We start from the raw sequence: 448,323 nt of genomic DNA on the forward strand, positions 1-448,323 counted from the left end.
CACGCCACGCATTTCATGCAGGATGACGGGAATGCCGGCTTCGGCGATCTGCCAGGCGGCTTCGGAACCGGCAAGGCCGCCGCCGATAACGTGGATGGGGCTGAGGGAGGAGGTCTTTGTCATGGGCGGTTCGTTACCATGGCGGCCGGCGCATTCCAAGGAAAAGCGCGTCTGCGCTTTTCATGGCCCGGAATCAAAAACGGCACCATGCGGTGCCGTTTGAAGCGTTCCTCGCGCGTCGCCGTTTCCGGCCGCAGCGGCGGAAACCAGCGATGTCTTAGCGGAACGAACGCGAAGCGATGTCGCGGATGTCGTGACGGGTCAGGCCGATGTCCGAGAGCGTGTGGTTCGACAGGTTGCCGAGCTCGTTCATGGTGCGGCGGTAGGACATCCAGTTCTTTGCAATGCGGATCGGGTTCATGGTGGTCTTCCTCGAAGTGTTTGGCCGGGAGGTCTGTCTCACCGGTTCGTGACGCCTATATATGCGATCGCCTTGTTAATGTGCAGTGCAAAGAGAATGGAGCTGCTATGCATTTGTGCAATAAGACGCCAGCGATGAGGCAGATGCATCGCATGTAGCCGGAAGAGACTGAAAAACAGGCGATTTCAGCCGGATAGTCGCCTTCATCGCCCAAGCCTCAGGCTGCTCCATCTTGTCGCATATGGATGTTTGCGACATTGTGCGCCGCAAAAAGACGCGCAAACGAAAACGCCCTCCGGCGGGAACCGGAGGGCGTTCGAATTGGGATCCGGAAGGATCGGTCGGCTTAGTTGGAAGCCTTGCGGGCGATATACGGGATATCGCTGCGGCCGATGCCGAGGTCGCGAAGTTCACGGTCCGTCATGCGGCCGAGTTCGTTGACGGTCTGACGGTACTTGCGCCAGTTGTTGAAAGAGCGTGCCAGGTTCATGTCTTTACCCCTTTCTTGGGCTTCCTGCTGGGCGGCCGCTCGTCCTTGGCGCCGCCCCGATCTGTTGATTTGGAATATACGTTGCAGCGCAAAAAAGAACAGCGCTGGAATGGCACGGCACCTATGCGTTTTGCGCATGTCAAGCGGAAATTTTGGCAAGAATCTGGCCAAAATTCGCGCTTTCGTCACAAGGATTAAGATCAGTTATGCATTCAAGGTCGGAAAGGCCCCGAAAAGCGAACGCCCGCCGGGGGAGGAGATCCGGCGGGCGTTGCTGATATCGATTGGCAGCTTGGGAGGAGGAGGAGGGGCTGCCAATCCTGTTCGGGGGACGCTGGGAGGAGGAATGCGTCGCCCGATCGATGCTTGTCTTGTAGCGGTGGCTGCCGGCACGCGCCAGCGCCCGATCGGAATGGCACCCATGCGTCGCCCGCATATGTGGGGGCGTGAGTGTCAGGCGGATGAAAAATATCGGGATTGGCGCTTGATTGGTGTCTGGGGAAAACAATAACGCCCGCTGGGGGAGGAGGTCCAGCGGGCGTCATATTGGTGATTGGCAACTGGGAGGAGGAGTGTTGCCAATCGTATCGGAGGGACGCTGGGAGGAGGAGTGCGTCGCTCCGAATTCCGGTGGATCATCTCTGATCCGATGTCTGCAGTATAGCCGCGGCCCCGATTTTGTGCAGTGCAATATGGGAATGGATGATATGCGCCCCTTGCATGCCCTCGACGGGGAGACTGTTCGGCTCCGTTATTGCCAAATCTGCCATGGATTTCTTTATTCCTCGTTAATCCAGATCGGTCTTGGCGCCGTTTTGCGCCTATTTCGGTGAAAGCGCGCCGATTCCACGATTTTTGCCGAGATTGCGAATTTCCTGTGCCCCTATATCGTTCGTGTTGACAGGGCTGGAATCGGCCGGAGCGAATCTGGAGCGGGAACGGATGTACAGGGGCAGGCTGGAACGCGATCTCAAACTCTGGGCGACGCAGGGCCTTATCGATGCGCAGACGGCCGGCCGTCTACTCAAGGAATACGACAGCCGCGAAAGCGCCTTCAGTGTCGGCCGCGTGCTGATGATGATCGCCGCGCTGCTTGTCGCGGCGGCCGTGCTTCTGCTCGTCGCGGCGAACTGGGATGCCGTTCCCCGTCTCGCGCGGCTCGTCGGCATCCTCGCGCTGATCTGGGGCGCGTATCTGGCGGGCGGTTTCCTGATCGCGCGCGGCGCCGAGCGGCTGGCCGCCGCCTTCCTGGTGCTCGGCACGCTCGCCTTCGGCGGCGCAATCGCGCTGGTGGGGCAGATGTACCATCTCTCCGGCGACACCTTCCAGGCGATGCTCGTCTGGTTTGCGGGCGCGGTCGTGGCGGCGGCGCTCTTTCGCTCCGGCGCCGTCACCGCGGTTGCCGGCGTCCTCGCCTTCGTCGTTGCGGGCGTGGACTGGACGCAGTCCTCCAATGCCGATGAAACGGTGCTGCTTTGGCTGATGCCGCTGATGGCCGCCATCGTCATCCTTCTGGTGCGCTACAGCGGGGCCGACCGGGTGCGCCATCTCGCCTATCTGCTGCTTGTCGTCTGGCTCGCCTATATCTATGGCGAGAACGAAACGCCCGGAACCGCCATCGCCATCGCCGTCTTCGGGGCGGTCGCTTACCTCCTCGCCGCCGTGCCGCAATCGCCGCTCCATGCGCTTGCCCGCAGCGCCGGCGCGGCGCCGGCCTTCTATTCCTATCTCGTGCTGCTTCTCGGCCTTCTCGTCCTGCATGCGGAATTCAACGGCGTCGCGGACCGGCTTCTCGTCGGCATCGTCACGCTGGGCGCGGCGATTGCGGGCATCGCGCTTTCCGGCAAGGAGAACGGCGCGGTGCGCTATCTCGGTTATGCCGCCTTCGCCGCAGAGACGCTGTATCTCGCCTCGGAAACCATCGGCTCGATCATCGGCACGTCCGGCTTCTTCCTCATCGCCGGTTTCGTCGTGGCGCTCATCGCCTGGGCGGTGATCGTGATGGAGCGGCGCTTTTCCAGAACAGAACCGAAGGTGGAGGCCTGAGCCATGAGCGCATCCCGTTTCTTCCGCCTCCCGCCGCTTGTCGCCGCCGTCATCGCGGCCGCGCTCCAGACGGCCGTTATCGGCTATATGGTGGAGGGGCGTGCCTCCATCCTGCGCAGCGGCGCGGACATCAGGCTGAAGACGCTGCCCGTCGATCCGCGCGACCTTCTGCGCGGCGACTACGTGATCCTGTCCTATCCGGTCTCGACGATCCCGAAATCCATCGTGACCGGCGAGAGCCCGAAGGGCGGCACGCGGGCGCGCCTCTTCGTGCGCCTGAAGCCCGGCGCGGACGGGCTCTGGACCGCGGCCGGGGCGAGCTTCGCCACCCTGCCGGCCGAGGAGGGCAGCGTCGTGCTGCGCACGCTTCCCTTTGATTATTATGAGGGGTCTGACGGTGGCGTGCCGGATACGCTCTTCGTGCAATACGGCATCGAGCGCTATTATGTGCCGGAAGGCGAGGGCAAGGTGCTGGAGGAGGCCCGGAACCATGAGGAACTGGAAGTCGAGGCCCGGGTATCGAAGGACGGCACCGCGCAGATCGCCCGCCTGATTCTCAAGGGCGAGCCGCTCTACGAGGAACCGCTCTATTGAGGCGAGGGACGACGCCCGGTCCCACCCGTATTTTTCCTTTGATCCGCCGAAAACGGATGATATAGAGACGCCGCGCTCGGAAGGCGCCATGAGCAGCGGCATCGGCCCGCTCGTGGCACGGCGGTTTCTCGGGGCGCGGGTATGGTGAAATTGGTAGACACGCCAGATTTAGGTTCTGGTGCCGCAAGGCGTGGGAGTTCAAGTCTCTCTACCCGCACCAGAGCCACCGGACACGGAAACGGAGGTTTCCGCGCCGTGTGGAGCATGAGAGCGCCATTTTGCTTGCCAAAAGGCCATCGAATTCAGTAAAGCCACAGCCGGCAAATGGACCGGCGGGGTGCTCGCCATAACCGGAAGGCCGGTTTGAGCACCGCCAACTCGAAATGAAGGTTTGAACATGCAGGTTATCGAAACGCTCGCTGAAGGGCTGAAGCGCGAAATCAAGGTCGTCATCCCGGCCAAGGACATGGAAGCTCAGATGAACGAGCGTCTTGAGGACGTGAAGGGCCGTGTCCGCATCAACGGCTTCCGTCCGGGCAAGGTGCCGTTCGCACATCTCAAGAAGATGTACGGCAAGTCCGTCATGGCCGAACTGGTCAACGAGATCGTCCGCGACCGTCCGTCCGCGATTCTCTCCGAGCGCGGCGAAAAGTCCGCAACGCAGCCGGAAATCGGCATGACCGAAGACCAGGCCGAAGCGGAAAAGATCCTCAACGGTCAGGCCGACTTCGAGTTCACCCTGTCCTACGAAGTCATCCCGGCCATCGCGCTGAAGGACAATTCCGGCATCGCCGTCACGCGCGAAGTCGTAGACGTCGACGCCAAGGAAGTCGACGACCAGATCCTGAAGATCGCCGAAAGCGCTCGTTCCTACGAGACGAAGAAGGGCAAGGCCGCCGACGGCGACCGCGTCACCATCGACTATCTCGGCAAGGTCGACGGCGTCGCCTTCGACGGCGGCAAGGACGAAGACGCAGAACTCGTCCTCGGCTCCAACCGCTTCATCCCGGGCTTCGAAGAACAGCTCGTCGGCCTGAAGGCTGGCGACGAGAAGGTCATCACCGTCACCTTCCCGGCTGACTACCCGGCCGCAAACCTTGCCGGCAAGGAAGCCACCTTCGACATCAACGTCAAGGAAGTCGCTGCCGCCGCCGACATCGAGATCAACGACGACCTCGCTTCCAAGCTCGGCCTCGAATCGGCCGACAAGCTGCGCGAAATCGTCCGCGGCCAGATCGAAAGCCAGTACGGCTCGGTCACCCGCCAGAAGGTCAAGCGCCAGATCCTCGACCAGCTCGACGAGATGTACAAGTTCGACACGCCGGAACGCCTGGTCGACGCCGAGTTCGAAAACATCTGGCGCCAGATCAACACGGACCTCGCCCAGTCCGGCAAGACCTTCGCTGACGAAGACACGACGGAAGAAGCCGCTCGCGAAGAATATCGCAAGCTCGCAGAACGCCGCGTCCGCCTCGGTCTCGTTCTCTCGGAAATCGGCGAAAAGGCCGGCGTCCAGGTAACGGACGAAGAGATGCAGCAGTCGCTCTTCCAGCAGCTCCGCCAGTTCCCGGGCCAGGAAAAGCAGATCCTCGAATACTTCCAGAAGACCCCGGGCGCAGCCGCTTCGCTCCGCGCGCCGATCTTCGAAGAGAAGGTCGTCGATCACCTGCTCGGCGAAATCAAGGTAACGGACAAGTCCGTTTCCAAGGAAGAGCTGATGGCTGACGACGAAGAAGGCGCCGACAAGGACGCCAAGAAGGCCGCGCCGAAGAAGAAGGCCGCCAAGGCCGAAGCTGCGGAAGGCGACGACGCCGCTCCGAAGAAGAAGGCCCCGGCCAAGAAGAAGGCCGCCGAAGGCGACGCCGAGTAATCGGTTCCTGCATTCACAAACGAAAAGGCCGCCCTTGGGCGGCCTTTTTGCATTTGGGCGTTTCAATGATGACGCGCCGGAGCGCGTCACTCCTGCTGCGAGAGGTCGCCCATGCGGTTCCAGGCGTCGAGGCCGGCGATCTTGTAGGCTTCGGCGAGCGTCGGGTAGTTGAAGGTATTTTCCACGAAATATTCGACGGTGCCCTTCAGGTTCAGCACGGCCTGGCCGATATGCACCAGCTCGGTCGCGCCTTCGCCGACGATATGCACGCCGAGCAGGCGGCGCGTCTTCAGCGAGAAGATCATTTTCAGGAGGCCGGAATTGAGGCCCATGATGTGGCCGCGCGAGGTCTCGCGGAAACGCGCCATGCCGCATTCATAGGGAATGCCGCGTTCCTTGACCTCTTCCTCGGTAAGGCCGCAGGTCGAGATTTCCGGCACGGCATAGATGCCGTAGGGGAAATATTTCGGCGGCTCCTTGGCAATGGCCCCGACGGCGACGCGGGCGGCGATGCGGCCCTGTTCCATGGAGGTGGAGGCAAGGCTCGGGAAGCCGACGACGTCGCCGGCGGCGTAGATATGCGGCACTTCCGTCTGGAAAGTTTCCGGGGTTACGCTGAGGCGGCCGCGCGAATCGGCGGTGAGGCCGGCGGCGGCAAGGTTCAGGCTGTCCGTCGCGCCGACGCGGCCGGCGGCATAGAGCACCATGTCGCAGGTGACATGGCGGCCGTTGTCCAGCGTGATCTCGCACTTGCCGTTTTCGAGCTTCTCCACCTTGTCGGCCTTCTGGCCGAGGATCAGCTTCATGTTCCGGTCGCGCAGGTCGTGGACGAATTCCTCGACGATCTCGCGATCGATGAAGTCGAGGATTGTCGGCTTGGGATCGATGACCGTGACCTGCGTGTCGAGCGCGGAGAAGATCGTGGCATATTCGATGCCGATGACGCCCGCGCCGATGACCGCTATCGAGCGCGGCAGTTCCTTGATGTCGAGCAGTTCGTCGCTGTCGAGCACGCTGACGCCATCGAAGGGAATGCTCTCCGGCCGATAGGGTTTCGTGCCGACGGCGAGCATGATTCCCTTGCCCTTCACCTGAACGATTTCACCGTCGTCCTTGAGGATTTCCAGCACGTCCGCCGCCACGAACTTCGCCTTGCCGCGGATATGCTGCACGCGGTTTCTGGCAAACTGGTGCTCCAGCACCTCCACCTCATGATCGAGCGTGATGAGCAGGCGGCGGCGCAGGTCGTCGGCGCTGATTTCCTGCTTCACGCGGTAGGCGCGGCCGTAGAAGCCGCGCTCGCGCCAGCCGGAAAGGTTCAGCGCCGTTTCGCGCAGCGTCTTGGAGGGAATGGTGCCGGTATGCACCGAGACGCCGCCGACACGCTTGCCCTGTTCGATGACGAGAACCTTGCGCCCGAGCTTGGCCGCCTGGATAGCGCCGCGGCGGCCTGCGGGGCCGCTGCCCACGACGACGAGATCAAATTCCTGCATGTGAGATTGCCTCAGCCTTTTGCGGGAAGACCCATTGCGGTGCAGCAACCGTCTTCGCCGTGCAATTTCCGTCAACCGAATCTGGCAGCAAACCGTTTCAATCGGATGAAGGAACGCCCATCCGATCCGGGAATTCACATAAGTCTCAACCCTTTGAGGCTGGCATGCCCATCCTTGCCGATGATGATGTGGTCATGAACAGTGATACCAAGCGGACGGGCGGTTTCCACGATCGTCTTCGTCATGTCGATGTCAGCCCGCGACGGAGTCGGGTCGCCGGAAGGGTGATTGTGGACCATCCATATGGTCCGCATAACGTGTTGATTTATATGATCTACTTCGCTTAGAGGTGCCGAATGGTTCCGGGGATTGGGGGCGGTTCGCGATGACCGAGCGTGACGATCACGGCTGATCATACGTGCGCTCTTCGAGGCCCTTTGATGCACGGCACTGGACCTTATTCTTTTCGTCCCACGCATCAAGCTCATCGAGGGGATAAAGCACAGCTTTGCCAATTTTCACGTAGGACGGTCCGAGACGCATCGCGCGCCAATTTCGAAGAGTCCCGACTGAAATGCCGCCACGGTAGCGTTCAGCCACCTCGTCAGGGGTAAGGAATTTGCTATCTGACACTATCGCCTCCTTCGGCTGCACGATCCAGGCCGTCCCGCCGCGTCTTCAGTTGATCGTAGCGGTAGTCTCCTCAGGCCGCTTTCGGGCTTGTATTTGAGTGCCCGGAATCGGTGCCTCACGCTTCCGCACGGACATACATGCTGCGTCATTCACAGCCGTGGAAGGTGTTCCGGGCAGGTGTCGGAGAAACGGATAGCGTAGGGGGCACATAGGCGGGTTCGGCCGCGATGCCTTCGCCAGCGCCCGGCGCCGGTCAGATGCTGCGCTATGGAATTGTGGGCCGTTCCGGTGGGGACTTTGTAGCGGGTGTGCGGGCGAGGAAAGAAACGCCTTTTGTCCAAATATGAGGCTCGGCCCAGCCGCTACCCCGTCCTGTGATAAGCCATCTATGTTGGACTAGCCATCGCGTTCACCGAGCATACGGTGCTGGCTCGGGGGAAGGATGCCTAAGCGCTCTTTCAGGCTATCTGGGCAGAGCAAACGCTGAATAGTGCTGTCGAATATACGCCAGCTTCGGATCAATGTAGCGCTGACAGAAAGGCCTACTCGGATCGGTTCGATAGTAGTTCTGGTAGCGCGCATCCGACGCCTTAAAGCCTGCAAACGATAGCACCAAGGTGTGCACTGTCTCGCTAGACTCTTCGCCCAAGCGGGCAACCGCTTGCTCAGCTTCATGTCGCTGGCTCTCTTCAAATATGTAAATTGCACTGCGGTATTTGCTTTGGAGCGAACGGGCTCGAGTGGCGGAGTGCGTCCTGAGATGGACCTCGGACAGCGTCGTCAATCCAATGACCGTGGGATCGAAGGTGACGATCACCCCCTCCGCCCAGGTGTCTGCCGGCGCCATCGATTGTAGAAAACCCTGGTCGACCTGCGTGACGCCGCGCAACGCTTGGAAAACACCCTCGGTGCACCAGTGGCAGCCTCCACCAAAGCCGACCTTTGCCATCCTCAACTCCTACGCAAAGGCACAACGGCTGGGCCGGACTTATCGAGCTGGCGGACGAACGCGATGATCCGCTGTCCGACATCGTCCGCCATTTCTACATGAGGGTAGTGCCCGGCGCCCGCAACAATCATGGTTTCGGCATTGAGCCTCGAAGCCAAGCTCCGAGCTTCTTCGACGGGGTCCGGGAAGTCTGGATCCTTCGAGCCCATCACGATGAGGCTCGGCACGGAGACTTCGTCTAGGATCGCTGCGGTGTCAGACTTCGACAATGACAGCATCTTCAAGAGAGCCTGCATGCGTTTTGGCTCTCGGAGGTTTGCGGCGATTGCCGCTTTCACTTCAGCATGATCCGGTGCCGGCTTCGTCGGAAAAAGGCTGCTCCAGTACGTGGTCCAGAACCAAGTACGCCACGGGCCTGCGCATCCGAGCGAGAGGACAAGTTTCTGGATCGTCTTGAGGGGAAGATCGCGGACAATCGGCCCGAGCAGCACCACCCCGTTGACGAGGCCAGGAGACTCCCTGGCAGCCCAGAGCGCAGACCCGGCCGCGAACGAGTTGCCCATGATCGTGGCTGGACCGGCACCCAACTGTTGGAGGATGGAGATGGCGTCACGGCTGACCGCTCGCGCAGAGTAGTCCGGCCACTCGGCCGACGATTCTCCGAACCCGCGGACGTCCATCGTCACCACTCGGCATCCCGCATGCTGCAGCATAGGCTTCACGAGGCGGTACTCGGATCGCAAGTCGCCCATTCCCGGAATTCCGATGACGACAGGTCCGGTTCCGCCCGTGTCGTCGAAGGCTATCCTACCACTCTCTGTCTCCATAAACTGGGTCTGCGCATCGTTAGACGCCATGAAACGATCCGATCCGTTGAGCAGCAATCCTATCGGCTGACTTCGAAAAGAAACCACGCACGGCGTTCCGCCTCGTCGGTCCAGGTATCGATCAGGCCGGAGGTCGCATTGTCCTTCGCCTGGTCGGCGACGTCCTTTGCGCGACGCAGCGACTCGACCATGTGAAGATTATCAGCGCGCAATTCCGCCAGCATGTCCTGAGGCGTGACGAACTCCGCGTCGTTGTCCTTGATCGTCTGGTGGCGGGCGATATCGCCGATCGATCGGATGGTCGTATTACCGGTCTTCCGGGCGCGCTCAGCCATAGCATCGGTAGCAGCGAGGATCTCCGCAGCTTGCTCGTCGAGAAGCAGGTGGTAGTCCCTGAAGTACGGGCCCGAGACATGCCAGTGAAAGTTCTTGGTCTTGAGGTAGACCGCATAGCTGTTCGCCAAAATGATCTTCAGCGCATCCGCGACCGTCATGGTCGCGCTTTCGTCCAGGTCAGATGGTGAAGGCGCGGTTTCAGCACTGGAGTCTGTCATCGCTTGGACTTCCTCAATGATGGCTTGCACAAGAGACCAGCGCCGATTCTTTCGCACGCTAAGGTACAGAAAATGAATTTACCTCAGGACGAAGTCCAATGACCTGTAACTATAGTTTCGATAGTTCAGGCGACCAGAAAGGAGCCTAGGGGCCCAGGTTCGCGCCCATCACGGTCACGGCGTTTAGCGGTGAAGCCAAGCTCATGCGTCCGGTCGAAAGCTGAGCACGAATGCCACGACCTTTTCTGCAGACATCTCACACGGCTTGAGTGAAGCCTTGCCCGCTGAGACGCGGTACAGGTTGAAGCTGATGATGTCGGTTCCAGCCAGCTCTCGGGCAAAAAGGCTGTTACGTCGGCCATCTTTGGAGCGGCGGACTGTAACGCCGAAGCGCCGGGCTTTGTAAGTGCCCTCGCTATATCCGTCCGGTAGCCTAGCGAAAGCCGTATCGAATTCTTTCTCCTCCATTTCACGTCACTGGTGGCCGTTCGATGGCGAGTAGCTGGTCGAGCCCGCCTCTGGCATCGAGGGCATGGAGTTCGTCAGACCCGCCCACATGCGTGCCGTTGATGAATATCTGCGGCACGGTGCTTCGACCTGAGACGTCGATCATCGCTTTTCGGTTTTCCGCACTAGCCTCGATGTCGACTTCCGTGAACGCCACCCCCTTTTTTGTAAGCAGCGCTTTCGCTCGGCGGCAGTATGGGCACCAACTCGTGACATAGAGGAGGACCTCTGGCTTCATTTTGCATCTCCAATCGTTGACGCGTGACGTGAGTCCTTCGCGGCAGAACCTAAGTATCACCGCGACTCTCGAACGGCTGGGAGCGAGGGCGCAAAACTACGTGACGGCTGATTTGAGGAAGGCCGCAAGATCCAGGTCATCACGCAGCCATTTTCCTGACCGCATCCAGCACCCGGTCTTGCCGGTATGGCTTGGAAAAGAATGGAATATCCGGTGGGACAACAGCCTCTTCCGGCCACGGCCTTCCGGACGTGATTATGATCTGAATGGTCGGCCATTTGTTTCGAATACGGATGGCCAGCATGATGCCGTCGATGCCGCCCGGCATGTCCACGTCGGTGAAGACGACCCGGATGTCGCGCCGTTCTTCCAAAGCCACGAGCGCAGCAGAGGCATCTGATGCTTCCAGCACTTCGAAGCCGGCTTCTTCAATCATGTCCGATGCAAAGAGACGGAGAAGTGGCTCATCTTCCACGACAAGCACCACTGGTTTATTCATTCCACACACGTACTCCATCAAGCCTGGACCAACTGGCGCATAGAGGCATGCAGGTCCGCCGCGAGGCCTTCTGGATCGAAGCGAAGATCGACGCCACCAGTACCGACCAAACCGATGCTGATTAGCTTTGAGCCGAAGCCTTTACGCGTCGGCGGCACAACGGGAGGTCCGCCCTGCTCTCGCCACTCGATCTTCAGCAGATCGCCGTCCTGGCTGTCTTCGACGCCCCAAGACAGCGACACCTTCCCATAGTCGTTCGTCAGAGCGCCGTACTTGCAGGCGTTCGTTAGAAGTTCGTGCACGATGAGGGAAAAGGACAGCGCCGCTCTTGGCCCTAGCGCCACGGGCAATCCGGCCATTCTAACCCGATCCGAAAATCCGATCGCTTCTATGACGGTCGCCGCAACAGCTTGGAGATCAGCCTGTGTCCAGCTTGTCTGGAGCAGGGCGTCGTGTGCTGCGCTCAATGCCATCAGCCGGCCCTCGAAGGCGTAAACAGCATCGCGGTCGGTGACGGTTCGCAAGGTTTGGCTCGCGATAGCCTGAACCATGGTGAGCGTATTCTTCAGGCGATGCGCGATTTCACCATTTACGATGTGCTGGCGCTGCTCGGCACGATGCCGAGCGACCCCTGCCTCAAGTCGGTCTGCAGCGCTCCGCAAGAATGCAATCTCTTCGGCGGGCCAGAGCCGGGGGGTGCCGCAATGCACAAAGAAAACGGCAATTGTCTTGCCCTGATCGCGCACTGGCATGTCGATCACTGCGCGAATACCAATTCGCAACGCGCCATCGAGATTGTGCAGCGCGCGCTCGTCAGACAGGGCGTCCCTAACTATCAGAGGGTCGCCATCGACGAGTGGCTTGTGCAAACTCCCAAACTCGTCAAGCCGGTGTCGACCGGCGATGCTCATCACACCCGGTGCGGTCCAGTGTGTTTCAACGTTGATCGTCTCGACGTCATGGTCGACGGTTCCAAACCCGGCTCGGTCCGTGGCGAGGGTCCGACCAACGATGGCAGAGGTGCCAGACGTCATCTCCTCTGTGCCGCTACTGCTGCGGATTACCTCACCGATCTCAACAAGAGCAGTCTGGAGTTCAGTTAGGCGCTCGCTAGCCTTGGCGATCCGACGCAGTTCGAGATTCTCGCTGGCGAGACGGGCAAGCGCCTGGAGCATCGCCCTTTCCATCTCGCTCAGCCCTGCCGGCCGCGGAGCGGTATCGATAACACACAGCCGACCGACTACCGCCCCGGATCGAAGGACAAGCGGCGCGCCAGCATATGCCCTGAAGTGCTTCTCGCCGGTGACAAGTGGATTGCGTTTCGTTCGCGCATCGGCTGTCAAATCGACGATCTCTAGGAGGTCGCCTTTGTCGATGTCGATCCGACAGACCGAATGTTCGATATCCGTCTCGCACACGTCGAGCCCGTACTTGGCCTTGAACCATTGTCGGTCGGTGTCGAGAAGCGTGATCAGAGCGATAGGAACGCCACAGGCCTTAGCCGCAACGAACACGAGATCGTCGAAGGACTGCTCGTCCGGTGTGTCGAGAACCATGAGTTCAGCAAGCGCCTTCGCTCGCTGAACCGCCCCCGCGTCGGCCGCACTGGCGCTCAGGCTCAGCACGTCAATGTCCTTGCACGCGAGGCGGCCACTGCCCGCCCGATGTCCCAGCCTCACGCGTCACTGCAGCATCGCCACCTTCGACGATGAGGACAATCTTGCCTTGAATATGACCCGCCTCAGCACGCTCGTGGGCGGCAGCCGCTTCCGAGAGGGGGTACGTGCTATCGACCGCGACGCGAACGGTCCCGCTGTCCAGCAATCGGCCTAACTCGGCGAGTTGGGCTCCGTTGGATCGTACCTGTGTTGCAGAGACCGTAACGCCAAGGTTAGCGGCTTCATCGTGTCCCGCGAAGCCAAGCGGAAAGATTGGAAAAAGCGCGCCGCCGCGACGTATCGAACGCAAGAAGCGACTGGCTGTCGGGCCACCTACTGCATCGACGACGAGGTCCACCTCGCGCACCGAGTCTTCCGCCTTGATTTTCGTGTAGTCGATGAATTCGTCTGCGCCGAGATCGCGCAGAAATGTCTCGTGTCGGCCTGACGCAATAGCTATCACGCGCGCGCCCTTGTGTTTTGCTAACTGCAGTGCGAGGTGACCGACACCGCCGCCGGCGCCATTGATCATGACGCTTTTGCCTTCCAACGGGACCGGGTCGTGCCTCCCGGGCTGCAGGGGATTGGGTTCGCTATGACCCAGCTCTATCAGGTACTGCCACGCGGTCAGTCCCGACATCGGCGCTGCAGCGGCATGAACATGGTCGAGGCCGCGAGGTTTTAGCGCCAGATCTGATGCCGGTGCCGAAACGTACTCTGCGTATCCCAGGCTTTCGCCAAAACTTGGGAATCGGATCATTCCAAAAACTTCGTCACCCGGTGAAAACGCTGTGACATCCGGGGCGACAGCCTCAACGATCCCGGACACGTCCGAGCCGGGTATGGCCGGCAACTCGATCGGCGGTCTCCACTCGGGGGGCAGCGCCTTGTACCCTTCTCTGAGATACCAATCCGGAGGATTGAGGCCAGCCGCATGCACTCGGACGAGAACCTCGCCTGGCCTGACGGCGGGCTTTGGAGCATCCTCATAGCGGAGTACGCCGGGAGCACCGAATTCGTGGAAGCGGATTGCCTTCATCAATATCCTCCGGTCAAACGCGTTCAAGAAGAGCAACGGTGCCCTGGCCGCCGTCAGCGCAGATGCTGACGATCCCGCGCGACCCCACCGGCAGGGCCCACAGTTCCTTCACCGCTTGGCTAAGATCGCGCGCGCCGGTCGCCCCGAAGGGATGTCCGATGGCTACCGAACCGCCATTGGGGTTGACCCGAGTCCAATCGAACTCGCCCATGGCGGCCTCGACGCCGGCCTTTTCGCGTACCCAATCCGGATCGGCGATGGCCGCGACATTGGCCAACACCTGGGCGGCGAACGCTTCGTGGATCTCCCACAGAGCGATGTCGGAGAAGCCGAGGCGATGCCGCGCGAGCAAGCGCGGTATCCCGTAGGAAGGCGCCATCAGGAGCCCTTCCGTATGGAGGTCGACTGCCGACACTTCGTAGTCGACGAGCCGCGCGAAAGGCGTACCGGCGGGGAGTCTCCTCAGACCCGCGTCGTTGGCAACCCAGCAGCCGGCCGCTCCATCGGTGATGGGGGAACTGTTGCCGGCCGTCAGGCTGCCCTGTCCGCTCTCCCGATCGAAGGCTGGCTTTAGGGCGGCGAGGCGCTCGGCAGACGTATCTGCTCGCGGGTTCGCGTCGCGCGCCAGCTCCGGCAGAGAGGTGACAAGGTCGTCGAAGAAGCCGTTGTCCCAGCCGGCGACGGCTCGCTGGTGGCTCTTTAGAGCCCAGTCGTCCTGTGCTTCGCGCGAGACACGCCAAGCTTTGGCGGTCTCCTCCATGTGATCGCCCATCGTCCGACCGGTGATGCGGTTGGCCCACCCCTTGGTTGGAAGCACGAAGTCGTGCGGCGTCAGCGATTGCAGCGCCGAAAGTGCCGCGGCCGGATCCTGCCCGAACAGATCGGTCAGTCGCTTGGATGCTTCTGCGGTTAAGGCAAGCGATGGCCTGCTCATGACCTCTGCGCCGCCGACCATTGTCAGGTCGGTCCCGCCACCAAGCAGTCCTGCCGCAGCGAAGGTTGCAGTCATGCTGGTCGAGCACGCTAGGACAACGGAGAACGCGGGGATGCTGGGGTTGAGCTTGGCGTCCAGCCAAACTTCCCGAGCGATGTTGCTCCATCCCAGGTTGGGTATGACGGTTCCCCAAACAGCCAGGTCGGGCTCCGCAAGATTCGCCATCGCCTGGACCACAGGCACTGATAACGAGACCGCGTCGTAGTTGGCCAACGCCCCGCTACCTCGGCCGAAGGGTGTCCGTAGCCCAGCCGCTACGAAAACAGGTTCAGCAAAGCGGCTCATACTGATCTCCCGGACATCGAAAGTTGAAAAAGAATGAGCGTGGGCGCTTCGCTGCGTTTAACCACCATAACGCTCAGTCTTGATGATGGAGGGGTCCAGGCCTGCCGAGAGCGCACCATCCGTTGCGATGGTGACGAAGCCGTTGGAGCCGCAGACGAAGACCTGCGAAGGGTTTCGGCCGAGACGGGAGATTGTCTCCTTGACCATCAAGCTGTCGATGCGCCGATCAAAGTCCGACGCGCGCATGGGCGCCTCGCGGGTTATCGCCAGCGCCAAGCTGAATGCCGGGTCGTCCGTTTCAATTGTGTGCAGTTCCCTCGAGAACAGCACGTCTTGGGCGGTCCGCGCCGACAGGAGCAGCGCAACCGGGACCGACTGCGCTAGGGATCGGCGCTGGCGGATCATCGCCATCAGCGGCACCACGCCGGAGCCCGCTCCCATCAGTAGGACTGGCTCGTCAGCGGGCTCCGGCCATAGGAAATGGCCACCGAGCGGTCCGCGGAGTTCGATCTCGTCGCCGGTTGCTGCGATATCATGGAAGAACGGTGAGACCTCGCCATCGTGAAGGCGCTCGATGGCGAGTTCGAGGATCGGAGATGAAGCGGGCGACGAGGCGATCGAATAGCTTCGCATCGCGGTGTAGCCGTCCGGCGCGGTCAGACGGACATCGACATGCTGGCCCGCGACATGAGTGAACGGGTTCCCCAACCGCAGGAAGAAGCTCTTGATACTCGGAGTCTGTTGGACGATTCCGTCGATGAAGCAGGACTGCCACGATGCGGGTTGCGCGCCGATCTCAGTCATGGGTGTATCTTTGCTCGCGCCAAGGATCGCCGTAGATGTGGTAACCACGCAGCTCCCAGAAGCCGGCTTCATCGCGCGTTGTGAATTGCAGCGCGTTCACCCACTTTGCGGACTTCCAGAAGTATAGGTGGGGAACGAGGAGGCGCGCCGGTCCTCCATGGTCGCGCGGAAGCGGCTGGCCCTCATAGTTCAGAGCGACCATCGCCTTCCCCGACAACATGTCGGCCAAGGGAACATTCGTCGAATACCCATCGTAGCAATGCGCCAAGACGAATTCGGTTGGCCGCTCAATCCCTGCTGCCGCAAGGATGTCCTCGATGAGCACGCCTTCCCATGCAGTATCGAGCTTGGACCAGGACGTCACACAGTGAATGTCTTTGGTCACCTTCGTCTTGGGCAGCGCGTTGAACTCGCCCCAATTCCAGACCTTAATGGGTCTCGGGCCGATCTTGACCGTGAACTTCCAGTCGGATGTCTCAATGCGCGGCGTCGGTCCCGCTGTCAGAACCGGAAAATTCTCAACGAGGTGCTGACCAGGCGGAACTCGGTTCGAGTGGTCGCCGCCTGAGCCGCGGCCCGTAAAACCTCTGGTGACCATGCCCAACCCCCTTGCTTGTCACGACAGACCGAAACCGGGTTCATCACAGACTATTAGGAGCAAGAACGTAGCGTAAGCAAAGGTCATGCTTTCCGATAGGTCGGATATTAGATCACCGGTGTTCGTTGCAGTATTAAGATGATTTCGCCCACTATGAGTTACGACGATTGCCTAGATACTATAGAGGCATATCGCCAAGTTTGACCAATGCCTGTTCGCTATAGTTTCGATAGCTTCTTAGAATAGTCGAGGGAGCGCTGAGGCGAGAGGCGGCCCAGCGTCGGCCAAGGGTATAGAAACTATGCTGAGCAGCTATTGGAATTGTCTATCATAACAATTCATAGTCGTGGCTGCCGAAATCCTGGTTTTCTGAGGCATAGTTCGAAAGAAATCCCGATCTTATCGATCAAGAGACCTCAAGACGAACAGCGCAGATACGTGCAGCAGTTCGTCTGTCGCCGCCATCACCGGCCAGACATGGCCTGCTGCATTGAGGTTGGAGAAATCGGTGAGAGAGACCGGACCGCAAGCGCCCGAGCTTCGTGTGCAGCATTGGATCGGCGAGGATGGACACCGCCTCGATGCGTCCATCAAGCTTTCAGACATCGGTCCCGGGCCGAAGATTCTGTTCGCATTCCAGCACTGGTGCCGTGGCTGCCATCTGCATGGCTTTCCCACGCTTCAAAGGTTGCATGGGGCGTTGGAATCCAGGGGCGTCGGGTTTGCCGTCATCCAAACCGTCTTCGAAGGCGCCCAAGAGAATACGTTCGAAAAATTGCGCGTCAATCAGCTTCAGTACGGCCTACCTGTCGCCTTCGGTCACGACGAGCCACTGCCAGGCGCACCGTTCCCAACGTTTATGGGGGATTACCACACCCGGGGAACGCCGTGGTTCGTGGTGATCGATGCCGATGGTCACATTGTCTTTTCTGACTTTCATCTCGATGCGGATCGTCTTGTGGCAGAATTCGAGCGGGCGTGATCTATGCCGCGTTGGCTGATCCTAACCGCCACTCACATCCTCGTCTTGTCCGTAGGCTTCGCCGGCGGGATCTACCTGCTGCCTATCCTGACTGCGCCGCCTTCGCCCACTGAAGTTGCGCTTCAAAACTCTGCTTCTGAAGCGGTCTATTTTGGTCGATTTGCGCGCGATCTGGAAGGCAGTGATCTCCTCCATTGGGGCACTGGAGAAGTTCGGATTGCGCCCGATCGGATCGCGCACCTAGGGCGTCTTTCGCCTGGTCCGGATTACAAGCTCTACCTCGCGCCCCGGTTCGTCGAGACCAAGGCGGCCTTCCTCGAGATCAAAAGCTCTTCGGTTAGGCTGGGCGATGTGAAGACCTTCAATGGGTTTATATTGCAGGTGCCCAGAGGCGTCGATGTTGACGATTACAGTGCAGTTGTCATCTGGTGCGAGGCTTTTGATCAATTCATCAGCGCTGCAGAGTATCGTGTTCCACATCAGGCTCTCAAATGAGCCAGGTAATGGACAATGTGAAGGCTGCTTGCACGCGTGGCCTCGTCCTCGCGCCAGTAGCCGCCTTGCTGTTGAGCGTCGCCATCTTGCTGCTCGGCAACGGGCTGCTGGGCACGCTTTTGATCGTCAGAGCTGGTCAGGAGGGCTTCTCGGCCGCTGCGATCAGCGCGATGATGTCGTTCTACTTCGCAGGCTTCACGATTGGCGCGCTGGTTTTGCCTCGCATCATTGTGTCGGTGGGGCACGTACGGACCTTCGCCGGCTTTGCGGCGATCGCATCGATGACCGCCCTTCTCCATGTAGCGTTCGTAGATCCGGTAGCTTGGATGCCGCTTCGGCTCGTGACCGGCTTCGCATATGCGGGTATGATCCTCGCAACGGAAAGCTGGCTCAATGCCCACGCGGTTCAATCCACATGCGGTCAGCTTTTGTCGATTTTCGGCGTTGTATCCATGGGTTCTTGGGCGACCGGACAGGCGCTCCTCAACATCGCTCCACCCGCCGATGTTACACTTTTCCTCATCGTCTCGCTGCTGATATCTGCCGCAGTGGTTCCGATCACTCTACTTCCCAGTCATTCGCCGGCCGATGTACGGCACGAGTCGGTTGCATTCAGGGATCTCTTTTCTGTTTCGCCCTTGGCGTCGATCGGCGTCTTCTTGGCCGGGCTGGCCATAGGCGGCTTCTGGGGCATGGGGCCCAATTTTGCGCAAAGGATCGGTCTCGACGTCGTCGGCATCTCCGCCTTCATGGCCGCAGTTCTCGGAGGAACGCTTGTGTTGCAATGGCCGCTCGGTTGGCTCTCCGACCGGGTGTCCAGGAACCTGGTCATCGCAGGAGCGGCGCTGGCATCCGCCGTGGCAGCCATCGGCGTGTCGGTGGCGGCAGACGCCCCTTTGCCCGTCCTTCTTGCGGCGGGAGCGCTCTTCGGCGGTTTTGGCATCCCGATCTACTCGCTGTGTCTCGCCGCCGCGAACGACGACCTTCCTCCAGGGCGGCTGCTCGGCACCGCGCGAGGGCTTCTGCTGCTCAACGGGATCGGAACGGCGGTGACGTGCCCCTGAGAATTTCCTCCACGCGGAGCTAGAGTCCGGCCCTTGAAAGGACGGACGGAATGAAACGAGCGAGATTTACGGAAGAGCAGATCATCGGGATCCTGCGGGAGAACGAGGCCGGCGCGAAAGCGGGCGAGCTGGCGCGCAAGCACGGCGTGTCGGAGGGCACGATCTACGCCTGGAAAGCCAAGTTCGGCGGGATGAGCGTGTCGGACGCCCAGCGCCTGCGCGCCCTGGAAGATGAGAACGGAAAGCTGAAGCGCCTGCTGGCCGACGCCATGCTCGACAAGGCGGCGCTGAACGATCTGCTCTCAAAAAAGTGGTAGGGCCCGCGGCGATGCGCCAGGCCGTCGCCCATGTGAAGGCGACGTTCGGCGTCAGCGAGCGGCGGGCCTGCTCCATCATCAAGGCCGACCGCAAATCGGTGCGCTATCGCTCTTGCCGCCCGCCAGACACGGCGCTGCGGGAGCGGCTGCGCGCCCTGGCTGTCGAGCGGCGACGGTTCGGTTATCGCCGGCTGTTCGTGCTGCTGCGACGTGAAGGCGAGCCTTCGGGCAAGAACCGGATCTACCGGCTCTATCGCGAGGAAGGCCTGACGGTGCGTAAGCGTCGTTGCCGTCGTCGCGCCATCGGCACACGGGCGCCGATCCTGGTCGAGGCCAGGCCGAACGCCCGCTGGTCATTGGACTTTGTGCACGACCAGTTCGCCACGGGCCGCCGCTTCCGCATTCTCAACGTGGTCGACGACGTCACCCGCGAGTGCCTGGCGGCGATCCCCGACACCTCGATCTCGGGACGCCGCGTCGCGCGTGAGCTGACAGCGCTGATCGCTCGGCGGGGCTGTCCTGCCATGATCGTCAGCGACAACGGCACGGAGTTTACGTCCACGGCCATCCTGGCCTGGGCGCAGGATCATGGCGTCGACTGGCACTACATCGCGCCGGGCAAGCCGACCCAGAACGGGTTTGTGGAATCCTTCAACGGCCGCATGCGCGACGAACTGTTGAACGAAAGCCTGTTCTTCGGCCTCGACCACGCCCGCCAGAAGGTCGCCGCCTGGGCGCTGGACTACAACACCCGCCGGCCGCACTCATCGATCGGCTACCTCACCCCGGAGGCTTTTGCCGCCAGTCTGACCGCAACAGGCCGACCCGCTGCGCAGGATGAAAGCTGCGCGGTCCGGCCTGTTGCTCACCCCACGCTACGAGGCGTAACTAACCCAAGGACTCTGGTCGCCGCTGGATGAAAACTCAGAGGCACGTCAGCGGCCGGACCACTTGTCGGGGGAGTGGTGATGGATCGTGTCGGGCCCGGTGGGCTGTTCGTCTATGCTGCTGTCCTGCTGACCATGCTAGCGGTGTTAGCGGGCCTACGCGGTCGCTCTCGCTCCGCAATCGAGGTAAAGGCGACACGTTGCCCGAGTACGCCGATGATCACCGCCTCTCTCGATGCGATGATACGAACCCAGGACGAGCCGCAGAGCGTTCGGAACTAGCGCTGCGGCCCTGGCGACCGTTTGCTATGAGACAGCTTCGACCTTCAGCTCTCGGCCGTTGAATTGAACGGTCTCGCCGGCCTGAGCCCCGTCGATTACCTCGAAGATCGGCGCCATCGTCGATATGCCCATAAGCTCGCGCCCATGGCAGACGAACTTGTCCGTTGACACCGCGACGACGAAGTAGCGACCCGACAACTTGATGACCGCCCCTTCTGTAACCGCCGTCTTCGGTCCGAAGTCGATTGTTCTCAGCTTGTCGAGCTTGTCGGCGTAATCGTCCAGCGTATCGTCGAGCGCCTCGGCGAAGTCGCTCGCGATCTCGGCTTGTGCCTGTTCGTCGTTCTCGATCGGCTCGCTCCGATCCAAGCGAGCCGTGGAAACATAATCGAGATACTTGTCGCGAGCGCTCTGCAGAGCAGCGGTCTCCAACGACAGCATCGTTTCCCGGATGTGGTCTTTATTCCAATCCATCTGCACCTCGTCGCATTGCAATTTGAAATGATAAGCCGATCTATCGGAGCAAGCCGTTGAAAGGCCGCGTTCCGCAGTCGGCGCCGTCATTCGTCGATGATGACGTCTTCGCCCTGGTAGGGGATCCTGATCAGCCGAGGATCCCGAATGATGCTGGTCACGAGCCAGACATACGTCTGTTCTGCGGTATCGAAGCCGAGAATGCTGAATGCGCCGCCGAACGGGCATGCCGGAAAGTCGGGGAAGCCTTCTCGAAGAACGTAACGCTCGGGTTCGCGATCGAATTCGGCCTTGTAGACCTTCCGCAGCCCATGCTTGCTCGGAACGTCTTCGTCGCCCGCAGGCGCTGTTTCACGATGTTCCAGGAGGCGCTCGGAAAGATCACGGTGGCAGATCTCGTCGAACACGTCGAAGGCATCAATCAGCAAACCTTTTCGCTCGGTCGCGGGATCGGTGATCGCGTAGATGTTCGAAGCATCTTCGGCACCGTCCCCGCTTTCGAGACGCAGCGCTGCGTCGACGCGAATGGAGCATGGATCGAGCCTCGATCCCAGTTCGAGATCGACCAGGTTGCCGTCCTTGACGCGGTACTCGCGGTCATAGCCCTTCGCGACGAAGGACTGCACTGCTTTTAGAACGTCGGTCACTTGGGCTGTCATTGATGCACCTCGAGTTCACGTTGGGACGGAAGAGCGGCCGTGGACGGCGCGCGGCAGCCTGCTGGGTCTAGTCGCGGCTCGCGCGTAGCGATCACAGCCACTTGGCCTTCTTGAACCGCACGAACAGGAAGAGGCAGAACATCAGCATGACACCAAGCACGACGAAGTAGCCGTAAGGCGTGTCCAGTTCCGGCATGTTCTTGAAGTTCATGCCGTATATGCCTGCAATCGCTGTCGGCACTGCGAGGATCGCGGCCCACGCCGCAAGTTGGCGGGTGACGACCCCGATTCTTTGCGCTTCGAGAAGGCTGCTGAACTCGAATACAGTGGATAGCACCTGCAGGAGGCCATCGACCATGGACTGGACACGATCAACATGGTCGGCAACGTCGTTGAAGTAGGGCCGCACCTCAGCGCTGATGCAGGGAAAGTGTCCGCGCACGAGCTTGCGCACCAGCTCGGCCATAGCGCCAAGGGTGCGCTGAAAGCGCGTCAGCTCGCATCTCAGGCCGAAGATGCGAGCAACGTCCTCTCGCCCAAGGAAGTCGTCGAGCGATCGCCTTTCCATCGCAAGTACGTCATCCTCGATCATTTCGAAGATGGGCAGATACTGATCCACGATCCGGTGAAGGATCGCGTGGAGGACGTAATCGACGCCTTTTCCGAACTGGGCGGGCGAACGCTCGAGTTGCTCTCGAAGGTTGCCCAATGCACCAGCGTTGCCGTGGCGAACGGTGATAAGATGGTTATGGCCAGTAAAGATCGCCGTCTTGCCGTAACGTATGCGGTCCCCGACCAGCTCAGCCGTCTGGGCGACGACGTAAAGCTCGCCGTTATAAACTTCGAGCTTGGGCGGGCATATCGGGTGCATCGCGTTGTCGATCGCTAAAGGATGCAGATTGTAGGTCGCCTGAAGCGCCCTCAGTTCGTTGACGGAGGGCTCGCTGAGCCCAATCCAGCAAAAGCCCGAACGGTTTTTGTCGAGTTCGACGCGCTCGTCGATAGCTACTTCCCGGATACGTCGACCCTCGTTGTAGTAATATGCAGCGATAACACTCATGCTGACCTCGCCGGAATGAGCAGCCCACGTTGGACTGCTGGGCGCGCGAGGCCGCGATCCAGCCACGCTTGGACATTCGAATGATTGCTAAGCCGCAGTAGGTCGCCGGCGTCGTAGGCGCCAACCAAGGCGTTGACCCAGCCGAGGGTCGCAATGTCGGCGATAGAATAGTCATCGACGATCCAGTCGCGCCCGTCCAGTTGGCGGTCTAAGACTCCCAGGAGGCGTTTGGATTCATCAGCGAAACGCTTCTGAGGACGCTTATCCTCATAGTCCTTGCCGCCCCCGCGCAGGAAAAAGCCGAGTTGACCGAACATCGGGCCAATCGCCGACATCTGGAAGAATACCCAGCTTAGCGCCTCGTAGCGCTTGGCTGATGCTCTCGGGACGAGCTGGTCGGCCTTCTCCGCCAAATAAACGAGGATCGCGCCGGATTCCCAAACGCCGAGCGGCTTACCGTCCGGACCCATTGGGTCGATGATCGCTGGTATGCGGCCATTCGGGTTTAGCGAAACGAAGGCCGGATCTTTGCTTTCGTTCTTAGAGATGTCGATAAAGTGCGGCTCGTACGGCAGGCCGATCTCCTCGAGCATGATCGAGACCTTGACGCCGTTGGGCGTGGGCGCGGCGTAGAGCTGCAGGAGGTCAGGGTTGGATGCCGGCCAGCGTTGTGCGATCGGAAACGACGAAAGATCTGGCATGATGTGGCGATCCTAACAACTCGATGGCTGAGGAGCGGTATGACCGCTTGATTAGCTGGGTTTCGGGCCCGCACCATCAGTGGATGCGGGTCCGATGGTGCGACCCAGGGGCTCAGCCGCAAATGTGGCTGCAGCTATTCCGCTGCCGCGCCGGCCTCAGCCTGGGTGTCGCCAGCGTCTTTACGCTTCGGGAGCACCCAGTTAGCGCGCGGGAAATGACAGGTATATCCGCCCGGCCTCTTCTCCAGATAATCCTGGTGCTCCGGCTCTGCTTCCCAGAAGTCACCCACGGGCTCGACTTCGGTGACGACCTTGCCGTCCCACAGTCCGGACGCGTCGACGTCGGCTATCGTATCTTCGGCGATGCGCTTCTGCTCCTCGTCGATGTAATAGATGCCAGATCGATAGGAGAGGCCGCGGTCGTTGCCCTGGCGGTTCTTTGTCGTCGGATCATGGATCTGGAAGAAGTATTCCAGGATATTACGGTAGCTCGTCACTGTCGGGTCGAAGGTGATCTCGATCCCCTCCGCATGAGTGCCATGGTTGCGATAGGTGGCGTTCGGCACGTCGCCGCCGGTGTAGCCGACGCGGGTCGAAACGATGCCGGGCTGCTTGCGGATCAGATCCTGCATTCCCCAAAAGCATCCGCCAGCGAGAACAGCGCGCTGATGCATGTTAAGCCTCCTCTACTTGGTCGAGATACTCGCCATAGCCCGCGGCTTCCATCTCATCGCGCGGGATGAATCGAAGCGATGCCGAGTTGATGCAGTAGCGCAGGCCGCCGCGGTCGGACGGCCCGTCCGGAAACACGTGGCCAAGATGGCTGTCGCCGTGCACCGAGCGAACCTCCGTCCGGACCATGCCATGCGAGCTGTCTCGCACTTCGTTCACGTGAGCCGCGACGATCGGCTTGGTAAAGCTCGGCCAGCCAGTGCCGGACTCGAACTTGTCCGTCGACGCGAACAACGGCTCGCCGGATACGACGTCAACGTAGATGCCCGCCTCCTTGTTGTCGTTATACTCGCCGGTAAAGGGTCTCTCGGTGCCGTCCTGCTGGGTGATCCGGCGTTGTTCCGGGGTCAGGCGTTCGATTGCTGCCTGCGACTTTTCAAACTTCATGGTGAGTCTCCATTACTTAGTTAGAGGGCCAGGCACACTACGTTCAATTTATCACGTCGATACTCACATCAACTATCGCAGTGGCTCCAACGATAATCCAATACGTCGTGCGTATAGTTTCTATACCGCACATGCCTCTTGCTTGGCGGGTCAACTCCAATCGTAACGGGCTGCAAGCTGAGCGACTTTTCGTATCTCGACCGGTGCCGTAGATCCGGACACGGTGGCGATTACGATCTCACGCTCCAACGCGAAGCCCTCGATCGGCCTTGTGATCAGGCCGTGGGTGGTGGCCGCGCGTTCGGGCAAAATGCATATCCCCCGCCCTTCGGCGACGACGCGCTGCACCCAGTCGTCTCGATCTGAGCGGAAGCGAGGGCGCATGCGCACCTCTCGACGCGCGAAGTGCTCGAAGATTTGATCGCGGCACTCGCATTTCAGTCGATCGACGAACGGGAAAGCAAGCAGGTCTTCACCACGAACGACTTCGCACGCCGCCAAGGGGTGATCTGCAGCGCAGCCGAGCACGAAGCGCTCCCGGAAGAGAGGACGCACATCAAGTTTACGATCCGGCCTTGATTCGCGAGGCAGGATGCACGCGTGATATTTGCCTGAGAGCACCTCCGACGTGTCCTCGCCCGATTGGAGCGAGTGCAGTTTGATCTCGATGGACGGCACCTCTTCCAGCGCGCTGTCGAAAAAGGCTGTGAAGGTCCTCGGGCCGACGCTGGAGGCGACAGCAACGTCGAGAACACGATGCCGCCCCATTGCCCAGTTTTCCGAGTGGTGTCTTACGCTCTTCATCGCGACCAGCATTCGGCGGAATTCCAACTCGACGTCCTGACCCAGGCTCGTCAGCCGGCTGTTCTTCCCGTCACGATAGATGAGCGGTCCACCGAGTTCCTCCTCCAGGCGGCGGATCGCTCGTGTCAGGCTTGGTTGTGAGACACCACTGAGACGAGCAGCCGCAGTGAAATTCAGCGTCTCGGCCAAGTTGATGAAATAGCTGACCTGATTGAGTTCCATAGCCCTTTGGCCTGCGCCCTGACGAGTGGCACCCCAGAGGACCGATCCGACTACAGCCTCAGAAGTATGCGCGACGCATATAATCATGGTTTAGGGGCTTGTCTATATGCGCCGCGCATATAGAAAGAATGTCTTGGGCTGCTAGTTCGGGTCGATGGTGCTCCTGCTAAGCCGCCGTTGGAGGCTCGACGCATATGGCAGGAACGCGGTTCACGTTTGCCGGGGGAGGGGGGTCTGAACTAACCGGGCACCTGGAGGCGCCAGAAGGCACTCCTCGCGGCTGGGCGATTTTCGCCCATTGTTTCACTTGCGGGAAGGACAGCCGCGCCGCCGTGCACATCGCACGCGCGCTCTCGCGGGCCGGTATCGGCGTCTTGCGGTTCGACTTCGCCGGCACAGGGATCGCGAGTTCCGCGGAAGAAGCGGTAAGCTTCGCTTCTGACGTCGACGATCTGAGGGCAGCCGCGGAGGCCATGGCGGCCGCCGGTATGCCACCCGCCCTCCTTGTCGGGCACAGCCTGGGTGGAACGGCTGCGATCGTAGCCGCTGCCGCGCTGCCGGATGTCGCCGCGGTGGTGACGATCGGTGCGCCGGCCGACCTTCAGCATATCTTGCGCGTTTTCCGGCCTGGCGACCTTGACGCGATAGCGAGCGAGGGCGAGGCCTCTGTGGAGATCGCTGGCAGGCCCTTCCTCATCCGCCGCACCTTCCTGGAAACGGTAGAGCGAGCCGACATCGAGAAGTCCATCGCCGCGCTTCGACGTCCGGTGCTGGTCATGCATTCGCCGGTGGACCAAGTCGTGGGCATCGAGCACGCCTCGCGCATCTTCGTCGCATCACGCCATCCTAAGAGTTTTGTCTCGCTCGACACGGCGGATCACCTTCTCACCGACGTCGACGATGCGAACTACGCCTCAGCTATGGTCGCCGCGTGGGCCAGCCGCTTTCTTCCGCCGCTAGCGGCGGATCTTCCGCAGGTCGAGGCGGCAAAAGGTGTCGTTGCGTCGGAGACGCTAGCGGGGAAGTTCCAGCTCACGGTCCGCAGTGGCGAGCATACTCTGTTCGCCGACGAGCCGGAATCGGTCGGAGGTCTTGGGAGCGGCCTGTCTCCCTACGAACTGGTGTCAGCCGGGCTAGCTGCCTGCACGGTGATGACGATGCGCCTTTACGCCAACCGCAAGGGCTTCCCGCTCGAAAGAGCGACGACGAGCGTGCGGCACGAGAAGGTGGCGGACATAATGCCTCCCGACCGCTTCACACGCACCATCGTTCTCGATGGGCCGCTCAGTGATGATCAACGCGCGCGCATTCTTGAGATCGCGGATCGGTGTCCCGTCGATCTGACGCTCGTCCGGGGTTCTGATGTGCAGACCGAGCTTTCGAGCGGCGGCCAGCCTGCAGGTGCAAGGCCGTCGAACTGATTGGCACACAGCGTTTAGGGTGATCGGATGATGAGCCTGCCAGCTACAGACCAGACGCCGACGCAAACCGAGCGAGCGATACTCGCGGGTGGCTGTTTCTGGGGCCTGGAGGATTTGCTGCGCCGCGCCAAGGGGGTCGTGGCCACGCGTGTCGGCTATATTGGCGGTGAAATGCCAGATCCGACTTATGCGAGACATTACGGCCACGCGGAAGCCGTCGAGGTGACCTTCGATCCGTCCATTCTGACGTATCGGGCTCTACTGGAACTATTCTTCCAGATTCATGATCCGACGACCTACGAGCAACAGGGCAGCGACGTCGGCCCAAGCTATCGGTCGGCGATATTCTATACGTCTAAAGCGCAGATGGACATCGCCTTAGCGACGATCGCCGAGATCGAAGCCTCGGGTCGCTGGCCTGGGCCAGTCGTGTCCGAGATCAACCCGGAAGAATCCTTCTGGGAGGCTGAGCCCGAGCATCAGAAGTATCTCCTGCGTCAACCCGGTGGCTATAGCTGCCACTTCCCGCGACCGACCTGGCGATTGGACCGAGCGAACCGATGAGCGAGCTTCGACTATCATCGACAATACTGCTGCAAGGGTGCTCGCGCTTTGTCGTGCTGCCAGCCGGGTCACCGTCATGATGCCGGAATACGTGATCGCCGGCTTGTGGGGCCTTTTGTCGGGAAGCGGACTGCTGGTGGGGGCGGTGCTGGCGGACGTGCTTTTCGGGCGGCTTACTCACCGCATGATCTCCGCAGTCATGGGCTTTGGTGGCGGCGTGATGATTGCCGTTGTCGCTACCGAACTCATCGGCGATCGCGTTTCGGCCGGGATGGGCCCATTTGCGATCTTCGCGCTACTCGCCGGAGCTGCGATCTTCAGCGGCACGAACTGGTTTTTGTCTCGCCAAGGCGCGAAGCACCGAAAGCGATGCGGTGAATGCACGGAACAGGCCACTGAACAGGAGCACCGCGGTAGTGGTGCTGCAATTGCGCTCGGCAGCGTTCTCGACGGAATTCCAGAGGCCCTTGTGATCGGGATGTCGGTGGCTGGTGGCGGCAGGATCAGCCTGGCCGTCGTGGCAGGCTTCTTTCTTGCAAACGTGCCCCAGGGCCTATCGAGCACTTCAGGAATGAAGGTTGCGGGCCGACCCCGAAGCTATATCTACGCGGTCTGGATCGGCATTCCCCTACTCGTTTGCGTTGCCGCCGGTGTGGGAAATCTCATCCTCGGCTCGGCATCGACTCAGGCGCCAGCCATCCTTTCTTTCGCGGCCGGCGCCGTCATAGCGATGCTGGCAGAAGCTATGATTCCCGAAGCGTTCGAAAAGGCGCCGCCGTTCATAGGGCTCATCACGGTCGTGGGATTTCTGGCGGCATATCTCATCGCTCAACATTGATTCATGCGATTGCGATGGTCCTACGCCTCGCCGCTGTTCTCGCGATCTACGCCACGCTCATGCAACTCGGCATCAATCGGGCAATTCGTGCAACCCTCATAGCAACACAAGCGGCAGATACGGTAGGAATGCTCAAGATTTTCCAGGCGATGCCGTAAGACGCGTTCCGCGATGTCGCAAAGAACTCTCAATTCGTCTGGGCTTAGGATGGATAACCCCTCAGCGATCACCTCGTCGCGTGAGGAAAGGACTTCGTCGCTCGCTACCTTGCCCGCCGCAGTGAGATAGAGAGACCGGGTGCGACCATCCGTGAAATGCTCACGGCGTTCGACCAATCCCTCAGCAGCTAACCGATCCACCAAACGGACAGTCGCTGCATGGGAGAGGCCGACGCCGATGGAGAGCATGCGAATCGAGAGCCCAGGCATGTGCGCAATCAACGCCAGGGCCGATGCTGCGGGTCCAGCTTCCGGCGCCCGCGATGAACTAGCGCGAACGATGTCGTCGCTGATCATGAGTGCGAACGCCCCGAAGATATTTCGATCTCGAGGTCCATCCATTGTCACATCTATATGTGCGCGAAGCATAGACAGCAAGTCATACGCGTGTGGTGCGGGTCGGCAAGCGTGCGGAAAAAAGGCCGGATTCCCAGAGGCTTACGACGTTCCGCCGATGACGCGGGAGATTGAAACTCCGCAATTTAGATCATGGCGCGCACGGACTGCCGATACCTGGCGGCTATAGATCGGTGAAGTTTGCCGTGGTTTCGGCTGCCTTGAGGCCGAATCACATCGTTCCAGCGCCAGCTACGCGTTGTGGCCAAATGTTATCGGCAGGCCTGGGAGCTCGCTTTCTGCGTCCCACCTCAACCGACTCACCCTGGTCAGCCACGACCGTGCTTTAGCCGCAGCCAGCCGGCAGATGGATATCAAACCCCCTATCCGTCTTGGGGACGCGTAGGCCTTGAACGCGTTTCACGCAGCCCCCCAAAGAACGGCTGCTTGTTTGGACGGCGCAAGCTGGATCGTCCGTGCTGACACTGCCGCGTTGACCCCGAGTGCCCACCCAGATAGGTCTATGCGTGACGCATACATAATGTGTTGTTGCGCACACGCCGCCAGAGCCGATTTCGTGCGCCATGTTTCACTGAGCGAATGGCGGATGCTTCAGTCAGTAAGGCGAGCCAGGGGAGATAGGCATGACGGTTAAGGTCGCAATCAACGGTTTCGGTCGGATCGGGCGACTAGCCTTACGGTCGATCGTCGAACTACATCGAGAGGACGTCGAAGTGGTTGCGATCAACGACCTCGGGCCGGTCGCTACCTTGGCGCACCTTCTGAGGTACGACTCGGTTCATGGTCCCTTTCGTGGATCGATCGACCTCGGCGAAGACTGGATCGACGTCGGGTCCGGTAAAATCAGGGTGTCGTCGGAACGCGATCCAGCAAACCTGCCCCATGATGAGCTTGGTGTTGACGTGGCGCTCGAATGCACGGGCTTCTTCACATCCAGGGAGAAGGCCGAGTCGCACATTCGTGCGGGAGCAAGACGCGTGCTCGTCTCCGCGCCGAGCGATGGGGCAGACAAGACGATCGTCTTCAAGGTCAATCACGACACGCTGACCGCTGACGATGTCGTCGTATCAAATGGCTCATGCACGACCAATGTCCTCGCGCCTGTCGCGAAGGTACTGAACGACCTCTGTGGCATAGAGCGAGGCTATATGACCACGGTTCACGCTTATACCGGTGACCAGCCGACGCAGGATACCGTCCATAAGGATCTCTACCGCGCCCGCGCAGCCGCACTCTCAATGATCCCGACGTCCACCGGGGCTGCGAACGCGATCGGCCGCGTGCTGCCGGAACTAAAAGGTAAGCTTCATGGCTCGTCGATCCGCGTCCCAACGCCGAACGTCTCGGTCATAGATTTGGCTGTTTCGACGTCGCGTGAGGTTTCGATAGACGAGGTGAACGACGCCATCCGTCAGACTGCCGCCGGTGCAATGAGTGGGGTGCTCGCCTTCACGACAGAGCCCTTGGTGTCGGTCGATCTGAACCATCGGACCGAATCCTCAATCGTCGCACTTCCCCAGACAGATGTTGTCGACGGCAGGATGGTTCGCGTGCTTGCTTGGTACGACAACGAATGGAGCTTTGCGACGCGTATGGCGGATACCGCGGTCGCAATGGCGAAGCTCATATAGCCGATCGAGTGCCGGCAAAGTCGTCACTCGGCGAAAAGGTGGGTTTTCCAAAAAAAAGGAAGCATCGATGAGCATGAATGGACCATTGGCGCGCGCAGCGAGAGCCCTGATTCAGTGGCCGCGATCACATGTCGCCAAGATCGCTGAGTTGGACGAGGAAACGTTAGCTCGGTTCGAGGCCGGCGGTAGCATGCTTGCAGCTTCGGAACTGACGCGGTTGCGTGACGCGCTCGAACGGGGCGGCGCCGTCTTCATCGATGAGGATCATCGCGCGGGATCGGGCGTGAGGCTTAAGTTCAACGCCAAGGATGTGCGTGCCATTAATCGGATGGAGGGCGAAGGCGGGCCGGTAGGCACCGACGATGTCTGAAACCTCAGATTCTCGCGCCGGAGCTGGGGTATCAGGCGACAGACACTCATTCCTGCCGTGACCACGCCTATCATGACACCACCGGATGCTCGACGCACTATCCTTCGAGACGGCAATCAGGGGGATGGGCCCACGCAGGCGTATTACCTGATAAGTCGATATTCACGGGTCTCATGATCGGCCCAAGACCATCTACCCTCTCCCGTGGCCTGATGGGCGTTTCTTGAAAAGCCTGTCACGCGCTGCAAATCCAAAAACGATCGTCGTCGTCATCACGAGGTAGGCAACTATGCCGCCCGGAGAGAGTGTAGGCACTGCGGCGAGGATCAAAGCGTCGTTGCCACCGGGTATGAGGCCGATACCTATTCCCATCAACGCTCCGCCGACAATCGATCGCAGAATGCCGGCAACCGTCGGCCGTTGAAAACGCAAACGTCCCTGACGCACGGATGCCGTGATTGCTCCCGCAACAGAGGCAATGACCGCAACGAGTGCGACCTCGCCTGTTGGTGTCATTCGAAGAGGAAGGCCGCGTTGGATCAGGTCAGCGAACGTCCATGTGTCAACGGCGGAGTAAAAACCGGCCACGGGGCGGAGCAAAAGTCGGCCACTGTGGCGCCGGCCTGAGACGGCCGGGAGGGCGTAGCCCGAGCGGGGGTCTCAGGCCGGCGCGGCGATTTTTTGAGAGTAGTTTTAGCCGGCCTTTCGGGCTCGACTTTGAGCGAGGCGATAGCTGTCGCCGTTCATCTCGAGGATGTTGACGTGGTGGGTAACGCGATCGAGCAGAGCGCCGGTCAATCGTTCGGACCCCAGGGTTTCCGTCCATTCGTCAAATGGAAGATTGCTGGTGATCAGGGTGGCCCCGCGCTCGTAGCGTTGCGAGATCAGCTCGAACAGCAATTCCGCGCCGGTCTTTGACAGCGGCACAAAGCCCAGCTCGTCGATGATGAGCAGCTTGTAGCCGGCCATCTGTTTCTGGAACCGAAGAAGACGCCGTTCGTCGCGGGCCTCCATCATCTCGCTGACCAGGGCGGCCGCTGTCGTGAACCCGACGGACAGGCCTTTCTGGCACGCGGCCAGGCCGAGACCGAGCGCGACATGCGTCTTACCCGTGCCGCTCGGGCCCAGCGCAATGACGTTCTCCCGGCGCTCGATCCATTCACAGCGGGCCAGTTCCAGCACCTGCATCTTGTTCAGCTTGGGGATGGCTGTGAAGTCGAAGCTGTCGAGGCTTTTGACGATCGGGAATTTAGCCGCCTTGATCCGACGTTCGACCTTGCGGCGGTCCCGTTCGATCATCTCCCGTTCGGCAAGCCGGAACAGGTATCCGACATGATCGACGCCTTCGGTGGCGCATAACCGGGCCAGCTTCTGGTGCTCGCGCTGGAAGGTCGGCAGCTTCAGGGTCTTGAGATAGTGGGCGAGCAGGATGTCGGGTGCTTCGGTGCTCATGCCGCCTCTCCCGCATCAGACGACAGGAGGCGCATATACGCTTTCGCTGAGGTCTTCTCGACCGTCGCCCGCGGCAGGTAGGGATAGATCGACAGATCCAACCGCGGTGGCCGGCGCTCGACCCGGCACAGGATCAGATGCTTGACCGCATCGAAGCCGATCGCACCGAGCTGTATCGCCTGCTTCACGGCCGCATGCAGGTCCGCAAGGTCGAAGCTCTCCAGCAGGCGCAGAACCTGCACGTATTCCCGTCGGCCATGCTTTGCCATGCGGCCTTCCATCAGGCGGCGCAGCGTCGCGAACTCGTCCGGCAGGTTCCAGCCCTGGAGTGGAGCCGCCTGATCCAGCGCATTGATCTTCTGCTCGATCAGCGGCAGATAATGAACGGGATCGAAGACGACGTCTTCCCGTTCCCAGCATCGCGGATGACGGGCAATGATCTCGCCGCGGCAGCCGATCACCACCTCATTGACATAGCCCCGGACCCAGACGTCCTGATGGCCATAGGCGACCGGTACGGAATAGTCGTTGGTCTTGTAGCGCACCAGCGACTGGGCTGTCACCCTGGCGCTGGCCTGGTCGCAGGCATCGAAGGGAGACGCCGGTAACGGACGCATGGCCGCCAGATCACGCTGTAGCCGCTCCCCGATTGTCTCACTCTCACCGCGCAGCTTGTCGCGCTGGCGTTTGCGGCACTGCTCTTCCAGAAAGGCGTTGAACGCATCCCATGTCGCAAACTGCGGGATCGGCACCATAAAATTACGTCGGGCATAACCGACGAGTCCCTCGACATTCCCTTTATCGTTGCCCTTTCCCGGACGGCCATAGCGATCCCGGATCAGGTAGTGGGACAGGAAGCCGCTGAACAACGCCGCCCGCTTGCGTGTGCCGTCGGGCAGGATCTTGGCCACCAGGCAACGGTCATTGTCATAGACGATCGACTGCGGCACGGCCCCGAAGAAGGCGAATGCATGGATGTGGCCGTCGACCCAGGCCTCGGCCACCGCCGCAGGATAGGCCCGCACGTAGCAGCCGTCGCTATGCGGCAGATCCAGCACGAAGAAACGCGCCTTTTGCTCGACGCCGCCGATCACCACCGTCGCCTCGCCAAAGTCGGCCTGCGCATGGCCGGGCGGATGCGACAACGGCACGAACACCTCCTGCCGACGCTGATCCCGCTCGCGTATGTAGTCCTTGATGATCGTGTAGCCGCCGGTGAAACCGCACTCATCACGCAGGCGGTCGAACACACGCTTGGCAGTATGGCGTTGCTTTAGCGGCATCTTCAGATCTTCGTCGAGCCAATGCTCGATCGTCGAAACAAACGCATCCAGCTTCGGACGCCGGATCGGTGATCGACGCTGATAGCCGGGTGGTGTCGAATAGGCCAACATCTTGGCCACGGTCTCTCGCGAGATGTTGAAATGCTTCGCGGCCTGACGCTGCTTCATCCCTTCCGAAACAGCCAGGCGAACCCTCAAATAAAGTTCCACGGTGTAGATCCCCTGTCCCTCCTGCGATCATTGCAGAAAGGAAATAGGTGGCCGGATTTTACTCCGCCCGCAGCAGCATTATGCCGCCGCTACCGTGGCCGACTTTTCCACCGCCGCTCTCAGATCCAGCCCCTTCTTCATGCAGGTCAGCATCCCGAGCGCCAGGACGTCGACCTTCATGAACTTGAGCGCGTCGATATCGTCTTTGTCCCACTCGATGACCTGCCGGTCCTTCATCGCAGCGGGCTCAATCGGGACCAGATCGTCGAGCCTGTCATGGGTTAGGACGAAGCCGCCTGGATGCTGGCTGAGATGGCGTGGCGCGCCCATGAGCTGTCGCGCGAGATCGAGGGTCAGGCGAAGGCGGCGGTCGGCGAGATTGAGGTTCAGCTCCTCAACATGCTTTGGCTCGACGCCTTCCTCGGACCAGGCCCAGACCTGCGACGACAAGGTGCCGATCAGATCTTCGGGCAGGCCGAGCGCCTTGCCGACATCACGCAGCGCGCCCTTAGCGCGGTAGCGAATGACGGTGGAGCAGAGCGCGGCGTGGTCACGGCCGTAGGTGTCGAACACCCATTGCATGACGATCTCGCGCCGCTCGTGCTCGAAATCGACATCGATGTCGGGCGGCTCGCGCCGCTCCTCGCTGACGAAGCGTTCGAAGAGAAGATCGTTGCGGCCGGGATCGATCGAAGTGATGCCGAGGACATAGCAGACTGCGGAGTTGGCGGCCGAGCCGCGACCCTGGCAGAGGATGTCTTTCGATCGGGCGAAGCGAACGATCGAATTCACTGTCAGGAAGTAGGGCGCGTAATCCAGCTTTTCGATCAGCCGCAGCTCATGCTGGAGCGCGGCGGTCACGCTGTCGGGTACGCCCTCGGGATAGCGCTCCGACGCGCCTTCCCAGGTCAGCCTCGCCAGCGTTTCTTGCGGCGAGAGCGCCGGATCGTCACGCTCCTCCGGATATTGATAGGCAAGCTCGTCGAGACTGAAGCGGCAGCGATCAGCGATCTGGAGAGAGCGAGCAAGCGCTTCCGGATAGCGGCTGAACAGCCGGTGCATCTCCTCCGGCGGCTTGATGTAGCGGTCGGCGTGACGTTCGCGCCGATCGCCGAGGGTGTCGATCGTGACGTTGTGGCGGATGCAGGTCACGACGTCTTGCAGGATGCGGCGACCCGGCTCGTGAAAGAGGATGTCGTTCGTCACCACCGCGGGCACGCGCATTTGCGCGGCGAGGTTCGACAGCTCGTGAAGGCGAAGCTGGTCATTGGGGCGACGGTGTAGCGTGAGGGCGACGTAGGCGCGGTCACCGAACGCGTCGCGAAGCCGGCGCAATCTGAAGCCGCACTCGTCATCGGCCAAGTCGGGCACAAGGACGGCGACCAGGCCATCGCCATAAGCTACGAGGTCCGGCCATTCGAGAATGCACTTGGCCTTGCCGCCGCGACCCTTGCCGAGCGAGAGCAGACGGCAGAGGCGCGAATAGGCGGGGCGGTCGGTCGGATAGACCAGCACCGACGTGCCGTCGGCGAGGTCGAGGCGGCATCCGACGATCAGGCGCACGCCGGTCGTCTTCGCGGCCTCATGAGCGCGCACGATGCCGGCGAGGGAGTTGCGGTCAACGACGGCCACCGCCTCGATCCCGGCAAGCGCCGCCTGGGCGAACAGCTCCTCGCAGGACGACGCACCGCGCAGGAAGCTGAAATGCGAGGTGACCTGAATCTCGACGTAGCGGGGCTCACTCATCCGAAGACCCCATGGATGAACCATCGGTGCGAGCCCGTGGCCGTGTCCTCGCCATCGCCAGCGCGGTAGAGCCAGTAACGCTCGCCGGCGTCGTCCTCGACCCGGAAATAGTCGCGCACGGCGACCAGCTCGGCGTCACGCTTCCACCATTCGCCGAAGACGCGCTCCGGGCCGTCGCCGCGACGCAGGCGCCGGCGCACGCCGCGCCAGGTGAAGGAGACCGGCGGATGGTCGGGCAACAGCGCCACCGTCTCGACCAACTCGGGATGAGGCAGGAGGCGCGAGGGCCTCGGCCAATGGCCGGGCCAGCCCGCCCCCGTGTCGGCCGCCATTGCCGGGATGCGGCAGACGGATCGCTCGGGAACGTCGCTTGCGACGGGAGCAAGCCGATAAAGGGCGCGCTCGCCCACCCGGTTCATCAACGTGTCGATGAGATCGGAGACGTCCGGTGTGCTTTCCTCGATGAGGGAATTGACGATCTGTCTGCGCTCAAGCGGCTCGGCGACGCTCGCGGCGAGCGTCATCACCTCGATGCCAAAGCCGGGTTCGATGGTCTCGATCCTGTCGCAGAGCAGACGCGTCAGGCGCTTAACGTCGCGGACCGGCGTTGCCATGCCGACCCTGACGGCTTGGGCGCGGCTGTCGACGCGGTGGCAGATGAGGTCAAGTCTGCGAGCGCCCAAGCCGCCGGCCTCGAGACGCTCGCAGAGCTGGCCGACGAGCTTGGCGATATACCGGGCTATGGTCTCGGCCGCGGCGATCGGCTCGGCGAAGGCGCGGCGCACTTCGATGAGATCGACCGGCCGGACCGGCTCGATCGGCTCGGCCGCCTGGCCGAGGGCTTGATCGATGCGGCGGCCGATTTGGGGGCCGAAGCGCAAGGTGAGCGGCGCCCGAGGCTGCGCGAGAAGGTCGCCGACCGTATCGAAACCGAGTGTCCGCAGGGCGGCGACGGTGGACGCGGCGATGCGCAGCGCTGCGAGCGGCAAAGGCTCCATTATGGATGCGCCATGTCGGTCCGGTGCGATCTGCGGGGCATAGCGGGCCAGAGCGTGCGCAGCGCCCCAGGTGTCGGCGATCGCGCCCCGAGCCGCGATCCCGGACATGGCAAGCCGGCCGATGAGGCCGTCCAGCATCGCACTTTCGCCGCCATGGAGATGATCGGCGCCCGTCGAGTCGATGATGATCCCGTCCGGCGGATCGGGAGCGACGACGGGAGCGTATCGGAGGAGCCAGGCCGCGAGCCGGTCGAGCGCCTCGGCGTCGCCTACCGGGTCGGCGTCCTGCACGATGAGTCCGGGCGCCAGGACCTGGGCCTTGGTGACGGGCATGCCAACGCGCAGGCCAGCAGCGCGGGCAGCGGCGTCAGCCGCCAGCACCACCCGCCTGTTCCCGTCGCGGCCAATCAGGACGAGCGGCGCCTCAGCCGGAGGCGCCGCGTCGCCAGCCTTCCGCCGTAGCCGGTCGGTGGACCAGCTCGGCAGGAAGAGCGAGACGACCCGTGTCATCGCACGCCTCCACTTCGAAATCTGCACTTTCGCCCGCGCGAGCGCGGATCAGTTCGACCAGCCAGCGGGCTCGACCCACGCCCGGAACGGGAAGCGATGTCGAAGGCAAAGCGGAGACGCGCCAGCGCGTCATCGCCGCTGTAGGCTGGCCGAAGTCTGTAGCCTCTGTCTGTCGCCGCCAGCGTCGCAGCGCGATCCCGATCGATCCGGTGCCTTCGGCCGCCAGTTGCAGGCGCCGCGAGGCGGTCATGGAAAGTCGGGCCACTTCACCAAGGACGGCGCCCAGGCCACCGTGGCGCAGGCCTTCCTCCATGCAGGCGAGCACGGTCTTGTCGTCGCCGGCTTCGAGATAGATCACGCGATCGGATGCAAGGCCTGCTTGGGCGATCGCTGGCGCGAAGAGGTCGGGGCGCGTGATGCACCAAAGGATCTTGCCCTTCGTGCGGGCGGCGATCCCGGCGCTGAAGAGGGCGGCAGCGGCTCCATCGATCGCGCCGTTGCCGCCGCCGGCGATCTCATGCAGGGCGCCGAGCGCGAGTCCTCCGCCGGGTAGGCGCGAGTCGACCTCGGCAATCCCGAAGGGGAGAACCGATTTGGCGCGCCGGCTGCGACCTTCGATCTTTTCGATCTGCGCGCGCAAAGACTCTATGGCGGGCTCGGGCCGCAAGCTCGTTCTTGACCTCCAAGGGCGGGTTCTTCGTCATGTTCGCTATTTGTTCTATCTTTCAGGAACGAGAGTCAAGCCCGGATCGGCGTGAGCGAGGGTGCGCGACACGGTTTTACTGTCTCGTGGCTATCTGAGCGCCGCTGGGCGGTCGAGGCGCATGCAGCGAAATCGCTTAAGCATAGGAGGTGACGGGAGCCTTGGCCTCCTTCTGGCGCTGCTGGATGCTACCTAGCCACGTCTCCAGTTTCACGACTTCGGCTATCAGATCGGCATGAGAAACAGTCTCAGGGTTCAGGGTTTCCGCGGACGTATGCATCTCTTCCGACAACCGGCCTCGCGCTGCTGTTACGGTCTTAACGTCGTCATCGCTGATGATCGCGAGCTTGAATAGACTGTTGCCCTTTATGGCGTTATCGAATCGAGCAAGGACCGGAAATACAAAGTCTGCGATGCCTTGATCCCAAGATTCTCGAAGTTGCTCGATGATGCCTTTGCAGAAGATAGTCCGCCGAGCATCCGGCCATGTATCAAATTGGTGCTTTGCTTCTTTCAGCTCCGAGCGCAGGGATTGCGCCAATTGTTGCGCTGATTTCGCCTTCATCGGCAGCTCTGACTCCACAAAGCCGGGTCGGCTCTGTTTGCGACAAACTGTCTGATACTGGATGGAGCGCGTTTTTGCGTCCGCTTCGCGACGCAACTCGAAAAGAAACGTCAGATCGTGTGTAAACACGATGACCTGCCGGTGCTCAGCCTCCTCTACAAGTCGCGCTGCTACCGCCCTGCGATGAATGTGATCGAGCGATGACATAGGGTCGTCGAACACAATACTGGAGTATTGTTTGGATGTGACAAGCTCGGCCAGGAATGCAGCGAGTGCGACGCAACGATGTTCGCCCTCGCTGAAAATCTCGCCCACAGGCTCATCAGGTTTCTCAACGAGACAAACTTGAAAATATGACACAGCATTCGAATCTTTGACTTTCCGAAGCTCGACCGGCATTCTAGCCAACTTGAGCTTATCAATCTCACGCGCGAATCGACCGCGTAAGGCGTTCGTAACAAGCTTGTCAGACAATTCCTTATTCTTAGTCGTAACGGATCGTTTTGCCGTATCCTTTGCGGCCTTGGTTATGATTTCGGCCTCTTTGCGCCTCTCAATCTCGGCTTTAATGTCCGCGAGTAGAGGGCCGAGTGCCTCTCGATCTTTCAGTTCTCGATATTCCTTCACCAAGGCAAGGTGCTCTGGGCTGTTTTGATCGGCTGACAGTTGAAGCGCACGACTCGCAAGGCGGACAGATAGCGCGGCGAGTGCAGTGGCTGGGAAGGCAGTGAGTTGCTCGGGAGCGGTCTTGCTACGGACGAAAGATCGAAGCCGCCAAGCCGCCCGCGTACTGCATTCTCTCACAACACCGGCAAGAGAGACGTCCCCGATCTCGGTCTCAATGAGGCTAACGAACTGGCGGCGGGCCGCAGCGCTCATATGCTTAGCGGCGGCTTGTTTTATCGCATCGCTATAGGCCTCTTCCGCGGCGTCTTCGTCGGCTTTTGTCGAGCCCTTAACGAACGTCTCGAACGTCACGAGGCGCTCAATCGCATCTTTTTCCATGGGCTGTTGGCAAAGCACGCACAACTCATCATGGCCCGTTGGATGCGGGAATGTCCTGCTCGGATATGCGATGCCATCGGAGTATTTCCGGGCGGCCTCCCAAAGAGCGCGCCATGTCGCCTTCCCCACGTCAGGAAGCGGCGAAGCGGCGAACAACGCGTCGGATGCCAATTTCGCGCTCTCGGCTTTGGTTTCCCAGTCGGATTTCAAGGAGGAGCGCATCGCAAACGCCGCAGGAGATGCCGTGTCGACCAGATTCTTGAGCTTGCCGATGCCATCATCAAGGCGTGCTTTCTGCGCGGTGATTTTCGCAGCGGCTCGTTTCGGTTCTTGTGCGAGATCGCTTTCCAGCGCGGCGAGGTGGGAGGTTTCCGCCTCTGACAATTGCGCCAGCAGGTCGAGCTGAGCGATGCTTGATTTTGTGGAGAGGCTGCGCACGAAAGCGCCGGCAGCGGTATCGGCACCAAGTTGGGGCTCTTTAATTGCCAGCGGCGTTTTCGCATTGATGGCGGCAAGCCGATCATCGAGCTTTGCCTTGACCTGATCACAGGCCGTAGCCAACGCTTCCAAGACACGCATTGGCTGGGGAATGTAGGCCACGGCGTTCGTCTTCTCGACGTGCACGTTGGCGCTTCTGGAGTCGAAAATGCTTATCGACGGAAGGTCAGCGTGGCTCGGCGCTTCCGGGCTCCATGCGAATTGATCCTCCGTGGCACCACGTAGGAACACAATGTTGGCGGTCTGCGGGGTAGCTGCCGCATCTTCCACGTCACGCAAGATCTTGTTGTTGCGGTCGCGTGTCCGGCAGGCGTGCTTCAGGATACGGACATAGCCAGATTTGCCTGACCCATTGTCGCCGTACACGATCGACAGTCCCGCCTGCGCGAATTCGAGTTTTTGATCGAAGGCCAGGGCATTGACGCCGGTTGGATTCTCGATACGCAACACGCTGACCGGTGCACCTAAGATACTTTGTGACGAGACATCTGCGTCTGACAACGGCGTGTGAGGCAGCGCTGGATCAAGGCAAATTTCGAGAAGTTCGTCGATCTCCTCGCTGCCAAGGATGCCGCTCTGAACAAGTCGGCGCAAAGCATCTCGTTGCCAAGCCGGACGCGTAGCAGACCAAGCAAGCACCTCGGCAAAAGCGAGGTTTTCGGTCAGCGTTTCTTCGTTGGTAGATTGAGCCTCAGCCATCAGCCTTTGCCACCTTTCTTGTCGGAGTCCCAGGCCGGGAGAATGAACGGCTGGCCATGGTCGATAGGAACGCGAATTGACGTTTCCCCCCACTCGGCGGGCGCTGCAAGCGCGATGATGAAGCGCGACGAGAGGTCGGCATATTCGCCTTCCGGCATGGGCGTATGTCGTTCGGGCAAGCGGCGGAAAAGATGAGTATGATAGACCCAAACGTCATTGCCCCTGAGCAAGACCAAGAGCTGCTTGATCCGGCGGCGAACGGCGATTTCTTCGCTTGGGGCCACCTTCTCTAGGATGCTCCGGACGGACCACGTTAGGCCGTCCAAAATGCCGATCAGCTCTTCCGCGTACTCAGCCGCCTCATCCGTCAGCGAGATCATAATTTCGCAAGCGAAGTCGTTCGAGCTGTTTGCCTGCTTGAACAGCAGACCTTCATCCATCGTCACATTTGCGAGGTCGTAGTCGTACCGGGAAACCAAACGCTCTTCGCGCATCTCAGCAATGACAGCAGAGAAAACCTCGCCGGCGCCCGCGGTCTTTGATTGAGTGGCATCACAAGGAAACGAGATTTGCTCCCGGCGGACGTTCAAAACCTTCGCAAGTCGGTCAAGAACGTCTACTGGTACAGGCGCATTTTTGTTTTCGATCTCGCGAAGCGTCCGTTCGCTGACCCGAACCTCATAGGCCAATTCTTTCTGTGTCGAGACACGCTCGGCGTTGGTGCGGAGCCTCTTTATTTGGCTTCCATCGGGGGTAACTTTCTTCACTGTCGCCTCGGTTTGTAATTGTCGATTTAGGCACAGTATAACAGTCGACCTGCGAGTAGTCGGCAACAAACCGGCAGCTAACCGGCAAGCGCGCGGCAAGCCTGCGAGCGCGGCGGCTTTCACTCGCAGATCGATGCCCCAAAATCCCGGCGGGGCGGTTGAAACAGCACATCGACAGCAGCCGTTCCGAATGGAGGGCCTTGCCTCATCGGCGATCCATGGCCAGATCCTCCTGATACTGATGCCAGCCGTACATATCTTGTATGGGCTCGGCCATGACCTCATCGAGGTCGTCGATTTCCTGATGGAGCCGAGCATAGCAATCCAGGACAGCGAGATCGTCCATGCCGAGCCGCAGCTTGGCTGCTTGCCGACGCCAACTGGCAAACGGCAACTTCTTATGACGGGGCTTCCATTCAGGAAGAAGCCTTTGGTTCGCCTCGATCAGAACGCTGCTTCCGCGGGCGATGGAAAGCCGATCCGGATCGAACGGTTCAAAGGGAGTCTGGGTCGCTTTTAACTGGCGCTCACGCTCACGATGACGGCGCACTACCTCCGCGATCGTGTCGGCCTCGAGTTGAACACGACGTAGGGTCTGAGTGGGGTCATCCTTACCGCTGCGACCCTTAGCGATTATTCCGAAATCGGTTTCCGATTTCCCTGCGAGGCCGATTAAGTGCTCCGCCAATGCATTGCCGAGCAGAAGAGGGTCGGGATCGACGCGCGCGGCGACGCGCATGCAGAACGCCGATACGTCGACCTTGCAAGCATACCGCCGCGTCTCCGCAAGCTCGGGAAAATGTTCGATGATCTCACCCCGGGAGAGTGACTCCTCCCAACGCAGGAAACGCACCGGCCTCAGCAATTGCGGCGCGTAGCTCAGTACGAGTTTGAGGTATAGGCGGGCGAGGGGGCCGATGACAGGGTCGTCGCGCAGACCAACATGGTAGAGCTGATTGCGATAGCCGTGAAGGATCTGAACAGATCTGACGTCAACGTCCGCGAAATAGCCTGCCCGCTTTAACAGGGACGTCTTCGCATCAAAATTTTGCCCACGTCCAGCGAGCTTATCTTTCAGGGTCAATTTTGGGCTTGCTAATCTGCTATCTTCTTCGATCAGTTCTAAGCATCTTTGATGGCACATCAGCTCGAAAGCATTGTCGATTAAGATCAGCGCCATCCGGCTGCTGAGCGGACGTGCCGCCGATAGTTCCGCGGCCGCTCTGTCGAGTTGCTCAGCAAGAGGTAGGATGAAGCGCATCAGACCTCCGGCGAGAGGTACTTGCGAGACAGCATCGCTTTCAAAGTGCGCCGAGCCCCCACGTTTTGATTATTCGAAGCGTCACGCGACCCGCCTAGCCAGGCGCTCATGCTCTGCGATGAGGAAAGTCAGATAGCTTCGTATGAGGTTGCAGTAGAGGCGTGCCTCATCGATCTGGAGCGCAAGGCCCTCCCTGAGATCGACCCCGTGACGGACGCCACCACCCGTCGGCGAGGAAAGATAGCCATGCAACGTCATCATCCATTGCAGGATTTGCTCTTGATGCCCGCGGCCGCGCTGGCGTAGTTCGCCGATGATTTCGTTGAAGTACCGACCCTGGATGCTGCCGTCTAAGATCTCAGGACCACGAAACGCCGTCGAGATCGTCTCCAGCAGCCAAAGGACCTCTTGGACGGCCTGACGGCCGTTGCCTTCGCTCAACGAGTGCTGGGAGGCATCAAGAGATTCGTTGATGATCGCTTGCGCCTGCACATCGAGAGATGGGGGAGCGTCGGGTACGTTGATCGGAATGTGGACCCGCGTTGCGACCAGCATGGGAGGGTCGAGCTGATAGCCAGCGTCTGCGTCCGCGAGGATGCGGTTTATCCGCCCGGCATCCGGCACGACCATGGTAGGATTGCGGGCGCGAAGTTCCTGGCATGCATCCCAGAATGCCTCGATGAATATGGGGGCGTTCGTCTCCGCACGCGCCATATCTCGGTCGAGATCTTCGGATGCGAACCGTTCGTTGGTGCTCGGCCAATACTCTGTGTTGGCTGCGGCGCAGAAGCGAGCCTTGAAATGCTCCAAAATAGCCTTCCGCTGGCCTTGCCCGCAAACGCGGTTGATGAGATCGCGAAAGCCCTCTTGGACGGCGGCTTCTATCGGGCCGGGACTGTCAAAACGCCATCTGCCATCGAACTGGAGCATCGGGTGTCACCGCGCTGCCGCCGACTTTCGGCGTGCTACGGTGCGCATAGGTCTGTCGTGGGAGACGGTTCCATCGCTGAGACGCTGGAGCCGGATGGCCGGCCGCCCCGGCAGATTCACCGTCAGCTCAAGTTTTCCGCCGATCGCCTCAACGTAGCTGCGCAGTGTCGATAGGTACATGTCAGCCTGCTTTTCGATCTTCGAGACCGACGGTTGCTTTATCTTCAGCGCCGCAGCGATGTCCTCCTGCGCCTTCCCGGCGATCTGACGCATCTCGCGCAGGCCCTCAACCTCCTGCTTCAGTTCCTCATAACGGGCTTCGATCTGCTCCTGCTGATCGCGGGGCAGAGAAGCAATGACGTCGTTAAGGCTCCGGCCCATCGATCAATCCTTCTTTGCGGATTTCAGGCTTTCCAGATGTGCGGAAAACCGACTGTCCGCCTTTGCGATAAGCTGCTTGTAGAAGCGCTTCTGGCTGCCGCCGGATTTGTCGCCTGCAACGAGAAGGATGGCCTTCCGTTCGGGATCGAAGGCGAAGGCAGCACGCCATTCGCCGTCGGCGGCAGAGAAACGCATCTCCTTCATATTGGCGTGCTTCGAGCCGTTGAGCGTGTCGGCGTATGGCCGACCGAGCTGCGGACCGAATTCGCCGAGCAGTTTCGCAACTGCCAGCAATTGGGTCTGAACCTCGCGCTCAAAAGCCAGGAACTCCGCCTCGAAGGCGTCATGCAATCTAACATCCCAGGTCATATAGCTTCCAAGCTATGTTGAGTCAATGGCGAGCGGGGCATTAGTTGCCACCCTCGGCCACGCCAGCCTGGCGAAGCAGATCGCCAAGGCTCTTTCCACCGATCCAACATCGCGCAATGACGCGGTCAAAGGAGCGGACGCGGCCGCCGCGCCCACGTTCGGCCGTGCAGGTGATCTCGCGCCGAAGGGCGACGCGTTCGAGCGCCGCTTTCGCCGCGGGACCGCCTGGCGTGTGCAGCTCCGGGGCATCGAAGTCGGCAAGGCGCACCTCGATCCACTCGTTGGGGTCCGATGTACGCCCGACGCAAAGACCGTCGCCGTCGCCGACATAACGGACCAAGCCGGAGAACTCGACTCCAACCTGCGAGGGGACAGGCGCCTCGCATGGATCTGCATGGGCCGGGACCGCAAAGCAGGCCGTGACGAATGCGCCGGTGACAGCGATGAAGCGACCGCTCACGCGGCCTTCTTCAAGGCGCTGCCGCCCTTCTTCTTCGCTAGCAGCGCCCGGACGAACTTATCCCACTTGGCCATGCCGGCGCGCTTTTCGACCATGTAGTTCCAGCGATCGTAGTGCTTCGAACTGACGTCCTGAAGGGCGTGGTTCTGAAGCCGATCGCGGATTTCCTTCGGCACACCAGCTTTTCCGGCGAGCGTCTTGAAAGTGCGCCGGAGATCGCGGTTCGTGACGTAGGGGATCACGCCGCGATCGCGCTGACGCCACATGAACGAGTATAGAGTGCCATGGCTGACCGGCTTTGACTGGTCCGTGGCGGAGGGGAAGAACCATCCATATTCGTTGGGCTTGATGGACTCGATCAGTTCGGCCGCGAGCGACGGGACCGGGACAGCGTGCGGCTGGAGGTTTTTGGTCTTCGACCAGTCGATGATCCGCTCTTTGGCGTCCCACTGGTCGACATGGAAGCGAGCGATCTCCTCAACGCGCTGTCCGGTCAGCATGAGAAGCTGCACGGCGCGGAGGTAGGAGGGAGTGACTGGCACATCGGGGCATTCGAGCCAACGATAGAGCTGCAGGAACTCGTCCTCATCCAGCCAGCGCGTGCCCTGGACCTTGGGCTCCGTCGGGATGCCGGTGGCCGGATTAAAAGGGATGCGGAAGCGGCGAGCCGATTGCTGTCGATAGTCGTTGTCGGATTTCATACCCCAGCCAAAGGCCGCGTGGAGATACGACCGCACATGATCGGCCATCGACTTCGCGCCACGATCATAGATCGGACGGATTAGCTCGATGATCTCCTCGGCCTCGATCTCGCGGGCGAGGCGGTTTCGTCCGAGCGTATCGGCAATCTTGTTCAGGCCTTTTTCCGTCTCCTTCCACGATGGCTTGCCGGCGGCCTTGAGCGACGCGACATAGCCCTCGAATAGGTCCGCGACCGTGCCAGGACGCGTATCCGTTGCGATCTTGATGCTTCGGCCCTTCTGGATCACATCCGCGAAGTCGCGCTTGAAGACCGCGCGCGCGTCAACGAGGGACATCGAGGGATACGCACCGATCTTCTTCTTGGTGCGCTTGCCATCACGCCACTGCTGGGCCATCCAATCGGCGGTCACGCGCTTGGGCATTGGCTTGAGGACAAGGACGAGACGGCCGGTGCCGCGTCCATCGCCGTCGGCGAGATTTTCTTGCTTCTGGCTCACCTCGACGCGCTTGAGCGCATGCCGGATGGCGGTGTCGGTCAGGCTGGGCATCGCGATTCTCCTGTTCCGCAACTGGGATCGGTTCAGGAGAAACAGGGGTCGCTTGCTGGGAGCGGAGAGCCGTTTTCTACCCCTTAAACCGCCCCCAGTTTGCCAAAACCGTCCCCACTACGCAATGCCAAAAATGCCCGAGTTTGCTAGTGTTTCAGCGTGCTTGTGCGTGCTCCAGCGTGATCTTATTGACCGAGTGGGATGGTTATGGACGAGGATGATGGCGGTGGAGGACAGTTCCAGCGCGCGGCGCACCACCTCGCGCGGATAGACCGGCGTGTGATCTACCGTGCCGCGGCCCTGCACCTCGTCGGCGATCAGCGCGTTGCGTTTGTCGAGGAAGAGAATGCGGAACTGCTCGCGCGGCTCGTGCGCCATCGCGGCATGGCAATACTGGATGACGGAGGACCAGGAGGCGAGCACGGTCTTGTTGCGGATTTCGCTCTTCAGCGTGCGCTGGGCGACGGCGGAAATCAGCTTGAGATCGAGCGCCACGGCCTCGCCGATGCCCTTGACCTCCTGCAGCAAGGCGGGCGTTGCGCCGAAGACGCCGGAAAGCGTGCCGAATCGGTCGAGCAGGGCCTTTGCCACCGGCTTGGTGTCACGGCGCGGAATGAGACGGAAGAGCAGGAGTTCGAGGATTTCGTAGTCGGCAAGCGCCGTGTCGCCATTGTCGCGGAAGCGGGCACGCAGACGGTCGCGGTGGCCGTGATAGTGCTTGTCTTCGGCTTGCGGCACGGCCTTTGCGGGCGTGGCACGGGCCGGGCGCTCGAAGAAATGGCCGCGTTCGTCGGCGCCATCGAAGAGATCGTCCGCGGGCGGCACGGCGTCCTCCACCTCGGAGGGGGAAGGAATGCCGGTGCGTCCGCGCGATCCTGTCATGGGCGGCCTATGCGGGAAGGCCGGGGCGGTCGAGGCCGCCGGGCGACAGGGTGAAGATTTCGCAGCCATCGGCCGTGACGCCGACGGTGTGCTCGTACTGGGCGGAAAGCGAGCGGTCGCGCGTGACCGCCGTCCAGCCATCGGAAAGCACCTTCACATGCGGGCGGCCGAGATTGATCATCGGTTCGATGGTGAAGATCATACCTTCCTTCATTTCCGGCCCTTCATTGGCGCGGCCGTAATGCAGGATGTTCGGCGCGTCGTGGAAGAGGCGGCCGACGCCGTGGCCGCAGAAGTCGCGCACCACCGAGCAGCGCTCGGCTTCGGCATAGGTCTGGATGGCTTCGCCGATAGCGCCGGTGCGGGCGCCGGGCCGGACGGCCTTGATGCCGCGCATCAGGCATTCATGGGTGACTTCCAGCAGGCGCTCGGCGGCGCGCTTGATCTCGCCCACCGGATACATGCGGCTCGAATCGCCGTGCCAGCCTTCGAGAATGAAAGTGACGTCGATATTGACGACATCGCCCTCGCGCAGCGGCTTGTCGTTGGGGATGCCGTGGCAGACGACGTGGTTGATCGAGGTGCAGCTCGATTTGGTGTAGCCGCGATAGTTCAGCGTCGCGGGCAGCGCGCCGTGATCCATGCCGAATTCGAAGACGAAGCGGTCGATGACATCGGTGGCGACGCCCGGCTTGACCAGCGGGTAAAGCTCATCGAGGCAGCGGGCCGTGAGCTGACAGGCCTTGCGCATGCCGGCAAAGGCGTCCGCGTCGTAGAGGCGGATCACGCCCGTATTCTTCAGCGGCGCGGAAGTCGCGTCGATATAGGTCACCATGGTCGAACTTTCACTCGTCTTTGAGAGACCGTCATAAATCAGCGACACCGGGTTCGTCCATGGCGATCGACGCCACGGGGCGGATTTGCTCGGATGAAACGGCGCATTTGACCGCATAGGCCTCGACGCCGCGCGACAGCGCGCGCCGGAAGCCGCTGGCATAGGTGGGGTCGAGGTCGGCGCAGATGCGGAAGGTCTCGCAGTCCTCGCGCTGGATGAGATAGAGCATGACGGCGCGGAAGCCGGCCTGCGCCATGTCGCCCAGTTCCTCAAGGTGCTTTGCGCCGCGCTCTGTCACCGTATCCGGGAATTCGGCAAGGCCGGGCGTGCGGCGGAAATGCACGTTCTTTACCTCGACATAGGCCTGCGGGCGGGTATCGCCGGACAGGAGGATATCGATGCGGGAATTGCGGCCATATTTCTTCTCCCGTTCCAACAGCGGATAGGTGCCGAGATCGGAAACGAGGCCGCCAAGGATCGCTTCTTCCGCGAGGCGATTCGGCAGGCCCGTATTGATGCCGACGACGGTGTCGTCCGCTTCCACCAGCTCCAGGCGATGGCGGTGCTTGCGCGTCGGGCTGTCGCTTTGCGACATCCAGATGCGCGAGCCGGGCGCGGTGAGGCCGCGCATGGAGCCGGTATTGGGACAGGAGCCGGTGATCGCCGTCCCGTCGTCGAGGATGGCGTCGAAGAGGAAGCGCTTGTAGCGCTGCACGAGCGTGCCGGAAACCAGCGGCGGATCGAACTTCATGAGGCGTCAGGCACGCACGCGGACATAGGAACCGGGGGCTTCCTCGATGGAGTTCATCTTGCCGCCTGTCTTGCGGGCCGGCACCATGCGGTCGTCCTCGGCCTTGATCCATTCGTGCCAGTGCGGCCACCAGGAGCCGGGCGTTTCCTCCGCCTTCTTCACCCAGTCCTCGAATTCGCCCTTCACCGGGCCGCCGGTCCAGTACTGGTACTTCATCTTGTCGGGCGGATTGACGACGCCGGCGATGTGGCCGGAGCCGGCCATGACATAGGTGACCTTGCCGCCGAAGGACTTGCTGCCGACGAAGACCGATTTCGCCGGTGCGATATGGTCCTCCTTGGTGGCGAGATTGTAGATCGGGATCTTGACGTCCTTCAGCGAAAGTTTCTTGCCGGCCAGCATCATCTCGCCCTTGGAGAGAGTGTTGTTGAGATAACAATTTCTCAGGTAAAACGAATGGTTGGCGGCGGGCATTCGCGTGGAATCTGAATTCCAGTAGAGAAGGTCGAAGGGCATCGGCTCCTGGCCCTTCAGGTAGTTGTTGACGAAATAGGGCCAGATCAGCTCGGAGGCGCGCAGCATGTTGAAGGCGGTCGCCATCTTGGAGCCGTCGAGATAGCCCGTCGCCTTCATGCCGCGCTCGATGACGCCGATCTGGTCCTCGTCGGCAAAGACCTTGAGGTCGCCCGCATGGGTGAAATCAACCTGCGTGGTGAAGAGCGTGGCGCTGCGGATGCGTTTGTCGCCCTCCTGTCCGTGCAGGGCGAGCGTGGCGGACAGCAACGTGCCGCCGACGCAATAGCCGATAGCGTTCACCTCTTCCTCGCCGGTCGCCTGCTTGATCGTGTCGAGCGCGAAGCCGACGCCCTCGCGGGCATAGGATTCCCAATCCTTGTCCGCGTGCCGCTCGTCCGGATTCACCCAGGAGATGACGAAGACCGTATGGCCCTGGTCGACGGCCCATTTGATGAAGGATTTGGCGGGGTTGAGATCGAGGATGTAGAACTTGTTGATCCACGGCGGGCAGATGAGGAGAGGGCGCTTCAGCACCTTTTCCGTCGTCGCATCGTACTGGATCACCTGGCAGACGTCGCTCTGCGCCAGCACCTTGCCGGGCGTCATCGCCATGTTCTCGCCGATGGCGAACTTGCTGGTGTCCGTCTGGCGCATCTTGAGGTCGCCCTTGCCGGCGGCGATGTCCTCGGCGAGCATCTTCATGCCGCGCACGAGGTTCTCGCCGTTCGAGGCGACCGTCTCGCGATAGAGCTGCGGATTGGTGGTGATGAAGTTGGTCGGCGAGATCGCGCTGGCAATCTGCTTCACATAGAAGCCTGCCTTGTGGCGGGTGTGCTCGTCAATCCCGTCGGCATCGGCCACCAGCTTTTCCGCCCAGTCGGAGGTCACGAAATAGGCTTGCCGCAGGAAATCGAAGAACGGGTTCTTCACCCAGTCCTCGTCGGCAAAACGCTTGTCTTTGGCGTGCGGATCGGGCGTCTGGTCCGTCTCCTGGCCGCCGAGCTTGCTCAGCGTGCGCGACCAGATGTTGAAATAGCTGCCGAGCAGCATGGTCTGCGCCTCCAGCGTGCGGCGCGGGTCGGCCAGCCAGTATTCCGAGACTTTGGAGAGCGTCTTGACCATGTCGACCACCGGCTCGGCGACGGTATCGACCTTCTCGCCGCTTTCGCGGGGGGCGAGCCATGCGGAGGCGGCCTTGCCGAGCTGTTCGACGGTGCGGGCGAAATTGACCGTCAGCGCCTCGGGATCCTTGACGATATAGGGTTCGATGGCGGCGGGATCGAAGGGCTGAAAACCGGGCTTGTCCCCGGCTGCAACGCGTTCCTTCGCCTTGCGTTCCTCGGACATCGTTCCCTCCCGATTTTATTGTTACGTTTGTATTTTTACATTCTGTTCGAAACAGATTACAAGGGCCTGACAGCCTTTCGCCGCAATATCCGGAACCAGTGGTTTCGACAGGAGCATACTGCCACATGGCGTTCGAAATCAGGCGCTTGAGCGCCGTTCTTCTCATGGCCGCAACGTCCGCGGCCCTCGTCTCCTGCGCGTCCACCGAGGCGCCTGCCACGGTCAATGCCGGCGCCAACCGCGCGGCCGTCTATCCCGACATCACAGCGATCGTCAGCGCCGAGACGCAGCAGATGAGCGACCAGGAAGCAGCCGACTACAGCGCACGCCTTTCGGCGCTTGCAAGCCGCCGCAAGTCCGGTACCATTTCCGACGTGGAATACCGTCGTCAGCTCGCAGAACTGCAGGCCTTGCGCGACAACCACGGCAAGGCAACGCTTTCTGAAATCGAAGGCGCGAAATAGCGCTTGCGTTTCTTGCCGTTTGGCAGCAAAGCGGAAGACGGCCATTTGGCCGCCGGCGCGGGCGGAGCGCCTTCATTTTGAACGCTTTCGCCCCTATCCGGTCATTTGAATCGCGCGGAGTTTCGTCGTCCGGCCGGACTGCCGGAGGGCTCCGCGCCCAACGGGGTTAGAGATGGAAGAGTTTCACAAGGTCCGGCGTCTGCCGCCGTATGTTTTCGAACAGGTCAACCGTTTGAAAGCAAGCGCGCGAGCGGGTGGCGCCGATATCATCGACCTTGGCATGGGCAACCCCGACCTCCCGACGCCCAAGGCTATCGTCGACAAGCTCTGCGAAGTGGTTCAGGACCCGCGCACGCACCGTTACTCCTCCTCCAAGGGCATTCCCGGCCTTCGCCGCGCGCAGGCCGCCTACTACGCGCGCCGCTTCGGCGTGAAGCTGAACCCGGAGACGCAGGTCGTCGCGACCCTCGGCTCCAAGGAAGGCTTCGCCAACATGGCGCAGGCCATCACCGCGCCAGGTGACGTCATCCTCTGCCCGAACCCGACCTATCCGATCCACGCCTTCGGCTTCCTGATGACCGGCGGCGTGATCCGCTCCATTTCGGTCGAGCCGGACGAGACCTTCTTCCCGCCGCTCGAGCGCGCCGTGCGCCACTCGATCCCCAAGCCGCTGGCGCTGATCCTGAACTATCCATCGAACCCGACGGCGCAGGTCGCCACGCTCGATTTCTACAAGGACGTCATCGCCTTTGCGAAGAAGCACGACATCATCGTGCTGTCCGACCTTGCCTATTCGGAAATCTATTTCGACGACACGCCGCCGCCGTCGGTGCTGGAAGTTCCCGGCGCCATGGACGTCACGGTGGAGTTCACCTCCATGTCGAAGACCTTCTCCATGCCCGGCTGGCGCATGGGCTTTGCCGTCGGCAACGAGCGCCTGATCGCCGCGCTGACGCGCGTGAAGTCCTATCTCGACTACGGCGCCTTCACGCCGATCCAGGTGGCCGCGACCCATGCGCTGAACGGCGACGGCTCCGACATTGCCGAAGTGCGCAATGTCTACAAGCGCCGCCGCGACGTGATGGTCGAGACCTTCGGCAAGGCCGGCTTCGAGGTTCCGCCGCCGGCCGCGACCATGTTCGCCTGGGCAAAAATCCCGGAAAAGTTCCGTCATCTCGGCTCGCTGGAATTCTCCAAGCTGCTCGTCGAGAAGGCAGACGTCGCCGTCGCCCCGGGCGTCGGCTTCGGGGAACTGGGCGATGATTACGTCCGCCTCGCGCTGGTCGAGAACGAGCACCGCATCCGCCAGGCTGCGCGCAATATCAAGAAGTTCCTTTCCACGGCCGACGAGACGATGCACAACGTCATCTCGCTGAACGCCCATCGCTAATCAAATCCGCCCTCCGCGTTTCCTGCGGAGGGCTTTTCCAAAAACGCATAGGACATGACCATGGCTGATGCCCTGAAGATCGGCATTGCAGGCTTGGGGACCGTTGGTGCCTCGCTCGCGAAGATTCTCGTCGAACGCAGGGACATGCTTCAGACGACGTGTGGCCGGCCGATCGAGATCGTCGCCGTCACGGCGCGCACGAAGGGCCGTGACCGCGGCGTCGACCTGTCTTCCGCCGAATGGTTCGACGATGCGGTTTCGCTCGCCGGAAAAGCGAAGATCGACGTCTTCGTGGAACTGATGGGCGGGGCAGGCGATCCGGCCTATGCCGCCGTCAAGGCGGCGCTGTCGCGCGGCGTCCATGTCGTGACGGCCAACAAGGCGCTGCTTGCCGCCCACGGCGTCGAGCTTGCCGGCATTGCCGAAAAGCACGGCTGCATCCTCAACTACGAGGCGGCGGTCGCCGGCGGTATCCCGGTCATCAAGGCGCTGCGTGAATCCCTGACGGGCAACACGATTTCCCGCGTCTACGGCATCATGAACGGCACCTGCAACTACATCCTGACCAAGATGGAGAAGGAGGGCCTGTCCTTCGAGGCCTGCCTGAAGGAAGCCCAGCGCCTCGGTTATGCCGAAGCCGACCCGGCCTTCGACATCGAGGGCAACGACACAGCGCACAAGCTGTCGATCCTGACCACGCTCGCCTTCGGCACGAAGATCGCGGCCGACGACATCTATCTCGAAGGCATCACCAATATCTCCATCGACGATATCCGCGCCGCCGCCGATCTCGGCTACCGCATCAAGCTGCTGGGCGTCGCGCAGAAGACCGATACGGGCGTCGAACAGCGCGTGCATCCGACCATGGTGCCGCTCGATAGCGTCATCGCGCAGGTGGATGGCGTGACGAATGCTGTCGCCATCGAATCGGACATTCTCGGCGAATTGCTGATGGTCGGCCCCGGCGCGGGCGGCAATGCCACGGCCTCGGCCGTGCTCGGTGATATCGCGGATATCGCCAAGAGCCGCCCCGGCGCGCAGACCGTTCCGGTGCTCGGCCGTCCGGCCGCGGCACTCGTGCCCTACAAGCGCGCGCAGATCCGCAAGCACCACGGCGGCTATTTCATCCGCCTCTCGGTGGAAGACCGCACGGGCGTCTTCGCCAGCATCGCCAAGCATATGGCGGAGAACGGCATTTCGCTGGAATCCATCGTGCAGCGCGCGCAGTCCACGGCCGAATCGACCGACCCGAAGACGATCATTCTCGTCACGCATGCGACCATGGAGGATTCCGTCCGCAAGGCGGTCGCCTCCATCAAGAGCGACGGCTATCTCGTCGGCGAACCGCAGGTGATCCGCATCGAGCGGCCGAAGACGGCTTGATTCTCGCTTGCCATCGCAAACTATCCAGTGCCCGCCTCCGCCCTTGCGCCGGAGCGCGGGCACTGGTTTTTTAGGCCAAGCAGGAATGTCGCCATGAGCATGTTGGAAAACGCAGATCCCGTCAGCCGGGCCTTTCTCGGCGTCGAGCGCTCGGCGACCGGGCAGCGCTGGGTGGCGCGGCTCGACCAGGCGGGGGAGAACCGCGCGCTGGCGATGAGCCAGACCCACGGCCTGCCGGACCTCATCTCGCGCGTGCTTTCGGGCCGCGGCGTCGCCTTCGAGAACGCGCTGGAATTCCTCGATCCAACGCTGCGCCGGTTGATGCCGGAACCCTACAGCCTGATGGATTGCGAAGCGGCGACGGAACGGCTGGCATGCGCCATCGAGCGGCGCGAGCGGGTGGCGATCTTCGGCGATTACGATGTCGACGGGGCGTCATCCTCGGCCTTGCTCTATCGTTTCCTCACGCATTTCGACGTGCCGGCGGAAATCTATATTCCCGATCGTATTTTCGAGGGCTACGGCCCGAACCCCAATGCCATCGGCCAGCTCATCGACCGGGGCGCGCAACTGATCGTGACGGTCGACTGCGGCTCGACGAGCCACGAATCGCTTGCCGTGGCCAGGGAGCGGGGCATCGATGCCGTCGTCATCGATCATCATCAGGTGGGCGAAGAGTTGCCGCCGGCCGCAGCGCTCGTCAACCCGAATCGCGAGGACGATCTTTCGGGGCAGGGGCACCTGTCCGCCGCCGGCGTCGTCTTCCTCGTGCTGGTGGCGTTGCAGCGGCTTCTGCGCCAGCGCGGCGACAAGCGGGCCGAAAGCTTCGATCTCCTCTCCATGCTCGATCTGGTGGCGCTGTCCACGGTCTGTGACGTCGTTCCGCTGAAGGGGCTGAACCGGGCCTATGTGGTCAAGGGCCTCGTCGCCGCGCGCCATCTCGGCAATGCGGGCCTGACGGCGCTGTTGAAGCAGGCGGGCATCGGCGGGCCGGTGACGCCCTATCATCTCGGCTTCCTTGTCGGCCCGCGCATCAATGCCGGCGGGCGTATCGGCGATGCCGCCCTCGGCAGCCGCCTGCTGACCATCGACGAAGCGGGTGAAGCCGAACGCATCGCGAAACAGCTCGACGAGCTGAACCGCGAGCGGCAGGCCATGGAAGCCGCCATGCTGGCGGAGGCCGAGGCGGAAGCGCAGGCGGAATATGGCACAGGCGAAAACGCCTCGGTGATCCTGACGGCCCGCGAGGGCTGGCATCCGGGCGTCGTCGGCCTGCTCGCCTCGCGGCTGAAGGACCGTTTCCGCCGCCCGGCCTTCGCCATCGCCTTCGACCCTTCCGGCAAGGGCACCGGCTCCGGCCGCTCGATCAGCGGCTTCGATCTCGGGCGCATGGTCCGCGCGGCTGTAGATGAGGGGATTCTCGTCAAGGGCGGCGGCCATGCCATGGCGGCGGGCTTGACGGTGGAGCGGGAAAAACTCGGCCGTCTGCGCAGCTTCTTCGAGGAGCGCGCGCAGCGCACCGTTCCGGACCTGGTGGCGATGGAAACCCTGAAGATCGACGGCGCGCTCAGCGCCTCGGGTGCGACGCTGGCGCTTGCCGGCCAGCTCGAACAGGCCGGTCCCTATGGCTCGGGCCATCCGCAGCCGATCTTCGCGCTGCCGGCGCACCGCGTCCGCGATGTGCGGCCTGTCGGCGTCAACCATCTGCGTGTCGGCCTCGAGGGTCCGGACGGCGGACGGCTCGATGCCATGGCCTTCCGCGCGGCGGAGGCTGATCTCGGGCTTTTCCTAATGAAGGAGCGTGGGCAGGCGGTGCATCTCGCCGGTACGCTCTCTGCCGATAGCTGGCAGGGAAACCAGCGTATCCAGTTCCGCATCATCGATGCGGCGAAAGCGTTCTGAAACGCTCTGGACTGACGAAATTCAGGGAGGGAAGGTGGCACGCCCTAGGGGAGTCGAACCCCTCTTTCCAGAATGAAAATCTGGCGTCCTAACCGATAGACGAAGGGCGCGTGCGATGGGCGTTTTCTAGTCGCGGGCGCGGATTCGCGCAAGCCCTTAAATGCAGGAATTTTCAGTTTTTTTCGCCGGTATGAGCGCACGGTTCCGCAAGTTGCGCGGGGCGCTGTTCAGGACTTTGCGAAGGGGAGAAGGTGGCACGCCCTAGGGGAGTCGAACCCCTCTTTCCAGAATGAAAATCTGGCGTCCTAACCGATAGACGAAGGGCGCGTGCGGTGGGCGTCTTCTAGTCGGGACGCGGCGGATGCGCAAGACGGAAAATCACGTTCGGCGCAACTTTTTCAACAGCGCGAACGAAGGGTTCAGACAGGGAAAACAGGTCGTTTCAGGGGAGGGAACCGTGGCACGCCCTAGGGGAGTCGAACCCCTCTTTCCAGAATGAAAATCTGGCGTCCTAACCGATAGACGAAGGGCGCGTGCGGTGGGCGTCTTATAGAAGGGCGCTTTTTATTGCGCAAGCGGGAAAAAGCCGTTGCGGGAAAAAAATGAAAAGCCGCCCGAAGGCGGCTTTGGATGCTCGAAAAGCCATCGAACCCAATGGCTTGGCGTCTGCCGTCATTTGCGCCGGCGGCAGCGCCAGTTCCAGTCGCGCTCCGGGCCGACGTCGATATGCACGGATTCGGTATGGCAATAGGTGCCGACGCCGCCGCGACCGGGCATGCTGCGCAGATATTCCGCTAGCTCCCATTTGGTGACGCCCGCAATCTGGATATCGGCGGCCTCGCAACGCGTGTGTAGCGATTGCTTGGCGCGATTGACCTTGATGTCGCGCAGGCCCGAGGTGACGATGATCGGCTTGTCGTAGTGCTTCTCGATCGTCTTGAGCACCTGCAGCAGTTCCGGCTTGAAACAGCCGGTTTTCACCTTCTCGGTCTGTAGCCAGAGGCCGTTCGGCGCAAGGCGGGCAAGGCCGGCGAGCGAGGCGACTTCCTTGAACTGCGGTGCGCCGTCCTCGACTTCCTCGGACTCGGAATGGTCGTTCGTGTCGGTGGAGAAGAGAGCGTTTGCGCCTTTCACGCCGGGCAGCGTGCCGAGCGAGGCCGTCTGCACGGCGCCAGCGCTGTCACGGTTAAGCGTGCGGCGCGCCGCCGTACCCGAGAATCGCTGGCCGTCGAACTGCTCCGCCTGTCCGCTCTGGTCGGCGAAGAGGGAATCCTTCGGCAGCGCGTCGGCCGTCGCAGGCGTGGCGAGCGCCCGGTCGGCGGCGTTGCCTGCCGCCGGCTCTTCCACGAGCGCCGTGCGGGCCGTCTTGGGAATCGGAATATTCGCCGGTAGCACGACGGCCTGGCCATCCTCGAAGGTCGCGACCTGCTGGCCCGTTGCGCCGACCGGCGGCATGTCCTCGACGGGCAGGCGGCCGGTCTGGTCCGCGCCCTGCGCCGCGCCGGCATAGAGGCTGTTGACGGCGGCGTTCGTGCCGGTTGTCTGTCCCGCATAGGCCGAGCCTGCCGGGGTGACCTGTCCGCCGTTGGAATAGATGCTTGCCTGACCGGCATTGAGCGTTGCCGGCTGCATGACCGCGCCGGCCATGTCGCGTGCGGCTTCGCCGCCCGCCTGCTGCTGGCTGGCCGTTGCATTTGCGGCAACATCGGAAGCCTGCGCCGATGCGCCGGCAACGACAGGTGTCGTGGTTTCCGCCGCGCCGCCTTCGGCCACGGTTTCCTGTTCCTGCGCGGGCGTCATGTCCGCGCGCATATCGCTGGAGACTGCGGAAACGCAGCCCGAGAGTGTGGCGACCGAAACGGCCAGCAGCAATCCATACCGCAGCGTTTTCAAGGCCGGCCGCTTTCCTTGCATGTCCTGCAAAGGCTTTTCCCCGCTTTCGACGTTCGTGCCCCCGGTCTTGCCGCCGTCGGGCCATTTCTTCAAACAGTCGCAACCGCAATCGAGAAAGCCGGATGGGGCCGGGCTGCGGTTGCCGCGATGTTACCGTTTCGGCCAAGGGTGTAAAGGCCGAAGCGCTGGAGCCGTGAAACGCAGAACGGGAAGCAATCCGGCCCGGAACGGCCAAACGCCCCCTCACGCTGGCGAACGACCGGAATCGCAAGAATCTCCCGGCCAAATACGGCGAAACGATGGTTCGTGAAGGAAAGCATAGGACGCAGGCTTTACCTGGAGCTTGCGTCCCGGCCGTTTACCAGGCGCCCGTATTGCCCATCGAGGCCCACGGCTCGGCCGGCGCGAGGCGCTCGCCTTTCTGCAGAATCTCGATGGAAATGCCGTCCGGCGAGCGAACGAAGGCCATGTGGCCGTCGCGCGGCGGGCGGTTGATGGTGACGCCGCCATCCATCAGCCTGCGGCAGAACGCATATATATCGTCGACCTCATAGGCGAGGTGGCCAAAATTGCGTCCGCCGGTATAATCCTCGCTGTCCCAGTTATAGGTGAGCTCCAGGCAGGGGGCCGCCTTCTCGCGCGCCGAAGCGACGTCCTCCGGCGCGGCGAGGAAGATCAGCGTGAAACGGCCGTTCTCGTTCTCGTGGCGGCGCACTTCCTGAAGGCCCAAAAGCGTGCAGTAGAAATGAAGGGACCGATCGACGTCTTTGACGCGGACCATCGTATGAAGATAACGCATTGGAAAATCCTCTGAAAGGGAATCGCCCGGAAGGTTAGGGTTTGTCAGCTTCAGGCAAGCCTTGCGGCCTACCACTGCGATCGGCAAAACTTTCAAAGGGGCTTGCGCATTCGCATCGGGACAATGTTATTCTGATTATCAAGAATCAGTTAACCGTACTCATGTGACGCGTAAACGAGGGGCTGGCAGGTCATGGTGGACAGGGTGTCTTTAAAGGAAATCACGATGCGTGATGACCAGGGCAACGACGCTGTCGATCTGATCGAGATCACCGGCGCCATCAAGTGGTTCGACGTCGCCAAGGGCTTCGGTTTCATCGTGCCGGACAACGGCATGCAGGACGTTCTCCTGCATGTGACGTGCCTGCGCCGCGACGGTTACCAGACGGTTCTGGAAGGCACGCGCGTCGTCGCCCTCATCCAGAAGCGCGACCGCGGTTATCAGGCGTTCCGCATCCTTTCCATGGACCAGACCACGGCCGTGCATCCCTCGCAGCTTCCGCCGGTCAAGACGCATGTGCAGGTCACGCCGTCGAGCGGGCTGGAGCGCGTTCTCGTCAAGTGGTTCAACCGCACCAAGGGCTTCGGCTTCCTGACGCGCGGCGAGGGTACGGAAGATATCTTCATCCACATGGAGACGCTGCGTCGCTTCGGTCTTACCGAACTGCGCCCCGGCCAGGTCGTGCTGGTGCGTTTCGGCGATGGCGAAAAGGGCCTGATGGCGGCGGAAATCCACCCGGACATGCCGGTTGCCGGAAACAGGGCGCACTGATGGCGGCGGGTTTTGCACGCCCCCTCGGCTTCGCCCGCCTGGCAAGCGCCGTCCTGGCGCTTTTTCTTTGCCTTTCCTTCAGCGCTGCGGCCGGCGAGAAATTCGACAGCCAGCCGCTGACCATCGTCACGAAGGACGGCAAGAGCCACACCTTCACGGTGGAACTCGCCGTAACGCCGCGCCAGCGCGAGCAGGGATTGATGAACCGCCGCGAAATGGCCGCCGACCACGGCATGCTCTTCGCCTTCGGCGAGACGCGGCAGGTCTATATGTGGATGAAGAATACCTACATCCCGCTCGACATGCTCTTCATTGGCCGGGACGGCAAGATCCGCACCATCAAGCAGAATGCCGAGCCGCTTTCCGAGGCGATCATCGATTCGGGCGGCCCGATCGATTACGTGCTGGAACTGAACGGCGGCACCGCAAAACGCCTCGGCATCCGCACTGGTAACCGTGTGCGGAACGAGTTGATGGATTCGCTGCGCAGGGCGCAGTAGCAGGATCAGCCTCCAGTCCTCGGAAGGGCTGAAGGCTAACTGCCGAGGCGGATCAAGGCCGGGCCTGAGTCACAGCCGTATTGCAGAAAAGCTCAGTTCTTGATGTACGCGCAGACGGCCCTGAAGCCCGCCGCGAGCAATCGCGCCTGCGCTGCGCCATTGTGGCACTGTGTCATGGATGTGAGACGGAACGCGCGTTGGCACTTTCCTTCCTCTGCTGCCTGTACAGCGTGTTCCATGACGCAGGCTCGGTTGCCCTGACCGAGGCACGCATCTACGCCGAGTTGCGCATATGCGGCGTTGCAGTCGGCAGGGCCGGTGTCCTGCATGGACCAGGTTACGTCGTTCTGCCATGAGTCTTCGGCGAGTGCCGTTCCGCTGAATGCTGAGAACAGGCACAGCAATAACAACTTTCTCATCGTGATTCCCCCGGTTGAATTGGTGTTATGGCGTGATGCAGTCTCCGTTCTTCAACCAGTCTTTTCTGGTGACGGGTGAGTTCGTGGTGACGTTTCTGTAGTTGACCGAAGCGTTGTCGCCGTTCAGGCAGACGGGGATGCCCGTCCTCTTGCTGCCGCCGATCACGTCGAAAGTTCCGACAGTCTTGTTGCAAACGTTGTCGTATATCTCGATCGAACGGACGTCGCCGGTAAATATATAGCTCCCGTCAATACAGATGGACGCTGCATATGAAGGGGCGGAGATAGAGAAAAACGCAAAGAAAACTGCTGCCCGTCGAGCCATTCTTACCTCCCTGCGGTGACTTCCGAATGCAGGAGTAATGAAAACACCAGGGCGGCAAATATGCAAGCATAAAGTGTTAAAAATTAATTATGCAACCTAATCCGTACGATGCTCGACAACGCCCAACCACTGTCCTTTGGGGAGAGCGCCAAGACCTCGATGTGATCGCAGGGGATTCCGTTGCTGGCCTCCGGTGATCCGGAGTGACGCCAGAAAAACACTCAGTTAATTGAGTGGCGACCCCTGCAGGACTCGAACCTGCGACCTACTGCTTAGAAGGCAGTTGCTCTATCCAGTTGAGCTAAGGGGCCGAAGGACCTCAGTGGGTCCAGGGCTGCATGCGGTTGAAGCGGAAGTTGTCCGGATAGGCGACGCGCTTGCGGGTCGATTCCTTCGGTTCGATCAGGCGATATTCGATGCCGTTGCGCTGCGCATAGGCGATCGCTTCCTCGCTCGTCTCGAAGGTCAGCTTGACCTGCTGGTACATGTCGCCCGAGCTTGTATAGCCCATGATCGGGTCGATCGTCCGCGGCTTTTCGGCGTCGAACTCCAGCACCCAGAGGTGCGTCTTGGCCTTGCCGGACTGCATGGCGGTCTTGGCGGGACGATAGATCTTCGCGGTCATCGAGGCGGCTCCAGAATTCTCGCATACAGGCACGCCGTTCCGCCGGCGCGCGTTCGAGAATGCATAACCCAGATTCCGTAAAGGGGGAATGACTGGAAGGAACATTCGGCATCGAGACGCCCGCCGGACGTGGTCGGAGTGGAGAGATTCGAAATCGTATATGTCATTGAATTTCAATGACAATTTCCACTCTTTGTAACGTTGGAACGGCTTGCTTTTTGTTACAAATTTCATCCGCATCTATAGCGGTGCCGTCTTGGTGAGGCAAGCGCTACCGATCTAATCCGATTCTATTTTTGGTCGATTGATTGCGCAGACCCCGGGCATTGGAAACGTTGCTTGATGACCACATAGCAGAAAGCACCCAAACCGCCGTAAAGCCCGGCAATCACACGCTCAGAAGATAAAAAGTCATATACGGCTCTTACTGTCGGAGCGGCCCAGGTTTCCGGGTAAATGCCAAGCTCTTTGAATAGGCCGGTGACAAACGGTGTAAGCGTGGCATCCAAAACAATTACACTAATTACTGCGGATAGCAGCCCAAGAAACGCGCTCTTCATAACGTCTCCAATCGGTCAAATAACTTCGGCATATCATCTACAGCAGATGTCCAATGGAGGTGAATACCTTTAGCTGGCGACTGCATCAAAGTGCGCCATTGTGAACCACGGCCGGGCTAGTATCAAAGCGCCTCTTGCTCCACTTGTGTCATGTCCTTCTAAACCAATGAGGCAACCATGACACTCCCGAATATCTGCTTCCACGAACGTAAAGACCATCATCCCGTCGCCGAGACTATTGCAGACAGGGATGGCACCCGGCATCGCATCTATATAGAGCGCTGCGTGGATTGTTTCCGCACGCTGGAGCGGTCTTTCTTCGTCGTCCCTATCTGGGAAGGCACAAAGCACTAAACAAGACACGCCCGCCGGGGAAATTGTCAGGCGAGCTTAGCGCCCTATTGCAACGTGCGGTCGGCGCAACTAGGGTTCCCGCGTTAACAACTCGCATTTAAAGAATCTCATGAGAAAAAAAATTATACTTCTCGTCGTCATTGGATTGATGCGTGAGCGCGACGAACACCCCACCTTTCCTTTTGCGATCGCGGCCGCGAGAACAGCTCCTTCACCGATAGGAGCGGAACGGGATGGTCGAAGATCGCGCTGATGCCATGCTTGAAGCCATGGATGAAGGCATGCATGAAGCCAGGCATGAGGGAAAGTATCGTCGGATCGAGGTGATCACGGGTCGACGCCAGCGGCGGAATTGGACCGACGAGGAGAAGGCGCGGATCCTTGCCGAAAGTGCAGAACCTGACGTGAACATCTCGGCGATCGCCCGGCGCTGGGGCGTCAATCGCGGTCTGCTGAACGTCTGGCGGCGCGAAGCCGGGCTGACCTCTCGACGATCCGCGCAAGCCGGCGCACAGCAGGCCATGTTCGTGCCGGTGACGGTGGTTGGCGATAGAACGTCTTGCGAGAACTCGCCGTCGGATGTCGCCCATGACGCCGCGGGGCGTATTGAGATCGAGATTGCTGGCGCGCGTATGACCGTGATCGGCTCGGTGGCGCCCGAATTGGCGCAGGCGATCGTGGCAACGTTGCGAGCACGCCGGTGATTGGACTTTCGCCTGGTGGAGTGAAGATCATGGTGGCGACGCAGCCGGTCGACTTCCGGCGCGGCATGAATGGGCTTGTTGCGCTGGTGGCGTCAGCGCTTGCAGCTGATCCCTACTGTGGTGACGTGTTCGTGTTCCGCGCCAAGCGTCTCGATCGCCTGCGCTGCATTTATTGGGACGGATCAGGCATGATCCTGGCGACGAAATGGCTGGAGGCTGGCACGTTCGTTTGGCCACCGATCCGTGATGGCGCGATGCAGATGAGTAGCCAGGAGTTCTCCCTTTTGCTGGCCGGTATCGACTGGACGCGGGTCAGGCGAAACACCGTAAAGCGGCCAACGAAAGCAGGCTGATCCTATTGGATTTGCTTGAAGATTCAGGGTCATGTGCTAGGGTCTGCCATGCCGCTTCGACCCGACCCTTTACCTCAGGATGCCGCGCAATTGAGCCGAATCATTCTCTCGCTCGATGCAGAGAATGCCGACCTCAAGGCGCGCGTTGCCTTCCTGGAGCGGCAGCTCTTTGGGCCGAAATCGGAGAAGATGACGGCGATCGACCCGAAGCAGGCGACGCTTGAGCTTGGCGATCTCAGCGACATTCCCGCGGCGGCCAATGACGATGTTGCACCCGTGGCTGACGGCCGAAAGCAGGAGCGGCGATCGCCGGCGCGCAACATCGGCCGGTTACCCAGGCATCTCCCACGGTATGAAGAGCTCATCGAGCCGGAGAGCAAGATTTGCCCGTGCTGCTCGTTCGAGCTGCATTGCATCGGCACGGACGTCAGTGAGGCGCTCGACATCGTGCCGGCGGTTGTCCGGGTGAAGCGGACGATCCGGCCGCGCTACGCATGCCGGGCCTGCGAGAGTGCCATTGTGCAAGCGCCAGCGCCGGCGCGTGTGATGGACGGCGGCATGGTGACCACGGCGTTTGCCGCCCATGTCGCCGTTTCGAAGTTCGCCTGGCATTTGCCGCTTCATCGCCAGGCGCAGATGCTTGCCTCCTGCGGCGTGATCATCGATCGCGGCACGCTCGGGGCCTGGGTGACGCGGGTCGCCTGGTGGCTTGAGCTTCTCTATGACGCGCTGCTTGCCTTCATCCGCTCCCAGCCAAGGGTGTTCTGTGATGAGACGCCGCTCCCGCGGCTTGATCCGGGGCGTAAGCGAACCAAGGTCTGCCAACTTTGGGCGCAGGCGGTCGACGATCGGCCATGGAATGGTCCGGCGCCGCCGGCGGTGGCCTATACTTTTGCCGAAAGCCGCAGCGCGCGCGAGGTCGAGGGGCAATTGTCGTCGTTTGCCGGCGTGCTCCAGGTCGATGGGTACCAAGCCTATAAAACCTTGGCCAAGCGCCGGGGGAGGAGCAATGTCGCTCCCATGCGGCTGGCCTTCTGCCTTGCCCATGCCCGACGCAAGTTCGTCGAAATCGTCAAGATGACCGGGTCTGCTGAGGCCCTGTCGATCCTTGCCAGGATTGCCGAGCTCTATCGGATCGAAGCGAAACTGCGCGGCGAAAATGCCGATACCCGGCTCACGGTGCGGCGTCGCGAGGCAGCGCCCATCATGAGCGAACTGAAGGCCCAGCTCACCGAACTGAGCGACGAGGTGTCGTCGAAATCGGCGCTTGGCAAGGCCGTCACCTACACGCTCAACCACTGGAACGGACTGGCAGCCTTCCTGGAGGATGGCCGGATCGAAGTGGACTCCAATGTGGTCGAGCGTTCGATGAAATCGGTGGCTCTGACGAGGAAGAACTCGTTGTTCGTGGGCAGCGAACGCGGTGGCAAGACGTTCGCGGTCCTCGCATCGCTCGTCAACACGGCAAAGCTCAATAGTGTAGACCCCGAAGCTTGGCTTGCCGACGTGCTCGAGCGCATCATCTCCGGCAAGGTGACCGCGAACCAGATGGATACGCTCTTTCCATGGACCTGGAAGGCCAACCGCGAGAGCATTGCAGATCAGGAGCGACGGGCGGCATGACACAGAACAGCCAAGGGGCTACGGCACGACCGAAGCTCGATGACGAGGCGTTCGAGGCGTTTATCAGGGCACGCCGTCCAGTCTCGCCGATCTGGTCGATGAGCGGCCTCGACGGCTATCTCACGGCTCTCATCATCGGCCCGAGGTTTATCGACCCGCGTCAGTGGATCCCGGAGCTGACTGGCCCGGATGCCCTGAACCTGCCAATGGAAACAACCGAGCATCGAGCCGTCCAGACCATCGTTGCGGAATACAACCGGATATCGGCAAGCCTCGCCGAAACGCCGAAAGATCATCGGCCCAGGTTCACCAAGATCGATGATCAAACCTTTGATCCCTTCGCTTGGGACCTCTGCTTTCTATTGGGAACAAGGTACGCGCCCAAGCTTTGGCAGCCCGTCCTTGGAGGTCATGCCGTCACTGGGGATATCGTCGCGCCCATCCGCAAGCTCGGCGAGGCAAAACGGAACGCGACCCGTCAGGATGCCGTTGCCGTCGCCGAAGCGCTCGTCAAGATCCGAGCCTATTTTATGCCGAAGCGGGCAAAGCAAAAGTTCTGACCGACAGCCGGAAGCCTATTCAGTCAATCACGGAAGCCGTGGGCTCTTCGTTGCGCTCACATTGATGCTGCCCAATTTCAGTTTGATTGAAAAGGCTAAAGCTGCCGAACTTAAGAAAATGACCCAATTCGTCATGATTCAAACAGTTTCAAGAATGAGGATTATATCGGAGAACTGCGGAATAAATTTCGATGAAAAATATAGTGAAGATTTAATAGAAGTATTGTCGGGTCTTAATGTTGATGTGGGTGAGGCTAGGCGCAATATTGATTTGAACTACAAAGCGGATAAATTTAGATTTGGGGATGAATGCAAGAAAGATTCATTGAAAGCCTTGAAGTTTTTTAATGATTACTATAAAAATACGATCAAGGAAATGAGAGCGCTTATCAAATAAATTAGACCCGCCGAGAAAACTCGGCGGGTCTATTGATGTGCGCACGAGCTGGCAAGCAAGCGTGCGGGTCCAATTCTTTAGCTAAGCGAAATGGGGTCCAAGCAGTTAGCGCTATGGGTCTCACTTCAAGCAAAACATAGCGCCAGATCGGCGGCTAGTCTATTCCCCGTTCGGCACCGGGATGCCGTTCACGGTGACGGTGCTGGTGAAGGTCACGCTGATCTTCGCGCCGGGAATGTCGGCGCAAGCCTCCATAGTGCGGCTGGTCGCAATCATCTGCTCAATGACTTCGGCCGGCAGTTCCGCAAACTGCGCAGGATCGAGATTGAACGCTTCGGCCCAACGGGTCTGCCATGCATCGATGACGCTGCGGGCGGCATCGTGGAACGCCGCGCGCTGGCTTTCGAAATGCGCCCGGTTGTCTTCAATGAGCTTCTGAATTGCCGGCGACAAGGTGTGCTGGCTGCGGATATGGTCTGCGATCCGGCTCAAGGGGATGGGGCGCTTTACCTCTCCCATTATGCCGCTTCTCCGTGAGCAGCCTTGTAAGCGACGAAACCCTGCCGGACATGGGCGAGGTTATGAACCAGACCGCGCAGTTCTTCCAAAAGGAAGTCCAATTCCTCGACCGGCTGCGGATCAGCGTAGATAATGCTGTTCACAACGTCCCTCAACATCTGATCAATGCCAAAGCATTCGTGCCCCATCAGATAGAGGGTGCCAACGCTATCAGCCTGTCCCGGCTCCTTGGACTTGAGGTATTCGCGAAACAGTTCCTTGTCGGACTTCGACATGATACAAAACTTTCTGGCCTTTGGCCTTTGAATGTTGATTTTGGTGGTCAGCATTTCAAACCTGCCGGGGCGGTTGCCGCCGCTCCCGGTAGGGCATTCCGGGCAATTACTCACCCTTCACCTTCCACTGTGGAAGGCTCCACCGGACCTGCTTCTCAAGCTGGTCGCGGTATTTCGTAAGCCTGACGATATCCGCCAAAGCCTGTTTCTTCGCGGCTGGATCGGTGAGGTCTGCGGCCTCAAGTTCCGTGATTCGGGTAGAAATCTCCTGCTGCTTAAAATCGTTGATCATGCCGGCTAGGACTGTCGCGGCCTCTAGCAGCATCCCAACGGTAAGTTCGGCCCTGCCGATTGCACCATGGATACCTTCATACGTTTCCGGCTCGATCTGACCGGTCGAGGACTTAGGTTCCGCCTCGTCATAAAAGCCATCGCCATCTAAACCGGCAACGTCGAGCGCCATTTCATAGTCGATGCGCTCGCCGTGAACGTCCTCGTATTCTGAGAAGCCCCGCCGAATATACGGATATCCGGTTCGCTCACCTCGCCGACGCTCCTGCTTTTCCTCTTGCTTCTGGCGCTCGCGAAAACGCCGCTGTGCTTCTGCATTAGAAATAGCCATATCGCCCCCTTCATTACGCTTATGTAGTAATGAAAATTGCAGATCGCAAGCGGAAATCTACTCGACCACCGAAAATCTTTCGCGCCGGTCATAGGATGACAGCACGCTTTCCGGCCAAATGCCCGCGATCTCGCCAAGGGCAATTTTGAAGGCGTCGGCATCCTGTGCCGCGCCTGCATCAAGGGCGACCACAAGGAAGGCATCCATGAGCCGGGAATAGGTCAGGGCGTCGAGAACGATATGCGTCATGTGATTGGTACGCTCCAATAAGGTATGCGTTGCGGCGCTGTTCATTGGCCATTCCGATTCTGGCGTCAAGATAGTTTTATCGTTATATTTCAAATAGTTAGTCAGTAAATACTGATTGACTGGCGCCCGATCATCGCTTTGACTCATAGCCGGCCGCTGGCGCGCTTCTGGTGCCGGCAAGGGTGACAGACTCGCCGGAGTCTCTTTCGCGCCTGCGGGCCTGGTAGCGTCCGCGCACGTGGTGTAATTTCGGAGGCGCATTGAGGTGGAAACGGCGGTGGAGAATGAGCTGCCGAATTCGTTGAGCGCAAGGTGGGCACCGGGCCTGTCGGAGAAGGTGGAGTTGCAAAGCTTCAACCAGCCGAAAGGAACCCCGATGACCGACGACAGATTAGCTCTTTCCGAGCTTGCCGCGAAGAGTGGCGATAGCGATTTTCTGCGCACGATTGCCGAAAGCGTGCTGCAACTGATCATGGAAGCCGATGTTGATGGCCTGATCGGCGCTGGGCGCTATGAACGTGGCGACAGCCGCCAGACATGGCGCAACGGCTACCGCGACCGCTCGCTCGACACCCGGCTCGGCACGCTGAACCTGAAGATACCGAAGATGCGACAGGGAGCCTACTTTCCCGGCTTTCTGGAGCCGAGGAAGATGGTGGAGAAGGCGCTGGTGGCCGTGATCCAGGAGGCGTGGATCAACGGCGTCTCGACGCGCAAGGTCGATGAGCTGGTGCAGGCCATGGGCATGACCGGCATCTCCAAATCCTCCGTCTCCAAGCTGTGCAAGGATATCGACGAGCGGGTGAACGCCTTCCTCAAGCGCCCCCTTTCCGGTGACTGGCCATACCTCTGGCTCGACGCCACCTATCTGAAGGTGCGTGAGGGCGGTCGCATCGTGTCGGTGGCGGCGATAATCGCGGTGGCGGTCAACACGGACGGGAAGAGGGAGATTGTCGGCCTGCACATCGGCCCCTCCGAAGCCGAGCCGTTCTGGACGAGCTTCCTGCGTGATCTGGTCCGCCGAGGCCTCACCGGCGTCAAGCTGGTCATCTCCGATGCCCATGAAGGGCTGAAAGCGGCCATTACCCGTATCCTCAGCGCGACATGGCAGCGCTGCCGTGTTCATGCGACACGCAATGCGCTGGCCTACGTTCCCAAGGGCCAGCACACCATGGTCGCCGCCGCGATCCGTCAGGCTTTCATCCAGCCCGACCATGACAATGCCGTGCAGACCTGGCGGCATGTCGCCGACCAGCTCCGCGCCAGATGGCCCAAGCTCGGTACCTTCATGGACAATGCCGAAGCCGACGTGCTGGCCTACATGGCCTTCCCCGCCCAGCACCGCACGAAATTACATTCAACGAATCCACTCGAACGCCTCAACAAGGAGGTCAAGCGCCGTGCCGATGTCGTCGGCATCTTCCCCAACGAGGACAGCATCGTTCGCCTCATCGGCGCGGTTCTGCTCGAAGCCAACGACGAATGGCAGCTCCTGAGCCGATACATGCAGGTCGAGGCAATGGCCGAGCTAAACCCACCAACAATCGAAGAGGAAACTACACTTCAGATTACACCCAGAGCCGCCTGATCATGACGGCCCGGTCCTACACCCGAAATTACACCAACTTGACGGACGCTATCTGCGGGCCTTCCCTGAGTCTTTCTGTGGGCCTTCTGTCGGCGAAGGCTGGCCTCATACTCTGCACGCGCACCGGCAACGGTCGCGCGGCACTGATAGACAATCTTGTCAGTGCCAAGCGCTGCGGCCGTCTGGTCGAAAGCCTTGGCGATGTATGCGGCCCATCCAGCAGCGCTCCAGAGCCGGCGAATGTCTGTCTGGCGTCCAGCACCGCACCCATGGACCTTGCCGCCCGCGCTCTTCAACGCCCGGCAGAAAGCCGCGCCCTGTCTGCGCCCAAGCGTGACGATACCATGTGCATGCAGCCGCCCGCCCGGCGTGACTTCCAAAGCAAGCGAGATCGGCGGAGCGTAACCGAGTTCTCGCTTACATGCTCGGTTGATGGCATCGGCGAGCGCATTCTTCACCGGCCGTTTCGACTTTCTAAGGCGGGCCTCCTGCTTTGGCGTGAAGTTCAACGTCCATGCTAGGGACTCACTACGGAAAGCGAAGTCCAAGGTGTGGCGCTGGCGATCATCGGAAGATAGGCGCGCCCAAGCCTTCGTCTTCCGATGCGCAGACTTCATCGCCTTTACCGAGTTCTTGGCGTGCCTGCCTCTAGGTGGCTTCTGTTGCTGATCGTTCGCAATCTTCTGGCACTCATTGGCGACTAGGGTCAGATAGCCGGGCTTGGGTGTGTTTGGGGTGTTGGTTGCATATACTAGACCCTCATCCCCATAGGCGGGCGCAACGCCCTGCGGATCAGGGGTTTGAGCACCATTTTGACACGCCGGAAATGTTGCAAAACTCTCGTTTTTGCATCGCTGTTTTACAGCACTTTCGAAGTAAGATTACAGTTGATCGCATTGATTTTCACGCGGAAAGCCGGCATATTCATCCATACAGTTCACCTGTAAGGGTCGGCGTTTCGTTGGTAGCGGAGCCGGCCCTTAATTTTTTCAGTAAAGATGGTTGTATCAAGCGCGATCTAAGCGCTCAATGGGCTATCTTTGTCTAGTTATCAAGTTTTTATGCTTAATAGACAGCAATTTGTATTTGACGATGCGCCAGATGGATGCAACAATTTCCCTAATCAGCGGCAATCGTGCTGTTGGTGAAATGTCAATGTTGATTGTGAGCGCCGGTAGCCAGCAATGGCTTCCGGCGTCTTACGTTATCGGCCCCTGCCTGCGGACAAAAGATTCCCCGGCCTCATTTGCTGCTGAAGTTCCGAAATCACGACACCGCGCATGGTCGCCTCAATCTCTCGGGAAACGTGCTTCGCCAAATCCGCATTCTGTTCGGGCGTGCCGCCCGAGGCGTTGACCGTGACCGGCGCGGAAATGCTGATCTGTTGTGACGACGAAGGGGCGGCATTGCCGTTTGCCGGCAAGAGGTCCGGGCGACGGATCGCGGGCGCGGTGCCGGCAAACCCGCCAGCCTCATAGCCGCCGCGCAATGCGCCACGGTGCATGGCGTCCAGATTTCCAAGGCCGATGCGCTCCACGGCCTTCTTCGACATAACGAATTCGCCGCGATGCACGACGCCTGCCGGCTCGCCCTTGTTGCCATCGCCGGTATAGCCGCCGGATTCGAAACCGAAGAGACCACCTAGCAGCGAGCCGAGCAAGCCGCCGAAGCCACCCCCGCCACCACCAGAGGAACCACCACCGCCGAACAGGCCAGCAAGCGGGCCTTCGCCTAGCAGGGCCGCTTGCAAGGCAACCTTCACCAGCGATTGCAGGACGCTTTGCAACGCCTGCTGCCAAGTCATGGTGCCGGTGATGAGGCCGGTCAGGGCGTCGGTGATCGTCGTGCCGAAGAACCGCCCGGCCTCTGCCATGGCCTCCTGTTTCTCGCGAAGCCCTTCAGTCGCCGTGGTCGCCTGCACCATACCCTGCGCAAGCTGGGCGATTTCCTGCCGCTGCTGCGGGGAAAGCTGGATGCCGGCGCGCTGTGCTTCAGCAAGCAATTCCTGTTCGTATCGGAAGGCTGCCGCCTTCTGCGCCGACATGGTGAGGGCCTGCCGCTCGCCCTGCTGCGCCTGTGTGTATTCCCGCGCGCCGGCAGTAATCTGGCTATACGCATCGGCCTGCCGGGTCGCAGCTTCGGTTAGGCGGTCGATTTCGGCAGCAATCTGCCCGCTGCGAGCGTCGGCGTCTTCGATATGCCAGTTCTCGTTTGCCAGCGGGAAGGACAGGCCGAAGCTGCCGGCGTTCTGGTGCGCCCACTGGCGGGCGCGGTCACTACTATAACCAAGGTCGGCGCCATTGCCCTTGTTGTGCTGGCTGTTACCGGGCGGCGCTACCCACTTGCGGGCGGCTTCCGGGGAACCATACTTCTTCAGGGCATCAAGCCAAAGCTGTTGCTGCCGCTCGACGGAACGATAGCCGGAATTGATGGTCACGCTGCCCTTCAGGTCGTCGGGCATGGATGCCAGCATCTTCGCCAGCTTCGACGCGAAGGCATCGGCCATGCCGTCGATATGCGAACGGGCCTTGTCCGATGCCAGGGCGTTCGAAAGGTAGCCGGCCGGATCGTCGGTTGCGGAGCGGATATTGACGGACGCCAGCGCCTTACCCGCAATGCCGTCACGCAGGAGCGCGACATGCAAATCATCAATCATGACGCTCGAATAACGAGGGCCTGAGTTTCGCAACTCATCATCGAAGGCCAGACGCTCGTTGTAGTTCCGAAGGGCGATCTTATCGACCGGAAGAGGATAGCGGCCCGGCGTGATGGCCTCGCCGTTCGCAAGGGCCTTCCGGCGTTCAGCAATGGCGATGCGCGCCTGAAGCTCCGCAACGGCCGTGTGAAGCCGTGCTTGCGCCGTGCGCCGGTCAGCGCCGAGCGGTGCGCGCAGTTCGGTTTTGTTGTCGAGGAAGGACCGAAGGTCTTTCGGAATCACGATCCGAGCGAAATAGCGTCCATCGCGATTGAGGAGGTATTTGTTGTTTCCGGCCATCTGTTAGCACCCTGTTTGTAACGAGGTTTGTAACAGAAAGCTGGGCTGAACCTACTGGAAACCTTGAGTTTCCGGGCTTTTCAGGGCCTACCGGTGGTCGGAGTGGAGAGATTCGAACTCCCGACCCTCTGGTCCCAAACCAGATGCGCTACCAGACTGCGCTACACTCCGTCCGTCCCGGCGTTGGGGAGATACACGCATCCGGCTCCTGTCGCAACAGCAAATGGGCGGTTTCAAGCACTTGTACGAGGAAATGCGGCAAGGCCATCCGGTCGGTCGATCAGGGGCCGGCCGCCGCCTCCTTGAGTTCGCAGGCGGCGGTGCCGATCGTCATCGTGTTGCCGCGCCAGTCGATGGTTCCGCCGAGCCAGGCGCGCAGCCAGATGGCGGGCAGCAGGAAGTCGCGCACGATCAGCGCCGGGAGCGAGAGAAGCGAGAGCCGCCAGCCCTTGGCGCGGGCGAGGGCGGCTTCCGGCAGGTAGATGCCGGCAAGGACAAGAAGGGCGGCGAGCGGCAGCGATGTGCCGGCCAGAGCGGCGGCTGCGAGGGCGAGCAGCAGGGGCGGCAGGACGCCGAGCAGGATTTCCGGCGCGAAGAAATGGGGGAAGGTGACGCGGCGCAGGCGCGACCAGCGGCATTGGCGCGACCAGATCTCCCGGCCCGTGCGCCGCCCCAAGGGCTGTTCGAAGGGCGATGAGACGAGGTGGACCTTGAGGCCGATCCGGTTCACCAGCTTCGTCGAGGCGGCGTCTTCGGCGATTTCCGCATTCAGGGCATGAATGCCGCCATTCGCATCCAGCATCGGCTTCGCCCAGAGCATGCTCTTGCCCTGCGCGAAGCCGAGGCCGAGCGCTTCGCCGGCATATTGCCAGCGCGCCTGCTGGGTATTGAGGAACATGCATTCCACCTCCGCCCAGAACCCTTCCGGCCGGGAGCCGAGCGGCGTGGAGCAGACGAGGCCGGAATCGCCGCGCCAGTCGGCCATGAGATGCTGGATATAGTCCGTCGGCATCGACACATTCGAATCGGCGAGGATCACCCAGGCGTGGCGGGCGGCCTGCCAGCCCTTGACGCAGTTGTTGAGCTTCGGGTTGGCGCCGATGCGGTCGTCGCCGACGAGAATACGCGCTTCGACATGCGGATGGGCGGCGGCCGTCTTCTCGATCAGCGCGACGATCGGATCGTTGCCATGGGCAACGCAGAAGAGCAGCTCATAGCGTGGCCAGTCGAGGCGGAAGGCGCGTGCGAGTGTTTCGTCGGAAAAACGCTCGATGCCGCGCACGGGGATGACGATGGAGACCGGCGGCTTTCCGTCGATGCGCGGCGGCGGTGCGCCGGCGGGTTTCAGCCGCTTTCCGGCGACGAGGATGCTGGCGAGATTGATCGCAACGAGGGCGCCGGAGGCAAGGGCGAGGGCCTGGGCCATGTCCATTCACGCATACTCCGATGGGCGTCGGCCGTCTTGCGGCTTCTGCCGGGTGCATTCACGCGGCAAGAGACACCATCGTCACATGACAGGGGAATGACGGGACGGCCCCGTGGACGGGCGGGGCGTCACCGATGGCCGGGAAGCGCCGTCCGGTTCAATGAGCCGAACGGCGCTTCCCGCCTGTTTTTCAGAAAGTTACGACAGGAATTCGGCGGTGGTCGTGACCGTGCCGTAGCCGAATTCGAGGGCGGACATGATCGTGGCATGAACCTGCGCGGCCGGCACGACCGAATCGCCGAAGGCCTTGTCGCGGGTCGCGCAGGCGTCATGAACGACGGTAAGGCCATAGCCGAGATCGGCGGCGGCGCGCGCCGTCGCATCGATGCACACGTCGCTCATCGCGCCGACCACCACGACGTCGCTGACTCCCTCTGCCTGAAGGGTCTCCTGCAGCGCCGTCTCGCGGAAGGAATTGGGATAGGCCTTGACGATGACCGTATCGCCCGCCTGCGGCGCGATGACCGGGATCGGCTGGATGCCGTCCGTGTTCGGCGCGAAGAGCGGGGAGTCGGCTTCCTTCGAGATGTGGTGGACATGCACGATGCGGTCGCCCTTCCGGCGGGCCGCCTCGACGACGCGGGCGGCATTGGCGGCGGCGGCGTCGATGCCGGTCAGCGCGAAGCTGCCGGTGGCGAGATAGTCCTTCTGGAGGTCGACGATGATGATGGCGCGTTTGCTCATGGGAAATCCTTTCCTGACGGGGTGTCATGGACATATTGCCTCGGCTCTGCCATCGCTGGCTATTGGCGGGACCGACATAATTCAGGGTGGAAATGACATGGTTGTTGCGGTGGAGATCGGTCTGGTGGTCTATCCCGGCGTGCAGATGGCCGCCGTGCTGGGCATGACCGATCTGTTCAACGCCGCAACGGAGCTTGCCGGGCGCAAGGGCGGTGCCGGGCCGAGACTGTGCGTGAGCCATTGGCGGCTCGAGGAGGGCAGGCCGGTGCGTACCGGGGCGGGCGGCGTGTCCGGCGAAGCGTCCCGGCCTTGCGTGCTCGTGCTTCCGCCGGCGCTTGGCGACCCGATCCGGCGCGACGACGCCGCGCCCTTCGCCGCATGGCTGCGCGAATGCCATGCGAGCGGCATCCAGCTCGCCTCGATCTGCGCGGGCGCTTTCCTGCTGGGGGAGACGGGGCTTCTGGCCGGGCGGACGATCACCACAAACTGGGTGATCGCGGAGACCTTCGAATTGCGCTTCCCGGAGGTGCGGGTGGATACGGACCGGCTGCTCAGCGACGACGGCGATATCGTCACGGCGGGCGGCGTCATGGCCTGGGTCGATCTCGGGCTGAAGCTGATCGACCGTTTCCTCGGGCCGACGGTGATGCTGGAAATCGCCCGGCAGTTCGTCATCGATCCGCCCGGGCGCGAGCAGCGCTACTACAGCACTTTCTCGCTGCGCCTGCTGCATGGCGATGCGGCGATCCTGAAGGTGCAGCACTGGCTGCAGGCGACGGAGGCGCGGGAGGTGGGTGTCGATGCGCTCGCCGCGCAGGCCGGACTGGAGGAGCGGACGTTCCTTCGCCGCTTCCGCAAGGCGACGGGCCTGACGACGACGGATTACTGCCAGCGGCTACGTGTCGCGAAGGCGCAGGAACTGTTGCAGTTCGGCGCGCGCTCCGTCGATCTCGTGGCGAACGATGTCGGCTACAACGACCCTGGCGCGTTCCGGAAGGTTTTCGCCCGCATCGTCGGGCTGACGCCGGGTGAATACCGCAAGCGTTTCCGCTCCTGACGCGGCCTATTGTGGCCGCTGGCGATTGCGCACCACCGTCACTGTACAGGGCGCATGGGCGGCGATCTCGCCGGAGACGCTGCCGAGCATGGAGCGCATCGTCGATTCGGCGCGCGCGCCGAGGACGATGTGATCGACATAGTTTTCCCGGGCATATTCGAGAATGGCGTCGGCCGGCGAGACGGCCTCCAGCACATGGAAGGTGATGCCGCCGCCGGGCGTGGGAAGATCCGTCGACCAGTTGCGCAGTTGCACGAGACGCAGGACGTGCTTGTTGCGGCCTTCCTCGTCCAGCGAGGTGTCTATGGCGATGCGGTTGATCTTCAGGACATTGATGCAGGCGATGCGCGCGTCCGGCGTGTTCTCGATGATGCGGGCGACGGTTTTGCGCTTGGCGTCGTCGAGGTCCGGCGCGTTGCCGGCAAGGTCTATCGCCACGGCGACGATGGGCGCGTTGGCAAGCTGCGCTTCCGCGGTCTGCGGCTTCACGGTTTCGATGGGCACCGGATTGAACCGGCGGCGCAGCACCGTGCCGAGCGGGTCGCGCTTCATTTTCTCCGCCCGCGCCGTCAGCTTGACGGCGGAAAGGTCCTGCAGGTCGAGGGCGAGCTGGGCAGCGCTCGGATAGCGCCAGGCCGGGTTCACCTCCAGGCAGTGCAGGATGATCTCCTGCAGGGCCGGCGGAATGGCGGCGTTGCGGGCGCGGGGCGGCAGCGGATCGCGCCAGAGCCGGCGCTTCAGGCCCTTCAGGCGTTGCGGATCGCCGAAGGGGCGCTCGCCGGTGGCGAAGAAATAGAGCATGACGCCAAGCGCGAAGAGATCGCTGCGGAAATCGCTGCGCGTGCCGAGCACCTGCTCCGGCGCCATATAGGGCGCGGTGCCGTAAGGCAGGCGGAACTGTTCGTCCATCAGGTCCGGCAGGTGGATGTGGCGCGCCAGGCCATAGTCGATCAGCACGGCCTCGCCGGTCTTACGGAACATAACGTTGGAGGGTTTCAGGTCGAGATGCACGACATGCTGCCGGTGCAGCGAATCGAGCGCCATCGCCACCTTCGCGCCGATGGCGGCGACCTCTTCCGGCGGCAGCGGCAGGCGCTCCAGCAGCGGATAGAGCGAGCCGCCGGGCAGGCGCTCCATGACGATATAGGGTAGCGTCGCAAAATCGCCGTTGGCGATGAAGCGCGGTACATGCGGGCCGGAAAGGCGCGGCAGGATCATCTGCTCCATCTCGAAGCCGACGATGGCGGCCGGGTCGTCGCCTTCGCCGATGACCGGCACCTTCATCAGGATCGGAAAGTCGATATCCGGCCGGCTGACCTTCCAGATGCGCGCCATGCCGCCATTGTGGGCGATATCCTCGATGACGAAGCCGTCGATCTCGTCGCCGGGTTTCAAGCGTGCTTTCACCATCTAGCGTCCCCGGAACAGGCGGTCGGCGAGCGAGGCCGGCAGGCCCGCCGCGCGGATCTTGTCGGCGGCCTTCTCCACGTCATAGGCGACGCGCAGGAAGCGCAGCGTCGCGCTTGCCGTATCGTAGAGCGCGAAGGCGGCGGCCGGATTGCCGTCGCGCGGCTGGCCGACGGCGCCCATGACGGCGAGCCACCGGCGCTGCGGCAGAAGCGGCACCGGCGTTGCGGCGACGGGACAGAAATGCGTGACCTTGCCGCCCGGCGCGGTGCAGTAGAGTGCCGGCTTGTGCACATGGCCGCAGAAGCTGACGGGTGTCGTGCAGGCGGCAAGGTGTTGCTCGGCGTCGCCCGTATCGAGCACGTAGTTCCAGTCCGCCGGCGCGCTGGCGTCGGCATGGACGAAGAGGCAGTCGCCCTCGCGGGCCTTGAAGGGCAGCGCGGCGAGGAAGGCGCGCGTGCGCCCACCGAGCTGCCGGCGCGTCCATTCCAGCGCGATCGTCGCCGTGGGGTTCATCGATACGGAAGGGTTGCCCACGGCATCGTCGTGATTGCCGCGCAGCACGATCGCACCCGCTTCGGCAAGCGCCATTGCCCGCTCGGCGCACCATTCCGGGTCCGCGCCGTAGCCGACGATATCGCCGAGCAGCATGAGGCGCTCGGCGCCGGCGCTCTCGGCGGCCGCCAGCACGGCCTCGAAGGCTTCGCGGTTGGCGTGGATATCGGAGAGGACGGCGAGCAGCATGGGTATCCGATCTGTAAGCGTTGCCGACCATAGCGCGCCTTGCCCGCCGCAGCCATTCGACGGAAGGGGAATATCGCGGCTCGGGGCTGGCGGTTCGTCAAGTGTGGCCGGAAAAAAGACGGGCGCAGGTCAGGCGCTTGCATTGCGCGGCGAAAGCAGGCAAAGCACGTGCGCCTGAAACACGACAGGATTTCGCCTATGACCGTGAGTTCGAGAACGCCCCGCCCGATCGACCATCTGGTGCTGCCGGTATCCGAACTTGCCATTGCCCGCGAACGGCTGACACAGCTCGGCTTCACCGTCGCGAAGGATGCGCGCCACCCCTTCGGCACGGAGAACTGTTGCGTCTTCCTGGCCGACGGCAGCTATCTGGAACCGCTCGGCATCGCCAATCGCGAGGAATGCGAGGCGGCGGCGCGCGAGGGAAACGCCTTCGTCGCGCGCGACCAGGCTTTCCGCTTCCGGCGCGGCCTCGACGGGTTTTCCGGCATCGCCATGGCGACCGGCGATGCCTTCGAGGATGACCGGCGCTACGCGGCGGCCGGCCTTTCGGGTGGCGAGGTGCTGGAATTTTCCCGCGACATGCAACTGCCTGATGGAACGAAGGCGACCGGCAGTTTCCGCCTTGCCTTCGCCGCCGACCTGCGCAGTCCGGATTTCTTCTTCTTCGCGTCCGAGCGCGTCGTGGCGCTGCCTTCCGACCGCAAGGCGCTGGAGGCGCATGACAACGGTGTCGTCGCCCTTGCCGAGGTCGTGCTGTCGGAACAGAACCCGACCGACTTCCAGTATCTCGTGCAGGAAGCCGCCGACGAGCGCGAGGTCGAGGCGCTGTCCTTCGGCATGACCGTGGAGACGCCGCGCGGCCGCATCACCGTGCTGAACGACGCCGGCCTTGAAGGCTTCTATGGCATCGCGCCGGTTACCGGCACGGATCGCGGCCTGAAGGGGCAGGCGGTCGTCTTCAAGGTTTCCAGCCTGTCCGATTGTCGCCGCCTGCTTACCGAGCGCGGCGTCGCCTTCCGGGAACGGGACAACCGTCTTCTGGTGCCGCCGGTGCCGGGGCAGGGAGTCCTCTTCGTCTTTGGAGAATGAGATGAACACGAATTCCACCGTCATCGTCGGCGAAGGCGCCAAGAAGGTCACCTTCTCGCAGACGAAACGCTTCTCGCTGATCGCCGGCCCCTGCCAGATGGAAAGCCGCGACCATGCCTACATGATCGCCGGCACGCTCGCCGAACTCTGCGACAGGCTTGACCTCGGGCTCGTCTACAAGTCCTCCTTCGACAAGGCGAACCGCACCTCGCTGTCCGGCAAGCGCGGCATCGGGCTTGAAAAGGCGATGGAAATCTTCGCCGATCTCAAGAAGGACTTCGGCTTCCCGGTGCTGACGGACGTTCACACCGAGGAACAGTGCGGCCTCGTTGCCGGCACGGTCGATATCCTGCAGATTCCGGCCTTCCTGTCGCGCCAGACGGACCTGCTCGTCGCTGCCGCCAAGACCGGCCGCACGATCAACGTCAAGAAGGGCCAGTTCCTCGCCCCCTGGGACATGAAGAACGTGCTGGCGAAATTCACCGAGAGCGGTAATCCCAATGTGCTGCTCTGTGAGCGCGGCGCATCCTTCGGCTACAACACGCTCGTTTCCGACATGCGTTCGCTGCCGATCATGGCCTCGCTCGGCGCGCCCGTCGTCTTCGATGCGACCCATTCGGTGCAGCAGCCGGGCGGGCAGGGCGGCTCCTCCGGCGGCCAGCGCGAATTCGTCGAGACGCTGGCCCGGGCGGCGGTCGCCGTCGGTGTCGCCGGCCTCTTCGTCGAAACGCACGAGGACCCGGACCATGCGCCCTCCGACGGGCCGAACATGGTTCATCTGAAGGACATGCCGCGGCTTCTCGAAAAGCTGCTCGCCTTCGACGCCATCGCCAAGGCCTGACATTTCAAACGGATGACATGGAGACGTGCCATCCGTTTTTTCTGGCGTCAGCGCGCCATTGTAATTTCCGCATCGTCGATTAAAAGTGAATTTTAATCGATTAATAAACCCCAGAACCAGGACGATATCCATGACTGCTATCATCGACATCATCGGCCGCGAGATTCTCGACAGCCGCGGCAATCCCACCGTCGAAGTGGACGTGCACCTCGAAGATGGCAGCTTCGGCCGTGCGGCCGTTCCGTCGGGCGCCTCCACCGGCGCGCATGAAGCCGTCGAGCTGCGCGACGGTGGCACGCGCTACCTCGGCAAGGGTGTCGAAAACGCCGTCGCCGCCGTCAACGGCGAAATCTTCGAAGCCATCGGCGGCCTCGACGCCGAAGACCAGATACAGGTCGACCAGACGATGATCGAGCTGGACGGCACGCCGAACAAGGCCCGCCTCGGCGCAAACGCCATCCTCGGCGTCTCGCTCGCCGTCGCAAAGGCTGCCGCCGAAGCCGCCAACCTGCCGCTTTACCGTTATGTCGGTGGCCCGAACGCCCGCGTCCTGCCGGTGCCGATGATGAACATCATCAACGGCGGCGCGCATGCCGACAACCCGATCGACTTCCAGGAATTCATGATCGTGCCGGTCGGCGCCGAGACGATCCGTGACGCCGTGCGCATGGGGTCGGAAGTCTTCCACACGCTGAAGAAGCAGCTTGCCGCCGACGGCCACAACACCAATGTCGGCGACGAAGGCGGCTTTGCGCCGGGCCTCGCCTCGGCTCCCGCCGCCCTCGACTTCATCATGAAGTCCATCGAGAAGGCCGGCTACCGTCCGGGCGAAGACATGTTCATCGCGCTCGACTGCGCCTCGACCGAGTTCTTCAAGGACGGCAAGTACGTGCTGGAAGGCGAAGGCCGCTCGCTTGAGCCGGCCGCCATGGCCGACTACCTCGCCGAACTCGCCGCCAAGTATCCGATCTTCTCCATCGAGGACGGCATGGCGGAAGACGACTGGGACGGCTGGAAGCTCTTGACCGACAATATCGGCAAGAAGGTCCAGCTCGTCGGCGACGATCTGTTCGTGACGAACTCCGCGCGCCTGCGCGACGGCATCAAGATGGGCGTCGGCAACTCGATCCTCGTCAAGGTCAACCAGATCGGCTCGCTCTCCGAGACGCTCGACGCCGTCGAGACCGCGCACAAGGCGAGCTACACCGCCGTCATGTCGCACCGCTCGGGCGAGACGGAAGACTCCACCATCGCGGACCTTGCCGTCGCCACCAACTGCGGCCAGATCAAGACCGGCTCGCTCGCCCGTTCCGACCGTACCGCCAAGTACAACCAGCTCATCCGCATCGAGGAGCAGCTTGGCGCACAGGCACGGTTCGCAGGGCGCAGCATCCTGCGCGGCTGATTGGAGAAACAGTTTCTCCGAAACGACGAAACCCGCATCTGACGATGCGAGTTTTGTTTTTTGAGGGATCGAAACGGCCCTTTTCAGGGATGTTCTCTGCCCTTTTTCCCATCCGGCCAAGCCGCCGCCACAGCCCCTTGAGGGCATGCGGCAAGAGATAAGACGACGACGGATGTGGGGGCCGCCGAGGGGCGGAGAGGGGCATCCATCGGGTAGCGCCATGCGCGGCGCGGTCGCTCTGTTCCGCTCTTTCTCCTCCGTCATATTCCCTTGGGGCGAACCCGGGCGACCACGCCATGCGCGCCGCCTGTTCCTCTCCCAAGGGATCGCAGGCCGCGCCCCGCATCTCTATGCTCTACGCTTTTTCCTGCGCATTCCCATCATGGTCAATGATCGGTTAACCCCTTGGTGCTAGTATCGAATTCGTATTGCGTATCAGGGCACGGACATGTGGACCAAACATCATAAGAAGCGGAAATTCGGCCGTCTGGCACTACCGGTAATTACGGTCGCATTCCTTTCCTACTTCGGGTATCATTCCGTCCATGGCGACTTAGGTCTGCGCGGAATGGAGGATTTCGAGCGACAGAGAGTGGAACGGCAGGCGCGTCTGGACGTGCTCGTGCGGCAGCGCCAGATCCTGGAAAAAGAGGTGGCTTTGATGAGTGACGGCTCGCTCGAGCGCGACATGCTCGACGAAAAAGCGCGCTCGTATCTCAACATGTCCCGGGCCGACGAAATCGTCATTTTCCACTGAAAATATCGATTAACTCAAATCTGGTTAATCGTAAATCTTACTTAGTATTCAGTGGCTTGCGAAGAATATTAGCCATGCATTTATAGCATTGCTGCGCTGGGCTTTCTCCCCTATGGTTTTCGCCAAGAGGCAAACATAGGGAGGTACGAATGGCTCCGCGCAAAAACGCGTCCACGTCCAGCCGCAAGCTTGCGGCAAAGCCTGCGAAGAAAGACTTCAACGGCGGCATCATCGCCGACTTCTCCAAGGAAGACGATCTGAAGGCCTATCGCGAGATGCTGTTCATCCGGCGTTTCGAGGAAAAGGCCGGCCAGCTCTACGGCATGGGCTTCATCGGCGGCTTCTGTCACCTCTATATCGGCCAGGAAGCTGTCGTCGTCGGCATGCAGATGGCGCTGAAGGAAGGCGATCAGGTCATCACCGGCTATCGTGACCACGGCCACATGCTCGCCTGCGGCATGAATGCGCGCGGCGTGATGGCGGAACTGACCGGACGCCGGGGCGGCCTTTCCAAGGGCAAGGGCGGCTCCATGCACATGTTCTCCAAGGAGAAGCATTTCTATGGCGGCCACGGCATCGTCGGCGGCCAGGTGTCGCTCGGCACGGGCCTCGCCTTCGCCAACCGCTACCGCGGCAACGACAACGTCTCGCTGACCTATTTCGGCGACGGTGCGGCCAACCAGGGCCAGGTCTACGAAAGCTTCAACATGGCCGCGCTCTGGAAGCTGCCGGTCATCTACATCATCGAGAACAACCGCTACGCCATGGGCACCGCCGTTTCGCGCGCCTCGGCCCAGACGGACTTCTCCCAGCGCGGCACCTCCTTCGGCATCCCGGGCTACCAGGTCGACGGCATGGACGTTCGCGCCGTGAAGGCGGCCGCTGACGAGGCTGTGGAACATTGCCGTTCCGGCAAGGGTCCGATCATTCTCGAAATGCAGACCTATCGTTACCGCGGCCACTCCATGTCGGACCCGGCGAAGTATCGCTCGAAGGACGAAGTGCAGAAGATGCGCTCCGAGCACGACCCGATCGAGCAGGTGCGCGCGCGCCTTCTCGAAAACGGCTGGGCCAGCGAAGACGATCTCAAGCAGATCGACAAGGACATCCGTGACGTCGTCGCCGACAGCGCCGATTTCGCGCAGGCCGATCCGGAGCCGGATGCATCCGAACTCTACACCGACATCCTGCTGTAATCCGGGGAGGGACACCAATGCCAATCGAGATTCTTATGCCCGCCCTGTCTCCGACCATGGAGGAGGGCACGCTCTCCAAGTGGGTCAAGAACGAGGGTGACACCGTCAAGTCCGGCGACGTGATCGCCGAAATCGAAACCGACAAGGCGACGATGGAAGTCGAAGCCGTCGATGAAGGCGTGCTCGGCAAGATCCTGATCGCCGCCGGCACCGAGGGCGTCAAGGTCAACACCGCGATTGCCGTTCTGCTGCAGGATGGCGAAAGCGCCGATGCGGTCGCCGCACCTAAGGCCGCCGCTGCGGAAAAGCCGGCGGAAGCCGCCGCGCCTGCTCCGGCCGCTGCACCCGTTCCGGCCGCGCCGAAGGGCGAAGTCGCGTCCGATCCGGATATCCCGGCCGGCACCGAAATGGTCATGACGACGGTGCGCGAAGCGCTGCGCGACGCCATGGCGGAAGAAATGCGCCGTGACGCCGACGTCTTCGTCATGGGCGAGGAAGTGGCCGAATACCAGGGCGCCTACAAGATCACGCAGGGTCTTCTGCAGGAATTCGGCGACCGCCGCGTCATCGATACGCCGATCACCGAACACGGCTTTGCCGGCCTCGGCGTCGGCGCGGCCATGACGGGTCTGAAGCCGGTCGTGGAGTTCATGACCTTCAACTTCGCCATGCAGGCGATCGACCACGTCATCAACTCCGCCGCCAAGACGCTCTACATGTCCGGCGGCCAGATGGGTGCTCCGATCGTCTTCCGCGGCCCGAACGGCGCGGCAGCCCGCGTCGCCGCCCAGCACTCGCAGTGCTATGCGGCATGGTACAGCCATGTTCCCGGCCTCAAGGTCGTCATGCCCTACACGGCAGCCGACGCCAAGGGCCTGCTCAAGGCCGCCATCCGCGATCCGAACCCGGTCATCTTCCTGGAAAACGAAATCCTCTACGGCCAGAGCTTCGAAGTGCCGAAGATGGACGATTTCGTGCTGCCGATCGGCAAGGCCCGCATTCACAAGAAGGGCAACGACGTCACCGTCGTCTCCTTCGGCATCGGCATGACCTATGCGCTGAAGGCGATCGCCGAACTCGAGAAGGACGGCATCGACGTCGAACTGATCGACTTGCGCACCATCCGCCCGATGGACCTGCCGACCGTCATCGAATCGGTCAAGAAGACCGGCCGCCTCGTCGTCGTGGAAGAGGGCTTCCCGCAGTCTTCCGTCGGCACCGAGATCGCGACCCGCGTCATGCAGCAGGCCTTCGATTATCTCGACGCGCCGATCCTGACGATTGCCGGCAAGGACGTTCCGATGCCCTACGCCGCCAATCTGGAAAAGCTGGCGCTTCCGAATGTCGGCGAAGTCGTCCAGGCGGTCAAAACCGTCTGCTACAAGTAAGGGGAGGGTTGAGGTATGCCGATCAACATTACGATGCCGGCCCTTTCGCCCACCATGGAAGAGGGCAATCTCGCCAAGTGGCTCGTCAAGGAAGGCGACACCGTGAAATCCGGTGACGTCATCGCCGAGATCGAGACCGACAAGGCGACGATGGAAGTCGAAGCCGTCGACGAGGGCGTTGTCGCCAAGATCGTCGTGCCGGCCGGTACGGAAGGCGTGAAGGTCAACAGCCTGATCGCCATCCTCGCCGCCGATGGCGAAGACGTTGCTGCTGCCGCTGCCGGCGGTGGTAGCGCCGCCGCTCCGAAGGCGGAAGCGCCGAAGGAAGCCGAAAAGCCGGCTGCTGCTGCCGCAGCCCCGGCCGCCGCTGCGCCCGCGACGGCAACCGCCGCTGCCGGCCCGCGCGTCGGCAACGGTCTCTTCTCCTCGCCGCTCGCTCGCCGTATCGCCAAGGAAGCCGGGATCGACATTTCGGCCGTCGCCGGCTCCGGCCCGCATGGTCGCGTGGTCAAGAGCGACGTCGAGAAGGCCGTGGCCTCCGGCGGTGCCAAGCCCGCCGCTGCCGCAGCTCCGGCTGCCGCCGCCGCGTCCGCTGCTCCTGCTAGTGCGCCCAAGGGCATGTCGGAAGATGCCGTGCTCAAGCTCTTCGAGCCGGGTTCCTACGAGCTCGTGCCGCATGACGGCATGCGCAAGACCATCGCCAAGCGCCTGCAGGAATCCAAGCAGACGATCCCGCACTTCTACGTCTCGGTCGACGTCGAACTTGACGCGCTGCTCGCGCTGCGCGCCCAGCTCAACGGTTCCGCCCCGACGGACAAGGACGGCAAGCCGGGCTACAAGCTCTCGGTCAACGACATGGTGATCAAGGCCATGGCGCTCGCCCTGCGCGACGTGCCGGACGCCAACGTCTCCTGGACCGACAGCAACATGGTCAAGCACAAGCACGCGGATGTCGGCGTCGCCGTTTCCATCCCGGGCGGCCTGATCACCCCGATCATCCGCAGCGCCGAGCTGAAGACCCTCTCCACCATCTCCAATGAGATGAAGGACCTCGGCAAGCGCGCCAAGGAACGCAAGCTGAAGCCCGAGGAATATCAGGGCGGTACGACTGCGGTCTCCAACATGGGCATGATGGGTGTGAAGAACTTCGCCGCCGTCGTGAACCCGCCGCATGCGACGATCCTGGCGGTCGGCGCGGGCGAGGAGCGGGTCGTGGTCAAGAAGGGCGAGATGGTCATCGTCAATGCGATGACCGTGACGCTCTCCACCGACCATCGCTGCGTCGATGGCGCGCTCGGAGCCGAGCTTCTCGGCGCCTTCAAGCGCTACATCGAGAACCCGATGGGGATGCTCGTCTGATAGCGGGGTGCGGCCATGAAAACGGTTCTCTGCTACGGTGACAGCCTGACCTGGGGCTACAACGCGGAAACGCTCGACCGACACTCCTTCACGGATCGGTGGCCGAGCGTTCTCGCCAAGGCTCTGGGACCTGACGTCACCGTGATCGCGGAGGGACTCAATGGCCGCACCACCGCCTATGACGATCATCTGGCGGATTGCGACCGCAACGGCGCGCGCATCCTGCCGACGATCCTGCACAGCCACGATCCGATCGATCTCGTGATCATCCTGCTGGGTGCCAACGACATGAAGCCGGCCATCTGCGGCACGGCCTTCGGTTCGGTGCAGGGCATGGAGCGGCTGGTGTCGCTGGTGCGCCACCACGCCTGGTCGTTCGGTGCGGAAGAGGGGCCGGAAGTGCTGCTCGTCTCGCCGCCGCCGCTGTGCGAAACCGCCAACACCGCCTTCGCGGCGATGTTTGCCGGCGGCGTGGAGCAATCGGCCATGCTGGCGACGCTCTATGCGGACCTTGCGGACGAGACCGGCTGCGGTTTCTTCGATGCCGGCTCCGTTGCTGAAACGACGCCGCTCGACGGTGTGCATCTCGATGCGGCCAATACGCGGGCGATCGGCAAGGGTCTGGAGCCGGTCGTGCGCATGATGCTCGGACTCTAAACATATAGGACAAGACGCGGCGCTTCGTTCCCGCGCAACAAGTGAGGCAGGAAACGACATGGCTCAATCCTACGACGTCATCGTAATCGGTTCGGGTCCGGGCGGCTATATCGCCGCGATCCGCGCGGCGCAGCTCGGCCTGAAGACGGCCATCGTGGAGCGCGAGCACCTCGCCGGCATCTGCTCCAACTGGGGCTGCATTCCCACCAAGGCGCTGCTGCGCTCGGCGGAAATCTTCCATTACGCCCAGCATCCGGGCGATTACGGCATCAAGGTCGAAGGCTCGGTCACGCCGGACCTGAAGGCCATCGTCGCCCGCTCGCGCGGCATCGCCCAGCGCATGAACGGCGGCGTCGGCTTCCTGATGAAGAAGAACAAGGTCGACATCATCTGGGGCGAGGCCAAGGTCACCAAGCCCGGCGAGATCGTCGTCTCCAAGACGACCAAGGCGATCCAGCAGCCGCAGGCGCCGGTTCCGAAGAACGTCCTTCCTGAAGGCACCTACACGGCCAAGCACATCGTCATCGCCACCGGCGCACGCCCCCGCGCGCTGCCGGGCATCGAGCCGGACGGCAAGCTGATCTGGACCTATTTCGAGGCGATGAAGCCGGAAGAAATGCCGAAGTCCCTGCTCGTCATGGGTTCGGGCGCCATCGGCATCGAGTTCGCTTCTTTCTATCGCACGCTCGGCGTCGATGTGACGGTCGTTGAGGTGATGAAGTCCGTCATGCCGGTCGAGGACGTCGAAATCTCGGCGCTCGCCAAGAAGCAGTTCGAAAAGCAGGGCATGAAGATCCATCTGGAGGCCAAGGTCGCCAAGGTGGAGAAGGGCGCCAACTCCATCACCGCCCATGTCGAGATGAAGGACGGCAAGATCGAGAAGATCACCGCCGACCGCATGATCTCCGCCGTCGGCGTGCAGGCCAATATCGAGAATATCGGCCTTGAGGCGATCGGCGTGAAGACCGACCGCGGTTTCATCGCCATCGACGGCTACGGCAAGACCAACGTTCCCGGCATCTACGCCATCGGCGACGTCGCCGGCCCGCCGATGCTGGCCCACAAGGCCGAGCACGAAGCCGTCATCTGCATCGAGAAGATCGCCGGCCTGCCGAACGTGCATCCGATGGACAAGTCCAAGATCCCGGGTTGCACCTATTGTCACCCGCAGGTCGCCTCCGTGGGGCTCACGGAAGCCAAGGCCAAGGAACAGGGCCGCGACATCCGCGTCGGCCGCTTCACCTTCGCCGGCAACGGCAAGGCCGTGGCGCTGGGCGAGGACCAGGGCATGGTCAAGACGATCTTCGACAAGAAGACCGGCGAACTGCTCGGCGCGCATATGGTGGGCGCGGAAGTGACCGAGATGATCCAGGGCTTCGTCGTCGCCATGAACCTCGAAACGACCGAGGAAGAGCTGATGCACACGATCTTCCCGCATCCGACCATCTCTGAAACCATGAAGGAAAGCGTTCTCGACGCCTATGGGCGTGCACTGAACGCTTGAACGTGCTAAAGCCCGCCTCCACATGAGGCGGGCTCAATTTTTTGGGCCGTAAGACGGGCGGAAAAGCCTGCTAGGAAGTGGATAGACATGGTCACCATTCTCGACCGCACCAATCCTGACCCGAACGCCCCGCGCGCTCGCCACCCGGAAAAGGCCCACCGGCCGGATACCGAGGTGCTGCGCAAGCCGGAATGGATCCGCGTCAAGGCGCCGGTCTCCAAGGGCTATCAGGAAACGCGCGACCTCGTGCGCAGCCACAAGCTGGTTACGGTCTGCGAGGAAGCGGGCTGCCCGAATATCGGCGAGTGCTGGGACAAGAAGCACGCGACCTTCATGATCATGGGCGAGATCTGTACCCGCGCCTGCGCCTTCTGCAACGTGGCGACGGGCAAGCCCAATGCGCTCGACATGGAGGAGCCGGAAAACGTTGCCAAGGCCGTCAAGCAGATGGGCCTGTCGCATGTCGTCATCACCTCGGTGGACCGCGACGACCTGGAAGACGGCGGCGCCGAGCATTTCGAGAAGGTGATCTGGGCAATCCGCGCGGCTTCCCCGCTGACGACCATCGAAATCCTGACGCCGGACTTCCTCAAGAAGCCGGGTGCGCTGGAACGTGTCGTCGCCGCCAAGCCCGACGTCTTCAACCACAATATGGAAACCGTTCCGGGCAACTACCTCACGGTTCGCCCCGGCGCGCGCTATTTCCATTCCGTCCGCCTGCTTCAGCGCGTGAAGGAACTGGACCCGACCATGTTCACCAAGTCGGGCATCATGGTGGGCCTCGGCGAGGAGCGCAACGAAGTGCTTCAGCTCATGGACGACCTGCGCACCGCCGACGTCGACTTCCTGACCATCGGCCAGTATCTCCAGCCGACGCGCAAGCACCACAAGGTCGACCGCTTCGTGACGCCGGACGAGTTCAAGTCCTACGAGACCGTCGCCTATACCAAGGGCTTCCTGATGGTCTCCTCCAGCCCGCTGACGCGCTCCTCGCACCATGCCGGCGACGACTTCGCCCGCCTGCGCGCCGCCCGCGAGAAAAAACTTCTCGCCGCCGCGGAATAGACTTTTCCGCCCGCCTCCTTTAAGCCCCGCCGTCCTGCAGGACGGCGGGGTTTTTCATTTTGGAGGGGCGATGAATATCACCATGGCGGATGCGGCAGAGCACCTGAAGACCGCGGAGCGTGTGCTGGTGATCGGCTGCTCCGGTAGCGGCAAGAGCACGCTTGCCCGCAAGCTCGCCGACCGGCTCGGCTTGCCTTACGTCTCGATGGATCGTGAAATCTTCTGGCTGCCGGGCTGGCAGTCGCGGCCGCGCGCGGAGGCACTGGCGCGTCTGGAGGCGGTCGTTGCCGACGAACGCTGGATCATCGACGGCACCAGTCCCGGCACTTTGCCGCTGCGCCTGCCGCGCACCCATCTCGTGCTCTGGCTTCGCCCGCCGCGCTACATGTCACTGTATGGTGTGATTTCCCGCTGGCTGCGCTATCGCGGGCGCTCGCGGCCGGAAATGGCGGACGATTGCCCGGAGAAGATCGACCGCGAATTCCTCACCTATGTCTGGAATTTCGAAAAGACGGAAAGCCCGGAACTCGAGGAGAATCTTGCGGCATTTGGACCCGGCGTGCCGGTTTGCGTGTTGAAATCGCGGCGGGAGAACGACCGGCTACTTGCAAGACTTGCCGCGGTTCATTAGCTCTCGGCCATGCCCCAGTTCGAAACCCGCAGGCCCGTTCCCCATACGCCAGACCAGATGTTCGATCTCGTCGCCGATGTCGAACGCTACCCGCAATTCCTGCCGCTCTGCGAGGGGCTGGCGATCCGCTCGCGCAAGGAGCGCGACGGCAAGGAGCTGCTGATCGCGGACATGACGGTGGGCTACAAGGCCATCCGCGAAACCTTCACGACGCAGGTGCTGCTGAACCGGGCCGAGCGGGCCATCGATGTGAAATATATCGATGGGCCGTTCCGCTATCTCGACAACCGCTGGCGCTTCGAGCCGACGCCGGACGGCGGCTGCTCGGTGCATTTCTTCATCGACTACGAGTTCAAGAGCCGCATTCTCGGCGCGCTGATGGGCTCGATGTTCGACCGCGCCTTCCGCATGTTCACGGAAGCCTTCGAAAAGCGTGCGGCGGCGATCTATAGCGGCTCAGTCGGCTGATATCTCCACCAGCATTTCCAGCGCCGTGCGCACGGTAGCAAGCCGCACGGCGCTGCGGCCGATATCGCCGTAGCGCATTTCGCGGTGAATGCTCTTGCCGTCTTTTCGGGCGGCAAGATGAACGAGGCCGACAGGTTTTTCCTCCGAGCCGCCGCCGGGGCCGGCAATGCCCGTGACGGCGACGGAGATGTTGGCGCCGGAATTTCCGATGGCGCCTTCCGCCATTTCCAGGGCGACCTCGCGGGAGACCGCGCCATGGGCCTTCAGCGTCGCATTGGCAACGCCGATCATTTCCCGCTTCGCCTCGTTGGAATAGGTGACGAAGCCGCGGTCGAAGACCAGCGAGGAGCCGGCAATCTCGGTGATGACGCCGGCGATCAGCCCCGCGGTGCAGGATTCGGCGGTGGCGATCATCAGCTTGCGCTCGGTGAAATCGGCGACGATGCGGCGCGCGGCATCCTCGATATCGTCTGGCCAGATGCTCATGCGTCGGTCCCCCTGTAGACGACGGTTGCGGTGGCGATGGCGGCGATGCCCTCGCGCCGGCCGATGAAGCCGATCTTCTCGTTCGTCGTTGCCTTCACCGAGCAGCGGTCGATGGAAATGCCGAGGAAATCGGCAAGGTTCTGGCGCATCGCATCGCGGTGCGGCCCGACCTTCGGCGCTTCGGCGATGAGCGACACGTCGGCATTCATGATCGTGCCGCCCCTGGCGCGCACGATGCCGGCGGCATGCTCGAGGAAGATGCGCGAGGCCGCGCCCTTCCACTGCGGATCGGACGGCGGGAAATGATCGCCGATATCGCCCGCGCCGCAGGTGGCGAGCAGGGCGTCCGTCAGGGCATGCAGGGCGACGTCGGCGTCGGAATGGCCGGAGAGCTTCTGGTCATGCGGGATGAAGAGGCCGCAGAGCGTAACGCCGTCGCCCTCCACGAGCTGGTGCACGTCGTAGCCGTTGCCGGTGCGCACGTCGGGCAATCCGTGGGAAAGGCGCTGGTCGGCCATGGCGATATCCTTCTGCAGCGTAAGCTTGACGTTACCGGCGCCGCCTTCGACGAGGTGTACGCGCACGCCGGCCCATTCGGCAATCGAGGCGTCGTCGGTGAAATCCGTGCGGCCGGAGGCGGCCGCGCGGCGATGGGCTTCCAGAATGGTCGGGAAGTGGAAGGACTGCGGCGTCTGCGCGGCGAAGAGGCCGGAGCGCGAGACGGTTTCCGCGACATTGCCGTTGGCGTCCGCCCGCTTCAGCGTATCGGCGACGGCAATGGCCGGTAGCACGGCGCGCGCGCCGTGCTGGAAGGCGGTCAGCGTGCGCTCGAGGATGGCCGGCTCGACGAAGGGGCGCACGGCATCTTGAATGAGAACGTGGCTGACAGCATCCGCGGCCAGCACGTCGAGGCCGGCGAGGACGGATTGCTGGCGCGTCGGTCCACCGTGAACGACGGTGAGCCGGTCGCCGGCGGGCAGGGCGGCGGCGCGGGCGGTCTCGAACAGCGCTTCGTCATCGGGATGTATCACCACGACGATACGCCGGGCGTGCGGCCAGTTGACGAAGAGGTCCAGCGTATGGGAGATGACCGGCCTTCCGCCGATGCGGCGGTACTGTTTTGGGCCTTCGGCATGGCTGCCGGCCCGTTCGCCCCGACCGGCGGCAACGATCACAACACCGCAGGAAAACGCATTTTCCGCCTGCATTTCGGTCCATTGCCTCCCGTTTCAAAGCGTTTTGAGGTGGTTTAGCCGGAAGGGGAGCGCAATTCCAGCGCTTCACGGAAAAATGCCGGATCGCAGGATTGCGGCTTGGCAAGAACGGCAACAATGTCTAAAAATAGTGCAAGGAAATGATCTGCTTGAAAGATGAGCATTTGGCGATCCCCGATCTCTCAGCGCCGCTGGCGATAGGCAACCAGACCCTGCGCAACCGCGTGGTTCTGGCGCCGATGTCCGGCGTCACGGACCTGCCGTTCCGCGATCTCGCCTGGCGTTTTGGCGCGGGCCTCGTGGTGACGGAGATGGTGGCGAGCCGGGAACTGGCGCTGAACGCCCGCGAAAGCTGGTCGCGCATCCGCAATTGCGGCATCCAGCCGCATATGGTGCAGCTCGCCGGCCGCGAGGCGCACTGGATGGCGGAGGCGGCGCGCATCGCGGAAGGCGAGGGCGCCGATATCGTCGATATCAATATGGGCTGCCCGGCCAAGAAGGTGATCGGCGGCTATTCCGGCTCCGCCCTGATGCGCGACCCGGACCATGCGCTCGGCCTGATCGAGGCGACCGTCAAGGCTGTGAAGGTGCCGGTGACGGTGAAGATGCGGCTCGGCTGGGATCACGATTCGCTGAATGCCCCGCATATCGCCTCGCGCGCCGAGGCCGCAGGCGCGGCGATGATCACCGTGCACGGACGCACCCGCATGCAGTTCTACGAGGGTAGGGCCGATTGGGACGCGATCCGCGCGGTGCGCGATGTGCTCTCCATCCCGCTCGTCGCCAATGGCGACGTCGATACGGCCGCGGACGCGCTGGAAATCCTGCGCCGCTCGGGTGCGGACGCCGTGATGGTTGGCCGCTCGGCGCAGGGGCGTCCCTGGCATCCGGCGGTTCTAGCCGGTGCGTGCGCGCATCCCTCGGCGGAAGAGGTCGCGGCGCTTGCCGTGGAGCACTATCGCATGATGCTCGATTTCTACGGCGTGGAAGGTGGCCTCCGCCATGCGCGAAAACATGTCGGCTGGTATCTGGAGCGCTTCGCGCCGGCCCTGACGGGGCCTGCCAAGGCCGAAATCATGACCGCGCGCGACAGCAACTTCGTCGCCGGCCGGCTGGCGGAAACTCTGCTGGACGGCGCGACGCAGAAGCTCGGAGATGCGGCATGACCGGCAAGCCGATGGACCCGAATGCGGCCAAGGCCCCGGAACTTGCGCTCGCGGTACTCAACGCCATCCAGAACCCGGTGATCCTCGTCGATGCCGATGGGCTGATCGCCTTCGCCAACTGGGAGGCGGAATCCTTCTTCGGCGCGAGCGCCAGCCATCTCGCACGCCACAAGGTCTCGACCTTCATTCCCTTCGGTAGCCCGTTGCTGACGTTGATCGATCAAGTGCGCGAGCGCCGTGCGCCGGTCAACGAATATCGCGTCGATCTCAGTTCGCCCCGGCTCGGCGCGGAAAAGCTGGTGGATATCTATGTCGCGCCGGCAACGACGGAGCCGGGATCGGTGGTCGTCGTCATCCAGGAGCGTTCGATGGCGGATAAGATCGACCGCCAACTGACGCACCGCACGGCCGCGCGCTCGGTAACGGGCCTTGCCTCCATGCTGGCGCACGAGATCAAGAATCCGCTTTCCGGCATTCGCGGCGCGGCGCAGCTTCTGGAAACCTCCGTCATCGACGAGGACAGGGCGCTGACCCGCCTCATCTGCGACGAGACGGACCGCATCGTCTCGCTGGTCGACCGCATGGAGGTGTTTTCCGACGAACGGCCGGTGGATCGCGTGCCGATCAACATCCATGCCGTGCTCGACCATGTGAAGGCCGTCGCCAAGGCCGGCTTCGGGCGCAAGATCAGGATCACCGAGCTTTACGATCCGTCGCTGCCGCCGGTCTATGCCAATCGCGACCAGCTCGTGCAGGTCTTCCTCAACCTCATCAAGAACGCCTCGGAGGCCATCGGCGACCGGCCGGACGGCGAAATCCAGCTTACGACGGCCTACCGTCCGGGCATCCGCCTTTCCGTTGCCGGGACGCGCGAAAAAATCTCGCTGCCGCTGGAATTCTGCGTGCACGACAACGGCCCCGGCGTGCCGGCGGACCTGCTTCCCCACCTCTTCGATCCCTTCATCACCACGAAGACCAATGGCTCGGGCCTCGGTCTCGCACTGGTCGCCAAGATCATCGGCGGCCATGGCGGCATTGTGGAATGCGACAGCCAGGGATCGCGGACCACCTTCCGCGTGTTGATGCCGGCCTCCCGCGGCGTCAGCGAAGACGACGACATTTCCAAGATCAAAGGACATGATTGATGACAGGCGCCACAGTCCTCGTTGCCGATGACGATGCCGCGATCCGCACGGTGCTCAACCAGGCCTTGAGCCGCGCGGGATACGACGTGCGGATCACCTCCAACGCGGCGACCCTGTGGCGCTGGATCGCCGCCGGCGAGGGCGACATCGTCGTGACCGACGTGGTCATGCCCGACGAAAACGCCTTCGACCTGCTTCCGCGCATCAAGAAGGCGCGGCCCGACCTGCCGGTGCTCGTGATGAGCGCGCAGAACACCTTCATGACGGCGATCAAGGCGTCCGAGAAGGGCGCCTACGACTACCTGCCGAAACCCTTCGACCTCACCGAGCTGATCGCCATCATCGGCCGCGCGCTGTCTGAGCCGAAGCGCAAGCCGGCGCATTTCGACGACGATACGCAGGACGGCATGCCGCTCGTCGGCCGCTCGGCCGCGATGCAGGAAATCTACCGCGTGCTCGCCCGCCTGATGCAGACGGACCTGACGCTGATGATCACCGGCGAATCGGGCACCGGCAAGGAACTCGTCGCCCGCGCGCTGCACGACTACGGCAAGCGCCGCAACGGTCCCTTCGTCGCGATCAACATGGCGGCGATCCCGCGCGACCTCATCGAATCGGAACTTTTCGGCCACGAGAAGGGCGCCTTCACCGGCGCGCAGAACCGCTCGACGGGCCGCTTCGAGCAAGCCGAGGGCGGCACGCTCTTCCTCGACGAGATCGGCGATATGCCAATGGATGCGCAGACCCGGCTTCTGCGTGTGCTCCAGCAGGGCGAATACACCACCGTCGGCGGACGCACCCCCATCCGCACGGACGTGCGCATCGTCGCGGCGACCAACAAGGACCTGAAGCAGTCGATCAACCAGGGCCTCTTCCGCGAGGACCTCTATTACCGCCTCAATGTCGTGCCGCTGCGCCTGCCGCCGCTGCGCGACCGGGCGGAGGACATTCCCGATCTCGTGCGCCATTTCGTGCAGCAGGCGGAAAAGGAGGGGCTGGACGCCAAGCGCTTCGACCAGGAGGCGCTGGAGTTGATGAAGGCGCATCCCTGGCCGGGCAATGTGCGCGAACTGGAAAACGTCGTGCGCCGTCTCACCGCGCTCTATCCGCAGGACGTCATTACCCGAGAGATCATCGAGGCGGAGCTTCGCGCCGATATCCCCGACAGCCCCATCGAGAAGACGGTTGCGCGCGCCGGCTCTCTGTCCATCTCGCAGGCGGTCGAAGAGAACATGCGCCAGTATTTCGCGGGCTTCGGCGACGGCCTGCCGCCGGCGGGCCTCTATGATCGCGTGCTGGCGGAGATGGAGTACCCGCTGATTCTCGCCGCCCTGACCGCCACGCGCGGCAACCAGATCAAGGCGGCCGACCTGCTTGGCCTCAATCGCAATACGCTGCGCAAGAAAATTCGCGAACTTGGCGTGTCTGTGTACAGAAGTTCCCGCTCTGCTTGACTTTGCGGCCGGGAGCGTTGCATTTTGGCCACAATCTGTTGCTTGAGGGTAACAGGAGGGCTGGTGGTCGAATAGGCGCGCATGCCCGGCCGTCAGGAGCATGGATGCGAATGCGACCGGTTCCACGCAGCCGGCGCCACTCCGCACAACGCGTAAGTGCGCCGACGCCCATGGGCGAACGGCCGGGGAAGCGATACGGCAGATGACCGACGGCGAGAGCCTGCTTTCGAACGAACAGGATGGCGGGGCGGTTTCCGATCGCCGCGCCTCGTTCGCCCTGCCGGGCCTGATCCTGGCCGGCGGCGCGCTCGTCGCCGCCACGATTTCGCTTTTCATCCTGCTCGGCCTGACGCCGATCAAGCCCGAACCCAATGTCGTCATCGCCTCGGCGGCGATCAACGCGCTCTTCGTTGTCGGCCTGATGTTCCTCATCGGCCGCGAGATTTTGCGCCTGCTGCGCGCGCGCAGCCGTGGCCGCGCGGCCGCGCGGCTGCATGTGCGCATCGTGGCGTTGTTTTCCATCGTCGCCATCACGCCGGCGGTGCTCGTTGCCATCTTCGCCTCCATCACGCTGGATGTCGGCCTCGACCGCTGGTTCTCCATCCGCACCCAGTCCATCGTCAGCTCCTCGCTGAACGTCGCGCAGGCCTATGTGCTGGAAAATGCGAGCTACCTGCAGGGTCAGACGGTCTCGATGGCCAACGACCTCGAGCGCAACCGGCAGCTCTACAGCCTCGACCGCACGGGCTTCATCGACCTGATGACGCGGCAGGCGCGCGGGCGCGGCATGCTCGGCGCCTTCCTGCTGCGCGCCGACGGCTCGACGATCCTGAAGGCCAACATCCCGACCGAGAATCCGCTGCCGCCAATCCCGGAGGATGCGCTCCGGGCCTCGGCTGCCGGGCAGCCGACGCTGATCCCGCCGGGCACCACCAATCTCGTCGGCGCCATCATCAAGCTGGAAAACATCCCGGATGCGTTCCTCTACACGATCCGCACGGTGGACCCCGAAGTCATGCGCTCCATGCGGATGATGGAGGAGAACACGGCGGAATACCGCGCACTGGAAACCGGCCGCACGCCGCTGCAGATCGCCTTCGGCGTGCTCTATCTCGGTTTCGCGCTGATCGTTCTGCTCGCCGCGATCTGGACGGCCATCGCGGTCGCCGACCGGATCGTGCGGCCGATCCGCCAGCTCATCGGTGCGGCCGACAGCGTTGCTTCCGGCAATCTCGACGTCAGCGTGCCGGTTCGCGTGGCGGATGGCGACGTCGGTAATCTTTCGCGCACCTTCAACAAGATGATTGCGGAAATCCGCGCGCAGCAGGACCAGATTCTCGACGCCAAGGACGAGGTGGATCACCGCCGCCGCTTCATCGAGGCCGTTCTGTCCGGCGTCACGGCCGCCGTCATCGGCGTGGAGGAGGACGGGCGGATCACCATCGCCAACCTTTCGGCGGAAATCCTGCTCGGGCGCGACGTCAATGCGCTCATCGGCATGCCGCTGGCGGAAGCCGCGCCGGAGATTGCCGCCGTGCTTGCCGAAGGCTCGACGCGCTACCGCAACGACCACCGCAAGCAGATCAACATCATGCATGGCGGCAAGGAGCGGACGCTGAATGTGCAGGTGACGCGCGAAGAGGCGAAGGATGCGCAGGAATCCTACGTCGTCACCATCGACGATATTACCGACCTCGTCATCGCACAGCGCTCCACCGCCTGGGCGGACGTTGCACGCCGCATCGCGCACGAGATCAAGAACCCGCTGACGCCGATCCAGCTTTCCGCCGAGCGTATCCGCCGCCGTTACGGCAAGCAGATCGATCAGGAGGACCGCGCGGTCTTCGACCAATGTACCGACACCATCGTGCGACAGGTCGAGGATATCGGCCGCATGGTCGACGAGTTCTCCGCCTTCGCGCGCATGCCCAAGCCGACCAAGGAGCGCTCGGACCTGCGCAGCATCCTCAAGGATGCCGTGTTCCTGCGCGAGATGGGCAATACCCATGTCGTCTTCCGCAAGGAACTGGGCGATGTGGCGCTGTCGGGCCTGTTCGACGCGCGCATGCTGGGTCAGGCTTTCGGCAATCTCATCAAGAATGCGGTGGAGGCCATCGAGGCGCTGCCGCCGGAAGCCTCGCGCGACGAGCGCAAGATTCTCGTCCGTGCCGAGCCGGACGATGCGGGTCGGCGTTTCGTTGTCGATGTCATCGACAACGGCAAGGGCCTGCCGACCGAGAACCGGCATCGTATTCTCGAACCCTATATGACGATGCGCGAGAAGGGCACGGGCCTCGGCCTCGCAATCGTCAAGAAGATCATCGAAGACCATGGCGGGCAGCTTGAGCTGCACGACGCGCCTGCGGACTTCGATCACGGCCACGGGGCGATGATCCGCGTGATCCTGCCCTATGAGGAAACGGCGGCCGCCGATGCGGACAATAAGAACAAGGAAATGAGCCATGGCGTCTGATATTCTTGTAGTGGACGACGAGGAGGGCATCCGCGAGATCGTCTCCGGCATCCTTTCCGACGAGGGGCATGAAACGCGCACCGCCTTCGACAGCGACAGCGCGCTCGCCGCCATCAGCGACCGCGTGCCGCGTCTCGTCTTCCTCGATATCTGGATGCAGGGCAGCAAGCTCGACGGCCTCGCGCTATTGGACGAGATCAAGAGCCGGCACCCCGACCTGCCGGTGGTGATGATTTCCGGCCACGGCAATATCGAGACCGCCGTTTCGGCGATCCGCCGCGGCGCCTACGATTTCATCGAAAAGCCCTTCAAGGCCGACCGGCTGATCCTGATCGCCGAGCGCGCGCTGGAAAACTCCAAGCTGCGCCGCGAGGTGACGGAACTGAAGAAGCGTTCGGGCGATCCGGTCGAACTGATCGGCACCTCCGTCGCCGTCTCGCAGCTTCGCCAGAACATCGAGAAGGTCTCCCCGACCAACAGCCGCATCATGATCCTCGGCCCCTCCGGCTCCGGCAAGGAACTGGTGGCGCGCATGATCCACCGCAAGTCGAGCCGCGCGGGCGGGCCGTTCGTCGTGCTGAACGCGGCGGCGATCACGCCGGAGCGCATGGAGATCGCGCTGTTCGGCACCGAGGGCACGCCCGGCCAGCCGCGCCGGACGGGCGCGCTGGAGGAGGCCCATGGCGGCATCCTCTATCTCGACGAGATCGGCGAGATGCCGCGCGAAACGCAGAACAAGATTCTGCGCGTGCTCGTCGACCAGCAGTTCGAGCGCGTCGGCGGCTCCAAGCGGGTGAGGGTGGATGTGCGCATCATCTCCTCCACCGCCTACAATCTCGAAAGCCTGATCGCCGAGGGCGGCTTCCGCGAGGACCTCTATCATCGCCTCGCCGTGGTGCCGGTGCGCGTGCCGCCGCTGGCCGAGCGGCGCGAGGACATTCCCTTCCTCGTCGACATGTTCATGCGTCAGATCAGCGAGCAGGCCGGCATCCGCTCCCGCAAGATCGGCGACGATGCGCTCGCCGTGCTTCAGGCGCACGACTGGCCGGGCAACATCCGCCAGCTTCGCAACAATATCGAGCGCCTGATGATCCTCGCCCGCAGCGACGGTCCCGATACGCCGATAACCGCCGACATGCTGCCGACGGAAGTGGGCGACATGCTGCCGAAGATCTCGACGCAGGGCGACCAGCACATCATGACGCTGCCGCTGCGCGAGGCGCGTGAAATGTTCGAGCGTGACTATCTCATTGCCCAGATCAACCGCTTCGGCGGCAACATTTCCCGCACTGCTGAGTTCGTCGGCATGGAACGCTCCGCGCTCCATCGCAAACTGAAGTCGCTTGGCGTATAAGTCCCTCCGGGATTTGAGGGATTCGACGATATGAAGGTCATCATTTGCGGCGCAGGGCGCGTCGGTTACGGTATCGCGGAGCGCCTGTCCGAAGAGGGCAACGACGTTTCGGTGATCGACAACCAGCCCTCGCTGATCGCCGCCATTACGGAAACGCTCGATGTCAGCGGCATCGTCGGCCATGGCGCGCATCCCGAGGTGCTGGCCAAGGCCGGCGCGGACCAGGCCGACATGCTGATCGCCGTCACGCTGTTCGACGAGATCAACATGGTCGCCTGCCAGGTCGCCCATTCACTGTTCAACGTGCCGACCAAGATCGCCCGCATTCGCTCGCAGAACTATCTGGCGCCGGAATATTCCGACCTCTTTTCCCGCGAGAACCTGCCCATCGACGTCACCATCTCGCCCGAGGTGGAGGTGGGCAAGATGGTGCTGCGGCGCATCTCCTTCCCCGGCGCGACGGACGTCGTGCGCTTTGCCGACGACCGTATCGTCATGGTCGCCATCGAGTGCATGGAGGATTGCCCGGTCGTCGAGACGCCGCTGAAGCAGCTCAGCGAACTCTTCCCGGACCTCAACGCCACCGTCACCGGCATCTATTCCAACGGAAAGCTCTCCGTTCCCAGCTCCTCCGACCAGCTTCATTCCGGCGATCTCGCCTATGTGGTCTGCGACAAGGGGCATGTGCGGCGCACGCTGGCGCTCTTCGGGCATGAGGAGCAGGAGGCCGCCCGCATCGTCATCGCGGGTGGTGGCAATATCGGCTATTTCGTCGCCAAGGCCATCGAGGACTACCAGCCGAAGACCCGGTTGAAGATCATCGAGAGCGACCGCGAGCGCGCCGTCGCCATTGCCGACAAGCTGCGCAACACCGTCGTCCTGCACGGATCGGCGCTGGACCAGAAGATGCTGATGCAGGCCGATATCCAGGATGCGGACCTCATCGTCTCGCTGACCAACAACGACCAGATCAACATTCTCGGCAGCGTCATGGCGCGCCGGCTGGGCTGCAAGCAGAACCTCGTGCTGATCAACGATCCGGCCTATGAGGATTTCACCAAGACCCTAGGTATCGACGCACATATCAACCCGCGCGCCGTCACGATCTCCGGCATCCTCCAGCATGTCCGCAAGGGCCGCATCCGCTCGGTCTATGCCGTGCAGAAGGGGGCGGCCGAGGTGATCGAGGCGGAGGCGCTGGAGACCTCGCCGCTCGTCGGCAAGCCGCTGCGCGATATCGAGCTGCCGCCCGGCATCCGCATCGGCGCGGTCTACCGAGACCAGACGGTGATCCGCCCGGACGGCAACACCAAGATCAAGGCGAAGGACCGCGTCGTGCTCTTCGCCGCCGCGGGGGCCGTGCGTCACGTCGAGCAGCTCTTCCGCGTCAGCATCCAGTATTTCTAGGAAAGCCATGCCCCGTTTCGCCTATGTCAACGGCCGATATGTCCGCCACGCGGATGCCGCGGTGCATATCGACGATCGCGGCTTCGTCTTCGCGGACTCGGTCTACGAAGTCTGCCAGATACAGCAGGGCTATATCGTGGACCTGACGCGCCATCTCGACCGGCTGGACCGCTCGCTCGGCGAACTGCGCATGCGCCCGCCGATGCCGCGCGCCGCGCTGGTCGCTATCATGCGCGAGGTGCTGCGCCGCAACCGCGTCGTCAACGGTATGGTCTATCTCCAGGTAACGCGCGGCGTCGCCCGGCGCGACCATGTCTTTCCCTTGCCGGACGTGCGCCCCACGCTCGTCGTCACGGCAAAGTCTCTCAACCCGGCGGTGAACGCCGCGAAATACGCTGCCGGTATCAAGGCGGCGACGGCGCCCGACAATCGCTGGGGCAGGGTGGATATCAAGACGGTCGGCCTGCTGCCAAACGTGCTGGCGCGCCAGCAGGCGAAGGAGGCGGGCGCGCAGGAGGCGATTTTCGTCGATGCGGACGGCCATGTGACGGAAGGCGGCGCGACGAACCTGTGGATCGTCGACAAGGCCGGAAAACTCGTCACGCGCCCGGCCGACCATGCGATCCTGCGCGGCATCACGCGCACGACCCTGATGGACGTCGCCGCCAGGATCGGCATCGAGGTCGAGGAGAGGCGTTTTACCGTCGCGGAAATGCTGGAAGCCCGGGAAGTCTTCGTGACCGGGGCGACGACGATCTGCCTGCCGGTGGTTTCCATCGACGGCACGACCATCGCCAACGGTCATCCCGGCATGACCGCGCAGAAAATCCGGGAGGCCTTTTTCGCCGTTGCGGAGAAGACCGCGATTTGATACCAAAATCGGCGGTCCGGGTGCCAAGCCGGGCCTGGGGACATTTATTTTCAGTCAACCGGTCTCAAGGGCCGGCAATCAGAAAGAAGCGGCGCCATGGCGGAACGTTCTCAGAACCTGCAGGATCTTTTTCTTAATACCGTTCGCAAGCAGAAGATTTCCCTGACGATCTTCCTCATCAACGGGGTCAAGCTGACCGGGGTTGTCACCTCCTTCGACAATTTCTGCGTGCTGCTCCGTCGCGACGGTCATTCGCAGCTCGTGTACAAGCACGCGATCTCCACCATCATGCCCGGCCAGCCGCTGCAGATGTTCGAGACCGAGGAAAGCGGCTCCTGACAGGACCCAAGACCATTAGCAAATCCGACATAGCCAAGGATTCCATCGTTCCGGAAGCTGAAAAGCACCGGGACGATATGCGTGCCGTCGTCATCGTGCCGGTGCTTAAGGCCGCGCGTGGAAAACCCGATCCGGCGGCGCCCGCGCCCCGGTCCGACGAGGCGCGACTGGAAGAGGCCATCGGCCTTGCGCGCGCCATCGACCTGACGATTGCCGCATCGGCCATCGTGCCCGTCAGCCAGCCGAAGCCCGGCACGCTGCTCGGCACCGGCAAGATCGCGGAGATCAAGGCGCTGCTCGACGAGCACGACGCCGGCCTCGTCATCGTCGATCATCCCCTGACGCCGGTGCAGCAGCGCAATCTGGAAAAGGAATGGGCCGCCAAGGTCATCGACCGCACGGGCCTCATCCTCGAAATCTTCGGCCGCCGTGCCTCCACCAAGGAAGGCACGCTGCAGGTCGAGCTTGCCCATCTCAATTACCAGCGCGGCCGTCTCGTGCGAAGCTGGACCCACCTTGAACGCCAGCGCGGCGGCGCGGGCTTCATGGGCGGCCCGGGTGAAACGCAGATCGAGGCCGACCGCCGCGTCTTGCAGGACAAGATCGTCAAGCTGGAGCGCGAGCTGGAGCAGGTGCGCCGCACCCGCCAGCTTCACCGCTCCAAGCGCAAGAAGGTGCCGCATCCCATCGTGGCGCTCGTCGGCTATACCAATGCCGGCAAGTCGACGCTGTTCAACCGTATCACCGGGGCAGGGGTTCTGGCGGAAGATATGCTCTTCGCCACGCTCGACCCGACGCTGCGCCGCATGAAGCTGCCGCAGGGCCGCACCGTCATCCTGTCCGATACCGTGGGCTTCATCTCCAACCTGCCGACCCACCTCGTCGCCGCCTTCCGTGCGACGCTGGAAGAGGTGCTGGAGGCGGACCTGATCCTTCATGTGCGCGACATGTCCGACCCGGACAACGCTGCGCAGTCCTCGGACGTGCTGCGCATCCTCGCCGATCTCGGTATCGACGAGAAGGACGGCGCGGAACGCATCCTCGAAGTCTGGAACAAGATCGACCGGCTGGAGCCGGAGGCGCGCGAGGCGCTGGTGCAGAAGGCCGGGACCCAGCCGAACGTGATGGCCGTCTCCGCCATTTCGGGCGAGGGCGTCGATGCGCTGCTGGCCGAAATCAACCGGCGGCTCTCCGGCGTTCTGGTGGATCGCGATGTCATCGTGCCGGTGATGCAGTTGCAGCTTCTGCCGTGGATCTACGACCATTCCATCGTCGATGCCCGCGAGGACCTCGAAGACGGCAATGTGCGGCTGGAACTGCGGCTGACGGAAACGGAAGCGGCGGAACTGGACCGCCGTCTCGGCATCGGCCAGAGGCCGGCGCGCGAGGATTGGGAGCGCTGAGGGCGCGCGCATTCGCGAACGCCCCTCATCCGCCTGTCGGCACCTTCTCCCCGCAGGCCGGGCGAAGGGGTATGCCGGGCCGGCTTCCTGAAAATCAACCGTCCGGGAGGGAGTGAGGCATGGCCTCCTGCCCCTTCTCCCCGCTTGCGGGGAGAAGGTCGCGGCAGCGGGATGAGGGGCAATGCCTCCTACTCCGCCAACTGCCGCTCGATCCCCTTTGCCGCCTGCCAAAGCTCTTCCATCCGCTCCAGCGTTGCCTCTTCCAGGCTCTCGCCATTGGCAGCTAACGTATCTTCGATATGCGAAAAGCGGTTGCGGAACTTGGTGTTCGTGCCGCGCAGCGCCATTTCCGGGTCCGCGCCGACATGGCGGCCGATATTGACCAGCGCAAAGATGAGATCGCCAAGTTCGTCGGCGACAGCTTTATGGTCGCCGCTATGCAGCGCCTCGCGCAACTCGCCGACTTCCTCCTCGATCTTGTCGAGGATCGGGGCGGGTTCCGACCAGTCGAAGCCGACCTTGGCGGCGCGTTCCTGAAGCTTCAGCGCCTCGACGAGGGCCGGGAAGGAACGCTGCACCGAGCCGAGATGGTGATGGAGCGGGTCTTCCGGCAGGCCGCGCTTCGCGCGGCGCTCCCGGCGCTCCTGCTTTTCCGCCTGCTTGATCGTATCCCATTGCAGCTTCACCGCCTCGGGCGTCTCGGCATCCGAGCGGGCGAAGACATGGGGATGGCGGCGGATCATCTTGTGCGTCACGGCCTCGACGACATTGCCGAAATCGAATTCGCCGCGCTCCTCCGCCATGCGCGCATGGAAGACGACCTGCAGGAGGAGGTCGCCCAGTTCCTCGCAGAGATCGTCCATGTCATTGCGCTCGATGGCGTCGGCGACCTCGTAGGCCTCCTCGATCGTATAGGGCTTGATCGTCTCGAAGGTCTGCACGATGTCCCAGGGGCAGCCGGTTTCCGGCTGGCGCAGGGCGGCCATGATTTCGATCAGGCGGTCGATGTCGCGGCTCGGCTGCATGGCGGGTCTCAGTTCAGCGGAATGTTATTGCCGGCCTTGCCGGACTGGTAGCTGTCCGAAAGGGCGTCGTAGGCCGCGCGGATTTCGCCATCCTGCTTGCGCAGCGCCGGCTTTTCGGCCTCCTCGGAGGTGGCGATGAGATCGGCGATGGCGGCGGAATGCCAGAAGGCGTTGGTCCTGGCATAGCCGCCCGGATCGAGCCGGAAGACTTCCTTCAGGATGCGCAGGTCGTGAGGGATGGCGAAGCTGTCGCGCGAATCCTCGTGGCTGAAGAAATAGTAGAAATTGTCGAAGCCGGCCCAGGTGATGGCCGAAAGGCACATGGAGCAGGGCTCGTGCGTGGAGAGGAAGATGTATTCCTTCGTGTCCGGCTTCTCGATGCGCTCGTAGAGGCGCTTCAGCGTGTGGACCTCGCCGTGCCAGAGCGGATTTTCCGTCTCGTTGTTGGTCTCGGCCAGTACCAGCGAAAGGTCGGACTTGCGCAGGATGGCCGCGCCGAAAACCTTGTTGCCAGCGGCCACGCCCTCGCGCGTCAGCGGCAGGATATCGCGTTCGATGACGTCGAGGAGGCGTTTTGCAAGGGCGACCTGATTCATGGCAAAAGTCCCGGTTTCTGGAGTCTCTATGGGGCATCCTTAGCGGTCGCCGCGGCGGACAGGCAAGGGCGGCCGGTGACTTATGCTCAAAATGCGGGGCCTCTGAGCAAAACAATACGCCCCTCCAAGGCCATTGGAATTTCTGTTTCTTTCGTTTCTTGCCGGTTTTCGCGATAGTGCGCACACTTCAACCGGACCAGCCCCCGACCAGCCTATGACTGAAACGCAAGACAAGCTCACGACATTCCCGGCGTTCTTCCGCGTCAGCGGCAGGACGGTCGTTGTCGTCGGCGCGGGCGACGAGGCCTTCGCCAAGGCGCGCCTGCTGTTCAACACGGATGCCCGGATCGTCGTTCTGGCCGAGGAGCCGGAAGCCGATTTCGCCCGCTTCATCGCGGAAAAGGGCCTCGATCTCGTCCGTGCGCCCTTCTCGACGGATGCCATCGCGGGCGCGACGCTCGTCTTCGCGGCAACCGGCGATGCGGCCGCCGACCGAGCCATTTCCACGGCCGCACGGGAACTGCGTATCCCGGTCAATGCCGTCGACCAGCCGGATTATTGCGATTTCTTCACGCCGGCGCTGGTCAACCGCGCGCCCGTCGCCGTCGCCATCGGCACGGAAGGCGCTGGCCCGGTTCTGGCGCAGATGATCCGCGCCGAGGTCGACCAGATCCTTTCGCCCTCGCTCGGCCGTCTGGCGAGCCTTGCCAGCGGCTACCGCGAGGCCGTCGACCGTATCCTGCCGCGCGGCGTCACCCGCCGCGTCTTCTGGCGGCGCTTCTTCCAGGGCGCGGTTGCCGATGCCGTCAACAATGGCGATATCGAACTGGCCCGCCGCTGCGCCAACACGCTGCTGAATTCGCAGGGCAGGGCCGCCGGCCATGTCTGGCTCGTCGGTGCCGGCCCCGGCGCGGAAGACCTGCTGACGCTGCGCGCCCAGCGCGTGATGATGGAAGCCGATGTCATCGTCTTCGATGCGCTCGTGCCGCAGGCCATCGTCGATATGGGCCGCCGCGATGCCGAGCGCCTGTCCGTCGGCAAGCGCAAGGGCTGCCATTCCAAGTCGCAGGAAGAGATCAACGACCTGCTGGTCGATCTCGGCAAGGCCGGCAAGCGCGTCGTGCGCCTGAAATCCGGCGATCCGCTGGTCTATGGCCGCGCCGGCGAGGAAATGGCCGCGCTGCGGCAGGCCGGCATCACGTATGAAGTCGTGCCCGGCATTACCTCGGCCTTCGCCGCCGCCGCCGATTTCGAGCTGCCGCTGACGCTGCGCGGCGTCGCGTCCTCGCTCGTCTTCACCACCGGCCACGACCTGACGGGCGCGGTCCTGCCTGACTGGGCGCGGCTTGCCATTTCCGGCGCCACCGTCGCCGTCTATATGGGCCGCACCGTGGCCGCCTCCGTTGCCGCGCGGCTGATGGATGCGGGCCTGCCTGAGGAAACCACCGTCGCCGTAGTGGAAAACGCCAGCCGCCGCGAAAGGCGGCTGCTGCACGGCACGCTGAAAGACCTTCCGGGTCTCGAACACCGCGACGAGCTTTCCGGCCCGGTCATGGTGATCATCGGCGAGGCCGTCGCCGGGGCCAATTTCGAACATTCCGAACCGCTCGCCGCCCGCGCGCCGGTTCGCGTCACAGCAGCATTGGGAGCATGACATGGCCGACAAGGTTCTGACAGCCAACCGCCTTTCCGACGGCATTTCCGTCTGGCTGGATGCCGCCGGCATCTGGAACGAATCGCTCCAGGCCGCCTTCGTCGCGCGCCACAAGGAGGCCGTCGATGCGCTGGAAGCCACCGGCAAGCAGGCTTTCGCCGACAACAAGGTGGTTGACGTCAACGTGGTCGATGTGGAGGAGGTCGACGGCGTGCTGCGTCCGCTTCGCATGCGCGAGCGCATCCGCGCGCTCGGCCCGACCATTGCCTATGCCGCCGGCTATGCCGGCCTGACCGCGACGGCCTAAAGGATTTCGCATGTACCGTTACGACGAATTCGACCACGCCTTTGTCTCCGGCCGCGTTGAGCAGTTCCGCGACCAGGTTGCCCGCCGTCTTTCCGGCGAACTGGCGGAGGATGCCTTCAAGCCGCTGCGCCTGATGAACGGCGTCTATCTCCAGCTTCACGCCTATATGCTGCGCGTCGCCATTCCCTACGGCACGCTGAATTCGCGCCAGATGCGCATGCTGGCCCATATCGCCCGCAAATACGACCGCGGCTACGGCCATTTCACCACGCGCCAGAACATCCAGTACAACTGGCCGAAGCTCTCCGAGCTGCCCGATGCGCTGGCCGAGCTTGCGACGGTCGAGATGCACGCGCTCCAGACCTCCGGCAACTGCATTCGCAACGTGACGGCCGACCACTTCGCCGGCGCTGCAGCCGACGAGGTCGCCGATCCGCGCCCCTATGCGGAAATCCTGCGCCAGTGGTCTTCCGTCCACCCGGAATTCTCCTTCCTGCCGCGCAAGTTCAAGATCGCCGTCACCGGCGCGGAGCGCGACCGTGCGGCCATCCAGGTGCATGACGTCGGCCTGCACCTGAAGAAGAACGAGAAGGGCGAGATCGGCTTTGCCGTCTATGTGGGCGGCGGGCAGGGCCGCACGCCGATGATCGCCAAGAAGATCCGCGATTTCCTGCCGGAAGAGGACCTCCTGTCCTACACGACCGCGATCATGCGCGTGTACAACCTGCACGGCCGCCGCGACAACAAGTACAAGGCGCGCATCAAGATCCTCGTTCACGAGACGGGCGCGGAAGAGCTGGCGCGGCAGGTGGAGGTGGAGTTCGCCGAACTCCGACACACCGAGCTGAAGCTGCCGGAGCAGGACGTCGCCGCCATCTCCGCCTATTTCGCGCCGCCGGAACTGGCGCCCCGCGCGGAAGGCTGGGCGAGCCTTGCCGAGTGGAGGAAGGCCGATGCGGACTTCGCCCGCTGGGTGCATCAGAACGTGCAGCCGCACAAGCATCCCGACTACGGCATGGTGACGATCTCGCTGAAGCCCATCGGCGGCATTCCGGGCGATGCGTCCGACGCGCAGATGGAAGCCGTCGCCGATATCGCCGAGGAATATGCCTTCGACGAAATCCGCGTCAGCCACGAGCAGAACCTGATCCTGCCGCATGTCGCGCTCGCCGACCTGGAGCCGATCTATCGCGGCCTCGTCGCGGCGGGCCTTGCGACGGCCAATGCCGGCCTCATCACCGATATCATCGCCTGTCCAGGGCTGGACTATTGCGCGCTGGCGAATGCCCGCTCGATCCCGGTCGCGCAGGAGATTTCCACGCGCTTTGGCGCGCCGGAGCGGCAGGCCGAGATCGGCGAGCTGAAGATCAAGATTTCCGGCTGCATCAACGCCTGCGGCCACCACCATGTCGGCCATATCGGCCTTCTGGGCGTGGAGAAGAAGGGCGAGGAGCTGTACCAGATCACGCTCGGCGGCTCGGGCGACGAGAACACGTCGATCGGCGAGATCATCGGCCGCGGTTTCGAGCCGGAGAAGGTGACGGACGCCATCGAGGTGATCGTCAATACCTATCTCGGCCTTCGCCTCGATCCGTCCGAAATCTTCCTCGACGCCTATCGCCGCGTCGGACCGCAGCCCTTCAAGGATGCGCTCTACGGCGACAAGACGGCGGAAGCGGCCTGAGGAGAATGGTCATGACGAAAATCTGGAACGAATCCGGCTTCCTGGCCGACGACCCGTGGATCATCGAGACCGAAGAGGTTCAGGCCGGCTCGAACGAGAAGGCCATCCTCGGCCTCGACGCCTTTCTTGCGAAGACGGACGAAACGGGCCTCGGCGTGCTGATCAACCCGGCCGACGACGTGCGCAGGCTGGAGGGTCATCTCGACCGGCTGGCGCTGGTGGCGGTCGCCTTCCCGGCCTTCAATGACGGCCGGGCCTTCAGCCATGCCTCGCTGCTGCGCGCGCGGCTCGGCTTTGCGGGCGAGGTGAGGGCGGTCGGCGACGTGCTGATCGACCAGATCCCGCTGATGCTGCGCTGTGGCGTCGACAGCTTTGCCGTGAGCAATGCGACGGCGCTGAAGCGGCTTGCGGAAAACCGCCTGCCGGGCATCGACAACCACTACCAGCCGACGGCGCGTCCCTCACAGGATGTCGGCTCCTATAGCTGGCGGCGGCGGGCCTGATTTCAGGCCCGTTTGCGGTTCCGGCCGGCGAATGGCCGCAATCGCGGTGTAGTCTTGAGCAAGATCAAGGACAACGCCCGCGCTCTGCGCGAAAAGAAACGAGCGGCAAACTATTGCGCGGCCAATCGGCGCATTGGAACGGGATACCTTCCTTTGCCGCTCAACATGTAATATCTGCCTATCGTCAAGTTTTCCCGACGCAAGCCAGGATCGATCCCGAAATGAACGCACCTGCCAAGACCGAAGAATTCGTTCCCGCCATCCCCGCCGGCGTTTTTGCCGAGACGGTGACGAGCGTGCAGCACTATACGGATCGCCTGTTCCGCTTCCGCATGACGCGCCCGGAAAGCTTCCGCTTCCGCTCGGGTGAATTCGCGATGATCGGCCTGATGGTCGGCGACAAGCCGGTCTACCGCGCCTATTCCATCGCCAGCCCCTCCTGGGACGAGGAACTGGAATTCTTCTCGATCAAGGTGCCGGACGGCCCGCTGACCTCGCATCTCCAGCAGATCAAGGTGGGCGACACGGTGCTGATGCGCAAGAAGCCGACCGGCACGCTCGTGCTCGATGCGCTGACGCCCGGCAAGCGGCTCTACATGTTCTCCACCGGCACCGGCATCGCGCCTTTCGCGAGCCTCATCCGCGATCCGGAGACCTATGAGAAGTTCGACGAGGTCATCCTGACCCATACCTGCCGCGAGGTCGCCGAGCTGCAATACGGCTTCGATCTCATGGAGGAAATCCGCAATCACGAATTCCTGTCGGAAGTCGTCGGCAACAAGCTGCGCCACTATGCGACCGTGACCCGCGAGGACTTCCCGTTCCAGGGCCGTATCACCGACCTCATCACCAACGGCAAGATGTTCGCAGATCTCGGCGTGCCGCATTTCGACCCGGCGGTCGACCGCGGCATGATCTGCGGTTCCGCGGCCATGCTGAAGGAAACCAAGGCGCTGCTGGAACAGGCCGGCCTCACCGAGGGCGCCAACAGCAAGCCCGGCGAATTCGTCATCGAGCGCGCTTTCGTCGACTGAGCGGACGGATATTTTTTTGAAAAGGGCGCCTCCGGGCGCCTTTTTTGTGTCAGTCGGACAGGTGGTCCAGCAGATCCGTCATCGCGGATGCGGCGGCGGGGCCGTCGCCGTTGCCGATGGCGCGGATGACCTTCACGTGCAGGTCCACCGAGCGATCCATGTGCCGGTGATCGGCGCGTGCGAACCAGAGACGGCGCGAATGCGTCTGGAGCGGCGCGAGGGCCGCCGTCAGGAAACGGTTGGGGCAGGCCTCTTCCATGATCTCGTCGAAGGTCTTGTCGGCCGCAAGAAACCCTTCCATGTCGGACTGGATCGAGCAGGCGGTCATGGTCTGTGCGCAGGCGATGAGGCGGTCGCGGTGATCGTTGGCGGCATGGCGGGCGACGAGGTCGGCCGCAAGCGGCTCGAGTTGCCGGCGCGTTGCCATGACCTCGGCGTGATCGTCGGGGCGGATCGCGGCGATCTGCAATCCGGCGCGCGGGCGCACGGCGATCAATCCCTGCCATTCCAGCTTCTGGATCGCCTCGCGCACCGGCGTCCGGCCATGGCTGGCAAGCTCGATGAGCTGCTTTTCCGTGACCAGTGAGCCGGGCTTCAGCTTGAGCGTGACGATGAGGCCTTCGAGGGCGAGATAGGCGAGGTGAGCTTGCGACGCCGCGGTTTCCGTCATTCCGGTATCCTGATTGATATATCACATGGTTGCATGTCGCAAAACGGATGGCAAGTCATCTGATATATCAGTGATGGAGTGCGTGTGCTGCGCTGAGATTGACAGGGGCGCAGCGCATGCCCCGGGCGAGGTGCGATGCCGGTGCATTTCCGTGTCCATCGTTTCCTTGCCGCGCAGCGCCTTCCGGGCGTTTTCCCCACCCCTCGGGAAAGACCCGAATAAAGCCGAGGGCCGGTCCGTCGATAGGAGGATTGCGGTTGACGAATGTCATGGGCCTTGCCAGCATGCCCGCCACGTCGAACCGTTCAGTTGCATTTGTGGGGGCATGGATTGACTGCGGGTTCAATCATCGCGACGCTTCTGATCGTCTTCGCCGGCCTGCTGGCCGTGCCGGCCGTCAGCCACACCAATGCCGGCACCACTTTCTCGCTGATGGCCTCCTCCATGGCCTTCGTCGCCATGGGAATCGCGCAGTTCATGGCGACGCGCCCGCCCTTCATCGAACGGCTCTTCGGCGGGCTGGACCGTATCTACCAGTTCCACCGCAAGATCGGCATCGCGGTGCTCTGTCTTATCCTCGCGCATTATTTCGTCACGCCGGACTTCCAGGGACTGTCGCTGACGGGCGATCTCAACAGGCTTGCCAAGACGGCGGGCGAATGGGCCTTCTACGGCTTCGTCTTCCTGCTCGTCCTCAGCCTCCTGAAGGGCATCCCGAGGACGCGCTTCCAGATTCCCTACCAATACTGGCGCTTCACGCACCGCTTCATCGGCCTGCTGTTCGTCATGGTCGCCTTCCACCAGATGTTCATCAAGCGTCCCTATGACGGCACCGCGCTGCTCGCCACCTATCTCAACATCTTCGCCCTCATCGGCACCGTCAGCTATGCCTATACGCAGCTCTTGCCATGGCTGCGCACGCGAAAATACGAGGTGGTGCATGTCGAGCGTCATGACGGCGCGACGATCATCACGGCGCGGCCGACGGGCCGCAAGCTGCGGGCATTGCCCGGCCAGTTCGGCTTCTTCCGGGTGAACAAGTCCGGCCTTCGCGAGCCGCATCCCTTCACCATCGCCGGCATCGAGGATGACGGCACCGTCCGTTTCGCCATCAAGCCGCTCGGCGATTATACGAAGGCCCTGCGCGAAACGGTAGCTGTCGGGGACGGGCTGACGCTGGAGGGCGGCTACGGCCACTTTAACCACAGGCGCGGCGGCAAGAAGCAGATATGGCTTGCCGGCGGCATCGGCGTCACGCCGTTCCTCGCCATGGCGGGCCGTCTCAAGGGCGACGAGGGGCAGGATATCCACATGGTCTATTGCGTGCGCGACGGGGCCGAGGCCATCGGTCTGGATACGTTCAGGGCGCAGGCCGAAAAGCTCGGCAATTTCAGCTTCGTCCTGCACAATTCGGCGACGGACGGCCGTCTCGACGCCGCCCGTCTGGTCGCCGGCACCAGCATGAATCCCGCCGAGGCCGACCTCTGGTTCTGCGGCCCGCCGCCGTTGCGGATGGCCATCGAAAAGGGGTTGAGGGATTTGGGCAAGACGCCCCGGCGCGTCGAGTTCGAGCGTTTCGAATTTCGGTAGGATAATTTCGGCCGGTCCGTCGGCCTCATGAAGCGAGGGAACACGCCATGCGCCTGTTCAGCACATCAATCGTCCGGCTTGGCGCTGCGCTCGGCCTTGCTGCCGCGATCTTCTGTCCGGCGGGAGCCTCCGCCGTCGACCAGTTCGCGCCGGATGCCTATGGCGCGTATCAGGCGAATGCCGAGAACGGCAAGATCCTGTTCGGTGCGGCCGGCTGCGGCGCGTGCCACGGTTCGGGCGACAATACCGAGCTTCTTTCCGGCGGCATGGAGATGCAGACGGCGATCGGCAAGTTCTTCGCGCCGAACATCTCCGCCCATCCGAACGGCATCGGCGGCTGGTCGAATGCGGATTTCCTGAACGCCGTGATGGTGGGGCTGAAGAAGGACGGGGACAACCTCTATCCGGTCATGCCCTACACTTCCTACGGCGGCATGAAGCCGGAGGACGTGCTGGACATCAAGGCCTATATCGAGACGCTGCCGCAATCCGACGCCGCCTCGAAGGAACACGAGATCGCCTTCCCCTTCAGCCGCCAGACGACGATCACGCTCTGGAAGCGCAGCCACTTCACCGTGCCGGCCTACCAGCCACGCGAAGCGACGCAGATGGAGCGCGGCCGCTATCTGGTGGAGAATGTCGGCGGCTGCGGCGATTGCCACACGCCGCGCACCACGACCTACGGTCTCGACCTTGCCCGCGCCTATGAGGGCGAGAAGGGCCTGACCGGCGCCGTCGCGCCCGATATCACCAAGGCGCGCATGAGCGGCCTTGCCTCGCACGAGGTCTTCACAAAGGGCCTCATCGCGGAGGGCAACAAGCTGTCCGGGTCGCCGCTGTCCGATCCGGTCATGCGCCGCATCGCGCATGGCCTGTCCACGTTGTCCGATGAGGACAAGCAGGCCATGTACGCCTTCCTTGCCGACCGCGAGGTGAAGGTGACCCCCGTCGAGACCAGCGCCACGCCGGTCTGCAGCGAGGCGACCTCCGAAACGGCGCTCGGCGCGGGTGGGGCAAGCACGGAATTCGCCTCGGCGGCCGATGCCTTCATCGGCAAATACTGCCGCAACTGCCACGGTCCGGGCGAAAGCTCGCAAGGGTCCTTCCCCTCGGGCGACCTTGCCTCGATTGCCGCCAATCCGGCTTTCGTGACGCCGGGCGACGCTTCCAAGTCGCTGCTCTATACCAGCGTCACCAGCGGCCGCATGCCGCTCGGCAAGCGCCCGGACGATGCCGAGGTGCAGAGCCTCGCCAACTGGATCAATTCGCTGAACCAGTCCGCCATCCCGACCGCCGTGTCGGCGACGCAGGTCAAGCGCGCGCGCCCGATGCTGAAATATCTCGACTTCGTCGAGCTGGCGCTGCGCGATATCTCAAAGGTCAGCGCGCACGACCAGCCCTTCATGCGCTATTTCAGCTATCGCGACCAGTATAACGGCATGATGAGCTGCGAAACGCACGAGACCTTCCTGAAGCGCATGAAGGTTCTGGCGGGCGGCTTCAAGAAGCTGCTGAATTCCCTGTCCTACGGCCCGGAACTGGTGTTTCCCGAGGAGGTCGAAGGCTCGGACGGCCTGCTCGTGCGCATCGATATGCGCGACCTCGAATGGAGCCAGGACGACTACGATTTCCTGATCAACGAATATGTCTATGGCGTCGATCCGGAAAGCGATGCGCAGCTCCATGCGCTGGCAAAGGCGACGCAGACGCAGCTTCCGATCATGCGTGTCGACTGGTTCATGAGCAATGGCGCGCGGCCCAAGGTCTACAACCGCCTGATGAAGCTGCCGACCAATATCATCGAGCTGGAACAGCGCTTCGGGGTGAATGTCGAGGACAACATCGTGCGTCGCCGCATCGTGCGCGCCGGCTTCGCCGACGGCTCGTCCGGTGTGTCCGACCACAATCGCATGCTGGAGCGCCACGACATGCCCTTCGGCGGCTATTACTGGAAGTCCTACGACTTTGCCGGCGATGTCGGCCGCCAGGTGTTGAAGCGCTTCCCGGCGGGGCCGCACGGCGTTCCGCTGCCGGCGGGCCTCGAACCCTTCGAGCATGACGGCGGCGAAATGATCTTCTCGCTGCCGAACGGCCTGCAGGGCTATTACCTGTCGACCAACAAGGGCGACCAGCTCGACGTCGGCCCGACCTCGATCGTGTCCTTCCGCAAGCGGCCGATCGGCAAGGGCGTGGAGATCGTCAACGCGCGGTCCTGCTTCGACTGCCATTTCGACGGCATCCTGTCGAAGCGCGACCAGCTCCGCGAACATATCGAGACCTCGACGCTGTTCTCCAAGGACCAGCAGGACGAGCTGCTCGCCGTCTATGTGCCGCAGGAAAAGCTGAACGAGGTCTACAAGCGCGATACCGACCGCTTCGTCGCCGCGCTCGACCGCCTCGGCATCACGGAAACCACGGCCGGCGGCGGCAAGACCGGCCTGAAGGCGCCGGGCGGCGCGGAGATATTCACCTACTTCGCCGACAAGTACGAAGACCAGTTGGACTTCGAGCAGCTTGCCTCCGAGTTCGACATGACGCCGGAGGAATTCACCTCGGATATCCGCCGCATCGCCGACGTTAATGCCCTGCGCATCGGTCTCGACTGGGTGGCGACGCTCGAAGCCGGCGCAACGATCCCGCGCGTGGAACTGGAAGAGCAATACGCTTTCATGCTGGAGCCGCTTCGCCAGCTCAGGCCGCTGAAGCACGGCGTCAATCCGGACATGCCGGCCGAGACCGGGCAGCAGGTGGCGGGTGGCGATCAGGCGAGCGCGGCCTATGTCGTGCCGGCCTACAAGCAGGACGACAAGGCGCAGGCCGAGAAGGTGAAGCTCGCCCTGCATGTCTCCTCGACCCGCGCGAAGGTCGGGGACCGCCTGAGCTTCGAGCTGAGCACGAACCATGCCTGCGAACTCCAGGTCGTCTATGTGGAGGATACCGGCAATGTCGAGATCATCCCGGATGTGATGATCGGCAGCACCACGCTGGAGCCGGGCGAGCGCCGCATGATCCCGCAGCCCGGAACCGGCAACCTGACCTTCGATTCGCCGTCGCCCGGCGAAACCATGATCGCCGTCTGCAAGGCCGGCGGCCTCGGTGACCGCAAGCTGACCGTGGACAGGGCGAGACAGCTCGTCGCCGGCTCGAAGCAGCCGACGACACGTGGGCTTGCCATCAATCTCGCCAAGCAGGCGGAGGAAGATCACGGGGCGAGCGGCCTGCAGATGGTGACGTTCGAAATCCGGTGATAAGAACGGCAGGGGCCTTGCGGCCCCTGCCATTTTTCGAGGGCTATGAGGGCAGGGCCGACAATGCTGATGCGATCCCTTCGTCGTGAGGCAGTTCCAGATGCAAGGCCGCGCGGCGCCTTTGCCGGAATGGCCGTCGCCGCGACACTCTTTCTTCTGGCTGGCGCTGCGCCGGCAACCGCCGCCTGCGAGGCCTTCACCGGCGTCGTCGAGGCGTTCAATGCGGGCGACGAGGCGAAGGCTCGCGCCTTTGCCGCGGCGGCGGGCACCGCCAATTGCCGCGCCGGCGAGCGCACGCTGATCGGCCGCATCGCATCGCTGACGGTCTTCAACCGCATCACCACGGCTGTCGGAAACGGGGAGAAGCTCTCCGACCATCAGGCGCTGCTGGAGGAGCTTCAGACGCAATATGGCGGCCCGTGGCAGGTCCTCGACGCGCTCGGCGACCTCGCACGCGACCGCAAGGACTACGAACAGGCCGCGCGCCTCTACCAGCTCGCGCTGGAAGACAGCGCGAACGAGACGCTGACGCCGGACTGGATGGCGCCCGATGCGCAATACATCCTGCGTCTCGACAGGCTGGCGAGCGAGATGCGTCTTGCCGCGCCGCGCCCCGTGCAGCTCGCCATGCGCGGCGGCTGCAAGATTTCCTTCCGCGGCGTGAAGATAAAGAAGAAATCGACGCCGGTGCGCTATGTCTTCGGAACTGCGGATTTCACGCCGGAGGGCGAGGAGGCCGCAAAAGACCTTGCCGAATGCCTTAAGGCCGTCAAGCCCGCCTCGATCCGGCTCATCGGCCACACCGATTCCATCGGTTCGACCGAGGCGAACTACACGCTTTCGCTGGCGCGTGCCGAAACGCTGAAGGCCTATCTTTCCAGCGTCGGCTACGCGGGCGCAATCGCGACCGAGGGCAGGGGCGAGGACCAGCCCTTCAAGCCGGACGACGCCAGCGCCTACGACACGGAGATGCTGAACCAGCTCAACCGCCGGGTGGAGGTGGATGTGGAATGATACGGACGCTGCCCCGCCTCCTGGCGCTTTCCCTCGCCATCGCTCTTCCCGGGCCGGCTCTTGCGGCGCAGACCTATGCGCTGGTGGTGGGCGCAGACAAGTATCCCAACGATGTGAGCCTCGACGGCGCCGTGCGCGATGCCGAGGACGTCTACAGGGCGATGAGCGCCGCGGGGTTCACGGTCGTCAAGTTCACCGATGCCGAGGCGCGCAAGGACGTTATCCGCAAGGCCTGGACCGACATGGTTGCGACGGCGGCGGCGGGCGATACGATCATCTTTACCTATGCCGGCCATGGCGCGCAGATGCCCGAGCTTGTCGCCGGCGACGAGGCGGATGGGTTGGACGAATTCCTCCAGCTTCCGGGCTTCGACCGCAATCGTTATGAGGAAACGTCGAACGAGATCATCGTCGACAACGAGATGAATGCCTGGTTCGCCGAGGCGGAAGGCAAGGGTGTGCATGTGCTCTTCGTCTCCGATAGCTGCTTTTCCGGCGGCATGAGCCGATCCGTGACGGGCAAGAGCCGTCTTGCGCCCGCCGTGAAGGTCAAGCTCGCGCCGCCCTCGCAGGAGGCGATCGACGGGGCGAGCTTCAAGGAGATCGATTTCAAGCAGGTGACCGTGCTCGCCGCCTCGCTGGAAAGCCAACCGACCCCGGAGGTCATCATCGACGGCGAGCCGCGCGGCGCGCTGAGCTGGAGCTTCGCCCGCGCCGTGGAGGGCAGCGCCGACCGCGACGGTAACGGCCTCATCACGCGCATCGAGCTTGAGGACTACATCTTCTCGAACGTGAAGAACCGTTCGGAGGCCCTGCAGGTGCCGAACTTCATGCCGCAGGTGGCGCGTTCGGAAAGCGAGGTCGTGGTGACACTGACCCGCGGCCTGCCGGCCGGAACCGCAAGCGACACGGCCGCAGCCGACCGGATCGTGAAGCCGGCCGGCGAACTCGGCTGGACCGGCAAGATCGCCCTGCGGATCGATGGCGACGCGGCAAGGCCGGACAGGGCCGATGGCGCCGGCACGCCCTTCCGCTGGGATGTGGCAAGCGGCGTCTTCTACACGCCCAACGGCGATGTCGCGGCGGAAAATGTCGGGCCGGACCGTATCCAGGCGGTGGTGGACAAGTTCGTCCTGCTCGATTTCCTCAAGGCCGTGGCGAGCCAGAATCCCGGCTCCGTCTCCCTGACGCCGGTAAAGGATATCTATGCCGCCGGCACGCGCCTGCGCTTCGATGCGCCGCCCGGCCGCTATCCGAACATGCTGGTCTTCAACCTCGCCAATACCGGCGAGGTGCAGTTCCTCGACATGCAGGCAGCCGGCAGCGGCGCGTCGCAGTTCAAGCTGACGGATGTCGAGGTCGTCAAACCTTTCGGCGCCGACCATCTCGTCACCATCTGGACCGCCGAGCCGGTCGATGCCATCGGCGCGGTTCTCGCCGACCCCAACGTGACCGCCGCCGCCCTGCTGCAGGCGCTGACGACGCGCCTCGACGGCAAGGCGGCGAGTGTCGCCATCCAGCCTCTCTACACGCGGGAGACGCTCTGATGATCCGCTGCGCCGCCGTCCTGCTTTCGCTTCTGCTGTTTTCCGGCGCGAATGCGGCCGACCGCGCGCTGCTGATCGGTATCGGCACCTATGCCACCCTGCCGGAGAAGCTGTTCCTCGAAGGCCCGAAGAACGACGTGCCGCTGATCGAGAAGCTGCTCAGGGAAAAGCAGGGCTATGCGGCCGATTCGATCCGCATCCTGCGCGACAAGGATGCGAGCCGCGCCGCGATCCTTGCCAGCATCGACGAATGGCTGGTGGCCGGCACGCAGCCGGGCGACCGTGTCTATCTCTACTTTTCCGGCCACGGCCTCCAGGTTAAGGATCAGGACGGCGACGAGGAGGACGGGCTGGACGAGGCGCTGTCGACCTATGATATCGAAGCCGGCGACGGTGACTGGACGAATGTGATCCTCGACGACGAGATCGACGCGATGCTCGCGAAGCTCAAGGATCGCGCCGTGTCCATCGTCATCGATGCCTGCCATTCCGGCACGATCTCGCGGTCCCTTTCCGCACAGGTGGGGGACGTGATGGAAAGCGCGCGTTTCCTGCCGCGCCCCCGCGCAAAGCCGGTGGACGAGTTGAAGACGCGCGGCCTGCGCATCGATCAGGCCATCGTCGATAAACCCGCTGTCGTAAAGCAGGGCGGTGTCGAGGCGTGGAGCGCGGCGTCCTCCTATCAGGTCGCCTGGGACGATACGCGCCTGCCGCCGGAGGAACGCCACGGCGTCTTCACGCTCTCCTATGTCGACGGCCACGAGACCGCCGCATCCGACAGCAACGGCAACGGCATCGTTTCGAATGCCGAACTGCTCGACTATGTGATGAAGCAGTCGCAAGCCTATTGCGCCGCGCAGGACCAGTGCCAGGGCCTCGATCCACAACTCGAGGTCAACCATGCGCTGCTCGGCGCCAGCGCCGTGATCCCGGCCACCGAGACCGGCCAGCAGACGCCGGACTACGGCAAGGTCGAGCAGGTGAAGGTCGAGAATACCACGCAGACCGCCTATGTCGCGGCCGATCCGGTCGATGCCGTCGGTGATATCCTCGGCAAGGCGCAGACCGGCGACGTCACGGTTGCGCTTTCCTCCGACCGCCTGAAGAACGGCGATACATTCCGCATCACGGTGACGAGCGCCACCGGCGGAAATCTCGTCCTCTACGACGTGGACAGGAACGGCAAGGCGACGCAGATATTCCCCAACGAAACGGCGCAGAAGATCACCCGCCTTGCCGCAAACACCCCGATCACCATCCCCGACGACTATTACGGTTTCGATTTCGAGGCGGAAGGCCCGAGTGAGAACGTCCTGGTAGCCATCGTCGTCGCCGACGATGTGGACCTCACCAAAATCGCTCCGAGCGACTACGGCCTCACCAAGGAACTCGACGCCCGCACCACCATTGCCGAGATTGCCGGCGCCCTGAACGGGACCTGGACGCGCGACACCGAGAACCGCAGCGTGAACTGGTCGCTCGGCCTCCTGAAATACACGGTCTATTGAGAGCCTGAATCGGGCGTGCCTCAGGCCTGAAAGAGCATCCTTACCTGCTCGGGGGATTCGGCCGTCCCGTCCGCCGCAAGGGGAAGAAAGCATCGAACCTGCCATTGCTGCGTTCGTATCGCGTCCTTCGCCGTCGGCTTGCACCAGGGCGGATAGACGCGAATGGCCCGCTTCCCGCCCTTGCCGCCGCGCGACATGACACCCTTTTCAAGCAGAACCTTCCGATTGAAGATAAACTGTCCACAATGTTCGGCATCCGAGACGCTGACCACGACGAATGCCACATCGTCCGCGCTATCCAGCGGTGTAATCTCGCTCTGCGGCGTCGACCGCTTCCAGATCGTCACGAACTGCCCGACCTTGGTCGGCGTCGTCCTTGCGATACGGAAGACGACGGCATGACCGTCGAGACCGAAGCGGCAGGCCCCGTATTCCGCACTCTCGGCCTCGCGCTGGGCCGGGTGGGTCAGGTTCATTCCTGCGCATTCATAGACATTCCGGATAATGTCGTTCAGCAGGTCGAGGGTGGAATCTGGCATGTGCTTGCTTGGGTTATGGGGCCTGTGGGATGCATCTGCGCGCGGCCATACCTGCCAGTGAATCGGCCCCTCGTAAATTGAGATCGCCCATTCAATCAGGCGGGAAGAGAGCCGCGCGTGGAACTTCTTGGAACTCTTTGGAACTAAAATCAGTTCCATCTAAAGAGCGCCGCAGCCCGGAAACATCTGAAAAATATGGGGGTCGGTGGTGAGCGCGCAGGGATTCGAACCCTGGACCTACTGATTAAAAGTCAGTTGCTCTACCGGCTGAGCTACGCGCTCCCAGGCGGTGCGAAGGACGCCCCGCGGAAGTGCGCGGAACATAGGCAGGAGGGTTTGCCGGGTCAACCCAGAAAATGGGGCGAAAAACAGCTTTTGCTGCATTTCGCCGCGTTCTCCAAAAGGTGATTGGCAGGAGCGGTCCGCGGCGGCTATCTGAGAGCGCAAACGGAGGCGCGGGCGGGTTGTCGAACAGCCGCAACTGCGTTCCTCCGGCCCTTTCGGAGTGGTCCCTTGTCGATTGCCGATATTTCCCTTTTGAGCGCGCTTCTTGCCGGGGCGCTGTCGTTCCTTTCGCCCTGCGTGCTGCCGCTCGTGCCGCCCTATCTGTGTTATATGGCGGGCATTTCGGTGGATCAGTTCCGTGGGAACGAGGCGGTGGCGGTGCGGCGCGATACGCGCGGCGCGGTGCTTCTGGCGGCGTTCTTCTTCACGCTCGGCTTCGCCACGGTCTTCATTGCGCTCGGTGCGGGCGCCTCGACGATCGGCATGGTGCTGCGCCGGCATCTCGATATCCTCGCGCAGATCGGCGGCGTCATCATCATCCTGATGGGCCTGCATTTCCTCGGCGTGCTGCGTATCGGCCTCTTTGCCCGCGAGGCGCGTTTCCAGGGCGGCGGCAAGCCGGCGACGGCCTCGGGCGCCTATCTGATGGGCCTCGCCTTCGCCTTCGGCTGGACGCCGTGCATCGGGCCGGTGCTCGGCGCGATTCTCGGCGTGGCGGCGGCACGCGAGACCGTGGGCGACGGGGCGATCCTGCTTGCCGTCTACTCGCTGGGTCTGGCCGTTCCGTTCTGGATCGCGGCGGGCTTTTCGGGGGCCTTCATGCGCTTCCTCGTGCGCTTCCGCCGCCATCTCGGCACGGTGGAGAAGGTGATGGGCGTGCTCCTGATCCTCACCGGCCTTGCCTTCATCTTCGGATATATCAGCGCTGTCGCCATCTGGTTCCAGCAAACGTTTCCCATCCTCTCGCAAATCGGCTAGTCGGAAGTATCAGCCTCAGCGAGCGGGAGCAGGCCTCGGCCCATGGCGGACATTATCGGACTCGTGCTGCCGTTCTTCGGCATGATCCTGCTCGGTTACGTGGTCGCGCGGATCACGAAGCAGCCGGTGGAAGCGCTCGGCTGGCTCAACACCTTCATCATCTACATCGCGCTGCCGGCGCTCTTCTTCAAGCTGGTGGCCAAGACGCCGGTCGAGCAACTGACGCGCGTCGATTTCATCCTCGCCAATATCAGCGCCACCTACCTGATCTTCGGGCTGATCTTCGCCACCGGCCTCTGGCTGCGCCGCGCCACGGTCGGCGAGGCGACGATCCAAGGTCTGGCGGCCGCCTATGGCAATATCGGCTATATGGGGCCGGGGCTGGCGCTGCTGGCCTTCGGCGAGCCGGCGGCGGTGCCGGTCGCGCTCGTCTTCTGCTTCGAGAACATGCTGCATTTCACGGTCGCTCCGGCCCTGATGGCGCTTGCGGGCGGCGAAAAGCAGCCGCCGCTCAGGATTGCCGGCGGCGTGCTGCACAAGATCGTCACGCATCCCTTCATCATCGCGACGGCGGCGGGTTTCGCCGCGGCTTTTGCCGGCTTCGAGCCGCCGGCGCCGCTGCAACGGCTGATCGACTATCTCGCGCAGGCCGCCGCGCCCTGCGCGCTCTTCGCCATGGGCGTGACGCTTGCGCTGCGGCCGCTGAAGCGGGTGCCGGTGGAGATCGGCTATATCGTTCCGGCGAAGCTGCTGCTGCTGCCGGTCACCATGTATCTCGTGCTGGGATTGGCCGGTAATTTCGATCCGGTCTGGGTGTTCACGGCCGTGCTGCTCGCCGCCCTGCCGACGGCGACGAACGTTTTCGTCATCGGCCAGCAATATGGCGTGTGGCAGGAGCGCGCGTCGGCGACCATCCTCATCACGACGGTGCTGTCCGTCGCGACGGTGACGATCCTGCTCTATCTCATCAAGTCAGGCCTGCTTCCGGGCGATCCGTTCCCGTAGGCCGTTGCGAAAAGCCTTCAGCGAGCCGAGCGGCTCGATGCCCTCGCGCATGACGATGCTACGCAGCGGCCCGAGGGCTGAGAGGAGGTGCAGGCCGGCGGACCGCAGGAACTGCACGGGCAGGAAATCCGACAGTAGCGAGCGGTTCAGGAGATCGACGCTGAGGGTGCGCGAGCGGATATCGGCCTGGCGCTTGCGGTCGAAGCGTTCGCCGATATCGGCAAAGTCTGCCGGCGCGCGATCCGCCACAAGCTCCCGCAGCGCCATGATATCGCGCAGGCTCAGGTTGAGGCCCTGCGCCCCGATCGGCGGAAAGGCATGCGCGGCCTCGCCAACGAGCGCGATGCGCCCCTTGCCGAATCGCTCCGCCGTCATGCCGGAAAGCGGGAAGCTCTGCACGCCGCCCTCGACGGAAACCGAGCCGAGCATCGATTGCATGCGCTCCTCCACGGCCCGGCTGATCTCCGCCAGCGGCAGCATGCGCAGCCGCGCCGCTTCCTGCGGCGGCAGCACCCAGACGAGGCTGGAGCGGCGGCCGGGCAGGGGAACCTGCGTGAAGGGGCCGCTTTCCGTGTGGAATTCCGTGGACACATTGCCGTGCGGCCGTTCGTGCGAGAAGTTGAGCACCAGCGCGGCCTGCGGATAGGACCATGCCTTGATGCCGATGGCGGCGCTCTCGCGGATCTTCGACTTGCGGCCATCGGCCCCGATCACAAGGCTGGCCATGACGCGCTCGCCATTGTCGAGCACCAGTTCCACGCCGGTCTCGAAGGCATTGGCGGTCGTCACGCCGCTCTCCACGCGAATAATGGCGCCGGTCGCGGCGATGCGCGCATCCAGAACATCAAGGAACGGCGCGTTCGGGATGTTGTAGCCGAAGGCGGCAAGGCCGACTTCGCTGGAGCGGAAGGCAACCGGCGGGGCGCGCAGGAGCCGCGCCGTGCCGTCAAGGATCTGCATGGTCTCGAGTGCGGCGGCGTGGCGGGCGATCTCGCCCCACAGGCCGAGCGTGCCGAGGAAGGCGATGGACTGGTCCATGAGCGCCGTCGTGCGCCCGTCCGCGGCGCGGGCGGGCGGGGCGATGAGCGCGACGCTGCGCCCCGAATCGGCAAGCGCAAGCGCGGCGAGATTGCCGGCAAGGCCGGCGCCGACGACGGCGATATCGAATTGTCTCATGACCGGCCTCCGAGGCGGAAAGCGTTACCCACAGATTTGCGGTGCTTGTACTGCGCCAAGACTAGGCCCGCAAAGGGGCAATTTCCATGGGATGAATCCGCGCAGGCCGAAGAACCGGCCGGCGGACGGGCGATTTTCTCTGGCGGCGTCGGACAATCAATGCATATTACCGGCAGTAACCGCACAAGAGGACAGGTTCGGCGGCGCGCGGCCGGGCAAAAGCCCCAAGGGATGGACAGCGAACGGCAATGAAGTTTTTCCATTACAAGCGCGTGCCTTACGCGGAAATACGCGCCTTTTCCGTTCATATCCTGACGGCGTCCGGCTCGTTCCTCGCCTTTCTCGGCGTCGTGGCCGCGGCCGAGCACCGTTTCGTGGACATGTTCTGGTGGCTTGGCCTTGCGCTGCTCGTCGATGGCATCGACGGACCGATCGCCCGCAAGGTGCGTGTGAAGGAAGTGCTGCCCAACTGGTCCGGCGACACGCTGGACAATGTCATCGACTACGTGACCTACGTGCTCCTGCCGGCCTTCGCGCTCTACCAGAGCGGCATGATCGGCGAGCCGTGGTCCTTCGTGGCTGCCGGCGCCATCGTGGTGTCCAGCGCCATCTACTATGCCGACATGGGCATGAAGACGGACGAGTATTTCTTCTCCGGCTTCCCGGTCGTCTGGAACATGGTGGTGTTCACGCTCTTCATCATCAAGGCGAGCGAATTGACGGCGTCGATCATCGTCTTCGTCTCCGTCTTCCTCACCTTCATGCCGATCAACTTCCTGCATCCGGTACGCGTCGAGCGCCTGCGGTCGGTGAACCTTGCCATCTTCTTCCTCTGGGCCGGCCTCAGCGGCTATGCGCTCCTGCTGCACTTCGATACGCCGGCCTGGGTCGTCTGGGGCGTCGTGGCGACGGGGGTCTATCTCTATGTCATCGGCGCGGTGCTGCAGGCCTTTCCCGCCCTCGGCCGGCGCTAGAACAATCGGGAGCATGACATGACCAAGGCGATCGTCATCCGCAGTCTCGGCGGGCCGGAGGTGCTGAAGCTCGAGGACGTGCCGCTCGGCGCGCCGGGGCCGGGCGAAGTGCAGATCAGGCAGGCGGCGGTCGGCCTCAACTTCATCGACGTCTATTTCCGCACGGGCCTCTACAAGACGGATCTGCCCTTCGTTCCGGGCAAGGAAGGCGCCGGCACGGTCACCGCGCTCGGCGAAGGCGTCACGGATTTCGCGATCGGCGATCGTGTTGCCTATGCCTCGGCGGACGGCGCCTATGCGGCGGAACGGAACGTCGCGACGAAACATCTGGTGAAGGTGCCGGACGGCATTTCGCTCGAGACGGCGGCGGCCATGATGCTGAAGGGCATGACGGCGCAATACCTGCTGCTCCAGACCTACAAGGTAAAGCCGGGCAGCGTGATCCTGTTCCATGCCGCGGCCGGCGGCGTCGGCCTGATCGCCGGCCAATGGGCCAAGGCGCTCGGCGCGACGGTGATCGGCACGGCCGGCTCGCAGGCGAAGATCGATCTCGCGCTGGCTCATGGCTACGATCACGTCATCGACTACGGCAAGGAAGATTTCGCCGAACGGGTGCGTGAACTGACGAACGGCGCGGGCGTCGACGTGGTCTACGATTCCGTTGGCAAGGATACGTTTCCCCGGTCGCTGGACTGCCTGAAGCCGCGTGGCCTCTTCGTCAGCTTCGGCAATTCCTCGGGGCCGGTCGACGCCTTCAACATGGGCCTGCTCGCGCAGAAGGGGTCGCTCTTCGCCACGCGCCCCACGCTCTTTGCCTATATCGCGACGCGCGCGGAACTCGATGCATGTGCAAACTCGCTCTTTGATGTTGTGCAAGGCAACAAAGTGCGTATCAATATTAATCAGACTTATCCGTTGGCCGAAGCGGGGCGGGCGCACACGGATTTGGAAACAAGAAAAACGAGCGGAACGACATTGCTCATCCCCTGACAAGGACCCGAACGGGCGCTGGGGAATGGGATCGCAGGGGAAGAGGGGGCAGAGTGTCAGCCGTTGGAGCATCCGAGGGCATGGGCAGTCCGTTATTGGCTGTTCGCAGCCTGACAAAGCTATTTGGTTCGTTTGCCGCCTGCAACGGCATCGACCTGGCCATACAGCCCGGTGAAATCCATGCCCTTCTGGGCGAGAACGGGGCTGGCAAATCCACCCTCGTGAAGATGCTTTTCGGCGTGCTCGCGCCGACGAGCGGTGAGATCGTGTGGAAAGGCGAGTCCGTCCGCATCCCGAGCCCCGGCGCGGCGCGCCGCTTCGGCATCGGCATGGTCTTCCAGCATTTCTCGCTTTTCGAGGCGCTGACAGTCGCGGAAAACATCGCGCTCTCGCTCAGCCCCGGCATTTCGCTGTCGAAAGTCGCCGAGGAAGCCTCTCGCCTGTCGCATCTCTACGGGCTGCCGCTCGATCCGAACGCGCATGTCGCCGACCTTTCGGTGGGCGAGCGCCAGCGCATCGAGATCGTGCGCGCGCTGCTGCAGAACCCGGAACTGATCATCCTCGACGAGCCGACCTCGGTGCTGACGCCGCAGGAGGCGGACCGGCTGTTCGAGACGCTCGACAAGCTCAAGGCCGAGGGCCGCTCGGTCCTCTATATCAGCCATCGTCTGGAAGAGGTGCAGCGCATCTGCGACCGCGCCACGGTTCTGCGTCACGGCAAGGTCACCGGCGCGTGCGATCCGCGCAAGGAAACGCCGGCCTCGCTCGCCCGCATGATGGTCGGCAGCGACGTCGCCTCGGTCAGCGCGGCCGGCACGAACGCCAAGGGCAATGTTCTGCTGGAGGCGCGCCATCTCAGCGTGCCGGCGAGGACGCCCTTTGCTGTCGCGCTCAAGAATGTCTGCCTCAAGGTCCGTGGCGGCGAAGTCCTCGCCATCGCCGGTGTCGCCGGCAACGGGCAGGGCGAGCTTTTCGATGCGCTTTCCGGCGAATATCCGGTGGCGGATGCTTCCGCCGTCTTCATCCGGGAAAAAGCGGCCGGCAATCTCGGCATCACCGCCCGCCGCCTGATGGGTGCGGGTTTCGTGCCGGAGGAGCGCCATGGCCACGCGGCCGTTCCGGGCCTGCCGCTCTCCGACAATCTCGTGCTGGCGCGCAGCCAGTCCGACCGCAAGACGTTCCTTGCCGGCGGCATCCTCGGCATCATCCGTCATGCCGTCGTGCGCATCGCCTCGCGTCGCATCTCGGAAACCATGGATGTGCGCAAGAGCGGGGAGGACCCGGCGGCAGGCTCGCTTTCCGGCGGCAATCTGCAAAAGTATATCGTCGGCCGCGAGCTGGACCGCCAGCCGGCGGTGCTGATCGTCAACCAGCCGACCTGGGGCGTCGATGCGGGCGCAGCAAGCCGCATCCGTCAGGCGCTGGTCGATCTCGCCAAAGCAGGTTCCGCCGTGCTGGTGATTAGCCAGGATCTCGACGAGATTTTCGAGGTGGCGACGAAAATCGCCGTCATTAGCGAGGGACGGCTGTCCGACGCCTATCCGGCCCATGAACTGACGCGTGAAAAGATCGGTCTCCTGATGGGCGGCATGTACGGCAAGACGGAAGGCGAAGGGGCGGCCCATGCGCATTGAACTCGAAAAACGCCCCAATCCGTCCCGGCTTTTCTCCATTCTCTCGCCGTTCCTGGCGCTTGGCCTGACAGTCGTTGCCGGCGGCATCATGTTCGCGCTGCTCGGCAAGAGCCCGGGGTCGGCGCTCTACAGCTTCTTCATCGAGCCGCTGCTCGATGTCTGGTCGCTGCACGAGATCGCCATCAAGGCCGCGCCGCTGATCCTGATCGGCGTCGGCCTTTCCGTCTGCTACCGCTCGAACAACTGGAACATCGGTGCGGAGGGCCAGTTCATCGCGGGCGCCATTGCCGGCGCCATCGTGCCGGTGGTCTTCCATGAATGGCATTCGCCGCTCGTCCTGCCGCTGATGCTGGTCTTCGGCATGATCGGCGGCGCGCTCTATGCCGCCATCCCCGCCTTCCTCAAGGCGCATATGAACACCAACGAGATACTGACGAGCCTGATGCTGGTCTATATCGCCCAGCTCTTCCTCGACTGGCTGGTGCGCGGCCCCTGGCGCAGCCCGGATGCCTATAACTTCCCTGTGACGCGCGACTTCGCGCCGGAAGCGATCCTGCCGGAACTCGTCTCCTCCGGCAGGGCCAATCTCGGCTTCGCCTTCGCCATCATCGCCGCTATCGTACTCTGGATCATGATGCGCTATACGCTGAAGGGCTTCGAGATCACCGTGCTCGGCCAGTCGGAGCGGGCAGGGCGCTTTGCCGGCTTCTCCTCCAGACGCATGATCTGGTTCTCCATGCTGCTCTCCGGCGCGCTCGCCGGCCTTGCCGGCATTTCCGAAGTCAGCGGCACCATCGGCAAGCTGCAACCGATCATCTCGCCCGGCTACGGCTTCACCGCCATCATCGTCGCCTTCCTCGGCCGCCTCAATCCGCTCAGCATCGTCGCGGCGGGCCTCTTCCTCGCGCTTACCTATGTCGGCGGCGAGGCGGTGCAACTGACGCTCAGCGTCTCCGACAAGGTCACGCGCGTCTTCCAGGGGCTGCTGCTCTTCTTCGTGCTCTCCTGCGACACGCTCATTCTGTACAAAATCCGGCTGGTCTTCTCGCGCCTCGGCCGCGGCAACGAGGGGGGAGCGCACTGATGGGCATGATCGAGGCAATCCTTCTCACCGTGATCACGGCAGCCACGCCGCTGGTGCTCGCCTCCGTCGGCGAGCTCGTCACCGAGCGCACCGGCGTGCTCAATCTCGGCGTGGAGGGCATGATGGTGATGGGGGCGGCCATCGCCTTCGCCGCCACGCAGGTCACAGGCTCGCCCTATATCGGCATCCTCGCCGGCATCGCCGGCGGCGCGCTGTTCTCGCTGCTCTTCGGCTTCCTGACGCTGACGCTCGTCGCCAATCAGGTGGCGACCGGCCTTGCCTTGACCATTCTCGGCCTCGGCGTTTCGGGCCAGATCGGCGAACCCTATGTCGGCATGTCCGGCGCAAGGCTCGAGCCGATCACGATCCCGCTTCTGGCCGATATTCCCTTCATCGGCCCGCTGCTCTTCAAGCAGGACATCATCTTCTACATTTCGATCGCGCTGGTGATCGGCGTGAACTGGTTCCTGTTCAAGAGCCGCGCGGGCCTGAAGATCCGCGCCATCGGCGACAACCACGCCTCCGCCCATGCGCTCGGCATCCATGTCATCCGCACGCGCTATCTCGCCGTGATGTTCGGCGGGGCCTGCGCGGGCCTTGCCGGCGCGCAGCTTTCGCTGGTCTACACGCCGCAATGGGTGGAAAACATGTCGGCGGGGCGCGGCTGGATCGCGCTGGCGCTGGTGGTCTTCGCTTCCTGGCGGCCCTGGCGCGTGCTGCTCGGCGGTTATCTCTTCGGCGCGGTGTCGATCAGCCAGCTTCACGCACAGGCCTTCGGTATCGGCATCCCCTCGCAGTTCCTGTCGGCGCTCCCCTACGCCGCCACGATCATCGTGCTCATCCTGATCTCGCACAATCGACGTATGACGCTGATCAACACACCCGCCTCTCTCGGCAAGCCGTTCGTTCCCGACCGGTGAGAAAGACGGAAAACGACCACTCCAACCCCAGAGGATAAAATGAAGAAAATCATTCTCGCTCTCGCAACCTCCGCCGCCGTTCTCGGCTTCGCCGTCGCGGCAAGCGCGCAGGACAAGACGAAAATCTGCTTCATCTATGTCGGCTCCAAGACGGATGGCGGCTATTCGGAAGGCCACGACCGCGGTCGCCAGGAACTCGAAAAGGCGCTGGGCGACAAGATCGAGACCGCCTTCCTCGAAAACGTGCCGGAAGGCCCGGATGCCGAACGCGCCGTCGAGCGCATGGCGCGCTCGGGCTGCGCCCTCGTCTTCACCACGTCCTTCGGCTTCATGGACGCGACGATCAAGGTCGCCCAGAAGTTCCCGGACGTGAAGTTCGAGCACGCGACCGGCTTCAAGAGCGCCGAAAACGTCGGCACCTACAATGCCCGCTTCTATGAAGGCCGCTATATTCAGGGCGTGATCGCCGCCAAGATGTCCAAGAAGGGCGTCGCCGGCTACATCGCCTCCTTCCCGATCCCGGAAGTCGTGATGGGCATCAACGCCTTCATGCTTGGCGCGCAGTCCGTCAACCCGGACTTCAAGGTCAAGATCGTCTGGGCCAACACCTGGGCCGATCCGGGCAAGGAAGCCGACGCCGCCAAGGCGCTGGCCGACCAGGGCGTCGACATCCTGACGCAGCACACCGACTCGACCGCGCCGATGCAGGTCGCCGCCGAACGCGGCATCCACGCCTTCGGCCAGGCCTCGGACATGATCGCGGCCGGCCCGAACACCCAGCTCACCGCCATCGTCGACACCTGGGGCGCTTACTACATCAAGCGCACGCAGGCGGTTCTCGACGGCACCTGGAAGTCGGAGCAGATCTGGGACGGCCTGAAGGACGGCATCCTGACGATGGCGCCCTATACCAACATGCCCGACGACGTGAAGAAGGCCGCCGAGGATGTCGAGGCGAAGATTCGCTCCGGCGAACTGCATCCCTTCACCGGCCCGGTCAAGAAGCAGGACGGCTCCGAATGGCTGGCGGCCGGCAAGGTTTCTGACGACGGCACGCTGCTCGGCATGAACTTCTACGTCGCCGGCGTGGACGACAAGCTGCCGCAGTAATTCGCGGCTTATGCGGACGGCGGAAAGGCGCTCCGGACGGGAGCGCCTTTCTCGTCTGTCGAGAGGGCCACGCGCGCGGAAGCAGGCGAGGCCCTATCCCCTTGTTTGTATGTGGCTGCGAGCGCAAAACCGCTTCGCACTTTTGCTGGATTTGCTCTATACCAGCGCAATGCTTCCGGAACAGACGGGGTGTTTCGGACCGGAGGAGGGGACGATTTTTGCGCAAGGGATTGCTTGAGACGGTCATCAACGGGCTGAACACGCGCACCAGTCATGCGCAGGTGGTCAACGAGCTGGGCCTTGCCATCATCGCAGGGGAGTATCCCGTCGGCGCGACTCTGCCGGGCGATGCGGAGCTTGCCGCGCGCTTCAAGGTATCGCGCACAGTGCTGCGCGAGGCGATGAAGACGCTCGCCGCCAAGGGTCTTGTCGTGCCGCGCGCACGCATCGGCACGCGCGTCACGCCCAACACGCAATGGAACCTTTTCGACAGCGATATCCTGACCTGGTATTTCGCCGTCGGCATCGACGAAAGCTTCCTCCTGCACCTTTCCGAGGTGCGCCTTGCCTTCGAACCGCACGCCGCCGCGCTTGCGGCGCGCCACGCCACCGAAGCCGATATCAGCCAGATGATGCGCCTTGCCGTGGCCATGGGCGATACGTCGCATACGGCCGAATCGCTGGCGCTCGCGGACCTGAGATTCCACCTCTCGGTACTGGACGCCTCGCGCAACCCCTTCCTACGCACGGTCGGCAGCCTGATCGAGGCGGCGCTCGTCGGCGCCTTCAAGCTTAGCTCGCCGGCGGCCGATCTCGGCAAGATGGGCGAAGTGGCGGCAACCCATATCCGTATCGTCGAGGAAATCGACCGGCGGGACGAGGAGGGCGCGCGCCGCGCGATGGAGAACGTCATCCGCGTCGGCCGGGAACGCGTGGTTCAGGCGCTGCGCGAAGAAGAATAATCCGAGCATGCGAAAACGAGCGGCCTGTATGCGGGCCGCCCTCGCAGTCAATCGTCGTTGCTGGCGTTCAGCTCTTCCGGCCGCTTGCCCTCGCTGGAGGCATGCGCCGCGACGAGCTGCGCCGATCCCATGGCCTGATAGAGATTGAACAACGCCTCGCTTGCCCGCGCGGCGAGGCGGAACCAGTCGGAATTGCCCGCGATGGCGGGATGGTGGAGGAGCTGGTCGTCGACGAGGTCGAGCACGATGGAGGTCGTATGCACCGCCTCGTGGAAGCCGAAGGAGCCGGATGCATAGTGCGCCAGCAGTTCCGGCGGCGTCATGGCGCGCTCGTCCGCCAGAAGATCGAGCTGTTTCAGCCGTTCGTCCTCGAGTTCGATATCGGTGCTTTCCAGCATGTCTGTCTCCGTTGCCTTTGCTGGGTCAGAAGTAATCGAGCCGCACCCGGCGGCGGATCAGCAGGATCGAGCGGTCCGGCTGGATCTGATAGGTCTCGAAGACCTCCCGGCCGGGGCGGTCGCGGAACCGATGCTCGAATGTGCTGCCGACGGGCGCTTTCATCAGCCGCGTGCGCGGCTGGTGGCCACCATAGGTGATGCTGCCGGGAATAGGCTCGATGCCGACGCCGGTCGTGGGCGTGCAGGCGCAAAGCGCAAGGACGGCGAACAGGGGCAGGGCGGTGCGGATCATGTCAGGAACCTTTCGCCATATAATCTAGCACATTGCACGCCAGAGAAAACGGGCGGCCGAGGCCGCCCGTTCCGGAATGTTCAGCCCTGCGGCGTCAGCGTGACCGAGGTGCCGGTCGCCGCGAGGTTGAGGCCGATCTGGCCGCTGATGCTGACGGTCTGCAGGTGGATCGATCCCGACGTGCCGCCGATCAGCACATTGGTGCCGATGCCGACGCCGACCGTCGCTTCGGCCGTTGCGCCCTGGTAGAGGCCACCGAGCGAACCCTGGTGATAGCCCGCAGTCGGCGCGAAGACCGCCCAGACGATGCGGCCCTGCGTGGTGAAGCCGAGATCGACGCCCATCTTGCGGATGACGCCGCTATAGCTGTCACGCTCGCCGCCGCTCGTGCTGAACACGCAATCGATGGTCTTGGCCGAGCCAAGCACATAACCGACCCCGCCGCCGACATCGCAGGTCAGCATGCCGATCTTCACGCCGTCGCGCGCGCCGTTGTCGACATAGGTCGGCGCCTTGTCGCGGGAAACCATGTCCGCTGCGCCGGCCGTCGTCGCGAGAGCCTGCGCAAGCGTCAGGGCCAGCACGGTTCCAAGCTTCTTGTTCATCTGTGCACTCCTTCTAGCTGGCACGATAATGGCGAATCCGGTGCATTGGTTCCCGGCCGCAAGGCTACCTCATGGCGAAGAACGTGGCGGAGTGTGGGCGAAGGGGCCGCCCGCCACAGGAAGTTGCGCCTGTCGACGGCTCATAAGGCCCCGACATGAAAAAAGCCCGGCCGAGACGGCCGGGCTTCGTGTTTTCGGTGTCGCTTCGTTCAGCGCTTGGAAACCGGCACGTAGTCGCGCTTGGGCGCGCCGATATAAAGCTGGCGCGGACGGCCGATGCGCTGTTCCGGGTCTTCGATCATCTCGTTCCACTGGGCAATCCAGCCGACCGTGCGGGCGAGCGCGAAAAGCACCGTGAACATGGTGGTGGGGAAGCCGAGCGCCTTCAACGTGATGCCGGAATAGAAATCGATGTTCGGGTAGAGCTTCTTCTCGATGAAGTACTCGTCCGTCAGCGCGATGCGCTCCAGTTCCATCGCGACTTCCAGCATCGGGTCGTCCTTGATGCCGAGTTCGGTCAGAACCTCGTGCGTCGTCTTCTGCATGATGCGTGCGCGCGGGTCGTAGTTCTTGTAGACGCGGTGGCCGAAGCCCATCAGGCGGAACGGATCGTTCTTGTCCTTGGCGCGCGCCACATATTCCGGAATCCGCTCGACCGAGCCAATTTCGGCCAGCATGTTGAGCGCCGCCTCGTTGGCGCCGCCATGGGCCGGGCCCCAAAGGCAGGCGATACCAGCCGCGATACAGGCGAACGGGTTGGCACCCGAAGAGCCGGCGAGGCGGACGGTGGAGGTGGATGCGTTCTGCTCGTGGTCGGCATGCAGGATGAAGATGCGGTCCATGGCGCGCGAAAGCACCGGGTTCACATTATATTCCTCGCACGGAACGGCAAAGCACATGCGCAGGAAGTTCGACGCGTAGTCGAGGTCGTTCTTCGGGTAAACGAAGGGCTGGCCGATATGATACTTGTAGGCCATGGCGGCGATCGTCGGCATCTTGGCGATCATGCGCAGCGAGGCGACCATGCGCTGGTGCGGATCGGTAATGTCGGTCGAGTCGTGATAGAAGGCGGAGAGCGCGCCGACGCAGCCACACATGACGGCCATCGGGTGGGCGTCGCGGCGGAAGCCGGTGAAGAAACGGCTCATCTGCTCATGCACCATGGTGTGGTGCGTCACGCGGTAATCGAAGTCGTCCTTCTGGGTCTTGGTGGGCAGTTCGCCGTACAACAGAAGGTAGCAGACTTCGAGGAAGTCGCCGTGCTCGGCAAGCTGCTCGATCGGGTAGCCGCGGTGCAGCAGCACGCCCTCGTCGCCGTCGATATAGGTGATCTTGGATTCGCACGAGGCGGTGGAGGTGAAGCCGGGGTCGTAGGTGAAGGCGCCGGTATGCTTGTAGAGCGTGCCGATGTCGATCACATCGGGGCCGATCGTCCCGGATCGCGTCGGCAGGTCGACTGTCTTGTCACCGATGGATACACCCGCGCTTTTTCCTGTCATAACGATCCTCCGTTGTTTCGAATGGCGGCACGAAAGCGTGCCTCAGCCATGAACATGTTCGTTTTGCTAGCCCATTTACGGCACCCTGCCAAGCGATACGAAAGGCAAATTGTGCATTGCGGAAACAGGCTTTCCGGCAACGCAATATCTACCCTTTATGCGAAGTTGCAAGCAACCTTTGAGAGTGCTCTTTAAATTATGGAGGGCGCATCCTTTCTGTCTGACTTAGCAATTGTCATGCATACTGAAGATTGAAGATTTCTTCGTTCGATTGCACAATGGAGAGGGGACAAAGGGGCCGGGACATGGCCGAGGGGGAGATCGCCGAGCGCGAGGAGGCGCCCGAAGCCTATGGCTGGCGGGCAACGGCCGAGCATGGCGGTGTGCCGCCCCCCGTTTCCTTCGCGCCATCGCCCCCGGGGACATGGTCCGCCGGATTGTCTCGCATGGCCGTCCGGCTCGGCGGCAGGCTGGCAGCGCGTCGGGCGTTTGCGCTCGACTTCGCGCGCGAGCGGGCACATGGCCATTTCTTCCTGTTCATTCCCGTTTTCCTCGGGGTCGGAGCTGCGCTCTGGTTTGCCGCCGCATCCGACCCTTCGCCCTTGCTGCTGGGGCCGCTCGCCTTCGTGACATTCTGGCCCGCCTGGCGTCTGCGGCACCGGGAAGACTGGACGGCATTGGCCGCCGGCGGCGCATTCCTCGTTCCAATCGGCATGCTGCTGGCGGCGGGCGAAAGCCGGCGGCTCGATACGGTCATCCTCGATGCGCCGGTAACGAGCGAAATCGCCGGTCGGGTGCTGTCGCGGGAGAGCGACGAGAAGGGGGCGATCCGCTATCGCATCGCGCTCGAGGCGACGCGCGATCCCGTGCTGAAGCGCATGCCGAAGACCGTGACGCTGCTGGCCCGAAGCCGGCACGCTCCCGTTGCCATTGGCGGCGGGATCAAGGGCCGCGCGCGGCTCAATCCGCCGTCGGGACCGGCGCTGGCGGGTCTCAACGACTTCGCCTTCGACGCCTATTTCGCCGGCAATGGCGCGGTCGGTTATTTCTACAGCAGGCCGGAAACGTTTCCGGTCCCGCAGGCGCACATGACCGACCGGATACGGCAGGAGATCGCAACGTGGAGAAACAACCTTACCGAGCATATCCGAGGCCGTATCGGCGGGGATGCGGGTGCGATCGCCGCCGCGCTGGTGACGGCCGAACAGCGCGCCATCGATCCCGAAACGGTGGAGGCCCTGCGGCAGGCCGGGCTTGCCCATGTCCTTGCCATTTCGGGCCTCAACATGGTGCTGGCCGCCGGCACCTTCCTGGTCGGCGCGCGCGGATTGATGGCCGCGATCCCCGGTTTCGCCGAGCGCTATCCCGCACGCAAGATCGCCGCCGCCGGGGCGCTGGTCATGGTCACGCTCTACATCCTCGTATCGGGCGGCGCGATCTCGGCGGTGCGATCCTGGATCATGATCTGCGTCATGCTCGTCGCCGTGCTGTTCGGGCGCTCCGCGATCAGCCTGCGCAATGTGGCGATTTCCGCGATCCTCATTCTGGCGGTCACGCCTTCGGCCGTCACCAATCCGGGTTTCCAGATGTCCTATGCGGCGACGCTCGGCCTCGTCGCCGGCTATGCGGCCTGGCGGGAGAGGCCGATCCGGCGGGAAAACCGGGGAGGGCCGCTACGGCTTTTCGGCGGGGCGCTCGGCCGCTTCCTCGGCGGCCTTCTCCTGTCGTCGCTGATCGGCGGCGTTGCGACGCTGATCTATTCCATCGGCCACTTCCATCGCATCCCGGCCTATGGCCTTGCCGGCAACCTGCTGGCCATGCCGGTCATCGGCGCGATCGTCATGCCCTTCGGCCTTATTGCCGTGCTGCTGATGCCTTTCGGTCTCGATGCGATCCCGTTCGCCATCATGGGGAAGGGCATCGAATGGATGATCGCGTTCTCGACTTGGGTCGCCGGCTGGAAGGGCGAGATCGTCACCGGCCGCATTCCGCCGCTCGCCTTTTTACTCATCGGCATGGGCGGCGGCCTCGTCTGCATCCTGCGCACACGTCTGCGCCATGTCGGCACGCTGCTCGTCCTGTCGGGCATCGGCGTGGCCTTGTGGCCCGGCGGCCGCCCCACGCCGGAGGTCCTCGTCTCGGAGGACGGCCGCCTCGTCGCCATCCTGTCCGCAGAGGCGACGGCGACGAACCGTGCCCGGCCACCGGCTTTCATCTACGATCAATGGCGGCGCGCGCTCCGGCTTGCCGATCTGGCGAAGCCCGATATGCGCAAGACTGCAGGGCTGATGCTGGAGAACGAGGCCAAGGTGGACGCGGACCCGCAGGAACGGCCCCGTCGCAAGGCGGACCGGCAAAAGGCGAAAGCCGCCCTGACCAGCGCAATCGATACATCGAGAAAGACGGGCGGCTTCGTTTGCGAGGCAAAGGCCTTTTGCGCGGCCGTCTCGCCCAGCGGCTGGCGAATCGTTACGATCGAGGACACCGCTTTCCTCGGGATCGCCTGCGACGGGGCGGATCTGGTCGTCGCGCCCTTCGCCCTGCGCCTCGACGCCTGCCGTTCCGGCGCGCGGCTGGTAACCGCCCGACACCTGCGGCGCACCGGCGCACTGGAAATCCAGCCCGCCGGGGGCACCGCATCTTCCGCGCTCTCGAATGCCGACTTCACAGCCGCAGTCGAAACGCTCCGCCGCCCGTGGTCAAGGCACCGCACCTATGACTGGCGCACAGAAAGCTTCGAACCTGAAGCGGAAGATCAGTTATAGCGGCGGATGAGGCCGACGAGCTTGCCCTGGATTTTCACACGGTCGGGGCCGAAGATGCGGGTCTCATAAGCCGGATTGGCGGCTTCGAGGGCAATGGAGGCGCCCTTGCGGCGGAAGCGCTTCAGGGTGGCTTCCTCGTCATCGACGAGCGCGACGATGATTTCGCCGGGATTGGCGCTGCTCGCATTGCGGATGATCACCGTGTCGCCGTCGAGAATGCCGGCCTCGATCATCGAATCGCCCTTGACCTCCAGCGCATAGTGCTCGCCGCTACCGATCATCTCGGCCGGTACGGTGATGTCATGGGTGTTGTTCTGGATGGCCGAGATCGGCACGCCGGCGGCGATGCGCCCCATGACGGGAACGGAGACTGAAGAGGATATCTCCGCCGGGACTGTGCGCTGGGCGGGAGCGGCCGGCGGCACGGCCGGCTTGCCGCGGCTGCCCTCGATGACGGAGGGCGAGAAGCCGCGGCGGGGCTGCAGGCTCGGCGAATAGGCGTCGGGCAGCTTGATCACCTCCAACGCGCGCGCCCTGTTGGGCAGGCGGCGGATGAAGCCGCGCTCCTCCAGCGCCGTGATGAGGCGATGGATGCCGGATTTGGAGGCAAGATCGAGGGCATCCTTCATCTCGTCGAAGGAGGGCGGAATGCCGGATTCCTTCATACGCTCATGAATGAACAGCAGGAGTTCCTGTTGTTTGCGCGTCAGCATGGCCTCTCCACCGAGAATCGTGAAACAAATCCAGAACAGACACTATCTGTTCCATATGTGTTCCGCAAGGGGCTGCTGATACAATAACGCTACTCAAGGTGTCGGTTCGCGCAGGAGCAGGACCTTGCACGGCGATCCCGCAGCCATGGCCGGGGCCTGGGGCGGGCGGACCAGCAGGCCTTCCGCTTCCGCGAAGGTCTTCATCATCGAAGAATCCTGCTTGCCGAAGGGGGTCACGAGCAGTTCGCCGGCCGGGCCGCGCGTCACGCGGGCGCGGACATAGTCCTGCCGATGATCGTTTTCCTTGACCGGCACGGCCGCAACGGCGTCCCGCAGGCGGTCCTTCGGCGGCAGATGCGAGAGGCGGCGGACGAGAGGTTCGAGGAACAGCAGCGAGCAGACGAGGCTGGAGACGGGGTTGCCGGGCAGGCCGACGACCTGGATTTCGCCGAGGCGGCCGACCATCAACGGCTTTCCGGGGCGCATGGCGATGCGCCAGAAATCGAGCTCCATGCCCGCTTCGCCGAGCACCGGCTGGACAAGGTCGAAATCGCCGACGGAGGCGCCGCCGAGCGTCACCAGCACGTCGATATCGAGCGAAAGGGCATTTCGCACCGCATCGAGGATCGCCTGCTTGTCGTCACGCACGATGCCGAGGTCGACGATGTCCGCACCGGCGCTGCGGGCGATGGCGGCGACGCCGTAGGTGTTGGAGGCGATGATCTGGCTCGCGCCCGGCGGCGTGCCGGGCGGCACCAGCTCGTCGCCCGTCGCCAGAAGGGCGACGCGCGGGCGGGTGTAAACGGTCAGTTCCGGGTGGTTCATCGCGGCGGCGACGGTGAGGCGGCCCGGATCGAGCACGTCTCCGGCCTTCAGGACGACTTCACCTTCGTGGAAATCCTGGCCGCGCGGGCGGATATGGCGACCCTTCGGGGTGAGGAAGGTGGTGCGGATGCGGCCGTCCTCCAGCACCTCGGCGTCTTCCTGCAACAGCACGGTATCGGCAAAGGCGGGGAGCGGCGCGCCGGTAAAGATGCGCACGGCCTCGCCGGGGCCTGCGCCCCCCTCGAAGGCGTGGCCGGCCGCGGAGGTGCCGACGACCTTGAGGACGGAGCCGAGCGCGGGGATGTCCGCATGGCGCAGGGCATAGCCGTCCATCGCGGAATTGTCGAAGGGTGGCTGGGTGAGGCGGGCGGCGACATCCTCGGCAAGCACGCGGCCTTCCGCCTGATGAAGCGGGACCTTCTCCGTCCGTCGCACCGGCCTTGCCGCGCAAAGCAGGCGTTCAAGGGCGTCGGCGACGGGCAGAAGGGACATCAGGCCTCTCCGCGTCTGTAGTCGCCGGAACGGCCGCCGGATTTTTCACGCAGCCGCACGCCGCCGATCTCCATCTCGCGGTCGGCCGCCTTGGCCATGTCGTAGATGGTGAGGCAGGCGACGCTGACGGCCGTCAGCGCCTCCATCTCCACGCCGGTGCGGCCGGTAAGCTTGGCCATGGCCTCGACGCGCAAGCCGGGAAGGGCGCGGTCCTCGCGGATCTCGACGGCCACCTTGGTCAGCATCAGGGGATGGCAGAGCGGGATGAGGCTGGAGGTCTGCTTGGCGGCCATGATGCCGGCAAGGCGCGCCGTGCCGATCACGTCGCCCTTCTTGGCGTCGCCCTTGAGGATGAGGTCGAGCGTTGCCGGCGCCATGCGGATGAAGCCCTCGGCGAGCGCGATGCGCACCGTCTCGGCCTTGTCGCCGACATCCACCATATTGGCTTCGCCTGAAGCATCGATATGGGTGAGTTTCGTCATTCGGCGGCCAGCATGCCGGCATTGCCGGTCAGGAGTTCGCGCGTCGCGGCCGTCACGTCGTCCTTGCGCATCAGGCTTTCGCCGACGAGGAAGGTGGAGATGCCGACCTTGCCGAGGCGCTGGCAATCGGCGTGGGTGAAGATGCCGCTTTCGCCGACGAGCAGCCGATCCTCCGGCACCATGCCGGCAAGCTTCTCCGAAACCGCAAGATCGACCTCGAAGGTGCGCAGGTTCCGGTTGTTGACGCCGACGAGCTTGGACTTCAGCTTCAGCGCACGCTCCATTTCCGCTTCGTCATGCACTTCGATCAGAACGTCCATGCCGAGCGAGAAGGCGGCGTCCTCCAGCATTTTCGCGGTGTCGTCGCTGAGCGAGGCCATGATGAGGAGGATGCAATCCGCACCCCAGGCGCGCGCTTCCAGCACCTGGTAGCTGTCGAACATGAAGTCCTTGCGCAGCGCCGGCAATGCGCAGGCCTCGCGCGCGGCGGTCAGGAATTCCGGCGCACCCTGGAAGCTCGGCGTGTCCGTCAGCACGGAAAGGCAGGCGGCGCCCCCGGCCTCATAGGCTTTCGCAAGCGCCGGCGGATCGAAATCCGGGCGGATGAGACCCTTGGAGGGGCTTGCCTTCTTGATCTCGGCGATGAGGCCGAAGCGGCCTTCCGCTTTCTTGCCCACAAGGCTGGCGAAGAAGCCGCGCGGCGGCTCCTGATCACGGATGCGCGCGCGAAGCTCGGCAGGAGCGATACGCGCCTTGGCGGCGGCGATCTCTTCCAGCTTGTAGGCTTCGATCTTCTTCAGAATGTCGGTCATGGCCAATCCTAGTCCGTCCCGCCCTCGTTGGAAACCGCAACGAGGCGTTCCAGCGCGGCGCGGGCGCGGCCGCTTTCAAGGGATTCGGTGGCAAGCTTCATGCCTTCGCCGAGCGTCTGCGCCTTGCCGGCGACGACGAGCGAGGCGGCGGCGTTCGCCAGCGAAATATCGCGATACGGCATATGAGCGCCGCCGAGCACGGAAAGGAGGGCGGCGGCATTGTGCGCGCCGTCGCCGCCGCGCAGGTCGTCTAGCTTCACCTGCGGCAGGCCGAAATCGGCGGGCGTCAGCTCGAAGGTGCGAATCTTGCCGTTTTCCAGCGCCGCGACCTGCGTCACGCCCGTCGTGGTCACTTCGTCGAGGCCTTCGCCATGCACGACCCAGATGCTTTCCGAGCCGAGGTCGCGCATCACCTCGGCGATCGGCACCAGCCATTGCGGCGAGAACACGCCGAGGAGCTGGCGCTTGACGCCGCCGGGGTTGGAGAGCGGGCCGAGCAGGTTGAAGATCGTGCGCGTGCCGAGTTCGACGCGCGACGGGCCGACATGCTTCATGGCGGGGTGATGCAACTGCGCGAACATGAAGCCGAGGCCTGCGTCATGCACGCAGCGGGCAATATCGGCCGGGCCGATATCGAGCTTGACGCCGAGGCAGGAGAGGGCGTCCGCCGTGCCCGACTTGGAGCTGAGCGCCCGGTTGCCGTGCTTGGCGACGGGAACGCCGGCGCCCGCGACGACGATCGCCGCAAGCGTCGAGATATTGTAGGTGCCCGCGCCGTCGCCGCCCGTACCGACGATATCCATGGCGTCGGCCGGCACGTTCACCGGCAGCATGCGGGCGCGCATGGAGCCGACGGCGCCGTAGATCTCGTCCACGGTCTCGCCGCGCACGCGCAAGGCCATCAGGAAGCCGCCGATCTGCGAGGGCGTGGCGGCGCCCGACATGATGATCTCGAACGCGCCGCGCGCATCCTCGCGGTCGAGCGCGCTGCCGGCGGCGACCTTGGCGATATAGGGTTTCAGGTCGGACATGCGGCTCCTCTTTCCCTTACCGCGCGAGGCTCTGTTCGGCGAGCGTGCGATTGATGGAGACACCGTAGGCCGACTGGAGCGAGCTGACCATCTGGTCGAGGATATCGTCGCCGCTGGTGCGCGCGACAGCCTGGATCTGCTGCTCGTCGTTGGTCAGCGCGTCGGTTGCCGCATCGTTCACTTCGGTCACCTTCAGGAGAATTTGGCCTTCGCCGTCGACGCCGGGCGTGCTGGCGACATGGCCGAGCGGACCGGCGAAGGCGGCAGCCACGGCGGCCGGGCCGAGGACCGGGTCTTCGGCGCCGCGGTGCAAGCCCGTCTTGGTCTCGACGGCCATGCCGAGTTCGCCGGCAATCGCGGCGAGTCCGCCGCCCTTGCGCACACGCTCCGCCAGCTCTTCCGCCTTCTTGGCGAGCGCCTGGCGCTGCTGTTCGGCCGTCCAGTCCGCCACCACGCGGTCGCGAACCTCGTCGAGCGTACGGTCGCGATCCGGGATCACGTCGAGCACCTCATACCACGCATAGCCCTCGCGGCCGACATTGAGCGGCTGGGTCTCCATGCCGACCTCGGTCTTGAACACTTCGCCGAGCAGCGCCGCTTCTTCCGGCAGGCCGGCGACTTCCTCGCCCTTCTGGTCGTTGCCCTGCGCGTCGATCGCCTCGATGGTGACGGCCTTCAGGTTGTTCTTGGCGGCAGCCTCGACGAGGCTGAGGCCCTCGGCGCGGCTGTCCTCGATACGGTCATGCACGGCGAGGATGCCGTCGGCGGCTTCCGCGAGCGCCAGTTCGCCCCGCAGTTCTTCCTTGACCTCTTCGAAGGTCTTCAGGGTTTCCGGACGGATATTCGTCACGCGCAGGATGATCGGGCCGAAGGTGCCGTCGATGACCGGCGTCGTGCCGCCGTTCTCGGCAACCGCGAAGGCGGGCTCGGCCAGTTTCTGGTCGGGAACGTTCGCCTCGGTGAAGTCGCCCAGCAGCACGTCGGCCGCCGTCTTGCCCTGTTCGGCGACGATAGCGTCGAAGGTCGTGCCGGCGGCAAGCTTGGCCGCCGCGGCATCGGCGCTGGCGCGATCCTTGAAGGTCAGTTGCTCGATGGTGCGCAGCGCCGGCGTGCGGTACTTTTCCTTGTTCTTCTCGTAATCGGCCTGAAGCGCCTCGTCGGTGATCGTCGAGGCGTCCGCGATGTCCTTCGGCTCCAGCGCAATATAGACGAACTTGCGGTATTCCGGCGCGCGGTACTTGGCCTTGTTCTGCTCGAACCAGGGTGCGAGCACATCGTCGCCCGGCGTCTTGACGGGGTCGATATTGGCATTGCTGAGCAGCAGGAAGTCGATGCTGCGCGCCTCGTTGCGATACTGGCGCAGCGCATCCGTCAGCACATCGGGGGCCTTGTAGCCATCCGACACGGCTTCCACGACCTGGGTGCGGATCGCGACCTGGCTGCGGTTGCTGATATAGTCGCTCTCGCGCAGGCCCGCATTGCGCAGGATCGCGGAGAAGGCGGCGCGGTCGAACTGGCCGCCGGCGCCGTGGAAGGCCGGATCGTCGGCGATCAACTGGGCGAGGCGACCTTCCGAAAGGCCGAGATTCATGTCGCGCGAGAGCTGGTCGAGCGCGGCGCCGGCGACGAGTTCGGCAAAGACCTGGTTCTCGATGCCGAAGGCGCGGGCCTGTTCGGCGTTCAGCCGCATGCCGAGGCGCTGCGACATGGCGCCGACCTGACGCTCATAGGCGAGGCGGAAGTCCGTCGGCGAAACCTTGACGTCGCCGACCGTGACGACGGCATTGGAGGTTCCGGTGACAAGAGAACTCGAAACACCCCAGACAGCGAAGGAACCGACCAGTACGATCAGCAGGGCTTTTGCCACCCAGGTCTGGGAAGCGCGTCTCAGGGCGTCGAGCATCGTCTAAATTTCCTCATATACGCGGCCATGCGGCCGGAGATCGTCTCTTAACGGAAAGTTTGCGGGAATAGAAGTCCGCAGCATGCCTGCGGCGCCCGGCAGGAGCGGGGCATGGCGCAAACGCGCCGCCGGGCGTCGATTTCTTTTGCCGGCAAAAGAAATTTTTATGAAATTATTGGCAGAATCCGGCCCTATTCCGCTGTCACAATTCAGGAATTCGTGATCGGATGCAGGATTATCCCGGTGAGTCTGTCGCCGGCGGTCGCGTGAGGAGATAAAGAGGTGGAATCCACGATCGTCATGATCAACCTTTTCGGCGCGGTGGCGCTGCTCCTGTTCGGCCTCGCACAGGTGAAGGACGGCATGACGCGGGCCTTCGGGGTCAAGCTGCGCTCCGGGCTGGCGCTCGGCACGCGCGGTCCCTTCCGCTCCTTCTTCGGCGGGTTCGTCGCCACGGTCGCCCTGCAAAGCTCGACCGCCACGGCGCTGATGATCGCCTCGTTCGTGGAAAAGAACCTCGTTCGGGCGCGCATGGCGCAGATCGTGCTGCTCGGCGCCAATATCGGCACCGCCGTCACCGCATGGCTGGTGGCGACGGGCATCGAATCGATCTCGCCCCTCGTCATTCTCGTCGGCGTCGTGCTCTACAAGTCCAGCAGCTCGACCGCCCGGCAGGGGCTTGGTTCCGCACTCGTCGGCATCGGCCTGATGCTGCTCTCGCTGCACCTTTTGAGCCTCGCCACCGAGCCGATGCGCCAGTCTCCGGCGCTCGCCGCCTTCCTGAAGCTGCTGGACGGCGCATGGCCGGCCGCGCTCGCCTTCTCGACGGTGCTCGCCATCATCTCCTCGTCGAGCCTTGCGGTCGTCGTGCTGATCCTGTCGCTGACGGGCATGGGCATCCTCTCGCCGGCATTGACCGTCATCCTCGTGCTCGGCGCCAATCTCGGCGGGGCCGTGCCGCCGGTCATCGCCACGGCCAAGGCGGCGGCATCCGCCCGGCGGGTGACGCTGGGCAATCTCCTGGTGCGCGGCATCGGCTGTCTCGCCGTCCTGCCGTTCGCCGGCCACGTCGCGCAGCTTCTGGCGCTGCTGCCCATCCCGGCGGCCAAGCTGCCGGTCGATGTGCATCTCGCCTTCAATCTCGTCGTGGCTCTGGTGATGTGGCCGCTGTCGGGCGCGCTGTCGCGGCTCATGGAAAAGCTGGTGCCGGAGGAAAAGCAGCCGGAGACCGGGCCGAAATATCTCGACGATTCGGCGCTTGCCAGCCCCGTCGTCGCGCTTTCCGGCGCAACGCGCGAGGTGCTGCGCGTCGGCGATCTCATCGAGGCCATGCTGATCCGCACCATGCGCGCCTTCAACGACAACAACCTTTCCCCGCTTGCCGATGTCGGCGAGCTGGAGCGGCAGGTCGACGCCTTGCAGCAGGAGGTGAAGATCTATCTCTCCCGCCTCGGCCGGCAGGGCGTCACCGGCGAATGCGCGGCGCGCTCCATCGTCATCATCGACTACGCCATCAATCTCGAGCATGTCGGCGACATCATCGAGAAGGGGCTTCAGGAGCAGGTGCGCAAGAAGATCGTCAACGGCCTGAAATTCTCCGAGGACGGCTACAAGGAACTCGCCAATCTCTTCAACCTGACCATCGAGAACCTGCGCATCGCCCAGACCATTTTCGTCACCCGCGATTCCGGCCTTGCCCGCCAGCTCATGGAGGTGAAGGTGGACGTGCGGCGCATGGAGAAGCAGTCGTCCGAGCGCCATCTGGAGCGCCTGCGCGACGGCCGGCTGGACAGCCTCCAGACCAGTTCGCTGCATCTCGACATGCTGCGCGACCTCAAGCGCGTCAACGCGCATCTCGTCTCCGTCGCCTATCCGATCCTCGACGAGAACGGCCTGCTCACCGAAAGCCGTCTGCGCAGCAACGCGAATTGAGGTGCGAAGAAATCCCTTTGTCTCTTTCTATGGCTTTTTGCTAAGGAACGGCGAGAAAGACCGATGAACGAGGGATTCCCATGACCGCTGACCGCACGAAACGCAATTGCCTGGCTGTCATCCTCGCGGCCGGCGAGAGCACGCGGATGAAGTCCTCGCAGTCGAAGGTGCTGCATCCGGTCGCGAACCGCCCGATGATCGCCCATGTCGTCGATGCGCTGGCCAAGGCCGGCATTTCCGAGATCGCGCTGGTGCTTGGCCGCGATGCGGAGAAGGTCGAGGCGGCGGCGCGCAATGCGGGTGTCGCAAGCACGGTCCATATCCAGACCGAACGGCTTGGCACGGCGCATGCCGTGCTTGCCGCGCGCCAAGCCATCGCCAGGGGATACGACGACGTGCTGGTCGTCTTCGGCGATACGCCGCTGATCACCGAAACGCCGCTGATCGCCGCGCGCGATGGCCTTGCGAAGGGCGCGGACGTCGTCGTCATCGGCTTTAAGACGGCGGACCCGACCGGCTATGGCCGCCTGATCACGGAGAACGGCGAACTTCTGGCGATTCGCGAGCACAAGGACGCCAGCGAGGCCGAGCGCGCCATCACCTATTGCAACGGCGGCCTGATGGCCATCGACGGCCGCAAGGCGCTCGACCTCATCGACCGGATCGGCAACGCCAATGCGAAGGGCGAATATTACCTCACCGATATCGTCGAGGTCGTGCGCGCGGCAGGCGGCAGGGCGATTGCCGTCGAAGCGCCGGAGGAGGAGCTGACCGGCTGCAACACGCGCGCCGAGCTTGCCGTCATCGAGCGCCTCTGGCAGCAGCGCCGCCGCCACGAGATGATGATCGACGGCGTCTCGATGATCGCGCCGGAAACCGTCTTCCTGTCCTTCGATACGCGGATCGGCCGCGATGTGACGATCGAACCGAATGTCGTCTTCGGTCCCGGCGTGACGGTGGAAAGCGGCGCGCTCATCCACTCCTTCTCCCATATCGAGGGCGCGCATGTATCTGCGGATGCCGAGGTCGGCCCCTATGCCCGCCTGCGGCCGGGTGCGAATCTCGGGGAGGGCGCGAAGGTCGGCAACTTCACCGAGATCAAGAAGGCGGAGATCGGCCCGGGCGCGAAGGTCAACCATCTCAGCTATATCGGCGATGCCTTCATCGGCGCGCATACCAATGTCGGCGCAGGCACGATCACCTGCAACTATGACGGCATCAACAAGTTCGTGACGCGCATCGGCGAAAACGCCTTCATCGGCTCCAACACCGCGCTCGTTGCGCCCGTCAGCGTCGGCAACGGCGCCTATGTCGCCTCCGGCAGCGTCATCACGGCCGATGTGCCGGACGACGCCGTCGCCTTCGGCCGCGCCCGGCAGGAGAACAAGGAGGGCCGGGCGGTGCTCATTCGCGAACGCAACCAGGCTATCAAGAACGCGAAGAAAAAGGCGGCCGAATAGGCCGGGTACTGGGCGCGCCCACATTACTGCCTGCAATCGAAAGTGAGCATGGCCGTGTTGCGTCGCGGCAAAAAAGCTCTACGAAGGGCGCGACACAGCATTTCGAAAGAGTGGAGCGGCCCATGTGCGGAATAGTCGGTATCGTCGGAAACCAGCCTGTCGCGGGTCGGCTTGTCGATGCCCTGAAGCGCCTTGAATACCGGGGCTACGATTCCGCCGGCGTCGCCACCGTCGTCGACGGCAAGCTCGCCCGCCGCCGGGCCGAGGGCAAGCTGTTCAACCTTGAGAAGCGCCTTTCGGAAGAACCGCTGGCCGGCACCATCGGCATCGCCCACACACGCTGGGCGACGCATGGCGCGCCGACGGAAAACAACGCGCATCCGCATTTCGTGGAAGGCGTCGCCGTCGTCCATAACGGCATCATCGAGAACTTCTCCGAGTTGAAGGACGAGCTTGCCGCCGCCGGCGCGACCTTCGTCACGCAGACCGACACGGAAGTGGTCGCGCAGCTCGTCGCAAAATTCCGCCGCGACGGCCTTGGCCGCCGCGAGGCGATGCACGCCATGCTGCGCCGCGTGACGGGCGCCTATGCGCTCGCCGTCATCTTCGAGGACGACCCGTCCACCATTCTGGCTGCCCGCAACGGCCCGCCGCTCGCCATCGGCCACGGCCGGGGCGAGATGTTCCTCGGTTCCGACGCCATTGCGCTTGCGCCTTTCACCAACGAAATCAGCTATCTGGTCGATGGCGACTGGGCGGTGATCGGCCGCGACGGGGCCTTCATCTTCGATATGGACGGCAACCGCGTCGAGCGCCCCAGGCAGGTCTCCTCGGCCGCCGCCTATCTCATCGACAAGGGCAACCACCGGCACTTCATGGAGAAGGAAATCCATGAGCAGCCGGAGGCGATTTCCCACGCCCTCAGCCACTATGTCGACTTCCTCGCGCATACGGTGCGCCCGGTCGCGGCCGATATCGATTTCGCCAGCGTGCCGAGCCTTGCCATCTCCGCCTGCGGCACGGCCTATCTTGCCGGCCTCGTCGGCAAGTACTGGTTCGAGCGTTATGCCCGCCTGCCGGTCGAGATCGATGTCGCCTCCGAGTTCCGCTACCGCGAAATTCCGCTGAACCCGGCCTCCGCCGCGCTCTTCATCTCGCAGTCAGGCGAAACCGCAGACACGCTCGCCTCGCTGCGTTACTGCAAGGAGAACGGCCTGAAGATCGGCGCGGTGGTCAATGCGAAGGAATCGACCATCGCCCGCGAATCGGATGCCGTCTTCCCGATTCTCGCCGGCCCGGAAATCGGCGTCGCCTCCACCAAGGCCTTCACCTGCCAGCTTGCCGTGCTCGCCGCGCTCGCCATCGGCGCGGGCCGTGCGCGCGGCACGGTCAGCGAGGCCGAGGAAAAGGAGCTGGTTCACCACCTCGCCGAAATGCCGCGCATCATGGCGAGCGTGCTCAACACCATCCAGCCGGCCATCGAACAGCTTTCGCGCGACCTCTCCAAGTGCAAGGACGTGCTCTATCTCGGCCGTGGCACGAGCTATCCGCTGGCCATGGAAGGCGCGCTGAAGCTCAAGGAAATCTCCTATATCCACGCCGAAGGCTATGCCGCCGGCGAGTTGAAGCACGGCCCCATCGCGCTGATCGACGAGAACATGCCCGTCATCGTCATCGCTCCGCATGACCGCTTCTTCGAGAAGACCGTGTCGAACATGCAGGAAGTGGCGGCGCGCGGCGGCCGCATCGTCTTCATCACCGACGAAAAGGGCGCGGCGGCCTCCAAGCTGCCGACGATGAAGACCATCGTGCTGCCGAATGTCGACGAGATCATCGCGCCGATGATCTATTCGCTGCCGATCCAGCTTCTCGCCTATCACACGGCCGTCTTCATGGGCACGGACGTGGACCAGCCCCGCAACCTCGCAAAGTCGGTGACCGTCGAATGAACATCCGCCCGGAACGCATTGAGGATATCGACGCCATCCGCACGCTGACGGAAACGGCGTTCAAGACCGCGCCGCATGCCGACGGCACGGAGCACCTGATCATCGACCGCCTGCGCGCGGCCGGCGCGCTGACGCTGTCGCTGGTGGCGGACGCGGACGGGGCGATCGTCGGCCATGTCGCCTTCTCGCCGATTGCCGTTTCCGATGGCAGCGAGGGCTGGTACGGTCTCGGACCCATCTCGGTCGATCCGGCCCGGCAGGGCGAGGGCATCGGCGGTAAGCTGATCCGGGAAGGGCTGGAGCGGCTGAAAGCGCTCGGCGCGACGGGCTGCGTGCTGCTCGGCGATCCCGCCTACTACAGCCGGTTCGGCTTTGCACCGGATGCCAAGCTGACGCTGGACGGGGTGCCGCCGGAGTATTTCATGCGTGTGGCCTTTTCCCCGGTTTACGGCGAGGGAAGCGTTTCCTATCATCCGGGTTTCTACGGCTGAGCGGCTGCCCCACACTGGACCTTAGATGACCGACCTCGTCCCGAGACAGTCGCTTGCCATGCGGCTGCGCAACAATTTCCTGACCGGCCTCGTCATCTGCGCGCCGATCGCCATTACCATATGGCTGACCTGGTCCTTCATCCACTGGGCCGATAGCTGGGTGAAGCCCTATATTCCGGCGCACTACAACCCGGAGAACTACTTCCAGTTCGCCATACCCGGCTTCGGCCTGCTGATCGCGCTGGTGCTGATCACGCTGGTCGGTTTTCTCGGCAAGAACCTCATCGGCCGCACCGTCGTGGAGTTCGGCGATTCGCTGTTCAACCGCACGCCGCTGGTGCGCACGGTCCACAAGAGCCTGAAGCAGATTTTCGAGACGGTGCTGAAGGACAAGGGCAATTCCTTCAACAAGGCGGCGATGATCGAATATCCGAGCCCCGGCCTCTGGGCCGTCGTCTTCGTGGCGACGGATGCGCGCGGCGAGATCGCGACGAAGTTTCAGTCCATGGGCAAGGACATGGTCGCCTGCTTCCTGCCGCCGACGCCGTTCCCGACCGCCGGTTTCCTCGTCTATGTGCCAAGGGACAAGATCGTGCCGCTCGATATGAGCGCCGAGGACGCCGCCAAGCTTATCATCTCGGTCGGCCTCGTGACCCCGCCGGAAAAATCGCTGCAACTCATCCAGGGCGAAGAGCCGCGCAAACCGAAGAAAAAGGGATAGGTGAGCCGCCCCGGGCCGCGAGGCGGCTCGAAGCGGTCTATTCCTCGACGGCGGCGTTCTTCTGGTCGTCCACGAGCATCCGGTCCGTCACGGCCGGAAGCCGGGACTGCTTTTCGGTCGTGGTAACGCTTGCGGTCGTGATCGTCTTGTCGACCTTGGCTTGTGCCGAGGCCTTGCTGTGCCAGGCGCAATCCGCAAGGGCTGCGGATGCGGAAAGGCCGATTATGGCTGCGACTGCGAGAACTGTCTTCATGGCATTTCTCCTCCTTCGCGGGTGAGGGGCAAGTATGCCTTCACGCGCGGTCTCGGCGAAATCACGTTTGCGTGGGCCTTATCCGGCGCGCAGGAACCGGATCGCCTCGTCGCGGCGGTAGAGATAGAGCAGGGTGCGGATCGCTTCGCCGCGCTCACCCGTCAGCTCCGGGTCGCGCTCCAGAAGGTAGGCGGCGTCCTTGCGGGCGATTTCGAGAAGATCGCCATGCGCCTCGAGGCTGGCCACGAGAAAGCCCGGCGTGCCGGACTGCCTTGTGCCGAGAAGCTCGCCTTCGCCGCGCAGCTTCAGGTCCTCCTCCGCGATGCGGAAACCGTCCTCCGTCTCGCGCAGGATGGAAAGGCGCGCCCGCCCGTTCTCGCTGAGCGGCCCCTTGTAAAGCAGGATGCAGCTCGACGCCTCCGCGCCGCGACCGACGCGCCCGCGCAACTGGTGAAGCTGGGCAAGGCCGAAGCGCTCGGCATGTTCGATGACCATGATGGAGGCGTCCGGCACATCGACACCGACCTCCACGACGGTCGTCGCCACCAGCAGCCGCGTTTCGCCGGTCTTGAAGGCGAGCATGGCGGCGTACTTCTCCGGCCCGCTCATGCGGCCGTGGACGAGGCCGGCAGCGGGGCCGAAGATGCTGGCAAGCGTCGCATGCCGCTCCTCGACGGACATCAACTCGCTTTCTTCGGTTTCCTCCACCAGCGGGCAGATCCAGTAAGCCTTCTTGCCCTCGGCAAGCGCCGCGCGCAGACGGTCGACGATATCGCCCACACGCTCCTGCGGCACGACGACGGTCTGGATCGGCTTGCGGCCGGCGGGCTTTTCCGTGAGCTTGGAAACATCCATGTCGCCGAAGGCGGCAAGGACGAGGGTGCGCGGAATGGGCGTCGCCGTCATGACGAGCATATGGGGCGAAATCCCCTTGGCCGTCAGCCGCAGGCGCTGATGCACGCCGAAACGGTGCTGCTCGTCCACCACGGCGAGCACGAGGTCCTTGTAGGCCACATTGTCCTGGAAGAGTGCATGGGTGCCGATGACGATCTGCGTCTCGCCCGAGGCGATGCGTTCGAGGATGGCGTCGCGCTCGCGGCCCTTGGTGCGGCCGGTGAGCACGTCGATGGTCACGTCGGCCGGCGCGGCCATGCGGGCGAGGGTCGTGAAATGCTGTCGGGCAAGGATTTCCGTCGGAGCCATCAGCACGGCCTGTCCGCCGGATTCGACAGCGGCCAACATCGCCATCAGCGCCACCGCCGTCTTGCCCGCGCCGACATCGCCCTGAAGAAGGCGCAGCATGCGCTGCTCGCCGGCCATGTCCTTCAATACCTCGGCAATCGCCGTCTGCTGGCTGTTCGTGAGCGAAAAGGGCAGGGCGTCGATGACCGGGCGGCTCAGCGCCCCGGTCGCGATCACCGGCCGGCCGGCGACCTTGCGCAGGCGCTGGCGCACGAGGGCGAGCGATATCTGGCCTGCGAGGAACTCGTCATAGGCTAGGCGCCTGCGGGCGGGAGCCTGCGGGTCGAGGTCCGTCTCGTCGCGCGGATCGTGCATGCGGTGGAAGGCATCGCAGGCCGAGGCAAAGCCCTGCCGCTGCATCAAGGTGGCGTCGATCCATTCCGGCAGGTGCGGCACGCGGGCGAGCGCCGCTTCCACCGACTTGCGCAGCACGCGCGAGGTGAGGCCGGCGGTGAGGCCATGCACCGGCTCGACCAGCGGCACGCTGTCGGCCTCGCCAAGCCGCGCCATATAATCGGGATGCACCATCGAGGGGCGGCCGTTGAACCAGTCGACCTTGCCGCTCACCACAACGGTCTCGTCGACCGGCAGCGCCTTTTCCAGCCAGTTGCCCTTGACCCGGAAGAAGGTGAGCGCCAGTTCCCCGGTCTCGTCGTGCAGGAACACACGGTAGGGCTGGTTCGACCGCCCGGGCGGCGGCGGCTGGTGGCGGTCGACGCGGCCGGTGATGGTAACGATGACGCCCGGCGGCGCATTGGCGATGCCCGGCTGGTTGCGCCGGTCGACAATGGAATGCGGGAAATGGAATACGAGATCGACGACCCGGCAATCCTCGACGCTCTCCTGCCCGAAGAGGCGCGCATAGAGATCGCCCAGCTTCGGGCCGATGCCGGGAAGCGCGGAGAGGGGGGCGAAGAGCGGATCGAGCAGGGCGGGTCTCATGGCCGGCAAAATCGCCGGAGATCATGCCTTTGGCAAGGCTGACAAGCGGCTTTTGCCGGTCTATAGAAGCGCGAATTGTACGAAGTTGGAAAGGCGAGGACGATCATGACGGGAACGACACGCTCGAGCGCCGAGATCGACCCGCGCCGCAAGCGCATCCTCTTCCGCTGCTGGCACCGGGGCATCCGCGAGATGGACCTTGTGCTCGGCGCCTTCGCCGATGCCGAGATCGCCACGCTCTCCGAGACCGAGCTGGACGAGCTGGAGCGCATCATGGCCGAGGAGGACAACGACCTCGTGAAATGGGTGACCGGCGAAAAGCCCGTGCCGGAGGAATTCCAGCGCGGCCTCTTCCCGCGCATCGCCGCCTACCGCCCCGATTTTTCGCCGCTCTTCAAAGACGACCGCGCATGATCCCCGGATTTTCTCCCGAACGTATTGCCGGCGCCGGCCGGCCGATGACCATCGGCGCCGTGCCCTCCGGCGTCGAGCCGCTGATCCTCGCCGACCTTGCCCGCAAGACCGGCCCGATCGCCTATGTGCTCTCGGACGGCCAGCGCATTTCCGATCTGGAACAGATGCTCGGCTTCGTCGCGCCCGATATTCCGGTGCTGACGCTGCCCGGCTGGGACTGCCTTCCCTATGACCGCGTCTCGCCGAGCGCCGAAGTCTCCGCGCGCCGGCTGTCCGCGCTCTCGGCGTTGATCGCCCACCAGAAGAAGCCGCATGCGGCCATCGTGCTCGTCACCGTCAACGCCATGCTGCAGAAGACGGCCCCGCGACCGACCATCGAAAGCCTCGCCTTCTCGGCAAAGCCCGGCAACCAGATCCGCATGGACGACATCGCCGCGCGGCTGGAGCGCAACGGCTTCGAGCGCGTGGCGACCGTGCGCGAGGTCGGCGAATTCGCCGTGCGCGGCGGCATTCTCGACGTCTTCGTGCCCGGCAGCCTCGAGCCACTGCGCCTCGATTTCTTCGGCGACACGCTGGAATCGATCCGCTCCTTCGATCCCGCCAGCCAGCGCACGACCGGGCAGGCGCGCTCCCTCGACCTCAATCCGATGAGCGAGGTGACGCTGACGCCGGAGACGATCTCGCATTTCCGCAAGCAATATCTCTCGTCCTTCGGCGCGGCGACACGCGACGATGCGCTCTACCAGGCCGTCTCCGAGGGCCGGCGCTATGCCGGCATGGAGCACTGGCTGCCGCTGTTCTACGACGAACTGGAAACCGCCTTCGACTATCTGCAAGGCTTCCGTATCGTCACGGACCATACGGTACGTGAGGCGGCCGTCGAGCGCTCCCGCCTCGTGCGCGACTATTACGATGCGCGCCTCGCCTCCGCGACGCCCGGCAAGGGGCAGGTGGCGCAGGCAACGCCCTACAAGCCCGTGCCGCCCGGCCTGCTCTATCTCGACGCCGAACGCTTCGCCCGCGAACTGGACGAGCGCGCCGCCATCCGCCTTTCGCCCTTCAACGAGCACGAGGGCGAGGCCCGCCATGTCGAGACCATCGAGGCGCGGCCCGGCATGCGCTGGGCGCGACCGGCCGGCAGCGAGGATGCCGACGGCGGGCGCGTCAACGTCTTCGATCAGGCGGTCAAGCACATCGCCGATAAGCGCGCCTCCGGCGCAAAGGTGCTGGTCACGGGCTGGTCGGAAGGCTCGCTCGACCGTCTCCTGCAGGTGCTTGCCGAACACGGTCTCGGCAATGTGGTTCCCATCGAAAAATTCGGCGATCTCACCAGGCTGAAGCCGGGCGAGGCGGGTTCTGCCGTTCTCAGCCTCGAAAGCGGCTTCGAAACGGGCAATATCGTCGTCATCGGCGAACAGGATATTCTCGGCGACCGCATGGTGCGCCGCGCCAAGCGCCGCAAGCGCGGCGCAGATTTCATCACTGAGGTCGCCGGCCTCGACGAAGGCTCCATCGTCGTGCATGCCGAACACGGCATCGGCCGCTTCGTCGGCCTGCGTACCATCGAGGCCGCCGGCGCGCCGCATGCCTGTCTTGAACTCGTCTATGCGGACGACGCAAAACTCTTCCTGCCCGTCGAAAACATCGACCTCCTCTCCCGCTACGGCGGCGAGGGCACCGATGCGCTGCTCGACAAGCTCGGCGGCGTCGCCTGGCAGGCGCGCAAGGCCAAGCTCAAGAAGCGCCTGCTCGATATGGCGGGCGGTCTCATCCAGATCGCCGCCGCGCGCCTCGTGCGCCACGCGCCGGTGCTGGCCGCTCCGGACGGCGTCTATGACGAATTCGCCGCCCGCTTCCCCTATGACGAGACCGACGATCAGGCGAACGCCATCGACGCCGTGCGCGAGGACCTTGGTGCGGGCCGGCCGATGGACCGCCTCGTCTGCGGCGACGTCGGCTTCGGCAAGACGGAAGTGGCACTGCGCGCCGCCTTCATCGCGGCGATGAACGGCGTTCAGGTCGCCGTCGTCGTGCCGACCACGCTGCTCGCCCGCCAGCATTTCAAGACCTTCTCGGAGCGTTTCCGGGGCCTGCCGATCCGTGTGCAGCAGGCCTCCCGCCTCGTCGGCTCCAAGGAACTGGCGCTGACCAAGAAGGAGCTTACCGAGGGCAAGACGGATATCGTCGTCGGCACCCATGCACTGCTCGGCTCGTCGATCAAGTTCGCCAATCTCGGCCTCCTCATCATCGACGAGGAGCAGCATTTCGGCGTGAAGCACAAGGAGCGGCTGAAGGAGCTGAAGAGCGACGTGCATGTCCTCACGCTCTCGGCGACGCCCATCCCGCGCACCCTGCAGCTTGCCATGACGGGTGTGCGCGAACTCTCGCTCATCACCACGCCGCCGGTCGACCGCATGGCCGTGCGCACCTTCATCTCGCCCTTCGATCCGCTCGTCATCCGCGAAACGCTGATGCGCGAGCACTATCGCGGCGGCCAGAGTTTCTACGTCTGCCCGCGCCTCAGCGACCTCTCGGAAATCCACGATTTCCTGCGGCAGGACGTGCCGGAACTGAAGGTCGCCGTAGCGCACGGCCAGATGCCGGCAACCGAACTCGAAGACATCATGAACGCCTTCTACGAAGGCCGCTACGATGTGCTGCTCTCGACCACCATCGTCGAATCCGGCCTCGATGTGCCGACGGCGAACACGATGATCATCCACCGCGCCGATATGTTCGGCCTCGCCCAGCTCTACCAGCTTCGCGGTCGTGTCGGCCGGTCCAAGGTCCGCGCCTTCGCGCTCCTGACCCTGCCTGTCAACCGCACGCTGACAGGCACCGCCGAACGCCGCCTCAAGGTGCTGCAATCGCTCGACACGCTCGGCGCAGGCTTCCAGCTCGCCAGCCATGACCTCGACATTCGTGGCGCGGGCAACCTGCTCGGCGAGGAACAGTCCGGCCATATCAAGGAAGTCGGCTTCGAACTCTACCAGCAAATGCTCGAAGAGGCCGTCGCCGAGATCAAGGGCGACGAGGAAGTCGCCGACAGCGGCTGGTCGCCGCAGATTTCCGTCGGCACGCCGGTCATGATCCCGGACGATTACGTGCCGGACCTGCACCTGCGCCTCGGCCTCTACCGCCGCCTCGGCGAGATCACCGAGCTTGGCGATATCGACGCCTTCGGCGCGGAGTTGATCGACCGCTTCGGCCCGCTGCCGATCGAGGTCCAGCATCTTCTGAAGATCGTCTACATCAAGTCGCTGTGCCGCGTGGCCAATGTCGAGAAGCTGGACGCCGGCCCGAAGGGCGTCGTCGTGCAGTTCCGCCACAAGGAATTCCCGAACCCGGCGGCGCTGGTTGGCTACATCGCCAAGCAAGGTACACTGGCGAAGATCCGCCCCGACCAGAGCCTCTTCCTCGCCCGCGACTACCCGACGCCGGAAAGGCGCCTGACGGGCGCAGCGCAGGTGATGACGCAGCTTGCGGGATTGGCGAAGCAATAGAAATGAAAAAGCCGCCCGGTTTTCGCCGGGCGGCTGTTTCGAAAATCCCTTGTCGCCTTAGTTTTTCCCGACGCGCTCCTGCGCCTTCATCGCCGCGATCTCGCGGAAGGCGTTGGTCAGGACATCCACGGACTGTGCGCCCATCACGGCATATTTGTTGTCGATGATGAAGCAGGGCACGCCGGTGACGCCCATGTCGCGGGCCATGCCGATTTCTTCCTTGACCGCATCGACATCCGCGCCGGCGGAAAAGAGGGCGGTGACGACGGCGCGGTCCATGCCGGCGCTCTCGGCGACGTCGAGCAGAACGGCTCGGTCGCCGACATTGCGACCTTCCTCGAAATAGGCCTTGAAGAGCGCGAGCGCGACACGGCTCTGGACGTCTTGTCCCTCGATCATCGCCCAGCGCAGCAGGCGGTGTGCGTCCAGCGTGTTCGGGCTGATTTTCACCGCAGGGAAATCGAAATCGATGCCGTCTTCAGCGCCGAGGTCGGCCAGCATCTCATGGGCACGGTTGACCGCATCCGCACCGCCGAGCTTTTCGGCGAGGTGCTTCTTGTGGTCGACACCTTCCGGCGGCATGTCGGGATTGAGCTGGTAGGGGCGGAACGTCACCGCGACGGCCAGTTCGTCCTTCACATTGTCGATCGCCTTTTCGAGCCGCTGGCGGCCGAGATAGCACCAGGGGCAAACGACATCCGAGACGACATCGATCGTAATGGCTTCCATCCGGTTTTCCTTTCGATAGTCCGGAAAATTCCGGTTTTAACGTAGCGCCGAGATAGGCTGCCCGCCCGCCGCTTTCAACAGGTTACGTCAAGGTAACCCCAAATCTGGGGATGCCCTCTTTATTGCGCCCGCGCGTCCCACCATACGGGGAACTGGAAACCGTAGAGCGGAACCGTCTCCGGCCGCGCGATATGCCTGGAATGCGCCACCCATTGCTCGCCGAGGTGATAGAGCGGCACGACATAATAGCCCGAGAGCAGCATCCTGTCGTGCAGGCGCACGGCTGAGCGGAAATCCTCCGCCGTGCGCGCCTGCAGCATGGCCTCGATGATGCGGTCGACATCGGGATCGGCGACGCCGGCAAAATTGGAACTGCCGTCCCGGTCCTTCGAGATCGAGCCCCAATAGCTGATCTGGTCGATACCGGGCGAAAGCGAGGAGGGGAACGCCTTGATGATCACATCGTAATCGAAGGTCTGGCTGCGGCTCTGATATTGCGAATCGTCCACCGTGCGGATCGTGGCTTTCACGCCGAGGGCCGTGAGGAAGCGCTGGTAGGCGAGCGCCAGCTTCTCCTGATCGGCGTTCTGCGTCATGATCTCGAAGGTGAGCGGCTTGCCCGCCGCATCGACCATCTGCCCGCCCTTGATGGCGTAGCCGGCCTTCTGGAACAGGTTCATCGCCTCGCGCAGCACCTTGCGATCCCGGCCGGAGCCGTCCGTCTTCGGCAGGAGATGCGTGCCGGCGAGGATATCCGGCTCGATGCGCGAAAGGGCGCTGCCAGCGATCTCGCGCTCGCGCGCGTCGGCGGGCGCACCCATCGAGCTGAGGTCGGAATTCTGCCAGTAGCTCTGGGTGCGCTTGTAGGCGTTTTCGAAGAGACTGCGATTGACCCATTCGAAATCGAAGACCAGCGTCAGCGCCTTGCGCAATTCCTGCTTCTGGAACAGCGGCCGCCGCGTGTTGAACACGAAGCCGAGCATGCCGGACGGTGTCTTCGGCTTCACGCTGTCCTTGACCACGGCGCCGGAAAGCGCGGAGGGAAAATCGTAGCCGCGCGCCCATTTGGTCGGATTGCCCTCCTGGAAGAGGTCGATTTCACCCTTCTTGAAGGCTTCGAACAGCGTGTTCTCCTGAAGGAAATACTCGACGGATATCTCGTCGTAATTGTCGAAGCCGACCTTGGCGGGGATGTCCTTGCCCCAGTAGTTCGGGTCGCGCGCATAGACGATCTTCTCGCCCGGCTTGATCTCCTTCACCTTGTAGGGGCCGGAGCCGAGCGGCGAGGCGAGCGAGGTGCGGTCGAAGGTCTCCACGTCGATGGCGTGCTTCGGCAGGATGGGCGAAAGCGCAAGCAGCAGCGGCAGCTCGCGGTCCGCCTTGTCGCTGAAGGTGAAGCGTACGCTGTGCTCGCCAATCTTCTCAAGCTTATCCACCGCCTCGAGCCGGCGGCTGAAAGGCGCGCGGCCCTTGTCGCGCAGCAGTTCGAAGCTGAAGATCACGTCCTCGGGCGTTACCGGCTCGCCATCCGCCCAGCGCGCCTTGGGGTTCAGGTTGAACTGGATGAAGGTGCGGTCTTCATCCCACTCCACCGTTTCGGCGATGAGGCCGTACATGGTGAAGGCCTCGTCGCGCGAGCGCTGCATTAGCGATTCGTAGACGAGGTTGCCGAATTCCGGGTCCCACATGCCGCGCGCGGTGGTGCGCATGCTCTTCAGGATGAAGGGATTGAGGTTGTCGAAGGTGCCGACGACGCCATAGGCGATGCGACCGCCCTTCTTCACGTCCGGGTTGACGTAGCTGAAGTGCTTGTAGTCCGGCGGCAGGGCGGGTTCGCCGTGCATCGCGATGCCGTGCACCGGGGCGGCGTGGCCGAAAGTGGCCGGCAGGCCGAAGAGTGCGGCGGCAAAGGCCATCAGAAAGGGGCGCAAGGGTGTCTCCTCGTCAGGTCCGGATGATTCTCGTCCATTATAGCCGCCGCGAGGGCGCGCGGGGGAAATAGAAGGGAAGCCGGAATTTCGCAAGGAAAGGCTGGATATCCGCCGCGGCCCATTGTAACAGGTTACGCCGAAGCGGGTCATGCAAATGCCTCATTTCGCCGACAGGAGAGCGCACGGCTGACCAGATGCCCGAGAGGGGCTTATGGGAGGGGCGCCGTCGCTCCGGCACCGGATTTTCAGGAGACCGAACTCGTATGATCTTCACATCGAATCTCATCAAGCGGACCGTGCTTTCCGCCTTCGCTGCCTCCGTTGCCATGGCCGCCGCGCCGTCGGCATCGCTGGCACAGCAGCAGGCCGCGCCGAAGGGCTGGTTCAAGGTCTGCACCAAGCAGGAAGACAATGACGTCTGCATCGTGCAGAACCTTCTGACCGCTTCCAGCGGCCAGCTCATCACGGCCGTCGGCCTCATCACCGTCAGCGGCAAGACCAACCGCAAGATCATGCAGGTCTCGGTTCCGAGCGCGCGCCTGATCCCGGTCGGCATTCAGATGCAGATCGACGGCGGCAAGGCCCAGAAGCTCGACTACGCCATCTGCATGCCCGACAAGTGCGTCGCCGAAGTGCTGCTGACCGACCAGATGCTTGCCAGCCTCAAGAAGGGCGGCGAACTGGTCCTGACCTCGGTCAACTTCCAGCGCGCGCCGAACCCGATCAAGTTCTCGCTCGAAGGCTTCACCGGCGTATTCGACGGCGAGCCGATCGAACAGTCGCAGCTCGAAGAGCGCCAGCGCCTGCTGCAGGAAGAAATGCAGAAGAAGGCCGAGGAAGCCCGCAAGAAGCTCGAAGACGCCCAGAAGGCTGCCAAGAGCCAGTAATCCGCGACCTCGCAGGATACGAAAAACCCGGCCATCGGCCGGGTTTTTTATTGCCTGAAGGAAGGGCGGGGCGGCTAATGGAAGATGCCGCTCTCTTCCTTCCAGCGATAATGCCCGTGGTCGATGTTCATCAGCGCGCGAACCTGCGGGTGGCGGATCGGCTGGCCGCTGTCGTCGGCCACGAGGTTCTGCTCCGAGACATAAGCGACGTATTCGGAATCCTCGTTCTCCGCGAAGAGGTGATAGAACGGCTGGTCCTTGGACGGCCGGATTTCGACCGGAATGGCGTTCCACCACTCTTCCGTATTGGCGAATTCGGGGTCCACGTCGAAGACCACGCCACGGAAGGGGAAAACCCGGTGGCGGACCACGTCGCCGATGGCAAATTTTGCGTTACGCATCTTCATGGCGTACCTACCTTTCCGCTTATATTTGGGTAATTGCGCTGAAACATCAATAGTTCCCCGTGCTCATCCGTTCTTCTCGCAAGGGGTACGGCGCTTGCGCGCCCGGGCGTTTCGGCGTACCTCGAAAGGCCAATGTCTCAGCGGGTCGGATAGCATGAACAATCAGTGGGGCAGGAGCGGCAACGGGCCGGCGACGGGCGGCGGCTCCGGTATCGGCGGCATCCTGTTCGCCTCCGTGGTCTGCCTCGTGCTCGGCGCGGCCGGCGGCTACGGCGCATTCCGCATGCTGGGCGGCGCACCTCCCACCGACGAGATCGGCCAGCGCGACCGGCGTATCGCCGAACTTGCCAGGGAACTCGACACGCGGGTTGCGGAAGTCGAGGCGGGCAGCGAGAAGGCAAGGGCGCTGACGGCGGAAAATGGCGCTCTCACCCGGCAGATCGAAGCCCTGCGCAAGAATGCCGGCGCGTCCGACGCCACCGCGGCCATCGCCGAAAATGCCAAGCTTACGCAGGATATCGTCCCCGGGCTGAAGAACGAGCTGCAACTGGCCGGCCAGCGTGTCGCCGATGCCGAGGCCCTGAAAAAACGGGCGGAGGAGGCGGTGCGCGACCGCGAACGCCAGCTTTCCGTTCGGGCCGACCAGATCGCCCGCCTGGAAACGGCGCTGGATCAGGCGCGCAGCCAGAAGGATACCGCGCAGAACGCCGAGACCGAGCGGCTGGAGGCCGAGGCCGACACGTTGCGCCGGCAGTTGGAAGAGGCGCAGCGCGATGCGGAGACGATCCGCACGAAGGACCTGCCGGCGCTTCAGGCCGAGCTTGCCCGCAAGGACAGCGAGATTGCCGCATTGAACACCCGCAATGCCGCGCTTGCAGCCCGTATCGACGCACTTGAAACCACCCGTGCGAGTGGCGAGGCCGGCAATGCCGGCACGCCGGCGCTGGACAATACAAAGCCCGCCGACAGTCGCAGCCCGCGCAACGCCGCCCTGGTGGCGGACGCGATGAACGACACGCCGGGCCTAGACCGCCTGACGAGCGGGCAACGCGACCAGCTCGAACGCGTGCTGGTTTCCGGCGAATGCGTCACCAATGCGCTCGGCGCGGTCTTCAAGCGCGTGCCGGTGCTGACACTGCGAAACCTGATGCGCGACCTCGACAGCGACTGCTAGTTCCACCAGTCGCTCCGGCGGCCGGTTTCATGGGAAGGAGACTTGGATGAAGCGATCTGTTCTGGCGGCCGCAATCGGCCTTGCACTTTCGGCGGGCGGCGCGCCCGCGCAGGAATTCGAGCGCAACATCATGACCGGCGGCCCGCAGGGCACCTATATCAAGATCGGCCGCGACATCGCCGCGCTCGGCGCCGAATGCGGCCTGAAGCTCAATGTCGTCGAAAGCGCCGGCTCGCTGGAGAACTTCGTCGGCGTGCGCAACCGGCGCAATACCCAGTTCGGCATCGTGCAGAGCGATGTGCTCGAATACCTGAAGACCTTCGAGGCGAACGACCCGGAGGTGCAGAAGGCGGTGAAGGGCGTGCGCATCATGTTCCCGCTCTACAACGAGGAGATTCACGTGCTGGCCCGCAAGGACATTTCCAGCATGAAGGACCTTGCCGGCAAGAAAATCGCCGTCGGCAAGAAGGACAGCGGCACATTCCTGACAGCGACGCTCATCATGGACATTCTCCAGGTGAAGGCCGGCGAGCGCATGGATATCAACCCGGACGAGGCGCTGCCCAAGCTCCTCTCCGGCGAGATCGACGCCTTCTTCTACGTTGCCGGCGCGCCGGCCTCGCTGTTCACGGGCAATGCGATCGACAAGGCGAAGTTCCATCTCGTGCCGATCACCGAGGCGCCGCTGCTGGCGACCTATACGCCCTCGCGCATCGAGGCCGGCACCTATTCCTTCCAGGACCAGCCGGTCGATCTCATCGCGGTGAAGGCCGTGATGATGACCTACGACTACGACATCAAGCGCAACGCCTATCACCGCGATAGCTGCAAGACAGTGGCCGACTTCTCCAGCCTCATCATAGGCGGGCTGGACAAGCTGAAAACGACGGGCCATCCCAAATGGAAGACCGTCGATCTGACGGCCCTGCCGCCCGGCTGGCAGGTCGGCGTCTGCGTCAAGGCCGGCATGGCGCTGGACTACAAGCCGAACTGCAAGCCGAATGCCGGGGCCGCTTCCGGCGGCGCGGGCGACGAGAACGAGGAATACCTGAACCTGCTGAAACAGCGGCTTCAGAAATAAGCCTTTCGCCAGACAACAAAAAACCCGGCCACTGGCCGGGTTTTCCGTCTCGGGAAGCCTCCCGTCCAGGGACGGGAGGAATACCACGCCGATCAGGCGGAGTAGTACATGTCGAATTCGACCGGATGCGGGGTCATTTCGAAGCGCATGACTTCCGCCATCTTCAGCTCGATGTAGGAATCGATCTGGTCGTCGTCGAACACGCCGCCGGCCGTCAGGAACTTGCGGTCCTTGTCGAGGTTTTCGAGGGCTTCGCGCAGCGAGCCGCAGACGGTCGGGATCTTCTTCAGTTCTTTCGGCGGCAGGTCGTACAGGTCCTTGTCCATGGCCTTGCCCGGATGGATCTTGTTCTTGATGCCGTCGAGGCCGGCCATCAGCATGGCGGCGAAGCCGAGGTACGGGTTGCCGAGCGGGTCGGGGAAGCGGATTTCGACGCGCTTAGACTTCGGACCCGTGCCGAACGGAATGCGGCACGAAGCCGAGCGGTTGCGGGCCGAGTAGGCGAGCAGCACCGGAGCCTCATAGCCCGGGACGAGACGCTTGTAGGAGTTCGTCGTCGGGTTGGTGAAGGCGTTGATGGCCTTGGCATGCTTGATGATGCCGCCGATGAAGTAGAGGCAGCTTTCCGACAGACCGGCATATTCATCGCCGGCGAAGGTCGGCTTCGAATCCTTCCAGATCGACAGGTGTACGTGCATGCCCGAGCCGTTGTCGCCGAAGATCGGCTTCGGCATGAAGGTGGCCGTCTTGCCATAGGCATGGGCGACCTGATGCACGGCGTATTTGTAGATCTGCACCTTGTCGGCGCTGCGGACCAGCGTGTCGAACTTGACGCCGAGCTCGTGCTGGGCGGCGGCGACTTCGTGGTGCTGCTTTTCGACCGTGACGCCCATTTCCGTTAGCACGGTCAGCATTTCCGAGCGCATGTCCTGGCAGCTATCGACCGGGGGAACCGGCAGGTAACCGCCCTTGACGCGCGGACGATGGCCGAGGTTGCCGGTCTCGTAATCGGTGTCGTCGTTGGAGGGCAGCTCGGAGCTGTCGAGCTTGAAGCCGGTGTTGTACGGGTCGGCCTTGTACTTGACGTCGTCGAAGATGAAGAATTCCGGTTCCGGGCCGGCATAGACGGTGTCGCCGATGCCCGAGGCCTTGAGATAGGCTTCGGCCTTCTTGGCCGTGCCGCGCGGGTCGCGGTTATAGGCTTCGCCCGAGACCGGCTCGAGGATGTCGCAGAGGATGACCATGGTGGACTGCGCGAAGAACGGGTCCATATGCGCCGTCGTCGGATCTGGCATCATCACCATGTCGGACTCGTTGATGGCCTTCCAGCCGCCGATCGAGGAGCCGTCGAACATGACGCCGTCGGCGAACATGTCTTCGTCCACGACGCCGACATCCATCGTGATGTGGTGCAGCTTGCCGCGCGGGTCCGTATAGCGCAGGTCCACGAACTTTACGTCGTTTTCCTTGATTTGCTTGAGGATGTCATTGGCAGTCGTCATTAGTGAAGTCCCTGTATGTGATGACGAGAAAGAGCCTCGGCCGGAATGGCCGGGCGGGATTAGATGGCGTCGACGCCGGTTTCGCCGGTGCGGATGCGGATGACTTCTTCGACGTTGGAGACAAAGATCTTGCCGTCGCCGATACGACCGGTCTGGGCCGCGTTGCGGATCGCCTCGATGACGGCCTCCGCATTCTCATCTGCCAGAACGACCTCGACTTTCACCTTGGGCAGGAAGTCGACGACGTATTCGGCGCCACGGTAAAGTTCCGTATGCCCCTTCTGACGCCCAAAGCCCTTCGCCTCGGTGACGGTGATGCCCTGCAGGCCGACTTCCTGAAGAGCTTCCTTCACCTCATCGAGTTTGAAAGGCTTGATGATCGCTTCGATCTTTTTCATGAGAAGATGTCTCTCCGCTTCCCCTGTTTGCGCGGGCCATGCCCGCTGCTCACTTCAAATGCACGTAGCATGCCAAGTTGAAGCAGGATGCGTGCCAGGTGGAATGAAATCCGCTTTCCCGACGCTCCCGCTCGTCCTCACGCAGGCGATGATGCGGCTTTCCGGGCAAAAGGACCAGAGGGAATCTGCCTAAAAAATGTCTCGTTCGGCGGCCGCTCCCCGATCGTGGCGGTGCGTCGGGCCGGATCGACGCCGAAAGCTGCAAATTTGAGCATATCCAATATGCATCTGCATAAAAAATGATCTTTGTCGCGGGGCGGGGATACGGGCTTGTTTCCGATGCGCCTTTGCGGGCATCCTGCGGGCATGCACAAGGAAATCCACACGCTGATCCTGTCGCCCGAGGATATGGGGCGCATCGACCGGGCTGCGGCCGCATCCGGTCTTTCGTCCTATGGGCTTATGGAGCGCGCGGGGCAGGCGGTCGCCGCCGCCGCGCTGCGCCGCTTTCCGGGCGCCCGGCGCTTCGCCGTCCTTTGCGGGCCGGGAAACAACGGTGGCGACGGTTATGTCGCCGCACGGGCGCTTCGCGCGGCCGGCGCGGATGTTGCCGTGCATGCGCTCGGCGATCCGGCCGCCCTGAAGGGAGACGCCGCGACGGCCCATGCCGCCTTTGCCGGCCCCGTCGCGCCGCTGGCCGACTACCGCGCCCGCGAGGGGGATGTCGTGGTCGATGCGCTGTTCGGCGCCGGATTGGCGCGGGATGTGCCGGATATGGTCGCGACCGTCATCGAGGCGGTGCGCGGCCATGTGCTGCCCGTGCTCGCCGTGGACCTGCCGTCCGGTATCGACGGGCGGACGGGGCAGGTGAGGGGCGCGGCCTTCGAGGCGGCTGCGACCGTCACCTTCATGTGCCGCAAACCCGGCCACCTGCTCCTGCCAGGACGGGCGATGGCGGGCGAGGTGGAGGTCTTCGACATCGGCATTCCCGCGCGCCTGTTCGCCGGCCATGCCGGCCATATGCGGATCAACACGCCCGATGCCTGGCGTGCGGCAATGCCGGCGCTGACCGGCGCGGCGCATAAATATGTCCGCGGGCACCTTGCCGTCTTCTCCGGCCCGGCGACCGCCACCGGCGCGGCGCGGCTTTCCGCCATGGCCGGCCTTCGGGCCGGCGCGGGGCTGGTAACCGTGCTGTCCCCGGCCGGCGCGCTCGCGGCGAATGCCGCCCATCTGACGAGCGTGATGCTGAAGACCGTTGATAATACGGACGACCTCGGCGTGCTTCTCGGCGACGAACGGCTGAAGACCTTCGTTCTCGGCCCGGGCTTCGGCGATGCGTCGGCGGCCCGCGGCTATGTGGAGCGGATCGCGGCGGCCGGCCGCCGCCTCGTGCTGGACGCCGATGGCATCAGCGCCTTTCGTGAAGACCCGAAACGGCTCTTCGCGCTCTTTTCCGACGGAGAGCCACGATTGATCCTGACGCCGCACGACGGCGAATTCGCCCGGCTTTTCCCCGATCTCGCCGGCGACCCGACGCTTTCTAAAATCGAGCGCGCGCAGAAAGCCGCCGCCCGCGCACATGCCGTCGTCATCCTGAAGGGTGCGGACACGGTGATCGCCTCGCCGGACGGACGGGCGCTCATAAACGAGAACGCGCCGCCCTGGCTGGCGACGGCCGGCTCGGGCGACGTGCTGGCCGGGATTGCCGGCGCGCATCTGACACGCGGCATGCCGGCCTTCGAGGCGGCGGCCGCCGCGGTCTGGCGTCACGGGGAGGGCGGGCGCATGGCAGGCGAAGGCCTGACGGCGGACGATCTCATCAACAACCTGAATGGTCCCGATCAAATCAAATGACTTTGCGGACGCGGCCGTTCCCGCTACAGCGGTTCCACGCAATGCCAGAGCCGTTCCGGCAGGATTTTAGCCGCCTTGTGCATGAGAATCCCGCAGCGGCAATGTGAATAAGCCGGGAGCCGTGACCATGCCGTTGATCGATGTCGCCCTTCTTCTCCTTGTCGCCGTGGTCTGGGGCTTCAATTTCATCGTCATCAAGATCGGCATCCAGAATTTCCCGCCGATCCTTTTTTCCGCGCTCCGCTTCCTCTTCGCCGCCCTGCCGCTCGTGTTCTTCCTGCCGCGCCCGGCGGTGTCCTGGCGCATCGTGGTCGGCATCGGTCTCGTGCTGGGCGTCGTGAAGTTCAGTCTTCTGTTCATCGCCATGGATGTCGGTCTGTCGCCAGGCCTCGCATCGCTGCTGCTACAGTCGCAGGTCTTCTTCACCGTCGCGCTGGCGGCCGTATTCTACGGCACTCGCCCGCGTTCCACGCAGGTCGCCGGCATCCTGCTCGCCTTTGCGGGCATGGCGGTGATCGCGGGCACGGTGGATGCCAGCTTCACCTATCTCGGCCTCGGGCTGGCGCTTGCGTCCGGTCTTGCCTGGGCCTTTTCGAACATGCTGACCCGGGCGGCCGGAAACGTCGACATGCTGGCGCTAATGGTCTGGGCCAGCCTCGTGCCGCCGATCCCGCTTGCGCTCATCTCACTGGCGACAGAAGGCTGGGAAAGGGACGTAGTAGCCCTGCAGGCACTCTCCTGGCAGGGCGTCGGCGCCGTCGTCTATATCGCCTATGTCGCGACGATCTTCGGCTTCGGCGTCTGGGGCCTAATGATCCGCAAGCACGGCGTTTCCACCGTCGCACCGTTCTCCCTGCTCGTGCCGATCTTCGGCATGAGCTTTTCCGCCCTCGTGCTGGGTGAGAGTTTCGGCCCCCTTCGGCTCGCCGGGGCCTTGCTCGTCGTCTGCGGCCTTATACTGACCGTGCTCGGCCCACGCCTGATCGACCGGCTGCGCGCATCGCCCGCAGCGCAGAAGGCCGGATAGCTACGCCTTCGGTTGGGTGCGCGCCTGCAGCGCCCGTGCGCCGTTCGGTGCATTCACCTTGCCCGAGGTGATGAAGAAGGCAAAGACGTCACGCGCTTTAGCGGCAGGCTTGGTCTGCAGGTCGATCTTCGGCAGGTCGGACGGCTCGCCGCCGCCAGCCCAATCCTTCAGCCGCCCGGCCCATTCATCCAGTGCCGCTTCCGGATAGCAGGTCTCGATATCGTCAGAGCCCTTTTGCAGGCGGGCATAGACGAAATCCGCCGTCACGTCGGAAATTTCGGGATAGTCCTCGTGCTGGGCATAGACGATAGCCGCATTATACTTGCGGGCAAGCGCCGCGAATTCCGGCACCATGAACGTGTCGTTGCGCACTTCCAGTGCATGTTTCAGCGTCAACCCGTCCAGCTTTTCCGGCAGCAATTTCAGAAAGCCTTCGAAATCGTCCGGTTCAAACTTTTTGGTCGGCGGAAACTGCCAGAGGATAGGGCCGAGATGGTCGCCAAGTTCCGTCAGGCCCTGCGTCAGGAATTTTTCGACGGATTCCCCGCCATCCGCGAGAACCTTGCGGTTCGTCGTGAAGCGGCTCGCCTTCAGTGAGAAGATGAAACCGTCCGGCACTTCCGAGGCCCATTTGGCGAAAGTCTCCGGCTTCTGCGAGCCGTAATAGGTACCGTTGACCTCGATGACCGTCAGCTCCCGGCTGGCGAATTCGAGCTGCCGCTTCTTCGCCAGCTTCTCCGGATAGAAGGTGCCTTCCCAAGGCTCGAAGGTCCAGCCGCCGATGCCGATGCGAATGGTGCCGGTCTTGCTCATGTCATGCTCTCCTCGACTGACAGATACGGCGCCTCACTCGGGCGCGATGAACGGCTGCGAAATCTCCCGGAACACCGGCAGGGCCTCCATGGACGCCGCATGCGCAGCCAGGGCCGGCAAGGCGGCGGGATCGATGAGGCCGGGATGCGCTTCGCTTACATGTCGCCACGCACAGGCCACTGCAATGTCCGCATGGGTCATCCGCCCGAACCAGAATTTTCCCGGCCGCGCAGCGCGCTCGGCCTCCAGCACAGCGAGTACGGCCGATATCTGCGCGCGGCAGCGCTCGACGAAATAGGCCGATGGCGTTTCGTGCAGGTGCATCTCGTAAAACAGGCTGACGCCCTTGTCGGCAAAGCCGGTGGAAAGGGCCATGACCCTCAGCGCCCGCCGGCGCTCCGGTTCGCCCTGCGGGAGCAGGCGTCGTTCCGGGGGAACGAGCCCGTCGATATGATCGAGGATCGACGGGCTGTCGGCCACCACGTCGCCATCGTCCAGCACCAGCGTCGGCACGCGCATCAGCGGATTGATCGCCTGCACCTTGTCGCCCTCGCCGAACACCGACCAGGGCCGATGTTCGAACGGCAGGTCGTAGAGCCGCATGGCGATGGCCACGCGACGTACGAAGGACGAATCGTACTGGCCGATCAGGATCATGCCTATTCCGCCGCCGCTTTCCGCATCGGCCGGCGCTCCAGCAATTCTTTCAGGAACTGGCCGGTATAGGAGCGCTCGACCTTGACGACCTCCTCCGGCGTGCCTTCCGCGATCACCTCGCCGCCGCCATCGCCGCCTTCGGGGCCGAAGTCGATGATCCAGTCGGCGGTCTTGATGACCTCCAGATTGTGCTCGATGACGACGACCGAATTGCCCTGGTTGACCAGTTCATGCAGCACTTCGAGGAGTTTTGCCACGTCATGGAAGTGCAGGCCCGTCGTCGGCTCGTCGAGAATATAGAGCGTGCGGCCGGTGGAACGCTTGGAAAGCTCCTTGGCGAGCTTGACGCGCTGCGCCTCGCCGCCCGACAGCGTGTTGGCCTGCTGGCCGACCTTGATATAGCCGAGGCCGACCTGATTGAGCGTCACCAGCTTGTCGCGCACGGCCGGCACGGCGGCGAAGAACTCGACGCCTTCCTCCACCGTCATGTCGAGCACGTCGGCAATCGACTTGCCCTTGAAGGTAACGTCGAGGGTCTCGCGATTGTAGCGCTTGCCGTGGCAGACGTCGCAGGTGACATAGACGTCGGGCAGGAAGTGCATCTCGATCTTGATGACGCCGTCGCCCTGGCAGGCCTCGCAGCGCCCGCCCTTGACGTTGAAGGAGAAGCGGCCCGGCTGGTAACCGCGCGCCTTGGCTTCCGGCAGACCGGCGAACCAGTCGCGGATCGGCGTGAAAGCGCCGGTATAGGTCGCCGGGTTCGAACGCGGCGTGCGGCCGATGGGCGACTGGTCGATATCGATGACCTTGTCGATATATTCGAAGCCGTCGATGCGCTCGTGCTCGGCCGGAATTTCGCGCGCGCCCATGATGCGGCGGGCGGCCGACTTGTAGAGCGTCTCGATCAGGAAGGTCGACTTGCCGCCGCCGGAAACGCCCGTGACGGCGGTGAAGACGCCGAGCGGGATCGAGGCCGTAACATTCTTCAGATTGTTAGCTTTCGCCCCGACGACTTTGATTTCCTTTTTCTTCTTCGGTTTGCGTCGCTCGCCGGGAACCGCGACGGAAAGCTCCCCGGAAAGATATTTGCCGGTGAGCGACGCGGGATTGGCGATGACTTCCTCGGGCGTTCCCTGGGCGATCACCTGACCGCCATGGATGCCGGCGGCAGGACCGATATCGACCACATAGTCTGCCGTCAGGATCGCGTCCTCGTCATGCTCGACGACGATCACCGTGTTGCCGATGTCGCGCAGGTGCCGCAGCGTATCGAGCAGGCGGGCATTGTCGCGCTGGTGCAGGCCGATGGATGGCTCGTCCAGCACGTAGAGCACGCCCGTGAGGCCGGAGCCGATCTGCGAGGCGAGGCGGATGCGCTGGCTTTCACCGCCCGACAGCGTGCCGGAATTGCGCGACAGCGAGAGATATTCGAGGCCGACATCGTTGAGGAAGCGCAGGCGCTCGCGGATTTCCTTGAGGATGCGGACGGCGATCTCGTTCTGCTTGGCGTTGAGATGCTCCGGCAACGCCTCGAACCAGTCGCGCGCCACGCGGATCGACATCTGCGTCGTCTCGCCGATATGCAGCTTGTCGATCTTCACCGCCAGCGCCTCGGGCTTGAGGCGATAGCCGTTGCAGGCCGGGCAGGGCGCGGCCGACATGTAGCGCTCGATCTCCTCGCGCGACCAGGCCGAATCCGTTTCCTTCCAGCGGCGCTCGAGGTTCGGCACGATGCCCTCGAAGGTCTTCACCGTCTTGTAGGAACGCGCGCCGTCCTTGTAGTTGAACTCGATCTTCTCCTTGGTGCCGTTGAGGATGGCGTTTTGTGCATCCTCGGACAGTTCCGACCAGCGGTTGGAAAGCTTGAAGCCATAGGCCCCACCCAGCGCTTCCAGCGTCTGGTTGTAATAGGGCGAAGAGGATTTTGCCCAGGGCGCGATGGCCCCGTCGCGCAGCGTGCGCTCGCTCTCCGGCACGATGAGGTCCGGGTCGATCTTCTGCTGGCTGCCGAGGCCGTCGCAGGTCGGGCAGGCGCCGAAGGGGTTGTTGAACGAGAACAGCCGCGGCTCGATTTCCGGGATGGTGAAGCCGGAAACCGGGCAGGCGAATTTTTCGGAGAACAGCACGCGCTCGTGCGTCTCGTTCAGCGACTTGTTGGCCGAGCCGCCGGCCGCCGTTTCCTCGACCGGCAGCGGCTTGTCGGCGAATTCCGCGATGGCGAGGCCTTCGGCGAGCTTGAGGCAGGTCTCAAGGCTATCGGCAAGGCGCGAGGCGAGGTCCGGGCGCACGACGACGCGGTCGACCACCACGTCGATATCGTGCTTGTATTTCTTGTCGAGCGCGGGAACGTCGGCGATCTCGTAGAACTGACCGTCCACCTTGACGCGCTGGAAACCCTTCTTCATCAGCTCGGCGAGTTCCTTCTTGTACTCGCCTTTGCGGCCGCGCACGACGGGCGCGAGGATATAGAGGCGCGTGCCTTCGCCGAATTCCAGCACCCGGTCGACCATCTGGCTGACCGTCTGGCTCTCGATCGGCAGGCCCGTCGCCGGCGAATAGGGAACGCCGACGCGCGCGAAGAGCAGGCGCATGTAGTCGTAGATCTCGGTGACCGTGCCGACGGTCGAGCGCGGGTTCTTCGAGGTTGTCTTCTGCTCGATGGAGATGGCGGGCGACAGGCCGTCGATCTGGTCGACATCCGGCTTCTGCATCATCTCCAGGAACTGGCGCGCATAGGCCGAAAGGCTCTCGACATAGCGGCGCTGGCCCTCGGCATAGATCGTGTCGAAGGCGAGCGAGGATTTGCCGGAGCCGGAAAGCCCCGTCATCACGATCAGCTTGTTGCGGGGCAGGTCGAGGTCGATGCCCTTGAGATTGTGTTCGCGCGCGCCGCGAATGGAAATGGTCTTGAGTTCGCTCATGGTGTCCAGCGTCAGAAGGTCGTTGCACATGGCAGAAAGGGTCGGCCCCTATGTAGGGATTGATGGGGGCCTGTCCATGCGCGGTCAGAAGATTCCGTGCCCGTTTCCGATTCGGTTGACAAGAGTGTACGGAATTATTAGAACAAAAAAAGAACGAAAATTCGCAATTGATCTGTGGATTACCACCTCTGCGGGGCGGCGCGGGCGCGCGCCAGTCGATAAGATGCCGCATTCATGTAGTGGAATGATGTCGGGCCTTCTGCCCGCGCGACAACGGGAATTACGGGTATGGCTGGAAGCGTCAACAAGGTGATCTTGATCGGGAATGTCGGAGCGGACCCGGAAATCCGCCGGACGCAGGACGGCCGGCCGATCGCCAACCTGCGCATCGCCACCTCCGAGACATGGCGCGACCGCAACAACGGCGAGCGCCGCGAAAAGACGGAATGGCACAATGTCGTCGTCTTCAACGAGGGCCTGTGCAAGGTCGTCGAGCAGTATGTCAAGAAGGGCGCCAAGCTCTATATCGAAGGCGCGCTGCAGACCCGCAAATGGCAGGACCAGACCGGCAACGACCGCTATTCGACGGAGATCGTGCTGCAGGGCTTCAACTCGACGCTGACCATGCTCGACGGTCGCGGTGAAGGCGGCGGCGAGCGTCGCGGCGGCGGCGATTTCGGCGGCAGCAGCAATTATGGCGGCGGCGCGCCGAGCTACGACGACTACGGTTCGCGCCCGGCATCGGGCGGCGGTGGCGGTGGCGGCGGCAGCCGTTCGGGCGGCGGGTCGCTGTCGCGCGATATGGATGACGACATTCCGTTCTGAGAACGGGAAGAAAGGCCGGCCGCAGCGCCGGCCTTTTTCTTTGGTGCTTCCTGTGTGGGGAGCGTGATGCTTGCCTGCGAGGCTCGGCATGAGCGATGACAAGACGGCAGCAGACGTGCTTTTCCTGCGCCCCGGCGAGGGGCGAGGCTATCCGCTCGGACGGATGAATACGGTCTTCAAGGCGGATCATGGCGAAACAGACAGCGCCTACAGCGTCTCAGAATGGTGGCTGGAGCCGCGAACGGCGGGGCCGGGCGCTCACGCCCATGATGGGAATATCGAGCTTTTTTACGTGATCGAGGGCGTCGCCAGCATCCTTGCCGGCGTGGAATGGCTGGAAGCGCCGGCGGGCAGCTTCATACGCATTCCGGCGGGTGTTCTGCACGATTTCGAGAACCGCACGGATCAGCGGGTCGGTCTGCTGAATGTCTTTCTGCCCGGCGGCTTCGAGGAGAACATGCCGGCGATCTCGACGTGGTTCGCCGAGAACCCGCCCGTCAGCCGATAAAGACCGACTTTATCCCGTCCACCACGAACTGCACCGCAAGCGCCGCCAGAATGACGCCCAGGAGGCGCGTGAGGATGGCGCGGCCGGTATTGCCGAGGAAGCGGTCGATGCGCTCGGCGATGAACAGCGACAGGAAAAGGATGCCGATGCAAAGCGCGAGCACGCCGATGAGCGCGCCGCGCTCGATGGCGGAGGGGAAGGAGCCGGAGAGCAGGATCGTCGCGGAAATCGCGCCGGGGCCGGCGATCAGGGGCAAGGCGAGCGGGAAGACGGCGATGTTGTGGATGTGATCGCGGGTGATCGCCACCTCGCTGGTCTTTTCCTTCCGCTCGTTGCGGCGTTCGAAGATCATCTCGAAGGCGATCCAGAAGAGCAGGAGACCGCCGGCGATGCGGAACGCGCCGATGGAGATGCCGAGGAGCGACAGCACGCTCGCGCCCGTCAGTGCGAAGACGGCGAGGATGCAGAAGGCGATGACGCAGCCGCGCAGCGCCACCTGCTTGCGCTGCGGCCGGGTCATGCCGACGGTGAGGCCGAGGAAGATCGGTGCGAGGCCCGGCGGATCGATGGTCACAAGCAGGGTCGTGATCGCGTTGACCACGAGATCGATATTGAGCATGCGGGCGTTCCCCTCGCCATTGAACGGCCGTTTGGTCGGCCTTGTCGGCGCATTGTTAGGCGAGCGCGGCGCGGAAGGGAAGGGCGGCGGGAAAGTCCTGCCTTTGCGGCCATGAAAATGCGCAAATTGGCGGATTTCCTGAGAAAAGCCTGTTCAAAACCCTTGGCGAAATTGGCGCTTCCAGCCTCGGTAGGCTATAAAATTGCATCTGATTCTGAACAACGATCGTGACCGAAATTGACAGAACAATCGACACCCGGCGGCAAGAACCCTCCCGGCATTGAGCCGATCTCCATCATCGAGGAAATGCAGCGGTCCTATCTCGATTACGCCATGAGCGTGATCGTGTCCCGCGCGCTGCCCGATGTGCGCGACGGTCTGAAGCCCGTTCACCGGCGCATCCTCTACTCGATGAGCGAGATGGGCGTCGACTGGAACAAGAAATACGTGAAGTCGGCCCGCGTGACCGGTGACGTGATGGGTAAATACCATCCGCACGGCGACGCCGCGATCTACGACGCCTTGGCGCGCATGGCGCAGGACTGGTCGCTCCGCCTGCCGCTGATCGACGGCCAGGGCAACTTCGGCTCCGTCGACGGCGACCCGCCGGCCGCCCAGCGTTACACGGAATGCCGCCTGGAAAAGGCCGCCCACTCGCTGCTCGACGACCTCGACAAGGAAACGGTCAACTTCCGCGACAACTACGACGGCACGATGAGCGAGCCGGTCGTCGTGCCGGCAAAATTCCCGAACCTGCTCGTCAACGGCGCGGGCGGCATCGCCGTCGGCATGGCGACGAACATTCCGCCACACAACCTCACCGAGGTCATCAACGGCTGTATCGCGCTGATCGACAATCCGGCGATCGAGCTTCTCGACCTGATGCAGCATATTCCCGGCCCCGATTTCCCGACCGGCGCGCTGATCCTCGGCCGCGCCGGCATCCGCCAGGCCTATGAGACCGGCCGCGGCTCGGTCGTCATGCGCGGCCGCGCCCATATCGAGCCGATGCGCGGCGACCGCGAGCAGATCATCGTCACCGAAATTCCCTATCAGGTGAACAAGGCGACGATGATCGAGAAGATGGCCGAGTTGGTGCGCGACAAGCGCATCGAGGGCATCTCGGACCTGCGCGACGAATCCGACCGCGACGGCTACCGCGTCGTCATCGAACTGAAGCGCGACGCCAATGCCGATGTCATCCTGAACCAGCTCTACCGCTACACGCCGCTGCAGACCTCCTTCGGCTGCAACATGGTGGCGCTGAACGGCGGCAAGCCGGAGCAGATGACGCTGCTCGACATGCTGCGCGCCTTCGTCGCCTTCCGCGAGGAAGTCGTCAGCCGCCGCACGAAATACCTGCTGCGCAAGGCGCGCGACCGCGCCCATGTCTTGGTCGGTCTTGCCATCGCCGTCGCCAATATCGACGAGGTGATCAACCTCATTCGCCGCGCGCCCGATCCGCAGACGGCGCGCGAGCAGTTGATGGAACGCCGCTGGCCGGCCAAGGACGTCGACGCGCTGATCCGCCTCATCGACGATCCGCGCCACCGCATCAACGAGGACCTCACCTACAATCTCTCCGAGGAGCAGGCCCGCGCCATCCTCGAACTGCGCCTTGCCCGCCTCACGGCGCTCGGCCGCGACGAGATCGACGAGGAACTCAACAAGATCGGCGAGGAAATCAAGGATTACCTCGATATCCTCTCCTCGCGTTCGCGCATGATGAATATCGTCAAGGACGAGCTTGCCGCCGTGCGCGACGAGTTCGGCACGCCGCGCCGCACCGAGATCGCCGAGGGCGGTCCGGACATGGACGACGAAGACCTCATCGCCCGCGAGGACATGGTCGTGACCGTGTCGCATGCCGGTTACGTCAAGCGCGTGCCGCTCGCCACCTATCGCGCGCAGCGTCGTGGCGGCAAGGGCCGCTCCGGCATGGCCATGAAGGACGAGGATTTCGCGACACGCCTTTTCGTCGCCAACACGCATACGCCGGTTCTGTTCTTCTCCTCGCGCGGCATCGTCTACAAGGAGAAGGTCTGGCGCCTGCCGATCGGCACCCCGCAGTCGAAGGGCAAGGCCCTCATCAACATGCTGCCGATCGAGCCGGGCGAACGCATCACCACCATCATGCCGCTGCCCGAGGACGAGACGACGTGGGAAAACCTCGACGTCATGTTCACGACGACCCGCGGCACGGTTCGCCGCAACAAGCTGTCGGACTTCGTCCAGGTCAACCGCAACGGCAAGATCGCGATGAAGCTCGAGGAAGAGGGCGACGAGATCCTCAACGTCGAGACCTGCACGGAACGCGACGACGTGCTGCTGACGACGGCGCTCGGCCAGTGCATCCGCTTCCCGGTCGATGACGTGCGCGTCTTCGCCGGCCGCAACTCGGTCGGCGTGCGCGGCATCACGATGGGCAACGGCGACCGCATCATCTCGATGACCATCGTCAAGCATGTCGATGCCGAGCCGTGGGAACGCGCCGCCTACCTGAAGCGCTCCGCCGCCGAACGCCGCGCCAGCGGCGTCGACGAGGAGGATATCGCGCTGGTCGGCGAGGAAGTCGGCGAAGTCGGTGATCTTCCCGATGAGCGCTACCAGATCCTCAAGGAGCAGGAGCAGTTCGTGCTCACGGTCTCGCAGAAGGGCTACGGCAAGCGCTCGTCCTCCTATGACTTCCGCACCTCCGGCCGCGGCGGCAAGGGCATCCGCGCCACCGACACGTCCAAGACGGGCGAGATCGGCGAACTGGTCGCCGCCTTCCCGGTCGAGGAGAAGGACCAGCTCATGCTCGTCTCCGACGGCGGTCAGCTCATTCGCGTGCCGGTCGATGGCATCCGCATCGCCAGCCGCGCCACGAAGGGCGTGACGATCTTCTCCACCGCCAAGGACGAGAAGGTGGTTTCAGTCGAGCGCATCAGCGAGCCGGAAGGCGACGATGACGCGGAATCGGCGGACATCGAAGGCGATATCGAAGCCGGGGACGCCGCACCGGCCGCAGAGGAATAGGCCTGAAGCCTTCCTGAAGACATGAAAAAGCCGGACGGGCAGGGAACGACCGTCCGGCTTTTCATTTGGTGCGGGCAGCCTGGAGGGTGCTGCCCGCCTTGACGGCGGCATGAAGGCGTTACACGCCGAAGCCGCCTGCTTTCGTTTTCAGCTTCACCGCCTTCAGCTCGGCGCGATCCCGTTTCAGGTCGAGAATCGTGCGCGCGAAGTCGAAGGTGAAGACGGCGCTGGTGAAGATCGTGGAAACGATGGTGAGCACTGCCATGATGTTGTCCACCTCAGCGCAGCCACTTGCCGCGCGCGGCGGCCTTGGGCGCAGCCGGGCGATCTTCTTCGCGCAGCGCATGGATCGTTGCGGCAGTCAGCGCGATGAACATGGTCATGCAGAGAAGGGCGAGTGCCATTTTCGTATTCCTTCCAGCCTAAGGAAACGCGTTACTTGTTCCGTTGCGTTCGGTCAGGATAATGCGCGGATGCGAACTTTGTTCCCGACCTCTATGCTGGCACTTAAACATGACGCGCCTGAAATGGTCTTGAACGGCCCATTCACGTAGGGTTCATGTTCTTGGCAGGGGACAGTCGCGGCTGCGACAGGCCGCACCCTTGCGGAAAAAGGCGGTCCATGACACAAGGCGGCAAACGGGACCCCGCCGATGACAGTCGCCTTCTATCCTGGCTCTTTCGATCCGATCACCAACGGTCATATCGACGTTCTGGTGCAGGCGCTCAACGTGGCGTCCAAGGTCGTCGTCGCCATCGGCATTCATCCGGGCAAGACGCCGCTCTTCACCTTCGAGGAGCGCGCCAGCCTCATCCGCCAGTCCCTGTCGGGCGTCCTGCCGGAGCGGGCAGGGGATGTCAGCGTCGTCTCCTTCTCCAATCTGGTGGTCGATGCCGCCCGCGCACATGACGCGCCTCTGCTGATCCGCGGCCTGCGCGACGGCACGGACCTCGATTACGAGATGCAGATGGCCGGCATGAACCGCCAGATGGCGCCGGAAGTGCAGACCGTGTTTCTGCCGGCGGGCGTTGCCTCGCGGCCCATTACCGCCACATTGGTCCGCCAGATCGCGGCGATGGGCGGCGATGTCAGTGCCTTTGTTCCGGCGCCCGTGCTTGCGGCCCTCAAGGCCCGCCAGAAGGGCTGAGTCATAACCTGAACCCCTCAAGGGAGCTATCATGCGCATTCTCCGTCACGCCTTTGCAGGCGCCCTGTTCCTGGCAACCGCCACGAGCGCCTTCGTCGCCCAGGCCGCAGATTTCATCACGATCCAGCTCAAGGACGGCCCGGTCGTCATCGAGCTGAACGACAAGGCGCCCAAGCATGCCGAGCGCATCAAGGCGCTGGCCGCCGAAGGCAAATACGACAATGTCGCCTTCCACCGCGTGATCAAGGGCTTCATGGCCCAGACCGGCGACGTGCAGTTCGGCAACATGGAGAATGGCTTCCAGCCGCAGGCGGCCGGCACGGGCGGCTCCAGCCAGCCGGACCTTCCGGCAGAGTTCTCCGACATTCCGTTCGAGCGCGGCACGGTCGGCATGGCCCGTGCGCAGGATCCGAATTCCGCCAATTCGCAGTTCTTCATCATGTTCGCTCCCGGCGACTTCCTGAACGGCCAGTATACGGTCGTCGGCAAGGTCGTTTCGGGCATGGAGCATGTCGACAAGATCAAGCTCGGCGACGACGCCAACAACGGCTCGGTCACCGACCCGGACCGCATGATCAAGGTCACCGTCGGCAAGTAAGCCCCCAACATTTCGATTTTCGCCTGTTGCAATCGCGAAACCGCGACCCATTTGCGGGGCAGGCTTTAGAAGGAGAGAGACCATGGCCGAGATCAAGGATCCGGAAAACACCATCATCATGGAGACCACGAAGGGGAAGGTGGTCATCCAGCTTCTTCCGGATCTGGCACCGGGACACGTCGCGCGCATCAAGGAACTGGCGCGCGAAGGCGCCTATGACGGCGTCGTCTTCCATCGCGTGATCGAGGACTTCATGGCCCAGACCGGCGACGTCCAGTACGGCAAGACCGGCGGCAAGGACTTCAACCCGGCCCGCGCCGGCATGGGCGGCTCCGAAAAGCCGGACCTGAAGGCCGAATTCTCCAACACGAGCCATGTGCGCGGCACCTGCTCCATGGCCCGCAGCCAGATGCCGAATTCGGCGAACTCGCAGTTCTTCATCTGCTTCACGGATGCTCCCTGGCTCAACAAGCAGTATTCCGTCTGGGGCCAGGTCGTCGAAGGCATGGAAAACATCGACAAGATCAAGCGCGGCGAGCCGGTGCGCGATCCCGACACCATCGTTTCGATGAAGGTTGCCGCCGACGTGGCGGCCTGATAGAAAACCGGCGTTTTCGACCGCGCTCGCCACGGCGGGCGCGGTTTTTCTTTGTGCGCTTTTCAAGGACCGGCACCATGGCTGCATTCCTCTGGGCGCTGCTCGGCATTGCGGCCGGCGCGTGCATCGCAATTCAGGCTCCCATCAATGCCATGCTCGGCCGCGGGCTTGGCATGCCGGTCGCCGCCGCCTGCGTCTCGTTCCTGTCGGGCGCACTCATCCTTGCTCTCGTCGTCGCCACCACGGCCTCCTTCGAAGGCCGCTCGCCCGACTGGCGTGGGCCGGACCTCTGGCTCTATGTCGCCGGCGGCGCGCTCGGCACGGTCTATGTCACGACCGCCATCTTCCTGACGCCGCGCATCGGTGCTGCCGCCGTCATGGCTTTCGCCGTCTCCGGCCAGCTTCTCGCCGGCATCCTGCTCGACCGTATCGGCTTCCTCGGCATGGCCGTGCGCGAAATCTCCATGGGCCGCATTGCCGGCGCTGGACTGCTCGTCGCCGGTGCGCTGATGATCCGCTTCCTCTGAGTTTCCCATGCGCGTCGACCTCTTCGATTTCGATCTGCCGGAAGAAAACATCGCGCTGCGTCCGGTGACGCCGCGCGAGGCGGCAAAGCTGCTCGTCGTCCAGCCGGAAACCGAAACGCCCTATCTCGATCGCACCGTCGGCGACCTGCCGTCGCTGCTGCGCGCGGGCGATGCGCTGGTCTTCAACGATACGCGCGTCATCCCGGCCCAGCTCGAAGGCATCCGCCATCGCGAAGGAGCGGGCGGCCAGAAGGTGTCCGCGACGCTGCACATGCGCATTGCCGGTGACCGCTGGAAAGCCTTTGCCAAGCCCGGAAAACGCATCAAGCTCTACGACCGCATCACCTTCGGCGCGGGCGAGGAACTCTCGGCAATCGTCGAGGAGAAGGGCGAGGGCGGCGAGGTCACCCTGCATTTCGACGCGTCCGGCCCCGCGCTGGACCGCGCGATCGCGACGGTCGGCCATATCCCGCTGCCGCCCTACATCGCCTCCAAGCGCGCCGACGACGAGGCGGATCGCAAGGACTACCAGACGATCTATGCCCGCGAGGAAGGGGCCGTCGCCGCGCCCACCGCCGGCCTCCACTTCACCGATGCGCTCTTCGAAAAGCTCGACGCGCTCGGCGTCGAACGGCATTTCGTGACGCTGCATGTCGGTGCAGGCACCTTCCTGCCGGTCAAGGCGGACGATACGACCGAGCACGTCATGCACGAGGAGATCGGCTACGTCTCCGAAGAAACCGCTGCCGCGCTCAACGCGGTGAAGGCGAGGGGCGGGCGCATCGTCTCGGTCGGCACGACCTCGCTGCGCCTGCTCGAAAGCGCAGCCGATCCGGATGGCACGATCAAGCCCTGGTCTGGCGCGACGGGCATCTTCATCACCCCCGGCTACCGCTTCCGCACGGCCGACATCCTGATGACCAATTTCCATCTGCCGAAGTCGACGCTCTTCATGCTCGTTTCGGCCTTCTCCGGCCTCAAGACGATGCGCGGCGCCTATGCCCATGCGATCTCGACCGGCTACCGCTTCTATTCCTACGGCGACTCCAGCCTGCTTTTCCGGGACCACCGATGACCGATACCTTCCAGTTCAAGCTTCTCGCCACCGACGGCAAGGCCCGCCGCGGCGAGGTCTCCATGCCGCGCGGCACGATCCGCACGCCGGCCTTCATGCCCGTCGGTACGGTGGGCACGGTCAAGGCGATGTATCTCGACCAGGTGCGCGAGCTTGGCGCCGACATCATCCTCGGCAACACCTACCACCTGATGCTGCGCCCTGGCCCGGAGCGCGTCGCCCGCCTCGGCGGCCTGCATGAGCTGATCCGCTGGCCGCACCCGATTCTCACCGATTCGGGCGGCTTCCAGGTCATGTCGCTCTCCGGCCTTCGCAAGCTCGACGAGCAGGGCGTCACCTTCAAGAGTCATGTCGACGGTGCGCTGCACCACATGTCGCCGGAGCGCTCTATCGAGATTCAGGGCCTGCTCGACAGCGATATCCAGATGCAGCTCGACGAATGCGTGGCGCTGCCGGCGTCCCCGAAGGAAATCGAGCGCGCCATGGAAATGTCGCTGCGCTGGGCCGAGCGCTGCAAGGTGGCCTTCGGCGACCAGCCGGGCAAGGCGATGTTCGGCATCGTGCAGGGCGGCGATATTCCGCATCTGCGCGTCCGCTCCGCCGAGGCGCTGGCCGAGCTGAACCTCAAGGGCTACGCCATCGGCGGCCTTGCCGTCGGCGAGCCGCAGGAGGTCATGCTCGACATGATCGACACGACCATCCCGCACATGCCCTTCGAGAAGCCGCGCTACCTGATGGGCGTCGGCACGCCGGACGACATGCTGAAATCCGTCGCCCGCGGCATCGACATGTTCGACTGCGTGATGCCGACCCGCTCCGGCCGCCACGGCCTCGCCTTCACCCGCCGCGGCCGCATCAATCTGCGCAACGCCCGCCATGCCGAGGACATGCGCCCGCTGGACGAGGAATCGAACTGCCCGGCCGCCCGCGACTATTCGCGCGCCTACCTGCACCACCTCATCCGCGCCAACGAATCCCTCGGCGGCATGCTGCTGACCTGGAACAACCTTTCCTACTACCAGGACCTGATGGCCGGCATTCGCAAGGCGATCGAGGAAGGCCGCTTCGCCGACTTCATGGCGGAAACGCAGGAGAACTGGGCGAGGGGCGACCTCGCCCCTCTCTGAGGCCCAAGGTCAGATTTCCGGCCCCGGCGCGGCGCGCACCATATGCACGCCATTGATCCTGTAGCTGCCGTTCGGCTGCTTCAGGAGCTGGTATAGCGCCGTCCAGTCCTTGCCGTCCGGCCCGGAGATCAGCACCTCCTGCAACACCATGTCGCCCTCGACCTTCGAACGCCCGAAGGCGAAATTTCCCGGCCGATAGACCGGCGCATAGCCTTTCCTCACCATGTCGAAGAAAACGCCTTCCGTCGGGAATTTTTCCCGGATGGTCGGCGAGGCGAAGGAATAGGCCGTCTTCGCATCGCCCCTCAGGAAAGCGGCGATCTGCTTCTGGATAATATCCTGCGCGGTATCGACCGGCTCCTGCGCCATCGCCGCCGACAGCGGAAGGCAGATACAAAGGAACATGGCGGCTGGCATTTTCATGGCGCGCACTCCCCCAGAGACATATCAGGATAGCATGCCGGGCACGCAGGAGCGTGCGCCTTTTTCTCAAGGAGGAAATTCTATTTATTAGAATAAAAACAATTTAGTATCACATTGTATTAAAGCGATACAGAAATTGGATTGCAACGTTGGCAGCTACATCTTTCGAAAGATGATGACCTCGGAATCCTGATAGGGCGAGCGCGCGAACGCCTGGAACCCGTGCCGCTCGGCAAGGCGTATCGACGCCGCATTGTCCGGGTCGATGATGCAGGTGATCTGCTTGCCGGGATGGTTGGCCGCCGCCCAGGGCAGGATCGTCCGCAGCACTTCGCTGGCATAACCGCGCCCCTGGAAATCCGGATGCAGGCCCCAGCCGGCCTCCAGCGTGTTCTCGACGCTGGGCGTGAGGGCGCGTCGCATCTCGTGGAACCCGGCCTGTCCGATGACCCGCTCGGAAGCCTTGTCGACGACGGCCCAGAACCCGAATGTCATGACCTGCCACATGCCGATGTGACGCAGGAGCCGCGTCCACGACTGCTCGCGCGATTGCGGCACGCCGCCGATATAGCGCACCATCTCCGGTAGCGCCCACATTTCGGCCAAGGCATCGAAATCCTCGATGCGCGAGCCGCGCAGGATGAGACGATCGGTTTCAAGGACGGGAACGTCGGGCATCGGGAATCACACGCAGACCAGGGATTGAACAGGCGGAAGGAACCGGAATTTGCCCGGGCGAGGGCGCTTGTTCAAGTCGCGGCGCACATGGGCAACAGGCGGTGGGGGCAGGATACGAATCATTGCACTCTGGGTTGGCGGTGCTAAGGTTCTTGCAATGACCGGAAACCGCAGGGAGCGCGAAAGGTCACATTCCAATCGGAGCAATCCGGCCGGGAGCGCCCGCAAGCGTTTCCGCCAACCCGCCGAAAGCCTGCGCGATGCAAGAGGACCACGATGCGCCGAAGCCGCGCGAACAAGGGCCGCCATCGGGCGTGATCTTTCTCTCGATCCTTCTCTTCGTCGTCTGGCTGATCATCAACGCCTCGTTCGAGGTGCCGATCCTCATTGTCGGCGCGGTCGTATCGGTGGCGCTGGCGCTCGTCTTCGTGCGCCGCAGCACTGTCTGGAACATCCCGGTCACGCCGGCGCGGGTCTTTCATTTCATCGCCTATACCGGCGTCTTCCTCGTCGAGCTGGTCAAGGCAAATATCGAGATGCTGCGCTATGTCTATGCCCCGCGCATCGACATCCGCCCGGGCATCGTCAAGGTGAAGATGCCGCTCAAGACCCCGCTCGGCCGGCTCGCCCTTGCCAATTCCATCGCCTTGACGCCCGGCTCGCTCGTCATGGACCTGCAGGGCGACGATCTCTACATCCATTGGCTCGACGTGAAGACCACCGACACGGAAGAGGCGGCGCGCGCAATCACCGGCCCCTTCCAAAAGCATCTGGAGGCGGTGTTTGGCTGATATCATCCTGAAGATCGCCATCGTCCTGATCTTCTTCAGCATCGTCTTCTGCCTGCTGCGGCTGGTGATCGGCAAGACCGCGGTCGACCGCGTGGTCGCCATCGATCTGCTGACGGTCGTCACCATCTCGCTCGTGGTGCTCTACGCGCATATTTCGGGACGCTTCGTCTATGTCGACGTCGCGCTGGTCTATGGCCTGCTGAGCTTTCTGGCGGTTCTCGCCATTGCCCGGTTTCTGGAAAGAAGGCCCTGAGCGATGGTCGAGCTGCTGATCCTTTTGATGTGCGGCGGTATCCTGGCAAGCGGGGTGCTGGCCATCGTCCTTGGAAACCTGATGGCGGCGATGGTGAGCGCGGGCCTTGCGAGCCTCTTTGCCGCCGCGTCCTACGTCCTTCTCGCCGCGCCCGACGTCGCAATGGCCGAGGCGGCCATCGGCTCCGGCCTCTCCACGCTGATCTTCCTCTACACGATCCGCAAGACGGGCGGCGGAGGAACAGCCGATGAATGAGCTGGCCGGCAGCATCGTGATCCTCGTCGGGGCCTTCTTCCTGTTTTCCGCCGGTGTCGGCGTGCTGCGCATGCCCGATGTCTTCACGCGCATTCAGGCCGGCACGAAGGCCTCGACGCTCGGCAATATCCTCGTGCTCGCCGGCCTCGGCCTCTATCACCCCGACTGGGCGCTGAAACTGCTGATCATCGCCTATTTCGTTCTGCTGACCAATCCGCTGGCCTCGCATGCGCTGTCGCGGGCAGCCCATTCCATCCGCACGCTCATGGCCGCGACGACCGTCGCCGATGCGCTGCGCGACGACAACGACAGCGCCGGCGAGGAGCGGTCATGAAACGCCTCTTCAGCCTGATCGCCGTGCTTGCCTTCGCGGGCCTTTTCGCCACCCTTGCGCTCGACTACGACGAGCGCGGCGCGGTCTCCTCGCTCGCCAGGCACTACCTGACCGAGGTTCCCGCCGATCTCGGCGCGCCCAATGTCGTCACCGGCATCCTCATCACCTTCCGCGGCTTCGATACGCTAGGGGAGGTGGCGGTCCTGTTCATGGTGGCGGCGAGCGTCGGGCTGCTGCTCTCCGGCAAAGGGGAGGGCGGCGAACAGGCCAGGGACGACGAGGCGCGGCCGCCCCCGAGCGAACTGGTGCGCAACGGTGCGGAAATCGTGCTTCCGATGATCTTCCTCTTCGGCGCCTATGTCATCCTGAACGGCCATCTTTCGGCCGGCGGCGGCTTCCAGGGCGGCGCGGTCGTGGCCTCCGGCGTCATGCTGCTGATGCTGGCCCACCCCGCCAGCGCGATCAACCACGCGGTCCTCAGCGTGACGGAATCGCTGGCGGGCGTCGTCTATGTCCTGATCGGCATCCTCGGCATTGCGCTCGGCAGCGGCTTCCTCGACAGCCATATCCTGCCGCGCGGCGATTTCGGGGCATTCATCAGCGCGGGCGCCATCCCGGTGATTTCGGCTCTCCTCGGCATCAAAGTGGGTGCCGAGCTGAGCGTCATCATCGATCGGTTTCGCAGCTAGACGGGACGGGGAGCGCGATGGGATTGCCGATTTCGCAGATACTGCTTTGCACGGGGTTCGTCCTCATCCTCATCGGATTCTGGGGGATGCTGACGCATCGCAACATCCTGCGCATCATCATCGGCTTCTCGCTCATCGACACGGGCATGCACATCGTCCTCGTGGCGACCGGCTATATCACCGGCGGGACCGCGCCCATCGTCGATACGGCGCTCTCGGCCACGGACGCGGCGACGCGCGCCGTCGACCCGATCCCCTCGGCGCTCGTGGTGACGGCCATCGTGATCGGCTTTTCCGTCAACGCCATCCTGCTGGCCTTCGCCATCAGGCTCCATGCCGCGAAGAAAACCCTGTCGATCGACGCATTGACGGAGTCTAAATGGTAGAGGCCCTCGTCCATCCGATAAACATCTTCCTGCTGGGCCTGGGCGGCGGCTTCCTCATTCCGTTGCTCTACAAGATCGGCAAGCCGCTGCCGGCCATCGGCTTCGTCGTCGCGCTCCTCGGCATGACGGCCATTTCCTGCATCGGCCTGTGGCGGGTTCTGGAGGCCGGCGCACCCGTGGAGATCCTGACGGCCGGCAGCGTCCCGCCGTTCTCCATCAATCTGCGCTTCGGTCCGTGGGAGGCCTTTTTCGCGGCCTGCGTCAACGTCGTTGCAGTTCTCGGCGCCTGGCAGCTTCGGGATCGGCTGCGCACCAGCTACGCGGCCCTGCTGCTCTACCTGATCCTCGTCATGGGGATCAACGGCATGGTCATGACGCGCGACCTGTTCAACCAGTTCGTCTTCCTGGAGATCATGTCGATCGGCACCTACGGTCTCCTCGGCATGGAGCGGACGCCGGCCGCCTTGTCCGCCAGCTTCAAATACATCATGGCGACCGTGGTCGCCTCGTCCTTCTTCCTGCTCGGCGCGGGCCTTCTGTACCACGCGACCGGCACGCTCAACATCGACGCCATGATCGCGGGCAGGGGAGAGATTGCCGGCGCCATCGGCACCAGTGCGGTCCTCTTCGTCCTTGCCTGCCTTGTGCTGGAGCTGAAGCCGTTTCCCGCCAACGGCTGGGGGCTGGACGCCTACGAGACGGCCCCCGGAGGCGTTGCGGCCCTGATCTCCGTCGGCGTGTCGGCCGGCGTATTCTTCGCGCTTTTCAAGCTGCTGCCGCTGTTCGAGAATTATCTCGGCATCCTAGCCCTGTCGGGCGGCGTGACCTTCCTCTTCTCCAATCTCGCAGGCCTGCGGCAGACGAACGTGCAGCGCATGCTCGGCTATTCCTCCATCGCCCAGATGGGTCTGCTGACGCTGGCCCTCGCGCTTCTCCACCAGCTCGGCGCGCAGCAATCGCTGCCGCTGGTCGTCGGCGGTCTCTTTATCAATCACCTTCTGGCGAAGGCCGGCCTGTTCTGGCTGGCGGCCGCGGTATCGCGGCCCGAAATCGACCGCTGGTCGGACCTTGCCGGAAACCGTCTCGTCCTGTCCGTTCTCGCCGTGCTGGTGGTTGCGATCGCCGGTCTGCCGCCATTCCCCGGATTCTGGGCGAAATGGGAACTCGTCATGCAGGCCGCCGACGGCGGGAAATCCGTCTGGATCGCCGTCATCCTGATCGGCTCGCTGCTCGAGGCGGCCTACATGTTCCGCTGGTTCAAGCACGCGACGCGCCCGCACGCCGCAGCAGACCGTTCCGCCGAAACGGACCTTCCGCTCGCCAGCCTTGCCCCGGCATTGGGCGCGGCCGTGCTGTTGTTCGCCGCCGGGTTCGTCGCGGCCAGCTTTGCAGGCGCGGCTTCGCTGTGGCTGTTCACGCCGCTCTATGTCGGTGGCGCGCTGTTCCTTCTCGACGCGCTTCCGGGGCGCGTCAAGTGCGGCCTCATGCTGGCGGCCGTCGCGCTGTGCGGCGCATGGATCATCCGGGACGTAACGGGTCTGCGCGCGCTCTTCGCCATTCTGCTGCTCGCCGGCGGTGTCGTGGTGGCCTTCGCAGGCCTCTACCGTTCCGATGCCCGCCGCGGCTTCCATGCGATGATGGCGGTGCTGCTTCTGTCCATCGCAGCCCTGTTCCGCGCCGATACCGGCCTCGAATTCTTCTTCCACTGGGAAATCGTCACGCTCTCCAGCTATTTCCTCATCGCCCAGCGGCCGGGTGCGCATCCCTATGTGCTGCAATTCCTGCTGTTTTCGCTGGTTTCGGCCTTCTGCCTGCTCGCGGGTTTCGGGGCGGCCGCCAGCGCGAACGGCAGCCTGTCGCTCCAGGCCCTTGCGACAGCGGGGCCGGAAGCGACGCGCGCCTTCATGCTCCTGGCGCTCGGCTTCCTCATCAAGGCGGGCGCTGCCGGCGTCCATGTCTGGCTGCCCGGCGCCTATGCCGAAGCGGATGACGACCTGTCGGCCATGCTTTCGGCCGTGATCAGCAAGGTTGCGGTTTTCGGCCTGTTCATGGTGACCTATCTCGCCATCCGCTCCGACGCCGGCCTTGAAATGGCGCATCTCATGGGATGGATCGGCATGGCGACGACGATTGCGGGCGCGGTCATGGCGCTCCAGCAGACCGACCTGAAGCGCATGCTCGGCTATTCCAGCATGAGCCAGATCGGCTATATCGTCACCGCCATCGCACTGATGAGCCATCTCGGCTGGGTTACCGCATTCTATCTCGTGGCCAACCACCTGATGGTGAAGGGCATCCTGTTCCTCGCGGCCGCAGCCGTCATCCTGCGCACCGGCACCCGGTTGTTCGATGAAACCGGCGGGCTGGCGCGCAATATGCCGTTCACCTTCGCGCTGGTCCTCGTCGCCCTTGTCTCAATGTCCGGCCTGCCGCCGCTTGCGGGCTTCGGCGGCAAATGGCTGTTGCTGAGCGCCATGATGGACAAGGGATGGTACGGCCTTGCGGTCGCCGGCGCGGTCGCCACCTTCATCGGCTTCCTGTACATGTTCCGCTTCGGCTATTCGATCTTCCTCGGACCGAAACGGCCCGCGCACGCCGCCGTCGCGGAAGCGCCCCTGGCGCTCCTGGTGCCACAATTCCTGCTGGCCGCGGCGATTTTCCTGCTCTCGTTCTTCCCGAAGCTGGTGATGGAGCCGGTCTCGGCCGCCATCGATCCATATTTCGCCTCGACGCTCGTCTGGAAAGGTATGTCGCTCGAAACCATCTACGGCTACTGGAACCCGCTGCCCGTCATGGCCGTGAGCGTGGGCATTGCCGCCGTACTGCTTGCAGTCTTCCTCATGGTCTACAAGGCGGCGAGGGGACGCATCGCGCCGAACGGCACGGCCCATTTCTTCGCCTTCTACCGACGCGCACTCGCGCCGCTCGGCGTGCCGCTCGCGACCCGCCTGTGGGACAGCGTCTGCGATGCGACAACCGGCGCAGCCGGACTGGTGCGCCGCGTCTATACCGGCAACGGCCAGACCTATGTGCTCCATGTGCTGTATTATGTGCTGGCGCTGTACATCCTCGGCACGCTGCAGCTCCTGCCGACCTGATCCGCCCATCCGAGCCCGGTCTGGTCAACGGGGACAGGTGAGCACGGAGCGCCAACAGAAAGGCAGCGGCAAAGCGAAGACATTGAAATCACTGGCATGTCGCACTTGGAAATAGAATGTACCCCTGTGAGCTCAAGCCGAGACGCGACTTGCGGGCTTGGTGATCCTATCCTCCCGACCGCATCTGCGCGAGCAGCTTCTGGCGGAAGACTTCGGCCGGCGTCTTGTAACCGAGGCACTTGCGCGGTGTCGTGTTCAATCGATCGCAGATCTCCTTGAGGTCATGGTCGGTGATCGAGAGCGGATCGACATCCCGCGAAAGCCATTTCCTGGCCCGACCATTCGTGTTCTCGACCGTGCCTTTCTGCCAGGGTGATTGCGGATCGCAGAACCAGGTCGCGGCGCCGATGCCGGCTCGCAGGTATGGCCAGTCGGTAAACTCGGTCCCACGGTCGAAGGTGATCGAGCGGCGTGCACGATGGGGCAGGGCCTGCAGCACACCGATGAGCCGCGCCATGATCGGCCGGGACTGGCGGTCGTTGTTGCGTAGGAGAACGGCGAAGCGGCTGACGCGTTCGACCAGCGACGTCACGTTCGCCTTGCCGAACTTCTGGCAAAACTGGATGAGGTCGCATTCCCAGTGTCCGAATTGCTTGCGGTCGGCGACGGCATCCGGGCGGCGCAGGATGTTGAGATCCGGGCTGAAACGCTGGCCATGCCGGCGTCTGGCATGGCGCGGCCGGCGTCGTGCACGATGTTCCGGCAGGTGCTTCCAGAGCTTGATGGCATGTCCGTCCGCCGAATAGGCAAACTTGTAAATCGTCTCATGGCTGACGGAAATCGGATGGCGCTCCAGCCGCATCCGGCCCGCGATCTGCTGCGGCGACCAGCCATGCACGATCCGCTCGATGACCGATTGGCGGACATGCGAGAAGCGCGCAAGCTTCCTGAGCTTGGTCCGACGCTCGCAGGCCATGTCATGCGCGGTCACGCAATGATAGCTGCTCAGTTCCGGCCATTCCTTGTCGATGTAAACGTTGCGCCGGACCTCACGGAGAATCGTCGAGCGATGGCGTCCAAGCTTCTCCGCGATGGTGTCAATACTCAGACCAGCATGACGCCAGCGGGCGATCCTGCGGCGTTCATTTAGGTCTATGTGGGAGTAGGTGCGTTTCATGGCAGCGTCCTTGCGGTTGATAACCCATTGGCATCATTCGCAAGACGCACTTCAAACTTGAACCCACCCCCGGCATACACAAAAGTCGCATAAGATAGATTATGGAACGTGCATGACTACGGACAGCCCGTTCCCGCAATTCCGCCTTGACCCGGAACCACCGGGCGCTTTAAGCGAAACGGCAGACGGAACCAACAGCGAAAGCCTGCCACGATGAGCGATTTGCGCATTCTCTCCGACGCCCATATCCCGGAACTGCCGAACCGCTACAAGGGCAAGGTCCGCGAAAATTACGATCTAGCGGATGGCAGCCGCATCATCATCGCGACGGACCGGCTCAGCGCCTTCGACGTCATCCTGACGTCCATTCCCTTCAAGGGCCAGGTGCTGACGCAGACGGCGCGCTACTGGTTCGAGGAAACCGCCGACATCTGCCCGAACCATGTGCTTTCCTATCCCGATCCGAATGTCGTCATCGGCACGCGGCTCGATATCCTGCCCGTCGAGATCGTCGTGCGCGGCTATCTCGCCGGCACCACCAGCACATCGATCCTGACGAAATACCGCAAGGGCGAGCGCCAGATGTACGGCATCACGCTGCCGGATGGCCTCAAGGACAACGAGAAGCTGCCGCAGCCGATCATCACGCCCACCAGCAAGGCCTTCGACGGCGGCCATGACGAGCCGCTGTCCGGCGAGGAAATCCTGGCCCAAGGTCTGCTGACGGCCGAGCAATGGGAAACGGTATCGCGTTATGCGCTGGCGCTTTTCGCACGCGGACAGGCGCGCGCGGCCGAGCGCGGGCTGATCCTCGTCGACACCAAATACGAATTCGGCACGGACAAGGACGGCCGCATCGTGCTTGCGGACGAGATCCACACGCCGGATTCGAGCCGCTACTGGATTGCCGACAGCTATGCGGAAAGCTTCGCCAAAGGCGACCGGCCGGCAAGCTTCGACAAGGATTTCGTGCGCGCCTGGGTCACAGAACGGTGCGATCCCTACAAGGACCCGATCCCGGAAATCCCGCGCGACCTCATCGAGCAGACCTCGAAGGTTTACATACAAGCCTTTGAACAGATTACCGGAAAGACGTTTGCACCCGATCTTTCCGGCGACACGGTGCTGGACCGCATTCGCCAGAATCTCGAGCCCTACTTCGCCTGATCGCCGGCAAGCGCGATTTCGAAGCTGAGGCCATCATACGCCGGCTCCACATGGGCCGGCGTTTCCTTTTGCACGGTGTCGTAGTCGAGCGGTACATGCATATGGGTCAGGATCGCGCGGGCCGGCTTCAGACGCTCGATCCAGTCCAGCGCCTGGCTCAGCGACAGATGGCTGGAATGGTAGCGATACTGCAGCGCGTCGATGATCAGCGTATCGAGGCCGGCAAGGCGCGGAATGGTCTCGTCCGGAAAATCGCTGATATCGCTGCAATAGGCGACATCGCCGATGCGGAAGCCGAGAGAATGGATCGAGCCATGCACCTGGAGCAGGGGCTGGAAGGTGATTGCGCCCCCTGCCCCTTCGATGGTCACCGGCGCATCCATCGGGTCGATCAGGTTCTCCGTCACGATGGGCGGATACATGCTTCCGGCGGGCGTCTTCAGGCAATAACCGAAGCCCTCGCGGATGCGCTCCATCGTCGCCGTATCCGCCCAGATCGGCACCTGCCGGTGGTCATGCAGCACGAAGCCGCGAATATCGTCGATGCCGTGGATATGGTCGGCATGCGGATGGGTGTAGAGCACGGCGTCGATGCTCGTCACGCCCGCGGCGATCATCTGCGTGCGGAAATCCGGCCCCGTATCGATGACGACCGTCGTCTTGCCGTCCGGCCCGAACTGCTCCACGAGGAAGGCGGCGCGGGTGCGGTGGTTCTTCGGATTGGCGGGATCGCAGGCGCCCCAGTCGCCGGTGATGCGCGGCACGCCCGGAGACGAGCCGCAGCCGAGAATGGTGAAGCGCCGCGTATAGGCCACGGCTACACCCGCGGCATCTTCGAGAAGATGCGGAAGGCGTTTTCGGTGGTGATGCGGGCGATCTCGTCCGTGCTGACGCCGACGGTTTCGGCAAGCACCGCCGCCGTATGCGCCGTATAGGCCGGTTCATTGCGCTTGCCGCGGAAGGGTTTTGGCGCGAGGTAGGGCGCGTCGGTCTCCACCAGCATGCGCTCCAGCGGCACGGTTTTCGCGATCTCGCGCAGCTCTTCCGATTTCGGAAAGGTCAGGATGCCGGAGAAGGAGACGTAGCCTCCCAGTTCCACGCCGATGCGCGCCAACTCGGCGCCGGAGGAGAAGCAATGCAGCAGGAAGGGAAAGGCCCCCTTCCCCGTTTCCTCGGTCAGGATCGCCGCCATGTCCTCATCCGCCGAGCGGCTGTGGATGACGAGCGGCAGGCCGGTTTCGCGGGCGGCGGCGATGTGGTTGCGCAGGCCGATGACCTGCGCGTCGCGCGGCGCGTTGTCGTAGTAGTAGTCCAGACCCGCCTCGCCGATCGCCACCACGCGCGGATGCCTCGAAAGTTCGATCAATTCCGAAACCGGAATATCCAGTTCCTCATCCGCATTGTGCGGATGCGTGCCGACCGAGCAGAACACCGACGGATACTTTTCCGCAATCGCCAGGATAGCCGGAAATTTTCGAACCCGCGTCGAGATGGTGATCATCTGCTTCACCCCGGCCGCATGCGCCCGCGCGACGATATCGTCGCGCTCCGCCTCGAAATCCGGGAAATCCAGATGGCAATGCGTGTCGATCAGCATGCCGTCAGGCCTCGGGAGCGACATAGCGCGGGAAGACCGGCGCCGGGGCTTCCAGCGGCGTGCCGCTGACAAGGCGGCCGGCTTCACCGAGCGCCGCAAAGTCCCGCTTGTCGGCCGGTGCAGCAACGAGGTTCAGCAGCTTGCTGCCCGATTCCGGCATGAAGGGCTGCAGCAGGATCGCGATCTGGCGCACCACTTCCGCCGTCACATAGAGCACGGTGCCCATGCGGACCGGATCGGTCTTCTTCAGCGCCCAGGGCGCCTCGCCGGCAAAATAACGGTCGGCCTCGGAGACGACGGCGATGATCGCCGCCAGCGCCTTGTGGATCTGCTGCTTGCCCATCTCCTCGCGGGTGATCGCATGCAGCGCATCGACGGAGGCGAGCATCGCGCGGTCGGCTTCGGAAAGGTCGCCGCAATCCGGCACCTTGCCGTCGCAGTTCTTGACGATCATCGACAGCGAGCGGCTGGCAAGGTTGCCGATGCCGTTGGCAAGGTCGGAATTGATGCGGGTCGCGATCCCCTCCTCGCTATAGCTGCCGTCCTGGCCGAAGGAGACTTCGCGCAGGAAGAAATAGCGGATCGGATCGAGGCCGAAATGGCTGACGAGATTGACCGGATCGACCACATTGCCGAGCGACTTCGACATCTTCTCGCCCTTGTTGAGCAGGAAGCCGTGGGCGAAGACACGCTCGGGCAGCGGCAGCCCGGCCGACATCAGGAACGCCGGCCAGTAGACGGCGTGGAAGCGGATGATGTCCTTGCCGATGATATGGATGTTCGCCGGCCAGTATTTTGCACGCGGGCCTTCCGGGTCGGTCATGTAGCCGGTCGCGGTGATGTAGTTGGTCAGCGCGTCCACCCAGACATACATGACATGATCCGGATCGCCGGGAACAGGAATGCCCCAGTCGAAGGTCGTGCGCGAGACCGAAAGGTCCTTGAGGCCGGACTTGACGAAGGAGATCACCTCGTTGCGTCGCTCGGCCGGGCCGATGAAGTCCGGGTTGTCCTCGTAGTGCTTCAGCAGCCTGTCCTGGTAGGCGGAAAGCTTGAAGAAGTAGCTCTCCTCCTCCACCCACTCGACGGGCGTGCCCTGCGGGCCGTAGCGAACGCCGTCTTCGCGCTTCTCCGTCTCATTTTCCTGGTAATAGGCTTCGTCGCGCACGGAATACCAGCCGGCATAGCCACCCTTGTAGATATCGCCGTTGGCGGCCATACGGCGCCAGATCTCGGCGCAGGCCTCGTAATGGCGCTCTTCGGTCGTGCGGATGAAATCATCGTTCGATGCATTAAGAAGAACGGCCATATCCCTGAATTCTTTCGAATTCCGATCCGCGAGTTCACGCGGGGAAATGCCTTCCTTGCGCGCCGTCTGCTGCATCTTCTGGCCGTGTTCGTCCGTGCCCGTCAGGAAGAAGACATCGCGCCCGTCGAGCCGCTGGAAGCGCGCCATGGCATCCGTGGCGATCAGCTCGTAGGCATGGCCGATATGCGGCTTGCCGTTCGGATAGGAAATGGCGGTCGTGATGTAGAAGCGGGACGTATCGGTCATATGGGGTGCGTTCTGTCTTCGGTTGTGCAATGCCGCAAGGTATTAGACCATGCCGGCGCTGAGGGAAACAGCAAGTTTCCGATTGGGCTTAAAGCGATGCCCGGATGTCGTCGAGCACGCTGATGATCGTCTGCTTGCGGTCGAGATTGTAGCCCTGCGCGATGCCGATGCGCTCGCCGAGCTGCGAGGAAAGCTGGGCGAGGCGGTCGGCGCGGGAAAGGTCGCCGGAAAGGGCGGCGCTGCGGGCGGTGTCGGTCACGAAGTCGGTGGCGTGCTGGCAGAAGAAGGAGAAGACGGTGTCGCTGTCCTTGGCCGAAAGCACGTCGGCCAGTTTATGCACGTCTCGGCGCGGCGGCTCGGCCGGAGCCTCGACGATGGTGCGGAAGGCTTCCACGATATCGAAGCCGCCGTAATTCACCAGCTTGAGGGCCTCGGAGACGCTGCCATGGGCGGCGGAAAGCACGTCCCCTGCCCGCGGGCCGGACGGCGCGGCGTCGAGGCTGTCGAGCGCGGCGGAAAGGTCGGCTTCGGACAGGGGCGACAGCGCGAGCGGCAGGCAGCGAGAGCGGATGGTCGGCAGCAGCTTGCCCGGCGCATGGGTCAGCACGAGGAAGAGCGAGCGCTTCGGCGGCTCCTCCAAAATCTTGAGGATGGCGTTGGCGGCGTTGCGATTGAGGTCGTCCGCCGGATCGATGATGACGATGCGCCAGTTGCCCGTGCCGGAGGTCTGCGCGAGGAATTTCCCCGCCTTGCGCACTTCGTCCACCGTGATCGCGGATTTCATCTTGCCGGTCTTCTCATCGACCGGCCGGGTGAGATGGAGAAGATTGTGCGAGGCCCCGGCGGCGAGCTGCCGGGTGATGGGGGACGCGGGCGACGGGTCGTATATCGCCTCCGGCGCATCCGCCGGCTCGGGATGATGCAGGACATGGTTCGCGAAGCGGAAGGCGAGCGTCGCCTTGCCGATGCCCTCCGGCCCCTCGATGAGGATGGCATGGTGGCCCTTGCCGGAGCGATAGGAGCGCGCAAGAAATTCTTCCGCCTCCGCATGGCCGAAGAGCTTCGTCTGCTCGGCGGGATGCACCGCGCCGTCGAGAATGCCGGGACGCTCCTCGCTCACGAAACATGCTCCTGGTGGCTCAGGGCACCGACCGGCAGCAGCGGCTCGACGATGGCCAGCACTTCGGCGGCAATGGTGTCCTGCGCCTTCGTGGCGTCGATCACGCGGCAGCGCAGCGGTTCGCGCGCGGCGATGTCGAGGAAGGCTTCGCGGCGCTTTTCGTGCGTCTGCAGCTCCTCCTTCTCGAAGCGGTCGGGCTGCTCGCCGGGGCCGCCGGCGCGCTTGCGGGCGCGCTCCAGGCCGACCGATGCGGGAAGATCGAAGATGATCGTGCAATCCGGCACGACGCCGTTGATCGCCACGCGCTCCAGCGCCTCGATGAAAGGCTGTTCCAGATTGCCGGTCACGCCCTGGTAAACGCGGGAGGAATCCATGAAACGGTCGCAAAGCACGACGCTGCCTGCGGCAAGCGCCGGACGGATGACCTGTTCGACGTGGTCGCTACGCGCGGCGGCGAAGAGGATCGCTTCCATGCGGATGCCATACGGCTCGGCCGCGCCGGAGAGGAGGACATGGCGCACGGCCTCCGCGCCCTTCGAGCCGCCGGGTTCGCGCGTCATCAGCACGGTCAGTCCGCGCGCGCGCAGGGCGTCTGCCAGAAGCCGGATCTGTGTCGACTTCCCGGCGCCCTCGCCGCCTTCGAACGTGACAAACAAACCGTGTGCGGCCGACAAATCCTGCTTCCGTTCCCGTGGCCGCCAAGGCGGCCTTCCGACGATATCCGCGATGCGGAGACGAGTCGGTCCACTACTAACCCATGTTTCCAGCCGGCGAAACGCTTTTCAGGGGCGCCGGAGGTCTCAGATCCAGAAGAAGAACAGTTCGATCAGGGCATCCAGCGCCCGCGAGCGCAACGTCCCCTCGCCCACGCTGCCGGCGGTGCGCACCGGCACCTCGCGCAGGAGCTGCTTGTCGTTCCATATCCTCAGCGCACCGACCGTCTGCTCCGGCTTCACCGGCGCGCGCACAGGCCAGATGTAGACGACACGGGCGACGAGCCGCTGCGAATTGTCCTTCGGCAGGAACACATCCACCTGCTCGCCCGCCACCAGCGGCACGGTCGAGGCGTCGCCACCATAGACGCTGGCATCCGCGATGACCTCGCCGGCCTTGAAGAGCGTCCGGCGCTCGAAGCTGGAAAGCGCCCATTCAATGATCCGGCGGGTTTCCTCGATGCGCGCCTTGTCGCTCTCCATGCCCGCCATAGCGAGCACCAGATGCTTGCCGTCGCGGTTCACGGCCGCGACGATGGAATAGCCGCTCTCTTCCGCAAAGCCGGTCACGAAGCCCGTCACGCCGAGATTGAGCGCCAGCAGCGGGTTGCGGTTGCGCTGCTTGATCTTGTTCCACTCGAATTCCGGCTCGATATAGTAGCGCATATATTGCGGATAGGTGGTCTCCAGATGGCGGGCGAGCGTCACCATTTCGCGCATCGTCACCTTGTTGGCCGGGTTCGGCAGGCCGGTGGCATTGGCGAAGGTCGATTTCTCCAGCCCGAGCGCCCTCGCCTCCTTCGTCATCCGCTCGGCAAAGGCCGCCTCGGAGCCGGTCATGCCCTCGCCGAGGATGATGCAGGCATCGTTGGCGAACTGCACCGTGATGCCACGGATCAGGTCCTCGACGCGCACGTTCGACTTGAGCGCCGCGAACATGGTGGAGGTGCCCGACGGCGCGCCGCCGGTGCGCCAGGCATGTTCGGTCACGGGATAGGTCGTGTCGAGTGTGACGTCTCCGGCGGAAAGCGCCTTGAACACCGTCGCCGCCGTCATCAGCTTGGCGAGCGAGGCGGCGGGAACGACATCGTCTTCTCCGCGCGCGAAAAGCACCGTGCCGGTTTCCGCCTCGATCAGATAGACCTGCCGCGCCTTGACGTCGAAGCCGCCCTGCTGGGGCGATGCCGTCTGGGCCCCGGCGACGGTGAGGAAGGACAGGAAAAGGACAAGGCAGGCAACTAGGCGGCGATGCATGGCGACTCCGGTATCGTCGTCACACTTCCACAGCCGCGCGCTTTGCGCAAACGGCTTCGCTCACCGGAGCGCTCCCCGGCAAGCCCGATCGGTCGGCCCGATCTCAACCCGCATTGTCGGCGAGCGCGGAAAGCGGCGTCAATTGCCCGTCCATCGTCAGGATGGCGTCGAAGGCGCCCGAGGCGTCGCGCACCCGCTCGTCCGCATAGGCTGCGGCATAGCTGGAGCCGGAGGACGGCAGCGGAACGAAATTCGGCCGCTCAACCGGCATCGGACCGATTTCCGGCAGGAGAGCGAACTGCTCCATGGCCTGGAAGGCGTCGGAGACCGGCGCGGTCTTGGCCAGCGCCGTCATCGCGCTCTGTTCGGGCACCTTCAGGTAGCCCTCGCCCTGCCCGGAATCCGGCAGTGCGTTGCTGTCTGCGGAAGCGACCATGACGCCGGTCGCGATCTGGCCGCCCGGATCGACCGCCGGAACGCGCGACCCCTTGGTGACATAGGACGCCATGAGATAGGGCATGTCGTTGCCCTCGAGCGGCGCCTTGCCGACATATTGCACGCGCACCTTGGCCGTGCCGGTGCGCTTCATGTCCAGCAGGTCGGCGGTCTTGGAGGAAACGTCGATCAGGCGGTTTTCATGGAACGGGCCGCGGTCGTTGACGCGGACGATGACGGAGGTGCCGTTTTCCAGATTGGTGACGCGCGCATAGCTCGGCAGCGGGAATGTCGGATGCGCCGCCGAGAGGTGATAGCGGTCGTAGACCTCCCCGTTCGCCGTCTTGCGGCCGTGGAAGGCCGCGCCGTACCAGGAAGCAAGGCCGGTCTTGCTGTAGCCCATCTCTTCCTTCGGACGATACCACTTGCCGCGGACCTGATAGGCCTTGCCGAGCTGATAGCGCCCGCCGCCCTTCGGCACGGGCTGGCCGTCCTCGACGACGCGCGGGCTGGCCTTGACGCCATATTCCGACTCGGCGAAGAATTCCTTGCTGCGGGCCTTTTTCTTGGGTGCCGCCGTCGTCGTTGCGCAGGCGGCCAGGCCAGCGCAGATCAGCGGAATCGCGATAAGCCGCAGGCCCTTGCCGAAACGGCTCGCATTCGTCTTCAAGCTTTTATGTCCCACGCCGCTATCGTCCCCGACGGTGTGCCAGCCAACTGCCTTGCCCCTGCAAGCTGGCCGTCAATGCCACTCAGTAAATAACAGTACGTTAAACATGCCGATAAGATGGCAAAATTGCGAATGGGGGTGCCCCGGAGGGCCAGGATCGATGATTTATGGTTTCCGGTTGGTTAAGGCGCCCGCCCCTTGAAGGCGAGCGCGCAAGCGTCGTTTCAGGATCGCTCCACCTGAAGAACATCGACGAGCCGGTCCGGATCGCGAACGCCGTGCCGGTAGAGCGTGATGATCGAGCGGGCCAGCGAGCGCGACCGGGCCTCGTCGAGATCGATCGTGCCAGCGGCCGTCAACCGCGTGAAAACGCCCTTCAGGACCTCAAGGTCCTGAGGCTCGAACATGCCGATATGCGCAGGGTCTCGAAGCACATCCATGACTGCCTCCCCTTTTCCGCATCCAATCGGCGCCATTGCTTTTGGGTGCGTGGAAACCGTAGGCCGACAATGCGTCAGCAACAAGTCGGGAAAAGTTACAGTGATCGCGCTACGCCATGGAGGAGCATTGGCGGAAGAGGTGGGATTCGAACCCACGGTAGACTCTCGCCTACGCCGGTTTTCAAGACCGGTGCCTTAAACCGCTCGGCCACTCTTCCATCCAATTGATCTGGTTTAAAATTCCACCCTTGGTGAACTTTCAGAAAACGGCATTTGCTACCGCTTTGCTACCCAATCACTCGACGGCTGGCTTTTTAGCAGCTTTGATTGCCACGTCAACGTGCTCCGCCGCACGGGCAAAGGCTGCCGCTTGCCGCGGGTCGTGGTTCGCCGCGCTATCGAACGATGAGAACGGGCACCTTGGCGTTTTCCGCGACTTCGGCGGCCTGGCTGCCCAGCATGACACGGGACATTCCGGTTCGCCCGTGGGACGCCATGACGATGAGGGTGCAACCCTTTTCTTCCGCGACCTTGAGAAGCGCGCCGGCGACCAGCTTGCGGGGAACGTGGATCGTTTCGATCGGAACGCCGTGCTCCGCCGCCCTTGCCCGGATCGGCTCCAGGATCTTCTCCGCGATAAGCGCCTGCGCCTTGTCGAATGCCTCGACTTCAGCCTCGCCAGGCGACCAGAGGTCGAAGGCATGGGCGAACTGTCCCCCGAGCGCCTCGGTAACCGTTACCGCCGTCACCTTGCTTCCATGCTTGCGGGCCAATTCCAGCCCATGCTCGACGCCTGCCCGGGCCAGATCCGATCCGTCGCTCGAAACGAGAATATGATCGTACATGATGAATCCCTTGTTCTACCGTCCCATGAACCGCTACCTCTATCCGAGGCCTGCACCTCGCGCCTTGTCGCAGGTCAATCCGGCAGCCTTGCCCACAAACCGACCGCTGAAACTATTCTGCACGGTTATCCTTGTTTTGAACACAATGGCCACCTATATCACCGTCATCGGCATTGCTGATGAGCGCTGGAAAGCTTCTGCCGCTCGCAATCGCTGACCATCACTGGTTGCTCTTGACCACGGATGTACTGGCACTAGTGAGACAGTGATGATGAGGAAGGTCGGTGCGTTTTCGCCCCGGCCTTTTTTGTTGCCAGAAGGTCGAGGATCACTGCCGCGCCGGCTTCGCCCGGCGGACGCGGGGTCTGCATGCGCTCATGCACGAGGTCGTAGCCCTCCAGCATGGCGCGCCGCTCGGTCGTGTCCACGGCCAGCCGCTCGAAGCAGCGGACCAGCGTGCCGGGTCGGACCTGCTCATTCAGGAATTCCGGCACCACGATATAGTCCGCGATGATATTGGGGATGGCCGCCGACCATACCTTCACCTTCCTCAGCAGGAAGGTATTGGCCAGCCAGTCGAACCGATAGGTGGAAACCACCGGCACGCGGGCAAGCGCCAGTTCCAGGATGATCGTGCCGGAAGCGGCAATCGCCGCATCGGCCTCGACGAAGGCCTGCCATTTTCCCTCGGCCGTTGTGGTGATCTGCGGCTTGACCGGCCAATCCGCCGTCAGCCGCCGCACCAGCGCCTCCTGCCGCGGCACGGTGGGCAGCAGGAAGCGAATGCCGGGATTGCGCGCGGAGAGATCCTTCGCCATTTGCGCAAAGACCGGCAGCAGGCGGCTGATCTCCGTGCTGCGCGAGCCGGGCAGCAGCAGGCAGAGGCGTTCACCGGGCGCCCGGTCTGGGCGGGCAAGCCGCGCCGTGCGGATGCGCTGGATATCCGGATCGCTGATCAGCCGATGACCGACATAGGTGGTCTGCGGGCCGCCGAGCCGTTCCATGGCCGCCGGCTCGAACGGCAGGAGGGCGAGGACACGGTCGACATAGGCGCGCATGCGCGGCGCGCGCTCTTCCTTCCAGGCCCAGACACTGGGGCAGACATAGTTCACCACCGGCAGGTCCGGCAGAGCCATGCGCACGCGCTTTGCCACGCGATGGGTGAAATCGGGGCTGTCGATGATGAGGAGCACATCGGGCCGCGCGGCAATCATCGCCTCGGCCGTCTGGCGGATACGGCGCAGCAGCAGAGGCAGACGCTTCAGCACCTGCGAAAGCCCCATGATGGAAAGCTCGGAGAAATCGAACAGGGACTTCAGCCCCTGCCGCTCCAGCGCCTCGCCACCGACGCCGACAAGCTCGATATTTCCCGGATAGGCCACGCGCAGCGCCGAGATCAGATCGCCCCCGAGCAGGTCGCCGGAAACCTCGCCGGCAATGACACCGATCCTGAGCGATTCTTGCGCCATCACGCCTTCTCCGTCCTGTCCGGTAATATTCCCGTCACGAAAAGGCCTTCCGCGTCCGCCTCCGAGACCAATGCCGCACGCTCCAGCACCAGCGAGCGGCCCGCTTCAACAGCGATGCCGGCAAGCCCGGCAGCCTTCGCCCGCCGCAAAGTCTCAAGGCCGATGGACGGCAGGTCCGCACGCAGATCCTGCCCCGGCTTGCAAAGCTTCACCAGCACGCCCTTGCGGCGCTGCGAAATACGCCCGGCCGCCCTCAGCGCCGCCACACGCTCCAGCATGCCGTCCGTGCCTTCCGCGCCTTCCAGCGCCACCACGCGGCCACCGACGGCGACGGCACCCTGCCCCACGTCCAGCCGGCCAAGCGCAAGCGCGGCGGCGGCGGCGGCAGCGATATCGGCCTCGGCGGCGTCATCGGGCGCAAGCCTGCCGAGCGGTCCCTTGCTGCCCAGCAGGTCCGGCACGATCTCATGAACGCCGACGACCCGCATTCCCTCCGCCTCGATCAGCCGGATCACCATTTTCAGCACCGCGTCGTCGCCGCCGGTCAGCAGCGTCCGCACGACCGAGGGGATGATGCGTAGCGTCCTCAGCGGCGCATGGATATCGCGCCATTCCGGCCGGCGGCGCACCCAGCCGGACAGGACGACGCGGCCGACGCCGTGCTTGCGGAAAGTCGTGGCAATGACGGAATAATTGCCGATGGAGGCCGTCTCATGGTCGTATCCCGACCAGTCCTCGCCGGATTCGTCACGCAGCGAGAGGATATAGGGATTTTCGCCCCGTGCGCGGGCGGCATCGGCGACATAGCGTGGCAGCATGCCGCCGCCGGCGATAATGGCCAGCCGGTCACGCAACTCGGGCCGGCTCTCCGCCATGCCCGTCAGCCCTTGCCCCGGCCGGGAGAGGAGAGCGCACGATCGCTGTCGGCGGCGATGAAATCGAGAATCTCGATGACTGGAGCACAATCGGCATATTCGTCGCGGATCGCCGCCGCATTGCTGCGGATCGCCCCCTCGCTCTCGAATATCTGCTTGTAAGCGCGGCGAACCCGGTGGATCGTCGCCTTGTCCATGCCCGCGCGGCTCATGCCGACCACGTTGAGACCGTTCAGGACCCCGGGAATGCCGTGCAGCATACCGTACGGAATGATGTCATTGGCCGCACCCGAAAGACCGCCAATAAAGGCCTGGCGGCCGATGCGCGTGAACTGATGCACGGCCGAGCCGCCGCCGATGATGACGCGGTCCTCGACGATGACATGACCCGCAAGCATAACGCTGTTCGACAGCACTATATTGTCGCCCAGGATGCAGTCATGCGCGACGTGCGAATTGGCGAGGAAGAGATTGTTATTGCCGATAACGGTCTTGCCGCCGCCACCCGTCGTGCCGGTATTGACCGTCACGCCTTCGCGGAATGTGCATTTCTCGCCGACCGTCAGGGTCGTCTCGACGCCGTCGTGATGCAGGCTCTGGGGATCGCCGCCGATAACGGCGTTGGGGAAGATGCTGCAGCCACGGCCGATGACCGTAAGCCCCGTCACGATCGCATGCGGCAGAAGCTCCACCTCATCGTGCAGAACGACCTTCGGCCCGACACAACAAAACGGGCCGATGACGACGTTCTCACCGACGACCGCCCCGTCCTCTACGACAGCGAGCGGATGGATCTTCGCACTGGCGGCAATCATTGTCAGGCATCTTCCTTGTTGACGATCATCGCGCCGATATCAGCTTCGGCGACAAGTTGCCCATCAACTTTTGCGTCGCAATGAAACTTCCAGATATTGCCGCGCTGCTTCTGCTTCGTCACATGGAATTCCACGCGGTCGCCGGGTACGACCGGCTTGCGGAAGCGGGCATTGTCGATCGTCATGAAATAGACGAGGTTCGAGCCGACGCCCGACTTGCGCGCGCAGATCGCGCCGGCCGTCTGCGCCATGCCCTCGATGAGCAGGACGCCCGGCATGATCGGGTTATCGGGAAAATGCCCCGTGAAATGCGGCTCGTTGACCGTCACATTCTTGATGCCGATCGCGGAGTTGTCGCTATCGATCTCGATGATCTTGTCGACCAGCAGGAACGGATAGCGATGGGGAAGAAGCGTCAGGATTTCACGCAGATCGGCAGTGCCAAGCGTTGCTTTGGTCTCTTCACTCATCCTTGCCACCCTTTTTCTTCTCACGAGCACTGGCGCGCATGGCAACCTCCGCCACGTCGCGCAGGAAATCACGCATGGGACGGGCGGGGATGCCGCCATATTTCTCCCCGGGGGGAATATCGGCCACAACGCCGCTCATCGCGGCGATCATCACGCCGTCGCCGATGCTGATATGACCGTTGATGGCGGAAGCGCCGCCGATCATCACGCCGTCGCCGATGCGCGTGCTCCCGGCGATGCCGACCTTGCTGACGATGCCGCAATGCCGGCCGATGCGGACATTGTGGCCGATCTGCACAAGGTTGTCGATCTTGGTGCCTTCGCCGATCACCGTGTCGTCCATCGTGCCACGGTCGATGGTGGTGTTCGCACCGATCTCGACATGGTCCTGGATGATGACGCGACCGATCTGGACGATCTTGATCATGCCCGGCTTCAGGCCCGGCGCATAGCCGAAGCCGTCCTGACCGATACGGGCGCCTGGATGTATGATGACATTGTTACCGATGAGTGCGCATTGCACGGTGACTCCAGCCGCAATCGTGCAGTTGCGGCCGATACGCACGCCCGCGCCGATAATCGCGCCGGGGCCGATATGGCTGCCCTCGCCGATCTCCGCGTCCTTGCCGATCACCGCCATCGGCTCGACCGTCACATCAGGCTCGAGCCGCGCCGCCGGATCGACATAGGCGCCGGGAGCGACTCCGCCCGAGGCCGAGGTCATCGCCTCCGGCCGCATGGCGGACGGATGCAGCAACTCGCCGGCAAGCGCGAAGGCGGTATGGGCGCGTGGGGAAATCAGCACGGCGATGGACGCGGGCACCAGCGATGCCAGCGCACGATCGCACAGGATGGCGGTCGCCTCGCTGGTTTCCAGCTCGGCGCGCATCTTGCGGGAAAGAATATAGCAAATATCGCCATCTTTCGCCCGGGCGACGGGCGAGACGCTGCGCACGATACGATCAGCGTGTGCGGCGTCTACGAGTTCCGCCCCAAGCCTTGCTGCCAGGTCACCCAGGCGAACCCCGGCATGGGGCGGAAAGAAACGGTTATGCTCCATCGGCGTGCTCCAGAACGCTCGTGTTCCTGTAGTTCTGGATCAACAGACTCAGAACTGGGTCGCGATGCCGAACTTGAAGCGCTGGACTTCGTCGAAGTCTTCCTTCTTGAGCGGAACAGCATAGTCGAAGCGCAGCGGACCGAACGGCGAGGCCCAGATGATGGATGCGCCGACCGAAGCGCGCAGGCTTGCGCTGGTGCCGACGACCTTGTCGCTGCCGGTAAACGCGTCATTGCCATAAAGCGTGCCGGCATCGGCGAAGATCGCACCACGGAAGCCCGAGTCGCGCGGCACGATCGGCAGCGGGAACGACGCTTCGGCAGATACGGTGAAGTAGGTCGTACCGCCGATGGAGTCGTAGTCCGCCATCTTGCCCTTCTTCGCCCGCGGACCGATGCCGCCGGATTCGAAGCCACGAATGTCAGCCCCCGACAGCTTGAACTGGTCGTAGACCTTGGTCTCGTCGCCGGTACCCCAGATGTGGCCGCCGGCAACCGAGATGGAGCCGATCACGTCGGCATCTTCGAGCAGCATGTGGAAGTAACGCGCCTTGCCCGAGAGCTTGTAGAAGTCGGAATCGCCGCCAAGGCCTGCAAATTCCTGCGTGACCTGCGCGAAGATACCATCGCGGGGCAGCGTCTTGTCGTCGATCGTGTCGAACGTCACGCTATGCGAGATGGACGAACGGACCAGCGGGCTCTGCCCGACGACAGTCCAGTACGGCGTGGAGATGTAAGGCTCGTTGGCCACACCCGCGCTGTAGTCCAGCTCCGTGTAGTTGTAGCGAAGCGTCGTCGACAGGTCTTCGGTGATCGGCGCCGTCACGCGCAGGCTGAAGCCCTGCGTATCGACGTTGTAGTAGTCCTCGCTGGTATCTTCGTTCTTGAAGATATCGAAGCCGGCCGCAAGACGGTAGCCGAGGAAATACGGCTCCGTGAAGGAGAGGCTGTAGTCGCGCGAGTTCTTGCCACCGCCGGCGGCGATTCGGATGTACTGGCCGCGACCGAGGAAGTTCTTTTCCTCGATGGAGGCTTCCAGCTTGATGCCGCCATTGCTGCCGGTCTCGTAGCCGGCGCCGATGCCGAACGAGCCGGTCGACTGGTCCTGAACGTCGACAACGAGGACGACGCGGTCGGACTGGCTGCCCGGAGCGGTCGTGATGTTGACCGAGGAGAAGAAGCCCAGAGCCTCGAGGCGGCGCTTGGCGCGCGTGATGACTTCCTGGTTGAAGGCGTCGCCTTCACCGATATCGAACTCGCGGCGGATGACGAAGTCGCGCGTGCGGGTGTTGCCGCGGATTTCGATGCGCTCGACATAGGCGCGCTCGCCCTGGTCGACCAGATAGTCGACGGCGATGGTGCCGTTGCCGAGGTCGCGATTGCCACGCGGCGTCACGCGGGCGAAGGGATACCCCTTTGCCGCGACGCGCTGGGAAATCTCGGACATCGTGTCCTGAACGTCCTTCGCCCGGTAAACCTTGCCCGGACGCGATTCGATGAGGCCCTTCAGCTCTTCGGAGTCGAGGCCTTCGACCGTCGATTCGACATTCACGTCACCGAAGTTGTAGCGCTGGCCTTCCTCGACCGTGAAGGTGACGACGTATTCGTTCGATGCCTCGTCAAGCACGGCCTCCGCGGAGATGACGCGGAAGTCGGCAAAGCCGTTGTTGAAGTAGAACTGGCGCAGCGCTTCTTCGTCAGCGCGCAGCTTGTCCTCGCTGTAGACGTCCTTGCGGGTCAGGAACGAGAGGAAGTTCGACTTCTTGGTCAGGATGACGGAGCGCAGGCGGCCGTTGCTGAACGCCTCGTTGCCGACGAAGTTGATCTGCGAGATCTTCGTGCGGTCCCCCTCGTCCACGACGAAAGCGAGGTTCACGCGGCCGTTGCCGAGCGGATAGGTCTGGGTGGTGACGGTGGCGTCGCTGCGGCCGATCGCGGCGTAGGCATCGCGGATCGCCTGCTTGTCGGCCTCGATGGCCGTCTCGCTGAACGGACCCTGGGCGCGCGAACGGATGACAGCCTCGAGCTTGTCGTCCTTGATCTTGCGGTTGCCGTTGATGACAACGGCATTGATGAGCTGGTTCTCGTTGACGACAACGACGAGCGTGCCGCCGGAGACCGAAACCTTCACGTCGGAGAAGTAGCCGGTCGCATAGAGACGGCGCACCGACTCGTCGATATCGGCATTCGAGAAGGTCTTGCCGGGCTGGATGGAGATATTCGCCTTCACCGTTTCGGCGCTGACGCGATCGGCGCCGCTCACCTGGATGCGGTTGACGACTGCAGCCTCGGCGCGGGTGGCGGAGACAAGCGTGGCAAAAGAGCCGCCCGTGACAACCATACTCGCCGACAATGCAACGGCAGACACGGCGTTCAAGAAGTTTGAACCAGCTTTCATCTTCACAACTTACCTTCGTTTTATCGCCCGGCAGGCATGCCCGATTCCGGACACGATTGCCGTTTTAACCGCTTTTGCCATACAAGCAAGGTCATGCGTTAATTTCTGTTTACTTCAATTCAAACCGTGGCCCTTAGGCCACTACCTGTTTTTCATCACGGTAAACAAAGCGTTAGCGCAACTGGCTCGTGACTGCGGCTCCCCTTTTCCAAATTCCTGCCGGCTTGCCGGCCCATTTCAGCCGAGAAGCATGGATATGTCGTTCCAGGTCGCAAAGACCATCAGCATAAGCACCAGCGCCATGCCGATGCGGAATGCGATCTCCTGCGCCCCGGGCCCGACAGGCCTGCCCCGGATAGCCTCCACCGCATAGAACATCAAGTGGCCGCCATCAAGTACCGGAACCGGCATCAGGTTCAAAAGTCCAATGGAAACAGACAGGACCGCGGCAAGTTGCAGCAATGCGGCAACACCCAGCGTCGCCATCTGGCCGGAAGCCTGCGCCACGCGGATCGGCCCGCCGAGCTGGTCGGCCTTCATCCGGCCCGTCACGAGGTTGGACAGATAGTCGAACGTGCCGGTCACGATATGCCAGCTCTGCACCACGCCCTGCCATACGGCCTCGGCGGGGCCGTATTCGACGACCCGGAAATTGCCGGTCTCCTGGTTGGTGACGATGCCGATCAGGCCCAGCTCGACCTTGTTGCCGAACTGGTCGGTGATCTCGGTGCGCTGCGGCACCATGGGAAGGTCGAGGTCGTTGCCGTCGCGGCGCACGGTCACGATGATCTTCATCTCCGGGCGCACACTGACATAGCGGCGCACATCGTCGAAGGTGACGACCGGGTTGCCGTCGAGCGCGACCAGAAGGTCGCCCGGCTTGACGCCCGCGGCGGCGGCGGCGCTGTCGGGGCGCACTTCCGCGACGATGGGATCGGCAACCTGCCGGCCGTAGATGGAGAACATCACGGCGAAGATGGCGATGGCCAGAACGAAATTGGCGATGGGACCGGCGGCGACCGTCACAGCCCTTTTCCACAGGGCCGCGCCCAGGAAGGTGCGCTTGCGTACGGCCTCCGGCAGCGCGGCGACGCTCTCGTAGTCCGGTATGGAGGCCGGATCGTCGTCGCCGAGGAACTTCACGTAGCCGCCGAGCGGAATTGCGGAAAGCTTCCAGCGCGTGCCGTGCCGGTCGTTGAAGCCGATCAGCTCCGGGCCGAAGCCGACCGAGAAGGCGGTGATGCCGATGCCGGACCAGCGGCCGGCGAGATAGTGCCCCATCTCGTGCACGAAGACGATCAGCGTCAGCACGACGAGGAAGGGAACGATGTAACCCGTCAGGAATCCGGCGAAGCCGGCCAGCATATCCATTATCCCAGTCCCAAATCTCTCGCGGTTACGGGCCGAAAAGGAACACGCTCGCCGGCGTATTCGCGGTGCCCGACACGATGGCATCGCCAAGCGCAATGAGGAACGCGGCGAAGCAGGCGAAAACAAGGCCGTCGACGCGGTCCATGACGCCGCCGTGTCCCGGAATGAGGCGGCTTGAGTCCTTCACGCCGAAACGGCGCTTGATGAAGGATTCGAAGAGGTCGCCGATCTGGCTGAAAACCGACAGTACCAGCGCGATGACGGGCACCCACAGGCCATTCAGCGAGAAGAACGCCATATGCACCAGCGTGCCGGCGATGACGGCGGCAATCGTCCCGCCGATGGCGCCCGACCAGGTCTTGCCCGGCGAGATGGGCGGCGCGAGCTTCGGCCCGCCGATGGCGCGACCGACGAAATAGGCCAGGATATCCGTCGCCCAGACGACGGCGAAGAGGAAGAGCATCGCGGCGAAGCCGTGCGCGGTGTCGCCGCGTATGGCGGCAAGCGAAATCACCGTCAGGCCGGAATAGGCAATGCCGCCCGCAAGCCAGCCGCTCCCCTTGAGGCCAAGGGCATAGACGATGCCGATCACAACGGCGCCGATGAGCAGCGGCAGCGCGAACTCGTCGAAGCCGAAAAGCACCAGGCCGGAGACGAGCACAACGGAGAGCCAGCCGAAGGCGTTGCCCCGGAAATCGGTTTCCGCAAGCCGCGTTATGGTCGACCACTCGTAATAGACGAGCAGCGCGATCGCGGCGGAAAGAATGCGGAAGGCAATGCCGCCGAACCACGTCGCGGCGAGCACGACGACGGCGAGCACGATGCCGGAAAGAATGCGCAGCTTGAGTTCACTCTGCATCACGACCCTACTGCAAGCGTGGCGGCGGGCTGCAGCCCGCCGAACCGGCGCTCCCGCATGGCATAGCGGGAGAGCGCGGCAATGAAGGTCTCGCGCGAAAAATCGGGCCAGAACTCGGGAACGAACATCAGTTCGGCATAGGCGGCCTGCCAGAGCAGGAAATTCGAAAGCCGCTCCTCCCCGCTGGTGCGGATGACGAGATCGGGATCGGGAATGCCGGCGGTGTCGAGCGATGCGCCGATGCGTTCGGGCGTGATCGCCGAAGGGTCGAGCCGGCCGGCAGCCACTTCAGCGGCAAGCAGGCGCATGGCGCGGGCCATCTCGTCACGCGAGCCGTAGTTGAAGGCGATCACCAGGGTGATGCCGGTATTGTTCCGCGTCGTCTCCTCCGCTTCCAGCAGAAGCGGCAGGATATCGCCGGAAAGGTTCTGCCGGTCGCCGATGATGCGGATGCGCACATTCTGCTTGTGCAACACGGCAAGATCGCGCCGGATGAAGGTCTTGAGCAGGCCCATGAGGTCGGAGACCTCGCTTTCCGGCCGGCTCCAGTTCTCCGAGGAGAAGGCGAAGAGCGTGAGATAGGAGACGCCGCATTCGCTGGCCGTCTTCACGGCCTCGCGCACGGCTTCCACGCCCTTGCGATGGCCCATGGCGCGCGGCAGGCCGCGCGCATTCGCCCAGCGCCCGTTGCCATCCATGATGATGGCGACGTGAGCCGGTACGGTGCTGGGCGAAAGCGGGTTCATGGGCAATCCGGAAAAGAGAAAATGAATGCAGGTGGCGAGAGCCTTATACCTGCATGATTTCCTTTTCCTTCTCGGCAAGCAAGCGATCGACGTCCAAAATCACGTCGTCCGTCATCTTCTGCACCTTTTCCGACTGGCTGCGGCTCAGGTCCTGGCCGATATCGCCATCCTTTTCGGCTTTCTTGAGGTCGTCCATGCCGTCGCGGCGCACATGACGGATCGCGACCTTGGCCTTTTCGGCATAGTCATGGGCGACCTTGACGAGCGACTTGCGGCGCTCTTCGTTCAGCTCCGGCAGCGGGATGCGCAGGTTCTGGCCGTCGATGATCGGGTTGAGGCCGAGATTCGATTCGCGGATGCCGCGCTCGACGGCGCCGACCATGCCCTTGTCCCAGACGGAAACCGACAGCATGCGCGGCTCGGGAACGGAAATGTTGGCGACCTGGTTCAGCGGCACGCGCGAACCGTAGGCTTCGACCTGCACCGGATCGAGCACGTTGGCCGAGGCGCGGCCCGTGCGCAGCGAGGCGATGTCGTTCTTGAACGCGTTGATCGCACCGTCCATACGGCGCTTGAGTTCTTTAAGGTCGATACCTTCACTCATCGGAATACTCCCGTTTTCAGTCGTGGCCGCACGCAAGACGCGTACAGGCCTCCAGAATCAGTTGTCGGTTACGATGGTACCGCGTCCGCCACCGGTCAATATTTCGGCGAAACCGCCTTTTTCATGAATGGAGAACACGATGATCGGAATGGAATTTTCACGCGCCAGCGCAACGGCGGCCACATCCATGACGGCAAGGCCCTTTTCCAGCACTTCGCTGTGCGTCAGGCGGTCGAAGCGGGTGGCGGTCGGGTCCTTCTTCGGGTCGGCCGAATAGATGCCGTCGACCTGCGTGCCCTTGAAGATGGCTTCTGCTCCCATTTCGGCGGCGCGCAGCGCTGCGGCCGAGTCGGTCGTGAAGAACGGGTTGCCCGTTCCGCCTGCGAAGATCACCACGCGGCCGAGCGAGAGGTGATAGAGCGTCGCGCGCTGCGAGAAGCTCTCGCAGATTTCCGGCATGGCGATGGCCGACAGAACGACGGTGTCGATGTCGAGCTTGCGCAGCGAGGTCGCCAACGCCAGCGCGTTGATGATGGTCGCCAGCATGCCCATGTGGTCGCCGGTGACGCGGTCGCCACCCTTGGAGGCGACGGCAACGCCGCGAAAAATGTTGCCACCGCCGACAACGACGCCGACTTCGACGCCGAGCGCGCGGGCTTCCGCGATGTCGGAGGCGATGCGGTCGGCGACGGCAACGTCGATACCGAAGCCTTGCGATCCCATCAGCGCCTCGCCCGAGGCTTTCAGCAGAACACGTTTGTAGATTGGCTTGGCAGTCATGGTCGCTCCTGAACTCGTGCGCCTGCTCGCCCGATCCCGGCCGCCGGGCGAAACCGGGGAAGGGTCCGCGCAGGGCAGCCTTGGCCGCAGAGAAATTTCGGGGCAGGCAATTCGGCAAGCCGGATACACGAAGGGCGCCGCGTTGTCACGCGGCGCCCTCACCTTTTCCCAAACGGGATTAAGGAATCAGCCCTTGGCGGCTGCGGCAACTTCAGCAGCGAAGTCCGTCTCTTCCTTCTCGACGCCTTCGCCGAGCAGGAGGCGGGCCATGCCCGTGACTTCGATCGGCGCGCCGACGGCCTTTTCAGCTTCCTTGACGGCAGCGCCGACGGTCAGGTCGGGGTTCATGACGAAGGCCTGCGACAGCAGGGCGACTTCTTCGAAGAACTTGCGCATGCGGCCTTCAACCATCTTTTCGATGATGTTGTCCGGCTTGCCGGAAGCGCGCGACTGCTCGATGAAGACGTTGCGCTCGCGTTCAGCGACCGTGGCGTCGACTTCTTCGGCGCGGATGGCGAGCGGAGCCGTTGCAGCGATGTGCATGGCAACCTGGCGGCCGATGGCGTTCAGGGCTTCCTTGTCGCCGGTCGACTTCAGCGCGACGAGAACGCCGAGCTTGCCGAGGCCGTCAGCAGCGGCATTGTGGATGTAGGTCGCGACGACGCCGTCTTCGACCGACAGGGCAGCCGAACGACGCAGGTTCATGTTCTCGCCGATGGTGGCGACAGCATCCTTGATGGAGTCGGTGACCGACTTGCCGGTTGCCGGGTAGATGGCGGCGCCAACGGCTTCAACGGTGCCGTCGGTGGTGAGCGCCACTTCGGCAATGCCGCGAACCATGCCCTGGAAGGCGTCGTTGCGGGCAACGAAGTCGGTTTCGGAGTTGACTTCGACGACGACGGCCTTGGTGCCGGCGCTTGCAACGCCGATGAGGCCTTCGGCAGCCGTGCGGCCCGACTTCTTGTCGGCCTTGGCGATGCCCTTGGCGCGCAGCCAGTCGATTGCCGCTTCGATGTCGCCGTTGTTTTCAGCCAGCGCCTTCTTGCAGTCCATCATGCCTGCGCCGGACTTTTCGCGCAGTTCCTTCACCAGTGCAGCGGTGATTTCAGCCATTGTGAGCCTCTTGTCGGTTCTTGTTGCGTGCCGCCGGAAAACCTCGGCGAACTCAAGGTTTTGGGAACGAATGTACCCGGAAGTATGACAGGGTGATGAAGACCACCCCGGCCTGTCGCCTCAACCGTGACCGCATGGGTCGCGGGCAGACAGGATCTTTAAACGAGCCGAGGCCAGGGATCGTCTCTCTGGCCTCGACAAGATGGAAAAGCAGGAGCAAAACTCGCTCCGGCTTAAACCTTATGCTTCGCCTTCGAGAGCCGGCTCGACCGGGGCTTCAGCGGAAGCGCCGAGGTCGCGGCCCGAAGCGCCCTGCTGGCGCGCGATGCCGTCGATGGCAGCGCGGGCGATCAGGTCGCAGTAGAGCGAGATGGCGCGCGAGGCGTCGTCGTTGCCGGGGATCGGGAAGTCGATCGGGTCCGGATCGCAATTGGAGTCGATGATGGCGACGACCGGGATGCCGAGACGCTTGGCTTCCTGGATCGCGATCGATTCCTTATTGGTGTCGATGATGAACATCAGGTCCGGGGTGCCGCCCATGTCGCGGATACCGCCGAGAGCCTTTTCAAGCTTCTCGCGCTCGCGCTCGAGGGTGAGGCGTTCCTTCTTGGAATAGCCGGAGCCTTCCGAGGAAAGGATCTCGTCGAGCTTGCGCAGGCGCTGGATCGAGTTGGAGATCGTCTTCCAGTTCGTCAGCATGCCGCCGAGCCAGCGCGAGTTGACGTAGTACTGGGCCGAACGCTTGGCAGCGTCAGCGATGATGTCGGAAGCCTGACGCTTCGTGCCGACGAACAGAACGCGGCCACCGCCGGCGACGGTGTCGGACACGACCTGAAGGGCGCGCGACAGCAGCGGAACGGTCTGTGCCAGGTCGATGATGTGAACGTTGTTGCGGTCGCCGAAGATGTACGGCTTCATCTTCGGGTTCCAGCGGTGGGTCTGGTGGCCGAAGTGAACGCCGGCTTCCAGAAGCTGGCGCATAGAGAAATCGGGCAATGCCATGCCTAGTTATCCTTTTCCGGTTGAACCTCCGCAAGGCGAACAGCACTTCCTTCGGAAATGCCACCGGGCGGAACAGCCCGGATTTCTCCCGGACGATCCCATGCCTCACGTGTGGAATGAGCGGCCCTTTAACCGCAGTTTCCCGGCAAATCAAGGGCAACAGGGTAAAAAAGTGCCTTACTTGCACTCCGACTGCTTGAGCAGCTCCAGTTTTGCGAGCTTGCCGCTCAGCACGAAATCGCCGTAGTCCATGGTGAGATCGCGGGTGATGCCGTTCTCGTAGAGCTTGAAGGACATGCGGTAGACCGGCAGCGCATCGCCCTCGCCCGCATCGTTGTAATAGGCGATGGAGACCGGCCAGAAGCCCTGCCTGGCGAAATCGCCCGCCTTGTCGGCATCCACGTCGCCGGCCTTCGGCATCTCCTTCTTGCCGACGACGGTCGTCGTCATCAGCGTCTTGTCGCCCGAATCCGAGCCGTCGAAAATGCGTGATTCGAAGAAGTGCTCGCCCTTCTTCGCGCGTGCGATAACCTCCAGCATGTGCTCGGTCGGAAAGCCGCTCGCCGCCAGTTCCACCTTGCGCGTGTCCGGCGAGGTCAGGTCGACGCTGACGCCTTCCTTGCCCTCATGGGCGGAGCCGCGCACTTCCTTGTCGAGCTTCTCGTCGGTGAAGGAGCGGGTGAGGAAGCGGAAATTGCCGTTCTTCAGGTCCTCGTAGGTCGTCGTCTGCTGGTCGGTCAGCTTCGTCTCTTCGCCGGTATTGACCTGCGTGACGAAGCGGAAGCTCACCGTATAGCCGTCGCAGGGGCTGCCGTTGAACTCGTAGACCATGCGGCCGTACATGCCGGCGATACCGGAACGCTCGCTCGCATCCTTCAGCTTGAGGTCGTAGACGGCGCGGTGCGGCGCAAGCCCGCTCGCCGGGTTGGCAAAAGCGCTGGTAACGCCGCTGCCGGCGAAGCATGCCCCGGCCAGAAGGGCCGCGACAAAGGCTGAACGAAACATCCGTTTCCTCCTGTCGAATCCGGTGGCGATGTTATATGAACTCTTTCGGCAAAAGCGAGGCAATATCCGCGCCTTGCCGCATTCATTTCCAATCGTGCAGCCGAGCATGGAGACCGCAATGTCCGCTGAAATCGAAAAACGCGTCAAGGAACTGGGCTACGACATTCCCGTTGCGGCGGCGCCCGCCGCCAATTACGTGCCCTTCGTGATCAGCGGCAACATGCTTCACATTTCCGGCCAGTTGCCGATGCAGGACGGCAAGCTCGCCTATACCGGCCATCTCGGCGGGAATGTAGACGTCGCCGGTGGCCAGAAGGCGGCGGAACTGTGCGCTCTCGGACTTCTCGCACAGGCCAAGGCCGCGCTCGGCGATCTCTCCCGTATCAAGCGCATCGTCAAGATCAACGGCTTCGTCGCCTCCACGCCCGATTTCGTCGAACAGCACCTCGTCCTCAACGGCGCGTCCAACTTCCTCGTCGGCGCGCTGGGCGATGCCGGCAAGCATGCCCGCGCCGCCGTCGGCATGGCTTCGCTTCCGCTCAACGCCGCCGTCGAGATCGACGCCATCATGGAAATCGCCTGATGCACAAGTTCAACTGGCTGACCGAACGGCCGATCGCCCATCGCGGCTATCACGACCTCAACCGGGCCGTCTGGGAAAACACGCTCTCCGCCTTCGCCCGCGCGGCCGATGCGGGCTTTGCCATCGAATGCGACCTGCAATATTCGGCCGACGCCATTCCGGTCGTCTTCCATGACGACGACCTGAAGCGCCTCTGCGGCATCGAGGGGGACGTGCGCCAGCGCACCGCCGCCGAACTCGGCCTGCTGACCATCGGCGGCACCGCGGACCGTATCCCCACGCTGCGCCAGCTCCTCGACCTCGTGAAAGGCCGTGTGCCCCTCGTGATCGAGCTGAAGGGCCGCAAGGGCGACGATGACGGTTTCGCCATGGCCGTGCTCGACGCCATCGAGAGCTACGAAGGCGCCATCGCGCTGATGAGCTTCGACCATTGGCTGCTGAAGGACCTCAAGGAGATCGGCACCAGCCGCCCCCTCGGCCTGACGGCGGAAGGCGCGCGCCCGGAAAACTTCGCTGTTCACGAGGAGGCGATGCAGCTCGGCCTCGATTTCGTTTCCTATTATTACGGCCATCTGCCGAACAGCTTCATCAGCCGCCAGCGCGACCTTGGAAAGCAGATCATCACCTGGACCGTTCGCGACGACGAAGCGCGCACGATCACGGCCAACAATGCGGACCAGATGACCTTCGAGGGCTTCGATCCCCGCGAGCCGTTGACTGCCTGACCCATGGCGGAGGCGGTGCGCATCCGTGTCGAAACGAGCTTCGCCGATATTCCGGCGCAGGACTGGGGGCGCCTTGCCGGCGCCTCCCGGGACGATACCGGAACGCCCTACAACCCCTTCGTCAGCCACGCCTTTCTCTCCTCGCTGGAGGAATCGGGCTGCGCCATCGCCGAGACAGGCTGGCTCGGCCAGCACCTGCTGCTCGAGGATGAGGGCGGCAATCTGCTCGGCGCCCTGCCCGCCTATCTGAAGAACCACAGCCAGGGCGAATATGTCTTCGACCACGGCTGGGCCGACGCCTTCGAGCGAGCCGGCGGGCGCTATTACCCGAAGCTGCAGGCATCCATTCCCTTCACGCCCGCAACCGGCCCGCGCCTCCTGCATCGCATCGGCCAGCCTGTCATCGAAACGCAGGCCGGGCTTGCCGAAGGCTTCAAGGAACTCTGCCGCCGGCATGGCGCATCCTCCGCGCATGCGACCTTCGTGCCGGAGCAGGAAATGCCGGTCTTCGAGGCCGCCGGCTACTTGCACCGCACGGACCAGCAGTTCCACTTCCTCAATGCCGGCTACGGCTCGCATGACGATTTTCTCGAAACGCTCGCCTCCCGCAAGCGCAAGGCGCTGAAGAAGGAGCGCCGGGCCGCGCTGGAACACGGCATCGAGATCGACTGGCTGACCGGCAAGGACCTGACGGAGGCCGTCTGGGACCAGTTTTTCACCTTCTACATGGACACCGGCAGCCGCAAATGGGGCCGGCCCTATCTCAACCGCACGTTCTACAGCCTGATCGGCGAGCGCATGGCCGACGACATCCTGCTCGTCATGGCCAGACGCGAGGGCCGCTACATCGCCGGCGCGATCAACTTCATCGGCGGCGACGCGCTCTTCGGCCGCCACTGGGGCTGCATCGAGGACCATCCCTTCCTGCATTTCGAGGTCTGCTACCATCAGGCCATCGATTTCGCCATCGAGAAGGGCCTTGCCCGCGTCGAGGCCGGGGCGCAGGGTGAGCACAAGCTGGCGCGCGGCTACCTGCCCGTCACCACCCATTCCGCCCATTACATCGCCCATGCCGGCCTGCGCCGCGCCGTCGCCGATTATCTCGAGCGCGAGCGCCGCGACGTCGAGGAGATGGGCGAATACCTTGCCGACCACGGCCCCTTCCGCCGGGGCGAACACCAAGACTGAAACATCGGGAGACCCGTATGACCGTCTATGACACCAACAACATCTTCGCAAAAATCCTGCGCGGCGAAATCCCTTCGCACCGCGTCTACGAGGACGAACACGCCGTCGCCTTCATGGATGTGATGCCGCAGGCGAACGGCCATACGCTGGTCATCCCGAAAGCTCCGTCGCGCAACATCCTCGATGCCGACCCGGAAACGCTCGCCCGCCTGATGCCGGTCGTGCAGAAGGTGGCGGTCGCGGCCAAGGAAGCCTTCGAGGCCGATGGCGTCACCGTCATCCAGTTCAACGAACCGGCCGCCGGCCAGACGGTCTACCACCTGCATTTCCACGTCATCCCGCGCGTCGAGGGGCTGCCGCTGAAGCCGCATTCCGGTACGATGGAAGATCAGGGCGTGCTTGCCGCCAATGCGGAAAAGCTGCGCAAGGCGCTCAGCTAGCGCCGAAAACGGCAAGTCCCGCGGCCAGGAACGCCATGGCCGCGGCGATGCCGAGGATTTGCCGGAAGCGCCCGCCGAAAAAGAAACACAGCGCCCCGAAAACGACCGCCCCAAGCCGCAGCCAGAGCGGCGAGGTCTCCAGCGTCCCCGTCGGGAAGAAGATCATCTTGGCGATGACCGCCGCCACCAGCGCCGTGGCGACCGCCCTCACCCAGTTCAGCAGTTCGGACCGCTCATCGATGCGGTTGCCGGCCAGCACGCCGGCCCAGCGCCAGAAATCCGTCGCCAGCCAGCCGGCGACGGCGATGTAGATATAGGGCCAGAAGCCATCGAAACTCATCGGCGCACCTCCCGCAAGCGCAGGACGCGCTCACCCCACCAGGCCAATGTACCGCCGATCACGCCGGCCAGAAGAATATCGTATTGCGGCGCGATCACCGCGAAGAGCCAGCCGAGCGCAAGGCCGATGCCGAGCGCGAAATAGATCACGCGATGGCGGGCGGAAATCCAGATCGAGGTGAGGAAATAGACCGGCGTCAGGAAGAACAGGCAGCCCGAGACGATCGGTGGAAACTCCGAAACCGCGCCATAGACGAGACCGACAAGCGCGATGTTGATGCTCGTCAGCGTAATGCCGAAGCCGGCGAAAAAGGCAACGCGCCCATAACGCGGCACATCCCGCACCCGCTCCATGGCGAAGACCCAGGCCGTGATGGCGACGAAATGCGAGATGACCAGCAGCAGCCAGGTCGGCGTGCGGCGGTCGCGGATTTCCGGCACCAGCGCCGCGACCATCGGCATCATGCGTACGGAGGAGAGCGTCACGGCGATGAAGGCGGCGGCGATATGCGCTCCCGACAGCATGGAGCCGACAAGGATCACCTTGGCGGGCAGCGCCCAGACGATACCCGTCATGAACATAACCTGCCCCACGGGAATCTTCGCCTCCGCCGTGAAGGCGGCGAAACCGACGAAGGAAAGCATCAGGATGATGGCCGGCAGGCTGAAAAGGCCGCGCATGCCGAGAAGGAACCAATGGATCTGCGAATGGGGTTCCGGCTCGGCGGTCATGAACATCTCTTGCGACAAAAGAAAGCCGGGCAGTCTCCTGCCCGGCCGGTATGATGCATAAAGCCGTTACTTCTTGCGCGGCACTTTCGGAACCGCACCGGAGGACTTGCGCGGCGGCTCGTCCTTCGGCTCCTCGGCCTTGGCTTCAGCCGCCTTCTTGGACGACTTCGCCTTGGCCGGTGCTGCCTCGGCGGCGACGGTTTCCTTGGCCTTGCGCGGCTTTGCCTGCTTGGCGGGGCGCTCCGCGATCTCGGCCTTCGGCTTGATCGGCGCGGTTTCCGGCACGGCGTCGAGGATCAGGCCCTTCGAGCCGTCTTCCTTGATGCCGACGGAGACGCGAACGACGCCGCCCTTCTTGAGCTTGCCGAAGAGGATTTCGTCGGCGAGCTTCTTCTTGATGTTCTCCTGGATGACGCGCGCCAGCGGACGGGCACCCATCTTCTCGTCGTAGCCCTTGTCCGCCAGCCACGAGATCGCCTCGGGCTGCAGGTCGAAGGTGACATTGCGCTCGGCAAGCTGCGTTTCGAGCTGCATGACGAACTTCTGCACGACCTGATGGATGACCGGCGTCGGCAGCGAGCCGAACGGGATGATCGCATCGAGACGGTTGCGGAATTCCGGCGTGAACAGGCGGTTGATCGCCTCCATGTCCTCGCCCTCGCGCTTGGACGAGCCGAAGCCGATGGCGGCCTTTGCCATGTCCGATGCGCCCGCATTGGTCGTCATGATCAGGATGACGTTGCGGAAGTCGATCTTCTTGCCGTTATGGTCGGTCAGCGAGCCATGGTCCATGACCTGCAACAGGATGTTGTAGAGGTCCGGATGCGCCTTCTCGATTTCGTCGAGCAGCAGCACGCAATGCGGATGCTGGTCGACGCCATCGGTCAAAAGGCCGCCCTGGTCGAAGCCGACATAGCCGGGAGGTGCGCCGAGCAGGCGCGAGACCGTGTGCCGCTCCATGTATTCCGACATGTCGAAGCGCAGCAGCTCCACGCCGAGCGAGCTTGCAAGCTGCTTGGCGACTTCCGTCTTGCCGACGCCTGTGGGGCCGGAGAACAGATAGCAGCCGATCGGCTTGTTCGGCTCGCGAAGGCCGGCGCGCGACAGCTTGATCGCAGACGCCAGCGCCTCGATGGCGAGGTCCTGACCGTAGACGACCGAGCGCAGTTCCTTTTCGAGATTGGCGAGCACCTGCTCGTCGTCCTTCGAAACGGTCTTCGGCGGAATGCGGGCCATGGTGGCGATGGTGGCCTCGATCTCCTTCTCGGTGATCAGCTTGCGGCGTTTTCCCGCGGGCAGCAGCATCTGGGCCGCGCCGGTCTCGTCGATCACGTCGATCGCCTTGTCCGGCAGCTTGCGGTCGTTGATGTAGCGCGCTGAAAGCTCCACGGCCGTCTTGATCGCCTCGTTGGAGTATTTCAGCTTGTGATACTCCTCAAAGTAGGGCTTGAGGCCCTTCATGATCTCGATCGTATCGTCGATGGTCGGCTCGTTCACGTCGATCTTCTGGAAGCGACGGACGAGCGCCCGGTCCTTCTCGAAGAACTGGCGATATTCCTTGTAGGTCGTCGAGCCGATGCAGCGGATCGCGCCGGAGGAAAGCGCCGGCTTCAGGAGGTTGGACGCATCCATCGCACCGCCGGAGGTCGCCCCTGCGCCGATGACCGTGTGGATCTCGTCGATGAACAGCACGGCGCCGGGATACTCCTCGAGTTCCTTGACGACCTGCTTCAGCCGCTCTTCGAAGTCGCCGCGATAGCGGGTGCCGGCAAGCAGCGTGCCCATGTCGAGCGAGAAGATCGTGGCGTCCGCCAGCGCTTCCGGCACCTTGCCCTCGACGATGCGCTTGGCAAGACCTTCGGCGATGGCCGTCTTGCCGACGCCCGGATCGCCCACATAGAGCGGGTTGTTCTTGGAACGGCGGCAGAGAACCTGGATCGTGCGGTTGACCTCGGCATGACGGCCGATCAGCGGGTCGATCTTGCCGTTCTTGGCCTTCTCGTTGAGGTTCACGCAGTAAGCCGTGAGCGCGTCCTGCTTCTTTGCAGGTTCTTCCTGTTCGGCGCTGCCGCGCTGCTGCTTCTGTTCGTTCTCGGCATCATCCGATCCGCGTACCGAGCGCTGCTCGGAGGAACCCGGTCGCTTGCCGATGCCATGCGAGATGAAGTTGACGGCGTCGTAGCGCGTCATCTCCTGCTCCTGCAGGAAATAGGCGGCATGGCTCTCGCGCTCGGCGAAGATCGCGACAAGTACGTTCGCGCCGGTCACTTCCTCGCGGCCGGACGACTGGACATGGATCACCGCGCGCTGGATGACGCGCTGGAAGCTGGAGGTCGGCTTGGAATCCTCCTCGTAGCCGGTGACGAGGTTCGCCAGCTCGTCGTCGACATATTCGGTCAGCGTCTTGCGCAGGACGTCGAGGTTCACGTTGCAGGCGCCCATGACGGCGGCCGCATCCGCGTCGTCGATCAGCGCCAAGAGGAGATGTTCGAGCGTCGCATATTCGTGGTGGCGCTCGTTCGCGTAGGTCAGTGCCTGATGGAGGGCCTTTTCAAGGCTGGCAGAAAATGTTGGCACGGTCGTTCCTCATTTCTTTTCCATGACACATTGCAGCGGATGCTGGTGCTGGCGGGAGAAATCCATCACCTGTGTCACTTTGGTTTCGGCAACCTCGTAGGTGAACACGCCACACTCGCCTACGCCATGATTGTGCACATGCAGCATGATCCGCGTGGCCGCTTCCCGGTCCTTCTGGAAGAAACGTTCCAGAATGTGGATCACGAACTCCATGGGCGTATAGTCGTCATTGAGAAGCAGGACGCGGTACAGGCTCGGCTTCTTCGTCTTAGGTTTCGTGCGGGTAATGACCGAGGTGCTGCGACCGGGAGTGTCGCCGCCCTCATCGCCATCCTGCATCCGAACCCATCTTACATTCATGCGTGTTCATTCCCTTGATTACAGTCGCTTGCATCGGTGCGCTCGGCCCGAGGCTGCCATCTGGAACTGTTATCTAATGTCTCGACACACGATTGTAAGACCCTCGCTTCGCACTGCAATCATAATCGCCGGCCATCCGAAGGAAATACCCGAATTTGCTGCCGCTGCGTCAGCCTCGCGCAATCCCCGGAACGCGCAAAGGCCGGCCGCGGTTGCCCGCGACCGGCCTTTGAACGCAATGCGCGTAGGAGTATCAGGCTGCGACAGCGGCCTTGGCAGCAGCGGTAGCCTTGGCGACCGGCGCTTCGTAGGTCTTGTAGGCGCCCTTTGCGAGGTCCGCATACATTTCGCCAAGCTTGGTGGCTTCGGCGACGAAACCTTCATAGGAGGTCTTCACGAAGGCGCTCTGCAGCTCGACAGCGGCTTCGACGCTCTTGACGCCGGACAGCTTCTCGAAATGGGCAAGGCCATTCTCGAAGGACTTCTTGGAATAGTCGGCGGCTTCGGTGGCGATTGCCTGCCAGCCCTGCGCGACGCTCGTGTAGCTCTTGACGAACGTGTCCACGGCTTCCTTGCCCTTCTTGTTGGCATCATCGAAATTGAACATCGAAGTCTCCTTTGGATCCCGGTGATTGCCCCAAAATCTATATGCAATGCACAAAAAAGTCAATCGTGATGCTGCAATGCAATATTCCACAGGCAAAGCAAGGCCTTGCGCGATAGGTATGATCATTGGGCACTGACAAAACGCAATTCGTCGCAAAACGATAATAAAAGGCCCGGCGCGCAGGGCGGCCGGGCCTCGATATTCCTGTGGGGATAACGACGGATCAGAGATCGATGTCGAGGATCGCCATGGAGAAGTTGTAGGACAGTTCGCCGTCCTCGTCATCGCGGAAGATGACGCCCAGGAATTCGTCGCCGAGATAGACTTCCGCCGATTCATCCTTGCGCGGGCGGGCCTTCACGACGATCTCCTTGTTGAGATTGCGCTTGAAGTAGGCCTCGAGCTTTCTGATTTCTTCCGGCTTCACGTTATGTCTCCGTCAACGGTTGATGTGCGGCGCTTCTCGCACCTGCCTTTGGGCGTGTAAACCCTCGAATTCCTTATGAAGGGGACTTTTCCCGCTTACACATCGTAGTCGAAGGCGGCAAGAAGCTGGTCCATCGCGCGCGACGGCTCGTTGCAGCCCGCCTCGCCCACGACCCGCGCCGGAACACCCGCAACCGTCGATTTCGGCGGAACGGGCTTCAGCACCACGGAACCGGCGGCGATGCGCGAGCAATGGCCGATATGGATGTTACCGAGGATTTTCGCGCCCGCCCCGATCATCACGCCGTCGCCGATCTTCGGATGGCGGTCGCCGCCCTCCTTGCCGGTGCCGCCGAGCGTGACGTTGTGGAGGATCGAGACGTTGTCGCCGATCACCGCCGTCTCGCCGACGACGAAGCCCGTCGCATGGTCGAGGAAGAAGCCCTTGCCGATGCGCGCGGCCGGGTTGATATCCGTCTGGAACACGCTTGAGGACCGGCTCTGCACATAGAGGGACAGATCGCGCCGGCCCTTCTCATGCAGCCAGTGCGCGAGGCGATGGGTCTGGATGGCGTGAAAACCCTTGAAATAGAGCACGGCGTCGAGGAACCGCAGGCATGCGGGGTCGCGGTCATAGACGGCCTGGATATCGACGCGTAGGACGCTGCCCCATTCCGGCCAGTCGTCCAGCATCTCGTCGAAGATCTGGTGCAAGAGGTTGGCCTGCAGGTCCGGATGGTCGAGGCGCTCGCAGACCCGGTGGATCACGCTTTCCTCCAGCGAGCGGTGGTTCAGCACCGTCGAATAGAGGAATGCCGCCAGCAGCGGCTCGACCTCGGCCGCCACGCGCGCTTCCTCGCGCAGGCTGTCCCAGATCGGATCCATGGCCTTCAGCTTCTCGCTGGCCCTCAGTTCATTCGTCGCGACCATCGCCGCACTCCTTGGTGTCATTTCGCCCTGAATATAATGCAAAGCGCGCCCGAGCGGAATGGCCGCCCGGAGGTTGTCGTAAACGCGCCGTCAGCGCCCGTCGATTTCCGCATAGAAGTCCAGCACGGCGCGCTTGAACACCTTGTCGCCGACGGCAAGCATGTGGTCGCGGCCGGGAATGTCGAGCGCCCTTGCGTCCGCCATCAGTTCGGCGAGCGGCTGCGGCGCGCCGGCAATGTCGTCCTTCGTGCCGACGCCGATCAGCGCGGGCACGTCGATGCGCGCCATATCCGCCGGCGTCAGCAGGTCGCGCGAGGTCATGATGCAGGCGGCGAGCGCCTGCCGGTCGGATTTCGTCTGGTCGGCGAAGGCGCGGAACATGCGGCCGCGCTCATGCGTCACCGCGTCCAGCGACGGGGCGAGCAGCGCATCGGCGATGGGATCCCAGTCGCCGACGCCTTCCACCATGCCGATGCCGAGGCCGCCGAAGACCACGGAGCGGACGCGGTGCGGATGGGCGAGCGCCATGAAGGCGGTGATGCGTGCGCCCATGGAGTAACCGAAGACATGCGCTTCGGAGATGCCGAGATGGTCGAGCAGCACGGCGGCGTCGCCCGCCATCAGCGGCGGCGTGTAGAGCGCCGGGTCGTGCGGCTTGTCGCTTGCCCCATGGCCGCGGTTGTCGATGGCGATCACCCGGTAGCCGGCACCGCCCAGTGTCTTCAGCCAGCCGGGAAACACCCAGTTGACATTCGCGCTGGAGGCAAAGCCGTGGATCAGCAGCACCGGCTCGCCGGACGGATCGCCCTCGTCGAAGAAGGCAAGCTCCAGACCGTCATGGGTGAAGCGGGAAAAGGGCGGGTTGTCGAGGTTCATCGCGGGGCCGTCTTTCGTTTTCTCGCCTTGCACATAATGCCGTTCCGCCGCCGAGAAAACTGCAAACCGGCCGAAATCTCGCAAGGCGCGACGGTTTTGCATCTACACATTTGCCCCGAAGGCGACTATGGTCCGCGCCAGAAAAGAGCATTTGCACGGAGCATGACATGGCTGGCCACAGCATTCCCCATTTCCAGAACGACGGCGGCCATAGCTCGATCGAGATCGGCGTGAAGGAATTCATGTGCGTCGGCGCTTCCGTGCCCTACGACCATCCGCACGTCTTCCTCGACATGGGCGACGACAACGAGAAGGTCTGCCCCTACTGCTCGACGCTCTACCGCTACAACCCGGCCCTGAAGGCCACCCAGACGGAACCGGCCGGCTGCACCTTCACCAACCAGGTCGCGGCGTAACGGCCGGAAGGCCGGTTTCCCCATGTCCTCCGTCAAGACCACGACCATCGTCGGCGCCGGCATTGCCGGCCTGACGGCGGCGCTTGCGCTCGCCCGCAAGGGCATCGCCTCCCACATCATCGAACAGGCCCCGGCCCTCGAAGAGGTCGGCGCCGGCCTCCAGCTTTCGCCCAACGCCTCGCGCATCCTCGCCGACCTCGGCCTGCTGGATGCCCTCAGCGCGCGCTGGACGGAGCCGGACCATATTCTCCTCACCTCGGGAAGCACCCTCGCCCCCCTCGCCTCTGTCCCGGCCGGCGCGGCGGCCCGCCGCCGCTGGGGCGCACCCTACGGCGTACTCCACCGGGCCTCGCTGCAAACCGTCCTTCTGGATGCGGTCCGCGCGCAGCCGCTCTGCACGCTGACGACCGGGGTCCGAATCGACAATGCCGAAACCGCCCTCGCCGCCGCGCCGGCCGATGTCCTGATCGCCGCCGACGGCGTCTGGTCGCAGCTCAGGCAGACGGTGCCCGGCGCCCTGCCCGCCCGCTATTCCGGCAATATCGCCTGGCGTTTCCTCGTACCCTATACGGCCGCGCCGCCTTCCCTGAACCCGCGCACCGTCATGGCCTTCCTCGGGCCGCATGCCCATCTCGTCGCCTATCCGCTCGCAGAGGCCGAAGCCTTCAACATCGTCGCGATCCACGCCCGGAGCGAGGCTCCGCCGGAAGGCTGGTCACGCACGGGCGACACCCCGGCCCGAACACGTCTCGCAAGCGCTTTTGCCGGCTGGCACGCCGATGTCCGCCGGCTGCTGAACGAAGCGCGCGATCCGCTGATGTGGCCGCTCTTCGGCTGCCCGGACGGCACATGGACGGATAGGAAAACGGTGCTGATCGGCGACGCCGCCCATGCCATGACGCCCTTTGCGGCACAGGGCGCGGCGATGGCGATCGAGGATGCGGCGCTGCTGGCCGCCTCGCTCGCCAAGACGGTCGACCCGGCGCACGCCCTTCGCACCTTCGAAAAGACCCGGCGCGAGCGCGTCGCCCGCGTGCGCAGCCGCGGTGCCTTCAACCGCTTCGCCTATCACGCGCGGGGGCCTGTCGCGCTCGCCCGCAATCTGGTGCTGTCGCTGCGAAAACCGGACGATCTCGCCGCAGACTTCGACTGGCTCTACGGCTATCGCACGCCGGAATAGAAACTCTCATTCGCCTGCCGGCCCCTTTTCCCCACAAGCGGAGAGAAGGCGGCCGGCAAGCTGTTCTGCCTTAGACCGCCCGCGCCGCCGCAAGCCCACGCTCGATATCCGCCTGGATGTCCTTCACATCCTCCAGACCAATCTGCAAGCGCAGCACCGGGCCTTCCGTCGGTCCCTTCGCCACACGGCGGTCGGAAAGGCTCACATGCACGGCAAGGCACTCGAAGCCGCCCCAGGAGTAGCCGAGGCCGAAGATGCCGAGCGCATCGAGGAAGGCATGGGCCTTCGCCTTATGGCGATCCGGCGCGCCGCCATCGAGGACGATGGAGAAGATACCGCTCGCGCCCTTGAAGTCGCGCTTCCACAGCTCATGGCCGGGGAAGCTCGATAGCGCCGGATGCAGCACGCGCGAGACGCCCTCGACGCCCTCCAGCCAGCGCGCCAGTTCCAGCGCGCTCTGCTGGTGGCGTTCCAGCCGCACGCCCATGGTGCGCAGGCCGCGCAGCACCTGGTAGGCATCGTCCGGCGCGGCGCAGGTGCCGAGCGTGATCTGCGTGTCGTGAAGCTGCTCCCAATGGGCCGCATTGGCCGAGACGGTGCCGAACAGCACGTCCGAATGGCCGGCCGGATATTTCGTCGCCGCATGAATGGAGACGTCCACCCCGAAATCCAGCGGGCGGAAATAGAGCGGCGTCGCCCAGGTATTGTCCATGGTCACGACCGCGCCGTGCTTATGGGCGACGGCGGCGATGGCCGGAATGTCCTGCATCTCGAAGGTGTTGGAGCCCGGCGCCTCGGTATGCACCAGCTTCGTGTTCGGCTTGATCAGCGCCTCGATGCCCGCTCCGATCATCGGATCGTAATAGTCGACCGTCACGCCGAGGCGTTTCAGCATCGTGTCGCAGAAATGACGCGTCGGATGATAGACCGAATCGACGACCAGCGCATGGTCGCCGGCCGAAAGATAGGCCAGGAACGGCACGGTGACGGCGGCAAGGCCCGAGGGAACGAAGATGGTGCCGGCCGAGCCTTCCAGCTCGTCGATGGCGGCGCAAAGTGCGTCTGTCGTCGGCGTGCCGCGCGTGCCGTAGGTATATTTCTGCCCGCGGTTCTCCATGGTCGCGGCATTCGGAAAGAGCACGGTGGAGGCATGCACGACGGGCGGGTTGACGAAACCGTAATAGTCGGCCGGGTCGTTACCGGCATGGGCAAGGCGGGTGTTCACGCCGGCGCCGGCGAGGATTTCGTCTCTGTTCTTCATGGTTTCGTTCCGGGGAAATGCGAGGGATTTGAAGACGCAGACTTTTCGCCACGCGGAGGGTGAGGTCAACCCCATGCGGCGGGATAAGGCGGCATCCAAAGCGCTTCAAGTGTTAAACAAGCGGTTTTCCCGGGCAGTTTTCTGCACAAATCCCCGATCTTTCGCCCAAAAATCGGTCAAATGCCGACAAATTTGGGTTACGCGCCGGAAAATAGCCGCCCTCCCTTGACCCTGCGGGAATTTGAGCATAAGATAAGACACCTCGCGCCGGGAGGGTGGCGGGTTCCGCGGTCGCGCCTGTCAGGGCGCGAGAGCCGCGGACAAATAAAGACAACGAAAAGGGTTGTAAAAAATGGCAAAAAAAATCGTGACGGCGCTCGTCGGCGCCGCCGTGCTGGGGCTTGGCGCAACGGCAGCACAGGCAGACACGCTCTCTGACGTGAAGGCCAAGGGCTTCGTGCAGTGCGGTGTGAACGGCTCGAACCTCGCCGGTTTCGGCGCGCAGGATTCGGCCGGCAACTGGGCCGGTCTCGACATCGACCTCTGCAAGGCCGTGGCTGCCGCCGTCTTCGGCGATGCCACCAAGGTGAAGTACACCCCGCTCTCGGCCAAGGACCGCTTCCCGGCCCTGCAGTCCGGCGAAATCGATATTCTTGCCCGTAACACCACCTGGAGCATCAGCCGCGATTCGCAGCTCGGCTTCGATTTCCGCGCCGTGAACTACTATGACGGCCAGGGCTTCATGGTGAAGAAGGAGCTCGGCGTGAAGTCCGCGCTGGAACTGTCCGGCGCCTCGGTCTGCGTCCAGTCCGGTACGACGACGGAACTGAACCTCGCCGACTTCTTCCGCTCCAACAACATGGACTTCAAGCCGGTCGTCTTCGAAGCGCAGGACGAAGCGGACGCCGCCTACAATGCCGGCCGCTGCGACGCCTACACGACCGACGCCTCGGGCCTCTACTCGATCCGCCTGAAGATGACCAACCCGGACGACCACATGGTTCTGCCGGAGATCATCTCCAAGGAGCCGCTCGGCCCGGCCGTTCGCCAGAACGATTCCAAGTGGTTCGACATCGTGTCTTGGTCGCATTACGCCATGGTGGCCGCCGAGGAATTCGGCATCACCCAGGCGAATGTCGAGGAGATGAAGAAGTCCGCCAACCCGGACATCAAGCGCTTCCTCGGCGAAGAGGCCGACTCCACCATCGGCGCCGACCTCGGCGTTCCGAAGGACTGGGCCGTACAGATCATCAAGGCTGTCGGCAACTATGGCGAATCCTTCGAGCGCAATGTCGGCGAAGGCTCCCCGCTCAAGATCGCCCGCGGCCTGAACGGCCTGTGGACGAAGGGCGGCCTGCAGTACGCACCGCCGATCCGCTAAGCGGCATCGAATCGATCCGGGAGGGCAAGCCATTGCCCTCCCTTTTCAGCTAACGCCCGGAAAACAGGGCGAAACAACGTCAGGGGAAATGCATGGCTCTTGCGGATGCCCGAACAGGGTCCGGCGAACCGCCGAAGGTATCTCTTCTCTACAATCCTGCACTGAGAAGCATCGTCTATCAGGTCGTCACATTCGTGGTGATCGTCGCCGCCGTCTGGTACGCTTGGAACAACGTCGTCCAGAACCTCGCCCGCGCCAACATGACGGCCGGCTTCGGCTTCCTCAACAGCCGCGCGGGCTTCGACATCGCGCAGACGCTGATCGCCTATTCGAGCGATTCGACCTATTTCCGCGCGCTGCAGGTCGCCCTCATCAACACGCTGGTCGTCGCTGCCGTCGGCATCGTTACCGCGACGATCGTCGGCCTTCTCGTCGGTGTCGGACGCCTGTCGAACAACTGGCTGATCGCCAAGCTCTGCACGGTCTATGTGGAAGTCTTCCGCAACATTCCGCCGCTGCTGGTCATCTTCTTCTGGTATCTCGGCGTTCTCGCCCTGCTGCCGTCGATCCGCACCATCTTCCAGAGCGTGAAGGATAATCCCGACGCGGTCTTCTTCATCTCCAACCGCGGCATCTACATGCCGGCTCCGGTCTTCGGCGAAGGCTTCGGGGTGGTGCTCGGGGCCTTTGTGCTCGGCATTATCGCCGCCATCGCCTTCACGATCTGGGCCAATGCCCGCCAGCGCGCCACGGGCCAGCGCCCGCCGGTGCTGTGGGTCAATCTCGCGCTCATCCTGCTCTTCCCGCTCGGCGTCTTCATCGCGATGGGCCAGCCGCTGACGCTCGATTATCCCGTACCCGGCTCCTTCAACATGAAGGGCGGCATGGTGATCGGGCCGGAATTCCTGGCGCTCTACCTCGCGCTGTCGCTCTATACGGCCGCCTTCATCGCAGAAATCGTGCGCGCCGGCATCCGCGGCGTGCCGAAGGGCCAGTCCGAGGCCGCCTTCGCGCTCGGGCTGCGCTCGGGTCATACGACCCGCCTCGTCGTGCTGCCGCAGGCGCTCAGGATCATCATCCCGCCGCTCACCTCGCAATATCTCAACCTCATCAAGAACTCCTCGCTCGCGGTGGCTGTCGGTTACGCCGACCTCGTCGCGGTCGGCGGCACCATCCTCAACCAGTCGGGCAAGTCGATCGAGATCATCTCGATCTGGATGCTGATCTACGTCTCGATCAGCCTCATCACCTCGCTGTTCATGAACTGGTTCAACGCCAAGATGGCCCTGGTGGAGCGCTGAGATGACCGACAACATCACCTATCTGCGCGACCGCTTCCTGGAGGCCGAAAAACCGCCGGCTTCCGAAAAATCGGCCGTCGCCTGGATTCGCAACAACCTCTTCGCCTCCTGGAAAGACGGTATCCTGACGGTCGTCGCCATCACGGCGATCCTCTATTACCTGCCGAAGGCGCTGAACTGGCTGTTCTTCTCCGCCGTCTGGAGCGGTACGGACCGCACCGCCTGCCTCACCGTCGACCAGGGCGGCCAGTTGCCCTCCGGCTGGAACGGCGCGTGCTGGGCCTATGTGAACGACCGCTTCGTGCAGTTCATGTTCGGCTCCTATCCGCGCGACGAACTTTGGCGTCCGCTGCTGGTCGTCGCCCTGTTCGTGGCGCTGCTCGTTCCCTTCCTGATGCCGAAGCTGCCGCGCAAGGGGCTGAACGCCCTCCTGCTCTTGGTGGCTTTCCCCATCGTCTCCTACATCCTGCTGCTCGGCGGCTGGTTCGGTCTCAGGCATGTGGAAACGTCGCTCTGGGGCGGCCTGATGGTGACGCTCGTGCTCTCCTTCGTCGGCATCGTGGTCTCGCTTCCGGCGGGTATCCTGCTGGCGCTCGGGCGACGGTCGAGCATGCCGGTGATGAAAACGGTCTGCGTCGTCTTCATCGAGTTGATCCGCGGCGTGCCGCTGATCACCGTGCTCTTCATGGCGAGCGTGCTGCTGCCGCTGTTCCTGGAGCCGGGCAACAATATCGACAAGTTCCTGCGCGCGCTCATCGGCGTGTCGATCTTCGCATCCGCCTATATGGCGGAGGTTATTCGCGGCGGTCTTCAAGCCATTCCGAAAGGACAATATGAAGCGGCCGATGCTCTTGGTCTAAACTACTTCCACAAAATGACCTTCATCGTGCTTCCGCAGGCCATCAAGCTCGTGATCCCCGGTATCGTGAACACCTTCATCGGCATGTTCAAGGATACGTCCCTCGTCACGATCATCTCGATGTACGACCTGCTCGGCATCGTGAAGGCGAGTTTTGGGGACTCGGGCTGGATCACGCCGGTCACGCCCCTGACGGGCCTGATCTTCGCCGGCTTCACGTTCTGGATTTTCTGCTTCGGCATGTCGCGCTACTCGGCTTTCGTGGAACGCCGGCTCGACACGAACCACAAAAGATAACTGAGAGGAAACAACAATGGCCAACCAAGCCCAGGCGCAACAGATGACGGTTTCCGCTACGGATGTCGCCGTCGAGATCGTCAACATGAACAAGTGGTACGGCGATTTTCACGTGCTGCGCGACGTCAATCTCAAGGTCATGAAGGGCGAGCGCATCGTCATCGCCGGCCCGTCCGGCTCGGGCAAGTCCACCATGATCCGCTGCATCAACCGTCTGGAAGAGCACCAGAAGGGCCAGATCGTCGTCGACGGCATCGAGCTGACCAACGACCTGAAGAAGATCGACGAAGTGCGCCGCGAAGTCGGCATGGTGTTCCAGCACTTCAACCTCTTCCCGCACCTGACGATCCTCGAAAACTGCACGCTGGCCCCGATCTGGGTACGCAAGATGCCGAAGAAGGATGCCGAGGAAGTGGCGATGCACTACCTCAAGCGCGTCAAGATCCCGGAACAGGCCAACAAGTATCCGGGCCAGCTCTCCGGCGGCCAGCAACAGCGCGTTGCAATCGCCCGCTCGCTCTGCATGAAGCCGAAGATCATGCTCTTCGACGAGCCGACCTCGGCGCTCGACCCGGAAATGGTCAAGGAAGTGCTCGACACCATGGTGTCGCTGGCCGAAGAAGGCATGACCATGCTGTGCGTGACGCACGAAATGGGCTTTGCCCGTCAGGTCGCCAACCGCGTCATCTTCATGGACCAGGGCCAGATCGTCGAGCAGAATTCGCCGGCCGAGTTCTTCGACAATCCGCAGCACGAGCGCACCAAGCTGTTCCTCAGCCAGATCCTGCACTAGGCGGATCGGTATCGAACGAGAAAAGGCGGGCCATCGAGCCCGCCTTTTTGTTTGCGCATGAGAGAGGGCATTTTACGACACAAGGATCGCACGGCGTATCTGCCGGCCTTCTCTTGCTCTCACCCCTCGCCCGGGTGGATCGGTTCATTCATGGCTCGAACGCGCTGACCGGGATTTGGAACCGGCTCGGCTCCGGCGCGTTGTGATTGCGAACGAAGCAGAAAGGTTCCACCATGTTGAAGCTCAGAACCAGCCTTGCCGCAGGCGCCGTCTCTTTGGCCCTTGCCCTCACATCCGCCATTCCCGCGCAGGCGGTCACCTTCCCGAACGTTCCCGTTCCAGCGGCGTCCGCCGTCGAAAAGGTGCAGTATAATTACGACCGCCGGATGGAACGCCGCTGGCACGGCCACCGCGGCTCCCGTTACCACCGCCCCGGCTACCGCCGCCATTCGGATGGATGGTGGTATCCGCTCGCCGCCTTCGGCCTCGGTGCCGCGATCGGCGGCGCGATCGCCAACGATCGCGATACGGGCGATTCGCATGTGAGCTGGTGCGCGAACCGCTACCGGTCCTATCGCGCCTACGACAATACGTTCCAGCCCAACTATGGCCCCCGCAGGGCCTGCATCTCTCCCTACTCGCGATAGGGATGGCGCGGGGTCAGGCTCTCACGCCGCATGCAAACAAAAAACCCGGCATTCCTGCCGGGTTTTTCTTGATCGTTCGTCACCAGCCTCAAACGAGCCGGCTCTGCTCCAGCGCCGCTTCCACGAAGCTGGCGAAGAGCGGATGCGGGTCGAGCGGGCGGCTCTTCAGCTCCGGGTGATACTGCACGCCGATGAACCACGGATGGTCGGCATATTCCACCGTTTCCGGCAGCAGGCCGTCCGGCGACATGCCGGAGAAGACGAGGCCGCAGCCTTCAAGCTTCTGCTTGTAGTCGACGTTAACCTCGTAGCGATGGCGGTGGCGTTCGGAAATGTCCGTCGTGCCGTAGATGTCGGCGATCTTCGTGCCGCCCTTCAGCGAGGCGCGGTAGGCACCGAGACGCATCGTGCCGCCGAGGTCGCCGGAAGCCGAACGCTTCTCCAGATCGTTGCCCTTCACCCATTCCGTCATCAGGCCGACGACCGGCTCGGCCGTCTTGCCGAATTCGGTGGAGGAGGCCTTCCCGATGCCGGCGAGGTTGCGCGCCGCTTCCACGACCGCCATCTGCATGCCGAAGCAGATGCCGAAATAGGGCACCTTGCGTTCGCGGGCAAAGCGCGCCGCATTGATCTTGCCTTCGGAACCGCGCTCGCCGAAACCGCCGGGAACGAGGATGCCGTGCACCTTCTCGAGATAGGGCGCCGGATCTTCCTTCTCGAAGACCTCCGACTCGATCCACTCGAGCTTGACCTTGACGTGGTTGGCGATGCCGCCGTGATAGAGCGCCTCGATCAGCGACTTGTAGGCGTCCTTGAGGCCGGTGTACTTGCCGACGATGGCGATGGTCACCTCGCCTTCCGGCGTCTTGATGCGGTCGGAAACCTTCTGCCAGGCGTCGAGACGGGGCTTCGGGGCCGGTTCGATGCCGAAGGCGGCCAGGACTTCGTCGTCGAGGCCTTCCTTGTGGTAGGCGAGCGGCACGTCGTAGATCGACGCGACATCGAGCGCCTGGATGACCGCCGAGGGACGCACATTGCAGAACAGCGAAAGCTTCTTGCGTTCGGCTTCCGGGATTTCCCGGTCCGCACGCACCAGCAGGATATCGGGGTGAATGCCGAGCGCCTGCAGTTCCTTCACGGAATGCTGCGTCGGCTTGGTCTTCAGCTCGCCGGCGGCCGGGATATAGGGCATCAGCGTCAGGTGGACATAGACGGCCGTGCCGCGCGGCAGGTCGTTGCCGAGCTGGCGGATCGCTTCCATGAAGGGCATGGCCTCGATGTCGCCCACCGTGCCGCCGATCTCGCAGAGCACGAAGTCGTAGTCGTCATTGCCTTCGGTGACGAAGTTCTTGATCTCGTTGGTGACGTGCGGAATGACCTGCACGGTCGCACCGAGATAGTCGCCGCGGCGTTCCTTGTCGATGATGTTCTTGTAGATGCGGCCGGTGGTGATGTTGTCGGTCTTGGTCGCCGAGCGGCCGGTGAAGCGCTCGTAATGGCCAAGGTCGAGGTCGGTTTCCGCACCGTCGTCGGTGACGAACACTTCGCCGTGCTGCGTCGGGCTCATGGTGCCCGGGTCGACATTGAGATAGGGGTCCAGCTTCCGCAGGCGAACGCGGTAACCGCGGGCCTGAAGGAGAGCTCCGAGTGCAGCGGCTGCGATGCCTTTTCCGAGGGAAGAAACCACGCCGCCTGTGATGAATACATATCGCGCCATGGGAGTCACCGGATACCTTTTCAAAATCGATTCCGCCACCGAAAAATCACCTTGACCGTGATTTCGGAAGTCGCAATCGGCGTTTTACACAGAAGAAGGCCGGTTGGTTTGCGCCAACCGGCCGGTTTGTTTTCGTTTTCGCGGCTTACTGGCCGCTCGGAACGCCGGCGTTGCCGCCCTGCCCCGTTGCGGCACCCGTGTCGGTGCCCGTCGCCGTGCCGGAATTGGCCGGCGTGTTGCCGGTGCCGGTGGCAGCGCCGCCCTCGGTCGGAACGGCATCCGTGCCGGTCGTCGCGGGCGTCTGGTTCGTGTTGGTCTGCGTATCTTGCTTCTGCTCGCCGCCGCCGAGGGCGTCGAGGACGCCGCCCGTGCCGGTCGTGCCCGGAATACGGTCGAGAATATCGGTCGGCCGCGTCTCGTAGCGGGCATAGATGCCCATGCCGAGCGCCAAGACGAAGAACAGCGTGGCGAGGATCGCCGTGGTGCGCGTCAGGGCATTGGCCGTGCCGCGGGCCGACATGAAGCCGGAGCCGCCGCCGATGCCGAGGCCGCCGCCTTCGGACCGCTGGATCAGCACGACGCCGATCAGCGCGACGACGACCATGAGATAGATGACGAGCAAGATGGTCTGCATGTTTTCCAGGTCCCGGCCAAACGGCCCACATTTTCAGGTTTGCGGCTCAATATACCAAGCCGTGCGCCATTCCAAGCCCTTACCGGCCAATCCGCCCGCCCTTTTGCGGAGCAGGCGGAGAAAGCCTCAGGCCGTCAGCGCTTCATATGCACGGTAGATGGCAAGGAAGTCGTCGGATTTCAAGCTCGCCCCGCCGATCAGCGCGCCGTCGACATTGGCGACGCCCATCAGTTCCCCGGCATTGCCCGGCTTGACCGAGCCGCCGTAGAGAATGCGCATCTTCGCGCCTTCGCCGGCGAAGCGGGCGGTCAGTTCGGCGCGCATGAAGGCATGCGCCTCCTCCACATCCGCCGCCGTCGGCGTCAGGCCCGTACCGATCGCCCAGACCGGCTCATAGGCGATGACGGTATTTTGCGCGGTCGCGCCGTCCGGCACGGAGGCGGCAAGCTGCGTCTTCAGCACGTCGAGCGTCTTGCCCGCCTTGCGCTCGTCGCCGGTCTCGCCGATGCAGACGATGGCGACGAGATCGTTCTGGTGGGCGATCTCAGCCTTGGCGCGCACCAGCGCGTCACTTTCCTCGTGATCCGTGCGGCGCTCGGAATGGCCGACGATGACATGGGTGCCAAAGCAATCGGCGATCATCTCGGCGGAGACATCGCCGGTATGCGCGCCGGAGGCCTTCTCGTGGCAATCCTGCGCGCCGATCTGCAGCGGGCTGTCGTCGCACAGCGCGGTCGCCACATAGAGAAGCGTCGCCGGCGGGCAGATCAGCGTTTCCACCTTCTGCGAAAGCGGCCCCTTCACACCCTCGGCCATCGCCTTGATCTGGTCGAGCGATGCGCGCGTGCCGTTCATCTTCCAGTTTCCGGCGACGAGCGGTGTAACGTCCGGTGTCATGAGCATCCCCTTCCATGAAATCAACCGCATGGGGCGTAGCAAATCGGGGCCGGCAAGAAAAGGTGCGTTCTGCGGCGGCAGGGCCGGAATCGGGCTTGAATATTGCAGGCTTCTGAACCGTAATATCGTCAGGGCGAACTCGATCATGCAGGATGGATGGGGCGCATGCTTTCCTCACGACGCCTTATAGCCGGCGCGGCGGTCGCGCTTCTGCTTGCCGGCGCCGCCGTGGCGCAGGAGAGCCAGCCGCAGACGCGCGGCCTGATGCCCATCAAGACCGCTGTCGGCCGCGTGACGGCCGAGGAGGCGGAGGCCTCGCGGGAAATCGGCGCAAAGCGCGTCGCGCTCGTCGTCGGCATGGGCGCCTATACGTCCATCGCGCCGCTGCGCAACACCGAGGCGGATGCGCGCGCCGTCGCCACGATGCTCGAACGGCTCGGCTTCACGGTGGACCTCGCCGTCGATATCCCCCTCGACCAGATGAAGGACACGATCGCCGCCTTCTCCCGCAAATCGGAAACCGCCGATATCGCCATGGTCTATTATGCCGGCCACGGGGTCGAGGCGGCCGGCGAGAACTACCTGATCCCCATCGACATCCAGATCGACGATCCCGCAAAGATACCGGACCGGGCCGTCAGCCTGCGCTCGGTGCTCGGCAGCGTCGCCCATGCCCGCAAGCTGCGCATCGTCATCCTCGATTCCTGCCGCAACAACCCCTTCCCCGCCTCGCCTGGCTTTACCGCGGCGGCAGGCGTGGCAGGCGCTTCTGCCATGGGCGGCGGCGGGCTTTCCGCACCCGATCCCTCGCAGGGCATGCTTGTCGTCTATGCGGCGGAGGGCGGCAAGGTGGCGCTCGACGGCGAAGGCGAACACAGTCCCTTCACCAGCGCGATCCTCGAAAGCCTGCCGCGCCCCAATGTCGAGATCGGCCTCGTCTTTCGCCAGATCCGCGACCGCGTCATGACGCTGACGGCCAACCGCCAGCAGCCGCATTTCTACGGCTCGCTCTCCGGCGCGCCCTTTTTCCTTGCCGGCGAGGACGCCAGGGTCGCCGCCATAACCGACAAGGCCGGCCAGTGGCAGGCGCTGAAGCCCGATCAGGTCGAGCAGCTCGCGAGCCTTGCCGAAGAAGGCAACACCCGCGCCATGATCGGCCTCGGCTATATGGCCCTCTCGCCGGATTCGGCGAAATTCCAGCCCGCCGAGGCCTTCCGGCTGTTCAGCAAGGCGGCCGAGGCCGGGGATGCCGAAGCCATGTTCGAACTCGGCAAGCTGCATGAAAAGGGTATCGGCACCCCGCAAAACGTGCCCGAAGCGCTGAAACTCTACCGCAAGTCCGCCGATCTCGGCTTCGCCGATGCCATCAACGACCTCGGCTTCCTCTATTATCAGGGCGCCGAAGGCCTGCCGCGCGATCCAAAGCAGGCCATCGCGCTTTTCGTCAAGGCGGCGGACCTGCGCCATCCGCAGGCCATGTTCAACGTCGCCGCGCTGATCGACGACGGCATGATCCCCGGAAAGACGCCGCAGGATGCAGCCGCCTATCTCTATCAGGCGCTGCGCTCCGGCGTTTCGGACGTATTGGAGCAGCTCACCAGCCGCCCGACCATGTTCAAGCCGGAAACCCGCCGCGCGCTTCAGGCCGAGTTGCAGCGCAACCAGTTCTATGCCGGCGCGCTGGACGGCGATCTCGGCGCAGGCACCCAGCGCGGCATGCGCATCGCCTTCGGGCAGGCACAATAGCGGAGATAGCAATGAGGAAACCGGAAGCCCTGCGTTCGATCCAGACCGTGCTTCTCACCGCGGCGCTCACGCTCGCCGGCCTGCCGGAGACCTACGGTCAGGTGGCGCCGCCGCCCGGCGGCGGTGGCGGGACGACCACCACCGGAAGCTCCGGCGGACTGACGACCGGCAGGAGTTCGAACCACACCTCCATCGAGACCACGACGCCGACCGAATACCTCACCCTCTCGATCGCCCGGAACATCGGTGCGGCGAGCGAGGAATGCGCCGCCTACGACCCGGTCTACCGCATCGACTGCCTGCGCCAGCGCCTTCTCGACATCGCCCAGCGCATCCCGAAGGGACCGGCCTATGACGAGGCCCGGCAGATCGTCCGCCAGGCTGCCGGCAGGCTCGGCCGCATCCAGGCCGCCAATGTCGACGCCAAGGCCCCGCGCATCCGCTCGCGCGGCAATGCGCGCATCAAGACGACGAAAACCTATACGGCCATCCGCCGCCGCAATCTGGAAAAGGCCATGGATCAGGCGCGGCAGGTCATAGAGGAAGCGCAGACGCAGCTTCTGCGCGCCTCGGAAAACTCCGAGAAGCGGGCGAGCCATTACCGGCAGATCGCCGCCGCCGTCGGCTCGACCAAGGTTCTGCTGCGCTCGACGTAAGGCGTTACTGCGCCAGCAGCCAGTTCAGCGTCTCGCGCCAGTCGGTCATGCGCACGGGCGTGCCGTGGCCGCCGGTCTGGAACAGCACGAAGCGCGTCGGAATGCCCGCCTTGCGCAGCTTGCGGAAGACGGCGACCTGATCGTTGGCGGCATAGACGCTGTCGCTGTCGCCATGGGCGAAGAAGACCGGCAGCTTCGCCTTGAAGGCGGCGGTCCTGGCATAGTCGCCATCCGCCGCCCCGCCCATCAGCACCATGCCGGCAAGGTTCTTCACCGCCGTCGCATCGCGCGCCACGCGGGCGCAGATGAAGCTGCCCATCGAGGCGCAGGCGAGGATGACGGGCCTGTCCGGCGAAAGCGCCCGGGCGCGCAGGATGAGGCCGGAGACAAGCGCCGCGCCCTTGTCGTCGAAGGATGGAACGCTCGGCGCGTAGTAGACGCCGCCGTTCTGCACCGCGAGGTTCTTGATGCGGTTGAAATTGCCGCCGAAATTCCAGTCGTTGTTGCCAAGCCGCCGGTCCCCGCCGCGGCCGTGGATGAAGATGACCGTGAAGGCCGCCCCCTCCTCCTTGCCCGTCATCGCCACATCGAGCGGCCCCGTGGGCGTATCGATCGTGAGGTTGCGCTGCGCCTTCTTCACCGCCGTGGAGACATAGGCGGACTTCACCCGCCGTTCCGGGATCTGGTCGCGGCCGTTGATGTCGCGCATCTCCTCGTAATCGACGACGCGCAGCGCCCCGTCATCCGCCGTCTCGATGAGCCGGCCATAGCCGAAAAGCTCGTCTTTCCACGGCTTCAGCGTCAGCGCGGCGGCGTCCTGGGCCGCCATCGCGGCGAAGGTCGCGGCCAAAAGCAGCCGGCGAAGGCAATGAACTGTGGACTGAGGCATGAACCGGCGCTCCCTTGGGGTGGCGATACTTGCCATCCGCCCGCGCACAACGCAATCCTCCACAGGCGTCGGCATACCCGGACATCGCGAAAACCCGCAGAATCTGGCAGAGTCACCCGTGATTCGCCGACGACCTGATCTTCGCCAGCCCCCGATCCTTTCATATCGGAATATGGGACTGGCAACCGGAACAAACTCTGAACGGCCCATGCAAGACGACAACAACGACCTCTTCGCCAACATGCCTTCCGAACCCGCCCGGCAGCCCGCCGCGCCGGAGGACAAGGCCGCGCGCGCGCCTGTCCCGGCCCCTGCCGCCGAAAGCCGGCCGGCCCCGGTCCAGCCCGAAGGCTCCGGCGGCTACGATGCCTCGGCCATCCGCGTGCTGGAAGGCCTGGAGCCGGTGCGCATGCGTCCCGGCATGTATATCGGCGGCACGGACGAGAAGGCGCTGCACCACCTCTTCGCCGAAGTCATCGACAACTCGATGGACGAAGCCGTCGCCGGTCACGCCAATTTCATCGAAGTCAATCTCGACGCCGAAGGCTTCCTGACCGTCACGGACAACGGCCGCGGCATCCCCGTCGAGAACCACCCGCAGATGCCGGGCAAGTCGACGCTCGAGGTCATCCTCACCGTGCTCCATGCCGGCGGCAAGTTCGAAGGCAAGGCCTACGAGACCTCGGGCGGCCTGCACGGCGTCGGCGTCTCGGTGGTGAACGCGCTTTCCGACCAGCTCGAAGTCGAGGTCGCGCGCAACAAGAAGCTCTATCGCCAGCGCTTTTCGCGCGGCAAGCCGGTCGGCGGCCTGGAAGAACTCGGCGACGTGCATAACCGGCGCGGCACGAAGGTGCGCTTCCATCCCGACCCGGAAATCTTCGGCGCGCATGCCCGTTTCGATCCCGGCCGCGTCTTCCGCATGGCCCGTTCCAAGGCCTATCTCTTCGGCGGCGTCGAAATCCGCTGGAGCTGCGATCCCTCCCTGCTGCCGGAAGGCTCGGAAACGCCGGAGAAGGCCGTCTTCCACTTCCCCGGCGGCCTGAAGGACTATCTGCAGGCGACGCTCGGCAAGGAATATACCGTCACGCGCGAAATCTTCGCCGGCAAGAGCGAGAAGTCGGGCGGCCACGGCTCGCTGGAATGGGCCGTCACCTGGTACGGCGGCGATTCGCTGATCCATTCCTATTGCAACACCATCCCCACGGCCGACGGCGGCACGCACGAGGCGGGCCTGCGCATCGCGCTGACCAAGGGCCTGAAGAACTACGCCGAGCTGACGCAGAACAAGCGCGCCGCCGCCATCACCACCGACGACGTGATGATCTCGGCGGTCGGCATGCTCTCGGTCTTCATCCGCGAGCCGGAATTCGTCGGCCAGACGAAGGACAAGCTCGCCACCGTCGAGGCCCAGCGCATCGTCGAGAACGCGCTGCGCGACCCCTTCGACCACTATCTTGCCGACAATCCGGCGGAAGCCGCAAAGCTTCTCGAATGGGTGATCGAGCGCGCGGAAGAGCGCATGCGCCGCCGCAAGGAAAAGGAAGTGAGCCGCAAGACGGCCGTGCGCAAGCTGCGCCTTCCCGGCAAGCTTGCCGACTGCTCGCAGAATTCCGCCGAGGGCGCCGAACTCTTCATCGTCGAGGGCGATTCGGCCGGCGGCTCGGCCAAGCAGGCGCGCAACCGCGCCAATCAGGCGATTCTCCCGCTGCGCGGAAAAATCCTCAACGTCGCCAGCGCCGGCCGCGAAAAGCTCAGCGCCAACCAGCAGATTTCCGATCTCGTGCAGGCGCTCGGCTGCGGCACGCGCTCGAAATACCGCGACGAGGACCTGCGCTACGAGCGCGTCATCGTCATGACCGACGCCGACGTCGACGGCGCGCATATCGCTTCGCTGCTCATCACCTTCTTCTATCAGGAGATGCCGGACCTCATTCGCGGCGGGCATCTCTATCTCGCCGTGCCGCCGCTCTACCGTCTCAGCCAGGGCGGCAAGACGCTCTATGCCCGCGACGACCCGCATCGCGAGGAGCTGATGCGCACCGAGTTCAACGGACGCGGCAAGGTGGAGATCGGCCGCTTCAAGGGCCTCGGTGAAATGCTGCCGGCGCAGCTCAAGGAAACGACGATGGACCCGTCCAAGCGCACCCTGCTGAAGGTGGCTATCGACGACGTCGACTTCGAAGGCACGCGCACGGCGGTGGACGACCTGATGGGCACCAAGCCGGAGGCCCGGTTCCGCTTCATCCAGGAGCGCGCCGTCTTCGCCGACAACCTCGACATCTGAGGCATTGCCGCCATACTTTCGCGGCAATGCCGGCCTCTAACCGGGGCCATCCAACGCGGAAAGGACGGCCATGAAAGCAGCGCTCATCGTCATGACGATCATGGGCTGCGACGACAGCGCGACCCAGTGCCACTATATCGACACGGTCGATCGGAGCTGGCAGACCGTGGCGCTGTGCGACGCCCAGGCCGAGACCTATATCAACCGCCACCAGAACAAGAACTATCCCGTCATCGTCGCCGTCTGCGAAAGCTCCGGCAACCGCATGACCGCGGATGTGGCCACGCCCGAAACGCCGGCCGACGCCACGGCCGGGACGCAAATCCCCGCTCCCGTCGAGACGGCGGAGGAAAAGCAGGGCCTTGCCGCCCGCGCGCTCGGCTTTGTGAAAAAGGCGATCCCGGACGCCGCCTCCCTCAAGGCGGCCGTCACGACGCCGGTGCGCTATGCCGAAAGCGGATATTCCTGGGTCGTGAAGCGGTTTGCCGATTGATGGATGGAGGAATGGCTCGGAACGACACGATGAAGAGCCATACAGGAGAAGCTCCCAACCTCTCCTCCGTCATCCTCGGGCTTGTCCCGAGGATCTGCTGAGCTTCAAAATCCGATAAGTTGGTAGATCCTCGGGACAAGCCCGAGGATGACGGGAGAGGGTCTACGCCGCTTCCCGCGTGGCGATGAGCGCATAGCTGCGCGCCGTCTGGCGCTGTTCGGCAATGGCAAGCCGCTCGACCATTTCCAGCATCGACCGGCAGGACGCGCCCTCAGCGCCACGGGCGCGGGAAAGCAGCCTTTCGGAGAGGGAAAGCAGGCCGTCCCCGCCCTTCGCCTCACGCCTGAGCAGCATCGTCGCCTCGGCGAAGAGCGCGCTGATATCGCGGCCAAGACCCGTGGTCTCATAGAGCGCGCGCACGGCCGCCTCGCGGCCGTCGGAGAGGATGGAACGCACGCGCCGCTCCGCCTGCCCGGAAAGATTGGCGATGGAGACGGCGAAGAACTCGGCCCGGCCCGTGCAGAGCGCATGCATCAGGAAAACCGGCGTCAGCCTGCCGGCAAGGCGCAGATGCTCCACCAGCGCCGGCATTTCCCCATTGGCGACATCCGCCACCATGCCGATCGTCGCTACGTCGCAGGCCTCGCGCGTGATACGCTCGACACGGCTCGAACCGACAGCCGCCTGAATGAGACCGAAGCCCGCCAGCGCCGAACCGATCTTCTCGACCAGCGCGTGGCGCGCATCGCTCGGCAGGTCTTCGCGGTCGAGCAGCAGCGCCCGGATTTCCGCATCGTGGCCGAGCCGGTCGGCAATGCGCGTCAGACTGCGGCGGGAGAGCGCCGCACCCTCATTTTCCAGAAGCACCAGCAGGTCCGCCGCCTCGCCGACTTCGGCGAGCGCGGCCGAAACGGGCCGCGAGACGAAAGCGCGGTGCGCGATCAGCATGCGCGTCGCCTCACCGCCCTTGGCGGCAAGATCGACGAGATCGGCGTCCGTCAGCACAGGCGAACGAAGAAGGATATGGGCGGCGATTTCCGGCTGGTCTTCGGCAAGCGGCAGCACGACGGCGCGCGGCGCGTCCTCGCTGTCCGCCAGCGCCTCGGCCAGCCCCAGCCGCACCTGCGGCGCGGGATCGTCGAGCAGGAAGATCATGGCCATTTCGGCCGCGTGCCGGTCATCCGGCGCGATACGCGCCCGCGCATAGGCCCGCGCCAGAACGCTGGCCGCCTTCGCCCTGTCGGCGGCCCGCGCAGTCTCGACCCAACGGAGAAATGCATGAACGATCAATGGACGCCCCAAACGCCTAAACGCTACTGACACCACCCTAGCGCCAAAGTGTTTAAGATTGGTTCACCATGTCCGTTAACCTGCCGGTGACGCAGCCTTACCCGGCCTTCGGCCGCGTCATGGCGAAGACGTCCGATCCGCCGTCGCAATAATCCATATAGCCCATGCGCCCGAGCGGGCGGGCGACGGCCATGTCGATCATGCCGTCCGTCAGGATCTCCCGGCCGATATGGATGCCGACAACCTGCCCGAACACAACCCAATTGTTCGATTCGCGCCCGTCGAGGTCGACCGGCCGCAAAATCTGGGTCGCCCTGCATTCGAGCGCGGCATAGGCCTCGCCCACATAGGGCGCATCGACCAGCCGGCCCGTGACCGCCGTCAACCCGGCAATCTCGAACTCGTCGACGCCATGGGGCACCGTGATCGAACTCGCATTCATCCGTTCCGCAAGATGCCGGCTCGCCAGCGAGCAGGTGAAGACGCCGGTCTCCTCGATGTTCGTCACGCTGTCCTTGTGGCCGCTGGACGAGAACATCACGAGCTTCGGCGTGTCGCTTACCGCGTTGAAGAACGAATAGGGCGACAGGTTCTGCCGCCCGCCGGCCGATTTCGTGCCGATCCAGCCGATCGGGCGCGGCGCGACGATCGCCTTGAAGGGATCGTGCCTCAGGCCGTGCGCATTCTCCGCCGTCTCGTAGAACAGCGCGTCAGGCGTCATCGCCGATCCAGGTGACGATTTCCGCCAGCTCCGGCCGCGGCCGCTCCGTCGGCGGCACGGTCGGCGTGCCGATATGGATGAAGCCGGCGACCTTCTCGCCCGCATTCACCCCGAGGATGCCATGGGCGCGCTCGTCGAAGGCGTACCATTCCGACAGCCAGTTCGACGCAAAACCATAGGCGTTGGCGGCCATGACGAGGTTGAGGCAGACCGCGCCCGCCGACATGAGCTGCTCCCATTCCGGAATCTTCACATGCGGCGCCGCGCGGCTGACCACCGCGATCACGACGGGTGCGCGGGTAAGCCGCGTGTTCTCCACCTTCACCATGTCTTCCGCGAGGTCCGGCTTGTCGCCCATCGCGATCTTCGCCAGTTCCTCGCTGAGACGCCGGCGCGCCTCGCCGCGATAGACGATGAAGCGCCAGGGCGCGAGCTTGCCGTGGTCCGGCACGCGCGAGGCGAGCTTCAGCATCTCCTCCACCTCGCTTTTCGAGGGGCCGGGTTCGCCCATCTGGAAGGCGGGGATCGACCGGCGGGTCGAAAGATAATCGATCAGCTTGATTTCGGTTTTCATCGGGCGGGAGTTCCAATATCCTGGCCGGCAGGCGCGGCCTTGAAAATGCCATTAGCAGGGCTTTCAAGTGGAGCCTTACAGTCAGGAAGTCAACCATCCCCATGCGCATGCGTATCCATCCCGTCGCCGCCATGAGCCTCATCGCCGCGAGCCTTGCCGCGCCGCTCGCGCAGGCGCAGGATTCGCTGGAGAGCTTTTCGCAGATCCCGACGCCGCTGAAGGGCAGCAAGCTCACCTCCTTCAATCCCATCGTGACCGGCGAAGCCATGCCGGAGAACCTGCGCGACGTGACCTGCGAGGCGCTGCTGACCAAGGACGGCCAGCCCATGGAGCATGGCCTGACCTGGCGCGTCTTCTCCCCCATTCCCGGCGCGGACGGCAAGCTGCCGCTGCTGGCGACGTCGGAGGGCGGCACGGCCGCCTTCCAGCTCGTGCCCGGCGAATATTTCGTCAACGTCGCCTTCGGCCGCGCCGGCGCGACGAAGAAGCTCGTCGTGCCCGATGAGGGCGCAGTGGACAAGCAGACCATGGTTCTCGATGCCGGCGGCATCATGCTGAACGCCGTCTCCGGCCCGGATGTGCGCATTCCGCCGAAGGAACTGAGCTTTGCCGTCTATGCCGCCGAAGTGCGCGAGGACGGCGAACGCAATCTCGTCATGGACGACGTCAAGCCGAACACCGTGGTGCGCCTCAATGCCGGCACCTATCACGTCGTTTCAGACTACGGCACGGTCAATGCCGTCATCCGCGCCGATATCCAGGTGGAAGCCGGCAAGCTGACGCGCGCCACCATCCAGCACCGCGCCGCCAAGCTGACGCTGAAGCTCGTCTCCGAGCCGGGCGGCGAGGCCATCGCCGACACGGCCTGGTCGATCCTCACCTCTTCGGGCGACACGGTCTCCGAAAGCGTCGGCGCATTCCCGACGCTGGTTCTGGCGGAAGGCAGCTACATCGCCGTCGCCCGCAACAAGAACAAGATCTATCAGCGCGATTTCCAGGTACAGGCCGGCATGAACACCGATATCGAGGTGTTGCTCGACGAAAAGGCCAACGACCAGAAGGCCGCCGCCGAGGACGTGGTGGACTGAACGTCCCAACCAATCCCCCCAAAATGAAACCGGCCCCGAAGCGGTTCACCGCTTCGGGGCCGGACCGTATCAGGCCTTGCCAAGCTTGCGCTTGAGATCCGGCGCCATCGCCTCCAGCGACAGGGCCGCAATGGCCTCGTCCAGCGACATCGCCGTCTGGTTCTGCGAACCGAGGCGGCGGATGTTGACGGAGCGTTCTTCCGCCTCGCGCTTGCCGCAGACGATGATGACCGGAACCTTGGTCACGGAATGCTCGCGGACCTTGTAGTTGATCTTCTCGTTGCGGGTATCGACCTCGACGGTCATGCCGGCATCGCGCAGCTTGTCGGCCACCTCGCGGGCATAGTCGTCCGCCTCCGAGGTGATCGTCGCCACGACCACCTGCATCGGCGCGATCCAGAGCGGCATATGCCCGGCGAAGTTCTCGATGAGAATGCCGAGGAAGCGCTCCATCGAGCCGCAGATGGCGCGGTGGATCATCACCGGCTGGCGCTTTTCCGACGCCTGGTCGATATAGAAGGCGCCGAAGCGTTCCGGCAGGTTGAAGTCGACCTGCGTGGTGCCGCACTGCCATTCGCGGCCGATGGCGTCCTTCAGCGTATATTCGAACTTCGGCCCGTAGAACGCGCCCTCGCCCGGCAGGATGCCAGTCTTGATACGCCCGCCGGACTGCGCCTCGATGGTCTTCAGAACATCCATCATGACGCTTTCCGCCCGGTCCCACAGCGCATCGGAACCGACGCGCTTTTCCGGACGGGTGGAGAGCTTCACCACGACCTCGTCGAAGCCGAAGTCCTTGTAGACCGAGAGGATCAGGTCGTTGATGCGCAGGCATTCGGCCGCCATCTGCTCGTCGGTGCAGAAGACATGCGCATCGTCCTGCGTGAAGCCGCGCACGCGCATCAGCCCGTGCAGCGCGCCGGAAGGCTCGTAGCGATGCACGTTGCCGAATTCCGCAAGACGCACAGGCAGTTCGCGGTAAGACTTCAAGCCATGCTTGAAGATCTGCACATGGCCCGGGCAGTTCATCGGCTTCAGCGCGAAGACGCGCTCGTCGTCGGTCTCGTCGCCGGCGACGGTCACCTTGAACATGTTGTCGCGATACCAGCCCCAGTGCCCCGAGGTTTCCCACAGCGACTTGTCGAGCACCTGCGGCGCGTTCACCTCTTCATAGGTGCCGGAAAGACGACGGCGCATATAGGCGACGAGCGTCTGGAACATGCGCCAGCCCTTGCCGTGCCAGAAGACGACGCCCGGCCCTTCCTCCTGGAAATGGAACAGGTCCATTTCGCGGCCGAGGCGGCGATGGTCGCGCTTCTCGGCTTCGGCGAGGATGTTGAGATAGGTGTCCAGCTCCTCCTGCGTGCGCCAGGCGGTGCCGTAGATGCGGGTCAGCATCGGATTGTTCGAATCGCCGCGCCAATAGGCGCCCGCGACCTTCATCAGCTTGAAGGCCGTGCCGATCTGGCCCGTCGCAGCCATATGCGGGCCACGGCACAGGTCGAACCAGTCGCCCTGATAGTAGATCTTGAGGTCCTGCCCCTCGGGGATCGCATCGACCAGCTCGACCTTGTACTTCTCGCCCTTGGCGGAGAAGACGTCCTTGGCCTTGTCGCGCGACCAGACTTCCTTGGTGAAAGGCTTGTTGCGCTGGATGATCTCCTTCATGCGCTTTTCGATCTTGGGCAGATCGTCGGGCGTGAAGGGCTCGTCCTTGGCGAAGTCGTAATAGAAGCCGTTGTCGATGACCGGACCGATGGTCACCTGCGTGCCGGGCCAAAGCTCCTGCACGGCCTCGGCCATCACATGGGCGGCATCGTGGCGGATGAGTTCCAGCGCGCGGTCGTCCTCGCGGGTGACGATCTCAATCCGACCGTTCGAAACGGTATCGGAGAGATCGCGCAGCTCGCCATCGAGCGCAATCGCGATCGCCTTCTTGGCCAGCGACTTGGAAATCGCCTCGGCCACGTCACGCCCGGTCGAGCCCGCGGGATATTCGCGGACGGAACCATCGGGGAAAGTCAGGGAAACGGGTGCAGACATTCAAAAATCTCCTATCCAGTCCCGCCAACGAATGCGGGTGGTATGCGAGGAAAAAGGCCGGGGATTCCGGCGTGTAGCGGGTGCGGTATACGGGGAAAACGGGGGGATTGGAAGAGGTGGGGACGATCAGCCCCCTTTCGGCCATTTCAGGGCATTTTCCGGCTCGGGCTACGAACGGGCCGGGTCGAAAATGAAAAGACTCGCTATGAGAAGAGGAGGTATGGCCGCGCCGAAGCAATACACATAGTAGGCCAGCCGGGCTCTGCGACCTCCCCGTTCCGCATGCTCCTTCAAGATTTCCGTCACCAGATAGAGATTGGCAAATCCCAGCCATCCAGTCGGCACTCTGCGGTCCGGATTCGGGTATTTTCGCGCGAGAAAACGCGCATAGTGGTGAGGCAACGCGGTGCAAATACCGCTAAGGACGATGAAAAACAAAATCCACCAAGGCATGTATCCCTCATGAATTCAGGGCTGAAACTCAATCAGACATACAATGCAGATTTGTATTTCGCCTTAATCTCTCAGGGAATTGCATGTTTCCTAGTCAACCGCGCTCCGCCTTCGACACACGCCACAACCGCCATGGCGCCCACCAGCGCAGCCGGTTTTCCAGCGCCTCGGGAACCGGATCGAAGCCATGCGTGCCGCCCGGTCCGCAGCGCATGACGCGAAACAGCGTCATGAACCCGCCGCGCCACAGGCCATGGCGGGCGACGGCCTCGTAGCCGTATTCCGAGCAGGTCGGCAGGTGCCGGCAGGAATTGCCGATGAAGCCGGAAAGCGTGAGCTGGTAGAGACGGATGAGGCCCATGCCGAACAGCCGCCCCGGCGTCTTGCGGAACGGACCGTGCCAGTTGCGGCCCTTATAGGCGAGACGCGGAGCGGAGTGCCCGCAGTCCGGGGCGTCGCACATCGGCCCTCACCCGGCCTTTTCGAGCCGCTTGGCCTCGATCTGGCCGATGGCGTCCACCACGGCGTCGAAGGTCAGCATGGTAGAGGCGTGGCGTGCCTTGTAGTCCTTGACGGGCTTGAGGAAACGCATCTCTTCGAAGCGGCCGGTCGGCCCCTCGCCGTCCGCCTTCAGCATCGCCAGCATGTCCTCGCGCGCCTCACGGATTTCCGCGACGGTCGCGCCGATCACATGCCGCGCCATCACCGAGGACGACGCCTGCCCGAGCGCGCAGGCCTTCACCTCATGGGCGAAATCGCTGACGGTATCGCCGTCGAGCTTGAGATATACCTTCACCCGCGAGCCGCAGAGCTTGGAATGGGCGCCGGCGTCGCCGTCCGCATCCGGCAGGGTGCCGATGCGCGGGATATTGCCGGCGAATTCGAGGATACGGCTGTTATAAATATCGTCCATCATGGCTCTGTTTTCCGCGTTTTTTGCGGAATCTTCAATGATCCGAGGAGATTATTCCGATGTCGTCGGTAAAAAAGCACCGTGTGTCGCCTTGGGCCTCTTTCGCACCCGTTGCCCGATACTATATGATAACTCGTATTGGGGTGAGCGTTTTGCAAGATGCGAGGCATTCACCTGTTGTTTGGGAAACCGTGCCGGACGGTCGAGCGCACTGTTAAGCGAAGACCCGAAAGCCCCGGAGCCCGCCAACGGAACCCAAGCCTGCAGGGTTAGGCGAATGGCCAGTGGCGAGTCCGATAAACACGTCAGGTAACCTGCAGAAAGGTCAATGGGTCCATGGACGCCATAGTCACCAGTTTTCCGCGTATCGAGGATGAAACCGGCCGCCCCTCGCAAAAAGAGGCGGAGGATGCCGTTCGCGTCCTGCTTCGCTGGGCCGGCGACGATCCGGAACGCGAAGGCTTGATCGATACGCCCAAGCGCGTAGCGAAGGCCTACCGCGAACTCTTTTCCGGCTACGACCTCGCCGCCGAGGACGTGCTCGGCCGCACCTTCGAGGAAGTCGCCGGCTATGACGACATGGTGCTGGTGAAGGACATTCCGTTCTTCTCGCACTGCGAGCACCATATGGTGCCGATCATCGGCAAGGCGCATGTCGCCTATCTGCCGAACGGCCGGGTGCTGGGCCTTTCCAAGATCGCCCGCGTGGTGGAAATCTTCGGCCGCCGCCTGCAGACGCAGGAGACGATGACGGCGCAGATCGCAAAATCCATCGACGAAACGCTGAACCCGCGCGGCGTCGCCGTGATGATCGAGGCCGAGCATATGTGCATGGCCATGCGCGGCATCCAGAAGCAGGGTTCGACGACGCTGACGACCACCTTCACCGGCGCCTTCAAGATCGAGCCGGCCGAACAGGTCCGCTTCATGACGATGATCCGCAGCTAGATGCCCATCGCCTTCAAGACCCCGTCGAAGAATAAGGCCGAGCTGGAGACAGGCCCGGCCTTCACCCCCCGATTCGACGATAACGGCCTCGTGACCGCCGTCGTGACGGATGCGAAGGACGGCGAGCTGCTGATGGTCGCCCACATGAACGCCGAGTCCCTGGCGCTCACCATCGAGACCGGAATCGCCCATTACTGGAGCCGCTCGCGCAAGGCGCTCTGGAAGAAGGGCGAGACCTCCGGCAACCTGCAGACCGTCGTGGAGCTGCGGACCGACTGCGACCAGGACGCCGTATGGCTGAAAGTCTCCGTCGCCGGCCACGACGCCACCTGCCATACCGGCCGGCGCTCCTGCTTCTACCGCACCGTCTCGAACGGCCCGGACGGCGCGACGCTGACGATCACCGGCGGCGAGCCGCAATTCGATCCGGCGGCAATCTACAGCAAAAATTAAGCATCCGCGCGAATAGCGTTCCATTCCGGCACGGATTCACCAATTGGCAACCGGCCCGGGCGCCTAATCATGTCCATGGCGGCCTGTATCCCCGCCATGTGGATCAGGACATGGAACCCCATCGCTCGCATGCGTCACGAAAGGTTTCCAGCGCCACCTCCGGCGAGGCGACGGTCCTGCGGGCAAGCGCCCTTCTCCAGTTTGGACCGGATGCGGAGAATGCCCTTTCGGGGCTGAAATTCACCCCGAAAGTTCCCCGCGTCACACAGTGCAACTATCCTGTCATCTATCGTGTTGCTGAAGGCGCGGCAGCGGCGGAACCGTTTGCCACACCGCGAATTCCTTCCCGTAACGGAGGTCCGGCATGCTGAACTGGAGTTTCAATCGCAGTCTCGTAACGGCGGATGCATCGGATCCCGGCGGACCTTCCATGAACGACATGTCGCACATTCCCGCGCCGGCCGCGCCGCGCAAACCCAAGATCGCCCTCGCACTCGGCGGCGGCGCCGCCCGGGGCTGGGCGCATATCGGGGTCCTCAGGGCGCTGGAGGAGGAAGGCATCGAGATCGGCATGATCGCGGGCACCTCCATCGGCGCGCTGGTCGGCGGCTGTTATCTCGCCGGCAAGCTGGACGAGCTGGAAGCCTTCGCCCGCTCGCTCACCATGCGCCGCATCGCCAGCCTCCTCGATTTCACCATCCGCGGCTCCGGCCTCTTCGGCGGCATGCGGCTGACCAAGCGCATGCAGGAGCATCTGGAAAACCTCTCCATCGAGGATCTCGACCGTCCGTTCGTCGCGGTGGCGACGGAGGTCAACAGCGGCCATGAGGTGTGGATCAACAGCGGGGCGCTGATCACGGCGCTGCGCGCCTCCTATGCCCTGCCCGGCATCTTCGAGCCGATCAAGTGCAACAACCGTACGCTGGTGGACGGAGCGCTCGTCAATCCGGTGCCGGTGTCGGTCTGCCGGGCGCATGAGGAGCCGCTGGTCGTCGCCGTCAACCTCAACTACGACCTCTACGGTCGCTCCGCCGTGATCAAGCACAGCGCCAGCCCGCAGAAGATCGAGGAGAACCGGCAGGAAGACAGCGCCGCCCGCCTCGGCCTGACGGGCGTGATGGTGCAGTCCTTCAACATCATCCAGGACCGCATTTCCCGCGCGCGCCTTGCCGGCGACCCGCCGGACCTCGCACTGCATCCGAAGCTGTCGGATATCGGCCTGTCGGAATTCCATCGCGCCGGCGAATCGATCGACCGCGGCTACCTGGAGGCGAAGGCGCGGATTTTCGAGATCAAGCGCATGCAGGAAATCGTCATGGCGCGCTGAGAACCGCGCCGGATCGAAGCAACAGCGGGCGGAGCGATGGAAATCGTTCCGCCCGAAACCGTTCCGGCGGTCGATCAGCCGGAGATATAGGCCTTGATGGCGTCGGCCTCGTGCTGGATGGCGCGGATGTGGGATTTCACCACGTCGCCGATCGAGATGATGCCGACGAGGCGCCCTTCCTTCTCCACGGGGATGTGGCGGGCGCGCAGGGTGCTCATCATTTCCATGAGTTCATCGACGGTCTGGTCTTCGTCGCAGCGATGGACATTGCCCCACATGATGGAGGAAATGGGCTTGTCCAGGCATTCGGCCCCGCTGCGGGCGATGGCGGCCACGATGTCACGCTCGGTCAGGATGCCCGAAATACGGTCGTTGCGATCCACGATGACGATGGCGCCGATGTGATTTTCATGAAGATAGACGGCAGCCTGCCTTACGGTGAGCTGCGGGCCGCCGGTCACGACGTTGCGGCCTTTCTCGTCCAGTATCGTCCTTACATACATGCGTACCTCCCGTGTGCATCATGACGCTGAGAGGCGGGACATCCGCGCAGGGATGCCCTGCCAGTACGTGGGCCATCCCCTTCCTCCTGAAGGATGCTGCCCGATTCCGGTCTGCATGCGCGAACCGGAACAGTGTCATGGTGCGCTACGAAGGAGGCGATTGCAAGACGTCCGGCGGAGTATCGTTAATCGCGGCGGCCGCCCTCGCCCGTCACCACGTCGAACAGCGGGAAGAAGAGGAAGCCGAAGAGGAAGCCGCCAATATGCGCCTCCCAGGCCACAGCGCCCCCTTCGACCGGGCCGAAGAGCTGGCCCACGCCGATGAGGAAATTGGTGAGGAACCAGATGCCGGAAAAGACGAGGACCGAGCGATTGGCAAGCGCCTCGCGAATTGTGAGGCGCCGGTTGAGATGGGCGAACTGCCGGCTGACGCGCCCGCTCGGCGAGAAGACGAACCGCGCGGCCGCCCCCATGAGGCCGGACACGACACCGGAAGCGCCGACGACGAGGATCATCGTTCCCCAGTGCAGTGCCGTGTGGAAGGCGACGGCCGCCACGGCGGAAAGACACCAGAACAGGAAGAAGCGGAAAGGCCCGATGCGGCGCACGACCGGCGCGCCGAAGGCGACCATCCAGAAGCCGTTGAAGATCAGGTGCTCCCAGCCGCCGTGCAGCAGCGAATAGGTGATCGGGCTCCAGAGCCAGCCGAGATCCTGATCGGCGAGCGGAACGGTGTAGCGCGCCGGAACGAAGGCGAACCGCAGGAGCACGAACTCATCGGTATAGGGCGACAGGATATAGGTGCGTACCAGATGGATCAGCGTCAGCAGACCCAGCATGAAAACGAGGCTGCCCGGCAGGTTGAAGGCTGGTTCCCGCTTGCGGATTTCCGGCGCGCCCACCTGCGCTCCGATGTCGTCGCCACTCATGACCGATCCACCAAATTCATAAAACAGAATCGCGCTTATACAGAGAAAAGAAAGGCCGTGCAGCTTTCGCTGACGGCCGATGCCCCCAATCCCCGGGGCGGAAGTCGATGTGCAGTAAACCATTCCCTCGCGGAGGGATGAGTGGATACTTCCCCAAGCCGCCCCCAGGCGCAATCGAAACCAATCGTTAACCTTAATATCGCGGTGGCACGAAACTCGCTCCGTCTTGGTCAGCAGCACCGTTCGCCGCCCCGGGCGTGCCGTAACGGAACAGACAGGACAGGAAGACGACCATGCAGACGAAGGCCGCGACGGCGCTTTACGATTATTGGACACGCCAGCGCGGCGAGCGCGCTGTCCCGCTGCGCAGCGCCATCGAACCGGCGGATATCGCGGCGATCCTGCCGGATGTCTTCATTCTGGAGGGCGGCCAGCCGCAGCCTCCCTGCTTCCGGCTTGCCGGCACGCGCCTGTGCGCGCAGTTCGGCCGGGAGCTTAAGGGGCTGGATTTCGCGGCACTTTTCGCCCCCGACCAGCGCGGCCGGATCGCGAAGGTCGCAGACAACGTCATGACGCAGGCCATGCCCGCGGTCCTGCGGGTGCAGCTCGTGGACGGCGCGCTGGACACGACCGAGGCGGAAATCGCGCTGCTGCCGCTCGCGACGACGGCCCGGACGGCGGACCGCATCATCGGCGCCTTCGCTCCCCTGCCCGGCCAGCGCCAGCCGCTTTCGGCCTTCCGCTATGCCACGCTCGGATCCCTGTCCGTCATCGACCCGGCCCGCATGCACGACCTTGCCGGCAACCGCCCCGCAATCCCTGTGCCGACTTCCGTCATGGCCATGCGGCCGGCCGGTTTCGGCCAGAAGGTCAGCCAGGTCATGCACCTGCGCATCTTCGAGGGCGGCCGGCGGCCCGAGGAAACGTAAGGGCACAGCCAGGACAAACCGCGCGAATGCCGGCCCGTGGCGATATTTCCAGTTGCGGCAAACCTTCTGTTAACCTCGAAAGGTTAAAGCTTGGAAACAGTTTGGATGATCAGGCTCGCGTGTTCATGTATTCCTTTCAGCAAGCAACGCCCGCCCGGAAACCCCAGCCCGACCAGCGCAGCTTCCAGCGCGTCGCGGTGAATCTTTCCGGCCGCCTGATGCTCGCCAGCCACGACGAATACGACTGCACCGTCATCGACATGTCGCCGGGCGACGCCAGCTTCGTCTGCACCGCGCGCCCCCGCATGGGCGAGCGCATCATCGCCTATGTCGACCACCTCGGCCGCATCGAGGGCACCGTCGCCCTTCTCGGCGACCAGGGCTTCGCCATCCAGCTCAACGCCACGGACCGCAAGCGGGAAAAGCTCGCCGCCCAGCTCACCTGGATCGCCAACAAGCACGAACTCGGCCTGCCGGAAGACCGCCTCACCCCGCGCAACACGCGGACCGACCTGACGCTCGACGACGGGCGGCGCTACCCCTGCCGCATCATCGACCTCTCGCTTTCCGGCGCCGCGGTGGATATCGACGTGCGCCCAGCGCTCGGCACCCCGGTGCAGCTCGGCAGCATGAAAGGCAAGGTCGTGCGCCACTTCCAGGAAGGCGTCGCCATCGAATTCTCCTCCGTCCAATCCCGCGAGGCGCTAACCTCGTTCCTGTAGCGTTTCAGAACGTTCGACAGCCGTAACCGTTTCGAAAAGGCCCCACGGGGCCTTTTGCTGTTTCAGGCTGGCCTCAAAAGAATCAAAAAAATCTGCGTCCGCCAAATCGATCCCCGACCGTCCTGTATGCTCGCGAGACAAGCACGATCTCCACCAAGCATTGCGGCAGCCGACGCTACGCCACGAAACAGGCGCCGCGGTAAGCGACAGAACGACCGAGACCACGCCATTTTTCCGCAAAAATCCCCGTAAAATCAAATATATGGCATGAAATCGCCAACCTATCCGGCGCAGGCATTTCATTCAATTTTTAATCAAAAGCGATTCAAATACAGATAAAATCAATTTCGAATTTTATTCTTATTTTGTACTTATACGATCTTGATTTGAACTAAGTTATACTTCGGCTTTTCGCGTAGGATCAAAACATACGTGTCATTGTGACCTCATCAAACGGGGACAAACACAATGACAAAAACGATCAAGACAGGGACGCTTGCCTTCCTCTTCTCTCTTGTCGCGGCGCAGGCCGCCATGGCGCTGCCGGCGAACACGCCGCTGGCCGGCGCGACCAACCAGCCCATCGGCCATTACGAATTCTGCAAGCAGTACAGCGACGAATGCGGCCCCAACGGCAAGGACGACGGCCCGCTCAAGCTGACGCAGGAAAACTGGCAGACCATCCTCAACGTCAACTACGCCGCCAACACCGACTACGTGCCGATGACCGACATGGAAATCTACGGCACGGAGGAAAAGTGGACCTACCCGGACGGCGCGGCGGACTGCGAGGACTACGTCCTCATCAAGCGCAAGCACCTGATGGAAGCCGGCATTTCTCCGTCCAACCTGCTGATCACCGTCGTGCTGCAACCCAACGGCGAAGGCCATGCCGTGCTCACCGTGCGCACCGATCGCGGCGACTTCGTGCTCGACAACATGCGCAACAAGGTCCTGCTCTGGTCTGAAACCGAATACCGCTTCCTCAAGCGCCAGTCCTCGGCCAATTCCGGCAAGTGGGTGAAGCTGCAGGACGGCCGCGCCGAAGCTGTCGGTAGCGTCAAGTAATCCACGACTTGCCCGGCGACACCGCCGGACACGAAAAAGGGCCCGGTCAGTCCCCCAATCCCCGTCCCCGACCAAGGCCCTGCGGCCGGTTCTCCTGTCCCGGAACCGGCCGCTTTCTTTTCCGCCCCCTCGCCCGGCCGCATCTCAACCAAAAATTAACCCTGTTCGCAGACGCTCCTGAAAAATCCCCACACGGACGGGAATCGGCGCGAGGCGAGAATGGCTGCGGTAACGACCGGCAATGAAGAACATGCCCCGCTCATCTCCAACCGCTTCCTCACGCGCCTGACCATCGGCGTCGCAATGCTCGCGAGCCTGACGGTGGCGATCAGCGTCGGCGGCCGCATGCTCGGCGAACGCATCGCCCTTGCCGGCCACACCGAGAGCACCGAGGCGATCGACGTCGTCATCGGGCAGGACCAGATCCGCCTGCCGGCCAACACGATCCGCTTCGAGGAAGAGCGACGCACCGGCCGCGCCGAGCGCGTCGACCTCTATCTGACCTGGCCTGAAATGAACGGCTACTCCAACGGCGAGCGCGCGCGCTTCAATGACGCGAACCATCCCGAGAGCCTGATTTTCCTCAATCTTTCACAGAGCACCATGTCGCGGGACATGTCCGGCCGGCTGGAGCCGATCTACAGCCACCTCTTCGACGACCGCCCCGAACCGGGGCCCGCCGGCCTCACCCGCCAGCCGCTGAAGGAAAATTCCGGCTATGGCGGCGAGGTTTTCTTCACCGGCATCCTGCCCGACGGCTCCGACTATGCGGTGCGCTGCATGATCCCGGCCGACGATGCGCAGTCGACGAGCGCCGATTGCCAGCGCGATATCCACATCGGCCGCGATCTTTCCGTGCTCTACCGTTTTTCGAGCAGACTTTTGCCGCAGTGGCGGGCCATGGAGGCGCGCGTTCGCGACTATCTCGGCCGGTCCCTGATGGAGAACGGCCGCACCGCCTCCGCCATCCGCCCCCGATAAAACAGCACCAATCTCAGAAACCAATGATTCATCATAAACCGATTGGTAACGCTGTGCCGCTACTGTGCCCGAAACGGTCGCTCCGGCAGATCACCCGAACGACATGTGCAATCCGAGACTGAAGAGTAACGTAGTGTCCCGTTCCGCAATCCTCGATTTCTTCCCCCGCTCCTGTCAGGCTATTGCCAATGCGGCGAAAGGTCTGGCGATGATCGGGATGGTCGCCACCGTCGCTTTCGCAGCCCCGGCCGCTGCCGCGCCGAAATATGCCGGCATCGTCATCGACGCGAAGACGGGCAAGGTGCTCTACAGTGAAGACGCCGACGCGCTGCGCTATCCGGCCTCGCTCACCAAGATGATGACGCTGTATCTGACCTTCGAGGCGCTCGAAGCCGGCAAGATCAGCCTCAATTCCCGCGTGCCCTTCTCCAAGAACGCATCGAGCGAGCCGCCGACCAAGCTTGGCGTACGCCCTGGCAATTCCATCACGGTGGAACAGGCCATCCTCGGCCTCATCACCCGCTCGGCCAACGACGCCTCCACGGCGCTCGCCGAATTCCTCGGCGGCTCGGAAGAGCGCTTCGCCCGCCTGATGACGCAGAAGGCCCGTGCGCTCGGCATGACGCGCACCGTCTATCGCAACGCCAACGGCCTTCCCAACACGGCGCAGGTGACGACGGCGCGCGACCAGGCCCGTCTCGGCATCGCGCTGCGCCAGCATTTCCCGCAGTATTATTCCTTCTTCTCCACCCGCAGCTTCCGCTTCGGCAAGCAGGTCATCAACGGCCATAACCGCCTGCTCGGCAGCGTGCGCGGCGTCGACGGCATCAAGACCGGCTATACCCGCGCTTCGGGCTACAATCTCGTGACCTCGGCCATGGCCGATGGTCGCAGCGTCGTCGGCGTCGTCATGGGCGGCCGTTCGGGCGGCGCCCGCGACCAGCAGATGCGCAAGCTGATCGCCGCCTATATGCCGAAGGCCTCGCGCCGCGGCGGTGGCGACCTGATCGCCGAGACCGAGGACGCCCCGACGCTGACGGCGGATGTCGCAACGACGGCCGTCACCGCCTCCGCCGCTTCGGTCAAGGGCAGCCTCGACCTGCCGGAAAACGGCCCGGTCCCGGCCGGCCGCTACAATGAAGGCCGCATCGAGACGGCTTACGCCACCACGGAAAGCAGCTCGGAAGTCGTCGGCAAGCGGGCGCTCGCCGCCACCCTCAAGGTCCAGCGTGCCGCCGTCGTTCCGCAGGAAGACCTGACGGGCGAAGTGGAAACCACCAACAGCATCGTCGACAACCTGACCACCTCGGCCGTTTCCGAAGCCACGCCCTCGGGCTGGGTGATCCAGATCGGCGCGACGCCGGACCGTGATCAGGCCAACAAGCTGCTCGAAAAGGCGCAGAACCAGGGCGGCAAGTCGCTCTCCAGCGCAAAGCCTTTCACCGTGGCGGTCAACAACGGCAGCGAACAGCTCTTCCGCGCCCGTTTCGGCGGCTTCGACAATCAGGATCGCGCGGCAGCCGCCTGCAAGGTGCTGAAGCGTAAGGGCTTCGCCTGCTGGGCCAGCCAACAGTAAGAACACCGGACCGCGCCGGCAGCGGCGCGTCCCGAACTACCGCCTTGCACCCGCAACGGCCACCGGTGAGGTATTGCGTACCGGAGGTCGCGGGGGAAGGCCGGCAAGCCCTTCAAAAGGCTCTGCCATCCTCGATTGGGTATTGCGTACGAGGCAGATCATGGCGATGAACGAGAACCTGTTCGATGTCCCCCCCACAGCGCGCGACGAAAAGCGCAAGTCGCTGAAGGGCACGCTTCACCCGCTGCACGAGGCGGCGATGCGGATCGCGGATATCGGGCTTGGCCGTTCGCGCAACAAGACGAAGGATCTCGTCGGCATGCTGCTGGCGCACGGCGCACGCGCCTGGCGCTCGGGCCAGCCTTCGGCCGGCATCCACTTGCATGTCGGCGCAAGCGAGCGCCGCTATCCGGTTCGCCTGCGTCTTCGCTGAAACCGTTCAGAGCAGGCCGAGTTCGGCCAGTTCCCGGCGCAGCTCAAGCGGCAGGTCCGCAGCGCCCTCGCCCATGTTCTTCAGATCGCGCGGCGCGTCGTCGTCCGTCAGGTAGCGCCAGCCCTGGAAGGCACGGCGCGGCTGGAATTCGGTCTCGATGACCTCCGGCCCGAGCACCAGCTCGCAGCGCGAAATCCCGTCGACATCGGTGAAGGTCTTGATGCCCAGCAATTGCTGACGCGCCTGCACCTGCCCCTTGATCACCCAATAGAGCGAGCCGCCGTCGAGAAGCTCCTGGTCGCGCTTGGGGATCATGCGGGTGATGTGGCTGGAATGCGGCTCCATGCCCGCCGCCATCGCGATCAGCGACCGTTCGGACACCCATTCACGCAGATCGTCGATCGAGTCCGCGCCGACACAGAGTTTGATGAGATGCAGGGCCATGCCCCTTTGAACGCCCTTGCGGCGGCCCGGTCAAGGGGCCGCCGTGTCGCACTCCACAGCCAAGGCCCGTCGATCAGCACTCCACCACGTTGACGGCAAGGCCGCCGGTGGAGGTTTCCTTGTACTTCTCGTTCATGTCGACGCCCGTCTGGCGCATCGTCTCGATGCAGGCGTCGAGCGGAACGAAATGCGTGCCGTCCCCCTTGATGGCGAGCGAGGCGGCCGTCACCGCCTTCACAGCGCCGAGCGCATTGCGCTCGATGCAGGGCACCTGCACGAGGCCGGCAATGGGATCGCAGGTCATGCCGAGGTGATGCTCCAGCGCGATCTCGGCGGCATTCTCGACCTGTTCCGGCGAACCGCCCATGACGGCGGCAAGACCGGCAGCGGCCATGGCGGAGGCGGAACCCACCTCCCCCTGACAGCCGACTTCTGCGCCCGAGATCGAGGCATTGTGCTTGATGATGCCGCCGACGGCGGCAGCCGTCAGCAGGTAGTCGCGGATGCCGTCCTGGTCGGCGTCCTCATGGAAATGCAGGTAGTAGCGGATGGTCGCAGGCACGACGCCCGCAGCGCCGTTGGTCGGCGAGGTGACGACCCGGCCGCCGGCCGCATTCTCCTCGTTGACGGCCATGGCGTAGACCGAGAGCCAGTCGTTGGCGAGCAGCGGATTGGCCTTGTTGGAGCGCCACTCCTCCTGCAGCTTGTCATGAATGGAGCGGGCGCGGCGGCGCACCTTCAAGCCGCCCGGCATTATGCCTTCGTTCTTCAGGCCCCGGTCGATGCAGCTCTTCATCGCCTCCCAGATGCGGTCGAGGCCGGCATTCAGCTCCTCGCGCGACATGGTGGCTTCCTCGTTCGCGCGCTTCATCTGCGCGATGGTCATGCCGGAACGCTCCGCCATTTCCAGCATCTGCTTGGCCGAGGCGAAGGGGAACGGCACCTTCTTGTCGCTGGAGCGCGCCTTGCTGGCGCGCATCTGTTCCAGTTCCGTATCGGTGACGACGAAACCGCCGCCGACGGAATAATAGATGCGCTTGAGCAGCAGGCGGTCGTCGCGGTCATAGGCCGAGAAGGTCATGCCGTTGGCATGGCCGGGCAGCGGGTTTTTCTTGTCGAAGATCAGGTCGGTCTTCGGCTGGAAGGCGTAGCCCGGATGGCCGGGCGGCGTGATGCGGCCGGTGCGCTCGACCTCTTCGATGATCGCGTCCATGCGGTCGGGATCGACCGAATCGGGACGCTCGCCCATCAGGCCGAGGATGACGGCGCGGTCGGAGCCGTGGCCGACGCCGGTATAGGCGAGCGAGCCATGCAGGCTCATGCGGACGGCGGCGACATGCGCGCCGGACGGACGCGGCCAGTCCGAGGAAAGAATCAGGTCCAGAAAGCGGTTCGCCGCCGACATCGGCCCCATCGTGTGGGAACTCGACGGCCCGATACCGATCTTGAAAACATCGAAAACCGAAAGAAACATTGCCTGGACTTCTCCCTTGCCTCGGTAGGCGCCTTGACCCCTGAGGCTACGTTATCCTGCCGCGCTCCCATGGCGGTCTCCCGACATCGGTTTTTACGAGCGCGACATCCCCCTCCGGCAAGTCTTAAAACAAAAACAGCGCGCCTGGGAGGGGCGCGCTGTTGATGTAAGGACGATTGGCCGGTCTTTTCAGATGCCGCCGAAGAGATAGGCGATGACCAGAACGGCGCCAAAACCGAGGACTGCGCGGGCGGTGACGCCCCAGCAGGATTTCTGAACAGTGCTTTCCATGATTGCCCCGATGGAAGATATCGTTGCAGCCGCCATCCCGGCGCTGCGTGAGGCCCTGTTTAATGAAGAATTCATGAAACCGCAATCGCGAAAAATGGCGAAACCAAGGCGCGAGCGGCATGGGAGCCCCGCGCCCAGCGCATGACCTGTCGCAAAATCAGACAGTTGCGGGCATGCGGCCGCGAAATGTGCCGCCCACTTTTCGCCCAAGGTCTGAACGCCCTCCACAGGCCTGCCTTGGGGCGCTTGCAAAATGCGCAATCCATGGCACAACGCTCGACCATGAGCACTCCGGACCTGATCGCCCTCGCCCTCTTCATCGCCCTCTGGATGGCCTATTCCTTTATCACGGACCGGGCGCGGTTTTTCGACCGGGTCAGCCTCACGCGCGCCATGAGTTCGCAGCGCGCCGTATGGATCCGCAATGCCATGCACCGGGACCTACGGATGATCGATACGCAGATCATGGCGGGCCTGCAGAACGGGACGGCTTTCTTCGCCTCCACCTCGCTGCTGGCGCTCGGCTCCTGCTTTGCGCTGCTCGGCGCGACGGAGCAGGTTTTCGCCATCTTCAGCGACCTGCCCTATTTCTTCCGCGGCAGCCGGGCCGGCTTCGAGCTGAAGGTCGGCGGCCTTGCCATCATCTTCGGCTATGCCTTCTTCAAGTTCGGCTGGTCCTACCGGCTCTTCAACTATTGCACCATCCTGCTCGGCGCGATGCCGATGAGCGGCGACGTCCACAAGGACCCGGCCGGGGCGGACCTCGCCGCCGACAAGGTCATCCGCATGAACATCCTGGCGGCGAAGCACTTCAACAAGGGGCTGCGCGCCATCTTCCTGTCGATCGGCTATCTCGGCTGGTTCGTCAGCCCCTACCTGTTCATCCTGACGACCGCCGGCATCGTCGTCGTGCTCATCCGGCGGCAGTTCTATTCCGAAGCGCGCCTCGCCGTGCTCGAACGTCTCGACTGACATCTCCCCCGAACGGCCTCCTTTCGGCCATCCGCCCGGCGCAAGCTTGGCGTGACACTCTGCTATGGAACAAGCAATGCGGCGAACCCGAACCATGATGACGACGGTGATTGACGGCAATGCAGCAGGACAGGACGCCGCGACGACGCGCCGCCTGCCGCGCATTCCGCTGATCGACCAGGCCCGCGGCGTCGCGCTGATCGCCATGGCGATCTACCACTTCACCTGGGACCTCGGCTTCTTCGGCTATATCGAACCGGAAACGGCGGCGACCGGCGGCTGGCGCATCTTCGCCCGCATGATCGCCGGCAGCTTCCTCTTCCTCGTCGGCTTCAGCCTCGTGCTCGGTCACCAAAATGGCTTTCGCCCGCGGCCCTTCTTCATCCGCCTCGGCAAGATCGCGGCGGCGGCGGCGGCCATCACCGTCGCCACGTGGTTCGCCTTCCCACAGACCTTCATCTTCTTCGGCATCCTGCATGCCATCGCCGCCGCAAGCCTGATCGGCCTTTTCTTCGTGCGCCTGCCGGTCGTCGTCACGCTGCTTGCCGCCGCCGCGGCCGTTGCAGCGCCGCTTTACCTGCGCGCACCGTTCTTCGATCATCCGGCCCTCTGGTGGGTCGGCCTTTCCGTCAACGTGCCGCGCTCGAACGATTATGTGCCGCTGCTGCCATGGATCGCGCCGGTGCTGCTCGGCATCGCCCTTGCAAGGCTCTTCGTCGCAAGCCCGCTTCCCGAGCGGCTCGCCGGCTACGGCAATGCGACGAAAGGCCGGTGGAAAACCCTGCTGGAGGCGGCCGGCCGCCACAGTCTCGCCATCTACCTTATCCATCAGCCGGTGCTGATAGCCTTGGTCTACGGCGCTTCGCTGGTCGTTCCAGCGCCTGCGCCGGACCCCGTCGCCGAATACACGAAGAGCTGCATGCGCGCCTGCGAAGGCGAGCGGGATACCGGCTTCTGCCGGAGCTTCTGCGGCTGCACGCTGGACGGGCTGATGGAACAGGACCTCTTCGCCGACCTGAACAGCGGCAAGATCGACATCACGACGGACGAGCGGATCGCAACGCTCTCCTCGCAATGCACGGCAGACGCGGAAACGAGACCCGACCCGAAGGAGTAGGATCATGAACGCCTATCGCATGAAGCCACTCGCCTTTCCCTGGCCCCCGCTGATCTACGGCGCGGCCATAGCGGCGGCCTTCCTGCTCCAGGCGTATTTTCCGCTCGCGGTCGCCGAAACCAATATCTGGATCGCCCGGGCGGCGGGCGGCATCCTGATCGTGACCGCCATCGTGCTCGATGTGTGGGCCATGCGCACGCTGCTCGACTGCCACACGACGATCCTGCCGAACCGCTGCTCGACGCATCTGGTGACATCCGGCCCCTACCGCTTCACCCGCAATCCCATCTATCTCGGCTATACGCTGGCGACGGCCGGCATCGGGCTGGCGATGCTCAATCCGTGGTGCATCGTCACGGCCATGGTCGCCGCCGGCACGACAAGCATCATCGCCATCAAGCGCGAGGAGATGCATCTGCTCTCGCGCTTCGGCATCGATTTCGAACGCTATTGCAACGGAACGACGCGCTGGATCTGAGCGCGTCTCAGGTGCCGACGCCGATTTCGGCGAGGCGCGTCAGGCAGGCTTCCTCGACATTGTCGAGTTCGGCCAGCGTTTCCTCGATATCGCGGCGCTTCTGGCGCAGCTCGTCGCGCTTTTCGATGACCTTGTTCATCAGCATTTCAAGCTGACCGACTTCGCCCGGCGGATCCTTATAGACTTTGATGATGTCGCGAATCTCGGCGATGGTGAAGCCGATGCGGCGGCCGCGCAGGATTTCCTGGATCAGCCGGCGGTCTGCGGGGCGGAAAAGGCGCGTGCGACCGCGACGCTCGGGGTTGATGAGCCCCTCGTCCTCGTAGAAGCGCAAGGTGCGGGTGGAAACCCCGAATTCGCGCGTCAGCTCGGTTATGGTATAAAACTTGTCCACGCCTGCTCCGATCTTCTCTGAGCAGGCATTTTATTGACTTTTACGTATAAGTCAATTTTTCCCGTTCAATGGATGGCGAACCACCATGTAGCGAGCCCGAGAAACGCGAAGAAACCGACGATATCGGTGACGGCCGTTACAAAAACCGCGGAGGAAACCGCAGGGTCCGCCCCCGCCCGGTCGAGAAACAGCGGGATCGCTATCCCCGCCAGCGCCGCCGCCGTCATGTTGATCAGCATGGCCGCCGCGATGACGCCGCCGATATTGGGATCGTGGAACCAGACGCCCGCCACGATGCCGATCATGACGCCGAAGGCCATGCCATGCAGCAGGCCGACGCCCGCCTCGCGCCGCACGACGCGCCAGGCGTTGTGAATGTCGAGATTGCGGGTGGCGAGCGCCCGCACGGTGACCGTCATGGTCTGCGAGCCGGCATTGCCGCCCATGCCGGCGACGATGGGCATCAGCACGGCGAGCGCCACGATCTCCTCGATCGTGCCCTCGAAAAGCGAAATGACGGACGCCGCAAGGAAGGCCGTCAGCAGATTGACCAGCAGCCAGGGCGCTCGCGAGCGCACGGTCTCGATGGTGGTGTCCGACAGTTCTTCGTCGCCGACGCCGCCGAGGCGCAGCAAGTCCTCCTCCGCCTCTTCCTGGATGACGTCGACCACGTCGTCGATAGTGAGCACGCCAACGAGGCGGCCGTTCTCGTCCACGACGGCGGCGGACAGAAGGTCGTACTGCTCGAAGAGCTGCGCAGCCTCTTCCTGGTCCATTTCGGCCGGAATCGGATGGTTCGTCTCCTGCATGATCGTCTCGACCTTGGTGCCGCGATGGGTGCGCAGGATGCGGTCGAGGTCGATGGCGCCGAGCAGGCGGAAGGTCGGGTCGATGACGAAGATCTGTGAAAAGCTGTCCGGCAGGTCGGCATCGTCGCGCAGATAGTCGATCGTCTGGCCGACCGTCCAGAACGGCGGCACGGCGACGAACTCGGTCTGCATGCGGCGCCCGGCCGTGCTTTCGGGATAATCCAGCGAGCGGCGCAGACGGATCCGTTCGGTGAACGGCAGCTTGGAGAGAATCTCCTCCTGATCCTCCTGGTCGAGGTCTTCCAGGATGTAGACGGCGTCGTCCGAATCCATCTCGCCGAGCGCGGCGGCGATCTGCTCGTTCGGCAGGTGCTCGACGATGTCGAGGCGGATCGCCTCGTCGACCTCGGTCAGCGCCGCAAGGTCGAAGTCCGCGCCAAGCAGCGAGACGAGCTGGCGGCGCTGTTCCGGCTGGATCGCTTCCAGCAGGTCGCCCATCTCCGATTCGTGCAGCCGCGCCACATGACGGTGCAGGAACAGGAGATCGCGGTCGGCGATGGCCGCACCGACATACATGAGGAAGTCCGAGCGGATCGAACCGTCCTCGGCATAGATGTCCTCGCCGTCGAAAGTGTCGTGCGCCGGCTCGCCCTCAGGGATGCGGTCGTCGTCGCCGGTGTCTTCCATCGGGCCGCTCCTTGTACCGGGATCGTCCGGCCGTGCGCTGCGGCAGAGCCGGATGACAGGGATTGCTTGGCTAGGGTTCGGTGCGACGCCGCCTGCCGAAGGCCCCGCCTTCCATCGTGCTAACGCAAAGCGCGCGGCCGGTCCATCGCCCGCAAGCGGCAAAAGCCGGCTCCACGTGAAAAAATCGCAAGCTGTTGCAACTTCATGCAAATCGCGCGATTCGCACGCCGCCATTTCCCCTTCGCCGCAAACAGGCTAGGAAAAGCCATCTCAACCGACATGCAGGAGCCGCCATGGCGATCCTCCCCATCCTCCGCTACCCCGATGCCCGCCTTCGCACGCCCTGCCACAGGATCGAGGCCTTCGACCAGCGCCTCGCAACCCTCGCCGACGATCTCGCCGCCACCATGCGCGCCGCGCCCGGCATCGGCATCACCGCCGCCCATGTCGGCATCGCCGAACGGCTGACGGTGATCGAGCTGGACGGCCCATCCTCGCTGCGCGTCTACGTAAACCCCAAGATCGAATGGTTCTCGCCCGAACTCCAGCGCCACACCGAAGGCAGCGTCTCCATGCCCGGCGTGACGGACGAGGTGGAACGCCCCGCCCGCATCCGCCTCACCTATCAGGACCTCAAGGGCACATCCTGCACGGAAGAAGCCGACGGCCTCCTCGCCGTCTGCCTCCAGCACGAAATCGACCAGCTCGACGGGATTTTCTGGATCGACCGGCTGTCGCGGCTGAAGCGCGAGCGCATCGTCAAGAAATTCCGGAAGATGGGTGAATAGTCTCCGGCTTTCCGGGAACCACCGGAAGCGTGCGGCGTTCAGGATTTATCCCAACCACAGGAAAGGAGACATCCCATGATCGCAGCAAACCAGATTCGCGAGCATATGGACGTCATGGCCGCGGACGGTCGCCATGTCGGCACCGTCGATCACATGGAAGGCGACAGCCGGATCAAGCTGACCAAAAGCGATTCGGCGGACGGCCGCCATCATCTCATTCCGCTCGACTGGGTCGATCACGTGGACGCCCACGTCCACCTCAACAAGGACGCCGATGAAGTGCGTCGGCAATGGTCGCCGGTGAACTGACGGCAACGCTGTCCGAACAATGAATGAAACGAAAGGCCGGCTCCCTGGAAGAGGGCCGGCGAGCGACCTTACGGCTCACGAAGCGCCCGACGCCTCTGCAAGCTTTTCCTTGCAATGATGCCGCGTCATGGCCGTTTCCAGATTGCGCCTTCCCCGCCCGTCCGCCTCCGCCTCCGCCTTCGCGGCCTCCATGCTCCTGCACCAATCCGCGTCCAGGACATGATCGGGGATGCGCGGCATGCAGGATGCAAGCATGAGCAGCGAACAAAGGGCAAGGACACGCATCGCGGAAATCTCCCCAACCGGCAGCTCGGTAAACCTTGAAAACAAAAAACCCGGCACTAGGTCGGGTTTTTTTGGTGCGGTCGAGAAGACTCGAACTTCCACGGGTTGCCCCACAGCGACCTCAACGCTGCGCGTCTACCAATTCCGCCACGACCGCATCGTGGTAGGTGTCGTCTTGCGGCGACGGAGGTGCATGTAGCAAAAGGTTTTTGGGTACACAAGGCCGTGCGGCAAGAAAAATGACGGAAAGCGAAACAATTTCAACAGGGCCTGTGCGAAAGCCCGGAAACCCCTGAAATCCTTGCACGATCGCCCCTATATCTGGCACAATGAAAGCAAAAAGGACGGCCCTCATGCAGCGTCAGGACATTTCCGCTTCCCTTCTTGCCGCAGAAGGCTCGCCGCCGGTGCGCTGGCGGGTCGCGCGCGACCTCGTGCCCTATGACGTCGCCGTCGAAACCATGGAAAAGGAGGCGGCGGCGATTGCCAATGGGGAGGCAGACGAACTCGTCTGGCTCGTCGAGCACCCGCCGCTCTATACGGCCGGCACCAGCGCGGACGCGGTCGATCTGGTCGCGCCGGATCGCTTCCCGGTGTTTTCCACAGGCCGCGGCGGCGAGTATACCTATCACGGCCCCGGCCAGCGCGTCGTCTATGTCATGCTCGACCTGAAGCGCCGCCGGCAGGATGTGCGCGCTTTCGTGGCGGCGCTGGAGGCCGTGGTGATCGATGCGCTCGATTCCATGAATGTGCGCGGCGAGCGGCGCGAAGACCGCGTCGGCGTCTGGGTCAGGCGGCCGGAGCGGCCCGCGCTGCCGGATGGCTCGCCCGCCGAGGACAAGATCGCCGCGATCGGCATCCGTCTGCGCCGCTGGGTGAGCTTCCACGGCTTCTCGCTGAACGTCGATCCCGACCTCGAGCACTTTTCCGGAATCGTGCCCTGCGGCATCCGTGGCTATGGCGTGACGAGCCTCGTGGATCTCGGCCTGCCCGTCATGATGAGCGACGTCGACATGCGGATCCGCGATTCGTTCGAGCACGTTTTCGGACCGACCGTTTCCGACGCGGACTGTCGGCCGGCCTAGAGCATTTCCAGCCGAAGCGGGCTCGCTTCGGCGTCGGACAATGCGGTAAAAACAAAATCCTGAAGCATTTCCGGTGAACCGGAGTTTGCCGGAAATGCTTTCGTCACTCGAAGGCGATATCGGCGGCGGCCTGCCGGCTCCGGTGCTCGCGCCAGATGATGAAGAGGCCGGAGGCGACGATGATGGCGATGCCCAGCCATTTGGACGGCGTCGGGAAGTCGCCGAAGATCGCGTAGCCGAGCACCGTCGCGGAGATGATCTCGAAATACTGGAACGGCGCGAGCAGCGAGAGCGGCGCCATGCGGAAGGCGCGCACCACCAGCATATGGGCATAGCCGGACAGCGCGCCGAGAATGACGAGAAGCGCCAGCGTGAAGAGCGACGGCGGCAGGGAAATCGCAAAATCGGCGATGCCGGCCGAAGAGCCGGCAAGGAGCGCCGCGCCCATGAAGAGCGTGCCGCCGAAGCCGGCGATGGTCTGCATGGTGAGCGGGGAATCGGCGGTGCCGAGGGCGCGGTTCATGAAGAGATAGATGGAGTAGAGGAAGGCGCAGGCGACCGGCAGCAGCGCGGTCCAGCCGAAGACGATGAAACTCGGCTGGATGACGATGAGCGCGCCGCCGAAGCCGACCATGATGGCGAGCCAGCGCCGCCAGCCGACACGCTCGCCGAGGAAGACCGCCGACATGGCGGTAAGGATGAAGGGCTCCACGAAGTAGATCGCGAAGACATCCGCCAACGGCATGTATTTCACCGCGGCAAAGAACAGCAGGCTGGCCGCCCCGTGGATCGCCCCGCGCAAAAGGTTCATCCACGGCCGTTTCGGCCGCAGCATGGCCGCGCCGGCGGCGGTGAAGATCAGCGGTACGGTGCAGAGGATCTGGAAGAAGAAGCGGTAGAACGTTACCTGCCCGGGCGACATGCCCGCATAGTTGGCCATGTATTTGGCGATGGCGTCCATGCAGGGCAGCATGAGCATGGCGGCCGCCATCAGCGCCACGCCCTGCATGACGCTTCCTTCCATCCGATCCCCGATGGGGCCTGCGGCCTTGTTCATGATGCGATTCGTCCTTCGCTTCCGATCCCCCTTTACCGCCTTACGACAGCACCGGAAATCCCGCCATTGCGCGGGCGGCGCAAAGCGGCGCATTTGAGGTAGAGACGCCGGCCCGCCTGCCTGTAGACTGACGAGGACAGGCAATGGAGGCCGTGATGACCTTTCCCGGCGAGAGCGAAAGCAACACCATCCCCTTCCCCTTGCGTCCCCGCGACGGCGACACGCTCGGCGGGCGCATCTGGCGGGCGCGCGACGCGCTCGGCTATTCGCTGGAAGACCTCGCCTGCCGCCTCGCCCTGCCGGAAGAGACGGTGGGCGGATGGGAACGCGACCATGCCGAGCCGGAGGCCGGAGCGCTCTTCAGGCTGGCCGAGACGCTGTGCGTTTCCCCTTCCTGGCTGATCGCCGGCATCGGCACGGCGCCGCCGGAGCCGGCCGGCAGCGAATATCTCTACCCGCTGCAATGCCGTCTCAGGGAGGTCCGGCAGTTGCACGAGCAGACGGGCAATGCAATCGCCGCGCTCGAAGCCGAAATCGCCCGGTTGATCGACAGGGATCGCGACTGATTTTTCCGACCACCGCACTTGAGACCCCGGGCCGGCTCTGCAATGGTCGGCCCAACGAGAATCCCATAGGAGAATAAAATGGACGTACGCGCCGCCGTCGCCGTTCAGGCCGGCAAACCGCTTGAAATCATGACCGTACAGCTCGAAGGCCCGCGCGCCGGCGAAGTGCTGGTCGAGGTGAAGGCGACCGGCATCTGCCACACGGACGATTTCACCCTGTCGGGCGCCGACCCGGAAGGCCTCTTCCCCGCGATTCTCGGCCATGAGGGCGCGGGCGTCGTGGTCGATGTCGGCCCGGGCGTCACCTCGGTGAAGAAGGGCGACCATGTCATCCCGCTCTACACGCCGGAATGCCGCGAGTGCTATTCCTGCCTTTCGCGCAAGACGAACCTGTGCACCGCCATCCGCGCCACGCAGGGCCAGGGCCTGATGCCCGACGGCACGTCCCGCTTCTCCATCGGCAAGGACAAGATCCATCACTATATGGGCTGCTCGACCTTCGCCAATTACACGGTCCTGCCGGAAATCGCGCTCGCCAAGGTCAACCCGGACGCCCCCTTCGACAAGATCTGCTACATCGGCTGCGGCGTGACGACCGGCATCGGCGCGGTCATCAACACGGCCAAGGTCGAGATCGGCTCGACGGCCGTGGTCTTCGGCCTCGGCGGCATCGGCCTCAACGTGCTGCAGGGCCTTCGCCTTGCCGGCGCGGACATGATCATCGGCGTCGACATCAACCCCGACCGCAAGGCATGGGGCGAGAAATTCGGCATGACGCATTTCGTCAACCCGAAGGAGGTGGGCGAGGACATCGTGCCCTATCTCGTCAACATGACGAAGCGCAACGGCGACCTGATCGGCGGGGCGGACTACACGTTCGACTGCACGGGTAACACCAAGGTGATGCGTCAGGCGCTGGAATCGGCCCATCGCGGCTGGGGCAAGTCGGTCATCATCGGCGTTGCCGGCGCGGGGCAGGAAATCTCCACCCGCCCGTTCCAGCTCGTTACCGGCCGCCAGTGGATGGGCACGGCCTTCGGCGGCGCGCGCGGCCGCACGGACGTGCCGAAGATCGTCGACTGGTACATGGACGGCAAGATCCAGATCGACCCGATGATCACGCATACGATGCCGCTCGAAGAGATCAACACCGGCTTCGATCTCATGCATTCGGGCAAGTCCATCCGCGGCGTGGTCGTCTATTGATGACGGCATCCGCCTATAGTGTCGACGTGCGCCGGCTGGAGGCTTTCTCCGCCGGCGAACTCTACGCGCTGCTCAGGCTGCGCGTGGACGTCTTCGTCGTCGAGCAGGCCTGCGCCTATCCGGAGCTGGATGGCAAGGATGAGGCCGCGCTGCATCTCCGGCTGCTGATCGACGGCGAAACGGCGGGCTATGCGCGGCTATGGCGCCCCGAAAACGCGCCGCCGCGCATCGGCCGCGTGCTCATCGCGCCGGCCCATCGCGGCAAACGCCTCGGCGAGGCGCTGATGCGCGAGGCGATCCGGGCCTGCGAAACGCAGTTCCCGGGCACGCCCATCGCGCTTTCCGCGCAAAGCCATCTGGAGCATTTCTACCGCTCGCTCGGCTTCGCGCCGACCTCGGCGGAATATGTCGAGGACGGGATTCCGCATATCGACATGCTGCGTGCGACCAGCGAAGCTTGACCGCATTGCCACGGCAAGGAAAGGTCAAGAGAAAGATAACCGGATGATCGAGGATCTACCCACCATCTTCGTCGATGCCGACGCCTGCCCGGTCAAGCCGGAAATCCTGAAGGTGGCGGAGCGTCATGGCCTGCCGGTGACGTTCGTGGCGAATTCCGGGCTTCGCCCGTCGCGCGATCCCATGGTGCGCAACGTCATCGTGTCGGGCGCGTTCGATGCCGCCGACAACTGGATCGCGGAGAATGTCCGCGAGGGCGATATCGTCATCACCGCGGACGTGCCGCTCGCCGGGCGCACGGTCGCCAGCGGCGCGCATGTCACCGGGCCGACCGGCCGGCTGTTCGACAAGACCAATATCGGCATGGCGAGCGCCATGCGCGACCTCGGGGCGCATCTGCGCGAGACGGGCGAGAGCAAAGGCTACAATGCCGCCTTCTCGCCGCGCGACCGTTCCGCTTTCCTCGAAACGCTCGACCGCCTGTGCCGTCGCGCGAAGAATGCGCGGACGGGCGAATGACGGGCAAGCCGGGGCGCAGGATCTACGGGCGGCACGTGCCCTTCTATGCCGGGCTCGGCGCAGCGGCGCTCGGCCTTGCGGGCGCGCTGTGGCTGAAGCCGGATTTCGCCATCGACATCGCGGCCATCGCCTTCTTCCTGAGCTATCTGCTCCTGACCGCATGGCGCCTGCCGCATCTGACGGCGGCCTACCTCGAGCACTATGCGACCGATGCCGACGAGCCGGCCGCCATCATCTTCGCCGTCACCTTCGCGGCCGTCGCGGTCTCGATCGGCTCGCTCTTCGTCGTGCTGGCAAGGCCCACGACGACGGGCGTCGAGTTCGTGTTCGCCGCCGCTTCGGTCGCCCTCGGCTGGCTTACCATCCACACCATGGCGGCGCTGCATTATGCCCATCTCTACTGGCGGCCGGGCAGCACGGAAGCGAACCGGGACGCCGGCAGGAGCCTTACCTTCCCCGGCGACGCGCCGCCATGCGCCTACGATTTCCTCTACTTCGCCTTCGTCATCGGCATGACGGCGCAGACCTCGGATGTCGCGATCACCTCGACGGCGATGCGCAAGGTCAACCTGCTGCACGCCGTCGTCTCCTTCTTCTTCAACACGGTGCTGGTCGCCGCCGCGGTGAATGCGGCGGTCTCCCTCGCCTCGTGAAACCCCTTGGAGTTCCAACATGAAAGTGCTTTCCCAGAACACGGCCTTCGGCGGCATGCAGGGCGTCTTCGCCCATGATTCCGAAGCCTGCAAATGCGAGATGACCTTCGCCGTCTTCGTGCCGCCGCAGGCGATCTTCGAGCCGCGGCCGGTGCTCTGGTATCTCTCCGGCCTCACCTGCACCCATGCCAATGTGATGGAGAAGGGCGAATATCGTCGTCTGGCCGCAGAACTCGGCCTCATCGTCGTGTGCCCGGACGTCAGCCCGCGCGGCGACGACGTGCCGGACGAGATCACCAACTGGCAGATGGGCAAGGGCGCGGGCTTCTATCTCGACGCCACCGAAGCGCCCTGGGCGGAAAACTTCCAGATGTACAGCTACGTCGCGGAAGAGCTGCCGAACTTCCTGCGCCAGCATTTCCGCATGGACATGGACCGCCAGGGCATCTTCGGCCATTCGATGGGCGGCCATGGCGCAATGACCCTCGCGCTCAAGCATCCCGACCGGTTCAAGAGCTGCTCGGCCTTCGCGCCCATCGTCGAGCCGTCCACCGCGGACTGGTCCGCGCCGGCCTTCGAAAAGTATCTCGGCGCGGACAAGGCGGCGTGGCGCGAATACGACGCCTGCGCGCTCGTTGCGGACGGCGCGCGCTTCCCCGAATTCCTGATCGACCAGGGCAAGGCGGACGGTTTCCTCGAAAACGGCCTGCGGCCCTGGCTCTTCGAAGAGGCGATCAAGGATACGGATATCAAGCTGACGCTGCGCATGCACGAGCGCTACGACCACTCCTACTACTTCATCTCGACCTTCATGGACGATCACCTGAAATGGCACGCCGAGCGCCTCGGATAATGAGATGTGGCGGGGGCGCATGGCTGGCATGCCGCCCCTGCCCTTGCCCTTGCCATAGGGATAAGCGATAGTCCGCCCCGGTAGACGGCTACCACCGGACAGGGTTCGGTCACGAACGCGGGGACGGCCTCGCTCCCTTGAAACGGAGTAGGCGCAATGCCCTGGATTCTCCTCACCCTCGCAGGTCTCTTCGAAATCGGCTGGGCCATCGGCCTGAAATATACCGACGGCTTCACCCGTCCGCTTCCGACCGTCCTGACGGCCGGCTCCATGCTGGTCAGCATCGTGCTTCTCGGCCTTGCCGTGAAGACGCTGCCCATGGGCACCGCCTATGCGATCTGGACCGGCATCGGCACGGTCGGCACGGTCATTCTCGGCATCGTGCTCTTCGCCGAGCCGGTGACCGCCATGCGCCTCGGCTGCATCGCCCTCATCGTCACCGGCATTCTCGGCCTGAAGTTCGTCGCCTGACGGCGGATTGTTTCAGCCGGACAGGCTTTGCATTCCCTTCCGTTCGCTCGGAAGGGAATGCTTTCGCACGCTATCAGCGCGGAACATCGGCAAGCACGGTGGCGGCGATGTCCAGTTCTTCACGGCGCAGCTCCCGGCGGCGGAAGGCCTCTTCATCGGTGCCCCAATGCTCGATCTGCCAGTCCTCGTCGATATGGGCGAGCGACCAGGCCTTGTCGGCATCGATCACGCCTTCGGCGAGCGCCAGTCCCAGCAGCGCCGAGCCGGTCAGCGTCGTGACGGTGTGCACGCAGGCGAGCGCCAGCGGATCGCGCCAGTTCGAGAGCGCGGCGGCGAAAGCCTCTATCGCCTGCGCCGGCTGCTCCCGATGCATCACCCCTTCCACGAGAATGAAGCGCGCACCCTTGGCCTCCGCCGCCCAGCGCAGGACCGGGTCCCAGCCGTCGCGCTGGCGATCCACGAGACCGGCCGGCGAATCCGCGCGGTAGCACAGCATGTCCGTGCCGGAGAACCGCACGATCTCCTCGAAGACCGCATCGAGATTGTCCGCGACGCCGTCGATGGCCGTGTTGACGAGGCGCGTCACCGGCATTTTCGCGGGGTCGATCTCCTCGCCCTGCCCGTCCCACTCGGCGGCAAGGCGCGCGGCGATGGCGTCAGTCGGCACGGCCAGCAGCTTCTTGCCGGGCGTGCGCACGGGGCGGCCGTCGAGCAGGATGCGGAAGCCTTCATCCGTCCGGTCGGTGGAGACAGCCTTGTAGAAACGCTTCGGCAGCGGGCGCTTCATCTGAATCTGCGCGCGGCGAACCGGATCGGGATCGCTCATCGCATCGGAAAGGTCGCTCAGGATGTCACGCATCGGAAATCTCCAGCCATTCGAGAAGGTCGGCGGGTGTGCGCAGAATGTGATCCGCGCCGGCCTCGACCAGTTCGGGCACCGAGGCATAGCCCCAGGACACGCCGATCGCCTTCGCCCCGGCCGCCTTCGCCATCTGCATATCGTAGATCGCATCGCCGATGACAACCGTGCGGGCCGCATCGATGCCCGCCTCGCTGCAGCATTCCGTCACCATGGCCGGATGCGGCTTGGACGGGCAATCGTCCGCCGTGCGCGACACGAAGAAGGTCTTGTCGAAGCCGTGTGTCGCGCGGATGAGATCGAGGCCGCGGCGCGACTTGCCGGTGACGGCCCCCAGAAGAAGGTCGTCCTCACGCTCCAGCCGCGTCATCATATCCGCGATGCCCGGGAAAAGTGGCTCCTGAAAACCGGCCTCGGCGCGCACGCCCATATAGGTCGCCTTGTAATGCGCGGTCATCGCCAGCGCCTCGTCGTCGACATGCGGCTTGCCCTGCATGCGGGCAATGGCGATGTCGAGCGTCAGCCCGATGATCGCCTTGGTCTCGGATACATCCGGCCGCGCATGGCCGAAATCGACGAAGGTGCGGGCCATGACCTCATGGATCAGCTTCGCGCTGTCGACCAGCGTGCCGTCGCAATCGAAAAGAACGAGGCGCATCAGTCGTCGTCCCCGTCCGCCGCGTTCTGGTCGAAGCCGAAGAGGTTCCACGTCTGCACCATATGCGGCGGCAGCGGCGCGGTCACACGCAGGCGTCCGCCGGAAGGATGCGGAATGTCGATATGGCGGGCATGGAGATGCAGGCGGTTCTGCACGCCGCCCGGGAAATTCCAGTTGGTGTCCGCGTCGAAATACTTCGGATCGCCGAGGATCGGGTGGCCGATATGGGCGGCATGCACGCGAAGCTGATGGGTGCGGCCCGTATAAGGCTCCATCTCCAGCCATGCGAAGTTCTGCCCCGCCTGCTCCACGACCCGGTAGAAGGAGACGGCATGGTCCGCACCATCCTCGCCATGCTTGGCGATGCGCATGCGGTCGCCATCCGGCGTCTGCTCCTTGACGAGCCAGGTGGAAATCTTGTCTTCCCGCTTCTTCGGCACGCCCTTGACGATGGACCAGTAGGTCTTCTTGGTGTCGCGCTCGCGGAAGGCGGCGGTGAGCTTCTGCGCCGCGCCGCGCGTGCGGGCAATCACGAGCACGCCCGACGTGTCGCGATCGAGGCGATGCACGAGGCGCGGCTTCTCGCCCTTCTGGCTCGTCCAGGCTTCCAGCATCTTGTCGATATGCCGCGTGACGCCCGAACCGCCCTGCACGGCGATGCCCGCCGGCTTGTTGAGCACGAACACCTTGTCGTCCTCATGCAGAAGCATGCGGGCAAGCAGTTCGCCATCGGGGGAATGTTTCAGGTCGCGGCCGGCGATGGGGCCGGATTTCGGCGCCTTCGCATCCACCTCCATGGGCGGGATGCGGATCGTCTGGCCGGGCTGCACGCGCGTATCGCTCTTGGCGCGCCCACCATCGATGCGCACCTGACCGGAGCGCAGCAATTTCTGGAGCTGGCCGAAGCCGAGGCCCGGATAATGGACCTTGAACCACCGGTCGAGGCGCATGCCCGCCTCGTCGTTGTCCACCTGCTTGTGTTCGATGCCTGCCATCTTCGCCTTCTTTCGTTGCGCCGTGCTTTAGCGCAAGAAGGCCCTGAGGGGAACAGTCTAGAAGGCGCGGAAGGTCAGCGTCGTCAGCGAGCGCACGATGCCCGGGATGGAGGCGACGTGATCGTTGATGAACTTGCCGATGTCCTCCTCGCTCTCGACATAGATCTTGAGCAGCAGGTCGTAGTCGCCGCTGGTGGAATAAAGCTCCGAGATGAGTTCCGTTGCGTAAAGCGCATCGGCGACCTCGTAAGTCTTGCCCGGAGCGCATTGCAATTGCACGAAAATCGGCTTCATCGGTCCTCCCGCGCCATCGGCGGCATGCTGATCGGCCGCACGATTCCGGCGGCATCCTGCATTCCTTATGGCGGAAGATGGCTGCCGAAGGCAAGGCCGGCCGGAATTCGGACAGATCGTTAAAGTTCGATGAAAATACAACCGCCGCGCTTCACATCCACGAAAGGCGCAACTGTTAAATTCCATGAACCAACCGAACCCGATGAAGCGCCATGACCCAGATCGTGACAGTCTCGCCGGCCACCGCCGCCTATGCATCGCAGGGGATGAAATCCAACGCGCGTGCCAGCACGCTGTTCGAGGAGCGCATCCAGCACTGGAGCCATGTCGCCAAGGCCGGCGGCGACGGGCGCACGGTCGCATGGCTCAATGTCGTCATGCCGCCCGCCCTCGCCCTTGCCCTCATCACCGCGCCGAACGATGCCTCGAAGGTGACCGTCGCCGAAGCGCAGCGGCTCTACGATGAGAACGGATCGCCCGAAATACCCTGAGCTTCCACGACAGCAGCCGTCCTCCAGCCTCCCTTGCCCCCTTTCCGGGGGTTTTCTTTTGCCATTTGCGGCGAACGACAAAAATTTGTTCGGCAGCGACGCCGCCTCTTGCCAAAGCGCAGGCAAGGCCGTTATCTGGAACCGACCTCGCTGGGAGAAGCCGGCCGCTTTGCAAGAAGTGGTGCCGGTGCCGAAGGAGCAACCGCCCCGGAAACTCTCAGGCAAAAGGACCAGCAAGGTGCCGTCGGAACTCTGGAGAGAAGCGTTTTCACGCTCGCCGAAGGGATAACAATCTCAGGCGAAGGGACAGAGGGGGCTCAGGAGAACGGCGCAATTGCGCCTGATTGTGAGCCGGCGCCCGGAGGGATTTTGGGTGCCCAAGGACTGGAGGGCGCCTTTTGGACGGATCGTCTGAACTCAAGAAAACACCGCTTCACGTGCTGAACGTATCGCTCGGCGGCCGCATGGTGCCGTTCGCCGGCTACGAGATGCCCGTGCAGTATACCGCCGGGGTGATGAAGGAACACCTGCACACCCGCGCCGCCGCCGGTCTCTTCGACGTGTCCCACATGGGTCAGGTCACCGTGCGCGCCCGCTCCGGCGACAATGCCGATGCCGCCCGCGCGCTCGAAACGCTGGTGCCGGTCGATGTGGTCGGCCTCGGCGAAGGCCGCCAGCGCTACGCGCTCTTCACCAATGACGAAGGCGGCATCCTCGACGACCTGATGATCGCCAATCGCGGCGACCACTTCTATGTCGTCGTCAACGCGGCCTGCAAGGACGCGGATTTCGCCCATATGCAGGCGAAGATCGGCGACGTCTGCGAGCTGACGCTGCATGACGACCGCGCGCTGGTCGCGCTGCAAGGGCCGCATGCCGAGGCGGTTCTGGCGGAACTGTGGGCCGACATTTCATCCATGAAGTTCATGGACGTGCGCGCCTGCGACCTGCACGACGCCGACTGCATCGTCTCCCGCTCCGGCTATACCGGCGAGGACGGCTTCGAAATCTCCATTCCCGCAGCCCTTGCCGAAACCGTCTGTCGCCGCCTGCTCGACCATCCGGACGTGCTGCCGATCGGCCTCGGCGCACGCGATTCGCTGCGTCTGGAAGCCGGCCTCTGCCTCTACGGCAACGATATCGACACGAGCACGACGCCGGTCGAAGGCGGTCTCGAATGGGCGATCCAGAAGGTGCGCCGCAAGGGCGGTGAGCGCGAAGGCGGCTTCCCCGGCGCGTCCGTCATCCTCGACCAGCTTGAAAACGGTGCCGACCGCCGCCGCATTGGCCTGCGTGCCGAAGGCCGCGCGCCCGTTCGCGCCGGCGCGGTGCTCGCCACCGATGCCGAAGGCGAGGACGTCGTCGGTACGGTGACTTCCGGCGGCTTCGGCCCGAATGTCGATGGCCCCGTCGCCATGGGCTATGTCGCCAAATCCGCCATCGCCCCCGGCACGCAGCTCTATGCCGGCGTGCGCGGAAAGTTTCTGCCGGTCACCGTATCGGCCATGCCCTTCGTCAAGAACACCTTCAAACGCTGACAACAGCCGCCGGCTACCACTTCATCGAGAGGAACGAACATGCTGAAATTTACCGAAGAACACGAGTGGCTGAAGATCGAAGGCGGCGTTGCGACCGTCGGCATCACGACGCACGCGGCCGAACAGCTCGGCGACCTCGTCTTCGTCGAACTGCCGGAGGTCGGCGCGACCTTCGAGAAGGGCGGCGATGCGGCCACCGTCGAGAGCGTGAAGGCCGCCTCCGACGTCTATTGTCCGCTTGACGGCGAGATCGTCGAAGTCAACGAGGCCATCACGGCCGATCCCTCCCTCGTCAACAGCGACCCGCAGGGTGCCGGCTGGTTCTTCAAGCTGAAGCTCGCCAACCCGGCCGATGCGGACGGCCTGATGGACGAATCCGCCTACAAGGAGCTTGTCGGCTGATGTCTCTTCCCAAGGACTTTGCCTTTACCGATTACCAGCCCTACGACTTCGCCAACCGTCGCCATATCGGCCCCTCGCCGAAGGAGATGGAGGCGATGCTGAAGGTGATCGGCTATCCGAGCCTCGACGCGCTGATCGACGACACGGTTCCCAAATCGATCCGCCAGACCAAGCCGCTGGAATGGGGCGCGCCCATGACCGAGCGCGAGGCGCTCGACAAGCTGCGCGAGACCGCCAACCGCAACAAGAAGCTCGTCTCGCTGATCGGCCAGGGTTACTACGGCACGATCACGCCGCCGGTCATCCAGCGCAACATCCTGGAAAACCCCGCCTGGTACACGGCCTATACGCCCTACCAGCCGGAAATCAGCCAGGGCCGCCTCGAAGCGCTCATCAACTACCAGACCATGGTCTGCGACCTGACCGGCCTCGATGTCGCCAATGCCTCGCTGCTCGACGAGGCGACCGCCGCCGCGGAAGCCATGGCCATGGCCCAGCGTGTGGCGAAGTCCAAGGCGACCGCCTTCTTCGTCGACGAGAACTGCCACCCGCAGACCATCGCGCTGCTGAAGACCCGTTCCGAACCGCTCGGCTGGACCATCGTCGTCGGCGATCCCTTCACCGATCTCGACCCGGTCGACGTCTTCGGCGCGATCTTCCAGTATCCCGGCACCTACGGCCATGTGCGTGACTTCACGGGCCTCATCGCCCGGCTGCACCAGACCGGCGCCATCGCCGTCGTCGCCGCCGATCCGCTGGCCCTCGCCCTCCTCAAGTCGCCCGGCGACATGGATGCGGATATCGCCATCGGCTGCACCCAGCGCTTCGGCGTGCCGGTCGGCTACGGCGGCCCGCATGCGGCCTATATGGCCGTCAAGGATGCCTACAAGCGCTCCATGCCCGGCCGCCTCGTCGGCGTCTCCATCGATGCCCGCGGCAACCGCGCCTATCGCCTGTCGCTCCAGACGCGCGAGCAGCACATCCGCCGCGAAAAGGCGACGTCGAACATCTGCACCGCGCAGGTGCTGCTCGCCGTCATGGCCTCGATGTATGCCGTCTTCCACGGCCCGCAGGGCCTGAAGGCGATTGCGCAGAGCGTACACCAGAAGACCGTGCGCCTTGCCAAGGGCCTCGAAAAGCTCGGCTATACCGTCGAGCCGGATGTCTTCTTCGATACGATCACCGTTCATGTCGGCAAGCTGCAGGGCATCATCCTGAAGACGGCCGTCGCGGAAGAGGTGAACCTGCGCAAGATCGGCGACGACCGCATCGGCATCAGCCTCGACGAGCGCTCGCGCCCCGTCACGCTGGAAGCCGTCTGGCGCGCCTTCGGCGGCGATTTCGAAGTGGCGGAGTTCGAGCCGGATTACCGTCTGCCGGAAGACCTGCTGCGCACCAGCGAATACCTGACGCATCCGATCTTCCACATGAACCGCGCCGAAAGCGAGATGGTGCGCTACATCCGCCGCCTCTCCGACCGCGACCTCGCGCTCGACCGTGCGATGATCCCGCTCGGCTCCTGCACGATGAAGCTGAACGCCACGGCGGAAATGCTGCCCATCACCTGGCCGGAATTCTCGGAGATCCATCCCTTCGTTCCCGCCGACCAGGCGCAGGGCTACCGGCATCTCATCGAGGACCTGTCGCAGAAGCTCTGCGACATCACCGGCTACGACGCCCTCTCCATGCAGCCGAATTCCGGCGCGCAGGGTGAATATGCCGGCCTCCTGACGATCCGCGCCTATCACCTCGCCAATGGCGACACGCACCGCGACGTCTGCCTCATCCCGACCTCCGCGCACGGCACCAATCCAGCCTCCGCGCAGATGGCCGGCATGAAGGTCGTCGTCGTGAAAGTGTCGGAAAACGGCGACATCGACATGGGCGATTTCCGTGCGAAAGCAGAGCAATACGCGGAAAACCTCTCCTGCTGCATGATCACCTACCCCTCTACGCACGGCGTCTTCGAGGAGAACGTGCGCGAGGTCTGCGAGATCGTCCACAAGCATGGCGGACAGGTCTACATGGACGGCGCCAACATGAACGCGATGGTCGGTCTTGCGCGGCCGGGCGACATCGGCGGCGACGTCTCGCACCTCAACCTGCACAAGACCTTCTGCATCCCGCATGGCGGCGGCGGTCCCGGCATGGGCCCGATCGGCGTCAAGGCGCATCTCGCCCCGCACCTGCCCGGCCATCCGGATATTCCGGGCCTCGGCGGCACGGGCGCGGTGTCGGCGGCTCCCTTCGGCTCGGCCTCCATCCTGCCGATCTCCTGGAGCTACTGCCTGATGATGGGCGGCGAAGGGCTGACGCAGGCGACGAAGGTGGCGATCCTCAACGCCAACTACATCGCCGCCCGCCTCAAGGGCGCTTACGACGTGCTCTACAAGTCCGCCAAGGGCCGCGTGGCGCATGAATGCATCATCGACACGCGTCCGCTCGCCGAAAGCGCGGGCGTCACGGTCGACGACGTCGCCAAGCGCCTCATCGATAGCGGCTTCCACGCCCCGACCATGAGCTGGCCGGTCGCCGGCACGCTGATGATCGAGCCGACGGAATCGGAAACCAAGGCCGAGATCGACCGCTTCTGCGACGCCATGCTGGCGATCCGCGAGGAAGCGCGCGCCATCGAGGAAGGCCGCATGGACCCGGTCAACAACCCGCTGAAGAACGCGCCGCATACGGTGGAAGACCTCGTCGGCGAATGGGATCGTCCCTATTCGCGCGAACAGGCCTGCTACCCGCCGGGCGCCTTCCGCGTCGACAAGTACTGGTCGCCGGTCAACCGCGTGGACAATGTCTACGGCGACCGCAACCTCGTCTGCTCATGCCCGCCGCTCGAGGACTATGCGGAAGCAGCCGAATAAGACGGCGCCATAAAACTTATGCCCCGGCCGATCCTATCGGCCGGGGCTTTTCCTTTTCGGGCAGGGAACAGGTCAGGGCGAGACGGCGACGTCCACCCAGAAGCGGGTAAAGCCCTCGGCGAATTCGCGATAGCCGCTGCGCGTGGAGGGTTTCACGGCATAGGCATTGGCGCCGTTTTCATAGGCTCGGCTGACATCGACCATACTTGCCGACGACGACAGCATGATGACCGGCGTAACGGCCGTGCGCGCCCGGGCGCGCAGGCGCTTCAGGAGATCCATGCCGCTGGTGCCGGGCATGTTGATATCGAGCAGGATATAATCGAAGGCTTCGCGGTCCAGCCGGTCGCTGGCGATATCCGCATCCGCGACATGGACGATCTCGACGGGGCTGCCGGCATCGCTGAAGGCGCGCATCACGAAACGCACATCCACGGGGTCGTCATCGACCACGATCAGCTTTCTAGGCGAGCCCGCCACGATCGCTTCCCTTCGGCTTCATGGGTTGCGGAAACGTTACCACGAAGCGTGCGCCCGGAGCATAGCTCGTGTCAAGCGCTATAACGCCATTATGGCTCTCGACGATCCGCCGCGCCAGCGCCAGGCCGACACCAGTGCCCTGATAGACCGTCTCGTCACGATGAAGCCGCTGGAAGACCTCGAAGATCCGCCCGACATGCTGCGGATCGATGCCGATCCCGTCATCTTCCACGACGAGATCGACGCCCCGCAGCCCCTGCCGGGAATAGACGCGCACGCAGGGCGCCTCGCCCGGCCGGCAATATTTCAGCGCATTGCCGATGAGGTTCTGCGCCAGCCGCTTCAAGAGCTCATGATCGCCCAGCACCTCGGGCAGCGGCTGGATATCCACATGCCCGCCGCTTTCCTCAACATGCCCCTCCAGCAGCGCCAGCGCATCGCGCACCACGCCGGAGAGCGCGACGGGCTTCGGCGTGGCGATGCGATAGGCGATCTGCGAGAACTCCAGCAGGCTATCGATGATGCGGCGCATGCGGGCCGCGCTCTTGCGCACATGATCGGCATAGTGCGGCAGCTCCTCGAACTCGCCGCGATGAAGGTCCTCGGAGATCATCTCCGCGAACATGGAAAGGTGGCGAAGCGGGGCCTTCAGGTCATGCGAGACCGTGGCGGTGAACTGGTCCAGCGCCTCGTTCTTGCGGCGCAGCTCGTTTGTCTGCGCCTCCACCTGCCGCTGCTGGCGCTTGGCCTGCGTTATATCGCGCCCGACAGTGACCACCTCGGCGACACCCTCCTCGTCGAAGATCGCCACGGCCGTCCACAACACCCAGTTCTCCTCGCCGTTCGGCCCCTCGCTGCAGACTTCCTGCGAGCGCACCGGCTCCTCGCGCGTGTAGCGCGTCACCTGGGCGAGCAGCGCCCGCTGCTCGGGGTTACGGGCGAATTCGGCTAGATTTCGCCCGATCACCTCCTCCGCGCGCAGGCCGACGCGGCCGGCGAACTTGTCGTTGGCGAAACGGATGACGAGGTTCCTGTCGAAGCGCAGGATCATGTCGGGCAGGATTTGCAGCAGGGAGAAATATTCGCGCCGCCTCGCCTCCAGCGCCGCCTCCGCCCGCTTCAGTTCCGATATGTCGACGCGCATCGCGACGATATCGCCGGTCTCGGCGACGTGGCTCTCCCCGCGGATCCAGCGATCCTTGCCAAACTCGAAGACAGCGCCGCCGCTGCCGGTGTTCCGGTGGCTTTGAAGGCGCGACTGCACCATCGCCTCGGCTTCGGGCGTGCCCTCCACGAGGCCGGGAAACATGCCGACGCGGATATTCGCGCGCGTGATGCTTTCCAGCGTCGCGCCGACGCGCACGGCATCGCGCGCCGGGCCGCAGCGCTCCTTGTAGGAGCGGTTGAACATCACGAGACGCTCCGCCGCATCGAAGATCGCAAAGCCCTCCGTCATCGTATCGAGGGCGGCGGCGATGCGCTGGCCGAGCAGAATCTGCTCACCATGGCTGCCACCGCTCAGGAGGCTGCGCAGCAGGAGGGCATAGCGCGCGCCATCCGGCGCATCCGGCAGGGCGATGACGTGGGAACTCGCCTCGAAGACCGAGCCATTTTCATGCCGGAAGGCGAAGGCATGGGCATTTTCCCGCCCTTCCGAGGCATGGCGGACAAGGAGCGCGGCGGGATCCCCGCCGTCGATCACCGCAAGGGCAAGCGGTTTGCGGCCATCGCGGCTCCAGCCGAAGGTACGGGCGGCGGCCACGTTATGGGAAACGACACGGGCTTGAGCATCCACGATGAGAACGGGAAAAGGCAGGTTCTCGTAAAGTACCTCGGCAAAGCCGGTCATCGCGCGCGCCCTTCTGCCTGGCGGTCACACCGGCACGGAGCGCAGACTAGGCAAAAGCTCCGGTGAAGGAAACCCCGCGCGATCAGGCGCGCACCGTCGGCTGGCCGGCGGCGGCCAGCGCCGCAAGGTCCGCAGGCTTCAGCTCGACCGATTCACCGCAGCCGCAGGCGGATGTCTGGTTCGGGTTATGGAAGGTGAAGCCGGAACGCAGGGTCGTCACCTCGAAATCCATCTGCGTGCCGAGAAGATAGAGCACGGCCTCGGGGGCAACCCAGACGCGCGCGCCGTTCAGCTCGATCAGGTCGTCCTTGGCGTTGGGTTCGGTCACGAGATCGACGGAATATTCCATTCCGGCGCAACCGCCCTTCTTGATGCCGACGCGGATGCCCTTGGCATCGCCGCCGGCATTGTCGACGATCGCCTTGACGCGGTTCGCCGCCGCATCGGTCAGTATCATGACGGCAAAGGCCATGGTCCGTATCTCCTTCAACCTGACGGGTTCAAGGCCCGATGGTTTCCGAATCTGAATCTAGTGATCGGCGGTTAAGCGATCAATACCAGCCGACGGCGACCTGCGCCTCTTCCGACATGCGGTCCGGCGTCCACGGCGGATCGAAGGTCATCCTGACCTCGACGCCGGACACGCCTTCCACGGCGCCCACGGCATTTTCCACCCAGCCCGGCATCTCGCCGGCAACGGGGCAACCCGGCGCGGTCAGCGTCATGTCGATCTTGACCATGCGGTCGTCTTCGATGTCGATCTTGTAGATCAGGCCGAGCTCGAAGATGTCGGCCGGGATTTCCGGGTCGTAGACCGTCTTCAGGGCGGAAATGACGTCGTCGCTGAGACGCGCCAGCTCATCGGCCGGGATCGCCGAATGAACGATGCCGTCGCGGACGTCGATCTTGTCTTGCGTTGCATCAAGGGACATGGGCCTGCTCCTAGGCGAAAAACTTGCGGGCATGGTCGAGCGCATCGGCCAATGCATCGACCTCAGCGCGCGTATTGTAGAGGCCGAACGATGCCCGGCATGTGGAGGTGACGCCGAAGCGTTTCAAGAGCGGCTGGGCGCAATGGGTGCCGGCGCGCACCGCGACCCCTGCCCGGTCGATGACCATCGACACGTCATGGGCATGGATGCCTTCCAGCTCGAAGGAGAAGATGGATCCTTTACCCGGCGCGGTGCCGAAGATGCGCAGCGAATTGATCGCCGACAGCCGCTCATGGGCATAGTCGCGCAAATCGGCTTCATGGGCCGAGATCGCCGCACGGCCGATCTTTTCCATATAGTCCAGCGCATAGCCGAGGCCGATCGCCTGCACGATGGGCGGCGTGCCGGCCTCGAAACGGTGCGGCGGGTCGTTATAGGTGACGATATCCTCGCTCACCTCGACGATCATCTCGCCGCCGCCCTGGAACGGACGCATCTCTTTCAGTCGGTCCATCTTGCCATAGAGCACGCCGATGCCCGAGGGGCCGTACAGCTTGTGGCCGGTCATCACGTACCAGTCGCAATCGATGTCGCGCACGTCGACCGGCATATGCACAGCGCCCTGCGAACCGTCCACCAGCACCGGAATGCCGCGCTCGCGGGCGATGCGGCAGACTTCCTTGACCGGAACGATGGTGCCGAGCGCATTCGACATATGCGTGATGGCGATGAGCTTGGTGCGCTCCGTCAGGCACTTTTCGAATTCTTCGATCTGGAACGCGCCGGTTTCATCGACGGGCGCCCAGACGAGTTTGGCGCCCTGCCGCTCGCGGATGAAATGCCACGGCACGATGTTGGAATGGTGCTCCATGATCGAAAGGACGATCTCGTCGCCCTCGCCGATCTTCGGCATGCCATAGCCGTAGGCGACGGTATTGATCGCCTCGGTCGAGGACTTCGTGAAGATCACCTCGTCGACCGACGAGGCGTTCAGGAAACGGCGCACCTTTTCGCGCGCCGCCTCATAGGCGTCCGTCGCAGCATTCGACAGGAAGTGGAGGCCGCGATGCACATTGGCATATTCGTTCGAATAGGCATGCGCGACCGCGTCGATCACCACCTGCGGCTTCTGCGCCGAAGCGCCGTTGTCGAGATAGACCAGCGGCTTGCCATAGACCGTTTTCGACAGGATGGGGAAATCCTTGCGGATCGCCTCGACGTCGTAGGCCAGTGCGGGTGCGTGTTCCATCTCGATCGTCCTAAACTAGGCGTGCTTTTCCAGCCAGGCGGCGATGATGCCTTCCAGCGCTTCGACCAGCGGCTCGTCTTCCAGCTCTTCGACGATCTCGGCGACGAAGGCGTTGACCAGCATGGCGCGCGCCTTGTTTTCCGGGATGCCGCGCGCCATCAGGTAATAGAGCTGCGTATGGTCGATATCGATCACGGTCGCGCCGTGGCCGCACTGCACGTCGTCGGCGAAGATTTCCAGCTCCGGCTTGGCGGAGAAGTCGGCTTCGTCGGAGAGCAGCAGCGTGTTGCACGACATCTTGGCGTCGGTCTTCTGCGCATCCGGCGCAACGCGGATCTGGCCCTGGAAGACGCCGCGCGCGCGATCGAAGATCACGTTGCGGATGACTTCGCTCGACGTCGTGTTGGGCACGTCATGGACGACCGTGAAGGTCACGTCATTGTGCGTCTCGCCGCCGAGCAGGTTGATGCCACGCAGCGCCAGGTCCGAGCCCTCGCCTGAAACGACCACATGGATTTCCTGCCGCACGAGCTTGCCGCCGGCATTGACCACATAGAGGCGAAGCTTCGCGTCGGTGCCGAGCGTGATGCGGATCTGGCCGAGATGCGTATCCGCCGCGCCCTGCGTCTGCAGGATGATCCAGGTGATCTCCGCGCCGTCGGCAAGCGTGATATCGCTGACCGTCGTCACGAAAGCGGCGCTCTCGCCGCCGGCCACATGGCGCTCGATGACGGTCGCCTTCGTATGGGCGCCGAAGGTCGCCGGGAAGCGCGTATGCGTCTGGCCGGCATTCTGCACCGTCTGGATTTCGAGCGGGGCTTCCAGCTCCGTGCCGGCCGGCACGTCGAGCACGAAACCGTCGCGCACGAAAGCGCCGTTGATGCGGCCGATGGCGTCGTCGCCGTCACGGGCGGCAAGGCCGGCAGCGGCGGCACCGTCCGCCAGCGCATCCTTGAAGGCGCGAACCGTCACGCCCTGGGCCGTCGCACGGGCGTCGGCAAGGCCGTTGGCGACCGAAAGCACGGCCGAGCCCTCGACCAGCGGACCGACCTTGGCGACCGAAGCCGCAGGGTCGAAGGCCGGAACGGCGCGCAGCAGCGCCTTGAGGTCCGTATAGTGCCAGGCTTCCACGCGGCGCGTCGGAAGGCCGGCGGCCTTGAAGTCGCTGATCAGCGTATCGCGGGCGGCCAGAACCGCGCCGTCGCCCGGCAGGTCGCCGATGGCGTTGTCATAGGCTTCGCAAAGCGCGGTTTCGGCGACCGAAAGCTTCATGCCTGTCTGCATGTTCATGGAATTACTCCTTCACCGTGCCGTCAGGCGGCAGCATCGATGATGTCGGCATAACCGTTGGCTTCCAGCTCGTGCGCCAGCGTCTTGTCGCCGGACTTGATGACCTGGCCCTTGTAGAGAACGTGGACCGTATCCGGCACGATGTAGTCGAGCAGGCGCTGGTAATGCGTGATGACGATGACGGCGCGGTCCGGCGAACGCAGCGCGTTGACGCCATCGGCGACGATCTTCAGGGCGTCGATGTCGAGGCCGGAATCGGTCTCGTCGAGAACGCACAGCTTCGGTTCCAGCAGCGACATCTGCAGGATCTCTGCACGCTTCTTCTCACCGCCGGAGAAGCCGACATTCAACGGACGGCGCAGCATTTCGGGCGCGATCTTCAGTTCGGCCGAGGCTTCCTTGACGCGGCGCATGAAGTCCGGCGTCGTCAGCTCGTCCTCGCCGCGCGCCTTGCGCTGCTCGTTCATCGCGACCTTGAGGAACTGCATGGTGGCGACGCCCGGGATTTCGACCGGGTACTGGAAGGCGAGGAAGATGCCCTTGGAAGCACGCTCGGCCGGATCGAGTTCCAGAATGCTCTCGCCGTTATAGAGGATGTCGCCCTCGGTGACTTCATAGTCCTCGCGGCCGGAGAGGATGTAGGAGAGCGTCGACTTGCCGGAGCCGTTCGGGCCCATGATGGCGGCGACTTCGCCGGCCTTCACGGTGAGGTTCAGGCCGCGGATGATCTCGGTGCCGTCTTCGGCGATGCGGGCGTGCAGGTTCTTGATTTCAAGCATGGACATATCCTTTTCGGACGAATTCGTTTGGCGGCGCGCGGGGTCTCGCGCGCCCGGATGATCAAAAGACGAAGGTCAGCCGACCGAGCCTTCCAGCGAGATGCCGATCAGCTTCTGCGCCTCGACGGCGAATTCCATCGGCAGCTCCTGAATGACTTCCTTGACGAAGCCGTTGACGATCAGCGCGATCGCCGCTTCGGTCGGGATGCCGCGCTGCAGGCAGTAGAAGAGCTGGTCTTCGGAAATCTTCGAGGTAGTCGCCTCGTGTTCGAACTGGGCGGTCGCGTTCTTCGCCTCGATATAGGGCACGGTATGCGCACCGCACTTGTCGCCGATCAGAAGCGAGTCGCACTGGGTAAAGTTGCGCGCGTTCTCCGCCTTGCGGTGGGCCGAGACCTGACCGCGATAGGTGTTGTTGGAAAAGCCGGCGGAAATACCCTTGGAGACAATACGGCTCGACGTGTTCTTGCCGAGATGGATCATCTTCGTGCCGCTGTCGATCTGCTGATGGCCGTTGGAAACGGCGATCGAGTAGAACTCGCCGCGCGAACCGTCGCCGCGCAGGATGCACGAGGGATACTTCCAGGTGATCGCCGAGCCGGTCTCGACCTGCGTCCACGAAATCTTCGAGTTCTTGCCGCGGCAATCGCCGCGCTTCGTCACGAAGTTGTAGATGCCGCCCTTGCCTTCCTTGTCGCCCGGATACCAGTTCTGGACGGTGGAATACTTGATTTCGGCATCGTCGAGCGCAACGAGTTCGACCACGGCGGCGTGAAGCTGGTTCTCGTCACGCTGCGGCGCGGTGCAGCCCTCGAGGTAGGACACGTAGGCGCCCTCTTCCGCGATGATCAGCGTGCGCTCGAACTGGCCGGTGTTCTTCTCGTTGATACGGAAGTAGGTGGACAGTTCCATGGGGCAGCGAACGCCCTTCGGCACGAAGACGAAGGAACCGTCGGTGAAGACGGCCGTGTTCAGCGTGGCGTAGAAATTGTCGGTCGCCGGAACGACGGAGCCGAGATACTTCTTCACGAGGTCGGGATATTCGCGGATGGCCTCGGAGATCGACATGAAGATCACGCCGGCCTTCTTCAGTTCTTCCTTGAAGGTCGTGACAACAGAGACCGAGTCGAAGACGGCATCGACGGCGATCTTGGACTTTTCGACGCCGGCGAGGATTTCCTGCTCGCGCAGCGGAATGCCCAGCTTCTCATAGGTCTTCAAAAGCTCCGGATCGACCTCGTCGAGCGACTTCGGGCCGCTCTGGTTCTTCGGAGCGGCATAGTAATAGAGATCGTTGAAGTCGATCTTCGGATAGTCGACGCGCGCCCAGGTTGGCTCCTCCATGGTGAGCCAGCGGCGATAGGCGTCGAGACGCCATTCGAGCATCCAGTCCGGCTCGTTCTTCTTGGCGGAGATGAAGCGGATGATATCCTCGGAAAGACCCTTCGGGGCCTTGTCCATCTCGATCTTCGTCTCGAAGCCGTATTTGTACTGGTCGACGTCAATCTGACGGACCTGATCGATCGTTTCCTGCACCGCAGGCATATCGTTCTCCAATCTCGCCGGAGACAAGGTCCGGCAGCTTGTTAACGGGTGGCGGTGAGCCGCCGGTTATGTAAGCGCCAAAGGCGGCTTTTCCCACCGTTTGGCAAGCGAAAACTCGCGTTTCCGCAAGATTCCTTCAGGCCGCGCTCCCGGTCAGCCGCCGCCGCGAGACGACGCGCGAGAAAGCCGCCAGAAATCGGTCCACATCCGCCTGCACCGAACCCGGCCCGAGCGAAACGCGAAGCCCGCCCAGCGCGGCATCGAACCCCATGGCCGTCAGCACATGGCTCTGGCCGACCTTGCCGGAAGAGCAGGCGGAACCCGCCGAAAGCGCGATGCCTTCAAGATCGAAGGCGATCTGCCCCGTCTCGGACTTGAGGCCCGGAAGGCTGAAGAAGGACGTATTGGCGATGCGCTCGCCCTCCGCCCCGTGGATGACGATGTCGTTTGCCGCAAGCCGCATGCCCGCCTCAAGCGCATCACGCAGGCCAGCGATCCGGGCATTACGCTCAACGAGGCCGGCGACTGCCGCACGCGCGGCAGCGGCGAAGCCGGCGAGCGCGGCCGGGTTCTCCGTACCGGAGCGATGCCCCTTCTCCTGTCCGCCGCCACGGATCAGCGCCGCGGGCATCAGCACCTCACCGCGCGAGACAAGCGCGCCCGCGCCCTTGGGACCGCCAAGCTTGTGCGAGGAGATGATCAGGAAGTCGGCGTCCAGCGCCTCGATATCGACCGGCATACGGCCGACGGCCTGTACCGCATCCACGACGACGAAGCCGCCATGGCGACGCACGATCTCGGCGACGGCTTTCACCGGCTGCACGATACCCGTCTCGTTATTGGCGAGCATGACCGCGACCATGGGCAGGCCCCTGGCTTTGTCGTGTCCCTGCAACAGCGTTTCCAACGCCTCGATATCGACAATACCGGCGCGCGTGACCGGAACGGTCGTCACATTCTCGCGCATGAAACGCCCGCCCTCGCGGACGGCCGGATGCTCGATCTCGGAGACATAGAGATGGCCGATGGCAAGCGGCGTGCGGCCCATCCGGTAATCGGGCGTCAGAACGAGGTTCGCCGCCTCGGTCGCACCGCTGGTGAAGATGACATGGGCGGGCACGGCATTGACGAGCGCGGCGATGTCACGCCGCGCGGCTTCCACCAGCATGCGCAGCGCCCGGCCCTCGCCGTGCACGGAAGACGGGTTGCCGACCATATCCAGAGCCGCAACGACGGCCTCGCGCGCCGCAGCCAGCAGGGGCGCGGTGGCGTTCCAGTCGAGATATGTGCGCTCCGTCTTCGTCATTCGTTATCCGTGCATGGGGCCACAAGTTTCGGATGGCGTGCATTTTTCTTGAAATGTCCGCCGGGCTTGCCTTATGACACCAGCTTCATAGCGCCCGATGCGCCCAAACAGTTTCGAATAGTTCTAAACTAGGTTCTAAAAAAGCTGAGTGCTTTCGTCAAGACTTGAATTGACAAGAATCCATGTCCGAACGCGAACTTGCCGGAGTAAGAATGCCCGAAATCATCTTCAACGGACCCGCCGGTCGCCTTGAGGGCCGTTACCAGCCGTCCAAGCAGAAGAACGCCCCGATCGCCATCGTGCTGCATCCGCATCCGCAGTTCGGCGGCACGATGAACAACCAGATCGTATACCAGCTCTTCTACATGTTCCAGAAGCGCGGTTTCACGACGCTGCGCTTCAACTTCCGCGGCATCGGCCGCAGCCAGGGCGAATTCGACCACGGCGCAGGCGAACTCTCCGACGCCGCCTCGGCGCTCGACTGGGTGCAGAGCCTGCATCCCGATTCCAAGAGCTGCTGGGTCGCCGGTTACTCCTTCGGCGCGTGGATCGGCATGCAGCTTCTGATGCGCCGTCCGGAGATCGAGGGCTTCATGTCGATTGCCCCGCAGCCGAATATCTACGACTTCTCGTTCCTCGCTCCCTGCCCGTCCTCCGGCCTCATCATCAACGGCGATGCCGACAAGGTCGCGCCGGAGAAGGACGTCAACGGCCTCGTCGAGAAGCTAAAAACGCAGAAGGGCATCCTTATCACGCATAAAACCGTGCCGGGCGCCAACCACTTCTTCAACGGCCAGACCGAAACGCTGATGGCGGAATGCGAGGATTATCTCGACCGACGCCTCGCCGGCGAGCTGACGCCGGAACCAGCCGCCAAGCGCATCCGCTAAGCGGCCCGAAGCCGAAGACATCAAGCCCGATGGCCCCGCCATCGGGCTTTTTTCTTGCCGTCAGTTCGCCCGTTTGACGACTTCGAGCACCACGGCCGGCGGCTCGGCCTCACGCACGCAGTCGCGGCCGGTATTCTTGGCGGCATAGAGCGCGTCGTCGGCACGGCGCATGGCAAAGCGCAGGGGTTCCTTCTCGCCGATCTCGGCGACGCCGAAGCTCGACGTCACGCGCACGGAGGCGGGAAGCCCCGGAATGGGCGATACCGCCCGCGTCGCCCGCAGCGCATGGGCGAACAGCAAGGCGGCCTCCTTGCTCGTATGCGGCAGGAGCAGCAAGAACTCCTCCCCGCCGATGCGCGCGGCAAGCGCGCCCTTCGGCGCTGCTGCCTGGAGCATTTCCCCGAAGGCGCGGATAGCCGCGTCGCCGCCCTGATGGCCGTAGGTATCGTTGACCGCCTTGAAGTGATCGAGGTCGCAAAGGACGAGGCTATGCGGCCTCTGCCCGGCCATCAGCGCATCGACGCGGTTGTCGAAGCCGCGGCGGTTGAGCAGGCCGGAAAGCGGATCGACCTCGGCATTGACCTTCTCGTCCGCGACGATCTCCAGCACCAGCACGCAGAGCAGCATGAGACCGACGGCGACGACGAGCACCGCGCCCATGCTCTGCGACAGGAGGGCGAACTGGCTGGCGAGGTAGTCCCTTGCCGTATCGCCCGAGCCGGCGAGCACGGCGGCGAAGGCCTTGACGATGAAGTGGGCGCTGGTGACCGCCAGCAGCACGACGAGCGCCCGATCCACGAAGGATTTCGCCCGCGCCCGGAAGGCCGCGAACGCGCTCAGGCCGAGCGCCACCGCAAAGGGCGTCTGGTAGAGAAGCGCTTGCGGCAGGGTCCCCCGTGGCAGGTCGTAGATGACATAATCCAGCACCACGAAGGCGGCGAAGAGACCGGCCAGCCCCCACCGGCTCGTCTTCAGGCCATAAAGATGGCCGATCCCGACGCGCAGCATGAACACGCCGCCGAGCATGGAGGCGAAGGCGAGGATCGCCCATAGTTTCGGCGGGGGAACATAGGCGACGAGCAGTTCGAAAACGGCCGACAGGGAGGCGACGGCGAAACAGCCGGCAAACCAGCGGGCGGCGACGCGATTGCGGCTCCGGGCGGAAACCGCCAGGAAAAACAGGCAAAAGCACTGCGCGATGAGAAAATTCACCGTCAGCAGAAAACCCGCGCCACTCATTGGCCATCCTACGCAAGACACAAGGGCCATTCCGGGCGAACCTGCCGCGAAACGGTGCCGAAGGATGCTAGAGAGCGGCTGCGAAAAAAGCGTTAACCGGCAGCGGCAGCTTTCCGCAGCAGGCCGCCGGTAACGGGCGCCTTGACGCCTGTCGTCGCGGGAAAAGTGAGCGGCAGTCCCCGCAGGGACCGCACGGCGAGATACCCCCAGGCCTCGGCCTCCATGCTGTCGCCGTTGAGATCGACCGTCTCGGCGGCAACGACCTCCGCGCCCTCGACCTCAGCAAGCGCCGCAAGATCGCCCATGATCACGCGGTTGAGCCGGCCGCCGCCGCACACGACATAGAGCTTCGGCCGCTCCGGCAGGTGGCGGGCGGAACGCAGGATGGCCGCGGCGGTGACATGCGCCAGCGTGCGCGCACCGTCCTCAAGGCTCGCATCGGCTCCTTCCGGCGGGCGAAAATCGTTGCGGTCGAGCGAGCGGCGTACCGGATCGGTAAAGAAGGCATGGCCGAGATAGCGGTCCGCAAGCGCGGCATCGACCCGCCCCTCCGAGGCGATCATGCCGCCCTGATCGTAGGGAATGCCGGCATGGGCCTCGACCCACTGGTCGATCAGCGTGTTGCCCGGCCCGCTGTCGAAGGCGACGATATCGCCGCCGCTGCCGATGAAGGTGAGATTGGAGATGCCGCCGATATTGACTAAGACGACGGCCTTGCCGGCGGACCGGGAGAGGCCGGCGGCAAGCGCCGCGTGATAGGCGGGGATGAGCGGCGCGCCCTGCCCGCCATGCACCATGTCGTTCGCCCGCATGTCGTAGACGGTATCGATGCCGGTTTCCCGGGCGAGAAGCGCGCCGTCGCCCAATTGGACGGTCAGCGCCTCGTCGGGCCGGTGCAGCACCGTCTGGCCGTGAAAGCCGATGACGTCGATATCGGAAGGCGCAAGGTCGTTTTCCGCAAGGAATGCCCGCACCGCCTCGGCATGACGAAGGGTCAGCTCCCGCTCGATCCCGGCAAGATCACCCGGCCGCTCGTCCCGCTTGCCGATTGCCTTGGCCGTTTCCAGCGCGGCCTGCAGCCGGCGGCGAAAGGCGGCGTCGTAGGGCCGCCCCATGGAAGGACCGCGTTCCACCACGGCTTCGCCATCCGTGCGCACCAGCGCCACGTCGATGCCGTCGAGGCTCGTGCCGCTCATCAGACCGATCGCCGTCCGCATAACCGTCATTCCATCTGCTCCAGACTCACTTTTGGAGTGATCATGTCCGCTAAAGATGATAAACGCCGCCCCGAAACAATCCCACCAGAGAAGACAGGCCATGTCCGAATTCAAATCCGATTTCCTTCGCACGCTCAAGGAGCGCGGCTTCATCCACCAGATTTCCGATGAAACCGGCCTCGACGACCTCCTCGCCAAGGAAACCGTGACGGCCTATATCGGCTTCGACCCGACGGCGCCCAGCCTTCATGCCGGCGGCCTCATCCAGATCATGATGCTGCATTGGTTCCAGCAGACCGGCCATCGGCCGATCTCGCTGATGGGCGGCGGCACCGGCATGGTCGGCGACCCGTCGTTCAAGGACGAGGCGCGCCAGCTCCTGACGCCGGACACGCTGAACGCCAACATCGCCGGCATCAAGAAGGTCTTCTCCAACTACCTGACCTATGGCGACGGCGCGAAGGACGCGCTGATGATCAACAATGCCGACTGGCTGCTCGGCATCAACTACCTCGAATTCCTGCGCGATGTCGGCCGGCATTTCTCGGTCAACCGGATGCTGGCCTTCGACAGCGTGAAGACGCGGCTGGAACGGGAGCATTCCCTGTCCTTCCTCGAATTCAACTACATGATCCTCCAGGCCTACGACTTCGTCGAACTGTCGAAGCGCCACGGCTGCCGCCTGCAGATGGGCGGCTCGGACCAGTGGGGCAACATCATCAACGGCATCGACCTCGGCCACCGCATGGGCACGCCGCAGCTCTATGCCCTCACCTCGCCGCTGCTGACCACGTCCTCCGGCGCCAAGATGGGCAAGTCGCTCTCCGGCGCCGTCTGGCTGAACCCGGAAATGCTGTCGGCCTACGACTTCTGGCAGTACTGGCGCAACACGGAAGACGCGGACGTCTCGCGCTTCCTCAAGCTCTACACGACGCTGCCGATGAACGAGATCGCCCGCCTTTCCGCGCTCGGCGGAGCCGAGATCAACGAGGTGAAGAAGATCCTCGCGACGGAAGTGACGGCCATGCTGCACGGCCGGCAGGCCGCCGAACAGGCCGCCGAAACCGCCCGCAAGACCTTCGAGGAAGGCGCAATCGCCGAAAACCTGCCGTCGGTCGATGTCTCAACCGCTGAACTGGAAGCCGGCATCGGCCTGCTGACGCTCGTCGTGAAGGCCGGCCTTGCCGCCTCCAACGGCGAAGCACGCCGCCACGTCCAGGGCGGCGCGGTGCGTATCAACGACGTCGCGGTCTCCGACGAGCGCCGCGCCATCGGCACCGCCGACGTTTCCGCCGATGGCGTGATCAAGCTGTCGCTCGGCAAGAAGAAGCACATCCTCGTGCGTCCGGCCTGAGCCTCGCAACGATCATGAAAAATTGAGGCCGCCTCCGGGCGGCCTTTTTCATTGAAACTCGAAGATATTGCGGAAGACGCCGGGGGCGATGATCGACAGCGGGTTGATGGTGAGGTTCGGCTTGTCGAAGGGACCGGAAAGCTTGAAGGTGATGCCGATCAGGCCGCGGTCGTTACCGTTGCCGAGGATCAGGCCGATCAGCGGGAGTTCGGCAAAGAGCCGGTTGAGGCCGTAGGCGGGCATGAAGGTGCCGGTCATTTCCGTCTGGCCGCTCGCATCGCGCACCGTGCCCTGGAAGGTGGCGCCAACCATGTCGCCGCGCACCACGCCGTTGGCGAGGCTGAGCGCGCCGCCGCCCGCGCGAACCTGCGCGAAGCCGCGCGAGAACTTCACCGCGCTGACGTCGATCTCGCGGCGCACGGCGTCGTTGAGGCTGCGTCCGCCATCCCCGGCAGGCGTCGATACCAGCGAGCGGAGCCGCTCTTCGCCGACAAGCGAGAAGTTGCGGATATCGACCGAGCCGAGCCAGCCGTCATCCGCCTCGCGCAGCCGGACATTGAGGAGCCCCCCCTGCATATGACGGTAGACATCCGCGAACCGCGCGACCGCGCCGGCATCGCCGCTGGTCAACTGGATGACGCCGCCGCCGTCCCGCGCAAGCTGCCCCACCACCGGCGCACCGCCGGATGTCATGGCCGAGAGGTCGAGCGCCGAGATGCGCCCGCCGGCCGTGGCGTAGCGGAAAGCGACATTGGCAAGGCTCTCGCCGTTGAAGCCGACCGCACGCGCAAGATTGGCCTCGACCGTCATCCCCTGCTTGCCGGCTCCTGAGCCGGCGCTGCCGCCCGTCTGGTTCTTGAGGCGCGCCAGCACCTGGCGGATATCGGCGGCCTCACCATCGGCCACCACAGAATACCCCGCCTTGCCGCGCGCGATCTTCAGCCGGAACCGGTCGTTGGCCGAAAGCCGCACCGTGGAGAAATTCGCCGAATCGAGCGCCGCGCCGCGGAAGGCAAGATCGCCCGAAACGCTGAAACCGTCGCCGGCAAAGCGGAAATCGGAGATGCGCGTGACACCGTCGCCGGTCTCCGCCGTCAGCGTCACCTTGCCGCCGATGCCCGCGCCCTTCGTCCAGCCGATCCACGGAATGGAGACGGCCGCGCCGGTGACATCGGCCTCCACGGTCCTCGGCCCGTCGCCTTCCTGCTCCAGCCGCACGTCGATCTCGCCCTCCAGCACGTCCTCCAGCCCCGGAAGCAGCTTGCGGCGATCCCGGTTGTCGAGCGTGCCGGACAGGGTCGTCCTGCGCGGGATATCGGATGTCTTGTCGACGGGCTGGATCAGTTCGAGATTGAGCGTCACGCCGTCTATGTTCGCCTTGGCGTCGAGATCGGCCATCTTCGGATCGATGGCCAGCAGGCCGCGCAGGCCGGTTACCGTGCGCCCGGCAATGGGCTTGCGCACATCCACGTCGTCCAGCGTCAGGGCCGCGGTCCATTGCGGCGGCGGCGGATTGTGCGCGGCGACGATGCCGAAATGCGCCTTCACCTTCGCCTGCACCTGCCCGTTGAAATCCTCCGGCACGAAGCCCGTCGCCGGAAGCGCGCGGATAGGACGGTAGGTGACCAGCTCGGCGATGGCGTCGGCATTGCCGGCGACGTCGATATCCATGTCCGCCATCAGCGGCTTTTCGTAGTTGCTGGGCAGGACGAAGGTGCCGCCGGTCAGCGCAACGGTGCGTCCCGAGGGGAAATAGGCCGTGCCGCCGGTGATGCCGATCTCCGTGACGGGGCCGCGCAGGCGGAACGTCCCGGAGGTATCGCGCAGCGGCGGTATCTCCCCGGCGACGTTCATGCGCGCGCCCTCGATATCGAAGTCGATCTTCAGCTCGTCCGCCGTCAGGCGCATCGGCACGCCCGGCACGCGCTCGCGCCCCTCGGCAAGGTAGAATTCGATGCGGCCATTGGTGACGGTGCCGCCAAAAATGTTGCGGATGACCCAGCTTCGCGCCGTCTTGGCCAGCCAGAAGGGCCAGAACTGCTTGACCGCGGCCGATTGCAGCTTGCTGGCGATCATCACGAAGCTCACCTCCGGCTCGCGTTCGCCGAAGCGCATGGCGAGCGAGCCGGCGACATTGCCCTTCTCGCTCGAAACAGCCATTTCCTCGAAATGCAGGCTCTTCGTCGCCGGCAGGTAGTAGCCGTTGACCTTGGCGTCGAAGCGGATCGGATCCTCCGTGGAATCGACCGGCCGGCTGATGGCGTTGCTGAAGAGCAGCTCGATGGCGAATCCCTTGTCCGGCTTGTCGGAAATCCGGTCGAGATCGACAAGACCGCCGGTAAAGGGAAAATGCGACTGGCCGACGCTGGCATTCGTCGAGACCAGCTCGATGGACCCCTTGTCGAAATTGTAGCTCGCCTTCACCGAGGAGGGACGAAGCTCCGCCGCGATCCCGTCGCCATAGACCGCGCCGGCAGCGAAACTGAAATCGGCGGACAGTTCGGGTGCCGCTCCCTCGATCTCCCGCCGCGCGCCGACCGAGATATCGACCGTCGTGTCGAGCCCCGCGTGAACCGCCCCTTCCGGCGTATGGCTGAGCAGGAAATCGCCGAGGGCGACGTTGCGGATCGTGCCCTCCATCGCGCGGACGGCGTCGCCGCCGGTCCTTGCCACCAGGTCGATTGCGCCCTCCCGCCCGTCGAGCGAGAACGTGCCCTCGATCCCCATGGTGCCTTCCCTGTCGCGGGAGAACTGGAGACTGGTGATGGACAGCAGGACAGGCCGCCCGCCCGCTCCCTGGAAGGTCGCGCCCAGATCGGAAATGCTGACGGTCTGCATGCCGTTGGCGTCGATCAGGCGGTCGATGCCGTCCAGCCGCTCGAAAGTGGTCTCCAGATAGTCCGGCATGTCCGAGATGCGCAGGGACGCAAGGTCGAGCGGCCTGCTCTTGGGCAGGAGCGTCGCATTGAACATGACGCCCTCCACATCGAGCCGTGAAACGGCGATATGGCCGGTAACAAGCGCCACGGGATCGAGCACGATGCCGACCGCCTCGGTCGTCGCCAGTTCCTTGCCCGATTCGACCTCGACGATCCGCACGTCCTCCGCCTTGAGGGCAAAGCCGTTGAGGCCGGAAAGACGCAGCACCGTATGGTCGACCGACGCGCGATAGCGCGGCCCCAGCCCCTGGTTGAGCGCAGCAACGGCGCGGGCATTGAGCGTGCTGTCGAAAAGCCCGGTCTCGACGAGACCGATGACGAGGGCGCCGAGGAACAGGACGAGCGCGACGGCGGCGGCGGCGATGCGGAAGAGAATGCCGGCGCGGCTCGCCTGCGCGGCATGCAGGACGATAGGTTCGTGGGCCTGCGCGGAAGGCAGGGCATGCAGCGGAACGATGTCCTTTCTGCGGAACACGACCTTGTCGCCGCGGATTTCCTCCATCTCGCGTCCGTTTCCTCTGCCCTTGCGCCGCGTTATCCCACGAAATCGCCGCCAGCCATCCGCTCGCCGCTGGACGATTCTGCCTGCCACTATATATGCGGGAAGCCGGGTCCTTGACTCAAAAAGCCGGCCAAAGAAAGGAAATCCCATGGCAGAACTGGCCCCGGGCGTCGAAGCTCCGGATTTCACCCTTCCGCGCGACGGCGGCGGCACGCTTTCGCTGTCCGGTTTTCGCGGCCGTCCCGTCGTACTCTTCTTCTATCCCAAGGACGACACGGAAGGCTGCGCGACGGAAGCCAAGGATTTCACCGCAGCGAAGGCCGATTTCGACGCAGCGGGCGTTGCGCTCGTCGGCCTTTCGCCCGATCCCGTGAAGAAGCACGACAAGTTCGTCAAGAAACACGATCTCGGCGTGCCGCTCGCCTCGGATGAAGGCCTCCAGACGCTGGAAGCCTATGGCGTATGGAAAGAAAAAAGCATGTACGGCCGCACCTATATGGGCGTGGAGCGCACGACCATGCTCATCGACGCGAATGGCAGGATCGCCGAAATCTGGCCGAAGGTGAAGGTCAAGGGCCATGTCGAGGCCGTGCTTGAAGCTGCCAGAAAACTTTAAAGACACCTGACAAGGCATTGCGATAATGGAATTACCGCATATCGAAAGCCTGCGCGGCGGCGCAACGGCGGCCATCATCGCCGCCGACCTCGACCTGAAGACGGCGCTGGCGCAGGAGACGGCGCGGCGCTGGTTCGCCCGCACCCTCTCGATGCGCTCGCCGCGCGACCCCGCGCTGCCGCCCCGGCCCGGCCGCCCGGAGAAGCCGGAACTCATTCCGCCAAAGCATATGAAGAAGCGCTCGCTGCACACGCTGAAGGGCCGTATCGCGCTTCTCCACGCCCTCGCCCACATCGAGCTGAACGCCGTGGACCTCGCGCTCGATATCGTCGCGCGTTTCACCACCGAGCGCGTGCCGCATTCCTTCTTCGACGGCTGGATGCAGGTCGCCTTCGAGGAGGCCAAGCACTTTCGCCTGGTGCGCGAGCGCCTGCGCGACCTCGGCGCGGACTACGGCGACGTTCCCGCCCATGACGGGCTGTGGCAGGCGGCGCATGACACGCGCAACGACCTGACCGCGCGCCTTGCCGTGGTGCCGCTGATCCTGGAGGCGCGCGGCCTCGACGTAACGCCCGCCCTGCAGGCGAAGATGCGCGAGACCGGAGACCACGCCAGCGCCGAAGTGCTCGACATCATCTACAACGACGAGAAAGGCCATGTGGCGGTGGGCGCCAAGTGGTTCCGCTTCCTCTGCGCCCGCGAGAAGAAGGACCCGGCCGCCACGTTCAAGGACCTCGTCCGCAGCAATTTCCGCAGCCCGCTGAAGCCGCCCTTCAACGATGTCGCCCGGGCCGAAGCCGGCCTGACGCCCTCCTTCTACCGTTCGCTCGTCTCCGTGAGTCAGAGCTGATATTTCGCGGCGGAATCGCACAACTCAAGGCTTTGTTAACCCTAACAATGTGTAATCCTCCCATACGAGACCAGCAGAATCGGTCGGGGAGTCATCGGTGGCGGAGCGTTCTGAAAACCGCGTCTTTGGAAAGCGTGCGCAGCAGCATGTCGTGATTCTGGCAAGCGGCGACAAAATCCGCCACATGACCGTCCGACCGTGGATGGTCGCGGTCGGCTTCTGCTTTGCCGGCATGTTCACGGTCGGCTATCTCGCCGCAACATCCTACCTCGTGCTGCGCGACGACCTGATCGGCGCCACCATGGCGCGCCAGGCCCGCATGCAGCACGACTACGAGGATCGCATCTCCGCGCTGCGCGCCCAGGTCGACCGCGTCACCAGCCGCCAGCTCCTCGACCAGCAGGTCGTCGAGGGCAAGGTGGAGAAGCTGATGCAGCAGCAACTCGCCCTCTCCGAACGCCACGGCAAGCTCGACGCGCTGCTCAACCGCGCGGAAGGCAGCGGCGTGGACACCCCGGACACTATCCCCCTGCCCGACGAAAAGCCGCCGATCGGCGAACGCCGCGCCGATGCCGCCGGCGCAATCGACGCCATCATGGGCATCGCGCCGCAAAAGACGACGCAGCTCGCCTATGCCGCAACGGGCGAATCGGTCGCCGACCGGGCCGACCGTCTGTTTTCCCGCGTCACCCTGTCGCTCAAGGGCCTCGAACACGAACAATTGAACCGCATCCAGTCCCTGACGGCCGGCGCGTCGGAGCAGGCGGACGCCATTCAGGCCATCCTGCGCCGCACCGGCTTCGAGGTCGCCGAGGGCGCTGCGCCCGAAACCGAATCGGATACGGCCATGGGCGGCCCGTTCGTGGAGCCGATGGACCCCAGCGATCCCTTCGACGCCTCGATCAACGATCTCGACCTTGCGCTGGAGCGCCTCGACACCGCTCGCCGCACCGCGCGAAAACTGCCCTTCGGCAATCCTTCGCCGCAAAGCAGCATCACCAGCCGCTTCGGCAACCGCACAGACCCGTTCCTCGGACGCCTGGCGCTGCATGCCGGCATCGATTTCCGCGTCTCGACGGGCACGCAGGTCCGCTCGACCGGCGCGGGCACGGTGGTCGTCGCCGGGCGCAACGGCGGCTACGGCAACATGGTCGAGATCGACCATGGCAACGGCCTGACGACGCGCTACGCCCATCTTTCCCGGGTTCTCGTCAAGGTCGGCGACCATCTGGAAGCCGCCGATCCGGTCGGCCTTTCCGGCACGACGGGCCGCTCGACCGGGCCGCACCTGCACTACGAGGTGCGCCGTAACGGCAAGGCGGTCGACCCCATGCGCTTCCTCACCGCGGGCATGAAACTGACCACCTACATGGATTGACGTAACGCAAGGCGAGAGGCCTTCCCGCGCCCAAATCATCCCTCAGGCGCTTCAAATCGCTGAGGGATTTACCAAATTCGCTGATTTCCTTGACTTTCCGGCACTTTCGGCATATCTGCGCTGCATCCTCGCGGCAACTTGGCCGCTAACTCATTGCGTTCGCAAGAACCGAAACGGAAACAGTTTTCCCTTTGACCACTTTTGCTGATCTTGGCCTGAGCCCGAAAGTCCTGTCCGCCGTCACGGATGCGGGATACACGATCCCCACCCCGATCCAGGCTGGCGCCATCCCGCCGGCGCTCGCCCGGCGCGACATTCTCGGCATCGCCCAGACGGGCACCGGCAAGACGGCTTCCTTCGTGCTGCCCATGCTGACGCTGCTCGAAAAGGGCCGCGCCCGCGCCCGCATGCCGCGCACGCTCATCCTGGAGCCGACGCGCGAACTCGCCGCGCAGGTGGCGGAAAACTTCGAGAAATACGGCAAGAACCACAAGCTGAACGTCGCCCTTCTCATCGGCGGCGTTTCCTTCGACGAACAGGACCGCAAGCTGGAGCGCGGCGCGGACGTGCTGATCTGCACCCCCGGCCGCCTGCTCGACCACACCGAGCGCGGCAAGCTGCTGATGACCGGCGTCGAGATTCTCGTCATCGACGAAGCCGACCGCATGCTCGACATGGGCTTCATCCCGGATATCGAGCGCATCGCCAAGCTCATCCCCTTCACGCGCCAGACGCTGTTCTTCTCGGCCACCATGCCGCCGGAAATCCAGAAGCTGGCCGACCGCTTCCTGCAGAACCCGGAGCGGATCGAGGTGGCCCCGCCCTCCTCCACCGCCAAGACCGTGACGCAGCGCCTCGTCGCCACGCATGGCAAGGATTATGAGAAGCGCTCGACGCTGCGCGACCTCATCCGCGCGCAGGAAGACCTGAAGAACGCCATCATCTTCTGCAACCGCAAGGTCGACGTTGCCGATCTCTTCCGTTCGCTCGACCGCCACGGCTTCTCCGTCGGCGCGCTGCATGGCGACATGGACCAGCGGGCCCGCACGACGATGCTGGCCAACTTCAAGGAAAACAAGCTCACGCTTCTCGTGGCCTCCGACGTCGCCGCCCGCGGCCTCGACATCCCGGATGTAAGCCACGTCTTCAACTTCGACGTCCCGATCCATGCCGAGGACTATGTCCACCGCATCGGCCGCACCGGCCGTGCCGGCCGCTCGGGCGCCGCCTTCACCCTCGTCTCCAAGCGCGACGGAAAGTTCGTCGATGCCATCGAAAAGCTGATCGATCAGAAGATCGAATGGCTGAGCGGCGGTATCGAGGACCTGCCGCAGCAGGCTGAGAGCGAGGAGCGCGAACGCCCCCGTAATGGTCGCGATCGCGGCGGTCGTGACCGCGACCGTGATCGTTCCCGCGGCCGTAACAAGGGCGAAGCCCGCGTTACGGAAACCCGCACAGAGACCAGCGAGACCGAAGAGAAGGTGGACGTCGTGAAGGCTGAACGCAAGGCGGAAGGGCGGCCGCAGAATCCCGCTCGCAATCCGCGGGCCGCAAACCATGCAGCGCCGCGCCCGGCGAACGACGACAGCCGTGACCGCCGCAACCGTTACCGCCGCGACGAAGATGACGGCCCGACGCCGCTCGGCTTCGGCGACGAGGTTCCGGCCTTCATGCTGATCGCCGGCAAGGCCTGATCCGACCCAATGTCCATTCCAGGCATCGATGTGCCAGGCCTCGGTTGCGGCCTGGCCATTTTGCGTGAGGGCAGGCTTCTGCTCTACCGGCGCCTGCGCGCGCCCGAAGCCGGTTCGTGGAACATCGTCGGCGGCAAGGTCGATCATATGGAACGCACCATCGATTCCGCCCGCCGCGAGGCGGAGGAGGAATCGGGGCTGCGCATCGGCGCGGTCGAGCTTCTCTGCATTTCCGAACAGATCATCGAGGACGAGCGCCAGCACTGGCTCTCGCTCATCTATGTGACGGAGGATTTTGCCGGCGAAGCGCGGGTCATGGAGCCGGAAAAGCTGCCCGAATTCGGCTGGTTCGCACTGGATGACCTGCCCTCGCCGCTGTCGCGCTTCGCGGCGCATGCCGTGAAGGCGCTACGCGAGCGTCACTTGGCCCTGAGCGCCGCCTCGTAGGCGCGGCGCACCCAGATGCCCATCTCGTCCAGATCGTCGAAGGCTTCATCCGGGATCGACCAATAGGGCATCTTCACCGGCTTGCCCTTCTTGCCCTCGTAGAACCATTGCCGGCTGCCCGCCGCCTCGAAATCCGGCCCGCTCTGTACATCGGCCTTCAGCAGAATCTCGCCATCCACTTCGAGCGCGAGGATGCGGCCCTCGTGATAGATGCCCTTGCCGCCGAACATGCGCTTGATCGTCACCGGCCCCAGCGCCTGGAACATTTCCTCGATCGCATCCCGATCCATGCCTAGTCCCTCAGAACGCCGCCGGCGGCCACCACGGCCTCGGGCGTGTCGACATCGATATGCGCCGCCTCGCCGATCTCCACATCCACGATATCCAGCCCGGCGCTCTCCACGATATGCCGCGCGCCGACATCGCCCTCAAGCTGGAGGATGGCGGCGAAGGTCGAGCGCGGCAGGATGACGGGGTTGCCCCGCTTGCCGCCCGAAACCGCCCGCACGATGGCATGCCCGCCCGCCGCCGCGAAGGCGTCCAGCAGCCGGCGCATATCGGCCCCGGTGACGTGCGGCATATCCGCCAGCATCACCGCGACACCGTCGCAGCCCGGCCCGAGCGCCGAAACGCCGGCGCGCAGCGATGTGGACATGCCCTGCGCAAAATCGGGGTTGCGCACGATATCGATCTTGAGGCCGGCAAGCGCCGCCTCGATCTCCTCGGCGCGGTGCCCCGTCACCACCAGAACCCGCGACGGTCTTGCCGCCAGCGCGGCCTCGCTCGTGCGGCGAACGAGCGCCTCGCCATCGAAGGCCGCAAGCAGCTTGTGGCTGCCCTGCATGCGGCTGGCGCGTCCTGCGGCCAGCACCAGCGCGGCCACGGAAAGCGGACGCTCCGGCGCACGCAGATCACGCGGCTGCGGCCGGCTCGGGATTTCGCTGAGAAGGCCGCCAACGCCCATGCCCGTGATCTCCTGCGGCCCCGGTTTCTCCCCGGCAAAGATGCGGGCGAGCACCCAGTCGAAGCCGTTTTCCTTGGGGCTGCGCGCGCAGCCCGGCGCGCCAAGCACCGGCACCGTCCCCACGCGCCCCAGAACCAGCAGGTTGCCGGGATCGACCGGCATACCGACATGCTCGACCACGCCGCCAGCGCCGCGAATGGCGGCAGGGATCACGTCATTGGCATCCGTCACCGCCGAAGCGCCGAAGACGACGACCACGTCGTTCTCTCCAACAGCACGGCGGATGGCATCGGCAACGGCCTCCGCCCGATGCGGCACCCGCGTTTCGCCGGTCACGCTGCTGCCCGATGGATGCAGGCGCTGTTCGAAAAGCCGGCGGGTCTTGTCCATGACCGAGGCCTTCAGGCTCGGCAGTTCCGTCGCGACGAGGCCGACGCGATGGGCGGTGAAGGGTTTGACCTCCAGCGCCCGGCTCGACGCCAAAACCGCCGCCGCCTTGCGGGCGAGCGCATCCGGCACCGCAAGCGGAATGATCTTGATGGTCGCCACCATGTCGCCTTCCGCCACGCCGGCATGGTCCGGCAGGGTGGCGATGGTGATGGCGGGGTCGATACGGTTGAAGCGATCGATCCCCGCGCGATCCACGACGAAGAGACCGTTGGCCCCGGCATGAAGATTGATGCGGCCGGTCGCGGACGGCGTGAAGGTCAGGTGATCGGGCGCGATGGCCGCGGCGATCAGCCCCGCCGCCTCGTCCTCTCCGATATCCCCTTCCTCGAGCCGCACCGCAATGACCGTCGAAACGCCGGCCGCCGCGAGCGCCGCCCGGTCCTCCTCCGTCACCTCATGCCCCTTGTGCAACGACAGGCCCTCGGCGCGCACGCCATGCGCCAGCCGCGCACCGACCGCCTCGGCAGCGGGGATTTCCCCGAAAATCATGGCGCAGCCCCGCGCAGCGGTCGGCGGCGCAGATGTGCGATGATATCGGCCAGAATGGAAACGGCGATCTCGGCCGGGCTTGCCGCACCGATATCGAGGCCGATGGGGGCGGATATCCGCGCGATTTCACCCTCGCCATGCCCCAGCGCCGTCAGGCGTTCGACGCGCTTGGCATGGGTCTTCCGGCTGCCGAGCGCGCCGACATAGAAGCAGCCCGACGAAAGCGCCTGCGACAGCGGAAAGTCGTCGACCTTGGGATCGTGCGTAACGGCGACCAGCGCCGTATAGGCGTCGAGCGGCCGGGCTTTCAGCACATCTTCCGGCCAGTCCGCGACAAGATCGATGCCGGCGAAGCGCTCCTCGGTGGCAAAGGCCGTGCGCGGATCGACGACGGTGATGTCGAAGCCGGCGACCTTCGCCATCTGCGCCAGCGCCTGACTGATATGCACCGCGCCGATGGCGACGATGCGGGCGGGCGGCAGGTGGACGTTGAGGAAGAATTTCCGGTCCTCCACCTCGGCCACGCCGGACTTGCCGGAGCGGAATGCGCCTTCGACCGCCGCACCGAGCGGCCCGGCCACGGGGTCGCCCTCGCAGATCACACGGTCCCGGCCATCCCCGAGGTCCGTGAGGTGAATGACGGCGCGGCGCGCGGCGCGCTCCCTGTTCAGCTTGCGCAGGAGATACGGATCCATCAGCCCACCCGTTCCACATAGACGCGGATGCGCCCGCCGCAGGAAAGGCCGACGCGCCATGCCGTCTCGTCGGCAACGCCGAATTCCAGCATACGCGGCTCCCCGTCCCCGATCACCTCCATCGCCTCGCCGATGACCGCGCCCTCCACGCAGCCGCCGGAGACGGAGCCATGAAAATTACCCTCCCCGTCGATGACCAGATGGCTGCCGACAGGACGGGGGGCCGAGCCCCAGGTCTCGACCACGGTGGCGAGCGCCACCATGCGCCCGTCGTCCATCCAGCGTTCCGCGATGGTCAAAGGGTCGAGTGTGTCGTTCATGTCCATCTTTTCCTCCTCATGCGGCCGGCAGGAAGCGGCGCGGGTCTCCCGCCCCGCGTCGCGCCTCGCCGGAAAGCGCGGCCACCAGATCCGCCATGGCCGCCAGATTGTGGACCGGGCGCAGCTCGTCCACATGCGGCAGCATCGCCCTCACCCCGCGCGCCCGCGCTTCGAATCCCTCGAAGCGCAAGAGCGGATTGAGCCAGACGAGCCGCCGGCAGGAACGATGCAGCCGGTCCATTTCCTTTTCAAGCAGATCGATACCCTCGCGCTCCAGCCCATCGGTGATGAGCAGCACCACCGCGCCCTGCCCCAGCACGCGGCGCGACCAGAGCCGGTTGAATTCCTTCAGCGTCTCGCCGATGCGCGTGCCGCCCGACCAGTCCGTCACCGACTGGCTGCACGCCTCGACGGCAAGATCGGGATCGCGATGGCGCATGGCCCGCGTGACATTGCTGAGCCGCGTGCCGAACAGGAAGGCGTGGACACGGCGGGTTTCGCCGAGCGCATGGAGGAAATGCAGGAAGATGCGGGTGTACTGGCTCATGGAGCCGGAAATATCCGCCAGAACGACGAGCGGCGGATGCACCGTCTTCGGCTCGCGGTGGCGCGGCAGGATCAGCGCGCCGCCGGTACGCATGGCATGGCGCATCGTGGCGCGGGCATCGATGGCGACGGGGCGGTTGCTGCGGCGGAAACGGCGTGTGCGCACCTCGTCCATCGGCAGCACGAGATTGGCGAGCGCGCGCTTGGCCTCGGCAAGTTCCGCCGCACTCATCTGGGCAAAATCGGTCTTGCGCAGCAATTCGCTGCCGGAGGCGGTGAAGCGTGCGTCGATCTCGATATCCGGCTCGTCGCGCTCCTTGCGCTCGTCCTGCCGCCCGCCGAAGAGCGCGTCGGAAACCCGCGTTTCCCCCGCCTTGCGCTTTTCCCGCTCCTCATGCCGCGTCACGACCGGCGACATCAGCGCGATCATTTTCCCGACGAGATCGCGCGAGCGCCAGAACAGGCGGAACGCCTCGTCGAAGACCGCATCGTCCTCATGGCGCTTGACCAGCGTCGCGTGGAGCGCGATGTAGAATTCCTCCCGGTCGCCGATGCCGATGGCCTGCACGGCCTCGATGGCATCCGTGACGGCCGCCGGACCGAGGCGCAGGCCCGCCTTGCGCAGCACGCGGGCGAAATGCACGATATTGTCGGCGAGCCGTCCGTCCATGCCGCTGCCCACCGTCATCGCTATCCCGCCGCTGCCAGATCGGCTTTCACATCATCGAGCAGCTTGCGGCCTTCCGCGCCCTCGATGCGGGCAATGTCGTCCTGATATTTCAGGAGCGTACCGAGCGTGTCGGACACCGTCTCCGGGTCGAGCGCCACGCGGTCGAGTTCGGTGAGCGCCGTCGCCCAGTCGATGGTTTCAGCGACACCGGGATTCTTGAACAGGTCGAACCCGCGCAGCTTCTGCACATAGGCAACGATCTGCTGCGAGAGCGTGGCGTTGCAGCCCGGCACCTTGCGGCGGATGATCTCCAGCTCCTGCGCGGCGGCCGGATAATCCACCCAATGATAGAGGCAGCGCCGCTTCAGCGCGTCGTGGACCTCGCGCGTGCGGTTCGTCGTGATGATGACGATGGGCGGTTCAGTGGCGCGGATCGTGCCGAGTTCCGGCACCGTCACCTGGAAATCGGACAGGACCTCCAGAAGAAACGCCTCGAAGGCCTCATCGGTACGGTCGAGTTCGTCGATAAGGAAGACGGGCGCGCGGCCATCCGGCGAGGACAGGGCCTGCAGCACCGGGCGGCGGATCAGGTAGCGCTCGGAGAAGATATCGGCCTCGATGCGGCCGCGGTCGGTGGTGCCGGAGGCTTCGGCGAGGCGGATTTCCAGCATCTGCGCCGGATAGTTCCACTCATAGACCGCCGAGGAGATATCGAGGCCCTCGTAACATTGCAGGCGGATCAACGGCCGGTCGAGCGCGGCGGCGAGCACCTTGGCGATCTCCGTCTTGCCGACGCCGGCCTCGCCCTCCAGAAAGAGCGGCCGCTTCATGCGCAGCGAAAGGAAGAGTACGGTGGCGAGCGCGCGGCCGGCGAGATAATTGCCCGCCGCCAGCATCTCCACGGTTTCGTCGATGGATTGCGGGATTGTTCCGCGATGATAGGGCACGCCGTTCCTCCACTCCGGAGGATGAACTTATAGCGCCCGGTAGCCCCGGTCCATATAAAGAAGCGCCGGTTTCTGCTCGCCGAAGGAAATGCCCATCACCTCGCCGATCAGCACCATATGCGTCGCCATGACCCGGAAATCGACCAGCCGGCAATCGAAGGCGGCAAGCGCATCCGTCAGCACGGGCGCACCCGTCACCAGCTCCTGCCAGTTGCCCATGGAAAAGCGTTCTTCAGAGGTCAGCAAGGGATTGCGGCCGGAAAAGGCATTAGCCAGATCGATCTGATCGGCCGAAAGCGTATTAAGCGCAAAGCGCCCGCTCTTCTCGAAAATCGCGTTCTTCGGATTGGAGGCGTTGACGCAGGCCAGCACCATCGCCGGATTGTCGGACACCGAGCAGGCCGCGGTGATCGTCACGCCGCGCTTCTCGCCCTCATGTGCCGTCGTCACGATCTGCACATGGCCGGCATAACGGCTCATGGCATCCCGGTAGAGCGACGAGTCCACGACCAACCTGTCCAACACGGCATTCTCCTTTGACACAGGTGATACATGGCGAAAATGAAGAAAAATGTAACCCCCGAAGTCGAATTTTCCTGTCTTGCCAGAGACAAAGGGGATTTCGCGCGGATAATTCCCTTTGACGCCCGAGGACCGATCCTTACAAAGGCTTGGTCGAGACCGATGGATCGAGGATGAAAACCACTCTCAGCGCCAGCCTCATCGCAGCCGCCGTGCTCGCCGCCACGCCTGCGGTCGCCGCCGGCCTTACCTTCGCCGTCGTCGCGCCGAAGGACGGGCCGCTCGCGATCCTCGGCCAGCAGGTACGCGACGGTGCGCGTTTCGCAGCCGAGGCGAATGGCGATACGGTGGTCGAAATCACGGAAGCTTGCGACGAGACGGATGGCGACGGCATCGCCAAGGCCATCCTCGCCGCCGATGCGACGGCAGCCGTGGGTTTTCTCTGCACGGAAGGGCTTTCCGCCTCCCTGCCGGCGCTTGCCGAGGCGAACGTGCCGGCCGTCACTCTCTCCGTCCGCTCCGGCATTCTCATGGAAGATGCGCTGAAAAAGGGCTGGCCGCTCTTCCGCCTTGCCCCCGGCCCGAAGGCGGAGGCCGAAAAGGCCGTCGAGATCATCACCCGCGACTGGAAGTCCGAGCCTTTCGCGCTCATCGATGACGGCACGATCCACGCCCGCGAGCTTGTCGAGACGGTGCGGCTGAAGCTGGAAGAGGTCGGCATGAAAGCCACCTTCGTCGACACCTACCGGCCGGCGCAGGAACAACAGATCACCCTCGTCCGCCGCCTTGCGAAAACGGGCGTCACGCGCGTCTTCATCGGCGGCGACCGCACGGATGCCGCCGTGATCGTCCGCGACGCCAAGGCAGAAAAGGCGGGTTTCACCCTGCTCGGCGGCGAGGCCTTGACCGGCGCGGACCCGCTGGTGCCGATGACGGAGGGTGTGCAAGCCATCGCGTTGCCGGATTACCGGACATTGCCTGAAGGGCAGCCCGTCGCGGCGGCGATGAAGGAAAAGGGCATCGTCGCGGAAGGCTACGTGCTGCCGGCCCATGCCGCCGTGACCGCGCTGGCGGCCGCCGCCGCGCAGGGCAGCGACCTAGCGCAGGCGCTGGCAGGCGGCAGTTTCGCAACGGCCATCGGCCCCCTCGCCTTCGGCGCGGACCGGGAATTGAAGCAGAATCCCTATCGCCTGCTCGTCTGGCGCGCCGGCGCGTTCGTGCCGGCGGATATGGAGGGCGATTGATGGCGACCGGCCCGAAAAACCGCATCACCGACGTCGCCGGCCTCAAGGTCGGCAACGCCACCGATCCTGCGCTGCGCTCGGGCGTCACGGTCGTTCTCTGCGACGAACCCGCGACGGCCGCCGTGCAGGTGCTCGGCGGCGCGCCGGGAACGCGCGAGACGGACCTGCTGGAGCCGCACAACACCGTGCAGACGGTGGATGCGCTGGTGCTGTCCGGCGGCTCGGCCTTCGGGCTGGATGCCGCCTCGGGGGTGCAGGCGGGACTGCGCGAAATGGGACGCGGCTTCGCCGTCGGCCCCCATCGCGTGCCCATCGTGCCCGCCGCCATCCTCTTCGATCTCATGAACGGCGGCGACAAGGGCTGGGGCCGTTATCCGCCCTATCGCGAACTCGGTTATACCGCGCTTCTCGATGCGGCGGCGGATTTCGAAACCGGCAGCGTGGGCGCCGGCACCGGCGCGCTGACGGCGACCTTTAAGGGCGGCCTCGGCACCGCTTCCAGCGTGCTCGAAAGCGGCTTCACGGTGGGCGCTCTGGTAGCGGTCAATGCACTCGGCTCGGCCACCATCGGCGAGACACACCACTTCTGGGCCGCCCCCTTCGAGGAAGCGGGCGAATTCGGCGGCCTTGGCATGCCCGCCCCCTTCCCGGCGGATGCCCGCATCCCGCGCACGAAAATGTCGCGCAGGCCAACCGGCGTGGAAAACACCACCATCGCCGTCATCGCCACGGATGCCGTGCTGACCAAGGCCGAGGCTAAGCGCCTCGCTATCGCCGCCCATGACGGTTTTGCCCGCGCCCTCTGGCCGGCGCATACGCCGCTCGACGGCGACCTCGTCTTTGCGCTGGCGACCGGCCGGAGCGGCCGCGCACCGGCACCGGAAGATTTCATCGACCTCTGCGCCTCGGCCGCATCGACCATGGCGCGCGCCATCGCCCGGGGCGTGCACGATGCAACGCCGATGCCCGGCGACCTCATGCCAAGCTGGTCGGCGCGGTAATTCGCCCGTTGTTCGCCCCTGCCGGGAATGATATGGCGACGCCAGATTTCTTGCACGGAGCCTGACATGACCCTTCCCATCCGGATCGCGCCCTCCATTCTCGCCTCGGACTATTCGAAGCTGGGCCAGGAAGTGCGCGACGTCGTCGCGGCCGGGGCGGACTGGATTCACCTCGACATCATGGACGGCCATTTCGTGCCGAACATCTCCTACGGCCCCGATGTCATCAAGGCGATCCGCCCGCATACCGACGCCTTCTTCGACTGCCACCTGATGATCACGCCGGCCGATCCCTATCTCGAAGCCTTCGCCAAGGCGGGCTGCGACGGCATCACTGTTCATGCCGAGGCCGGCCCGCATCTCGACCGCTCGCTGCAGGCGATCCGCGCGCTCGGCAAGCGCGCCGGCGTCGCGCTCAACCCGGCGACGCCGGAAAGCGTGCTCGACTATCTGCTCGACAAGATCGACCTCGTCCTCGTCATGACCGTGAACCCGGGCTTTGGCGGCCAGAAGTTCATCACCGCAATGGAAGAGAAGATCCGCCGCGTGCGCGCCATGATCGGCGACCGGCCAATCGAGCTTGAGGTCGACGGCGGCATCGCCATCGACACCATCGCCCTTCCGGTAGCAGCCGGCGCGAACGCCTTCGTCGCCGGCTCGGCCATCTTCGGCGGCGGCAACATTGACGCCTACCGCAAAACCATCGACACTCTGCGCAGCAAGGCGGAGGAAGCGCGCGCGTGACGATTTTCCGGAAGACGGCTGTCGCCCTCCTCGCATCGCTTTGTGCAGCCGCGAGCGCATGGGCGGGCGACTTCTCGACCTTCCAGTCCCTCGGCTTCTCGCCAGACGGCAAGGTCTACGCCTTCGAGGAGTTCGGCGTCCAGGACGGCTCCGGCTTTCCCTATTCCAACGTCTATTTCATCGACACGGAAAAGGACGTCTATCTTCCCGGCACGCCGATCCGCGTGCGCATCGACGATGAAGCCGCCGGCATCGCCAAGGCGCGCGCGGAAAGCCGCGACAACGCGAAGGCGCTCAGCGACAAATACAACGTGCTTTCCAATCCCGGCGTGCTCGCCGCCTTCAACCCGATGGGCGAAGGCGGGGTCGACCGCAAGCGCATCGAATATCTCCAGCATGCCGTCGAGCCGACGGTGGGCGGCGCCTTTGCGCTCGCCCTCGAGGACATCCCCCTCGACATGACGGATCGGTGCCGCGATATCGCGCCGGACGGCATCAAGGGCTTCCGTCTCAAGCTCGTCAAGAACGACGGAGCCGCCGCCGATACGCTGGTGCATGAGGACAAGCGCGTGCCCGAGAGCCGCAACTGCGCCTTCTCCTACCAGATATCCGGCGCGGTCGCCTTCAATGCGTTCAATGTGGAGCCGGTCCATGTCGCGCTCGTCCTCGTGCGCAGCATCGGCTTCGAGGGTGCGGACGGGCGTTGGATCGCGGTGCCGTTCCGGCCGTAAGTGTGGCTTGCCGAGTCTCTGCCCGAGTCTCTGCGTTGAGCTTGCCGCCCATCTTTGCTAAAGCGGCGGCAATTCCCACCTCGAAGAGAAAGCCTGGAGCCGATGATCCCTCGTTATTCCCGACCGGACATGGTCGCGATCTGGTCGCCTGAAACGAAGTTCCGCATCTGGTTCGAGATCGAAGCCTATGCCTGCGATGCGCTCGCCGACCTCGGCGTGATCCCGAAATCGGCCGCCGAAACGATCTGGGAAAAAGGCGGCAAGGCCGAGTTCGACGTCGCCCGCATCGACGAGATCGAGGCCGTCACCAAACATGACGTCATCGCCTTCCTGACGCATCTGGCCGAATTCGTCGGCCCGGACAGCCGCTTCGTGCATCAGGGCATGACCTCCTCGGACGTGCTCGACACGACCTTCAACATTCAGCTCGTGCGCGCCGCCGATATCCTCCTTACCGGCATGGACCGCGTACTCGCCGCCCTCAAGACCCGCGCCTTCGAGCACAAGGACACGATCCGCATCGGCCGCAGCCACGGCATCCATGCCGAGCCGACGACGATGGGCCTGACGCTCGCCCGCTTCTATGCCGAGATGGACCGTAACCGCGCCCGCCTCGTCGCGGCCCGCGCGGAAATCGCCACCGGCGCGATCTCCGGCGCCGTCGGCACCTTCGCCAATATCGATCCGCGCGTGGAGGAACATGTCTGCGCCAAGCTCGGCCTTGCGCCGGAGCCGGTCTCCACGCAGGTCATCCCGCGCGACCGTCACGCCATGTTCTTCGCGACCCTCGGCGTCATCGCCTCGTCCATCGAGAACGTCGCCATCGAAATTCGCCACATGCAGCGCACGGAAGTGCTGGAAGCCGAAGAGTTCTTCTCTCCGGGCCAGAAGGGTTCCTCCGCCATGCCGCACAAGCGCAATCCAGTGCTGACGGAAAACCTGACGGGTCTCGCCCGCCTCGTGCGCATGGCCGTCACGCCCGCCATGGAGAACGTGGCGCTCTGGCATGAGCGCGACATTTCCCATTCCAGCGTCGAGCGCGGCATCGGCCCGGATACGACGATCACTCTCGACTTCGCGCTGAACCGCCTTGCCGGCGTCATCGAGAAGCTGGTGATCTACCCGGAAAACATGCTGAAGAATCTCAACAAGTTCCGTGGCCTCGTTCATTCGCAGCGCGTCCTGCTTGCCCTTACGCAAGCCGGCGTATCGCGCGAGGACGCCTACCGCCTCGTGCAGCGCAACGCCATGAAGGTCTGGGAACAGGGCAAGGACTTCCTGGAGGAACTGCTGGCGGACGGTGAAGTCCGCGCCGCCCTCTCGGAAGAAGCCATCCGCGAAAAATTCGACCTCGGCTACCACACCAAGCACGTCGACACGATCTTCCGCCGCGTCTTCGGCACGGTCTGACGCAGCCCGGAAACGGCGATGGCGCCAATGGCGCCATCGCTCCCCTCTGACGGGCGGTTCTGCACTTTCCTCCTGGCGCAGCACCCCGCCCGCGAACTTGTCCTACCGGCGCTCGTCCACGACGATCTTGCGGTAGAGATGCCATGTGGCATGGCCGAGGATCGGCATGATCACGGCAAGGCCGACGAAGATCGGGATCGTGCCGACGATCAGCAGCGCCGCGACGATCAGGCCCCAGCAGGCAATCGGAACAGGGTTCATCAGCGTCGCGCGCAGCGAGGTTTCGATAGCGGCGACCGCCCCGACATCGCGATCGAGCAGCATCGGGAAGGCGATGACGGTCGTCGCAAGCACGACGAGCGCAAAGCAGAAGCCGATGGCATTGCCCGCCAGCATCAGCAGCAGCCCGTTTTCCGAGCTGAAGACGGAGGCGAGGAACAGCGCCAGCGATTGCGGCGGCTCTGGCCCGAAAAGATCGGTATAGAGCATCTGCGCGAAGACCAGCCACGCCACGAACAGCACCATCAGCATGGCGCCAACGGCGAGGATCGACGGTAGCGCAGGCGAATGGCGCACCTCCAGCGCATGCCGCCAGGACGTATCCATGCCCAGTTCGCGGCGCCGGCTGATCTCATAGAGGCCGATGGCGAAGAACGGCCCGAGCAGCGCGAAGCCCGCCACCAGGGGGAAGATCAGCGGCAGCATGTTGGCCCCGGAACTCCAGGTGACCAGCACGATCCCGCAGATCGGATAGATCAGGCTCAGGAACACGTAATGGGACGGCTTCGCGCGGAAATCGTCGAAGCCGCGCGCGAGCGCATCCCATATGTCGGAAAGGCCGATACGCCGGATCGCCGGACGCGCGAGCATCTCGCCCGGGCCGGCCATGACATGGAAGCTTGCCATGATTACTCCTCCTGCCGGTTTGGAACCGTCACGGCCTGCGTGCGTGGAGGGCAATCGTCCGCCACCGCGGCAGACCGCGATTGGCATTGAAGACAGCGAATCATACACCCGAAGCGCCGTTTTGTCCCGCCCCCTTGACTTCAGCACTTCGTGAACGCACATGCGGCCGCATGAAAGTCTCGGAAGCAGAAATCCTCATCGTCCCCGGTTACACCAATTCCGGCCCCGACCACTGGCAGACCCGCTGGCAGTCGAAACTGTCGACCGCGCGCCGCGTGGAGCAGGCGGAATGGACGAAACCCGTGCGCGAGGACTGGGTACAGCGCGTGGCCGAGGAGGTCGCCGCCGCGACGAAACCCGTCGTGCTGGTCGCCCATTCGCTGGGCGTCGCGGCCGCCGTCCATGCCGTGCCGCAGCTCGGCGGCAAGGTCGCGGGCGCCTTCCTCGTCGCCCCGCCCGATGTCGCCAACCCGGATATCCGCCCGAAGCATCTCATGACCTTCGGCCCCTATCCGCGCGATCCGCTGCCCTTCCCCTCGCTGGTCGTCGCCAGCCGCAACGACCCGTTCGGCCGCTACGAGCACGCCGACGATATTGCCGCCGCCTGGGGTTCGCTGCTGCTGGATGCCGGCGAATCCGGACATATCAATGCCGAATCCGGCCATGGCCCCTGGCCGGAGGGCACCATGGTCTTCGCCCAGTTCCTCAGCCGCCTGAAAGCGCCGGCGTAACCGGAACGCCGGTTCGCCATTAAGAGGAATTTCATAGAAATCCTGCACGTTACGCCTGTTGAGTTCATTGCAGGCGCAGCATTTCATGGCCAAACCATTCGGTTCGACCTCCATTGCCGTGCGAGAAACGGGACAGGAACCGTTTTATCGCCAGCTTTTTGCGCGCTCCGGCTTCGGTTATGCCGCACTCGACGCCGCCGGGCATATCGTGGATGCCAATGCCACGCTTCTCAAGTCGTTCGGCGTCGGCTCCATCCTGCAGCTTCCAGCCTTCGAGACCTGCGTCGCCGCGCTCGATCGCTCCGTCCTCGCCTTCGCCATGCGCACCCGCATGGCCGAGCAGACTCCGTGGGAAATCCGGCTGAAGCGGCTGGATGGCAGCGAATTCTGGGTGCTCGCCTCCTTCATCGTCCCGCCGCCGCTGCCGAATGGCGATGAGACCGCGCCTGCGCTGATCGTGCAGACGGTCGACATCGACGAGCGCAAGCGCAACGCGCTTGAACTGGCCGAGCGGGAAAGCCGCTGGAACCACGCGCTGGAATCGGCCGGCCAGGGCGTCTGGGACCACGATTTCTCTCGCGGCGACCTGTTCTATTCCCGCCAGTGGCGCGCCATTCGCGGCCTCCAGCCGGACGATCCCATCGAGGCCACGCTCGAAACGTGGATCCAGACCGTTCATCCCGACGACCGGGTCCACGTTCTCAAGGAGATCGCCCGGCAGGAAAACGGCGAAGCGCCGTTCAGCGTCTTCAGCTATCGCGAACGGCATCGCGACGGGCACTGGGTATGGATCGAGAGCCGAGGCGCGGTCGTCGAATACGCCGCCAACGGCAAGCCGAGCCGCATCGCCGGCACGGATACCGACATCACCGAACGCAAGGAAGCCGAGGAACGGCTCGCGCAGATGTCCCGCCGGCTTGAACTGGCGCTGGACATTTCCCGCATCGGCGTCTTCGACGTCAACCTGCGCACCAGCGAAGTGCGCTGGGACGACCGGATGATCGAGATGTACGGCCTCACCAGTGAGCCGGACGGCATGACCTGGGAGCAGGCCCTGCACCCGGAGGATCGGCAAAAAGCCTCCGCCAAGGTCAGCGAAGGCATCTTCGGCAACCACGATTTCGCCAACGAGTTCCGCATCGTCCGGGGCGACGGCGCAATCCGCCATATCCGCGGGCGCGCCGCGCCCTATGTCGACACCACCGGCGCCCCCCGCCTCATCGGCGCGAACTGGGACGTGACGGACGATGTGGAGATGCAGGAGGAACTGAAGCACGCAAGGGACCTTGCGGAAGCCCGCAACGCGGAGCTGGAGACGGCAAGGGCGCGCATCGAATACACCGCGCTGCACGACCACCTGACGGGCCTGCCCAACCGCCGTTATCTCGACGCCGCCATCGCGGAAGCGGCCGCCAGGGCGCGCGAAAGCGGCAGCCGCCTCGCCGTCCTCCACATCGACCTCGACCGCTTCAAGGAAATCAACGACACGCTCGGCCACCTCGCCGGCGACCAGATGCTCGTGCATGCCGCAGGCGTCCTGACCGGGCTGAAGGGACCCGACGAATTCGTCGCCCGCATCGGCGGCGACGAATTCGTCTTCTGCTCCGCCGGCTCCGCAGGCCGGAACCTTGCGACGCTCGCCGAAGCCATCGTCGACGCCATGCGCAAGCCGGTCACGTTCAACGGCCATATCTGCCGCTTCGGCGCAAGCGTCGGCATCGCCAGCCAGTCGGGTCAGGCCATCGACGCCAAGCAACTCCTGGTCAACGCCGACCTCGCCCTCTACCGCGCCAAGAATCGCGGCCGCAGCCGCCACGAATTCTTCACCAGCGACTTCCAGGCGCAGATCATCGTCAACAAGCAGACGGCGGACGATATCCTCACCGGCATCGAGCAGCATCGTTTCCTGCCGTGGTATCAGCCGCAGTTCTGCGCCCGCACGCTGGATATTATCGGCGTCGAGACGCTGGCGCGCTGGGAGCACCCGACGCGCGGCACCCTGACGCCCGATGCGTTCCTGAAGATTGCGGACGACCTCGACTGCGTGGCGATGATCGACCGCCTCGTGCTGGAGCAATCCCTGGCCGATTTCGCCGACTGGCAGCGGCAGGGACTGGGCATCGGCAAGATTTCCGCCAACATCTCGTCCAGACGCCTGCACGACCCGGAACTCGCGCGCTCGCTGCGCACGCTGGACGTCGCCCCGAAATCGCTGTCCTTCGAGCTGCTGGAATCGATCTTCCTCGACGATTGCGACCGCACGGTGCTGGAGAACCTCGCCGAAATGCGCAAGCTCGGCATCGATATCGAGATCGACGACTTCGGCACCGGCCATGCCTCCATCGTCAGCCTGATGAAGCTCAGCCCGCGCAGGCTCAAGATCGACCGCCAGCTCGTCAAGCCCGTCAGCCGTTCGCCGGGCCAGCGCAAGCTGGTCGGCACCATCGTCGAGATCGGCCGCTCGCTGAACATCGAGGTCGTCGCCGAAGGGGTGGAAACGCCGGCGCATGTCGCCATCATGCGCGATCTGGGCTGCGACATCCTGCAGGGTTACGCCCTTGCCCGCCCGATGCCGGCCGACGCCATCCCGGACTTCGTGCGGCGGCAGGAATGGCGCGCGCATGCCGGCCACGCCCGCGACCTGCAGAACGAGGTTCGCCGCACCACCGCCACCCGCTAACAAAAAGGCCGCCCGGACATGCCGGGCGGCCTTTTCAAGCGGTCATGGCGCGGCGATCAGCCGGCTTCGATCTGCGAGATGGCGACGGCCAGAAGCTCGATCATCTGCACGCGGATCTCGTCTTCCGAGCGGGCGACACCGGCGGCGTCGAAATCGGCCTTGACCTTGCGCACGACATCCTCGTGGCCGACTTCCTCGAAATCGGCGGCGACAACGTCCTTGGCATAGGCGTCCGCAGCTTCGCCCGTCTTGCCGAGCAGGCCGGCGGCCCACAGGCCGACCAGCTTGTTGCGGCGGGCCTCGGCCTTGAAGCGCAGCTCCTCATCCAGCGCGAACTTGGCTTCGAACGCTTTTTCCCGATCCTGAATGCTGCTCATCTCACGTCTCCCGTAGATTCTGTAACCGTTAGGCTTCCCCGCCCATAAATCAAAACGACGGCAAAAGTGCAATGCGAACTTTCACGCCGCCGGGCTTGCCCGAAAGGCCGGAAATCGGGGGATCGGGCGTAACGCCGATTGTTAAAGTGCGGCATTTCGTTTATGGAGCCGGAAACGAACGACACCTGCGCGACCCAAGCGCGCCAACAAAGAGAAAAATCCATGAACCGTCGCCGCCGTATCTACGAGGGCAAGGCCAAGATTCTCTATGAGGGTCCCGAGCCGGGCACGCTGATCCAGTTCTTCAAGGACGACGCCACCGCCTTCAACAAGAAGAAGCATGACGTCATCGACGGCAAGGGTGTGCTCAACAACCGTATTTCCGAGTACATCTTCACCCAGCTCAACAAGATGGGCATCCCGACCCACTTCATCCGCCGCCTCAACATGCGCGAGCAGTTGATCAAGGAAGTCGAGATCATCCCGCTGGAAGTCGTCGTGCGCAACGTCGCCGCCGGCTCGCTTTCCAAGCGCCTCGGCATCGAGGAAGGCACCGTGCTGCCGCGCTCGATCATCGAATTCTACTTCAAGGCCGACGCGCTCGAGGACCCGATGGTCTCCGAGGAGCATATCACCGCCTTCGGCTGGGCAAGCCCGCAGGAACTCGACGACATCATGGCGCTCGCCATCCGCGTCAACGACTTCCTCTCCGGCCTCTTCCTCGGCGTCGGCATCCAGCTCGTCGATTTCAAGATCGAGTGCGGCCGCCTCTACGAAGGCGACATGATGCGCATCATCATCGCCGACGAGATCTCGCCCGATAGCTGCCGCCTCTGGGACATCGCCACCCAGGAGAAGATGGACAAGGACCGCTTCCGCCACGACATGGGCGGCCTCGTGGAAGCCTACCAGGAAGTGGCCCGCCGTCTCGGCATCATCAACGAGAACGAGCCCGTGCGCGGCACCGGCCCGGTTCTGGTGAAGTAACGCTCCCCAAGGATGGAACGGAAAGACATGATCAAGGCACGCGTAACGGTGACGCTCAAGAACGGCGTTCTCGACCCGCAGGGCAAGGCCATCGAAGGCGCGCTCGGCAGCCTCGGCTTCGAGGGCGTCGGCGGCATCCGCCAGGGCAAGGTCTTCGACCTCGAACTTGCAACCGCCGACCGCGCCAAGGCCGAAGCCGACCTCAAGGCCATGTGCGAGAAGCTTCTGGCCAACACGGTAATCGAGAACTATACTATCGCCCTCTCTTAATAGTTGAGGAGGCAGACGATGGCCACGATTGACGCCGACCTTGTCTATGAAGTTCTGAAGCGTATTCAGACGGATATCGCCCTGCTGAAGGAAGGCCAGCGCGACCTTCGCCAGGACAATCTCTCCATACGCAACCAGATTCACAGTATGCAAGGCGACATCAACGGCCTGCGCGGGGCCTTCGCCCAGATGGACCAGCGCCTCGACCGTATCGAAAACCGCCTCGAACTGCGTGAACTCGCCGAGGCCCAGGCAAGGTTTGAACCGCACCCATGAAGTCCGCCGTCGTCCAGCTCCCCGGCCTCAACCGTGACCGCGACATGATCGCGGCGCTGACCAAGATTTCCGGCAAGGCGCCGGTCACCTTCTGGCAGACGGAAACGGACCTGCCGGATGTCGATCTCATCGTCATCCCCGGCGGCTTCTCCTACGGCGACTACCTGCGCTGCGGCGCGATCGCCGCCCGCATGCCCGTCATGCAGGCGATCAAGGCCAAGGCCGAGGCCGGCGTGAAGGTTCTGGGCGTGTGCAACGGCTTCCAGATCCTGCTCGAAGCAGGCCTGCTGCCCGGCGCGCTGATGCGCAACGCCTCGCTGAAATTCGTCTGCCGCGAAGTGAAGCTGGAAGTGGTGAATGCCGAGACGGACTTCACCCGCGCCTATGAAAAGGGCCAGATCATCCGCTCCCCCGTCGCCCATCACGACGGCAACTATTTCGCCGACGCCGAAACGCTGGCGGCGGTCGAAGGCAACGGACAGGTCGTCTTCCGCTATGCCGAAGGCACCAATCCGAACGGCTCGATCAACGACATTGCCGGCGTGATGAACGCCAGGGGCAACGTGCTCGGCCTGATGCCGCACCCGGAAAACCTCATCGAAGCCGCCCATGGCGGTTCCGACGGCCGCGGCCTCTTCGCCTCCGTGCTCGACGTAATCGCTGCTTAACCGGCCCTTGCTATCTAGGGCGCATGTCCGCTTCCGAAAGGTTCTCCATGCGCCCTCTCCTCGCCGTCCAGATCGCCCTGCCGCTTATCGCCGTCGCGGCCCTGGCCGGATGCCAGCCGAAGACGCCGGCACCCAGGCCCAATGGCGGCGCGCTGCCCACCATGGAGCGCGTCGCGCTCGGCGCCAATAGCTGCTGGTTCAAGTCGGGCGACCCGGCTTTCAAGGCTTACCGCCTCGCACCGGAACTGAACTCCTTCTCCGGCCGCCCGCGTATCCTCGTCGTTCACCGCAATTCGCCGGAATCGCGCCCGCTGCTGGTGGTCCAGGCGGAAGGCAGCCCGGCCAGGCTCGACGCTTTCGGCCCGCTGATGAGCGAACCTGTCGGCGCGCGCATCACCACCGACGTCAACCGCTGGGCCGCCGGCGGCAAGGGCTGCTGAGACGTCTCAGGCGTTCGCGTCCCAATAGAACGACTTCTCGATCTCCCGACGCGCTTCGCTGCGGCTGATGCCGATATCCTGCAACTGGTCGTCCGTCATTTCCAGCAGGCTGTAGCGCGTGCGCCGCCGGACGTACCACGCGCGGCAGGCGCGCCAGATACGGATGAGCAATGTGGGGAAATGCGGAGCGCCGGTGACGGCGGCTTCGGCGTGAATTGTATCAATTGCCATGATCTTTTCTCCAAAAATGCCACTGGGAGCGTGACAATCGGTGCATTCAGGAAATAATTGACTCCCATCGCGGTGCAATCTAAGAATTGCCACCATGACAAATTGGCTTCCCGACCTTCAGACCTCCGACGGCCCGCTCTATGTCCGCATTGCCGACCAGATCGAGCAGGCGATTCATACCGGCGCGCTCGCGGTCGGCAGCAAGCTGCCGCCGCAACGCAACCTCGCCTACGATATCGGCGTGACGATCGGCACGGTGAGCCGCGCATACAGCATGGTGCGCGAACGAGGCCTCGTCAGCGGAGAGGTCGGCCGCGGCACCTATGTGCTCGGCTCGCAGGACGGCGATCATGCCGAGGCGGCGGTCGATCCGGTCAGCGCCCATCTGCTGGGCACCCGCGCCGCCCATGCCCCGCCGGGCAAGCTGCGTTTCGACACCACGGCTGCAACGGATGTCGGGCAATCGGCCATCGTCACCGATATTCTCTCGGCCATCTGCCGTGAATTGCCGAGCGAGGTCGCGAGCTATACGCGTAATTTCCCCCCGCACTGGCTGGAAGCCGGCCAGCGCTGGCTGCGACGCGGCGACTGGCAGCCGTCCGCCGAAAGCATTGTCCCGACGCAGGGCGCGCATGCCGCGATCATGGCGGCCGTCTCGGTCATTACCTCTCCGGGCGACCGCATCATCTTCGAACATGTCACCTATTCGCAGATCAGCCGCGGCACCGCCCTTCTCGGCCGCCAGACGGCGCTGGTCGAATCCGATGCGCATGGCGTCATCCCCGAGGATTTCGAGCGGGCCTGCCTGCAGCAGCACCCCAAGCTCGCCTTCCTGATGTCCGGTGCGCAGAACCCGACGCTCGCCACCATGCCGGAGGAACGCCGCCGGGCGATTGCCGCCATTGCCAGGCGGCACAATGTCTTCCTCGTCGAGGACAATCTCTACGGCGCGACGGCGGGCGACGACATTCCGCTGCTTGCCGAGATCGCACCCGACCGCACCTTCCTCGTCGGCGGCCTTTCCAAGAGCGTGGCGGCGGGCGTGCGCGGCGGCTGGATCGCCTGCCCGCCCCATCTCGCCCAGCGCGTGCGCATCGCCCACAAGATGGTGAGCGGCGGCCTGCCCTTCCTGCTTGCCGAACTCAGCGCCCGGCTTGTGCTGGGCGGCATGGCAGATGCGATCCGCGCGAAGGTTTGCGAGGAGGTCGGCATCCGCGAGGCGCATGTGCGCGATATCTTCGCCGGGCTGGACTTCAATTCGCACCCGCGCGTGCCGTTCCTCTGGCTGAAGCTGCCCGACCCCTGGCTTTCCGGCACGTTCCGTCAAGCTGCCTTCGCCGAAGATATCCTCATCGACGACGAACACGAGTTCAAGGCCGGCCGTTCGGAGAAGACCTTCCACCGGGTTCGCATCGGCTTCTCCTCGCCGGAAAACCGCGCGGATGCCGTCGCCGGCCTGATGCGGCTGCGCCGTCTGCTGGATCATGGCCCGACCGGCTATGACAGCCTTGCCTGAAAGCCTTGGCTGCCTGTGGCTTGCGGCCATTTTCCTGTCGCACTGCAGGGCAGCATAGGTTAAAGAGACCGCAATCCTGCCCTCCACGACAAGACGAGCGACGATGACCATTTCGAACACCCGCCCGATCACCCCGGAGTTGATTGCCGCCCACGGGCTGAAGCCGGATGAATACGACCGCATCCTCTCGCTGATCGGCCGCGAGCCGACCTTCACGGAACTCGGCATCTTTTCGGCCATGTGGAACGAGCACTGCTCGTACAAGTCCTCCAAGCGCTGGCTGCGCACGCTGCCGACCAAGGGTCCGCGCGTCATCCAGGGTCCGGGCGAAAATGCCGGCGTCGTGGATATCGACGACGGCGACTGCGTCGTCTTCAAGATGGAGAGCCACAACCACCCGTCCTATATCGAGCCATATCAGGGCGCGGCGACGGGCGTCGGCGGCATCCTGCGCGACGTCTTCACCATGGGCGCACGCCCCGTCGCGGCGATGAACGCGCTGCGCTTCGGCGCGCCGGACCATCCGAAGACCCGCCACCTCGTCTCGGGCGTCGTTGCCGGCGTCGGCGGCTACGGCAATTCCTTCGGCGTGCCGACCGTCGGCGGCGAAGTGGAATTCGACCCGCGCTACAATGGCAACATCCTCGTCAACGCCTTTGCCGCCGGCCTTGCCAAGTCCAACGCGATCTTCCTTTCGGAAGCCAAAGGCGTCGGCCTGCCAGTCGTCTATCTCGGCGCCAAGACCGGCCGTGACGGCGTCGGCGGCGCGACCATGGCGTCCGCCGAATTCGACGAATCCATCGAAGAGAAGCGCCCCACCGTCCAGGTCGGCGACCCCTTCACCGAAAAGTGCCTGCTGGAAGCCTGCCTTGAGCTGATGCAGACCGGCGCGGTCATCGCCATTCAGGACATGGGCGCCGCGGGCCTGACCTGCTCGGCTGTGGAGATGGGCGCAAAGGGCGACCTCGGCATCGAGCTGAATCTCGACCTCGTGCCGGTGCGCGAAGAACGCATGACCGCCTATGAGATGATGCTGTCGGAAAGCCAGGAGCGCATGCTCATGGTTCTCGAACCCGCCAAGGAAGAGGTCGCCAAGGCGATTTTCGTCAAGTGGGGCCTCGACTTCGCCATCGTCGGCTACACGACGGACGACCTGCGCTTCCGCATCCTGCACCAGGGCGAGGAAGTCGCCAACCTGCCGATCAAGCAGCTCGGCGACGAAGCTCCGGAATATGACCGTCCGTGGCGCGAACCGGCCAAGCCCGCCGCGCTGCCGGCCAGCCAGGTCGCCGAACCCGCCAATTACGGCGACGCCCTGCTGAAACTCATCGGCTCGCCGAACCAGTCGAGCCGCCGCTGGGTCTACGAACAGTACGACACGCTGATCCAGGGCAACTCCCTGCAGATCCCCGGCGGCGATGCCGGCGTCGTGCGCGTCGAGGGCCATGCCAGCAAGGCGCTCGCCTTCTCCTCCGACGTCACCCCGCGTTATGTCGAGGCCGATCCCTTCGAGGGCGGCAAGCAGGCCGTCGCCGAATGCTGGCGCAACATCACCGCGACCGGCGCAGAACCGCTCGCCGCCACGGACAACCTGAATTTCGGCAATCCCGAAAAGCCGGAAATCATGGGCCAGTTCGTCAAGGCCATCGAGGGCATCGGCGAAGCCTGCCGCGCGTTGGACTTCCCGATCGTCTCGGGCAACGTCTCGCTCTACAACGAGACGAACGGCATCGCGATCCTGCCGACCCCGACCATCGCCGGCGTCGGCCTCCTGCCCGACTGGTCCGCCATGGCCAGGATCGGCGGCGCGAAGGATGGCGACCATCTCCTCCTCATCGGCGTCGATGGCAGCCATCTCGGCCAGTCCGTTTATCTGCGCGACGTCGTCGGCAAGATCGAAGGCCCCGCCCCGGAAGTCGACCTTCAGGCCGAACGCCGCAACGGCGAGTTCGTGCGCGCGGCCATCCGCAACAAGCAGGTCACCGCCTGCCACGACATTTCCTCGGGCGGCCTTGCGATCGCGCTTGCGGAAATGGCCATGTCCTCCGGCAAGGGCGCGAAGATCGATCTTTCCGAGGCGAACGGCCCGGCCCATGCGCTGCTCTTCGGCGAAGACCAGGCGCGCTACGTGATCGCCGTTCCGGCGGACCTCGCCAACTTCGTCTGCGCCAATGCCGAAGACGCGGTCGTACCGTTCCGCCGTCTCGGCACGGTCGGCGGCGACGCCTTGGTCGTGGATGGCTATCTCTCGCTGCCGATTGAACAATTGCGCAGCACCCATGAATCGTGGTTCCCTGACTTCATGGATGGCAACGGCACCGCCGCTGCCGCCGCAGAATAAGACAAGGGAGCAGTAAACATGGCAATGTCACCCGGCGATATCGAAGACATGATCAAGACCGGCATTCCCGGCGCGAAGGTTGTCATCCGCGATCTTGCCGGCGATGGAGACCACTATGCGGCCGAGGTCGTCGCGGAAGCCTTCCGCGGCAAGACCCGCGTGCAGCAGCACCAGATGGTCTACGACGCCCTGAAGGGCAATATGGGCGGCGTCCTGCACGCCCTCGCCCTCCAGACCTCCATCCCGGACTGATCGCCATGGCCGGCCTCCTCGATGAACTCGTCTCCGGCGTGGTCGATGCAGCCCTGAAAGAGGTGCTGAAGAAGACCGGCGTGCGCAAGACCACGACCACCAAGCGCACGCGCCGCAAGACGACGACCCGCAAGAAGGCCTCCGGCGGCATCCTCGGCGATATCATCGAGGCTGCCCTGAAGCCGGCAAAGAAGACGGCGAAGCGCCCGCGCAAGCAGGTGAGCCGCCGTCGTTCGGCGGCAAGCCGCAGCAGCCAGCGCAGCCGCTGAGCGGCGTGAAATAGGACAGGCTTGTGACGTGAGCGTGGAAACCAGGTCCTTGCCCGGTCCGCAGCCCGGCTTTCTTCTCGTGTGCGGCGGTTACATCGCAGCGGTCTTGACCGCCTCCATGATCAGCCTCGCCCTATTCTCTATCATGTCCGTCGAGAACCTCCTGCGTCCTCTCGCTTTTCTTCTGTTCACCGCCTGTACGTTCGTCCTCGCTTTGCCTGGCTTCATCGCCACAGTCGTAGGCGCCCGCCTCCTTGCGCTAAGAACATCCCACATCTTCATCATTGGAGGCATCTTGAACGGTTTTCTGTCCTGCATGCTTTTATTCTTATTTGCATTCTTTTCTTCTGGCAGACACAGCATTAGCGTCGCTACGTTTATCCCCGCTCTCATTTACTCTTTCATCTTCATGCCCGGCGGCCTTGCCGGAGGCCTCGTCTACTGGCTCATTGCCTATCGCCAACGCCGCCCTGCGGCCTGAAGCACACACAGCGGCAATTTTTCTGAGGGACTTCTGGCAATTGTCACCCGAGGTTGTTATCTAGGGCGAATGGTTCATCGCATCGGTCCTTGAAGCCGATTTGCTAAGGAATACGGAAATGAGCGGCATCCAAGATTTCATCGCCAACGAAGTGAAGACCAACGACGTCGTCCTCTTCATGAAGGGCACGCCGGAATTCCCCCAGTGCGGGTTCTCCGGTCAGGTCGTACAGATCCTCGATTACGTGGGCGTGGACTACAAGGGCATCAACGTGCTCGCCGACGCCGATATCCGTCAGGGCATCAAGGACTATTCCAACTGGCCGACCATTCCGCAGCTTTACGTGAAGGGCGAGTTCCTCGGCGGTTGCGACATCGTGCGCGAAATGTTCCAGTCGGGCGAGCTTCAGTCTCATCTCGAGGGACAGGGTATTGCCGTCAAGGGCGCTGCCTGACGCTTCCCGGGTCTTTCCGCCGGCAGGCTTTTAAAAGGCGCCGCATAACAGCGGCGCCTTATCTCTTTTATGGATTATATTGATATGTCTGGACTTTCCCCCGAATCTGCCCAGCGCCTCAACGGCATGGGCAAGATAGAATTCATTGCCCTCATGGCACTCCTCATGGCGCTCAACGCGCTCGCCATCGACATCATGCTGCCCGGCCTGCAGGAGATCGGCGCCAGCCTCGGCGTCGAGAACGAGAACCACCGACAATATGTCATCTCGGCCTACCTGATCGGCTTCGCCATCGCGCAGCTCGCCTATGGCCCGATTTCCGACCGGTTCGGCCGGCGCGTGCCGATGTTCATCGGCCTTGCCATCTATATCGTGTCGTCGCTCTGCGCGATCCTCGTGCCGAGCTTCGCCGCGCTGCTGGCGCTGCGCTTCATCCAGGGCATCGGCTCGGCCGCCATGCGCGTCATCACCGTCTCCATCGTCCGCGATATCTTCGGCGGGCGCGCCATGGCGGAGGTCATGTCGCTGATCATGATGGTCTTCATGGTCGTTCCGGTGCTTGCGCCGGGCACCGGGCAGGTCGTCATGCTGTTCGGCGAATGGCATCTCATCTTCGTCTTCATGGCGGTCATGGCGGCCGTCATCGGGGCATGGATGTATGTCCGCCTGCCGGAAACGCTGCACCCCGAAGACGTGCGCCCCTTCACGGCCCGCTCGGTCCTCGAAGGCTTCCGCATCGTCCTGACGGACCGCGTGGCGCTCTGCTACACGCTGGCGAGCACCTTCATCTTCGGCGCGCTCTTCGGCTTCATCAACTCGGCGCAGCAGATCTATGTCGGTATCTACGGCCTCGGCGTCTGGTTCCCGGTCGCCTTCGCCGGCGTCGCCGCCTTCATGGCGCTGTCGTCCTTCGTCAATGCCCGGCTCGTCGGCCGCTTCGGCATGCGCCGTCTGTCGCATGGCGCGCTGGTCGGCTTCCTCGCCATCAACGCGCTGTGGCTGGCCCTGACGCTCCTCTGGCCGGGCCACCTGCCGTTTGCGATCTTCATCGTGCTGTTCGCGCTATCGATGTTCCAGTTCGGCTGGATCGGCTCGAACTTCAACTCGCTGGCCATGGAGCCGCTCGGCCACGTCGCCGGCACGGCCTCCTCGGTGCTCGGCTTCATGGGCACGGCCGGCGGCACGATTATCGGCGCGATCATCGGCCAGTCCTTCAACGGCACGGCACTGCCGCTAGTCACCGGCTTCTTCACGCTGTCGGTCATCGGCCTGATCTTCGTGCTGATCGCCGAGCGCGGAAAGCTGTTCCAGCCGCATAACAAGCCGATCTGAGCGGCTGCCTTCCAAATGCAAAAGGCCCGGTTGCCACACGGTAACCGGGCCTTTTGCATAAGACCAACCGCTCAGTCCACGAAGACTTCGCGGCGAAGCATCTCCCAGCTCTCCCTGTCCGGCGCGACCAGCAGGCCGCCCTCGACATGATGCGGCTTGTACTCCGAGCCGTCGAAACGGGCGGCATAGGCACCGGCTTCCTGCGCGATCAGCGTGCCGGCGAGATGATCCCAGGGCATCAGCTTGTTGTACATGAGGTAATGCAGGTTGCCGCCCGCAAAGGTGCGGTATTCATGCGCGGCGCAGCGATAGTTGGAAACGAAGGCGACCTTGGCGAGGTTCGACAGGATGCGGGCGCGGCGCTCGCGGTCGATGAAGCTGGTGGAGGCCATGCCGGTCATCGCCTCGAGCGGCGCAGCGCCCCGGGTCTTGAGGCGCTGGGCGGGACGATGATCGCCCGTCTGCCAGGCGCCGCCGCCCTTTTCCGCCATCACGAAATCGTCGCCCATCGGATCGTAAATGATGCCGCCGACCGTCTCGCCACCGGAAACGATGGCCGCCATGACGCCGAAGAGCGGCACACCGGCCGCAAAATTGAAGGTGCCGTCGATCGGGTCGACGACGATGGCAAGCTCCGCATCCGCAAGCTTGCCCAGCAGCGCCGGATCGGCCGCAACCGATTCCTCGCCGACGAACAGCACGTCCGGGAACTGCGCCGTCACCTCGCGCTTGATGAAGCGTTCCGCCGCCTCGTCGGCCGCTGTCACCAGATCGTTCGCGTCCGCCTTGGTGCGGATGTCGCCCTTGCCGAGGGCGCGGAAGCGGGGGCGGATTTCAGCCTCGGCCGCCTGTGCAAGCACGAGCGCCAGGGCATTGATATCAATCGTCATTGCGTCTTACCGTTTCGAGGGAGGAGAAATCGAAAAGCTTCGGATCGAGAAGATGGGACGGATTGGTGTGGCCCAGCGCCCGCAACATGGCGTCCTTGCGGCCGGGCATGCGCGTCTCGATATCCGCCAGCATCGCCTTCATCGCATTGCGCTGGAGACCGTCCTGCGAACCACAGAGATCGCACGGAATGATCGGGAACTTCATCGCGACGGCGAATTTCGCAAGGTCGTCCTCCGCCGCATAGGCGAGCGGACGCAGCACCATAAGGTCGCCTTCGTCGTTCAGAAGCTTCGGCGGCATGGCGGCCAGCCGCCCGCCGTGGAAGAAATTCATGAAGAAGGTTTCGAGAATATCCTCGCGGTGATGCCCCAACACCAGCGCGTCGCACCCTTCCTCCCGGGCGATGCGATAGAGATTGCCGCGCCGGAGCCGCGAGCAGAGCGAGCAATAGGTCGCCCCCGTCGGCACCTTCTCCTTCACGATGGAATAGGTATCGCGGTATTCGATGCGATGCTTCACGCCGAGGGACTTCAGGTAGTCCGGCAGGACGTGCTTGGGAAAATTCGGCTGGCCCTGGTCGAGATTGCAGGCGATCAGCTCGACGGGCAGCAGGCCGCGCCATTGCAGGTCCATCAGCAGGGCCAGCAGACCGTAGCTGTCCTTGCCGCCGGAAAGGCCGATGAGCCAGCGTTTCTGGCCCTTAAGCATGGAAAAATCGTCCATCGCCTGCCGCACTTGCCGAAGCAGGCGCTTGCGCAGCTTGTTGAACGAGACGCTGGAGGGCGCGTCCGCGAAAAGCGGATGGCGGCCGTCGTCGGAAAGATCGTCGTCGGTTTCGGTGAATGCCAGGGTCATGCGCCTGCAATGCCCCGAACGGCCGGCACAATCAAGCCCCGAAGACCGACCAGCCAGTGCGCGCCGCCAGCATTTCCAGCGCGAGCGAGCCGAGCAGCGAATTGCCGTTCTCGTTGAGACCCGGCGACCAGACCGCGACCGAGGCTTTCCCCGGCGCAACGGCAAGGATGCCGCCGCCGACGCCGCTCTTGCCCGGCAGGCCGACCCGATAGGCGAAATCGCCCGAGCCGTCATAATGGCCGCAGGTCAGCATCAGGGCGTTGATGCGCCGCGCCCGAAGATGCGAGACGACGCGGTGGCCGGTCAGCGGATTGGTGCCGCTATTGGCAAGGAACAGCCCTGCCCGCGCCAATTGCCGGCAGCTCATCGCCAGCGCGCATTGATGGAAATAGACACCGAGCACCAGTTCGGCCGCATGATCGAGCTTGCCGTAGGAGCGCATGAAATTGGCAAGCGCGACGTTGCGGAACCCCGTCGCCTGCTCCGAGCGCGCCACCGCCTGATCGATGGTGATGTCCTCTTCGTCCGCCAGATAGCGCAGAAAGCGCACCACCTCGCCGATCGCCTCCTTCGGCGTATGGCCGGCAAGCACGAGATCGGTGATGGCAATGGCCCCCGCATTAATGAAGGGATTGCGCGGAATGCCGGCCTCGTATTCGAGCTGGACGATGGAATTGAAGGCGGAGCCGGAAGGCTCGCGCCCGACACGCTTCCAGATACCCTCGCCATGTTTGCCGAGCCCCAGCGTCAGCATGAAGACCTTGGAGATGCTCTGGATGGAGAAGGCTTCTTCCGCATCGCCCGCCAGATGGGTCTCGCCATCCACCGTGACGACGGCCATGCCGAACTTCTGCGGGTCCACATGGGCGAGCTGCGGAATATAGTCGGCCACCTTGCCCTTGCCACGCCGTGGCGACAGGCTCGCGTGGATTTCCTCGACGATGGCCTGCAAGTCCGTCATGGCAAATATCCCAAAAGAAAAAGCCGCCAATCTCTTGGCGGCTTTTCCGATTTGCGCAAGGCGTCTTCGCGAATTAACGCGAGTAGAATTCGACGACCAGGTGCGGTTCCATGACGACGGCGTAGGGCACGTCGGAGAGAACCGGAACGCGAACGAAGGTCGCGGTCATCTTGTTGTGGTCGGCTTCGATGTAGTCCGGAACGTCGCGTTCAGCCAGGCCAACGGATTCGAGAACCGTGACGAGCTGCTTGGACTTTTCCTTGACTTCGATGACGTCGCCCGGCTTGCAACGGTAGGAACCGATGTTGACGCGGACGCCGTTGACCTTGACGTGGCCGTGGTTGACGAACTGGCGGGCAGCGAAGACCGTCGGAACGAACTTGGCGCGGTAGACGATCGCGTCGAGGCGCGATTCGAGCAGGCCGATCAGGTTCTCCGGGGTGTCGCCCTTGCGGCGTTCGGCTTCAGCGAAGATCGCGCGGAACTGCTTCTCGCGGATATCGCCATAGTAGCCCTTCAGCTTCTGCTTGGCGCGGAGCTGAACACCGAAGTCCGAAAGCTTGGACTTGCGGCGCTGGCCATGCTGGCCCGGGCCGTATTCGCGGCGGTTGACCGGGGACTTCGGACGGCCCCAGATGTTTTCGCCCATACGGCGGTCGATTTTGTACTTGGATGCAGCGCGCTTGCTCATCGCATTTCCTCTAAGTCTTGTTATGCCGTTCCCTTGCGGGGTCGGCTGAAGGAAACACGCCCTCCTCTGAACCTTTTCGAGGTTCCGACAGGTTTCTCGCGATCGCGACCGGAGAATCCACGGGACATGTCAAATGAAACACCGGACATTTCTGCCCGGCGTTGGCGGGGTCATTAGGCGGGTTTCAGGAAATTGTCAACGAAGAAAGCCCGCAAAAGCGGCCTATTCCGCCGCATCCCGGTGGGAATCCGCAAGGTCCGGCCCATTGGCGTCGCCCGGCAAGGTCTCGCAGGTAAGATCGGGGAAGGCGACGATGCGATGGCCGGCAAGATCGCTGTGCACGACGACCAGCCCCTGCTCCTCGAAATAGCCGAGGAGGCGGCGCGCCCGGCGGGCCGAATGGGTGCCGTAGGCCCGCGCGATCCGCGCATCCGAAGGGCAGGCAAGCCCGCGCACCGCCGCCTGCGCGACGAGCAGGAACACGCCCTGCAGGTCCTCGGTGACGCTGCGGGAAAGATCGAGCGCTTTCGCCCAGATCTCCGTTTCCGCCGTTTCTGCATCGACGCCGGACCGCGCAACCGCCATCTTGCGCCGGAAGGCCGGCAGCGAAAGCGGCGCGCCCGGCACGCGGCGGATGCGGCAGCGCACGAGGAAATCCTGGAACAGCTCGGCATCCGCCCGGAAGGCGGCCTCGGGATTGCCGAGGATTTCGGCAAGCGCCTGATCGAGCAGGCTTTCGCGCTCCTCCGCCGAAATCTCCGGCGCGGGCGCCTTCGTCTCCGCCTGTACCGGCTCCGGCCGGGCGCGGGAGAGTTCGGCAAGGATATCGGTGGTCGGGCGCGGTGCGGGCGGCGCGCGGCGGACGATGGGGCGCGTGAATTCTTCCGGATCGGGCGTGAAGATCAGGTCTTCCACATCCTGCGGCGCATCCGGCAACGGCATCAGCTTGGGGCTGGTGGAGCGTGCGGAGGTCTCGACCGCGCCGATCGTCACCGGCAGCGGGCGGCGCGACAGCGCCGGGCCGAGCGCGACGAAGGAACCACGCGGCAGGTCGCGGAACATTTCCGCCTGCCGCCGGTCGAGACCGAGCAGGTCGGCGGCGCGCGCCATGTCGATATCGAGGAAGGTGCGGCCCATCAGGAAGTTGGAGGCTTCGGCCGCGACGTTCTTGGCGAGCTTGGCAAGGCGCTGCGTGGCGATAACGCCGGCAAGACCGCGCTTCCGGCCACGGCACATCAGGTTCGTCATCGCACCGAGCGAAAGCTTGCGTGCTTCTTCCGAGACCTCACCGCTGACAGCGGGGGCGAAAAGCTGCGCCTCGTCGACGACCACGAGGACCGGATACCAGTAGTCGCGATCCGCATCGAACATCGCATTGAGGAAAATGCCGGCCGCACGCATCTGCTCATCGGCCTCAAGGCCTTCGAGCGAAAGCACGCAGGAAACGCGGTGCTGGCGAATACGGGTGGCGATGCCGACGAGTTCGGCCTCCGTGCGCTCGCCATCGACCACCACATGGCCGAAGCGGTCGGAGAGCGTGACGAAGTCGCCCTCGGGATCGATGATGACCTGCTGCACCCATTGCGCGGACTGTTCGAGCAGACGGCGCAGAAGATGCGACTTGCCCGAACCCGAATTGCCCTGCACGAGCAGGCGCGTCGCCAGCAGTTCCTCGATATCGAGCCTGGCCGGTGCGCCGCCCTGCACCGTTCCCATGTCGATGCCGACCTTCATCCCGTTCCTCGTCCTTGAAAAATCCGATTCGCCCGGCCGCCACCGGACAACCGGCAAGCCCTAACACGAAATGAACGCCCGTCGCCCCCGGCTTTTGAAAAACCCACAGGAATGCCGCGTCAGACGACGCGCAGCCCAAAGCCCTGCATCAGCCGGCGCGTCGCAAAATCCGGTTTGCCGGACGTGAAGATAGCGATGTCCTCGCCGGGAGCGATGGTTTCCAGCGGCGGCACGAGGCGGCGGGTCTGGCGGGCGATGGCCTCGGCAGGGTCGAGCCAGTCGACCGGCCAGGGGGCGAGCTTGCGGAAGAGGTTCGCCATGAAGGGATAATGCGTGCAGGCGAGCACGACGATATCGGTCTTGCGGCCCATCTCGTCGACGAAACAGGGGATGATTTCGGCGCGCACGGCCTCGTCGGAGAGGCTTTCGCCGCGGATATAGGCTTCCGCCATGCGGGCGAGGTTTTCGGAGCCGACGAGGCGCACGTCGCACTGGCTGGCGAAGGATTGGATGAGGTCGCGCGTATAGGCGCGCTTGACCGTGCCGGGCGTCGCCAGCACCGAGACGAGGCCGGAGCGGGTGCGCTCGGCGGCCGGCTTGATGGCCGGGACGGTGCCGACGAAAGGCATGTGCGGGAAAGCCGCGCGCAGGTCCGCGCCGACGAGCGTGAACGCGGTGTTACAGGCGATGACGCAGACTTCGGGGTCGTGCTCGTTCAGGAGCTTGCCGAAAAGCTCGACCACATGCGCCTTCAGCGCCGGCTCTTCCCAGCCGCCATAGGGAAAGCCCGCATCGTCGGCCACATAGGTGAAATGCCGCTCGGGCATCAGCACGCGGGCCTCGCGCAGCACGGTGAGGCCACCGATGCCGCTGTCGAACATGAGAACCGGTTTTGCGCTATTCGACGTCACGGGGAACCTTGGGCCGGCGGTTGCGGGTGCGGTTGGGATTGGTCGCACCGCGCGGCGATTCCCGCGTGAAGCGATCGAGGCAGGAAACGATACCGCGCAGCACCTGAATCTCCGTACCGGTGAAGGAGGGGCGCGTCAGGATGGCGCGTAGGTTCTCCACCAGTTTGGGCTTTTTTTCGGCGGGACGGAAATAGCCGCGTGCATCCAGCGTCTCTTCCACATGGTCGAAGAGGCCTTGCAGCTCCTCCTTCTTGGCGGGGCGCTGCGGCAGGGCGTCGAAAGGCGTGTCCTCGACGGAGGCAAGACCGCTCTTCATCCACTCGTAGCTCATGAGGAGCACGGCCTGCGCGAGGTTCAGCGAGGCGAAGGCGGGATTGACCGGGAAGGTCACCAGCTCGTCGGCCAGCGCGATCTCCTCGTTGGTGAGGCCCGTGCGCTCGCGGCCGAAGAGGATGCCGGTCTTCTGCCCGACCCGGAAACGGGTGCGCAGGTCATCGGCGGCGACCACCGGCGAGCGGACTTCCTTGTAGCCGTAGCGGTCGCGCGCCGTCGTCGCATAGACGAATTCGAGGTCGGAGACCGCCTCTTCCAGCGAGGGATAGACCTTTGCCGCCTCGATGACGTGATCGGCCTTGCTGGCGGCGGAGATGGCCTTTTCGCTCGGCCAGCCGTCGCGCGGGTTGACGAGGCGCAATTCCGCCAATCCGAAATTCGCCATGGCGCGCGCCACCATGCCGATATTCTCGCCCAATTGCGGATGAACGAGGATGATCGCCGGTCCTTCGGCGATCAGCGTGCGTTCGCTGTTCGTGCCTGCCATGCCCATATATCCCTAGAAAACGGGGCCTCACTGGCACAATCGGCCCGAAATGAAAAGTGCGGGCGCGCCTCAGTCCGGATTTTCGACCGCACCGCCGGCCCCGCCCTTGGCGCCCTCCTCGGCGATCTGCACCAGCTCCGCCTTCAGCGAAGCGCCTTCCTCGAAGCTGGTGCGGTCGATATCGTCGATGACGGGCCGGCCGTCCTCCTCGATCATCTTGAAGACCAGCTTTTCCGGCTGCCAATCGGAGGCGCGCTCGCCAAAACAATGGCTGTTGTCGAAGGTGACGGTCACGTCCTCCGCGCCGTTCGCCGGCTGGCCCTCGGTCGTCACCACGTCCTTCAGCGCACAGCCGTCCTGCCCGCCGATGATCGGATCGTAATCGAAGGGCGAGCCGCCGTCGTCATAGGCGGGATATTTCGCGGCCTCGCGGTATTTGGCGATGAAATCCTTGCTGTAGAGGCGCTTTAGGAAATCCTCGGAGAAATAATCGACATAGGGCGGCGGCGTGTCGCTATCGGTGCCCATGTCCTGCCAGTTGCCGGTTGCCGCCGTCATGATTTCCGCGACAGGCGCCTTGAAATCGGCAGCCTCCACGGAAACCGGAAGCAGAAGGGCAAGCGCAACGAGACCGAAACGCGACATCATGTTCTCCATTGGATGACGGCAGGCCCGGACGGGCCGGCAAGCGCCCCTTCCTGAACCGGAATTTTGGCGAAACTTATTCTGCCTGCGCAGGAAAATAAACCGCCTCATCCCTTGGTCGCCTTTGCCTTCCCGGTCATGGGTGCTATAGGGCCAAGCGGTTCTTTCAAGTCCACGCTCCGGGGCGCACGGCCCCTACAAAACACGAGGCTCTCCATGGCAAAGATCAAGGTCGCCAACCCCGTCGTCGAACTCGACGGCGACGAGATGACGCGCATCATCTGGCAGTTCATCAAGGACAAGCTGATCCACCCCTACCTGGATATCGACCTCGAATATTACGACCTCGGCATGGAGAATCGCGACGCCACCGACGACCAGGTGACGATCGACGCCGCCAACGCCATCAAGAAGCACGGCGTCGGCGTCAAGTGCGCCACCATCACGCCGGATGAGGCCCGCGTCGAGGAATTCAAGCTGAAGAAGATGTGGAAGTCGCCGAACGGCACGATCCGCAACATCCTCGGCGGCGTCATCTTCCGCGAGCCGATCATCTGCAAGAACGTCCCGCGCCTTGTTCCGGGCTGGACCAAGCCGATCATCGTCGGCCGCCACGCCTTCGGCGACCAGTACCGCGCCACCGACTTCAAGTTCCCCGGCAAGGGCAAGCTGACGATGAAGTTCGTCGGCGAGGACGGCAAGGAAATCGAATACGACGTCTTCGACGCGCCGTCCGCCGGTGTCGCCATGGGCATGTACAACCTCGACGATTCGATCACCGAATTCGCCCGCGCCTCGTTCAACTACGGCCTGCAACGCAAGGTGCCGGTGTATCTCTCCACCAAGAACACCATCCTCAAGGTCTATGACGGCCGCTTCAAGGATATCTTCCAGCAGGTCTTCGACGCCGAATTCGCCGACAAGTTCAAGGAAGCCAAGCTCTGGTACGAACACCGCCTGATCGACGACATGGTCGCCTCGGCGCTCAAGTGGTCCGGCGGCTATGTCTGGGCCTGCAAGAACTATGACGGCGACGTGCAGTCCGACATCGTGGCCCAGGGCTTCGGTTCGCTCGGCCTGATGACCTCGGTCCTCATGACGCCGGATGGCAAGACGGTCGAAGCGGAAGCCGCGCACGGCACGGTCACGCGCCACTACCGCCAGCACCAGAAGGGCGAGGAAACCTCGACCAACTCCATCGCCTCGATCTTCGCCTGGACCCGTGGCCTCGCCCACCGCGCCAAGCTGGACGGCAATGCGGAACTGGCGAAGTTCTCCGAGACGCTGGAACGCGTCTGCGTCGAAACCGTCGAATCCGGCTTCATGACCAAGGACCTCGCGCTCCTCATCGGTCCCGACCAGCCGTGGCTCTCCACGACGGGCTTCCTCGACAAGATCGACGAGAACCTCAGCAAGGCCATGGCGGCCTGAGCCGAAAACATTCTGGAAAAGCCCGGCCAAGCGCCGGGCTTTTTCTTTTGCGCCCTTGCGGCGACGGCATCGCGCCCTATCCTCCCGCTCGCCCCCGCACAGGAGAAAGCCATGGCCGACGAACTGGTATTCTACAGCAACCCCATGTCGCGCCGCCGCATCGCCCGCTGGATGCTGGAGGAGGTCGGCGCGCCCTACCGCGTCGAATGGCTGACCTTCGAGGGCTCGATCAAGTCGCCCGACTATCTGGCGGTTAACCCGATGGGCAAGGTGCCCGCCATCCGCCACGACAGGACGGTCATCACCGAAGCCGCCGCGATCTGCGCCTACATGGCGGACGCCTTCCCCGAGGCCGGCCTTGCGCCGCCGACGAACCAGCGCGGGGACTATTACCGCTGGCTCTTCTTCGCGGCCGGACCGCTGGAAATGGCCGTTTCCGTCAAGGCTTTCGGGCTGGAAGTGCCCAAGGAGCGCGAGCGCAGTATCGGCAGCGGCAGCTACGAATCGGTGATGGACACCCTCTCCTACGCCGTCACGCGCCATCCCTACATCACGGGCGACCGCTTCACGGCCACCGACGTCTATGTCGGCTCGCATATCAGTTGGGGCCTTCAGTTCGGCACGCTGGAAGCCCGGCCGGAATTCACGGCCTATTGGGACCGCCTGAAGGACCGCCCCGCCTATCTCAAGGCCAAGGCGCTCGACGATGAGGAAATGCATCGCCAGCTTGCCGCAGCAAAGGGCTGAGCGGCGTATCGGCTGCCTCCGCGAGCAGAGATGAATATCAGGGCGGGCTTTCACCCGCCCTGTCGGATCACGCAGCCGCCGCCACCGATTGAAGCGGCAGGCAAATCTCCGTCAAAAGCTCGTTCGGCGGCACGTCGCGCGGATTGTTGAGATAGGCCTCGAACATCACCTCGTCGCGGATCGAGCGGCCGGACGCCGGCAGCCATGTGCCGTAGAGCCAGCGATAGGCCGCGCCCATATTCGCATAAGGCCCCTTGTGGCGCAGCACCGCATAATCGCCGCCGGCCAGCGTGCGGGATACCAGCGGTGCCTCCGCCGGAATGTCCGCCCCGGCCGTCACGCAGGCGAAGGAGCGCAGCTTTTCCTCTGCGACGAGTTCGGGATCGTCGAGGAAAAGGCCGATCATCCGCATGTCCGGCTGGAAGATGTTACGCGAGAAGAGCGCACCGTAAAGCGCCTCGAAGGCCTTGCCGATGCCCATATAGGAACCGGAATGGGGAATGCAGAGCAGCCTCTGCTCGGGAAGGGTGGTGACGGCGACGTCGAACATGCGGGAGGTCTCCTTGTCGTTTTCAGGGGCGTAGGCGCGATGGGATCCCTCCCTCCGGTAACGCGCCGGCGGCATGCCATAGGCAGCCGCGAAAACGCGCGTGAAGGATTGCAGGTTGGGATAGCCCCAGCGCGCGGCGATGTCCCGCACGGAGCTTTCGCTGCGCACCAGATCGCCGGCCGCACGATGCAGGCGCAGGCGGCGAACGGTCGTCGCCAGCGTCTCGTTGTGTACGGCGCGATAGACCCGGTGCCAGTGATGGGCGGAAAGGCAGGCGATCTCCGACAGCCGGTCAAGGTCCATGTCCTCGTCCAGATGCTCGTAGATATAGGCCGAAACGCGCAGCAGGCGTTTCTCGTAAGCTGCCCAGATCTCGTTCTCGCTCATGCCGTTTCTCTCCCGTCGGAACGCATTCAACCAAGCACGGCGCGATTTCACAAATCCTGCGCTTCTGCTTTGCCCTGCATTTTTCGCAAGGCTTTGCGCTCCGTCATTGCAAAAGCGGGCGACTCGGCGTGAAATCCCCTCGCCGGCCCTTTCCCAACCCACCGGCCCTCCGAGGCTCCCATGACGGATACATTGATGCCGAAGCTCGCCAGCGTCTTCGCGGAGGGCTACGGGCCGGCGCGCCTGCGGGCCGATGCGCTTTCGGGGCTGACGGTGGCCATCGTCGCGCTGCCGCTGTCCATGGCCATCGCAATAGCCTCGGGCGTCACGCCGGATCGGGGCCTCTATACCGCCATCGTCGGCGGTTTCCTCGTTTCCGCGCTCGGCGGCAGCCGCTTCCAGGTGGGCGGGCCGGCCGGAGCCTTCATCGTGCTGGTCTCGGCGACCGCCGCCCGCCACGGCGTCGAAGGCCTGCTGCTCGCCACGTTCCTTTCGGGCATCATGCTGGCGATAGCCGGCTATCTAAGGCTCGGTAAATATATCAAGTTCATCCCCTATCCGGTCACGGTCGGCTTCACCGCCGGCATCGCAGTGATCATCTTCGCCAGCCAGATCGGCGAACTCTTCGGCCTAAAACTCGACGGCCGCGAGCCGGGGCCGATCCTTGAAAAGCTTACCGCGCTCTGGGCGGCAAGGCCCACCTTCAATCCCGCCGCCTTCGGCGTCGCGGCGCTCACCGTCGCGGTCATCCTGCTCCTGCGACGCCTGCGCCCCTCATGGCCGCACCTCCTGATCGCCGTCACGGTCGCCTCCGTCGCCACCGCGCTCCTCTCGCTGCCGGCCGAGACGATCGGCACGCGCTTCGGCGGCATTCCGCGCAGCCTGCCGGTGCCGGCGCTACCGTCCTTCTCGCCGGATCTCGTCATCGCCGTGCTGCCCGACGCGGTGGCCTTCGCCCTGCTCGGGGCCATCGAATCGTTGTTGTCGGCGGTCGTGGCGGACGGTATGACCGGCCGGCGACATCGCTCCAGCATGGAGCTGATCGCGCAGGGTTTTGCCAATGTCGGCTCGGCGCTCTTCGGCGGCATCTGCGTGACCGGCACCATCGCCCGCACCGCGACGAATGTCCGCTCGGGCGCCACCAGCCCGGTCTCCGGCATGCTGCATGCCGCCTTCCTGCTTCTCTTCATGCTCGTCGCCGCGCCGCTCGCCAGCTATATCCCGCTCGCGGCCCTTGCCGGCGTGCTCGCGGTCGTCGCCTTCAACATGGTGGAGCGCCCGGCCATCGCCGCCCTCTTGCGCGCCTCGCGGGGCGATGCCGCCGTGCTTGCCGTCACCTTCCTGCTCGTCGTCTTCCGCGATCTGACGGAAGGCATCGTCGTCGGCTTCCTGCTCGGGGCCGTGCTCTTCATCGACCGCATGGGCAAGGCCGTGAACATTCGCGAGGAAAGCGTGCCCCGCCTCGTGCGCGCCATCGAGGAAGCCGGCGAGGACGGGAGCGCGCCGGAACGGCCGGTGGTGGCGGACGATCCCGATACGGTGATCTACCGCATCAGCGGCGTGTTCTTCTTCGGCGCGGCGGCCAGCGTCGGCTCGATACTCGACCGCATCGCCGACCAGCGGCGCAACTTCGTGCTCGACTGCACCGATGTGCCGCTGCTCGATTCCACGGCCGCGAGCGTCATCGAGGGGCTGGTGCGCAAGGCGGAACGCGCAGGCGTGCGCGTCTTCATCGCGGGGCTGAAACCCGAACTGCGCAAGCTGCTGGAAGCCCATGACCTGCATGCGCCGCGGCTGACCTTCAGCCCCGGCGTCGAGGCCGCCATGGCGGAAATTGCGGCAGCACGGCCAGATCGTTAGCTGGCTATAGATATGCCCGTTGCCGGCGGGCGCATGCGTTCGGCAAGCCCGGCAAGCACACCGCCCGGCGTTGCCCGCATCACCCGGTTGCGGCCGGCTTCCTTGGCCGCATAGAGCGCGTTGTCGGCGGCCGAATGCAGGCGGTCGAAATTCGCCCCGAAGGTGGCGACATCCGCAAGGCCGATGCTGACCGAAACGCCGATCTGCCGCCCCTCACAGGCCACCGACATGGCCGCGACCGCAGCGCGCAGCATTTCCGCAAACTCCTGCGCCCTGTCGATCTCGTGGCGCGGTGCGAAGAGCGCGAATTCCTCGCCGCCGAAGCGGCTGAACAGCATGCCCTCCTCCAGCAGGACGGAAACCTGCTCGGAAAAGCGCTTCAGCACCATGTCGCCGGCGACATGGCCATGGCTGTCGTTGATCGTCTTGAAGCGGTCGAGGTCGAAGACCATCAGCGTGCCCTGCGCCCTGCGGGAGAGGCGGGCCTGCATATCCTCGAGGAACGATCCGCGATTGGCGATGCCGGTCAGCGCATCGGTGCGCGAGGCCTGCCGGTACAGTGCCTCGCCGCGCTCCTTGATGAGCACCAGCATGGCGACGGCGGCGAGGATCGTGTGGGCGAAAAGCTCCAGCGAGAAGACAGCGAACCACGCGGAATAGGCCGTGCCATAGGCGAACGACGCCGGAAACAGCAGCGCCATGGGAATGCGCAGGGAATAGATGATGGCGTGGCTGAGGAAGAAGACGGCGGACATGGTGCGCGTCGGCAGCGGCTCGCGGCTGCGCCCGCGCAGGATATCGATCCCCATCCAGAGGGAATAGGCGGTGATGATCACCGAGCTGACGATGATGCGGTTGTTCACATCGTCCGTGACCTGCGGCACCAGCAGATAGGCAAGGCACCAGAGGACAGGCCCGGCCAGCACGACCGAAAGATAGGCCGGCCGCCGGTCGAAGACCCGGAACCCCGCCCACATCAGGGCATAGCCGAGGGCGGCGAGCATGTTGCTGAAGCCGACGGTCAGCATCGGCAATCCCATGGGGCGCAGCGCATAGAGAAGGGTGCAGAGGGAGCCGACCCACATGGAAAGGCACCAGTAGCCGGCCGCCGTATGCCGCCGGTCCGTCAGCCAGACCTGCAGCATGAATATCCCGACGACCATGGTCGACAGGAAGGTACAGATCATCAAGGTCGATATACTGACGAGATTTTGAATCAAGGCATGCACTCCAAGCGTGCAGAGCCTAAAGGCAAATCTTGAAGACTTCGCAAACGCGAACGGCGGACCGAAGCCCGCCGTCACAACCTTGATTTTTCAAAAGAAACGTCAGCCGGCGATGGCCGCGGCGACCGCCTCGATCGCATCGGTCGCCTTGCCGCCATCCGGGCCGCCGGCCTGCGCCATGTCGGGACGCCCGCCGCCGCCCTTGCCGCCGAGCGCCTCGGAGGCGCGGCGCACGAGATCGACGGCGCTGAACCGGCCGGTGAGGTCGTCCGTGACGGCAACCACCGCGCTCGCCTTGCCATCCGCCGAGACGCCGACAAAGGTGACGACGCCGGAACCGAGGCTCTTCTTGCCCTCGTCAGCAAGGCTCTTCAGGTCCTTCGGCTCGACGCCGGTGACGGCCTTGCCGAGATACTTGACGCCGGCGACTTCGCGCACGCCGTCATCGCCGCCGGCCGAGCCGCCCGATAGCGCCAGCTTCTTCTTGGCTTCGGTCAGTTCGCGCTCCAGCTTGCGGCGCTCGTCCACCAGCGCCTCGACGCGGGCCAGAACCTCGCTTGGCTGGGCCTTCAGCGTGGTGGCGAGCGTCTTCACGCGCTCGTCCTGCTCGGCGAGATAGGCACGGGCCGCCTCGCCCGTCAACGCTTCGAGACGGCGGACGCCGGAACCGACGGCGCTGTCGGAAAGAATGCGCACCAGGCCGATCTCACCCGTCGCGGAGACATGCGTGCCGCCGCACAGCTCGACCGAATAGGGCCGGCTCGCCTTGGCGCCGCGAACGCCGGTGCCCATGGAGACGACGCGCACTTCATCGCCGTATTTCTCGCCGAACAGCGCCATGGCGCCCTCGGCAATGGCATCGTCCACCGTCATCAGGCGGGTGGTGACCGGCGAATTCTGCACGATGATCTCGTTCGCCATGTCCTCGACGACGCGCAATTCCTCGGCCGTCATGGGCTTGGGATGCGAAACGTCGAAGCGCAGGCGTTCCGGCGCGACGAGCGAACCCTTCTGGGCGACATGGGTGCCGAGCACTTCGCGCAGCGCCTCATGCAGCAGATGGGTCGCCGAATGGTTGGCGCGAAGGCGCGAGCGGCGGGCGTGATCGACCGTCAGCGCCACGGCGTCGCCGACCTTCAGTGTGCCTTCGGTCACGGTCGCGACATGCACGAAGAGGCCTTCGCCCTTCTTCTGCGTGTCCGAGACGGCAATCTTGGCGTTGTCGGCGGCGATCGTGCCGGTATCGCCCATCTGGCCGCCGGATTCGCCATAGAACGGCGTCTGGCTGATGACGAGCTGCACCTGTTCGCCGGCCGCGGCGGTCTCGACCGCCTTGCCGTCGCGCACGATGGCCTGCACCACGCCCTCGGCCGCTTCCGTGTCATATCCCAGGAACTCGGTGGCGCCGTGCTTTTCCTTCAACTCGAACCACACGGCTTCCGTCGCCTTGTCGCCGGAGCCGGACCAGTTGGCGCGTGCTTCCGCCTTCTGGCGCTGCATCGCATCGTTGAAGCCGGAAAGATCGACGTTGATTTCACGGGCGCGCAGCGCGTCCTGCGTCAAGTCGAGCGGGAAACCATAGGTGTCGTACAGCTTGAAGGCCGTCTCGCCATCCAGCATGTCGCCCTTCTTGAGCGTTCCGGTCGCATCCGAAAGCAGCGAGAGGCCGCGCTCCAGCGTCTTGCGGAAACGGGTTTCCTCAAGCTTCAGCGTTTCGGAAATCAGCGCTTCGGCCCGCACGAGCTCGGGATAGGCGCGGCCCATCTCGCCGACGAGCGCGGGCAGCAGCGACCACATCAGCGGCTCGCGCGCGCCGAGAAGCTGCATGTGGCGCATGGCGCGGCGCATGATGCGGCGCAGAACATAACCGCGGCCTTCGTTGGACGGCAGAACGCCGTCGGCGATCAGGAAGGCGGAGGAGCGCAGATGATCCGCGATCACGCGGCAGCTCGCCATCGCCTCGCCGTCGGCCTTCTTGCCGACCGTCTCCTGGACGGCGGCGATCAGGGTGCGGAAAAGGTCGGTCTCGAAGACGCTCTGCACGCCCTGGAGGATGCAGGCCATGCGCTCGAGGCCCATGCCCGTATCGATGGACGGGCGCGGCAGGGCGCTGCGCTCGCCGGGCGCGGTCTGCTCGAACTGCATGAAGACGAGGTTCCAGAATTCGAGGAACCGGTCGCCATCTTCTTCCGGCGAACCCGGAGGGCCGCCCCAGACATGTTCGCCCTGGTCGATGAAGATTTCCGAACAGGGACCACAGGGGCCGGTATCGCCCATCTGCCAGAAGTTGTCGGAGGTCGGGATGCGGATGATCCGGTCGTCGGAAAAGCCGGCGATCTTCTTCCACAGCAGCGCCGCCTCTTCGTCTTCCGCATAAACGGTGACGAGCAGGCGGTTCTTCGGCAGGTCGAAGCCCTTCGTCACCAGCGTCCAGGCAAGCTCGATCGCGCGCTCCTTGAAATAGTCGCCGAAGGAGAAGTTGCCGAGCATTTCGAAGAAGGTCAGATGCCGCGCCGTGTAGCCGACATTGTCGAGGTCGTTATGCTTGCCGCCGGCGCGCACGACCTTCTGGGCCGTGGTCGCGGTGGAATAGGGACGCGTCTCGAGGCCGGTGAAGACGTTCTTGAACTGCACCATGCCGGCATTGGTGAACATCAGCGTCGGGTCGTTGCGCGGCACGAGCGGGCTGGAGGACACGACCTCGTGGCCCTCTTTGCGGAAATAGTCGAGGAAAGTCGACCGGATCTCATTCACGCCGCTCATATCGCGTCCTTCATCCTGGCGCAGCCTGCAAAGGAGGCCGCGCATCATCCACCAATGTCACCTTCGGCAGAGGCGAAGCCGCCCCGCCGGCCGGAGTGCCCGCCCGGAGGCCATCACGCCATCCACCCGCGAATTCCGTCGAATTTGCACGCGCCCGCCGCCTGTCTTGCGAAAAGGGCGAAAACCTTGGGCGCGCGCGAGAACTCAAGGCTTTTATCGCCCGCCTCGGCACCTGTCCAGACACCAAAAAACCGGCCTTTCGCGAAGAAGAGGCCGGTTTTCGGATTTCATCCTTTCGCCCCTGCGGCAAGCGCAAAGGCGTCGGGGGCGATCAGGGTTCACCGTCGTCACCGTCGTTCGGGTCCGGGCCGCCGTTTTCGAGGAAGCGGTCGGCGATCAGGCCGGCATTCTGGCGCAGCGCCGTCTCGATCTCGCGGGCGAGATCCGGGTTGTCGCGCAGGAACGTCTTGGCGTTCTCGCGGCCCTGGCCGAGACGCTGGCTGTTATAGGAGAACCAGGCGCCGGACTTTTCGACGATACCGGCCTTGACGCCGAGGTCGATGAGTTCGCCCGTCTTGGAGACGCCCTCGCCATACATGATGTCGAACTCGACCTGCTTGAAGGGCGGAGCCATCTTGTTCTTGACGACCTTGACGCGGGTCTGGTTGCCGATGACCTCGTCACGCTCCTTGACCGCGCCGATACGGCGGATATCGAGGCGGACGGAGGCGTAGAACTTCAGCGCGTTGCCGCCTGTCGTCACTTCCGGCGAGCCGTAGACGACGCCGATCTTCATGCGGATCTGGTTGATGAAGATGACCATCGTGTTGGACTTGGAGATCGAGGCCGTCAGCTTGCGCAGCGCCTGGCTCATCAGGCGGGCCTGGAGGCCCGGCAGGCTTTCGCCCATCTCGCCCTCGATTTCCGCGCGCGGCGTGAGCGCCGCGACCGAGTCGACGACCAGAACGTCGATGGCGCCGGAGCGTACCAGCGTATCGGTGATTTCAAGCGCCTGCTCGCCGGTGTCGGGCTGCGAGATCAGCAGGTTTTCCAGGTCGACGCCAAGCTTGCGGGCATAGACCGGGTCGAGCGCGTGTTCGGCGTCGACGAAGGCGCAGATGCCGCCCTTCTTCTGGGCTTCCGCGATGGTTTGCAGCGCCAGCGTGGTCTTGCCCGAGCTTTCCGGGCCGTAAATCTCGATGATGCGGCCCTTGGGCAGGCCGCCGATGCCGAGCGCGACGTCGAGGCTGAGCGAGCCCGTCGAGACCGTCTCGACCTCGATGACGCTGTCCTTTCCGCCGAGCTTCATGATGGAGCCCTTGCCGAACGAGCGCTCGATCTGAGAGAGAGCTGCCTCGAGTGCCTTGCTTTTATCCACTGCTTTATCCTCTACGAGCCGCAAAGTGTTCTGTGCCATTTGGTCCACCTTTAGGTTATTGAAGCAAGACAGGCAACGAAGCCGCCGTTGAAAGCTATGTACACATTTTGTTCTCATTTTGCAAGGCGCATTCATCCATTTGAATGATCTTGTGAATCGAGGGAGTGTTCTATTTTCGTTTCAGGTGGATAAACGCCGGACAGAAACAGGAGAAAGCCCGCCTGCGGGCAAGGCCGTGAGGGCCGAATCGGCAGGCGGAGCGCGAAAGAAGATGATGACGGGCAAGACGATACTGGTGATGGGCGGCGCCCATGTGGACAGGCGCGGACGGATCGCCGGCGAGACCGCGCCGGGGGCGAGCAACCCGGGCGCCTGGTTCGTGGAAGCGGGCGGCGGCGCCTTCAATGCGGCGCGCAACCTCGCCCGGCTCGGCCATCGGGTACGGCTCGTTTCGCCGCGCGGCGGGGATGCGGACGGCGATATCGTCGCAGCCGCCGCCGAGGCGGCGGGCGTCGAGGACACGCCGTTCACCTTCCTCGACCGGGCAACGCCGAGCTACACGGCGATCATCGAGCGGGACGGCAATCTCGTCATCGCGCTTGCCGACATGGAGCTTTACCGGCTGTTCTCCCCGCGCCGCCTGCAGCAGCGGGCGATGCGTGAGGCGATGCAGGCCGCCGGCCTCATCCTCACCGACGCCAACCTGCCGGCCGAGACGCTTGCCGCCATGACCGGCGCGGCCCGGACGGCGGGCGTACCGATTGCCGGCATCGCGATTTCGCCGGCCAAGGTCGTGCGGTTCCGGGAGAGCCTTTCCGCCCTCGCCTTCCTGTTCATGAACGAGGCGGAAGCGCGCACGCTGACGGGAGAAGCGCCGGACAATCCCGCCGACTGGCCGAAGGCGCTGCGCGCCATCGGCCTTGGCGCGGGCGTCGTGACGCGCGGCGGCCGGGGCGTGATCGCCTTCGACGAAAGGGACGCGGCGCTGGTTGTCCCACCGGATATTCCGGCGCTCGGCGACGTCACCGGCGCGGGCGATTCGCTCGCCTCCGGCTTCCTCAGTGCGTGGACGGGCGGCAGCGCCATCGGCGAGGCGCTGCGCCATGGCGTTGCGGCGGCGGCGATCACCGTGCGCTCGCCGCTGGCCGTGGCCGAAGAAATGTCGCAGGCCGCGCTCGCGGATGCACTTTCTCTTGTGCCGGAGGCTGAAATTCTGTCATGAGACTTTTTTGCTCAAAATCCTGAGCAAGACTCCTCCCAGGACTCTCCAAGGAAACAGCATGACCAGATCAGCCTCCCCCCTCCTGCCCATGCGCACTTCGGCCGAAGTGGCCGCCGCCAAGGAGCGCGGCGCGCCCATCGTCGCCCTCGAATCGACCATCATCACGCATGGCATGCCCTATCCGGGCAATCTCGACATGGCCCGCAGCGTCGAGCGCATCATCCGTGAACAGGGCGCCGTGCCGGCCACCATCGCCGTCATCGACGGCGTGCTGCATATCGGCCTGGAAGATGCCGAACTCGAAGCGCTCTCCAAGACCGAAGGCGCGATGAAGGTCTCGCGCGCCGACATCGCCTTCGCCATCGCCGAGCGCCGCACCGGGGCCACCACGGTTGCCGCCACCATGATCGGCGCGGCCCGCGCCGGCATCAAGGTCTTCGCCACCGGCGGCATCGGCGGCGTGCATCGCGGCGCGGAAGAAAGCTTCGACATCTCCGCCGACCTCGAGGAGCTGGCGCGCACCGGCGTCATCGTCATCTGCGCGGGCGCCAAGGCGATCCTCGACATTCCGAAGACGCTGGAAGTCTTGGAAACCCGCGGCGTGCCGGTCGTCACCTATGATAGCCCGGTCTTCCCGGCCTTCTGGTCGCGCGATTCCGGCCTTGCCAGCCCGCTGACGCTGAACAGCCCGGCCGCCATCGCCAACTTCCAGAAGGTGCGCGACCAGCTCGGCATCGACGGCGGCATGCTCATTGCCAATCCCGTGCCGAAGGCCGACGAAATCCCGCGCGACGAGATGGAAATCTACATCGCCCGTGCCATCGACAATGCCGCGCGCGACGAGATCACCGGCAAGGCCGTGACGCCCTACCTGCTCGACAACCTCTTCCACCTGACGGACGGCCGCAGCCTGAAGACAAATATCGCGCTGGTGGAAAACAATGCGCGGCTCGCGGCGGAAATCGCCGTGGCGATGATCGATTGAATGAAAAGGGCGGCCGGTCTCGACCGGCCGCCTTTCCCTTGTCCTGACGCAGTTCAAGCGCAAGCCGTTAGAGCATTTCCAGCCGAAGCGGATTCGCTTCGGCGTCGGATAATGCTCTATGGTAGCCGCCCCGGGAGCAAGACATGCCCTTGACGCGAATCCTGCTCTATGTGCGCGATGTCGAGAAGACGGAGCGCTATTACACGACGCTTTTCGGCTTCACCGCCATGCAGGCGGAAGGTGACCGGATCGTTGAACTGGTCGATCCCCAAGGCGGAGCCAATCTCATGCTGCACCCCGCCGCCAAGGGACAGCGTATGGGGCAATCGGCTGTAAAACTCGTCTTTTCCGTCGAGGACGTCGCATCGTTCTGCGCGAAGAGCGCAGCCTTGGGCTTTCCCTTCGGGCCAATCCACCAGACCGGGTTCTACTCCTTCTCCAATGCGAAGGACCCTGACGGCAACTCCGTTTCGGTATCGAGCCGCGGCATGGCCGGCGGCTGAGGCCGTCACGCGTCCAGCATTTCCCGAACAGCCTCGGCAAGTTGCTTGAGCGAGAAAGGCTTCGGCAGGAAACCGAACTTGGCGTCGGCGGGAAGGTTGCGGGCGAAGGCGTCTTCGGCATAGCCGGAGACGAAGATGAACTTCATGTCCGGATAGGACTTGCGCAACTCCCTCAGAAGCGACGGACCATCCATTTCAGGCATCACGACGTCGGAGACGACGATGTCGACCGCGCCATTCAGCTCTTCCATGATGTCGAGCGCCTCGACGCCGGAGCCGGCCTCGTGGACCGTGTAGCCGCGCGTTTCCAGCATGCGCTTGCCGCCGCGGCGCACCGCCTCCTCATCCTCGACGAGGAGAACGACGGCCGAGCCGCCGGTGAGGTCGCGCGGCTCCTTCTCCGCCACCTGCGCGACGGTGGCCGGCTGCTGCTCGCCGGCCTGCGGGACTGCCGCGCCGGCTTCCGCCGGAACCTCCTCCTCCACATGACGCGGCATGAGGATGCGGAAAGTCGTGCCCTTGCCGACTTCGGAATCGAGATAGATGTAGCCGCCGGTCTGCTTGACGATGCCGTAGACCATGGAGAGGCCGAGGCCGGTGCCCTTGCCGACTTCCTTGGTGGTAAAGAAGGGCTCGAAGATCTTGTCGATAATTTCGGGCGGAATGCCGGTGCCCTGGTCGGCGACCTCGACTTCCACATAGTCGCCCGGCGGCAGGTCGCGCAGGTTGCGCGCGGCGGCCTCCTCGGCCTCCACATTGCGCGTGCGGAAGGTGATCGTGCCGCCGTCCGGCATGGCGTCGCGGGCGTTGACGGCAAGGTTGATCAGCACCTGCTCGAACTGGCCGAGGTCCGTCTTCACCGGCCAGAGATCGCGGCCGTATTCGACGGCGATCTTGACGTTGGTGCCGGTCATGCGGTCGACCAGCATGCGCAGGTCGCCGATGACGTCGGTGAGGTTCAGCACGGTCGGGCGCATCGTCTGCTTGCGCGAGAAGGCGAGAAGCTGGCGCACCAGCACGGCCGCGCGGTTGGCGTTGCGCTTAATCTCCATGAGATCGGCGAAGCTGGCATCGGACGGGCGCGCGGAGAGCAACAGGTGGTCCGAGGACAGCAGGATCGCCGTCAGCACGTTGTTGAAGTCGTGCGCGATGCCGCCGGCGAGCGTGCCGACAGCGTTCATCTTCTGCGTCTGCGCCATCTGCGTCTCGAGCGCCTTCTGCTCGGTGATCTCGACGGCATAGACGATGGCGGCCTCTTCCGGCGCTTCGTCGCTCTGGTCGATGACGGCGTTCACATAGAAGCGGAAATGGCGTCCGTCGTCGCCGGGATGCAGCGAATCGAGCGGCGGAATGTCGCCCTGCCGGTCCTTGGCGGCGTCGAGCGCCGATTGCAGGCGCAGGCGATCCGTCTCGTGCACGATAGATTCGAGCTTGGCGCCCCGGTCGATATCGTCACGCGAGACGACGCCGGAGAAGAGCTTGAGGAACGGCGCATTGGTGCGCAGGATGCGCCCGTCGCCATCCACCGAGGCAATGGCCATCGGCGTGTTGTTGAAGAAGCGCGTGAAGCGCATCGAGGCGATGGAGGCGGACTGGTCGGTCTCGCCGCCCTCTTCGCGCGCCAGCACGATGGTACGGCTTTCGCCCGGCGCGCCGTCGCGCATGGAGGAGACGCGGTGCACGATGCGCACCGGCAGGCTCTGGCCGTTGGTCTTGCGCAGGTCGAGGTCGAGCGTTTCCGTGCGCTTGAGGCCCGGTTCGGCCTGAACGGACTGGATGAGCGCCAGCCCCTCGCCCGCCACCACATCGGCAATCGACAGCGAGCCGGGATGGAACTTGGTGAGGTCGATGCCGAGCCATTCGGCGAGCGTGGCGTTGAGATAGACGATTTCGCCCTTGCGGCCGGCGGAGAAGAAGCCGGCCGGCGCATGGTCGAGATAATCGATGGCGTTCTGCAATTCCTTGAAGAACCGCTCCTGGTCGTCGCGCTCGGAGGTGATGTCGGAGAGCTGCCAGATATAGAGGGGCTGCCTGTCCTTCTCGCGGCGCGGAAGGACGCGCGCCTTCAGCCGATACCAGTGCGCGCCGGAACTGCTGGCCTCGGCGGGGTTGAGGGCCTTCTGGACGCGGAACTCCTCCGCGCCTTCCTTGCCTTCGTGCAGGCCGTTGGTCAGGCGATAAACGGCCTCAGTGGCGTCGCGGTTGCGCGACAGCAGCGTTTCGAGCGTCTGTACCTCCGTGTCGCCCTGCGCGCCGGTCAGCGCGCCATAGGCGGCATTCGCATAGACGATGCGGCCCTTGCGGTCGGTGACGACCGTGCCGTCGGGGTGCGAATCGAGGAAGGAGCGGGCAAGCTCGTCGGAGCCGGACGCCTGCGGCATGATCTCGATGAAGCCGATCAACGCGGAAACGACGAAGAAGATGCCCGCCATGGCGAGCACGCCGAGGACGCCCAGCACCAGTTCGTTGTCGAGCTGATTCTTGAAGACGATGAACGCGCCTGCGGAAGCCGCCAGCACAAGGGCGAGCAACACGACGCGCAGCGCCACCGCCGGCCGCGCATCGCGGTCCACGATCGGCACATTGTCTTCGCCCGGCCGCTTCATCGTCGCCATCAATCCCTCGTCTGCAACAGTCCGGTCTTGCGCTTTGGCCGGACCCGATGCCAGAATCATGTTTATCCGTCCGAGGGAAGCGCAAAAAGCCGCGGAAGGGAAGCAAAGCCGCGAATTCACAGGGAATATTGCCGGCCGGAGCGCCGCAATTTCAGCACACCGCGACAGCCGGCAGGCTCAAGGGACGGCATTCGGCGCTGGACAAGATGCGCCAAGCGCTTGTACCAGCCCGCAAAAAGCCGTCAAATGTCGCCAATGTGACGAACGGCAACCAGCCGACAAGGAGTGACCGCGCCATGTTCCCAGAGATTCTCGGAGAGAACGGCCCGAAATTCGTCGTTGCCGCGGCGGTGGTGCTGCTCGGCCTTCTCTGCCTCGCGCTGGTGCTGTGGATCGTTCGCGGCCGGCCCTCCTCGCCCTTCATTCGCGGCGGACGCAACCGCACCCCGCGCCTTGCCGTGCTGGACGCCGCCGCCATCGACACGCGCCGCCGCCTCGTTCTGGTGCGCCGCGACGATGTGGAACACCTCGTCATGATCGGCGGGCCGACCGATATCGTCATCGAATCGCGCATCGTCACGGCTTCCGCCGAACCGGCCGAAAAGCCGGTGCAGAAAGTCGAGCGCGCCGAGCCCGCACCCGTCATCCACGAGACGGCCGCCAAAATTGCCGAAACGCCCGTCGCCGCGCGCCCCGCTGCGGTTGCGGCGGAACGCCGTCCCGCTGCCGCGCCGGAAGGTGTGTCGGCCATGGGCAAGGTGCTCTATTCGGGCGATGACGAAGCGGCCGCCCGCGCCGTGTCGGCCCGCCCGGCGGTCTCCCAGCCGGTCGCCACCGTACAGCAGGTACAGGCGCAGCCGACGACGGAGCGACGCGTGGAGGACCTTCTGGAGCAGAACCGCCAGCGCGTTCTGGCCCAGCAGCCCGCCGTAACCGCAACCGCGCAGGCAACCGCCGGACAGGTCGTCCAGCGGCCCGTGGCCGGCGTCGCCGAGATACGCCCCACGGCCTCGGCCGCCGACAATCCGGCGCTGGTCAGCGAATTCGAAAAGATTCTCGAGGCCGAAATGGCAAGCAACGCCGCGGCGGCAGGCGCGGTGCGCACCGCCGTCCAGCCGACCGCCAACCCCACGCAGACCGCCGCGATGGCCGGGCACGGCCAGCAGGTGGCCAAGAGCCGCGAGGAGACCGAGGCGGAAATGGCCCGCCTGCTCGGCGAGATCGCGGCGAGCCGCAAAGGCTGAGAAGCAGGCGCCTGCAGCGCCTCTGTTTGCCGGTGCCAGAGGCCATCGGCACGCGACCGAGAGACAACCAATAAAAAGGCCGCTGGAAACTACCCGTTTCCAGCGGCCTGTCTTTTAGTTCATATCCATGCCCTGCAGCCCGAAAGCTCCCTGGCACCGGACATGTCCGATGTTCGATCCTCGTTGCCGCATCTTGCGGGCCTCCTCAGACCCGCAGGAAACGTTCACTCGTCGCGATACACCTTTTCCCGACGCTCATGACGCTCTTGCGCCTCGATCGACAGCGTGGCGATCGGGCGGGCGTCGAGACGCTTGAGGCCGATCGGTTCGCCGGTTTCCTCGCAATAGCCGTAGGTGCCTTCGTCGAGGCGCTGGAGCGCCGCATCGATCTTGGAGATCAACTTGCGCTGGCGGTCGCGAGCGCGAAGTTCGATGGCACGGTCGGTTTCCGAGGAGGCCCGGTCCGCGAGGTCCGGGTGGTTGGCGCTTTCTTCCGCCAGATGATCGAGGGTTTCGCGCGCTTCGCGCAGGATATCGTTTTTCCAGGCGTTCAGCTTCGCTCGAAAGTAAGCCCGCTGGTTTACGTTCATGAATTCTTCGCCCTCGTCGAGGACGAAATTGCTAAGATCGATCTTCTCACTCAACGCGATTCTCCTGAAGAACATCTCAAGGCGCGCTGTATATCCCCACGGGTAACGCGATTCAAGCCTGCCGGGACTTACCCACGGTTTTTCGCGCGTGCCTTTATTTTAGGCTATGCCAGACTAATATTTCATCAAGATTACAACGGGATGCCGGCACGTTCCGCGCAAACGGCCCGGCGCAGGCCTCCCGGTCCTGCCGAAACGGTGCATGGCGAATGCCCCGTTTTCGACGCCTGCCCCTAATATAGGCATGGACTCGCATCTATAAGGTCATGGTGGCGCGTTTTTCTTTCGCGAGGCTGGCGTCGATGCCGCCTTTCGCAAAAGCGGTTGATCTTTGCCGAAAGGAAAGACATGAAGTCTGGACGGGCGCGAACGACCCGCCGCAGGCGGATGGAGGACAGACTTGGCATCTTTCGGCACGCCGGCCTTCCGGCTCTATCTGCTTCGCCACGCCCATGCCGGATGGGCGCAGCCCGGCCAGTCGGATTTCGACCGCACGCTCGATGACGGCGGCTTCGCCGAGGCCGAGGTGATCGCGGAGGAAGCCGCCGACCAGGGCTACAGGCCGGGCCTCATCATCGCCTCCACCGCCATGCGCTGCCGCCAGACCGCCGAACCGTTCCACCGCGCGGTCAGCGAGGAGCTTGCCATCGACTATGTCGACCAGCTCTATTCCGGCACGGTCGAGACCTATGCGGAACTCGCCTTCGCCGAGCGGCCGGAAACATCCGTGATGATCGTCGGGCACAATCCGATGATCGAGGAATTCTTCCACCGTCTCGCCGGCAAGGAAATCGCCGAGACGGCCGCGCCCCTCGGCTACCCCACGGCGGGCCTCGCCATCCTCGATTTCGACCGGCGCCCGACGCAGGAAGACCATACCGGCGCCTGCCTTCACGGCTTCATGACGCCGCGCCCGGTACGCTGAACAAGAGACGACGCCTCTTTTTCCGCCGGATTTCGTTTCCTATATCGCCGTCGAAGCTGGAAAGAGACCGTGCCGCCTAGCCTGACGACCTTCACCGACGAAGCCCTGCTCGCGCTCGACGCGCTGACCGGCCGCGCCGCCAATCTCGTCAACCCGTCGATCCGCCTCGGCGTGACGGGCCTTTCGCGCGCCGGCAAGACGGTCTTCATCTCCTCCCTCGTCCACAATCTGCTGAACGGCGGCCGCCTGCCGCTCTTCGAGGCCGGCCGCTCCGGCCGCGTCTCGAAAATCCGGCTGGAGCCGCAGCCGGACGACGCCGTGCCGCGCTTCCAGTACGAGGACCATATCCGCGCCCTCGTCGCCGACCGCCTCTGGCCGGATTCGACCCGCGCCATCTCGCAACTGCGCCTCACGCTGGACTATGAAAGCGCCTCCGGCTGGGGCCGCCTGTTCTCGCCGGGAAAACTCTCCATCGACATCGTCGATTATCCCGGCGAATGGCTGCTCGACCTGCCGCTGCTCGGCCAGGATTTCCGCACCTTCAGCGAAAACACCGTCGCGCTGGCGGGGTCCGGCATCCGCGCCGAACTTGCCCGCGACTGGCTGGCGCTCGCAGGTACCGTCGATCCCGCCGCCGAGGCGCAGGAGGCGACGGCCCGCACGCTGGCCGAAGCCTTCACCGCCTATCTGAAAGCCTGCAAATCCGATGAGCGTTCGCTCTCCACGCTCCCGCCCGGCCGTTTCCTGATGCCCGGCGACCTCGAAGGCTCGCCCGCCCTCACCTTCGCGCCGCTGCCGAACCTTACCAAGGGCACGCCCGCCAAGGGTTCGCTGCAGGCCATGATGGAGCGCCGCTACGAGGCCTACAAGACCCATGTGGTGCGCCCCTTCTTCCGCGAGCACTTCGCCCGGCTCGACCGGCAGATCGTGCTCATCGACGCGCTGCAGGCGATCAATCGCGGCGCGGAGGCGGTACACGATCTGGAGCGGGCGCTCGGCGACGTGCTCGATTGCTTCCGCGCCGGCACCAACAGCTTCCTCTCCTCCTTCGTCACGCGCCGCATCGACCGCATCGTGATCGCCGCGACCAAGGCGGACCACCTGCACCACGAAAGCCATCCCCGGCTGGAAGCGGTGACGCGCCGGCTGGTGGAACGCGCCATCGAGCGCATCGGCATGAGCGGCGCGGGCATCGAGGTGATGGCGCTCGCCTCCGTGCGCGCCACCCGCGAGGCGACGGTCAAGCATGGCGGCGAGGAGCTGCCGGTCATCGTCGGCGTGCCGATGGCGGGCGAGAAAATCGACGGCGAGACCTTCGACGGCGAACGGAAAACCGCGATATTTCCCGGGGACTTGCCGCAAAATCCGGATTCACTTTTCGAAGCGCTTGAATCGTCTCCTGAAGGCGCGCCGCCGCACCCTCTCAACTTCGTGCGCTTCCGCCCGCCGCATATCGAGGAGACGGGCGGCGGCCTGAAACTGTCCGTGCCGCACATCAGGCTCGACCGCGCGCTGCAATATCTCATCGGAGACCGGCTCGCATGAACGACCGCCCGCGCAAGCCCGCCGCCTTCACCCTGCCCGCCGATGCCTCGGCGATGGAGCCGCAAAGCGAAAAAAGGTCCCGCCCCCCGGCCGCCTTCGACGAGGCCGTGCGGCTGACGCCGGACGCCGAGGACCCGTTCATCGCCACCACCGCCGACCTACCGGACTTCATGCCGCCGGTCGCAACCCCGCGCCCGCGCCGCCTCACGCTCGGCGGCATCGCGATGGGCGCGCTCGGCCTGCTCTTCTCGCTCGCCGTCGGCCTGTGGGTGGATGCGCTGATCCGCGACCTCTTCAGCCGCAACGACTGGCTCGGCTATCTCGCCCTCGCCGCCGCCGCAATCGCGGTGCTCGCCCTTCTCGGCGTGGTGCTGCGCGAACTCATCGGCCTTCGCCGCCTCGCCGCCGTGCAGGACCTCAAGCGCGACGTGATCGAGGCCGCCGCCTCGCCGAAACCCGCCGCCGGCCGCGCCATCGTCGGCCGCCTCGTCCATCTTCTCGCCGCCCGCCCGCAGACGGCGCGCGGCCGCGCACGGCTGGCCGAGACGGAGGGCGAGATCATCGACGCCGCCCATCTCGTCGATCTTGCCGAACGGGAGCTGATGGAACCGCTGGACCGGGAGGCCCGCGCGCTGATCCTCGGCGCAGCCAAGCGCGTCTCCATCGTTACCGCCGTCAGCCCGCGCGCGCTGGTCGATCTCGGTTATGTGATCTACGAATGCAGCCGGCTGGTGCGCGGCATGGCGGAGCTTTACGGCGGCCGGCCGGGCAAGATCGGCATGCTGCGGCTGATGCGCGACGTCGTCGCCCATCTTGCCGTCACCGGCTCCATCGCCATGGGCGACAGCCTCGTGCAGCAGGTCCTCGGCCACGGGCTGGCGTCGAAGCTCTCCGCACGGCTCGGCGAAGGCGTGATCAACGGGCTGATGACGGCGCGCATCGGCATCGCCGCCATGGATCTCTGCCGTCCCATGCCCTTCCGCGCCCTGAAACGCCCGGGCATCGGCGATTTCATCGGCGACCTGACGCCGGGCGGCGGAAGCGGCCGCCGCGACGAGGCGTGACCGGACGGCAACACCCCGTTTTTCAGGCGCCGACACCCCATCAAATGACGAAGGACAAGGCGGCGGGAAACCGTCCATTAACCATTTTCGCGCAAATCTCGTTCCACCAAAGCAAGGCCGCAAGGCCCTCGCCCATCAAGGATCGTTCATGTACCCGCGCACTTCTTTGATCGCCCGCGCCTCCGCAGCGGCCATTCTCGCAGCCACCGCCTTCGCCCTGCCGGCCACCGCCAGTCCGCGCGACAAGGCCTTCTTCGATCAGGTCGCCGGCAACTGGCAGGGCAGCGGCGAAATCGTCGCCGGCAAATACAAGGGCACCAAGTTCAACTGCGACCTGACGGGCGAAAGCGCGGTCGCCAAGAGCGCCGGCATCCAGCTCGACGGTTTCTGCCGCGTCGGCGTGTTCAAGCAGCCGATGTCGGCGCTGATCACCAAGGCCGGCGCCACCTACAAGGGCAAGTTCCTCGACGGCGCGGGCGGCAAGGGCCTCGACATCACCTCCGGCCAGGTCAACGGCAACAAGGTGGTCGTCGGCATCAACCGCCAGAAGCTGAACGGCGCGATGATCGCCCGACTCGAAAGCGACAACAAGATGAACATCACCATCTCGGTGAAGGTCGAGAACAAGATGGTGCCGGTCATCGGCCTGTCGCTCGACCGCAACCTCGACGACATCGCCGTCGGCTCGATCAAGTAAGCCTCAAGGCTTCCACCAGTCCGGGCCGGCGCTCGCCGGCTCGATGCCCGTAATATCCGCATCCCCCAGCCATTCCACGACCGTCCGCCCCGCAACCTCGAGCGTGGGCGCGACATCGGCAAGCGGCATCAGCACGAAGCCGCGCGCCGTCATGCGCGGATGCGGCAGTTCCAGCCGCCCCCCCGATTGCTCCACCCCCTCGAAGGTCAGAACGTCGATATCGATGGTGCGCGGCCCCCAACGCTCCTTGCGCTCGCGCTTCATCACGCGCTCGATATCGAGGCAGGTGTCGAGCAGGGCTTCGGGCGCGAGCGTCGTTTCTACCAGCGCACAGGCATTGAAGAACCAGTCCTGGTCCGTCTTGCCCCATGGCGGCGTCCTGTAAAGCCGCGACACGGCGAGGACGCGACTGTCCGCCCGCCCATCGAGCGCGCGCAGCGCCTCCGCCATCGCCTGCACCGGATCGCCGATATTGCCGCCGAGGCCGAGCGTCGCCTTGCGGAAACCCTCAGACGACATGGTCCACCGTCACCTGCACATAGTCGAGCACGCCGGGCACCGGCGCATTCGGCTTGCGCACGGTGATGCGGGCGCGGGAAATCTGCGGGAAGCGTGCCGCAAGCACGGTGGCGATCTCCTGCGCCAGCGCCTCGATGAGATAGCGGCGCTGGCCGGTGACGATCTTCTCGATCTCCTGGAAGGCGACGCCGTAATCGACGGTGGATTCGATGGCGTCGTCGGAGAGCGGGCGCAAGGGCCGCACCTCCAGCTCCGCATCGACGAAGAAGCGCTGGCCCAGGAATTCCTCGGCATCGTGCAGGCCGTGCCGGGCGAAGAAGGCGCAGTTCTTGAGCGTGATCGTGTAGGTGGTGGTCATGATCTATTCCTGTCTGGCTGGGTGAACGGCGTGCGCCTCGCGCTCCGTCACCTTGCGCCCCGCGGCGAGCATAGCATCCGCCATGGCAAGCGCATCCCTGTTGATTGCGACATCGTGCACCCTGAAGACCGCCGCGCCGGCGACGCGCAGCAGCGCCGTCGTGGCGGCCGTGCCGGCGTCCCGCTCCGCCGCCTCGCGGCCGGTCACGGCCCCGACGAAGCGTTTTCGCGAGGTGCCGGCGAGAATGGGCAGTTCGAAACCGTAAAGCTCGCCGAAGCGCGCCATCAGTTCGAGGTTCTCGTCCGTCTCCTTGGCGAAGCCGAAGCCGGGATCGAGCACCATGGCCTCCCGCTTCACCCCGGCCTCGCGGGCGATTTCCAGCGACCGGCCGAGGAAGAGATACTGGTCCTCCACCACGTCCGGCAGTTTCTCGCGGTCCCGCCCGGTATGCATGATGCAAAGCCCCGCCCCGGTTTGCGCCGCCACGCGGGCAATGCCCGGCTCCTTCTGCAAGCCATGAACGTCGTTGACGATATGCGCGCCGGCGGCGACGGCAAGCCGGGCCGTCTCCGCGCGGTAGGTGTCGACGGAAATGATGGCGTCGGTGGCGCCGGAAAGCGCCTCGATGACGGGCAGGATGCGATCCTGCTCCTCCAACGCCGTCACCGGCGCGGCGCCGGGCCGGGTCGATTCCCCGCCGATATCGACGATTTCCGCCCCCTCTTCCAGACAGAGGATCGCCTGCGCCACCGCCCTGTCGGCGCTGTCGAAGCGGCCGCCGTCGGAAAAGGAATCCGGCGTGACATTGACGATCGCCATCAGAATGCCACGGGGACCGAGTTCCAGATGCCGGCCATGGGCCAGGGCCCAGCGCATGGGCGCGAACGGCGAGAACATGACGGTTTCCTTCCCCGATTAACCAGCGCCCCGGAAAGGGTGTTGCGCTCGCCGAGCCTATGCCCCAAGCTTAAGGGAAGTTCAACCGGCCCCGTCCGCCGGCACACCATCGGGCGACCGATGGCGAAAGGAATACAGATTTCGATGACGTCCATCGCCCGCCTGATGGCCCTTGCCGCCCTCGCCTGCCTCCCCCTCCAGTCCGCCCATGCCGAGACCATCGCCTCCAAGAGCTATTCCTATTTTCCCATCGGCGGGCGCACGGCGGCCGAACTCGACGAGGAACTGTCGAAGCGCGGCCCGATGATGAAGCACAGCGGCGCGCGCCATCCAGGCGCCACGCGCATCAAATGGGGCGGCTCGGTCACCTATGTACGGCGCGGCGGCCGCTGCGCGGTGGGCGAGGCCAATGTCACGCTCTCCACCCAGATCATCCTGCCGCGCTGGAAGAACCGCAAGCGCGCCACACCTTCCCTCGCCCTCATCTGGGATACGCTCTCGCGCGATATCAAGCGCCATGAGGAGCGCCATGCGGAAATCGCGCGCAACCACGCCCGCGAATTGGAACGCACCTTGCGGAAACTGCCGCCGGAAGCCGATTGCGAGCGCATGCAGGCGCGCGTCGACCGGGCGACCGCCGACGCCGTCGCCCGGCACGATGCCGATCAGGCGCGCTTCGACCGGATCGAGTCGAAGAACTTCAACGACCGGATGATGCGCCTGCTGACGCACCGCCTCAAAAGCACCGACTGAGTAAAGCGCAGGCCGCTGCGCATGTATTTCCCGAAGTGTCGCCAGTGGAAAAGCCGCCCGTCAGGCGCGGGACGGCATCGCATGCGTAAAATAACCGATGAATTCTAGCGATAGCGCAATTCCGCAAATCATCGTACTGTCAATCCAACAGTGAACGGGAAGACGATCCTTCTTCCCGAAATGGCATGAAGCGGCTTCCAACAGGTTCTCCTGGCGCGTCCCAATAGAGCAGCAGGTGTCTCCTCCCTCTCCTGTCTGCGATGCGCCCTCCTGGCCTCGCTCGTCCTGACCGACCGGCGAGGCTCTTTTTTGCCCGTCTATTCTACAGAAAACCGAAACTCTTCTTGCCGCCGGCAGAAGAAGACCGTCGCACACGCAAACGGCCCGCATACTGCGATGCGGGCCGTTCGATCGAACATCGATGAAAAAAGATGTCAGGCCTGGCGTTCCGGCACGTGGACCACGAGCCCGTCGAGCGCATCCGACATCTTGATCTGACAGGAAAGACGCGAGGTGGGGCGAACCTCGTAGGCGAAGTCCAACATGTCCTCTTCCATCGCTTCCGGCGGGCCGACGGTCGCGCTCCAGGCGTCGTCGACATAGACATGACAGGTCGCGCAGGCGCAGGCGCCGCCGCATTCGGCTTCGATGCCCGGCACGGAGTTGCGCACCGCGTTTTCCATGACCGTGGAGCCGTTGGCGACATCCAGTTCGTGGCGGGTGCCGTCGAAGGCGACGATGGTGAGTTTGCTCATGATGGGTTCCGGATCCTGTGAGGCTGCCCGAAGCGGGCGAATGATCGACCGGCGGAGGCTGGCCCGAGCCACCGGTTTTCCGGCGGTTGTTTCCAACAAAACCCCTCGCCAGTCAACATCGCGCGCCCGGCCGGGTGCAGGCTGGCCCGGACGCGCCATCGACTTTTCCCGCCGCGCCGGGCCGCCCGGCGGGCGATACGCCGCTCAGCGGCAGAGTTTCAGGATGAAATTTTCCGCATCCACGACAGCCGCCGTGACGCCGGCAAGCGCGGCGGCATCCGCCGGGTCGTCCTCCAGCGCACCGGCCGCCTTGCTGATCGCGACCGCGCCGACGGACTGGGCCGAGCCTTTCAGGCGATGAGCGGCAGCGGCGCGGGCCTCGCCCTCGGTGGCCGCCAGTTCCTTCATGCTTTCGCGGGCATGCCGCGCGAACATCTGCAACACTTCGAGTTCAAGCGCCTTGTCGCCCATGGTCTGGCGCGCAAGGTGTACCAGATCGATCGGCCGTCCCTTTGCGGGACAGGCGCCGCCTGCATTGTCGGGCGCTTCGAATGCGATGTTGAGCGCTGCCATTTGCCAATATCCTTATATACGCTACGTACGCTGTTTCGTTGTGATGCACGCAGATGCCGGTGCGGCGGGGGCGCCTTGCGCCTGCCTTCGCCGGGGACACGGGAGTTTCATTCTGCGTGGCGGCGGCGCCTATCCGATTAAAAGACGGCGCAAAATGGGCATGAATCGCAAACTATGGTTAACGGCTGAAAAATCGCCATTTTCTCAGGTTTTCCATCGCGATACAGATTCGGCCGATTTTAACTTCCTGTTAAGTTTCGGGCGAAGGGAGATGGCAATGAATTGTGTGATACAGGCTAATGTGTCACTACGATACGACCGGATACTCCCGGTGGATAAGCCGTGGGCGGAGATACACCGCTTCGCCTTTTCGGTCTATCGAGCGAATTTGGAATGAACGGCGGCCCGGACGCTGCTTGCCATGAGGGTATGCAGCAAGACCGGCCACCAACCGGACGGTTCGAATGCGCCCGAGCAGCGGCGGCGCGCATGAAGCCCGATCCCGGACATGGTAACGAGGCGTATCCGCATGGCGACGAACAAGTCCACCGAGTCGATCGACGAGAAGGCCTTCCAGGCCCTTGAAGAAGCACTGAAAATCGACTTCGACGATCTGGTGCCGGAAACGCCTCCCAAGAAGGATGCTTCGGAGGCCCGCGTGTCTGAGCCAGCAAGCCGCATTCCAAACAAGACGCAGGAAAAGCCGGCCGGCCAGCCCGCATCCGGCGAGACCCCGCGCAGCCTGAACCCGGAACCCGCCCCCAAGGCGCCGGCCTTCACCCCGGCCAATGACGGCGCGCGCAAGACGCCGGCGGCGATCCTGAAATCGCTCGACATGCGCTCCTCGCGCGGCCCCATCCGCATGGCGATCCTCGCCTCCGTTCTCTGGGTCATCGGCGGCCTCGGCGTCGCGAACCTGCTTTATGCGCCGCAGATCTGGCAGATCCGCTCGGTGGCGAACCTTGTCGCCCTGCCTGGCGCCATCGGCATGCTCGTCGCCATCCTCATGCCCATCATGCTCTTCTTCGCCTTCGCGGTGATGATCGCGCGCGCCCATGAACTGCGCAGCGCCGCCCGCTCCATGGCCGAAGTCGCCCTGCGCCTTTCCGAGCCGGAGACCGTCGCCAGCGACCGCATCATGTCGGTCGGCCAGGCCGTTCGCCGCGAAGTCTCGGCCATGAACGAAGGCATCGAGCGCACCATCGCCCGCGCCACCGAACTCGAGACCCTCGTGCATTCGGAAGTCAACGCGCTGGAACGCAGCTATTCCGACAACGAGATGCGCGTGCGCACGCTCGTTCAGGAACTCGGCTCCGAGCGCGAGGCGATCGTCAGCCATGCCGAGCGCATCCGCTCTTCCATTTCCGGCGCGCATGAACAGCTCAAGGACGAGCTGGCGAGTGCCGGCGACAGCATCACCGCGCGCATCGCGACCTCGGGCGAGGCCTTCGCCTCCATGCTCGACACGCGCGCCGCCTTGCTGATGGAACAGTCCGACAGCGCGACGCAGACCATCGGCGCCATGCTTTCGGCCCGCACCGACAGCCTGCTCTCCACGCTCAGCTCCTCGGGCGTGGCGCTCGCCAACGAATTCGACAACCGTCTCGATCTCCTGACCAAGAGCCTCGATTCCCGCGGCCGCGACCTGCTTCAGCAGTTCGAGACGCGCGCCTCCTCGCTCGACACCAACACGGAAAAGCTGAACGCGGCGCTCAACGAACGCGCCAAGCAGCTCAACGAGACGCTGATCGCCCGCACCCGCGAGATCAGCGAAAGCCTGTCCATCGGCCAGCAGGCCGTGACCGGCGGGCTCGATCATGTGCTCCAGTCGATGAACGCCGCGCTCGACGAAAAGGGCGCGCAGTTCCGCCAGAGCCTCAAGAACGCCGCCGACGACACGGTCATGGACCTCGACCTGCGCTCCGGCTTCTTCGACGAACGCATGCAGGCCACCGTCGGCCAGATCGCCAGCGCCTTCGACCAGCGCGTGGAAGAGTTCGCGCAGGCCTTCGACCAGCGCGCCGGCTCGCTCGACTCCAAGCTGATGGAGAGCCTTGCCCGCATCAACGAAACGGTCGCCAGCGGCCATGACTCGATCGACGGCATCCTGACCTCCAGCATCGACCGCCTCGGCAACACGCTCACCGACCAGTCCTTCGCGCTGGCGACGACGCTCGCCACCAGCCAGGAAGTGCTGGAACACGCCGTTTCCGGCCATGCCGATGCGATCAGCAACGCCGTTGGCGGCGCGCATGAGCGCATGGGTGCGATCCTGACCGAAAAGTCCGCAGCCCTGCTCGGCGGCCTCGCCGATGTCCAGAACCGCATCGAAAGCGGCTTTGGCGTGCGGGCGGAAGCCCTGGCGGAAAGCGTTTCCGGCAGCGAGCGCCGTCTGGTGGAAGCGCTGGATTCGCGCGGCACGGCCATCGCCACCGATATTCAGGCCGCACAGGCCCGCATGGAAGAAGCGCTCGGCGCCCGCGCCGACGAGATCACCTCCACCATCGCGGCCAGCCACAACCGCCTCGACAGCGCGCTCACCGAGCGCACCGCCGCCCTTTCGGCCATGCTGAACGAGACCGGCAGCCAGCTCGAAGAGTCGGTCGGCACGGCGGCGAACCGCGTCGAGACCGCGCTGACGGGTGCCGCCCGCCAGATCGATGAGGTCATCACCGGCCGCACGGCCAACCTTGCCTCGGTGCTTTCCAACAGCGCCGGCTCCATGCAGTCGGCCATCGATTTCGCCGCCAACCGCGTCGAAAGCGTGCTGACCGAAGGCAGCCAGCAGCTTGGCGGCGTCCTGCACGGCCAGGCCGCCGAATTCGCCGACGCCTTCTCCGGCCGCGCCGCCGGCATCGCCGAAGCCCTGTCCGGCCGCGCCTCGGAGCTTGCCGGCTCGCTCGTCTCCACCCATGAGCAGATCCGCGCGACGCTCGACGACCGCATCAACGCGATCAACGTCGCCATCGCCGAAGGCCGCAACCAGCTTACCGAAACGCTCAACGATCAGGCGACCTCCATCGGCACCTCGATCGCCACCAGCGCCGGCATGCTGGAAATGTCGCTGGAGCAGCACGAGGAAGCCCTTCGCCGCACCATCGACGGCAGCGCCGCCCTTCTCGATCAGCGCGTGCGCGAAAGCGCCGGGGCCGTGGCCGAGCGCCTCGGCGAGACCACCGCGCAGATCGCGGAAGCGGCAAACGCCTTCGGCACGCGCATGGAACAGACCGTCGACAGCGTCGCGAGCCGCTTCGACACGACGGGCAGCAAGCTGGAAGAAAACCTCGGCAAGCTGGAAGCCCGTATCGAGCACAGCGTCGAGCATGTCTCCGGCATCGTCGACACCGCCGCCTCGCGCATTTCCGACACGCTTTCCGAGCGCCTGACCGAAATCGACCGCGTGGGCAGCGACGTGTCGCTGCGCGTCTCCGACGCCCTCTCCCGCCCGATCGCCGAAGTCGACCGCATCGGCGACGAGACGACCGCCCGCATCGCGGCGGCGCTTGCCGGCCGTGTCGGCGATATCGAGCGCATTAGCGCGAATGCCGCCGACCGTATCGAAGGCGCGCTTTCCGGCCGTCTGGACGATATCGAACGCGTCAGCGCCGCCGCGGCGGATCGCATCGAAGGCACGCTGTCCAGCCGCCTTGGCGATATCGAGCGGGTAACCGGCAATGCCGCCGAGCGCATCGACGGCACCCTCGCCAACCGCGCCGGCCAGATCGAACGTCTTGCCGAAGAAGCGGCCGAACGTATCGATGGCGCTCTTGCGAACCGCACCAGCCATATCGCCCGCGTCACCGGGGAAGCCGCCGAGCGCATCGACGGCACGCTTGCCAGCCGCGCCGGCGACATCGAGCGCCTTTCCGGCGAGGCCGCCGACCGTATCGCCGCGACCATCGACGAGAAGACCGGCCGCATCGAGGAACGCCTCGGCACGATGGACCGGGCGCTCACCATCGGTCTCGACAGCGTGAACCGCACCATCGACGGCAAGGCCGCCGGCCTTGCCCAGACGCTGCGCGACGCCGTCTCGCAGGCCGCCCAGGACATGGACGCCGAGGCGATCCGCTCGGCCCAGTCGCTCGCCAAGACCGGCGAGGAATTCGCCAGCCTCTCCACCTCCCTGCGCGGCGCGGTTTCCCGCGCGGCCCAGGAAATGGGTGTCGAAGCCCAGCGCGCCGCCGAGAACATCGCCAAGACCGGCGAGGAATTCGCGGAGAACCTGTCGGCCCGCAACGAAGCCTTCACCCGCGCCGTCGAGGAGACCACCTCCTCCGCCGTCGCCCGCTTCGCGGAGACGGAAGGCCGCCTCGCCAGCCAGGCGCAGTCCCTGCACACCGGCCTCGGCGATGCCGAGAAAGCGCTGGAAGCGCGCGGCGCTTCCATCCGCTCGGCCCTCGACGACCGCACGCGCGAACTCAACTCCATGCTGGCCAGCCGCACGGAAGAACTGTCGCGCCTCATCAACGAGGAAGCCCGCCCGGTCATCGAGGACTACGCCGCCGCCGGCCGCGAAGCCGCCGACCGCATCACCGGCGTCGCCCGCGACAGCGCCGAACGCCTGCGCAACGAGAACGCCGCGCTCATCAACGCGATCTCCGCCCGCACGGCCGACACGCTCGCCGCCATTTCCGCCCGCACGGAGGAAGCCGCCGGCGCGATGCAGGCCATCGAAACCGGCCTGCAGGCCAATGTCGAAAGCTTGATCGCCCGCCTTTCGGACAGCAACGGCGCGATTGCCGGCATGGTCGATGCGGCGAGCCAAACGCTCGGCGCCATCGACGGCCGCCTGACCTCGACGGCCGAGCGCTTCTCCACTTCCGCCGAGCGCGCCTCCGACATGGTCGCGACCACCTCGCGCCTGCTGGAAGGCAAGGTCGACCGCCTCTCCGACATCTCCGCCGGCACGCTCTCGCAGATCGGCGGCATCGTCGGCCGCTTCGAGGACCACTCGAAGATCCTGTCGCAGGCCTCCGACCTCCTCGCCGCCGCCCAGTCGAACCTCGTTTCGACGCTGGAAGAGCGGCAGGACGCGCTGCGTTCGCTCTCCATCGGCCTCGTCCAGCGTTCGGAAGAGATCGAGAAGACCATGCAGTCGCTGGAAGGCATGGTCGAAGGCGCCTTCAGCCGCGCCGAAGAGCGTTCGAACCTGATCGCCGGCAACCTGCGCGGCGGCATCCAGTCGTCCTTCGCCGAAGTCGGCCGCATTCTCGGCGAGACCGAGAAGCGCGCGGAAGTCGCGGCCACGACGCTGCGCGACCAGCTCGTCAAGGCCGGCGAGGAAGCGGGCCAGTCCGTCGAGGGCGCCTTCGTGCGCGCCGAAGAGCGGACCAAGGAAGTGGCGAGCCGCCTGCGCGGCAGCGTCGGCGCCTCGCTCTCCGATGTCGACCGCCTGCTTTCCGAATCCGGCCAGAAGTCCGAAACCGCCACCGCCGCCATGCGCGATGCGATGCGCGAGGCCGTCGAGGAAGCCATCGGCAAGTTCTCCGGCGCGACCGAGGAAATCCGCCGCGCCGCCGGCGAGATCCGCAAGGAACTCGACCAGACGCGCGGCGAACTGAAGCGCAGCGCCTTCGACCTGCCGGAAGAAGCCAAGGAAAACGCCGCCCAGATGCGCCGCGCCGTCAGCGAGCAGATCAAGGCCCTTCAGGACCTCTCCGACATCATCGGCAAGTCCTCGTCGGCGCTGGAAGTCTCCCGCCCCGTCGCGCAGGCCGCCGCAGCACAGGTCGCCCAGGCGATCCAGCCGGTGCAGCAGCAGCCCCGCATCGAACCGCGCCGCGAGGAGCAGACGCCGCTGCGCGGCAGCCTCGGCCTCGAGCGTGCGGCCGCCGCCACCGTGCCGCAGCGCACGCAGCCTGTGCCCGCCGAGGCCGAAGCCAAGGCGGCCGGCGAAGGCGGCTGGATGCGCGACCTCCTGCGCGGCGCAGTTTCGCGTGAGGAAGCCCAATTCGGTCAGCCGCGCAGCGAAGGCCAGGCTGCCCGCCCGGCCGACAACCGCAACCCCCGCCACGTCGTCGAATCGCTGAACTCGCTGTCCGTCGATATCGCCCGCGCCATCGATCACGATGCCTCGGTCGACCTGTGGCGCCGCTACCAGCGCGGCGAGCGCGACGTCTTCACACGCCGCCTCTACACGCTGAAGGGCCAGCAGACCTTCGACGAGATCAAGCGCAAATACGAGCGTGAGCCGGAGTTCCGCACCGCCGTCGACCGCTACATCTCGGACTTCGAGAAGCTGCTCGCCGACGTTGCCCGCAACGACCGCGACAAGGTGATGACGCAGACCTACCTCACGTCGGATACCGGCAAGGTCTACACCATGCTGGCCCATGCCGCCGGCCGCTTCAACTGAGCGGTGAGGCAACCGGAATGACGAAACGGCCGCCCCACGGGCGGCCGTTTTGCTTTTCCATCACCCACTTTTGAACGGCCGGAACCTTAAAAACCGGGAGCACAGCCTCTATATGCTTTCCAACGCGTCGCATGACGTATGGGAAGAGAGAAGAATATGATTTTGATACAGGGGTTTGGCCGCGTTCTTGCAATGCTGGCGGTCGCGGTCGTGATGATGATGACGGTGGTGGACGTGGCCGAGGCCCGCCGCGCCGGGGGCGGCTTCGGCAGCCGTGGCACCCGCACCTTCTCGACGCCGTCCACGACGCGCACCGCCCCGACCGACGCCCAGCCCATCGACCGTACCATGACGCGCCAGCAGTCGGCCCAGCCCTCCGCCAGCCGCAACACGACGGCCAACACGCCCCGGCCCGGCCTCTTCAACGGCTTCGGCGGCCGGCTTCTCGGCGGCCTGATGCTCGGCGGTCTCGTCGGCATGCTGCTCGGCTACGGCCTTGGCGGCGGCGTCGGCTTCCTCGGCCTGCTCCTGCAGATCGCGCTGATCGCCGGTCTCTTCATGGTCCTGCGCCGCATGTTCGCGCAGAAGAACGCCCCGGCCTATGCCGGCGTGCCCTCTTCCGCCCGCAGCGCGCAGGACAATAACGGCACGCCCGGTTTCCAGATTCCGCGCATCGGCAGCGGCAGCCGCCAGCCGGCGGCCCAGTCCAAACCCGGTGACGAGATCGGCATCCAGCCGGCCGACCTCGATCAGTTCGAAAGCATGCTGAAGGAACTCCAGGCCGCCTATGCGGCGGAGGATTTCCGCACGCTGCGCCAGATCACGACGCCCGAGGCCATGTCCTATCTGGCGGAAGAGATCGGCGACAACGCCACGCAGGGCCTGCGCAACGAGGTGCGCGACATCCACCTCGTCCAAGGCGATGTTGCCGAGGCCTGGCGCGAGGGTGCGGACGAATACGCCACCGTCGCCCTGCGCTACGAAAGCATCGACGTGATGCGTGACCGCGCGACCGGCAAGCCCGTTTCCGGCGATCCGGACACGCTCACGGAAGCCGTCGAGGTCTGGACTTTCCTGCGCAGGAATGGCGGCGAGTGGAAGGTTTCGGCCATCCAGGGCGTCCAAGCCGGCTGACGGCAGGCGTCAGCCCCTCATCCGCGACCGCGATCTTCTCCCCGCTTGCGGGGAGAAGGAAACGTCGGCGATGTTTTCCCGTGACTGAAGAAAAGCCACGCGGCTATGCCTCTTCGCCCCGCTTACAGGGAGAAGACCGAACGAGAGGCTTTTCCTGATCAGATGGCCTTCAGCGTCCAGCCGACGATATCGGCCGTGACGTTGGCGAAGGCCGCGTCCAGTGCGTTCACGAAGGCCGCATTGCTGGAGCCTGCAACCGGCGCCGTCGCGCGGAACACCTTCTGCGCCCGCACCGTGCCGTTGCGGTCGTTCAGGAGCTTCGCCGAAATCACGACGACCGCCGTATCCGCGCCCGAGGTCTGCACCTCGAAGGAGCGGATATCCGTAACGATCTGGTAGTCGATCGCCAGCCCCTGCCCCGGCATGCCGACGCCGCCGAGACGGCCAGTATTCTCGAAGGCCTGCACGAGCTTGGCCTGCACCATCTTGGTCAGGCTGTCCCCCCATTGCGACTGGGCGAGATACTGGATTTCGGACGGCGACGTGCGGATGACGATCTGGTCGCTGTCGAGCGACTTCAGCGCGGAAGGCTGCGGCACGAGGATCTGGCGGTTCTTTGCCGAAGGCCCTTCCAGCGAGGCGGCGGCCGAGAGGCTGAACGTATCGTTCTTGGCCGGAGCGCTGCCGCAGGCAGCAAGCGTTGCAGCCAGAACGGCGATGAGAGCGGCGCGCGCCACGGTCCCGTTCCGCAACAACTCCATATCCGATACCGTCATTTCATCCTCAAACCATGGGAATCGATGTGTAGCAGCGGCACGGCACGCTGTCACGGCTGCATTCGCGCCCGGATGCTGCCCTGCCGGCGGTTGTGGACCCTGGGCCACACCTTCGCCCGTCAGCGCCGGGTCCGGCCGTCATATTGCTTGACCGTATCGCCCCCGAACAGGAGGCGCTGCGGATTGCGCTCGAAGCCGGAAATGGCGGTGTCGAGATTCTGGATCGTCCGGCGCGTATCCAGCACCAGCGCCTCGACATCGCGCAGGCCCGAGCCGGAGAAGCGCTGGAGCCCGTCGGCAATCGGCCCGATGCGGCCGTTGAGCGTATCCGCCGCCTGCCGGATCGATTGCAGCGTCGCCTTGGCCTCGGCGAAGAGCGATTCGGAATCGCCCTCGCCCAGGAAGCCGTCGAGCTTGGCGAGCACGCCGTCGACACGCGTGGAGGCCGCGTTCAGCTTGCCGCTCATGTCACGGACATCGGTGATGATCTGGTCGATATCCTCCTGCCGCGCGCCGATCCGGTCGGCGACGCCGGTGATGGAGGCGACGGCCTTGCGGGCATCGGCGGTGGCGACGGAAATGTTGTCGATGGCGCCGCTGACCTTCTGCGTATCGACCGCCGCCATCAGGCCGTCCACCTTGTCGAGCGTCGCGGTCGCCTGCTTGCCGAAGGCATCGAAGGTCTCGGCCGTCTTGCGGAAGCCCTCGACGGTCGTCTTCACCTCGCCCGAGGCGTCGGCAATGTCCCTGCTGACCTTGTCGACATTGCCGACGAAGTCCTCGACCTTCTTCGGATCGACCGCCTTGATCAGCGCGTCGACGGAGGCGAGCGTGGAATCCAGCCGGCCGGAAAGGGCCGTGAACGTATCCGAAAGCGCGCCGACGCTCTTCAGGAACTCGTCGATATTCTCGCCGTTGCGGGCGAGCGAGCCGGAGAATTTCTCGGCATTCTGGATGGTGTTGGTGAGCGGGCCGCGCGCATCGGCGACAAAGCCCTGGATATCGGTGATCGCCGCATCGGCGCGCTTGAGGATCTTGTCGGCGGTCGAAAGGATGTTCGTCACGCTCGATTGCTGCGCCTGCAGCGTGGCGAAGGTCTCATTGTCGAAGGCTTCGCGCAGGATGTTCGGATCGCCCGCATTGCCGCCGCCAAGCTCGATATAGGCCGCGCCCGTCAGGCCCTGCACTTCCAGCACGGCCGAGGTGGACTGCTTGACCGGCGCGGTGGTGGAGACCTCCGTCATGGCGACGGAGAAGCGCGGGTCCTTCGAATCGATGGCGAGACTGCGCACGGAGCCGACCGGAATGCCGTTGAAGCGCACGGGCGAGCCGACGGAAAGGCCGTTCGCCGAGCCGGGAATGCGGATCACGAGCTGAGCCATGTCGCCGCCGCGGCCGTATTGCGTCATCCAGTAGACGAAGACGAAGGCCGCCGCCATGACCAGCACGGTGAAGAAGCCGACGAGGGCGTAGTTGGCTTTCGTTTCCATGCGTCCATCCTGCCGCAGTTCTATCCGCCGGGGCCGTCAGGTCCCGGTTGTTCCTTACGTCTTCCGCACGATCGACCGTGCCCGCTTGCCCCGGAAATAGGACTGCACCCACGGGTCGTCGAAGGCCAGCATGTCCTCGATCGTGCCTTCGACCAGAACCTTCTTCTGCCCGAGCACGGCGATGCGGTCGCACACCGAAAACAGGCTGTCGAGGTCGTGAGTCACCATATACACGGTGAGGCCCAGAGTGTCGCGCAGTTTGGCGATCAGCTCGTCGAATTCCGCCGCGCCGATGGGGTCGAGGCCGGAGGTCGGCTCGTCGAGGAAGACCAGCGCCGGATCGAGCGCCAGCGCGCGCGCCAGCGCCGCGCGCTTGATCATGCCGCCTGAAAGCTCGGAGGGAAACTTGTCCGCCGCCTCGGGCGCAAGGCCCACCAGTTCGATCTTGAGGCGGGCCAACTCGTCCATCATCGCCTGCGGCAGGTCGAGATATTCGCGCATCGGCACCTGGATGTTCTCCTTCACCGTGAGCGAGGAAAACAGCGCGCCGTGCTGGAAGAGCACGCCGAGCTTCATGTCGAGCGCCAGCCGTTCGGCTTCCGAGGCCTTGTCGAAATCCTTGCCGAAGATGCCGATGCTGCCGGCGCGGCGCGGCAGCAGGCGCAGCACCGTGCGCATCAGCACCGACTTGCCGGTGCCGGACGCGCCGACAAAGCCGAGGATTTCGCCGCGATAGATATCGAGGTTCAGCCTGTCGAGGACGATGTTGCTGCCGAAGCCGACCGTCAGGTCCTTGACCGAGAGCACCACGTCATCCTGTTTTACCGGATCCATGTCTGCCCCTAGAAGTCGATTGCGGCGTAGAAGATGGCGAAGAGGCCATCCACCAGGATGACGACAAAGATCGACTTCACCACCGAGGACGTGACGTGCCGGCCGAGCGATTCGGCGCTGCCGCCCACCTTCAGCCCCTCCACCGAGGCGACGATGCCGATGATGAGCGCCATGAAGGGCGCCTTGATCATGCCCGAGACGATGGTGGAAAGGTCGATGGCCTCGCGAAGGCGCGACTGGAACGTATCGAAGGTGATGCCGGAATAGGCCCAGGCGACGACGGCCGCGCCGCCGAGCGCCGCGAAATTGGCGATGATCGTCAGAAGCGGCAGCGCCACCGTCAGCGCCACGAGCCGGGGGAAGACGAGCACGCCGATGGGGCTGAGGCCCATGACCTTCAGCGCATCGATCTCCTCGCGCATCTTCATCGAGCCGATTTCGGCCGTGATGGCGCTGCCGGAGCGGCCGGCGATCATGATCGCGGTCAGGAGCACGCCGATTTCACGCAACTGGAGAATGCCGACGAGGTCGACGACGAAGACTTCCGCCCCGAAATAGCGGAGCTGGAACGCGCCCTGCTGGGCGATGATCGCGCCGATGAGGAAGGACATCAGGAGGATGATCGGCACGGCGCGAACGCCCATATGGTCGATCTGGTGTACGATGGCGGCCGGCGAAACGCCGCTCCTGCGCCCGAGCTTCAATTGCGCCCCACGCACCGCCGAGCCGAGAATGAACATGGCCGCGACCGCGTCGTCCCAGATATCGATCGTGACGCGGCCGACCGGCGCGAAGATGCGCTCGAACGGCGTGCCGCGCGGCGGCCTGGCCACGCGCGGCTCCGCCAGCTTTTCCGGCAGCGCCGCGATGAGGTCGGCATAGCGCGCACCCTCGCGGTCGGTGACGCTCACCTGCGCGCCGCCCGCCTGCCGCTCGGTGATCGCCCGGCGCAGCAGCCATGCGCCCGCCGTGTCCATCTCGCTCACGCCGCTGAGGTCGATTTCGAGAGCACCGCCTCGCCCGCCCGCCATCGCGGCAAGGCGCTTGCCGGCGGCCACGGCGGTCGTGTTCACCCACAGGCCGGAGAGACGCCAGATCTCCCCGCCGTTGCCCGGCAGGCTCTCGCTGATGATTTCGGCTGTGGGGCTGGCGGCGGCGGTCAAGTCTCTTGCATCTTCCCGTGCTTGGGACAACATGCGCCTGTCTTACCGGCTTGCCGGCCGTCTGTCACCGAACGAACGGCCAAATGCCGCCTCCCGCCGCGAAATTTCCCTCGAAATTTTCCGGGCCTTTCAGGATCGATCCCATGCGCCGCACCCTCGCCGCCACCGCCGAAAGCTTCCCGATTGCCGGGTCCTTCACCATTTCGCGGGGCGCGAAAACGACGGCGGAGGTGGTGACCTGCACCATCGGCGCATCGGGCCGGAGCGGCCGGGGCGAATGCGTGCCCTATGCCCGCTACGGCGAATCGGTCGCCGGCGTTCTGGCTGCCATCGAGGGCATGCGCGGCGCCGTCGAGGACGGTATCGGCCGCGAGGACCTGGCCCGGTCGATGCCGGCCGGCGCGGCGCGAAACGCCATCGACTGCGCGCTCTGGGACCTAGAGGCCAAGCTTTCCGGCGTGCCGACCGCACAGGTCGTCAACGCCGCCGCCCCGCAAAAACTCGTCACCGCCTACACGCTTTCGCTCGGCGAAGCCGAGGCGATGCAGCGCCAGGCGGCGGAAAACGCCTGGCGGCCGTTGCTGAAGGTCAAGGTCGGCACGCCCGACGACGCCGCGCGCATCCGCGCCGTGCGGGCCGGTGCGCCGCAAAGCGCGATCATCCTCGATGCCAATGAGGGCTGGACGGCGGAAAACCTCGCCTACCACTTCGCGCTCTGCGCCGAGGCGCGCATCGCCCTTGTCGAGCAGCCGCTTCCGGCCGGCGACGATTCGGCGCTGCGCGACCATGCCCGCCCCATCCCCGTCTGCGCGGACGAAAGCGTACACCGCAGCGAGGACGTGGCGAAACTCGCCGACCGCTACGACGCGATCAACATCAAGCTCGACAAGGCCGGCGGGCTGACGGAGGCGCTGGCGCTGCGCGAAGCGGCGCGCGAACACGGCCTGAAGATCATGGTCGGCTGCATGGTCGGCACGTCGCTGGGCATGGCCCCGGCGGTGCTTCTGGCGCAGGGCGCCGATTTCGTCGATCTCGACGGCCCGCTGCTGCTCGCCCGCGACCGCGACCCCGGCCTGCGCTACGAAGGTTCGGACGTCTATCCGCCGGACGCCGCGCTCTGGGGCTGAGCGCCCACGGGCGGCGCGACCAGCCGCCCGGCGATCACGCAGGCAAGCCCCGCCGCGGCGATGACCGACATCAGATAGAAACCGTCGACGCCGTACCAGTTGAAGGCATAGCCCGAGACGAAGGTGGCGACCGCCATGAACATGCCGGTGTAGAAGAAATAGAGGCCCTGCGCCGCCGCCTCCTGCTCCTCCGCGACACGCTCCACCAGCTTGCTCTGCACGCTGACATGCAGGATGCCGAAGGTGAAGGCGTGCAGGCATTGCAGCGCGAAATAGCCGGCGAAAGGCATGTCGAGCGGGAAGACCAGCCAGCGACCGACCGCCACCGTGCTACCGAAGATCATCATGGACCAGAGATTGAAGCGCCGTTTCAGCCGGAGCGCGAAGACGAAGAGAATCACTTCCGCCAGAACCCCCACGCTCCAGAGGATACCGATATCCGTGCCGCTGAAGCCCGCGTCGCGCCAGTAGATCACGGAGAAGGCGTAGAGCATGGCGTGGCTCGCATTGACCAGCGAGACGCCGATCAGCATGAGCTGCACATCGCGCTGCCGCAGCGTGCTCGCGGCCGGCATGGTGGCCATGGCCGCGATGGGCGACGGCCGGCGCGGCCGGCCGATCTTCGGCACGATGAAGGCGCCCAGCACCGTCAGCGAGAAGGCCGCCGCCATGGCCGGCAGCACCATGGCCCCGCCATAGAGACCGGCAAGCCACCCGCCGATCATCGTGGCGACGATGAAGGCGAGCGAGCCCCACAGCCGCATCCGGCTGTAATCGATGTTCCAGCGCCGAACGCCTGAAAGCGCAATGGCGTCGGTGATCGGCACATAGGGCGAATAGACCGCGCATTGCAGCGTGTAGAGCAAGAGAACCGGCCAGAACCCCTTGATGCCGAAGAAGAGCAGCGCCGTCAGCAGCGACAGCACGCCCGACCACAGAAGCACGATGGAGCGCTCGCCGAGCCGGTCCGCGATGGTGCCCGCCACGGGCGCGGTGAAGACGCGCACGAACATCGGCAAGGCCAGAACGATGCCGATCTGCGAATCGTTCATCGACAGGGTTTCGAGCCAGATCGGAAAGAACGGCAGGGCGATGCCGTTGACCATCATCGGCGCGCAGAAGACGAGAGCGATGCGCGCGGCGAAATACGGCGGCGCGCCGGTGGTCATCATGGACCCGGAAGGGGCTGTCATTGGCGGGGAACCTGCGTTGGAACGCCCTCCGCTCTATCACGCCGATGTACGTACGCCAATGCGCTATTTCTGCCGGGTGGCGACAATGATCACGGAGCGTCGCGGCTCATGCCGCCTCCGCGTCCACAGGCTCGCGGACGTCGACGGCAAGCTCCCGGCGCGATACGGGCAACATCTCGACCGGAGCCGACGCCATCCGCTGCCAGGTGATCAGTTCCATCGTGCCGTCATGGTGCTCGGCAATCGCCGTGCAGCTTTCCACCCAGTCGCCGCTGTTGATGTAGCGGATGCCGTCGATCTCGGTGATCACGGCATGGTGGATATGGCCGCAGATCACGCCGTCGGCGCCATTGCGGCGCGCCTCCTCGGCGACGACCTTCTGGAATTCGCCGATGAAGTTCACGGCCGTCTTCACCTGCTGCTTGGCCCAGGAGGAGAAGGACCAGTAGGGCAGCCCGAGCTTGCGGCGAATGGCGGCGAAGACCACGTTGATGGCGATGGCCGCGTCATAGGCCCAGTCGCCGAGATAGGCGACGATGCGGGCGTGGCGCACCACGACGTCGAATTCGTCGCCATGCAGCACGAGGTAGCGCCTGCCGTCCGCCGCCTCGTGGATGATGCGTTCGGCCACCTCGACGCCGCCGAAATGCATGCCGGGGAAATCGCGCAGGAACTCGTCGTGGTTGCCGGGAATGTAGATGATGCGCGTGCCCTTGCGGGCCTTGCGCAGCAGTTTCTGCGTCACGTCGTTGAAGGCCTGCGGCCAGTACCAGTTTCGCTTCAGTCGCCAGCCATCGACGATGTCGCCGACAAGCACGATCGTCTCCGCCTCGTGATGCCGCAGGAAATCGATGAGGAATCCGGCTTTCGCGGCCCGCGATCCCAGATGCACGTCCGAGATGAACAGCGTGCGGAAATGGCGGATATCGGGGCTGGCGGGGGTCACGGTCATGCGTCGGTCTCTCCGGGGAACCGGCCGTCGCGACCATCGTCGCAACGGGCGGCTTTCACCCCGTTGAAAACCAGAGTCCTGTTTCAGATTGATGACACACCTATGCATTTTTCGACCGCAAATAGGCATTGCACAGTCCGTCGATTGCGGCTTTATGGAAGGTTCCGGAAACTTCACGTCGCGGCGGTTTCGTGCCACGAAAAGCCGCGGCGAAAACAGCATATGGCAGGAACATCATGAGCACGGGTGACAAATCGCGGACGCATAACGGCCCCGTAAGCGGCGATATCGACCAGCAGGCCCTCTTCTTCCACCGTCACCCCCGCCCCGGCAAGCTCGAAATCAACCCGACCAAGCCGCTCGGCAACCAGCGCGACCTCGCGCTCGCCTATTCGCCGGGCGTCGCCGCCCCCTGTCTCGCCATCCGCGACGATCCGAACACCGCCGCCGACTACACGGCGCGCGCCAATCTCGTGGCCGTCGTCTCCAACGGCACGGCCGTTCTCGGCCTCGGCAATATCGGCCCCCTCGCCTCCAAGCCGGTGATGGAAGGCAAGGCCGTCCTCTTCAAGAAGTTCGCCGGCATCGACGTCTTCGACATCGAGATCGACTCGCCGACCGTCGACCAGATGGTGGATGTCATTTCCGCGCTGGAACCCACCTTCGGCGGCATCAACCTGGAAGACATCAAGGCGCCGGAATGCTTCGAGGTGGAGCGTCGGCTGCGCGAGAAGATGGATATCCCCGTCTTCCACGACGACCAGCACGGCACGGCGATCATCGTCGCGGCGGCGGTGCTGAACGGCCTGGAGCTTGCCGGCAAGGCGCTTTCCGACGCCAAGATCGTCGCTTCCGGCGCGGGCGCTGCCGCGCTCGCCTGCCTCAACCAGCTCGTTTCCCTCGGCGCGAAGGTCGAGAACATCTGGGTCCATGACATCGAGGGCCTCGTCTACAAGGGCCGCGAGGCGCTGATGGACCAGTGGAAGGCCATCTACGCCCAGGAAACCGACAAGCGCGCGCTGTCCGAATCCATCGACGGCGCGGACGTCTTCCTCGGCCTTTCGGCCGCCGGCGTGCTGAAGCCCGAGCTTCTGACCCGCATGGCGGAAAGGCCGCTGATCCTGGCGCTCGCCAACCCGACGCCGGAAATCATGCCCGAGGAGGCGCGCGCCGTCCGTCCGGACGCCATGATCTGCACCGGCCGCTCGGACTTCCCCAACCAGGTCAACAACGTCCTCTGCTTCCCCTACATCTTCCGCGGCGCGCTCGATTGCGGCGCGCGCACCATCAACGAGGAGATGAAGATGGCGGCGGTGCGGGCGATTGCCGGCCTTGCCCGCGAGGAAGTCTCCGACGTCGCGGCCCGCGCCTATTCGGGCGACACGCCGAGCTTCGGCCCGAACTACCTGATCCCCTCGCCCTTCGACCAGCGCCTCATCCTGCGCATCGCGCCGGCTGTCGCGCGCGCGGCCGCCGAAACGGGCGTCGCGACCCGCCCGATCAGCGATTTCGACGCCTATCTCGACCAGCTCAACCGCTTCGTCTGGCGCTCCGGCTTCATCATGAAGCCGATCTTCGCCGCCGCGAAGAAGGCCGAGAAGAAGCGCGTCATCTTCGCCGAGGGCGAGGACGAGCGCGTGCTGCGCGCCGCGCAGGTGCTTCTCGAAGAGCAGATCGCCAAGCCGATCCTCATCGGCCGCCCGCAGATCATCGAGACGCGCCTCAAGCGCTACGGCCTGCGCGTGCGCCCGAATGTCGATTTCGAAGTGGTCAACCCGGACGACGATCCGCGCTACCGCGACTATGTCGACGATTACTTCCGCATCGTCGGCCGCAAGGGCGTCAACCCGGAAGCGGCGCGCACCATCGTGCGTACCAACCAGACGGTCATCGGCGCGCTCGCCGTCAAGCGCGGCGAGGCCGACGCGCTGATCTGCGGCGTCGAAGGGCGCTATGCCCGGCACCTGCGCGATGTCAGCCAGATCATCGGCAAGAAGCCCGGCGTGCTGGACTTCTCCGGCCTCAGCCTGCTGATCTCCCAGCGCGGCGCGACCTTCTTCACCGACACCTATGTGACCATCGACCCGACGGCCGAGGAAATCGCCGAGATGACGATCATGGCGGCGCAGGAAATCCGCCGCTTCGGCATCACGCCGCGCGCCGCCCTCGTCTCGCATTCGAACTTCGGCTCGCGCGATTCCGAGAGCGCCTACAAAATGCGCAAGGCGATGGAACTGGTGCGCGAGGTCGACCCGACGCTGGAAGCGGATGGCGAAATGCACGGCGACGCCGCCATTTCCGAGGCCCTGCGCCAGCGCGTGATGCCGGATTCGACGCTGACGGGCGAAGCCAACCTGCTTGTCTTCCCCAATCTCGATGCGGCCAATATCACCCTCGGCGTGGTCAAGACCATGACGGACAGCCTGCATGTCGGCCCGATCCTGCTCGGTGCGGCTCTGCCGGCCCACATCCTGTCGCCCTCCGCCACCTCGCGCGGCGTGGTCAACATGGCCGCCCTCGCGGTGGTGGAAGCCTCCTATCCCGTCGGCCCGGTCTGAGCCGGACGGACAGAAACGGAAGGGCGGGCCATTGGCCCGCCCTTTTTCATTGCGCTGAAAGCTCCAGCCGCCGCGTAACGCCGACCGCCTCCAGGAACGGTTCGTCGTGGCTGACGACGAGGAGCGCGCCGTCATAGGCCCTGAGCCCGGCCTCCACCGCCTCGATGGAATCGATGTCGAGATGGTTCGTCGGCTCGTCCAGGATGAGGAGCGGCGGCGGCGTTCCGCCGCCGAGCACACAGGCAAGCCCCGCGCGCAGGAGCTGCCCGCCGCTGAGGCTGCCGGCGACCTGAAGGGCGGCATCCGCCCGGAACATGAAACGCGCCAGCGCCGCCCGGCAGGCATTTTCGTCCGCGCCGGGGTTGATCCGCCGGAAGTTGTCGCGGATCGACTGCGCCGGATCGAGCAGGCTCACCCGCTGGTCCAGCACGGCGAAATCCGTGAAGCATCGCACGCTTCCTGCCCACGGCCGCAGCGCGCCGGTAACGAGCGCAAGAAACGTCGTCTTGCCCGAACCGTTCGGCCCGGTCACGGCCACCCGTTCCGGCCCGGTCATCGTGAACGAGAGATCGCGGATGACCGAGCGCTCCGGCAGGTAACCGGCCGTCACGCCCTCCATCTTCAGCACCGTCCGGCCGGGCGGCAGGTGCGTCGGCGGCACGGCGACGGTCAGCGGCTGGAGGACCTCGATGCGCTCGCGCGCCGAAGCCAGGGCCTCGTCCGCCTGCGCCTGCCGGCTTTCGGCAAGCCGCGCATTCGCGCCGCTCGTCGCTTCGGCGCGCCGTTTCATTCCGCCCAGCACGATGCGCGGCAGGTCGCCACGCGCCTTCTTGCGGCGTCCGGCGCTGTCCTTGTGCGCCTTCCGCTCGGCAACGGCCTGCATGGTCCGCGCCACCTCCGCGGCGTGCTTTTCGGCGTCGGCGAGATCGCGATGGGCCGCCGAGAGTTCCAGCCGCTTGCGCTCGCGATAGGCGCTCCAGTTGCCGCCGTAGCGCGTCGCGCCCAGCGTCGTCAGCTCCACGATGGCGTCCATGGTTTCCAGCAGCTCGCGGTCGTGGCTGACGACGACGGCCCCTGCCCGCCAGCCGGCGAGCATGTCGATGACCGCCCGCCGCCCGTCCCGGTCGAGATTGTTCGTCGGCTCGTCGAGCAGCAGGAAATCCGGCGCGCGGAAGACGAGCGCGGCGAGCGCCGCGCGGGTGCGCTGCCCGCCGGAAAGCGCGGCAAGCGGCGTCTGCGCCTCCGCATCCAGCCCGACACGAGCGAGCGCCGCGGCAAGCCGGATTTCCAGCGTCCAGTCGGCTTCGGCCAGCTCGTCGCCCGCCGCCTCGCCCCGCTCGGCGCGGCCAAGCAGCCCGAGCGCTTCGACGATGCCAAAGAGGCTGGCGACGGTTTCTTGCGGCCCGACCTGCACGCTCTGGCGCAACAGGCCGAGCGTGCCGTCGACGGCGATGGAGCCGGCCTGCGGCGAAAGCGCCCCGGTGACGAGCTTCAGCAATGTCGTCTTGCCGACGCCGTTGCGGCCGACAAGCCCGGCGCGCTCACTGCCGAAGGTCAGATCGAGATTGGAAAGGAGCGTGTGCCCGTCAGGCGTCGCCCAGGTGATCTTGGAAAGCGTGATGGAATGCGGCATGGATACGGAAGTCCCCGATGACAAAACGAAGTCGATTTGCGGTCGGGTTGAATTCCATGGCGCACCATCCGGTCGGCATTGACGATGGCCATTGTCTAGGCCCGAATAGCGGCGGCGACAAGGCGGAACGGGCCTTGCGCGTTAATCACAAATGCGGGAGCACGTTGCACTCCCCCCGATGCGGCCTATGATGGGGCATCGGACGGAATGTGCCGCCGACAGGTCAATCAGCCAGGGATCGAGGGATTTGAAGGCGCGCGCCCGACTTCTTTTCGCCATCGCCGCCGGCCTGCCCTTCCTTCTTTCAGGAGGAGTGGCGGCGGCAAGCGTCTGCGACAGTCTTCAGGCCCAGCTCGCGAACCTGCCCAAGGTCGTGGCGGACACGGGCAGCGCCCGCAAATATGCCAGCGCGATCGCGCGCCAGAACATCCAGCTCCGCAAGGCCAGAAGCGACCAGCGCCGCCTCGGCTGCTCGGCGGGCAGCATCGTGGTCGTCGGCGGCGAGAATGCCGATGCCTGCGCGACGCTCTCCTCCGTCATCGACAAGATGGAGCGCAATCTCCAGATTCTCGACAAGAAGCGCCGCGACTTTTCCAGCGGCGGCGGCCGCGACGACCGGCGCAGCCGCCTGCTCTCCCTGCTGGAAACCAAGGGCTGCAACGACCGGCCCGAAGTGCTGCCGGCAGCGGCGACGGAAACGCTGCGCACGCTCGACGACACGCGCACCCTGCCCCTCGGCGCCTCGCCGGACGGCAGCGGCATGCTGGAACTGCGCTCGCTCGGCGGCAGTGCCGGCCATGGCAACCTGCGCACGGTCTGCGTACGCACCTGCGACGGCGGCTTCTTCCCGATCTCCTCGGGCGCGACCCCGCTCGATTTCCGCCGCGACCAGAAGGTCTGCGCGATGATGTGCCCGGAAACGGAAACGCAGCTCTTCTACCAGTCCATGACGAACGGGCAGGAGACCGAGCAGATGACCTCCACGGTCACCGGCCGCTCCTATGCCGAGCTGCCGAACGCCTTCGCCTACCGCACGCGCGACCGCGCGAAGGCGGGGTCCTGCGGCTGTAACCTCACCGCCTATTACCAGGAGATGATCCGGCGCGAGAAGGCGGCCCGGGGTGAAGGCGGCGGAGAGACCAGCATCGGCCGCCAGCAGGAAAACGGCTCGGTGACCACCATCCGCGGCGCCACGCCGAAGAAGGACGAGGCCACGGCGAAGACGCCCGCCAAGGTGGAGGAACGCGTCTACGATCCGGCAAACAGCAAGGTGCGCACGGTCGGCCCCGCCTTCCTGCCGGAAAACGAATCCGCCATCGACCTCGGCCGCCCGGCCGATGCCGACGTCAACTGACCGGGTCGAAACCCGTCTTTCCCACGCAAGGGTCGTCGCTCAGGCCGCGCGCGAGGCCCGCGCCTCGATGATCTCCTCCATGCGCAGGTCTCCGGCATGGGCCGCGCGGTTGCGGCCGGCATTCTTGGCCGCGTAGAGCGCGGCATCGGCCATCACCATGACATCGTGCAGCGACTGGCCGTGATCGGGGAACTGCGCGATGCCGGCGCTGCCGCCGATCAGCAGAAGCTGGCCGTCATGGGCGATGGGGACCTGCGCATCGCGCACGAGGCCTTCCGCCAGCCCGACCAGACTTTCGCGACTGTGCTCGCCCGTCAGCAGCACGCAGAATTCATCGCCGCCGAACCGGGCCGCGCAGCCGCGCACGCCGATACGCTCGGCAAAGCGCCGCGCCACCGCCTGCAGAACGGCGTCGCCCGCCGCATGGCCGTGAAGGTCGTTGACGGCCTTGAACCTGTCGAGGTCGAGCGCGATGATCGCGAAGGACCCGCCTGCGCCCTCTTTCGCGACCTCGGCCGCCTTCTCGTCGAAGCCGCTGCGGTTGCGCAGCCCCGTCAGGGAATCGTGCCGGGCCAGAAACGCGTTGCGCGCCTCGCTGCGCTGGAGCGCCTTGACCAGCGCTGAAAAACGCAAGGTGCCGAAGAGCATGAGACCGGCGAAGACCAGCACGAACAGGCCGATCTGCGGCAGAGCCGATTTCCAGACGAAGGAGCCGGGCATGTTCGGCCGCCAGGAGGCCACCATGGGATTGTAGGCATCGCCGCCGACCGGCGTCATCGCCAGCCCCGGCGCCTCGGTCACGATGGGCGAGAAACTGAGGCCCTCCACGCCGAGGCGCTCTTCCGCATCGGCCAGCATCTTCTGCGAGATCGGCTTGACCGTGACGAGCAGCGTCGGCCGCAGGCGGTTCGCGGGAATGTAGCGCGTCCGCGGAATGACCGCCTGCACGACGACGATGCTCATCACCTTGTCGATGAGCCGGATGCCGGAAACGTGGATCGCGGGAAGCGCCGGGGTCAGCAGGTCCGGGTCCTCCCGCGCGCTCCTCACCTCCCATCCGCCCAGCGACGGCGCCAGCGCGGCGCGGTAGGCGACTTCGGCCTTGCGGGTAAGGTCGCTCACCCAGCGCAGCTTCTCGCGCGCCTCATGCTCGGAAACCTTCGCGCCGCGATGGACGCCAAGCACCTCCTCATGATCCGGCGTGGTGAAGATCATCCACGAAAAGCCGAAATCGGCCCACATCCAGTCGCGCAACTGGTCCCGCACGAAGATATCGCCCGGCATGCCGTGGGCCAGTTCCTTGAAGCTCTTGTCCCAGAAGGAAAGCTGGCTCTGATATTGCACCACCTGATCGATCTGGTGGCTGAAATCGTTGCGCACCAGCGTGCGCTCGGTCTCGATCACGAAACTGTCGGCCTGCTTGATGGCATGGTCGAGCACAAGGTAGTTGGCAGCGCCGAACAGGAGCACGATAAGCACGGCCGCCGCCCGGATCGTCCGCCCGAAACCGCGCCGCCGTATCGTCTGGCCTTCCCCCGCCTTGCCCGTCATCGTTTCCCCTGCAACCCCGGTCCCTTTCCGGGACTTGTTGAGGAGACGCTAACGGAGAGACGGCAAGATTGGCTTAAGCAGGCTGGTGAGCGAAAGCTTAATCGACACCGGAGCCGCCAATCTCCGCCGACGGCTATGCCATGACGATACGAAAAGGCGGCCTGCCAGCAATCGCCGGGGCCGCCTTTGCCTGTAACGATTAACGCGCCACTACCCCCGGTCACGATACCGATTGGTGATCGGGTAGCGGCGATCGCGGCCGAAATTCTTCCGCGTGATCTTCACGCCCGGAGCCGATTGGCGGCGCTTGTATTCGGCGATGTAGAGCAGGTGCTCGACCCGGTGGACGGTTGCCGCGTCATGGCCGCGCGCGACGATGTCCTCCGTGCTCATCTCCATCTCGACGAGGCATTCGAGGATGTCGTCGAGCACCGGATAGGGCGGCAGCGAATCCTGGTCCGTCTGGTTGGGGCGCAGTTCGGCGGAGGGGGCCTTGTCGATGATGTTCTGCGGGATCACCTCGCCGGTGGGGCCAAGCGCGGTCGGCGGCACATGCGCGTTGCGCCAGCGCGAGATCGCGTAGACCTGCATCTTGTAGAGGTCCTTGATCGGGTTGAAGCCGCCGTTCATGTCGCCGTAGAGCGTGGCGTAACCGACCGACATTTCCGACTTGTTGCCGGTCGTGACCACCATCGAACCGAACTTGTTGGAGATCGCCATCAGGATCGTGCCGCGCGCGCGGCTCTGCAGGTTCTCCTCGGTAATGCCCTCTCCCGTCCCCTCGAAAAGTTCGGAGAGCGAGGAGAGGAAGCCGGTCACCGGCGCCTCGATGGGCACGATGTCGTAGCGGCAGCCGAGGGCCTTGGCGCAATCGGCCGCGTCCTTCAGCGAATCCTTCGAGGTGTAGCGGTAAGGCAGCATGACGCAGCGCACCCGCTCCTCGCCCAGCGCATCGACCGCGATGGCCGCGCAGATCGCCGAGTCGATGCCGCCGGAAAGGCCGAGCACCACATTCTTGAAGCCGTTCTTGTTGACATAGTCGCGGAAGCCGAGAAGGCAGGCGCGGTAATCCGCCTCCTCCTTTTCCGGAATGCGCGACATCGGGCCGCCATCGCAGACCCAGCCCTCGGCGCGCTTCTTCCAGACGGTGAGCGCGATGGTCTCCTCGAACTGGCTCATCTGGAAGGCGAGCGACTTGTCGGCATTGAAGGCGAAGCTGGCGCCGTCGAAGACAAGTTCGTCCTGACCGCCGAGCTGGTTGGCGTAGAGCAGCGGCAGGCCGGTCTCGATGACCTGCTTCAGCGCCACCTGATGGCGGATATCCACCTTGCCGCGATAATAGGGCGAGCCGTTCGGCGACAGCAGGATTTCCGCGCCGCTTTCCGCCAGCGTCTCGCACACGCCGAGTTCGCCCCAGATATCCTCGCAGATCGGGATGCCGAGGCGGATGCCGCGGAAATTGACCGGCCCGGGCATAGCGCCCTGGTCGAAGACGCGCTTTTCGTCGAACTCGCCGTAATTCGGCAGATCAACCTTGTCGCGCACGGCGATCACCTTGCCGCCGTCGATCACGGCGACCGCGTTGTAGCGACCCGTCTCGTCCTGCCGCGGGAAGCCGATGATGACGCCGGGGCCGCCATCGGCCGTGTCGGCGGCAAGATCGTCGATGGCGCGGCGGCAGGCCTTCAGGAAAGCGGGTTTCAGAACGAGGTCTTCCGGCGGATAGCCGGAGATGAAGAGTTCCGTCAGGAGCAGCAGATCGGCGCCCTGCCCGGCGGCATCCTTGCGGGCGGCACGCGCCTTGGCAAGATTGCCGGAGACGTCGCCGACGATCGGGTTCAATTGCGCGACGGCGATGCGGAGTATCGCCTTTCCAGTGTCTGAAGCCATGTCTGCGGACCCGTTTTTCATCTCGTGTCCGCCTTCCCCGCGCGATGCTGTCGGGAAACGGCGAACGGTCGATACGCTCTTTAGAGCATGGCGGCCGCTTTGGGAATGAAGCGGCGGGCGATTGCGCGCGGTTTCGGCGAAAAGTCCCGTTTTTCAGCGGGTTCCCCGCACCATTGCCGCATTGCAACAGCGCGCGCCAAAGCACCGGGAGAACGGTTCAGAAACCGTTCATCTCCTGTTCAAGATGACATCCGTATGACAGAGACACGACAGTTTGATGAAGTTTGGAGAAGGCCTTGGCCCTGTTCGCTCCCGCAGCCGTGGCAATCGAAGCCAATGAAGGACTTGCCGTAGAGGCAGGCTTCCTCGCGCGTCATGCCAAGGCGCTCGCCGTCCTGCGCTCGCTCGCCGTCACCGGCGTGCTGGCCCTTGCGACGGTCATCGTGATCGAGCTGATCACGCGCGGCTCCGTGCAGCAGACCTATGCCTACCTGACCAATCGCGAACAGCCCGGCTGGACCACCACGGGCGTCTTCTTCCTGCTCTACCTCGCCATCGACGCGCTGATCGGCCGGCAGCACAAGGCCGTGCTGCTCGTTTCGCCCCTCGTCGTGCTGATGGGCGTCATCTCGCAGCAGAAGCAGGTCTTTCTCACCGACCCGCTCTACCCGACCGACCTGCTCTTCGGCCGCCAGATCCTCGAACTGATGCCCGTGCTGGTGCAGGACCGTCCGTGGACCGCCGCGGCGCTCGCCGTCGCCATCGTCGCCGCCGTCGTCGGCCTCGTCAGCCTGTGGGTCTTCGCCTGGCGCCGCTTCCGGCCGCTGACGACGAAGGAACGCCTGACGCGCCTTGCCGTCGCGCTGCCGCTGCTCGCCGGCTTCGCCTCCATCATGGACTACAACGAGTTCTCCTGGATGCGCGACCGCCTGAAGGTCTTCCCCATCATGTGGGACCAGGCGGAAAACTATCGCCATAACGGCTTCGTCATGGCCTTCGCCATCAACCTGCCGATGGCCAATGTGCAGGCTCCGGCCGGCTACATGCTCGACGCCATCGACAAGATTCCGTCCAAGCCCCTTCCGGCCGGCACGACGCACCGCTCCAAGCCCGACGTCATCGTCGTCATGAGCGAGTCGCTGTGGGACCCGACGCGCATCCAGAGCGTGAAGCTCTCCTCCGATCCGATGCCGGTCATCCGCGAAAATTCGGGCGGCAACGTCTTCTCGCCGGAATTCGGCGGCCTCACCGCCAATGTCGAATTCGAGGCGCTGACGGGCTTCTCCAACGCCTTCCTGCCGACGGGCAGCATTCCGTACCAGCAGTATGTGCGCAAGCCGATCCCCTCGCTCGCCACGTTCTTCCGCGCGGAAGGCTATACGGCGCGCGCCATCCATCCCTTCTCCGGCTGGTTCTGGAACCGTTCGAGCGTCTACAAGGCCTTCGGCTTCGAGACCTTCAAGGACGTCGACAAGATGCCGCCGCTGGCAAAGCGTGGCAACTTCACCTCGGACGAGGCGCTGACCAAGGAAATCATCCGTCAGGCCGACATGCAGGAAGACCCGTTCTTCTTCTTCACCGTCACCCTGCAGGGCCACGGCCCCTATGACGACGGCCGCTATGCGAAGACCGACGTCGCCGTCGACGGCAAGCTCGACGCCCGCGATAACCGTATGCTCGCAAGCTACGCCGAAGGTGTGAAGGAAGCCGACAGCAGCCTGAAGATGCTGATGGACTGGGCCAAGGAACGCGACCGCGAGACGATCATCGTCGTCTTCGGCGACCACCTGCCGCCGCTCAACACGGTCTACCGGAATTCCGGCTACATGAAGGGCATCACCGCCGCGCGCAAGGGTTCGGCCGAGCAGATGAAGAAGGAGCACGAGACCCCGCTCGTCATCTGGTCGAACAAGACCGGCGCGGAGAAGGACGTCGGCACGATCAGCCCGGCCTTCCTGTCCTATTACATCCTCAAGGAAGCCGGCTTCGAGCATCCCTACTACACCGGCTTCCTCGGCGCGGTGCATGACAAGCTGCGCGTCATCGACCGCTACATGCTGATCGACGCCAAGGGCGAGGCAACGGCCGAATGGTCGCGCAAGAAGACGATCGACCCGCTGGTGCGCGACTTCCGCTTCCTGCAGCACGACATCATGTTCGGCAAGCAGTACGGACTGGAACGCTTCTTCGACTCCCATGCGGAACTGATGTCGGCGGGCTACTGATTTTTGCGGGAACAGCGCTAGGTTAAGGGTCCGATTCGCGCTCCGGAGCCCGGTTCCATGAAAGCCTTCGACGACGCCGCCCAGATCCTCTTCGGCAAGCCCGCCGACCAGCTCGACGAGACCGAGCGCGAGGTCCTGCTTCATTCCCGCGAGGGGCGTATCCTGTCCGAGGACAGGAACATCGCCTATCAGTCGAAGCAATCCGTCGGCGAACGCGTCGCCGACGCCATTGCCCGCGTCGGCGGCTCCTGGGGCTTCATCATCGGCTTCGTCGTCTTCCTCGTCCTCTGGACGATCGCCAACACGCTGCTGCTGGCCAAGGACGCCTTCGACCCCTACCCCTTCATCTTCCTCAATCTCGTCCTGTCCATGATCGCCGCCCTGCAGGCGCCGATCATCATGATGTCGCAGAACCGGCAGGCCGCGCGCGACCGCTTCGAGGCCTCCAAGGACTACGAAGTGAACCTGAAGGCGGAAATCGAGCTGATGGCGCTGCACCACAAGATCGACACGCATTTCCTCGACGAGATCGCCGCGCTCAAGCTGGAGGTCGTGCGCCTGCACGAGGCGCTGCGCCAGAAGGAATAGCCTTACCGGCTGTTCTGCGCGAACTGCGGCACGCCGTCGTCGATCTCGTAATAGTCGCCCTTGTCGGCGCAGAAGATGTGCATGCCGATCTTCAACCCGGTCGGCTGGTCGAAGGCGCCGGCCATGAGCGAGGTATAGTCGGAACCGTCACCCTTCCAGAAGAGCGCGGAGCCGCAGGTGCGGCAGAAGCCGCGGCTTGCCGTTTCGCTCGCCCGGTACCAGGTGACGTTGTCGCCGCCCTCCACCGTCAGGCCCTCGTCGAGCACATTGGTCGCCGCATAGAAATGCCCGGTCTGCCGGCGGCACTGGTTGCAATGGCACGCGATCACGTCCCGCAGCCGGCCGCGGGTGCGGAAGCGCACGGCGCCGCAAAGGCAGCGGCCCGAATGGTCTTCGCTCATTTTTCCTCCCAAAAGAAAACCGGGCCAGCTTCGTCAGCCGGCCCGGTCCTGTCAATTTCACAATCCTGAATGCATGTATCAGCTCCGCTAATTTACGGAGCCAAAGCATGAACGGATCGCGATCAGCCGTTCACCACCATGCGCTTTTCGTCGCGGCCACCCTTCATGCGCTCGGCAAGAAGGAAGGCGAGTTCCAGCGCTTGGTCGGCGTTGAGACGCGGGTCGCAATGGGTGTGGTAGCGGTCGGCCAGGTCGTCGCCCGAAAGCGCACGCGCGCCGCCCGTGCATTCCGTCACGTCGTTGCCGGTCATCTCGATATGGATGCCGCCCGGATGCGTGCCTTCGGCGCGGTGGATCTGGAAGAAGCTTTCGACTTCCGACAGGATCCGCTCGAAGGGACGGGTCTTGTAGTTGTTGAGCGTGATCGTGTTGCCATGCATCGGATCGCAGGACCAGACGACCTTCTTGCCTTCCCGTTCGACGGCGCGGATGAGGCGCGGCAGGTGCTCGGCAACCTTGTCGTGGCCGAAGCGGCAGATCAGCGTCAGGCGGCCGGCCTCGTTCTGCGGGTTCAGGAGATCGATCAGCTCCAGGAGGCCGTCGCCGGTCAGCGACGGGCCGCACTTGAGGCCGATCGGGTTCTTGATGCCGCGGCAATATTCGATATGCGCATGGTCGGGCTGGCGCGTACGGTCGCCGATCCAGATCATGTGGCCGGACGTCGCGTACCAGTCGCCCGAGGTCGAATCGACGCGGGTCAGCGCCTGCTCGTAGCCGAGCAGCAGCGCCTCATGGCTGGTGAAGAAATCCGTCTCGCGCAGGTTCGCGTGGTTCTCCGAGGTGATGCCGATGGCCTTCATGAAGTCCATGGTCTCGGAAATCCGGTCGGCGAGCTTGCGGTAGCGCTCGGCCTGCGGGCTATCCTTGACGAAGCCGAGCATCCACTGGTTCACGTTGTCGAGATTGGCGTAGCCGCCCATCGCGAAAGCGCGCAGCAGGTTCAGCGTCGCGGCAGACTGGCGGTAAGCCATGATCTGGCGTTCCGGGTTCGGAATGCGGGCCTCTTCGGTGAATTCGATGCCGTTGATGATATCGCCGCGATAGGACGGCAGCGAAACGTCACCCTGCTTCTCTATGCCCGAGGAGCGCGGCTTGGCGAACTGGCCGGCGATGCGACCGACCTTGACCACCGGCTGCTGGGCGCCGAAAGTCAGCACCACGGCCATCTGCAGGAAGGCGCGGAAGAAGTCGCGGATCGTGTCTGCGCCATGCTCGGCGAAGCTCTCGGCGCAATCGCCGCCCTGAAGCAGGAAGCCCTTGCCTTCGGCCACGTTCGCGAGCGCGGTCTTGAGGCGGCGTGCCTCACCGGCGAAGACGAGCGGCGGAAATTTCGCAAGGCGCTCTTCGGTCGCCGCCAGCGCGGCGAGATCTGGGTAATCCGGAACCTGCTGGATGGGCTTCTGCCTCCAACTGCTCGGCGTCCAATTCTGTGCCATTTCACTCACCTGTCCTGAAAGCGTCCGCGACCGGCGAACGCCCTTTCTTTCTGAAGATGCGGGCTTATAAACCGTTAGATGGGTCTTGCATAGCCGCAGTTCCAGTGAGCGGCTGTTCCAAATACGCCACAGTTCAGGGCCGTCTCAGACCCGCTGCCCGTTCCGCACGCGATAGCTCGGCTGGTACATGGTCACCAGCTCCTCCGCCGCCGTCGGATGCACGGCCATGGTGCGGTCGAAATCATCCTTGGTGACGCCGGCCTTCAGCGAAATACCGAGAAGCTGCGCCATCTCGCCGGCCTCATGGCCAAGGATATGCGCGCCGAGCACCTTGCGGTCCGCCGCATTGACGACGAGCTTCATGATCGTCTTCTCCTGCCGGCCCGAAAGCGTCGCCTTCATCGGGCGGAATTCGGCGCGGTAGATTTCGAGATCGCCGAACGTCTTGGCCGCCTCGTCCTCGCTGAGACCCACCGTGCCGATTTCCGGCTGCGAGAAGACGGCGGTGGCGATGAGGTCGTGGTCGGGCGAGACCGGCTTGCCGCGGAACTCCGTCTCGATGAAGCACATGGCCTCGTGGATCGCGACGGGCGTGAGCTGAACGCGGTCGGTCACGTCACCGAGCGCGAAGATTCCGGGAACGTTGGTGCGCGAATAATCGTCGACGAGGATAGCACCCCGCTCGTTTACGGCGACGCCGGCTGCCTTCAGCCCGAGGCCACCGGTATTGGGCACGCGGCCAAGCGCCAGCATGACCTGATCGACGGTCAGCGTCTCGCCCGCCTTGGTCCGCACGACGCGGCTTCCGCCCTCGCCCTCGGCAACACTGGTAATGATATCCTCGCAGACGATGCGGATACCCTTGGCGATCATGGCCGACTGCACGCCCTGGCGCATGTCGTGATCGAAGCGCGAAAGGATCTGCTTGCCGCGATAGATCAATGTCGTTTCAACGCCGAGGCCGTGGAAGATGTTGGCGAACTCGACCGCGATATAGCCGCCGCCGGAAATCAGGATAGATTTTGGCAGCGCCGGCAGATCGAAGGCCTCGTTCGAGCTGATGCAGAGTTCATGGCCGGGAAGGTCCGTATGCGGCGTCGGATGGCCGCCGACGGCGATCAGGATGCGCTCGGCCGTCACCTCCTCGCCCGTCGCCGTCAGCCGGACCCTGTTGGGGCCGGTCAGCTCGGCGCGCGTGGCAAGGATGGTCGCGCCGGAATTCTCCAGCCCCTTGCGATAGAGGCCCTCCAGACGCGTGATCTCCTTCTCCTTGGCGGCGACCAGCGCCGGCCAGTCGAAGCGCGCCTCGCCGACCTGCCAGCCGAAACCGGCCGCATCCTCGAAATACTCGGGGAACTGCGAGGCATAGACATAGAGCTTCTTCGGGACGCAGCCGCGGATGACGCAGGTGCCGCCGAAGCGGAATTCCTCGGCGATCGCCACCTTCTTGCCCATGGCAGCCGCAAGGCGCGCGCTGCGCACGCCGCCGGAGCCTCCGCCGATCACGAAGAGGTCGTAGTCGAATGTCGTCATGTCGGGGTCTCCTGCGGGCGCATCTGGCGGGATGCCCGCCGCGCGAATCCGCCGCCGGGCCATGCACATATAGGGACAGTGGGGGCAAAAGGAAAAGGCCGCGTCACCGCGGCCCCGCAAAGACAGGAAAGGCGGCCCAGGGCCGCCTTCCGCATGTCGTATTTACTGCTGCTGCGGCTGCGCTTCGCCGCCTTCGGCGGGCTTCGTCGCGCCGACCATCGCGTCGAGCTTCTTGCTGCTTTCGGTGCGCAGGTCGCGGTCCACGCCGCTCGCCCAGATTTCGGCGGCCTTCATGACTTCGCGCGTGGCGATCGGGCCATCGGCCAGGAGCTTCTTGCCGACAGCCGAGCCGTAGAAGTCTGCGATGGCCTTCAGCTCTTCCTGCGTGAAGGTCTTGGCGTAGATGGTCGCGGCTTCCTTCTCGAGGTCGGCGCGGCGCGGGGCAAGGGCCAGCGCCTGCTCGTCGACGACGGCGTTGATTTCCGCCTCGTGATTCGGCGAGGCCTGCACGAAGGTCGACTTCACGCGCATGGCGAGGCTCGGCAGGATGTTGTCGAAGCTGCTCGTCGCACCGATGGCGTCGATGGCCGAACGGGCGGTCTTGATCTGCTCGTCCGTGACTTCCTGCGCCTTGGCGACGCCGGCAAGGCCTGCCGAAACGATGAGGGTCGCCGCGAGGGTCCGGCCGAAACCAGCAAATTTGATCATGTCGGTCTGTGCTCCTGTCTATTCTTTCGCCGTCAGCGTGCGCGCACCAGCGGGTCCCGCGATGATGGCAAGCGACGCCATATTGATGAAGAGGCCGTGTTCGACGACGCCCGGTATGTCGTTGAGATTGCTTGCAAGCGCATCTGCATCAGGAATGCGGCCAAAAGATGCGTCGAGAATGTAGTGTCCACCGTCCGTCATGAAGGTGTCCGCGCCGGACATGCGCAGCGCGATTGCGCCGGAAAGGCCGAGGCGCGCGGCCACTTTCTCGATGGCGATGCGCGTGGCGACGAGACCGAACGGATTGACCTCGATCGGCAGCTTGAAGGCGCCGAGCGTCTCGACCACTTTCGTCTCGTCGGCAATCACGATCATGCGCTGCGAGGCGCCCGCGACGATCTTCTCGCGCAGCAGCGCGCCGCCGCCGCCCTTGATGAGACGCAGCTTGCCGTCCACCTCATCGGCGCCGTCGATGGTCAGGTCCAGTTCCGGCAGTTCGTCGAGCGACTTCAGCGGCACGCCGAGTTCGACGCAGAGCCGCGCCGTGCGCTCGGAGGTCGGAACGCCCTCGACCCGAAGGCCGCCGGCCACCTTTTCCGCCAGAAGCCGTACGAATTCCTCGGCGGTCGAGCCGGTGCCGATGCCGAGGCGCATGCCGTCTTCCACATGGGTGAGCGCGGCCTCGGCGGCCTTGATCTTCATTTCCCGGGCGTCCATGCCCCAAAACTCCCTGAATGATTGCAGCCGGCGCGCGAAGCAGCCGGAATTCCGGTGAGACACTTACACGCCCTGAAAGGCAAACGAAAGCCCAAAAGCCGCATCCCCGGGGACCGACAAGCCGATTGCAAATGCCGCCGGCATGGCATACCGAAGGGGTCCTCCCTTCCCCTCTCCCCGCAAGGTTCCCCATGTCCGCTTCTCTCGTTGTCTTCGATCTCGACGGTACGCTCATCGATACGGCGCACGATCTCGTGGCGAGCCTCAACCACACGATCGGCATCGAAGGCCTCGAGCCGGTCGGCTTCGGCGACCTCACCTATCTGGTCGGCCATGGCGGCCTCGTGATGATCAAGCGAGCCTTCTCGCTGCGCGGCCGGGAGATTTCCGACGAAGACCTGCAGCGCATGCTCGGCGTCTTCGTGGAGCATTATTCGAAGGCGATGCCGGGCGTATCGACACCCTATCCGGGCCTCACCGACGCCATGGACCGCCTGTCCGGCGCGGGCTACCGGCTCGCCGTCTGCACGAACAAGCTGGAAGGCCTCGCCCGCCGCCTTCTCGACGGCCTCGGCCTCACCGCGCGCTTTTCGGCCATCACCGGCGGCGACACATTCGCCGTGCGCAAGCCGGATGCCGAGCACCTGCTCGGCACCGTGCGCCTGGCCGAAGCCGATCCGGCGCGCACCGTCATGATCGGCGACAGCCTTAACGACATGCTCGTCGCCCGCAATGCCGGCATACCGTCGATCGGTGTGCCCTTCGGCTATTCCGACGTCCCGGTCGCCGATCTCGAGCCGAGCCACGTCATCGCCCATTTCGACGAGCTGACACCCGACCTCGTGGAACGCCTCATCGCCCGCTGAAATGCAAAAGGGCGCGCCTCCCGGGAGGCGCGCCCTTTCTTCTTCAGGTCACTGTCGGCTCAGCCCTGCGCCTGCCGCGCCGCGCGCGTGGCGTCGAACGCCTTGCGCATGTAGTCGTCGCGGCCATAGACGTCGTCGAAATACTCGACCGCGCCGTCCTTGTTCGGCCATGCCGTGAAATAGGTGATGTAGATCGGGATATCGGCCTTCACGGGCAGCGCCCTGTTGCCGCCGGCCGCGATCTCCTTGCCGACATCCGCCTCGCTGATGCCCAGCACCGCCGCCGCCATCTTGCGCGGCTCGGCAAGGCGCACGCAGCCATGGCTCAGCGCCCGCATGTCCTTCTTGAAGAAGCTCTTCGAAGGCGTGTCGTGCATGTAGATGGCGTGCGAATTGGGGAAGAGGATCTTCAATTCGCCCAGCGCATTGTCGCCGCTCGGCGGCTGGCGCACGGAAACGCCCGCCGTGGAGCCGTGCCAGTTGACCGAGGAGGACGGCACCGCCCGCCCGCCGACAGCCACTTCATAGCCCATGCGGTCGAGATAGGACGGGTCGTTACGCAGCTTCGGCAGCATCTCGTTGATGATGATCGACTGCGGCACGCCCCAATACGGGTTGACCTCGACGGTCTGCACGCGGTCCTCGAAGAAATAGGTCTGGTTCGACTTGGAGCCGACGACCGTGCGCATCGAGAATTTCTCGCGCCCGTCCTCATGGTAATAGACCATGAAGGCTGGCTGGTTGATGAAGACGTGGCGCGCGCCGAGATCGACCGGCAGCCAGCGCGCCTGTTCCAGCGCCACTTCGAGCTTGGCGACCTTGTCGGCAACGGAATCGCCGCCGACCAGCTTGCGGATCGAGGCCTTGCCGACGACGCCGTCCGGCTTCAGGCCGTTCTCTTTCTGGAAGGCCTCGACGAGGGCGACCAGCTCGGGCGTATATTCCGGCGTGCCCTTGTAGGTGGCGATGGCCACCGAATGATCGGTCTTCAGCGCATCCGAACCATGCTTGACGACACCCTTGACGATGTTGGCGAGTTCCGGGTTGCTCTCGCCGGGCTTGAGCAGCGTGCCCTCGGCAATGACCACGCGATCGTCGCCGCCGGTCTCGGCCCGCCGCTTCGCAAGCTCGGCCTTCAGCAGGCGGAAATCGTCGTTCAACGGCGAACGGCTTTCCAGATAGTTCCGGATGTTGCCGCTGAGCACGACGTTCTTCAGCGCTCCGACGAGGTTGACGTCCTTGCGCTTGAAATCGTGATAGCCGGAAATCCGGTTCGGATCGATGCGGCCGCGAACCGCGTCCTGGATATAGGTCGCAACGGCGGAGGACAGGGCGACCTCGAAGGTGGCCAGTTCGCTGTAGCGCTTGTTCATGTCGGCGCTGTCGAAGCTGTCCGACGGAATCTGCACCGCATAGTCCCACGGATCGAGGCCGACGGATGCGGCATCGGCGAGCACCGCGATGGCGGTCTTCGCCTTCTCGCTGATGCCCGTGCCGTCGATCCAGACGAGCTTCTTGTAATCGCCGTAGAACGTCTCGACCGCCTTGGCGGCGTCCGGCGTAGTACGCACCTCCACCGTGGCGAAAGCGGCGCGGATGCCGGCATCGCCCGCCGGCGCGACATCGGTGGAAATCGAGCTGGTCACGACAGGATCGGCCAGCTTGTCGACGGCGACGCGCTTCAGCGCATCGGCCTTGTAGGTATAGTAGCGCGGGCCGGTGACGCGCGGCAGGGGCTTGGCCTCCTGCTTCACCGTGGCGTTCGGCAGCGAAACGCCGCCGTCCACGCCGGGAAGCGGCTCGCGCACCGGCTCCTTCTTCTTGCCGCCGCGCAGGATGTCCATCAGCGTGATGGCGTTGGCGGGCGCGGCAGGCAGCGTGATGGCGGCGCAGGAAACGGCCAGCGCGGCGGCCAGCACGGCAGTCTTTGTCAGCTTCATATGTCGTAATCCATTCCCGTATGAACCGCCCGTAGCGGTCTCTGGCGGCGCCCGAACCAGCAGGCCGGTAAGTTATAGGAAAGGATGGTGAATGAAAAGGAAACGCCCCTTCCCGCCGCCCTCGCCGAACCTCACGAAACCGTTATGCCGGACCTTGAAAGGCAGGACGCGCGAGCGGGCGTAAAAATTTGAATCGACGCGGATTTTTTGCGTTCGGACAGGTTTCCCCCGCCGCCCCTCGAAAAAATCCACAAAAAATGAGCCGTCGGTTGTGATGGAAAAAGCACAGGCCCGGCGGGGCCGCCGGCGTCCCGGCGAAAGCGCCTTGCCGCGCCTAATCGATTTTAACCGAAAGTCTCGTCCGCCGAGGGGGATTCCGCCCTTGCAACCTTACCTGAGATGGGCCAGAGATTTGCGCGATTTTTCGCGCCGCGCGGCCCTTCCCTGAACGGTCCGCGCTCGCCCGGCCTGCCGCGTCCCATGCGGCGGCATCGCCGGCGGCTGGACGAAGCGCATGGGCTTAAAGCGGGAAGCAAAATGACATCGACGCGCACGGAAACGGATACATTCGGCCCCATCGAAGTGGACAACAGCCGCTATTGGGGCGCACAGGCCCAGCGCTCGCTCGGCAACTTCAAGATCGGCTGGGAAAAGCAGCCGCTGTCCGTCGTCCGCGCCCTCGGCATCGTCAAGCAGGCCGCCGCCCGCGCCAATGCGGAACTCGGCCGCCTCGACCGCAAGCTCGCCGATACGATCGTCGCCGCCGCGCAGGAAGTCATCGACGGCAAGCTCAACGACCATTTCCCGCTCGTCGTCTGGCAGACGGGTTCGGGCACCCAGTCGAACATGAACGCCAACGAGGTCATCTCCAACCGGGCCATCGAAATGCTCGGCGGCGTCATGGGCTCCAAGAAGCCGGTGCATCCGAACGACCACGTCAACATGAGCCAGTCGTCGAACGACACCTATCCGACGGCCATGCACATCGCCTGCGCCGAGCGCATCGTCCATGACCTGCTGCCCGCGCTGAAGCACCTGCACGCCGCGCTCGAAGCCAAGGTGAAGGCCTTCGACCACATCATCAAGATCGGCCGCACGCACACGCAGGACGCGACCCCGCTGACCCTCGGCCAGGAATTCTCCGGCTATGCCGCACAGGTCGCCTCCTCGATCAAGCGCATCGAACTGACGCTGCCGGGCCTTTGCGAACTTGCGCAGGGCGGCACCGCCGTCGGCACAGGCCTCAACGCGCCGGTCGGCTTTGCCGAGAAGGTCGCCAATCACATCGCGAAGATCACCGGCATCGCCTTCACGACCGCGCCGAACAAGTTCGAAGCGCTCGCCGCCCACGACTCCATGGTCTTCTCGCACGGCGCGATCAATGCGGCCGCCGCCGCGCTCTTCAAGATCGCCAACGACATCCGCTTCCTCGGCTCCGGCCCGCGCTCGGGCCTCGGCGAGCTTTCCCTGCCGGAAAACGAGCCCGGTTCGTCCATCATGCCCGGCAAGGTCAACCCGACCCAGTGCGAAGCCCTCACCCAGGTCTGCGCCCAGGTCTTCGGCAACCATGCCTCGCTAACCTTCGCCGGCAGCCAGGGCCATTTCGAGCTGAACGTCTTCAACCCGCTGATGGCCTACAACTTCCTGCAGTCGGTCCAGCTCCTCTCGGACGCCGCCATCTCCTTCACCGACAATTGCGTCGTCGGCATCGAGGCGCGCGAGGACAACATCAAGGCTGCGCTCAACCGCTCGCTGATGCTCGTCACCGCGCTCGCCCCGAAGATCGGCTACGACAACGCCGCCAAGATCGCCAAGACCGCGCACAAGAACGGCACGACGCTGCGTGAGGAGGCCGTCGGGGGCGGTTATGTCACGAACGAGGAGTTCGACGAGGTTGTACGCCCGGAAAAAATGATTATGCCGGGTTGAGGAAGATTTTCCGAATATTCCAATATGAAGGCCGCAGATCATTGGATTTGCGGCCTTTTTTCCATTCTGCTTTCCGTAACGGCAGTTACAACCGTTAATCATTCCCAAAGCATTTTCGCCTTATTTTACGGAATGGAAGCCAACGTAGGCAAGCAGGAGAAGCCGCCATGAACACGGCAGTTGCGCAGAAGGTCCAGGTGCCGGATATCGCGGCGCAGGTGACCTATGCCATGCGCATAATGAATGTTTCTCCCATCCCCCGCAATTACGAGCTGTTCTATGAGGCCTATATCGGCTCGAACCCCAAGCTGACGCGCGAACTCGCCGCCCTTGGCAACAAGGCCTCGCAGGAGGAGCTGGACGAGATCGGCGCGCAGTATTTCGGCCACCACCACGGCGCGACCTCCATCGACGGCGTCCAGTTGAAGATCGCCAGCGAGCTGGAAAGCCTGCTGCGCCTTCTCAAGCAGGAACAGACCTCGCTCGAAAGCTACAACAAGCTGCTCGACGAGACTTTCGTGCGCATCACGGCCAAGAACAGCACCAGCGTCGACATCATCAAGGGCGTCATCAACGTCCTCACGCAGGCGACCGGCGACACCATCACCCAGGGCAAGGAGATGGTGGAGAACGTCACGCAGAAGTCGCGCGAGATGGAGAACGTGCGCAAGGAGCTGGACGAGTACAAGCGCATCGCCAATACGGATTCGCTGACGCAGCTCTCCAACCGCCGCGCCTTCGACGACAGGCTCTCGGCGATCTACAATTCCACGATGTCGCGCAACGTCACCGCGCTGATCCTCGCCGACATCGACCATTTCAAGAAGATCAACGACACCTACGGCCATCCGGTCGGCGACAAGATCCTCGCCTCCGTCGGCAGCCTGATCCGCGCCCATGTGCGCAAGGATATCCTCGTGGCGCGCACCGGCGGCGAGGAATTCGCGATGATCGTCGAGGGCAATACCGAGGAAGAGGTGATGGGCATCGCCGAGCGCATCCGCGCCGCGCTGGAGAGCACGCCCTTCAAGAACTCCAAGACCGGCGTCAATTACGGCCCGATCACCATCTCGCTGGGCTTCTGCATGGCCTCCTGGGCGGAAGGCCCGGGCGAACTCTATTCCAAGGCCGATATCGCGCTCTATTGCGCCAAGAATGGCGGGCGCAACCGGGTCGTGGTCTTCGAGGACGGCATGAAGAAGGATTTCGCCAAGAGCTGGCTTATCTATCGCAAGTAAGCCCACGCGACCTGTCCCGAAACGGCGCCCCTGCGGCGCCGTTTTTGCGTTTCGGTAAGGAGCATCCCCCGGCGGCCCGCCCCGATGGAACCACGGCGCGCCTCATGCGTTTGCGCGGCAGGAGGAGCACGCCATGCAAACCGGATTTCTCGAAATGACGATGATCGCCGTCCTGATGCTGAGCAGCCTCGCCTGGATCCAGCCCTTCTGAGGCCTGTTCCCGCCGGAACATCGCGGCGCGCGGCGCTGTCCTACAACGTCCCTATCAGAACACGACGCCGGGCAGACAAGACCCGGCCCTTCAGACAGGGACAGGACAATGAAAACGCTCGCTATCGCCCTTGCCGCAGGTCTTCTCGCCACCGCCGGCGCAGCCGTCGCCGCCGACAATGCGAACGGCCGGACCGAAATCGCCTCGCTCTCCTCCTCCACGCAGAAGACCGGCTGGCTTCAGGTCCTGTCCGGCGGCAAGCCGGTGGCCTCGGAAAAGAAGGTCGCCGCCGTTTCCCGCGCCCCCATCGCCCGCGAACTCGTCGCCTTCACCGAGGAGGCCGCGCCCGGCACGATCATCGTCGATAATTCCGAGCGCCGCCTCTACCACGTGCTCGGCTCTGGCCTCGCCATGAAATACGCCGTCAGCGTCGGCCGCGAGGGCTTCATCTGGACCGGCTCGGAAAAGGTGACGCGCAAGACCGAATGGCCGACCTGGACGCCGCCGGCGGACATGCGCGCCCGCGAAGCGAAGAGAGGCAAGGTCCTGCCGGTTTCCATGAAGGGCGGCCTCGACAATCCGCTCGGCTCGCGCGCCATCTATCTCGGCTCGACCATCTACCGCATCCACGGCACCAACCAGCCGTCCTCGCTCGGCAAGGCGCAATCCTCGGGCTGCATCCGCATGGCGAACGAAGACGTCGAGCACCTCTATGCGCAGGTGACGGCCGGCACGACGGTCATCGTCAGGGATTGAGCGGATCAGCGGCAGGCCGACGCGCCTGCCGCTTTCGCTATGGCGATCAGCTCGGGACGGTATTCGAAATGCATGGTGTCGTAGTGATACCAGCGCCCGCCCCAGACGAAGCCGTACCGCTCGAAAATCTCGACGATCTCCAGCGGATATTTGTTGGCATATTTCGGCACCCTGCCCGGCTTGCCACCGGACCAGACCCAGTAATCGGCGAATTTCGTATTGAGGTCGATGGCCGCGCCGAAACTGTGGACCGACATGTTCGGCGCGCCGGAAACCTTGCGCCAGTTGAAGGTGCCGGCGGACGGGGCGAGATAGCGCTTCAGCTCCGGCTTTTCCGCAAGCGCGTCGCGCACCTTCTCCAGAGCCGCCGCCGCGCCCTGCCGCTTCGTCACGCGCAAGGTTTCGCCGAACCAGTCGACGGCAACGAGGTCGGCCGCGACCGCCTTCGCCGACTTGCCGTAAAGCCGCATCATCAGCGCATCGCTGCGGATGCGGCCCGGATCGTCATCGACCGCCGGTTTCCCGTCGCAGGCCCCGAGGGGATAGAGCTGGCGCAGGCTGTCCTCGACGTCTCCGGCAGCAAGCGCCGCCTGATGGTCCTTGGCCTTGCCGTCGTCTATTTCGAGCGGCGGCCCGCCATCGCGAAAGACGAGCCTGTTGCCCTCCACACCGGAAAGGCTTTCCGGATAGGCCCCGACCAGCAGGTCGAGACGCGCCGCAAGGTCCGGCTCGGCGGCGCCGGCCGCCGACAGACCGGCCGCCAGCGCGACCGTCACGGCAAGGCCGCGTTTAGTCCACCGAGACGTTGATATAGTCGCCATCGCCACCGCGCCAGATTTCGACATGGATACGAACGTCGCCATTCAGCAGGGCGCGCGCCGCGCGGCGCTCGATCGTACCGTTGCGGATCATGCGCTCGGCAAGCTCGCGGTTGCGGGCCGAAGCGAAGAAGTCGTCCACGTCATCCCCCGGCTGGCGGACGCCGAAGCGATGCACATTGGCGCGGTCCTGGCGGATGACCTGCCAGGGCTGCGTCAGCCGCTCGTCATAGGAATTGTAGAGGTCGTCCTGACCGATATAGGCGCTGTAGCTTTCGAGCAGCTCGTCCGCCCGGGCCGCGCCCGCCGAAATCGTCAACACCGCGGCGCAAGCCGCCGCAAAAAGTCCTGTCCGCATGTCCTGCTCCACATTCGGCCGCAGCCGTTCCCTGTCTAGACGGGCCGGCGGGGCCGGATATTCGCCCGCCCGCCTCACCACATGGTTTTTGCCGCCCGACCGGGCCATTCCCTGTCATAGGCCCGGCCATCGAAATCCTTCCGGACCGAGGCGAGCATCTGCCCCACCGTCGGCAGGAGGGAGGGATCGCGGAATTTTTCGGGATTCCAGAGATCGGCGCGCAGCACGGCCCGGGCGCATTGCGAATAGACCGCCTCGATCGACATGACGACGACCGAGCGCGGGTGCCGGCCATCCATGACGAAGCGCTGCGTGATCGCCTCGTCGATGCGCACCACCGCGCGGCCGTTGACGCGCATGCTCGTGCTGGAGCCGGGAATGAGGAACATCAGCGCCACGCGCGGATCGCGCACGATGTTGGAAAGCGAATCGATGCGGTTGTTGCCGCGCCAGTCCGGCAGCATCAGCGTGCGCTCGTCCTCGATATGGATCACCGATCCGGCATCGCCGCGCGGCGAGCAGTCCAGCCCTTCCGGCCCGACGGTGGCAAGCGCCATGAAGGGCGAGGCCTCGATCATCGTGCGGTATTCGGGCAGCAGGTAATCCGTCACCTTGATCAGCGAGGCTTCGCCCGGCTCGCCATAGAGGGCGTTCAGTTCTTCGACCGACGTGACGATGGTCATGCTCTTCTCCTGTGCGTTGCCCTGTTCCGGCGCAGCGCACCCTCGCATGCCATCCTCGGGACGGAAAGCCCGTCAGGCGGCGATGCGCCGCCCGTCCTCGGCCAGGAAATCGACGATGCGGCCGATCACCGGCTCGGCCGAAACGATCCGGCGGTGGCCGAAGCCGTTGGCCCATTCGAGCGTGACATTGGGACCGGAGGCGGCATAGCGGCGCGCGTGGCTGGCGGCCACTTCCTTGTCGTCCTCCGCATGGACGACGAGCATCGGCACATTCAGCCGCCCTGCCCCGTTCGCCGCGTCGAAGGCCGACAGCGGCGCGCCGGCGATGCGCTCGACATGGCCCTCCAGCGCGACCTGCGCCTTGGGGTCGAGCTTCAGCAGCCGGCCGAGATCCTTGAACAGCCAGGTCATCTCGCTGGGCGAGCCGATGGTGACGAGCCGGCGCGGCCGGTGGGCCGGCACCGAGGGCACGAGGCCGCTCGCCGCGCAGGCAAGCGACGCACCGCCGAAGGAATGGCCGCAGAAATAATCGAAGCCGCCGAAGCGCTGCCAGGCCGCATCGATGGCGCGCACAGCCATCGGCAGCGTCAGCGTGCGGCCGCGCGAGGCGCCGTGCCCCGGCAGGTCGAGCGCCACCACCTCATGCCCGGCGGCGACCAGCCCCTCCGTCAGGGCCGAAAGATAGGCCGCGCGCGAACCCCAGCCATGCACCACCAGAACCCGCCCGGCAAAGGCCTCGCAGGGACGCGCGGCAAAGCGGTGCGCGACGGCCGTGCCACCGGCAAAGCGCAGCTCCACGCGCTGCGCCTGCCGCATCCAGCCGTCGGAGCGGGCCAGCAGCTCCTTCTCCTTCGCCGTGCGCGGCTTGCGGCCGGGCGTGGTGGCGAAGATACGGAAGGCGGCGCGGCCGGCCGCATGGGGAGAAACCTTGGCGACGCCCGAAAGCGCGAGCCGGATGACCTTCAAGCCAAAGGATGCCATAGTGCGAATCCGCGAAAAATGTTCAATGCTGAACAATAAAGTACGACGATGAACAAAAATCAAGCCTTCCCCTGGGATCATCCGCGCTTTCGAAGCTGGATCGGCGTGGCGCGCGCCTGCCAGCTCATGCAGCAGGCGATGACCAGGGCGATTGCGGACCTCGACATCAAGACGCCGCATCTCGACATCCTGATCAATCTCTACCGCTTCGACGGCATTTCCCAGCAGGAGCTGGCCCACAAGCTGCTCGTCGGCCGCTCGAATATGAGCATGCTGCTGCCGCAACTGGAAAAGCGCGGCCTGATCGAGCGCCGACCGGATACGAAGGACAAGCGCGTGCTGCGCCTTTCCCTGACCGAGACCGGCCGCGACCTCACCATGCAGGCCATGCACATCCAGACCGGCATGATCGAGCGCATCATGTCGCAGACACCCGCCGACCGTTGCCTTCAGGTGGCCGAGGCGATGGAGGATATCATCCATATCCTCCAGACGATGGAGACAAGCGAGGACGAGGCCTAGGGCCAATCGACATTCAGTTCAGGCTGAGCCGAAAAGGGTGCTTTTGCGGGACCCGGCGCGCAGCGTACTTTCGGTACGTGAGCACCGGAAGCCCGCAAAAGCGCCATTTGCAGGCCGGCATGGGCTGAATGTCGATTGGCCCTAGACGACCGCGACATCGTCCGCCTGCGTCGATTTCAGCGACAGGAACTCCCAGACGGCGACGCCGAACAGCACCACGGCGGCCGCCATGAAGAGCTGATAGGGCTCGACGACAGGCGCGACCAGCGACAGCGCCAGCAGCGCGCCGACGCCGACGAGATGCGACAGCGGCGAGCGGCCACGGATCGCCGCCTTGAACCAGATATTGCCGAGCAGGAAGACGACCGGCCCGCCGATGATGGCGCTCGCCGTCTTGAAGTCGACATGGCCGTGCGGATGGGCGAGCGCGAATTCCTCCGCCACCGCCGAAAGCACGATACCCGCGACGATGGGGATATGGGCATAGGTGAAGGCCATGCGGGCGATGCGCCCCGGCGTCGCCGAATGCTCGATCAGATGCGCCGCCTCGCCATGGCCGAAGCGGAAGTAGATCCACCACATGGTCGCCGTCGAGAGAAAGGCGACGGCCAGGAGCAGGATGGTGAAGCCGTCGAGCAGTTCCATCGCCGCGACGGTCCGCCCGGTGACGAGGATCGTCTCGCCGAGGCAGATGATGACGAAGAGCGCGCAACGCTCCGCCATATGCTCGCCGGAGACCTGCCAGTCGCTCACCGTCGAGCGCCCGAGGCCCGGCACCGCGAAGCCGAGCGCAGGCGACGCATATTCTATGCCGAGGGCGAGAAGCCAGAGCGCCAGCCGCGCCTCATGCTCGACGAAAGCGCCGGCGATCCAGAACACCGCGGAAAATACGGTCCAGACGGTGATGCGGGTAAAGTTCCGGCTGTTCTCCGGCCAGTCCCGCCGCATCGCATAGGCCGTGAAGGCCGAGCGGCCGATCTGCATGGCGACATAGGTAAGCGCGAAGAGCAGCCCGCCCGTGCCGAAAGCCGTCGGAATGGCGATGGAGAGCATCAGGCCGAGGAACATCAGCACGAAGAGCAGGAGGCGCACCGGCGCCTTGTCCGGGTCCAGCCAGTTCGTCGCCCAGGTCGTGTAGATCCACACCCACCAGACGGCCAGCATCAGCATCGCCGCCTCCACCAGGCCGAGCGGCGAATAATGGGCGGCCAGCGCATGGGAAAGCTGGATGATCGTCAGCACGAAGATGAGATCGAAGAACAGTTCGGCGAAGGCAACCTTGCCCTCGCTGGCGGTTCCCCGTGCGCGCAGGAACGCGGACTGGGCGAAACGGTCGTCGTTCGTCGCCGTCATGGCGGATCCTTTCGGTTACAGGCGTTCGAGCCGCCGGTCGGGCACGATCCAGAGCAGCGCGACGGCGGCATAGATGAGATGGGAAATCACCGGCGAGACGAAAGCAAGCCCGATTGCCGCAAGATAGAAGAGCGGCGAGAAGCGCCCCTTGAAATCCCGTCCGAGCGCCTCGCGCACCCGCTCGGCATCCGGATGCACGGCAACGATGCGGACCTGCAATATCTCGTAGGCGATGGCCGAGAGCAGCAGGATCGCCCCGTAGAGCGCCGTGGGGATGGCCGCTGCCGGATTGTTGCCCATCCAGGCGGTCACGAAGGGAATGAGCGACATCCAGAACAGCAGATGCATGTTCGCCCAAAGCACGCTGCCGCTGGCATTGTCGCACACCGTCAGCAGGTGATGATGGTTGTTCCAGTAGATCGCGACATAGACGAAGCTGAGCAGATAGCCGAGAAAGACCGGCATCAGCGGCAGCAGCGCCGCGAATGTCGGCTCCTTCGGCACCGTCAGTTGCAGCACCATGATCGTGATGATGATGGCGATCACGCCATCGCTGAAGGCTTCCAGACGTCCCTTGTTCATGCGCGCCTCATGTCCTTTTTCATTAGACATGCCGCATGTTGCGCTGAGTCGCTACAGCAGATTGCGTAACGTCAATTCGCGCCTTCCTCGGCGTGGCGCTGGCGCTCCTCCTCCGCCGCCGCCCGCACCCGCCCGGTGCGTGCCGCCACTATGTCGGCGGGCTGGGCATTGCCGCGGATGAGCTGGCGACCGGCATAGATGCCGCCGACCGTTTCGAGCGCGAAGCGCTCGCGATCGGTATCGCGGAATTCGTCCACGACCTCGCTCGCAAGCTCCTCGTCCTCGCCGAGCGCCTTCAGCGTCTCGCGGCTGAAGAGCATGGCGGATTCGAAGGTCTCGCGGATCTGGAAATCGACGCCCGCATGCACGAGGTCGATGGCATGGCCGCGGTCATAGGCGCGGGCGAGGAGCGGCACGAGCGGGAATTCCTCATGCACGACCTCGGCGATCTTCACCGCCGCGTCCTTGTCGTCGATGCAGATGAGGATGGCCTTCGCCGTCGCCGCGCCCGCCGCATGCAGGATGTCGATGCGCGAGCCGTCGCCGTAATAGACCTTGAAGCCGAATTCCGAGGCGTCGCGCACGAATTCCGCATCCTTGTCGATCAGCGACAGCGTATAGCCGCGCGCCAGCAGCGGCTGGCTGACGATCTGGCCGAAGCGGCCGAAGCCGATCATCAGCACCGTGCCCTCGACATTTTCCGGCAGCGTCAGCCCCTCGACGGAAACCTGCGGCTTGGGCGCGAGGCGGTCGTGCAGCATGACCATCAGCGGCGTCAGGACCATGGAAATGATGATCGTCGCCGTCAGGATGGCGTTCTGCTCGCCATTGAGGATGCCGGCGGCAACGGCGGCGGCATAGAGCACGAAGGCGAATTCGCCGCCCTGCGCCATCAGCACCGCCCGCTCCAGACTTTCGCCATGGCAGGTGCCGACAAGGCGCGCGACGATGTAGATGATCACGGTCTTGGCGATCATGTAGCCGATGACGCTCGCCACGACGAGCTTCCAGTTGGCGGCGATCACCGTCAGGTCGATCGCCATACCGACGCCGAGGAAGAAGAGGCCGAGCAGGATGCCGCGAAACGGCTCGATATCGGCCTCGAGCTGGTGGCGGAATGCGGATTCGGAAAGCAGCACGCCGGCAAGGAACGCGCCCATGGCCATAGAGAGGCCCGAGACCTGCATGGCGAGCGCCGAGCCGAGCACCACCAGCAGCGCCGCCGCCGTCATCACCTCGCGCGCGCCGGAAGCGGCCAGCACCCGGAACAGCGGGTTGAGCAGGTAGCGCCCCGCCAGAACCAGCGCGAAGACGGCGCCGATGGCGATGCCGATCGCCATCCAGCGCTCCGACGCATCCGTCGCCGCCGCGCCCGTGCCGAGCAGCGTGACGATGGCGAGCAGCGGCACGATCGCAAGGTCCTCGAAGAGCAGGATCGCGATGATGCGCTGGCCCTTGAGCGTCGAGAGCGTGCCGCGCTCCTGCAGCATCTGCATGACGATGGCGGTGGAGGTCAGCACGAAGCCGGTGCCGGCGACGAAGGAGGGAATCAGCGGGAAGCCGAAGGAAAGCCCGATGCCCGTCAACGCCGCCATGGCGGCAAGCACCTGCAAGGCCCCGAGGCCGAAAATGTCCTTGCGCATGCCCCAGAGTTTCGAGGGCTGCATTTCGAGGCCGATGATGAAGAGGAACATCACGACGCCGAGTTCGGCGACATGGATGATCGCCTGCGGCTCGGCAAAGAAACCGAAGCCGAAGGGACCGATCGCCAGCCCCGCCGCCAGATAGCCGAGCACCGAGCCGAGGCCGATCTTCTTGAAGACCGGCACCGCTGCGACACCCGCCGCCAGCAGCACCACGACCTGGGTCAGATCGTTTGCGTTCGCTTCCGCCGCCAAGGGCCTCTCCCGTTTCCTGAATGGATGGCCGGCGTTATCGCGGCTTTTCCGAAATATCGCGGCTCATGCCCTTCTCCGCAAGCACGCGCTCGTAGTCCGCGAAGAGGTCTGCGCCTTTTTCCCCGAGTTCCCGCAGATAGGACCAGGTGTAGATGCCGGTATCGTGAAAGTCGTCGAAGCCGATGCGCACGGCGTAATTGCCCGTCGGCGTCATGGAGATGATCGCGACGTTGCGCTTGCCCGGCACCGTCACCTCCTGCCCCGGCCCATGGCCCTTCACCTCGGCGGAGGGCGAAAGCACGCGCAGCATCTCGGCGGAAAGGTCGAAGCTCGCGCCGTCGTTGAAGGTGACGACGAGGCGCTGGCGATCCTTGGAAACGCGCAGTTCGGTGGGCCAGAAGTCGCTCATGCCGGATCCTTTTCCCTTGGATTTCGCGAAGGACTATGCCGCAAGCGGGGGATGTGCAAGGCTGAAAATGCTGTCATAATCCTTCCATCGGCTTGACGGCGCGCCCCCGGCGCACGACATGTCGGTAAGGAGGAAGCCGCTTGAACTCGTATGCAGGACCCTGGAATGGCGCGAACCCGGTCGCGCAGTCCCAAGCCCCGATGATCGACCCCTTCGGGCGCGCCGTCACCTATCTGCGCGTCTCCGTTACGGACCGCTGCGATTTCCGCTGTACTTACTGCATGGCGGAGAACATGACGTTCCTGCCGAAGAAGGACCTCCTGACGCTCGAAGAGCTGAGCCGGCTCTGTTCCGCCTTTATCGCCAAGGGCGTGCGCAAACTGCGCCTGACGGGCGGCGAACCCCTCGTGCGCAAGAACATCATGCATCTCGTGCGCGAACTCGGCGCGCATGTGCATGACGGCCGCCTCGACGAACTCACGCTGACGACCAACGGCTCGCAGCTTTCCAAGCACGCCGCCGAGCTTGCCGATTGCGGCGTTCGCCGCATCAACGTCTCCCTCGACACGCTCGATCCGGAAAAATTCAGGACGATCACCCGCTGGGGCGAACTCTCCAAGGTCATGGAGGGCATCGACGCCGCACAGGCGGCCGGCCTCAAGATCAAGATCAACGCCGTGGCGCTGAAGGACTTCAACGACCACGAAATCCCCGACCTGATGCGCTGGGCGCACGGCCGCGGCATGGACCTCACCCTTATCGAAACCATGCCGATGGGCGAGATCGAGGAAGACCGCACCGACCGCTATCTTCCGCTCTCGGAAATGCGTGCCCGCCTTGCCGAGCAGTTCACGCTCACCGAAAACGCCTACCGAACCGGCGGCCCCGCACGCTACGTGACGGTCGAGGAGACCGGCGGCCGTCTCGGCCTCATCACGCCGATGACGCATAATTTCTGCGAAAGCTGCAATCGCGTCCGCCTCACCTGCACCGGAACGCTCTATATGTGTCTCGGCCAGAACGACGCGGCCGACCTGCGCCTGCCGCTGCGCGCCTCCGATGACGACGCCCTGCTCTCGCAGGCGATAGACGAGGCCATCGGCCGCAAGCCGAAGGGCCACGACTTCATCATCGACCGGCGTAACCGCCCGGCCGTCGCCCGCCACATGAGCGTCACGGGCGGCTGATCCGTCGAAGCGAGGTTCCGGTGAAAATCCTCCTTGCCGCCCTTCTCTGCGCCGCCCTGCCCGCGACCAGCTTCGCCGCCGACCGGCCGGAGGGCATCGAGGCCGCCGAGACGCTGGTGAAAACCGCCTTCGGCACGGACTGCGACATGAACGGCATGGAAGAAGTCCCCATGGCCGAGCCGGACGGCGAGAACTACGGCCACTCGGTCTACCGCTTCTCCTACAAGCCGGACTACAACCCCGACGGCGAGCCGGTCGAGGCCGTCCTCTACCAGCTCTTCTGCGGCTCCGGCGCCTACAACATCCGCCACGCCTTCGTGCTGAAGAAGAGCGACGAGGAGACGCTGAAGCTCGTCGCCTTCGCCACGCCCGACCTCGACTATGCCTATGCGGACGAGGAAATGAGCAGGCTGAAGGCCGATCCGAAGGTTCGCGGCTTCCGCGCCACGGGCCTGCTCGTCAATGCCGGCTTCGACGAAAAGACGCGCACCATCACCAGCCACGCCGCCTGGCGCGGCATCGGCGACGCCTGGGACAGCGGCGAATGGCTGTTCCGCAACGGCGACTTCATCCTGACCCGTTTCGAGGTCGATCCCACCTACGGCGACCCGGACCCGGCGGCCGAAAGCTATGTCGTCTACGAGGCGGGGAAATAGCCCAGCGAGCGCGCCTTGTCGGCTGCCCGGTGGAAAATGCCGCCCATCGGGCCTATGAGGGGCGGAAAACGCTTGGAATCACCCCATGAACCCCAATTCGAACGGCCGGGGCGCGATCTACATGGCGGTCGGCATGGCCGCCTTCACCTGTAACGACGCCCTCGTCAAATCCGTCACCCACGCCATGAACACGGGGCAGATCCTGTTCCTGCGCGGGCTGATGACGAGCGTGCTCGTGCTTCTCATCGCAAAATGGATGGGCGCGCTCGGCTCCTGGCGGATCGTGCTGGAGCCGGCCGTCGCGCTGCGCCTGGTCTCGGAAGTCTTCGCCTCGCTCGCCTATGTCTCCGCCCTCGGCGCCATGCCGCTCGCCAACACCTCGGCGATTCTTCAGGCCCTGCCGCTCGCCGTCACGCTCGGCGCAGCGCTCTTCCTCGGCGAAGAAGTCGGCTGGCGGCGCTGGCTTGCCATCGCAGCGGGCTTTGCCGGTGTGCTGATCGTCATCCGCCCCGGCCCGGAAGGCTTTTCCATGGCGGCGATCTACGTCATCGCCTCGGTCATCGGCGCGGCGGCGCGCGATCTTGCCACGCGCAGGATCCGCAGCGACGTCCCCTCGATCTTCGTCAGCGCCGTCACGGCCGTGGTCATCACCCTGGTCGGCGGCGTGCTCGTCGTGCCGATGGGCGGCTGGCAGCCGGTGCAGCCGGATGTCCTGGCGCGGCTGGCAATGGCGAGCGCGCTGCTGCTCGTCGGCTACCAGACGCTCGTCACCGCCATGCGCACCGGCGAAATCTCCTTCATCGCCCCCTTCCGCTATACCAGTCTCATCTGGGCCATCGCCATCGGCTTCCTGTTCTTCGGCGAAGTGCCGGACTTCTGGATGACGGTCGGCGTCGCGGTCATCGTCGCCTCCGGCCTCTACACCTTCTACCGCGAGAACCTGCGCCGCACGAAGGCCGTGGCGCAGCGCTCGAAACCCGAATCCCCGTGACATTCTCCTCCCTTGCCGCCGCCGCCCGGACCGACTAGACCCGAGGGACGGCAAGCATGCCCACGAGAGCGAAATGGCATTGAACGAAGCGATACCGGGCGTGATCCTGGCCGGCGGCCTGTCTTCCCGCATGGGACAGGACAAGGCGGGCCTCCGGCTCGGCGGCACGGCGCTGATCGACCGAGCCGCCCGGCGGCTGCGCCCGCAGGTGTCCGCGCTCGCCGTCAACGCCAACGGCCCCGTCCTCTTCGCGCCCGGCGAGGACTTGCCGGTCTTCGCCGACCTCGATGCAACGCGCTCCGGCCCGCTCGGCGGCGTGCTCGCCGTGCTCGACCATGCGCGGCGCTTCCACCCCGAGACGAGCCACATCGCGACGGTGCCGACGGACAGCCCCTTCTTTCCCGCCGACCTCGTGGCGCGGCTGGCCGAGGCCGTCGATACGCCGGAGCGCATCGTCCATGCCCGCTCGGCACATGGCCCTCACCCCGTCTTCGCGCTATGGCCCGTCGCCCTGACGGACGACCTTGCCGCCTGGCTTGCCGGCGGCGGAGCGCTGCGCATGCGCAGCTACATGGATCGACACCGGGCGCAGGCGGTGGATTTCCCGCCTGTCGGGACAATCGAGGGCGATCTCGATCCCTTCTTCAACATCAACACGCCGGACGACCTCAAGGCGGCGGAAACCTGGCTGCGGGTGCTGGAACGATGACACGACCAAAGATCTTCGGCATCGCGGGCTGGAAGAATTCCGGCAAGACGGGCCTTGCCGTTCGCCTCGTCACAGAACTGGTCGCCCGCGGCTACCGCGTCTCGACCATCAAGCACGCCCACCACGATTTCGACATCGACAAGGTGGGCGCCGACAGCTACCGCCACCGGCAGGCCGGCGCGCACGAGGTCACCATCGTCTCCGGCACGCGCTACGCCATCATGCACGAACTGCGCGGCGCGCCGGAACCCTCCTTCGAGGAAATCCTCGCCCGCCTCGCCCCCTGCGACCTCGTGCTGATCGAAGGCTACAAGCGCGAGCCGATCCCCAAGATCGAGGCGCGCCGGATTGAATCGGCCAACCGCACGCCGCTCGCCCCCGAGGACCCGCATATCGCCGCCATCGCCGCCGACCATGCGGTGACCGACACGACACTTCCCGTCTTCGACCTCGACGACACCGCCGCCATCGCCGACTTCGTGGTGGCGATCACCGGCCTTCCGGCCCCCGCCTGAACCGCGGACGCGAAAAGGCCGCGGGATTTCTCCCGCGGCCTCCCGTTTCCCCGTAACCGGAAAATCAGTTCGCGTTCGCGACCGGACGCACCAGCGTCGTGACGCGGCGGATGGTGACGCGGCGGTTCTGCTGTTCGGCAGCGTCCGTACGCACCTTCAGGAAGCGCTCGCCATAGCCCTGCGTCTGCAGGTTTTCCGGCGGAATGCCGTAGACCTCGGTCAGGAGGTTGGCGACCGCTTCGGCGCGCAGGTCCGACAGGATGAGGTTCGACTTGTCCGAACCGACGGCATCCGTATGGCCTTCGATGAGGAAGGTCTCGCCCGGGTCCTTGTCCAGAACCTTCTCCATGGCTTCTGCGACCTTGCGCAGCGTGCGGGCCTGCGACATGGGCACCTCGGCGCTGCCGGTGGCGAAGGTGATCGTATCGAGGTCGATACGGCGCACCTTGTCGCGCAGGCGGGCGGAATGCTTCACCTCGTCGATCGTATAGACGCGCTCGACGCGCTCGACCGGCGGCTCCGACAGGAAGTCGTAGTAATCCCGGTCCGGCTCGCTCGACGTATCGACGATGTAGTCGCGCAGCGGAATGCGCAGGCGCATCGGCGGCAGCTCGTAGCCGACATCCACGAAGTCCGGACGCGGCGCATCCTCCTCGCGCTCCGGCGCATAGGCGATGATGTATTCACGGCCGTCGCGGCCGACGCGCGAGCGCTGGATGATGTCGCCGTAACGGTCGTAGATCGTCACGATCTGCACGCCGCCGGGGCGAACGATCGTTTCGCGGGTGCGGCCGCGGGCGAGGTTGTCGTAGTAGACCTCTTCCGAGTCGCGGCGCAGGCGCGGACGGTCGTCGCCGCGCACGAACAGCCGGTCGCCGACCGACAGGACCGTGCGGTTATCGATCTTCTCCACCACGTCCACCCGCGTGATGTTGTTGTTCACCACGTTGTTGTTGACGGTGTTGTTGATGACCGTGTTGTTGATCACAGTGTTGTTGACGATGTTGGTCGTCTGCGGCACCTCGAAGACGGGCGCGGCATCAAGACGCTTGCCCTCTTCCTTGATGGCAGCCTCGATCTTCTGCGGCACGGCCTCGCGGACCTCCTCGGAAATCGCAGCCTGAGCCGAAACGTCCGAATCGGGAAGCGGAACCTCTTCCTGCGCCCGCTGTTCCTCGCGCTGCTTGCGGCGTTCCTCGCGGCTCGTCTGGCCACCGAGATTGTCGGCGTCCTTGTCGCTGTCGAGCACGGCGGCGCCGTTCTCGACCGGCAGCACGACCGTCTCGTCGGTCTTGCCCGGATCTTCCGCGATTTCCTGCTTCTGCTCTTCCGTCATGGTGTCGACCACCTCCGGCACAACCACCACCGGAGCCTCGCCGGTCTCGGCCGTCGACGGCTGCTGCTCGCTCGCCGGTTCAGCCGGAACCTCTTCGGTAACGGCCGGCTGCTCGCCCTGCGGCTCCACGGCAGGCTGCTCGGCCTGCTGTTCTTCCGCCGGCTGTTCCTCTACCGGCTGCTCTTCGGTCTGCTGCTGCTGTTGCTGCTGTTCTTCGGCAGCCTTCTGCTGTTCCTCGGCGGCCTTCTGCTGTTCTTCGGCCTGACGCTGCTGCTCTTCGGCGGCGCGCTGGGCCTCTTCTTCCGCAGCCTTCTGCTGCTCGGCGGCCTGCTGGGCCTCCTCGTCAGCGGCCTTCTGCTGTTCGGCAGCGCGCTGGGCCTCCTCTTCGGCGGCCTTCTGCTGCTCGGCGGCACGCTGGGCTTCCTCTTCGGCCGCCTTCTGCTGCTCGGCCTGACGCTGCGCCTCCTCGTCGGCGGCGCGCTGCTGCTCGGCCTGGCGCTGTGCCTCCTCTTCGGCGGCGCGCTGAGCCTCTTCTTCCGCAGCCCGCTGCTGTTCGGCCTGGCGCTGGGCTTCTTCCTCGGCGGCGCGCTGCTCTTCAGCCTGGCGCTGCTGTTCCTCGGCCTGACGCTGCGCTTCCTCTTCGGCGGCGCGCTGCTGCTCTTCAGCCTGACGCTGCTGCTCCTCGGCCTGGCGCTGGGCCTCTTCCTCGGCGGCGCGCTGCTGTTCCTGCTGCTGCTGGAGAAGCTCCTCCTCCGTGGGGCCGGAGCTTTCCTGGGCAACCTCGAAAGGCTTCATCAGGGCGTCGGCGAGGGTCGGCGTTGCGACCAGCGATACCGACAGCACCGGCAGCGCCACGGTTGCGAAGAGTTTGGAGCGGAAAGTCATCGTTTTGTCCTCACGGTGTCCCGTCTTGTTGATTTCGCGGGCTGCCTACCGGTTTTTCCATCGGCCGGCAAATCACCCGTATTCCTGCAAAGCCCTAGCCATACGCGCCTGAACCTCGGCTGAACGCGCGCCATGAAGGGGCCAGATAGGCCCCGCCACCGGCCCGGCCAGGGGCGGGCGCGAAATTGTCGGGGAAAGCGGGCGGAAAAACGGCGGAAAAACAGTTGATTTTTGGGCGGAAACGGGACGATTATCCAACCCAAGCGGGCAGGCCTGCCCGCTTCCCATCAAGGCCCGGACAAAAAAAACAACCGGAGAGCCTTCAACTGAGAGGACTACAATGCGTATTTCCAAACGTCTCACGCTCGCAGCTTCGGCCGCGGCGCTCGCCCTGTTCGCCTCCTCCGCGGCGATGGCGGACGGCGAGAAGATCGTGATCGGCACGGAAGGCGCCTACCCGCCCTTCAACGTCCTCGAATCGGACGGCACGCTTACCGGCTTCGACGTCGACATCGCCAAGGCGCTCTGCGAAGAGATGAAGGCCGACTGCACCTTCGTCGCGCAGGACTGGGACGGCATCATCCCCGGCCTGATCGCCAAGAAGTACGACGCCATCGTCGCATCCATGTCGATCACCGCCGAGCGCAAGGAAAAGGTCGACTTCTCCAAGAAGTACTACAACACGCCGCCGGCCATCATCGTGCCGAAGGATTCCGATATCAAGGAAGCGACGCCTGAAGCGCTTGCCGGCAAGTCGCTCGGCGCGCAGGGTTCCACGACCCATTCCAACTATGCCCAGGCGCATATGAAGGATGCCGACATCAAGATGTACCCGACCTCGGACGAGTACAAGCTCGACATCGCCAACGGCCGCATCGACGCCGCCATCGACGACGTGGTGGTCCTGTCGGAATGGCTGAAGACGGAAGACGGCGCCTGCTGCAAGCTGCTCGGCACCCTGCCGATCGACCCGGTCATCAACGGCGAAGGCGCCGGCATCGCGGTACGCAAGGGCGACCCGCTGGCCGACAAGTTCACCGCGGCGATCGCAGCCATCCGCGCCAGCGGCAAGTACCAGGAAATCAACGCCAAGTACTTCCCCTTCGACGTCTACGGCGAGTGATATGCGGCGCGCTGGTGTCATGCGGGTTTTTTCTGACCCCATCACCAGAATGCACGGGCGGGAGGGCTTGCTCTCCCGCTCTTTTTGTCTGAGTAGTTGCGTATAAGAAAAGACAGGCGCACCAAGGCGTCCTGACAATAAGCATATCGGGGGGTATTTCTGGCATGAGCGGGTTCTTCACCGCCATCGTCGATGCGGTATCCGCATTTTTGGGGATCATCGATCCCTTCTGCGGTCCGGTCGGCGTCTTCACTCTTTTCGCGGGCGATACGCTTCTGGCATGCGGCGCCGCAGGCTGGGGCGACGAGATCGCCTTCGGCGTGCTGGTAACGGCAAGTCTCGCCATCGCCACCCTGCCGGTCGGCCTCATGCTCGGCTTCTTCATCGCGCTCGCAAAGCAGTCGGATGAACCCGCGCTCCGGCGTTCGGCCAATATCTACACCACCCTCTTCCGCGGCCTGCCGGAGTTCCTGACGCTCACCATCGTCTATTACGGCCTGCAGATTCTCGTGCAGAACTTCATGGCCGCGCTCGGTTTCGATGGCCAGATCGAGATCAGCGCCTTCTTCGCCGGCATGGTCGCGCTCGGCGCGGTCTTCTCGGCCTATTGCTCCGAGGTGCTGCTGTCGGCCTTCAAGGCCATCCCGCGCGGCCAGTACGAGGCGGGCTATGCGCTCGGCCTGCATCACGGCCGCACCATGCAGCTCATCGTGTTGCCGCAGCTCATCCGCGTCGCCCTGCCCGGCCTCGGCAATCTCTGGATGGCGCTGCTGAAGGACACGGCCCTCGTCTCCGTCATCGGCCTGCCGGATATCCTGCGCCAGACGGGCGTCGCCGCGCGCGTGACCAAGGAAGCCTTCGCCTTCTATAGCCTTGCCTGCCTTCTGTTCCTCGTCCTCGCCTTCATCTCCTCCCTCGTCTTCTCGCGCATCGAGAAATGGGCCAAACGTTCGGAGGTCGCGCGATGAGCCACGTTGCCACCCTTATCCCGCCGCAGGCCCCGCCGCCGCTGCCGCCCAAGCCCTTCACCGCCGGCCGCCTCTTCGGCAATGTCTTCATGGGCGTCTGGCTGGCGCTCGCCGTCGGCGTCTTCATGCTCATCGTCAACGGCTGGGACCCGGAGAAATTCGCGAAATACGGGCCGAACTACCTTTCGGGTCTCGGCGTCACGCTGCTGCTCGTCGTCATCTCCGTTTCGCTCGGCGGCGTCCTGTCGCTGCCGCTGGCCTTCGCGCGCATGTCGAAGAACCCGGTCTTCTCCTGGTTCGCCGCCGGCTATGTCTATTTCTTCCGCGGTACGCCGCTGCTGACCCAGCTCTTCCTCATCTATTACGGTCTCGGCAGCTTCTCCCCGGAGCTGAAGTCGCTCGGCCTCTGGTGGTTCTTCCGCGACGCCTGGAACTGCGCGCTCCTCGCCTTCACGCTCAACACCGCCGCCTACCAGGCCGAAATCCTGCGCGGCGCCATCGAGAGCGTGCCGCGCGGCCAGCATGAAGGCGCATCCGCGCTCGGCCTGCCGAAGAAGGTCACCTTCTTCAAGGTCATCCTGCCGCAGGCTCTCATCGTGGCGCTGCGCCCCTACGGCAACGAGATCATCCTGATGATCAAGGGCTCGGCCATCGTCGCCATTGTCACGGTTCTCGACCTGATGGGGCAGACGCGCCTCGCCTTCTCCCGCACCTTCGATCCCCAGACCTATATCTGGGCCGCGCTGATCTACCTGCTGATCGTGGAGCTGCTGCGCAACCTCTGGGCCTGGCTCGACGCCCGCCTGACGCGCCACCTCAAGCGCTAGGACCTTCTGGCAGCACTCCATGGGGAGTGCTGCCAACATCCTGTTTTCAAAGAAATATTCCCGATACGGACACGATATTAAGCCTTCATTAACCTTGAAGGGCGTTCAATTGCAGGGACCATCATTCATCACGCGATGAGGTCCGCTATGACGAACGACATGGCAATGCAGCTCAAGGGCTACGGCATGACCACGGCCCAGATCCTCTACCGCATGCCGGATCACCAGCAATTCCTGCAGACCTATATCTGGCAGCACTACGATCTTGCCCCGGATTTCCCGGAGATGAAGAGCTTCCTGAAGTTCTGGCAGGAGAAGCTGGACGGCCCCATCCATTCCGTGCGCTACGTCCACCGCCGCCTCATCTCGGCGACGGAGTGGCGCGCGCTGAAGGGTGAATTCGTCATCAATTGACGGCCGCCGCCCTCAGACGTGAACGGACCCGTGCGCAAGCTCGCTGTCCGACATTTTGACCGTGAACGAGAAATAGGCGACGACGGCATAGAACAGGGCAACAAGCGCGATCACCACGCCGCCGGGCACCGGCCCGAGCGCCGCATTGGCCACCACATGATCGAAGGCGAGCGTCATGTCCCTGCCCGCCGTCGCCGGCCGTTGCAGGGTCGAGGACGAGATCTTCAGCGCCCAGGCCAGAAGCAGGATGAGATACATCCAGCAATAGTTGCGCCGCAGCCGCCGACAGGCTGCATCGCGGTAGCTGATCAGGAATTCCGGCTTTCTGAGGCTCTTGGCGATGGGCTCGGCCCAGTCGAGCGCAAGCTGGCCGCGCGGATTGAGGATTTCCGCGAAATAGAACCGCTCGAGCTGGCGCACCCGCGCGCGATAGACGTCGAAGAAACGATAGCGCCGGGCCTCGATCATCAGGAGCAGCGTTATCAGCAGGATGGCGAAGAGCAGCACGCCATGGTGCGAGGTCGGCGTCGACAGCGAGACCGAGAGCAGCGCCGCCACCACCGTAATCGCCCAATTGGTCGTCCGGTCGATGCGGTCGCGCCAGCCGGCCATGCGGCCAAGCTCCCCGCGGTAGTAATGCACCATGGTGTTGATCGTCTCCATCGGCGTCGCCGGCAGGGCGGGACTCGGGGGACGGTTCCTATCGATGGACAGCGACGGCGGGGACATATCGCCGGGCATGGCATTCCTCCCAATGGTCTTTTTGGTCTTGGCAGGGATCATGCGCCTCTTTCGGCGATTGATAAACGGCTATTTGCGGCCTAAGAGACGCCCCATGAAGAAGATCGACGAAGATGCGCTCGCGGAAGCCTATAACCGCGCCCTTTCGCTGGAAAAATCCGGCGATTTCGACGCCGCCGCCAAGGCCTATGCCGAAGTGCTGGCGCTCGACCCGGAAGACCATGGCGGCGCGGCCGTGCGCCTTGCCTCGATGGGCCGCGGCGACACGCCGGAAAAGGCGCCCGACGCCTATGTCACCACCCTCTTCGACCAGCATGCCGAAGTCTTCGACAACGTTCTCGTCGACCAGCTCGGCTATTGCGTGCCGCTCCTGGTGCGCCAGCGCTTCCAGGCGCTTGGCCTTGGCGGCTTCAAGCGCGTGCTCGACCTCGGCTGCGGCACCGGCCTGACGGGCGGCGCGCTGCGCGACATGGCCGAGGACATTACCGGCGTCGACCTCTCCGAAAACATGGTCGAGATCGCCCACGACAAGGACCTCTACGAGACGCTCTACGTCGCCGAGGCCGTCGATTTCCTCGACGACAACGAGGACGATCCCTTCGACCTCATCACCGCGACGGACGTGCTGCCTTATCTCGGCGCGCTGGAACCCCTCTTCTTCGGGGCGGCCGACAATCTCGTGCCCGGCGGCCACTTCATCTTCTCCTCCGAGACCTTGCCGGAAGAGGCCTTCGCCGGCCGCCCCTTCATGGTCGGCCCGCACCAGCGCTTCGCCCATGCCGCCGATTATGTGCGCCAGCGCCTCGAGGAAACCGGCTTCGACCTCGTGGAGATGACGGACATCACTGTGCGCATGGAGGAAGGCGAGCCTATCCCCGGCCATCTGGTGCTGGCGAAATATCGCGGCTGACGGGAAACACTTTCGCGCAAATCGATCATCCGCTACATCTCCTGCCAAATTCCGCAGGAGATTCAGCATGGCAAAAGTTGCATTCATCGGCCTCGGCGTCATGGGCTATCCCATGGCCGGCCACCTGAAGGTCAAGGGCGGCCATGAGGTCGCGGTCTACAACCGCACCTTCGCCAAGGCGGAGGCATGGGCCGCCGAATTCGGCGGAAGGGCCTGCCGCACCCCGGCGGAGGCCGCGGCCGACGCCGAATTCGTCTTCACCTGCGTCGGCAACGACGACGACCTGCGCTCCGTCACCATCGCGAAAGACGGCGTGCTCGACGGCTTGAAGCCGGGCGCGATCCTCATCGACAACACCACGGCGTCCGCCGAGGTCGCCCGCGAACTCGACGCCGCCGCGAAGGCGAAGGGCTGCCACTTCATCGACGCTCCCGTTTCCGGCGGCCAGGCCGGCGCGGAAAACGGCGTGCTCACCGTCATGTGCGGCGGCGAGGCGGAGGCCTTCGAGCGCGCCCGGCCCGTCATCGACGCCTATGCCCGCATGGTCGGCCTGATGGGCGCGGCGGGCGCGGGGCAGCTTGCCAAGATGGTCAACCAGATCTGCGTCGCCGGCATCGTGCAGGGCCTTGCCGAAGCCATCCACTTCGGCAAGCAGGCCGGTCTCGACATGGAGGCGGTGATCGAGGTCATCTCCAAGGGGGCGGCCGGTTCCTGGCAGATGGACAATCGCCACAAGACGATGCTCGCCGGCAAATACGATTTCGGCTTCGCCATCGACTGGATGCGCAAGGACCTCGGCATCATCCTGTCCGAGGCGCGCCGCAACGGCGCAAAACTCCCCGCCACCGCCCTCATCGACCAGTTCTACGGCGACGTGCAGGACATGGGCGGCAACCGCTGGGATACGTCCTCGCTGCTGGCGCGGCTCGAAAGGAAATAGGGTGCCGCGCCGCACCCTGCCCGCCCTCGCAACTCTCATCGCCCTCGCCGCACCGGCGGTGGCCGAGGATACGACACCGGCGCTCGCCATGGCGCTGCACCGGCAGATCGCCCGATGCTGGGCAATGCCGGCCGACATCCCCGCCCATGTCGGGACGGTGCGCGTGAAATTCTCGCTGACCGAGAGCGGTGAACTCGACGGCTCCCCCACGATAGAAGGCCCCGTCGCCGGCGATCCGGCGACGAAAGCCTTTGCCGCAAGCGCGGTGCGCGCAGTCGTGCGGTGCGCTCCCTTCAAGGGGCTGGCGGAGCTTGCGCCCTATGCCGCCTGGAAGACGCTCGCCGTCAACTTCAAGCGGCCGGAAACCTGAGAGGAACCTATTCCTCGCCGCTCTTCTGGTTGTCCACGACCATGTAGTCGAGCGGAAGCTCGGTCGTGTACTTGATCTGCTCCATCGCAAAGGCGGAGGAGACGTCGCGGATCTCGATGCGGGCGATCATGCGCTTGTAGAAGGCGTCGTAGGCAGCGATATCCGGCACGACGACGCGCAGCAGGTAATCCACCTCGCCGCTCATGCGGTAGAACTCGACGACTTCCGGGAACTCGACGATCACCTCGGAAAAGCGCTTCAGCCATTCCGTCGAATGGGAATTGGTGCGGATCGAGACGAAGACGGTGACCTTGGTGTTGATCTTCACCGGGTCGAGCAGCGCGACGCGCTTGCGGATCACGCCGTCCTCTTCCATCTTCTGGATGCGCCGCCAGCAGGGCGTGGTCGAAAGACCGACCTTCTTGGCAAGGTCGGCGACGGCGAGCGTGGAATCTTCCTGCAGAAGACGCAGGATTTTGCGGTCCAGACGATCCATGATTTCCCCCAAGGCATTTCCGGTGACGGTGCGGTCGCTGTTTGCGTCCAGAACGACGCGAAACAAAATTTAATTCCCTCATACACCCGTTTATAGGTGAATTGGAAGAATTAAATTTCAGGACGTCAGAGTTTTCACCCGATTTCGCAGCTCCGGCAACACCTCCTCCTCGAACCATGGATTGCGCTTCAGCCAGCCGGTGTTGCGCCAGCTTGGATGCGGCAGCGGCAGCACGGCCGGCCCCTCGTTGCGTCCGAGGTGGCGGCGCCAGTCGCGCACGGTCTCCGTCATGCTCGAAGCCCGCGCCGCGCCGAGATGCCAGCCCTGCGCATATTGGCCGATTGCCAGCACCAGTTCGATCTGCGGCATGGCGGCCATCACGCGTGCGCGCCAGAGCGGCGCGCATTCCCGCCGCGGCGGCAGGTCGCTGCCATGCGCGTCGTAGCCGGGAAAGCAGAAGCCCATCGGCACGATGGCGAATTTTTCCGGTGTGTAGAACGCCTCCCGCGTCACATCCAGCCAGTTGCGCAGCCGGTCGCCCGAGGCATCGTTGAACGGCAGGCCGCTCTCATGCACGCGAAGCCCCGGGGCCTGCCCGGCAATGAGAATGCGCGCCCTGTCCGAGAGGACGGCGACCGGCCGCGGCTCGTGCGGCAGGACATCCCCTTCCCGCGCCGGCATATCGCGACAGACCCGGCAGGCGGAAATCGCCGCATGAAGCGCCGCGATCTCCCCGGCATGGCCACCGTCATCCATCGTGTCGTCCGTCACTTCAGCCCCAATGTTCCCAGAATGCCGCCGAGCACGCCGGGTTCCGCGTCGTGCGCCTCCTCCTGCGGCCGGCCGTTCATCCGCCGCCATTGCTGCGGCATGTCGAACTCCGCGCCCCAAAGCCCCTTGCGCTCGGCCTTGGCGAACCGTTCCTCATCCTCGTAGTCGCCATAGGCGACGGCAAGCCCTTCGCGCACCATGCGCGCGCCGAGATCGCCGCCCCCGGCCTCACAGCGCGCCAGCCAGCGGTCATACTTGTCCCTGCCCTGCGTGCGGCAGGTGACGGAGCCGGACCGCAGAAGCTCGGCCAGCCGCGAGCGCGCGGCAACGCCGCAGCGCCAGTCCGCGCCGTCCCGCTTGCATACCTGCATCATCTCCGGCGTATCCATACCCGCCAGCCGGATGCGATGATCGCCGAGCGTCAGCGTATCGCCATCGGCCGCCCGCGCCGCGCCGGTGATCGTCTCGCCACCCTCGCCACCGACACGCGCCACGATCAGCGCGGTGAACGCCAGGATCGCGACGGCCGTGCCGATATCGCGCGCGCGTCTGGTAAACCCCATGAAGATGCCTGTCCCTGCCCCGGAGTGATGACGCGGCATCCATGCCGGATCGCCATTGCCCTTACGTAATGGAAAATGCCGGAATGGTTCGCAAATGGTTTATAGGCGGCAGCATCTTCTTAAGGATTCCCCCCTAGACTTCAATGCTGTCCGCAACAGTTGCAATCCGTGATGAGTACCGGCGTCAGCACCTCGACCGACAAGATCATTGTCGACAAGTCGCGCAGCCTTCGTAACAAGGCTGTCACGCGGACCGTCCGCGCGACCCGTGAACGGCTGCAGACAGCGACCGGCAATTCGCCGGGCTTCGAGCGCGAGATGCTGCAATTGCACATCGATTCGGCCGTGCAGGGCGCGCTCGCCGTGCCCGTGGTCGTCATGCTGATCGCGGCCGTCGGCCTCTATCTCACGCAGGACGCCACCCTTCTCGCCTGGGCCGTGCTGGCACTCAGCATGCACGCCATCGGCATGCTCGTCGCGCGCCGCGCGCGCGGCAAGGATATCACCGGCGAGATCGTACACCGCTGGCAGCGCCGCTTCCTTGCCACACAGTTCCTCATGGGCATCGCCTGGGCGGTCTTCGCCCTGCAGGATTGCAGCCAGTGCTCCGGCGTCTCCTTCGAATTCTACAAGGGATCCTCGCTGCTCGTGGCGCTGGCGGTGACGGCCATGGGCACGCTCATGCTGCGCCATGCGATCCTCTGCGCCTTCGGGCCGACGGTCGTCGCGCTCGCCGTCTCCACCCTGCTGCACCCCGAGCCGGCAACCGTGGGCATGACGGCCATCGTCGCCGCCGCCCTCGTCTTCCTCGTCTTCATGACGCGCCGCCTGCGCCACACCAGCGCGCAGCTCCTGTCCTCCCAGTCGGAGAAGGACGACCTGATCGCCGAGCTTGAAGTGGCCAAGGCCATGTCGGACGAGGCGCGCCGCCGGGCGGAAGAGGCAAACCTCGCCAAGTCGCGTTTCCTCGCCTCCATGTCCCACGAACTGCGCACGCCGCTGAACGCCATTCTCGGCTTTTCCGAGGTCATGTCGACGGAAGTGCTAGGGCCGCTGAACAACCCGGTCTACAAGGAATATACCTCGGATATCCACCGTTCCGGTCAGCATCTCCTCAATCTCATCAACGAGATTCTCGACCTCTCGCGCATCGAGGCCGGCAAATACGACCTGTCGGAAGAATCCGTCCATCTCGTCGATATCGCCGAGGATTGCATCGGCATGGTGCAGCTTCGCGCGCGGGCCAAGAACATCACGATCACCGAGCAGGTCGAAAGCGACATGCCCGCCGTCTGGGCGGACGAGAAGGCGCTGCGCCAGGTCATCCTGAACCTCCTGTCGAATGCCGTGAAATTCACGCCGCAGGGCGGCGAAGTTACCGTCAAGGCCGGCTGGACGGCGGGCGGCGGACAATATGTCTCCATCAAGGATAACGGCCCCGGCATTCCGGAAGAGGAAATCCCGGTCGTGCTCTCGGCCTTCGGCCAGGGCTCCATCGCCATCAAGAGCGCCGAGCAGGGCACCGGCCTCGGCCTGCCCATCGTCCAGGCGATCCTCGCCAAGCACAATGGCGAATTCATCCTGAAGTCCAAGCTGCGCGAAGGCACCGAGGCCATCGCCATCCTGCCGGCCAAGCGCGTGCTCCAGAGCCTGCCCGCCGTCAGCGAAACGCAGGCCGTGGCCCCTCGCCGCAAAAGCTTCGCCTGACGGCCGGCCTCAGAGGAACGACGAAATCACCACATAGCCGGCAAAGCCGGCATTGGCGACGATCAGGCAGAAGACGGCGAAGGAGCCGAGGTCCTTCGAGTGCTTGCCCATCTCCGAGATTTCCGGAGACACCCGGTCGACGATTTCCTCGATGGCCGTGTTCAGCGCCTCGAAGGCGACCATCAGCAGGAAGAGGATCGCCATCGCCACATACTGGAAGAACGAGGCGCCGACGACCGTGAAGATCACCATAGCGACGACGAAGGCGATCAGCTCGTGCCGGAAGGCCGCCTCGCCGAGCAGCCGGCGCGCGCCGGCCGCCGAATAGGTCGCAGCCGCGATCAGGTGGCTGAAGCCCGTCTTTTTCTCGATTGGTGCCTGACCCATTCCAACAATCCCGTTCTCTTCACCGGCATGCCCTGTCGCGGGCATGCCGTGCTCTCAATTCACGCCATTGGGGCTTTTTCCCGGCATGGCGTTACGAACGGTTGCTGACGCCCGCCTGAACGAAGGTCGCCATGCCGGAATGGCAGGCCGCCGCCGACTTGACGATGCCGGCCGCCAGCGCCGCGCCGGTGCCCTCGCCCAGCCGCATGCCGAGCGCCAGCAGCGGCGTCTTGCCGAGCTTCTCGATGGACTTCAGGTGCCCCGGCTCGGCCGATACATGGCCGATCAGGCAATGGTCGAGCGCCGAGGGATTGGCCGCGCGAAGAACGGCGCCGGCCGCCGTCGCCACATAGCCGTCGATGATGACGGGGATTTTCTGCATGCGGGCGGCAAGGATCGCCCCGGCCATGGCCGCGATCTCGCGGCCGCCGAGGCGGCGCAGCACTTCCAGCGGATCGGACAGATGCGCGCGGTGCAGGTCGACGGCCTTCTTCACGGCCGCGATCTTGCGCTGCAAAACCTCGCCCTCAGAGCCGGTGCCCGGGCCGACCCATTCCTCCGCCGTGCCGCCATAGAGCGCCAGGTTGATCGCCGCCGCGATGGTCGTGTTGCCGATCCCCATCTCGCCGACGCACAGGAGGTCCGTGCCGCCGGCGACGGCTTCCATGCCGAAGGCCATGGTGGCGGCGCAGTCGCGCTCGGAAAGCGCCGCTTCCTCGGTAATGTCGGCGGTCGGATAGTCGAGCGCGAGGTCGAAGACCTTGAGGCCGAGGTCGTGCGCCACGCAGATCTGGTTGATCGCCGCGCCGCCGGCCGCGAAGTTCTCCACCATCTGCGCCGTGACGGAGGACGGATAGGGCGTGATGCCCTGCCTGGTGACGCCGTGGTTGCCGGCGAAGATGGCGACCAGCGGGCGCGTGACGGCCGGCGCGCGGCCGGTCCAGGCGGCGAGCCAAAAGGCGATCTCCTCCAGCCGGCCGAGCGCGCCCGGCGGCTTGGTGAGCTGCGAATCCCGTTCGCGCGCGGCCACCAGCGCGGCCGAATCGGGGCCGGGAAGGTTGCGCAGCAATTCACGGAAATCATCGAACGGCAGGCCGCTGGCACTCATCTTGGGGAATTCCTTGCTTGGAGCTTTTCAAAGGCGGGTGTCTGGTGTCGTCAGCGGTCTTTTCCGCAATCGCGGACGCAAAACCGCTGCGCGCTTTCGCTGGAACTGCTTAATAGAGCGAGGGCGCGAATCCGACAACCGCATTTGCGGCGGCCACCGTCGCCTTTTGCCAGGAGGGGCTTTTCAAGGTGAGCATACGGGACTTCATCGACGACACGGCACGCTCCGTCGCCTTCCTTTCGCGCGTGCCGATGCCGCAGCGCCATTTCATCGGCTATGACGGAAGGCTGTCGCGCGCGGTGCGGGCCTTCCCGCTTGCCGGCGTGCTGATCGTGCTGCCGGCGGCCGCGCTCGCCGCCCTGCTCTCGGCCTTCCATGCCCCGCCTGCCTTGCTCGCCATCTCCACCCTCGCCCTGCAGGTGCTCGTCACCGGCGCGCTGCACGAGGACGGGCTTTCCGACAGCGCCGACGGCATCGGCGGCGGGCGGGACCGCGACAGCGCACTCGCCATCATGAAGGACAGCCGCGCCGGCTCCTATGGCGTCGTGGCGCTCATTCTCTCCTTCGGCCTGCGCGCCGCCGCCATCGCCGCGCTCGCGGCGGTCCTCACCCCGTCCGGCCTCGGCATGGCGCTGCTGGCCGTCGCCGCCGCCAGCCGCACCGCCATGGTCTGGCACTGGTCGCTGCTGCCGCCGGCCCGCCGCGACGGCGTCGCCGCCTCGGTCGGCGAACCGGAAAACAGCGCGACGCTCTTCGCGCTCGCCAGCGGCATCGGGATATCCGCCCTGCTGCTCCTGCCGCACGGCACTGTGGCCTCCTTCGCGCTTGCATCGGCCGCCGCCGTGCTTGCCGTCCTCCTCTTCAACCGTATTGCGCTGCGCAAGATCGGCGGCCATACGGGCGATACGATCGGCGCGACGCAGCAGCTTGCGGAAATGTCGGTTCTCTTCTCCCTTGCCTTGGCGCTTTGAGCTACCGATATTGAAAAGACAGAGACCGGAGACCCGATGGAATCGCCCTGCATCCTCGTCTGCTCGATCGATATGGTGACCGGATATTGTTTCGGCTGCGGCCGCACGCGCGACGAAATCGGCGCCTGGACGCTCTACACGCCGGAGGAGCGCCGCGCGATCATGGCCGCGCTGCCGGCCCGGCTCGAAACCGTCGAGCGCAAGCCGCGTCGCGAGACCCGGCGGTCGCGCATGGCGCGGGAGCGCGGCGAGGCATGAGGCTCTATATCCTTCTCGGCATCCTCGCGGCCGGTCTTGCCCTTCTCATCCTCAACCATGACGGCGGGCGCACGCTCGGCCTCGACAACGACGACTTCGGCCGGCTCGTCACCCTTTCGGCCATCGGCACGATGATGGCCGCCGGCATCCTGGCGAGCCGTCGACAATGGGGCGAGAGCCTGCGCCAGGCCGCCATCTGGCTGGTCCTCATCCTCGCGCTCGCCACCGCCTATCTCTATCGCTTCGACCTGCAGGAAATCGGCAACCGCCTGACCGCCGGCCTGATCCCCGGCCGCGCCGTCGTGACGACCGGTGCAAGCGGCGAGGAAATCCTCGTCATCCACAAGGGCCTCTCCGGCCATTTCGAGGCGGACGTGACCATCGACGGCACGCCGCTGCGCATGCTGGTGGATACGGGGGCAAGCTCCGTGGTGCTGTCCTACGACGACGCCATGCGTCTCGGCATAAACCCGGACAACCTCGTCTTCTCCATCGAGGTCTCCACCGCCAACGGCCGGGCGCGCGCCGCGCCCGTGACGCTGCGCGAGGTCGCCATCGGCCCCATCCTGCGCGGCACGATCCGCGGCATGGTCACCGAGCAGGGCCGGCTCGACCAGAGCCTCCTCGGCATGAGTTTCCTGGAAACCCTCGGCTCCATCGAGATCACCCGCGACGAATTGCGGCTGAAGGACTGAACCCTCAGTTCTTCAGCTTGTACCCGGTCTTGAAGATCCAGGCCGTGATCGACAGGCACACGACGAGAAAGCCGAGCACCGTCACGAGGCTGACGACGGGGTTCACGTCGGCGATCTCGAAGAAGCTCCAGCGGAAGCCGGAGACGAGGTAGAGCACGGGATTGAAGTGGCTGACGGCCTGCCAGAAGGGCGGCAGCATGTCGATGGAGTAGAAGCTGCCGCCGAGGAAGACGAGCGGCGGGATGATCAGCATCGGGAAAATGTTCAACTGCTCGAAATCCTTCGCCCAGATGCCGATCATGAAGCCGAACAGCGAGAAGCTCACCGCCGTCAGCACGAAGAACAGCACCATCATGACCGGATGCTTGATCGATATGTCGACGAAGAGCGAGGCCGTGATCAGGATGATCGTGCCGACGATCAGCCCCTTGGTCGCCGCCGCTCCGACATAGCCGATGACGATCTCCAGCATCGAGATCGGCGAGGAGAGGATCTCGTAGATCGTGCCGGTGAATTTCGGGAAATAGATGCCGAAGGAGCCGTTGCCGATGCACTGGTTGAGCAGCGTGAGCATGATGAGGCCGGGCGCGATGAAGGCGCCATAGGGCACGCCCTGCACCTCCTGCATGCGCGAGCCGATGGCCGCGCCGAAGACGATGAAATAGAGCGAGGTGGTGATGACGGGCGAGACGATGCTCTGCAGCAGCGTGCGGCGCGTGCGCGCCATCTCGAATGCGTAGATGGACTTGATCGCCTCGAAGTTCATTTGCCTGTCCCTACCAGTTCCACGAAAATGTCTTCCAGCGAACTCTGCTCGGTGGAGATGTCCTTGACCCGCAATCCGCACTGGGAGAGCGCGGAGAGCAGCGACGAGATACCCGTCCGCTCGCCGGACGAGTCGAATTCGTAGACGAGCCGTTGCCCCTCGCCGGACAGCGTGAGCCCATAGGGCGACAGCACGTCGGGAATGGCGGCGATCGGCTCGGCAAGCTCGACGGTCATCTGCTTGCGGCCGAGCTTGGCCATCAGCGCCTCCTTCTCCTCCACCAGCAGGATCTTCCCATGGTTGATGACGCCGATGCGGTCGGCGATCTCCTCCGCCTCCTCGATGTAATGCGTCGTCAGGATGATGGTGACGCCGGAGGCGCGCAGGCGCTCGACGAGCTGCCACATGTCCTTGCGCAGCGACACGTCCACGCCCGCCGTCGGCTCGTCGAGGAACAGCACCTTCGGCTCGTAGGACAGCGCCTTGGCGATCAGTACGCGCCGCCGCATGCCGCCCGACAGATGGCGCAGCACCGTGTCCTTCTTGTCGTAGAGCGAGAGGTCCTTCAGGATGCGCTCGATCAGCGCCGGGTCCGGCTTGCAGCCATGCAGGCCGCGCGAGAAGGCCACCGTGTTCCACACCGTCTCGAAGGCGTCGAGCGTCAGTTCCTGCGGCACGAGGCCGATGATGGAGCGCGTCTTGCGGTAATCGCGCAGGATATCGTGCCCCGCCACCGTGACGCTGCCGCCGCTCGGCGTGACGATGCCGCAGATGATCGAGATCATCGTCGTCTTGCCAGCGCCGTTCGGCCCGAGCAGCGCGAGGATTTCCCCCTGCTCGATATCGAGGTCGACGCCCTTCAGCGCCTGAAAGCCCGTTGCGTAGCTCTTGGTGAGATTGCGAATGGAAACGATGGGCGCCATGGGAGGGTCCGGAAAGAGGAAGAGACGTGCGGAAGGACACCCTATATGGCGTGCCCTTCGTCAATTTTCACCCGTCGCAGGGAAAAAATTCGCTTACCCGTAAATGCTGACGAGGAAGCGCAACGACACCAGCAGCAGGAAGACGCCGAAGCCCACTTCAAGCTGCCGCTTGCTCATCGAATGCGCCAGCTTGACGCCCCAGGGCGTGACGACGAGGGCGATGGGTACGATAAGGGCGACGGCGATCCAGTTGATGAAGCCGGTGGAGCCGGGCGGCAGGCCCGCCGCGCCCCAGCCGGCCCAGACATAGCCGATGATGCCGGGAATGGAGATGAGCACGCCGACGCCCGAGGACGTCGCCACCGCCTGGTGGATCGGCCGGCCGAAGGAGGTCATGTAGGTGTTGTTGAGCACGCCGCCGCCGATGCCCATGAGGCCGGACAGCGTGCCGATGACGACGCCCGCGATCTGGTTGGCGAGCCCCGTCGGCAGCGTGTCGCCCACCCGCCAGCTTTCCCGGTTGAACAGCATGCGCAGGGCGACCAGCAGCGCGATGGCGACGAAGACGAGGCGCAGGCCGACGCTCGATATCACCGCCGCGATGACCGAGGCGAGCACCGCCCCGAGCGGCAGCGCGACGATCCAGCTCTTCAGGAGCGCGGTATCGACCGCGCCGCGCTTGCGGTGCGAGGTGTAGGAGCGGATGGAAGTCGGCACGATGATGGCGATGGAGGTGCCGATGGACAGATGCATGCGCACCGCATCCGGCACGTCGAGATAGCCGAACACCTGATAGAAGACCGGCACCAGGATCGCCCCGCCGCCAATGCCGAAGATGCCTGCCAGCAGGCCGGAAACCACCCCGGCGGCGGCAAGCGCGATGGCGAAGAGGACGAGATCGGCAATGGGCGGCATGGAAGGCTCCCGGCAGGATCGTCGCGCGGGGGCGACTCGCGAGAATTCGCGCGGACAGGCCGCCAACTGTCATCAAACCGTGATCGATTTCAACCATTCTCCCGGCGAGACCGAAGGAACGGCCTGCGCCCCGCCTGCCGATCCTTCCCGACGCCGCCCCCTCGGCGTCGGGCTGCGGCCTCGCCCCGGCGGCCCCATCCGCCCGCTTCCTCCCCGTGGAAGCCTCGCATGCATCCCCGCCGGCGTCCCCCGGCGCGGACAACGGAACGTGACAGTTCCAGGCAGAGCCGAACGCACCTGCCGCCCTCTTCGACCGGCGCCCCGCCGGTCTTTTTTTGCCGTCGGCTCAGGCGTCTACAGGCTGCAATGCCGGTAGCCGGACTTGCGGGCGCGCAGGTCGAAATGGAAATGGTCCTTGTGGAAGCGGTCGCTGCCCGGGCCGAGCACGGTGGAGAAATATTTGCAGCTATCGCCGCGCACCGATTTCAGCAGCCCCTTCTCCCGGAAGGCGAAGAAGCCCTTCTTCTCGATGACGATGGTCTTGCCGGTCTTCAGCACGATCTTGCCGACGTCGATGGCGTTGCCCTTGGCATGTTCCGACATGGCCGCCCCCTTCTGCGAATTCATGGTGCGGCAGGAATAGGACGACATCTGGTGGATGGCGGAGACGCCCGAGAGATAGCGCGTGCGGGTGGACGGCACGAGTTCCTGCTTCACCCAGCGCGCGAAGGCTTCCGTGATCCGGCAGTTCACCTGCGCGGCCGGTTTGATCTGGATGCCGCCGGAAAGGCCCGAAAGCTCCACCGGCCAGTCGATGCCGCAGGAGCGGCCGCGGGAAATGCGCGGCACGTCGCGGAATTTCACGCCGAGCTTGACCAGCCGCTGCCGGCAGGCCTTTTCCGAGGCCGGCATGCCGCCCATCGTTTCGGGCACCTGCATCGGATCGTTGAGCCGCGGCAGGAACGCGACCTGATCCCCCTCCACCGCCTGCCGGCGGCGGGTCGTCGCCTTGTCCGGCACGCGCAGATAGCCCTCGCTCTCCGCCGCGCCGAGTTCGGCACCGCCCTCGGACATCGGGATCGGCTCACCGACCTGTTGCGGCGTATCCGTGCCGATGCCGCCGACGACCACCTGGCTGGCATTGCCCTCGGCGATCTCGTTGGCCTGCGCCTCCGCAAGGCCCTCGACGCGCCCGACGCCCAGCCCGGCGTCCATGTTGACGCCGCCCTCGGGCACGGTCAGCACGCCGGAAGACGCCTGCACAGGCTGGGAAATGCCCATCGCCTCGTCGCTGTCGATCATCGGCAGGCGCTTCTGCTGGCGCGCGGGCGTCGCCATGGCGGCATTCGCTTCGCCGGCCTGGCCGACAGGCTCGCTTGAGACATAGGCCGCGTCGCCGCCGGTATCGCCCGCCTCGCCGGCTGGCACGCGGGAAATGACCTCGACGGGCTGGATGGCGCTGACGCCGCCGCCGTCGATATCGTCGGGCGGCATCAGACCACCGGAGCAGGCAGCCAGCATCGCCGGGGCGACAAGCAGCCCAAGCGGCCTGCGGAGACGAGAAACAAACGCAATACCCATTGTCACTTCCGCCCGGCGTCCGGTTGCGCACGATGCGGATCCCGGTTTCGCACGTTCATGTCCGGCGATGGTGCAGGCCGCTTTTGTCCGCATTCGGACGCAAGGGGCGCAAAATCCGCACCGCAGGCCGACAGCCCTGCATTTCCAGAGGATTTTGTCGCAACAGGGTAAAGGAATGGTTCCCGCCGGATACGAAAACCCCGGCGCTTGGCAGCGCCGGGGCAAGGATTCGGACGGTGCGTTGAGCCTCTAGGCGGCGCGCCGCCGCTGGTCCGTTGCGGCCGCGTTCAGCCGGAAATTCCCGAGCAGCGTGCGCAGATGCTCGCTTTCCTTGGTCAAGGTCTGGCCGGCGGCGTTGGTCTCTTCCACCATGGCGGCATTCTGCTGGGTCATCTGGTCCATCTGGTTGACGGCCGTGTTGACCTCGGCAAGACCCGTCGCCTGCTCGCGGGCGGAGGTGGCGATGGACGTCACCTGCTCGTTGACGCGGTTCACCAGCGTCTCGATCTCGGTCAGCGCATCGCCCGTGGAGCGCACCAGCGCGACACCCGTGCCGACTTCGGCGGCCGAGTTGCTGATCAGGCCCTTGATCTCCTTGGCCGCATTGGCCGAACGCTGGGCAAGCTCGCGCACCTCCTGCGCAACGACCGCAAAGCCCCTGCCCGCCTCGCCCGCCCGCGCCGCCTCGACACCGGCATTGAGCGCCAGAAGGTTGGTCTGGAAGGCGATCTCGTCGATGACGCCGATGATCTGGCTGATGCGGCTGGACGCATCCTCGATGCGGCTCATCGCGGAAACGGCGTCACGCACGATGGTGCCGGAACGGCTTGTCGACTGCGTCGTCTCGGTCACCATGCGGCTCGCCTCGGCCGCACGGTCGGAGGCGTTGCGCACCGTCGCGGTGATCTCGTCGAGCGCCGCCGCGGTCTCCTCGAGGGAAGCGGCCTGCTGCTCGGTGCGGTGCGACAGGTTGTTGGCCGCCTCCGCGATACCCGAGGCGCTACCATGCACGATGTCGGTGGAGTGGGCGATGGCGTTGATGACGCTGGAGAGCGCATCCACCGCCCGGTTGAAGTCCTCGCGGAGCTTGGCATATTCCGGCGCGATGGCATCGATGGAGACCGTGAGGTCGCCATTGGCAAGACGCTCCAGCGCCTCGCCGACGGTGTGCATGGCGTCGGCCTGGCTCTGGCTGACGGAGCGCTGGCGGCGTTCGCCCTCGCTGCGCTCGGCATCGAGCCGCGCCTGCTGCTCGCCCTCGCGGATGCGCATTTGCGCACGCTCGGCAACGGAGTCGCGCAGGATCGAGACCACCTTCGCCATCTCGCCGATCTCGTCCTTGCGGTCGGTCTCCGGCACCTCGCTGGAAACATCCTCCTCGGCGATGGCCTGCATAGAGGCGTTGAGCCGCAGGATCGGCCGGGTCACGCTCTTCACGATGGCATAGGCGGCAAGGATGATGGCAAGGCCGCCACCGGCCAGGATGATCGCCATGCCGATGGCGTTGCGGCGGAACATGGCCGCAAGGTCATCCGCATAGACGCCCGTGCCGACGATCCAGCCCCAGGGCGCGAAGCCCGCGACATGGGAATATTTCAGCACCGGCTCCTCGAAGCCCGGCTTCGGCCAGTAGTAATCCACGAAATCCTGCCCGGTCGGGCTGGCCTTCACGGCCTTCACGAATTCGGTGAAGATGTGCTTGCCCGTCGGGTCCGCCATGCCGGACTGGTCCGTACCGTCGAGCGCCGGCTTGATCGGGTGCATGACGATCACGGCGTTCATGTCGTTGATCCAGAAATAGCCGCTGTTCTCGTAGCGCAGCGCCCGCACGGCATCCTTCGCCCGCGCCTGCGCTTCCTCGCGCGTCAGCGTGCCGGCGGTCTCAAGCTCGTGGTAATACTTGAAGAGCGTCAGCATGTTCTCGTCCATGGCGGCAAGCTTGGACTTGCGCTCGGCGACCATCGCATCCTGATAGTGGTAAAGGCTGTAGACGAGCGCGGCGGCGAAGATGGTCAAGGCGAGGCCGACAAGCAACGACAGGCGCGTGGATATTCTGAAATTCTTCAACGGACTCTCCCCGACTTCAGGAGCATGGCGCCCCTCAAGGTCGAAAATCCCGAAAACCCTTTAAGAACGTCTAAAATTACAATCATCAAATTTTGATGGTCGGGAATACTCGTGTCCACGTGCCCCGGGGGCGGCGGCCCTCTTTCTCCCCGGCCCGCATTCGGCTAGACCGAAGGAAAGAGGAGAGGACATCGCATGACCGACAGCAAGACGCCGAACGGCCAGCTCACCCTGCGCACGCTCGCCATGCCGGGCGACGCCAACGCGGCCGGCGACATTTTCGGCGGCTGGGTCATGGCGCAGATGGACCTTGCCTCGGGCATCCGTGCCGCCGAGCGCGCGCAGGGCCGCGTCGTCACCGCCGCGGTCAAGGAAATGGCCTTCCAGCTTCCGGTCAAGATTGGCGATACGCTCAGCATCTACACGGACATCGCCCGCGTCGGCCGCACGTCGATCACGCTCACCGTCGAGGCCTGGGCGCAGCGCTATCTCACGACCACGCTGGAAAAGGTAACGGCCGCGACCTTCGTCATGGTCGCGCTCGACCTGAACGGCCACCCGACGCCCGTTCCGGTCGAATAGCCCGATCAGCCCTTGAAGACGAAAGCCGCACCGGCGGCGATCAGCATGAAGCCGATGGCGTGGTTCCAGGTCAGGCTTTCCTTCAGCCAGAACACGGAGAAACCGGCGAAGACCAGCAGGGTGATGACCTCCTGGATCGTCTTGAGCTGCGCGGCCGAATAGACCTCATGGCCGATGCGGTTTGCCGGCACCGCCAGACAATATTCGAAGAAGGCGATGCCCCAGCTCGCCAGGATGGCGATGAAGAGCGGCGCGGACTTGAACTTGAGGTGCCCGTACCAGGCGAAGGTCATGAAGACGTTGGAGAGGCAGAGCAGCACGATCGGCCAGACGGCCGCGGGATTGAGGCTGAAGGGCATCGGCGAATCCTGACAGGAGAAAGCTCCCACCGGGATAGCCGGACCATCGCCGCCGTCAAGTCCGGGCCTCATGGATTCTCGCGATCCCCCGTTAAGACAATCTTATGCCCGCCCACCCACCATCCACGTTGAGCCGCAACACGTCCGCAAGGCGGCGCCCCTTCAGGCCGGAAACACGAATGAGCGATGCAAGCCGGCTGATGCCGGCGGATGAACCGACAAGACGCCAGATCCTGTCCGCGCAGGCGCTCTCCCTGCTGGACGGCGTCGTGCTGTCGCTCGTCGCCAACAGTTTCCTTGCCGCGACGACCGCCGCCGTGCTCTGGCTCGACGGGCCGAATGTCCAGGTCCTGCTGTGGCTCGCCGCCGTGCTGGCGATCAATCTCGCACGCTATATCGGCGTGCGCATCGTCCGCCGATTGAACTGCGCGGTGGAGCGGCCGAGGCGCGCGCTCGGCGTGCTCTCGCTCGGCGCCATCGGCGGCGGCCTCGCCTGGAGCCTGCCGCCCTTCATCGGCGCGGCGCACGGGGCGGAAGGGCTCAACCCCTATCTCATCTTCATCATCGGCGGCATCTGCGCCGGCTCGCTGATGCAGAGCACCGCCTATGCCCGCACCGCCCTGCTCTTCTCCGGCCCGCCGCTCGCCGCCGCCTTCGTCTCGCTGCTGATCGCCGGCACGACGGAAGCCTTCGTCATCGCCGCCGACGCGCTGCTGCTCGCGATCATGATGCTGCGCGCCAGCCAGCTCAGCGAGGCGGGCTTCATCCGCAGCCAGATCGACCGGCTGAAGGCCGTGGCGCTCGCCGCCTCGCTGTCCGACGCCAATGCGGAAATCCGCCAGTCCTACCACCAGCTCGCCTCGCTTGCGAACCGCGACCCGCTGACCGGCCTCGGCAACCGCGCGCTCTTCAACCAGCGCCTGCGCGGCCTGCTTTCGAGCGGCGTGCAGCCCGACCGGCTCGCCCTGCTCGCCATCGACCTCGACCGCTTCAAGGCGATCAACGACACGATGGGCCACGGCGCGGGCGATGCGGTGCTGGTCGAGATCGCCAGCCGCCTCGCCAGCCTCACCGGCCCGACCGATACCGTCGTGCGCCTCGGCGGCGACGAATTCGCCGTCATCGTCGACGGCAAGGCGGCCGAAGCGCGCGGGCGCGAGATCGGCGAAGGCATCGTGCGGCTGGCCGGCGACCCCATCCTCATCGGCGGCCGACCCGTCACCGTCGGCGCCAGCGCCGGCCTCGCCCTGCATCCGCAGCACGGCGAGACGGCGGACGCGCTCTTCGCCAGCGCCGACATCGCGCTCTACGCCGCCAAGGAAGGCGGACGCCGCCGCCTCGGCCTGTTCAACCCGGAACTGAAGGCCCGCATCGAGCGTCAGCGCCTCATCGAGGCGACGCTGGCGGAGGCCGTCGAGAGCCGGCAGTTGCAGGTGGTGTTCCAGCCGCAGGTGGCGCTTGCCGGCGGCGCCGTCATCGGCTTCGAGGCCCTGCTGCGCTGGTCGCATCCCGAACTCGGCCCGGTCGCCCCGCCGGATATCGTGCGCGCCGCCCATGCGCTGCATATCTCCACGGCGCTGACCGGCTATGTCGCCACCCGGGCCGCCGAGCTGCTGCGCACCCTGCCCCGCCTCGGCCTGCCGGAAGCGGCCGTCGCGGTGAACGTCTCCCCGCGCGAATTCTCCGGCGACACCCTGTCCCACCTGCTGATCGAGATCGCCCGCACACACGAGGTCTCCCCGGCCCTGATGGAGATCGAGATCACCGAGGAGGCGACGCTCGACACCCAGGCCGCCGGCGCGGAACTGGCCCGCCTGGAAGCCGCCGGCTTCCGCCTCGCCGTCGACGATTTCGGCGTCGGCCATTCCTCGCTGGCCTATCTCGTCAGCCTGCATATCGACCGTCTAAAGATCGACCGCAGCTTCGTCACCGGCCTTGCCAGGAGCCGCGAGAACCAGGCCCTCATCGCCGCGCTCGTCGGCATCGGCCGGGCGCTCTCCATCGATATCGTCGTGGAGGGCGTGGAAAGCGAGGAGGAGGCGGAGGTGCTGCGCATACTCGGCTGTCGCCACGCCCAGGGCTACTATTTCGCCCGCCCCATGGCCGCCGCCGAGATTCCGCGCTGGCTCGACCAGCACGCCGCACGCTTCCAGCAGGCCGCGGCCGGCAGCCCGTAGCGCATTCGCCCGGCACGAAAATTCGTTTCCCTTTTGTACTCATCCCCTCTTTTCTTTCGGCATGACTCTCGCCATATTCCCCGCATGGCCAGATCTCCGAAAAAACCCTCCGCCTCGAACCCCGGTTTCGAGGAAGCCCCCCAGTCCGACTTCGAAGGCGCGCCGCTCAGCGGCAGCGTCTCCGACTGGGTGAAGCAGCTCGAGGCCGAGGCGGAAGCCTCCGGCATCGAAAGCCGCCGCGAGGTCGCCTCCAAGGCGGGCAAGCACCGCAAGACGGTGGAGAACGCCGCACGCCGCCACACCGAACAGGTAACAGCCACGAAAACCTCCCGCGGCGTCTCCATCGGCGCATCGTCCGATCCGAAGACCCGCGCCGCCGCCGGCCTCAATCCCGTCTCCGGCCTCGACGTCTCGCTGGAAGACGCCGCCACCCTCAGCGCCGGCACGGCCGTCACCGCCACGGTGGAGGCGCTTTCGGCGCTCATCGAGAGCGGCAACCCGCTGTTCAAGGACGGCAAGCCCTGGACGCCGCACCGCCCCGCCCGCCCGGAAAAATCCGAGGGCGGCATCCCCATCCGCATGGTCAGCGAATACAAGCCGGCGGGCGACCAGCCCACCGCCATCGGCGATCTCGTCGGCGGCCTCTCCTCCGGCGAGCGCAGCCAGGTGCTGCTCGGCGTCACTGGCTCGGGCAAGACCTTCACCATGGCCAAGGTGATCGAGGAAACCCAGCGCCCCGCCGTCATCCTCGCGCCGAACAAGACGCTGGCCGCCCAGCTCTACAGCGAGTTCAAGAACTTCTTCCCCGACAACGCGGTCGAATATTTCGTCTCCTACTACGATTATTACCAGCCGGAAGCCTATGTGCCGCGCTCCGATACGTTCATCGAGAAGGAAAGCTCGATCAACGAGCAGATCGACCGCATGCGCCACTCCGCGACGCGCTCGCTGCTGGAGCGCGACGACTGCATCATCGTCGCCTCGGTCTCCTGCATCTACGGTATCGGCTCGGTCGAGACCTACACCGCCATGACCTTCCAGATGGAGGTGGGCGAACGACTCGACCAGCGCCAGCTCCTCGCCGACCTCGTCGCCCAGCAATACAAGCGCCGCGAGATGGATTTCCAGCGCGGCTCCTTCCGCGTGCGCGGCGACACCATCGAAATCTTCCCCGCCCACCTTGAGGATGCCGCCTGGCGCATCTCCATGTTCGGCGACGAGATCGACGCCATCACCGAATTCGACCCGCTGACCGGCCAGAAGACCGGCGACCTGAAATCGGTGAAAATCTACGCCAACAGCCACTACGTCACCCCGCGCCCCACTCTCAATGGCGCCATCAAGGCCATCCGCGAGGAGCTGAAGCACCGCCTCGTCGAGCTGGAAAAGGCCGGCCGCCTGCTCGAGGCCCAGCGCCTGGAGCAGCGCACGCGCTACGACCTGGAAATGCTGGAGGCCACCGGCTCCTGCGCCGGCATCGAGAACTATTCGCGCTACCTCACCGGCCGCCGCCCCGGCGAGCCGCCGCCGACCCTTTTCGAATACATCCCCGACAACGCCTTGATCTTCATCGACGAAAGCCACGTCACGATCCCGCAGATCGGCGCCATGTACCGGGGCGACTTCCGCAGAAAGGCGACGCTGGCCGAATACGGCTTCCGCCTGCCCTCCTGCATGGACAACCGCCCGCTGCGCTTCGAGGAATGGGACGCCATGCGCCCGGACACGATCGCCGTCTCGGCGACGCCCGGCGGCTGGGAACTGGAGCAGTCCGGCGGCGTCTTCGCCGAACAGGTCATCCGCCCGACCGGCCTCATCGACCCGCCGGTCGAGGTGCGCCCGGCGAAAAGCCAGGTGGACGACGTTCTCGGCGAAATCCGCGAGACCGCCGCCGCCGGCTACCGCACCCTCGTCACCGTGCTCACCAAGCGCATGGCCGAAGATCTTACCGAATACCTGCACGAGCAGGGCGTGCGCGTACGCTACATGCACAGCGACATCGACACGCTGGAGCGCATCGAGATCATCCGCGATCTTCGCCTGGGCGCCTTCGACGTGCTCGTCGGCATCAACCTGCTGCGCGAAGGCCTCGACATTCCCGAATGCGGCTTCGTCGCCATCCTCGACGCCGACAAGGAAGGTTTTTTGCGCTCGGAAACCTCTCTGGTCCAGACCATCGGCCGCGCGGCGCGAAACGTCGACGGCAAGGTCATCCTCTATGCCGACCAGATCACCGGCTCCATGCAGCGCGCCATGGACGAGACGACCCGCCGCCGTGAAAAGCAGGTCGCCTATAACGAGGCGAACGGCATCACCCCGGAATCCGTGAAGGCGAAAATCTCCGACATCCTCGACAGCGTCTACGAGCGCGACCACGTCCGCGCCGACATTTCCGGCGTCTCCGGCAAAGGCTTTGCGGATGCCGGCCACCTCGTCGGCAACAACCTCAAGGCCCATCTCGAAGCGCTCGAAAAACAGATGCGCGACGCCGCCGCCGACCTCGACTTCGAAGCCGCCGCCCGCATCCGCGACGAGATCAAGCGCCTCAAGGCCGCCGAACTCGCCGTCATGGACGACCCGATGGCACGCCAGGAGGCGTCGAGTGCCGAAGGCGCAAGGGGGAAAACCAAAGGAGCGGCGTCGAGCGCCGAAAGCGCAAAGGGCGGCGCGAGAAATGAACCGTCGAAATCCCTCTTCCAGAAACCGTCTCTGGACGACATGGGCCCCGGCACCGACACCGAACGTCCGCTCTTCCGCAAGCCGGACCTCGACGAGATGGGCCGCGACGTCGCCACACCGGCCGGCAAGTCCCTCTTCCGCAAAAACACCCTCGACGAAATGACTGTCGGCCGCACCGAAAAACCTGTTACCGGCGACCTGCCGGAGCGCCCGGACGAGACCCTCTCCACCAAGAAGCGCACCGCGCCCCTGCCCGATGAACCGAAGCCGGTTCGCCGGGAGAAAATCGGTGTAGGGAGTTACGAAGACCCGGCGGAGGCCAAGCGCAAGGGGCGCACCAAGGGCAAGACAGGGCGGCCGGGACAGTAAACATCCCGGCGGTGCAGGCGGCCTATTCCGCCGCCTCGCCCTTCAGGGGCTCCAACGCCGCGGCCAGTTCGTAGGAATAGCCTTCCAGCATGGTATAGGCCTGCTCGATGGCCTGGATCTGCCCTTCCGCATTGCGGATCGCCTCGGTGATCGACTGCGAGCGGGCGCGCAGCATGGAGCCCAGAAAATCCGTGCCGGCCTTGCGGCCGAGGCGGTCGATATGCTGGCGCACGCGGTTGCGGTGGCGCTCCAGCTCGAGGATGTGGAAGCGGCTCTTGACGATGTCGTCGGAGAGTTTGCGGCGCATCGCCGCCAGCGGATCGAAGCTGCCCGGCTCGCGCTCGTCGAGGATGACGTCGTTGACCAGCGGTTCGAGCAGCATCAGGCCCTTGAGGTCGCGCGGATCGGCGAGCTGCGGGTCGAAGCCGGTGTCGTCGAAGACCTTTCGGCGCACGGGGTCGCGCAGCAGGTCGTAGCAGGCCTGCAGGCGGGCGAACTGGTCGGCATCGCCGCCCGAATCGGGATGCATGCCCTTGGCGGCCTTGCGGTAGGCGCTCTTGATGGCGCCGTCGTCGGCATCGCGCTCAAGTCCGAGCATGGCGTAGGGATCGATCACGCGGCCACCTGTCTGTTTCTGCATTACGTCGTCAGTTATTTACGCCGTTTTCCGACCCGGAGGGGACGAAATTGTGGTGACGCCGCGGCGATGCACAGAAAGCGCTATTCCGCCGCCTCCGTCCCGACCTGCACCCGCGCCGATAGCACCGCCGCGAAAGCCGCCGCGATCACCTCCGGCCCCGCGCCGGGCTTCGTGGCGTCGGCCGAAAGGATCTGCCGATAGCGCCGCGCGCCCGGAAACCCCTGGAACAGCCCGACCATATGCCGCGTCACATGCGCCACCCGGCCGCCCCGCGCGATCACCTCGCCCGCATAGGCCATCATGGCATCGCGCACCGCCTCCCAATAGGCGGCCGGACGATCCTGCGGACTGTAGAAAGCGCCGGAAGGCTGACCGCCCAGAAGCGGATGCGGAAAAAGTTCGTCCACGCCCGTCAGAACGCAGCTATCCTGATAGGCAGTCCTTCCGAGCATGACACCATCGAGGCCATCCATCTCTTCAAAAGCCTGACTCAGATTATGAAGCCCGCCATTGAGACCGATGAAAAGATTTGGGTTTTCCGCTTTAAGCCGCCGCACCAGCGCGTAGTCGAGCGGCGGGATATCGCGGTTCTCCTTCGGCGAAAGTCCCTGCAGCCACGCCTTTCGCGCGTGGACCCAGAGGGCATCCGTACCGGCCGCCTTTACCCGCGAGGCAAGCGCGCGCAGCGCGACTTCCGGGTCCTGATCGTCCACCCCGATGCGGCACTTCACGGTCACCGGAATGGCAACCGCCGCCTTCATCGCCGCCACGCAATCGGCCACGAGGTCCGGCTCGCGCATCAGGCAGGCGCCGAAGGTGCCGGATTGCACCCGGTCCGAGGGGCAGCCGACATTGAGGTTGATCTCGGCATAGCCGAACCCCTCGCCGATCCGCGCCGCCTCCGCCAGCTTTTCCGGGCTGTTGCCGCCCAGTTGCAGCGCCACCGGCTGTTCCACCGCGTCGAAACCGAGCAGCCGGTCGCGGTTGCCCCGCAGGATTGCGTCCGCGACGATCATCTCGGTGAAGAGCAGCGCGTTCTTCGTGAGCTGCCGCGCGAAGACGCGGTACGCCCGGTCGGACCAGTCGATCATCGGCGCGGTGGCGAAGATCTTCGTCCCCGTCTCCACGGCCTGCTGGTAGAATGTGCCTGTCTTCGTCATGGCGCGGCTCATACTCCATATGGCCGGGAAAAACCACCCTCGGCCTTTCCCCACCCCACCGGATGGGTGCTAGAGTGCGGCCAAGGATTCGAAGGAGGAACCCATGCCGCTCTACGCCCTTGACGACCGGACGCCCACGCTTCCCGCGGACGACCGTTACTGGGTGGCGCCCGATGCCAATGTCATCGGCAAGGTCATCCTCGGCGAGGATGTCGGCATCTGGTTCGGCGCGACGCTGCGCGGCGACAACGAGCCGATCATCGTCGGCGCGCGCTCGAACATCCAGGAAGGCACCGTCGTCCATACCGATCCCGGCAAGCCGGTCATCATCGGCGAAGGCTGCACCATCGGCCATGGCGCGATCATTCACGGCTGCACCATCGGCAACAATTCGCTCATCGGCATGGGCGCGACGGTGCTGAACGGCGCGGTCATCGGCAACAATTGCCTCGTCGGCGCCAATGCGCTGGTGACGGAAGGAAAGGTCTTCCCGGACAACTCGCTGATCGTCGGCGCACCGGCGAAAGCCATCCGCACGCTGGATGCGGAGGCCATCGAGGGGCTGAAGAAATCGGCCGAGAGCTATGTGCGCAACTGGCAGCGCTTCAAGAGGGGGCTGAAGCCGATCGGCTAACCATCTAGGCGCAGCCGGCGCAGGTGCCGCGGATTTCGATGGTCGTCTTGCCGGTCTTGAAGTTGCGGTCCTTCGCAAAACCCTTCAGCCGATCCTCGATCATGTGATCGTGGAATTCCACCACATCGCCGCAGGTCTCGCAGATCATGAAGGCCGTCAGGCCATGGGCGTGGCAGCCCTCGTCCGGGTGGGCGCAGGCGACGAAGGCATTCATGCTTTCGAGACGATGCACGAGGCCGAATTCCAGCAATTTATCCAGCGCCCGGTAGACCTGTAGCGGCGCACGAAACCCGCTGTCGCGCAGCTTGTCGAGGATGGAGTAGGCGCTGAGCGGGCCTTCGGAATGCGTCAGCACATCGAAGACGAGGCCCTGGTTGCGCGTCAGTTGTTGCATGGGCATGCGCGACCTCCTTCGCTTGCCGCCACTCCGCTCGTCCTCGGCTTCGTCAGCAGGCTTAGAATGAACAGGCCAAGCGCTGCGACCACGATGGAGGGACCGGATGGCGTGTCGAATTTCAGGGAACCGAACAGCCCGCCGACAACCGCCAACGCCCCGATGACGGAGGCGAGCACGGCCATGATCTCCGGGCTGGTGGAAAACCGCCGCGCCGTCGCGGCGGGAATGATCAGCAGCGAGGTGATCAGCAGGATGCCGACGATCTTCATGGCGATGGCGATGACGAGCGCCATCAGCAGCATGAAGACGAGCCGCGTCTTCTCCGGCTGCATGCCTTCGGCCTCCGCCAGTTCCGGGTTCACCGTCGAGGCGATCAGCGGACGCCACATCCAGACGATGGCGAAGGTGACGAGGATGCCGCCGCCCCAGACGAGGTCCACATCAGCGCGCGAGACGGCGAGGATATCGCCGAAAAGGAAGCCGACGAGGTCGATACGCACCCAGGTCATGAAGGAGACCATGACGAGGCCGATGGCGAGCGTCGCATGGGAGAGGATGCCGAGCAGCGCATCGGTGGAGAGCGTGCCGCGCTTCTGGAGCAGCAGCAGCAGGATCGAGACCGTCGCCGCGACGATGAAGACGCTGAGCAGGAGATTGAAGTCCATCAGCAGCGACAGCGCGACGCCGAGCAGCGCCGAATGGGCCATCGTGTCGCCGAAATACGCCATGCGCCGCCAGACGACGAAGCAGCCGAGCGGCCCGGCGGTCAGCGCCAGCCCGACACCGGCGACGAGAGCGCGGATGAAGAAATCGTCAAGCATCGCGCCGCTCCTGCCTGCCCGCCGCCTCATGGTCGCAGCCGCAGTTCGGCCCGTGCACATGGCCGAGGCGCATCCGCCCCGCCCGCCCGCCGGCCGGCAGGATATCGACGGCATGGTGACCGTCGTCCGGCCGGCAATTGTCGGTGATCGAGCCATCGGCATGCAGCACGCGGCCATCCGGCAGATGCGTATGGTCGTGATTGTGGTTGTAGAGCGCCAGCGTCTTGCTCGCCCGCGCGCCGAAGAGGCGCAGATATTCCGGGCTCTGGCTGACGATATCGGGCGTGCCACGGCAGCAGACATGGCCGTTGAGGCAGATGACGGTGTCCGTCTCAGCCATCACGACATGCAGGTCGTGCGAGATGAGCAGGATGCCGCAGCCGGTCGCATTGCGGATCGTCTTGATGAGGTCGTAAAGCGCGATCTCGCCGGAAAAATCGACGCCCTGCACCGGCTCGTCGAGCACCAGCAGGTCGGGCTTGCGGGCGATGGCGCGGGCAAGCAGCGCGCGCTGGAATTCTCCGCCGGAAAGGTGCTGCACCTCGGCGCGGGCAAGATGGCGGATGCCCGTCGCCTCCAGCGCCGCATCGATCTCCCCGCCCTTCAACGGAGAGGTCAGCGTCATCAGCCGCTCGACGGTGAGCGGCATGGTCCAGTCGACGGCAAGCTTCTGCGGCACATAGCCGACCTTCAGCCCGGCCTTGCGCTCCACCCTGCCCTCGTCCGCCTTCATGACGCCGATCGCCGTCTTGGCGGTGGTCGACTTGCCGGAGCCGTTAGGGCCGATCAGCGTGACGATCTCGCCGGGCGCGATGGAGAATTCCACGCCGCGCACGAGCCAGCGGCCCTGGCGGCGCACGCCGACGCCGGAAAGGGAGACAAGCGGCGGAGCGGTCCTGTTCGGGGTCTGCAGCATCATTTTTCCAAAAGCCTGTTGCCACTCGATATGGCACACGTTATAGCATAACGCAATTGATGTAATAACATTACATTTCCATTCAAGACGGAGATCCCATGCAAAAGGCCATTCGCACCCTCCTTCTTTCCACCGCCCTTTTCGCCGCCGGCACAGCGGCGGCGCGGGCCGAAACACCCAAGGTGGTGGTATCGATCAAGCCGATCCATTCGCTCGTTTCGGCGATCATGCAAGGCGTCGGCGAACCGAGCCTCATCGTGGACGGGGCGGCCTCGCCGCACACCTATTCGCTCAAGCCCTCCAATGCGGCCGCGCTGCAGGATGCCGACGTCATCTTCTGGGTCGGCCATGGGCTGGAGGCGTTTCTGGAAAAGCCGCTGGAATCGCTCGGCGGCAAGGCGACCGTCGTCGAACTGGACGATGCTCCCGGTCTTGAAAAGCTGCCTTTCCGCGAAGGCGGCCCTTTCGAGGCACATGTGCATGAGGGCGAGGAAGGCCACGACCATGCCCATGAAGCCGATGAGAACGGTCACGACCATACCAAGGAGGCCGAGGGCCACGATCATGCGCAAGGCGAGGAAGCCAGCCACGAGGGGCATGAACATGGCGAATTCGACATGCATCTCTGGCTGAGCCCGGACAATGCCCGCGCCATCGCCGCCGAAGCTGCAAAGGTCCTCGCTGAGAAGGACCCTGCCAATGCCGAGACCTACAACAGGAACCTCGCCAGCCTGAACGACAGGCTCGCAGCCCTCGACAAGGAGCTTGCCGAGACGGTCGCGCCGGTGAAGGACAAGCCTTTCATCGTCTTCCACGACGCCTACCAGTATTTCGAGCACCACTACGGCGTGCTGGCTGCCGGCTCCATCACCGTCAGCCCGGAAACCCTGCCCGGCGCGGAGCGCCTGACGCAGATCCGCGACAAGGTGAAGACGCTCGGCGCGACCTGCGTCTTCGCCGAACCGCAATTCGAGCCGAAGCTGGTGAATGTCGTGATCGAGGGCACGCCGGCGAAATCCGGCACGCTTGACCCCGAAGCCGCCACACTGGACCCCGGCCCGGACCTCTACTTCACCCTGATGAAGAGCATCGCCACATCGCTCAGCGATTGCCTCGGACAGCCGGGCTGAACCACACGGCCTTGCAGCAAACGAACCAGCGAAGGCGGGACCCATCCCGCCTTTTTCAGCCGATCAAATGTAATGGTATAACATTAAAGGCAAATCCCGATGGACAACCGCCTCCCCGTCACCGTCCTCTCCGGCTTCCTCGGCGCCGGCAAGACGACGCTGCTGAACCACGTCCTCAACAACCGCAGCGGCCTGCGCGTCGCCGTCATCGTCAACGACATGAGCGAAGTGAACATCGACGCCGCCCTCATTCGGGACGGCGGGGCGGACCTGTCGCGCACTGGCGAGCAACTCGTCGAAATGACGAACGGCTGCATCTGCTGCACGCTGCGCGACGACCTCCTGAACGAGGTACGACGCCTCGCGGAAATGGACCGCTTCGACTACCTGCTGATCGAATCCAGCGGCATTTCCGAGCCGCTGCCCGTCGCCACCACCTTCGATTTCCGCGACGAACATGGCCGCAGCCTGTCGGATGTCGCCCGCCTCGATACGATGGTCACGGTCGTCGACACCGCAAACCTCCTCAAGGATTACGGCTCTCAGGATTTCCTCGCCGAGCGCGGCGAAACGGCGGGCGAAGGCGATACGCGCACGCTGGTGGAACTGCTGGTCGAGCAGATCGAATTCGCCGACATCGTGGTGCTCAACAAGGCAAGCGCGGCAAGCCCCGCCGACCTCCTTGCCGCCCGCCAGATCGTCGGCGGCCTCAATGCCGGCGCCCGCATCATCGAGACGGATTTCGGCCGCGTCGAACTCGCCGATATCCTCGGCACCGGCCGTTTCGATTTCGAGAAGGCGAGCGAGCATCCGCTCTGGTTCAAGGAACTGCACGGCTTCCGGGATCATGTGCCGGAGACCGAGGAATACGGCATCCGTTCCTTCGTCTACAGGGCGAAGCAGCCCTTCCACCCTGCCCGCTTCAAGGCCTTTCTCGACGAGAGCTGGCCGGGCGTCATCCGCGCCAAGGGTTTCTTCTGGCTCGCCACCCGCCCGCATCATGTCGGGGAATTGAGCCAGGCGGGTGCGCTGGTGAGAAGCGGCAGGCTTGGCCTCTGGTGGGCTTCCGTACCGCGGGAGCACTGGCCGCAGGATCGGGCAGCGCGGGACGCCATCGCCCGCCATGCGGATCCGATCTGGGGCGACCGGCGGCAGGAACTCGTCTTCATCGGCGCGGACCCGATGGATGAAGCCGATATCCGTCGCCGGCTCGATGCCTGTCTCGTGGAAGCGGACAGCTTCGAGCCTGCCCGGTGGGCGACCCTGCCGGACCCGTTTCCTGTCTGGGTCCGGCAGGTGAGCTGAAATGTCAGTCGCGTTCGGCGGAGCTGGCCCACAGGTTGATGTCGGCCTCCCTGGCGTAGACATCGATCTCGGCCAGTTCCTCGGCGGTGAAATCGGGGTTTTCCAGCGCCTTGACGCAATCGACGATCTGCGCGGAGCGGCTGGCGCCGATCAGCGCCGAGGTGATGCGACCGCCGCGCAGCACCCAGGCGAGCGCCATCTGCGCCAGCGTCTGGCCGCGCTTTTCGGCGATGGCGTTCAGCTTGCGGATATTGTCGAGGATTTCCGGGCGGATGAAGTCCTTCTTGAGGAAGTGGTTCAGCGCCGCGCGGCTGTCGCCCGGAATGCCGCCGAGATATTTCGTGGTCAGCATGCCCTGCGCCAGCGGCGAGAAGACGATGGAGCCGATGCCGAGGTCTTCGAGCGTATCGACGAGGCCGTCGTCCTCGATCCAGCGGTTGAGCATGGAATAGCTCGGCTGGTGGATGAGGCAGGGCGTGCCGAGATCCTTCAGGATCGCGGCGGCCTCGCGGGTGCGCTGCGAATTGTAGGAGGAGATGCCGACATAGAGCGCGCGGCCGGAGCGCACGATATGGTCGAGCGCGCCGCAGGTCTCTTCCAGCGGCGTATCCGGGTCGAAGCGGTGGGAGTAGAAGATATCGACATAGTCGAGGCCCATGCGCTTCAGACTCTGGTCGCAGGAGGCGATTAGGTACTTGCGGCTGCCCCACTCGCCGTAAGGACCCGGCCACATGTCGTAGCCGGCCTTGGAGGAGATGATCAGCTCGTCGCGCAGCGCCTTGAAATCGGTGCGCAGGATTTCGCCGAAGGCGATCTCGGCGGTGCCGGCCGGCGGGCCGTAATTGTTGGCGAGGTCGAAATGGGTGATACCAAGGTCGAAGGCCGTGCGGCACATGTCGACCTTGCGGTCATGCGGCGTGTCGTCGCCGAAATTGTGCCAGAGGCCGAGCGAGATCGCCGGCAGCTTCAGGCCGGAGCGTCCCACGCGGTTGTAGGTCATCGTGTCGTAACGGTTTTCCGCCGGCTGCCAGGCCATGGTCGCGTTCCTTTGTCTGCATTTGGATTGTGCCTGCATAGCGCTCCCGTGCCGGTATTAACAAGGGGCTTTTGCCCCTCGCCCTAACCCTCTCCCCGCAAGCGGGGAGAGGGGACGTGCCCCACGCAAGGCTGGAGATGTGGGAAGCCGGCGAGGCATATCCCTTCTCCCCGCTGCGGGGAGAAGGTGGCCGGCAGGCCGGATGAGGGGCAGCGCCGCCACTATCGCAGCAGCGACCGCGCCTCCTCGATGCCCAGCGCAGCCGGTTGGGTGCAGGTGGTCACGATGTCGATCGCCCTGCCCTCGTCCGCCGAGCGCAGGATCGCCGTCAGCACGTCGATCGTGTGCAGCGAGCGGTCGAGCGAGCAGCGATAGTCGCGGCCGGTCGTCACCGCCTCCATCATGTCGGCAAGGCCGATGCCGCGGTAATTGGCCTGCTTGCCCCAGTCGAACTGGTAGTTCTGCGCGGTCAGCGGATGATCCCAGACCTCCACTTCCTTCGGCTCCTTGTCGTCGCCGGCGACCTCGACCTTGCCGCCGAAGAAGTTCGGGTCCGGCACGAAGACCGCGCCATCGGTGCCGTAAAGCTCCATGTTCTGGTGGCGATGCGCCCAGACGTCCCAGCTCGCCATCAGCGCGATCTGCGCACCGCTGACGAATTCGAGGATGGCATGGATATTCGTCGCGACCACCACCGGCACCTTTTCGCCAAGGCGCGGGCCGTTGCCGATCACCCGTTCCCCGCGCGCCTTGTTGGCGAGCGCCACGACGCGCTTCACCGGGCCGACGAGGTTGACGAGATTGTTGACGTAATACGGCCCCATGTCGAGGATCGGCCCGCCGCCCGGCGCGAAGAAGAAGTCCGGGTTCGGGTGCCAGCTTTCCATGCCCGGCCCCAGCACATGCGCCG

General features: G+C 64.2%; 440 protein-coding genes, 9 tRNA genes, 2 pseudogenes and 1 riboswitch (2 of these 452 running past the window's edge). Of the genes and pseudogenes, 212 read left to right on the forward strand and 239 right to left on the reverse strand.

The genetic code is table 11. From position 1 onward, the window contains the following. The 3 genes from trmFO to K8M09_RS07205 form a co-directional block, all read right to left on the reverse strand. Nucleotides 1–123, reverse strand: the start of a protein-coding gene (trmFO, locus tag K8M09_RS07195; RefSeq protein ID WP_160784610.1) for a methylenetetrahydrofolate--tRNA-(uracil(54)-C(5))-methyltransferase (FADH(2)-oxidizing) TrmFO. Its footprint begins 1,287 nt before the window's first position; 123 of the gene's 1,410 nt are visible here — the first part of the coding sequence; the start codon lies at nt 121–123; the stop codon falls past the left edge of the window. 154 nt (nt 124–277) lie between these two features. Next, on the reverse strand, nt 278–421 hold the full coding sequence (locus K8M09_RS07200) for a DUF1127 domain-containing protein (protein WP_160784609.1): 144 nt from the start codon (nt 419–421) through the stop codon (nt 278–280). Between the two features lie 346 nt (nt 422–767). Beyond that, on the reverse strand, nt 768–911 hold the full coding sequence (locus K8M09_RS07205) for a DUF1127 domain-containing protein (RefSeq protein ID WP_160784608.1): 144 nt from the start codon (nt 909–911) through the stop codon (nt 768–770). Nucleotides 912–1,853: 942 nt separating this feature from the next. On the opposite strand from K8M09_RS07205, the gene K8M09_RS07210 reads away from it, so the two are divergent. The 4 genes from K8M09_RS07210 (at nt 1,854) to tig (ending at nt 5,421) form a co-directional block, all read left to right on the forward strand. Further along, nucleotides 1,854–2,957 carry a DUF2157 domain-containing protein gene (locus tag K8M09_RS07210; RefSeq protein ID WP_160784607.1) on the forward strand — a complete coding sequence of 368 codons (1,104 nt, stop codon included), beginning with the start codon at nt 1,854–1,856 and terminating at the stop codon, nt 2,955–2,957. A 3-nt stretch (nt 2,958–2,960) separates the two neighbouring features. Then, on the forward strand, nt 2,961–3,551 hold the full coding sequence (locus tag K8M09_RS07215; protein ID WP_160784606.1) for a GDYXXLXY domain-containing protein: 591 nt from the start codon (nt 2,961–2,963) through the stop codon (nt 3,549–3,551). Nucleotides 3,552–3,686: 135 nt separating this feature from the next. After that, nucleotides 3,687–3,771 (forward strand) — tRNA-Leu (locus K8M09_RS07220). A gap of 177 nt (nt 3,772–3,948) precedes the next feature. Next, on the forward strand, nt 3,949–5,421 hold the full coding sequence (gene tig, locus K8M09_RS07225; protein ID WP_160784605.1) for a trigger factor: 1,473 nt from the start codon (nt 3,949–3,951) through the stop codon (nt 5,419–5,421). An 86-nt stretch (nt 5,422–5,507) separates the two neighbouring features. On the opposite strand, the gene sthA is transcribed toward tig, so the two are convergent. The 14 genes and pseudogenes from sthA to K8M09_RS07295 all read right to left on the reverse strand — a co-directional run bounded on the left by sthA (nt 5,508) and on the right by K8M09_RS07295 (nt 16,499). After that, a complete protein-coding gene (sthA, locus tag K8M09_RS07230; protein ID WP_160784604.1) occupies nt 5,508–6,914 on the reverse strand; it encodes a Si-specific NAD(P)(+) transhydrogenase in 1,407 nt (468 codons plus the stop codon). 134 nt (nt 6,915–7,048) lie between these two features. After that, nucleotides 7,049–7,213: pseudogene (locus tag K8M09_RS07235) on the reverse strand (JAB domain-containing protein); the annotation flags it as partial. A 103-nt stretch (nt 7,214–7,316) separates the two neighbouring features. Continuing rightward, the gene (locus K8M09_RS07240; protein ID WP_037520594.1) at nt 7,317–7,547 is read right to left on the reverse strand and encodes a helix-turn-helix transcriptional regulator; all 231 of its coding nucleotides are present in this window, start codon (nt 7,545–7,547) and stop codon (nt 7,317–7,319) included. A gap of 463 nt (nt 7,548–8,010) precedes the next feature. Further along, nucleotides 8,011–8,496 carry a peptide-methionine (S)-S-oxide reductase gene (locus K8M09_RS07245; protein ID WP_037520593.1) on the reverse strand — a complete coding sequence of 162 codons (486 nt, stop codon included), beginning with the start codon at nt 8,494–8,496 and terminating at the stop codon, nt 8,011–8,013. A gap of 2 nt (nt 8,497–8,498) precedes the next feature. After that, nucleotides 8,499–9,353 (reverse strand): alpha/beta fold hydrolase, encoded by an 855-nt coding sequence (locus K8M09_RS07250; RefSeq protein WP_051886777.1) that lies wholly within the window; start codon nt 9,351–9,353, stop codon nt 8,499–8,501. A 29-nt stretch (nt 9,354–9,382) separates the two neighbouring features. After that, nucleotides 9,383–9,877, reverse strand: a complete 495-nt coding sequence (locus K8M09_RS07255) for a Dps family protein (RefSeq protein ID WP_037520728.1) — start codon at nt 9,875–9,877, stop codon at nt 9,383–9,385. 201 nt (nt 9,878–10,078) lie between these two features. Next, nucleotides 10,079–10,345: a hypothetical protein gene (locus tag K8M09_RS07260; protein WP_037520592.1), complete on the reverse strand. Its 267-nt coding sequence runs from the start codon at nt 10,343–10,345 to the stop codon at nt 10,079–10,081. 1 nt (nt 10,346) lies between these two features. Then, nucleotides 10,347–10,622, reverse strand: coding sequence for a glutaredoxin 3 (gene grxC / locus K8M09_RS07265; RefSeq protein WP_037520591.1), 276 nt, complete (start codon nt 10,620–10,622; stop codon nt 10,347–10,349). A gap of 139 nt (nt 10,623–10,761) precedes the next feature. Continuing rightward, nucleotides 10,762–11,121 (reverse strand): response regulator, encoded by a 360-nt coding sequence (locus K8M09_RS07270; protein ID WP_037520727.1) that lies wholly within the window; start codon nt 11,119–11,121, stop codon nt 10,762–10,764. Nucleotides 11,122–11,138: 17 nt separating this feature from the next. Next, a complete protein-coding gene (locus K8M09_RS07275) occupies nt 11,139–12,746 on the reverse strand; it encodes a sensor histidine kinase (protein WP_051886776.1) in 1,608 nt (535 codons plus the stop codon). A gap of 1 nt (nt 12,747) precedes the next feature. Beyond that, nucleotides 12,748–13,818, reverse strand: a complete 1,071-nt coding sequence (locus K8M09_RS07280) for an NADP-dependent oxidoreductase (protein WP_051886774.1) — start codon at nt 13,816–13,818, stop codon at nt 12,748–12,750. A gap of 13 nt (nt 13,819–13,831) precedes the next feature. Next, nucleotides 13,832–15,025: an acetyl-CoA C-acyltransferase gene (locus tag K8M09_RS07285; protein WP_229342193.1), complete on the reverse strand. Its 1,194-nt coding sequence runs from the start codon at nt 15,023–15,025 to the stop codon at nt 13,832–13,834. A 129-nt stretch (nt 15,026–15,154) separates the two neighbouring features. Beyond that, complete coding sequence (locus tag K8M09_RS07290; RefSeq protein WP_037520589.1) at nt 15,155–15,901, reverse strand: ferredoxin reductase; 747 nt, start codon at nt 15,899–15,901, stop codon at nt 15,155–15,157. After that, nucleotides 15,894–16,499, reverse strand: a complete 606-nt coding sequence (locus K8M09_RS07295; RefSeq protein ID WP_037520588.1) for a sulfite oxidase-like oxidoreductase — start codon at nt 16,497–16,499, stop codon at nt 15,894–15,896. Before K8M09_RS07295 ends, K8M09_RS07290 begins: the two co-directional genes overlap by 8 nt. 508 nt (nt 16,500–17,007) lie before the next feature. Here K8M09_RS07295 and K8M09_RS07300 point away from each other — a divergent pair. The 4 genes from K8M09_RS07300 (at nt 17,008) to K8M09_RS07315 (ending at nt 20,277) form a co-directional block, all read left to right on the forward strand. Then, nucleotides 17,008–17,481 (forward strand): TlpA family protein disulfide reductase, encoded by a 474-nt coding sequence (locus K8M09_RS07300; protein ID WP_037520721.1) that lies wholly within the window; start codon nt 17,008–17,010, stop codon nt 17,479–17,481. Nucleotides 17,482–17,484: 3 nt separating this feature from the next. Beyond that, nucleotides 17,485–17,976, forward strand: coding sequence for a DM13 domain-containing protein (locus K8M09_RS07305; protein WP_037520587.1), 492 nt, complete (start codon nt 17,485–17,487; stop codon nt 17,974–17,976). A gap of 8 nt (nt 17,977–17,984) precedes the next feature. After that, nucleotides 17,985–19,040, forward strand: coding sequence for an MFS transporter (locus K8M09_RS07310; protein ID WP_229342196.1), 1,056 nt, complete (start codon nt 17,985–17,987; stop codon nt 19,038–19,040). A gap of 50 nt (nt 19,041–19,090) precedes the next feature. Beyond that, nucleotides 19,091–20,277, forward strand: a protein-coding gene (locus K8M09_RS07315) for an IS3 family transposase (RefSeq protein ID WP_160784603.1) whose coding sequence is annotated in 2 segments (ribosomal slippage) — nt 19,091–19,352 and nt 19,352–20,277 — 1,188 coding nt in all. Because the reading frame shifts where the segments join, the coding sequence is not laid out codon by codon here. A gap of 273 nt (nt 20,278–20,550) precedes the next feature. Here K8M09_RS07315 and K8M09_RS07320 read toward each other — a convergent pair. The 7 genes from K8M09_RS07320 to K8M09_RS07350 form a co-directional block, all read right to left on the reverse strand. Continuing rightward, complete coding sequence (locus K8M09_RS07320; RefSeq protein WP_037520719.1) at nt 20,551–21,000, reverse strand: hypothetical protein; 450 nt, start codon at nt 20,998–21,000, stop codon at nt 20,551–20,553. Between the two features lie 86 nt (nt 21,001–21,086). Next, nucleotides 21,087–21,647 carry a hypothetical protein gene (locus K8M09_RS07325; RefSeq protein ID WP_229342198.1) on the reverse strand — a complete coding sequence of 187 codons (561 nt, stop codon included), beginning with the start codon at nt 21,645–21,647 and terminating at the stop codon, nt 21,087–21,089. A 103-nt stretch (nt 21,648–21,750) separates the two neighbouring features. Continuing rightward, nucleotides 21,751–22,719, reverse strand: a complete 969-nt coding sequence (locus tag K8M09_RS07330) for a magnesium and cobalt transport protein CorA (RefSeq protein ID WP_037520579.1) — start codon at nt 22,717–22,719, stop codon at nt 21,751–21,753. Then, nucleotides 22,716–23,420, reverse strand: coding sequence for a glutathione S-transferase N-terminal domain-containing protein (locus K8M09_RS07335; protein WP_037520577.1), 705 nt, complete (start codon nt 23,418–23,420; stop codon nt 22,716–22,718). The genes K8M09_RS07330 and K8M09_RS07335 overlap by 4 nt, the downstream gene beginning before the upstream one ends. Nucleotides 23,421–23,554: 134 nt before the next feature. Beyond that, complete coding sequence (msrA, locus tag K8M09_RS07340) at nt 23,555–24,094, reverse strand: peptide-methionine (S)-S-oxide reductase MsrA (RefSeq protein ID WP_037520576.1); 540 nt, start codon at nt 24,092–24,094, stop codon at nt 23,555–23,557. Between the two features lies 1 nt (nt 24,095). Further along, nucleotides 24,096–24,539: a peptide-methionine (R)-S-oxide reductase MsrB gene (gene msrB, locus K8M09_RS07345; RefSeq protein ID WP_037520575.1), complete on the reverse strand. Its 444-nt coding sequence runs from the start codon at nt 24,537–24,539 to the stop codon at nt 24,096–24,098. 150 nt (nt 24,540–24,689) lie between these two features. Then, nucleotides 24,690–25,565 (reverse strand): LysR family transcriptional regulator, encoded by an 876-nt coding sequence (locus K8M09_RS07350; RefSeq protein ID WP_037520573.1) that lies wholly within the window; start codon nt 25,563–25,565, stop codon nt 24,690–24,692. Between the two features lie 332 nt (nt 25,566–25,897). On the opposite strand from K8M09_RS07350, the gene K8M09_RS07355 reads away from it, so the two are divergent. The 3 genes from K8M09_RS07355 (at nt 25,898) to K8M09_RS07365 (ending at nt 28,388) form a co-directional block, all read left to right on the forward strand. Next, nucleotides 25,898–26,986 (forward strand): bifunctional alpha/beta hydrolase/OsmC family protein, encoded by a 1,089-nt coding sequence (locus tag K8M09_RS07355; RefSeq protein ID WP_229342200.1) that lies wholly within the window; start codon nt 25,898–25,900, stop codon nt 26,984–26,986. Between the two features lie 27 nt (nt 26,987–27,013). After that, nucleotides 27,014–27,550 carry a peptide-methionine (S)-S-oxide reductase MsrA gene (gene msrA / locus K8M09_RS07360; protein ID WP_229342224.1) on the forward strand — a complete coding sequence of 179 codons (537 nt, stop codon included), beginning with the start codon at nt 27,014–27,016 and terminating at the stop codon, nt 27,548–27,550. Nucleotides 27,551–27,626: 76 nt separating this feature from the next. Further along, on the forward strand, nt 27,627–28,388 hold the full coding sequence (locus tag K8M09_RS07365) for a ZIP family metal transporter (protein WP_051886772.1): 762 nt from the start codon (nt 27,627–27,629) through the stop codon (nt 28,386–28,388). Between the two features lie 20 nt (nt 28,389–28,408). On the opposite strand, the gene K8M09_RS07370 is transcribed toward K8M09_RS07365, so the two are convergent. After that, entirely contained in the window at nt 28,409–28,903 is a 495-nt protein-coding gene (locus K8M09_RS07370; RefSeq protein ID WP_206366640.1) for a MarR family winged helix-turn-helix transcriptional regulator, read from the reverse strand. A gap of 683 nt (nt 28,904–29,586) precedes the next feature. Here K8M09_RS07370 and gap point away from each other — a divergent pair. Next, nucleotides 29,587–30,594 (forward strand): type I glyceraldehyde-3-phosphate dehydrogenase, encoded by a 1,008-nt coding sequence (gene gap / locus K8M09_RS07375; protein ID WP_037520571.1) that lies wholly within the window; start codon nt 29,587–29,589, stop codon nt 30,592–30,594. A gap of 67 nt (nt 30,595–30,661) precedes the next feature. Then, complete coding sequence (locus tag K8M09_RS07380; RefSeq protein WP_037520570.1) at nt 30,662–30,964, forward strand: hypothetical protein; 303 nt, start codon at nt 30,662–30,664, stop codon at nt 30,962–30,964. Nucleotides 30,965–31,156: 192 nt separating this feature from the next. Here K8M09_RS07380 and K8M09_RS07385 read toward each other — a convergent pair whose 3' ends face one another. The 18 genes and pseudogenes from K8M09_RS07385 to K8M09_RS07470 all read right to left on the reverse strand — a co-directional run bounded on the left by K8M09_RS07385 (nt 31,157) and on the right by K8M09_RS07470 (nt 50,382). Next, nucleotides 31,157–31,480 carry a YeeE/YedE thiosulfate transporter family protein gene (locus tag K8M09_RS07385; RefSeq protein ID WP_229342227.1) on the reverse strand — a complete coding sequence of 108 codons (324 nt, stop codon included), beginning with the start codon at nt 31,478–31,480 and terminating at the stop codon, nt 31,157–31,159. Between the two features lie 177 nt (nt 31,481–31,657). Further along, entirely contained in the window at nt 31,658–32,416 is a 759-nt protein-coding gene (gene istB / locus K8M09_RS07390; RefSeq protein WP_229341919.1) for an IS21-like element helper ATPase IstB, read from the reverse strand. Next, nucleotides 32,413–33,909: an IS21 family transposase gene (gene istA, locus K8M09_RS07395; protein WP_382379779.1), complete on the reverse strand. Its 1,497-nt coding sequence runs from the start codon at nt 33,907–33,909 to the stop codon at nt 32,413–32,415. Before istA ends, istB begins: the two co-directional genes overlap by 4 nt. A gap of 78 nt (nt 33,910–33,987) precedes the next feature. Beyond that, the gene (locus K8M09_RS07400; RefSeq protein ID WP_229342230.1) at nt 33,988–35,655 is read right to left on the reverse strand and encodes a PHP domain-containing protein; all 1,668 of its coding nucleotides are present in this window, start codon (nt 35,653–35,655) and stop codon (nt 33,988–33,990) included. After that, nucleotides 35,652–37,163 carry a Y-family DNA polymerase gene (locus K8M09_RS07405; RefSeq protein WP_037519577.1) on the reverse strand — a complete coding sequence of 504 codons (1,512 nt, stop codon included), beginning with the start codon at nt 37,161–37,163 and terminating at the stop codon, nt 35,652–35,654. The genes K8M09_RS07400 and K8M09_RS07405 overlap by 4 nt, the downstream gene beginning before the upstream one ends. Next, nucleotides 37,078–37,830 (reverse strand): ImuA family protein, encoded by a 753-nt coding sequence (locus K8M09_RS07410; protein WP_037519580.1) that lies wholly within the window; start codon nt 37,828–37,830, stop codon nt 37,078–37,080. The genes K8M09_RS07405 and K8M09_RS07410 overlap by 86 nt, the downstream gene beginning before the upstream one ends. A gap of 172 nt (nt 37,831–38,002) precedes the next feature. Then, a complete protein-coding gene (locus K8M09_RS07415; protein WP_051886739.1) occupies nt 38,003–40,633 on the reverse strand; it encodes an AAA family ATPase in 2,631 nt (876 codons plus the stop codon). Beyond that, on the reverse strand, nt 40,633–41,400 hold the full coding sequence (locus K8M09_RS07420; RefSeq protein WP_037519582.1) for a helix-turn-helix domain-containing protein: 768 nt from the start codon (nt 41,398–41,400) through the stop codon (nt 40,633–40,635). The genes K8M09_RS07415 and K8M09_RS07420 overlap by 1 nt, the downstream gene beginning before the upstream one ends. A gap of 205 nt (nt 41,401–41,605) precedes the next feature. Then, nucleotides 41,606–42,661: a hypothetical protein gene (locus K8M09_RS07425; protein ID WP_037519585.1), complete on the reverse strand. Its 1,056-nt coding sequence runs from the start codon at nt 42,659–42,661 to the stop codon at nt 41,606–41,608. Nucleotides 42,662–42,742: 81 nt separating this feature from the next. Further along, nucleotides 42,743–43,591 (reverse strand): hypothetical protein, encoded by an 849-nt coding sequence (locus tag K8M09_RS07430; RefSeq protein WP_037519587.1) that lies wholly within the window; start codon nt 43,589–43,591, stop codon nt 42,743–42,745. Between the two features lie 6 nt (nt 43,592–43,597). Next, on the reverse strand, nt 43,598–43,972 hold the full coding sequence (locus tag K8M09_RS07435; RefSeq protein WP_080727226.1) for an XRE family transcriptional regulator: 375 nt from the start codon (nt 43,970–43,972) through the stop codon (nt 43,598–43,600). A 3-nt stretch (nt 43,973–43,975) separates the two neighbouring features. After that, nucleotides 43,976–44,341, reverse strand: coding sequence for a type II toxin-antitoxin system RelE/ParE family toxin (locus tag K8M09_RS07440; protein ID WP_037519589.1), 366 nt, complete (start codon nt 44,339–44,341; stop codon nt 43,976–43,978). Nucleotides 44,342–44,381: 40 nt separating this feature from the next. Next, nucleotides 44,382–44,801: a thermonuclease family protein gene (locus tag K8M09_RS07445; protein WP_037519592.1), complete on the reverse strand. Its 420-nt coding sequence runs from the start codon at nt 44,799–44,801 to the stop codon at nt 44,382–44,384. Further along, entirely contained in the window at nt 44,798–46,051 is a 1,254-nt protein-coding gene (locus K8M09_RS07450) for a tyrosine-type recombinase/integrase (protein WP_037519595.1), read from the reverse strand. The genes K8M09_RS07445 and K8M09_RS07450 overlap by 4 nt, the downstream gene beginning before the upstream one ends. A gap of 195 nt (nt 46,052–46,246) precedes the next feature. Next, nucleotides 46,247–46,906, reverse strand: a pseudogene (locus K8M09_RS07455) (JAB domain-containing protein); the annotation flags it as partial. Between the two features lie 34 nt (nt 46,907–46,940). Next, the gene (gene map, locus K8M09_RS07460) at nt 46,941–47,768 is read right to left on the reverse strand and encodes a type I methionyl aminopeptidase (RefSeq protein WP_160788032.1); all 828 of its coding nucleotides are present in this window, start codon (nt 47,766–47,768) and stop codon (nt 46,941–46,943) included. Between the two features lie 31 nt (nt 47,769–47,799). Continuing rightward, nucleotides 47,800–48,519, reverse strand: coding sequence for a DNA/RNA nuclease SfsA (sfsA, locus tag K8M09_RS07465; protein ID WP_160788033.1), 720 nt, complete (start codon nt 48,517–48,519; stop codon nt 47,800–47,802). A gap of 6 nt (nt 48,520–48,525) precedes the next feature. Next, nucleotides 48,526–50,382: a PHA/PHB synthase family protein gene (locus K8M09_RS07470; protein ID WP_160788034.1), complete on the reverse strand. Its 1,857-nt coding sequence runs from the start codon at nt 50,380–50,382 to the stop codon at nt 48,526–48,528. A gap of 125 nt (nt 50,383–50,507) precedes the next feature. Here K8M09_RS07470 and K8M09_RS07475 point away from each other — a divergent pair, with 125 nt between their 5' ends. The 4 genes from K8M09_RS07475 (at nt 50,508) to recJ (ending at nt 55,521) form a co-directional block, all read left to right on the forward strand. Then, nucleotides 50,508–50,846 carry an SHOCT domain-containing protein gene (locus K8M09_RS07475; RefSeq protein ID WP_160788035.1) on the forward strand — a complete coding sequence of 113 codons (339 nt, stop codon included), beginning with the start codon at nt 50,508–50,510 and terminating at the stop codon, nt 50,844–50,846. Between the two features lie 172 nt (nt 50,847–51,018). Further along, nucleotides 51,019–52,236 (forward strand): LL-diaminopimelate aminotransferase, encoded by a 1,218-nt coding sequence (locus K8M09_RS07480; protein ID WP_160788036.1) that lies wholly within the window; start codon nt 51,019–51,021, stop codon nt 52,234–52,236. Between the two features lie 60 nt (nt 52,237–52,296). Next, on the forward strand, nt 52,297–53,619 hold the full coding sequence (locus K8M09_RS07485) for a homoserine dehydrogenase (protein ID WP_160788037.1): 1,323 nt from the start codon (nt 52,297–52,299) through the stop codon (nt 53,617–53,619). A 99-nt stretch (nt 53,620–53,718) separates the two neighbouring features. After that, nucleotides 53,719–55,521: a single-stranded-DNA-specific exonuclease RecJ gene (gene recJ, locus K8M09_RS07490; RefSeq protein WP_160788045.1), complete on the forward strand. Its 1,803-nt coding sequence runs from the start codon at nt 53,719–53,721 to the stop codon at nt 55,519–55,521. Between the two features lie 35 nt (nt 55,522–55,556). On the opposite strand, the gene K8M09_RS07495 is transcribed toward recJ, so the two are convergent. The 5 genes from K8M09_RS07495 to gloA form a co-directional block, all read right to left on the reverse strand. Further along, nucleotides 55,557–55,631, reverse strand: a tRNA-Glu gene (locus K8M09_RS07495). Nucleotides 55,632–55,773: 142 nt separating this feature from the next. Next, a tRNA-Glu gene (locus K8M09_RS07500) sits at nt 55,774–55,848 on the reverse strand. 131 nt (nt 55,849–55,979) lie between these two features. Further along, a tRNA-Glu gene (locus tag K8M09_RS07505) sits at nt 55,980–56,054 on the reverse strand. 139 nt (nt 56,055–56,193) lie between these two features. Beyond that, nucleotides 56,194–57,414 carry a D-Ala-D-Ala carboxypeptidase family metallohydrolase gene (locus K8M09_RS07510; protein ID WP_229342233.1) on the reverse strand — a complete coding sequence of 407 codons (1,221 nt, stop codon included), beginning with the start codon at nt 57,412–57,414 and terminating at the stop codon, nt 56,194–56,196. A 358-nt stretch (nt 57,415–57,772) separates the two neighbouring features. Continuing rightward, nucleotides 57,773–58,213, reverse strand: a complete 441-nt coding sequence (gloA, locus tag K8M09_RS07515; RefSeq protein ID WP_160788038.1) for a lactoylglutathione lyase — start codon at nt 58,211–58,213, stop codon at nt 57,773–57,775. 192 nt (nt 58,214–58,405) lie between these two features. Here gloA and K8M09_RS07520 point away from each other — a divergent pair, with 192 nt between their 5' ends. Beyond that, complete coding sequence (locus K8M09_RS07520; RefSeq protein WP_160788039.1) at nt 58,406–58,984, forward strand: cold-shock protein; 579 nt, start codon at nt 58,406–58,408, stop codon at nt 58,982–58,984. Beyond that, entirely contained in the window at nt 58,984–59,484 is a 501-nt protein-coding gene (locus tag K8M09_RS07525; protein WP_160788040.1) for a DUF192 domain-containing protein, read from the forward strand. The genes K8M09_RS07520 and K8M09_RS07525 overlap by 1 nt, the downstream gene beginning before the upstream one ends. 92 nt (nt 59,485–59,576) lie before the next feature. Here the strand turns inward: K8M09_RS07525 and K8M09_RS07530 are convergent, their stop codons facing one another. The 5 genes from K8M09_RS07530 to K8M09_RS07550 all read right to left on the reverse strand — a co-directional run bounded on the left by K8M09_RS07530 (nt 59,577) and on the right by K8M09_RS07550 (nt 61,413). Continuing rightward, entirely contained in the window at nt 59,577–59,903 is a 327-nt protein-coding gene (locus K8M09_RS07530; RefSeq protein WP_160788041.1) for a hypothetical protein, read from the reverse strand. Between the two features lie 25 nt (nt 59,904–59,928). Continuing rightward, a complete protein-coding gene (locus K8M09_RS07535; protein WP_160788042.1) occupies nt 59,929–60,228 on the reverse strand; it encodes a hypothetical protein in 300 nt (99 codons plus the stop codon). A gap of 234 nt (nt 60,229–60,462) precedes the next feature. After that, nucleotides 60,463–60,539, reverse strand: a tRNA-Arg gene (locus K8M09_RS07540). 8 nt (nt 60,540–60,547) lie between these two features. Next, entirely contained in the window at nt 60,548–60,853 is a 306-nt protein-coding gene (locus K8M09_RS07545; protein WP_160788043.1) for an ETC complex I subunit, read from the reverse strand. A 290-nt stretch (nt 60,854–61,143) separates the two neighbouring features. After that, nucleotides 61,144–61,413, reverse strand: coding sequence for a hypothetical protein (locus K8M09_RS07550; RefSeq protein WP_160788044.1), 270 nt, complete (start codon nt 61,411–61,413; stop codon nt 61,144–61,146). A gap of 587 nt (nt 61,414–62,000) precedes the next feature. Between K8M09_RS07550 and tnpA the strand changes: the two genes are divergently transcribed. The 5 genes from tnpA to K8M09_RS07575 all read left to right on the forward strand — a co-directional run bounded on the left by tnpA (nt 62,001) and on the right by K8M09_RS07575 (nt 65,404). Continuing rightward, complete coding sequence (gene tnpA / locus K8M09_RS07555) at nt 62,001–62,471, forward strand: IS66-like element accessory protein TnpA (protein WP_160788234.1); 471 nt, start codon at nt 62,001–62,003, stop codon at nt 62,469–62,471. Then, nucleotides 62,468–62,824, forward strand: a complete 357-nt coding sequence (gene tnpB / locus K8M09_RS07560; protein WP_160788235.1) for an IS66 family insertion sequence element accessory protein TnpB — start codon at nt 62,468–62,470, stop codon at nt 62,822–62,824. Before tnpA ends, tnpB begins: the two co-directional genes overlap by 4 nt. A gap of 48 nt (nt 62,825–62,872) precedes the next feature. After that, nucleotides 62,873–64,447 carry an IS66 family transposase gene (tnpC, locus tag K8M09_RS07565; RefSeq protein ID WP_160788236.1) on the forward strand — a complete coding sequence of 525 codons (1,575 nt, stop codon included), beginning with the start codon at nt 62,873–62,875 and terminating at the stop codon, nt 64,445–64,447. Next, nucleotides 64,444–65,007, forward strand: a complete 564-nt coding sequence (locus K8M09_RS07570; RefSeq protein WP_064334525.1) for a YecA/YgfB family protein — start codon at nt 64,444–64,446, stop codon at nt 65,005–65,007. The genes tnpC and K8M09_RS07570 overlap by 4 nt, the downstream gene beginning before the upstream one ends. 64 nt (nt 65,008–65,071) lie before the next feature. After that, the gene (locus K8M09_RS07575) at nt 65,072–65,404 is read left to right on the forward strand and encodes a hypothetical protein (protein ID WP_229342236.1); all 333 of its coding nucleotides are present in this window, start codon (nt 65,072–65,074) and stop codon (nt 65,402–65,404) included. 159 nt (nt 65,405–65,563) lie between these two features. Here K8M09_RS07575 and K8M09_RS07580 read toward each other — a convergent pair whose 3' ends face one another. From K8M09_RS07580 to K8M09_RS07595, 4 genes are read right to left on the reverse strand one after another with little or no spacing between them, the layout of a single operon-like run. Next, on the reverse strand, nt 65,564–65,923 hold the full coding sequence (locus tag K8M09_RS07580; protein ID WP_160788252.1) for a hypothetical protein: 360 nt from the start codon (nt 65,921–65,923) through the stop codon (nt 65,564–65,566). Further along, nucleotides 65,923–66,252, reverse strand: coding sequence for a hypothetical protein (locus K8M09_RS07585; RefSeq protein ID WP_160788253.1), 330 nt, complete (start codon nt 66,250–66,252; stop codon nt 65,923–65,925). Before K8M09_RS07585 ends, K8M09_RS07580 begins: the two co-directional genes overlap by 1 nt. Before the next feature lie 52 nt (nt 66,253–66,304). Continuing rightward, nucleotides 66,305–66,820, reverse strand: a complete 516-nt coding sequence (locus tag K8M09_RS07590; RefSeq protein ID WP_160788254.1) for a hypothetical protein — start codon at nt 66,818–66,820, stop codon at nt 66,305–66,307. Nucleotides 66,821–66,877: 57 nt separating this feature from the next. Next, nucleotides 66,878–67,114 carry a hypothetical protein gene (locus K8M09_RS07595; protein ID WP_160788255.1) on the reverse strand — a complete coding sequence of 79 codons (237 nt, stop codon included), beginning with the start codon at nt 67,112–67,114 and terminating at the stop codon, nt 66,878–66,880. Between the two features lie 331 nt (nt 67,115–67,445). Here K8M09_RS07595 and K8M09_RS07600 point away from each other — a divergent pair, with 331 nt between their 5' ends. Continuing rightward, the gene (locus K8M09_RS07600; RefSeq protein ID WP_160788268.1) at nt 67,446–68,657 is read left to right on the forward strand and encodes an IS256 family transposase; all 1,212 of its coding nucleotides are present in this window, start codon (nt 67,446–67,448) and stop codon (nt 68,655–68,657) included. Here K8M09_RS07600 and K8M09_RS07605 read toward each other — a convergent pair. From K8M09_RS07605 to K8M09_RS07625, 5 genes are all read right to left on the reverse strand, one after another. Further along, nucleotides 68,633–69,274: a hypothetical protein gene (locus K8M09_RS07605; protein WP_229342239.1), complete on the reverse strand. Its 642-nt coding sequence runs from the start codon at nt 69,272–69,274 to the stop codon at nt 68,633–68,635. The two genes, K8M09_RS07600 and K8M09_RS07605, sit on opposite strands and share 25 nt — an antisense overlap. Before the next feature lie 587 nt (nt 69,275–69,861). Then, nucleotides 69,862–71,652 carry a D-alanyl-D-alanine carboxypeptidase family protein gene (locus K8M09_RS07610; RefSeq protein WP_160784153.1) on the reverse strand — a complete coding sequence of 597 codons (1,791 nt, stop codon included), beginning with the start codon at nt 71,650–71,652 and terminating at the stop codon, nt 69,862–69,864. Nucleotides 71,653–71,746: 94 nt separating this feature from the next. After that, a tRNA-Pro gene (locus K8M09_RS07615) sits at nt 71,747–71,823 on the reverse strand. Nucleotides 71,824–71,932: 109 nt separating this feature from the next. Next, nucleotides 71,933–73,084 (reverse strand): ceramide glucosyltransferase, encoded by a 1,152-nt coding sequence (locus tag K8M09_RS07620; protein WP_160784154.1) that lies wholly within the window; start codon nt 73,082–73,084, stop codon nt 71,933–71,935. Nucleotides 73,085–73,276: 192 nt separating this feature from the next. Continuing rightward, nucleotides 73,277–73,822 (reverse strand): cysteine hydrolase family protein, encoded by a 546-nt coding sequence (locus K8M09_RS07625; protein WP_160784155.1) that lies wholly within the window; start codon nt 73,820–73,822, stop codon nt 73,277–73,279. Between the two features lie 97 nt (nt 73,823–73,919). On the opposite strand from K8M09_RS07625, the gene K8M09_RS07630 reads away from it, so the two are divergent. Further along, on the forward strand, nt 73,920–74,879 hold the full coding sequence (locus tag K8M09_RS07630) for a GlxA family transcriptional regulator (protein ID WP_160784156.1): 960 nt from the start codon (nt 73,920–73,922) through the stop codon (nt 74,877–74,879). Between the two features lie 6 nt (nt 74,880–74,885). On the opposite strand, the gene K8M09_RS07635 is transcribed toward K8M09_RS07630, so the two are convergent. Then, on the reverse strand, nt 74,886–76,289 hold the full coding sequence (locus K8M09_RS07635) for a bifunctional serine/threonine-protein kinase/universal stress protein (RefSeq protein ID WP_160784157.1): 1,404 nt from the start codon (nt 76,287–76,289) through the stop codon (nt 74,886–74,888). Continuing rightward, nucleotides 76,290–77,030, reverse strand: a complete 741-nt coding sequence (locus tag K8M09_RS07640; RefSeq protein ID WP_160784158.1) for a metallophosphoesterase family protein — start codon at nt 77,028–77,030, stop codon at nt 76,290–76,292. A gap of 198 nt (nt 77,031–77,228) precedes the next feature. On the opposite strand from K8M09_RS07640, the gene K8M09_RS07645 reads away from it, so the two are divergent. The 12 genes from K8M09_RS07645 (at nt 77,229) to K8M09_RS07700 (ending at nt 89,393) form a co-directional block, all read left to right on the forward strand. Then, on the forward strand, nt 77,229–78,122 hold the full coding sequence (locus K8M09_RS07645; RefSeq protein WP_160784159.1) for a VOC family protein: 894 nt from the start codon (nt 77,229–77,231) through the stop codon (nt 78,120–78,122). A 1-nt stretch (nt 78,123) separates the two neighbouring features. Beyond that, nucleotides 78,124–78,963 (forward strand): 3-deoxy-8-phosphooctulonate synthase, encoded by an 840-nt coding sequence (gene kdsA, locus K8M09_RS07650; protein WP_160784160.1) that lies wholly within the window; start codon nt 78,124–78,126, stop codon nt 78,961–78,963. A 130-nt stretch (nt 78,964–79,093) separates the two neighbouring features. After that, nucleotides 79,094–80,368, forward strand: coding sequence for a phosphopyruvate hydratase (gene eno, locus K8M09_RS07655; protein ID WP_160784161.1), 1,275 nt, complete (start codon nt 79,094–79,096; stop codon nt 80,366–80,368). Between the two features lie 448 nt (nt 80,369–80,816). After that, nucleotides 80,817–81,125 carry an FtsB family cell division protein gene (locus K8M09_RS07660; protein ID WP_160784162.1) on the forward strand — a complete coding sequence of 103 codons (309 nt, stop codon included), beginning with the start codon at nt 80,817–80,819 and terminating at the stop codon, nt 81,123–81,125. 149 nt (nt 81,126–81,274) lie between these two features. Next, nucleotides 81,275–82,321: a pyruvate dehydrogenase (acetyl-transferring) E1 component subunit alpha gene (pdhA, locus tag K8M09_RS07665; protein ID WP_160784163.1), complete on the forward strand. Its 1,047-nt coding sequence runs from the start codon at nt 81,275–81,277 to the stop codon at nt 82,319–82,321. 17 nt (nt 82,322–82,338) lie between these two features. Continuing rightward, nucleotides 82,339–83,709: a pyruvate dehydrogenase complex E1 component subunit beta gene (locus tag K8M09_RS07670; protein WP_160784164.1), complete on the forward strand. Its 1,371-nt coding sequence runs from the start codon at nt 82,339–82,341 to the stop codon at nt 83,707–83,709. A gap of 15 nt (nt 83,710–83,724) precedes the next feature. Then, complete coding sequence (locus K8M09_RS07675) at nt 83,725–85,068, forward strand: pyruvate dehydrogenase complex dihydrolipoamide acetyltransferase (protein WP_160784165.1); 1,344 nt, start codon at nt 83,725–83,727, stop codon at nt 85,066–85,068. Between the two features lie 15 nt (nt 85,069–85,083). Continuing rightward, nucleotides 85,084–85,725: an SGNH/GDSL hydrolase family protein gene (locus K8M09_RS07680; protein WP_160784166.1), complete on the forward strand. Its 642-nt coding sequence runs from the start codon at nt 85,084–85,086 to the stop codon at nt 85,723–85,725. Nucleotides 85,726–85,783: 58 nt separating this feature from the next. Then, complete coding sequence (gene lpdA / locus K8M09_RS07685; protein ID WP_160784167.1) at nt 85,784–87,229, forward strand: dihydrolipoyl dehydrogenase; 1,446 nt, start codon at nt 85,784–85,786, stop codon at nt 87,227–87,229. 87 nt (nt 87,230–87,316) lie between these two features. Next, nucleotides 87,317–88,294, forward strand: coding sequence for a lipoyl synthase (gene lipA / locus K8M09_RS07690; RefSeq protein ID WP_160784168.1), 978 nt, complete (start codon nt 87,317–87,319; stop codon nt 88,292–88,294). Between the two features lie 70 nt (nt 88,295–88,364). Then, a complete protein-coding gene (locus tag K8M09_RS07695; protein WP_160784169.1) occupies nt 88,365–88,925 on the forward strand; it encodes a P-loop NTPase family protein in 561 nt (186 codons plus the stop codon). Nucleotides 88,926–88,934: 9 nt separating this feature from the next. Then, the gene (locus K8M09_RS07700) at nt 88,935–89,393 is read left to right on the forward strand and encodes a type II toxin-antitoxin system RatA family toxin (RefSeq protein WP_160784170.1); all 459 of its coding nucleotides are present in this window, start codon (nt 88,935–88,937) and stop codon (nt 89,391–89,393) included. Here the strand turns inward: K8M09_RS07700 and K8M09_RS07705 are convergent. The 3 genes from K8M09_RS07705 to K8M09_RS23650 are packed head-to-tail and all read right to left on the reverse strand — an operon-like array spanning nt 89,382 to nt 91,257. Beyond that, nucleotides 89,382–89,879: a CinA family protein gene (locus tag K8M09_RS07705; RefSeq protein ID WP_160784171.1), complete on the reverse strand. Its 498-nt coding sequence runs from the start codon at nt 89,877–89,879 to the stop codon at nt 89,382–89,384. The two genes, K8M09_RS07700 and K8M09_RS07705, sit on opposite strands and share 12 nt — an antisense overlap. Beyond that, nucleotides 89,876–91,087: a bifunctional 2-C-methyl-D-erythritol 4-phosphate cytidylyltransferase/2-C-methyl-D-erythritol 2,4-cyclodiphosphate synthase gene (locus tag K8M09_RS07710; RefSeq protein ID WP_160784172.1), complete on the reverse strand. Its 1,212-nt coding sequence runs from the start codon at nt 91,085–91,087 to the stop codon at nt 89,876–89,878. Before K8M09_RS07710 ends, K8M09_RS07705 begins: the two co-directional genes overlap by 4 nt. 41 nt (nt 91,088–91,128) lie before the next feature. Further along, complete coding sequence (locus tag K8M09_RS23650; RefSeq protein ID WP_267500186.1) at nt 91,129–91,257, reverse strand: hypothetical protein; 129 nt, start codon at nt 91,255–91,257, stop codon at nt 91,129–91,131. Between K8M09_RS23650 and dusB the strand changes: the two genes are divergently transcribed. The 9 genes from dusB (at nt 91,234) to hflX (ending at nt 102,705) form a co-directional block, all read left to right on the forward strand. Further along, a complete protein-coding gene (dusB, locus tag K8M09_RS07715) occupies nt 91,234–92,259 on the forward strand; it encodes a tRNA dihydrouridine synthase DusB (RefSeq protein ID WP_160784173.1) in 1,026 nt (341 codons plus the stop codon). The two genes, K8M09_RS23650 and dusB, sit on opposite strands and share 24 nt — an antisense overlap. Then, on the forward strand, nt 92,256–93,404 hold the full coding sequence (locus K8M09_RS07720) for a two-component system sensor histidine kinase NtrB (RefSeq protein ID WP_160784174.1): 1,149 nt from the start codon (nt 92,256–92,258) through the stop codon (nt 93,402–93,404). Before dusB ends, K8M09_RS07720 begins: the two co-directional genes overlap by 4 nt. Further along, a complete protein-coding gene (gene ntrC, locus K8M09_RS07725) occupies nt 93,404–94,858 on the forward strand; it encodes a nitrogen regulation protein NR(I) (RefSeq protein ID WP_160784175.1) in 1,455 nt (484 codons plus the stop codon). The genes K8M09_RS07720 and ntrC overlap by 1 nt, the downstream gene beginning before the upstream one ends. A 202-nt stretch (nt 94,859–95,060) precedes the next feature. Then, nucleotides 95,061–97,331, forward strand: a complete 2,271-nt coding sequence (locus K8M09_RS07730) for a sensor histidine kinase NtrY-like (RefSeq protein ID WP_160784176.1) — start codon at nt 95,061–95,063, stop codon at nt 97,329–97,331. Further along, complete coding sequence (ntrX, locus tag K8M09_RS07735) at nt 97,321–98,685, forward strand: nitrogen assimilation response regulator NtrX (protein WP_160784177.1); 1,365 nt, start codon at nt 97,321–97,323, stop codon at nt 98,683–98,685. The genes K8M09_RS07730 and ntrX overlap by 11 nt, the downstream gene beginning before the upstream one ends. Nucleotides 98,686–98,715: 30 nt before the next feature. Further along, nucleotides 98,716–100,092 (forward strand): Trk system potassium transporter TrkA, encoded by a 1,377-nt coding sequence (gene trkA / locus K8M09_RS07740; protein WP_160784178.1) that lies wholly within the window; start codon nt 98,716–98,718, stop codon nt 100,090–100,092. A 7-nt stretch (nt 100,093–100,099) separates the two neighbouring features. Further along, nucleotides 100,100–100,963, forward strand: coding sequence for a D-amino-acid transaminase (locus tag K8M09_RS07745; protein WP_160784179.1), 864 nt, complete (start codon nt 100,100–100,102; stop codon nt 100,961–100,963). 96 nt (nt 100,964–101,059) lie between these two features. Then, the gene (gene hfq, locus K8M09_RS07750; RefSeq protein WP_023514954.1) at nt 101,060–101,302 is read left to right on the forward strand and encodes an RNA chaperone Hfq; all 243 of its coding nucleotides are present in this window, start codon (nt 101,060–101,062) and stop codon (nt 101,300–101,302) included. Between the two features lie 77 nt (nt 101,303–101,379). Further along, a complete protein-coding gene (gene hflX / locus K8M09_RS07755; protein ID WP_160784180.1) occupies nt 101,380–102,705 on the forward strand; it encodes a GTPase HflX in 1,326 nt (441 codons plus the stop codon). A 188-nt stretch (nt 102,706–102,893) separates the two neighbouring features. On the opposite strand, the gene mazG is transcribed toward hflX, so the two are convergent. Together mazG and K8M09_RS07765 are read right to left on the reverse strand one after the other, a co-directional pair. Next, complete coding sequence (gene mazG, locus K8M09_RS07760) at nt 102,894–103,730, reverse strand: nucleoside triphosphate pyrophosphohydrolase (RefSeq protein ID WP_160784181.1); 837 nt, start codon at nt 103,728–103,730, stop codon at nt 102,894–102,896. A gap of 8 nt (nt 103,731–103,738) precedes the next feature. Next, nucleotides 103,739–104,326, reverse strand: coding sequence for a deaminase (locus K8M09_RS07765; RefSeq protein WP_160784182.1), 588 nt, complete (start codon nt 104,324–104,326; stop codon nt 103,739–103,741). Between the two features lie 214 nt (nt 104,327–104,540). On the opposite strand from K8M09_RS07765, the gene cysG reads away from it, so the two are divergent. The 5 genes from cysG to K8M09_RS07790 all read left to right on the forward strand — a co-directional run bounded on the left by cysG (nt 104,541) and on the right by K8M09_RS07790 (nt 109,508). Continuing rightward, on the forward strand, nt 104,541–105,980 hold the full coding sequence (cysG, locus tag K8M09_RS07770; RefSeq protein WP_160784183.1) for a siroheme synthase CysG: 1,440 nt from the start codon (nt 104,541–104,543) through the stop codon (nt 105,978–105,980). Nucleotide 105,981: 1 nt separating this feature from the next. Further along, entirely contained in the window at nt 105,982–106,287 is a 306-nt protein-coding gene (locus K8M09_RS07775) for a DUF2849 domain-containing protein (protein ID WP_160784184.1), read from the forward strand. A 10-nt stretch (nt 106,288–106,297) separates the two neighbouring features. Further along, nucleotides 106,298–107,971, forward strand: coding sequence for a nitrite/sulfite reductase (locus tag K8M09_RS07780; protein ID WP_160784185.1), 1,674 nt, complete (start codon nt 106,298–106,300; stop codon nt 107,969–107,971). Between the two features lie 11 nt (nt 107,972–107,982). After that, nucleotides 107,983–108,474 (forward strand): DUF934 domain-containing protein, encoded by a 492-nt coding sequence (locus tag K8M09_RS07785; protein ID WP_160784186.1) that lies wholly within the window; start codon nt 107,983–107,985, stop codon nt 108,472–108,474. Between the two features lie 221 nt (nt 108,475–108,695). Next, nucleotides 108,696–109,508: a ferredoxin--NADP reductase gene (locus K8M09_RS07790; protein ID WP_160784187.1), complete on the forward strand. Its 813-nt coding sequence runs from the start codon at nt 108,696–108,698 to the stop codon at nt 109,506–109,508. A 49-nt stretch (nt 109,509–109,557) separates the two neighbouring features. Here the strand turns inward: K8M09_RS07790 and K8M09_RS07795 are convergent, their stop codons facing one another. After that, entirely contained in the window at nt 109,558–110,178 is a 621-nt protein-coding gene (locus tag K8M09_RS07795) for a GntR family transcriptional regulator (RefSeq protein ID WP_160784188.1), read from the reverse strand. 330 nt (nt 110,179–110,508) lie between these two features. On the opposite strand from K8M09_RS07795, the gene K8M09_RS07800 reads away from it, so the two are divergent. From K8M09_RS07800 to K8M09_RS07820, 5 genes are all read left to right on the forward strand, one after another. After that, nucleotides 110,509–111,768, forward strand: coding sequence for a ferredoxin reductase family protein (locus tag K8M09_RS07800; RefSeq protein WP_160784189.1), 1,260 nt, complete (start codon nt 110,509–110,511; stop codon nt 111,766–111,768). A 47-nt stretch (nt 111,769–111,815) separates the two neighbouring features. Beyond that, the gene (locus K8M09_RS07805; RefSeq protein WP_160784190.1) at nt 111,816–115,016 is read left to right on the forward strand and encodes a c-type cytochrome; all 3,201 of its coding nucleotides are present in this window, start codon (nt 111,816–111,818) and stop codon (nt 115,014–115,016) included. Between the two features lie 129 nt (nt 115,017–115,145). Then, on the forward strand, nt 115,146–116,030 hold the full coding sequence (locus K8M09_RS07810) for an OmpA family protein (protein WP_160784191.1): 885 nt from the start codon (nt 115,146–115,148) through the stop codon (nt 116,028–116,030). Further along, the gene (locus K8M09_RS07815) at nt 116,027–117,577 is read left to right on the forward strand and encodes a caspase family protein (RefSeq protein WP_160784192.1); all 1,551 of its coding nucleotides are present in this window, start codon (nt 116,027–116,029) and stop codon (nt 117,575–117,577) included. Before K8M09_RS07810 ends, K8M09_RS07815 begins: the two co-directional genes overlap by 4 nt. After that, a complete protein-coding gene (locus tag K8M09_RS07820; RefSeq protein ID WP_160784193.1) occupies nt 117,577–119,085 on the forward strand; it encodes a caspase family protein in 1,509 nt (502 codons plus the stop codon). Before K8M09_RS07815 ends, K8M09_RS07820 begins: the two co-directional genes overlap by 1 nt. Nucleotides 119,086–119,105: 20 nt before the next feature. On the opposite strand, the gene K8M09_RS07825 is transcribed toward K8M09_RS07820, so the two are convergent. Together K8M09_RS07825 and K8M09_RS07830 are read right to left on the reverse strand one after the other, a co-directional pair. Next, on the reverse strand, nt 119,106–119,783 hold the full coding sequence (locus K8M09_RS07825) for a MepB family protein (RefSeq protein WP_206366634.1): 678 nt from the start codon (nt 119,781–119,783) through the stop codon (nt 119,106–119,108). A 47-nt stretch (nt 119,784–119,830) separates the two neighbouring features. Further along, nucleotides 119,831–119,906, reverse strand: a tRNA-Lys gene (locus K8M09_RS07830). Nucleotides 119,907–120,137: 231 nt separating this feature from the next. Here K8M09_RS07830 and K8M09_RS07835 point away from each other — a divergent pair. Together K8M09_RS07835 and K8M09_RS07840 are read left to right on the forward strand one after the other, a co-directional pair. Then, complete coding sequence (locus K8M09_RS07835) at nt 120,138–120,887, forward strand: cytochrome c biogenesis CcdA family protein (protein ID WP_160784194.1); 750 nt, start codon at nt 120,138–120,140, stop codon at nt 120,885–120,887. A 42-nt stretch (nt 120,888–120,929) separates the two neighbouring features. Beyond that, the gene (locus tag K8M09_RS07840) at nt 120,930–121,892 is read left to right on the forward strand and encodes an AEC family transporter (RefSeq protein WP_160784195.1); all 963 of its coding nucleotides are present in this window, start codon (nt 120,930–120,932) and stop codon (nt 121,890–121,892) included. Here K8M09_RS07840 and K8M09_RS07845 read toward each other — a convergent pair. Next, entirely contained in the window at nt 121,860–123,068 is a 1,209-nt protein-coding gene (locus K8M09_RS07845) for a UbiH/UbiF family hydroxylase (protein ID WP_160784196.1), read from the reverse strand. The genes K8M09_RS07840 and K8M09_RS07845 overlap by 33 nt on opposite strands. Before the next feature lie 248 nt (nt 123,069–123,316). Between K8M09_RS07845 and pcsA the strand changes: the two genes are divergently transcribed. The 7 genes from pcsA to K8M09_RS07880 all read left to right on the forward strand — a co-directional run bounded on the left by pcsA (nt 123,317) and on the right by K8M09_RS07880 (nt 130,742). After that, nucleotides 123,317–124,042 (forward strand): phosphatidylcholine synthase, encoded by a 726-nt coding sequence (pcsA, locus tag K8M09_RS07850; RefSeq protein WP_160784197.1) that lies wholly within the window; start codon nt 123,317–123,319, stop codon nt 124,040–124,042. 18 nt (nt 124,043–124,060) lie between these two features. After that, a complete protein-coding gene (locus K8M09_RS07855) occupies nt 124,061–125,032 on the forward strand; it encodes a quinone oxidoreductase family protein (RefSeq protein WP_160784198.1) in 972 nt (323 codons plus the stop codon). A gap of 80 nt (nt 125,033–125,112) precedes the next feature. After that, nucleotides 125,113–126,666 (forward strand): ABC transporter ATP-binding protein, encoded by a 1,554-nt coding sequence (locus tag K8M09_RS07860; RefSeq protein WP_160784199.1) that lies wholly within the window; start codon nt 125,113–125,115, stop codon nt 126,664–126,666. After that, nucleotides 126,656–127,750, forward strand: a complete 1,095-nt coding sequence (locus K8M09_RS07865) for an ABC transporter permease (protein WP_160784200.1) — start codon at nt 126,656–126,658, stop codon at nt 127,748–127,750. The genes K8M09_RS07860 and K8M09_RS07865 overlap by 11 nt, the downstream gene beginning before the upstream one ends. Then, the gene (locus K8M09_RS07870; protein ID WP_160784201.1) at nt 127,750–128,670 is read left to right on the forward strand and encodes an ABC transporter permease; all 921 of its coding nucleotides are present in this window, start codon (nt 127,750–127,752) and stop codon (nt 128,668–128,670) included. Before K8M09_RS07865 ends, K8M09_RS07870 begins: the two co-directional genes overlap by 1 nt. A 39-nt stretch (nt 128,671–128,709) precedes the next feature. After that, nucleotides 128,710–129,780, forward strand: a complete 1,071-nt coding sequence (locus K8M09_RS07875; RefSeq protein WP_160784202.1) for a BMP family ABC transporter substrate-binding protein — start codon at nt 128,710–128,712, stop codon at nt 129,778–129,780. Between the two features lie 218 nt (nt 129,781–129,998). Further along, complete coding sequence (locus tag K8M09_RS07880; RefSeq protein ID WP_160784203.1) at nt 129,999–130,742, forward strand: FadR/GntR family transcriptional regulator; 744 nt, start codon at nt 129,999–130,001, stop codon at nt 130,740–130,742. Nucleotides 130,743–130,789: 47 nt separating this feature from the next. On the opposite strand, the gene K8M09_RS07885 is transcribed toward K8M09_RS07880, so the two are convergent. The 4 genes from K8M09_RS07885 to gltA form a co-directional block, all read right to left on the reverse strand. Continuing rightward, nucleotides 130,790–131,140: a hypothetical protein gene (locus K8M09_RS07885; protein ID WP_206366635.1), complete on the reverse strand. Its 351-nt coding sequence runs from the start codon at nt 131,138–131,140 to the stop codon at nt 130,790–130,792. A 25-nt stretch (nt 131,141–131,165) separates the two neighbouring features. After that, nucleotides 131,166–131,432, reverse strand: coding sequence for a hypothetical protein (locus tag K8M09_RS07890; protein WP_160784204.1), 267 nt, complete (start codon nt 131,430–131,432; stop codon nt 131,166–131,168). A gap of 80 nt (nt 131,433–131,512) precedes the next feature. Next, entirely contained in the window at nt 131,513–132,037 is a 525-nt protein-coding gene (locus K8M09_RS07895; RefSeq protein ID WP_160784205.1) for a DUF992 domain-containing protein, read from the reverse strand. Between the two features lie 209 nt (nt 132,038–132,246). Next, nucleotides 132,247–133,536 (reverse strand): citrate synthase, encoded by a 1,290-nt coding sequence (gltA, locus tag K8M09_RS07900; RefSeq protein WP_160784206.1) that lies wholly within the window; start codon nt 133,534–133,536, stop codon nt 132,247–132,249. Between the two features lie 305 nt (nt 133,537–133,841). Here gltA and K8M09_RS07905 point away from each other — a divergent pair, with 305 nt between their 5' ends. Next, on the forward strand, nt 133,842–136,301 hold the full coding sequence (locus tag K8M09_RS07905; protein WP_229342241.1) for a ComEC/Rec2 family competence protein: 2,460 nt from the start codon (nt 133,842–133,844) through the stop codon (nt 136,299–136,301). Here the strand turns inward: K8M09_RS07905 and lexA are convergent. From lexA to K8M09_RS07935, 6 genes are all read right to left on the reverse strand, one after another. Continuing rightward, nucleotides 136,292–137,014: a transcriptional repressor LexA gene (gene lexA, locus K8M09_RS07910; protein WP_160784207.1), complete on the reverse strand. Its 723-nt coding sequence runs from the start codon at nt 137,012–137,014 to the stop codon at nt 136,292–136,294. The two genes, K8M09_RS07905 and lexA, sit on opposite strands and share 10 nt — an antisense overlap. A 93-nt stretch (nt 137,015–137,107) precedes the next feature. Next, nucleotides 137,108–138,331: a molybdopterin molybdotransferase MoeA gene (locus K8M09_RS07915; protein ID WP_160784208.1), complete on the reverse strand. Its 1,224-nt coding sequence runs from the start codon at nt 138,329–138,331 to the stop codon at nt 137,108–137,110. Beyond that, a complete protein-coding gene (gene moaC / locus K8M09_RS07920; RefSeq protein WP_160784209.1) occupies nt 138,331–138,813 on the reverse strand; it encodes a cyclic pyranopterin monophosphate synthase MoaC in 483 nt (160 codons plus the stop codon). The genes K8M09_RS07915 and moaC overlap by 1 nt, the downstream gene beginning before the upstream one ends. Continuing rightward, on the reverse strand, nt 138,810–139,625 hold the full coding sequence (gene trpC / locus K8M09_RS07925; RefSeq protein ID WP_160784210.1) for an indole-3-glycerol phosphate synthase TrpC: 816 nt from the start codon (nt 139,623–139,625) through the stop codon (nt 138,810–138,812). Before trpC ends, moaC begins: the two co-directional genes overlap by 4 nt. A gap of 8 nt (nt 139,626–139,633) precedes the next feature. Next, on the reverse strand, nt 139,634–140,656 hold the full coding sequence (gene trpD / locus K8M09_RS07930; RefSeq protein WP_160784211.1) for an anthranilate phosphoribosyltransferase: 1,023 nt from the start codon (nt 140,654–140,656) through the stop codon (nt 139,634–139,636). Nucleotides 140,657–140,672: 16 nt separating this feature from the next. Then, nucleotides 140,673–142,559, reverse strand: a complete 1,887-nt coding sequence (locus tag K8M09_RS07935; protein WP_160784212.1) for a peptidylprolyl isomerase — start codon at nt 142,557–142,559, stop codon at nt 140,673–140,675. 111 nt (nt 142,560–142,670) lie between these two features. Here K8M09_RS07935 and K8M09_RS07940 point away from each other — a divergent pair, with 111 nt between their 5' ends. The 6 genes from K8M09_RS07940 to K8M09_RS07965 all read left to right on the forward strand — a co-directional run bounded on the left by K8M09_RS07940 (nt 142,671) and on the right by K8M09_RS07965 (nt 149,112). Then, the gene (locus tag K8M09_RS07940) at nt 142,671–142,829 is read left to right on the forward strand and encodes a hypothetical protein (RefSeq protein WP_160784213.1); all 159 of its coding nucleotides are present in this window, start codon (nt 142,671–142,673) and stop codon (nt 142,827–142,829) included. 12 nt (nt 142,830–142,841) lie between these two features. Then, nucleotides 142,842–144,491, forward strand: a complete 1,650-nt coding sequence (locus K8M09_RS07945) for a Na/Pi cotransporter family protein (RefSeq protein ID WP_160784214.1) — start codon at nt 142,842–142,844, stop codon at nt 144,489–144,491. Between the two features lie 80 nt (nt 144,492–144,571). Beyond that, on the forward strand, nt 144,572–145,951 hold the full coding sequence (gene glmU, locus K8M09_RS07950) for a bifunctional UDP-N-acetylglucosamine diphosphorylase/glucosamine-1-phosphate N-acetyltransferase GlmU (protein ID WP_160784215.1): 1,380 nt from the start codon (nt 144,572–144,574) through the stop codon (nt 145,949–145,951). A gap of 122 nt (nt 145,952–146,073) precedes the next feature. Further along, nucleotides 146,074–147,900 carry a glutamine--fructose-6-phosphate transaminase (isomerizing) gene (gene glmS, locus K8M09_RS07955; RefSeq protein WP_160784216.1) on the forward strand — a complete coding sequence of 609 codons (1,827 nt, stop codon included), beginning with the start codon at nt 146,074–146,076 and terminating at the stop codon, nt 147,898–147,900. Continuing rightward, nucleotides 147,897–148,391 (forward strand): GNAT family N-acetyltransferase, encoded by a 495-nt coding sequence (locus K8M09_RS07960; RefSeq protein WP_160784217.1) that lies wholly within the window; start codon nt 147,897–147,899, stop codon nt 148,389–148,391. Before glmS ends, K8M09_RS07960 begins: the two co-directional genes overlap by 4 nt. A 25-nt stretch (nt 148,392–148,416) precedes the next feature. Then, entirely contained in the window at nt 148,417–149,112 is a 696-nt protein-coding gene (locus K8M09_RS07965) for a DUF502 domain-containing protein (RefSeq protein WP_160784218.1), read from the forward strand. 37 nt (nt 149,113–149,149) lie between these two features. Here the strand turns inward: K8M09_RS07965 and K8M09_RS07970 are convergent, their stop codons facing one another. After that, nucleotides 149,150–149,365, reverse strand: coding sequence for a hypothetical protein (locus tag K8M09_RS07970; protein ID WP_160784219.1), 216 nt, complete (start codon nt 149,363–149,365; stop codon nt 149,150–149,152). Between the two features lie 78 nt (nt 149,366–149,443). Continuing rightward, nucleotides 149,444–151,549 carry an ATP-dependent DNA helicase RecG gene (recG, locus tag K8M09_RS07975; RefSeq protein WP_160784220.1) on the reverse strand — a complete coding sequence of 702 codons (2,106 nt, stop codon included), beginning with the start codon at nt 151,547–151,549 and terminating at the stop codon, nt 149,444–149,446. 105 nt (nt 151,550–151,654) lie between these two features. Here recG and K8M09_RS07980 point away from each other — a divergent pair, with 105 nt between their 5' ends. Continuing rightward, nucleotides 151,655–151,963, forward strand: coding sequence for an FAD assembly factor SdhE (locus K8M09_RS07980; RefSeq protein ID WP_160784221.1), 309 nt, complete (start codon nt 151,655–151,657; stop codon nt 151,961–151,963). Next, complete coding sequence (mfd, locus tag K8M09_RS07985) at nt 151,960–155,466, forward strand: transcription-repair coupling factor (RefSeq protein WP_160784222.1); 3,507 nt, start codon at nt 151,960–151,962, stop codon at nt 155,464–155,466. Before K8M09_RS07980 ends, mfd begins: the two co-directional genes overlap by 4 nt. Before the next feature lie 57 nt (nt 155,467–155,523). Here the strand turns inward: mfd and K8M09_RS07990 are convergent, their stop codons facing one another. Then, nucleotides 155,524–156,195: a DsbA family oxidoreductase gene (locus tag K8M09_RS07990; protein WP_160784223.1), complete on the reverse strand. Its 672-nt coding sequence runs from the start codon at nt 156,193–156,195 to the stop codon at nt 155,524–155,526. 119 nt (nt 156,196–156,314) lie between these two features. Then, nucleotides 156,315–158,111 (reverse strand): extracellular solute-binding protein, encoded by a 1,797-nt coding sequence (locus K8M09_RS07995; RefSeq protein ID WP_160784575.1) that lies wholly within the window; start codon nt 158,109–158,111, stop codon nt 156,315–156,317. 278 nt (nt 158,112–158,389) lie between these two features. Between K8M09_RS07995 and K8M09_RS08000 the strand changes: the two genes are divergently transcribed. Continuing rightward, nucleotides 158,390–159,013 (forward strand): invasion associated locus B family protein, encoded by a 624-nt coding sequence (locus K8M09_RS08000; RefSeq protein ID WP_160784224.1) that lies wholly within the window; start codon nt 158,390–158,392, stop codon nt 159,011–159,013. A 74-nt stretch (nt 159,014–159,087) separates the two neighbouring features. Here the strand turns inward: K8M09_RS08000 and hspQ are convergent, their stop codons facing one another. After that, nucleotides 159,088–159,420: a heat shock protein HspQ gene (gene hspQ, locus K8M09_RS08005; RefSeq protein ID WP_160784225.1), complete on the reverse strand. Its 333-nt coding sequence runs from the start codon at nt 159,418–159,420 to the stop codon at nt 159,088–159,090. Between the two features lie 154 nt (nt 159,421–159,574). Between hspQ and K8M09_RS08010 the strand changes: the two genes are divergently transcribed. Continuing rightward, on the forward strand, nt 159,575–160,594 hold the full coding sequence (locus tag K8M09_RS08010) for a coiled-coil domain-containing protein (protein ID WP_160784226.1): 1,020 nt from the start codon (nt 159,575–159,577) through the stop codon (nt 160,592–160,594). 46 nt (nt 160,595–160,640) lie between these two features. Then, the gene (locus K8M09_RS08015; RefSeq protein ID WP_160784227.1) at nt 160,641–161,675 is read left to right on the forward strand and encodes a TAXI family TRAP transporter solute-binding subunit; all 1,035 of its coding nucleotides are present in this window, start codon (nt 160,641–160,643) and stop codon (nt 161,673–161,675) included. A gap of 92 nt (nt 161,676–161,767) precedes the next feature. Here the strand turns inward: K8M09_RS08015 and glnA are convergent, their stop codons facing one another. After that, complete coding sequence (gene glnA / locus K8M09_RS08020) at nt 161,768–163,177, reverse strand: type I glutamate--ammonia ligase (RefSeq protein ID WP_160784228.1); 1,410 nt, start codon at nt 163,175–163,177, stop codon at nt 161,768–161,770. A 59-nt stretch (nt 163,178–163,236) separates the two neighbouring features. After that, nucleotides 163,237–163,575: a P-II family nitrogen regulator gene (locus K8M09_RS08025; RefSeq protein WP_003515720.1), complete on the reverse strand. Its 339-nt coding sequence runs from the start codon at nt 163,573–163,575 to the stop codon at nt 163,237–163,239. Nucleotides 163,576–163,941: 366 nt separating this feature from the next. Between K8M09_RS08025 and K8M09_RS08030 the strand changes: the two genes are divergently transcribed. After that, complete coding sequence (locus K8M09_RS08030; protein ID WP_160784229.1) at nt 163,942–165,432, forward strand: NAD(P)H-hydrate dehydratase; 1,491 nt, start codon at nt 163,942–163,944, stop codon at nt 165,430–165,432. Nucleotides 165,433–165,559: 127 nt separating this feature from the next. Beyond that, the gene (locus tag K8M09_RS08035) at nt 165,560–166,459 is read left to right on the forward strand and encodes an EamA family transporter (RefSeq protein ID WP_160784230.1); all 900 of its coding nucleotides are present in this window, start codon (nt 165,560–165,562) and stop codon (nt 166,457–166,459) included. Here the strand turns inward: K8M09_RS08035 and K8M09_RS08040 are convergent, their stop codons facing one another. From K8M09_RS08040 to uvrA, 3 genes are read right to left on the reverse strand one after another with little or no spacing between them, the layout of a single operon-like run. After that, the gene (locus K8M09_RS08040) at nt 166,460–167,272 is read right to left on the reverse strand and encodes a DUF72 domain-containing protein (RefSeq protein ID WP_160784231.1); all 813 of its coding nucleotides are present in this window, start codon (nt 167,270–167,272) and stop codon (nt 166,460–166,462) included. It abuts the gene before it with no gap. Between the two features lie 33 nt (nt 167,273–167,305). Continuing rightward, the gene (locus K8M09_RS08045) at nt 167,306–167,929 is read right to left on the reverse strand and encodes a glutathione S-transferase family protein (RefSeq protein WP_160784232.1); all 624 of its coding nucleotides are present in this window, start codon (nt 167,927–167,929) and stop codon (nt 167,306–167,308) included. A 2-nt stretch (nt 167,930–167,931) separates the two neighbouring features. Next, entirely contained in the window at nt 167,932–170,850 is a 2,919-nt protein-coding gene (gene uvrA / locus K8M09_RS08050; protein WP_160784576.1) for an excinuclease ABC subunit UvrA, read from the reverse strand. Nucleotides 170,851–171,138: 288 nt separating this feature from the next. On the opposite strand from uvrA, the gene K8M09_RS08055 reads away from it, so the two are divergent. Beyond that, nucleotides 171,139–171,675 (forward strand): single-stranded DNA-binding protein, encoded by a 537-nt coding sequence (locus K8M09_RS08055; RefSeq protein WP_160784233.1) that lies wholly within the window; start codon nt 171,139–171,141, stop codon nt 171,673–171,675. 88 nt (nt 171,676–171,763) lie between these two features. Beyond that, nucleotides 171,764–172,183 (forward strand): cupin domain-containing protein, encoded by a 420-nt coding sequence (locus K8M09_RS08060; RefSeq protein WP_160784234.1) that lies wholly within the window; start codon nt 171,764–171,766, stop codon nt 172,181–172,183. Here K8M09_RS08060 and K8M09_RS08065 read toward each other — a convergent pair. Continuing rightward, complete coding sequence (locus K8M09_RS08065; protein WP_160784235.1) at nt 172,173–172,802, reverse strand: MarC family protein; 630 nt, start codon at nt 172,800–172,802, stop codon at nt 172,173–172,175. The two genes, K8M09_RS08060 and K8M09_RS08065, sit on opposite strands and share 11 nt — an antisense overlap. A 237-nt stretch (nt 172,803–173,039) precedes the next feature. On the opposite strand from K8M09_RS08065, the gene gyrA reads away from it, so the two are divergent. Continuing rightward, complete coding sequence (gene gyrA, locus K8M09_RS08070) at nt 173,040–175,820, forward strand: DNA gyrase subunit A (RefSeq protein WP_160784236.1); 2,781 nt, start codon at nt 173,040–173,042, stop codon at nt 175,818–175,820. 118 nt (nt 175,821–175,938) lie between these two features. Here gyrA and K8M09_RS08075 read toward each other — a convergent pair whose 3' ends face one another. Both K8M09_RS08075 and K8M09_RS23655 read right to left on the reverse strand, forming a co-directional pair. Next, complete coding sequence (locus tag K8M09_RS08075) at nt 175,939–176,085, reverse strand: hypothetical protein (protein WP_160784237.1); 147 nt, start codon at nt 176,083–176,085, stop codon at nt 175,939–175,941. A 13-nt stretch (nt 176,086–176,098) separates the two neighbouring features. Beyond that, complete coding sequence (locus tag K8M09_RS23655) at nt 176,099–176,224, reverse strand: hypothetical protein (RefSeq protein WP_267500184.1); 126 nt, start codon at nt 176,222–176,224, stop codon at nt 176,099–176,101. A gap of 249 nt (nt 176,225–176,473) precedes the next feature. Here K8M09_RS23655 and coaD point away from each other — a divergent pair, with 249 nt between their 5' ends. The 6 genes from coaD to tgt all read left to right on the forward strand — a co-directional run bounded on the left by coaD (nt 176,474) and on the right by tgt (nt 180,893). Next, nucleotides 176,474–176,968, forward strand: a complete 495-nt coding sequence (gene coaD / locus K8M09_RS08080; protein WP_160784238.1) for a pantetheine-phosphate adenylyltransferase — start codon at nt 176,474–176,476, stop codon at nt 176,966–176,968. Between the two features lie 31 nt (nt 176,969–176,999). After that, nucleotides 177,000–177,566 (forward strand): peptidylprolyl isomerase, encoded by a 567-nt coding sequence (locus K8M09_RS08085; RefSeq protein WP_160784239.1) that lies wholly within the window; start codon nt 177,000–177,002, stop codon nt 177,564–177,566. A gap of 82 nt (nt 177,567–177,648) precedes the next feature. After that, the gene (locus K8M09_RS08090; protein ID WP_160784240.1) at nt 177,649–178,164 is read left to right on the forward strand and encodes a peptidylprolyl isomerase; all 516 of its coding nucleotides are present in this window, start codon (nt 177,649–177,651) and stop codon (nt 178,162–178,164) included. 77 nt (nt 178,165–178,241) lie between these two features. Continuing rightward, entirely contained in the window at nt 178,242–178,691 is a 450-nt protein-coding gene (locus K8M09_RS08095; RefSeq protein WP_160784241.1) for a DMT family transporter, read from the forward strand. 7 nt (nt 178,692–178,698) lie between these two features. Next, nucleotides 178,699–179,766, forward strand: coding sequence for a tRNA preQ1(34) S-adenosylmethionine ribosyltransferase-isomerase QueA (gene queA / locus K8M09_RS08100; protein WP_160784242.1), 1,068 nt, complete (start codon nt 178,699–178,701; stop codon nt 179,764–179,766). Continuing rightward, nucleotides 179,763–180,893, forward strand: a complete 1,131-nt coding sequence (tgt, locus tag K8M09_RS08105) for a tRNA guanosine(34) transglycosylase Tgt (RefSeq protein ID WP_160784243.1) — start codon at nt 179,763–179,765, stop codon at nt 180,891–180,893. The genes queA and tgt overlap by 4 nt, the downstream gene beginning before the upstream one ends. A gap of 9 nt (nt 180,894–180,902) precedes the next feature. Here tgt and K8M09_RS08110 read toward each other — a convergent pair whose 3' ends face one another. Continuing rightward, nucleotides 180,903–181,316, reverse strand: a complete 414-nt coding sequence (locus K8M09_RS08110; RefSeq protein ID WP_170299380.1) for a DUF4864 domain-containing protein — start codon at nt 181,314–181,316, stop codon at nt 180,903–180,905. A 156-nt stretch (nt 181,317–181,472) separates the two neighbouring features. Beyond that, complete coding sequence (locus K8M09_RS08115; protein WP_160784245.1) at nt 181,473–181,994, reverse strand: GNAT family N-acetyltransferase; 522 nt, start codon at nt 181,992–181,994, stop codon at nt 181,473–181,475. Nucleotides 181,995–182,254: 260 nt separating this feature from the next. Between K8M09_RS08115 and K8M09_RS08120 the strand changes: the two genes are divergently transcribed. The 7 genes from K8M09_RS08120 to K8M09_RS08150 all read left to right on the forward strand — a co-directional run bounded on the left by K8M09_RS08120 (nt 182,255) and on the right by K8M09_RS08150 (nt 187,800). Continuing rightward, nucleotides 182,255–182,785, forward strand: coding sequence for a Na+/H+ antiporter subunit E (locus K8M09_RS08120; RefSeq protein WP_160784246.1), 531 nt, complete (start codon nt 182,255–182,257; stop codon nt 182,783–182,785). Further along, entirely contained in the window at nt 182,778–183,038 is a 261-nt protein-coding gene (locus tag K8M09_RS08125; RefSeq protein ID WP_160784247.1) for a monovalent cation/H+ antiporter complex subunit F, read from the forward strand. Before K8M09_RS08120 ends, K8M09_RS08125 begins: the two co-directional genes overlap by 8 nt. A gap of 3 nt (nt 183,039–183,041) precedes the next feature. Beyond that, entirely contained in the window at nt 183,042–183,293 is a 252-nt protein-coding gene (locus K8M09_RS08130; protein WP_160784248.1) for a hydrogenase subunit MbhD domain-containing protein, read from the forward strand. Continuing rightward, nucleotides 183,286–183,627 (forward strand): monovalent cation/H(+) antiporter subunit G, encoded by a 342-nt coding sequence (mnhG, locus tag K8M09_RS08135; RefSeq protein ID WP_160784249.1) that lies wholly within the window; start codon nt 183,286–183,288, stop codon nt 183,625–183,627. Before K8M09_RS08130 ends, mnhG begins: the two co-directional genes overlap by 8 nt. Further along, entirely contained in the window at nt 183,624–184,316 is a 693-nt protein-coding gene (locus K8M09_RS08140; RefSeq protein ID WP_160784250.1) for a Na(+)/H(+) antiporter subunit B, read from the forward strand. The genes mnhG and K8M09_RS08140 overlap by 4 nt, the downstream gene beginning before the upstream one ends. Before the next feature lie 86 nt (nt 184,317–184,402). Further along, nucleotides 184,403–184,702: a sodium:proton antiporter gene (locus tag K8M09_RS08145; RefSeq protein WP_229342243.1), complete on the forward strand. Its 300-nt coding sequence runs from the start codon at nt 184,403–184,405 to the stop codon at nt 184,700–184,702. Continuing rightward, complete coding sequence (locus K8M09_RS08150) at nt 184,696–187,800, forward strand: complex I subunit 5 family protein (protein WP_160784252.1); 3,105 nt, start codon at nt 184,696–184,698, stop codon at nt 187,798–187,800. Before K8M09_RS08145 ends, K8M09_RS08150 begins: the two co-directional genes overlap by 7 nt. A 166-nt stretch (nt 187,801–187,966) precedes the next feature. Here K8M09_RS08150 and K8M09_RS08155 read toward each other — a convergent pair whose 3' ends face one another. Next, nucleotides 187,967–188,977 (reverse strand): IS30 family transposase, encoded by a 1,011-nt coding sequence (locus tag K8M09_RS08155; protein ID WP_160784253.1) that lies wholly within the window; start codon nt 188,975–188,977, stop codon nt 187,967–187,969. 222 nt (nt 188,978–189,199) lie between these two features. Between K8M09_RS08155 and K8M09_RS08160 the strand changes: the two genes are divergently transcribed. Next, the gene (locus K8M09_RS08160; protein WP_160784577.1) at nt 189,200–190,144 is read left to right on the forward strand and encodes a phosphoribosylaminoimidazolesuccinocarboxamide synthase; all 945 of its coding nucleotides are present in this window, start codon (nt 189,200–189,202) and stop codon (nt 190,142–190,144) included. On the opposite strand, the gene K8M09_RS08165 is transcribed toward K8M09_RS08160, so the two are convergent. The 10 genes from K8M09_RS08165 to K8M09_RS08210 form a co-directional block, all read right to left on the reverse strand. Then, nucleotides 190,132–190,959, reverse strand: coding sequence for an MBL fold metallo-hydrolase (locus K8M09_RS08165; RefSeq protein WP_160784254.1), 828 nt, complete (start codon nt 190,957–190,959; stop codon nt 190,132–190,134). The two genes, K8M09_RS08160 and K8M09_RS08165, sit on opposite strands and share 13 nt — an antisense overlap. Nucleotides 190,960–190,961: 2 nt before the next feature. Beyond that, nucleotides 190,962–191,741: a TatD family hydrolase gene (locus K8M09_RS08170; protein WP_160784255.1), complete on the reverse strand. Its 780-nt coding sequence runs from the start codon at nt 191,739–191,741 to the stop codon at nt 190,962–190,964. A gap of 4 nt (nt 191,742–191,745) precedes the next feature. After that, a complete protein-coding gene (gene metG / locus K8M09_RS08175) occupies nt 191,746–193,296 on the reverse strand; it encodes a methionine--tRNA ligase (protein WP_160784256.1) in 1,551 nt (516 codons plus the stop codon). A gap of 88 nt (nt 193,297–193,384) precedes the next feature. Next, entirely contained in the window at nt 193,385–194,416 is a 1,032-nt protein-coding gene (locus K8M09_RS08180) for a DNA polymerase III subunit delta' (protein WP_160784257.1), read from the reverse strand. Next, nucleotides 194,413–195,090, reverse strand: a complete 678-nt coding sequence (gene tmk / locus K8M09_RS08185; protein ID WP_160784258.1) for a dTMP kinase — start codon at nt 195,088–195,090, stop codon at nt 194,413–194,415. The genes K8M09_RS08180 and tmk overlap by 4 nt, the downstream gene beginning before the upstream one ends. 126 nt (nt 195,091–195,216) lie before the next feature. Beyond that, entirely contained in the window at nt 195,217–196,383 is a 1,167-nt protein-coding gene (locus K8M09_RS08190; protein ID WP_160784259.1) for a D-alanyl-D-alanine carboxypeptidase family protein, read from the reverse strand. 103 nt (nt 196,384–196,486) lie between these two features. Further along, the gene (locus tag K8M09_RS08195; protein WP_229342245.1) at nt 196,487–197,488 is read right to left on the reverse strand and encodes a septal ring lytic transglycosylase RlpA family protein; all 1,002 of its coding nucleotides are present in this window, start codon (nt 197,486–197,488) and stop codon (nt 196,487–196,489) included. A gap of 224 nt (nt 197,489–197,712) precedes the next feature. Next, entirely contained in the window at nt 197,713–197,928 is a 216-nt protein-coding gene (locus K8M09_RS08200; protein ID WP_160784260.1) for a hypothetical protein, read from the reverse strand. Nucleotides 197,929–198,056: 128 nt separating this feature from the next. Beyond that, nucleotides 198,057–198,146: transfer RNA gene (locus K8M09_RS08205), tRNA-Ser, on the reverse strand. A gap of 177 nt (nt 198,147–198,323) precedes the next feature. Continuing rightward, nucleotides 198,324–198,773 carry a universal stress protein gene (locus K8M09_RS08210; protein ID WP_160784261.1) on the reverse strand — a complete coding sequence of 150 codons (450 nt, stop codon included), beginning with the start codon at nt 198,771–198,773 and terminating at the stop codon, nt 198,324–198,326. Here K8M09_RS08210 and K8M09_RS08215 point away from each other — a divergent pair. Beyond that, the gene (locus K8M09_RS08215; RefSeq protein ID WP_160784262.1) at nt 198,772–198,990 is read left to right on the forward strand and encodes a hypothetical protein; all 219 of its coding nucleotides are present in this window, start codon (nt 198,772–198,774) and stop codon (nt 198,988–198,990) included. The two genes, K8M09_RS08210 and K8M09_RS08215, sit on opposite strands and share 2 nt — an antisense overlap. Before the next feature lie 37 nt (nt 198,991–199,027). On the opposite strand, the gene lpxB is transcribed toward K8M09_RS08215, so the two are convergent. From lpxB to K8M09_RS08285, 14 genes are all read right to left on the reverse strand, one after another. Beyond that, the gene (gene lpxB, locus K8M09_RS08220) at nt 199,028–200,242 is read right to left on the reverse strand and encodes a lipid-A-disaccharide synthase (protein WP_160784263.1); all 1,215 of its coding nucleotides are present in this window, start codon (nt 200,240–200,242) and stop codon (nt 199,028–199,030) included. Next, nucleotides 200,242–201,117 (reverse strand): LpxI family protein, encoded by an 876-nt coding sequence (locus K8M09_RS08225; protein WP_160784264.1) that lies wholly within the window; start codon nt 201,115–201,117, stop codon nt 200,242–200,244. The genes lpxB and K8M09_RS08225 overlap by 1 nt, the downstream gene beginning before the upstream one ends. A gap of 5 nt (nt 201,118–201,122) precedes the next feature. After that, complete coding sequence (gene lpxA / locus K8M09_RS08230) at nt 201,123–201,938, reverse strand: acyl-ACP--UDP-N-acetylglucosamine O-acyltransferase (protein ID WP_160784579.1); 816 nt, start codon at nt 201,936–201,938, stop codon at nt 201,123–201,125. Beyond that, a complete protein-coding gene (gene fabZ, locus K8M09_RS08235; protein WP_160784265.1) occupies nt 201,935–202,402 on the reverse strand; it encodes a 3-hydroxyacyl-ACP dehydratase FabZ in 468 nt (155 codons plus the stop codon). The genes lpxA and fabZ overlap by 4 nt, the downstream gene beginning before the upstream one ends. After that, nucleotides 202,395–203,462 carry a UDP-3-O-(3-hydroxymyristoyl)glucosamine N-acyltransferase gene (lpxD, locus tag K8M09_RS08240; protein WP_160784266.1) on the reverse strand — a complete coding sequence of 356 codons (1,068 nt, stop codon included), beginning with the start codon at nt 203,460–203,462 and terminating at the stop codon, nt 202,395–202,397. The genes fabZ and lpxD overlap by 8 nt, the downstream gene beginning before the upstream one ends. Nucleotides 203,463–203,510: 48 nt before the next feature. Beyond that, nucleotides 203,511–205,859 carry an outer membrane protein assembly factor BamA gene (gene bamA, locus K8M09_RS08245; protein WP_160784267.1) on the reverse strand — a complete coding sequence of 783 codons (2,349 nt, stop codon included), beginning with the start codon at nt 205,857–205,859 and terminating at the stop codon, nt 203,511–203,513. 237 nt (nt 205,860–206,096) lie between these two features. Next, entirely contained in the window at nt 206,097–207,230 is a 1,134-nt protein-coding gene (gene rseP, locus K8M09_RS08250; protein ID WP_160784268.1) for an RIP metalloprotease RseP, read from the reverse strand. A 25-nt stretch (nt 207,231–207,255) separates the two neighbouring features. Further along, nucleotides 207,256–208,089, reverse strand: a complete 834-nt coding sequence (locus K8M09_RS08255; protein WP_160784269.1) for a phosphatidate cytidylyltransferase — start codon at nt 208,087–208,089, stop codon at nt 207,256–207,258. Continuing rightward, nucleotides 208,089–208,835, reverse strand: a complete 747-nt coding sequence (locus tag K8M09_RS08260; protein WP_160784270.1) for an isoprenyl transferase — start codon at nt 208,833–208,835, stop codon at nt 208,089–208,091. Before K8M09_RS08260 ends, K8M09_RS08255 begins: the two co-directional genes overlap by 1 nt. 43 nt (nt 208,836–208,878) lie before the next feature. After that, on the reverse strand, nt 208,879–209,439 hold the full coding sequence (frr, locus tag K8M09_RS08265; RefSeq protein ID WP_160784271.1) for a ribosome recycling factor: 561 nt from the start codon (nt 209,437–209,439) through the stop codon (nt 208,879–208,881). A gap of 57 nt (nt 209,440–209,496) precedes the next feature. Then, nucleotides 209,497–210,219, reverse strand: coding sequence for a UMP kinase (gene pyrH / locus K8M09_RS08270; protein WP_160784272.1), 723 nt, complete (start codon nt 210,217–210,219; stop codon nt 209,497–209,499). Nucleotides 210,220–210,405: 186 nt separating this feature from the next. Then, entirely contained in the window at nt 210,406–211,332 is a 927-nt protein-coding gene (tsf, locus tag K8M09_RS08275) for a translation elongation factor Ts (protein WP_160784273.1), read from the reverse strand. A 240-nt stretch (nt 211,333–211,572) separates the two neighbouring features. Further along, nucleotides 211,573–212,334: a 30S ribosomal protein S2 gene (gene rpsB / locus K8M09_RS08280; RefSeq protein ID WP_160784274.1), complete on the reverse strand. Its 762-nt coding sequence runs from the start codon at nt 212,332–212,334 to the stop codon at nt 211,573–211,575. Between the two features lie 177 nt (nt 212,335–212,511). Continuing rightward, entirely contained in the window at nt 212,512–213,339 is an 828-nt protein-coding gene (locus K8M09_RS08285) for a cell envelope integrity EipB family protein (RefSeq protein ID WP_160784275.1), read from the reverse strand. 118 nt (nt 213,340–213,457) lie between these two features. Between K8M09_RS08285 and K8M09_RS08290 the strand changes: the two genes are divergently transcribed. Genes K8M09_RS08290 through K8M09_RS08305 form a run of 4 tightly spaced genes read left to right on the forward strand, consistent with a single transcriptional unit; the run spans nt 213,458 to nt 216,275 of the window. After that, the gene (locus K8M09_RS08290) at nt 213,458–213,922 is read left to right on the forward strand and encodes a RidA family protein (protein WP_160784276.1); all 465 of its coding nucleotides are present in this window, start codon (nt 213,458–213,460) and stop codon (nt 213,920–213,922) included. Continuing rightward, on the forward strand, nt 213,922–214,647 hold the full coding sequence (locus K8M09_RS08295) for a glycerophosphodiester phosphodiesterase (RefSeq protein WP_160784277.1): 726 nt from the start codon (nt 213,922–213,924) through the stop codon (nt 214,645–214,647). The genes K8M09_RS08290 and K8M09_RS08295 overlap by 1 nt, the downstream gene beginning before the upstream one ends. A gap of 3 nt (nt 214,648–214,650) precedes the next feature. Beyond that, nucleotides 214,651–215,835: a GNAT family N-acetyltransferase gene (locus K8M09_RS08300; protein WP_160784278.1), complete on the forward strand. Its 1,185-nt coding sequence runs from the start codon at nt 214,651–214,653 to the stop codon at nt 215,833–215,835. Nucleotides 215,836–215,852: 17 nt separating this feature from the next. After that, a complete protein-coding gene (locus K8M09_RS08305) occupies nt 215,853–216,275 on the forward strand; it encodes an HIT family protein (RefSeq protein ID WP_160784279.1) in 423 nt (140 codons plus the stop codon). Here K8M09_RS08305 and K8M09_RS08310 read toward each other — a convergent pair. The 8 genes from K8M09_RS08310 to K8M09_RS08345 all read right to left on the reverse strand — a co-directional run bounded on the left by K8M09_RS08310 (nt 216,268) and on the right by K8M09_RS08345 (nt 223,122). After that, nucleotides 216,268–216,615: an AzlD domain-containing protein gene (locus tag K8M09_RS08310; RefSeq protein WP_160784280.1), complete on the reverse strand. Its 348-nt coding sequence runs from the start codon at nt 216,613–216,615 to the stop codon at nt 216,268–216,270. The genes K8M09_RS08305 and K8M09_RS08310 overlap by 8 nt on opposite strands. After that, the gene (locus tag K8M09_RS08315; protein WP_160784281.1) at nt 216,612–217,346 is read right to left on the reverse strand and encodes an AzlC family ABC transporter permease; all 735 of its coding nucleotides are present in this window, start codon (nt 217,344–217,346) and stop codon (nt 216,612–216,614) included. Before K8M09_RS08315 ends, K8M09_RS08310 begins: the two co-directional genes overlap by 4 nt. Nucleotides 217,347–217,412: 66 nt before the next feature. Then, nucleotides 217,413–219,923: an ATP-dependent Clp protease ATP-binding subunit ClpA gene (gene clpA / locus K8M09_RS08320; protein ID WP_160784282.1), complete on the reverse strand. Its 2,511-nt coding sequence runs from the start codon at nt 219,921–219,923 to the stop codon at nt 217,413–217,415. A gap of 9 nt (nt 219,924–219,932) precedes the next feature. Then, the gene (gene clpS / locus K8M09_RS08325) at nt 219,933–220,283 is read right to left on the reverse strand and encodes an ATP-dependent Clp protease adapter ClpS (protein ID WP_160784283.1); all 351 of its coding nucleotides are present in this window, start codon (nt 220,281–220,283) and stop codon (nt 219,933–219,935) included. Nucleotides 220,284–220,536: 253 nt separating this feature from the next. Continuing rightward, nucleotides 220,537–220,890, reverse strand: a complete 354-nt coding sequence (locus tag K8M09_RS08330; protein ID WP_160784284.1) for a phasin family protein — start codon at nt 220,888–220,890, stop codon at nt 220,537–220,539. Between the two features lie 223 nt (nt 220,891–221,113). Further along, complete coding sequence (locus tag K8M09_RS08335) at nt 221,114–221,317, reverse strand: DUF3126 family protein (RefSeq protein WP_064330164.1); 204 nt, start codon at nt 221,315–221,317, stop codon at nt 221,114–221,116. Nucleotides 221,318–221,412: 95 nt separating this feature from the next. Further along, a complete protein-coding gene (gene cysE, locus K8M09_RS08340) occupies nt 221,413–222,246 on the reverse strand; it encodes a serine O-acetyltransferase (RefSeq protein WP_160784285.1) in 834 nt (277 codons plus the stop codon). Between the two features lie 90 nt (nt 222,247–222,336). Continuing rightward, the gene (locus tag K8M09_RS08345; RefSeq protein ID WP_160784286.1) at nt 222,337–223,122 is read right to left on the reverse strand and encodes an alpha/beta fold hydrolase; all 786 of its coding nucleotides are present in this window, start codon (nt 223,120–223,122) and stop codon (nt 222,337–222,339) included. A gap of 167 nt (nt 223,123–223,289) precedes the next feature. Between K8M09_RS08345 and K8M09_RS08350 the strand changes: the two genes are divergently transcribed. Together K8M09_RS08350 and K8M09_RS08355 are read left to right on the forward strand one after the other, a co-directional pair. After that, nucleotides 223,290–223,538 carry a zinc-finger domain-containing protein gene (locus K8M09_RS08350; RefSeq protein WP_160784287.1) on the forward strand — a complete coding sequence of 83 codons (249 nt, stop codon included), beginning with the start codon at nt 223,290–223,292 and terminating at the stop codon, nt 223,536–223,538. A gap of 22 nt (nt 223,539–223,560) precedes the next feature. Beyond that, entirely contained in the window at nt 223,561–224,718 is a 1,158-nt protein-coding gene (locus K8M09_RS08355) for an FAD-dependent monooxygenase (RefSeq protein WP_160784288.1), read from the forward strand. Nucleotides 224,719–224,788: 70 nt separating this feature from the next. Here the strand turns inward: K8M09_RS08355 and K8M09_RS08360 are convergent, their stop codons facing one another. Beyond that, on the reverse strand, nt 224,789–225,979 hold the full coding sequence (locus K8M09_RS08360; protein WP_160784289.1) for a cystathionine beta-lyase: 1,191 nt from the start codon (nt 225,977–225,979) through the stop codon (nt 224,789–224,791). Nucleotides 225,980–226,331: 352 nt separating this feature from the next. On the opposite strand from K8M09_RS08360, the gene K8M09_RS08365 reads away from it, so the two are divergent. The 5 genes from K8M09_RS08365 to K8M09_RS08385 all read left to right on the forward strand — a co-directional run bounded on the left by K8M09_RS08365 (nt 226,332) and on the right by K8M09_RS08385 (nt 231,257). Then, on the forward strand, nt 226,332–227,360 hold the full coding sequence (locus K8M09_RS08365) for an amino acid ABC transporter substrate-binding protein (RefSeq protein WP_160784290.1): 1,029 nt from the start codon (nt 226,332–226,334) through the stop codon (nt 227,358–227,360). 92 nt (nt 227,361–227,452) lie between these two features. Further along, nucleotides 227,453–228,661, forward strand: coding sequence for an amino acid ABC transporter permease (locus K8M09_RS08370; protein ID WP_160784291.1), 1,209 nt, complete (start codon nt 227,453–227,455; stop codon nt 228,659–228,661). Nucleotide 228,662: 1 nt separating this feature from the next. Further along, nucleotides 228,663–229,817, forward strand: coding sequence for an amino acid ABC transporter permease (locus tag K8M09_RS08375; RefSeq protein WP_160784292.1), 1,155 nt, complete (start codon nt 228,663–228,665; stop codon nt 229,815–229,817). A 16-nt stretch (nt 229,818–229,833) separates the two neighbouring features. Continuing rightward, nucleotides 229,834–230,610: an amino acid ABC transporter ATP-binding protein gene (locus K8M09_RS08380; protein WP_160784293.1), complete on the forward strand. Its 777-nt coding sequence runs from the start codon at nt 229,834–229,836 to the stop codon at nt 230,608–230,610. Between the two features lie 233 nt (nt 230,611–230,843). Then, nucleotides 230,844–231,257 carry a BA14K family protein gene (locus K8M09_RS08385; RefSeq protein WP_160784294.1) on the forward strand — a complete coding sequence of 138 codons (414 nt, stop codon included), beginning with the start codon at nt 230,844–230,846 and terminating at the stop codon, nt 231,255–231,257. A gap of 88 nt (nt 231,258–231,345) precedes the next feature. Here the strand turns inward: K8M09_RS08385 and K8M09_RS08390 are convergent, their stop codons facing one another. The 3 genes from K8M09_RS08390 to tpiA all read right to left on the reverse strand — a co-directional run bounded on the left by K8M09_RS08390 (nt 231,346) and on the right by tpiA (nt 234,505). Beyond that, a complete protein-coding gene (locus tag K8M09_RS08390; protein WP_160784295.1) occupies nt 231,346–232,974 on the reverse strand; it encodes a CTP synthase in 1,629 nt (542 codons plus the stop codon). A gap of 145 nt (nt 232,975–233,119) precedes the next feature. Beyond that, on the reverse strand, nt 233,120–233,608 hold the full coding sequence (secG, locus tag K8M09_RS08395) for a preprotein translocase subunit SecG (RefSeq protein WP_160784296.1): 489 nt from the start codon (nt 233,606–233,608) through the stop codon (nt 233,120–233,122). 126 nt (nt 233,609–233,734) lie between these two features. Then, complete coding sequence (gene tpiA, locus K8M09_RS08400; protein ID WP_160784297.1) at nt 233,735–234,505, reverse strand: triose-phosphate isomerase; 771 nt, start codon at nt 234,503–234,505, stop codon at nt 233,735–233,737. A 165-nt stretch (nt 234,506–234,670) separates the two neighbouring features. Between tpiA and K8M09_RS08405 the strand changes: the two genes are divergently transcribed. Together K8M09_RS08405 and K8M09_RS08410 are read left to right on the forward strand one after the other, a co-directional pair. Then, nucleotides 234,671–236,251, forward strand: coding sequence for a caspase family protein (locus K8M09_RS08405; protein ID WP_206366636.1), 1,581 nt, complete (start codon nt 234,671–234,673; stop codon nt 236,249–236,251). 11 nt (nt 236,252–236,262) lie between these two features. Further along, nucleotides 236,263–236,907: a hypothetical protein gene (locus K8M09_RS08410; RefSeq protein ID WP_160784298.1), complete on the forward strand. Its 645-nt coding sequence runs from the start codon at nt 236,263–236,265 to the stop codon at nt 236,905–236,907. Nucleotides 236,908–236,911: 4 nt separating this feature from the next. On the opposite strand, the gene K8M09_RS08415 is transcribed toward K8M09_RS08410, so the two are convergent. Beyond that, nucleotides 236,912–237,796: an alpha/beta hydrolase gene (locus K8M09_RS08415; protein ID WP_160784299.1), complete on the reverse strand. Its 885-nt coding sequence runs from the start codon at nt 237,794–237,796 to the stop codon at nt 236,912–236,914. Nucleotides 237,797–238,004: 208 nt separating this feature from the next. On the opposite strand from K8M09_RS08415, the gene parE reads away from it, so the two are divergent. Both parE and K8M09_RS08425 read left to right on the forward strand, forming a co-directional pair. Further along, entirely contained in the window at nt 238,005–240,080 is a 2,076-nt protein-coding gene (parE, locus tag K8M09_RS08420; protein ID WP_160784300.1) for a DNA topoisomerase IV subunit B, read from the forward strand. Nucleotides 240,081–240,150: 70 nt separating this feature from the next. After that, nucleotides 240,151–240,573 carry a hypothetical protein gene (locus K8M09_RS08425; protein ID WP_160784301.1) on the forward strand — a complete coding sequence of 141 codons (423 nt, stop codon included), beginning with the start codon at nt 240,151–240,153 and terminating at the stop codon, nt 240,571–240,573. A gap of 162 nt (nt 240,574–240,735) precedes the next feature. Here the strand turns inward: K8M09_RS08425 and K8M09_RS08430 are convergent, their stop codons facing one another. From K8M09_RS08430 to K8M09_RS08440, 3 genes are all read right to left on the reverse strand, one after another. Next, nucleotides 240,736–241,863, reverse strand: a complete 1,128-nt coding sequence (locus K8M09_RS08430) for a DUF2336 domain-containing protein (RefSeq protein ID WP_160784302.1) — start codon at nt 241,861–241,863, stop codon at nt 240,736–240,738. 97 nt (nt 241,864–241,960) lie between these two features. Next, nucleotides 241,961–242,569: a flavin reductase family protein gene (locus K8M09_RS08435; RefSeq protein WP_160784581.1), complete on the reverse strand. Its 609-nt coding sequence runs from the start codon at nt 242,567–242,569 to the stop codon at nt 241,961–241,963. Nucleotides 242,570–242,573: 4 nt separating this feature from the next. After that, entirely contained in the window at nt 242,574–243,158 is a 585-nt protein-coding gene (locus tag K8M09_RS08440) for a nitroreductase family protein (RefSeq protein ID WP_160784303.1), read from the reverse strand. 101 nt (nt 243,159–243,259) lie between these two features. On the opposite strand from K8M09_RS08440, the gene K8M09_RS08445 reads away from it, so the two are divergent. Next, complete coding sequence (locus K8M09_RS08445) at nt 243,260–244,246, forward strand: hypothetical protein (RefSeq protein WP_160784304.1); 987 nt, start codon at nt 243,260–243,262, stop codon at nt 244,244–244,246. A 69-nt stretch (nt 244,247–244,315) separates the two neighbouring features. On the opposite strand, the gene thrS is transcribed toward K8M09_RS08445, so the two are convergent. The 3 genes from thrS to K8M09_RS08460 all read right to left on the reverse strand — a co-directional run bounded on the left by thrS (nt 244,316) and on the right by K8M09_RS08460 (nt 247,658). Next, a complete protein-coding gene (gene thrS, locus K8M09_RS08450; protein WP_160784305.1) occupies nt 244,316–246,289 on the reverse strand; it encodes a threonine--tRNA ligase in 1,974 nt (657 codons plus the stop codon). A gap of 547 nt (nt 246,290–246,836) precedes the next feature. Next, on the reverse strand, nt 246,837–247,205 hold the full coding sequence (yidD, locus tag K8M09_RS08455) for a membrane protein insertion efficiency factor YidD (RefSeq protein ID WP_160784306.1): 369 nt from the start codon (nt 247,203–247,205) through the stop codon (nt 246,837–246,839). A 6-nt stretch (nt 247,206–247,211) separates the two neighbouring features. Next, on the reverse strand, nt 247,212–247,658 hold the full coding sequence (locus K8M09_RS08460; RefSeq protein ID WP_160784307.1) for an iron-sulfur cluster assembly scaffold protein: 447 nt from the start codon (nt 247,656–247,658) through the stop codon (nt 247,212–247,214). A gap of 333 nt (nt 247,659–247,991) precedes the next feature. Between K8M09_RS08460 and folE the strand changes: the two genes are divergently transcribed. From folE to K8M09_RS08475, 3 genes are all read left to right on the forward strand, one after another. Continuing rightward, on the forward strand, nt 247,992–248,603 hold the full coding sequence (gene folE, locus K8M09_RS08465; protein ID WP_160784308.1) for a GTP cyclohydrolase I FolE: 612 nt from the start codon (nt 247,992–247,994) through the stop codon (nt 248,601–248,603). Continuing rightward, entirely contained in the window at nt 248,604–249,056 is a 453-nt protein-coding gene (hisI, locus tag K8M09_RS08470; protein WP_160784309.1) for a phosphoribosyl-AMP cyclohydrolase, read from the forward strand. Nucleotides 249,057–249,420: 364 nt separating this feature from the next. Beyond that, a complete protein-coding gene (locus tag K8M09_RS08475) occupies nt 249,421–250,383 on the forward strand; it encodes a patatin-like phospholipase family protein (RefSeq protein ID WP_160784310.1) in 963 nt (320 codons plus the stop codon). Nucleotides 250,384–250,457: 74 nt separating this feature from the next. On the opposite strand, the gene K8M09_RS08480 is transcribed toward K8M09_RS08475, so the two are convergent. Next, nucleotides 250,458–250,886, reverse strand: coding sequence for a CBS domain-containing protein (locus tag K8M09_RS08480; protein ID WP_160784311.1), 429 nt, complete (start codon nt 250,884–250,886; stop codon nt 250,458–250,460). Nucleotides 250,887–251,071: 185 nt separating this feature from the next. Beyond that, entirely contained in the window at nt 251,072–251,815 is a 744-nt protein-coding gene (locus K8M09_RS08485) for a rhomboid family intramembrane serine protease (protein WP_160784312.1), read from the reverse strand. A gap of 293 nt (nt 251,816–252,108) precedes the next feature. On the opposite strand from K8M09_RS08485, the gene K8M09_RS08490 reads away from it, so the two are divergent. From K8M09_RS08490 to K8M09_RS08515, 6 genes are all read left to right on the forward strand, one after another. Next, the gene (locus K8M09_RS08490) at nt 252,109–252,744 is read left to right on the forward strand and encodes a PAS domain-containing protein (RefSeq protein ID WP_160784313.1); all 636 of its coding nucleotides are present in this window, start codon (nt 252,109–252,111) and stop codon (nt 252,742–252,744) included. A 125-nt stretch (nt 252,745–252,869) separates the two neighbouring features. Continuing rightward, nucleotides 252,870–253,466, forward strand: coding sequence for a PilZ domain-containing protein (locus K8M09_RS08495; protein WP_160784314.1), 597 nt, complete (start codon nt 252,870–252,872; stop codon nt 253,464–253,466). 468 nt (nt 253,467–253,934) lie between these two features. Next, nucleotides 253,935–254,534 carry a transglutaminase-like cysteine peptidase gene (locus tag K8M09_RS08500; protein ID WP_160784315.1) on the forward strand — a complete coding sequence of 200 codons (600 nt, stop codon included), beginning with the start codon at nt 253,935–253,937 and terminating at the stop codon, nt 254,532–254,534. Between the two features lie 219 nt (nt 254,535–254,753). After that, nucleotides 254,754–255,515, forward strand: coding sequence for a hypothetical protein (locus K8M09_RS08505; RefSeq protein ID WP_160784316.1), 762 nt, complete (start codon nt 254,754–254,756; stop codon nt 255,513–255,515). Nucleotides 255,516–255,618: 103 nt separating this feature from the next. Further along, the gene (locus tag K8M09_RS08510; RefSeq protein WP_160784317.1) at nt 255,619–257,091 is read left to right on the forward strand and encodes an SPOR domain-containing protein; all 1,473 of its coding nucleotides are present in this window, start codon (nt 255,619–255,621) and stop codon (nt 257,089–257,091) included. 160 nt (nt 257,092–257,251) lie between these two features. Next, on the forward strand, nt 257,252–257,524 hold the full coding sequence (locus K8M09_RS08515) for a hypothetical protein (protein WP_160784318.1): 273 nt from the start codon (nt 257,252–257,254) through the stop codon (nt 257,522–257,524). 6 nt (nt 257,525–257,530) lie between these two features. Here the strand turns inward: K8M09_RS08515 and K8M09_RS08520 are convergent, their stop codons facing one another. Next, nucleotides 257,531–257,968: a DUF1489 family protein gene (locus K8M09_RS08520; RefSeq protein WP_160784319.1), complete on the reverse strand. Its 438-nt coding sequence runs from the start codon at nt 257,966–257,968 to the stop codon at nt 257,531–257,533. Nucleotides 257,969–258,041: 73 nt separating this feature from the next. Then, nucleotides 258,042–259,442 carry an L-serine ammonia-lyase gene (locus tag K8M09_RS08525; protein ID WP_160784320.1) on the reverse strand — a complete coding sequence of 467 codons (1,401 nt, stop codon included), beginning with the start codon at nt 259,440–259,442 and terminating at the stop codon, nt 258,042–258,044. Between the two features lie 573 nt (nt 259,443–260,015). Here K8M09_RS08525 and K8M09_RS08530 point away from each other — a divergent pair. The 3 genes from K8M09_RS08530 to K8M09_RS08540 all read left to right on the forward strand — a co-directional run bounded on the left by K8M09_RS08530 (nt 260,016) and on the right by K8M09_RS08540 (nt 262,300). After that, on the forward strand, nt 260,016–260,705 hold the full coding sequence (locus K8M09_RS08530; protein ID WP_160784321.1) for a DUF599 domain-containing protein: 690 nt from the start codon (nt 260,016–260,018) through the stop codon (nt 260,703–260,705). Nucleotides 260,706–260,781: 76 nt separating this feature from the next. Beyond that, nucleotides 260,782–261,822, forward strand: coding sequence for a DUF1624 domain-containing protein (locus tag K8M09_RS08535; RefSeq protein ID WP_229342248.1), 1,041 nt, complete (start codon nt 260,782–260,784; stop codon nt 261,820–261,822). A gap of 4 nt (nt 261,823–261,826) precedes the next feature. Further along, a complete protein-coding gene (locus tag K8M09_RS08540) occupies nt 261,827–262,300 on the forward strand; it encodes a methyltransferase family protein (RefSeq protein WP_160784322.1) in 474 nt (157 codons plus the stop codon). Nucleotides 262,301–262,307: 7 nt separating this feature from the next. Here the strand turns inward: K8M09_RS08540 and K8M09_RS08545 are convergent, their stop codons facing one another. Both K8M09_RS08545 and mgtE read right to left on the reverse strand, forming a co-directional pair. Continuing rightward, nucleotides 262,308–262,694, reverse strand: a complete 387-nt coding sequence (locus K8M09_RS08545; protein WP_160784323.1) for a MerR family transcriptional regulator — start codon at nt 262,692–262,694, stop codon at nt 262,308–262,310. A gap of 65 nt (nt 262,695–262,759) precedes the next feature. Continuing rightward, the gene (mgtE, locus tag K8M09_RS08550) at nt 262,760–264,190 is read right to left on the reverse strand and encodes a magnesium transporter (RefSeq protein ID WP_160784324.1); all 1,431 of its coding nucleotides are present in this window, start codon (nt 264,188–264,190) and stop codon (nt 262,760–262,762) included. 293 nt (nt 264,191–264,483) lie between these two features. Here mgtE and K8M09_RS08555 point away from each other — a divergent pair, with 293 nt between their 5' ends. Together K8M09_RS08555 and K8M09_RS08560 are read left to right on the forward strand one after the other, a co-directional pair. Beyond that, on the forward strand, nt 264,484–264,978 hold the full coding sequence (locus K8M09_RS08555) for a peptide deformylase (RefSeq protein WP_160784325.1): 495 nt from the start codon (nt 264,484–264,486) through the stop codon (nt 264,976–264,978). Between the two features lie 75 nt (nt 264,979–265,053). Next, nucleotides 265,054–265,287 carry a DUF2171 domain-containing protein gene (locus K8M09_RS08560; RefSeq protein ID WP_160784326.1) on the forward strand — a complete coding sequence of 78 codons (234 nt, stop codon included), beginning with the start codon at nt 265,054–265,056 and terminating at the stop codon, nt 265,285–265,287. A 75-nt stretch (nt 265,288–265,362) separates the two neighbouring features. Here the strand turns inward: K8M09_RS08560 and K8M09_RS08565 are convergent, their stop codons facing one another. Beyond that, complete coding sequence (locus K8M09_RS08565; RefSeq protein ID WP_160784327.1) at nt 265,363–265,674, reverse strand: hypothetical protein; 312 nt, start codon at nt 265,672–265,674, stop codon at nt 265,363–265,365. Then, nucleotides 265,645–265,729, reverse strand: a tRNA-Leu gene (locus K8M09_RS08570). The genes K8M09_RS08565 and K8M09_RS08570 overlap by 30 nt, the downstream gene beginning before the upstream one ends. Before the next feature lie 196 nt (nt 265,730–265,925). Between K8M09_RS08570 and lipB the strand changes: the two genes are divergently transcribed. Next, nucleotides 265,926–266,657: a lipoyl(octanoyl) transferase LipB gene (gene lipB / locus K8M09_RS08575; RefSeq protein ID WP_160784328.1), complete on the forward strand. Its 732-nt coding sequence runs from the start codon at nt 265,926–265,928 to the stop codon at nt 266,655–266,657. Between the two features lie 103 nt (nt 266,658–266,760). Here lipB and K8M09_RS08580 read toward each other — a convergent pair whose 3' ends face one another. Further along, a complete protein-coding gene (locus K8M09_RS08580; RefSeq protein WP_229342250.1) occupies nt 266,761–267,714 on the reverse strand; it encodes a DMT family transporter in 954 nt (317 codons plus the stop codon). Nucleotides 267,715–267,869: 155 nt separating this feature from the next. Between K8M09_RS08580 and K8M09_RS08585 the strand changes: the two genes are divergently transcribed. From K8M09_RS08585 to sugE, 7 genes are all read left to right on the forward strand, one after another. Then, entirely contained in the window at nt 267,870–268,280 is a 411-nt protein-coding gene (locus K8M09_RS08585) for a helix-turn-helix domain-containing protein (protein WP_160784329.1), read from the forward strand. Nucleotides 268,281–268,358: 78 nt separating this feature from the next. After that, a complete protein-coding gene (locus K8M09_RS08590) occupies nt 268,359–269,486 on the forward strand; it encodes an S-(hydroxymethyl)glutathione dehydrogenase/class III alcohol dehydrogenase (protein ID WP_160784330.1) in 1,128 nt (375 codons plus the stop codon). Continuing rightward, complete coding sequence (locus K8M09_RS08595; protein ID WP_160784331.1) at nt 269,486–269,947, forward strand: GNAT family N-acetyltransferase; 462 nt, start codon at nt 269,486–269,488, stop codon at nt 269,945–269,947. The genes K8M09_RS08590 and K8M09_RS08595 overlap by 1 nt, the downstream gene beginning before the upstream one ends. A 43-nt stretch (nt 269,948–269,990) precedes the next feature. Beyond that, entirely contained in the window at nt 269,991–270,464 is a 474-nt protein-coding gene (locus K8M09_RS08600) for a YaiI/YqxD family protein (protein WP_160784332.1), read from the forward strand. Then, complete coding sequence (locus K8M09_RS08605) at nt 270,461–271,117, forward strand: DUF1345 domain-containing protein (protein ID WP_160784333.1); 657 nt, start codon at nt 270,461–270,463, stop codon at nt 271,115–271,117. Before K8M09_RS08600 ends, K8M09_RS08605 begins: the two co-directional genes overlap by 4 nt. Nucleotides 271,118–271,136: 19 nt before the next feature. After that, nucleotides 271,137–271,970, forward strand: a complete 834-nt coding sequence (gene fghA / locus K8M09_RS08610) for an S-formylglutathione hydrolase (RefSeq protein ID WP_160784334.1) — start codon at nt 271,137–271,139, stop codon at nt 271,968–271,970. Between the two features lie 156 nt (nt 271,971–272,126). Then, entirely contained in the window at nt 272,127–272,441 is a 315-nt protein-coding gene (gene sugE / locus K8M09_RS08615; RefSeq protein WP_160784335.1) for a quaternary ammonium compound efflux SMR transporter SugE, read from the forward strand. Nucleotides 272,442–272,514: 73 nt separating this feature from the next. On the opposite strand, the gene K8M09_RS08620 is transcribed toward sugE, so the two are convergent. The 4 genes from K8M09_RS08620 to K8M09_RS08635 are packed head-to-tail and all read right to left on the reverse strand — an operon-like array spanning nt 272,515 to nt 275,247. Continuing rightward, the gene (locus K8M09_RS08620; RefSeq protein ID WP_160784336.1) at nt 272,515–273,300 is read right to left on the reverse strand and encodes an ATP12 family chaperone protein; all 786 of its coding nucleotides are present in this window, start codon (nt 273,298–273,300) and stop codon (nt 272,515–272,517) included. Then, complete coding sequence (locus K8M09_RS08625; protein WP_160784337.1) at nt 273,293–273,958, reverse strand: HAD-IA family hydrolase; 666 nt, start codon at nt 273,956–273,958, stop codon at nt 273,293–273,295. Before K8M09_RS08625 ends, K8M09_RS08620 begins: the two co-directional genes overlap by 8 nt. Next, entirely contained in the window at nt 273,958–274,953 is a 996-nt protein-coding gene (locus K8M09_RS08630; protein WP_160784338.1) for an RluA family pseudouridine synthase, read from the reverse strand. The genes K8M09_RS08625 and K8M09_RS08630 overlap by 1 nt, the downstream gene beginning before the upstream one ends. A gap of 57 nt (nt 274,954–275,010) precedes the next feature. Further along, complete coding sequence (locus K8M09_RS08635) at nt 275,011–275,247, reverse strand: Lrp/AsnC ligand binding domain-containing protein (RefSeq protein ID WP_160784339.1); 237 nt, start codon at nt 275,245–275,247, stop codon at nt 275,011–275,013. Between the two features lie 212 nt (nt 275,248–275,459). Here K8M09_RS08635 and K8M09_RS08640 point away from each other — a divergent pair, with 212 nt between their 5' ends. The 4 genes from K8M09_RS08640 to gcvP all read left to right on the forward strand — a co-directional run bounded on the left by K8M09_RS08640 (nt 275,460) and on the right by gcvP (nt 280,548). Further along, nucleotides 275,460–275,738 (forward strand): hypothetical protein, encoded by a 279-nt coding sequence (locus K8M09_RS08640; RefSeq protein WP_160784340.1) that lies wholly within the window; start codon nt 275,460–275,462, stop codon nt 275,736–275,738. 141 nt (nt 275,739–275,879) lie between these two features. After that, nucleotides 275,880–275,981: riboswitch (glycine riboswitch) on the forward strand. 155 nt (nt 275,982–276,136) lie between these two features. Continuing rightward, nucleotides 276,137–277,276 carry a glycine cleavage system aminomethyltransferase GcvT gene (gene gcvT, locus K8M09_RS08645; protein ID WP_160784341.1) on the forward strand — a complete coding sequence of 380 codons (1,140 nt, stop codon included), beginning with the start codon at nt 276,137–276,139 and terminating at the stop codon, nt 277,274–277,276. Between the two features lie 39 nt (nt 277,277–277,315). Further along, a complete protein-coding gene (gene gcvH, locus K8M09_RS08650; RefSeq protein ID WP_160784342.1) occupies nt 277,316–277,678 on the forward strand; it encodes a glycine cleavage system protein GcvH in 363 nt (120 codons plus the stop codon). Then, nucleotides 277,678–280,548, forward strand: a complete 2,871-nt coding sequence (gcvP, locus tag K8M09_RS08655; RefSeq protein ID WP_160784343.1) for an aminomethyl-transferring glycine dehydrogenase — start codon at nt 277,678–277,680, stop codon at nt 280,546–280,548. Before gcvH ends, gcvP begins: the two co-directional genes overlap by 1 nt. Nucleotides 280,549–280,620: 72 nt before the next feature. Here the strand turns inward: gcvP and K8M09_RS08660 are convergent, their stop codons facing one another. From K8M09_RS08660 to K8M09_RS08700, 9 genes are all read right to left on the reverse strand, one after another. Beyond that, on the reverse strand, nt 280,621–281,028 hold the full coding sequence (locus tag K8M09_RS08660; RefSeq protein WP_160784344.1) for a response regulator: 408 nt from the start codon (nt 281,026–281,028) through the stop codon (nt 280,621–280,623). Continuing rightward, a complete protein-coding gene (locus tag K8M09_RS08665; RefSeq protein WP_160784345.1) occupies nt 281,012–282,877 on the reverse strand; it encodes a PAS domain S-box protein in 1,866 nt (621 codons plus the stop codon). The genes K8M09_RS08660 and K8M09_RS08665 overlap by 17 nt, the downstream gene beginning before the upstream one ends. Nucleotides 282,878–282,959: 82 nt before the next feature. Continuing rightward, nucleotides 282,960–283,349 carry a Fe-S cluster assembly scaffold SufA gene (sufA, locus tag K8M09_RS08670; protein ID WP_160784346.1) on the reverse strand — a complete coding sequence of 130 codons (390 nt, stop codon included), beginning with the start codon at nt 283,347–283,349 and terminating at the stop codon, nt 282,960–282,962. 79 nt (nt 283,350–283,428) lie between these two features. After that, on the reverse strand, nt 283,429–283,809 hold the full coding sequence (locus K8M09_RS08675; protein ID WP_160784347.1) for an SUF system Fe-S cluster assembly protein: 381 nt from the start codon (nt 283,807–283,809) through the stop codon (nt 283,429–283,431). A gap of 10 nt (nt 283,810–283,819) precedes the next feature. Further along, complete coding sequence (locus tag K8M09_RS08680; RefSeq protein ID WP_160784348.1) at nt 283,820–285,058, reverse strand: cysteine desulfurase; 1,239 nt, start codon at nt 285,056–285,058, stop codon at nt 283,820–283,822. Nucleotides 285,059–285,073: 15 nt separating this feature from the next. Then, nucleotides 285,074–286,348 (reverse strand): Fe-S cluster assembly protein SufD, encoded by a 1,275-nt coding sequence (gene sufD, locus K8M09_RS08685; protein WP_160784349.1) that lies wholly within the window; start codon nt 286,346–286,348, stop codon nt 285,074–285,076. Nucleotides 286,349–286,371: 23 nt separating this feature from the next. Beyond that, nucleotides 286,372–287,127, reverse strand: a complete 756-nt coding sequence (gene sufC / locus K8M09_RS08690; RefSeq protein ID WP_160784350.1) for a Fe-S cluster assembly ATPase SufC — start codon at nt 287,125–287,127, stop codon at nt 286,372–286,374. A 75-nt stretch (nt 287,128–287,202) separates the two neighbouring features. Beyond that, nucleotides 287,203–288,672 (reverse strand): Fe-S cluster assembly protein SufB, encoded by a 1,470-nt coding sequence (sufB, locus tag K8M09_RS08695; RefSeq protein WP_160784351.1) that lies wholly within the window; start codon nt 288,670–288,672, stop codon nt 287,203–287,205. 136 nt (nt 288,673–288,808) lie between these two features. Beyond that, nucleotides 288,809–289,978, reverse strand: a complete 1,170-nt coding sequence (locus tag K8M09_RS08700; RefSeq protein WP_160784352.1) for a cysteine desulfurase family protein — start codon at nt 289,976–289,978, stop codon at nt 288,809–288,811. Between the two features lie 212 nt (nt 289,979–290,190). On the opposite strand from K8M09_RS08700, the gene K8M09_RS08705 reads away from it, so the two are divergent. Further along, nucleotides 290,191–290,868, forward strand: a complete 678-nt coding sequence (locus K8M09_RS08705) for an alpha/beta hydrolase (protein ID WP_160784353.1) — start codon at nt 290,191–290,193, stop codon at nt 290,866–290,868. A 60-nt stretch (nt 290,869–290,928) separates the two neighbouring features. Here K8M09_RS08705 and K8M09_RS08710 read toward each other — a convergent pair whose 3' ends face one another. Next, the gene (locus K8M09_RS08710) at nt 290,929–292,107 is read right to left on the reverse strand and encodes a GGDEF domain-containing protein (protein WP_160784354.1); all 1,179 of its coding nucleotides are present in this window, start codon (nt 292,105–292,107) and stop codon (nt 290,929–290,931) included. Nucleotides 292,108–292,199: 92 nt separating this feature from the next. Next, entirely contained in the window at nt 292,200–293,333 is a 1,134-nt protein-coding gene (locus tag K8M09_RS08715; RefSeq protein ID WP_160784355.1) for an anhydro-N-acetylmuramic acid kinase, read from the reverse strand. A 91-nt stretch (nt 293,334–293,424) separates the two neighbouring features. On the opposite strand from K8M09_RS08715, the gene tyrS reads away from it, so the two are divergent. After that, nucleotides 293,425–294,678, forward strand: a complete 1,254-nt coding sequence (gene tyrS, locus K8M09_RS08720; RefSeq protein ID WP_160784356.1) for a tyrosine--tRNA ligase — start codon at nt 293,425–293,427, stop codon at nt 294,676–294,678. Between the two features lie 48 nt (nt 294,679–294,726). Here the strand turns inward: tyrS and K8M09_RS08725 are convergent, their stop codons facing one another. Further along, nucleotides 294,727–298,119 (reverse strand): YhdP family protein, encoded by a 3,393-nt coding sequence (locus K8M09_RS08725; protein ID WP_160784357.1) that lies wholly within the window; start codon nt 298,117–298,119, stop codon nt 294,727–294,729. A 148-nt stretch (nt 298,120–298,267) separates the two neighbouring features. Between K8M09_RS08725 and K8M09_RS08730 the strand changes: the two genes are divergently transcribed. From K8M09_RS08730 to K8M09_RS08750, 5 genes are all read left to right on the forward strand, one after another. Next, a complete protein-coding gene (locus K8M09_RS08730) occupies nt 298,268–298,735 on the forward strand; it encodes a peroxiredoxin (RefSeq protein WP_160784358.1) in 468 nt (155 codons plus the stop codon). A 25-nt stretch (nt 298,736–298,760) separates the two neighbouring features. Further along, nucleotides 298,761–299,585, forward strand: coding sequence for a ferritin-like domain-containing protein (locus tag K8M09_RS08735; RefSeq protein WP_160784359.1), 825 nt, complete (start codon nt 298,761–298,763; stop codon nt 299,583–299,585). A 97-nt stretch (nt 299,586–299,682) separates the two neighbouring features. Next, nucleotides 299,683–300,963 (forward strand): M23 family metallopeptidase, encoded by a 1,281-nt coding sequence (locus K8M09_RS08740; RefSeq protein ID WP_229342252.1) that lies wholly within the window; start codon nt 299,683–299,685, stop codon nt 300,961–300,963. 191 nt (nt 300,964–301,154) lie between these two features. Continuing rightward, nucleotides 301,155–302,657 carry a DEAD/DEAH box helicase gene (locus K8M09_RS08745; RefSeq protein WP_160784360.1) on the forward strand — a complete coding sequence of 501 codons (1,503 nt, stop codon included), beginning with the start codon at nt 301,155–301,157 and terminating at the stop codon, nt 302,655–302,657. A gap of 9 nt (nt 302,658–302,666) precedes the next feature. Continuing rightward, the gene (locus K8M09_RS08750) at nt 302,667–303,104 is read left to right on the forward strand and encodes an NUDIX domain-containing protein (protein WP_160784361.1); all 438 of its coding nucleotides are present in this window, start codon (nt 302,667–302,669) and stop codon (nt 303,102–303,104) included. On the opposite strand, the gene K8M09_RS08755 is transcribed toward K8M09_RS08750, so the two are convergent. The 7 genes from K8M09_RS08755 to K8M09_RS08785 all read right to left on the reverse strand — a co-directional run bounded on the left by K8M09_RS08755 (nt 303,077) and on the right by K8M09_RS08785 (nt 308,710). After that, a complete protein-coding gene (locus tag K8M09_RS08755) occupies nt 303,077–303,394 on the reverse strand; it encodes a TfoX/Sxy family protein (RefSeq protein ID WP_160784362.1) in 318 nt (105 codons plus the stop codon). The genes K8M09_RS08750 and K8M09_RS08755 overlap by 28 nt on opposite strands. 2 nt (nt 303,395–303,396) lie before the next feature. After that, nucleotides 303,397–305,007: an NTP transferase domain-containing protein gene (locus K8M09_RS08760; RefSeq protein ID WP_160784363.1), complete on the reverse strand. Its 1,611-nt coding sequence runs from the start codon at nt 305,005–305,007 to the stop codon at nt 303,397–303,399. Beyond that, the gene (locus tag K8M09_RS08765) at nt 305,004–305,702 is read right to left on the reverse strand and encodes an XdhC family protein (protein WP_160784364.1); all 699 of its coding nucleotides are present in this window, start codon (nt 305,700–305,702) and stop codon (nt 305,004–305,006) included. Before K8M09_RS08765 ends, K8M09_RS08760 begins: the two co-directional genes overlap by 4 nt. Further along, nucleotides 305,702–306,022: an XdhC family protein gene (locus K8M09_RS08770; RefSeq protein ID WP_160784585.1), complete on the reverse strand. Its 321-nt coding sequence runs from the start codon at nt 306,020–306,022 to the stop codon at nt 305,702–305,704. The genes K8M09_RS08765 and K8M09_RS08770 overlap by 1 nt, the downstream gene beginning before the upstream one ends. 16 nt (nt 306,023–306,038) lie before the next feature. Then, nucleotides 306,039–307,256 carry a vWA domain-containing protein gene (locus K8M09_RS08775; RefSeq protein WP_160784365.1) on the reverse strand — a complete coding sequence of 406 codons (1,218 nt, stop codon included), beginning with the start codon at nt 307,254–307,256 and terminating at the stop codon, nt 306,039–306,041. A 2-nt stretch (nt 307,257–307,258) separates the two neighbouring features. Further along, nucleotides 307,259–308,134: an AAA family ATPase gene (locus K8M09_RS08780; RefSeq protein ID WP_160784586.1), complete on the reverse strand. Its 876-nt coding sequence runs from the start codon at nt 308,132–308,134 to the stop codon at nt 307,259–307,261. A gap of 78 nt (nt 308,135–308,212) precedes the next feature. Continuing rightward, complete coding sequence (locus tag K8M09_RS08785; protein ID WP_324256108.1) at nt 308,213–308,710, reverse strand: flavin reductase family protein; 498 nt, start codon at nt 308,708–308,710, stop codon at nt 308,213–308,215. Nucleotides 308,711–308,880: 170 nt separating this feature from the next. Here K8M09_RS08785 and K8M09_RS08790 point away from each other — a divergent pair, with 170 nt between their 5' ends. The 5 genes from K8M09_RS08790 (at nt 308,881) to purB (ending at nt 313,837) form a co-directional block, all read left to right on the forward strand. After that, nucleotides 308,881–309,951: an ABC transporter substrate-binding protein gene (locus K8M09_RS08790; protein WP_160784366.1), complete on the forward strand. Its 1,071-nt coding sequence runs from the start codon at nt 308,881–308,883 to the stop codon at nt 309,949–309,951. Further along, the gene (locus tag K8M09_RS08795) at nt 309,951–310,952 is read left to right on the forward strand and encodes a P1 family peptidase (protein ID WP_380734035.1); all 1,002 of its coding nucleotides are present in this window, start codon (nt 309,951–309,953) and stop codon (nt 310,950–310,952) included. Before K8M09_RS08790 ends, K8M09_RS08795 begins: the two co-directional genes overlap by 1 nt. A gap of 66 nt (nt 310,953–311,018) precedes the next feature. Next, nucleotides 311,019–311,696, forward strand: coding sequence for a ribulose-phosphate 3-epimerase (gene rpe / locus K8M09_RS08800; RefSeq protein WP_160784368.1), 678 nt, complete (start codon nt 311,019–311,021; stop codon nt 311,694–311,696). Further along, nucleotides 311,693–312,427, forward strand: coding sequence for a DUF2259 domain-containing protein (locus K8M09_RS08805; protein WP_160784369.1), 735 nt, complete (start codon nt 311,693–311,695; stop codon nt 312,425–312,427). The genes rpe and K8M09_RS08805 overlap by 4 nt, the downstream gene beginning before the upstream one ends. Nucleotides 312,428–312,529: 102 nt before the next feature. Further along, a complete protein-coding gene (gene purB, locus K8M09_RS08810) occupies nt 312,530–313,837 on the forward strand; it encodes an adenylosuccinate lyase (RefSeq protein WP_160784370.1) in 1,308 nt (435 codons plus the stop codon). A 102-nt stretch (nt 313,838–313,939) separates the two neighbouring features. On the opposite strand, the gene K8M09_RS08815 is transcribed toward purB, so the two are convergent. Next, nucleotides 313,940–314,743: a DUF2189 domain-containing protein gene (locus K8M09_RS08815; protein ID WP_160784371.1), complete on the reverse strand. Its 804-nt coding sequence runs from the start codon at nt 314,741–314,743 to the stop codon at nt 313,940–313,942. Between the two features lie 170 nt (nt 314,744–314,913). Here K8M09_RS08815 and K8M09_RS08820 point away from each other — a divergent pair, with 170 nt between their 5' ends. Continuing rightward, nucleotides 314,914–315,474, forward strand: a complete 561-nt coding sequence (locus tag K8M09_RS08820; RefSeq protein WP_160784372.1) for an RBBP9/YdeN family alpha/beta hydrolase — start codon at nt 314,914–314,916, stop codon at nt 315,472–315,474. Between the two features lie 85 nt (nt 315,475–315,559). Next, the gene (locus tag K8M09_RS08825; protein ID WP_160784373.1) at nt 315,560–318,154 is read left to right on the forward strand and encodes a sensor domain-containing protein; all 2,595 of its coding nucleotides are present in this window, start codon (nt 315,560–315,562) and stop codon (nt 318,152–318,154) included. A 56-nt stretch (nt 318,155–318,210) separates the two neighbouring features. Here the strand turns inward: K8M09_RS08825 and K8M09_RS08830 are convergent, their stop codons facing one another. Next, complete coding sequence (locus K8M09_RS08830; RefSeq protein WP_160784374.1) at nt 318,211–318,531, reverse strand: DUF1476 domain-containing protein; 321 nt, start codon at nt 318,529–318,531, stop codon at nt 318,211–318,213. 222 nt (nt 318,532–318,753) lie between these two features. Between K8M09_RS08830 and purC the strand changes: the two genes are divergently transcribed. From purC to K8M09_RS08855, 5 genes are read left to right on the forward strand one after another with little or no spacing between them, the layout of a single operon-like run. Beyond that, the gene (purC, locus tag K8M09_RS08835; protein ID WP_160784375.1) at nt 318,754–319,518 is read left to right on the forward strand and encodes a phosphoribosylaminoimidazolesuccinocarboxamide synthase; all 765 of its coding nucleotides are present in this window, start codon (nt 318,754–318,756) and stop codon (nt 319,516–319,518) included. Between the two features lie 27 nt (nt 319,519–319,545). Continuing rightward, nucleotides 319,546–319,788 (forward strand): phosphoribosylformylglycinamidine synthase subunit PurS, encoded by a 243-nt coding sequence (purS, locus tag K8M09_RS08840; protein WP_160784376.1) that lies wholly within the window; start codon nt 319,546–319,548, stop codon nt 319,786–319,788. A gap of 18 nt (nt 319,789–319,806) precedes the next feature. After that, nucleotides 319,807–320,064: a hypothetical protein gene (locus K8M09_RS08845; protein WP_160784377.1), complete on the forward strand. Its 258-nt coding sequence runs from the start codon at nt 319,807–319,809 to the stop codon at nt 320,062–320,064. Further along, the gene (gene purQ, locus K8M09_RS08850; protein ID WP_160784378.1) at nt 320,061–320,732 is read left to right on the forward strand and encodes a phosphoribosylformylglycinamidine synthase subunit PurQ; all 672 of its coding nucleotides are present in this window, start codon (nt 320,061–320,063) and stop codon (nt 320,730–320,732) included. Before K8M09_RS08845 ends, purQ begins: the two co-directional genes overlap by 4 nt. 47 nt (nt 320,733–320,779) lie before the next feature. Further along, a complete protein-coding gene (locus K8M09_RS08855) occupies nt 320,780–321,172 on the forward strand; it encodes a hypothetical protein (RefSeq protein WP_160784379.1) in 393 nt (130 codons plus the stop codon). A 6-nt stretch (nt 321,173–321,178) separates the two neighbouring features. Here K8M09_RS08855 and K8M09_RS08860 read toward each other — a convergent pair whose 3' ends face one another. After that, on the reverse strand, nt 321,179–321,403 hold the full coding sequence (locus tag K8M09_RS08860) for a DUF1127 domain-containing protein (protein ID WP_160784380.1): 225 nt from the start codon (nt 321,401–321,403) through the stop codon (nt 321,179–321,181). 94 nt (nt 321,404–321,497) lie between these two features. On the opposite strand from K8M09_RS08860, the gene K8M09_RS08865 reads away from it, so the two are divergent. From K8M09_RS08865 to K8M09_RS08895, 7 genes are all read left to right on the forward strand, one after another. Beyond that, the gene (locus tag K8M09_RS08865) at nt 321,498–322,919 is read left to right on the forward strand and encodes an aminotransferase-like domain-containing protein (RefSeq protein WP_160784381.1); all 1,422 of its coding nucleotides are present in this window, start codon (nt 321,498–321,500) and stop codon (nt 322,917–322,919) included. Nucleotides 322,920–323,022: 103 nt separating this feature from the next. Then, nucleotides 323,023–325,260: a phosphoribosylformylglycinamidine synthase subunit PurL gene (purL, locus tag K8M09_RS08870; RefSeq protein WP_160784382.1), complete on the forward strand. Its 2,238-nt coding sequence runs from the start codon at nt 323,023–323,025 to the stop codon at nt 325,258–325,260. A gap of 18 nt (nt 325,261–325,278) precedes the next feature. After that, nucleotides 325,279–325,512, forward strand: a complete 234-nt coding sequence (locus K8M09_RS08875) for a BolA/IbaG family iron-sulfur metabolism protein (protein ID WP_160784383.1) — start codon at nt 325,279–325,281, stop codon at nt 325,510–325,512. Between the two features lie 5 nt (nt 325,513–325,517). Continuing rightward, nucleotides 325,518–325,781, forward strand: a complete 264-nt coding sequence (locus tag K8M09_RS08880; protein ID WP_160784384.1) for a hypothetical protein — start codon at nt 325,518–325,520, stop codon at nt 325,779–325,781. Nucleotides 325,782–325,809: 28 nt separating this feature from the next. Further along, the gene (locus tag K8M09_RS08885; protein ID WP_160784385.1) at nt 325,810–326,262 is read left to right on the forward strand and encodes a hypothetical protein; all 453 of its coding nucleotides are present in this window, start codon (nt 325,810–325,812) and stop codon (nt 326,260–326,262) included. Nucleotides 326,263–326,380: 118 nt separating this feature from the next. Then, complete coding sequence (gene grxD, locus K8M09_RS08890) at nt 326,381–326,716, forward strand: Grx4 family monothiol glutaredoxin (RefSeq protein ID WP_160784386.1); 336 nt, start codon at nt 326,381–326,383, stop codon at nt 326,714–326,716. Between the two features lie 126 nt (nt 326,717–326,842). Then, the gene (locus tag K8M09_RS08895) at nt 326,843–328,048 is read left to right on the forward strand and encodes a multidrug effflux MFS transporter (RefSeq protein WP_160784588.1); all 1,206 of its coding nucleotides are present in this window, start codon (nt 326,843–326,845) and stop codon (nt 328,046–328,048) included. Between the two features lie 71 nt (nt 328,049–328,119). Here the strand turns inward: K8M09_RS08895 and K8M09_RS08900 are convergent, their stop codons facing one another. The 8 genes from K8M09_RS08900 to K8M09_RS08935 all read right to left on the reverse strand — a co-directional run bounded on the left by K8M09_RS08900 (nt 328,120) and on the right by K8M09_RS08935 (nt 335,559). Next, the gene (locus K8M09_RS08900) at nt 328,120–328,938 is read right to left on the reverse strand and encodes an inositol monophosphatase family protein (RefSeq protein ID WP_160784387.1); all 819 of its coding nucleotides are present in this window, start codon (nt 328,936–328,938) and stop codon (nt 328,120–328,122) included. Beyond that, on the reverse strand, nt 328,928–329,794 hold the full coding sequence (gene ttcA, locus K8M09_RS08905; RefSeq protein WP_160784388.1) for a tRNA 2-thiocytidine(32) synthetase TtcA: 867 nt from the start codon (nt 329,792–329,794) through the stop codon (nt 328,928–328,930). The genes K8M09_RS08900 and ttcA overlap by 11 nt, the downstream gene beginning before the upstream one ends. 31 nt (nt 329,795–329,825) lie before the next feature. After that, entirely contained in the window at nt 329,826–330,755 is a 930-nt protein-coding gene (locus tag K8M09_RS08910; protein WP_160784389.1) for a glutaminase, read from the reverse strand. 73 nt (nt 330,756–330,828) lie between these two features. Beyond that, nucleotides 330,829–331,446 carry a 30S ribosomal protein S4 gene (gene rpsD / locus K8M09_RS08915; protein ID WP_119258341.1) on the reverse strand — a complete coding sequence of 206 codons (618 nt, stop codon included), beginning with the start codon at nt 331,444–331,446 and terminating at the stop codon, nt 330,829–330,831. 222 nt (nt 331,447–331,668) lie between these two features. Further along, the gene (locus tag K8M09_RS08920) at nt 331,669–333,180 is read right to left on the reverse strand and encodes an ATP-binding protein (protein ID WP_160784390.1); all 1,512 of its coding nucleotides are present in this window, start codon (nt 333,178–333,180) and stop codon (nt 331,669–331,671) included. A gap of 119 nt (nt 333,181–333,299) precedes the next feature. Continuing rightward, a complete protein-coding gene (murI, locus tag K8M09_RS08925) occupies nt 333,300–334,061 on the reverse strand; it encodes a glutamate racemase (protein ID WP_170299387.1) in 762 nt (253 codons plus the stop codon). A gap of 16 nt (nt 334,062–334,077) precedes the next feature. After that, the gene (locus tag K8M09_RS08930) at nt 334,078–334,911 is read right to left on the reverse strand and encodes an RNA methyltransferase (protein ID WP_160784392.1); all 834 of its coding nucleotides are present in this window, start codon (nt 334,909–334,911) and stop codon (nt 334,078–334,080) included. 69 nt (nt 334,912–334,980) lie between these two features. Then, nucleotides 334,981–335,559: a hypothetical protein gene (locus tag K8M09_RS08935; protein WP_160784393.1), complete on the reverse strand. Its 579-nt coding sequence runs from the start codon at nt 335,557–335,559 to the stop codon at nt 334,981–334,983. A 213-nt stretch (nt 335,560–335,772) separates the two neighbouring features. Between K8M09_RS08935 and K8M09_RS08940 the strand changes: the two genes are divergently transcribed. Further along, on the forward strand, nt 335,773–336,987 hold the full coding sequence (locus K8M09_RS08940) for an NADP-dependent isocitrate dehydrogenase (RefSeq protein WP_160784394.1): 1,215 nt from the start codon (nt 335,773–335,775) through the stop codon (nt 336,985–336,987). A gap of 111 nt (nt 336,988–337,098) precedes the next feature. After that, a complete protein-coding gene (locus tag K8M09_RS08945) occupies nt 337,099–337,734 on the forward strand; it encodes a glutathione S-transferase family protein (RefSeq protein ID WP_160784395.1) in 636 nt (211 codons plus the stop codon). 67 nt (nt 337,735–337,801) lie between these two features. Here K8M09_RS08945 and K8M09_RS08950 read toward each other — a convergent pair whose 3' ends face one another. Next, entirely contained in the window at nt 337,802–338,671 is an 870-nt protein-coding gene (locus K8M09_RS08950) for an AraC family transcriptional regulator (protein ID WP_160784396.1), read from the reverse strand. A gap of 180 nt (nt 338,672–338,851) precedes the next feature. Here K8M09_RS08950 and K8M09_RS08955 point away from each other — a divergent pair, with 180 nt between their 5' ends. Continuing rightward, on the forward strand, nt 338,852–340,531 hold the full coding sequence (locus K8M09_RS08955) for a SulP family inorganic anion transporter (RefSeq protein ID WP_160784397.1): 1,680 nt from the start codon (nt 338,852–338,854) through the stop codon (nt 340,529–340,531). Here the strand turns inward: K8M09_RS08955 and K8M09_RS08960 are convergent. From K8M09_RS08960 to recA, 3 genes are all read right to left on the reverse strand, one after another. Continuing rightward, entirely contained in the window at nt 340,528–341,718 is a 1,191-nt protein-coding gene (locus tag K8M09_RS08960) for a GGDEF domain-containing protein (protein WP_229342335.1), read from the reverse strand. The two genes, K8M09_RS08955 and K8M09_RS08960, sit on opposite strands and share 4 nt — an antisense overlap. A gap of 141 nt (nt 341,719–341,859) precedes the next feature. Next, the gene (gene alaS, locus K8M09_RS08965) at nt 341,860–344,520 is read right to left on the reverse strand and encodes an alanine--tRNA ligase (protein WP_160784399.1); all 2,661 of its coding nucleotides are present in this window, start codon (nt 344,518–344,520) and stop codon (nt 341,860–341,862) included. A gap of 331 nt (nt 344,521–344,851) precedes the next feature. Next, nucleotides 344,852–345,937 (reverse strand): recombinase RecA, encoded by a 1,086-nt coding sequence (gene recA, locus K8M09_RS08970; RefSeq protein WP_160784400.1) that lies wholly within the window; start codon nt 345,935–345,937, stop codon nt 344,852–344,854. Between the two features lie 235 nt (nt 345,938–346,172). On the opposite strand from recA, the gene K8M09_RS08975 reads away from it, so the two are divergent. The 3 genes from K8M09_RS08975 to K8M09_RS08985 all read left to right on the forward strand — a co-directional run bounded on the left by K8M09_RS08975 (nt 346,173) and on the right by K8M09_RS08985 (nt 348,608). Then, nucleotides 346,173–347,120 carry a carbohydrate kinase family protein gene (locus K8M09_RS08975; RefSeq protein WP_160784589.1) on the forward strand — a complete coding sequence of 316 codons (948 nt, stop codon included), beginning with the start codon at nt 346,173–346,175 and terminating at the stop codon, nt 347,118–347,120. A gap of 58 nt (nt 347,121–347,178) precedes the next feature. Beyond that, complete coding sequence (locus tag K8M09_RS08980) at nt 347,179–348,105, forward strand: pseudouridine-5'-phosphate glycosidase (RefSeq protein WP_160784401.1); 927 nt, start codon at nt 347,179–347,181, stop codon at nt 348,103–348,105. 143 nt (nt 348,106–348,248) lie between these two features. Then, nucleotides 348,249–348,608 carry a VOC family protein gene (locus K8M09_RS08985; protein WP_160784402.1) on the forward strand — a complete coding sequence of 120 codons (360 nt, stop codon included), beginning with the start codon at nt 348,249–348,251 and terminating at the stop codon, nt 348,606–348,608. Between the two features lie 5 nt (nt 348,609–348,613). Here the strand turns inward: K8M09_RS08985 and cckA are convergent, their stop codons facing one another. After that, nucleotides 348,614–351,223: a cell cycle histidine kinase CckA gene (gene cckA / locus K8M09_RS08990; protein WP_160784403.1), complete on the reverse strand. Its 2,610-nt coding sequence runs from the start codon at nt 351,221–351,223 to the stop codon at nt 348,614–348,616. 296 nt (nt 351,224–351,519) lie between these two features. On the opposite strand from cckA, the gene K8M09_RS08995 reads away from it, so the two are divergent. Further along, on the forward strand, nt 351,520–352,467 hold the full coding sequence (locus tag K8M09_RS08995; RefSeq protein WP_160784404.1) for a flagellar biosynthetic protein FliO: 948 nt from the start codon (nt 351,520–351,522) through the stop codon (nt 352,465–352,467). A 224-nt stretch (nt 352,468–352,691) separates the two neighbouring features. Here the strand turns inward: K8M09_RS08995 and dksA are convergent, their stop codons facing one another. Continuing rightward, nucleotides 352,692–353,111 (reverse strand): RNA polymerase-binding protein DksA, encoded by a 420-nt coding sequence (dksA, locus tag K8M09_RS09000; RefSeq protein ID WP_160784405.1) that lies wholly within the window; start codon nt 353,109–353,111, stop codon nt 352,692–352,694. A gap of 406 nt (nt 353,112–353,517) precedes the next feature. Here dksA and K8M09_RS09005 point away from each other — a divergent pair, with 406 nt between their 5' ends. The 4 genes from K8M09_RS09005 (at nt 353,518) to K8M09_RS09020 (ending at nt 357,348) form a co-directional block, all read left to right on the forward strand. Next, nucleotides 353,518–354,042 (forward strand): SixA phosphatase family protein, encoded by a 525-nt coding sequence (locus K8M09_RS09005; RefSeq protein WP_160784406.1) that lies wholly within the window; start codon nt 353,518–353,520, stop codon nt 354,040–354,042. Between the two features lie 69 nt (nt 354,043–354,111). Then, nucleotides 354,112–355,587 (forward strand): YcjX family GTP-binding protein, encoded by a 1,476-nt coding sequence (locus tag K8M09_RS09010; protein WP_160784407.1) that lies wholly within the window; start codon nt 354,112–354,114, stop codon nt 355,585–355,587. After that, nucleotides 355,584–356,651 carry a YcjF family protein gene (locus tag K8M09_RS09015; protein WP_160784408.1) on the forward strand — a complete coding sequence of 356 codons (1,068 nt, stop codon included), beginning with the start codon at nt 355,584–355,586 and terminating at the stop codon, nt 356,649–356,651. Before K8M09_RS09010 ends, K8M09_RS09015 begins: the two co-directional genes overlap by 4 nt. A gap of 148 nt (nt 356,652–356,799) precedes the next feature. Further along, nucleotides 356,800–357,348 (forward strand): hypothetical protein, encoded by a 549-nt coding sequence (locus K8M09_RS09020; protein WP_160784409.1) that lies wholly within the window; start codon nt 356,800–356,802, stop codon nt 357,346–357,348. A 3-nt stretch (nt 357,349–357,351) separates the two neighbouring features. On the opposite strand, the gene folK is transcribed toward K8M09_RS09020, so the two are convergent. Genes folK through folP form a run of 3 tightly spaced genes read right to left on the reverse strand, consistent with a single transcriptional unit; the run spans nt 357,352 to nt 359,122 of the window. Further along, entirely contained in the window at nt 357,352–357,867 is a 516-nt protein-coding gene (gene folK / locus K8M09_RS09025) for a 2-amino-4-hydroxy-6-hydroxymethyldihydropteridine diphosphokinase (RefSeq protein WP_160784410.1), read from the reverse strand. Beyond that, a complete protein-coding gene (folB, locus tag K8M09_RS09030; protein WP_160784411.1) occupies nt 357,857–358,225 on the reverse strand; it encodes a dihydroneopterin aldolase in 369 nt (122 codons plus the stop codon). The genes folK and folB overlap by 11 nt, the downstream gene beginning before the upstream one ends. Nucleotides 358,226–358,228: 3 nt before the next feature. Then, nucleotides 358,229–359,122: a dihydropteroate synthase gene (gene folP, locus K8M09_RS09035; RefSeq protein ID WP_160784412.1), complete on the reverse strand. Its 894-nt coding sequence runs from the start codon at nt 359,120–359,122 to the stop codon at nt 358,229–358,231. A gap of 144 nt (nt 359,123–359,266) precedes the next feature. Between folP and K8M09_RS09040 the strand changes: the two genes are divergently transcribed. Next, entirely contained in the window at nt 359,267–359,875 is a 609-nt protein-coding gene (locus tag K8M09_RS09040) for a DUF922 domain-containing Zn-dependent protease (protein ID WP_229342255.1), read from the forward strand. A 434-nt stretch (nt 359,876–360,309) separates the two neighbouring features. Here the strand turns inward: K8M09_RS09040 and K8M09_RS09045 are convergent, their stop codons facing one another. Both K8M09_RS09045 and K8M09_RS09050 read right to left on the reverse strand, forming a co-directional pair. After that, on the reverse strand, nt 360,310–360,630 hold the full coding sequence (locus K8M09_RS09045) for a 2Fe-2S iron-sulfur cluster-binding protein (RefSeq protein ID WP_023512203.1): 321 nt from the start codon (nt 360,628–360,630) through the stop codon (nt 360,310–360,312). 204 nt (nt 360,631–360,834) lie between these two features. After that, nucleotides 360,835–361,203 (reverse strand): Hpt domain-containing protein, encoded by a 369-nt coding sequence (locus tag K8M09_RS09050; protein WP_160784414.1) that lies wholly within the window; start codon nt 361,201–361,203, stop codon nt 360,835–360,837. Between the two features lie 529 nt (nt 361,204–361,732). Between K8M09_RS09050 and K8M09_RS09055 the strand changes: the two genes are divergently transcribed. Both K8M09_RS09055 and K8M09_RS09060 read left to right on the forward strand, forming a co-directional pair. After that, nucleotides 361,733–367,561 (forward strand): apolipoprotein A-IV repeat region-like domain-containing protein, encoded by a 5,829-nt coding sequence (locus K8M09_RS09055; RefSeq protein ID WP_160784415.1) that lies wholly within the window; start codon nt 361,733–361,735, stop codon nt 367,559–367,561. Nucleotides 367,562–367,717: 156 nt separating this feature from the next. Continuing rightward, nucleotides 367,718–368,695 (forward strand): Tim44 domain-containing protein, encoded by a 978-nt coding sequence (locus tag K8M09_RS09060; RefSeq protein WP_160784416.1) that lies wholly within the window; start codon nt 367,718–367,720, stop codon nt 368,693–368,695. A gap of 158 nt (nt 368,696–368,853) precedes the next feature. On the opposite strand, the gene K8M09_RS09065 is transcribed toward K8M09_RS09060, so the two are convergent. The 4 genes from K8M09_RS09065 to K8M09_RS09080 all read right to left on the reverse strand — a co-directional run bounded on the left by K8M09_RS09065 (nt 368,854) and on the right by K8M09_RS09080 (nt 372,958). Next, nucleotides 368,854–369,471, reverse strand: a complete 618-nt coding sequence (locus K8M09_RS09065) for an ABC-type transport auxiliary lipoprotein family protein (RefSeq protein WP_160784417.1) — start codon at nt 369,469–369,471, stop codon at nt 368,854–368,856. A gap of 119 nt (nt 369,472–369,590) precedes the next feature. After that, nucleotides 369,591–370,961 carry an MlaD family protein gene (locus K8M09_RS09070; protein ID WP_160784418.1) on the reverse strand — a complete coding sequence of 457 codons (1,371 nt, stop codon included), beginning with the start codon at nt 370,959–370,961 and terminating at the stop codon, nt 369,591–369,593. Nucleotides 370,962–371,015: 54 nt separating this feature from the next. Continuing rightward, complete coding sequence (locus tag K8M09_RS09075) at nt 371,016–371,795, reverse strand: ABC transporter ATP-binding protein (RefSeq protein WP_160784419.1); 780 nt, start codon at nt 371,793–371,795, stop codon at nt 371,016–371,018. An 8-nt stretch (nt 371,796–371,803) separates the two neighbouring features. After that, nucleotides 371,804–372,958, reverse strand: a complete 1,155-nt coding sequence (locus K8M09_RS09080) for an MlaE family ABC transporter permease (RefSeq protein ID WP_380734014.1) — start codon at nt 372,956–372,958, stop codon at nt 371,804–371,806. Nucleotides 372,959–373,101: 143 nt separating this feature from the next. On the opposite strand from K8M09_RS09080, the gene dgcA reads away from it, so the two are divergent. Beyond that, on the forward strand, nt 373,102–374,085 hold the full coding sequence (gene dgcA, locus K8M09_RS09085; protein WP_160784421.1) for an N-acetyl-D-Glu racemase DgcA: 984 nt from the start codon (nt 373,102–373,104) through the stop codon (nt 374,083–374,085). Here dgcA and K8M09_RS09090 read toward each other — a convergent pair. Beyond that, the gene (locus K8M09_RS09090; protein WP_160784422.1) at nt 374,055–375,278 is read right to left on the reverse strand and encodes an MFS transporter; all 1,224 of its coding nucleotides are present in this window, start codon (nt 375,276–375,278) and stop codon (nt 374,055–374,057) included. The genes dgcA and K8M09_RS09090 overlap by 31 nt on opposite strands. A gap of 106 nt (nt 375,279–375,384) precedes the next feature. After that, entirely contained in the window at nt 375,385–376,230 is an 846-nt protein-coding gene (locus K8M09_RS09095; protein ID WP_160784423.1) for a UDP-2,3-diacylglucosamine diphosphatase, read from the reverse strand. 236 nt (nt 376,231–376,466) lie between these two features. Between K8M09_RS09095 and K8M09_RS09100 the strand changes: the two genes are divergently transcribed. Next, nucleotides 376,467–378,788, forward strand: coding sequence for an NADP-dependent malic enzyme (locus K8M09_RS09100; protein WP_160784424.1), 2,322 nt, complete (start codon nt 376,467–376,469; stop codon nt 378,786–378,788). A 46-nt stretch (nt 378,789–378,834) separates the two neighbouring features. Here the strand turns inward: K8M09_RS09100 and K8M09_RS09105 are convergent, their stop codons facing one another. Beyond that, nucleotides 378,835–380,421, reverse strand: a complete 1,587-nt coding sequence (locus K8M09_RS09105; protein ID WP_160784425.1) for an ABC-F family ATP-binding cassette domain-containing protein — start codon at nt 380,419–380,421, stop codon at nt 378,835–378,837. A 247-nt stretch (nt 380,422–380,668) separates the two neighbouring features. Between K8M09_RS09105 and K8M09_RS09110 the strand changes: the two genes are divergently transcribed. Then, on the forward strand, nt 380,669–381,775 hold the full coding sequence (locus K8M09_RS09110; protein ID WP_160784426.1) for a DUF2865 domain-containing protein: 1,107 nt from the start codon (nt 380,669–380,671) through the stop codon (nt 381,773–381,775). 39 nt (nt 381,776–381,814) lie between these two features. On the opposite strand, the gene K8M09_RS09115 is transcribed toward K8M09_RS09110, so the two are convergent. Together K8M09_RS09115 and K8M09_RS09120 are read right to left on the reverse strand one after the other, a co-directional pair. Further along, on the reverse strand, nt 381,815–383,326 hold the full coding sequence (locus K8M09_RS09115; protein ID WP_160784427.1) for a diguanylate cyclase domain-containing protein: 1,512 nt from the start codon (nt 383,324–383,326) through the stop codon (nt 381,815–381,817). A gap of 210 nt (nt 383,327–383,536) precedes the next feature. Then, nucleotides 383,537–385,216: an NAD+ synthase gene (locus K8M09_RS09120; RefSeq protein ID WP_160784428.1), complete on the reverse strand. Its 1,680-nt coding sequence runs from the start codon at nt 385,214–385,216 to the stop codon at nt 383,537–383,539. Nucleotides 385,217–385,536: 320 nt separating this feature from the next. Between K8M09_RS09120 and K8M09_RS09125 the strand changes: the two genes are divergently transcribed. Together K8M09_RS09125 and K8M09_RS09130 are read left to right on the forward strand one after the other, a co-directional pair. Continuing rightward, complete coding sequence (locus K8M09_RS09125) at nt 385,537–387,441, forward strand: LTA synthase family protein (protein WP_160784590.1); 1,905 nt, start codon at nt 385,537–385,539, stop codon at nt 387,439–387,441. 57 nt (nt 387,442–387,498) lie between these two features. After that, on the forward strand, nt 387,499–388,029 hold the full coding sequence (locus K8M09_RS09130) for a DUF1003 domain-containing protein (RefSeq protein WP_160784429.1): 531 nt from the start codon (nt 387,499–387,501) through the stop codon (nt 388,027–388,029). 2 nt (nt 388,030–388,031) lie between these two features. Here K8M09_RS09130 and K8M09_RS09135 read toward each other — a convergent pair whose 3' ends face one another. The 5 genes from K8M09_RS09135 to rpiA all read right to left on the reverse strand — a co-directional run bounded on the left by K8M09_RS09135 (nt 388,032) and on the right by rpiA (nt 392,884). After that, nucleotides 388,032–388,430 carry a GFA family protein gene (locus tag K8M09_RS09135; protein ID WP_160784430.1) on the reverse strand — a complete coding sequence of 133 codons (399 nt, stop codon included), beginning with the start codon at nt 388,428–388,430 and terminating at the stop codon, nt 388,032–388,034. 122 nt (nt 388,431–388,552) lie between these two features. Continuing rightward, nucleotides 388,553–389,926, reverse strand: coding sequence for a class II 3-deoxy-7-phosphoheptulonate synthase (locus K8M09_RS09140; RefSeq protein WP_160784431.1), 1,374 nt, complete (start codon nt 389,924–389,926; stop codon nt 388,553–388,555). A 144-nt stretch (nt 389,927–390,070) separates the two neighbouring features. Next, a complete protein-coding gene (gor, locus tag K8M09_RS09145) occupies nt 390,071–391,459 on the reverse strand; it encodes a glutathione-disulfide reductase (RefSeq protein ID WP_160784432.1) in 1,389 nt (462 codons plus the stop codon). Between the two features lie 162 nt (nt 391,460–391,621). Then, nucleotides 391,622–392,167, reverse strand: a complete 546-nt coding sequence (locus K8M09_RS09150) for a DUF2059 domain-containing protein (RefSeq protein ID WP_160784433.1) — start codon at nt 392,165–392,167, stop codon at nt 391,622–391,624. Between the two features lie 18 nt (nt 392,168–392,185). After that, nucleotides 392,186–392,884, reverse strand: a complete 699-nt coding sequence (gene rpiA, locus K8M09_RS09155; RefSeq protein WP_160784434.1) for a ribose-5-phosphate isomerase RpiA — start codon at nt 392,882–392,884, stop codon at nt 392,186–392,188. A gap of 191 nt (nt 392,885–393,075) precedes the next feature. Between rpiA and K8M09_RS09160 the strand changes: the two genes are divergently transcribed. Next, complete coding sequence (locus tag K8M09_RS09160) at nt 393,076–393,750, forward strand: HAD family hydrolase (protein WP_160784435.1); 675 nt, start codon at nt 393,076–393,078, stop codon at nt 393,748–393,750. A 59-nt stretch (nt 393,751–393,809) separates the two neighbouring features. Here the strand turns inward: K8M09_RS09160 and K8M09_RS09165 are convergent, their stop codons facing one another. Then, nucleotides 393,810–395,690, reverse strand: a complete 1,881-nt coding sequence (locus K8M09_RS09165; protein WP_160784436.1) for a L,D-transpeptidase family protein — start codon at nt 395,688–395,690, stop codon at nt 393,810–393,812. A gap of 480 nt (nt 395,691–396,170) precedes the next feature. On the opposite strand from K8M09_RS09165, the gene fumC reads away from it, so the two are divergent. From fumC to K8M09_RS09180, 3 genes are all read left to right on the forward strand, one after another. Next, nucleotides 396,171–397,619, forward strand: a complete 1,449-nt coding sequence (fumC, locus tag K8M09_RS09170) for a class II fumarate hydratase (RefSeq protein ID WP_229342257.1) — start codon at nt 396,171–396,173, stop codon at nt 397,617–397,619. Nucleotides 397,620–397,786: 167 nt separating this feature from the next. After that, nucleotides 397,787–398,857 carry a GGDEF domain-containing protein gene (locus K8M09_RS09175; RefSeq protein WP_160784438.1) on the forward strand — a complete coding sequence of 357 codons (1,071 nt, stop codon included), beginning with the start codon at nt 397,787–397,789 and terminating at the stop codon, nt 398,855–398,857. Nucleotides 398,858–399,176: 319 nt separating this feature from the next. Then, a complete protein-coding gene (locus K8M09_RS09180; RefSeq protein ID WP_160784439.1) occupies nt 399,177–399,824 on the forward strand; it encodes a L,D-transpeptidase in 648 nt (215 codons plus the stop codon). A gap of 5 nt (nt 399,825–399,829) precedes the next feature. On the opposite strand, the gene K8M09_RS09185 is transcribed toward K8M09_RS09180, so the two are convergent. The 4 genes from K8M09_RS09185 to K8M09_RS09200 form a co-directional block, all read right to left on the reverse strand. Then, nucleotides 399,830–400,600 (reverse strand): M15 family metallopeptidase, encoded by a 771-nt coding sequence (locus tag K8M09_RS09185; RefSeq protein ID WP_229342260.1) that lies wholly within the window; start codon nt 400,598–400,600, stop codon nt 399,830–399,832. Nucleotides 400,601–400,613: 13 nt separating this feature from the next. Next, on the reverse strand, nt 400,614–401,000 hold the full coding sequence (locus K8M09_RS09190) for a hypothetical protein (RefSeq protein WP_160784441.1): 387 nt from the start codon (nt 400,998–401,000) through the stop codon (nt 400,614–400,616). Between the two features lie 74 nt (nt 401,001–401,074). Beyond that, complete coding sequence (locus K8M09_RS09195) at nt 401,075–401,683, reverse strand: pyridoxamine 5'-phosphate oxidase family protein (RefSeq protein ID WP_160784442.1); 609 nt, start codon at nt 401,681–401,683, stop codon at nt 401,075–401,077. 72 nt (nt 401,684–401,755) lie between these two features. After that, nucleotides 401,756–402,664 carry an alpha/beta hydrolase gene (locus K8M09_RS09200; protein ID WP_160784443.1) on the reverse strand — a complete coding sequence of 303 codons (909 nt, stop codon included), beginning with the start codon at nt 402,662–402,664 and terminating at the stop codon, nt 401,756–401,758. Nucleotides 402,665–402,712: 48 nt separating this feature from the next. Here K8M09_RS09200 and K8M09_RS09205 point away from each other — a divergent pair, with 48 nt between their 5' ends. After that, nucleotides 402,713–403,186: a MarR family winged helix-turn-helix transcriptional regulator gene (locus tag K8M09_RS09205; protein ID WP_160784444.1), complete on the forward strand. Its 474-nt coding sequence runs from the start codon at nt 402,713–402,715 to the stop codon at nt 403,184–403,186. A gap of 141 nt (nt 403,187–403,327) precedes the next feature. Here K8M09_RS09205 and K8M09_RS09210 read toward each other — a convergent pair whose 3' ends face one another. The 4 genes from K8M09_RS09210 to K8M09_RS09225 all read right to left on the reverse strand — a co-directional run bounded on the left by K8M09_RS09210 (nt 403,328) and on the right by K8M09_RS09225 (nt 407,428). Next, nucleotides 403,328–404,539 (reverse strand): low temperature requirement protein A, encoded by a 1,212-nt coding sequence (locus K8M09_RS09210; protein WP_160784445.1) that lies wholly within the window; start codon nt 404,537–404,539, stop codon nt 403,328–403,330. A 15-nt stretch (nt 404,540–404,554) separates the two neighbouring features. Then, nucleotides 404,555–405,121 (reverse strand): TMEM175 family protein, encoded by a 567-nt coding sequence (locus K8M09_RS09215; protein ID WP_160784446.1) that lies wholly within the window; start codon nt 405,119–405,121, stop codon nt 404,555–404,557. A 71-nt stretch (nt 405,122–405,192) separates the two neighbouring features. Further along, the gene (locus tag K8M09_RS09220) at nt 405,193–407,019 is read right to left on the reverse strand and encodes a monovalent cation:proton antiporter-2 (CPA2) family protein (RefSeq protein ID WP_160784447.1); all 1,827 of its coding nucleotides are present in this window, start codon (nt 407,017–407,019) and stop codon (nt 405,193–405,195) included. 34 nt (nt 407,020–407,053) lie between these two features. Further along, the gene (locus K8M09_RS09225; RefSeq protein WP_160784448.1) at nt 407,054–407,428 is read right to left on the reverse strand and encodes a gamma-butyrobetaine hydroxylase-like domain-containing protein; all 375 of its coding nucleotides are present in this window, start codon (nt 407,426–407,428) and stop codon (nt 407,054–407,056) included. A gap of 200 nt (nt 407,429–407,628) precedes the next feature. Here K8M09_RS09225 and moaA point away from each other — a divergent pair, with 200 nt between their 5' ends. From moaA to mobB, 5 genes are all read left to right on the forward strand, one after another. After that, nucleotides 407,629–408,615, forward strand: a complete 987-nt coding sequence (gene moaA / locus K8M09_RS09230) for a GTP 3',8-cyclase MoaA (protein ID WP_160784591.1) — start codon at nt 407,629–407,631, stop codon at nt 408,613–408,615. Between the two features lie 20 nt (nt 408,616–408,635). Continuing rightward, a complete protein-coding gene (locus K8M09_RS09235) occupies nt 408,636–409,271 on the forward strand; it encodes a DUF1176 domain-containing protein (protein ID WP_160784449.1) in 636 nt (211 codons plus the stop codon). An 85-nt stretch (nt 409,272–409,356) separates the two neighbouring features. Next, nucleotides 409,357–410,262 (forward strand): DMT family transporter, encoded by a 906-nt coding sequence (locus tag K8M09_RS09240; RefSeq protein ID WP_160784450.1) that lies wholly within the window; start codon nt 409,357–409,359, stop codon nt 410,260–410,262. Nucleotides 410,263–410,335: 73 nt separating this feature from the next. Continuing rightward, on the forward strand, nt 410,336–410,971 hold the full coding sequence (gene mobA, locus K8M09_RS09245) for a molybdenum cofactor guanylyltransferase MobA (protein ID WP_160784451.1): 636 nt from the start codon (nt 410,336–410,338) through the stop codon (nt 410,969–410,971). Beyond that, the gene (mobB, locus tag K8M09_RS09250; protein ID WP_160784452.1) at nt 410,968–411,486 is read left to right on the forward strand and encodes a molybdopterin-guanine dinucleotide biosynthesis protein B; all 519 of its coding nucleotides are present in this window, start codon (nt 410,968–410,970) and stop codon (nt 411,484–411,486) included. The genes mobA and mobB overlap by 4 nt, the downstream gene beginning before the upstream one ends. Nucleotides 411,487–411,550: 64 nt before the next feature. Here mobB and K8M09_RS09255 read toward each other — a convergent pair whose 3' ends face one another. Beyond that, nucleotides 411,551–413,707, reverse strand: coding sequence for an OmpA family protein (locus tag K8M09_RS09255; RefSeq protein WP_160784453.1), 2,157 nt, complete (start codon nt 413,705–413,707; stop codon nt 411,551–411,553). 340 nt (nt 413,708–414,047) lie between these two features. On the opposite strand from K8M09_RS09255, the gene K8M09_RS09260 reads away from it, so the two are divergent. The 4 genes from K8M09_RS09260 (at nt 414,048) to K8M09_RS09275 (ending at nt 417,039) form a co-directional block, all read left to right on the forward strand. Next, nucleotides 414,048–414,830 carry an ABC transporter substrate-binding protein gene (locus K8M09_RS09260; RefSeq protein WP_160784454.1) on the forward strand — a complete coding sequence of 261 codons (783 nt, stop codon included), beginning with the start codon at nt 414,048–414,050 and terminating at the stop codon, nt 414,828–414,830. A 164-nt stretch (nt 414,831–414,994) separates the two neighbouring features. Then, nucleotides 414,995–415,798: an ABC transporter permease gene (locus tag K8M09_RS09265; protein WP_160784455.1), complete on the forward strand. Its 804-nt coding sequence runs from the start codon at nt 414,995–414,997 to the stop codon at nt 415,796–415,798. Continuing rightward, a complete protein-coding gene (locus K8M09_RS09270; protein ID WP_160784456.1) occupies nt 415,795–416,625 on the forward strand; it encodes an ABC transporter permease in 831 nt (276 codons plus the stop codon). Before K8M09_RS09265 ends, K8M09_RS09270 begins: the two co-directional genes overlap by 4 nt. Nucleotides 416,626–416,772: 147 nt before the next feature. Further along, entirely contained in the window at nt 416,773–417,039 is a 267-nt protein-coding gene (locus tag K8M09_RS09275; RefSeq protein ID WP_160784457.1) for an usg protein, read from the forward strand. Nucleotides 417,040–417,051: 12 nt separating this feature from the next. Here the strand turns inward: K8M09_RS09275 and K8M09_RS09280 are convergent, their stop codons facing one another. Continuing rightward, nucleotides 417,052–417,780, reverse strand: coding sequence for a DUF2270 domain-containing protein (locus K8M09_RS09280; protein ID WP_206366637.1), 729 nt, complete (start codon nt 417,778–417,780; stop codon nt 417,052–417,054). A 94-nt stretch (nt 417,781–417,874) separates the two neighbouring features. Between K8M09_RS09280 and K8M09_RS09285 the strand changes: the two genes are divergently transcribed. The 3 genes from K8M09_RS09285 (at nt 417,875) to K8M09_RS09295 (ending at nt 420,000) form a co-directional block, all read left to right on the forward strand. After that, the gene (locus K8M09_RS09285; RefSeq protein WP_160784458.1) at nt 417,875–418,690 is read left to right on the forward strand and encodes a class I SAM-dependent DNA methyltransferase; all 816 of its coding nucleotides are present in this window, start codon (nt 417,875–417,877) and stop codon (nt 418,688–418,690) included. A gap of 67 nt (nt 418,691–418,757) precedes the next feature. Then, nucleotides 418,758–419,630, forward strand: coding sequence for an NAD(P)-dependent oxidoreductase (locus tag K8M09_RS09290; protein WP_160784459.1), 873 nt, complete (start codon nt 418,758–418,760; stop codon nt 419,628–419,630). Nucleotide 419,631: 1 nt separating this feature from the next. Beyond that, nucleotides 419,632–420,000 (forward strand): energy transducer TonB, encoded by a 369-nt coding sequence (locus K8M09_RS09295; protein ID WP_160784460.1) that lies wholly within the window; start codon nt 419,632–419,634, stop codon nt 419,998–420,000. Between the two features lie 7 nt (nt 420,001–420,007). On the opposite strand, the gene K8M09_RS09300 is transcribed toward K8M09_RS09295, so the two are convergent. The 3 genes from K8M09_RS09300 to K8M09_RS09310 form a co-directional block, all read right to left on the reverse strand. Next, nucleotides 420,008–420,496, reverse strand: coding sequence for an Lrp/AsnC family transcriptional regulator (locus K8M09_RS09300; protein WP_160784461.1), 489 nt, complete (start codon nt 420,494–420,496; stop codon nt 420,008–420,010). Nucleotides 420,497–420,613: 117 nt separating this feature from the next. After that, nucleotides 420,614–421,252, reverse strand: coding sequence for a uracil-DNA glycosylase family protein (locus tag K8M09_RS09305; RefSeq protein ID WP_160784593.1), 639 nt, complete (start codon nt 421,250–421,252; stop codon nt 420,614–420,616). Nucleotides 421,253–421,263: 11 nt separating this feature from the next. Next, nucleotides 421,264–421,830, reverse strand: coding sequence for a thermonuclease family protein (locus tag K8M09_RS09310; RefSeq protein ID WP_160784462.1), 567 nt, complete (start codon nt 421,828–421,830; stop codon nt 421,264–421,266). A 171-nt stretch (nt 421,831–422,001) separates the two neighbouring features. On the opposite strand from K8M09_RS09310, the gene K8M09_RS09315 reads away from it, so the two are divergent. Beyond that, nucleotides 422,002–423,537 carry a sensor histidine kinase gene (locus K8M09_RS09315; RefSeq protein ID WP_160784463.1) on the forward strand — a complete coding sequence of 512 codons (1,536 nt, stop codon included), beginning with the start codon at nt 422,002–422,004 and terminating at the stop codon, nt 423,535–423,537. Between the two features lie 9 nt (nt 423,538–423,546). Here K8M09_RS09315 and K8M09_RS09320 read toward each other — a convergent pair whose 3' ends face one another. Together K8M09_RS09320 and cobT are read right to left on the reverse strand one after the other, a co-directional pair. Further along, nucleotides 423,547–423,924, reverse strand: a complete 378-nt coding sequence (locus K8M09_RS09320; protein ID WP_160784464.1) for a diacylglycerol kinase — start codon at nt 423,922–423,924, stop codon at nt 423,547–423,549. Between the two features lie 91 nt (nt 423,925–424,015). Continuing rightward, nucleotides 424,016–425,032: a nicotinate-nucleotide--dimethylbenzimidazole phosphoribosyltransferase gene (gene cobT / locus K8M09_RS09325; protein ID WP_160784465.1), complete on the reverse strand. Its 1,017-nt coding sequence runs from the start codon at nt 425,030–425,032 to the stop codon at nt 424,016–424,018. A gap of 188 nt (nt 425,033–425,220) precedes the next feature. Between cobT and K8M09_RS09330 the strand changes: the two genes are divergently transcribed. From K8M09_RS09330 to K8M09_RS09340, 3 genes are read left to right on the forward strand one after another with little or no spacing between them, the layout of a single operon-like run. Continuing rightward, nucleotides 425,221–426,003 carry an adenosylcobinamide-GDP ribazoletransferase gene (locus K8M09_RS09330; RefSeq protein ID WP_160784466.1) on the forward strand — a complete coding sequence of 261 codons (783 nt, stop codon included), beginning with the start codon at nt 425,221–425,223 and terminating at the stop codon, nt 426,001–426,003. A gap of 36 nt (nt 426,004–426,039) precedes the next feature. Beyond that, nucleotides 426,040–426,261 carry a DUF1289 domain-containing protein gene (locus K8M09_RS09335; RefSeq protein WP_160784467.1) on the forward strand — a complete coding sequence of 74 codons (222 nt, stop codon included), beginning with the start codon at nt 426,040–426,042 and terminating at the stop codon, nt 426,259–426,261. Further along, entirely contained in the window at nt 426,258–426,956 is a 699-nt protein-coding gene (locus tag K8M09_RS09340) for a retropepsin-like aspartic protease family protein (RefSeq protein ID WP_160784468.1), read from the forward strand. Before K8M09_RS09335 ends, K8M09_RS09340 begins: the two co-directional genes overlap by 4 nt. Nucleotides 426,957–426,960: 4 nt before the next feature. On the opposite strand, the gene K8M09_RS09345 is transcribed toward K8M09_RS09340, so the two are convergent. From K8M09_RS09345 to K8M09_RS09365, 5 genes are all read right to left on the reverse strand, one after another. After that, on the reverse strand, nt 426,961–427,722 hold the full coding sequence (locus tag K8M09_RS09345; RefSeq protein ID WP_160784469.1) for an ABC transporter permease: 762 nt from the start codon (nt 427,720–427,722) through the stop codon (nt 426,961–426,963). Further along, the gene (locus K8M09_RS09350; protein WP_160784470.1) at nt 427,719–428,645 is read right to left on the reverse strand and encodes an ABC transporter ATP-binding protein; all 927 of its coding nucleotides are present in this window, start codon (nt 428,643–428,645) and stop codon (nt 427,719–427,721) included. The genes K8M09_RS09345 and K8M09_RS09350 overlap by 4 nt, the downstream gene beginning before the upstream one ends. 93 nt (nt 428,646–428,738) lie before the next feature. Then, nucleotides 428,739–429,560 (reverse strand): sulfite exporter TauE/SafE family protein, encoded by an 822-nt coding sequence (locus K8M09_RS09355; protein ID WP_160784471.1) that lies wholly within the window; start codon nt 429,558–429,560, stop codon nt 428,739–428,741. 354 nt (nt 429,561–429,914) lie between these two features. Continuing rightward, nucleotides 429,915–431,135, reverse strand: coding sequence for an extensin-like domain-containing protein (locus K8M09_RS09360; protein ID WP_160784594.1), 1,221 nt, complete (start codon nt 431,133–431,135; stop codon nt 429,915–429,917). A gap of 255 nt (nt 431,136–431,390) precedes the next feature. Beyond that, nucleotides 431,391–433,208: a methyl-accepting chemotaxis protein gene (locus K8M09_RS09365; RefSeq protein WP_160784472.1), complete on the reverse strand. Its 1,818-nt coding sequence runs from the start codon at nt 433,206–433,208 to the stop codon at nt 431,391–431,393. A 195-nt stretch (nt 433,209–433,403) separates the two neighbouring features. On the opposite strand from K8M09_RS09365, the gene K8M09_RS09370 reads away from it, so the two are divergent. Further along, a complete protein-coding gene (locus tag K8M09_RS09370; RefSeq protein WP_160784473.1) occupies nt 433,404–433,790 on the forward strand; it encodes an acyl-CoA thioesterase in 387 nt (128 codons plus the stop codon). Between the two features lie 5 nt (nt 433,791–433,795). On the opposite strand, the gene K8M09_RS09375 is transcribed toward K8M09_RS09370, so the two are convergent. After that, nucleotides 433,796–434,149 carry a DMT family protein gene (locus K8M09_RS09375; RefSeq protein WP_160784474.1) on the reverse strand — a complete coding sequence of 118 codons (354 nt, stop codon included), beginning with the start codon at nt 434,147–434,149 and terminating at the stop codon, nt 433,796–433,798. 179 nt (nt 434,150–434,328) lie between these two features. Between K8M09_RS09375 and K8M09_RS09380 the strand changes: the two genes are divergently transcribed. Together K8M09_RS09380 and uvrB are read left to right on the forward strand one after the other, a co-directional pair. Then, a complete protein-coding gene (locus K8M09_RS09380) occupies nt 434,329–436,326 on the forward strand; it encodes a putative bifunctional diguanylate cyclase/phosphodiesterase (protein ID WP_160784475.1) in 1,998 nt (665 codons plus the stop codon). A gap of 84 nt (nt 436,327–436,410) precedes the next feature. Further along, a complete protein-coding gene (gene uvrB, locus K8M09_RS09385; RefSeq protein WP_160784476.1) occupies nt 436,411–439,374 on the forward strand; it encodes an excinuclease ABC subunit UvrB in 2,964 nt (987 codons plus the stop codon). Between the two features lie 22 nt (nt 439,375–439,396). Here uvrB and K8M09_RS09390 read toward each other — a convergent pair whose 3' ends face one another. Both K8M09_RS09390 and dusA read right to left on the reverse strand, forming a co-directional pair. After that, complete coding sequence (locus tag K8M09_RS09390) at nt 439,397–440,014, reverse strand: J domain-containing protein (protein WP_170299382.1); 618 nt, start codon at nt 440,012–440,014, stop codon at nt 439,397–439,399. A gap of 80 nt (nt 440,015–440,094) precedes the next feature. Next, nucleotides 440,095–441,174 carry a tRNA dihydrouridine(20/20a) synthase DusA gene (dusA, locus tag K8M09_RS09395; protein ID WP_160784477.1) on the reverse strand — a complete coding sequence of 360 codons (1,080 nt, stop codon included), beginning with the start codon at nt 441,172–441,174 and terminating at the stop codon, nt 440,095–440,097. A gap of 103 nt (nt 441,175–441,277) precedes the next feature. On the opposite strand from dusA, the gene K8M09_RS09400 reads away from it, so the two are divergent. Next, nucleotides 441,278–441,808 carry a gamma carbonic anhydrase family protein gene (locus K8M09_RS09400; protein ID WP_160784478.1) on the forward strand — a complete coding sequence of 177 codons (531 nt, stop codon included), beginning with the start codon at nt 441,278–441,280 and terminating at the stop codon, nt 441,806–441,808. 4 nt (nt 441,809–441,812) lie between these two features. Here K8M09_RS09400 and K8M09_RS09405 read toward each other — a convergent pair whose 3' ends face one another. Genes K8M09_RS09405 through K8M09_RS09415 form a run of 3 tightly spaced genes read right to left on the reverse strand, consistent with a single transcriptional unit; the run spans nt 441,813 to nt 443,942 of the window. After that, nucleotides 441,813–442,208, reverse strand: a complete 396-nt coding sequence (locus tag K8M09_RS09405) for a Fur family transcriptional regulator (RefSeq protein ID WP_160784479.1) — start codon at nt 442,206–442,208, stop codon at nt 441,813–441,815. Then, nucleotides 442,190–443,026 (reverse strand): metal ABC transporter permease, encoded by an 837-nt coding sequence (locus K8M09_RS09410; protein WP_160784480.1) that lies wholly within the window; start codon nt 443,024–443,026, stop codon nt 442,190–442,192. The genes K8M09_RS09405 and K8M09_RS09410 overlap by 19 nt, the downstream gene beginning before the upstream one ends. Next, nucleotides 443,019–443,942: an ATP-binding cassette domain-containing protein gene (locus K8M09_RS09415; protein WP_160784481.1), complete on the reverse strand. Its 924-nt coding sequence runs from the start codon at nt 443,940–443,942 to the stop codon at nt 443,019–443,021. Before K8M09_RS09415 ends, K8M09_RS09410 begins: the two co-directional genes overlap by 8 nt. A gap of 98 nt (nt 443,943–444,040) precedes the next feature. Between K8M09_RS09415 and znuA the strand changes: the two genes are divergently transcribed. Together znuA and zigA are read left to right on the forward strand one after the other, a co-directional pair. Next, nucleotides 444,041–445,072, forward strand: coding sequence for a zinc ABC transporter substrate-binding protein ZnuA (gene znuA, locus K8M09_RS09420; protein ID WP_160784482.1), 1,032 nt, complete (start codon nt 444,041–444,043; stop codon nt 445,070–445,072). A gap of 99 nt (nt 445,073–445,171) precedes the next feature. Then, nucleotides 445,172–446,377, forward strand: a complete 1,206-nt coding sequence (gene zigA / locus K8M09_RS09425) for a zinc metallochaperone GTPase ZigA (protein WP_160784483.1) — start codon at nt 445,172–445,174, stop codon at nt 446,375–446,377. Between the two features lie 4 nt (nt 446,378–446,381). Here zigA and mgrA read toward each other — a convergent pair whose 3' ends face one another. Both mgrA and K8M09_RS09435 read right to left on the reverse strand, forming a co-directional pair. Then, on the reverse strand, nt 446,382–447,413 hold the full coding sequence (gene mgrA / locus K8M09_RS09430) for an L-glyceraldehyde 3-phosphate reductase (RefSeq protein WP_160784484.1): 1,032 nt from the start codon (nt 447,411–447,413) through the stop codon (nt 446,382–446,384). Nucleotides 447,414–447,634: 221 nt separating this feature from the next. Beyond that, a protein-coding gene (locus K8M09_RS09435) for a Gfo/Idh/MocA family protein (protein WP_160784485.1) crosses the window boundary here: on the reverse strand, nt 447,635–448,323 show its 3' portion. The gene runs 445 nt beyond the window's last position; only the last 689 of its 1,134 coding nucleotides appear in the window; the start codon falls outside the window, past its right edge — the gene reads right to left on this strand; its stop codon occupies nt 447,635–447,637.

Origin of the sequence: Shinella zoogloeoides, assembly GCF_020883495.1 — a bacterium.
GTDB lineage: Bacteria > Pseudomonadota > Alphaproteobacteria > Rhizobiales > Rhizobiaceae > Shinella > Shinella zoogloeoides.

Coding starts and splice junctions, on each gene's coding strand:
- K8M09_RS07200 (WP_160784609.1), bottom strand. CDS start 421: ATGAACCCGATCCGCATTGCAAAGAACTGGATGTCCTACCGCCGCACC.
- K8M09_RS07205 (WP_160784608.1), bottom strand. CDS start 911: ATGAACCTGGCACGCTCTTTCAACAACTGGCGCAAGTACCGTCAGACC.
- K8M09_RS07210 (WP_160784607.1), top strand. CDS start 1,854: ATGTACAGGGGCAGGCTGGAACGCGATCTCAAACTCTGGGCGACGCAG.
- K8M09_RS07215 (WP_160784606.1), top strand. CDS start 2,961: ATGAGCGCATCCCGTTTCTTCCGCCTCCCGCCGCTTGTCGCCGCCGTC.
- tig (WP_160784605.1), top strand. CDS start 3,949: ATGCAGGTTATCGAAACGCTCGCTGAAGGGCTGAAGCGCGAAATCAAG.
- sthA (WP_160784604.1), bottom strand. CDS start 6,914: ATGCAGGAATTTGATCTCGTCGTCGTGGGCAGCGGCCCCGCAGGCCGC.
- K8M09_RS07245 (WP_037520593.1), bottom strand. CDS start 8,496: ATGGCAAAGGTCGGCTTTGGTGGAGGCTGCCACTGGTGCACCGAGGGT.
- K8M09_RS07250 (WP_051886777.1), bottom strand. CDS start 9,353: ATGGCGTCTAACGATGCGCAGACCCAGTTTATGGAGACAGAGAGTGGT.
- K8M09_RS07255 (WP_037520728.1), bottom strand. CDS start 9,877: ATGACAGACTCCAGTGCTGAAACCGCGCCTTCACCATCTGACCTGGAC.
- K8M09_RS07260 (WP_037520592.1), bottom strand. CDS start 10,345: ATGGAGGAGAAAGAATTCGATACGGCTTTCGCTAGGCTACCGGACGGA.
- grxC (WP_037520591.1), bottom strand. CDS start 10,622: ATGAAGCCAGAGGTCCTCCTCTATGTCACGAGTTGGTGCCCATACTGC.
- K8M09_RS07270 (WP_037520727.1), bottom strand. CDS start 11,121: ATGAATAAACCAGTGGTGCTTGTCGTGGAAGATGAGCCACTTCTCCGT.
- K8M09_RS07280 (WP_051886774.1), bottom strand. CDS start 13,818: ATGAAGGCAATCCGCTTCCACGAATTCGGTGCTCCCGGCGTACTCCGC.
- K8M09_RS07290 (WP_037520589.1), bottom strand. CDS start 15,901: ATGACTGAGATCGGCGCGCAACCCGCATCGTGGCAGTCCTGCTTCATC.
- K8M09_RS07295 (WP_037520588.1), bottom strand. CDS start 16,499: ATGGTCACCAGAGGTTTTACGGGCCGCGGCTCAGGCGGCGACCACTCG.
- K8M09_RS07305 (WP_037520587.1), top strand. CDS start 17,485: ATGCCGCGTTGGCTGATCCTAACCGCCACTCACATCCTCGTCTTGTCC.
- K8M09_RS07310 (WP_229342196.1), top strand. CDS start 17,985: ATGGACAATGTGAAGGCTGCTTGCACGCGTGGCCTCGTCCTCGCGCCA.
- K8M09_RS07320 (WP_037520719.1), bottom strand. CDS start 21,000: ATGGATTGGAATAAAGACCACATCCGGGAAACGATGCTGTCGTTGGAG.
- K8M09_RS07330 (WP_037520579.1), bottom strand. CDS start 22,719: ATGAGTGTTATCGCTGCATATTACTACAACGAGGGTCGACGTATCCGG.
- K8M09_RS07335 (WP_037520577.1), bottom strand. CDS start 23,420: ATGCCAGATCTTTCGTCGTTTCCGATCGCACAACGCTGGCCGGCATCC.
- msrA (WP_037520576.1), bottom strand. CDS start 24,094: ATGCATCAGCGCGCTGTTCTCGCTGGCGGATGCTTTTGGGGAATGCAG.
- msrB (WP_037520575.1), bottom strand. CDS start 24,539: ATGAAGTTTGAAAAGTCGCAGGCAGCAATCGAACGCCTGACCCCGGAA.
- K8M09_RS07350 (WP_037520573.1), bottom strand. CDS start 25,565: ATGGAACTCAATCAGGTCAGCTATTTCATCAACTTGGCCGAGACGCTG.
- msrA (WP_229342224.1), top strand. CDS start 27,014: ATGATGAGCCTGCCAGCTACAGACCAGACGCCGACGCAAACCGAGCGA.
- K8M09_RS07365 (WP_051886772.1), top strand. CDS start 27,627: ATGATGCCGGAATACGTGATCGCCGGCTTGTGGGGCCTTTTGTCGGGA.
- K8M09_RS07370 (WP_206366640.1), bottom strand. CDS start 28,903: ATGATCAGCGACGACATCGTTCGCGCTAGTTCATCGCGGGCGCCGGAA.
- gap (WP_037520571.1), top strand. CDS start 29,587: ATGACGGTTAAGGTCGCAATCAACGGTTTCGGTCGGATCGGGCGACTA.
- K8M09_RS07380 (WP_037520570.1), top strand. CDS start 30,662: ATGAGCATGAATGGACCATTGGCGCGCGCAGCGAGAGCCCTGATTCAG.
- K8M09_RS07385 (WP_229342227.1), bottom strand. CDS start 31,480: ATGACACCAACAGGCGAGGTCGCACTCGTTGCGGTCATTGCCTCTGTT.
- istB (WP_229341919.1), bottom strand. CDS start 32,416: ATGAGCACCGAAGCACCCGACATCCTGCTCGCCCACTATCTCAAGACC.
- K8M09_RS07400 (WP_229342230.1), bottom strand. CDS start 35,655: ATGAGTGAGCCCCGCTACGTCGAGATTCAGGTCACCTCGCATTTCAGC.
- K8M09_RS07405 (WP_037519577.1), bottom strand. CDS start 37,163: ATGACACGGGTCGTCTCGCTCTTCCTGCCGAGCTGGTCCACCGACCGG.
- K8M09_RS07415 (WP_051886739.1), bottom strand. CDS start 40,633: ATGGCTGAGGCTCAATCTACCAACGAAGAAACGCTGACCGAAAACCTC.
- K8M09_RS07425 (WP_037519585.1), bottom strand. CDS start 42,661: ATGCGCTTCATCCTACCTCTTGCTGAGCAACTCGACAGAGCGGCCGCG.
- K8M09_RS07430 (WP_037519587.1), bottom strand. CDS start 43,591: ATGCTCCAGTTCGATGGCAGATGGCGTTTTGACAGTCCCGGCCCGATA.
- K8M09_RS07435 (WP_080727226.1), bottom strand. CDS start 43,972: ATGGGCCGGAGCCTTAACGACGTCATTGCTTCTCTGCCCCGCGATCAG.
- K8M09_RS07440 (WP_037519589.1), bottom strand. CDS start 44,341: ATGACCTGGGATGTTAGATTGCATGACGCCTTCGAGGCGGAGTTCCTG.
- K8M09_RS07450 (WP_037519595.1), bottom strand. CDS start 46,051: ATGCCCAGCCTGACCGACACCGCCATCCGGCATGCGCTCAAGCGCGTC.
- map (WP_160788032.1), bottom strand. CDS start 47,768: ATGGTGACCTATATCGACGCGACTTCCGCGCCGCTGAAGAATACGGGC.
- sfsA (WP_160788033.1), bottom strand. CDS start 48,519: ATGAAGTTCGATCCGCCGCTGGTTTCCGGCACGCTCGTGCAGCGCTAC.
- K8M09_RS07470 (WP_160788034.1), bottom strand. CDS start 50,382: ATGTCCGAGGAACGCAAGGCGAAGGAACGCGTTGCAGCCGGGGACAAG.
- K8M09_RS07475 (WP_160788035.1), top strand. CDS start 50,508: ATGGCGTTCGAAATCAGGCGCTTGAGCGCCGTTCTTCTCATGGCCGCA.
- K8M09_RS07480 (WP_160788036.1), top strand. CDS start 51,019: ATGGAAGAGTTTCACAAGGTCCGGCGTCTGCCGCCGTATGTTTTCGAA.
- K8M09_RS07485 (WP_160788037.1), top strand. CDS start 52,297: ATGGCTGATGCCCTGAAGATCGGCATTGCAGGCTTGGGGACCGTTGGT.
- recJ (WP_160788045.1), top strand. CDS start 53,719: ATGTTGGAAAACGCAGATCCCGTCAGCCGGGCCTTTCTCGGCGTCGAG.
- gloA (WP_160788038.1), bottom strand. CDS start 58,213: ATGCGTTATCTTCATACGATGGTCCGCGTCAAAGACGTCGATCGGTCC.
- K8M09_RS07520 (WP_160788039.1), top strand. CDS start 58,406: ATGGTGGACAGGGTGTCTTTAAAGGAAATCACGATGCGTGATGACCAG.
- K8M09_RS07525 (WP_160788040.1), top strand. CDS start 58,984: ATGGCGGCGGGTTTTGCACGCCCCCTCGGCTTCGCCCGCCTGGCAAGC.
- K8M09_RS07530 (WP_160788041.1), bottom strand. CDS start 59,903: ATGAGAAAGTTGTTATTGCTGTGCCTGTTCTCAGCATTCAGCGGAACG.
- K8M09_RS07535 (WP_160788042.1), bottom strand. CDS start 60,228: ATGGCTCGACGGGCAGCAGTTTTCTTTGCGTTTTTCTCTATCTCCGCC.
- K8M09_RS07545 (WP_160788043.1), bottom strand. CDS start 60,853: ATGACCGCGAAGATCTATCGTCCCGCCAAGACCGCCATGCAGTCCGGC.
- K8M09_RS07550 (WP_160788044.1), bottom strand. CDS start 61,413: ATGAAGAGCGCGTTTCTTGGGCTGCTATCCGCAGTAATTAGTGTAATT.
- tnpA (WP_160788234.1), top strand. CDS start 62,001: ATGGTCGAAGATCGCGCTGATGCCATGCTTGAAGCCATGGATGAAGGC.
- tnpC (WP_160788236.1), top strand. CDS start 62,873: ATGCCGCTTCGACCCGACCCTTTACCTCAGGATGCCGCGCAATTGAGC.
- K8M09_RS07570 (WP_064334525.1), top strand. CDS start 64,444: ATGACACAGAACAGCCAAGGGGCTACGGCACGACCGAAGCTCGATGAC.
- K8M09_RS07575 (WP_229342236.1), top strand. CDS start 65,072: ATGCTGCCCAATTTCAGTTTGATTGAAAAGGCTAAAGCTGCCGAACTT.
- K8M09_RS07580 (WP_160788252.1), bottom strand. CDS start 65,923: ATGGGAGAGGTAAAGCGCCCCATCCCCTTGAGCCGGATCGCAGACCAT.
- K8M09_RS07585 (WP_160788253.1), bottom strand. CDS start 66,252: ATGCTGACCACCAAAATCAACATTCAAAGGCCAAAGGCCAGAAAGTTT.
- K8M09_RS07590 (WP_160788254.1), bottom strand. CDS start 66,820: ATGGCTATTTCTAATGCAGAAGCACAGCGGCGTTTTCGCGAGCGCCAG.
- K8M09_RS07595 (WP_160788255.1), bottom strand. CDS start 67,114: ATGAACAGCGCCGCAACGCATACCTTATTGGAGCGTACCAATCACATG.
- K8M09_RS07600 (WP_160788268.1), top strand. CDS start 67,446: ATGACCGACGACAGATTAGCTCTTTCCGAGCTTGCCGCGAAGAGTGGC.
- K8M09_RS07605 (WP_229342239.1), bottom strand. CDS start 69,274: ATGAAGTCTGCGCATCGGAAGACGAAGGCTTGGGCGCGCCTATCTTCC.
- K8M09_RS07610 (WP_160784153.1), bottom strand. CDS start 71,652: ATGGCCGGAAACAACAAATACCTCCTCAATCGCGATGGACGCTATTTC.
- K8M09_RS07620 (WP_160784154.1), bottom strand. CDS start 73,084: ATGGACATGGCCCAGGCCCTCGCCCTTGCCTCCGGCGCCCTCGTTGCG.
- K8M09_RS07625 (WP_160784155.1), bottom strand. CDS start 73,822: ATGAGCAAACGCGCCATCATCATCGTCGACCTCCAGAAGGACTATCTC.
- K8M09_RS07630 (WP_160784156.1), top strand. CDS start 73,920: ATGGTTGTTGCGGTGGAGATCGGTCTGGTGGTCTATCCCGGCGTGCAG.
- K8M09_RS07635 (WP_160784157.1), bottom strand. CDS start 76,289: ATGGTGAAAGCACGCTTGAAACCCGGCGACGAGATCGACGGCTTCGTC.
- K8M09_RS07640 (WP_160784158.1), bottom strand. CDS start 77,030: ATGCTGCTCGCCGTCCTCTCCGATATCCACGCCAACCGCGAAGCCTTC.
- K8M09_RS07645 (WP_160784159.1), top strand. CDS start 77,229: ATGACCGTGAGTTCGAGAACGCCCCGCCCGATCGACCATCTGGTGCTG.
- kdsA (WP_160784160.1), top strand. CDS start 78,124: ATGAACACGAATTCCACCGTCATCGTCGGCGAAGGCGCCAAGAAGGTC.
- eno (WP_160784161.1), top strand. CDS start 79,094: ATGACTGCTATCATCGACATCATCGGCCGCGAGATTCTCGACAGCCGC.
- K8M09_RS07660 (WP_160784162.1), top strand. CDS start 80,817: ATGTGGACCAAACATCATAAGAAGCGGAAATTCGGCCGTCTGGCACTA.
- pdhA (WP_160784163.1), top strand. CDS start 81,275: ATGGCTCCGCGCAAAAACGCGTCCACGTCCAGCCGCAAGCTTGCGGCA.
- K8M09_RS07670 (WP_160784164.1), top strand. CDS start 82,339: ATGCCAATCGAGATTCTTATGCCCGCCCTGTCTCCGACCATGGAGGAG.
- K8M09_RS07675 (WP_160784165.1), top strand. CDS start 83,725: ATGCCGATCAACATTACGATGCCGGCCCTTTCGCCCACCATGGAAGAG.
- K8M09_RS07680 (WP_160784166.1), top strand. CDS start 85,084: ATGAAAACGGTTCTCTGCTACGGTGACAGCCTGACCTGGGGCTACAAC.
- lpdA (WP_160784167.1), top strand. CDS start 85,784: ATGGCTCAATCCTACGACGTCATCGTAATCGGTTCGGGTCCGGGCGGC.
- lipA (WP_160784168.1), top strand. CDS start 87,317: ATGGTCACCATTCTCGACCGCACCAATCCTGACCCGAACGCCCCGCGC.
- K8M09_RS07695 (WP_160784169.1), top strand. CDS start 88,365: ATGAATATCACCATGGCGGATGCGGCAGAGCACCTGAAGACCGCGGAG.
- K8M09_RS07700 (WP_160784170.1), top strand. CDS start 88,935: ATGCCCCAGTTCGAAACCCGCAGGCCCGTTCCCCATACGCCAGACCAG.
- K8M09_RS07705 (WP_160784171.1), bottom strand. CDS start 89,879: ATGAGCATCTGGCCAGACGATATCGAGGATGCCGCGCGCCGCATCGTC.
- K8M09_RS07710 (WP_160784172.1), bottom strand. CDS start 91,087: ATGCAGGCGGAAAATGCGTTTTCCTGCGGTGTTGTGATCGTTGCCGCC.
- dusB (WP_160784173.1), top strand. CDS start 91,234: ATGATCTGCTTGAAAGATGAGCATTTGGCGATCCCCGATCTCTCAGCG.
- K8M09_RS23650 (WP_267500186.1), bottom strand. CDS start 91,257: ATGCTCATCTTTCAAGCAGATCATTTCCTTGCACTATTTTTAGACATT.
- K8M09_RS07720 (WP_160784174.1), top strand. CDS start 92,256: ATGACCGGCAAGCCGATGGACCCGAATGCGGCCAAGGCCCCGGAACTT.
- ntrC (WP_160784175.1), top strand. CDS start 93,404: ATGACAGGCGCCACAGTCCTCGTTGCCGATGACGATGCCGCGATCCGC.
- K8M09_RS07730 (WP_160784176.1), top strand. CDS start 95,061: ATGACCGACGGCGAGAGCCTGCTTTCGAACGAACAGGATGGCGGGGCG.
- ntrX (WP_160784177.1), top strand. CDS start 97,321: ATGGCGTCTGATATTCTTGTAGTGGACGACGAGGAGGGCATCCGCGAG.
- trkA (WP_160784178.1), top strand. CDS start 98,716: ATGAAGGTCATCATTTGCGGCGCAGGGCGCGTCGGTTACGGTATCGCG.
- K8M09_RS07745 (WP_160784179.1), top strand. CDS start 100,100: ATGCCCCGTTTCGCCTATGTCAACGGCCGATATGTCCGCCACGCGGAT.
- hfq (WP_023514954.1), top strand. CDS start 101,060: ATGGCGGAACGTTCTCAGAACCTGCAGGATCTTTTTCTTAATACCGTT.
- hflX (WP_160784180.1), top strand. CDS start 101,380: ATGCGTGCCGTCGTCATCGTGCCGGTGCTTAAGGCCGCGCGTGGAAAA.
- mazG (WP_160784181.1), bottom strand. CDS start 103,730: ATGCAGCCGAGCCGCGACATCGACCGCCTGATCGAAATCATGGCCGCC.
- K8M09_RS07765 (WP_160784182.1), bottom strand. CDS start 104,326: ATGAATCAGGTCGCCCTTGCAAAACGCCTCCTCGACGTCATCGAACGC.
- cysG (WP_160784183.1), top strand. CDS start 104,541: ATGACTGAAACGCAAGACAAGCTCACGACATTCCCGGCGTTCTTCCGC.
- K8M09_RS07775 (WP_160784184.1), top strand. CDS start 105,982: ATGGCCGACAAGGTTCTGACAGCCAACCGCCTTTCCGACGGCATTTCC.
- K8M09_RS07780 (WP_160784185.1), top strand. CDS start 106,298: ATGTACCGTTACGACGAATTCGACCACGCCTTTGTCTCCGGCCGCGTT.
- K8M09_RS07785 (WP_160784186.1), top strand. CDS start 107,983: ATGACGAAAATCTGGAACGAATCCGGCTTCCTGGCCGACGACCCGTGG.
- K8M09_RS07790 (WP_160784187.1), top strand. CDS start 108,696: ATGAACGCACCTGCCAAGACCGAAGAATTCGTTCCCGCCATCCCCGCC.
- K8M09_RS07795 (WP_160784188.1), bottom strand. CDS start 110,178: ATGACGGAAACCGCGGCGTCGCAAGCTCACCTCGCCTATCTCGCCCTC.
- K8M09_RS07805 (WP_160784190.1), top strand. CDS start 111,816: ATGCGCCTGTTCAGCACATCAATCGTCCGGCTTGGCGCTGCGCTCGGC.
- K8M09_RS07810 (WP_160784191.1), top strand. CDS start 115,146: ATGGCCGTCGCCGCGACACTCTTTCTTCTGGCTGGCGCTGCGCCGGCA.
- K8M09_RS07815 (WP_160784192.1), top strand. CDS start 116,027: ATGATACGGACGCTGCCCCGCCTCCTGGCGCTTTCCCTCGCCATCGCT.
- K8M09_RS07820 (WP_160784193.1), top strand. CDS start 117,577: ATGATCCGCTGCGCCGCCGTCCTGCTTTCGCTTCTGCTGTTTTCCGGC.
- K8M09_RS07825 (WP_206366634.1), bottom strand. CDS start 119,783: ATGGAACTGATTTTAGTTCCAAAGAGTTCCAAGAAGTTCCACGCGCGG.
- K8M09_RS07840 (WP_160784195.1), top strand. CDS start 120,930: ATGGCGGACATTATCGGACTCGTGCTGCCGTTCTTCGGCATGATCCTG.
- K8M09_RS07845 (WP_160784196.1), bottom strand. CDS start 123,068: ATGAGACAATTCGATATCGCCGTCGTCGGCGCCGGCCTTGCCGGCAAT.
- pcsA (WP_160784197.1), top strand. CDS start 123,317: ATGAAGTTTTTCCATTACAAGCGCGTGCCTTACGCGGAAATACGCGCC.
- K8M09_RS07855 (WP_160784198.1), top strand. CDS start 124,061: ATGACCAAGGCGATCGTCATCCGCAGTCTCGGCGGGCCGGAGGTGCTG.
- K8M09_RS07860 (WP_160784199.1), top strand. CDS start 125,113: ATGGGCAGTCCGTTATTGGCTGTTCGCAGCCTGACAAAGCTATTTGGT.
- K8M09_RS07865 (WP_160784200.1), top strand. CDS start 126,656: ATGCGCATTGAACTCGAAAAACGCCCCAATCCGTCCCGGCTTTTCTCC.
- K8M09_RS07870 (WP_160784201.1), top strand. CDS start 127,750: ATGGGCATGATCGAGGCAATCCTTCTCACCGTGATCACGGCAGCCACG.
- K8M09_RS07875 (WP_160784202.1), top strand. CDS start 128,710: ATGAAGAAAATCATTCTCGCTCTCGCAACCTCCGCCGCCGTTCTCGGC.
- K8M09_RS07885 (WP_206366635.1), bottom strand. CDS start 131,140: ATGCTGGAAAGCACCGATATCGAACTCGAGGACGAACGGCTGAAACAG.
- K8M09_RS07890 (WP_160784204.1), bottom strand. CDS start 131,432: ATGATCCGCACCGCCCTGCCCCTGTTCGCCGTCCTTGCGCTTTGCGCC.
- K8M09_RS07895 (WP_160784205.1), bottom strand. CDS start 132,037: ATGAACAAGAAGCTTGGAACCGTGCTGGCCCTGACGCTTGCGCAGGCT.
- gltA (WP_160784206.1), bottom strand. CDS start 133,536: ATGACAGGAAAAAGCGCGGGTGTATCCATCGGTGACAAGACAGTCGAC.
- K8M09_RS07905 (WP_229342241.1), top strand. CDS start 133,842: ATGGCCGAGGGGGAGATCGCCGAGCGCGAGGAGGCGCCCGAAGCCTAT.
- lexA (WP_160784207.1), bottom strand. CDS start 137,014: ATGCTGACGCGCAAACAACAGGAACTCCTGCTGTTCATTCATGAGCGT.
- K8M09_RS07915 (WP_160784208.1), bottom strand. CDS start 138,331: ATGTCCCTTCTGCCCGTCGCCGACGCCCTTGAACGCCTGCTTTGCGCG.
- moaC (WP_160784209.1), bottom strand. CDS start 138,813: ATGACGAAACTCACCCATATCGATGCTTCAGGCGAAGCCAATATGGTG.
- trpC (WP_160784210.1), bottom strand. CDS start 139,625: ATGACCGACATTCTGAAGAAGATCGAAGCCTACAAGCTGGAAGAGATC.
- trpD (WP_160784211.1), bottom strand. CDS start 140,656: ATGTCCGACCTGAAACCCTATATCGCCAAGGTCGCCGCCGGCAGCGCG.
- K8M09_RS07935 (WP_160784212.1), bottom strand. CDS start 142,559: ATGCTCGACGCCCTGAGACGCGCTTCCCAGACCTGGGTGGCAAAAGCC.
- K8M09_RS07940 (WP_160784213.1), top strand. CDS start 142,671: ATGGCGCAAACGCGCCGCCGGGCGTCGATTTCTTTTGCCGGCAAAAGA.
- glmU (WP_160784215.1), top strand. CDS start 144,572: ATGACCGCTGACCGCACGAAACGCAATTGCCTGGCTGTCATCCTCGCG.
- glmS (WP_160784216.1), top strand. CDS start 146,074: ATGTGCGGAATAGTCGGTATCGTCGGAAACCAGCCTGTCGCGGGTCGG.
- K8M09_RS07960 (WP_160784217.1), top strand. CDS start 147,897: ATGAACATCCGCCCGGAACGCATTGAGGATATCGACGCCATCCGCACG.
- K8M09_RS07965 (WP_160784218.1), top strand. CDS start 148,417: ATGACCGACCTCGTCCCGAGACAGTCGCTTGCCATGCGGCTGCGCAAC.
- K8M09_RS07970 (WP_160784219.1), bottom strand. CDS start 149,365: ATGAAGACAGTTCTCGCAGTCGCAGCCATAATCGGCCTTTCCGCATCC.
- recG (WP_160784220.1), bottom strand. CDS start 151,549: ATGAGACCCGCCCTGCTCGATCCGCTCTTCGCCCCCCTCTCCGCGCTT.
- K8M09_RS07980 (WP_160784221.1), top strand. CDS start 151,655: ATGACGGGAACGACACGCTCGAGCGCCGAGATCGACCCGCGCCGCAAG.
- mfd (WP_160784222.1), top strand. CDS start 151,960: ATGATCCCCGGATTTTCTCCCGAACGTATTGCCGGCGCCGGCCGGCCG.
- K8M09_RS07990 (WP_160784223.1), bottom strand. CDS start 156,195: ATGGAAGCCATTACGATCGATGTCGTCTCGGATGTCGTTTGCCCCTGG.
- K8M09_RS07995 (WP_160784575.1), bottom strand. CDS start 158,111: ATGGCCTTTGCCGCCGCACTCTTCGGCCTGCCGGCCACTTTCGGCCAC.
- K8M09_RS08000 (WP_160784224.1), top strand. CDS start 158,390: ATGATCTTCACATCGAATCTCATCAAGCGGACCGTGCTTTCCGCCTTC.
- hspQ (WP_160784225.1), bottom strand. CDS start 159,420: ATGAAGATGCGTAACGCAAAATTTGCCATCGGCGACGTGGTCCGCCAC.
- K8M09_RS08010 (WP_160784226.1), top strand. CDS start 159,575: ATGAACAATCAGTGGGGCAGGAGCGGCAACGGGCCGGCGACGGGCGGC.
- K8M09_RS08015 (WP_160784227.1), top strand. CDS start 160,641: ATGAAGCGATCTGTTCTGGCGGCCGCAATCGGCCTTGCACTTTCGGCG.
- glnA (WP_160784228.1), bottom strand. CDS start 163,177: ATGACGACTGCCAATGACATCCTCAAGCAAATCAAGGAAAACGACGTA.
- K8M09_RS08025 (WP_003515720.1), bottom strand. CDS start 163,575: ATGAAAAAGATCGAAGCGATCATCAAGCCTTTCAAACTCGATGAGGTG.
- K8M09_RS08030 (WP_160784229.1), top strand. CDS start 163,942: ATGCACAAGGAAATCCACACGCTGATCCTGTCGCCCGAGGATATGGGG.
- K8M09_RS08035 (WP_160784230.1), top strand. CDS start 165,560: ATGCCGTTGATCGATGTCGCCCTTCTTCTCCTTGTCGCCGTGGTCTGG.
- K8M09_RS08040 (WP_160784231.1), bottom strand. CDS start 167,272: ATGAGCAAGACCGGCACCATTCGCATCGGCATCGGCGGCTGGACCTTC.
- K8M09_RS08045 (WP_160784232.1), bottom strand. CDS start 167,929: ATGATCCTGATCGGCCAGTACGATTCGTCCTTCGTACGTCGCGTGGCC.
- uvrA (WP_160784576.1), bottom strand. CDS start 170,850: ATGAGCGAACTCAAGACCATTTCCATTCGCGGCGCGCGCGAACACAAT.
- K8M09_RS08055 (WP_160784233.1), top strand. CDS start 171,139: ATGGCTGGAAGCGTCAACAAGGTGATCTTGATCGGGAATGTCGGAGCG.
- K8M09_RS08060 (WP_160784234.1), top strand. CDS start 171,764: ATGAGCGATGACAAGACGGCAGCAGACGTGCTTTTCCTGCGCCCCGGC.
- K8M09_RS08065 (WP_160784235.1), bottom strand. CDS start 172,802: ATGCTCAATATCGATCTCGTGGTCAACGCGATCACGACCCTGCTTGTG.
- K8M09_RS08075 (WP_160784237.1), bottom strand. CDS start 176,085: ATGGCAGTGCTCACCATCGTTTCCACGATCTTCACCAGCGCCGTCTTC.
- K8M09_RS23655 (WP_267500184.1), bottom strand. CDS start 176,224: ATGGCACTCGCCCTTCTCTGCATGACCATGTTCATCGCGCTGACTGCC.
- coaD (WP_160784238.1), top strand. CDS start 176,474: ATGACAGTCGCCTTCTATCCTGGCTCTTTCGATCCGATCACCAACGGT.
- K8M09_RS08085 (WP_160784239.1), top strand. CDS start 177,000: ATGCGCATTCTCCGTCACGCCTTTGCAGGCGCCCTGTTCCTGGCAACC.
- K8M09_RS08090 (WP_160784240.1), top strand. CDS start 177,649: ATGGCCGAGATCAAGGATCCGGAAAACACCATCATCATGGAGACCACG.
- K8M09_RS08095 (WP_160784241.1), top strand. CDS start 178,242: ATGGCTGCATTCCTCTGGGCGCTGCTCGGCATTGCGGCCGGCGCGTGC.
- queA (WP_160784242.1), top strand. CDS start 178,699: ATGCGCGTCGACCTCTTCGATTTCGATCTGCCGGAAGAAAACATCGCG.
- tgt (WP_160784243.1), top strand. CDS start 179,763: ATGACCGATACCTTCCAGTTCAAGCTTCTCGCCACCGACGGCAAGGCC.
- K8M09_RS08110 (WP_170299380.1), bottom strand. CDS start 181,316: ATGAAAATGCCAGCCGCCATGTTCCTTTGTATCTGCCTTCCGCTGTCG.
- K8M09_RS08115 (WP_160784245.1), bottom strand. CDS start 181,994: ATGCCCGACGTTCCCGTCCTTGAAACCGATCGTCTCATCCTGCGCGGC.
- K8M09_RS08120 (WP_160784246.1), top strand. CDS start 182,255: ATGCAAGAGGACCACGATGCGCCGAAGCCGCGCGAACAAGGGCCGCCA.
- K8M09_RS08130 (WP_160784248.1), top strand. CDS start 183,042: ATGGTCGAGCTGCTGATCCTTTTGATGTGCGGCGGTATCCTGGCAAGC.
- mnhG (WP_160784249.1), top strand. CDS start 183,286: ATGAATGAGCTGGCCGGCAGCATCGTGATCCTCGTCGGGGCCTTCTTC.
- K8M09_RS08140 (WP_160784250.1), top strand. CDS start 183,624: ATGAAACGCCTCTTCAGCCTGATCGCCGTGCTTGCCTTCGCGGGCCTT.
- K8M09_RS08145 (WP_229342243.1), top strand. CDS start 184,403: ATGCTGACGCATCGCAACATCCTGCGCATCATCATCGGCTTCTCGCTC.
- K8M09_RS08150 (WP_160784252.1), top strand. CDS start 184,696: ATGGTAGAGGCCCTCGTCCATCCGATAAACATCTTCCTGCTGGGCCTG.
- K8M09_RS08155 (WP_160784253.1), bottom strand. CDS start 188,977: ATGAAACGCACCTACTCCCACATAGACCTAAATGAACGCCGCAGGATC.
- K8M09_RS08170 (WP_160784255.1), bottom strand. CDS start 191,741: ATGCTGATCGACACGCATTGCCATCTGGATTTCCCGGATTTCGAGGCG.
- metG (WP_160784256.1), bottom strand. CDS start 193,296: ATGACCGATACGTCCCGCTTCTACATCACGACCGCCATTTCCTATCCG.
- K8M09_RS08190 (WP_160784259.1), bottom strand. CDS start 196,383: ATGCATCGCCGCCTAGTTGCCTGCCTTGTCCTTTTCCTGTCCTTCCTC.
- K8M09_RS08200 (WP_160784260.1), bottom strand. CDS start 197,928: ATGGATGTGCTTCGAGACCCTGCGCATATCGGCATGTTCGAGCCTCAG.
- K8M09_RS08215 (WP_160784262.1), top strand. CDS start 198,772: ATGATGAATCCCTTGTTCTACCGTCCCATGAACCGCTACCTCTATCCG.
- K8M09_RS08210 (WP_160784261.1), bottom strand. CDS start 198,773: ATGTACGATCATATTCTCGTTTCGAGCGACGGATCGGATCTGGCCCGG.
- lpxB (WP_160784263.1), bottom strand. CDS start 200,242: ATGGCGCAAGAATCGCTCAGGATCGGTGTCATTGCCGGCGAGGTTTCC.
- K8M09_RS08225 (WP_160784264.1), bottom strand. CDS start 201,117: ATGGCGGAGAGCCGGCCCGAGTTGCGTGACCGGCTGGCCATTATCGCC.
- fabZ (WP_160784265.1), bottom strand. CDS start 202,402: ATGAGTGAAGAGACCAAAGCAACGCTTGGCACTGCCGATCTGCGTGAA.
- lpxD (WP_160784266.1), bottom strand. CDS start 203,462: ATGGAGCATAACCGTTTCTTTCCGCCCCATGCCGGGGTTCGCCTGGGT.
- bamA (WP_160784267.1), bottom strand. CDS start 205,859: ATGAAAGCTGGTTCAAACTTCTTGAACGCCGTGTCTGCCGTTGCATTG.
- rseP (WP_160784268.1), bottom strand. CDS start 207,230: ATGGATATGCTGGCCGGCTTCGCCGGATTCCTGACGGGTTACATCGTT.
- K8M09_RS08255 (WP_160784269.1), bottom strand. CDS start 208,089: ATGCAGAGTGAACTCAAGCTGCGCATTCTTTCCGGCATCGTGCTCGCC.
- K8M09_RS08260 (WP_160784270.1), bottom strand. CDS start 208,835: ATGAACCCGCTTTCGCCCAGCACCGTACCGGCTCACGTCGCCATCATC.
- frr (WP_160784271.1), bottom strand. CDS start 209,439: ATGAGTGAAGGTATCGACCTTAAAGAACTCAAGCGCCGTATGGACGGT.
- pyrH (WP_160784272.1), bottom strand. CDS start 210,219: ATGACTGCCAAGCCAATCTACAAACGTGTTCTGCTGAAAGCCTCGGGC.
- tsf (WP_160784273.1), bottom strand. CDS start 211,332: ATGGCTGAAATCACCGCTGCACTGGTGAAGGAACTGCGCGAAAAGTCC.
- rpsB (WP_160784274.1), bottom strand. CDS start 212,334: ATGGCATTGCCCGATTTCTCTATGCGCCAGCTTCTGGAAGCCGGCGTT.
- K8M09_RS08285 (WP_160784275.1), bottom strand. CDS start 213,339: ATGTTTCGTTCAGCCTTTGTCGCGGCCCTTCTGGCCGGGGCATGCTTC.
- K8M09_RS08290 (WP_160784276.1), top strand. CDS start 213,458: ATGTCCGCTGAAATCGAAAAACGCGTCAAGGAACTGGGCTACGACATT.
- K8M09_RS08295 (WP_160784277.1), top strand. CDS start 213,922: ATGCACAAGTTCAACTGGCTGACCGAACGGCCGATCGCCCATCGCGGC.
- K8M09_RS08300 (WP_160784278.1), top strand. CDS start 214,651: ATGGCGGAGGCGGTGCGCATCCGTGTCGAAACGAGCTTCGCCGATATT.
- K8M09_RS08305 (WP_160784279.1), top strand. CDS start 215,853: ATGACCGTCTATGACACCAACAACATCTTCGCAAAAATCCTGCGCGGC.
- K8M09_RS08310 (WP_160784280.1), bottom strand. CDS start 216,615: ATGAGTTTCGATGGCTTCTGGCCCTATATCTACATCGCCGTCGCCGGC.
- K8M09_RS08315 (WP_160784281.1), bottom strand. CDS start 217,346: ATGACCGCCGAGCCGGAACCCCATTCGCAGATCCATTGGTTCCTTCTC.
- clpS (WP_160784283.1), bottom strand. CDS start 220,283: ATGAATGTAAGATGGGTTCGGATGCAGGATGGCGATGAGGGCGGCGAC.
- K8M09_RS08330 (WP_160784284.1), bottom strand. CDS start 220,890: ATGTTCAATTTCGATGATGCCAACAAGAAGGGCAAGGAAGCCGTGGAC.
- cysE (WP_160784285.1), bottom strand. CDS start 222,246: ATGGTCGCGACGAATGAACTGAGGGCCAGCGAGAAGCTGAAGGCCATG.
- K8M09_RS08345 (WP_160784286.1), bottom strand. CDS start 223,122: ATGAACCTCGACAACCCGCCCTTTTCCCGCTTCACCCATGACGGTCTG.
- K8M09_RS08350 (WP_160784287.1), top strand. CDS start 223,290: ATGGCTGGCCACAGCATTCCCCATTTCCAGAACGACGGCGGCCATAGC.
- K8M09_RS08355 (WP_160784288.1), top strand. CDS start 223,561: ATGTCCTCCGTCAAGACCACGACCATCGTCGGCGCCGGCATTGCCGGC.
- K8M09_RS08360 (WP_160784289.1), bottom strand. CDS start 225,979: ATGAAGAACAGAGACGAAATCCTCGCCGGCGCCGGCGTGAACACCCGC.
- K8M09_RS08365 (WP_160784290.1), top strand. CDS start 226,332: ATGGCAAAAAAAATCGTGACGGCGCTCGTCGGCGCCGCCGTGCTGGGG.
- K8M09_RS08370 (WP_160784291.1), top strand. CDS start 227,453: ATGGCTCTTGCGGATGCCCGAACAGGGTCCGGCGAACCGCCGAAGGTA.
- K8M09_RS08375 (WP_160784292.1), top strand. CDS start 228,663: ATGACCGACAACATCACCTATCTGCGCGACCGCTTCCTGGAGGCCGAA.
- K8M09_RS08380 (WP_160784293.1), top strand. CDS start 229,834: ATGGCCAACCAAGCCCAGGCGCAACAGATGACGGTTTCCGCTACGGAT.
- K8M09_RS08385 (WP_160784294.1), top strand. CDS start 230,844: ATGTTGAAGCTCAGAACCAGCCTTGCCGCAGGCGCCGTCTCTTTGGCC.
- K8M09_RS08390 (WP_160784295.1), bottom strand. CDS start 232,974: ATGGCGCGATATGTATTCATCACAGGCGGCGTGGTTTCTTCCCTCGGA.
- secG (WP_160784296.1), bottom strand. CDS start 233,608: ATGCAGACCATCTTGCTCGTCATCTATCTCATGGTCGTCGTCGCGCTG.
- tpiA (WP_160784297.1), bottom strand. CDS start 234,505: ATGACACCGGACGTTACACCGCTCGTCGCCGGAAACTGGAAGATGAAC.
- K8M09_RS08405 (WP_206366636.1), top strand. CDS start 234,671: ATGCTTTCCTCACGACGCCTTATAGCCGGCGCGGCGGTCGCGCTTCTG.
- K8M09_RS08410 (WP_160784298.1), top strand. CDS start 236,263: ATGAGGAAACCGGAAGCCCTGCGTTCGATCCAGACCGTGCTTCTCACC.
- K8M09_RS08415 (WP_160784299.1), bottom strand. CDS start 237,796: ATGCCTCAGTCCACAGTTCATTGCCTTCGCCGGCTGCTTTTGGCCGCG.
- parE (WP_160784300.1), top strand. CDS start 238,005: ATGCAAGACGACAACAACGACCTCTTCGCCAACATGCCTTCCGAACCC.
- K8M09_RS08425 (WP_160784301.1), top strand. CDS start 240,151: ATGAAAGCAGCGCTCATCGTCATGACGATCATGGGCTGCGACGACAGC.
- K8M09_RS08440 (WP_160784303.1), bottom strand. CDS start 243,158: ATGAAAACCGAAATCAAGCTGATCGATTATCTTTCGACCCGCCGGTCG.
- K8M09_RS08445 (WP_160784304.1), top strand. CDS start 243,260: ATGCGCATGCGTATCCATCCCGTCGCCGCCATGAGCCTCATCGCCGCG.
- thrS (WP_160784305.1), bottom strand. CDS start 246,289: ATGTCTGCACCCGTTTCCCTGACTTTCCCCGATGGTTCCGTCCGCGAA.
- yidD (WP_160784306.1), bottom strand. CDS start 247,205: ATGTGCGACGCCCCGGACTGCGGGCACTCCGCTCCGCGTCTCGCCTAT.
- K8M09_RS08460 (WP_160784307.1), bottom strand. CDS start 247,658: ATGATGGACGATATTTATAACAGCCGTATCCTCGAATTCGCCGGCAAT.
- folE (WP_160784308.1), top strand. CDS start 247,992: ATGGACGCCATAGTCACCAGTTTTCCGCGTATCGAGGATGAAACCGGC.
- hisI (WP_160784309.1), top strand. CDS start 248,604: ATGCCCATCGCCTTCAAGACCCCGTCGAAGAATAAGGCCGAGCTGGAG.
- K8M09_RS08475 (WP_160784310.1), top strand. CDS start 249,421: ATGCTGAACTGGAGTTTCAATCGCAGTCTCGTAACGGCGGATGCATCG.
- K8M09_RS08480 (WP_160784311.1), bottom strand. CDS start 250,886: ATGTATGTAAGGACGATACTGGACGAGAAAGGCCGCAACGTCGTGACC.
- K8M09_RS08485 (WP_160784312.1), bottom strand. CDS start 251,815: ATGAGTGGCGACGACATCGGAGCGCAGGTGGGCGCGCCGGAAATCCGC.
- K8M09_RS08490 (WP_160784313.1), top strand. CDS start 252,109: ATGCAGACGAAGGCCGCGACGGCGCTTTACGATTATTGGACACGCCAG.
- K8M09_RS08495 (WP_160784314.1), top strand. CDS start 252,870: ATGTATTCCTTTCAGCAAGCAACGCCCGCCCGGAAACCCCAGCCCGAC.
- K8M09_RS08500 (WP_160784315.1), top strand. CDS start 253,935: ATGACAAAAACGATCAAGACAGGGACGCTTGCCTTCCTCTTCTCTCTT.
- K8M09_RS08505 (WP_160784316.1), top strand. CDS start 254,754: ATGGCTGCGGTAACGACCGGCAATGAAGAACATGCCCCGCTCATCTCC.
- K8M09_RS08510 (WP_160784317.1), top strand. CDS start 255,619: ATGTGCAATCCGAGACTGAAGAGTAACGTAGTGTCCCGTTCCGCAATC.
- K8M09_RS08515 (WP_160784318.1), top strand. CDS start 257,252: ATGGCGATGAACGAGAACCTGTTCGATGTCCCCCCCACAGCGCGCGAC.
- K8M09_RS08520 (WP_160784319.1), bottom strand. CDS start 257,968: ATGGCCCTGCATCTCATCAAACTCTGTGTCGGCGCGGACTCGATCGAC.
- K8M09_RS08525 (WP_160784320.1), bottom strand. CDS start 259,442: ATGTTTCTTTCGGTTTTCGATGTTTTCAAGATCGGTATCGGGCCGTCG.
- K8M09_RS08530 (WP_160784321.1), top strand. CDS start 260,016: ATGAGCACTCCGGACCTGATCGCCCTCGCCCTCTTCATCGCCCTCTGG.
- K8M09_RS08535 (WP_229342248.1), top strand. CDS start 260,782: ATGCGGCGAACCCGAACCATGATGACGACGGTGATTGACGGCAATGCA.
- K8M09_RS08540 (WP_160784322.1), top strand. CDS start 261,827: ATGAACGCCTATCGCATGAAGCCACTCGCCTTTCCCTGGCCCCCGCTG.
- mgtE (WP_160784324.1), bottom strand. CDS start 264,190: ATGGAAGACACCGGCGACGACGACCGCATCCCTGAGGGCGAGCCGGCG.
- K8M09_RS08555 (WP_160784325.1), top strand. CDS start 264,484: ATGGCGATCCTCCCCATCCTCCGCTACCCCGATGCCCGCCTTCGCACG.
- K8M09_RS08560 (WP_160784326.1), top strand. CDS start 265,054: ATGATCGCAGCAAACCAGATTCGCGAGCATATGGACGTCATGGCCGCG.
- lipB (WP_160784328.1), top strand. CDS start 265,926: ATGCAGCGTCAGGACATTTCCGCTTCCCTTCTTGCCGCAGAAGGCTCG.
- K8M09_RS08580 (WP_229342250.1), bottom strand. CDS start 267,714: ATGAACAAGGCCGCAGGCCCCATCGGGGATCGGATGGAAGGAAGCGTC.
- K8M09_RS08585 (WP_160784329.1), top strand. CDS start 267,870: ATGACCTTTCCCGGCGAGAGCGAAAGCAACACCATCCCCTTCCCCTTG.
- K8M09_RS08590 (WP_160784330.1), top strand. CDS start 268,359: ATGGACGTACGCGCCGCCGTCGCCGTTCAGGCCGGCAAACCGCTTGAA.
- K8M09_RS08595 (WP_160784331.1), top strand. CDS start 269,486: ATGACGGCATCCGCCTATAGTGTCGACGTGCGCCGGCTGGAGGCTTTC.
- K8M09_RS08600 (WP_160784332.1), top strand. CDS start 269,991: ATGATCGAGGATCTACCCACCATCTTCGTCGATGCCGACGCCTGCCCG.
- K8M09_RS08605 (WP_160784333.1), top strand. CDS start 270,461: ATGACGGGCAAGCCGGGGCGCAGGATCTACGGGCGGCACGTGCCCTTC.
- fghA (WP_160784334.1), top strand. CDS start 271,137: ATGAAAGTGCTTTCCCAGAACACGGCCTTCGGCGGCATGCAGGGCGTC.
- sugE (WP_160784335.1), top strand. CDS start 272,127: ATGCCCTGGATTCTCCTCACCCTCGCAGGTCTCTTCGAAATCGGCTGG.
- K8M09_RS08620 (WP_160784336.1), bottom strand. CDS start 273,300: ATGCGTGACATCCTGAGCGACCTTTCCGATGCGATGAGCGATCCCGAT.
- K8M09_RS08625 (WP_160784337.1), bottom strand. CDS start 273,958: ATGCGCCTCGTTCTTTTCGATTGCGACGGCACGCTGGTCGACAGCGCG.
- K8M09_RS08630 (WP_160784338.1), bottom strand. CDS start 274,953: ATGGCAGGCATCGAACACAAGCAGGTGGACAACGACGAGGCGGGCATG.
- K8M09_RS08635 (WP_160784339.1), bottom strand. CDS start 275,247: ATGAAGCCGATTTTCGTGCAATTGCAATGCGCTCCGGGCAAGACTTAC.
- K8M09_RS08640 (WP_160784340.1), top strand. CDS start 275,460: ATGACCCAGATCGTGACAGTCTCGCCGGCCACCGCCGCCTATGCATCG.
- gcvH (WP_160784342.1), top strand. CDS start 277,316: ATGCTGAAATTTACCGAAGAACACGAGTGGCTGAAGATCGAAGGCGGC.
- gcvP (WP_160784343.1), top strand. CDS start 277,678: ATGTCTCTTCCCAAGGACTTTGCCTTTACCGATTACCAGCCCTACGAC.
- K8M09_RS08665 (WP_160784345.1), bottom strand. CDS start 282,877: ATGACCGGCTTTGCCGAGGTACTTTACGAGAACCTGCCTTTTCCCGTT.
- sufA (WP_160784346.1), bottom strand. CDS start 283,349: ATGGCCTTTGCCGTCATGATACTGACCGATGCGGCGGCGAACCGCGTC.
- K8M09_RS08675 (WP_160784347.1), bottom strand. CDS start 283,809: ATGTCCCTTGATGCAACGCAAGACAAGATCGACGTCCGCGACGGCATC.
- K8M09_RS08680 (WP_160784348.1), bottom strand. CDS start 285,058: ATGGAACACGCACCCGCACTGGCCTACGACGTCGAGGCGATCCGCAAG.
- sufD (WP_160784349.1), bottom strand. CDS start 286,348: ATGAACATGCAGACAGGCATGAAGCTTTCGGTCGCCGAAACCGCGCTT.
- sufC (WP_160784350.1), bottom strand. CDS start 287,127: ATGCTTGAAATCAAGAACCTGCACGCCCGCATCGCCGAAGACGGCACC.
- sufB (WP_160784351.1), bottom strand. CDS start 288,672: ATGCCTGCGGTGCAGGAAACGATCGATCAGGTCCGTCAGATTGACGTC.
- K8M09_RS08700 (WP_160784352.1), bottom strand. CDS start 289,978: ATGACGAAGACGGAGCGCACATATCTCGACTGGAACGCCACCGCGCCC.
- K8M09_RS08705 (WP_160784353.1), top strand. CDS start 290,191: ATGCCCGAAATCATCTTCAACGGACCCGCCGGTCGCCTTGAGGGCCGT.
- K8M09_RS08710 (WP_160784354.1), bottom strand. CDS start 292,107: ATGAGTGGCGCGGGTTTTCTGCTGACGGTGAATTTTCTCATCGCGCAG.
- K8M09_RS08715 (WP_160784355.1), bottom strand. CDS start 293,333: ATGACGGTTATGCGGACGGCGATCGGTCTGATGAGCGGCACGAGCCTC.
- tyrS (WP_160784356.1), top strand. CDS start 293,425: ATGTCCGAATTCAAATCCGATTTCCTTCGCACGCTCAAGGAGCGCGGC.
- K8M09_RS08725 (WP_160784357.1), bottom strand. CDS start 298,119: ATGGAGGAAATCCGCGGCGACAAGGTCGTGTTCCGCAGAAAGGACATC.
- K8M09_RS08730 (WP_160784358.1), top strand. CDS start 298,268: ATGGCAGAACTGGCCCCGGGCGTCGAAGCTCCGGATTTCACCCTTCCG.
- K8M09_RS08735 (WP_160784359.1), top strand. CDS start 298,761: ATGGAATTACCGCATATCGAAAGCCTGCGCGGCGGCGCAACGGCGGCC.
- K8M09_RS08750 (WP_160784361.1), top strand. CDS start 302,667: ATGTCCATTCCAGGCATCGATGTGCCAGGCCTCGGTTGCGGCCTGGCC.
- K8M09_RS08755 (WP_160784362.1), bottom strand. CDS start 303,394: ATGGATCGGGATGCGATCGAGGAAATGTTCCAGGCGCTGGGGCCGGTG.
- K8M09_RS08760 (WP_160784363.1), bottom strand. CDS start 305,007: ATGATTTTCGGGGAAATCCCCGCTGCCGAGGCGGTCGGTGCGCGGCTG.
- K8M09_RS08765 (WP_160784364.1), bottom strand. CDS start 305,702: ATGGATCCGTATCTCCTGCGCAAGCTGAACAGGGAGCGCGCCGCGCGC.
- K8M09_RS08770 (WP_160784585.1), bottom strand. CDS start 306,022: ATGAACGACACACTCGACCCTTTGACCATCGCGGAACGCTGGATGGAC.
- K8M09_RS08775 (WP_160784365.1), bottom strand. CDS start 307,256: ATGACGGTGGGCAGCGGCATGGACGGACGGCTCGCCGACAATATCGTG.
- K8M09_RS08780 (WP_160784586.1), bottom strand. CDS start 308,134: ATGCTGGCGGCGGGCAATTATCTCGCCGGCCGCGCGCTCGCCACCGTA.
- K8M09_RS08790 (WP_160784366.1), top strand. CDS start 308,881: ATGAAAACCACTCTCAGCGCCAGCCTCATCGCAGCCGCCGTGCTCGCC.
- K8M09_RS08795 (WP_380734035.1), top strand. CDS start 309,951: ATGGCGACCGGCCCGAAAAACCGCATCACCGACGTCGCCGGCCTCAAG.
- rpe (WP_160784368.1), top strand. CDS start 311,019: ATGACCCTTCCCATCCGGATCGCGCCCTCCATTCTCGCCTCGGACTAT.
- purB (WP_160784370.1), top strand. CDS start 312,530: ATGATCCCTCGTTATTCCCGACCGGACATGGTCGCGATCTGGTCGCCT.
- K8M09_RS08815 (WP_160784371.1), bottom strand. CDS start 314,743: ATGGCAAGCTTCCATGTCATGGCCGGCCCGGGCGAGATGCTCGCGCGT.
- K8M09_RS08820 (WP_160784372.1), top strand. CDS start 314,914: ATGAAAGTCTCGGAAGCAGAAATCCTCATCGTCCCCGGTTACACCAAT.
- K8M09_RS08825 (WP_160784373.1), top strand. CDS start 315,560: ATGGCCAAACCATTCGGTTCGACCTCCATTGCCGTGCGAGAAACGGGA.
- K8M09_RS08830 (WP_160784374.1), bottom strand. CDS start 318,531: ATGAGCAGCATTCAGGATCGGGAAAAAGCGTTCGAAGCCAAGTTCGCG.
- purC (WP_160784375.1), top strand. CDS start 318,754: ATGAACCGTCGCCGCCGTATCTACGAGGGCAAGGCCAAGATTCTCTAT.
- purS (WP_160784376.1), top strand. CDS start 319,546: ATGATCAAGGCACGCGTAACGGTGACGCTCAAGAACGGCGTTCTCGAC.
- K8M09_RS08845 (WP_160784377.1), top strand. CDS start 319,807: ATGGCCACGATTGACGCCGACCTTGTCTATGAAGTTCTGAAGCGTATT.
- purQ (WP_160784378.1), top strand. CDS start 320,061: ATGAAGTCCGCCGTCGTCCAGCTCCCCGGCCTCAACCGTGACCGCGAC.
- K8M09_RS08855 (WP_160784379.1), top strand. CDS start 320,780: ATGCGCCCTCTCCTCGCCGTCCAGATCGCCCTGCCGCTTATCGCCGTC.
- K8M09_RS08860 (WP_160784380.1), bottom strand. CDS start 321,403: ATGGCAATTGATACAATTCACGCCGAAGCCGCCGTCACCGGCGCTCCG.
- K8M09_RS08865 (WP_160784381.1), top strand. CDS start 321,498: ATGACAAATTGGCTTCCCGACCTTCAGACCTCCGACGGCCCGCTCTAT.
- purL (WP_160784382.1), top strand. CDS start 323,023: ATGACCATTTCGAACACCCGCCCGATCACCCCGGAGTTGATTGCCGCC.
- K8M09_RS08875 (WP_160784383.1), top strand. CDS start 325,279: ATGGCAATGTCACCCGGCGATATCGAAGACATGATCAAGACCGGCATT.
- K8M09_RS08880 (WP_160784384.1), top strand. CDS start 325,518: ATGGCCGGCCTCCTCGATGAACTCGTCTCCGGCGTGGTCGATGCAGCC.
- grxD (WP_160784386.1), top strand. CDS start 326,381: ATGAGCGGCATCCAAGATTTCATCGCCAACGAAGTGAAGACCAACGAC.
- K8M09_RS08895 (WP_160784588.1), top strand. CDS start 326,843: ATGGGCAAGATAGAATTCATTGCCCTCATGGCACTCCTCATGGCGCTC.
- K8M09_RS08900 (WP_160784387.1), bottom strand. CDS start 328,938: ATGACGATTGATATCAATGCCCTGGCGCTCGTGCTTGCACAGGCGGCC.
- ttcA (WP_160784388.1), bottom strand. CDS start 329,794: ATGACCCTGGCATTCACCGAAACCGACGACGATCTTTCCGACGACGGC.
- K8M09_RS08910 (WP_160784389.1), bottom strand. CDS start 330,755: ATGACGGACTTGCAGGCCATCGTCGAGGAAATCCACGCGAGCCTGTCG.
- rpsD (WP_119258341.1), bottom strand. CDS start 331,446: ATGAGCAAGCGCGCTGCATCCAAGTACAAAATCGACCGCCGTATGGGC.
- K8M09_RS08920 (WP_160784390.1), bottom strand. CDS start 333,180: ATGAAGGTCGGCATCGACATGGGAACGGTGCAGGGCGGCGCACCGGCC.
- murI (WP_170299387.1), bottom strand. CDS start 334,061: ATGTTCGACAGCGGCATCGGTGGCCTCACCGTGCTGCGCGAGGCCCGC.
- K8M09_RS08930 (WP_160784392.1), bottom strand. CDS start 334,911: ATGGCAGGCACGAACAGCGAACGCACGCTGATCGCCGAAGGACCGGCG.
- K8M09_RS08935 (WP_160784393.1), bottom strand. CDS start 335,559: ATGATGTCGCGTTTCGGTCTCGTTGCGCTTGCCCTTCTGCTTCCGGTT.
- K8M09_RS08940 (WP_160784394.1), top strand. CDS start 335,773: ATGGCAAAGATCAAGGTCGCCAACCCCGTCGTCGAACTCGACGGCGAC.
- K8M09_RS08945 (WP_160784395.1), top strand. CDS start 337,099: ATGGCCGACGAACTGGTATTCTACAGCAACCCCATGTCGCGCCGCCGC.
- K8M09_RS08950 (WP_160784396.1), bottom strand. CDS start 338,671: ATGAGCGAGAACGAGATCTGGGCAGCTTACGAGAAACGCCTGCTGCGC.
- K8M09_RS08955 (WP_160784397.1), top strand. CDS start 338,852: ATGACGGATACATTGATGCCGAAGCTCGCCAGCGTCTTCGCGGAGGGC.
- K8M09_RS08960 (WP_229342335.1), bottom strand. CDS start 341,718: ATGATCTGTACCTTCCTGTCGACCATGGTCGTCGGGATATTCATGCTG.
- alaS (WP_160784399.1), bottom strand. CDS start 344,520: ATGAGCGGCGTGAATGAGATCCGGTCGACTTTCCTCGACTATTTCCGC.
- recA (WP_160784400.1), bottom strand. CDS start 345,937: ATGGCACAGAACACTTTGCGGCTCGTAGAGGATAAAGCAGTGGATAAA.
- K8M09_RS08975 (WP_160784589.1), top strand. CDS start 346,173: ATGACGGGCAAGACGATACTGGTGATGGGCGGCGCCCATGTGGACAGG.
- K8M09_RS08980 (WP_160784401.1), top strand. CDS start 347,179: ATGACCAGATCAGCCTCCCCCCTCCTGCCCATGCGCACTTCGGCCGAA.
- K8M09_RS08985 (WP_160784402.1), top strand. CDS start 348,249: ATGCCCTTGACGCGAATCCTGCTCTATGTGCGCGATGTCGAGAAGACG.
- cckA (WP_160784403.1), bottom strand. CDS start 351,223: ATGGCGACGATGAAGCGGCCGGGCGAAGACAATGTGCCGATCGTGGAC.
- K8M09_RS08995 (WP_160784404.1), top strand. CDS start 351,520: ATGTTCCCAGAGATTCTCGGAGAGAACGGCCCGAAATTCGTCGTTGCC.
- K8M09_RS09015 (WP_160784408.1), top strand. CDS start 355,584: ATGAACGACCGCCCGCGCAAGCCCGCCGCCTTCACCCTGCCCGCCGAT.
- K8M09_RS09020 (WP_160784409.1), top strand. CDS start 356,800: ATGTACCCGCGCACTTCTTTGATCGCCCGCGCCTCCGCAGCGGCCATT.
- folK (WP_160784410.1), bottom strand. CDS start 357,867: ATGTCGTCTGAGGGTTTCCGCAAGGCGACGCTCGGCCTCGGCGGCAAT.
- folB (WP_160784411.1), bottom strand. CDS start 358,225: ATGACCACCACCTACACGATCACGCTCAAGAACTGCGCCTTCTTCGCC.
- folP (WP_160784412.1), bottom strand. CDS start 359,122: ATGTTCTCGCCGTTCGCGCCCATGCGCTGGGCCCTGGCCCATGGCCGG.
- K8M09_RS09040 (WP_229342255.1), top strand. CDS start 359,267: ATGACGTCCATCGCCCGCCTGATGGCCCTTGCCGCCCTCGCCTGCCTC.
- K8M09_RS09045 (WP_023512203.1), bottom strand. CDS start 360,630: ATGAGCAAACTCACCATCGTCGCCTTCGACGGCACCCGCCACGAACTG.
- K8M09_RS09050 (WP_160784414.1), bottom strand. CDS start 361,203: ATGGCAGCGCTCAACATCGCATTCGAAGCGCCCGACAATGCAGGCGGC.
- K8M09_RS09055 (WP_160784415.1), top strand. CDS start 361,733: ATGGCGACGAACAAGTCCACCGAGTCGATCGACGAGAAGGCCTTCCAG.
- K8M09_RS09060 (WP_160784416.1), top strand. CDS start 367,718: ATGATTTTGATACAGGGGTTTGGCCGCGTTCTTGCAATGCTGGCGGTC.
- K8M09_RS09065 (WP_160784417.1), bottom strand. CDS start 369,471: ATGACGGTATCGGATATGGAGTTGTTGCGGAACGGGACCGTGGCGCGC.
- K8M09_RS09070 (WP_160784418.1), bottom strand. CDS start 370,961: ATGGAAACGAAAGCCAACTACGCCCTCGTCGGCTTCTTCACCGTGCTG.
- K8M09_RS09075 (WP_160784419.1), bottom strand. CDS start 371,795: ATGGATCCGGTAAAACAGGATGACGTGGTGCTCTCGGTCAAGGACCTG.
- dgcA (WP_160784421.1), top strand. CDS start 373,102: ATGCGCCGCACCCTCGCCGCCACCGCCGAAAGCTTCCCGATTGCCGGG.
- K8M09_RS09090 (WP_160784422.1), bottom strand. CDS start 375,278: ATGACAGCCCCTTCCGGGTCCATGATGACCACCGGCGCGCCGCCGTAT.
- K8M09_RS09095 (WP_160784423.1), bottom strand. CDS start 376,230: ATGACCGTGACCCCCGCCAGCCCCGATATCCGCCATTTCCGCACGCTG.
- K8M09_RS09100 (WP_160784424.1), top strand. CDS start 376,467: ATGAGCACGGGTGACAAATCGCGGACGCATAACGGCCCCGTAAGCGGC.
- K8M09_RS09105 (WP_160784425.1), bottom strand. CDS start 380,421: ATGCCGCATTCCATCACGCTTTCCAAGATCACCTGGGCGACGCCTGAC.
- K8M09_RS09115 (WP_160784427.1), bottom strand. CDS start 383,326: ATGACGGGCAAGGCGGGGGAAGGCCAGACGATACGGCGGCGCGGTTTC.
- K8M09_RS09120 (WP_160784428.1), bottom strand. CDS start 385,216: ATGGCTTCAGACACTGGAAAGGCGATACTCCGCATCGCCGTCGCGCAA.
- K8M09_RS09130 (WP_160784429.1), top strand. CDS start 387,499: ATGAAAGCCTTCGACGACGCCGCCCAGATCCTCTTCGGCAAGCCCGCC.
- K8M09_RS09135 (WP_160784430.1), bottom strand. CDS start 388,430: ATGAGCGAAGACCATTCGGGCCGCTGCCTTTGCGGCGCCGTGCGCTTC.
- K8M09_RS09140 (WP_160784431.1), bottom strand. CDS start 389,926: ATGGCACAGAATTGGACGCCGAGCAGTTGGAGGCAGAAGCCCATCCAG.
- gor (WP_160784432.1), bottom strand. CDS start 391,459: ATGACGACATTCGACTACGACCTCTTCGTGATCGGCGGAGGCTCCGGC.
- K8M09_RS09150 (WP_160784433.1), bottom strand. CDS start 392,167: ATGATCAAATTTGCTGGTTTCGGCCGGACCCTCGCGGCGACCCTCATC.
- rpiA (WP_160784434.1), bottom strand. CDS start 392,884: ATGGACGCCCGGGAAATGAAGATCAAGGCCGCCGAGGCCGCGCTCACC.
- K8M09_RS09160 (WP_160784435.1), top strand. CDS start 393,076: ATGTCCGCTTCTCTCGTTGTCTTCGATCTCGACGGTACGCTCATCGAT.
- K8M09_RS09165 (WP_160784436.1), bottom strand. CDS start 395,690: ATGAAGCTGACAAAGACTGCCGTGCTGGCCGCCGCGCTGGCCGTTTCC.
- fumC (WP_229342257.1), top strand. CDS start 396,171: ATGCGGCGGCATCGCCGGCGGCTGGACGAAGCGCATGGGCTTAAAGCG.
- K8M09_RS09175 (WP_160784438.1), top strand. CDS start 397,787: ATGAACACGGCAGTTGCGCAGAAGGTCCAGGTGCCGGATATCGCGGCG.
- K8M09_RS09180 (WP_160784439.1), top strand. CDS start 399,177: ATGAAAACGCTCGCTATCGCCCTTGCCGCAGGTCTTCTCGCCACCGCC.
- K8M09_RS09190 (WP_160784441.1), bottom strand. CDS start 401,000: ATGCGGACAGGACTTTTTGCGGCGGCTTGCGCCGCGGTGTTGACGATT.
- K8M09_RS09195 (WP_160784442.1), bottom strand. CDS start 401,683: ATGACCATCGTCACGTCGGTCGAAGAACTGAACGCCCTCTATGGCGAG.
- K8M09_RS09200 (WP_160784443.1), bottom strand. CDS start 402,664: ATGGCATCCTTTGGCTTGAAGGTCATCCGGCTCGCGCTTTCGGGCGTC.
- K8M09_RS09205 (WP_160784444.1), top strand. CDS start 402,713: ATGAACAAAAATCAAGCCTTCCCCTGGGATCATCCGCGCTTTCGAAGC.
- K8M09_RS09210 (WP_160784445.1), bottom strand. CDS start 404,539: ATGACGGCGACGAACGACGACCGTTTCGCCCAGTCCGCGTTCCTGCGC.
- K8M09_RS09215 (WP_160784446.1), bottom strand. CDS start 405,121: ATGAACAAGGGACGTCTGGAAGCCTTCAGCGATGGCGTGATCGCCATC.
- K8M09_RS09225 (WP_160784448.1), bottom strand. CDS start 407,428: ATGAGCGACTTCTGGCCCACCGAACTGCGCGTTTCCAAGGATCGCCAG.
- moaA (WP_160784591.1), top strand. CDS start 407,629: ATGATCGACCCCTTCGGGCGCGCCGTCACCTATCTGCGCGTCTCCGTT.
- K8M09_RS09240 (WP_160784450.1), top strand. CDS start 409,357: ATGAACCCCAATTCGAACGGCCGGGGCGCGATCTACATGGCGGTCGGC.
- mobA (WP_160784451.1), top strand. CDS start 410,336: ATGGCATTGAACGAAGCGATACCGGGCGTGATCCTGGCCGGCGGCCTG.
- mobB (WP_160784452.1), top strand. CDS start 410,968: ATGACACGACCAAAGATCTTCGGCATCGCGGGCTGGAAGAATTCCGGC.
- K8M09_RS09255 (WP_160784453.1), bottom strand. CDS start 413,707: ATGACTTTCCGCTCCAAACTCTTCGCAACCGTGGCGCTGCCGGTGCTG.
- K8M09_RS09260 (WP_160784454.1), top strand. CDS start 414,048: ATGCGTATTTCCAAACGTCTCACGCTCGCAGCTTCGGCCGCGGCGCTC.
- K8M09_RS09265 (WP_160784455.1), top strand. CDS start 414,995: ATGAGCGGGTTCTTCACCGCCATCGTCGATGCGGTATCCGCATTTTTG.
- K8M09_RS09270 (WP_160784456.1), top strand. CDS start 415,795: ATGAGCCACGTTGCCACCCTTATCCCGCCGCAGGCCCCGCCGCCGCTG.
- K8M09_RS09275 (WP_160784457.1), top strand. CDS start 416,773: ATGACGAACGACATGGCAATGCAGCTCAAGGGCTACGGCATGACCACG.
- K8M09_RS09280 (WP_206366637.1), bottom strand. CDS start 417,780: ATGCCCGGCGATATGTCCCCGCCGTCGCTGTCCATCGATAGGAACCGT.
- K8M09_RS09285 (WP_160784458.1), top strand. CDS start 417,875: ATGAAGAAGATCGACGAAGATGCGCTCGCGGAAGCCTATAACCGCGCC.
- K8M09_RS09290 (WP_160784459.1), top strand. CDS start 418,758: ATGGCAAAAGTTGCATTCATCGGCCTCGGCGTCATGGGCTATCCCATG.
- K8M09_RS09300 (WP_160784461.1), bottom strand. CDS start 420,496: ATGGATCGTCTGGACCGCAAAATCCTGCGTCTTCTGCAGGAAGATTCC.
- K8M09_RS09305 (WP_160784593.1), bottom strand. CDS start 421,252: ATGGATGACGGTGGCCATGCCGGGGAGATCGCGGCGCTTCATGCGGCG.
- K8M09_RS09310 (WP_160784462.1), bottom strand. CDS start 421,830: ATGGGGTTTACCAGACGCGCGCGCGATATCGGCACGGCCGTCGCGATC.
- K8M09_RS09315 (WP_160784463.1), top strand. CDS start 422,002: ATGAGTACCGGCGTCAGCACCTCGACCGACAAGATCATTGTCGACAAG.
- K8M09_RS09320 (WP_160784464.1), bottom strand. CDS start 423,924: ATGGGTCAGGCACCAATCGAGAAAAAGACGGGCTTCAGCCACCTGATC.
- cobT (WP_160784465.1), bottom strand. CDS start 425,032: ATGAGTGCCAGCGGCCTGCCGTTCGATGATTTCCGTGAATTGCTGCGC.
- K8M09_RS09335 (WP_160784467.1), top strand. CDS start 426,040: ATGGAATCGCCCTGCATCCTCGTCTGCTCGATCGATATGGTGACCGGA.
- K8M09_RS09340 (WP_160784468.1), top strand. CDS start 426,258: ATGAGGCTCTATATCCTTCTCGGCATCCTCGCGGCCGGTCTTGCCCTT.
- K8M09_RS09345 (WP_160784469.1), bottom strand. CDS start 427,722: ATGAACTTCGAGGCGATCAAGTCCATCTACGCATTCGAGATGGCGCGC.
- K8M09_RS09350 (WP_160784470.1), bottom strand. CDS start 428,645: ATGGCGCCCATCGTTTCCATTCGCAATCTCACCAAGAGCTACGCAACG.
- K8M09_RS09355 (WP_160784471.1), bottom strand. CDS start 429,560: ATGCCGCCCATTGCCGATCTCGTCCTCTTCGCCATCGCGCTTGCCGCC.
- K8M09_RS09370 (WP_160784473.1), top strand. CDS start 433,404: ATGACCGACAGCAAGACGCCGAACGGCCAGCTCACCCTGCGCACGCTC.
- K8M09_RS09375 (WP_160784474.1), bottom strand. CDS start 434,149: ATGCCCTTCAGCCTCAATCCCGCGGCCGTCTGGCCGATCGTGCTGCTC.
- K8M09_RS09380 (WP_160784475.1), top strand. CDS start 434,329: ATGAGCGATGCAAGCCGGCTGATGCCGGCGGATGAACCGACAAGACGC.
- uvrB (WP_160784476.1), top strand. CDS start 436,411: ATGGCCAGATCTCCGAAAAAACCCTCCGCCTCGAACCCCGGTTTCGAG.
- K8M09_RS09390 (WP_170299382.1), bottom strand. CDS start 440,014: ATGCAGAAACAGACAGGTGGCCGCGTGATCGATCCCTACGCCATGCTC.
- dusA (WP_160784477.1), bottom strand. CDS start 441,174: ATGACGAAGACAGGCACATTCTACCAGCAGGCCGTGGAGACGGGGACG.
- K8M09_RS09400 (WP_160784478.1), top strand. CDS start 441,278: ATGCCGCTCTACGCCCTTGACGACCGGACGCCCACGCTTCCCGCGGAC.
- K8M09_RS09405 (WP_160784479.1), bottom strand. CDS start 442,208: ATGCCCATGCAACAACTGACGCGCAACCAGGGCCTCGTCTTCGATGTG.
- K8M09_RS09410 (WP_160784480.1), bottom strand. CDS start 443,026: ATGCTTGACGATTTCTTCATCCGCGCTCTCGTCGCCGGTGTCGGGCTG.
- K8M09_RS09415 (WP_160784481.1), bottom strand. CDS start 443,942: ATGCTGCAGACCCCGAACAGGACCGCTCCGCCGCTTGTCTCCCTTTCC.
- znuA (WP_160784482.1), top strand. CDS start 444,041: ATGCAAAAGGCCATTCGCACCCTCCTTCTTTCCACCGCCCTTTTCGCC.
- zigA (WP_160784483.1), top strand. CDS start 445,172: ATGGACAACCGCCTCCCCGTCACCGTCCTCTCCGGCTTCCTCGGCGCC.
- mgrA (WP_160784484.1), bottom strand. CDS start 447,413: ATGGCCTGGCAGCCGGCGGAAAACCGTTACGACACGATGACCTACAAC.